General features: G+C 69.7%; 427 protein-coding genes, 2 tRNA genes and 2 pseudogenes (2 of these 431 cut by a window edge). 227 read left to right on the top strand and 204 right to left on the bottom strand.

Annotated features, from left to right (window positions below; all coding sequences use genetic code 11):
- Positions 1-281: the 5' end (the start) of an arginine--tRNA ligase gene (argS, locus tag MPPM_RS18175; RefSeq protein ID WP_096486262.1), read on the bottom strand. It extends 1501 nt beyond the left edge of the window; only the first 281 of its 1782 coding nucleotides appear in the window; its start codon is at positions 279-281; its stop codon lies off the left edge, out of view.
- A 91-nt stretch (positions 282-372) separates the two neighbouring features.
- Positions 373-834, bottom strand: coding sequence for an acyl-CoA thioesterase (locus MPPM_RS18170; protein ID WP_096486261.1), 462 nt, complete (start codon positions 832-834; stop codon positions 373-375).
- A gap of 143 nt (positions 835-977) precedes the next feature.
- Between MPPM_RS18170 and MPPM_RS18165 the strand changes: the two genes are divergently transcribed.
- Positions 978-1475 carry a hypothetical protein gene (locus MPPM_RS18165; RefSeq protein WP_096486260.1) on the top strand — a complete coding sequence of 166 codons (498 nt, stop codon included), beginning with the start codon at positions 978-980 and terminating at the stop codon, positions 1473-1475.
- 28 nt (positions 1476-1503) lie between these two features.
- Here MPPM_RS18165 and MPPM_RS18160 read toward each other — a convergent pair whose 3' ends face one another.
- Positions 1504-2757 (bottom strand): deoxyguanosinetriphosphate triphosphohydrolase, encoded by a 1254-nt coding sequence (locus tag MPPM_RS18160; RefSeq protein ID WP_096486259.1) that lies wholly within the window; start codon positions 2755-2757, stop codon positions 1504-1506.
- A 129-nt stretch (positions 2758-2886) separates the two neighbouring features.
- Here MPPM_RS18160 and MPPM_RS18155 point away from each other — a divergent pair, with 129 nt between their 5' ends.
- Both MPPM_RS18155 and MPPM_RS18150 read left to right on the top strand, forming a co-directional pair.
- The gene (locus tag MPPM_RS18155) at positions 2887-3213 is read left to right on the top strand and encodes a HesB/IscA family protein (protein ID WP_017486589.1); all 327 of its coding nucleotides are present in this window, start codon (positions 2887-2889) and stop codon (positions 3211-3213) included.
- Between the two features lie 138 nt (positions 3214-3351).
- A complete protein-coding gene (locus MPPM_RS18150; protein WP_096486258.1) occupies positions 3352-5253 on the top strand; it encodes an aq_1923 C-terminal domain in 1902 nt (633 codons plus the stop codon).
- Positions 5254-5304: 51 nt separating this feature from the next.
- Here the strand turns inward: MPPM_RS18150 and MPPM_RS18145 are convergent, their stop codons facing one another.
- From MPPM_RS18145 to MPPM_RS18135, 3 genes are all read right to left on the bottom strand, one after another.
- Positions 5305-6744, bottom strand: coding sequence for a septal ring lytic transglycosylase RlpA family protein (locus MPPM_RS18145; protein WP_096486257.1), 1440 nt, complete (start codon positions 6742-6744; stop codon positions 5305-5307).
- 410 nt (positions 6745-7154) lie between these two features.
- Positions 7155-7511, bottom strand: coding sequence for a ribbon-helix-helix domain-containing protein (locus tag MPPM_RS18140; protein ID WP_096486256.1), 357 nt, complete (start codon positions 7509-7511; stop codon positions 7155-7157).
- Positions 7495-8172 (bottom strand): division plane positioning ATPase MipZ, encoded by a 678-nt coding sequence (locus MPPM_RS18135; protein WP_096487910.1) that lies wholly within the window; start codon positions 8170-8172, stop codon positions 7495-7497. The genes MPPM_RS18140 and MPPM_RS18135 overlap by 17 nt, the downstream gene beginning before the upstream one ends.
- A gap of 355 nt (positions 8173-8527) precedes the next feature.
- On the opposite strand from MPPM_RS18135, the gene MPPM_RS18130 reads away from it, so the two are divergent.
- Positions 8528-9097, top strand: a complete 570-nt coding sequence (locus tag MPPM_RS18130; protein ID WP_096486255.1) for a hypothetical protein — start codon at positions 8528-8530, stop codon at positions 9095-9097.
- Positions 9098-9183: 86 nt separating this feature from the next.
- On the opposite strand, the gene MPPM_RS18125 is transcribed toward MPPM_RS18130, so the two are convergent.
- The 3 genes from MPPM_RS18125 to MPPM_RS18115 all read right to left on the bottom strand — a co-directional run bounded on the left by MPPM_RS18125 (position 9184) and on the right by MPPM_RS18115 (position 12847).
- On the bottom strand, positions 9184-10530 hold the full coding sequence (locus MPPM_RS18125; protein ID WP_096486254.1) for a hypothetical protein: 1347 nt from the start codon (positions 10528-10530) through the stop codon (positions 9184-9186).
- 224 nt (positions 10531-10754) lie between these two features.
- The gene (gene cobF, locus MPPM_RS18120; RefSeq protein WP_096486253.1) at positions 10755-11519 is read right to left on the bottom strand and encodes a precorrin-6A synthase (deacetylating); all 765 of its coding nucleotides are present in this window, start codon (positions 11517-11519) and stop codon (positions 10755-10757) included.
- 521 nt (positions 11520-12040) lie between these two features.
- Positions 12041-12847 (bottom strand): invasion associated locus B family protein, encoded by an 807-nt coding sequence (locus tag MPPM_RS18115; protein ID WP_096486252.1) that lies wholly within the window; start codon positions 12845-12847, stop codon positions 12041-12043.
- 419 nt (positions 12848-13266) lie between these two features.
- Here MPPM_RS18115 and budC point away from each other — a divergent pair, with 419 nt between their 5' ends.
- Positions 13267-14016 (top strand): meso-2,3-butanediol dehydrogenase, encoded by a 750-nt coding sequence (gene budC, locus MPPM_RS18110; RefSeq protein ID WP_096486251.1) that lies wholly within the window; start codon positions 13267-13269, stop codon positions 14014-14016.
- A 30-nt stretch (positions 14017-14046) separates the two neighbouring features.
- Here the strand turns inward: budC and MPPM_RS18105 are convergent, their stop codons facing one another.
- Both MPPM_RS18105 and MPPM_RS18100 read right to left on the bottom strand, forming a co-directional pair.
- On the bottom strand, positions 14047-14952 hold the full coding sequence (locus tag MPPM_RS18105) for a response regulator transcription factor (RefSeq protein WP_096486250.1): 906 nt from the start codon (positions 14950-14952) through the stop codon (positions 14047-14049).
- Positions 14945-18160 carry an ATP-binding protein gene (locus tag MPPM_RS18100; RefSeq protein WP_096486249.1) on the bottom strand — a complete coding sequence of 1072 codons (3216 nt, stop codon included), beginning with the start codon at positions 18158-18160 and terminating at the stop codon, positions 14945-14947. Before MPPM_RS18100 ends, MPPM_RS18105 begins: the two co-directional genes overlap by 8 nt.
- A 548-nt stretch (positions 18161-18708) precedes the next feature.
- On the opposite strand from MPPM_RS18100, the gene urtA reads away from it, so the two are divergent.
- The 10 genes from urtA to MPPM_RS18050 all read left to right on the top strand — a co-directional run bounded on the left by urtA (position 18709) and on the right by MPPM_RS18050 (position 29263).
- On the top strand, positions 18709-19965 hold the full coding sequence (urtA, locus tag MPPM_RS18095; RefSeq protein WP_017486575.1) for an urea ABC transporter substrate-binding protein: 1257 nt from the start codon (positions 18709-18711) through the stop codon (positions 19963-19965).
- Positions 19966-20074: 109 nt separating this feature from the next.
- Positions 20075-21001, top strand: coding sequence for an urea ABC transporter permease subunit UrtB (urtB, locus tag MPPM_RS18090; RefSeq protein WP_012455436.1), 927 nt, complete (start codon positions 20075-20077; stop codon positions 20999-21001).
- A gap of 13 nt (positions 21002-21014) precedes the next feature.
- A complete protein-coding gene (gene urtC / locus MPPM_RS18085) occupies positions 21015-22184 on the top strand; it encodes an urea ABC transporter permease subunit UrtC (protein ID WP_096486248.1) in 1170 nt (389 codons plus the stop codon).
- A 10-nt stretch (positions 22185-22194) separates the two neighbouring features.
- The gene (gene urtD, locus MPPM_RS18080; protein ID WP_017486572.1) at positions 22195-22983 is read left to right on the top strand and encodes an urea ABC transporter ATP-binding protein UrtD; all 789 of its coding nucleotides are present in this window, start codon (positions 22195-22197) and stop codon (positions 22981-22983) included.
- Between the two features lie 76 nt (positions 22984-23059).
- The gene (urtE, locus tag MPPM_RS18075) at positions 23060-23749 is read left to right on the top strand and encodes an urea ABC transporter ATP-binding subunit UrtE (RefSeq protein ID WP_096487909.1); all 690 of its coding nucleotides are present in this window, start codon (positions 23060-23062) and stop codon (positions 23747-23749) included.
- A gap of 12 nt (positions 23750-23761) precedes the next feature.
- The gene (locus MPPM_RS18070; RefSeq protein WP_096486247.1) at positions 23762-24778 is read left to right on the top strand and encodes an alpha/beta fold hydrolase; all 1017 of its coding nucleotides are present in this window, start codon (positions 23762-23764) and stop codon (positions 24776-24778) included.
- Between the two features lie 167 nt (positions 24779-24945).
- Positions 24946-26175, top strand: a complete 1230-nt coding sequence (gene fmdA, locus MPPM_RS18065; RefSeq protein WP_096486246.1) for a formamidase — start codon at positions 24946-24948, stop codon at positions 26173-26175.
- Positions 26176-26177: 2 nt separating this feature from the next.
- On the top strand, positions 26178-26495 hold the full coding sequence (locus MPPM_RS18060; protein ID WP_096486245.1) for an FmdB family zinc ribbon protein: 318 nt from the start codon (positions 26178-26180) through the stop codon (positions 26493-26495).
- 164 nt (positions 26496-26659) lie between these two features.
- The gene (locus MPPM_RS18055; RefSeq protein ID WP_096486244.1) at positions 26660-28120 is read left to right on the top strand and encodes a carbohydrate porin; all 1461 of its coding nucleotides are present in this window, start codon (positions 26660-26662) and stop codon (positions 28118-28120) included.
- Positions 28121-28210: 90 nt separating this feature from the next.
- Positions 28211-29263 (top strand): aliphatic amidase, encoded by a 1053-nt coding sequence (locus tag MPPM_RS18050; protein WP_096486243.1) that lies wholly within the window; start codon positions 28211-28213, stop codon positions 29261-29263.
- Between the two features lie 74 nt (positions 29264-29337).
- On the opposite strand, the gene MPPM_RS18045 is transcribed toward MPPM_RS18050, so the two are convergent.
- Positions 29338-29883 carry a L,D-transpeptidase gene (locus tag MPPM_RS18045; protein WP_244573581.1) on the bottom strand — a complete coding sequence of 182 codons (546 nt, stop codon included), beginning with the start codon at positions 29881-29883 and terminating at the stop codon, positions 29338-29340.
- A gap of 348 nt (positions 29884-30231) precedes the next feature.
- On the opposite strand from MPPM_RS18045, the gene MPPM_RS18040 reads away from it, so the two are divergent.
- The 3 genes from MPPM_RS18040 (at position 30232) to MPPM_RS18030 (ending at position 35579) form a co-directional block, all read left to right on the top strand.
- Positions 30232-30600: a hypothetical protein gene (locus MPPM_RS18040; protein WP_244573580.1), complete on the top strand. Its 369-nt coding sequence runs from the start codon at positions 30232-30234 to the stop codon at positions 30598-30600.
- A gap of 382 nt (positions 30601-30982) precedes the next feature.
- Positions 30983-32308, top strand: coding sequence for an efflux RND transporter periplasmic adaptor subunit (locus tag MPPM_RS18035; protein ID WP_096486241.1), 1326 nt, complete (start codon positions 30983-30985; stop codon positions 32306-32308).
- Between the two features lie 97 nt (positions 32309-32405).
- Positions 32406-35579 carry a multidrug efflux RND transporter permease subunit gene (locus MPPM_RS18030; protein ID WP_017486562.1) on the top strand — a complete coding sequence of 1058 codons (3174 nt, stop codon included), beginning with the start codon at positions 32406-32408 and terminating at the stop codon, positions 35577-35579.
- A gap of 628 nt (positions 35580-36207) precedes the next feature.
- On the opposite strand, the gene MPPM_RS18020 is transcribed toward MPPM_RS18030, so the two are convergent.
- The 4 genes from MPPM_RS18020 to MPPM_RS28565 form a co-directional block, all read right to left on the bottom strand.
- Entirely contained in the window at positions 36208-36513 is a 306-nt protein-coding gene (locus tag MPPM_RS18020) for a hypothetical protein (protein ID WP_096487907.1), read from the bottom strand.
- Positions 36510-37991 (bottom strand): Asp-tRNA(Asn)/Glu-tRNA(Gln) amidotransferase subunit GatA, encoded by a 1482-nt coding sequence (gene gatA, locus MPPM_RS18015; RefSeq protein WP_096486240.1) that lies wholly within the window; start codon positions 37989-37991, stop codon positions 36510-36512. The genes MPPM_RS18020 and gatA overlap by 4 nt, the downstream gene beginning before the upstream one ends.
- A gap of 90 nt (positions 37992-38081) precedes the next feature.
- The gene (gene gatC, locus MPPM_RS18010) at positions 38082-38369 is read right to left on the bottom strand and encodes an Asp-tRNA(Asn)/Glu-tRNA(Gln) amidotransferase subunit GatC (RefSeq protein WP_096486239.1); all 288 of its coding nucleotides are present in this window, start codon (positions 38367-38369) and stop codon (positions 38082-38084) included.
- Between the two features lie 111 nt (positions 38370-38480).
- On the bottom strand, positions 38481-38648 hold the full coding sequence (locus MPPM_RS28565) for a hypothetical protein (RefSeq protein ID WP_173807923.1): 168 nt from the start codon (positions 38646-38648) through the stop codon (positions 38481-38483).
- A gap of 271 nt (positions 38649-38919) precedes the next feature.
- On the opposite strand from MPPM_RS28565, the gene MPPM_RS18005 reads away from it, so the two are divergent.
- Together MPPM_RS18005 and ruvX are read left to right on the top strand one after the other, a co-directional pair.
- Positions 38920-39498 (top strand): SMI1/KNR4 family protein, encoded by a 579-nt coding sequence (locus MPPM_RS18005; RefSeq protein ID WP_096486238.1) that lies wholly within the window; start codon positions 38920-38922, stop codon positions 39496-39498.
- Positions 39495-39995 (top strand): Holliday junction resolvase RuvX, encoded by a 501-nt coding sequence (gene ruvX, locus MPPM_RS18000; RefSeq protein ID WP_096486237.1) that lies wholly within the window; start codon positions 39495-39497, stop codon positions 39993-39995. Before MPPM_RS18005 ends, ruvX begins: the two co-directional genes overlap by 4 nt.
- Positions 39996-40073: 78 nt before the next feature.
- On the opposite strand, the gene MPPM_RS17995 is transcribed toward ruvX, so the two are convergent.
- The 8 genes from MPPM_RS17995 to MPPM_RS17960 all read right to left on the bottom strand — a co-directional run bounded on the left by MPPM_RS17995 (position 40074) and on the right by MPPM_RS17960 (position 47848).
- Positions 40074-40754 carry a DJ-1/PfpI family protein gene (locus MPPM_RS17995; RefSeq protein WP_096486236.1) on the bottom strand — a complete coding sequence of 227 codons (681 nt, stop codon included), beginning with the start codon at positions 40752-40754 and terminating at the stop codon, positions 40074-40076.
- A 38-nt stretch (positions 40755-40792) separates the two neighbouring features.
- Entirely contained in the window at positions 40793-41944 is a 1152-nt protein-coding gene (locus tag MPPM_RS17990) for a hypothetical protein (RefSeq protein WP_096486235.1), read from the bottom strand.
- The gene (locus tag MPPM_RS17985) at positions 41941-42768 is read right to left on the bottom strand and encodes an SGNH/GDSL hydrolase family protein (protein WP_096486234.1); all 828 of its coding nucleotides are present in this window, start codon (positions 42766-42768) and stop codon (positions 41941-41943) included. The genes MPPM_RS17990 and MPPM_RS17985 overlap by 4 nt, the downstream gene beginning before the upstream one ends.
- 379 nt (positions 42769-43147) lie before the next feature.
- Complete coding sequence (gene dprA / locus MPPM_RS17980) at positions 43148-44341, bottom strand: DNA-processing protein DprA (RefSeq protein WP_096486233.1); 1194 nt, start codon at positions 44339-44341, stop codon at positions 43148-43150.
- Between the two features lie 31 nt (positions 44342-44372).
- Positions 44373-44981: a glycerol-3-phosphate 1-O-acyltransferase PlsY gene (gene plsY / locus MPPM_RS17975; protein WP_096486232.1), complete on the bottom strand. Its 609-nt coding sequence runs from the start codon at positions 44979-44981 to the stop codon at positions 44373-44375.
- On the bottom strand, positions 44978-46282 hold the full coding sequence (locus MPPM_RS17970; protein ID WP_096487906.1) for a dihydroorotase: 1305 nt from the start codon (positions 46280-46282) through the stop codon (positions 44978-44980). The genes plsY and MPPM_RS17970 overlap by 4 nt, the downstream gene beginning before the upstream one ends.
- Positions 46283-46284: 2 nt before the next feature.
- Positions 46285-46671, bottom strand: coding sequence for a type II toxin-antitoxin system HicB family antitoxin (locus tag MPPM_RS17965; protein WP_096486231.1), 387 nt, complete (start codon positions 46669-46671; stop codon positions 46285-46287).
- Positions 46672-46900: 229 nt separating this feature from the next.
- Positions 46901-47848 (bottom strand): aspartate carbamoyltransferase catalytic subunit, encoded by a 948-nt coding sequence (locus tag MPPM_RS17960; protein ID WP_096486230.1) that lies wholly within the window; start codon positions 47846-47848, stop codon positions 46901-46903.
- Positions 47849-48121: 273 nt separating this feature from the next.
- Here MPPM_RS17960 and MPPM_RS17955 point away from each other — a divergent pair, with 273 nt between their 5' ends.
- The 4 genes from MPPM_RS17955 (at position 48122) to topA (ending at position 53275) form a co-directional block, all read left to right on the top strand.
- Positions 48122-48421 carry a hypothetical protein gene (locus tag MPPM_RS17955; RefSeq protein ID WP_096486229.1) on the top strand — a complete coding sequence of 100 codons (300 nt, stop codon included), beginning with the start codon at positions 48122-48124 and terminating at the stop codon, positions 48419-48421.
- Between the two features lie 161 nt (positions 48422-48582).
- On the top strand, positions 48583-49455 hold the full coding sequence (locus MPPM_RS17950; protein ID WP_096486228.1) for a cytochrome b/b6 domain-containing protein: 873 nt from the start codon (positions 48583-48585) through the stop codon (positions 49453-49455).
- Positions 49452-50408: a molybdopterin-dependent oxidoreductase gene (locus MPPM_RS17945; RefSeq protein ID WP_096486227.1), complete on the top strand. Its 957-nt coding sequence runs from the start codon at positions 49452-49454 to the stop codon at positions 50406-50408. Before MPPM_RS17950 ends, MPPM_RS17945 begins: the two co-directional genes overlap by 4 nt.
- Before the next feature lie 149 nt (positions 50409-50557).
- Positions 50558-53275 (top strand): type I DNA topoisomerase, encoded by a 2718-nt coding sequence (gene topA, locus MPPM_RS17940; RefSeq protein ID WP_096486226.1) that lies wholly within the window; start codon positions 50558-50560, stop codon positions 53273-53275.
- A 195-nt stretch (positions 53276-53470) separates the two neighbouring features.
- Here topA and trmB read toward each other — a convergent pair whose 3' ends face one another.
- The 3 genes from trmB to MPPM_RS17925 all read right to left on the bottom strand — a co-directional run bounded on the left by trmB (position 53471) and on the right by MPPM_RS17925 (position 56024).
- Positions 53471-54208: a tRNA (guanine(46)-N(7))-methyltransferase TrmB gene (trmB, locus tag MPPM_RS17935; RefSeq protein WP_096486225.1), complete on the bottom strand. Its 738-nt coding sequence runs from the start codon at positions 54206-54208 to the stop codon at positions 53471-53473.
- A gap of 9 nt (positions 54209-54217) precedes the next feature.
- Positions 54218-55393: a methionine adenosyltransferase gene (gene metK, locus MPPM_RS17930; RefSeq protein WP_096487905.1), complete on the bottom strand. Its 1176-nt coding sequence runs from the start codon at positions 55391-55393 to the stop codon at positions 54218-54220.
- Between the two features lie 223 nt (positions 55394-55616).
- Positions 55617-56024, bottom strand: a complete 408-nt coding sequence (locus MPPM_RS17925) for a helix-turn-helix domain-containing protein (RefSeq protein ID WP_096486224.1) — start codon at positions 56022-56024, stop codon at positions 55617-55619.
- A 732-nt stretch (positions 56025-56756) separates the two neighbouring features.
- Here MPPM_RS17925 and MPPM_RS17920 point away from each other — a divergent pair.
- The 5 genes from MPPM_RS17920 (at position 56757) to MPPM_RS17900 (ending at position 62912) form a co-directional block, all read left to right on the top strand.
- Complete coding sequence (locus MPPM_RS17920) at positions 56757-57611, top strand: DNA-binding protein (protein WP_244573579.1); 855 nt, start codon at positions 56757-56759, stop codon at positions 57609-57611.
- Between the two features lie 6 nt (positions 57612-57617).
- Positions 57618-59132, top strand: coding sequence for a M48 family metalloprotease (locus tag MPPM_RS17915; protein WP_096486223.1), 1515 nt, complete (start codon positions 57618-57620; stop codon positions 59130-59132).
- Positions 59133-59204: 72 nt separating this feature from the next.
- Entirely contained in the window at positions 59205-60110 is a 906-nt protein-coding gene (locus MPPM_RS17910; protein WP_096487903.1) for a glycosyltransferase family protein, read from the top strand.
- A complete protein-coding gene (locus tag MPPM_RS17905) occupies positions 60107-61051 on the top strand; it encodes a glycosyltransferase family 2 protein (protein ID WP_096486222.1) in 945 nt (314 codons plus the stop codon). The genes MPPM_RS17910 and MPPM_RS17905 overlap by 4 nt, the downstream gene beginning before the upstream one ends.
- A gap of 109 nt (positions 61052-61160) precedes the next feature.
- On the top strand, positions 61161-62912 hold the full coding sequence (locus tag MPPM_RS17900; RefSeq protein ID WP_096486221.1) for a sensor histidine kinase: 1752 nt from the start codon (positions 61161-61163) through the stop codon (positions 62910-62912).
- Between the two features lie 113 nt (positions 62913-63025).
- Here the strand turns inward: MPPM_RS17900 and MPPM_RS17895 are convergent, their stop codons facing one another.
- Positions 63026-64006: a hypothetical protein gene (locus tag MPPM_RS17895; RefSeq protein WP_096486220.1), complete on the bottom strand. Its 981-nt coding sequence runs from the start codon at positions 64004-64006 to the stop codon at positions 63026-63028.
- Between the two features lie 328 nt (positions 64007-64334).
- Here MPPM_RS17895 and MPPM_RS17890 point away from each other — a divergent pair, with 328 nt between their 5' ends.
- From MPPM_RS17890 to MPPM_RS17875, 4 genes are all read left to right on the top strand, one after another.
- Positions 64335-64934 carry a superoxide dismutase gene (locus tag MPPM_RS17890; protein WP_017486538.1) on the top strand — a complete coding sequence of 200 codons (600 nt, stop codon included), beginning with the start codon at positions 64335-64337 and terminating at the stop codon, positions 64932-64934.
- A gap of 289 nt (positions 64935-65223) precedes the next feature.
- On the top strand, positions 65224-66753 hold the full coding sequence (gene murJ, locus MPPM_RS17885; RefSeq protein WP_096486219.1) for a murein biosynthesis integral membrane protein MurJ: 1530 nt from the start codon (positions 65224-65226) through the stop codon (positions 66751-66753).
- Positions 66754-66783: 30 nt separating this feature from the next.
- Positions 66784-67458 (top strand): haloacid dehalogenase type II, encoded by a 675-nt coding sequence (locus MPPM_RS17880; protein ID WP_096486218.1) that lies wholly within the window; start codon positions 66784-66786, stop codon positions 67456-67458.
- Positions 67459-67555: 97 nt separating this feature from the next.
- Positions 67556-67897 (top strand): hypothetical protein, encoded by a 342-nt coding sequence (locus tag MPPM_RS17875; protein ID WP_096487902.1) that lies wholly within the window; start codon positions 67556-67558, stop codon positions 67895-67897.
- A 43-nt stretch (positions 67898-67940) separates the two neighbouring features.
- Here MPPM_RS17875 and MPPM_RS17870 read toward each other — a convergent pair whose 3' ends face one another.
- On the bottom strand, positions 67941-69710 hold the full coding sequence (locus MPPM_RS17870; RefSeq protein WP_096486217.1) for a carbamoyltransferase family protein: 1770 nt from the start codon (positions 69708-69710) through the stop codon (positions 67941-67943).
- Between the two features lie 77 nt (positions 69711-69787).
- Here MPPM_RS17870 and MPPM_RS17865 point away from each other — a divergent pair, with 77 nt between their 5' ends.
- The 3 genes from MPPM_RS17865 to MPPM_RS17855 all read left to right on the top strand — a co-directional run bounded on the left by MPPM_RS17865 (position 69788) and on the right by MPPM_RS17855 (position 72400).
- The gene (locus MPPM_RS17865; RefSeq protein ID WP_096486216.1) at positions 69788-70474 is read left to right on the top strand and encodes an HAD family hydrolase; all 687 of its coding nucleotides are present in this window, start codon (positions 69788-69790) and stop codon (positions 70472-70474) included.
- Between the two features lie 329 nt (positions 70475-70803).
- Positions 70804-71661 (top strand): hypothetical protein, encoded by an 858-nt coding sequence (locus tag MPPM_RS17860; protein WP_096486215.1) that lies wholly within the window; start codon positions 70804-70806, stop codon positions 71659-71661.
- 487 nt (positions 71662-72148) lie between these two features.
- Positions 72149-72400, top strand: coding sequence for a hypothetical protein (locus MPPM_RS17855; protein WP_096486214.1), 252 nt, complete (start codon positions 72149-72151; stop codon positions 72398-72400).
- A 127-nt stretch (positions 72401-72527) separates the two neighbouring features.
- Here the strand turns inward: MPPM_RS17855 and MPPM_RS17850 are convergent, their stop codons facing one another.
- The 3 genes from MPPM_RS17850 to argH form a co-directional block, all read right to left on the bottom strand.
- Positions 72528-73211, bottom strand: a complete 684-nt coding sequence (locus MPPM_RS17850; protein WP_096486213.1) for an invasion associated locus B family protein — start codon at positions 73209-73211, stop codon at positions 72528-72530.
- A gap of 135 nt (positions 73212-73346) precedes the next feature.
- Positions 73347-73658: a hypothetical protein gene (locus MPPM_RS17845; RefSeq protein ID WP_096486212.1), complete on the bottom strand. Its 312-nt coding sequence runs from the start codon at positions 73656-73658 to the stop codon at positions 73347-73349.
- Positions 73659-73755: 97 nt separating this feature from the next.
- A complete protein-coding gene (gene argH / locus MPPM_RS17840) occupies positions 73756-75147 on the bottom strand; it encodes an argininosuccinate lyase (RefSeq protein WP_096486211.1) in 1392 nt (463 codons plus the stop codon).
- Between the two features lie 39 nt (positions 75148-75186).
- On the opposite strand from argH, the gene tlpA reads away from it, so the two are divergent.
- From tlpA to MPPM_RS17825, 3 genes are all read left to right on the top strand, one after another.
- The gene (gene tlpA / locus MPPM_RS17835; protein WP_096486210.1) at positions 75187-75828 is read left to right on the top strand and encodes a thiol:disulfide interchange protein TlpA; all 642 of its coding nucleotides are present in this window, start codon (positions 75187-75189) and stop codon (positions 75826-75828) included.
- A 47-nt stretch (positions 75829-75875) separates the two neighbouring features.
- A complete protein-coding gene (gene nhaA / locus MPPM_RS17830) occupies positions 75876-77063 on the top strand; it encodes a Na+/H+ antiporter NhaA (RefSeq protein ID WP_096486209.1) in 1188 nt (395 codons plus the stop codon).
- Between the two features lie 131 nt (positions 77064-77194).
- A complete protein-coding gene (locus tag MPPM_RS17825; RefSeq protein ID WP_017486526.1) occupies positions 77195-77542 on the top strand; it encodes a hypothetical protein in 348 nt (115 codons plus the stop codon).
- 81 nt (positions 77543-77623) lie between these two features.
- Here MPPM_RS17825 and MPPM_RS17820 read toward each other — a convergent pair whose 3' ends face one another.
- Positions 77624-78019 carry a PRC-barrel domain-containing protein gene (locus MPPM_RS17820; RefSeq protein WP_096486208.1) on the bottom strand — a complete coding sequence of 132 codons (396 nt, stop codon included), beginning with the start codon at positions 78017-78019 and terminating at the stop codon, positions 77624-77626.
- A gap of 110 nt (positions 78020-78129) precedes the next feature.
- Here MPPM_RS17820 and mepA point away from each other — a divergent pair, with 110 nt between their 5' ends.
- Positions 78130-79059, top strand: coding sequence for a penicillin-insensitive murein endopeptidase (mepA, locus tag MPPM_RS17815; protein ID WP_096486207.1), 930 nt, complete (start codon positions 78130-78132; stop codon positions 79057-79059).
- A 7-nt stretch (positions 79060-79066) separates the two neighbouring features.
- Here mepA and MPPM_RS17810 read toward each other — a convergent pair whose 3' ends face one another.
- From MPPM_RS17810 to cpdR, 6 genes are all read right to left on the bottom strand, one after another.
- A complete protein-coding gene (locus MPPM_RS17810; protein ID WP_096486206.1) occupies positions 79067-79570 on the bottom strand; it encodes a TIGR00645 family protein in 504 nt (167 codons plus the stop codon).
- A gap of 106 nt (positions 79571-79676) precedes the next feature.
- Positions 79677-80336 carry a peptide-methionine (S)-S-oxide reductase MsrA gene (gene msrA / locus MPPM_RS17805; RefSeq protein ID WP_096486205.1) on the bottom strand — a complete coding sequence of 220 codons (660 nt, stop codon included), beginning with the start codon at positions 80334-80336 and terminating at the stop codon, positions 79677-79679.
- A gap of 163 nt (positions 80337-80499) precedes the next feature.
- Positions 80500-81021 carry a DUF1178 family protein gene (locus MPPM_RS17800; protein ID WP_096486204.1) on the bottom strand — a complete coding sequence of 174 codons (522 nt, stop codon included), beginning with the start codon at positions 81019-81021 and terminating at the stop codon, positions 80500-80502.
- Between the two features lie 20 nt (positions 81022-81041).
- The gene (locus MPPM_RS17795; protein ID WP_096486203.1) at positions 81042-81887 is read right to left on the bottom strand and encodes a carbon-nitrogen hydrolase family protein; all 846 of its coding nucleotides are present in this window, start codon (positions 81885-81887) and stop codon (positions 81042-81044) included.
- Entirely contained in the window at positions 81884-82141 is a 258-nt protein-coding gene (gene grxC, locus MPPM_RS17790) for a glutaredoxin 3 (RefSeq protein WP_017486518.1), read from the bottom strand. The genes MPPM_RS17795 and grxC overlap by 4 nt, the downstream gene beginning before the upstream one ends.
- A 110-nt stretch (positions 82142-82251) precedes the next feature.
- The gene (gene cpdR / locus MPPM_RS17785; RefSeq protein WP_003603128.1) at positions 82252-82608 is read right to left on the bottom strand and encodes a cell cycle two-component system response regulator CpdR; all 357 of its coding nucleotides are present in this window, start codon (positions 82606-82608) and stop codon (positions 82252-82254) included.
- Positions 82609-82917: 309 nt separating this feature from the next.
- Here cpdR and MPPM_RS17780 point away from each other — a divergent pair, with 309 nt between their 5' ends.
- The gene (locus MPPM_RS17780; RefSeq protein WP_096486202.1) at positions 82918-83814 is read left to right on the top strand and encodes an N-formylglutamate amidohydrolase; all 897 of its coding nucleotides are present in this window, start codon (positions 82918-82920) and stop codon (positions 83812-83814) included.
- A 303-nt stretch (positions 83815-84117) separates the two neighbouring features.
- Here the strand turns inward: MPPM_RS17780 and galU are convergent, their stop codons facing one another.
- Entirely contained in the window at positions 84118-84984 is an 867-nt protein-coding gene (galU, locus tag MPPM_RS17775; protein ID WP_096486201.1) for a UTP--glucose-1-phosphate uridylyltransferase GalU, read from the bottom strand.
- Positions 84985-85155: 171 nt separating this feature from the next.
- On the opposite strand from galU, the gene galE reads away from it, so the two are divergent.
- The 3 genes from galE to MPPM_RS17760 all read left to right on the top strand — a co-directional run bounded on the left by galE (position 85156) and on the right by MPPM_RS17760 (position 88849).
- Positions 85156-86148 carry a UDP-glucose 4-epimerase GalE gene (gene galE, locus MPPM_RS17770; protein WP_096486200.1) on the top strand — a complete coding sequence of 331 codons (993 nt, stop codon included), beginning with the start codon at positions 85156-85158 and terminating at the stop codon, positions 86146-86148.
- Positions 86145-87326 (top strand): lytic murein transglycosylase, encoded by a 1182-nt coding sequence (locus MPPM_RS17765; RefSeq protein WP_096486199.1) that lies wholly within the window; start codon positions 86145-86147, stop codon positions 87324-87326. Before galE ends, MPPM_RS17765 begins: the two co-directional genes overlap by 4 nt.
- An 83-nt stretch (positions 87327-87409) precedes the next feature.
- Entirely contained in the window at positions 87410-88849 is a 1440-nt protein-coding gene (locus MPPM_RS17760) for an SGNH/GDSL hydrolase family protein (protein ID WP_096486198.1), read from the top strand.
- Positions 88850-88855: 6 nt separating this feature from the next.
- Here the strand turns inward: MPPM_RS17760 and MPPM_RS17755 are convergent, their stop codons facing one another.
- Entirely contained in the window at positions 88856-89104 is a 249-nt protein-coding gene (locus tag MPPM_RS17755) for a hypothetical protein (protein WP_096486197.1), read from the bottom strand.
- A gap of 120 nt (positions 89105-89224) precedes the next feature.
- Here MPPM_RS17755 and MPPM_RS17750 point away from each other — a divergent pair, with 120 nt between their 5' ends.
- Positions 89225-91552 carry an FdhF/YdeP family oxidoreductase gene (locus MPPM_RS17750; RefSeq protein WP_096486196.1) on the top strand — a complete coding sequence of 776 codons (2328 nt, stop codon included), beginning with the start codon at positions 89225-89227 and terminating at the stop codon, positions 91550-91552.
- Between the two features lie 36 nt (positions 91553-91588).
- Here the strand turns inward: MPPM_RS17750 and MPPM_RS17745 are convergent, their stop codons facing one another.
- Positions 91589-92248 carry a response regulator transcription factor gene (locus MPPM_RS17745; protein ID WP_096486195.1) on the bottom strand — a complete coding sequence of 220 codons (660 nt, stop codon included), beginning with the start codon at positions 92246-92248 and terminating at the stop codon, positions 91589-91591.
- A gap of 8 nt (positions 92249-92256) precedes the next feature.
- Positions 92257-93597, bottom strand: coding sequence for a sensor histidine kinase (locus tag MPPM_RS17740; protein ID WP_096486194.1), 1341 nt, complete (start codon positions 93595-93597; stop codon positions 92257-92259).
- Between the two features lie 178 nt (positions 93598-93775).
- Here MPPM_RS17740 and MPPM_RS17735 point away from each other — a divergent pair, with 178 nt between their 5' ends.
- Positions 93776-94720, top strand: coding sequence for an MBL fold metallo-hydrolase (locus tag MPPM_RS17735; RefSeq protein WP_096486193.1), 945 nt, complete (start codon positions 93776-93778; stop codon positions 94718-94720).
- Between the two features lie 72 nt (positions 94721-94792).
- Here MPPM_RS17735 and MPPM_RS17730 read toward each other — a convergent pair whose 3' ends face one another.
- The gene (locus MPPM_RS17730; protein ID WP_096486192.1) at positions 94793-96226 is read right to left on the bottom strand and encodes a glutamate synthase subunit beta; all 1434 of its coding nucleotides are present in this window, start codon (positions 96224-96226) and stop codon (positions 94793-94795) included.
- 131 nt (positions 96227-96357) lie between these two features.
- A complete protein-coding gene (gene gltB / locus MPPM_RS17725; RefSeq protein WP_096486191.1) occupies positions 96358-101076 on the bottom strand; it encodes a glutamate synthase large subunit in 4719 nt (1572 codons plus the stop codon).
- Positions 101077-101696: 620 nt separating this feature from the next.
- On the opposite strand from gltB, the gene MPPM_RS17720 reads away from it, so the two are divergent.
- Positions 101697-102737: a hypothetical protein gene (locus tag MPPM_RS17720; protein WP_096486190.1), complete on the top strand. Its 1041-nt coding sequence runs from the start codon at positions 101697-101699 to the stop codon at positions 102735-102737.
- Between the two features lie 27 nt (positions 102738-102764).
- Here MPPM_RS17720 and fdhD read toward each other — a convergent pair whose 3' ends face one another.
- Entirely contained in the window at positions 102765-103628 is an 864-nt protein-coding gene (gene fdhD / locus MPPM_RS17715) for a formate dehydrogenase accessory sulfurtransferase FdhD (RefSeq protein ID WP_096486189.1), read from the bottom strand.
- Positions 103629-103883: 255 nt separating this feature from the next.
- Between fdhD and coxB the strand changes: the two genes are divergently transcribed.
- The 12 genes from coxB to MPPM_RS28555 all read left to right on the top strand — a co-directional run bounded on the left by coxB (position 103884) and on the right by MPPM_RS28555 (position 114176).
- On the top strand, positions 103884-104723 hold the full coding sequence (gene coxB / locus MPPM_RS17710) for a cytochrome c oxidase subunit II (protein WP_096486188.1): 840 nt from the start codon (positions 103884-103886) through the stop codon (positions 104721-104723).
- 83 nt (positions 104724-104806) lie between these two features.
- The gene (gene ctaD / locus MPPM_RS17705) at positions 104807-106435 is read left to right on the top strand and encodes a cytochrome c oxidase subunit I (protein WP_096486187.1); all 1629 of its coding nucleotides are present in this window, start codon (positions 104807-104809) and stop codon (positions 106433-106435) included.
- Positions 106436-106634: 199 nt separating this feature from the next.
- On the top strand, positions 106635-107588 hold the full coding sequence (locus MPPM_RS17700; protein ID WP_096486186.1) for a heme o synthase: 954 nt from the start codon (positions 106635-106637) through the stop codon (positions 107586-107588).
- Between the two features lie 8 nt (positions 107589-107596).
- Positions 107597-107761, top strand: coding sequence for a cytochrome c oxidase system small membrane protein (locus MPPM_RS28560; protein WP_162940560.1), 165 nt, complete (start codon positions 107597-107599; stop codon positions 107759-107761).
- Between the two features lie 12 nt (positions 107762-107773).
- Positions 107774-108382, top strand: a complete 609-nt coding sequence (locus MPPM_RS17695) for a cytochrome c oxidase assembly protein (protein ID WP_096486185.1) — start codon at positions 107774-107776, stop codon at positions 108380-108382.
- Between the two features lie 146 nt (positions 108383-108528).
- A complete protein-coding gene (locus MPPM_RS17690; RefSeq protein WP_096486184.1) occupies positions 108529-109380 on the top strand; it encodes a cytochrome c oxidase subunit 3 in 852 nt (283 codons plus the stop codon).
- A gap of 119 nt (positions 109381-109499) precedes the next feature.
- Positions 109500-109874 (top strand): DUF983 domain-containing protein, encoded by a 375-nt coding sequence (locus MPPM_RS17685; RefSeq protein ID WP_096487901.1) that lies wholly within the window; start codon positions 109500-109502, stop codon positions 109872-109874.
- Positions 109874-110644: an SURF1 family protein gene (locus tag MPPM_RS17680; protein WP_096486183.1), complete on the top strand. Its 771-nt coding sequence runs from the start codon at positions 109874-109876 to the stop codon at positions 110642-110644. Before MPPM_RS17685 ends, MPPM_RS17680 begins: the two co-directional genes overlap by 1 nt.
- Positions 110645-110727: 83 nt before the next feature.
- Positions 110728-111153: a DUF4864 domain-containing protein gene (locus MPPM_RS17675; RefSeq protein ID WP_096486182.1), complete on the top strand. Its 426-nt coding sequence runs from the start codon at positions 110728-110730 to the stop codon at positions 111151-111153.
- 84 nt (positions 111154-111237) lie between these two features.
- The gene (thrC, locus tag MPPM_RS17670; RefSeq protein ID WP_096486181.1) at positions 111238-112650 is read left to right on the top strand and encodes a threonine synthase; all 1413 of its coding nucleotides are present in this window, start codon (positions 111238-111240) and stop codon (positions 112648-112650) included.
- A gap of 6 nt (positions 112651-112656) precedes the next feature.
- Positions 112657-113952, top strand: coding sequence for a M16 family metallopeptidase (locus MPPM_RS17665; RefSeq protein ID WP_096486180.1), 1296 nt, complete (start codon positions 112657-112659; stop codon positions 113950-113952).
- A 77-nt stretch (positions 113953-114029) separates the two neighbouring features.
- Entirely contained in the window at positions 114030-114176 is a 147-nt protein-coding gene (locus tag MPPM_RS28555) for a hypothetical protein (protein ID WP_012455316.1), read from the top strand.
- A 12-nt stretch (positions 114177-114188) separates the two neighbouring features.
- Here the strand turns inward: MPPM_RS28555 and MPPM_RS17660 are convergent, their stop codons facing one another.
- The 3 genes from MPPM_RS17660 to MPPM_RS17650 all read right to left on the bottom strand — a co-directional run bounded on the left by MPPM_RS17660 (position 114189) and on the right by MPPM_RS17650 (position 116887).
- Complete coding sequence (locus MPPM_RS17660) at positions 114189-115499, bottom strand: Gfo/Idh/MocA family protein (protein ID WP_096486179.1); 1311 nt, start codon at positions 115497-115499, stop codon at positions 114189-114191.
- Between the two features lie 69 nt (positions 115500-115568).
- A complete protein-coding gene (locus tag MPPM_RS17655; RefSeq protein ID WP_096486178.1) occupies positions 115569-116372 on the bottom strand; it encodes a phosphatase PAP2 family protein in 804 nt (267 codons plus the stop codon).
- A complete protein-coding gene (locus tag MPPM_RS17650) occupies positions 116369-116887 on the bottom strand; it encodes a 2'-5' RNA ligase family protein (RefSeq protein WP_096486177.1) in 519 nt (172 codons plus the stop codon). The genes MPPM_RS17655 and MPPM_RS17650 overlap by 4 nt, the downstream gene beginning before the upstream one ends.
- 136 nt (positions 116888-117023) lie before the next feature.
- Here MPPM_RS17650 and MPPM_RS17645 point away from each other — a divergent pair, with 136 nt between their 5' ends.
- Entirely contained in the window at positions 117024-117968 is a 945-nt protein-coding gene (locus MPPM_RS17645) for an alginate O-acetyltransferase AlgX-related protein (RefSeq protein ID WP_096486176.1), read from the top strand.
- A gap of 173 nt (positions 117969-118141) precedes the next feature.
- Here MPPM_RS17645 and MPPM_RS17640 read toward each other — a convergent pair whose 3' ends face one another.
- Positions 118142-118468, bottom strand: coding sequence for a hypothetical protein (locus tag MPPM_RS17640; protein ID WP_096486175.1), 327 nt, complete (start codon positions 118466-118468; stop codon positions 118142-118144).
- Positions 118469-118881: 413 nt separating this feature from the next.
- Complete coding sequence (locus MPPM_RS17635; RefSeq protein ID WP_096486174.1) at positions 118882-122169, bottom strand: SEL1-like repeat protein; 3288 nt, start codon at positions 122167-122169, stop codon at positions 118882-118884.
- A 390-nt stretch (positions 122170-122559) separates the two neighbouring features.
- Between MPPM_RS17635 and MPPM_RS17630 the strand changes: the two genes are divergently transcribed.
- From MPPM_RS17630 to MPPM_RS17615, 3 genes are all read left to right on the top strand, one after another.
- Entirely contained in the window at positions 122560-124350 is a 1791-nt protein-coding gene (locus tag MPPM_RS17630; protein ID WP_096487900.1) for an acyl-CoA dehydrogenase C-terminal domain-containing protein, read from the top strand.
- A gap of 189 nt (positions 124351-124539) precedes the next feature.
- Positions 124540-125748 (top strand): acetyl-CoA C-acetyltransferase, encoded by a 1209-nt coding sequence (locus MPPM_RS17620; RefSeq protein ID WP_096486172.1) that lies wholly within the window; start codon positions 124540-124542, stop codon positions 125746-125748.
- Between the two features lie 125 nt (positions 125749-125873).
- Positions 125874-126371, top strand: a complete 498-nt coding sequence (locus tag MPPM_RS17615) for a hypothetical protein (protein ID WP_096486171.1) — start codon at positions 125874-125876, stop codon at positions 126369-126371.
- A 63-nt stretch (positions 126372-126434) separates the two neighbouring features.
- Here the strand turns inward: MPPM_RS17615 and MPPM_RS17610 are convergent, their stop codons facing one another.
- On the bottom strand, positions 126435-127232 hold the full coding sequence (locus tag MPPM_RS17610) for an EAL domain-containing protein (protein WP_096487899.1): 798 nt from the start codon (positions 127230-127232) through the stop codon (positions 126435-126437).
- A gap of 121 nt (positions 127233-127353) precedes the next feature.
- On the opposite strand from MPPM_RS17610, the gene MPPM_RS17605 reads away from it, so the two are divergent.
- Complete coding sequence (locus MPPM_RS17605; RefSeq protein WP_096486170.1) at positions 127354-129555, top strand: FAD-dependent oxidoreductase; 2202 nt, start codon at positions 127354-127356, stop codon at positions 129553-129555.
- Between the two features lie 103 nt (positions 129556-129658).
- Positions 129659-129823 (top strand): YqaE/Pmp3 family membrane protein, encoded by a 165-nt coding sequence (locus MPPM_RS17600; RefSeq protein WP_012455304.1) that lies wholly within the window; start codon positions 129659-129661, stop codon positions 129821-129823.
- Positions 129824-129829: 6 nt separating this feature from the next.
- Here MPPM_RS17600 and MPPM_RS17595 read toward each other — a convergent pair whose 3' ends face one another.
- A complete protein-coding gene (locus tag MPPM_RS17595; RefSeq protein ID WP_096486169.1) occupies positions 129830-130726 on the bottom strand; it encodes a LysR family transcriptional regulator in 897 nt (298 codons plus the stop codon).
- Between the two features lie 119 nt (positions 130727-130845).
- On the opposite strand from MPPM_RS17595, the gene MPPM_RS17590 reads away from it, so the two are divergent.
- Positions 130846-131292, top strand: a complete 447-nt coding sequence (locus MPPM_RS17590; protein ID WP_096486168.1) for a DMT family transporter — start codon at positions 130846-130848, stop codon at positions 131290-131292.
- 6 nt (positions 131293-131298) lie between these two features.
- Here MPPM_RS17590 and MPPM_RS17585 read toward each other — a convergent pair whose 3' ends face one another.
- From MPPM_RS17585 to MPPM_RS17575, 3 genes are read right to left on the bottom strand one after another with little or no spacing between them, the layout of a single operon-like run.
- Positions 131299-131781 (bottom strand): secondary thiamine-phosphate synthase enzyme YjbQ, encoded by a 483-nt coding sequence (locus MPPM_RS17585; RefSeq protein ID WP_096486167.1) that lies wholly within the window; start codon positions 131779-131781, stop codon positions 131299-131301.
- Positions 131778-133574 (bottom strand): cisplatin damage response ATP-dependent DNA ligase, encoded by a 1797-nt coding sequence (locus MPPM_RS17580; protein ID WP_096486166.1) that lies wholly within the window; start codon positions 133572-133574, stop codon positions 131778-131780. Before MPPM_RS17580 ends, MPPM_RS17585 begins: the two co-directional genes overlap by 4 nt.
- The gene (locus MPPM_RS17575) at positions 133571-134629 is read right to left on the bottom strand and encodes a ligase-associated DNA damage response exonuclease (RefSeq protein ID WP_096486165.1); all 1059 of its coding nucleotides are present in this window, start codon (positions 134627-134629) and stop codon (positions 133571-133573) included. Before MPPM_RS17575 ends, MPPM_RS17580 begins: the two co-directional genes overlap by 4 nt.
- A gap of 56 nt (positions 134630-134685) precedes the next feature.
- On the opposite strand from MPPM_RS17575, the gene MPPM_RS17570 reads away from it, so the two are divergent.
- Together MPPM_RS17570 and MPPM_RS17565 are read left to right on the top strand one after the other, a co-directional pair.
- Positions 134686-135681: a class I SAM-dependent DNA methyltransferase gene (locus MPPM_RS17570; protein WP_096486164.1), complete on the top strand. Its 996-nt coding sequence runs from the start codon at positions 134686-134688 to the stop codon at positions 135679-135681.
- A 35-nt stretch (positions 135682-135716) separates the two neighbouring features.
- Positions 135717-136475, top strand: coding sequence for a YoaK family protein (locus tag MPPM_RS17565; protein ID WP_096486163.1), 759 nt, complete (start codon positions 135717-135719; stop codon positions 136473-136475).
- Between the two features lie 4 nt (positions 136476-136479).
- Here the strand turns inward: MPPM_RS17565 and arfB are convergent, their stop codons facing one another.
- Positions 136480-136905: an alternative ribosome rescue aminoacyl-tRNA hydrolase ArfB gene (arfB, locus tag MPPM_RS17560; protein WP_017486475.1), complete on the bottom strand. Its 426-nt coding sequence runs from the start codon at positions 136903-136905 to the stop codon at positions 136480-136482.
- Positions 136906-136936: 31 nt separating this feature from the next.
- Positions 136937-137215, bottom strand: coding sequence for a BolA family protein (locus tag MPPM_RS17555; protein WP_096486162.1), 279 nt, complete (start codon positions 137213-137215; stop codon positions 136937-136939).
- 166 nt (positions 137216-137381) lie between these two features.
- On the opposite strand from MPPM_RS17555, the gene MPPM_RS17550 reads away from it, so the two are divergent.
- The 4 genes from MPPM_RS17550 (at position 137382) to MPPM_RS17535 (ending at position 142076) form a co-directional block, all read left to right on the top strand.
- A complete protein-coding gene (locus MPPM_RS17550; protein ID WP_096486161.1) occupies positions 137382-138095 on the top strand; it encodes a J domain-containing protein in 714 nt (237 codons plus the stop codon).
- Positions 138096-138538: 443 nt separating this feature from the next.
- Positions 138539-139522: a cobaltochelatase subunit CobS gene (gene cobS / locus MPPM_RS17545; RefSeq protein ID WP_096486160.1), complete on the top strand. Its 984-nt coding sequence runs from the start codon at positions 138539-138541 to the stop codon at positions 139520-139522.
- A gap of 138 nt (positions 139523-139660) precedes the next feature.
- Positions 139661-141571 carry a cobaltochelatase subunit CobT gene (cobT, locus tag MPPM_RS17540; protein WP_096486159.1) on the top strand — a complete coding sequence of 637 codons (1911 nt, stop codon included), beginning with the start codon at positions 139661-139663 and terminating at the stop codon, positions 141569-141571.
- A 91-nt stretch (positions 141572-141662) separates the two neighbouring features.
- Entirely contained in the window at positions 141663-142076 is a 414-nt protein-coding gene (locus MPPM_RS17535) for a DUF4260 domain-containing protein (RefSeq protein ID WP_096486158.1), read from the top strand.
- Positions 142077-142116: 40 nt separating this feature from the next.
- Here MPPM_RS17535 and MPPM_RS29220 read toward each other — a convergent pair whose 3' ends face one another.
- Together MPPM_RS29220 and MPPM_RS17525 are read right to left on the bottom strand one after the other, a co-directional pair.
- Positions 142117-142242: a hypothetical protein gene (locus tag MPPM_RS29220; RefSeq protein WP_280176332.1), complete on the bottom strand. Its 126-nt coding sequence runs from the start codon at positions 142240-142242 to the stop codon at positions 142117-142119.
- Between the two features lie 179 nt (positions 142243-142421).
- Positions 142422-143348 (bottom strand): transporter substrate-binding domain-containing protein, encoded by a 927-nt coding sequence (locus MPPM_RS17525; protein WP_096486156.1) that lies wholly within the window; start codon positions 143346-143348, stop codon positions 142422-142424.
- A 120-nt stretch (positions 143349-143468) separates the two neighbouring features.
- Here MPPM_RS17525 and MPPM_RS17520 point away from each other — a divergent pair, with 120 nt between their 5' ends.
- Entirely contained in the window at positions 143469-145325 is a 1857-nt protein-coding gene (locus MPPM_RS17520) for a glycosyltransferase family 2 protein (RefSeq protein WP_096487898.1), read from the top strand.
- On the opposite strand, the gene MPPM_RS17515 is transcribed toward MPPM_RS17520, so the two are convergent.
- The 3 genes from MPPM_RS17515 to MPPM_RS17505 all read right to left on the bottom strand — a co-directional run bounded on the left by MPPM_RS17515 (position 145276) and on the right by MPPM_RS17505 (position 150526).
- Positions 145276-145869: an SCO family protein gene (locus MPPM_RS17515; protein ID WP_096486155.1), complete on the bottom strand. Its 594-nt coding sequence runs from the start codon at positions 145867-145869 to the stop codon at positions 145276-145278. The genes MPPM_RS17520 and MPPM_RS17515 overlap by 50 nt on opposite strands.
- 323 nt (positions 145870-146192) lie before the next feature.
- The gene (gene cysG / locus MPPM_RS17510; protein WP_096486154.1) at positions 146193-147650 is read right to left on the bottom strand and encodes a siroheme synthase CysG; all 1458 of its coding nucleotides are present in this window, start codon (positions 147648-147650) and stop codon (positions 146193-146195) included.
- Positions 147651-147838: 188 nt separating this feature from the next.
- Positions 147839-150526, bottom strand: a complete 2688-nt coding sequence (locus MPPM_RS17505; protein ID WP_096486153.1) for a nitrate reductase — start codon at positions 150524-150526, stop codon at positions 147839-147841.
- Positions 150527-150758: 232 nt separating this feature from the next.
- On the opposite strand from MPPM_RS17505, the gene MPPM_RS17500 reads away from it, so the two are divergent.
- Positions 150759-151199 carry a DUF779 domain-containing protein gene (locus tag MPPM_RS17500; protein ID WP_096486152.1) on the top strand — a complete coding sequence of 147 codons (441 nt, stop codon included), beginning with the start codon at positions 150759-150761 and terminating at the stop codon, positions 151197-151199.
- Positions 151200-151276: 77 nt separating this feature from the next.
- Here MPPM_RS17500 and egtD read toward each other — a convergent pair whose 3' ends face one another.
- The gene (gene egtD, locus MPPM_RS17495; protein WP_096486151.1) at positions 151277-152254 is read right to left on the bottom strand and encodes an L-histidine N(alpha)-methyltransferase; all 978 of its coding nucleotides are present in this window, start codon (positions 152252-152254) and stop codon (positions 151277-151279) included.
- 44 nt (positions 152255-152298) lie between these two features.
- A complete protein-coding gene (egtB, locus tag MPPM_RS17490; protein WP_096486150.1) occupies positions 152299-153561 on the bottom strand; it encodes an ergothioneine biosynthesis protein EgtB in 1263 nt (420 codons plus the stop codon).
- Positions 153562-153769: 208 nt separating this feature from the next.
- Between egtB and murI the strand changes: the two genes are divergently transcribed.
- Positions 153770-154645 (top strand): glutamate racemase, encoded by an 876-nt coding sequence (gene murI, locus MPPM_RS17485; RefSeq protein WP_096486149.1) that lies wholly within the window; start codon positions 153770-153772, stop codon positions 154643-154645.
- A 9-nt stretch (positions 154646-154654) separates the two neighbouring features.
- On the opposite strand, the gene MPPM_RS17480 is transcribed toward murI, so the two are convergent.
- Positions 154655-155212 (bottom strand): metallophosphoesterase family protein, encoded by a 558-nt coding sequence (locus MPPM_RS17480; protein ID WP_096486148.1) that lies wholly within the window; start codon positions 155210-155212, stop codon positions 154655-154657.
- Between the two features lie 283 nt (positions 155213-155495).
- Here MPPM_RS17480 and MPPM_RS17475 point away from each other — a divergent pair, with 283 nt between their 5' ends.
- Positions 155496-155696 (top strand): hypothetical protein, encoded by a 201-nt coding sequence (locus MPPM_RS17475; protein ID WP_096486147.1) that lies wholly within the window; start codon positions 155496-155498, stop codon positions 155694-155696.
- Positions 155693-155890, top strand: a complete 198-nt coding sequence (locus tag MPPM_RS17470) for a hypothetical protein (protein ID WP_096486146.1) — start codon at positions 155693-155695, stop codon at positions 155888-155890. The genes MPPM_RS17475 and MPPM_RS17470 overlap by 4 nt, the downstream gene beginning before the upstream one ends.
- A gap of 46 nt (positions 155891-155936) precedes the next feature.
- Here MPPM_RS17470 and MPPM_RS17465 read toward each other — a convergent pair whose 3' ends face one another.
- The 3 genes from MPPM_RS17465 to MPPM_RS17455 all read right to left on the bottom strand — a co-directional run bounded on the left by MPPM_RS17465 (position 155937) and on the right by MPPM_RS17455 (position 158400).
- Positions 155937-156281, bottom strand: a complete 345-nt coding sequence (locus MPPM_RS17465; protein WP_096486145.1) for a diacylglycerol kinase — start codon at positions 156279-156281, stop codon at positions 155937-155939.
- Positions 156278-157345: an AbrB family transcriptional regulator gene (locus MPPM_RS17460; RefSeq protein ID WP_096486144.1), complete on the bottom strand. Its 1068-nt coding sequence runs from the start codon at positions 157343-157345 to the stop codon at positions 156278-156280. The genes MPPM_RS17465 and MPPM_RS17460 overlap by 4 nt, the downstream gene beginning before the upstream one ends.
- Positions 157346-157461: 116 nt before the next feature.
- Positions 157462-158400, bottom strand: coding sequence for a LysR substrate-binding domain-containing protein (locus tag MPPM_RS17455; RefSeq protein WP_096486143.1), 939 nt, complete (start codon positions 158398-158400; stop codon positions 157462-157464).
- A gap of 147 nt (positions 158401-158547) precedes the next feature.
- On the opposite strand from MPPM_RS17455, the gene MPPM_RS17450 reads away from it, so the two are divergent.
- Complete coding sequence (locus tag MPPM_RS17450; RefSeq protein ID WP_096486142.1) at positions 158548-160137, top strand: catalase; 1590 nt, start codon at positions 158548-158550, stop codon at positions 160135-160137.
- A gap of 141 nt (positions 160138-160278) precedes the next feature.
- Here MPPM_RS17450 and MPPM_RS17445 read toward each other — a convergent pair whose 3' ends face one another.
- The 6 genes from MPPM_RS17445 to miaB all read right to left on the bottom strand — a co-directional run bounded on the left by MPPM_RS17445 (position 160279) and on the right by miaB (position 167223).
- Positions 160279-161001, bottom strand: a complete 723-nt coding sequence (locus MPPM_RS17445; RefSeq protein WP_096486141.1) for a BA14K family protein — start codon at positions 160999-161001, stop codon at positions 160279-160281.
- Positions 161002-161274: 273 nt separating this feature from the next.
- On the bottom strand, positions 161275-162975 hold the full coding sequence (lnt, locus tag MPPM_RS17440; RefSeq protein ID WP_096486140.1) for an apolipoprotein N-acyltransferase: 1701 nt from the start codon (positions 162973-162975) through the stop codon (positions 161275-161277).
- Positions 162976-163002: 27 nt separating this feature from the next.
- Entirely contained in the window at positions 163003-164145 is a 1143-nt protein-coding gene (locus MPPM_RS17435) for a hemolysin family protein (protein WP_096486139.1), read from the bottom strand.
- 36 nt (positions 164146-164181) lie between these two features.
- The gene (gene ybeY / locus MPPM_RS17430) at positions 164182-164667 is read right to left on the bottom strand and encodes an rRNA maturation RNase YbeY (protein ID WP_096486138.1); all 486 of its coding nucleotides are present in this window, start codon (positions 164665-164667) and stop codon (positions 164182-164184) included.
- A gap of 72 nt (positions 164668-164739) precedes the next feature.
- Entirely contained in the window at positions 164740-165846 is a 1107-nt protein-coding gene (locus tag MPPM_RS17425) for a PhoH family protein (RefSeq protein WP_096486137.1), read from the bottom strand.
- A 36-nt stretch (positions 165847-165882) separates the two neighbouring features.
- Entirely contained in the window at positions 165883-167223 is a 1341-nt protein-coding gene (miaB, locus tag MPPM_RS17420; protein WP_096486136.1) for a tRNA (N6-isopentenyl adenosine(37)-C2)-methylthiotransferase MiaB, read from the bottom strand.
- A gap of 117 nt (positions 167224-167340) precedes the next feature.
- Here miaB and MPPM_RS17415 point away from each other — a divergent pair, with 117 nt between their 5' ends.
- The gene (locus tag MPPM_RS17415; RefSeq protein WP_096486135.1) at positions 167341-167781 is read left to right on the top strand and encodes an MEKHLA domain-containing protein; all 441 of its coding nucleotides are present in this window, start codon (positions 167341-167343) and stop codon (positions 167779-167781) included.
- Between the two features lie 4 nt (positions 167782-167785).
- Here MPPM_RS17415 and MPPM_RS17410 read toward each other — a convergent pair whose 3' ends face one another.
- The 4 genes from MPPM_RS17410 to MPPM_RS17395 all read right to left on the bottom strand — a co-directional run bounded on the left by MPPM_RS17410 (position 167786) and on the right by MPPM_RS17395 (position 170617).
- Positions 167786-168664, bottom strand: coding sequence for a lysophospholipid acyltransferase family protein (locus MPPM_RS17410; RefSeq protein ID WP_096486134.1), 879 nt, complete (start codon positions 168662-168664; stop codon positions 167786-167788).
- Between the two features lie 25 nt (positions 168665-168689).
- Positions 168690-169211 (bottom strand): GNAT family N-acetyltransferase, encoded by a 522-nt coding sequence (locus tag MPPM_RS17405; RefSeq protein WP_096486133.1) that lies wholly within the window; start codon positions 169209-169211, stop codon positions 168690-168692.
- The gene (gene tsaB / locus MPPM_RS17400) at positions 169208-169888 is read right to left on the bottom strand and encodes a tRNA (adenosine(37)-N6)-threonylcarbamoyltransferase complex dimerization subunit type 1 TsaB (protein WP_096486132.1); all 681 of its coding nucleotides are present in this window, start codon (positions 169886-169888) and stop codon (positions 169208-169210) included. The genes MPPM_RS17405 and tsaB overlap by 4 nt, the downstream gene beginning before the upstream one ends.
- A 162-nt stretch (positions 169889-170050) precedes the next feature.
- Positions 170051-170617: a NifU family protein gene (locus MPPM_RS17395; RefSeq protein ID WP_017486441.1), complete on the bottom strand. Its 567-nt coding sequence runs from the start codon at positions 170615-170617 to the stop codon at positions 170051-170053.
- A 202-nt stretch (positions 170618-170819) separates the two neighbouring features.
- Here MPPM_RS17395 and rpoZ point away from each other — a divergent pair, with 202 nt between their 5' ends.
- The 4 genes from rpoZ to MPPM_RS17375 all read left to right on the top strand — a co-directional run bounded on the left by rpoZ (position 170820) and on the right by MPPM_RS17375 (position 175546).
- Positions 170820-171230: a DNA-directed RNA polymerase subunit omega gene (rpoZ, locus tag MPPM_RS17390; protein WP_012455261.1), complete on the top strand. Its 411-nt coding sequence runs from the start codon at positions 170820-170822 to the stop codon at positions 171228-171230.
- 229 nt (positions 171231-171459) lie between these two features.
- Positions 171460-173691, top strand: a complete 2232-nt coding sequence (locus MPPM_RS17385; protein ID WP_096486131.1) for a RelA/SpoT family protein — start codon at positions 171460-171462, stop codon at positions 173689-173691.
- Between the two features lie 89 nt (positions 173692-173780).
- Entirely contained in the window at positions 173781-174371 is a 591-nt protein-coding gene (gene pyrE / locus MPPM_RS17380) for an orotate phosphoribosyltransferase (protein WP_096486130.1), read from the top strand.
- Between the two features lie 518 nt (positions 174372-174889).
- Positions 174890-175546, top strand: coding sequence for a LabA-like NYN domain-containing protein (locus MPPM_RS17375; protein ID WP_096486129.1), 657 nt, complete (start codon positions 174890-174892; stop codon positions 175544-175546).
- Positions 175547-175725: 179 nt separating this feature from the next.
- On the opposite strand, the gene smpB is transcribed toward MPPM_RS17375, so the two are convergent.
- Entirely contained in the window at positions 175726-176199 is a 474-nt protein-coding gene (gene smpB, locus MPPM_RS17370) for an SsrA-binding protein SmpB (protein ID WP_096486128.1), read from the bottom strand.
- Between the two features lie 106 nt (positions 176200-176305).
- Positions 176306-177196: a 4-hydroxy-tetrahydrodipicolinate synthase gene (dapA, locus tag MPPM_RS17365; RefSeq protein WP_096486127.1), complete on the bottom strand. Its 891-nt coding sequence runs from the start codon at positions 177194-177196 to the stop codon at positions 176306-176308.
- A gap of 187 nt (positions 177197-177383) precedes the next feature.
- On the opposite strand from dapA, the gene MPPM_RS17360 reads away from it, so the two are divergent.
- Entirely contained in the window at positions 177384-179708 is a 2325-nt protein-coding gene (locus tag MPPM_RS17360; protein WP_096486126.1) for a lytic transglycosylase domain-containing protein, read from the top strand.
- On the opposite strand, the gene MPPM_RS17355 is transcribed toward MPPM_RS17360, so the two are convergent.
- A complete protein-coding gene (locus MPPM_RS17355; RefSeq protein ID WP_096486125.1) occupies positions 179698-180303 on the bottom strand; it encodes an HD domain-containing protein in 606 nt (201 codons plus the stop codon). The genes MPPM_RS17360 and MPPM_RS17355 overlap by 11 nt on opposite strands.
- A gap of 139 nt (positions 180304-180442) precedes the next feature.
- Between MPPM_RS17355 and MPPM_RS17350 the strand changes: the two genes are divergently transcribed.
- Positions 180443-181729 carry an adenylate/guanylate cyclase domain-containing protein gene (locus tag MPPM_RS17350; protein WP_096486124.1) on the top strand — a complete coding sequence of 429 codons (1287 nt, stop codon included), beginning with the start codon at positions 180443-180445 and terminating at the stop codon, positions 181727-181729.
- On the opposite strand, the gene MPPM_RS17345 is transcribed toward MPPM_RS17350, so the two are convergent.
- From MPPM_RS17345 to MPPM_RS17315, 7 genes are all read right to left on the bottom strand, one after another.
- Positions 181661-181942, bottom strand: coding sequence for a hypothetical protein (locus tag MPPM_RS17345; protein ID WP_096486123.1), 282 nt, complete (start codon positions 181940-181942; stop codon positions 181661-181663). The two genes, MPPM_RS17350 and MPPM_RS17345, sit on opposite strands and share 69 nt — an antisense overlap.
- The gene (locus MPPM_RS17340; protein WP_096486122.1) at positions 181939-183948 is read right to left on the bottom strand and encodes an OmpA family protein; all 2010 of its coding nucleotides are present in this window, start codon (positions 183946-183948) and stop codon (positions 181939-181941) included. Before MPPM_RS17340 ends, MPPM_RS17345 begins: the two co-directional genes overlap by 4 nt.
- A 247-nt stretch (positions 183949-184195) precedes the next feature.
- On the bottom strand, positions 184196-185854 hold the full coding sequence (locus tag MPPM_RS17335; protein WP_096486121.1) for a porin: 1659 nt from the start codon (positions 185852-185854) through the stop codon (positions 184196-184198).
- Between the two features lie 362 nt (positions 185855-186216).
- Positions 186217-188052: an ABC-F family ATP-binding cassette domain-containing protein gene (locus tag MPPM_RS17330; RefSeq protein WP_096486120.1), complete on the bottom strand. Its 1836-nt coding sequence runs from the start codon at positions 188050-188052 to the stop codon at positions 186217-186219.
- 50 nt (positions 188053-188102) lie between these two features.
- Positions 188103-188348, bottom strand: coding sequence for a hypothetical protein (locus tag MPPM_RS17325; RefSeq protein ID WP_096486119.1), 246 nt, complete (start codon positions 188346-188348; stop codon positions 188103-188105).
- 75 nt (positions 188349-188423) lie between these two features.
- Positions 188424-188741 carry a polyhydroxyalkanoic acid system family protein gene (locus MPPM_RS17320; RefSeq protein ID WP_096486118.1) on the bottom strand — a complete coding sequence of 106 codons (318 nt, stop codon included), beginning with the start codon at positions 188739-188741 and terminating at the stop codon, positions 188424-188426.
- 158 nt (positions 188742-188899) lie between these two features.
- Complete coding sequence (locus tag MPPM_RS17315; RefSeq protein WP_017486426.1) at positions 188900-189247, bottom strand: septal ring lytic transglycosylase RlpA family protein; 348 nt, start codon at positions 189245-189247, stop codon at positions 188900-188902.
- A 429-nt stretch (positions 189248-189676) separates the two neighbouring features.
- Between MPPM_RS17315 and MPPM_RS17310 the strand changes: the two genes are divergently transcribed.
- Positions 189677-190873, top strand: a complete 1197-nt coding sequence (locus tag MPPM_RS17310) for a site-specific DNA-methyltransferase (RefSeq protein WP_096487897.1) — start codon at positions 189677-189679, stop codon at positions 190871-190873.
- 65 nt (positions 190874-190938) lie between these two features.
- On the opposite strand, the gene mutY is transcribed toward MPPM_RS17310, so the two are convergent.
- Positions 190939-192153, bottom strand: a complete 1215-nt coding sequence (gene mutY / locus MPPM_RS17305; protein WP_096486117.1) for an A/G-specific adenine glycosylase — start codon at positions 192151-192153, stop codon at positions 190939-190941.
- Positions 192154-192333: 180 nt separating this feature from the next.
- Between mutY and MPPM_RS17300 the strand changes: the two genes are divergently transcribed.
- The 12 genes from MPPM_RS17300 (at position 192334) to MPPM_RS17245 (ending at position 201405) form a co-directional block, all read left to right on the top strand.
- Positions 192334-192810, top strand: a complete 477-nt coding sequence (locus MPPM_RS17300; protein ID WP_096486116.1) for a DUF721 domain-containing protein — start codon at positions 192334-192336, stop codon at positions 192808-192810.
- Positions 192811-192982: 172 nt separating this feature from the next.
- Complete coding sequence (locus MPPM_RS17295; RefSeq protein ID WP_096486115.1) at positions 192983-193636, top strand: DsbA family protein; 654 nt, start codon at positions 192983-192985, stop codon at positions 193634-193636.
- A gap of 151 nt (positions 193637-193787) precedes the next feature.
- The gene (locus MPPM_RS17290; protein ID WP_432419821.1) at positions 193788-194153 is read left to right on the top strand and encodes an AtpZ/AtpI family protein; all 366 of its coding nucleotides are present in this window, start codon (positions 193788-193790) and stop codon (positions 194151-194153) included.
- A gap of 136 nt (positions 194154-194289) precedes the next feature.
- Positions 194290-195045 carry a F0F1 ATP synthase subunit A gene (locus MPPM_RS17285; protein ID WP_017486420.1) on the top strand — a complete coding sequence of 252 codons (756 nt, stop codon included), beginning with the start codon at positions 194290-194292 and terminating at the stop codon, positions 195043-195045.
- 59 nt (positions 195046-195104) lie between these two features.
- On the top strand, positions 195105-195332 hold the full coding sequence (locus tag MPPM_RS17280; protein WP_012455237.1) for a F0F1 ATP synthase subunit C: 228 nt from the start codon (positions 195105-195107) through the stop codon (positions 195330-195332).
- A 112-nt stretch (positions 195333-195444) separates the two neighbouring features.
- Positions 195445-196050, top strand: a complete 606-nt coding sequence (locus MPPM_RS17275) for a F0F1 ATP synthase subunit B (protein WP_096486114.1) — start codon at positions 195445-195447, stop codon at positions 196048-196050.
- 98 nt (positions 196051-196148) lie between these two features.
- The gene (locus tag MPPM_RS17270) at positions 196149-196634 is read left to right on the top strand and encodes a F0F1 ATP synthase subunit B family protein (RefSeq protein WP_173808008.1); all 486 of its coding nucleotides are present in this window, start codon (positions 196149-196151) and stop codon (positions 196632-196634) included.
- Between the two features lie 366 nt (positions 196635-197000).
- Entirely contained in the window at positions 197001-198305 is a 1305-nt protein-coding gene (glyA, locus tag MPPM_RS17265; RefSeq protein WP_096486112.1) for a serine hydroxymethyltransferase, read from the top strand.
- A 214-nt stretch (positions 198306-198519) separates the two neighbouring features.
- The gene (locus MPPM_RS17260) at positions 198520-199014 is read left to right on the top strand and encodes an RrF2 family transcriptional regulator (RefSeq protein WP_348529778.1); all 495 of its coding nucleotides are present in this window, start codon (positions 198520-198522) and stop codon (positions 199012-199014) included.
- 63 nt (positions 199015-199077) lie between these two features.
- The gene (gene nrdR, locus MPPM_RS17255) at positions 199078-199632 is read left to right on the top strand and encodes a transcriptional regulator NrdR (RefSeq protein WP_096486110.1); all 555 of its coding nucleotides are present in this window, start codon (positions 199078-199080) and stop codon (positions 199630-199632) included.
- A 50-nt stretch (positions 199633-199682) separates the two neighbouring features.
- Positions 199683-200759 carry a bifunctional diaminohydroxyphosphoribosylaminopyrimidine deaminase/5-amino-6-(5-phosphoribosylamino)uracil reductase RibD gene (gene ribD / locus MPPM_RS17250; protein WP_173808007.1) on the top strand — a complete coding sequence of 359 codons (1077 nt, stop codon included), beginning with the start codon at positions 199683-199685 and terminating at the stop codon, positions 200757-200759.
- 1 nt (position 200760) lies between these two features.
- Entirely contained in the window at positions 200761-201405 is a 645-nt protein-coding gene (locus MPPM_RS17245) for a riboflavin synthase (RefSeq protein ID WP_096486108.1), read from the top strand.
- Between the two features lie 12 nt (positions 201406-201417).
- Here the strand turns inward: MPPM_RS17245 and MPPM_RS28965 are convergent, their stop codons facing one another.
- The 3 genes from MPPM_RS28965 to MPPM_RS17230 form a co-directional block, all read right to left on the bottom strand.
- Entirely contained in the window at positions 201418-201567 is a 150-nt protein-coding gene (locus MPPM_RS28965; RefSeq protein ID WP_244573337.1) for a hypothetical protein, read from the bottom strand.
- Positions 201568-201791: 224 nt separating this feature from the next.
- The gene (locus MPPM_RS17235; RefSeq protein WP_244573336.1) at positions 201792-202220 is read right to left on the bottom strand and encodes a GtrA family protein; all 429 of its coding nucleotides are present in this window, start codon (positions 202218-202220) and stop codon (positions 201792-201794) included.
- Complete coding sequence (locus MPPM_RS17230) at positions 202217-203728, bottom strand: UbiA family prenyltransferase (protein ID WP_096486107.1); 1512 nt, start codon at positions 203726-203728, stop codon at positions 202217-202219. The genes MPPM_RS17235 and MPPM_RS17230 overlap by 4 nt, the downstream gene beginning before the upstream one ends.
- Before the next feature lie 331 nt (positions 203729-204059).
- Here MPPM_RS17230 and ribH point away from each other — a divergent pair, with 331 nt between their 5' ends.
- The 3 genes from ribH to thiL are packed head-to-tail and all read left to right on the top strand — an operon-like array spanning position 204060 to position 206082.
- Positions 204060-204569, top strand: a complete 510-nt coding sequence (ribH, locus tag MPPM_RS17225) for a 6,7-dimethyl-8-ribityllumazine synthase (RefSeq protein ID WP_096486106.1) — start codon at positions 204060-204062, stop codon at positions 204567-204569.
- Positions 204566-205099: a transcription antitermination factor NusB gene (gene nusB / locus MPPM_RS17220; RefSeq protein WP_096486105.1), complete on the top strand. Its 534-nt coding sequence runs from the start codon at positions 204566-204568 to the stop codon at positions 205097-205099. Before ribH ends, nusB begins: the two co-directional genes overlap by 4 nt.
- A 5-nt stretch (positions 205100-205104) precedes the next feature.
- Positions 205105-206082, top strand: coding sequence for a thiamine-phosphate kinase (gene thiL / locus MPPM_RS17215; protein WP_096486104.1), 978 nt, complete (start codon positions 205105-205107; stop codon positions 206080-206082).
- 27 nt (positions 206083-206109) lie between these two features.
- On the opposite strand, the gene MPPM_RS17210 is transcribed toward thiL, so the two are convergent.
- The 3 genes from MPPM_RS17210 to MPPM_RS17200 all read right to left on the bottom strand — a co-directional run bounded on the left by MPPM_RS17210 (position 206110) and on the right by MPPM_RS17200 (position 208565).
- Positions 206110-206970: an SDR family oxidoreductase gene (locus MPPM_RS17210; RefSeq protein ID WP_096486103.1), complete on the bottom strand. Its 861-nt coding sequence runs from the start codon at positions 206968-206970 to the stop codon at positions 206110-206112.
- Positions 206971-206986: 16 nt separating this feature from the next.
- Positions 206987-207166, bottom strand: coding sequence for a DUF1328 domain-containing protein (locus MPPM_RS17205; protein WP_017486406.1), 180 nt, complete (start codon positions 207164-207166; stop codon positions 206987-206989).
- 73 nt (positions 207167-207239) lie between these two features.
- Positions 207240-208565, bottom strand: coding sequence for a chloride channel protein (locus tag MPPM_RS17200; protein ID WP_096486102.1), 1326 nt, complete (start codon positions 208563-208565; stop codon positions 207240-207242).
- A 268-nt stretch (positions 208566-208833) separates the two neighbouring features.
- Between MPPM_RS17200 and MPPM_RS17195 the strand changes: the two genes are divergently transcribed.
- Complete coding sequence (locus MPPM_RS17195; protein ID WP_096486101.1) at positions 208834-209271, top strand: DUF3429 domain-containing protein; 438 nt, start codon at positions 208834-208836, stop codon at positions 209269-209271.
- Positions 209272-209278: 7 nt separating this feature from the next.
- On the opposite strand, the gene pdeM is transcribed toward MPPM_RS17195, so the two are convergent.
- The 5 genes from pdeM to MPPM_RS17170 form a co-directional block, all read right to left on the bottom strand.
- The gene (gene pdeM / locus MPPM_RS17190; RefSeq protein ID WP_096486100.1) at positions 209279-209992 is read right to left on the bottom strand and encodes a ligase-associated DNA damage response endonuclease PdeM; all 714 of its coding nucleotides are present in this window, start codon (positions 209990-209992) and stop codon (positions 209279-209281) included.
- A 40-nt stretch (positions 209993-210032) separates the two neighbouring features.
- On the bottom strand, positions 210033-212549 hold the full coding sequence (locus MPPM_RS17185; protein WP_096486099.1) for a ligase-associated DNA damage response DEXH box helicase: 2517 nt from the start codon (positions 212547-212549) through the stop codon (positions 210033-210035).
- A 162-nt stretch (positions 212550-212711) separates the two neighbouring features.
- Positions 212712-213329, bottom strand: coding sequence for a hypothetical protein (locus MPPM_RS17180; RefSeq protein WP_096486098.1), 618 nt, complete (start codon positions 213327-213329; stop codon positions 212712-212714).
- A gap of 77 nt (positions 213330-213406) precedes the next feature.
- Positions 213407-214441: a hypothetical protein gene (locus MPPM_RS17175; RefSeq protein ID WP_096486097.1), complete on the bottom strand. Its 1035-nt coding sequence runs from the start codon at positions 214439-214441 to the stop codon at positions 213407-213409.
- 210 nt (positions 214442-214651) lie between these two features.
- Positions 214652-215602, bottom strand: coding sequence for an alpha/beta hydrolase (locus MPPM_RS17170; RefSeq protein ID WP_096487894.1), 951 nt, complete (start codon positions 215600-215602; stop codon positions 214652-214654).
- A 216-nt stretch (positions 215603-215818) separates the two neighbouring features.
- On the opposite strand from MPPM_RS17170, the gene MPPM_RS17165 reads away from it, so the two are divergent.
- From MPPM_RS17165 to MPPM_RS17130, 8 genes are all read left to right on the top strand, one after another.
- Positions 215819-216172, top strand: coding sequence for a DUF6460 domain-containing protein (locus MPPM_RS17165; protein ID WP_096486096.1), 354 nt, complete (start codon positions 215819-215821; stop codon positions 216170-216172).
- A gap of 142 nt (positions 216173-216314) precedes the next feature.
- Entirely contained in the window at positions 216315-217712 is a 1398-nt protein-coding gene (locus tag MPPM_RS17160) for a heterodisulfide reductase-related iron-sulfur binding cluster (RefSeq protein ID WP_096486095.1), read from the top strand.
- 113 nt (positions 217713-217825) lie between these two features.
- On the top strand, positions 217826-218212 hold the full coding sequence (locus MPPM_RS17155) for a response regulator (protein ID WP_026105809.1): 387 nt from the start codon (positions 217826-217828) through the stop codon (positions 218210-218212).
- Between the two features lie 144 nt (positions 218213-218356).
- A complete protein-coding gene (locus MPPM_RS17150; RefSeq protein ID WP_017486395.1) occupies positions 218357-219652 on the top strand; it encodes an O-acetylhomoserine aminocarboxypropyltransferase/cysteine synthase family protein in 1296 nt (431 codons plus the stop codon).
- A gap of 7 nt (positions 219653-219659) precedes the next feature.
- Positions 219660-220208 carry a L,D-transpeptidase family protein gene (locus tag MPPM_RS17145; RefSeq protein WP_096486094.1) on the top strand — a complete coding sequence of 183 codons (549 nt, stop codon included), beginning with the start codon at positions 219660-219662 and terminating at the stop codon, positions 220206-220208.
- Between the two features lie 396 nt (positions 220209-220604).
- Positions 220605-222290 (top strand): methyl-accepting chemotaxis protein, encoded by a 1686-nt coding sequence (locus MPPM_RS17140; RefSeq protein WP_096486093.1) that lies wholly within the window; start codon positions 220605-220607, stop codon positions 222288-222290.
- Positions 222291-222748: 458 nt separating this feature from the next.
- Positions 222749-223762, top strand: coding sequence for a zinc-dependent alcohol dehydrogenase family protein (locus MPPM_RS17135; protein ID WP_096486092.1), 1014 nt, complete (start codon positions 222749-222751; stop codon positions 223760-223762).
- Positions 223763-223787: 25 nt separating this feature from the next.
- A complete protein-coding gene (locus MPPM_RS17130) occupies positions 223788-224126 on the top strand; it encodes a hypothetical protein (protein ID WP_096487893.1) in 339 nt (112 codons plus the stop codon).
- 4 nt (positions 224127-224130) lie between these two features.
- Here the strand turns inward: MPPM_RS17130 and MPPM_RS17125 are convergent, their stop codons facing one another.
- Together MPPM_RS17125 and MPPM_RS17120 are read right to left on the bottom strand one after the other, a co-directional pair.
- A complete protein-coding gene (locus tag MPPM_RS17125) occupies positions 224131-224868 on the bottom strand; it encodes an RNA methyltransferase (protein ID WP_096487892.1) in 738 nt (245 codons plus the stop codon).
- Positions 224869-224976: 108 nt separating this feature from the next.
- Positions 224977-225525 (bottom strand): formaldehyde-activating enzyme, encoded by a 549-nt coding sequence (locus MPPM_RS17120; RefSeq protein ID WP_003597938.1) that lies wholly within the window; start codon positions 225523-225525, stop codon positions 224977-224979.
- Between the two features lie 443 nt (positions 225526-225968).
- On the opposite strand from MPPM_RS17120, the gene MPPM_RS17115 reads away from it, so the two are divergent.
- Positions 225969-227183, top strand: a complete 1215-nt coding sequence (locus tag MPPM_RS17115; protein ID WP_096486091.1) for an NADP-dependent isocitrate dehydrogenase — start codon at positions 225969-225971, stop codon at positions 227181-227183.
- Between the two features lie 55 nt (positions 227184-227238).
- Here MPPM_RS17115 and MPPM_RS17110 read toward each other — a convergent pair whose 3' ends face one another.
- The 4 genes from MPPM_RS17110 to glgX all read right to left on the bottom strand — a co-directional run bounded on the left by MPPM_RS17110 (position 227239) and on the right by glgX (position 233239).
- Positions 227239-227556 (bottom strand): plasmid stabilization protein, encoded by a 318-nt coding sequence (locus MPPM_RS17110; RefSeq protein ID WP_096486090.1) that lies wholly within the window; start codon positions 227554-227556, stop codon positions 227239-227241.
- A gap of 26 nt (positions 227557-227582) precedes the next feature.
- Positions 227583-229178 carry a hybrid sensor histidine kinase/response regulator gene (locus MPPM_RS17105; RefSeq protein ID WP_096486089.1) on the bottom strand — a complete coding sequence of 532 codons (1596 nt, stop codon included), beginning with the start codon at positions 229176-229178 and terminating at the stop codon, positions 227583-227585.
- Between the two features lie 278 nt (positions 229179-229456).
- A complete protein-coding gene (locus MPPM_RS17100) occupies positions 229457-230800 on the bottom strand; it encodes an IS1380 family transposase (RefSeq protein WP_096487891.1) in 1344 nt (447 codons plus the stop codon).
- Between the two features lie 168 nt (positions 230801-230968).
- Complete coding sequence (gene glgX, locus MPPM_RS17095) at positions 230969-233239, bottom strand: glycogen debranching protein GlgX (protein ID WP_096486088.1); 2271 nt, start codon at positions 233237-233239, stop codon at positions 230969-230971.
- Between the two features lie 236 nt (positions 233240-233475).
- On the opposite strand from glgX, the gene MPPM_RS17090 reads away from it, so the two are divergent.
- The 3 genes from MPPM_RS17090 (at position 233476) to MPPM_RS17080 (ending at position 235970) form a co-directional block, all read left to right on the top strand.
- Positions 233476-234246, top strand: coding sequence for an SHOCT domain-containing protein (locus tag MPPM_RS17090; RefSeq protein ID WP_096486087.1), 771 nt, complete (start codon positions 233476-233478; stop codon positions 234244-234246).
- Between the two features lie 183 nt (positions 234247-234429).
- Positions 234430-235494 (top strand): spore photoproduct lyase family protein, encoded by a 1065-nt coding sequence (locus MPPM_RS17085; protein ID WP_096486086.1) that lies wholly within the window; start codon positions 234430-234432, stop codon positions 235492-235494.
- Between the two features lie 14 nt (positions 235495-235508).
- Positions 235509-235970, top strand: coding sequence for a nucleoside deaminase (locus MPPM_RS17080; protein ID WP_096486085.1), 462 nt, complete (start codon positions 235509-235511; stop codon positions 235968-235970).
- A 9-nt stretch (positions 235971-235979) separates the two neighbouring features.
- Here MPPM_RS17080 and MPPM_RS17075 read toward each other — a convergent pair whose 3' ends face one another.
- The 3 genes from MPPM_RS17075 to MPPM_RS17065 all read right to left on the bottom strand — a co-directional run bounded on the left by MPPM_RS17075 (position 235980) and on the right by MPPM_RS17065 (position 236675).
- Positions 235980-236291: an ETC complex I subunit gene (locus MPPM_RS17075; protein WP_012455199.1), complete on the bottom strand. Its 312-nt coding sequence runs from the start codon at positions 236289-236291 to the stop codon at positions 235980-235982.
- A gap of 28 nt (positions 236292-236319) precedes the next feature.
- Positions 236320-236396: transfer RNA gene (locus tag MPPM_RS17070), tRNA-Pro, on the bottom strand.
- Between the two features lie 63 nt (positions 236397-236459).
- Entirely contained in the window at positions 236460-236675 is a 216-nt protein-coding gene (locus MPPM_RS17065; protein ID WP_096486084.1) for a hypothetical protein, read from the bottom strand.
- Between the two features lie 170 nt (positions 236676-236845).
- Here MPPM_RS17065 and MPPM_RS17060 point away from each other — a divergent pair, with 170 nt between their 5' ends.
- Complete coding sequence (locus tag MPPM_RS17060) at positions 236846-237553, top strand: glutathione binding-like protein (RefSeq protein WP_096486083.1); 708 nt, start codon at positions 236846-236848, stop codon at positions 237551-237553.
- A gap of 3 nt (positions 237554-237556) precedes the next feature.
- Here the strand turns inward: MPPM_RS17060 and MPPM_RS17055 are convergent, their stop codons facing one another.
- Both MPPM_RS17055 and MPPM_RS17050 read right to left on the bottom strand, forming a co-directional pair.
- Positions 237557-238423, bottom strand: coding sequence for an NAD(P)-dependent oxidoreductase (locus tag MPPM_RS17055; RefSeq protein WP_096486082.1), 867 nt, complete (start codon positions 238421-238423; stop codon positions 237557-237559).
- 34 nt (positions 238424-238457) lie between these two features.
- Positions 238458-239468: an alpha/beta hydrolase gene (locus MPPM_RS17050; RefSeq protein WP_096486081.1), complete on the bottom strand. Its 1011-nt coding sequence runs from the start codon at positions 239466-239468 to the stop codon at positions 238458-238460.
- Between the two features lie 268 nt (positions 239469-239736).
- Here MPPM_RS17050 and MPPM_RS17045 point away from each other — a divergent pair, with 268 nt between their 5' ends.
- A complete protein-coding gene (locus MPPM_RS17045) occupies positions 239737-241059 on the top strand; it encodes an MFS transporter (protein ID WP_432419860.1) in 1323 nt (440 codons plus the stop codon).
- Between the two features lie 94 nt (positions 241060-241153).
- A complete protein-coding gene (locus MPPM_RS17040) occupies positions 241154-241945 on the top strand; it encodes an SDR family NAD(P)-dependent oxidoreductase (RefSeq protein WP_096486079.1) in 792 nt (263 codons plus the stop codon).
- A gap of 88 nt (positions 241946-242033) precedes the next feature.
- Here the strand turns inward: MPPM_RS17040 and MPPM_RS17035 are convergent, their stop codons facing one another.
- Positions 242034-242366 carry an SWIB/MDM2 domain-containing protein gene (locus MPPM_RS17035; protein WP_017486375.1) on the bottom strand — a complete coding sequence of 111 codons (333 nt, stop codon included), beginning with the start codon at positions 242364-242366 and terminating at the stop codon, positions 242034-242036.
- A 356-nt stretch (positions 242367-242722) separates the two neighbouring features.
- On the opposite strand from MPPM_RS17035, the gene MPPM_RS17030 reads away from it, so the two are divergent.
- Positions 242723-243163, top strand: a complete 441-nt coding sequence (locus MPPM_RS17030; protein WP_096486078.1) for a PRC-barrel domain-containing protein — start codon at positions 242723-242725, stop codon at positions 243161-243163.
- 50 nt (positions 243164-243213) lie between these two features.
- On the opposite strand, the gene MPPM_RS17025 is transcribed toward MPPM_RS17030, so the two are convergent.
- The gene (locus MPPM_RS17025; protein ID WP_096486077.1) at positions 243214-243588 is read right to left on the bottom strand and encodes a hypothetical protein; all 375 of its coding nucleotides are present in this window, start codon (positions 243586-243588) and stop codon (positions 243214-243216) included.
- A 420-nt stretch (positions 243589-244008) separates the two neighbouring features.
- On the opposite strand from MPPM_RS17025, the gene MPPM_RS17020 reads away from it, so the two are divergent.
- The 4 genes from MPPM_RS17020 to MPPM_RS17005 all read left to right on the top strand — a co-directional run bounded on the left by MPPM_RS17020 (position 244009) and on the right by MPPM_RS17005 (position 249152).
- On the top strand, positions 244009-244641 hold the full coding sequence (locus MPPM_RS17020; protein WP_096486076.1) for a PRC-barrel domain-containing protein: 633 nt from the start codon (positions 244009-244011) through the stop codon (positions 244639-244641).
- On the top strand, positions 244638-245999 hold the full coding sequence (locus MPPM_RS17015; protein ID WP_096486075.1) for an MFS transporter: 1362 nt from the start codon (positions 244638-244640) through the stop codon (positions 245997-245999). Before MPPM_RS17020 ends, MPPM_RS17015 begins: the two co-directional genes overlap by 4 nt.
- A gap of 205 nt (positions 246000-246204) precedes the next feature.
- Complete coding sequence (locus MPPM_RS17010) at positions 246205-247971, top strand: ABC transporter ATP-binding protein (protein ID WP_096486074.1); 1767 nt, start codon at positions 246205-246207, stop codon at positions 247969-247971.
- A 140-nt stretch (positions 247972-248111) separates the two neighbouring features.
- Positions 248112-249152: a threonine aldolase family protein gene (locus tag MPPM_RS17005; RefSeq protein ID WP_096486073.1), complete on the top strand. Its 1041-nt coding sequence runs from the start codon at positions 248112-248114 to the stop codon at positions 249150-249152.
- A gap of 24 nt (positions 249153-249176) precedes the next feature.
- Here MPPM_RS17005 and MPPM_RS17000 read toward each other — a convergent pair whose 3' ends face one another.
- A complete protein-coding gene (locus MPPM_RS17000; protein ID WP_096486072.1) occupies positions 249177-249368 on the bottom strand; it encodes a hypothetical protein in 192 nt (63 codons plus the stop codon).
- A gap of 353 nt (positions 249369-249721) precedes the next feature.
- On the opposite strand from MPPM_RS17000, the gene parE reads away from it, so the two are divergent.
- The gene (parE, locus tag MPPM_RS16995; RefSeq protein WP_096486071.1) at positions 249722-251779 is read left to right on the top strand and encodes a DNA topoisomerase IV subunit B; all 2058 of its coding nucleotides are present in this window, start codon (positions 249722-249724) and stop codon (positions 251777-251779) included.
- A 56-nt stretch (positions 251780-251835) separates the two neighbouring features.
- Here the strand turns inward: parE and MPPM_RS16990 are convergent, their stop codons facing one another.
- Both MPPM_RS16990 and MPPM_RS16985 read right to left on the bottom strand, forming a co-directional pair.
- A complete protein-coding gene (locus MPPM_RS16990; RefSeq protein WP_096486070.1) occupies positions 251836-253512 on the bottom strand; it encodes a cyclic peptide export ABC transporter in 1677 nt (558 codons plus the stop codon).
- Between the two features lie 114 nt (positions 253513-253626).
- Positions 253627-254595, bottom strand: a complete 969-nt coding sequence (locus MPPM_RS16985; protein WP_096486069.1) for an SPFH domain-containing protein — start codon at positions 254593-254595, stop codon at positions 253627-253629.
- Positions 254596-254764: 169 nt separating this feature from the next.
- Here MPPM_RS16985 and MPPM_RS16980 point away from each other — a divergent pair, with 169 nt between their 5' ends.
- A complete protein-coding gene (locus MPPM_RS16980; protein WP_096486068.1) occupies positions 254765-256099 on the top strand; it encodes an LLM class flavin-dependent oxidoreductase in 1335 nt (444 codons plus the stop codon).
- Between the two features lie 45 nt (positions 256100-256144).
- Here the strand turns inward: MPPM_RS16980 and MPPM_RS16975 are convergent, their stop codons facing one another.
- Both MPPM_RS16975 and MPPM_RS16970 read right to left on the bottom strand, forming a co-directional pair.
- Positions 256145-256468, bottom strand: a complete 324-nt coding sequence (locus MPPM_RS16975; RefSeq protein ID WP_096486067.1) for a hypothetical protein — start codon at positions 256466-256468, stop codon at positions 256145-256147.
- Positions 256469-256621: 153 nt separating this feature from the next.
- The gene (locus tag MPPM_RS16970) at positions 256622-256864 is read right to left on the bottom strand and encodes a hypothetical protein (protein WP_096486066.1); all 243 of its coding nucleotides are present in this window, start codon (positions 256862-256864) and stop codon (positions 256622-256624) included.
- 200 nt (positions 256865-257064) lie between these two features.
- Here MPPM_RS16970 and MPPM_RS28960 point away from each other — a divergent pair, with 200 nt between their 5' ends.
- The 6 genes from MPPM_RS28960 to MPPM_RS16940 all read left to right on the top strand — a co-directional run bounded on the left by MPPM_RS28960 (position 257065) and on the right by MPPM_RS16940 (position 261974).
- On the top strand, positions 257065-257370 hold the full coding sequence (locus MPPM_RS28960) for a Rieske 2Fe-2S domain-containing protein (protein WP_244573334.1): 306 nt from the start codon (positions 257065-257067) through the stop codon (positions 257368-257370).
- Between the two features lie 148 nt (positions 257371-257518).
- Complete coding sequence (locus MPPM_RS16960; protein WP_096486065.1) at positions 257519-257731, top strand: hypothetical protein; 213 nt, start codon at positions 257519-257521, stop codon at positions 257729-257731.
- A 9-nt stretch (positions 257732-257740) separates the two neighbouring features.
- A complete protein-coding gene (locus MPPM_RS16955; RefSeq protein WP_096486064.1) occupies positions 257741-258037 on the top strand; it encodes a hypothetical protein in 297 nt (98 codons plus the stop codon).
- A gap of 144 nt (positions 258038-258181) precedes the next feature.
- Positions 258182-260077, top strand: a complete 1896-nt coding sequence (locus tag MPPM_RS16950; RefSeq protein ID WP_096486063.1) for a tetratricopeptide repeat protein — start codon at positions 258182-258184, stop codon at positions 260075-260077.
- Positions 260078-260655: 578 nt separating this feature from the next.
- A complete protein-coding gene (locus MPPM_RS16945; RefSeq protein WP_096486062.1) occupies positions 260656-260961 on the top strand; it encodes a GCG_CRPN prefix-to-repeats domain-containing protein in 306 nt (101 codons plus the stop codon).
- 137 nt (positions 260962-261098) lie between these two features.
- On the top strand, positions 261099-261974 hold the full coding sequence (locus tag MPPM_RS16940) for a 4-(cytidine 5'-diphospho)-2-C-methyl-D-erythritol kinase (protein WP_096486061.1): 876 nt from the start codon (positions 261099-261101) through the stop codon (positions 261972-261974).
- 287 nt (positions 261975-262261) lie between these two features.
- Here the strand turns inward: MPPM_RS16940 and MPPM_RS16935 are convergent, their stop codons facing one another.
- Positions 262262-263296: a polyprenyl synthetase family protein gene (locus tag MPPM_RS16935; RefSeq protein ID WP_096486060.1), complete on the bottom strand. Its 1035-nt coding sequence runs from the start codon at positions 263294-263296 to the stop codon at positions 262262-262264.
- Positions 263297-263510: 214 nt separating this feature from the next.
- On the opposite strand from MPPM_RS16935, the gene MPPM_RS16930 reads away from it, so the two are divergent.
- Positions 263511-263738 carry a putative signal transducing protein gene (locus MPPM_RS16930; RefSeq protein ID WP_096487890.1) on the top strand — a complete coding sequence of 76 codons (228 nt, stop codon included), beginning with the start codon at positions 263511-263513 and terminating at the stop codon, positions 263736-263738.
- 10 nt (positions 263739-263748) lie between these two features.
- Complete coding sequence (locus MPPM_RS16925) at positions 263749-264501, top strand: tRNA1(Val) (adenine(37)-N6)-methyltransferase (RefSeq protein WP_096486059.1); 753 nt, start codon at positions 263749-263751, stop codon at positions 264499-264501.
- 55 nt (positions 264502-264556) lie between these two features.
- Here the strand turns inward: MPPM_RS16925 and MPPM_RS16920 are convergent, their stop codons facing one another.
- Positions 264557-264883, bottom strand: a complete 327-nt coding sequence (locus MPPM_RS16920) for a hypothetical protein (RefSeq protein ID WP_096486058.1) — start codon at positions 264881-264883, stop codon at positions 264557-264559.
- Positions 264884-265190: 307 nt separating this feature from the next.
- On the opposite strand from MPPM_RS16920, the gene MPPM_RS16915 reads away from it, so the two are divergent.
- A complete protein-coding gene (locus tag MPPM_RS16915; protein ID WP_096486057.1) occupies positions 265191-266051 on the top strand; it encodes a S49 family peptidase in 861 nt (286 codons plus the stop codon).
- Between the two features lie 8 nt (positions 266052-266059).
- Here the strand turns inward: MPPM_RS16915 and MPPM_RS16910 are convergent, their stop codons facing one another.
- On the bottom strand, positions 266060-266971 hold the full coding sequence (locus tag MPPM_RS16910) for an acyltransferase family protein (protein WP_244573333.1): 912 nt from the start codon (positions 266969-266971) through the stop codon (positions 266060-266062).
- Positions 266972-267221: 250 nt separating this feature from the next.
- Here MPPM_RS16910 and MPPM_RS16905 point away from each other — a divergent pair, with 250 nt between their 5' ends.
- Positions 267222-267686, top strand: coding sequence for a nuclear transport factor 2 family protein (locus MPPM_RS16905; protein WP_096486056.1), 465 nt, complete (start codon positions 267222-267224; stop codon positions 267684-267686).
- 3 nt (positions 267687-267689) lie between these two features.
- Positions 267690-268295, top strand: coding sequence for a TetR/AcrR family transcriptional regulator (locus MPPM_RS16900; protein WP_096486055.1), 606 nt, complete (start codon positions 267690-267692; stop codon positions 268293-268295).
- Here MPPM_RS16900 and MPPM_RS16895 read toward each other — a convergent pair.
- Positions 268265-268507, bottom strand: coding sequence for a hypothetical protein (locus tag MPPM_RS16895; protein WP_096486054.1), 243 nt, complete (start codon positions 268505-268507; stop codon positions 268265-268267). The genes MPPM_RS16900 and MPPM_RS16895 overlap by 31 nt on opposite strands.
- A gap of 488 nt (positions 268508-268995) precedes the next feature.
- Here MPPM_RS16895 and MPPM_RS16890 point away from each other — a divergent pair, with 488 nt between their 5' ends.
- The 5 genes from MPPM_RS16890 to MPPM_RS16870 all read left to right on the top strand — a co-directional run bounded on the left by MPPM_RS16890 (position 268996) and on the right by MPPM_RS16870 (position 276260).
- A complete protein-coding gene (locus tag MPPM_RS16890; protein WP_096486053.1) occupies positions 268996-269934 on the top strand; it encodes a glycine--tRNA ligase subunit alpha in 939 nt (312 codons plus the stop codon).
- Positions 269935-269937: 3 nt separating this feature from the next.
- Complete coding sequence (locus MPPM_RS16885) at positions 269938-270381, top strand: DUF3828 domain-containing protein (protein ID WP_096486052.1); 444 nt, start codon at positions 269938-269940, stop codon at positions 270379-270381.
- Between the two features lie 94 nt (positions 270382-270475).
- Complete coding sequence (locus MPPM_RS16880) at positions 270476-272362, top strand: PhoX family protein (RefSeq protein WP_096486051.1); 1887 nt, start codon at positions 270476-270478, stop codon at positions 272360-272362.
- A gap of 190 nt (positions 272363-272552) precedes the next feature.
- Entirely contained in the window at positions 272553-274727 is a 2175-nt protein-coding gene (gene glyS, locus MPPM_RS16875) for a glycine--tRNA ligase subunit beta (protein ID WP_096486050.1), read from the top strand.
- Between the two features lie 393 nt (positions 274728-275120).
- Positions 275121-276260, top strand: coding sequence for a helix-turn-helix transcriptional regulator (locus tag MPPM_RS16870; protein ID WP_096486049.1), 1140 nt, complete (start codon positions 275121-275123; stop codon positions 276258-276260).
- A gap of 13 nt (positions 276261-276273) precedes the next feature.
- Here MPPM_RS16870 and MPPM_RS16865 read toward each other — a convergent pair whose 3' ends face one another.
- Positions 276274-278091, bottom strand: a complete 1818-nt coding sequence (locus MPPM_RS16865) for a cation:proton antiporter domain-containing protein (protein WP_096486048.1) — start codon at positions 278089-278091, stop codon at positions 276274-276276.
- Between the two features lie 109 nt (positions 278092-278200).
- Positions 278201-280018: a PHA/PHB synthase family protein gene (locus MPPM_RS16860; protein WP_096486047.1), complete on the bottom strand. Its 1818-nt coding sequence runs from the start codon at positions 280016-280018 to the stop codon at positions 278201-278203.
- A 127-nt stretch (positions 280019-280145) separates the two neighbouring features.
- Between MPPM_RS16860 and MPPM_RS16855 the strand changes: the two genes are divergently transcribed.
- The 5 genes from MPPM_RS16855 (at position 280146) to MPPM_RS16835 (ending at position 285825) form a co-directional block, all read left to right on the top strand.
- Positions 280146-280511 carry a hypothetical protein gene (locus MPPM_RS16855; protein WP_096486046.1) on the top strand — a complete coding sequence of 122 codons (366 nt, stop codon included), beginning with the start codon at positions 280146-280148 and terminating at the stop codon, positions 280509-280511.
- A 164-nt stretch (positions 280512-280675) separates the two neighbouring features.
- Positions 280676-281896 carry an LL-diaminopimelate aminotransferase gene (locus MPPM_RS16850; protein WP_096486045.1) on the top strand — a complete coding sequence of 407 codons (1221 nt, stop codon included), beginning with the start codon at positions 280676-280678 and terminating at the stop codon, positions 281894-281896.
- A gap of 176 nt (positions 281897-282072) precedes the next feature.
- Positions 282073-282288 (top strand): hypothetical protein, encoded by a 216-nt coding sequence (locus MPPM_RS16845; protein ID WP_096486044.1) that lies wholly within the window; start codon positions 282073-282075, stop codon positions 282286-282288.
- Positions 282289-282482: 194 nt separating this feature from the next.
- Positions 282483-282830 (top strand): hypothetical protein, encoded by a 348-nt coding sequence (locus MPPM_RS16840; RefSeq protein WP_096486043.1) that lies wholly within the window; start codon positions 282483-282485, stop codon positions 282828-282830.
- 862 nt (positions 282831-283692) lie between these two features.
- Positions 283693-285825, top strand: a complete 2133-nt coding sequence (locus MPPM_RS16835) for a sodium-translocating pyrophosphatase (protein WP_096486042.1) — start codon at positions 283693-283695, stop codon at positions 285823-285825.
- Positions 285826-285905: 80 nt separating this feature from the next.
- Here the strand turns inward: MPPM_RS16835 and MPPM_RS16830 are convergent, their stop codons facing one another.
- The gene (locus tag MPPM_RS16830) at positions 285906-286148 is read right to left on the bottom strand and encodes a hypothetical protein (RefSeq protein ID WP_096486041.1); all 243 of its coding nucleotides are present in this window, start codon (positions 286146-286148) and stop codon (positions 285906-285908) included.
- Positions 286149-286434: 286 nt separating this feature from the next.
- Here MPPM_RS16830 and MPPM_RS16825 point away from each other — a divergent pair, with 286 nt between their 5' ends.
- Entirely contained in the window at positions 286435-287628 is a 1194-nt protein-coding gene (locus MPPM_RS16825; RefSeq protein ID WP_096486040.1) for an L-dopachrome tautomerase-related protein, read from the top strand.
- Between the two features lie 9 nt (positions 287629-287637).
- Here MPPM_RS16825 and MPPM_RS16820 read toward each other — a convergent pair whose 3' ends face one another.
- Complete coding sequence (locus tag MPPM_RS16820; RefSeq protein WP_096486039.1) at positions 287638-289365, bottom strand: adenylate/guanylate cyclase domain-containing protein; 1728 nt, start codon at positions 289363-289365, stop codon at positions 287638-287640.
- Between the two features lie 191 nt (positions 289366-289556).
- On the opposite strand from MPPM_RS16820, the gene MPPM_RS16815 reads away from it, so the two are divergent.
- From MPPM_RS16815 to MPPM_RS16805, 3 genes are read left to right on the top strand one after another with little or no spacing between them, the layout of a single operon-like run.
- On the top strand, positions 289557-289991 hold the full coding sequence (locus MPPM_RS16815; protein ID WP_096486038.1) for a cupin domain-containing protein: 435 nt from the start codon (positions 289557-289559) through the stop codon (positions 289989-289991).
- Between the two features lie 33 nt (positions 289992-290024).
- Entirely contained in the window at positions 290025-290489 is a 465-nt protein-coding gene (locus MPPM_RS16810; RefSeq protein WP_096486037.1) for a carboxymuconolactone decarboxylase family protein, read from the top strand.
- Positions 290479-291360, top strand: coding sequence for a sigma-70 family RNA polymerase sigma factor (locus tag MPPM_RS16805; RefSeq protein WP_096486036.1), 882 nt, complete (start codon positions 290479-290481; stop codon positions 291358-291360). Before MPPM_RS16810 ends, MPPM_RS16805 begins: the two co-directional genes overlap by 11 nt.
- Positions 291361-291369: 9 nt before the next feature.
- Here the strand turns inward: MPPM_RS16805 and MPPM_RS16800 are convergent, their stop codons facing one another.
- The 7 genes from MPPM_RS16800 to MPPM_RS16770 all read right to left on the bottom strand — a co-directional run bounded on the left by MPPM_RS16800 (position 291370) and on the right by MPPM_RS16770 (position 297304).
- The gene (locus MPPM_RS16800) at positions 291370-291879 is read right to left on the bottom strand and encodes a CYTH domain-containing protein (protein ID WP_096486035.1); all 510 of its coding nucleotides are present in this window, start codon (positions 291877-291879) and stop codon (positions 291370-291372) included.
- Positions 291880-292084: 205 nt separating this feature from the next.
- Complete coding sequence (locus tag MPPM_RS16795; RefSeq protein ID WP_096486034.1) at positions 292085-293623, bottom strand: CYTH and CHAD domain-containing protein; 1539 nt, start codon at positions 293621-293623, stop codon at positions 292085-292087.
- A gap of 99 nt (positions 293624-293722) precedes the next feature.
- Positions 293723-295057, bottom strand: coding sequence for a leucine-rich repeat-containing protein kinase family protein (locus MPPM_RS16790; RefSeq protein ID WP_096486033.1), 1335 nt, complete (start codon positions 295055-295057; stop codon positions 293723-293725).
- Positions 295058-295132: 75 nt separating this feature from the next.
- Positions 295133-295801, bottom strand: a complete 669-nt coding sequence (locus tag MPPM_RS16785; RefSeq protein WP_096487889.1) for an HD domain-containing protein — start codon at positions 295799-295801, stop codon at positions 295133-295135.
- Between the two features lie 8 nt (positions 295802-295809).
- Positions 295810-296100, bottom strand: coding sequence for a hypothetical protein (locus tag MPPM_RS16780; RefSeq protein WP_096486032.1), 291 nt, complete (start codon positions 296098-296100; stop codon positions 295810-295812).
- Positions 296101-296156: 56 nt separating this feature from the next.
- On the bottom strand, positions 296157-296798 hold the full coding sequence (locus MPPM_RS16775) for a hypothetical protein (RefSeq protein ID WP_096486031.1): 642 nt from the start codon (positions 296796-296798) through the stop codon (positions 296157-296159).
- Positions 296795-297304 (bottom strand): hypothetical protein, encoded by a 510-nt coding sequence (locus tag MPPM_RS16770; RefSeq protein ID WP_096486030.1) that lies wholly within the window; start codon positions 297302-297304, stop codon positions 296795-296797. The genes MPPM_RS16775 and MPPM_RS16770 overlap by 4 nt, the downstream gene beginning before the upstream one ends.
- Before the next feature lie 203 nt (positions 297305-297507).
- Here MPPM_RS16770 and MPPM_RS16765 point away from each other — a divergent pair, with 203 nt between their 5' ends.
- Positions 297508-297837: a hypothetical protein gene (locus tag MPPM_RS16765; RefSeq protein WP_096486029.1), complete on the top strand. Its 330-nt coding sequence runs from the start codon at positions 297508-297510 to the stop codon at positions 297835-297837.
- A 33-nt stretch (positions 297838-297870) separates the two neighbouring features.
- Here the strand turns inward: MPPM_RS16765 and MPPM_RS16760 are convergent, their stop codons facing one another.
- Entirely contained in the window at positions 297871-298377 is a 507-nt protein-coding gene (locus MPPM_RS16760; RefSeq protein ID WP_096486028.1) for a hypothetical protein, read from the bottom strand.
- A 6-nt stretch (positions 298378-298383) separates the two neighbouring features.
- Positions 298384-300486 (bottom strand): M48 family metallopeptidase, encoded by a 2103-nt coding sequence (locus MPPM_RS16755; protein ID WP_096486027.1) that lies wholly within the window; start codon positions 300484-300486, stop codon positions 298384-298386.
- Between the two features lie 662 nt (positions 300487-301148).
- On the opposite strand from MPPM_RS16755, the gene MPPM_RS28955 reads away from it, so the two are divergent.
- The 7 genes from MPPM_RS28955 (at position 301149) to MPPM_RS16720 (ending at position 307750) form a co-directional block, all read left to right on the top strand.
- Entirely contained in the window at positions 301149-301445 is a 297-nt protein-coding gene (locus MPPM_RS28955; RefSeq protein ID WP_096486026.1) for a DUF8820 family protein, read from the top strand.
- Between the two features lie 21 nt (positions 301446-301466).
- Positions 301467-302477, top strand: coding sequence for a DUF6745 domain-containing protein (locus MPPM_RS16745; protein ID WP_096486025.1), 1011 nt, complete (start codon positions 301467-301469; stop codon positions 302475-302477).
- A 69-nt stretch (positions 302478-302546) separates the two neighbouring features.
- The gene (locus MPPM_RS16740; protein WP_096486024.1) at positions 302547-303473 is read left to right on the top strand and encodes an STM4015 family protein; all 927 of its coding nucleotides are present in this window, start codon (positions 302547-302549) and stop codon (positions 303471-303473) included.
- Entirely contained in the window at positions 303470-304654 is a 1185-nt protein-coding gene (locus MPPM_RS16735) for an STM4014 family protein (protein ID WP_096486023.1), read from the top strand. Before MPPM_RS16740 ends, MPPM_RS16735 begins: the two co-directional genes overlap by 4 nt.
- On the top strand, positions 304651-305454 hold the full coding sequence (locus MPPM_RS16730) for an STM4013/SEN3800 family hydrolase (RefSeq protein ID WP_210200286.1): 804 nt from the start codon (positions 304651-304653) through the stop codon (positions 305452-305454). The genes MPPM_RS16735 and MPPM_RS16730 overlap by 4 nt, the downstream gene beginning before the upstream one ends.
- The gene (locus MPPM_RS16725; protein WP_096486021.1) at positions 305451-306818 is read left to right on the top strand and encodes an STM4012 family radical SAM protein; all 1368 of its coding nucleotides are present in this window, start codon (positions 305451-305453) and stop codon (positions 306816-306818) included. The genes MPPM_RS16730 and MPPM_RS16725 overlap by 4 nt, the downstream gene beginning before the upstream one ends.
- Positions 306819-306820: 2 nt before the next feature.
- On the top strand, positions 306821-307750 hold the full coding sequence (locus MPPM_RS16720; RefSeq protein WP_173807922.1) for an STM4011 family radical SAM protein: 930 nt from the start codon (positions 306821-306823) through the stop codon (positions 307748-307750).
- Between the two features lie 64 nt (positions 307751-307814).
- On the opposite strand, the gene MPPM_RS16715 is transcribed toward MPPM_RS16720, so the two are convergent.
- Positions 307815-307890, bottom strand: a tRNA-Lys gene (locus MPPM_RS16715).
- A 131-nt stretch (positions 307891-308021) separates the two neighbouring features.
- Between MPPM_RS16715 and MPPM_RS16710 the strand changes: the two genes are divergently transcribed.
- Complete coding sequence (locus MPPM_RS16710; RefSeq protein WP_096486020.1) at positions 308022-309140, top strand: hypothetical protein; 1119 nt, start codon at positions 308022-308024, stop codon at positions 309138-309140.
- 179 nt (positions 309141-309319) lie between these two features.
- Positions 309320-309574 (top strand): hypothetical protein, encoded by a 255-nt coding sequence (locus MPPM_RS16705; protein WP_096486019.1) that lies wholly within the window; start codon positions 309320-309322, stop codon positions 309572-309574.
- Between the two features lie 10 nt (positions 309575-309584).
- Here the strand turns inward: MPPM_RS16705 and tgt are convergent, their stop codons facing one another.
- From tgt to queA, 3 genes are read right to left on the bottom strand one after another with little or no spacing between them, the layout of a single operon-like run.
- Positions 309585-310724: a tRNA guanosine(34) transglycosylase Tgt gene (tgt, locus tag MPPM_RS16700; RefSeq protein WP_096486018.1), complete on the bottom strand. Its 1140-nt coding sequence runs from the start codon at positions 310722-310724 to the stop codon at positions 309585-309587.
- The gene (locus tag MPPM_RS16695) at positions 310721-311557 is read right to left on the bottom strand and encodes an aminoglycoside adenylyltransferase domain-containing protein (protein ID WP_096486017.1); all 837 of its coding nucleotides are present in this window, start codon (positions 311555-311557) and stop codon (positions 310721-310723) included. Before MPPM_RS16695 ends, tgt begins: the two co-directional genes overlap by 4 nt.
- A gap of 10 nt (positions 311558-311567) precedes the next feature.
- Complete coding sequence (queA, locus tag MPPM_RS16690; RefSeq protein WP_096486016.1) at positions 311568-312668, bottom strand: tRNA preQ1(34) S-adenosylmethionine ribosyltransferase-isomerase QueA; 1101 nt, start codon at positions 312666-312668, stop codon at positions 311568-311570.
- Positions 312669-312757: 89 nt separating this feature from the next.
- Between queA and MPPM_RS16685 the strand changes: the two genes are divergently transcribed.
- From MPPM_RS16685 to MPPM_RS16670, 4 genes are all read left to right on the top strand, one after another.
- On the top strand, positions 312758-314218 hold the full coding sequence (locus MPPM_RS16685; RefSeq protein WP_096486015.1) for an FAD-dependent monooxygenase: 1461 nt from the start codon (positions 312758-312760) through the stop codon (positions 314216-314218).
- Between the two features lie 79 nt (positions 314219-314297).
- Complete coding sequence (locus MPPM_RS16680) at positions 314298-314546, top strand: hypothetical protein (protein WP_096486014.1); 249 nt, start codon at positions 314298-314300, stop codon at positions 314544-314546.
- Positions 314547-314579: 33 nt separating this feature from the next.
- Positions 314580-314834: a hypothetical protein gene (locus MPPM_RS16675; RefSeq protein WP_096486013.1), complete on the top strand. Its 255-nt coding sequence runs from the start codon at positions 314580-314582 to the stop codon at positions 314832-314834.
- 73 nt (positions 314835-314907) lie between these two features.
- Complete coding sequence (locus MPPM_RS16670) at positions 314908-315795, top strand: cation diffusion facilitator family transporter (RefSeq protein ID WP_096486012.1); 888 nt, start codon at positions 314908-314910, stop codon at positions 315793-315795.
- A 51-nt stretch (positions 315796-315846) separates the two neighbouring features.
- On the opposite strand, the gene MPPM_RS28550 is transcribed toward MPPM_RS16670, so the two are convergent.
- The 3 genes from MPPM_RS28550 to MPPM_RS16660 are packed head-to-tail and all read right to left on the bottom strand — an operon-like array spanning position 315847 to position 319554.
- Entirely contained in the window at positions 315847-316023 is a 177-nt protein-coding gene (locus tag MPPM_RS28550) for a hypothetical protein (protein ID WP_173807921.1), read from the bottom strand.
- Positions 316020-317231 (bottom strand): PepSY-associated TM helix domain-containing protein, encoded by a 1212-nt coding sequence (locus MPPM_RS16665; protein WP_096487888.1) that lies wholly within the window; start codon positions 317229-317231, stop codon positions 316020-316022. Before MPPM_RS16665 ends, MPPM_RS28550 begins: the two co-directional genes overlap by 4 nt.
- Before the next feature lie 31 nt (positions 317232-317262).
- The gene (locus tag MPPM_RS16660) at positions 317263-319554 is read right to left on the bottom strand and encodes a TonB-dependent siderophore receptor (protein ID WP_244573332.1); all 2292 of its coding nucleotides are present in this window, start codon (positions 319552-319554) and stop codon (positions 317263-317265) included.
- 333 nt (positions 319555-319887) lie between these two features.
- On the opposite strand from MPPM_RS16660, the gene MPPM_RS16655 reads away from it, so the two are divergent.
- The 4 genes from MPPM_RS16655 to MPPM_RS16640 all read left to right on the top strand — a co-directional run bounded on the left by MPPM_RS16655 (position 319888) and on the right by MPPM_RS16640 (position 326894).
- Entirely contained in the window at positions 319888-320673 is a 786-nt protein-coding gene (locus MPPM_RS16655) for a class I SAM-dependent methyltransferase (protein ID WP_096486011.1), read from the top strand.
- A 73-nt stretch (positions 320674-320746) separates the two neighbouring features.
- Complete coding sequence (gene gatB / locus MPPM_RS16650) at positions 320747-322219, top strand: Asp-tRNA(Asn)/Glu-tRNA(Gln) amidotransferase subunit GatB (RefSeq protein WP_096486010.1); 1473 nt, start codon at positions 320747-320749, stop codon at positions 322217-322219.
- 456 nt (positions 322220-322675) lie between these two features.
- Complete coding sequence (locus MPPM_RS16645; RefSeq protein WP_096486009.1) at positions 322676-325699, top strand: bifunctional diguanylate cyclase/phosphodiesterase; 3024 nt, start codon at positions 322676-322678, stop codon at positions 325697-325699.
- A 133-nt stretch (positions 325700-325832) separates the two neighbouring features.
- The gene (locus MPPM_RS16640) at positions 325833-326894 is read left to right on the top strand and encodes a GGDEF domain-containing protein (RefSeq protein WP_096486008.1); all 1062 of its coding nucleotides are present in this window, start codon (positions 325833-325835) and stop codon (positions 326892-326894) included.
- An 11-nt stretch (positions 326895-326905) separates the two neighbouring features.
- Here MPPM_RS16640 and MPPM_RS16635 read toward each other — a convergent pair whose 3' ends face one another.
- Positions 326906-328258 carry a sigma-54-dependent transcriptional regulator gene (locus MPPM_RS16635; RefSeq protein WP_096486007.1) on the bottom strand — a complete coding sequence of 451 codons (1353 nt, stop codon included), beginning with the start codon at positions 328256-328258 and terminating at the stop codon, positions 326906-326908.
- Positions 328255-330123: a sensor histidine kinase gene (locus tag MPPM_RS16630; RefSeq protein ID WP_096486006.1), complete on the bottom strand. Its 1869-nt coding sequence runs from the start codon at positions 330121-330123 to the stop codon at positions 328255-328257. Before MPPM_RS16630 ends, MPPM_RS16635 begins: the two co-directional genes overlap by 4 nt.
- Positions 330124-330434: 311 nt before the next feature.
- Between MPPM_RS16630 and MPPM_RS16625 the strand changes: the two genes are divergently transcribed.
- Together MPPM_RS16625 and MPPM_RS16620 are read left to right on the top strand one after the other, a co-directional pair.
- On the top strand, positions 330435-331772 hold the full coding sequence (locus tag MPPM_RS16625; RefSeq protein WP_096486005.1) for a dicarboxylate/amino acid:cation symporter: 1338 nt from the start codon (positions 330435-330437) through the stop codon (positions 331770-331772).
- A 159-nt stretch (positions 331773-331931) separates the two neighbouring features.
- Entirely contained in the window at positions 331932-332327 is a 396-nt protein-coding gene (locus tag MPPM_RS16620; RefSeq protein ID WP_096486004.1) for a GFA family protein, read from the top strand.
- A gap of 6 nt (positions 332328-332333) precedes the next feature.
- Here the strand turns inward: MPPM_RS16620 and MPPM_RS16615 are convergent, their stop codons facing one another.
- From MPPM_RS16615 to MPPM_RS16605, 3 genes are all read right to left on the bottom strand, one after another.
- Entirely contained in the window at positions 332334-332918 is a 585-nt protein-coding gene (locus tag MPPM_RS16615) for an NAD(P)H-dependent oxidoreductase (RefSeq protein ID WP_096486003.1), read from the bottom strand.
- A 7-nt stretch (positions 332919-332925) separates the two neighbouring features.
- Positions 332926-334191 (bottom strand): lytic murein transglycosylase, encoded by a 1266-nt coding sequence (locus MPPM_RS16610; protein ID WP_096486002.1) that lies wholly within the window; start codon positions 334189-334191, stop codon positions 332926-332928.
- Between the two features lie 65 nt (positions 334192-334256).
- Positions 334257-334958: an invasion associated locus B family protein gene (locus MPPM_RS16605; protein WP_096486001.1), complete on the bottom strand. Its 702-nt coding sequence runs from the start codon at positions 334956-334958 to the stop codon at positions 334257-334259.
- A 187-nt stretch (positions 334959-335145) separates the two neighbouring features.
- Between MPPM_RS16605 and MPPM_RS16600 the strand changes: the two genes are divergently transcribed.
- Positions 335146-335640: a glutathione peroxidase gene (locus tag MPPM_RS16600; RefSeq protein ID WP_096486000.1), complete on the top strand. Its 495-nt coding sequence runs from the start codon at positions 335146-335148 to the stop codon at positions 335638-335640.
- A gap of 3 nt (positions 335641-335643) precedes the next feature.
- Here the strand turns inward: MPPM_RS16600 and MPPM_RS16595 are convergent, their stop codons facing one another.
- The 4 genes from MPPM_RS16595 to fliL all read right to left on the bottom strand — a co-directional run bounded on the left by MPPM_RS16595 (position 335644) and on the right by fliL (position 338757).
- Complete coding sequence (locus tag MPPM_RS16595) at positions 335644-336441, bottom strand: MotE family protein (RefSeq protein WP_096485999.1); 798 nt, start codon at positions 336439-336441, stop codon at positions 335644-335646.
- On the bottom strand, positions 336438-336944 hold the full coding sequence (locus tag MPPM_RS16590; protein WP_096487887.1) for a DUF6468 domain-containing protein: 507 nt from the start codon (positions 336942-336944) through the stop codon (positions 336438-336440). The genes MPPM_RS16595 and MPPM_RS16590 overlap by 4 nt, the downstream gene beginning before the upstream one ends.
- A gap of 14 nt (positions 336945-336958) precedes the next feature.
- Entirely contained in the window at positions 336959-338176 is a 1218-nt protein-coding gene (fliM, locus tag MPPM_RS16585; RefSeq protein WP_096485998.1) for a flagellar motor switch protein FliM, read from the bottom strand.
- 62 nt (positions 338177-338238) lie between these two features.
- Positions 338239-338757 carry a flagellar basal body-associated protein FliL gene (fliL, locus tag MPPM_RS16580; RefSeq protein WP_096487886.1) on the bottom strand — a complete coding sequence of 173 codons (519 nt, stop codon included), beginning with the start codon at positions 338755-338757 and terminating at the stop codon, positions 338239-338241.
- A 274-nt stretch (positions 338758-339031) separates the two neighbouring features.
- Here fliL and flgF point away from each other — a divergent pair, with 274 nt between their 5' ends.
- Genes flgF through flgH form a run of 4 tightly spaced genes read left to right on the top strand, consistent with a single transcriptional unit; the run spans position 339032 to position 342453 of the window.
- On the top strand, positions 339032-339772 hold the full coding sequence (gene flgF, locus MPPM_RS16575; RefSeq protein WP_096485997.1) for a flagellar basal-body rod protein FlgF: 741 nt from the start codon (positions 339032-339034) through the stop codon (positions 339770-339772).
- Between the two features lie 26 nt (positions 339773-339798).
- Positions 339799-340590: a flagellar basal-body rod protein FlgG gene (gene flgG / locus MPPM_RS16570; protein WP_017486303.1), complete on the top strand. Its 792-nt coding sequence runs from the start codon at positions 339799-339801 to the stop codon at positions 340588-340590.
- Positions 340591-340601: 11 nt separating this feature from the next.
- The gene (gene flgA, locus MPPM_RS16565) at positions 340602-341651 is read left to right on the top strand and encodes a flagellar basal body P-ring formation chaperone FlgA (protein WP_096485996.1); all 1050 of its coding nucleotides are present in this window, start codon (positions 340602-340604) and stop codon (positions 341649-341651) included.
- 52 nt (positions 341652-341703) lie between these two features.
- Positions 341704-342453, top strand: coding sequence for a flagellar basal body L-ring protein FlgH (gene flgH / locus MPPM_RS16560; RefSeq protein ID WP_096485995.1), 750 nt, complete (start codon positions 341704-341706; stop codon positions 342451-342453).
- Between the two features lie 18 nt (positions 342454-342471).
- On the opposite strand, the gene MPPM_RS28395 is transcribed toward flgH, so the two are convergent.
- The 5 genes from MPPM_RS28395 to MPPM_RS16535 form a co-directional block, all read right to left on the bottom strand.
- Positions 342472-342654, bottom strand: a complete 183-nt coding sequence (locus MPPM_RS28395) for a hypothetical protein (RefSeq protein ID WP_017486300.1) — start codon at positions 342652-342654, stop codon at positions 342472-342474.
- A gap of 182 nt (positions 342655-342836) precedes the next feature.
- Positions 342837-343544, bottom strand: a complete 708-nt coding sequence (locus MPPM_RS16550; protein WP_096485994.1) for a hypothetical protein — start codon at positions 343542-343544, stop codon at positions 342837-342839.
- A 129-nt stretch (positions 343545-343673) separates the two neighbouring features.
- Positions 343674-344153 (bottom strand): hypothetical protein, encoded by a 480-nt coding sequence (locus tag MPPM_RS16545; protein ID WP_096485993.1) that lies wholly within the window; start codon positions 344151-344153, stop codon positions 343674-343676.
- Positions 344143-344502, bottom strand: a complete 360-nt coding sequence (locus MPPM_RS16540; RefSeq protein ID WP_096485992.1) for a rod-binding protein — start codon at positions 344500-344502, stop codon at positions 344143-344145. The genes MPPM_RS16545 and MPPM_RS16540 overlap by 11 nt, the downstream gene beginning before the upstream one ends.
- 26 nt (positions 344503-344528) lie before the next feature.
- Complete coding sequence (locus MPPM_RS16535; protein WP_432419859.1) at positions 344529-345653, bottom strand: flagellar basal body P-ring protein FlgI; 1125 nt, start codon at positions 345651-345653, stop codon at positions 344529-344531.
- Positions 345654-345913: 260 nt separating this feature from the next.
- Here MPPM_RS16535 and MPPM_RS16530 point away from each other — a divergent pair, with 260 nt between their 5' ends.
- Positions 345914-346351, top strand: coding sequence for a flagellar assembly protein FliX (locus MPPM_RS16530; RefSeq protein ID WP_096485990.1), 438 nt, complete (start codon positions 345914-345916; stop codon positions 346349-346351).
- A gap of 58 nt (positions 346352-346409) precedes the next feature.
- Here MPPM_RS16530 and MPPM_RS16525 read toward each other — a convergent pair whose 3' ends face one another.
- Positions 346410-346706 (bottom strand): GCG_CRPN prefix-to-repeats domain-containing protein, encoded by a 297-nt coding sequence (locus tag MPPM_RS16525; protein WP_017486294.1) that lies wholly within the window; start codon positions 346704-346706, stop codon positions 346410-346412.
- 343 nt (positions 346707-347049) lie between these two features.
- On the opposite strand from MPPM_RS16525, the gene MPPM_RS16520 reads away from it, so the two are divergent.
- From MPPM_RS16520 to dksA, 9 genes are all read left to right on the top strand, one after another.
- A complete protein-coding gene (locus MPPM_RS16520; protein WP_096485989.1) occupies positions 347050-348423 on the top strand; it encodes an MBOAT family O-acyltransferase in 1374 nt (457 codons plus the stop codon).
- A 301-nt stretch (positions 348424-348724) separates the two neighbouring features.
- Positions 348725-349948, top strand: coding sequence for a tyrosine-type recombinase/integrase (locus MPPM_RS16515; RefSeq protein WP_096485988.1), 1224 nt, complete (start codon positions 348725-348727; stop codon positions 349946-349948).
- 71 nt (positions 349949-350019) lie between these two features.
- The gene (locus MPPM_RS16510; protein WP_157914201.1) at positions 350020-351540 is read left to right on the top strand and encodes a site-specific integrase; all 1521 of its coding nucleotides are present in this window, start codon (positions 350020-350022) and stop codon (positions 351538-351540) included.
- The gene (locus tag MPPM_RS16505; RefSeq protein ID WP_096485986.1) at positions 351537-353582 is read left to right on the top strand and encodes a hypothetical protein; all 2046 of its coding nucleotides are present in this window, start codon (positions 351537-351539) and stop codon (positions 353580-353582) included. Before MPPM_RS16510 ends, MPPM_RS16505 begins: the two co-directional genes overlap by 4 nt.
- Before the next feature lie 145 nt (positions 353583-353727).
- Positions 353728-354213 carry a hypothetical protein gene (locus MPPM_RS16500; RefSeq protein ID WP_096485985.1) on the top strand — a complete coding sequence of 162 codons (486 nt, stop codon included), beginning with the start codon at positions 353728-353730 and terminating at the stop codon, positions 354211-354213.
- Complete coding sequence (locus tag MPPM_RS16495; RefSeq protein WP_096485984.1) at positions 354210-354629, top strand: VPA1267 family protein; 420 nt, start codon at positions 354210-354212, stop codon at positions 354627-354629. The genes MPPM_RS16500 and MPPM_RS16495 overlap by 4 nt, the downstream gene beginning before the upstream one ends.
- A 196-nt stretch (positions 354630-354825) precedes the next feature.
- The gene (locus MPPM_RS16490; protein WP_244573576.1) at positions 354826-356730 is read left to right on the top strand and encodes an AAA family ATPase; all 1905 of its coding nucleotides are present in this window, start codon (positions 354826-354828) and stop codon (positions 356728-356730) included.
- A gap of 144 nt (positions 356731-356874) precedes the next feature.
- Positions 356875-357894 (top strand): hypothetical protein, encoded by a 1020-nt coding sequence (locus tag MPPM_RS16485; RefSeq protein ID WP_096485982.1) that lies wholly within the window; start codon positions 356875-356877, stop codon positions 357892-357894.
- 263 nt (positions 357895-358157) lie between these two features.
- Complete coding sequence (gene dksA, locus MPPM_RS16475; protein ID WP_012455095.1) at positions 358158-358577, top strand: RNA polymerase-binding protein DksA; 420 nt, start codon at positions 358158-358160, stop codon at positions 358575-358577.
- Between the two features lie 45 nt (positions 358578-358622).
- On the opposite strand, the gene MPPM_RS16470 is transcribed toward dksA, so the two are convergent.
- Complete coding sequence (locus tag MPPM_RS16470; protein ID WP_096485980.1) at positions 358623-358946, bottom strand: porin; 324 nt, start codon at positions 358944-358946, stop codon at positions 358623-358625.
- A gap of 160 nt (positions 358947-359106) precedes the next feature.
- Positions 359107-359325: a SlyX family protein gene (locus MPPM_RS16465; protein ID WP_096485979.1), complete on the bottom strand. Its 219-nt coding sequence runs from the start codon at positions 359323-359325 to the stop codon at positions 359107-359109.
- A gap of 450 nt (positions 359326-359775) precedes the next feature.
- Between MPPM_RS16465 and MPPM_RS16460 the strand changes: the two genes are divergently transcribed.
- From MPPM_RS16460 to MPPM_RS28950, 3 genes are all read left to right on the top strand, one after another.
- On the top strand, positions 359776-360351 hold the full coding sequence (locus MPPM_RS16460; protein ID WP_096485978.1) for a PilZ domain-containing protein: 576 nt from the start codon (positions 359776-359778) through the stop codon (positions 360349-360351).
- Between the two features lie 107 nt (positions 360352-360458).
- Positions 360459-362003 carry a threonine ammonia-lyase, biosynthetic gene (gene ilvA / locus MPPM_RS16455; protein ID WP_096485977.1) on the top strand — a complete coding sequence of 515 codons (1545 nt, stop codon included), beginning with the start codon at positions 360459-360461 and terminating at the stop codon, positions 362001-362003.
- Positions 362004-362385: 382 nt separating this feature from the next.
- Positions 362386-362574, top strand: a complete 189-nt coding sequence (locus MPPM_RS28950) for a hypothetical protein (RefSeq protein WP_244573331.1) — start codon at positions 362386-362388, stop codon at positions 362572-362574.
- A 24-nt stretch (positions 362575-362598) separates the two neighbouring features.
- On the opposite strand, the gene MPPM_RS16445 is transcribed toward MPPM_RS28950, so the two are convergent.
- Both MPPM_RS16445 and MPPM_RS16440 read right to left on the bottom strand, forming a co-directional pair.
- Complete coding sequence (locus tag MPPM_RS16445) at positions 362599-362871, bottom strand: hypothetical protein (RefSeq protein ID WP_096485975.1); 273 nt, start codon at positions 362869-362871, stop codon at positions 362599-362601.
- A gap of 312 nt (positions 362872-363183) precedes the next feature.
- Complete coding sequence (locus tag MPPM_RS16440) at positions 363184-363411, bottom strand: hypothetical protein (protein WP_096485974.1); 228 nt, start codon at positions 363409-363411, stop codon at positions 363184-363186.
- 324 nt (positions 363412-363735) lie between these two features.
- Here MPPM_RS16440 and MPPM_RS16435 point away from each other — a divergent pair, with 324 nt between their 5' ends.
- On the top strand, positions 363736-363960 hold the full coding sequence (locus MPPM_RS16435; protein WP_157914200.1) for a hypothetical protein: 225 nt from the start codon (positions 363736-363738) through the stop codon (positions 363958-363960).
- 159 nt (positions 363961-364119) lie between these two features.
- A complete protein-coding gene (locus MPPM_RS16430; protein ID WP_096485972.1) occupies positions 364120-364464 on the top strand; it encodes a hypothetical protein in 345 nt (114 codons plus the stop codon).
- Between the two features lie 21 nt (positions 364465-364485).
- Here the strand turns inward: MPPM_RS16430 and MPPM_RS16425 are convergent, their stop codons facing one another.
- Both MPPM_RS16425 and MPPM_RS16420 read right to left on the bottom strand, forming a co-directional pair.
- A complete protein-coding gene (locus tag MPPM_RS16425) occupies positions 364486-365802 on the bottom strand; it encodes a UDP-glucose dehydrogenase family protein (RefSeq protein WP_096485971.1) in 1317 nt (438 codons plus the stop codon).
- A 212-nt stretch (positions 365803-366014) separates the two neighbouring features.
- Positions 366015-367028 carry an NAD-dependent epimerase/dehydratase family protein gene (locus MPPM_RS16420; RefSeq protein WP_096485970.1) on the bottom strand — a complete coding sequence of 338 codons (1014 nt, stop codon included), beginning with the start codon at positions 367026-367028 and terminating at the stop codon, positions 366015-366017.
- 451 nt (positions 367029-367479) lie between these two features.
- On the opposite strand from MPPM_RS16420, the gene MPPM_RS16415 reads away from it, so the two are divergent.
- Positions 367480-367713: a hypothetical protein gene (locus tag MPPM_RS16415; RefSeq protein WP_017486281.1), complete on the top strand. Its 234-nt coding sequence runs from the start codon at positions 367480-367482 to the stop codon at positions 367711-367713.
- Positions 367714-367798: 85 nt separating this feature from the next.
- On the opposite strand, the gene MPPM_RS16410 is transcribed toward MPPM_RS16415, so the two are convergent.
- On the bottom strand, positions 367799-368455 hold the full coding sequence (locus MPPM_RS16410) for a hypothetical protein (RefSeq protein WP_096485969.1): 657 nt from the start codon (positions 368453-368455) through the stop codon (positions 367799-367801).
- Between the two features lie 277 nt (positions 368456-368732).
- Between MPPM_RS16410 and MPPM_RS16405 the strand changes: the two genes are divergently transcribed.
- Positions 368733-370091 carry an 8-oxoguanine deaminase gene (locus MPPM_RS16405; protein WP_096485968.1) on the top strand — a complete coding sequence of 453 codons (1359 nt, stop codon included), beginning with the start codon at positions 368733-368735 and terminating at the stop codon, positions 370089-370091.
- Between the two features lie 612 nt (positions 370092-370703).
- Positions 370704-370952 (top strand): hypothetical protein, encoded by a 249-nt coding sequence (locus tag MPPM_RS16400; RefSeq protein ID WP_096485967.1) that lies wholly within the window; start codon positions 370704-370706, stop codon positions 370950-370952.
- 55 nt (positions 370953-371007) lie between these two features.
- Here the strand turns inward: MPPM_RS16400 and MPPM_RS16395 are convergent, their stop codons facing one another.
- On the bottom strand, positions 371008-371526 hold the full coding sequence (locus MPPM_RS16395) for a flavin reductase (RefSeq protein WP_096485966.1): 519 nt from the start codon (positions 371524-371526) through the stop codon (positions 371008-371010).
- Positions 371527-371763: 237 nt separating this feature from the next.
- On the opposite strand from MPPM_RS16395, the gene MPPM_RS16390 reads away from it, so the two are divergent.
- From MPPM_RS16390 to ureG, 8 genes are all read left to right on the top strand, one after another.
- Positions 371764-372654 (top strand): urease accessory protein UreD, encoded by an 891-nt coding sequence (locus MPPM_RS16390; RefSeq protein ID WP_244573330.1) that lies wholly within the window; start codon positions 371764-371766, stop codon positions 372652-372654.
- Between the two features lie 94 nt (positions 372655-372748).
- Positions 372749-373369 (top strand): urease subunit gamma, encoded by a 621-nt coding sequence (locus tag MPPM_RS16385; protein ID WP_096485964.1) that lies wholly within the window; start codon positions 372749-372751, stop codon positions 373367-373369.
- The gene (locus MPPM_RS16380; protein ID WP_096485963.1) at positions 373366-373926 is read left to right on the top strand and encodes an HD domain-containing protein; all 561 of its coding nucleotides are present in this window, start codon (positions 373366-373368) and stop codon (positions 373924-373926) included. The genes MPPM_RS16385 and MPPM_RS16380 overlap by 4 nt, the downstream gene beginning before the upstream one ends.
- Before the next feature lie 249 nt (positions 373927-374175).
- Entirely contained in the window at positions 374176-375057 is an 882-nt protein-coding gene (locus MPPM_RS16375; protein WP_096485962.1) for a DUF1003 domain-containing protein, read from the top strand.
- 101 nt (positions 375058-375158) lie between these two features.
- Positions 375159-376871: an urease subunit alpha gene (gene ureC, locus MPPM_RS16370; RefSeq protein ID WP_096485961.1), complete on the top strand. Its 1713-nt coding sequence runs from the start codon at positions 375159-375161 to the stop codon at positions 376869-376871.
- 16 nt (positions 376872-376887) lie between these two features.
- Positions 376888-377379 carry an urease accessory protein UreE gene (locus tag MPPM_RS16365; protein ID WP_096485960.1) on the top strand — a complete coding sequence of 164 codons (492 nt, stop codon included), beginning with the start codon at positions 376888-376890 and terminating at the stop codon, positions 377377-377379.
- Positions 377372-378046, top strand: a complete 675-nt coding sequence (locus MPPM_RS16360) for an urease accessory protein UreF (RefSeq protein WP_244573329.1) — start codon at positions 377372-377374, stop codon at positions 378044-378046. The genes MPPM_RS16365 and MPPM_RS16360 overlap by 8 nt, the downstream gene beginning before the upstream one ends.
- Before the next feature lie 16 nt (positions 378047-378062).
- Positions 378063-378677: an urease accessory protein UreG gene (gene ureG / locus MPPM_RS16355; protein WP_096485958.1), complete on the top strand. Its 615-nt coding sequence runs from the start codon at positions 378063-378065 to the stop codon at positions 378675-378677.
- A gap of 27 nt (positions 378678-378704) precedes the next feature.
- Here the strand turns inward: ureG and MPPM_RS16350 are convergent, their stop codons facing one another.
- From MPPM_RS16350 to MPPM_RS16325, 6 genes are read right to left on the bottom strand one after another with little or no spacing between them, the layout of a single operon-like run.
- Positions 378705-379766: a phytoene/squalene synthase family protein gene (locus tag MPPM_RS16350; RefSeq protein ID WP_096485957.1), complete on the bottom strand. Its 1062-nt coding sequence runs from the start codon at positions 379764-379766 to the stop codon at positions 378705-378707.
- The gene (locus MPPM_RS16345) at positions 379747-381273 is read right to left on the bottom strand and encodes a phytoene desaturase (RefSeq protein WP_096485956.1); all 1527 of its coding nucleotides are present in this window, start codon (positions 381271-381273) and stop codon (positions 379747-379749) included. The genes MPPM_RS16350 and MPPM_RS16345 overlap by 20 nt, the downstream gene beginning before the upstream one ends.
- 44 nt (positions 381274-381317) lie before the next feature.
- Positions 381318-382229, bottom strand: a complete 912-nt coding sequence (gene bchO / locus MPPM_RS16340; protein ID WP_432419820.1) for an alpha/beta fold hydrolase BchO — start codon at positions 382227-382229, stop codon at positions 381318-381320.
- A 7-nt stretch (positions 382230-382236) separates the two neighbouring features.
- A complete protein-coding gene (locus MPPM_RS16335) occupies positions 382237-384003 on the bottom strand; it encodes a magnesium chelatase subunit D (protein ID WP_096485954.1) in 1767 nt (588 codons plus the stop codon).
- 8 nt (positions 384004-384011) lie between these two features.
- Positions 384012-384521 (bottom strand): DUF192 domain-containing protein, encoded by a 510-nt coding sequence (locus MPPM_RS16330; protein ID WP_096485953.1) that lies wholly within the window; start codon positions 384519-384521, stop codon positions 384012-384014.
- On the bottom strand, positions 384518-385087 hold the full coding sequence (locus MPPM_RS16325) for a cold-shock protein (protein ID WP_096487885.1): 570 nt from the start codon (positions 385085-385087) through the stop codon (positions 384518-384520). Before MPPM_RS16325 ends, MPPM_RS16330 begins: the two co-directional genes overlap by 4 nt.
- 397 nt (positions 385088-385484) lie before the next feature.
- Here MPPM_RS16325 and MPPM_RS16320 point away from each other — a divergent pair, with 397 nt between their 5' ends.
- Entirely contained in the window at positions 385485-386471 is a 987-nt protein-coding gene (locus MPPM_RS16320) for a heparan-alpha-glucosaminide N-acetyltransferase (protein WP_096485952.1), read from the top strand.
- 1013 nt (positions 386472-387484) lie between these two features.
- Here MPPM_RS16320 and efp read toward each other — a convergent pair.
- Complete coding sequence (gene efp / locus MPPM_RS16315; protein WP_096485951.1) at positions 387485-388051, bottom strand: elongation factor P; 567 nt, start codon at positions 388049-388051, stop codon at positions 387485-387487.
- Between the two features lie 123 nt (positions 388052-388174).
- On the opposite strand from efp, the gene epmA reads away from it, so the two are divergent.
- The 4 genes from epmA (at position 388175) to MPPM_RS16295 (ending at position 391771) form a co-directional block, all read left to right on the top strand.
- Positions 388175-389233: an EF-P lysine aminoacylase EpmA gene (gene epmA, locus MPPM_RS16310; protein ID WP_096485950.1), complete on the top strand. Its 1059-nt coding sequence runs from the start codon at positions 388175-388177 to the stop codon at positions 389231-389233.
- Positions 389230-390291: a lysine-2,3-aminomutase-like protein gene (locus tag MPPM_RS16305; RefSeq protein ID WP_096485949.1), complete on the top strand. Its 1062-nt coding sequence runs from the start codon at positions 389230-389232 to the stop codon at positions 390289-390291. Before epmA ends, MPPM_RS16305 begins: the two co-directional genes overlap by 4 nt.
- Positions 390288-390911 (top strand): glutathione S-transferase family protein, encoded by a 624-nt coding sequence (locus tag MPPM_RS16300; RefSeq protein ID WP_096485948.1) that lies wholly within the window; start codon positions 390288-390290, stop codon positions 390909-390911. Before MPPM_RS16305 ends, MPPM_RS16300 begins: the two co-directional genes overlap by 4 nt.
- Positions 390912-390973: 62 nt before the next feature.
- The gene (locus MPPM_RS16295; protein ID WP_096485947.1) at positions 390974-391771 is read left to right on the top strand and encodes a YdcF family protein; all 798 of its coding nucleotides are present in this window, start codon (positions 390974-390976) and stop codon (positions 391769-391771) included.
- 4 nt (positions 391772-391775) lie between these two features.
- On the opposite strand, the gene MPPM_RS16290 is transcribed toward MPPM_RS16295, so the two are convergent.
- The 8 genes and pseudogenes from MPPM_RS16290 to MPPM_RS29295 form a co-directional block, all read right to left on the bottom strand.
- The gene (locus MPPM_RS16290; RefSeq protein WP_096485946.1) at positions 391776-392039 is read right to left on the bottom strand and encodes a DUF3253 domain-containing protein; all 264 of its coding nucleotides are present in this window, start codon (positions 392037-392039) and stop codon (positions 391776-391778) included.
- The gene (locus MPPM_RS16285) at positions 392029-392742 is read right to left on the bottom strand and encodes a DUF599 domain-containing protein (RefSeq protein WP_096485945.1); all 714 of its coding nucleotides are present in this window, start codon (positions 392740-392742) and stop codon (positions 392029-392031) included. Before MPPM_RS16285 ends, MPPM_RS16290 begins: the two co-directional genes overlap by 11 nt.
- A gap of 116 nt (positions 392743-392858) precedes the next feature.
- The gene (locus MPPM_RS16280) at positions 392859-393143 is read right to left on the bottom strand and encodes an acylphosphatase (protein WP_096485944.1); all 285 of its coding nucleotides are present in this window, start codon (positions 393141-393143) and stop codon (positions 392859-392861) included.
- Between the two features lie 52 nt (positions 393144-393195).
- A complete protein-coding gene (locus tag MPPM_RS16275; protein ID WP_096485943.1) occupies positions 393196-394041 on the bottom strand; it encodes a formate/nitrite transporter family protein in 846 nt (281 codons plus the stop codon).
- 92 nt (positions 394042-394133) lie between these two features.
- On the bottom strand, positions 394134-394565 hold the full coding sequence (locus MPPM_RS16270; RefSeq protein WP_096485942.1) for a gamma-glutamylcyclotransferase family protein: 432 nt from the start codon (positions 394563-394565) through the stop codon (positions 394134-394136).
- Positions 394566-394781: 216 nt separating this feature from the next.
- Positions 394782-396785, bottom strand: a complete 2004-nt coding sequence (locus tag MPPM_RS16265) for an acetyl-CoA carboxylase biotin carboxylase subunit (RefSeq protein ID WP_096485941.1) — start codon at positions 396783-396785, stop codon at positions 394782-394784.
- Between the two features lie 227 nt (positions 396786-397012).
- Positions 397013-397456, bottom strand: a complete 444-nt coding sequence (locus tag MPPM_RS16260; RefSeq protein ID WP_096485940.1) for a hypothetical protein — start codon at positions 397454-397456, stop codon at positions 397013-397015.
- 172 nt (positions 397457-397628) lie between these two features.
- A pseudogene (locus MPPM_RS29295) lies at positions 397629-398278 on the bottom strand (L,D-transpeptidase).
- A 308-nt stretch (positions 398279-398586) separates the two neighbouring features.
- Between MPPM_RS29295 and MPPM_RS16250 the strand changes: the two are divergent.
- Positions 398587-399516, top strand: a complete 930-nt coding sequence (locus tag MPPM_RS16250) for a histone deacetylase family protein (protein ID WP_096487884.1) — start codon at positions 398587-398589, stop codon at positions 399514-399516.
- A 124-nt stretch (positions 399517-399640) separates the two neighbouring features.
- On the opposite strand, the gene MPPM_RS16245 is transcribed toward MPPM_RS16250, so the two are convergent.
- The 5 genes from MPPM_RS16245 to MPPM_RS16225 all read right to left on the bottom strand — a co-directional run bounded on the left by MPPM_RS16245 (position 399641) and on the right by MPPM_RS16225 (position 403976).
- The gene (locus MPPM_RS16245) at positions 399641-399874 is read right to left on the bottom strand and encodes a zinc ribbon domain-containing protein (RefSeq protein ID WP_096485939.1); all 234 of its coding nucleotides are present in this window, start codon (positions 399872-399874) and stop codon (positions 399641-399643) included.
- 101 nt (positions 399875-399975) lie between these two features.
- Positions 399976-401052 (bottom strand): 3,4-dihydroxy-2-butanone-4-phosphate synthase, encoded by a 1077-nt coding sequence (gene ribB, locus MPPM_RS16240; RefSeq protein WP_096485938.1) that lies wholly within the window; start codon positions 401050-401052, stop codon positions 399976-399978.
- A 34-nt stretch (positions 401053-401086) separates the two neighbouring features.
- A complete protein-coding gene (gene aroC / locus MPPM_RS16235; protein ID WP_096485937.1) occupies positions 401087-402187 on the bottom strand; it encodes a chorismate synthase in 1101 nt (366 codons plus the stop codon).
- A gap of 65 nt (positions 402188-402252) precedes the next feature.
- Positions 402253-402846, bottom strand: coding sequence for a DUF3578 domain-containing protein (locus MPPM_RS16230; RefSeq protein ID WP_096485936.1), 594 nt, complete (start codon positions 402844-402846; stop codon positions 402253-402255).
- Positions 402843-403976 (bottom strand): anhydro-N-acetylmuramic acid kinase, encoded by a 1134-nt coding sequence (locus tag MPPM_RS16225; RefSeq protein ID WP_096485935.1) that lies wholly within the window; start codon positions 403974-403976, stop codon positions 402843-402845. The genes MPPM_RS16230 and MPPM_RS16225 overlap by 4 nt, the downstream gene beginning before the upstream one ends.
- A 138-nt stretch (positions 403977-404114) precedes the next feature.
- Between MPPM_RS16225 and tyrS the strand changes: the two genes are divergently transcribed.
- Both tyrS and MPPM_RS16215 read left to right on the top strand, forming a co-directional pair.
- Positions 404115-405386, top strand: a complete 1272-nt coding sequence (gene tyrS / locus MPPM_RS16220; protein ID WP_096485934.1) for a tyrosine--tRNA ligase — start codon at positions 404115-404117, stop codon at positions 405384-405386.
- A 599-nt stretch (positions 405387-405985) separates the two neighbouring features.
- Positions 405986-408073 carry a methyl-accepting chemotaxis protein gene (locus MPPM_RS16215; RefSeq protein ID WP_096485933.1) on the top strand — a complete coding sequence of 696 codons (2088 nt, stop codon included), beginning with the start codon at positions 405986-405988 and terminating at the stop codon, positions 408071-408073.
- Between the two features lie 166 nt (positions 408074-408239).
- Here MPPM_RS16215 and MPPM_RS16210 read toward each other — a convergent pair whose 3' ends face one another.
- Positions 408240-411680, bottom strand: coding sequence for an AsmA-like C-terminal region-containing protein (locus MPPM_RS16210; RefSeq protein ID WP_096485932.1), 3441 nt, complete (start codon positions 411678-411680; stop codon positions 408240-408242).
- A 150-nt stretch (positions 411681-411830) separates the two neighbouring features.
- Between MPPM_RS16210 and MPPM_RS16205 the strand changes: the two genes are divergently transcribed.
- Both MPPM_RS16205 and MPPM_RS16200 read left to right on the top strand, forming a co-directional pair.
- Positions 411831-412298, top strand: a complete 468-nt coding sequence (locus MPPM_RS16205; RefSeq protein WP_096485931.1) for a peroxiredoxin — start codon at positions 411831-411833, stop codon at positions 412296-412298.
- A gap of 177 nt (positions 412299-412475) precedes the next feature.
- On the top strand, positions 412476-413651 hold the full coding sequence (locus MPPM_RS16200) for a M23 family metallopeptidase (protein ID WP_096485930.1): 1176 nt from the start codon (positions 412476-412478) through the stop codon (positions 413649-413651).
- A gap of 89 nt (positions 413652-413740) precedes the next feature.
- Here the strand turns inward: MPPM_RS16200 and prfB are convergent.
- Positions 413741-414869, bottom strand: a protein-coding gene (prfB, locus tag MPPM_RS16195; protein WP_096485929.1) for a peptide chain release factor 2 whose coding sequence is annotated in 2 segments (ribosomal slippage) — positions 413741-414799 and positions 414801-414869 — 1128 coding nt in all. Because the reading frame shifts where the segments join, the coding sequence is not laid out codon by codon here.
- Positions 414870-414945: 76 nt separating this feature from the next.
- On the opposite strand from prfB, the gene MPPM_RS16190 reads away from it, so the two are divergent.
- On the top strand, positions 414946-415440 hold the full coding sequence (locus MPPM_RS16190; RefSeq protein WP_096485928.1) for a ribosomal maturation YjgA family protein: 495 nt from the start codon (positions 414946-414948) through the stop codon (positions 415438-415440).
- Between the two features lie 54 nt (positions 415441-415494).
- Here the strand turns inward: MPPM_RS16190 and MPPM_RS16185 are convergent, their stop codons facing one another.
- The 5 genes and pseudogenes from MPPM_RS16185 to MPPM_RS16165 form a co-directional block, all read right to left on the bottom strand.
- Complete coding sequence (locus MPPM_RS16185) at positions 415495-416109, bottom strand: tetratricopeptide repeat protein (protein ID WP_096485927.1); 615 nt, start codon at positions 416107-416109, stop codon at positions 415495-415497.
- 35 nt (positions 416110-416144) lie between these two features.
- On the bottom strand, positions 416145-417848 hold the full coding sequence (locus tag MPPM_RS16180; RefSeq protein ID WP_096485926.1) for a lysine--tRNA ligase: 1704 nt from the start codon (positions 417846-417848) through the stop codon (positions 416145-416147).
- A gap of 109 nt (positions 417849-417957) precedes the next feature.
- Positions 417958-418887, bottom strand: coding sequence for an AEC family transporter (locus MPPM_RS16175; RefSeq protein WP_096485925.1), 930 nt, complete (start codon positions 418885-418887; stop codon positions 417958-417960).
- Positions 418888-419000: 113 nt separating this feature from the next.
- On the bottom strand, positions 419001-419306 hold the full coding sequence (gene rpmB / locus MPPM_RS16170) for a 50S ribosomal protein L28 (protein WP_096485924.1): 306 nt from the start codon (positions 419304-419306) through the stop codon (positions 419001-419003).
- A gap of 200 nt (positions 419307-419506) precedes the next feature.
- Positions 419507-420355, bottom strand: a pseudogene (locus MPPM_RS16165) (tetratricopeptide repeat protein).
- A 96-nt stretch (positions 420356-420451) separates the two neighbouring features.
- Here MPPM_RS16165 and MPPM_RS16160 point away from each other — a divergent pair.
- Complete coding sequence (locus MPPM_RS16160; protein WP_096485923.1) at positions 420452-421861, top strand: leucyl aminopeptidase family protein; 1410 nt, start codon at positions 420452-420454, stop codon at positions 421859-421861.
- 28 nt (positions 421862-421889) lie between these two features.
- Here the strand turns inward: MPPM_RS16160 and MPPM_RS16155 are convergent, their stop codons facing one another.
- Together MPPM_RS16155 and MPPM_RS29215 are read right to left on the bottom strand one after the other, a co-directional pair.
- Positions 421890-422135 (bottom strand): hypothetical protein, encoded by a 246-nt coding sequence (locus tag MPPM_RS16155; RefSeq protein WP_096485922.1) that lies wholly within the window; start codon positions 422133-422135, stop codon positions 421890-421892.
- 109 nt (positions 422136-422244) lie between these two features.
- Positions 422245-423045, bottom strand: a complete 801-nt coding sequence (locus MPPM_RS29215; protein ID WP_096485921.1) for a cold-shock protein — start codon at positions 423043-423045, stop codon at positions 422245-422247.
- Positions 423046-423425: 380 nt separating this feature from the next.
- On the opposite strand from MPPM_RS29215, the gene MPPM_RS16145 reads away from it, so the two are divergent.
- A complete protein-coding gene (locus MPPM_RS16145; RefSeq protein ID WP_096485920.1) occupies positions 423426-423902 on the top strand; it encodes a response regulator in 477 nt (158 codons plus the stop codon).
- A gap of 15 nt (positions 423903-423917) precedes the next feature.
- Here the strand turns inward: MPPM_RS16145 and MPPM_RS16140 are convergent, their stop codons facing one another.
- Positions 423918-424865 carry a metallophosphoesterase family protein gene (locus MPPM_RS16140; protein ID WP_096485919.1) on the bottom strand — a complete coding sequence of 316 codons (948 nt, stop codon included), beginning with the start codon at positions 424863-424865 and terminating at the stop codon, positions 423918-423920.
- A 229-nt stretch (positions 424866-425094) separates the two neighbouring features.
- Between MPPM_RS16140 and MPPM_RS16135 the strand changes: the two genes are divergently transcribed.
- From MPPM_RS16135 to lpxK, 3 genes are read left to right on the top strand one after another with little or no spacing between them, the layout of a single operon-like run.
- A complete protein-coding gene (locus MPPM_RS16135; RefSeq protein ID WP_096485918.1) occupies positions 425095-425844 on the top strand; it encodes a lysophospholipid acyltransferase family protein in 750 nt (249 codons plus the stop codon).
- A 5-nt stretch (positions 425845-425849) separates the two neighbouring features.
- The gene (locus MPPM_RS16130) at positions 425850-427148 is read left to right on the top strand and encodes a 3-deoxy-D-manno-octulosonic acid transferase (protein WP_173807920.1); all 1299 of its coding nucleotides are present in this window, start codon (positions 425850-425852) and stop codon (positions 427146-427148) included.
- Positions 427149-427155: 7 nt separating this feature from the next.
- Entirely contained in the window at positions 427156-428139 is a 984-nt protein-coding gene (gene lpxK, locus MPPM_RS16125; RefSeq protein ID WP_096485916.1) for a tetraacyldisaccharide 4'-kinase, read from the top strand.
- A gap of 43 nt (positions 428140-428182) precedes the next feature.
- On the opposite strand, the gene MPPM_RS16120 is transcribed toward lpxK, so the two are convergent.
- Positions 428183-428407: a DUF2093 domain-containing protein gene (locus MPPM_RS16120; RefSeq protein ID WP_096485915.1), complete on the bottom strand. Its 225-nt coding sequence runs from the start codon at positions 428405-428407 to the stop codon at positions 428183-428185.
- On the opposite strand from MPPM_RS16120, the gene MPPM_RS16115 reads away from it, so the two are divergent.
- The 4 genes from MPPM_RS16115 to deoA are packed head-to-tail and all read left to right on the top strand — an operon-like array spanning position 428406 to position 431834.
- Positions 428406-428963 (top strand): cytidine deaminase, encoded by a 558-nt coding sequence (locus MPPM_RS16115; protein ID WP_096485914.1) that lies wholly within the window; start codon positions 428406-428408, stop codon positions 428961-428963. The genes MPPM_RS16120 and MPPM_RS16115 overlap by 2 nt on opposite strands.
- Positions 428953-429765: a purine-nucleoside phosphorylase gene (locus tag MPPM_RS16110; protein WP_096485913.1), complete on the top strand. Its 813-nt coding sequence runs from the start codon at positions 428953-428955 to the stop codon at positions 429763-429765. Before MPPM_RS16115 ends, MPPM_RS16110 begins: the two co-directional genes overlap by 11 nt.
- Positions 429766-429774: 9 nt before the next feature.
- Positions 429775-430527 (top strand): deoxyribose-phosphate aldolase, encoded by a 753-nt coding sequence (gene deoC / locus MPPM_RS16105; RefSeq protein ID WP_096485912.1) that lies wholly within the window; start codon positions 429775-429777, stop codon positions 430525-430527.
- Positions 430524-431834, top strand: coding sequence for a thymidine phosphorylase (gene deoA / locus MPPM_RS16100; RefSeq protein ID WP_096485911.1), 1311 nt, complete (start codon positions 430524-430526; stop codon positions 431832-431834). Before deoC ends, deoA begins: the two co-directional genes overlap by 4 nt.
- Before the next feature lie 104 nt (positions 431835-431938).
- On the opposite strand, the gene MPPM_RS16095 is transcribed toward deoA, so the two are convergent.
- From MPPM_RS16095 to dnaK, 4 genes are all read right to left on the bottom strand, one after another.
- Positions 431939-432307, bottom strand: coding sequence for a hypothetical protein (locus MPPM_RS16095; RefSeq protein ID WP_244573327.1), 369 nt, complete (start codon positions 432305-432307; stop codon positions 431939-431941).
- Positions 432308-432543: 236 nt separating this feature from the next.
- Positions 432544-433200, bottom strand: a complete 657-nt coding sequence (locus MPPM_RS16090) for a class I SAM-dependent methyltransferase (RefSeq protein WP_096485910.1) — start codon at positions 433198-433200, stop codon at positions 432544-432546.
- 159 nt (positions 433201-433359) lie between these two features.
- Positions 433360-434511 carry a molecular chaperone DnaJ gene (gene dnaJ / locus MPPM_RS16085; RefSeq protein WP_096485909.1) on the bottom strand — a complete coding sequence of 384 codons (1152 nt, stop codon included), beginning with the start codon at positions 434509-434511 and terminating at the stop codon, positions 433360-433362.
- Positions 434512-434758: 247 nt separating this feature from the next.
- A complete protein-coding gene (gene dnaK, locus MPPM_RS16080) occupies positions 434759-436678 on the bottom strand; it encodes a molecular chaperone DnaK (RefSeq protein ID WP_096485908.1) in 1920 nt (639 codons plus the stop codon).
- 369 nt (positions 436679-437047) lie between these two features.
- On the opposite strand from dnaK, the gene MPPM_RS16075 reads away from it, so the two are divergent.
- From MPPM_RS16075 to MPPM_RS16055, 5 genes are all read left to right on the top strand, one after another.
- Complete coding sequence (locus tag MPPM_RS16075) at positions 437048-438088, top strand: hypothetical protein (RefSeq protein WP_173808001.1); 1041 nt, start codon at positions 437048-437050, stop codon at positions 438086-438088.
- Positions 438089-438212: 124 nt separating this feature from the next.
- Positions 438213-440528, top strand: a complete 2316-nt coding sequence (locus MPPM_RS16070; RefSeq protein WP_096485906.1) for an FdhF/YdeP family oxidoreductase — start codon at positions 438213-438215, stop codon at positions 440526-440528.
- 145 nt (positions 440529-440673) lie between these two features.
- Positions 440674-441366, top strand: coding sequence for a PspA/IM30 family protein (locus tag MPPM_RS16065; RefSeq protein ID WP_096485905.1), 693 nt, complete (start codon positions 440674-440676; stop codon positions 441364-441366).
- Positions 441367-441405: 39 nt separating this feature from the next.
- Positions 441406-441678: a YiaA/YiaB family inner membrane protein gene (locus MPPM_RS16060; protein ID WP_096485904.1), complete on the top strand. Its 273-nt coding sequence runs from the start codon at positions 441406-441408 to the stop codon at positions 441676-441678.
- A gap of 59 nt (positions 441679-441737) precedes the next feature.
- Entirely contained in the window at positions 441738-442031 is a 294-nt protein-coding gene (locus tag MPPM_RS16055) for an RNA polymerase sigma factor region1.1 domain-containing protein (RefSeq protein WP_096485903.1), read from the top strand.
- Between the two features lie 90 nt (positions 442032-442121).
- Here the strand turns inward: MPPM_RS16055 and MPPM_RS28930 are convergent, their stop codons facing one another.
- Positions 442122-442292 (bottom strand): hypothetical protein, encoded by a 171-nt coding sequence (locus MPPM_RS28930; protein WP_244573326.1) that lies wholly within the window; start codon positions 442290-442292, stop codon positions 442122-442124.
- 498 nt (positions 442293-442790) lie between these two features.
- On the opposite strand from MPPM_RS28930, the gene MPPM_RS28040 reads away from it, so the two are divergent.
- Positions 442791-442952, top strand: coding sequence for a hypothetical protein (locus tag MPPM_RS28040; RefSeq protein WP_157914199.1), 162 nt, complete (start codon positions 442791-442793; stop codon positions 442950-442952).
- Between the two features lie 124 nt (positions 442953-443076).
- Here MPPM_RS28040 and recN read toward each other — a convergent pair whose 3' ends face one another.
- Positions 443077-444777 (bottom strand): DNA repair protein RecN, encoded by a 1701-nt coding sequence (gene recN / locus MPPM_RS16045; RefSeq protein ID WP_096485901.1) that lies wholly within the window; start codon positions 444775-444777, stop codon positions 443077-443079.
- Between the two features lie 163 nt (positions 444778-444940).
- Between recN and MPPM_RS16040 the strand changes: the two genes are divergently transcribed.
- Positions 444941-445927, top strand: a complete 987-nt coding sequence (locus MPPM_RS16040; protein ID WP_096485900.1) for a glycosyltransferase family 2 protein — start codon at positions 444941-444943, stop codon at positions 445925-445927.
- Between the two features lie 189 nt (positions 445928-446116).
- Here MPPM_RS16040 and MPPM_RS16035 read toward each other — a convergent pair whose 3' ends face one another.
- Positions 446117-446419 carry the final stretch of an outer membrane protein assembly factor BamD gene (locus MPPM_RS16035; protein ID WP_096485899.1) on the bottom strand. 573 nt of this gene lie beyond the right edge of the window, so 303 of the gene's 876 nt are visible here — the last part of the coding sequence; its start codon lies off the right edge, out of view; it ends in the stop codon at positions 446117-446119.

Below are 446419 nucleotides of genomic sequence, written 5' to 3'. Positions count from 1 at the left end.
AGCCGCAGGTTGATGAAGCCGGGGCCGGCCACGCTCGCCTCGACGATGCGGGGATCGGCGCGCAGTTCGCCTGCCAGCGCCTCGCCGAGCGCCTTGGGGTTCTGCCGGGCCTCCTTCGCCAGCACCAGGGCGGCGTTGGTGGCCAGATCCCCGTGCGAGGGGTCGCGCGGCGGCTCGACCACGACCCGCGACAGGTCGAGGCCCTCCGGCAGCAGGCCGGAGCGGGTGAGCGATTCGAGCGCCTCGCGCACGCGCGTCTCGAAGAGGGCGAAGATGTTCATGGGGCTCGGGTGTTCGTCGTTTCAGCGCGCCCGCCGGCCCGCGCGTCGGGCGGCCGGCGTCGGGGCGGCATAGCAATGGCGGGCGGGAGTGTCACGGCGCCTCGGCCCCGCCCGCCGCGAGTTCCGTCAGCACCGCCCGCAGCCGCTCCGGCAGCGGCGCCGGCCGGCGTGTCTCCCGGTCGACGGTGACGTGGACGAAGTGCCCCTGGGCCACGGCCTCCGCCTCGTCATCGCGAAAGATCGCGATCTCGTAGCGCACGCTGGTGCGGCCGAGATGGGCCACCCGCACGCCCGCGGTGATCCGGTCGGGGAAGGAGACCGGCGCGAAGTAGCGGCAGCCCGTCTCGACCACGAGGCCGATGACGGGCGAGCGGGCGATGTCGAGGGCGCCCGCCTCCACCAGGATCCCGTTCACCGCCGTGTCGAAGAAGGCGTAGTAGACGACGTTGTTGACATGCCCGTAGACGTCGTTGTCGCCCCAGCGCGTCGTCAGCGGTACGAGCCGGGGATAGGCGGTGCGGCTCTCGCGCGGGGCTCGGTGTTCGGCGCTCAATCGGTCCTCCGCAGGCTGTCGTGGTCGGGTCCCGCGGTGTCGTTCGCGCGGGGACAAGGCGTCGTCTCGGTAGAATGCAGCGTTGCACGCAAGTCGCGAAGGCGGCGTTGTCGAGGGTGAGATCCCCTCCGGAGACGGCCCCCATGAAGTCCTTCGCCCTCGCTGCCACGGCTGTTACCGCCCTGACCCTCCTGCCCGCAACGGCCGAGGCCCGCGATTTCGGCGGCCATGGCGGCTATGTCGGCGGCGGCCGTCACCAGGGCGGCTACGCCCGTCACGGCTACGGCGCACGTCCCGGATATGCCGGCCGCCTCAGCGGTTATCGCGGCGGTTATCACGGCGGGTTCGGGCACCGTGGTTACGGTTTCCGGGGCGGCTACGGCTATCGCGGCTACGCCGCGCGCGGTGTCTACGGCCGCGGCTACGGCTACGGCCGGGGTGTCGGACCGGGTCTCGCGGGAGCCGGAATCGGCCTCGCCGGGCTCGGGCTGGGCCTCGGACTGGCCGGCGGCGCGCTGGCCGGTGGTTACGGTTACGGCAGCTACGCGGCGCCCGTCTACGGCTACGGCTACGCGCCGGTCACGACGGGCTACGCCCCGGTCTACAACACAGGCTTTGGTTCGAACTGCGTCTGCTACTGAAACCCTGGGATCTGCCGCCGTCGGCGCCTCACGGCTCCGTCAGCGGCAGGCCCCGGCTCGGCGGGCTCCAGTGCAGGTCGGGCGTCGCCGGAAACAGGCGGCTGTGCTCCAGCACCGCGTAGGTGTCGGTCATGCCGGCGATGTAGTCGGCGATGCGCCGGGCGACGCGCGCCTCGCCCGCGCCCTCCAGCCCCTCCGACCACTCGGCGGGCATCCGCGCCGGATCGGCGCGGAAGGCCGAGAACAGGTCGTCGACGATGGTCGCGGCCTTGGCCCGCACGGCCATCACCTCGGGATGGCGGTACATCCGCGCGAACAGGAAGCGCTTGATGTCGGCATCCGCCGTCGCGATGGCGGGCGAGAAGGCGATCACGGGTTCGGACGCGGCGCGGATGTCGCCGACGCTCGCCGGCGCCAGCGCGGCGATGCGCGCCTCGCCCTCGCGGATCACGTCCTCCACGAACCGGGTGATGACCCGCCGCGCCAACTCGTGGATCTTTCGCGATGGCTCCAGGCCCGGATGCAGGGCGTCGATTTCCGCGAGGAGCCCGTTCAGGAACGGCACGGCAGCAAGGTCGGCGAGGTCGAACAGCCCGGCCCGCAGCCCGTCATCGAGGTCATGGGCATCGTAGGCGATGTCGTCGGCCAGTGCGGCCGCCTGAGCCTCCGGGCCGGCGAAACGCGACAGTTCGAGGTCGTTGCTGGCGTTGTATTCCAGCACCGCCGCCGGGATGCCCTCAGTGGCGTAGCGGTGGACCAGTGCGCCGCGGGCGTCGAGGAGCGGGCCGTTGTGCTTGACCAGGCCCTCCAGCGTCTCCCAGGTCAGGTTGAGCCCGTCGAAGCCGGCATAGCGCCGCTCCAGCCGGGTGACGATGCGCAGCGCCTGGGCGTTGTGGTCGAAGCCGCCGTAAGCGGCCATGCAGGCGTGGAGCGCGTCCTCGCCGGTATGGCCGAAGCAGGTGTGGCCGAGATCGTGGCTGAGCGCCAGCGCCTCCGCGAGATCCTCGTCGAGGCCGAGTGCGCGGGCGAGCGCCCGGGCGATCTGGCTGACCTCCAGGCTGTGGGTGAGCCGGGTGCGGTAATGGTCGCCCTCGTGATGGACGAAGACCTGCGTCTTGTGCTTCAGCCGCCGGAAGGCGGTGGAGTGGATGATCCGGTCGCGGTCGCGCTGGAAGTCGCTGCGTGTCGGCGAGAACGCCTCGGGAATCAGACGCCCGCGGGTCGCCGCCGGATCGGTGGCGTAGGGCGCCCGCCAGCGCTCGCCGTTCTGCCGCACCTGCACAGCCCGTCCCCTTCCTGGCCGCGTTGCGGCCGGCCCTCGCGCCCCATATCTTGTGTGGGGTGGCGCCCGCGGCAATCGCCGGGCGCCCGACCCGCACGACACCGGTTCACCAAACGGGGCCGTACCACGATGGCCGATATCATCCTCACCGCCCGCGCCGCCAAGCGCATCAACGAGATCATGGGCTCCGAGCCCCCCGGCTCGTCGCTGCGCATCAGCGTCAACGGCGGCGGCTGCTCGGGTTTCTCCTACGCCTTCGACATCACCAGCGCCCGCGAGGGCGACGACATCGTGATCGAGCGCGACGGCGCCACCGTGCTCGTCGACCCCGTTTCGCTCGAATATATGGGCGGCGCGACCATCGATTTCGTCAACGATCTCATCGGCCAGTCCTTCAAGATCGAGAACCCGCTCGCCACCGCCTCCTGCGGTTGCGGCACCTCCTTCGCGATCTGAGGGGCCGGGCTCGAACACCGGCGGCGAAGCGTCTGCTCCGTGGCGCGGGCGCAATTGCCACGCCTGTGGAAAACCGGCAGGGATGGTGGGCTCACGGCCCATCCCCGATCACCCGCCAGCCTGCGATCCGATCCAGCCATGATGTCATCGACGCGCCGTCCCGTTCTCACGCGGGCACTGCTCGCCTCGGCCTGCGCGGTGGCGCTGCTGGCCGGGCCCGCGCCGTCGGCGCCGGCCGCCGCGCAGGAGGCGGCCTCCGCGGTCCAGGATCTCGTCCTCGACAACGTGAGCCTCGCCTTCGGCGACACGCTCGTCACCGCGCCGAAGGTCACGGTGAGCGGGACGCGCCTCTCCCGTGACGACCTGCTCGCGATCCTCAAGGCCGATTCGAAGGATGCGAAGGAGCCGGCCAAGGATGCGTGGCCGGCCCGGCTCCAGCGCCTCGACGCCGGCAGCCTCACCATGCCGGAATTAAGGGTCGAGCGCCGGGACGGCGAGAAGCGGCAGGTCGTGACCTACCGCGACGTGGCGGCGCGCACGATCCGGGCGGGGCGCATCAGCGAACTGACCGCGGCCGGCGCGACGCTCTCCGTCGAGGGCGCGCCGCAGGCCGGCAGCGGCAGCTACGGCCGGATCCGCGCCGAGGAGGTCGATCTCACCGCGCTGGCGCGCCTCTACAGCGAGGCCGGAACCGCCGGCAGCCCGTTCCAGCGCCTCTACGCGTCGCTTTCCGTCGAGACCATCGCCTTCATCGACGAGCGCGGCACCACGGTGTCGATCGCCCGCCTCACCGGCCGTGACCTCTCCGGACGCCAGACCCCGGCGACCTGGCGCGGCGCCGTGGAGGCTCTGGGCGATGGCGGCCTCGCCGAGGACGACCGGGCCAAGCGCGCCCGCGCCGCCGGCCTGCTCGCGGATCTCGCCGAATCGGTCTCGGTCGGCAGCCTGGAGGCGACGGACCTGACCGTGAAGGAGGTGAAGGGCGAGGATCCGCTCTCCTTCAGCATCGGCCGCATCAGCTACGCGGGCGGCACGGAGGCCGGCCTCACGCTCGCCGAGATCGGCTTCGGCGCCAAGGAGGCGCAGGGGAAGGTCGGGCGCCTCACCCTCACCGGCTTCTCCCTGGAACCGACGATCGCCGCCCTGCGCCGCCTCTCCCAGGCGCCGCTGCCCGCCGGCACCAATCCGGCCAAGGGAGCGGCCCCGCCGCCGGACCTGCAGGAGGCGGAGCTGCGCCGCCTCACGCCGGTCATCGGCACCCTGACGCTGTCCGATCTCGGGCTCGATCTGGCGCAGGTCGGCGCGGTGCCCGGGCCGGTCGCCTCGGGCGATCCGCTCAAGGCCGCGAAGCTCGTTCCGCTCCCGCCGATCCGGATCGGTCTGCGCGGCGCCAGCATGAGCTTCGGGCCGCCGCAGGACGGCGTGCCGACCCAGACCCGCTTCAGCCTGACCGGCCTCACCATGCCGGCCTCCGCCGTCGAGGGCGTCCCCGGTCTCGGCTCGCTCGGCCTCTACGGCTACCGCGACCTCGATCTCGATGCCGCGGCCGACACCGCCTGGAACGGCGAGAAGCGCGAACTGAGCTTCAGGGAGCTGTCGCTCTCCGGCAAGGATATGGGCCGCCTCCACCTCAACGCCACGCTCGGCGGAATCGGCCCCGAAGTGTTCGATCCGGATGCGGCGGTCTCGGGTTTCGCCATGCTCTCGGCCACCGCCAAGGCGCTCGACCTGACGCTCGAGAACGGCGGCCTGTTCGAGCGCTTCATCGACGCCCAGGCGAAGGTGCTGAGCCTCAAGCCCGACGAGCTGCGCAAGGAATATGTCACGGCGAGCGTGATCGGCGTGCCGGTGATCCTCGGCAACTCGGCGGCCGCCAAGGCGATCGGCGCGGCGATGGGCAAGTTCGTGGCCAAGCCCGGCACCCTCTCGATCAGCGCCAAGGCGAAGAGCGGCGAGGGTCTCGGCATGGTCGATGTCAGCACCGCCCCGACCCCGGCAGCGGTGCTCGACAAGCTCGATGTGAACGCCAGGGCCGAGTAGGCGCGTCGGATCGAGCCGCCGTCTTCGGACGCCGGCTCGCAGGTCGCGCCGTCAGTTCGCCGCCGCCACCTGCGAGCGCTTCGGCTTGCCGCCCGATGAGCCGGGACCTTGGGCGACGGTCGTCTTGCCGGAAGATTTGGCCGCGGATTTCGCGCCCGCCGCTGGTGTGGCGCCGGCGAGCTTGGCGATCGCCTGTTTCGACGTGGCGGGCATCGGCGCCATGCGCGGGGCGGATTCGCCGGCCACGGCCCGGCTGACGGGCTTGAACCCGCCCTTGGGAACACTGGCGGCGGCCACCTGCTGAAGCGCAGCCGCCTTCATCGCGGTCGCCCTGGTCGGCACCGCTTGCGCCGCGCGGATCGGAGCGGGCGCTCTCTTGGTCGCCGCGGCGGCCAGGCGCGTCGGTGTGGCCGGAACGGGCGCCTCCTTGAACCTTCCGTGGATCGGCGGGGCGGCGCGGTCGGCCTCGGCCACCATGCGGCGCGGCTCGGCGGCTCCAGGCTTGGAGGGAGCGGAGTGGGCCGGGGCGGCGGCGAGCGCCACCGGGCCCGGGCGGAAGGGGGCGGCGCGGGCGGCGGTCGGCTGCAGGGCGGCCGGGACGGCGACGGCGGCGCTCGCCAGCACGACCGGAGCGGGCCGACTCGGGCGTGCGGCGGGGCTCGCCGTCTCCGGTGCCTCGTCGTCGCGCTCGCCGGCCGGGCGGAAGGCGAGCGCGCGGGAGGCGCGTTCAAGCCGCTCGGGCGCGGCATCGGGTTCGGAGGGGCCGAGATCGGCCACCATGACCGGCGCCCGCCCGATCGCGGCGGGGCTGCCGTCGGTGCGCAGGGTCGCGAGCAGCTTCCGGTCGTCGCTGCCGGCGATCGAGGCCTTGCCGGCATATTCGACGCGCACCCGCGCCGTGCCCCGGCGGTGGAAGTCGAGGGCGCGGGCCGCCTCTTCGGACACGTCCATCAGGCGGCCGGCATGGTAGGGCCCGCGGTCGTTGACGCGCAGGATCATCGAGTGGCCGTTGTCGAGGTTCGTCACCCGGACATAGCTCGGCAGCGGCAGGGTGGGGTGCGCGGCGGCGATGGAGTGGCGATCGAAGATCTCGCCGTTGGCGGTGACGCGGCCGTGGAAGGCGCTGCCGTACCAGGAGGCGAGGCCCTCCCGCACGTAGCCGCGGGCATCTTCGCGGGGCACGTAGGTCTTGCCCGCCACCACGTAGGGCTTGCCCGAGAAGCGCCGGCCGCCGCCCTTCGGGATCACGTCGCCCTCGTTGTAGAGGCGGCGGCTCGCCTTCACGCCGTATTTCGGGTCGACGCCGTTGCCCGACGACGAGGCGGCGCCCGCGAGCTTGGCCGGATTGTTGGCACAGTTGGCGGTGGTCAGCGCGACCGTGCAGACCGCCAGGAGCTGCAGGGCCGGCCTCAGGATCGCCCGCGCGCGACGCGTCCGATCCTCCGGGGACTTTCGGCCCCGCGCCAAATCCCGTGGCATGACATGGGTCATGTCGCCCGCCCGCTCCCCGCCTACGCCACAGGCTCCCTTGAGACCGCGGAAAGCTGGGTCTCAGGGGATCACGCTACGCTTGCGCCCGGACGACGTCCGGCCGTCCCCAGAGGATCGTCCGGACGCGGTAAAGGAAGGCTGAACGGTGCGCCGGTGGGCGCGCTTGTGGACGCGTCGCGCGAGCGAGGTTCCACAAGTCGTTTCGGAAACGCGAGAAAACCGGACCGGCCTGCCCCTCGGGCTGGCCCGCATCGTCCCGTTCGGCAGTCGTCCCGCATGAGCCTCCGGACGAGAGGCCGATGGGCCTCGGGCCTGGGCCGGCAGCACGACTGGTTTCACATCGGCTTGCGCGCCACCGTGAAGGCCGCGTTGAGCCGGCCTTCAGGCGACGCCGGATCCCTGAAAACGGCTCAGCGCGGGCTCTCGCCCAGCACCTGCTCGATCGAGCGGGCGCCGCGCTGCTTGAACAGCAGGTCGAGCGCTTCGAGCATCAGGGCGTGCATCTTGGTGCGCTCGGCATAGGCCAGGTCCCGAAGCTGGTCGTAGACCGGGGGCTCCAGATAGACCGACATCTGCTTGGCGCGCTCCTTGAGGGTGCCGGCCCGGGCCGAGAGCGGGGCCGGCGCCGCGAGATCGAGCTGGACGATCTCCGCCCCGGAAGGCTTGTTCGCCTTCGTGGCCGGGCGAACTCCCCGTTTCCGTGGTCCGCCGGCCGGACCGGCGGCGGCGACGATCGAAGCAAGGTCGAGCTTAGGCGGCCTTGACATGCTTTCTCGCGTCCTTGCCCGCTGCCTTGACCGGCCGCTGCACCGTCGCCTGCATGCGGCGCTCGATCCAGCTCCACAGCCGGCGCACCTCGCCGGCGGCCTGACCCTTCGGATTGAATTCGGTGACGCCCTGGCCGACGCCGATGGCGTCCTGATGGTCGTTGCGCGCCACGATGTTGACGTCGGGCAGGATGCCGAGCACCGCGAGCCCGTCGGCGGCGTCGCGGATGCGGTAGGAGCGCGGCGGGGTCTGGTTCAGGACGAAGGCGAACTTCTTCTCCAGGCGGTAGACGGCGGCGAGCGTCGGCTTGAAGGCGCGCAGGTCGGCGGGGGTCGGCCGGCAGGGGATGATGCACAGATCCGCCGCGCGGATCGCCGAGAGCGTGCCGTTGGAATCGACGCCGGGCGTGTCGATGAACACGTAGTCGTAGGCGGACTCGGCCAGCCGCTCCATCACGAGGTCGATCTGCGTGGCGTCGATCTGCGCCACCTCGGGGCCGTCGGCGGTGCGGTGGTCGAGCCAGTCGGTGATCGTGGCCTGCCGGTCCATCTCCAGGATGCAGACCGTGTGTCCGGCCTCCTGCGCGGCGACCGCCAGCGAGATGCACAAGGTGCTCTTGCCGCTGCCTCCCTTCTGCGTGACGAACGTGATCGCTTTCATGCCGGCCACCCCCACCGTTCTCGGCTCTTTGCGGGCCGTCCGGTCCTGTGATGCCGGGATGCCCAGATCCCGGATGTCGCCCAACATGGTTAACCGCCCGTTAAAGACGGCGGGGGCTCCTCCAAGGACCGTGTTCACCTGAGGTTGGGTTTTGTCGTATCTGCGACCTGAGGCCTTTACGGGTTGAACCGAGTCGGATTAACATACCTTAAGGCTGAATCGACCGAAGAAATTCACTTCAGATTGATTTATGACCTGGGCGGCCGCAGGAGCCGCGCGGGTTGGGTGAATCCCGGCGCGTCGCGCCCCGGGACTGCGGCCGTTCGTGCCCGAAGACGCTCCGCCGGTATCCGCAATGACGGCCTTTGAACCTGACCTTCCCTCCGCCTTCGCCGGTTCCGCCTGCCTGGGAGCCTGGGCTCACGATCCGGAGTCCGACCGGCTCGCTCTGTCGCCGATCCTGGCCCGCCTGCTGTCCGTGCCCGAGGATGCGGCGGCGGGAGCGCCCCTGACGCTGGCGCTGGCGGCCTTGGAAGCCGAGGACGCTCTCCGCCTGGAGCGCGTGCTGCGGGCGGCGGGGGAGGACGGCCGGCCCTTCGAGGCGGAGTTCCGCACGCGCCCCGGTCCTAGCGGTGCACGCTGGCTGCGGCTGATGGGACAATGCCGACGCGACCCGGGCACGGGTGCTCTCACGACGCAGGGACTCGCCTTCGATCTGACGGAGGAGCGCCGCCCCGCCGACTCGGAAACGGATCAGGCCCAGCGGCAGGCCAATCGCCTCGCCGATCATGCGGCCGCGATGAAGGGGCTGGTCGCCGGCCTGCGCAATCCGCCGCTCGCGCGCCTCGTCGACGAGGTCGCCGCCGAGATCGGTCACGAACTCGCCCGCCGCCTGCGCGGCACCGGAGGACGGCAGGTGCATTGAGGGAGAAGGTGCCTTGAGGGAAGGCCCGCCGCCCGTGCCCCGTTCCGACGCGCGGCGGCGAGGCTTCCGCAATGCGGTTCAGAGGGTCATTGCGGCAGGGCGGAGGCTTCCAGCGCCGGGCGGAGACGTGCCGGCGCTGCGGGGAACAGGAGCGGACGAAGGGCCTGCGCCGCCTCGCCCGTCGGGCGGGACAGGGCCGCCGCGAAGGCCCTTCGCAGGTCCGAGCAGCCGCGTCTCCGGATCGTCAGCGGTGAGGCCGATCCTGATTCCGCTTCGAGGGCGACCGGCCTTGTCGGATCCTCTCCCAGCACGGCGTCGGGCGCAGGCGCTTCCTCCGCAGCCCGCAATCCGAGCGCGCGGGACAGAATCGTCCGGCCGGCGGCAAGCTGCGCTCGATCGAGACGCGGCCGGGTCAGAACGGAACCCGCCCCCTCCCTGGCCGCTGCGCAGATGCCGGCGCGGCCGGGGTTCGACCGCTGCATCGCCCGAAAAATCGTCCGGCCGAGTTCGATCAGGGTGTCCGGGTCGGCATCGGCGAGGCTTCGCGTCACGGCATGCGCGGCCATCCGGCGAACGCCGTCCACCGCCTCCCCTTCCGGCCGGCCGCGTTGGTAGCCGTCGAGGTACCACGCCGCGATCGGTGCGATCGTTCCCGGAGCGCCCGTCTCCACCGCGTCGAGCAGAGGCACGTCGTGCAGGATCACGGCACGGACCCGCTCCGGGTCGGCGCCGTCGTCCAGGGTGGAGTCGGGAAAGCGGTCGGCATCGGCGATGCCGGTGGCCACACCGGCCTTCACCAGGGTGTCGGTATCGGGGATCATCAGATCGTCCGGACGGACCTTGAGGGCGGCGTCGACGAAATCGGCCCGAATGCCGGCGGCGAGATAGGCGGCACGCTCGGGCGCGCTGTCGACCGCGATCTCGACGCCGGCCGGGTCGGTCTCGTAGGGCGCGTGAAAGCCGAGGCGCGCATCCGCCCGGACGAGCCGCTCGCGTCCGCGCACGAAGGCCAGGGTGCAGGCGGAGACGCAGTAATCCGGCACGTAGGTGACGAGACCGCGTTCCGCGATCAAGGCGCCGATGGCCGCGCCCTCATCGACCAGTCCGCCCTCGCTGGTGAGATGGATGCGCTCGACCCGGCGATGGGCGTCGAGGAGCCGGGCGAGACGCTCGGCCGCCCCTTCGGTGAGTTCGCCCGACAGGCGTATGTCGCGGCCCTCCGGACCGAGGCGAATTCGGGTCGGTGCGCCCTCCGGCGCGACCTTCGGGCCATCGGCGCGGGCGACGAGTTCGCTGCCGGCCGGATCGAGGGCCGCGTGCGGACCTGTCGGACGATCCTGCCCCGGAGCAAGGAGCGCCGCGACCAGGGCGCCGGCTACCCCGATCAACGCATAAGCAGCACCGCGCACGGCCCGCCGCGAGCCAGCCGCCATTTCACGCCCCCAAAGGATGGTTCCGGTTCTCGTTCGACCGGCGAAATGTCCTTCGCTTGGGCGGCGAAGCAAGGCCCCTGCCAGGGCGAAAAAGCGGCCGGAGGCGGCCCTTGTCGTCGCACGGGGAAGGGACGGAAGAATTCTGCTTCGAGGGTCGGGGAGCGTGGCAGCGTGCTTCCCGATCCTGACACTATGCCGCAGCGTGAGAGCGCGCGGCGCGGGGCTCAGGATTGCGGCTTCAGCAGCAGGTAGATGTCCATGATCCAGCCGTGGCGGGCGCGGGCCTCCGCGCGCACGCGGCGGATCTCCCCGGCGACATCGCCGAGCCGGCCCGCGACGAGCCGCTCGTCCGGCGTGCCGAGATAGGCGCCCCAGTAAATCGTCAGATCCGGGTCGAGCCCTTGGAAGCGTGGGTCGCCGTCGAGCATCACCACGGTGGCTCCATCGCCGAGCCCGTTACCAAGCCCGTCGCGCAGCCGGCGGCCCGTGGTGATCCGCACCGGCTCGCCGATGTGGTGGAGCGGGATGCGGTGGGCGGCGGCCAGCGCCTGCACGCTGGTGATGCCGGGAACCACGTCGTGGGTGAAGCCGACCCGTCCGCGGGCGCGCACCCGCTCGAGGATGCGCAGGGTGCTGTCGTAGAGCGAGGGATCGCCCCAGACGAGGAAGGCGCCGCGCTCGTCCTCGCGCAGATGCTCGACGATCAGATCCTCGTAGAGAGCCGCGCGGGCCGCGTGCCAATCGTCCACCGCCACGCCGTAATCCGCGGGACGACGGTCGCGCTCGGGGTCGGATGCCTCGATGAAGCGGTAGGGCCGGCCCTCGATGTAGCGGTCGCAGATCTGCCGTCGAAGGTTGAGAAGCCCGGCTTTGGCCTCTCCCTTATCGAGGGCGAAGACGGCGTCGGTCGCCTGCAGGGCGCGGACGCCCTGGATCGTCAGGTGCTCCGGATTGCCGGTCCCGATGCCGATGACGTGGATGTGTCGCACGGTTCACGCTTCCGGCCGGGTTCGGTCCCGGCAACATCCCCGCGGACAGGCCCGCGACGGGAAAAGAGGGAAGCGGCTTCTTAACGGATCCGGGCCATAAGGGGAGCGTCCGGATCGAAAGAGCTTCAGCCGACCAGCGCCGTCAGGCAGGTGCCGAAAAGGGTGACGAAGGTCATCGTCGCCATGAACTTGATGTCTTCAATGCGCTGGCTCATCGCCTGAACTCCGTTGCGGCTCCTTCGCGGCCGCCTCGATCCGTTAAATAACCCCTAACCTTGTGCAGCGGGATTGCGCGGTGCGTTTCGTCACCGTTGCTCACGCAATCCCACTGAGAGGCGGGCGAAACATCCTTAACGACAACTTGCCGGTTGACTGTTGCCGTCCGGGTGATCTCGGACATGCTGAACGCGGAGTTTCGCCTATGGTTGCACGGACCGGCGGTCTCCGCGGCGCGCACAAAGGAAAGCCCCGCCGTGGCGACCACGGCGGGGCTCGTCCCTAAATCGCTCGGTGCGGGCGGCTTACTTCGGCGCGGCGTTGGCAGCCGGGGCGGCGGGAGCCGGCGCGGCGCCGGACGCGCCCTGCTGCTCCAGCTTCTTGCGCATCTCTTCGCTGCGCTTCTCCATCTCGGCCTGGAGCTTCTTCTGCTGCTCCTCGAGAACCTTCGGGTCGATGGCCGGACCGTCGAAGGCCTTGCCGAAGCCGGCGAGCGGCACCGCGAACACCACCTCGCGCTGGGTCTGGTTCTGGACCCGGACGTTGAGCGTGGTGCCCTTCTTGAAGCCGGTCAGCAGCTCGTTGGAGACGCCGCCGGCCTCGGCGAAGCACCCGTTCGGGAAGCAGACCGCAAACTTGCCGCCGGTCACTTCCTTGCCGTCGACGTCGAAGCGCATACCGGGGGCCAGCATCAGGCCCAGCGGCAGCAGGAAGCGCACGACCTTCACCTCCTGCTTCGTGGAGGCGTTCTTCATGTCGTAGAGCGCGACCGCCAGCACCGGCTGGCCGGAATCCGACACGAAGTCACGGGTGGTGTAGCAGACGTCGGTGCCGGACCCCTGGTCCTTGCCGCAGACCTTGGTCCAATCGGCCTGGCTCGGCTCGGACTTCACGTTGATGATCTGCGGGCCGTTGCCCTGGGCCTGCTGCTGGGCGGGCGCGGCGGGCTGGGCCTGCGCCGGGGCGGGGGTCGGAGCCGGAGCGGCCGGCTTCTTCGCCTGGGCGAACGCGGTTCCGCCCAGGCCGGCGCCCAGGCCCGCCATGGCGAGGAACGCGGCCACGCGCAGCGGGCGCGCGGAAGGCTTGGCCATGGAAGACTTGGCAAGGAACATCGGCGTTATGACCCCTTCAACGGATGGCGCGTAGTTATGTGACGCGGTGCTCACTCGGGCCGCCGCAGCCCCGTGGAATGGCAGGTCCGGCCGTCGGTCCGAGGCGTGGCCTTCCTGGCGCGGTGCGCCGGATCGCCGTGCGCGGCCTCGGGCGCAGCACGATTTCTGCCGGAACGAGACGGCGGCCTGCTTCCCCGTGGAATGCGGCGAAGGCATGACGCCTGCGCCGTACACCCGTGTGCGCGCCGCCTCAAGTCGCGGATTTCTCTCGCGGATCGCACAAGGGGCTGTTTTATCGGTTTCCGCCCTCGCGCATCCGTGCCCGGGCCTCGCCGGCCCACCCGGAACTGGTCCTGCCCGGGGAGGTTGACCGGGCTTCGCGGAGTGCGCCGCCTGCGCCGCGCAGCACGGGAGGCCGCATGGGCCGGTTTTCGAACACGGTGGTTCTCGTCACGGGGGCCGCCTCCGGCATCGGCGAGGCCACCGCACGCCGCTTCGGCCGGGAGGGCGCGAGCCTCGTGCTCGCCGACAAAAATGCGGAAGGCCTGCGCCGCGTCGCCGACAGCCTTGAGGCGGCGGTGCACATCGAGACCGCCGACCTCTCGAACGCCGACCAGTGCCGGCATGTCATCGAGGCCGCGGCGGCCCGGTTCGGGCGGCTCGACGTGCTGATCAACAATGCCGGCAAGGACCATCTCGGCCGGGTCGACGAGGGCGACATCGCCGACTTCTCGACCGTGATCGAGACCGACCTCTACGGCGTCTTCTACATGACGCGCTTCGCCCTGCCGCATCTGCGCATGAGCCGCGGCTGCATCGTCAACGTCTCTTCGGTCTCGGGGCTCGGCGGCGACTGGAACCACAGCTTCTACTGCGCCGCCAAGGGAGCGGTGACCAACTTCACCCGCGCCGTCGCGCTCGACGAGGCGCGCAACGGCGTGCGGGTGAACGCGGTCAATCCGAGTCTCGTCTACACGCCGTTCACCGCCGGGATGCAGGACCAGCCGGACCTCGTGGCCAAGTTCGAGGAGCGCATCCCGATGGGCCGCGGCGCGCAGCCCGACGACATCGCCTTCCTGGCGAGCGCGGACGCGCACTTCGTCACGGGGGTCAACCTGCCGGTCGATGGCGGCCTCTCGGCCTCGAACGGGCAGCCCGCACTGAGCTGAGGCGGCCGCTCAAGCGCCGCTCGATCGCCCTCAATCCAGATCGCGCAGGTGCCGCGCCGCCACCGCCGAGGCCGCGGTGCGGTTCTCGACGCCGAGCTTGGCGTAGATCCCCTCCAGGTGCTTCGTCACGGTGCGGGGGCTCAATCCCAGAATCTCGCCGATGTCGCGGCTCGACTTGCCGCGGGAGAGCCAGAGCAGCACCTCCGCCTCGCGGCCGGTGACCGGCAGCCGCTCGCGCAGGCGCTCCAGGCCGGCGGCGGTTGGGTCGCCGGAGAGACGCAGCAGGATCTCGGGACCGGTGCGGCCGATGAAGCTGAGCGAATGGGCGCGGCCCCCGGCGTCGGTCAGGGCCAGCGGCGCCGTGTTCTGGCCGGCGAGGCAGCGTTGCAGCCAGTCGCGCCCGCTCGGCGGCAGCCCGAGAGGTTCCGGTCCGCCGAGCGCGGCCAGCACCTGGGCGGCCTGCGGCGTGCACCACAGGACCGAGCCGGCGGCATCGACCGCGAACAGCGTGCGTCCGGCGGTGTCGAGCGCGGCCCGCGCGCTCTGCGCGGAGCGGGCGTTGGCCAGGTGCACGCGAATGCGCGCCAGGATCTCGTCGGGGGCGATCGGCTTCGTGACGTAGTCGATCCCGCCCGCCCCCAATCCCTTCACGATATGCTCGGTCTCGGAGAGCCCGGTCATGAAGATGACGGGCACGTGGGCGAGCCGGCCCTTGGCCTTGAGGCGGCGGCAGGTCTCGAACCCGTCCATGCCCGGCATCACCGCGTCGAGCAGGATGATGTCGGGGGTGATCTCTTCCACGAGGTCGAGGGCGAGGTCGCCGCCGACCGCCACCAGAACGGTGGCGCCCGAACGCTCGATCGCCTCGGTGAGAAAGCTCAGGGTGTCGGGCGAATCATCGACGACGAGGACGATATCGCGCTGCGCGTCAGGCATCGCGGGCAAGTCCCTCCAGCACGCCGACGTAGCGGCGCATGTCGTAGGCGGCCACCATGCCGCGCATCCGTGCGACGAAGGCGGCCGGCACGGCCGCGTCGCTCTCCAGTTCGGCGAGCTTGGCCTCGATTCCGCGTACGTGGCCGATGCGGCCGAGACGCAGCAGTGCGGCGATGTGCTCCGCCGGCACCGTCTCTCCGCCCGCCCCCTCGCCGCTCGCGGCATCGGTCGGGCGGTCGGGCCGCCCGATCGGGCGCCGCTCCGCGGGTAAGGCGGGCATCGGGCGGGCGGTGCCGAGCAGTGCCGTGATCCTTTCCAGAAAATCCTGCATGTCGAACGGCTTGGCGATGATGTCGTCGTGCGGGGCATCGGCGCCGCGGGTTGGGCTGATCTCGTGGACGTTGGCCGACATCATCGCGATGCGGGCGGTGAAGCCGGTCTCACGCAACGTTTTTGCCACCTCCCAGCCGGTCATGCCCGGCATGGCGATGTCGAGCAGGATCAGCGCCGGTTCGCACGTGCCCGCGAGCGCGAGGCAGGCCGGGCCGTCCGGCGCTTCGGCCACCGTGAAGCCGAGGGGCTCCAGGATCTCGCGCATCAGGGCGCGGTGGGCCGGATCGTCGTCGGCGACGAGGATGGTCCGACCGGACTCCGCCAGAGCGGGCCGCGCCACCGCGGTCGGAGCCGGCATCGCGGCGGGCGCCGGGCGGTTCACCGAGGCCAGCATCAGCCGCACCCGGAAGCAGGTGCCCTCCCCAACCCGGCTCTCGACGGTGATCTCGCCGCCCATCACCTGCGCCAGCAGACCCGCGATGGTGAGCCCGAGCCCGGTGCCCGGCGCCGCCCGGGCGGCGGGCATCGAGCCGCGCTCGAACGGCTCGAAGATCCGGCCGAGATCGTCCGCCGGAATGCCGAGCCCGGTGTCGCGGATCGTGAACACGGCGACCTGGCCGCGATAGGTCATCTCGAGCGCGACCTCGCCCTTCGCCGTGAACTTGATGGCGTTGGAGAGGAGGTTGAGCAGGATCTGGCGCAGGCGCTTCTCGTCGGTCGCCACCACCGCCGGCAGGATCTCGGGCCGGGTGAAGCGGAAGCTCAGGCCGGCACCCTCCGCCTGCAGACGCACCATGTCGACGATCTGGGTCAGGAAATCGGCGAGCCGGATCTCGTTGCGGTAGGTCTGGAGCCGGCCGGCCTCCATCCGCGAGATGTCGAGCAGGCCATCGATCAGGCCTGAGAGGTGCTGGGCGCTGCGGCGGATCACCCGGATGCCGTTGCGGCGCGGCTCCGGGATGCTGGAATCGCCCTCCAGCAGCTGCGCGTAGCCGAGCACCGCGTTGAGCGGCGTGCGCAGTTCGTGGCTGATGCCGACGACGTAGCGGCTCTTGGCGAGGTTGGCGGCCTCCGCCGTCTCCTTGGCCTGCTGCAGCTTGGCGTCGGTGACCTTGTGGGCGGCGATCTCGGCTTCGTAGAGGGCGGTCTGTCGGGCGGTCTCCTCCTGCGCCACCCGGCGGCTCTCTTGCGCCAGCACGAACAGCCACGCCACGACGCCGAGGATGACGATCAGGATGAAGAACAGGCTGGTGAGCGCGGCGCGCAGCGTCTCGGTGTGCTCCGGATGCCCGGCGGCGGCGCTGGCGTGGACGATGACGAGGATCAGCCCGATCACCGTGATCAGGGTCAGCATCAGCGCGAGGTAGCGGCCGAGCGGGGCGCCGATCCAGGCGGCGGTGCGGGCGGGCAGGACGCGGGCCAGCGTCTCGCGGGCCTGCGCCTCCAGGCGTCCATGCGGCTTGCACAGGTCGCCGCAGCGGGCGTCGAGGGAGCAGCACAGCGAGCAGATCGGTCCGGAATAGGCCGGGCACTGCGCCATGTCCTCGGCCTCAAACGGGTGCGCGCAGACGCGGCAGGTGATCTCCGGCCGGTCCCAGTCGGTCCGCGGTTCGCGGGCAAGGTAGCGCTTGCCCCCCGTGGCGAGGGCGATGGCGGGCGCCGCGGCGAAGGCAGTGGCCAGCGCCAGCATCGGCGCGAAGGGCTGGAGCGCGTCGCCGAGAAGGCCCGCATGGATCAGGCCGCCGGCGATGAGCGAGAGCACCATCGCCCCCGTGCCGACGGGGTTGATGGCGTAGAGATGCGCCCGCCTGAACTCGATGCCCGGCGGCGACAGGCCGAGCGGCTTGTTGACGGCGAGGTCGGCGGCGAGGGCGCCGACCCAGGCCGAGACCACGCAGGCGTAGAGCGGCAGGGTGCTCTCGATGGTCTTGTCGATGCCGAGTTCCATCAGCAGCAGGGCGATGGCGACGTTGAACACGAGCCAGACCACCCGCCCCGGATGGCTGTGGGTGAGGCGCGAGAAGAAGTTCGACCACGCGATCGAGCCGGCATAGGCGTTGGTCACGTTGATCTTGAGCTGCGAGATCACCACGAACAGGCCGGTCAGCGCCACCGCGACCCCGGGGGAGCCCGAGACGTAGCCGAAGGCGACGGCGTACATCTGCGTCGGCTCCGCGGCCCGCTCCGGCGAGATGCCGTGGCCGAGCGCCAGAACGGTGAGGAAAGCGCCGAGCAGGATCTTCAGCATGCCCGGCACGATCCAGCCGGCGCCCGCCGAGAGCACCCCGGTCCACCAGCGCCAATCGCCCTTGCCTTGGGGCGGCGGCATGAAGCGCAGAAAGTCGACCTGCTCCCCGACCTGGGCCAGCAGCGCCAGCAAAATGCCGGAGGCGAGCCCGAACAGGCGCAGGTCGAAGCCCGCGCCCGCCGCCTCCAGGCCGGGATAGCCGGTGAAGGCCTCGAACGGCACCGGCCCCGAGAGCCAGATGCAGACGAGCGGCAGCAGGTTGAGGCCGATCCAGAGCGGCTGGGTCCAGAGCTGGAAGCGGCTGATCAGGCGGATGCCGTAGATGACGAGGGGGATCACCGCCCCCGCGCTGACGATGTAGCCGATCCACAGCGGCAGGCCGAAGCAGAGCTGCAGCGCCAGCGCCATGATCGCCGCTTCGATGGCGAAGAACAGGAAGGTGAAGCCGGCGTAGATCAGCGAGGTGATGGTCGAGCCGAGATAGCCGAAGCCCGCCCCGCGGGTGAGGAGGTCGATGTCGACTCCGTAGCGGGCGGCGTAGATGGTGATCGGCGCGGCGGTGGCGAAGATGATGAGCCCGACGGCGAGCACCGCGGCGAAGGTGTTGGTGAAGCCGGTGGCGAGCACCAGCGTGCCTCCGATGGCCTCCAGCGCCAGGAACGACAGCGAGCCCAGCGCCGTCTGCGCGATGCGGAAGGGCGACCAGCGCCGCGCCTTCTTGGCGGTGAAGCGCAGGGCGTAGTCTTCCAGGGTCTCGTCGGCGACGAAGCGGTTGTAGTCGCGACGGATCGGGATGATGGACCGGGCGCTCAGGGGGCCGTCCTCACGATGGGCGGATCACCGGTCTGCAACGGAGATGCCGGCACGATGTCCGCCACTGCGCGACACGCGACATCCCGAGCGCATCGTGCTGGATATCGGATCCAGCACGATGCGCTCGGGATCTGTTTCTGCATCATCTTTTTCCGAAAGCCGCAAACCACCTTTCGGGATGATGCTCTAGCCCGAGGCTCTCACGGAATCGAGAGCGGCACGGTACGGTCCGGGCTGTCCGGCGGACATACGCAAAACAGCGTATAGGGTGCATCGCACAATCAAGCCTAGCCTCCACCCTGTCCGAGCACGGCCGCCGACCGGCAGAGCCGCGCCGACGCCAGATCAGGGGTTCAGGCACGATGGCTGAAGACAAGGGGAAGGGCCTGGAATCGGCCCTGCGGCGCAAGCTTCTCATGGGCCTCGCGGGGTTGCCCGCGCTGGCGATGATGCCGCGGGGAGCGTTCGCCGCCGCTCCGACTTCGGCCGTCAACACGACCGGGCTCGCGGTGACCGACACCGAGGTCACGGTCGGCATCCTGCACTCGGCCACCGGCACGATGGCGATCTCCGAGACCGGTTCGATCCAGGCCGAGAAGCTCGCCATCGCCCAGATCAACGAGATGGGCGGCGTGCTCGGCCGCAAGATCAAGGTGATCCAGGAGGACGGTGCCTCCGATTGGCCGACCTTCGCCGAGAAGGCCAAGAAGCTCCTCGTCAACGATCACTGCGCCGCGGTGATGGGCTGCTGGACCTCGGCCTCGCGCAAGGCCGCGCTGCCGGTGTTCGAGCAGTATAACGGCCTGCTCTACTATCCGACCTTCTACGAAGGCCTGGAGCAGTCCAAGAACGTGATCTACACCGGCCAGGAGGCGACGCAGCAGATCCTCGCCTCCCTCGACTGGGTGGCCAAGGAGAAGGGCGCGAAGTCGTTCTTCATGGTCGGCTCGGACTACATCTGGCCGCGCACCTCGAACAAGATCGCCCGCAAGCACATCGAGAACGTGCTCAAGGGCACGGTCGCCGGCGAGGAGTACTTCCCCCTCGGCCACACGCAGTTCAACTCGGTCATCAACAAGATCAAGCTCAAGAAGCCCGACGTGATCTTCGCCGACGTCGTCGGCGGCTCGAACGTCGCCTTCTACAAGCAGCTTAAGGCGGCGGGTATCGATCTCTCGAAGCAGACCCTGCTGACGATCTCGGTGACCGAGGACGAGATCGACGGCATCGGCGGCGACAACATCGCCGGCGCCTATTCCTGCATGAAGTACTTCCAGTCGCTGAAGAACCCCAACAACGAGAAGTTCGTCTCCGCCTTCAAGAAGATGTGGGGCGACAAGACCGTCATCGGTGACGTGACCCAGGCCGCCTATCTCGGGCCGTTCCTGTGGAAGATGGCGGTGGAGAAGGCCGGCTCCTTCGATGTCGACAAGGTGGTCGCCGCCTCGCCCGACATCGAGTTCAAGGAGGCGCCGGAAGGCTACGTGAAGATCCACCCGAACCATCACCTCTGGTCGAAGACCCGCGTCGCCAAGGCTCTGCCGACCGGCCAGTTCGAGGTGGTCTACGAGAGCCCCGAGCTGATCGAGCCGAACCCCTTCCCGAAGGGCTACCAGTAGTCGCGACCCTCCGGTCCCCTCCCCCCGCGGGAGGGGACATCCGCGAAATGACGGGCGTGGCCCGACACTTGCTGCGCCCTCCCAGAAAAATCCGCCGGGGACACCGATCATGTTCGGCGACTACTCGCTCGCAGACCTCAGCTCGATCTTCGTGATGCAGGGCTTTGCAGGTCTGATCCTGTTTTCCGTCTACGTCCTGATGGCTTTGGGCCTGGCGATCATCTTCGGCCAGATGGGCGTCATCAACATGGCCCACGGCGAGTTCATGATCCTGGGCGCCTACGTCACCTATCTCTGCTCGACCTTCTTCCAGACCTACCTGCCCTCGCTCTTCGGCGGCTACTTCTTCGTCGCCATGGCACTGGCCTTCCTGGCATCGGGAGCGATGGGGATGCTGGTGGAATGGGCATTGATCCGCCACCTCTACAAGCGCCCGCTCGACACCTTGCTCGCGACCTGGGGCCTCTCGCTGATCCTGCAGCAGGCCTACCGCACGATCTTCGGCCCGCGCGAGGTCGGCGTGGAACTGCCCTCGTGGATGATGGGCTCGATCCCCGTCACCGACTCGATCGAGGTCCAGATCAACGGCCTGTTCGTGATCGCGGTCACCACGGTCATCACGCTCGGCGTCGCGGTGCTGATCTATCGCTCGCGCTTCGGCGCGCAGATCCGCGCGGTGATGAGCAACCGCTCGATGGCGGGCGCCGTCGGCATCGATACCGAGAAGGTCGACCGCACCACCTTCGGCCTCGGCTGCGGCATCGCCGGCATCGCCGGCTCGGCCTTCACGATGATCGGCTCGACCGGCCCCACCTCCGGCCAGCTCTACATCGTCGACACCTTCCTGATCGTGGTCTTCGGCGGCGCGGCCAGCCTGCTCGGCACCATCGCCTCGGCCTTCTCGATCTCGCAGACCCAGTCGACCCTCGAATTCTTCCTCTCCGGCTCGATGGCCAAGGTGCTCACCCTGCTCGCGGTGGTGGCGATCCTGATGCTGCGGCCGCAGGGCCTGTTCACCCTCAAGGTCCGTCGCTGAGGAGCGCGCCCCGATGACGAGCCCAGTTCAGTCCCTGTCGAAGGCGGTCACCGTCAACGACAACCCCTTCATGAAGCCGGTCGAGTGGGTGAGCCTGCTGCTGCTGGCCGGCGTGATCCTGGTGGTCCTGCCGCTCATGCTCGACGGCTTCCGCCTCAACCTCGTCGGCAAGTACCTCACCTACGCCTTCGTCGCCCTCGGCCTCGTCATCTGCTGGGGCTATGCCGGCATCCTCTCGCTGGGCCAGGGCGTGTTCTTCGGCCTCGGCGGCTACTGCATGGCGATGTACTTGAAGCTTGAGGCATCCAGCGTCGAGAACACGAAGATCCAGTCGACGCCGGGCATTCCCGACTTCATGGACTGGAACCAGATCACCGCGCTCCCCTGGTTCTGGCAGCCCTTCCACTCCCTGCCGCTGACGCTCCTCCTCGTCGTCGCGGTGCCGGTGGCCTTCGCCTTCATCATCTCGGTGGCGATGTTCAAGCGGCGCGTGGGCGGCACCTACTTCGCCATCATCACCCAGGCGATCGCCGCGATCCTGACGATCCTGATCGTCGGCCAGCAGGGCTACACGGGGGGCATCAACGGCATCACCGACCTGCGCACGCTCAACGGCTGGGACATCCGCACCGACCACGCGAAGTTCATCCTCTACTTCGTCAACGGCGGGCTCCTCATCGGCTGCATCCTGATGGCGCAGTACGTGAAGAAGTCGAAGCTCGGGCGCATCCTCGTGGCCATGCGCGAGAAGGAGGACCGGGTCCGGTTCTCGGGCTACTCGGTGGCGGGCTTCAAGGTCTTCGCCTTCTGCCTCGCGGCCGGCTTCGCGGCGATCGGCGGCGCGATGTTCACCTTGCAGGTCGGGTTCATGTCCCCGTCCTTCGTCGGCATCGTGCCCTCGATCGAGATGGTGATCTACGCCGCCGTCGGCGGACGCCTCTCGCTCTTCGGCGCGGTCTGGGGGACGCTGCTGGTCAACTGGGCCAAGACGAGCTTCTCCGAGTCCTTCCCCGACCTCTGGCTGTTCGGCCTCGGTGGTCTGTTCATCGCCGTGGTGCTGATCTTCCCCAACGGTCTCGCGGGCATCTGGCGCGAGCACATCGAACCCCGCCTGTTCCGCAAGGCCAAGGGCCTGGCCCCCGTCGCCAGTCCCGCCCTGCCCCACGGCACTCCGGCCGAGTGAGGAGACATCCATGAACGCGGCCATCCTCCCCTCCCCGGCCCCCATCGGCACGCCCGCCGACGAGAAGGACTTCCTGCTGGCGGTCGAGGCCCTCACCGTCTCCTTCGACGGATTCAAGGCGGTCAACGACGTCTCGTTCTACGTCGATCCGGACGAGATCCGGGTCATCATCGGCCCCAACGGCGCCGGCAAGACCACGGTGCTCGACCTGATCTGCGGGCGGACGCGGGCCAGCTCCGGCTCGATCAAGTACAAGGGCCAGGAACTGACCAAGCTGTCCGAGAGCGCGATCGTCCAGGCCGGCGTCGGGCGCAAGTTCCAGACGCCCTCGATCTACGATGACCTGACGGTGTTCGAGAATCTCGAGATCTCGTTCCCCCGCGGCCGCTCGGTGTTCGGGGCGCTGACCTTCAAGCGCGACGCCGAAGTGCGCGACCGCATCCACGAGATCGCCCAGACCATCTTCCTCAAGGACCAGCTCGACGAGCGGGCCGAGTTCCTGAGCCACGGCCAGAAGCAGTGGCTGGAGATCGGCATGCTGCTGATCCAGGACCCGGAACTGCTGATGCTCGACGAGCCTGTGGCCGGCATGAGCGTCGGCGAGCGCATCAAGACCGCCGAACTCCTCAACCAGATCATCAAGGGCCGCTCGGTGCTCGTGATCGAGCACGACATGAAGTTCGTCGAGGACATCGCCCACCGGGTCACCGTGCTCCACCAGGGCAAGGTGCTGTCGGAAGGGTCGATGGAGCGGGTCAAGAACGACCCGAAGGTCATCGAAGTCTATCTGGGCCACTGAAGGCGTATCGATCATGCTCCAGACCGCCGCCTCTCCCTCCCCCGTCGTGCCGCCGGTCATGACCGGCGCGCAGCCGATGCTGGCGATCTCCGACCTCCACGCGGCCTACGGCCAGAGCGAGGTTCTGCATGGCATCGACATCAACGTGGCGCCCGGCGAGATCGTCGCCGTGATGGGCCGCAACGGCATGGGCAAGTCGACGCTCATGAAGACGCTCATGGGCATCGTGCCGACGAAGTCGGGCACGATCACAGTGGACGGCACCGACGTCACCACCCTGAAGAGCCATACCCGCGTGGCCAAGGGGCTCGCTTACGTGCCGCAGGGCCGGATGATCTTCTCCACCATGACGGTGCAGGAGAACATCGAGACGGGGCTCACCGTCACCGGCTCGCGCAAGGTGCCGCAGGACCTCTACACGATGTTCCCGGTGCTGCTGGAGATGAAGGGCCGGCGCGGCGGCAATCTCTCCGGCGGCCAGCAGCAGCAGCTCGCCATCGCCCGGGCACTCGCGAGCAACCCGAAGGTTCTGCTTCTCGATGAGCCGACCGAGGGCATTCAACCCTCGATTATTCGTGAAATGGGGCGTACGCTGAAGAAGATTCGCGATGAGCGCGGTCTGTCGATCGTCGTCTCGGAGCAGGTCCTGAGCTTTGCCATGGATGTGGCCGACCGGGTTCTCGTGATCGAGAACGGTGCGATCGTCCACGAGAGTTTGCGCGCCGACATCGACGAGGCGCAGGTCGCCCGCTTCCTCTCGGTCTGAGGGCTTTTCGCGATGGCCGATTACGACATCTTCGAACTCGGCGACGTCGTCCTGCAGTCGAAGCAGACGATCCGTGGCGCGCGGCTCGTCTACAAGACCTACGGCTCGCTCAACGCGGCGCGAGACAACGTCATCGTCTATCCGTGCTGGTATTCCGGCACGCATCTCGAGAACGAGTGGCTGATCGGGCCGGGCAAGGCGCTCGATCCGGAGCGGTACTTCATCATCGTGCCGAACATGTTCGGCAACGGGCTGTCGTCATCGCCGAGCAACACGCCCGCGCCCTTCAACGGGCCGCGCTTCCCCAAGGTCACGGCCTACGACAACGTGGTGCAGCAGCACCGGCTGGTGACGGAGAGGTTCGGCATCGAGCGGGTCAAGCTCGTCACCGGCTGGTCGATGGGGGCGCTCCAGACCTTCCACTGGGGCGCGCTCTTCCCCGACATGGTCGAGCGCATCCTGCCCTTCCAGGGCTCGGCCAAGTGCTCGCGGCACAACTTCGTCTTCCTGGAGGGCGTCAAGGCCGCGCTCCAGGCGGATGCCGCCTTCGCCGACGGCTTCTACGCCGAGCAGCCGCAGAAGGGCCTGCGCGCCGCGGCCCGGGTCTATGCCGGCTGGGGCTTCTCGCAGACCTTCTACCGGGTCGAGGCCGACCTGAAGCAGATGGGCTACGCCTCGCTCGAGGACTTCCTCGTCGGCTTCTGGGAGGGCTGGCTGCTCGAAAAGGACGCCAACAACCTGCTCGCCATGCTCTGGACTTGGCAGACCGGCGACATCTCCGCCAACGACCTCTACGGCGGTGATCTCAAGAAGGCGCTCGGGGCGATCAAGGCCAAGGCCTTCGTGATGCCGGCCTCCACCGACCTGTATTTCCCGCCGGAAGACAGCGCCATCGAGGTCGAGCACATGCCGAACGCGGAGCTGCGCACGGTCGAGACCTATTGGGGCCACTTCGCCGGCGGCCCCGGCACCTCGCCCGACGACATCGCGGTGCTGGATGCGGCGTTGAAGGAGCTGCTCGCGACCTGAGCCATCGGCGGGGCGCCCCGGCGGCCCGCCCGACCCGATCCGGCGCTCACCGGCGCCGGATGAACGAAGAACGACAACAACGATCCACGGGGGCGGCCGGACTCATGCCGGACACGCAACGGGGACGGCTGCCCGAATTCTGGACGCTAAAAGGAGCTGCGAAGGAAATGCCCGAGACCCTGATCAAGGTCGATCTCACGCAGTCGGCCTACGACAACGACATGGTGCACAACCGCTGGCACCCGGACATTCCGATGGTCGCGACCGTGAAGCCCGGCGACGATTTCATCGTCGAGACCTATGACTGGACCGGCGGCTTCATCAAGAACAACGATTCCGCCGACGACGTGCGCGATATCGACCTGTCGATCGTGCACTTCCTCTCCGGCCCGATCGGTGTCGAGGGCGCCGAGCCCGGCGACCTGCTCGTGGTCGATCTGCTCGATATCGGCGCCAAGCCCGAGAGCCAGTGGGGCTTCAACGGCTTCTTCTCGAAGAACAACGGCGGCGGCTTCCTCGACGAGCACTTCCCCCAGGCCCAGAAGTCGATCTGGGACTTCGAGGGCATGTTCACCAAGTCGCGCCACGTGCCCGGCGTGCGCTTCCCCGGCCTGATCCATCCCGGCCTGATCGGCTGCCTGCCCGATCCGAAGATGCTGGAGACCTGGAACACCCGCGAAAAAGCGCTCTACGACACCAATCCGAGCCGGGTGCCGGCGCTGGCCACCCTTCCCTTCGGCCCGACCGCGCATATGGGCCGCCTGAAGGGCGAGGCGAAGGAGAACGCCGCGGCGACGGGCGCCCGCACGGTGCCGGGGCGCGAGCACGGCGGCAATTGCGACATCAAGGATCTGTCGCGCGGCTCGAAGATCTACTTCCCCGTCTACGTGCCGGGTGCCGGCCTCTCCATGGGCGACCTGCATTTCAGCCAGGGCGACGGCGAGATCACCTTCTGCGGCGCCATCGAGATGGCGGGCTGGGTCCATCTCAAGGTCAGCCTGATCAAGGACGGCATGGCCAAGTACGGGATCAAGAACCCGATCTTCAAGCCCTCGCCCGTCACGCCGAAATACGACGATCACCTGATCTTCGAGGGCGTCTCGGTCGACGAGTACGGCAAGCAGCACTACCTCGACGTGACGGTCGCCTACCGTCAGGCCTGCCTCAACGCGATCGAGTACCTGAAGAAGTTCGGCTATTCGGGCGCCCAGGCCTACTCGATCCTCGGCACCGCCCCGGTCCAGGGCCATATCTCCGGCGTCGTCGACATCCCGAACGCCTGCGCCACGCTCTGGATTCCGACCGGCATCTTCGACTTCGACATCAACCCGTCCGCGGCCGGGCCGACGAAGTTCCTGGACGGCTCCGTCCAGATGCCGCTCTCGCCGGACCTCTGATCATGCCGGTCTACGATTACGCCTGCGAGAGCTGTGGTCCGTTCACGGTGCTGCGCCCGATGGCGCAGTTCAAGGACCCGCATGACTGCCCGGATTGCGGCGGGGAATGCCAGCGCGCCTTCCTCACCGCCCCGCGGATCTCCGGCATGGATCCGGGCCTCAAGGCCGCCCACGCCACCAACGAGCGCAGCCGCCACGAGCCGCGGCGCGCCCGCAGCCACGGCGCCGGCTGCGGCTGCTGCTCGCCGAAGAAGACGACGGCCGCCCCGGCGGCGGCCAAGAGCTTCCCGAACGCGCGGCCCTGGATGATCAGCCACTGAGCTGAGCACCCCTCGCGGCGGACGCGCCCGGTGCGCCCGCCGCCACGCTTCCGGAGGAAGCAATCGACTGAAAATCGCTCCGCGAGGGAGCCGCCGGCCGCGACACGACAAGCGGGACGAACCCTGTGGGGAGGCCGGTGCAGAGGACGGGTTGGGGACTGACGATGACTGAAGGAATGACACGGACGACGACACGGCGCCGCCGCGGCGTCAGGATCGGAACGGCCGGCGCGCTGCTTGCCGCGAGCCTTGCGGGGTCGGGCGGCGCGCTGGCGCAGCAGCCCTCCCCGGTGGGCCAGTTCAACGATCAGACGCAGCCGCGCACCGATCCCAACATCGCCGCCAAGCCCGCCGACCCCGTCCGCGTCGGGCCGCTCGCCCCCTGGGCCACCGACATGGCCGCCCGCGGGCTCACCTTCGACATCAACATCTACGACTTCTACCAGGCCAACCCATCGGCCGGCCTGCGCACCGGCGAGCAGTCCAACTCCGCCTACTTCGTCCTCTCCATGTCCGCCGACATGCAGAAGCTCGCCAACATCGCAGGCGGCACCATCAAGTTCACCCAGACCTTCTTCGGTCTCGTGCGCAACCTCAACATGGCCGCCGATATCGGCGACACCACCGTCGGCTACCAGCCGCCCTACAACCCCAACTCCAACCGCCTCTCGCTGCTCACCTACGAGCAGAAGCTCCTCGATGACCGCCTCGTCATCGAGTTCGGCCGCACCCACCCAGATCGCTACTACGGCCTGCCGCCGTGCAACTCGATCAACTCCTGCTTCCAGGACCTGTTCTACATCAACGCCGGCTTCACCTCGCCGCTCTACGCCGTCTGGGGGGCGAATGCCGCCTACCAGCTCTCGCCCACCACCTACATCCAGGCCGGCGCCTTCTCGGTGAACCCCGGCACCAACGCGCTGTCCGGCTACGACTGGGGCTACGAGCGCCTCTCGGGCGCGCTCGTCATGACCGAGATCGGCTACAAGACCGACTACACCATGACCGCCTATCCGGGACGCGCCTCGCTCACCGGCTTCGTCAACACCGCCGACCACGACGACAACTTCAAGACGGTGCTGGGCACCTCCCGCGGCCTCAACCCCGGCACCCCGGCGCTGCAGAAGACGGGCACGTCCGGCCTCGTGCTCACCGGCACGCAGACGGTCTGGCGCGCCGATGGCGGGCTGGTGGCCAACCCGCACCCGACGGCGATCTCGCTCTATACCGGCACGGGCTATTCCTTCGACCCGACGGTGCCGATCCGCTTCAACTCGTTCGTCGGCGTGCTGCTGCAGGCACCCGACCAGAGCCGGCCGAACGACACCTTCGGCCTGAAGATGAACTGGCAGCGTTTGTCGGAGAACTACACGCAGTTCCTCTCGGACGCGAACTTCATCTCCGGCGGCTCGGGCGCGCCGTACGCGCGCGACAAGTTCATCTTCGAGGCCAACGCGCATCTCGACGTCGGCGCGGGCGTGATCGTCGAGCCGGTGGTGCAGTACGTGGTCAACCCGAACTCGTTCTGGAACCCCTACACCGCCCGCCGCGCCAAGGACGGCTTCTACGGCGGCTTCACCCTCGTCGTTCCCCTCGGAACACTCCTCGGCCTCGCCCCAGGCTAAGGGGCAGTTTGAGCCGAGACGTTCCGAGGCAAGACTAGGGGTCCGCGCGGCGGGCCCCTCCCCTCACCCGAAACCGGAGGAAACGCCGCCATGATGCACGGCGATATTTCATCGAGTCAGGACAGCGTCGGCGTGGCCGTCGTGAACTACAAGATGCCGCGCCTGCACACCAAGGCCGAGGTCATCGAGAACGCCAAGAAGATCGGCGAGATGATCATCGGGATGAAGGCCGGCCTGCCGGGTCTCGATCTCGTGATCTTCCCCGAATACTCGACCCACGGCATCATGTACGACGCGGCCGAGATGTACGAGACCGCCTCCTCCATCCCCGGGGCCGAGACCGAGATCTTCGCCGATGCCTGCCGCAAGGCGGGGGTCTGGGGCGTGTTCTCGCTCACCGGCGAGCGCCACGAGGAGCATCCGCGCAAGGCCCCCTACAACACGCTCATCCTGATGAACGACCAGGGCGAGATCGTGCAAAAGTACCGCAAGATCATGCCCTGGACCCCGATCGAGGGCTGGTATCCGGGCGACCGCACCTACGTCTCGGACGGTCCAAAGGGGCTGAAGATCAGCCTGATCATCTGCGATGACGGCAATTACCCCGAAATCTGGCGCGACTGCGCCATGCGCGGCGCCGAGCTGATCATCCGCTGCCAGGGCTACATGTACCCGGCCAAGGAGCAGCAGGTCCTGATCTCGAAGGCGATGGCGTTCGCCAACAACACCTACGTCGCGGTGGCCAATGCCGCTGGCTTCGACGGCGTCTACTCCTATTTCGGCCACTCGGCGATCATCGGCTTCGACGGCCGCACGCTCGGCGAGTGCGGCGAGGAGGAGATGGGCATCCAGTACGCGGCGCTCTCGAAATTCCTGATCCGCGACTTCCGCGCCCACGGCCAGTCGGAGAACCACCTCTTCAAGCTGCTGCACCGCGGCTACACGGGCATGATCAACTCGAAGGAGAACCGGCACGGGATGTCGGAATGCCCCTACGACTTCTACCGCCGCTGGATCGAGGACCCCGACGGCACCCGCGACGCGGTGCGCGCCATCACGCGGTCCAGCGTCGGCACCGAGGAATGCCCGATCGAGGGCATCCCCTTCGTCGGCAAGGGCGAGGGCCCGCCCGACCCGCGCTGAGCCCGCCTCGGGCTCGAACCTGACGTCGTGCGGCCGAGCGCCCTCCATCCGACCCGGGTGGAGGGCGTTCTGCGTCAATCCTTCACGATCACCTTCGTCCCGACCCGAACCCGGTCGTAGAGATCGACCACGTCCTTGTTGGTCATGCGGATGCAGCCGGACGACACCGCCGCGCCCATCGTCTCCGGCTCGTTGGATCCGTGGATGCGGTAGAGCGACGAGCCGAGATACATGGCGCGGGCGCCGAGCGGATTGTCCTGGCCGCCGGCCATGTAGCGCGGCAGGTCCGGGCGGCGGGCCAGCATCTGCGACGGCGGGCGCCAGGCCGGCCATTCCTTCTTGCCCGTGATCGTCTTCGTGCCCGACCACGAGAAGCCGCGCCGCCCGACGCCGACGCCGTAGCGGATCGCCTCGCCGCCGCCGAGCACGTAGTAGAGCCGGCGCTGGCTCGTCGAGATCACGATGGTGCCGGGCTTCTCCTTGCCGGCATAGGACACCGTCTCGCGCGGGATGGCCTGGGTCTTGAAGACGTTGATGAAGTCGGCAAGCGGCCCGCTGTCGAGCGGATTCGCCCGGGCTGGTCCGGGGACGGACGTCGCGAGGGCGCCGCCGAGGGCGATCGCTGCGGCAAGGCGCGACAGCGCGGGACGGGTCGTCAAGGATCGGTTCGTCAAGACGGGTCTCCTCCTCGAAGGGGTGCCGCCGCGACAGGATTCCGGCGGGCAGATCGTGCGGGTTAGGGCCGCCGGTCAGGGCAGGAGGAAGGCAAGGGTGTGGGTTCTCGGCAACGCCCGCGCCGAATCGTCGGGCCTGCCCGGAACGCCGTGCGGCTCGGCACATCCCTCGAAGGCCTCGGCATGGTCCGCAGGATGGGACCCGCGGGAGGCCGTGCCGAAGGGCCTGCCAGAATGTCGCACGCGATTGAATGGCAACGTTTCGTCCACCACAATGATGTCACCGTGACCCTCATGCCCCGCCCTGCCTTGCCGGGCCGTGCACATGCCGGCCTTCCGACCCGTCTCGTCCTGTCCGCCCTGGCCGGGCTGCTGAGCCTGCTCGTCGTCATCGGCCTGCCGGCCGACGGCGCGGCTCTCGGCGGGGTCCCGCAGGCGCGCGCCGAGGCGACGTTCGAGCAGCGCCCCGACACGGATCCCCTCGCCAGCGTTCGGGTCGGACGCGTGATGCTCGATCTCGACGAGGTGGCGAGCCACGGGCGCGTGAGCGCGATCCTTCCCGGTCCGGATGGCGCGGATGGCGCGGCCCTTCCGCGTCCGGCCTCCGATCGGAACCCCGACGCCGCGGAGCGCGGTCCGTTCGAACGTCCACCCCGGACCTGACCGGCGGGCCGTCCCGCTCGCAAGGAACCTCGAAGGGCTGGACCGATGGCGTGGCGCAATTCGACGCCGTCGTCGGATTGCCAAACTTCGCGCCCAGGATGCAGGTTGACCGCACGTCATCGTCCTGCACGGCCGATCCCCGATGCTGTCGGCATCCTCGTCCGGGCCCCTCCGATCCTCGGATCGTCTCCTTGGATCGTCGTGGCGGCCCGCTGATTGCAACGGTGCGCGAGACCACCCGGTCTCCGCCCGCCCCCGTGACGCAGGACGGCATCCTTCTTTCGAAGTCCGTCGCCCGCGTCCGTCACATCGGCCCGACGGCTGACCCGCCGACGGAACGACGCCGATGCGACCTGTCGAGCATCGTAGGAGCAACCTTATCGTGACGCCGTCCACCCAGTCGCCCGGCAGCGGGCTCGGTCTCGTCAAGACCGGCCGCAGCCGTTCCCGCTGGACCCTGCCGGCCTCCCTCCTCGTCGGCGCCGTCCTCGTGGCCGTCTCGGCCTGCAACGAGCAGAAGGCCGCCGCGCCCGTGCCGCTGCCGCCGCCCGAGGTGAGCGTCGTCAGCGTGCGCCCGCAGCCAATCCCCTACGTCCGCGACCTTCCCGGCCGCGTCGCGCCCATGCGGATCGCCGAGGTGCGGTCGCGGGTCTCGGGACTGGTGGTCAAGCGCCTGTTCGAGCAGGGCAGCTACGTCAACGAGGGCGACGTCCTCTACAAGATCGACCCGGCGCCCTATCAGGTGGAGCTCGCGAGCGCCGAGGCGGCGCTGGCTAACCGGGAGGCGGCTCTGGTGCTCGCCAACCAGCAGGCCGAGCGCCTGGAGACCCTGCTCGCCCGCAACACCGCGAGCCAGGCGCAGTACGACACGGCGTTCGCCGCCAAGAAGCAGGCCGAGGCCGAGGTCGCCGGCGCCAAGGCGGCCCGCGACCGGGCCAAGCTCAACCTGTCCTGGACCGATGTGCGCGCGCCGATCTCCGGCCGCATCGGGCGGGCGCTGCTGACCGAGGGCACGCTGATCGAGTCCGGCGCGACCGGCGTGCTCGCCACGATCCAGCAGCTCGACCCGATCTACGTCGACATCACCCAGTCGGTGGGCGAGCTGAACAAGCTGCGCCGCGACATCGCCTCGGGCGAGCTCTCCAAGCTTGCCGCCGACACCGCCAACGTCCACCTCATCATGGATGACGGCTCGCTCTACGGCTCGGCCGGCCGCCTGCTCTTCTCCGACGTCACCGCCGATCCGAGCACCGGGCAAGTGACGCTGCGCGTGCAGTTCCCGAACCCGCACAACGAGCTGTTCCCCGGCATGTATGTCCGCGCCCGGATCAAGCAGGGCATCGACGCGGACGCCATCGCCGTGCCGCAGCAGGCGATCCAGCGCACCAGCGACGGCAAGCCGGAGGTCTGGGTGGTCAAGCCCGACGGCAAGGTCATGCTCCAGCCCGTCGAGGTCGGCCCGGTCGTCGGCGGCAACTGGCTGATCCGCGAGGGGCTCGAGGGCGGCGAGAAGGTCGTCGTCGAGGGCTTCCAGAAGATCACCGCCGGTATCCAGGTGAAGACCGTCCCGTGGAAGACCGAGGCCGCCACCGACGAGGGCAAGCCGATCGATACCGACAGCCACGACACCGACGGCGCGGAGAACGGCGGCAAGGACGCGGCGGCGATCGGATCGACCGCCCAGCCCGTCGCCCAGTACGCCGACTAAACGTCGACCGACCGCCGACTGACCTCCCGATGCCGTCCCGCCGGCGGAAGACCTGATCTCCGCCGTCTCGAACCCGACACGACGCTACGAGCCCCTTATGGCCCGCTTTTTCATCGACCGGCCGGTTTTCGCCTGGGTGGTCGCCCTGTTCATCATCTTGGGGGGAGCGCTCTCGATCCCGCTGCTGCCGGTCGCGCAGTACCCGGTGATCGCGCCCCCCTCGATCGCCCTCTCGACCGCCTTTCCCGGCGCCTCGGTGGAGAGCCTCTACACGGGCACGACCCGTCTCATCGAGGACGAGCTGAACGGCGCGGCCAATATCATGAGCTTCGAGTCGACCACCGACTCGTTCGGCTCGATCAACATCACGGCGACCTTCGAGCCCGGCACCGATCCGGCGCTCGCCTCGGTCGAGGTGCAGAACCGCCTCAAGCGCGTCGAGGCGCGCCTGCCCGCCGAGGTGCGGCAGAACGGCATCCTCGTCGAGGAGGCGTCGGCCGCCACGCTCAACATCATCACCCTGGTCTCGACCGACGGGAAGATGGACGAGATCGGGCTCGGCGACTTCCTGATGCGCAACGTGATCAACGAGATCCGCCGCATCCCGGGGGTGGGCCGCGCCACCCTCTACTCGACCGAGCGCTCGCTTCGCGTCTGGGTCGATCCGGACAAGCTGCGCGGCCTGTCGCTGACGCCCGGCGACGTGACCGAGGCGATCCGCAACCAGAACATCCAGATCGCCTCCGGCGCCGTCGGCGCTCAGCCGAGCCCGGTCGATCATGCGGTGTTCTCGCCCATCATCGTCAAGGGCCAGCTCAGCACCGTGGACGATTTCGGCGCGATCGTGCTGCGGGCCAACCCCGACGGCTCGAACGTGCGCCTGCGCGACGTGGCCCGGATCGAGCTCGGCGGCGACGCCTACCAGTTCTCCACCCGCCTCAACGGCGGCGAGGCCGCCGGCATCTCGGTGACGCTCGCCCCCGACGGCAACGCGCTCGAGACCGCCAACGCCATCCGCGCCAAGATGGAGGAGCTGTCGCAGTTCTTCCCGCCGGGCCTGAAGTGGGACATTCCCTACGACATCACGCCCGCCGTGAAGGCCTCGATCAAGAAGGTCATGATGACCCTCGTCGAGGCGGTGGTGCTGGTCTTCATCGTGATGTTCCTGTTCCTGCAGAACATCCGCTACACCCTGATCCCCACCATCGTCGTGCCGATCGCCCTGATGGGCACCGTCATGGTGATGCTGCTCGCCGGCTTCTCGGTGAACGTGCTGACGATGTTCGGCATGGTGCTCGCCATCGGCATCCTCGTCGATGACGCCATCGTCGTCGTCGAGAACGTCGAGCGCATCATGAACGAGGAGGGATTGCCGCCCAAGGAGGCGACCGCCAAGGCGATGGAGCAGATCACCGGCGCGATCATCGGCATCACGCTGGTGCTGGTCGCGGTGTTCATCCCGATGGCGTTCTTCCCCGGTTCGGTCGGCATCATCTACCGCCAGTTCTCGATCGCGATGGTGACCTCGATCGCCTTCTCGGCGCTGCTGGCGCTGACCCTGACGCCGGCGCTCTGCGCCACGCTCCTGAAGCCGATCGAGAAGGGCCACGGCCACGCCAAGGGCGGCTTCTTCGGCTGGTTCAACCGGATCGTCGACCGCGAGACCGCCCGCTACGGCCGCGGCGCGACGTGGTGCATCAAGAAGTCGGGGCGGGTGATGGTGATCTACCTGATCCTGGTGGCCGGCACCGCTTTCGCCTTCCTGCGTCTGCCCGAGGGCTTCCTGCCGATCGAGGACCAGGGCTTCTTCACCGTCGACATCCAGACGCCGCCCGGCGCCTCGTTCAACCGGACGCAGGGCGCCGTGCGCAAGGTCGAGGAATTCCTGCTCGCACAGCCGGGCGTCGCCACGGTGACCACGCTCAACGGCTTCTCGTTCTCGGGTCAGGGGCCGAACCTGAGCCAGGCCTTCGTGACCCTGAAGCCGTGGGCCGAGCGCGACGCGGCGAACTCGGCGACCGCCCTCGTGGCTGCCACCAACGCGGCGATGGCGGGCTACCGCGACGCCGTCGTCGATGCCCAGGAGCCGCCGCCTGTGGACAACCTCGGCAACGCGGCGGGCTTCTCCTTCCGCCTGCAGGACCGGGCGCAGAAGGGCTACTCGGCGCTCGCCGCCGCGGAGGCCCAGTTGCTGGCGATGGCCCGGCAGAGCCCGATCCTGAAAGCGGTCAAGATCGAGGGCCTTCCGCCGGCACCCCAGGCCGAGCTGATCATCGACCGCGAGAAGGCGGCTGCGCTCGGTGTGAAGTTCGAGGACATCAACGACGCGATCCAGGTCAATCTCGGTTCGGTCTACACCAACGACTTCCCGAACCTCGGCAAGATGCAGCGCGTCTACGTGCAGGCGGAGCAGCTGCAGCGCATGCAGGCGACGGACATCCTCAACTACGCGGTGAAGAACAGCCAGGGCACGATGGTGCCGATGTCCTCCTTCGCCGACCTGAAGTGGAGCATGGGCCCGAGCCAGATCGTCGGCTTCAACGGCTACCAGTCGGTCCGCTTCACCGGCGAGCCGGCCGCCGGCTACACCTCGGGCGATGCCATCGCCGAGATGGAGCGGCTGATGACGCGGATGCCGAAGGGCTTCGGCTACACCTGGACCGGCCAGTCGGAACAGGAGAAGAAGGCGGGCTCCCAGGCCTCGCTGCTGCTGGCCCTGTCGGTGCTGATCGTGTTCCTGTGTCTGGCCGCGCTCTACGAGAGCTGGGCGATCCCGGTCTCGGTGCTGCTCGTCATTCCGCTCGGCGTGATCGGCTCGGTGGCGGCGGTGTACCTGCGCGGCATGCCCAACGACGTCTACTTCAAGATCGGGCTCATCACGATCATCGGTCTGTCGGCCAAGAACGCGATCCTGATCGTGGAGTTCGCGCGCGACCTGTGGAAGCCGGGCACCAACATCGTCCAGGCGACGATCGAGGCAGCGACGCTCCGCTTCCGCCCGATCGTGATGACTTCGCTCGCCTTCATCTTCGGCGTGGTGCCGCTGGCGATCGCCACCGGCGCCTCCTCGAAGAGCCAGCAGGCCATCGGCACCGGCGTGATGGGCGGCATGATCTCGGCGACCGTCCTCGCGGTGTTCTTCGTGCCGGTCTTCTTCGTCGTGGTGATGCGCCTGTTCCGGCGCAAGGACGTGGCCGCGGGCGAGAATGCCGAGGCCGCGCCGGAGGACACCCACAGGGCCGGGCACGGTCACTCGGTGCCGGCGGAGTAGTGGATGGAAGGAGCGGCGCGCGTGCTTCAAGGCGCGCGTGCCGCGCGCACCTCAGCATGAGGAGCGGGAGCGACTTCCATCGCGATTGAGCCGGGGGGCGCGAATCCGGGAAAGGGGCGCAACCTTCCGCATTCTGCCGAGGCTACTCTGACCGCCTTCGTCGACATGCTGCGTTGTGCCGACGGCAGCGACTATGTCGGCTCGCGGTGAAGCACTCGACGAGCGGTTCTCGGATCACTGAGCCGGAACGCATGTCGGCTAAAACGATCACCGTCGCCCGGTGACGCTGATCTATGCCGAGTGATTCGATCGCATCACCGATGCAACCGCGCCCGATCGCCGGATCAAGAGTTGGAGCCGCGCCAAGAAGGAAGCACGGATCGTCGAGGATTGGGACAGAGTGCAGCTTCTGGCCAGGCGCCCGTCTGCGCGAGCCGGCTTATCCCACCCAACCACCTCGTCCTGAGGCGCCGCGAAGCGGCCTCGGAGGGTCATTCAGGAATCGCGACGGCATCGAAGCGCGCCTCTAGAGCATCATCCCGAAAGGTGGTTTCCGGCATTCAGAAAAAGATGATGCAAAAACAAAAGCCTAGCGCATCGTGCTGGATCCGATTTCCAGCACGATGCGCTAGCGCTTCAGCACCCGCCGCGCCCCGTACCCGAGTGCCGCCCACAGAAACGCCGACACCGTGCGCACCGGGAAGAAGGTCGGCAGGTCGGCCGCGACCGGGGCCGGCCAGGGCAGGCCGATCCGCGTGACGAGCCATGCGAACAGAACCGAGATCGCCAGCGCGGCGATCGCCGCGATGAACACCTTGCCGAACTGATCCGCCTTCCAGCCGAGGAAGACCGCGACCGCGATCAGCAGGGGATCGAACCCGGCCTGGATCCAGACCGAGAAGGAATAGACCGGGACGACGGGAGCCGCGTTCACGCCCACCACGCCTTCGGCAGGCTGATCCGCCCGGCCGCGTTCTCGATCGTCTGCGCGGCGGCGAACAGCGTCTCCTCGTCGAAGGGGCGCCCGATCAGCTGGAGGCCGAGCGGCAGGCCCTGCGCGTCGAGGCCGGCCGGCACCGAGATGCCCGGCAGCCCGGCCATGTTCACCGTCACCGTGAACACGTCGTTGAGGTACATCTCGACCGGGTCGGCCGAGGCCATCTCACCGATGCCGAAGGCCGCCGACGGGGTGGCGGGCGTCAGGATCGCGTCGATGCCGGAGGCGTAGGCCTGCTCGAAGTCGCGCTTGATCAGCGTGCGGATCTTCTGCGCCCGGACGTAATAGGCGTCGTAGTAGCCCGCCGAGAGGACATAGGTGCCGATCATGATGCGCCGCTTCACCTCGCGGCCGAAGCCGGCGGCGCGGGTGTTCTCGTACATCCCGGCAATGTCCTTGCCGGGCACGCGCAGGCCGTAGCGCACGCCGTCGTAGCGGGCGAGGTTCGAGGAGGCTTCCGCCGGGGCGACGATGTAGTAGGCCGGCAGGGCGTATTGCGTGTGCGGCAGCGAGATCTCGCGCACGGTCGCGCCGGCCTCCCGCAGCCAGTCCGCGCCCTGGTCCCAGAGCCGCTGGATCTCGGCGGGCATGCCCTCGACCCGGTACTCCTTCGGGATGCCGATGGTGAGCCCCTTCACGCCCCGCGAGATCGCCGCCTCGAAATCCGGAACCGGCAGATCGACGGAGGTGGTGTCGCGCGGGTCGTGGCCGGCCATGGAGCCGAGCAGGATCGCGCAATCCTGCACCGTGCGGGCGATCGGGCCGGCCTGATCGAGGGAGGAGGCGTAGGCGATGATGCCCCAGCGCGAGCAGCGGCCGTAGGTCGGCTTGATGCCGACCGTGCCGGTGAAGGCCGCCGGCTGGCGGATCGAGCCGCCGGTATCGGTCGCGGTGGCGCCCAGGCACAGATGCGCGGCCACCGCCGCCGCCGAACCGCCGGACGAGCCGCCGGGCACGAGCGGCGTGTCCGAGCCCTGGCGGCGCCAGGGCGAGATCGTCTTGCCGTAGGCGCTGGTCTCGTTGGACGAGCCCATGGCGAACTCGTCGAGGTTGAGCTTGCCCAGCATCACCGCGCCGTCGCGCCAGAGCTGGGACGAGACGTTCGACTCGTAATGCGGCTCGAACCCTTCGAGGATCTTCGACCCCGCCGTCGTGTGGACGCCTTGCGTCGCGAACAGGTCCTTGATGCCGAGCGGCAGCCCTTCGAGGGGCCGCGCCTCGCCCTTGGCGATCTTCTCGTCCGACACATCGGCCATCTTCAGGGCGCGGTCGGGCGTCGCGACGATGTAGGCGTTGAGCGCCTTCGCCCGATCGATCGCGTCGAGATGCGCCTGCGCGATCTCGCGGGCCGAGAAGTCTTTGGCCTTCAGCCCGTCGCGGGCCTCGGCCAGGGTGAGTTCGTTGAGTGCCGTCATGCCCGTTCCAGACCTACGCGCCCGGCCCCGCGGGCGTTGGTTCGCCTCCGCGAGGGGCCGGAGAAACCGCTCCGACGATGCCGAGAAACCTTACTCGACGACCTTCGGCACGAGAAAATAGTTGTCCTCGGTCTCGGGGGCGTTGGCGACGATGTCGCTCGCCCGGCCGCCGTCATTCACCACGTCCGCGCGCTTCTTCATGCGCATCGGGGTGACGGAGGTCATCGGCTCGACGCCGGCGACATCGACCGCGCCGAGCTGTTCCACGAAGGCGAGGATCGCGTTGAGTTCGCCCTGCAGCGGCGCGACATCCTCGTCGGCCACCGCGATGCGGGCCAGATGCGCGATGCGCCGTACCGTCTTTTCGTCGACCGACATGCCGCCTTGCCTGCTCGGGCGGAAATGAGCCCTGCCCGGAATGCGCCGGGCTATAGCACCCGCCTTCGCGCAGGAGCAACGCCGACGGCGGAGGGCCGCCCTTCAGTGCGTTCAGACGATGACATGGCCCCGGGTCGCCGGCACGTCCACGCTGATGCCGGGCCGGCGGTAGCGGTCGGCGTTGTAGGCACCGACGACGAGGATCTCCAGGGCGAGCACCAGCATCAGAGCGTGCTGCCGCGAGAAGCGGCCTTGTCCGGGGCGTGCGGCGGGCGGCATGGGCGGAGCGGCTCCGGTGTGGTTAACGAACCATTAACACCGCTTTCCGTTTGTCGCTCCATCTCGGCGAGGGCAACCGTCCGGCTTGGTTAATCTGCGCGGTGGACAAGTCCGCGCGGGCGGGCGTAAGCCCTCTCCCATACCCGGATCCGGGCGATCCCCTTCGGGATGGTGGATGCAGGCGTCGCCCACGCGACACGCGGGCTGCCCGATACGGCATCCGCTGCGATCGGGCGGTGACCGTATCATCGGGGTGCAGGGAGGACGGGGCATGTGGGACAGCGTCTTCCGGAGCTTCCGTCCGGGCCTGACGTCGAGCGAGGCGGATCTCGCCCGGGCCGAGGCGGAGCTCGGCTTTCCCCTCCCTCAGAGCTACCGCAGCTTCGCGCGGGAATGCGGCGCCGGGCGGGTCGGCGGGCATCTGCGTATCTTCACCCCCGTTCCGGTGGAGGCGGCCGATCTCAGCTCGCGCGCGCACCTGATCTCGCATGGCGTCGCGCTCGCCCTCGACGGCCTGCGCGACGGGGACAGCGACGAACCGCACCGCTTCACCATCGAGGGTGACGCCGATGCCGAGCTGATGGAGCGGGCCTGCTTCTTCGGGCAGACCGAGCGGGGCGACTTCCTGTTCTTCGACGTGACGCCCGGCTTTCCCGAATACGACATCTGGGTGCTGTGCGCCGATCTGGAGACGGTGCATTTCGGCGGCGCCGACCTGGCGGCCTTCCTGCGCGGGCTTCAGGGTCTCGAGATCCTGCACATCCTCGGTGACGGGGAAGGTCCGCTGCCGGCGACCTTCGAGGGCGACGACGCGGCGGCCCTGGAGCAACTCGGAGCCCTTGCTTCGTGAACCGGGACGAGATCGCAGCCTTTGCCGAAGCCTCGGCCGGCGCACCGCGCCTGATCGGGCTCGACCTCGGCACCAAGACCATCGGCCTCGCCCTGTCCGATGTCGGCCGGCAGATCGCGTCGCCGCTGGAGACCATCCGTCGGGTGAAGTTCACACCGGACGCGCAGCGGATCGTGGCGCTCTGCGCCACTCACGCCGTCGGCGGTCTCGTGATCGGCCTGCCGCTCAACATGGATGGCTCGGAAGGGCCGAGGGCGCAGTCGAGCCGGAGCTTCGCCCGCAACCTCAAGCCGCTGCTGCCGCTGCCGGTCCTGTTCTTCGACGAGCGGCTCTCCACCGCCGCCGTCACCCGGACGCTGCTCGAAGCGGACGCGTCCCGGGCGCGCCGCGGCGAACTCGTGGATAAGCTCGCCGCCGCCTACATCCTGCAGAGCTGCCTCGATGTGATGGGCGGCTTGCTGGATGCGGCGCAGGAGACCGACGCGGACCGGTTCTGACCGCCCCTCCCATCACGGCGCGGCGTCAGCCGAAGCGGTCCGACCGCGCGACGCTTCCGGACACGGACGTCCGCAAGATCACGCGCCGGATCGAGTGATCCGCGCCACGATCTCTTCCCGTTCACGTCGCGTCGCCGACAGCCGCTCGCGGGCGGCCGCGAGGATGTCGGGCCCGGCGCTCTCCGGCCGCCCGGCGTCGAAGGGCGGGGCCGGGGCATATTCCTGGTGAAGCTGGATCGCCTTCGCCGTCGCCTCGTCGGTCAGTTCGGCGGCGAGCGTCAGGCCGAAATCGATGCCCGCGGTCACGCCGCCGCCGGTGATCAGCTTGCCGTCGCGCACCACGCGTCCCTGCGTCGGGATCGCCCCGAAGGCGGCGAGCAGGTCATGCGCCGCCCAGTGTGTTGTGGCGCGCCGGCCGCGCAGGAGGCCCGCCGCGCCGAGCACCAGGGCGCCGGTGCAGACGGAGGTGACGTAGCGCGCGCTCGCCGCCTGACGGCGCAGGAGGTCGAGGGTCTCGGCATCCTCCATCAGCGGGTTCACCCCGCTGCCGCCCGGCACGCAGATCACGTCGAGGGCCGGGCATTCGGCGTAGCTGACCGTCGGCGTCAGCACGAGACCGGTGGCGCTCGCGACCGGTTCCAGGGTCTTCGCCACGAGATGGACGCGGGTGCCCGGCACCATCGCCAGCACCTCGTAGGGGCCGGTCAGGTCGAGCTGCTGCACCCGGGGAAAGACGAGAAAGCCGATCTCGATCGTCATAAGCCCAATCCCGGTCCGTATCCTCTGTCCCGAAAGACCTACCGCAGATAGATCACGCTGTAGAGCGAGGCGCGCAACTCGTCCTCGTCGAGCCAGACCCGGCCGAGATCGCAGCGCTTGGCGATGTCCGGTCGCATCCGGGCGCAGTACTCGCCGGTATTGTCCTGCAGATGGTACTGGCATCGCCCGCCGGCCTTGCGCCGGGCGATGATCGGGCTCGAATGGTCGGCGGCGATGTCCGGGTCCTTCGGAAGCCGCTCCTCCAGCACGTACCAGGAATAGCCGATCACCGGCAGGCGGCCCCGATCGAGGGCGTAGTCGATCATCGCCATCAGCCGGTCGCTGCCGGCCGCGAGGCCGGGCTCGCGGCGCGCCGCCTTGTCCATGAAGTCGAGCTGGTTATCGGCGATCGCGTCCGAGACCGGGATCAGGGGAACCGGCAGCGGTCTTCGCCGGCAGCGCCGCTCGACATGGGTGATCCAGCCCGCGTTGAAGGCGTCGGTGGCCGGGTCCCGCAGCCGGGGCACCGTTCCGCCGAGGCTGCGCCAGGAGATCTTGGGGGCGGCGACGCGGCTGCGCCAGCGCAGGGCACTGAGGGTGCGGGCGTGCTGGCCGTAGCCGTCGTAGGAGGGCAGGTCCCGGTCCGTGCACAGGCCGCCGAGATTGTAGAGGAGCGCCGCCGTCTCCTCCTGCCCGTCCTCCAGCTTGTCGAAGAAGGGTTTTCGCCCAGGGTTCCGCTCGCGGCTCGCCTCGGTGTCGTTGCGGCTCTCGGCGATCTCCTCCGCGAGGTCGGGATGCCGGCGCAGGTAGCTCCGCAGGGCGCGATCGCGGCTGTGCAGCAGGCCGGCCGGGTCCGCGAAGTAGTAGCGGGTGGCCACATCCAGCGCCGAGACGGTGATGCCGACGCGCTGCGAGATCATGTCGGCGGTGGCGTAGGCGAAGCAGATCGCGCTGTCGCCCTGGCTCATCGGCGACAGGGCCGGGTTGGGGCTGATCCGGTCGTCGAGCGGATGGGTGCCGGGGCGGCGGCCGGGCGCCACCACGGTCACCTCGGCACAGGTCGGGTTGCGGGCGTAGCGCGGGTTTTCGGCCAGCAGGCGCGTGTCGGCCGCTCCGGCGGGTGCGGCCGCGAGCAGCAGGCCGGCGGCGAGACAACGGGCGATGCGGGCCGCCCCGAGGGAGTGCCTCAATCCGCCCCCGCCGCGGCGACGGCGACGGGCGCCGCCTCGGCGCCGTCGAGCACCGTGTCCTGCGCCGCCTCGGCGAGCAGGGCGTAGCCGCCATCCGCCATGTGGAGGCCGTCGCTCGCGAAGAGTTCGGTGCGGGTCAGCCGGCCCTGTCCGATCCAGTCGCGCATCAGGTCCGAGCGGCGGATCACCGGAATGTCGAGGTCGTGGCCCAGCGCGCGCACCGCGTCGCGAAACCGGTCGGCGCCGGGCGTGGCGTCCAGCGCCGGGCACCATTGCGGCTCCATCAGCACCACGTCGATGCCCGCCGCGCGGATGCGCTCCAGCGCGGTCTCGGTCGCTTCGCGGAAATGGTCGAGGGAGACGCCGCGCAGGGGATCGTTGCTGCCGGTCTGCCAGATTACGAGATCGGGCCGGGGCGCGATGACGTCCCGGTCGAGCCGGGCCAGCATCTCGTCCACGGCCTCGCCGCCGATGCCGCGGTTGGTCACGGTGATCCTGCCGCCGAGATGCGGCAGGGCGTGCCGCAGCCCGGCTTCGAGGCGGGCGGGATAGGCGGCGGCAGGATGGCTCGCGCCGATGCCCTCGGTCGAGGAGGAGCCGAACGCGACGATGGTCAGCGGCCCGCCCAGCGCGATCTTCTGGGCGACGTGCGGAAGGCCGGCCGGAGCGGCGCCCTCGAACAGGCCGAGATCGATGTCGAGATCGAGGCTCGCCGGCAGCAGGTCGGCGTAGGCGAGAACCGCGGTCGAGGACAGGGTGAGCCCCAGTATCAGTGCCGTCGTGCCGACGAGCCGCCGCGGATGTCCCGCAAGGGCCTTCCGCATCCGAGCAAGACGAAGAAACCGCGCCACCGCTTTCGAGCCCCCGCCCGCGTGCCGCCTCATTCGGGGGCTTCGCGGAATTACCGATGTCGACTCTTGTAGCCGAACCGAAACTGGATTGCGGCCGAATAATCGTGATTCGCCACAAGGGCAATGCGGGGTGTTTGATGGAGTCTTAAGTCCACGCGCCGGATGAAACGATTTTTGTTTATCCGCGCTCTGCGCTTGATGCGGTCGCGGTGTCTGAAGGGCTCCAGTCTCTCATCTCGGCCGGCAGAAAAGCCGGGCGGCAGAGGACGAGCCGTCTCTCGGCGATGGTGGTCGACAACTGATGACATGGTCGCTTCGCCGCCTGCCTCCTCTGCACGATGGGATCGCCGGCTCATGCCCGTGACGCCAACGAGACCGTTCCGCTTCCGTGCCGCTCGATCCGGCCGTCGAGTTCGAGTTCGAGCAGCGTCGTCTGCACGATCCGCACCGGCAGGCCGGACGAGCGGGCGAGCTCGTCGGTCCCGACCGGGGTGGGGCTGAGGCACGCGATCAGCCGGGCTCGGTCATCCTGGGGCTCGGGGAGCGGGTCGGCCGGGCCGGCCAATTCGGCGAAGAGCGGCATGACGGTTCCTGCGCTCCCGTCGAGGTCGATCTCGTCCCAGTAATCGGGCGTGCCCGACGCCTCGGGGCGGTCGTTCAGGCCGTCCGCCGGCGGCGGCCCCCCGTCCATCAGCGGGGCGAGAACGGACAGGACGTGCTCGACCTCGCCGACCAGCGTCGCTCCCTCTCGGATCAGGTCGTTGGTGCCCTCCGCCCGCGGATCGAGCGGGGAGCCCGGAACCGCGAAAACCTCACGGCCCTGCTCCAGCGCGAAGCGGGCGGTGATGAGCGAGCCGGAGCGGCGCGCGGCTTCCACGACGACCGTGCCGAGGCTGAGCCCCGAGATGATGCGGTTGCGGCGCGGGAAGTCGCGCCCGCGCGGAACCCAGCCCATCGGCATCTCGGCGACCACCGCGCCGCCCGCGCCGACGATCTCCTCGACGAGGCCGGCATGGTTCTCCGGATAGATCCGGTCCTGACCGCCGGCGAGGACCGCGACGGTGCCGGTGGCGAGCGTCGCCTTATGGGCGCGGGCATCGATGCCGCGGGCGAGCCCCGACACCACGACAAGGCCGGCCTCGCCGAGGCCGCGGGCAAGCCGCTCGGTGAAGGCGAGACCCGCCGTCGACGCGTTGCGCGAGCCGACGATCGCCACCGATGGCTTCAGAAGTGCAGCCGGATCACCGCGCACCGCGATCAGCGGCGGGGCGGTCTCGGTGGCGTGCAGCGCCTTCGGATAGGCCGCCTCCCCCATGGCGAGGAAGCGGATGCCGAGGCGGGCGGCGGCGGCCATCTCACGCTCGGCCGCCGCCTTCGAGGACGGTACGGCGCGCTTGCCGGCGCGTTTCGTCAGGTCCGGCAGGGCGTCGAGCGCGGCGGCCGCACTGCCGAATCGGTTGATCAGGCCGCGGAAGGTACGCGGGCCGATGCCGTCGGTGCGGATCAGGCGGAGCCAATCGAGGCGTTGTCCGTCGGTGAGCTGCATCCGGTCCCCCTCCTGACGGGAGGGGCCGTCCTCAGCCCTTCTGCCCGATCCGGCCCTCGGTGCCGGCGGCGAGTCGGCGAATATTGGGCGCGTGCTTCCACCATAGCAGCGCCGCGAGTATGAGAAAGAGCGATGCAACCGCTCCGTGTCCGAGCATCCACAGCACGAGGGGCGTGGCGGCGGAGGCCGCGAGCGCCGCGAGCGAGGAGTATTTCAGGGCAAAGGCCAGTCCGAGCCAGATCGCGGCGAAGGCGAGAAGCGTCAGCGGGCTCAGCGCGAGCAGCACGCCGATGAAGGTCGCCACCCCCTTGCCGCCCTTGAAGCCGAGCCAGACCGGGAAGAGATGGCCGAGAAAGGCGCCGAGCCCGGCGGCCAGTGCCGGTCCCTCACCCCAATGGCCGGCGGCGAGCACTGGCAGCGTGCCCTTCAGCGCGTCGCAGAGAAGGGTCGCCGCGGCGAGGCCCTTGCGTCCGGTGCGCAGCACGTTGGTCGCGCCGATATTGCCCGAGCCGATCGCCCGCACGTCGCCGAGACCGGCGACCTTCGTCAGGATCAGGCCGAAGGGAATCGCGCCGCAGGCGTAGCCGACGACAAGCGCGGCGATGAGGGCCGGCCAGCCGGCCGCGAGCAGAGTGGTCATGCGGCGAGGGCCGAGAGATCGGAGCGGTGGACGATCCGGCCGCCGACGAGCGTCAGCACCGCCGCGCCCTGGAGCCGGGCCTCGTCGAAGGGCGAGTTCTTGGAGCGCGACTTCAGCTGCCGCTTGTCGAGGACGTAGGGCAGGTCGGGGTCGATCAGCACGAGATCGGCGGGCGCGCCCTTGTCCAGGCGTCCGGCCTCGCGGCCGAGCAGCCTGGCCGGGTTGGCTGAGAGCGCGTTGAGCAGCGTCGTCAGCGTCACGTCACCGGTATGCAGCAGGCGAAGGCTCGCCCCGAGCAGCGTCTCGATGCCGAGCGCGCCGTCGGCGGCCTCGGCGAAGGGCAGGCGCTTGGTCTCGACATCCTGCGGGTTGTGGTCGGAGACGATGACGTCGATCACGCCCTCGTTGAGCGCGGCGATCACCGCCGCCCGGTCGTCCTCGCGGCGCAGCGGCGGCGAGAGCTTGCAGAAGGTGCGGTAGTGGCCGATGTCGCCCTCGTTGAGCACGAGGTTGTTGACCGAGACGCCGCAGGTGACGGGCAGGCCCGCTTCCTTGGCCCGCCGCACGATCTCGACCGAGTCGGCGGTTGAGATCATCGCCGCGTGGTAGCGCCCGCCGGTGAGGCGCACGAGGCGGATGTCGCGCTCCAGCATCACCGTCTCGGCCTCGCGGGGGATGCCGAGCAGGCCGAGGCGCGAGGCCATCTCACCCTCGTTCATCACGCCGTCGCCGACGAGGTCCGGCTCCTCGACATGCTGCATCAGCAGCGCGCCGAAATCGCGGGCATAGGTGAGCGCCCGGCGCATCACCTGGGCGTTGGTGACCGCCTTCAGCCCATCGGTGAAGGCGACGGCGCCGGCCTCCGCCAGCAGGCCGAACTCGGTCATCTCGCGCCCCGCCAGCCCCTTGGTGATGGCGGCAGCCGGCAGGACGTTGACGCTCGCCGTGTCGCGGGCGCGGCGGAGCACGAAATCGACGATGGCCGGCCCGTCGATGACGGGGTTGGTGTCGGGCATGCAGACCAGCGTCGTCACGCCGCCCGCGGCCGCCGCGGCGCTTGCCGAGGCCAGGGTCTCGCGGTGCTCGGCGCCGGGCTCGCCGACGAAGGCGCGCAGGTCGATCAGGCCGGGGCTGAGGGTGAGCCCGCCGCAGGCGATCGTCTCGCAATTCTCCGGTGCGCCGGGCGCGGCGCCCCAGGCGACATCGGCGATGCGGCCGTCGCGCACGAGCACGGCGCCGGGGCCCTCGCGGCCGGTCGCGGGGTCGAGGAGGTGGGCGTTGGAGAGGAGGAGCGACCGCACCATCAACTCGCAATCTGTTTCAGGACAAGTTCACGAACGAGGCTGCGCCGGCTCAGGCCGCGTTGTTCAGCGGTCGTGTCAATGACATGCATCCGACGCTCGTCCAGATCGAGTTCGTCGATTGGGGGCCGGACGAGCATCGCAAGATGCTCGGACGCCATCGCCTCGGCGAAATCCGCGTCCGAGCGAAGCTCCTCGATGGTACGGGGTCGAGACGGCGCCCGCCCGTCCTCGTGCGCGAGGGTGAGCCACTGGCCAAGAGCTTCACTGGCCTGGGCGACCGTTTCGTCGGCCGTCTCGCCGGCGGCGATGCAGCCGGGAAGATCCGGGAACCAGACTCCCCAAAGCGTTTCGGGCTCTTTCTCCAGAATGCCGATATACGCCGTCACGACTTGTCACTCCCATCGAGCCAGCCTGCATTGCGTGCGATGGCGCGCGCCGTCCCCGGTGAAAGTTGTCCGCGTCCCCTTGGGACCGCCACATGGGGTCGGCCGGGAAGCACATAGATGTCGTGTGGTCCCGAGAGGGCCGCAACTGCCATCCCTCCTGCACCAAGCGTCGCCGAATGACCTGGATATCAAGCTCAAAGTCGCGCGGCGGCATGTCAAGCGCTGAGCCTCACCCGTTCGGCAGGTGGGTCGCCAGCGCTTCCAGCACGGCCATGCGCACGGCGACGCCCATCTCGACCTGCTCGCGGATCAGCGACTGCGCCCCGTCGGCGATGTCGGAGGCGATTTCGACGCCGCGGTTCATCGGGCCGGGATGCATCACCAGCGCGTCGGGCTTGGCCAGCGCCAGCTTGTCGCCGTCGAGACCGTAATAGCGGAAATACTCCTTCACCGAGGGGACGAAGGAGCCGTTCATGCGCTCGCGCTGGAGCCGCAGCATCATCACGATGTCGCAGCCCTTCAGCCCCTCGCGCATGTTCGTGAACACCTCGACGCCGAAGCGCGCGATGCCGGTGGGCAGCAGCGTCGAGGGGCCGATCACCCGCACGCGCGCCCCCAGCGCCTGGAGCAGGATGATGTTGGAGCGCGCGACTCGCGAATGCAGGACGTCGCCGCAGATCGCGACCCGCAGCCCCTCGATGCCGCCCTTGTTGCGGCGGATCGTGAGCGCGTCGAGCAGCGCCTGGGTCGGGTGTTCGTGGGCGCCGTCGCCCGCATTCACCACGGCGCAATCGACCTTGCGCGCCAGCAGATGCACCGCGCCCGCCGCATGGTGGCGCACCACGATGATGTCGGGCCGCATGGCGTTCAGGGTCGCGGCGGTGTCGATCAGGGTCTCGCCCTTCTTCACCGAGGACGAGGCCACCGACATGTTCATCACGTCGGCGCCGAGCCGCTTGCCCGCCAGCTCGAACGAGGATTGCGTCCGGGTCGAGGGCTCGAAGAACAGGTTGATCTGCGTGCGGCCCCGCAGGACGTTGCGCTTCTTCTCGACCTGCCGCGACAGGGCGACCGCGGCGTCGGCGCGCTCCAGGAGCGATTCGATGTCCGGACGGCTCAGGCCTTCGATGCCGAGCAGGTGCCGGTGCGGGAAGGCGGGTGCGGTTTGAGCGGTCATGCGGAGATCATTGCGTCGGTCGAGGGCTATAGGTGTCCGGGCGGGGCCCGGCAAGACGCAGAGCCGGCCCCGCCGCAACGGCCCCCAGCACATTGGGGAGAACCGTCTCCTCCGGTCGCGGCGAAGAGATTTTCTTCGTTATCGCGAGCCCGTGATCGAGGAAAATTTGAACGATCCGGTTTCGCTTCCGTTCTTCCAACATCTGTTGGGTTTCGAAGCGGCCGAAGGCTGTCCGCGGTCTTCATCCGCTCGCCCGGAAACGAAAGGAAGCCCATGAATACGCGACTTCTCCTGACCGCCGGCGCGCTCTCGCTCGGTCTTGCCCTCTCGTCCGGCGCCTACGCCCAGGGCATGCAGCGGGGCGGTATGGAGCCCGGCATGGGCGGCCAGATGGGCAATCAGATGGGCGGCCAAATGCAGCAGGGCGCCATGGGCGACGACATGGGGCAGGAGCAGCGCCCGATGAAGCGCAGCTCCAAGAAGATGAAAAAGCCGATGAAGAGCAAGAAGATGATGCGTTCGAAGCGCATGAATTCCGGATCCGGCATGGAGTCCGGCGCGGGCGGCATGTAACCGGCCCGTCACCGGACTGTTATCGGCGTGCCGTCTAGGCGGTGCGCGGCCCGCCCGGTTAAACCGGGCGGGCTTTTTCGTGTGGAACGAAGGCTTACCTTCCCCGCACCGGCCGGTCCTCGGATCCGGCGGAGAAGGCTTCAGCGAAGGAACAGCGCGCGGTGGCCGCAGGATCGACGCTCTCGGGGCCGGACATCGTGGAGACGGTGCGGCGGCGCTGGATGTTCCGCCATCCGCTGGTCATCCGGCTGGCGCACTGGATCAACGTGGTCTGCCTCGCCATCCTCCTGATGAGCGGCCTGCAGATCTTCAACGCCCATCCGGCGCTCTACTGGGGCGCGGCCTCGACCTTCGACAGGCCGTTCGTCGCCATCACCGACGACCAGCGGGACGACGGCACGCCCCGCGGCATCGTCTACGTCGCCGGCCACACCTTCGACACCACGGGCGTGCTCGGGCTGTCGAACCTCAACGGCCAGCCGGCGGGGCGCGCCTTCCCGTCCTGGGCGACCCTGCCGGCGCATCAGGATCTCGCCACGGGGCGACGCTGGCACTTCCTGTTCGCCTGGGCCTTCGTCATCAATGGGCTGATCTACCTCGTCTACGGCTTCAGTACCGGCCAGCTGCGCCGCCGCCTCATCCCCGACGGCGACCAGATGCGCGGGTTCGGTTCCTCGATCCGCGAGCACCTGACCCTGCACTTCCCGGAAGGCGACGAGGCCAAGCGCTACAACGTCTTGCAGAAGCTCTCCTATCTCGTCGTCGTCGCCGTGCTGCTGCCGCTGATGCTACTCACCGGCCTGTCGATGTCGCCCGGCGTCAACGCCGTGGTGCCCCTGCCAGACCTGTTCGGCGGCCGGCAATCGGCGCGCACGATCCACTTCATCGTCACGAACCTGCTGGTGCTGTTCGTGATCGTCCACGTCCTGCTCGTCCTGCTCTCCGGCGTGGCCAACAACATGCGCAGCATGATCACCGGCTGGTTCGTGATCGAGCGCCGAAAGCTTCCCGCCGGATCGGGAGAGAGCCGATGAAACCCCGCTCCGAGAGATCCCGCCTGTCGATTCCGAAGCCCCATCGCCGCGGCTTTCTCACGGCCGCCGCGGGCCTGTTCGGCGTCTCGGCGCTCGGCGGCTGCGACCGCTTCGCCGCGAGCCCCACGGGGCAGCGGGCGCTGAAGGCCGGCGAGGATGCCAACCTGTTCGTGCAGCGCCTGCTGCTGACCCCGGCTTCCCTGGCCAAGGAATTTCCGGACTCGCAGATCTCGCCCTGGTTCAAGCCGAACGGCACGATCGACCCGCCGGACAGGGCCTACAAGGCGCTCGCCGCCAGGGGGTTCGACGGATTCAAGCTTCGCGTCGACGGCCTCGTCGAGCGGCCGCAGGATCTGAGCCTCGCCGACCTGCGGGCGCTGCCCGCCCGCACCCAGACGACGCGGCACGATTGCGTCGAGGGCTGGAGCGCCATCGGCAAGTGGACCGGCGTCCCGCTCTCGGAGGTGCTGCAGCGTGCCGGCCTCAAGCCGAACGCCCGCTACATCGTGTTCCACTGCGCCGACACGATGGAATACGCCGCAAGCGAGGAGCCCGACGAGCCCGAAGAGAAGCCGGCGGAGAAGTCCGCCAATCCGGGCATGGAGTCGCGCCCGGAGGGCGCGGAGAATCAGGCCACCGACTCGAAGGCCGCCGGTGACGAGGCCCCGGCGGACGCGGGCGAGGCGGCGCAGGGCACGCCGGTGCGCTACTACGAGAGCATCGATCTCACCGACGCCTACCACCCGCAGACGATCCTCGCCTACGATCTCAACGGCCGGGCTCTGCCGGTCTCGAACGGTGCCCCGTTGCGCCTGCGGGTCGAGCGCCAGCTCGGTTACAAGCAGGCCAAATACGTCATGCGGATCGAGGTGGCCGACAGCCTCAAGGGGATTGGCGACGGCAACGGCGGCTACTGGGAAGACCGCGGCTACGAGTGGTACGCGGGGATTTGAGAGGGAGCCTCGCCCGTCCTCCAGATTTGACAACGCCGCGCCGCTCACCCACTTCTGCGCGGCGCGAGAGCCGGCCCCCGACCGGTACGCTATCCGCGCCATCCCCAAAACCGTACCCGCGGTGAGGCTCTGGCGAGAGGCAGAGGTTCATGAAAGTCGTCGTCGTCGAGTCGCCGGCCAAGGCCAAGACGATCAACAAATACCTGGGGCGCGATTACGAGGTTCTGGCCTCCTTCGGCCATATCCGCGACCTGCCGGCCAAGGACGGCTCGGTCGATCCGGAGGCCGACTTCGCCATGGTCTGGGAGTTGGAGGATCGCGGCTCGAAGCGCGTGTCCGAGATCGCCAGGGCGATCAAGGGCGCCGAGAAGCTCATCCTCGCCACCGACCCGGATCGCGAGGGCGAGGCGATCTCCTGGCACGTCATTGAGGCGCTCTCCGCCCGCAAGGCGCTCAAGGGGATTCCCGTCGAGCGGGTGACCTTCAACGCCATCACCAAGGCGTCGGTCGATGCGGCGATGCGCAAGCCCCGCGAGATCGATCAGGCCCTGGTCGATGCCTATCTCGCGCGCCGGGCGCTGGACTATCTCGTCGGCTTCAATCTCTCGCCGGTGCTGTGGCGCAAGCTCCCCGGCGCCCGCTCGGCCGGCCGGGTGCAGTCGGTGGCCCTGCGCCTCGTGGTCGAGCGCGAGATGGAGATCGAGCGCTTCAAGCCCCGCGAGTACTGGTCGATCGTCGCCACGCTGGCGACGGAAGCCGGCGGCGTGTTCGAGGCCCGGCTCGTCGGCGCCGACGGCAAGCGCATCCAGCGCCTCGACGTCGGCAATGCCGAGGAGGCGGCGGCGTTCAAGCGCGACCTCGAACTCGCGACCTTCCAGGTGGCCTCCGTCGAGGCCAAGCCGGCCAAGCGCCACCCGCAGCCGCCCTTCACCACCTCGACGCTGCAGCAGGAGGCCTCGCGCAAGCTCGGCATGGCGCCGGCGCAGACCATGCGGGTCGCCCAGAAGCTCTACGAGGGCGTCGATGTCGGCGGCGAGACCGTCGGCATCATCACCTACATGCGAACCGACGGCGTCGACATGGCGCCCGAGGCGATCTCGGATGCCCGCCGGGTGATCGGCCGCGAGTTCGGCGACGACTACGTGCCGAACGCCCCGCGCAAATACTCGGTGAAGGCCAAGAACGCGCAGGAAGCGCACGAGGCCGTGCGCCCGACCGATATGGGCCGGCTCCCGAAGCAGGTCGCCCGCTATCTGGAGCCCGAGCAGGCCCGGCTCTACGAGCTGATCTGGACGCGCACGATCGCAAGTCAGATGGAATCGGCGGAGCTGGAGCGCACCACCGTCGAGGTCACCGCGAGCGTCGGCCCGCGGCGGATCGACCTGCGCGCCACCGGTCAGGTCGTGAAGTTCGACGGCTTCCTCGCTCTCTACCAAGAGGGCAAGGACGACGAGGAGGATGAGGATTCGAAGCGCCTGCCGGCGATGGCGGCGGGCGACCCGCTCAAGCGCGAGCGCATCGCCTCGACCCAGCACTTCACCGAGCCGCCGCCGCGCTACTCCGAGGCCAGCCTCGTCAAGCGGATGGAGGAGCTCGGCATTGGTCGGCCCTCGACCTACGCCGCGGTGCTGCAGACCCTGCGCGACCGCGAGTACGTCCGGATCGAGAAAAAGCGCCTCCAGCCGGAGGACAAGGGCCGCCTCGTCACCGGCTTCCTCGAGAGCTTCTTCAAGCGCTACGTCGAGTACGATTTCACCGCGAGCCTGGAGGAGCAGCTCGACCGGGTCTCGAATGCGGAGATCGACTGGCGCTCGGTGCTGCGCGACTTCTGGCGCGACTTCTCCGCCGCGATCGGCGGCACTAAGGAGCTACGCGTCGCCGAGGTGCTGGAGGCCCTCAACGGCCTGCTCGGGCCGCACATCTTCCCCGAGAAGGCGGATGGCGGCGATCCGCGGGCCTGCCCGACCTGCGGCTCGGGCCAGCTCTCGCTCAAGCTCGGCAAGTTCGGCGCCTTCATCGGCTGCTCGAACTATCCCGAGTGCAAGTACACCCGCCAGCTCTCGGCCTCCGGCGTCGAGGGTGAGGGCGACGGCTCCTCGTCCGAGGGCGGCCAGCCCGGCGTGCGCGTGCTCGGCGACGACCCGGCCACCGGCCTGCCGGTGACCCTGCGCGACGGCCGCTTCGGCCCCTTCGTGCAACTCGGCGAGGCCTCGTCGGAGAAGGGTGCGGAGAAGCCCAAGCGCTCCTCGCTGCCGAAGGGCATGACGCCGGGTAGCGTGACGCTGGAGATCGCCCTGCGCCTGCTCTCGCTGCCCCGCGAGGTGGCCAAGCACCCGGAGACCGGCGAGCCGATCCTGGCCAATCTCGGCCGCTTCGGACCCTACGTGCAGCACGGGAAGACCTACGCCAATCTCGGCAAGGACGACGACGTGCTGGAGATCGGCGCCAACCGCGCCATCGATCTCATCGTCGCCAAGGAGCAGGGCGGCGGGCGCGGGCGCCCCTCCTCCGATCCCGGCCGCGCGCTGGGCCCGCATCCGGACGGAGCCGCGCTCGTGGTCAAGGCCGGCAAGTACGGCCCCTATGTCAGCGACGGCTCGGTCAACGCGACGCTGCCGAAGACGATAAGTGCCGAGAGCCTGACGCTGGAACAGGCGATCGACCTCATCAACGCCAAGCGCGCCTCGGGCGGGGGCAAGAAGCCGGTCCGCAAGACGGCCACGCGCGCCCGCACGGCGGCGAAGGCGGCGGACGGAGCGGAGGCGAAGAAGCCCGCCGCGCGCAAGACGACCAGCAAGACGGCGACGAAGGCAGCGGCCAAGCCGGCGGCTGCCAAGAAGACGGCGTCGAAGACGAAGGCGAGCTGAGGCGCGCGGCTCTTCAACCCTCCCCCTCTGCGGGGGAGGGTGTCCGCGGAGCGGACGGGAGAGGGGCAGCGCGACGGGGCCGTACTCGGCGGGCCTCGGTCCAGCGGAAACGGCACTCCCCTCACCCGACCCCTTCCGGGGGACATCCTCTGCCGCCGAGGGAGAGGAACGCATCCGGCAAGGTATGCGTCGAAATCAGGCCGGGTCGACGCGCTCGAATGTGAGGTAGCTCGGCAGCCGACCGGCGGCGAGGGCCTTGGCCTCGTAGCGGGTGCCCGGCCAGCCGGGGAACGGCCGGCGCCAGTCGTCGGCGCTCTCGGCCGTCCAGCGCAGCTGCGGGCAGCGGGCGGCGCGGACCAGGGTCCAGCCGACATAATCGTCGATGTCGCTGGCGAAGCGGAAATGGCCGCCGGGGCGCAGCACCCGGGCGATCTCGGCGAGCGACGCGTCCGAGACGAAGCGGCGCTTGCGCTGGCGGCGCTTGGGCCAGGGATCGGGATAGAGCAGGTAGACGCGGGCGAGGCTCGCATCCGGCAGAGCGGCAAGCAGCGCTGTGGCGTCCTCGTCCCAGACGCGGACGTTGCGCAAGGCGCGCTCGTCCACCGCGCGCAGCAGCTTGACCACGCCGTTGACGAAGGGCTCGCAGCCGATGATGCCGGCCCGTGGATGAGCCTCAGCCTGAGCGGCGAGATGCTCGCCGCCGCCGAAGCCGATCTCCAGCCAGACCTCGTCGACCGGCACCGGAAACAGCGCCGGCGGATCCAGAAATTCGCCGCGCTCGGGCAGCGCGACGCGCAAGCGCGGCAGCGCTCCTTCGAGGCGCTGCTCCTGGCCCGGCCGGAGGCGCTTGCCCTTGCGGCGTCCGTAGAAGGCCCGTTCGGCCTCCGTGGTCCCGCCCGTCTCGGGAGGGATGTCGTCATCCCTCCCCATCATGGTTCGGGCTCAGAACGCCGACTTCAGCTTGCCGGCGAGATCCGTCTTCTCCCAGGAGAAGCCGCCGTCGGCGTCCGGCTCGCGGCCGAAATGGCCGTAGGCCGAGGTGCGGGCGTAGATCGGCTTGTTGAGCTGGAGCGCCGTGCGGATGCCGCGGGGCGAGAGGTCGAGGGCGTCCATCAGCACGCCCTCGAGCCGGGCCTCATCCACGGTGCCCGTGCCGTGCAGATCGACGTAGATCGACAGCGGCTTGGCCACGCCGATGGCGTAGGAGAGCTGGATCGTGGCGCGGCGGGCGAGGCCGGCGGCGACGACGTTCTTGGCCAGATAGCGGGCGGCGTAGGCGGCCGAACGGTCGACCTTGGTCGGGTCCTTGCCCGAGAAGGCACCACCGCCGTGGGGGGCCGCGCCACCGTAGGTGTCGACGATGATCTTGCGGCCGGTGAGGCCGGCATCGCCGTCGGGGCCGCCGATCACGAACTTGCCGGTCGGGTTGACGTGCCAGACGGTGCTCTCGTTGACCCAACCCTCCGGCAGGGCCTTGAGGATGTAGGGCTCGACGATGGCGCGCACGTCGGCCGAGTCGAGCGACTCGTCGAGATGCTGCGTCGAGAGCACGATCTGCGTCACCTCGACCGGGCGGCCGTCGGCGTAGCGCACGGTGACCTGGCTCTTGGCGTCGGGGCCGAGCTTGGCGGCGTCGCCCTGCTTGGCCTTGCGGGCGTCGGCGAGGTCCTTGAGGATCTTGTGGGCGTAGAAGATCGGGGCCGGCATCAGGGCCGGGGTCTCGTCGGCGGCGTAGCCGAACATGATGCCCTGATCGCCCGCGCCCTCGTCCTTGTTGCCGGCGGCGTCGACGCCCTGGGCGATGTCGGCGGACTGCGCGTGCAGGTGGATGGCGACGTCGTTGTTCTTCCAGTGGAAGCCGGACTGCTCGTAGCCGATGTCGCGCACGGCCTCACGGGTCAGTTCTTCCAGGTCCTTGAAGGTCACGGAATCGGGGCCGCGTACCTCGCCCGCGATCACCACGCGGTTCGTCGTCGTCAGCGTCTCGACGCCGAGGCGGGCCTCCGGCATCGCCGCGAGGTAGGCATCGACCACGGTGTCCGAGATCCGGTCACTCACCTTGTCGGGGTGGCCTTCGGAGACGGATTCGCTGGTGAAGAGATAGTCGGAACGAGGCATCATGCACCCCCGATTGTCGGGCGCGCCTCGTTTCGCAACGGCGCTTGACCCGGTCTCCAGAGGCGCGGCTTGTCGCATCGGTGTGTCGGACGGTCAAGCCGGAATGGCGAAATCGTCCGTTTTAACGAACGCTGCGGAATGGCTGTTGAGGCGCGCAGTCGGCGCGGCGCAAGTGTAAGGCGTCGGGGGCACGGTCTCGAGCCGATGCGCGAGGTTTGGAGCGTCAGGTCTTGAGTTCGCGGTTCAGGATTTCGACGGCGGCGGAAAGTTCGCGGCGCTGTTCCTCGCTGAACGTCTCGACGAACTGGCGAGCGAAGGCACGAGCGAGATCAGACCAGGGATCGGTAGTGTAAGAATGCTGTCCGTTGTCCGAAAAACCGCGCTCCATTTCCGGATCGGGATGGGGAATGCCATCGAGAAAATCGGATACCGGAGTATTGGTGAGACGACTTAGTATCGCCAGATGAATGGCGCTGATCCGGTTGACACCCTTCTCGTACTTCTGGAGCTGAGCGGCCGACATCCCGAAGCTGTCGGCAACGGCGCGTTGTGTCAGTTTCGAGCGTTTGCGCTGCTCAGCAATACGGCGCCCGAGAAGGACGTCGCGCTCATCGGTCTTTTGGCCTGCCATCTTCACTCTGCCCGCGCTCTATTGGGCGATGCTTCGGACGAAAACTTTCCTGTTGCAAGACCGGCATAAGCGGCAACGGCAACGACACGCACAATATGTCATTTGTTAATGGCGTGGCGTGTTGTCGCAGGAGACTTCAGGCGCGAAGAGTCCGGTGAACTGCAATCACAAGATAGAATTGAAGAGTGGCGTCCCCGGCAGGGCTCGAACCTGCGACCCCAGGTTTCATCCCACTTCGGCTTTCGCCGCCGCGCTGTGCGCGCGTTCGTGGTCTGGACTATCCCTTCACCCTGGGCCTTGAGCGAGGCCTTTAGGTGCCGCCCGTCTAGTCTCTACACCTTCCCTCGGCCCCTGCGGGGTTTCGGGCTTGGCTCGGGATCGGCAGGGCGCCGCAGCGCCGTAAGCTTTCCCCGAATTTGAGCGGATCCGCCGCGCGGTTTCCCTTCGCGGCGCCCAATTGTGGAGTTTAGGAAACCTGTGCTCTGTCCAGCTGAGCTACGGAGACGTCTGAGCAGGCTTAGCATCATCGCACGGGACCGCCAACCGCCGGGATCCCGCCGGAAGGGGGCCGCTGACGCGCTGCGGAAGCGGGGATCTTCGACCTGTGGCACCGGAGACTCACGAGGCGACAATCCGCGATTGTGCGGTTTCGTGGCCGCGACGTGCCGCGATCCCGGCACTTTTGGCGGGCCATCCTCGGCGGACGAGAGAGGCCGAGCGCGGGCGGTGACGATGGTGCGCGGTGATGGACCCAGCGGGCGTCGAACAGGCCGCCGCAGCGCTTCCGGCCTGGCTTGGCTCCTCGCGACCGCCTGTGGCTGGAGCGTCGGTTCCCACAGCGTTTCGGCGGCCCCGCGCGCCGAGGACACGTGCCGACCGGCGGCCGCGCGGGAGGATCGTCTCGCCGATGTCGGGCGCCGGGGCGAGCTGGTCCTCGCCTCCGGACGCCGGGCGGTGCTGTCCGGCCTGCGCTGGCCCGACGAGCCGACGCTCGATGCCGGTGCGCGGACCTGGCTCATGGCCTTCCGGGGTGTGCCCCTGGTGCTGACCGAGCGCGGTCCCGAGGATCGCTGGGGGCGCCGACGCGCCGACGGGATCGCGGGCGGGGCCGACGGTGGAGCCGAGCCGGTCGATCTCGCCGGGGGGCTGGTCGCGGCCGGGCTCGCCTACGCCGATCCCGGCGAGGCCGAAACGCTCTGCCGTCCGGCGCTCCGCACCCTCGAAGAGGCGCCCCGGGCGGCCGGGCTCGGCGTGTGGGCCGGCGGTTCGCTCGCCGCGACCGATGTGGCGGCCGTGAGTGCGCGTGCCGGACGTTTCGCGGTGATCGAGGGGCGCATCCTCCATGTCGGCGAGCGCTCGGCACGGACCTATCTCGACTTCGCCCGTCGGGGTGAGCAAGGCTTGACCGTAACGGTGCAGAAACGCACTTGGCGCACGCTGAGCGAACATGGTTTGTCGGCGGCCACGCTGAAGGGCCGCCTCGTGAGAATCCGCGGCATGATCGAGATCGGGCGGGGACCGCTCATCGATCTTGCCGGCATCGAAAGCATCGAGGTCGTCGAGGGGGAGCAGGCGCTGCGGCGCTAGAACGGCATGACGGGGGATCGGCAGCACGAATCAGGATGGCGGAGCGCGGACGGGCGCCGCCGGAGGCGAGGGGTCAGGGCGGGCGCGCAGGCCGGGACCCTGCTCGCGCTCGTGAGCCTTCTGGCCGCCTGCGCCGCAGACCAGACCGGGAGCGTGCTCACGCCGGCGGTGATCAAGGTGCCCGAGCAGGCGCCCAAGACGACGGGACGCGCCCGCTCGGACGAGTCGGATCACGCCAAGCTGGTGGCCTCCTTCGGTGGCGAGTACCGCGCGCCGGCCGCTCACCGGATGATCAGCGAGATCACCGATCGGCTGGTGCGCGCCAGCGATCGGCCGGAGGAGAGTTACGCGGTCACGCTACTCGACTCGCCCGTCGTCAACGCCTTCGCCCTGCCGAGCGGCCGGCTCTACGTCACCCGCGGCCTGCTGGCGCTGGCGAGCGACAGTTCGGAGGTTGCGGCGGTGCTCGCCCACGAGATCGCCCACGTGACCCTGCGCCACGCCACCGCCCGCAGCGAGATGGCGCTTCGCTCGCAGCTCGTGAGCCGCGTCGTGGCCGACGTGCTGAACGATCCGGTTACGGGAGCGCAGCTCGAGAACCAATCGAAGTTCACCCTCGCCCGCTTCTCCCGCGAGCAGGAGCTGGAGGCGGACACCAACGGCGTGCGCGTGCTGGCCCAGGCCGGCTACGATCCCTTCGGTGCCGGCCGCTTCCTCGACGCGCTCCAGCGCACCATGGCGCTCAAGTCCGGCAACGGCAGCGCGGCCGAGCCCGACATGCTGGCGACCCATCCGGCGACCGCCGAGCGCATCGCCCTCGTCACCCGCGCGGCCCGGCGCATCGGCGCCCCCGGTCTCGGCGCCGACGACCGCGCCCCCTACCTCGCGGCGATCGACGGGCTCGCCTACGGCGACAATCCCGGCGAGGGCCTCGTCCGTGGGCGCCGCTTCCTGCATCCGGGCTTAGGCATCGCCTTCGAGGTGCCGGATGCCTTCGCCATCGAGAACACCCGCAACGCCGTGCTCGGCACGACGCAGGAGGGGAGCCGCCGCCTGCTGTTCGATCAGGTCGAGGCCAGCGGCGACCGCAGCCTCGAGGACGTGCTGCGTGCGACCTGGAACGACGCCATCGAGGCCGGCTCGGTCGAGAACCGCATCATCGGCGGGCGCTCCGCCGTCACGGCGCTCTCGCGCGGCAAGGACTGGACCTTCCGCCTCGCCGCGATCCGCATGGGCGAGACCACCTACCGCATGATCATGGCGGCCAAGGGCGCGACCGACCCTGAGCCGGCCTTCCGGCGCTGGTTGGAGAGCCTGCGCCCGATCGAGCCGGAGGAGGCCGCCGCCCTCAAGCCGGCGCATCTGCGGATCGTCGCCGCCGCTCCCGGCGACACCGTCGAGGGTCTGGCCCGCCGCATGAGCGTGCCCGACCGCGCGGTCGACCGCTTCCTCGTGCTCAACGGCCTGCAGCGCGGCGCGGCGGTGAAGCCCGGACAGGGCTACAAGCTCGTAGTGGAGTGAGGTTGCGGTCCGCCGCACTTGCGCCTCCCGGGAACGGCGCCTAGGCCGATGCCTCGCCGCAACGGGTCCGACGTGAAGCCCTCCGATCTCTCTGCCGACACCGCCGTCGCGGTCGTGTTCTTCCGTCCCTCGGCCGAGCAGGTCGCGCGGATCGTCGAGCGCTTCGCCGGGCGCATGCCCGTTCTCGTCTACGACAACGGCGGGATCCCGCCCGACGCCCTGGCCCGGCTGGAGCGCGCGGAGGGACTCACCCGCCTCGGCGAGGGGCGCAATCGCGGCATCGCCGCCGCCCTCAACGCGCTGGCCGAGGCGGCGATCGCGGCGGGCGTCTCCCGCCTGTTCCTGCTCGACCAGGATGCCGACACGAGTGTTGAGACGGCGCGGGCCCTCGGCCACGCCCTCGACCGGGCCGCGGAGACGGCCCCGCCCCCGGCTCTCGTCGGGCCGGCGCCCGCGCCGAACCCCGGCCACAAGGCGCCCGTCTACCCGTCGCGTCCCGGCGTGCCACCCCGCGGAAGCTTGAGGCCGGTGGAGTTCCTGGTCACCTCCGGTTCACTCGTGGATCTCGCCGCCTTCGCGCAAGTCGGCCCGTTCCGTGACGACTTCTTCATCGATGCGGTCGATCTCGAATGGTGCTTTCGCGCCTGGGCGCGGGGCTGGAGCTGCTGGATGGACTCCGGCACCGCGATCCCGCACAGCGTCGGGCGCGGTACCATCCGGGCGCGGTTCCTGCCGGTGGCGATGCCCGACCAGCCGCTGTTCCGCATGGCGGTCTACGTGCGCAACACCGCCTACGGCTGGCGCCTGGCGCACGTGCCGGTCCGGTGGAAATTGAAGCAGGCCGCCTACCTCCCGCTGCAGATCGGGCTGTACTGGAGCCGCCACCGGTTCTCCCCCAAGGTGCTCGCGCGCCTGCTCGCGGCGCTGGCGCAGGGTTTGAGCGGGCGTCTCGGCCGGCCGGCGGACGCGCCCCCGTGACGGCAGCCCTCGGGACGACGCTCGACGTCGTCATCGTCAACTGGAATGCCGGGGACCAGCTCAGGGCCTGTCTCGCGAGCCTCGCGGCGAGCGAGGGGGCGGAGCACCTGCGCGTCGTCATCGTCGACAACGCTTCCAGCGACGGCTCGGCCGAGAACCTGAACCTGCCGGGCCTCGCGCTGACCGTGCTGCGCAACGCCGCAAATCTCGGCTTCGCCCGTGCCTGCAACCAGGGCGCGGCGCTGGGATCGTCCGACGCCGTCCTGTTTCTCAACCCCGACACGCAGGTGAGCCGGGACGGCATCGCCATCGCCCGCGCGCGGCTCGAGGCCGACCCCGGCACCGGCATCGTCGGCGCGCGGCTGGTCGATGAGGCGGGGCGTACCCACCGCACCTGCGCCCGCCATCCGACGGGGGGGAGCCTGATCGCCCACACCCTATTTCTCGACCGTCTGCTGCCCGGCCGCGTTCGCCCGCACTTCCTGCTCGATTGGGACCATGCCGAGACCCGGCTGGTCGATGCGGTGATGGGCGCCTTCCTGATGATCCGGCGCCCGCTCCTCGATCGGCTCGGCGGGTTCGACGAGCGCTTCTTCGTCTACTGGGAGGATGCCGATCTCTGCGCCCGCGCCTCCGCGGCGGGCTTTGCCGTGTGCCACGTCGCACAGGCCGAGATCCGCCACCGCGGCCAGGGCACCACCGAGGCGGTGAAGGACCGGCGCCTGTTCTACTTCCTGCGGGCGCAGGCGCTCTACGCGCACAAGCATCACGGCCGTGCGGCTCTTCTCGCCGTGCTGGCCGCCGCGCTCGCCGTCAACCTGCCGGTTCGCCTCGGCCGGGCGCTGGCACGGGGGGCGCCGGGAGATGCGGGTGCGGTGATCCGCGCAGGGCGAATGCTCGCGGCAGCCTTGCCGGACCTGTTGACCCGCGGTGGACGATGAGGCTTGCCTGGGGCGGGGGCGTCTTGTCGTCCGCGGCGGCCTCCGTCATGGTGCCGCCCTCCGGACGGTCCCGCTTGCACCCGCAGCGGGCGGCTGAACGGGGAGCGGAGTGCGAGACAGCGCGGACAAGGGCTCTCGACCGGCGGACCTCTCACCCGCCCTGTACCGTGCGGCCTTCGACGGCGCGCCGGTGGGCCTCGCCGTTTTCACGCCCGACGGGGGCAGGATCCGCGCCGCCAACGCCTGCCTGTGCCGCTGGCTCGGCTACGCGCCGGGCTCCCTTGACGGCCGCCCGATCGATCAGGTGATCGGCCGCGACGCCTTCGGCGGCGGAGAGCTCGATGAGAAGGCCGGCATCCGCCGCTGGCTGCGGGCGGATGGCGGCACCCTCGATCTGCGCCTGACCCTCTCCGGCGAGGACGCGGCGGAGCCGGTCGCGGTGGTGACCCTCGTCGATGCCGACGATCTGGTCCGGGCCGAGCAGAACCGGGACGCCCTGACGGCGGCGGGCCTCGGCGAGTGGCGCTGGGACCTCGTCACCGGACAGATGGTGTTCTCGCGCCGCGCCGCGCAGATCCTCGGCTACGCGCCGGGACGGTCCGTGACCTGGGAGGGAATGCGGGGGCAAGTCGATCCGGAGGAGGCCGAGCGGATCCAATCGACCGTCGCGGCCGCCATCGCCGAGCGCCGCCCCTACGCGTTCCAGACCCGCTTCCGCCGCGCCACCGACGGCGCCGAGATCTGGATCGGTGCCCGCGGCGAAGCCCTTCTCGCCGCCGACGGCACGCCGGTCGGCATCGTCGGCGTGGTGCAGGACGTCACCACCCGCGTCGAGGCCCGGGAGGCTCTGGCCGAACGCGAGGAGCGCCTGCGCGTCGCCACCACGGTGGCCAATCTCGGCATCTTCGAGTGGCACGTCCTCGACGACCGGGCGACCTGGGAGAACGAGCGGATGTTCGCGATCTTCGGCCGCCGGCCGGAAGAGGGCAGCATCGGCAAGTCCACCTTCCTCAAGGAGATCCTCCACCCGGATGATCGCCCGGTCTTCCGGCAGGCGATCCTGCGGGCGCTGCGTGAGGACACGATCCTGCACGCCACCGGCCGCATCCGCCGCCACGATGATGGCCAGTGGCGCACCATCGACATGGCCGGGCGGTTCGAGCGGAGCCGGCCGAGCGGCCTGCCGCGGCGGCTGATCGGCGTCGTCGCCGACGTGACCGACCGCCATCTCTCGGAGGAGCGCCGCAGCCTCCTGATCCGCGAGTTGCACCACCGGGTGAAGAACACGCTCGCCACGGTCCAGGCCATCGTCGGCTCGACGGCGCGCACCGCCACCAGCATCGACAGCTTCCACGAGGCCTTCGTCGGCCGCATCAAGTCGCTTGCCCACACCCACAGCGTGCTGACCGAGGCGACGTGGCAGACGGCGAGCCTGCGCGACCTGCTCGCCTCCGAACTGATGCCCTATGCCGAGAGCGAAACCGAGACCTCGCCCGATCTGCGCATCGTCCTCGACGGTCCGGCGGTCGATCTGCCCTCCGAGATCGCCGTGCCGATCGGCATGGCGATCCACGAACTGACCACCAACGCGGCCAAGTACGGCGCCCTCTCGACGGGCCGCGGCCGGATCACGATCACCTGGAGGGTCGAGGCCGGCCTGCTGCACCTCGACTGGCGCGAGAGCGGCGGCCCGACCGTGGCCCCGCCGACCCGCCAGGGCTTCGGCTCACGCCTGCTGCAGCGGGTGCTGACGACCCAGGTCCAGGCGCAGATCACCACGGACTACGCGCCGGAAGGCTTCCACCTGACGCTGGCCGCGCCGCTGCCGGAGCGCAACCCGGCGCTCAACCCGCTGGCGTGACGCGCTCGGCGCACACGGTTTGAGACCCTTCCCTCGCATGATGAGGTGGGGAGCCGAGGCGACCGAGCCGCGTGGCGGGTTCGGGAGGCGCCTCCGGGCCTTGGGGGCAGCCCTCAGGCCGCGCCTCGAGCTTCCTCGCCCCCGGCATTCACGAAATTCTTCAGCTCGTCGAGCGAGCCGAAGGTGAAGCGGCCGCGGGGCGTGTCGGCCTCGATCGAACCGTCGGAGAACATCACGTAGGTGTTGGCGCCGGACGCATACGAGCCGACAGCGTGCCGCTCGTCCGCGGTGGCCCTCTCCGGCTCGGCTTCCTGCGATTCGGGTTCTTGCTGGCCTTCGAGCGCCGGTTCGGCGGCGTCCGGCTCGGGCGACGGTTCCGGTGCCGGAGCGGGGGGCGGCTCGTCGAGGAAGGAGCGCAGGCCGATCGGTTCGGCGGTGGGCGTCTGCTCCGCGACCCGCTCCTCGCCCCGCGGCTCGACGACCGAGATCGCGGGCGTCACGGGCTCCGGATCGGCCGGCATGGGTGCGGGTTCATGCGCGGGTTCGGGCGTGCGGAACAGGTCGTCGTCGCTCGCACGCGACGGCGCGGTCTCCGGCAGCAGATCGGGCAGCAGCGGTTCGGCGGCGCTCGGCTGCGGCTCGGCGGACGGGGCCGGATCTTCGAAAACCGGCTCGGAGCCCCGGCCGCCCGGGCGCAATGCGCCGAGCGACAGTCCCGCGAGGCCGGCCGCGCCCGCACCGGCCGCACCGATGCCGGCGAGCGAGGGCCGCTGCGGCGGGACGACCTCGGGAGCCGCGAAGACCGGCGCCTCCGGCGTCGCGGTCTCCCAGGGCACGGTTCCGGTGGGAAGTGCGGCCGGAGCGTCCGGCTGGAGCGAAACGGCGCGCAGATCCGAGACGGCGCGGTGGAGCTTGAGCAGGCGGTAGACGATCGCCGTCAGTCCGAGCAGGACCACGCCCGCCGAGGCCGCGGTCGAGCCGCCGATCACCATCGCGAGCCCGCTCTCCAGGCGGACGTAGGGAAAGCCCTGAACCACGGCGGCGATGCCCCCGAGGATCATGACGGAACTGAGCGCGAGCAGCGCGACGACCATGGTACTCTCGACTGACTGTCGCGGGCGGCGTGGAGAGGACAGGATAACCCCCAGCCCGCGCATTGCAAAATCACCCGGTCCTGTTGTCCCTGGAAACCGGCCTTGCCGTCTCTCCTTACACAGCCCAACGCACAGCCCAAGCCGTGCGCAAAACGGTGGATGCCGCGCTTTCGCCGGTGACAGGCGCGCGGATACGGCTCCGGTGGCGTTGCCGAGCCCGGCCCGCCGACTTACCTACCCGCCCGTCACCTCGCCGGCCGCGCGCTTCGAACGACCTGCGCGCTTCGCCTCCGCTCCCCGCGAGACCCGGACAACCCAGGAGACACGCATGACGTTCACCCTGCCCGAGCTGCCCTACGCCTACGACGCGCTGGGCCCGTACATGTCGAAGGAAACCCTCGAGTTCCACCACGACAAGCATCACAAGGCCTATGTCGATACCGGCAACAAGCTGCTGGAGGGCACCGACCTCGCGGGCAAGAGCGTCGAAGAGATCGTCAAGGCGAGCTACAACACCAATCAGGCGCTCTTCAACAACGCCGGCCAGCACTACAACCACCTCCATTTCTGGAACTGGATGAAGCCCAACGGCGGCGGCCAGCCCCCGGCCGAGCTCGCGCGTAAGATCGACGAGGATCTCGGCGGCTACGAGAAGTTCAAGGCCGACTTCATCCAGGCCGGCGTCGGCCAGTTCGGCTCGGGCTGGGCCTGGCTCGCGGTCAAGGACGGCAAGCTCGCGATCCTGAAGACCCCGAACGGCGAGAACCCGCTGGTCCACGGCGCCAAGCCGATCCTCGGCGTCGACGTGTGGGAGCACTCCTACTACATCGACTACCGCAACCGTCGCCCCGACTACCTCAAGGCGTTCATCGAGAATCTCGTGAACTGGGAATACGTCGAGAAGCTGTACGGGGAAGCCAAGGCCTGATCGGCCTCGCAGACCGGTCTGATGCAGCCGCCCCGTTCGCCGACGGGGCGGCTTTTTCATGCGCGCCGTGACCCTCCGGTCATTGTCGTGCCGCGTCTGACGGGCGTACTGCCCCGGTAGGCCATCCTATCCAGGCCCTCATCCTGAGGTGCCGGCGCGCAGCGTCGGCCTCGAAGGAGCTTCCAGTTCGCGTGCGATCCCTGGAGGATCCTTCGAGGCCGCTACGCGGCACCTCAGGATGAGGGCTTGAGCGGGATCGACTGTTCGCACGGGATCGTCTGCCAAAAAAATGATCCGCTCGATCCTCTCCGTCGGCGGCTGGACGCTGGTCTCGCGGGTAACGGGCTTTGCCCGCGACGTGGTCACCGCCGCCGTGATGGGCGCCGGGCCGATGGCGGATGCCTTCGTCGTCGCCTTCCGCCTGCCCAACCATTTCCGGGCGATCTTCGGCGAGGGCGCGTTCAACACCGCCTTCGTGCCGGCCTACACCCATCTGGAGCAGGCGGGCGAGGCGGGGGCTGCCGCGCGCTTCGCCGACCGTGTCTTCACCCTGATGCTGATCGTGCAGGTGGCGCTGCTGGCGCTGGCGCTCCCGGCGATGCCTTGGATCGTGCGGGCGCTGGCACCGGGCTTTTCCGAGGACGGGGAGCGGTTTGCGCTCGCCGTGAGCCTGACGCGGATCACCTTCCCCTACCTGCTGTTCATGACGCTGGTGACGCTGTTCTCCGGCATCCTCAACGCGCATCGCCGCTTCGCCGCCGCGGCCGGCGCGCCGGTCCTGCTCAACCTCGCGATGCTGGTGGCGCTGGGGCTGGCCTTCCTGTTCCCGAACGCGGCCTACGCCGCGGCCTGGGGCGTCTCGGTGTCCGGGGTGCTGCAATTTGCGCTGGTCTGGTGGGATGCGAGGCGCCGCGCCTACGCCCCGCAACTGACGAAGCCCGTCCTGCGCGATCCCGACATGGTCCGGTTCTTCAAGATCCTGGGGCCGGCGGTGATCGGCTCGGCCGGTTTCCAGATCGCGACGTTTGCCGACACCATCATCGCGAGCTTCCTGCCGACCGGCGCGGTCTCGGCGCTCTACTACGCCGACCGGATCTACCAGCTGCCCTTCGGCGTCATCGCCATCGCCGCCGGCACCGTGCTCCTGCCCGAGATGAGCCGGCGCATCGCCGCGGGCGACGTGGCCGGCGCGCACGCGGCGCAGAACCGGGCCGCCGGCTTCTCTCTGGCGCTCTCGGCCCCCTTCGCGATCGCCTTCCTGACCCTGCCGGGGCTGATCATGGCGGCCCTGTTCCAGCGCGGCGCCTTCACCGCCGAGGACGCCGCACGCGCGGCCTCCGTGCTCGCGGCCTACGGGCTGGCCCTGCCGGCCGTGGTGCTGGTGCGCTCGGCGGTGGCGAGCTTCAATGCCCGGCAGGACACCACGACGCCGCTCTACGCCTCGCTGACGGCGCTCGCCGTCAACGTGGCGCTGAAGCTCGTGCTCACCGGCCCCTACGGCGTCGCCGGCCTCGCGCTCGCCACCGCGGTCAGTCAGTGGATCAACCTCGCCCTGCTCTACGGGCTGGCGCTGCGCCGCGGCTGGACCGCGCCGGGGCGGGTGTTCGGCGTCACCGTCGCCGCTGTGGTGGTGGCGAGCGCGGTGCTGGCGGGGCTGGCCATCTACGGCCTGCCCTTCGCCGAGCGGATCGTGCCCCCCCTGCCCCACCTGCGTGAGATCGCCGTGCTCGGCGTCCTCGGCATCGCCGGGGCGCTGGCCTATGCCGGCACGCTGATCGCGGTGATGGGGACCTTCGGCGTGCGCTTGCGTCGCAGGTAGCTCCGCCGGGCCCGCCCCATCTCAGGCCGCATGAGCGATCCCGATCTCCTGGCCGGCAAGAGCCACGCCGTGTTCGACGCCTACGGCACGCTGTTCGACGTGCATTCGGCCGTTCAACGCCATGCCGACGCGCTCGGGCCGCGGGCGGAAAGCCTGTCCGAGCTGTGGCGGACCAAGCAGCTCGAATATTCCTGGGTTCACGGCCTGATGGGCCGCTATGTCGGCTTCTGGGACCTGACCGCGCGCGCCCTCGACTTCGCCCTGGCCAAGCATCCCGAGATCGACCGGGCTTTCCGGGAACAGCTCCTCGACGCCTATCGCGAGCTCGATGCCTACGGCGAGGTGCCCGGCGTGCTGGAGCGTCTGCGCGGGCGGGGCGTGAAGACCGCCCTATTCTCCAACGGCAATGCCACGATGCTGGAGCGGGCGGTGGCCTCGGCGGATCTGGGGGCGCGGCTCGACGCGGTGCTCTCGGTCGATCCCGTGCGGACTTTCAAGACGGCGCCCGCCGCCTATCAGCTGGTCCTCGAACGGCTCGGCACGGCGCGGGACGACGTGTTGTTCTTTTCCTCGAACCGCTGGGACATCGCGGGTGCCACGGCCTTCGGTTTCGACGCGGTGTGGGTGAACCGCAAGGCGCAGCCCGACGAGTACCCGGATCAGCCGCCTCGCGCGGTCGTGAAGTCTCTCGACGCGGTGATCTGAACCGGGAGCAACGGGCCGTTCGCCAATCCTTAAGCTTGACCGGATTATCTCGGGTCCACGTGCCTGATCAGTCCGGTTGTCCAAAGGATCGGTTTTCGTGCCCGCCCTGTCCCTCCCCGTCCTCGCCCGAAAGGGCGTCTGCGCGGCGCTTCTCGGCGCCGCCCTCCTCTCCGCTGTCCCGGCTCAAGCCCGCGACGGCCGCAACGGCGCCCTGATCGGCGGCGCGGCGGCCGGCGTCATCGGCGGTCTGGCCGTCGGCGCGCTCCTGAACGGTGCCGCGCCGCCGCCCCCGCCGCCCGCGCGCCGGGTCTATGTCGAGGAGGAGCCGGTCTACGTCGCGCCGCCGCCGCGCCGCGGCCCGATCTGCCACTACGAGCGCCGCAAGGTCTGGCTCGACGAGGTCGAGTTCACCTATCGCCGCGTCGAGGTCTGCGAGTAGGCGTTTTCGCCTGCACCGCGCCTGGGAAGGAAGGGCGTCGGCCTCAGGCCGGCGCCTTTTTCGTCAGGATCCACTCCTCGACCACGATGGCGTCGAGCCCCGTCGTGTAGAACATCAGGATCGCGTCCTCCGCCGTGTGGAGGATCGGCTTGCCCATCACGTTGAAGCTGGTGTTGAGCAGGATCGGCACGCCGCTCAGTTCGGCAAACGCCGCGATCAGCGCCGCGTAGGCCGGGTTGCGCTCCCGCGTCACGCTCTGCAGCCGCCCGGTGCCGTCGGCATGGACGACCGCCGGCACCCGCTCCCGAACCGCCTCGCGCCAGACCAGGGTGCGCTCCATGTACGGGCTGTCGGCGTAGTCCTCGAACCAGTCCGGCCCGGCCTCGGCGAGGATCGAGGGTGCGAAGGGCCGGAACGCCTCGCGGTACTTCACCTTGGCGTTGAGCGATTCCTTGGCGTGGGCCGGGCGCGGATCGGCGAGGATCGAGCGGTTGCCGAGCGCCCGCGGGCCGAACTCCGCCCTCCCCTGCACCCAGCCGACGAGGCCGCCCTCGGCCAGGATCTTGGCCGCCTCCCGCGTCACGCCCTCGTGGCCGAGGCGGCGGGCGCGGGGCTCCCACTCGGCCATGCGCTCCAGCGGCTCGGTCGAGACGGTCGAGCCGAGATAGGGCGTGAGCGGGCGGGCCGCGCGCGCCGGGCCCTTCCAGTCGGGATCGTCCTCGGCCAGCGCCAGCCACGCGGCGCCGATGGCGTTGCCGTCGTCGGCGGGCGCCGAGGGGACGTGCAGGCGCTTGAACCCCGAGCGCCCGAGCACCCGCCCGTTATAGGAGGAGTTGAGCCCGCAGCCCCCGGCGATGACGAGGTTGTCCGACGGCGCCAGGCGCCAGGCCTCGGCGACCAGCACGTCCATGAGTTCGGAAAAGATGTCCTGGCCGCAGCGGGCGAGGTCGGCCCAGCCCTGCTCGCCGACATCCTTCGGGCGCCGCGCCAGGATCTCGGCGGCGACCGCCTGGACCGTGGCTTCGTCGGCGAATTTCAGGCGCCCGTCCTCGACGGTGTAGAGGCGGCGCAGGATTGCCATCAGGTCCGGATCGGTGCGGCCATAGGGCGCGAGCCCCATGATCTTCCACTCCTCGCCCTTGATCTGGTCGAAGCCGGCGAGGTCGGTGACGAGGCCGTAGAGGAAGCCCACCGAGCCGCGCCCGCGCTGGCGCCGCACCTCCTCGATCCGCCCGTCCCTCAGGCGATAGATCGCCGCCGCGCCGGTCTCGCCCATGCCGTCGACGATCAGCGCGGTCGCCTCCTCGAACGGGCTGCCCCACAGGGCATAGGCGGCGTGAGCGAGGTGATGGGCGTAGCGCCGCCGCCCGCCGATGGTCGCCCGCGGCTTGCCGCCGAAGCCGCGGGTCTCGTTGTCGAGCGCGAGAACCGTGCCGTTGCCGGCCCGCGCCTGCATGGCGTGGAGATCGGCGATGAAGACCCGCTCGGCCCGCTCCGGCACGAGGGAGCGGTTTAGGGTGGAGGGGTGGTCGGCGAGCGCCGGAAGGTCGAAGGCGCCGGAGGCCGCCTGCCCTTTCAGGAACTCCGAGAACTGCTCGCCCCAGGAAGTGGCGACGACGAGCTCCGTCCCCTCGGGGACGTGACGCTTCAGGAGGGCCGCCATGCGGGTGCCGGGATCGGGCTCGCAGTTCGGGGCGCGCTTGTATTGCAGGTAGCGCTCGGCGGCTTCGGCGAACAGAACGGCGCCGTCCGGCCCGACGAGGGCGAGCGCCGGATCGTGGAAGGTCGTGGCGAGGCCGAGATAGGTGCGCATGCTGCCGGGCTACACGCCGGCAGGCGGGGCGACAACCGCGTTGCGATGCGGGGAACGCCGTGCGAGACGAGCCGCCGATGACGGACGCCTTCCCCGCCTCGCCTCCCCTCGCCCTCGTGATCTTCGACTGCGACGGCGTGCTGATCGACAGCGAGCCGATCAGCCTCGCGACCCTGACGCGCGGCCTCAACGGGATCGGACTCGCCATCGATCTCGACACCGTGCGCGAGCGCTTCGCCGGCACTTCGATGATCTCGATCATGGAGCGCGTCGCCCGCGAGGATGGCATCACCGCTCCGGACGGCTTCGTCGAGCGGGTGAAGGCGGAGACGCTGGCCGCGTTCGAGGCGGAACTCACCGCCATGGCCGGCATCGCGGACGCCCTCGGCCTCCTGCGCCTGCCCTTCTGCGTCGCCTCCAGCAGCGATCCGGTGCGGCTGCGCCGCTCGCTCGGTCTGACGGGCCTGCTGCCGCTGTTCGGCGAGCACGTCTTCTCGTCCGCGCAGGTGGCGCGCGGAAAGCCGTTCCCCGATCTGTTCCTGTTCGCGGCGGAGCGGATGGGCGTGGCGCCGGAGGGCTGCCTCGTCATCGAGGACAGCGTGCCGGGCGTTCAAGCGGCCCGCGCCGCGGGCATGCGGGTCGTCGGCTTCACCGGCGGCGGCCACTGGGGCCACGATCGGGACGGGCGAGATCTCCTGGCGGCCGGTGCGCTCACGGTCTTTTCCGCCCATGGGGAGCTCGGCCGCATCGTCGCCGCGGGCTGAGCACGGCTCCCCGGCCTCGCAGCCGGGAGGGCAGGCCGGCCCTCGTCCCCGGTCTCCTCCTCGCTGCGGAGGAGGATGCCCGCGGCATGCGTATTACCTTGGAAGCCTCCGGTGCCATCCCGTGCTTCAGGATGTACCGGATGCCTCGGCGCACGCAGGAGTGTCATCGCGATCAGGGGTGCTGACGGCGCCGCGACGGGCGTGAGCCATGCGGTTTTCCGCTGGCGCCGACGCGGTCGCTCCCGCCGCCGGGCCGCATCCCAGGCGGAGGGCCCGGCCGATGCGCGATCCGAAACTCCGATCCCGCGCCTCTTTCGAGGAGTGGCACGATGGACGTTTCAACCTTCGAGATCCTCTACAAGCCGCTGACGCCGCCGCTCGGGGCGGGGACCGAGGCGATCGCCCGCCGCGTTCTGCAGGGCTACTTCCTCACGATCGCCAACACGGAGGCGTTCGATTTCACCTTCCGGATCGCCTTCAACATCACCCTGCCGAATCCGGACAATCCGGCCCGGCGCCTCGACGGCAACACCCTGTTCATCACCGACGTCGCCTCGCCCGACAACGTCTTCTCGACCAGCCTGACGCGCAGCCCGGCCGGCGGCAACCGCTATGTCGGGTCCTTCGTCGTTCCAGCCGGCAAGACGGCCCTCGTCGTGCTGTTGTCGAACATCACGGTGCCGACCTTCTTCGCCACGACGCCGGCCGATATCGAGATTCGAGGCTGGGTCTCGCTGTCTCTGCCGTGCCTGTTTCGCAGGGTCGGGCGCTTCTTCAAGCTGACCCCACAGGAGGGCGCCCCGGCGCGCGTCCTGCTCAACGCCGAGCATCGCTCGACCTACCTGCCGCCGGGATGGCCGGTGACGGCGTCCGGCGATCTCGATTTCGACCAGACCGGGACCAATCTGACGCTGGCCAGCGGCATGGCTCTGAACGAGGTGCCGCAGGATCGATGCTTCTTCTTCCCGCCCGTCTTCGAGGCGCTGGAACCGGTGCTGAAGCGGATCCCGGATGCCCTCGTCATGGCCTCCGACCTCGACGAGGTCGAGGCGGCCGCCGCCCTCGTCGCCGGGCTGGCGCGTTTCGGCCCGGAGAACGAGAGCCTCGATGCGATGAACCGTGTCCTCGAACAGGCGGGGCTCGGCGTGCGTCTCGCGCCGGCCCCGAAGGCGGCCGGGCAGAAATAGCGCCGCACCCCTGCCGGGGCGGCCGCGCCTAAGCGCTTCTCACCACAGTTAAGACGCGCCAAGCGAGGCGCGAATCGCGGCGCGATCTTTCCCTGTCAAGCTGAACTTCGAAAGAACATTCCGTTGACGGTCGGGGTTCAACCACTCATCTTAAGGACGTGCGAACGACTTCGCGCCGCGGTGATTTGTAGTGGCACGCTTGCGCCGCGTTATCAAACGCTAATGCATCACGGCGCACTTGCGCCGTGGTCCTCGCGAGAGAGGAGGACTTGCCTTGATCCGTCTGTTTATTTGTAATTCTTCGAAACAATCCGGCGCCTGGGAGAGCCGGATGTGGGGGTGTTGTCGGCGGACGGTCACATCCGTGGGCTAGAGCATCGCGCCGAAAGGGGACCCCGGTTTCCGGGGTCCGACGATGCAGCGATCCAGCGCCCACGAACGCCTTGCCGACAACCGGCCGACGATGGCCGCAGGAGTTCACCCCGTCATGACCCGTGTCCAGACCGCCTATTTCGACGATGACGCGCTCGACCTTTCCAGCGCGGACGCCGCCCCCGCCCGCGTGATCGAGATCGGCGAGGTCACCGCCGGCATCGCTGTGCCCGAGCGCGGCGGTGTCCGCTTCTTCTCATCCGAGCGCCGCTTCGACGGCCTCGACGGCACCCTGTTCCGCACCGTGGAGCAGGCTGCCCGCGCCGCCCGGGAGAAGGATCGCCAACCGCGCCTGCGTGCGGTGTAGCGCCCCCGCCGACCGTTCCCATCCTGATCGGCATGAGAAAATGGCCGGCGTCTCCCTTCGGAGCCGCCGGCCTTTCTTTTGGAAGCTGGGCGTGGCGAGCAGCGGCCCGTTTGCCCGAGGGGCCAAGCTACTTACACTCTTCGCGAGCGCGCTTGAGCGCTTCCGAGAAACCGCCCAGCGCGTAGTCGTCCTGGGTCGGGTTGCCGCGCTGCGAGGTGGTGCGGATCGTGGCGGTCTGGATTCGGCTCATTTCGGCGACGATGCGCGGTTCGTCGGCCTGGTTCTGGATCCAGGCGTTCTCGTCCTTCACCACGAGGCCGTAGCGGGTGTTTCCCACCGCCAGATAGGGATCGCTCGCAGCGGCGGCCGCGCCGGGCTTGGCCTGGGCCGCGGCGGGCTTCGGCTTGAAGCCGAGCATCACCGCGATCTCGCCCTGGGCGCCGCCCTTGGGGAAGGTCACGAACAGGTAGCCGGTGTCGCGGGCGAGCGTCTTGGGGCTGCGCGTCGTCGGTTGGGCGATGACGTAGCAGAGCCTTTCACGGCCCTGTGCACCGTTGGTGAAGACGTTCCAGTCTCCGAACACGGCGAGCGGAACGGCCTGCTGCATCCCCGGCGGCAGGGCCGAACTCTTCGGCTTGCGGCGGCTCGCCCGGGCGGGGATGATCTCTGCGCCCTGGACGCTCTCCTGGGCCAGCGCCCGCTCGGACGGGGCCGGCAGGGCCGCGACGGTCGCGGCGGCCAGCAGGAGAGCCGCCAGGGAGCGGCCGGAACGGGAGGCGGGTCGAACGATCGAAGGGCGGTGCCGCTGCATCTCTACTCGGGTGTACGGACGGCCGGGAAGGCCATCTTCACGCGTCGTCAGGATGACGGGCCGCAGCGGAACAGGAAAGCCCTGCCCGGCCCGATCAACCGAAAACGAGCACGGGCCGTCTCTGTCGGTGCGGCGTCAGGCCGCCCGCATCTCCGCCGTCAGGGCCGCGGCCGCGAGCGCGGCCGCCGGAAGATCGATTGCCGGATCGATCTCGGGAAGATGGATCTCGACCGCGGTCGGGGCGCCGGGGGGGGCCGGCTCGACCGGCTTGGGCTGAGCGGGCTTCGCCGGATCGTTGTAGGGCGTGTTGTAGGCCTTGCGGATCGAGGCCCAGAAGGCGTCCCGCTCCGCGTCGGTCAGGCGCGCGAGGCGGGCGTCGATGAACGCCGTCGCCTGCGCGGCCAGGGCCGGCGTTTCTTCGACGGTGATCCAACTCTCAACGTTCATCGACGGCACTCCGCGGGTTCGGACAGTCGGATAGCCAAGCTCGGTTAGCTGAAACCTGAACGCCGCATTTTCCGTGCCCGTTCCCGCAGGGCTGCTTTTACTTCTCCACAGGTCCGAGCTTTTTCAGCCAAGCGTTCGCTTGGCCGCGCACGTTGTCCGGCGCGGTGCCGCCGTAGCTGGTGCGGCTCGACACCGAGTTCTCGACCCCGAGAACCGCGAAGACCGCCTCCGTGATCCCCGGCTCGATCGCCTGCATCGCCTCGAGGGACAACTCCTCCAGGCCGATGCCGCGCTCGGAGGCTGCGGCGACGACGCGGCCGGTGACATGGTGAGCCTGCCGAAACGGCATGTTCAGTTCGCGCACCAGCCAGTCGGCGAGATCGGTAGCGGTGGCGTAGCCGGAGCCCGCCGCGCGCTTGAGCGTCTCGGCCACCGGTTCGAGGTCGCGCACCATGCCGGCCATGGCGGCCAGACACAGGGACAGCGATTGCAGCGCATCGAACGTGCCCTCCTTGTCCTCTTGCATGTCCTTCGAATAGGCGAGCGGCAGGCCCTTCATCACGATGAGCAGGCCCGTGAGCGCACCGATGATGCGGCCGGCTTTGGCCCGCACCAGCTCGGCGGCGTCGGGGTTGCGCTTCTGCGGCATGATCGACGAGCCGGTGGTGAAGCCGTCCGACAGCCGCACGAAGCCGAACTGCGCCGAGGTCCACACCACCAGCTCCTCGGCGAAGCGCGAGAGGTGGACCGCGCAGATCGCGGCAGCCGAGAGCGATTCCAGGGCGAAGTCGCGATCGGCGACCGAATCGAGCGAGTTCGCGGTCGGCCGGTCGAAGCCCAGTGCCGAGGCCGTGGCGTGCCGGTCGATCGGGAAAGAGGTGCCGGCGAGGGCCGCCGCTCCGAGCGGGCACTCGTTGAGCCGGGCGCGGGCGTCGCGGAACCGGCCGCGGTCGCGCGCTAGCATCTCGACATAGGCGAGGCAGTGGTGGCCGAAGGTGACGGGCTGGGCCGATTGCAGGTGGGTGAAGCCCGGCATCACCGTCCCGGCATGCTTCACCGCGGTCTCGGCCAGCGCCCGCTGCAGGTCCGCGACCTGCGCGTCGAGCGCATCGAGGGTGTCGCGCACCCAAAGCCGCATGTCGGTCGCGACCTGGTCGTTGCGCGAGCGGGCGGTGTGCAGACGCCCGGCGGCGGGGCCGACGATCTCGGTCAGGCGGCTCTCCACCGCCATGTGGATGTCCTCCAGTTCGCGCCGGAAGACGAATTCGCCGCGCTCGATCTCCGCCTCGACGGACTTGAGCCCGGCTTCGATGGCTGCCACATCCTCGGCGGGCAGGATGCCTCGGCTCCCCAGCATCGCGACATGCGCCAGCGATCCGCGGATGTCCTGGGGCGCGAGCCGCCTGTCGAACCCGATGGAGGCGTTGATCTCCTCCATGATCTCGGCCGGGCCGCTGGCGAAGCGGCCGCCCCACATCCGGTTGCTCATGGCTGATCCCACCTTCCGCACGCGAAACGAGGTCCGGCCGTGAAGGCGACCCCGACAATCCTTGCCGCAGGCGGCGCGCTCGCCGCCGTCCTCGTCGGCGGCCTCGCCCTATACGGGACGGGCTCGAACCTCGGCAACCTCGCGGCCTCCGGTCCCTGCGCCGAGGCGGCGCCGGCGGCGGCGCGGCTGGCGCCGCTCGCCCGCGGCGATGTCGCGGCCTTCGACGCCTCCGCCGCGCCGAAGCCGGCCCCGGCCGTCGCCTTCAAGGGGCCGGACGGGGCGCCGACCGATCTCGCCGCCCTGCGCGGAAAGCTGCTGCTGGTGAACCTGTGGGCGACGTGGTGCGCCCCCTGCAAGGCCGAGATGCCGGCCCTCGACCGGCTGCAGGCGGACCTTGGCGGCGACGCCTTTCAGGTGGTGGCGATCAATGTCGAGACGCGCAACCTCGACAAGCCGCCGGCCTGGTTCAGGGCCAACGGCATCGCGCACCTGACCTATTACGGCGATCCCGAGGGCAAGGTGCTGCCGGCGATCCAGGCCGCGGTCGGCTCCACGGGGCTGCCGACGACGATGCTGATCGACGCCAGGGGCTGCACCCTCGGCGTGATGAAGGGGCCGGCCGAATGGTCGAGCGAGGACGGCCAGCGGCTGATCCGCGCCGCCCTCGGTACCGGCGCCTGAGCGTGGCCGGGTTGCCTCGCCGAGGCTGACGAGGCAGTCAGCCCCCCATGAAGCCGGTGACCCGTCCCATTCTGCCGCGCCCGCTCTCGGTGGTGCGCAGCACGCTCGCCCACGAATCGGCGGGCGGCCTCGTGCTGATGGCCGCCGCCGCCGCCGCGCTCGCGGTGGCGAACTCGCCCCTGGCCGAGGCGTATCACCACGGGCTCCACGTCTCCGTCGGGCCGATGAGCCTGCTGCACTGGATCAATGACGGCCTGATGGTCGTGTTCTTCCTGCTGGTCGGGCTCGAGATCAAGCGCGAGGCCCTCGACGGGCAGTTGCGCACTTGGCCGGCGCGGGTGCTGCCGGGCGTGGCCGCGGGCGCGGGCATGGCGGCGCCGGCTCTCGTCTACCTCGCCTTCAATGCAGGCCAAGCGACCGCCCGCGGCTGGGCGATCCCGGCGGCCACCGACATCGCCTTCGCGCTGGGCGTCCTGGCGCTGCTCGGCTCACGCGTGCCGGTCTCGCTCAAGATCTTCCTCTCGGCGGTGGCGATCGTCGACGACCTCGGCGCGGTCGTCATCATCGCCCTGTTCTATACGGGGCAGATCGACGGGGGGATGCTGGGGACCGCCGCCGGCATCCTCGCCGCGCTCTTCGCCCTCAACCGCCTCGGCGTTCGGGCGCTGACGCCCTACCTGCTCCTCGGCCTCGCGCTCTGGTACTTCGTGCTGCGCTCCGGCGTCCACGCCACCGTGGCCGGGGTGCTGCTCGCCCTGTTCGTGCCGATCCACCCGAGCCCCGGCAAGCCCGAGGACACGACCTCGCCGCTGCACCGGCTCGAACACGGCCTGAGTCCCTGGGTGTCGTTCCTGATCGTGCCGATCTTCGGCTTCGCCAATGCCGGGGTGACCCTGCTCGGCCTGCCGGCGCGGGCGCTGGTCGATCCCGTGACCCTCGGCGTGGCCCTCGGCCTGTTCCTCGGCAAGCAGGCCGGCATCTTCCTCAGCGTCCGGCTCGCCGTCGCGGCGGGCCTCGCTTCGCGCCCGGCAGGGGCGACGTGGCCCCAGGTCTACGGCGTGGCGCTCCTGTGCGGGATCGGCTTCACCATGAGCCTGTTCATCGGTGCGCTCGCCTTCACCGACGGCCTGCACGGAACCGAGACGAAGCTCGGGGTGCTCGGCGGCTCGCTGCTGTCGGGCATCGTGGGGGCGGCGCTGCTGGCGCGCTCCGCGCCCAGGGAATCGAAGATCTGAGCGGGGAGCACGGCGAACGGGCCCCGCCGCCGACGGTTGAACTCAGAGTTCTTGCCTGAGGTCCCCCCACGGCCTAGTCACGGCTGGTCAGAGCTGTCGCGGAGGCGGGCCGCTTCCGCGCGAGGGCGAACATGCTGCGAACCGTTTCCCGTTTCCTCGGACTGCCGTTCCTCAGCCGGGCGCTCGGGCTCGTCGTGATGGCGGCGGGTTTCGTGCAGCTCTGCTACGACGGCGCCCGTTCCATCGCCAATAACGGCCTGCGGGTGACGAGCCTCGCGCAGCTGATTCAATCCCTGCCGCAGGAGCGGATCACCGCGCTGGGCGCCTCGATCCGGCAGGCTGCCCCCTGGGCGGAGACCGTGCTGCTCACGCCGCTCGGGCTCGTTCCGGCGGCCCTGTTCGGGCTCGGTCTCGGCGCGGTGCTGGTCTGGCTCGGTCAACCGCCCCGCGAGCCGATCGGATTCCTGACGCGGCCCTGAGGCGTTCCCGCCCCCGATCCGGTCGGTTTCCGTCGGGAAAGCGGTCGGGGATCCCGTCCGAAGTGCCGCGCGGGCACCGCATCAGATCCCCCAATACGGCGCCGCGTTGTAGTAGCGGTGGACGTGCTCCTCCCAGGCGCGCTCGTCCTCGGGATCGCCGCCCTCCGGCGAGCGGGCGGGCGCGTCGCGCAATTGTTCCTCGGTGAGGTCGACGACGTAGGCGTCGAGCCCGGTGTCGTAGCGCAGCACCGCCCAGGGCAGCGTGTAGTACTCCTCGCCCATGCCGAGAAAGCCGCCGAAGCTCATCACGGCGTAGGCGACGCGGCCCGAGCGCTTGTCGAGCATCAGCCGCTCGATGCGGCCGACCTTGGTGCCGTCGGCCCGGCGCACCTCGGTGCCGATGACGCGGTCGCTGGCGATCAGGCTGCGGGCCGCGGGGGCATCATGGGAGGCATTCTCGGAACGAACCGGATCCATGGTGGTCACCCTGCAACGTTGTTACAGCTTGCCATAAAAAACGCCCATGCCGCCGGGCACGTTCCGTGCCGCCCCTGCCCCACCCTGCTACCCCGGATGAGCCCTCGCGCATGCCGCTGCCCCGCCTGATCCTTCCCGCCCTCGCGCTCGCCCTGCCGGCGCTGATGGGCCCGGCCGCGGCGCAGGACCGCGGCAGCGTCAATCCGAAGCCGCTGCCGCCGCTGGCCAACCCCAACGATCCTTCGACGCCGGCCAAAGCCCTGTTCGGCCGCGTCAACGGACCGACCGGCGGCCCGGCCCGGTCCTTCGGCTCCTACGCCAAGGGCTGCTTCGCTGGCGGCGAGGCGCTGCCGCTCGACGGCGCGAACTGGCAGGTGATGCGTCCCTCGCGCAACCGGATGTGGGGGACGCCCCATCTCGTGGAGTTCATCGAGCGGCTCGCCGCTCGCGCGCCGCAGGCCGGCTGGCCGGGTCTGCTCGTCGGCGACATGTCGCAGCCGCGCGGCGGGCCGATGCTCACCGGACACGCCTCGCACCAGCTCGGTCTCGACGTGGACGTCTGGCTCACGCCGATGCCCGACCACCGCATGAGCCGGGCCGAGCGCGAGGAGACCTCGGCCACCAACGTGGTGCGCTCCGACCGGCTCGACATCGATCCAGACGTCTGGACCCGCCAGCACACCGCGCTGATCCGCATGACGGCCAAGCAGCCGGAGGTGGCCCGCATCTTCGTCAACGCGGCGATCAAGAAGGCTCTCTGCCGCGAGGCGGGCGGGGATCGCGGCTGGCTGACCAAGGTGCGCCCGATGTACGGGCACAACTATCACTACCATATCCGCCTCGCCTGCCCCGGCGGCGAGGCCTCCTGCGACGACCAGGCCCCCCCGCCGCCCGGCGACGGCTGCGGGGCGGAGCTCGATTACTGGTTCAGCCCGGCGGTGCTGAACCCGCCCAAGCCCAAGACGCCGCCGAAGCCCCGCCCGCCGATGACGCTGGCGGGCCTGCCGGATGCCTGCCGCGCCGTGCTGCACGCGCGGTAGCCGCCGCCTACTTCTCGTGGTGTCCGGCCGAGAGCCGGTCGGTCAGCGCCATCAGCAGGCCGGACACCACGAAGACCATGTGGATGCCGACCAGCCAGGAGAGGTCGCGGTCGCTGTAGTTCTTCACGTCGAGGAACGACTTCAGGAGCTGGATCGCCGAGATCGCGACGATGGAGGAGATCAGCTTCAGCTTAAGCCCGCTGAAGTCGATCGTGCCCATCCAGGTGGGCCAGTCCTTGTGGTCGGTGTGATCGAACTTCGAGACGAAGTTCTCGTAGCCCGAGAAGATCACGATGATCAGCAGCGAGGCGGTGAAGGTCAGATCGACCAGGGCCAGCACGCCGAGGATGGTCTGCGACTCGGTCGATTCGAGCGCGTGCGAGACGACGTGGCCCAGCTCCATCAGCAGCCGGACCAGCAGGACGACAAGGGTGACCGTCAGCGCGGCGTAGAACGGCGCCAGCAGCCACCGGCAGGCGAAGAGAAAACGTTCGAAGCCACGTTCCAGCATTGTCTCTCTGTTCCCGGCCATCTGAGGGCGGCCGGGATTTGGCATGGGCGCTCCGGCCCCGCAAGACGGCCAAGCTCGGGCCCGCCCTGCAGGCGCCGGGCGGGCATTACTCCGCCGCCACGCCGACGCCGACCGGGCAGGAGACGCCGGTGCCGCCGAGCCCGCAATAGCCGCCGGGATTCTTGGCGAGGTATTGCTGGTGGTATTCTTCGGCGAAGTAGAAGGTGTCGAGCGGCACGATCTCCGTCGTCACCGGTCCGTAGCCGCGCGCGTCCAGCGCCCGGGCGTAGGCGTCGCGCACCGCCCGCGCGGTCGCGGCCTGAGCCTCGTCCCGCGTGTAGATGCCGGAGCGGTACTGCGTGCCGACATCGTTGCCCTGGCGGTAGCCCTGCGTCGGGTCGTGGCTCTCGAAGAAGGTCTTGAGCACGGCCTCCAGCGGCAGCACGGCGGGATCGTACGCCACGAGCACGACCTCGTTGTGCCCGGTCAGGCCGGAGCAGACCTCCTCGTAGGTCGGGTTCGGCGTGTAGCCGCCGGCATAGCCCACGGCGGTGACGTGGACGCCCTGGGGCAGCTGCCAGAACTTGCGCTCGGCCCCCCAGAAGCAGCCGAGCCCGAGCACGATCGTCTCGATGCCGTCCGGATAGGGGCCCTTCAGCGGATTGCCGTTCACGAAGTGGCGCTCGGCGGTCGGTAGGGGACGCGGCCGGCCGGGAAGCGCTTCGGACGGCGTCGGCATCTCGGGCCGCTTACGGAACAGAAGCATCGCGGATTCCTCCGATCATTGCGGCGCGCGGTCGGCGAACCGACGGCCGGCTCACTCGGTCTTCCTCGAATATGGTCATCGCCGTCGGCTTTGGCGACGGGCAGCCGCGGGCCTTCGATGAGCCGTGACCGGACGAACTCGGACCCGAGTCTTCGGCCGACGATCAGTGCCGGTCGTCCGGGGCCGGCGGCAGGGGCATCACGTCGATGCCCTCGTCGAGGAGCGCCCGCGCATCCTGCGGGCTCGCCTCGCCGTAGATCGCGCGATCCTCCGCGTCGCCGTAATGGATCGCCCGTGCCTCGTCGGCGAAGCGATCGCCGACATGCTCGGCGCTGGCGACGACCTGCTCGCGCATGGCCCGCAGCAGAGCGCGCAACTGGCGCTCCGGCTCGGCCGCGATCATCGGCGACGGGATCTCGGCGGGACTTGCCGGAACGGGACTTGGCGGACTGGGCCTTGCCGGAACGGAACCTGCCGGGGCGTGACGCTGCGGCGCGGGCGCCTCGGGCCGGTCGCGGTCGGTGCGCGCCACCGCCGGTGCCATCGGCGCCTTGGCGACCCGGGCGGAGTCGCAGAACGGACAGGTGACGAGGCCGCGCGCCGACTGCTCGTCGTAGGCCGCGTTGGACGGGAACCAAGTCTCGAACTCGTGGCCCGAGTCGCAGGCGAGGGTGAAGCGGATCATGAGGAAGAGATGGGGAGGGTTCAGGCGCGGCGCACGCCGAAGCTGCGCGCGTGGGACAGAGTGGGAATGCGCGAGCGCGCCTCCGCGACCCGCGCGAGGTCGATCTCGGCGAGGATGATGCCCGGCGCATCGCCCTCGGCCTCGGCGAGGATGCGGCCCCAGGGATCGACGATCAGCGAGTGGCCGAAGGTCTCGCGCCCGTCCTCGTGCCGGCCCCCCTGCGCAGCGGAGATCATGAAGGAGCCGGTCTCGATGGCGCGGGCCCGCTGCAGGATGTGCCAGTGCGCCTCGCCGGTCTGGCGGGTGAAGCAGGCCGGCGCCGTCATCACCGTGGCACCGGCCTCGGCGAGCGCCCGGTACAGGGCGGGAAAGCGGATGTCGTAGCAGATCGTCAGACCCAGGCTGGCGAGCGGCGTCTCGGCCACCACGGCGCAGTCGCCGCCCGAGTAGGTCGCCGATTCGCGCCAACTCTCGCCGTTGGGCAGGTCCACGTCGTAGAGGTGGAGCTTGTCGTAGCAGACGTGGATCTCGCCCGCGGCATCGATCAGGAAGGCCCGGTTGGCGATCTTCTCGCCCTCGCGGATCGCCAGCGAACCGATCTGCAGGACGATCTTTTCCGCCCGCGCGACCTCCCGCAGGGCGGCGAGCGTCGCGTCATGCTCCTGCGGCCCGACCTTCTCGAACAGCGCGGCGCGGTCGCGCTCGATCAGCGAGGTCGTCTCCGGCGTCTGCACATAGGCCGCCCCCCGCCGCGCCGCCTCGCGCACCGCGGCCACGGCGCTCTCGCGGTTGGCGGCTGGGTCGCGTCCGCCGCGCATCTGAACGCAGGCGGCCACGAACGGCCTGGATTCGGAATGGTCCGTCATGCCGCGAGCAGCGGATCGAGGCCGCCGGCCCGCTCCAGCGCGTAGAGGTCGTCGCAGCCGCCGACGTGCCGGTCGCCGACGAAGATCTGCGGCACCGAGGTGCGCCCGCCGGCCCGCTGGACCATGGTCGCGCGGGCGCCCGCCGTCTTCTCGACGTCGATCTCGTTGAAGGACACGCCCTTCTCGCGCAGCAGGCTCTTGGCCGCCGAGCAGTAGGGGCACCAGGCCGTGGTGTAGATCGTGACCGGCTGCATGGGTCCGTCGCGCGCCCGAGTGAGGAAAGCGACGGATATAAGCGAGCTGCCCGAATCTTCCTACTGCGGCCGGGACACAGCGCGGCGGGATCGCCGCTCCGGCTCTCCGCTCACGCGGCCAGCAGCTTCTCGACCTCGTTGACGAGGTCGCGCAGGTGGAAGGGCTTCGAGAGCACCTTCGCATCCTTTGGCGCCTTGGAATCCGGGTTCAGCGCCACCGCGGCGAAGCCGGTGATGAACATCACCTTGATGTCGGGATCGAGTTCGGTGGCGCGGCGCGCCAGCTCGATGCCGTCCATCTCCGGCATGACGATGTCGGTCAGCAGGAGCTCGAAAGGCTCCTCGCGCAGGCGGTTATAGGCGGAGAGGCCGTTGTCGAAGGACAGCACGTCGTAGCCGGCGTTCTGGAGCGCCTTGGCCAGAAACCGGCGCATGTCGTTGTCGTCTTCCGCGAGCAGGATCTTCATCGAACGGCGTCCCGGTGCCCATGCGCCTTGGAGTGTCTCAGGAAACGCCCGGTCGCTACCACGCCCCCTCGGGACGTGACAGCGCTGCCGACGCTTCGCGAGAGACGCTCGGTGGGTGTTCATTTCATAAAGCGTCGGCTTGGTAAACAGAGCATTAAAACGAGGCCGGTGTCGCGCCGGGCCCGACAATCGCCGCGCCCCGTCGTGCCCCGCTCCCGCCTCTGTGCGGCGCATGGTGGACAGGGCCGACGAGGCGCCGCAAAGTGGCGTGATGTTCCTTTCGCGCCACGCTCAGGCCCCCGCGTCTCGATGAGCCCTTCACAGCCCGACGGCCCCGAGGCGTTCGATCCACCCTTCATTGTGGACGAGCCGGCACAGCACGCGATTCCCTTCGTGTTCAACGCGCCTCATTCGGGCGCGCATTATCCCGGCTCCTTCCTCGCCGCTTCCCGGCTCGACGCCCTGGCTCTGCGCCGCTCCGAGGACGCGCATGTCGACCGGCTGTTCGCCTCGGTCGTCGGCCTCGGCGCGCCCCTGATGCGGGCCAACTTCCCCCGCGCCTATCTCGATGTGAACCGGGAGCCCTACGAGCTCGACCCGCGCATGTTCGCGGGCCGCCTGCCCTCCTTCGCCAACACCCGCTCCATGCGGGTGGCCGGGGGGCTGGGCACGGTGCCGCGCATCGTCGCCGACGGACAGGAGATCTACCGCGAGCGGCTGCCGGTCGAGGAGGCGGTGCGGCGCATCGAGACGCTCTACAAGCCCTATCACCGCACCCTGCGCGGCCTGATCCACCGCACGGCACGCACGTTCGGCCGGGCTTTTCTCATCGATTGCCACTCGATGCCCTCGTCGAGCCTCGGACGGGACGAGAGCGCCCAGGCCGACTTCGTACTCGGCGACCGCTTCGGTACGGCCTGCCTGCCGTCCCTGGTGGAGGGCGTCGAGGGCCGCCTGCGGGCGCTGGGCTACAAGGTGGTTCGCAACAAGCCCTATGCCGGTGGCTTCATCACCGAGCATTACGGCGAGCCGGGACTCGGACGGCACGCGCTGCAGATCGAGATCAACCGCGCGCTCTACATGAACGAGCAGTCGCTGGCGCTGACGGCCGGCTTCGCGACGCTCGCGGACAATTTGGCCAGGGTCTTTGCCGAGGTCGCCGCCGAGACGGTCGAGATGTCGTCCCTCCGCATGGCGGCCGAGTAGGGGCCCGGCCCGCCTTGCCGCGGCTGCGGCCAAGAAAAAAGGCCGCCCCGAAGGACGGCCCGAAGTCTAGGGAGGAAACGCCCAAGAAGGGCTGCGGGACCGCGACGCCATCGCGATCTCGCAATGCACAAATCGCATCGCGGCGCACAAATCGCAAGAGAGATGATAACGTTTTCATATGCGGTCAGCGCATGGGTCGCCGGCATTTTCGCATATGTGGATTTTTTGCTCTCATCCCACGTCACCGCGGCCGGTCTACCGGTCGCGGGGACAGAGTATGCAGAGGTTGGACACCCGGCCGGCTCACTTGTCTCCCAGGAGCGCTCGGATCTCAGCTTTTAGAGCGTCCGCCAGTTCCGGCCGCTCCAGGCCGTAGGCGAGGTTGGCGGTCAGAAAGCCGATCTTCGAGCCGGTGTCGTAGGTACGTCCGTCGTAGCGCATCCCGTAGAACTTCTGCTGCTCGGCGAGCCGGATCATCGCATCGGTAAGCTGGATCTCGCCGCCGGCGCCGGTCTCGCCCCGCTCCAGGATCGAGAAGATTTCGGGCTGCAGGATGTAGCGCCCGGAGATGATGAAGTTCGACGGCGCGGTGCCCTGCTTGGGCTTCTCGACCATGCCGGTGATTTCGAAGGTCTGCCCGAAGGTCTCGCCGACCGCGACGATGCCGTACTGGTGCGTCTCCTCGGGCTTCACCTCCTCCACGGCGATGACGTTGCCGCCGTGCTGCTCGTAGGCCGCGAGCATCTGGCCCATGCAGCCGCGGCTCAGCATGTCGGGCAACAGCACGGCGAAGGGCTCGTCGCCGACGATCTCGCGGGCGCACCAGACGGCATGACCGAGGCCGAGCGGCGCCTGCTGGCGGGTGAAGCTGGTCTGACCGGCCTTGGGCAGGTCCTTCTTCAGCTCCTCGTAGGCTGCCGTCTTGCCGCGCTCCTGCAGGGTGTGGTCGAGTTCGAACGCGATGTCGAAATGGTCCTCGATCACCGCCTTGCCGCGGCCGGTGACGAAGATGAAGTGCTCGATGCCGGCTTCCCGAGCCTCGTCGACGACGTGCTGGACCACGGGACGATCGACGACGGTGAGCATCTCCTTCGGCACGGCCTTGGTGGCCGGAAGGAAGCGCGTGCCGAGGCCCGCGACGGGAAGGACGGCCTTGCGAATTCGTTTCATGTGGCGGGACCCGTTTTTGGCGTTGGTCGGGGCGAGCCCTGATCGACGGAGATCAAATAGGACGCGGGCCGCCGCTAACAGCCCCGCTTGGGTGTGATTGGCAGGATTTCGTCATTAAACAGGGCTGGATGTGTCCGCTCAAGGATCGCGGAAGACGGATTGGGGGAGAGGATGGCGGTTCTGGTCACGGGCGGCGCCGGCTATATCGGCAGCCACATGGTGCTCGCGCTTGTCGATGCCGGGCATGAGGAGGTCGTGGTCCTCGACGATCTCTCGACCGGTTACGACTGGGCCTTGCCCCCGGAGGTGCGCCTCGTCGTCGGCGACGTGGCCGACCAAGCGCTCGTCACCGAGACAATCCTGCGCCACCAGGTCGATGTGGTCGCCCATTTCGCGGCCAAGATCGTGGTGCCGGAATCGGTCGCCGACCCGCTCGGCTACTATCTCGCCAACACCGTGAAGACCCGCGCCCTGATCGAGACCGCGGCGCGCACGAACGTGCGGCACTTCATCTTCTCCTCGACGGCCGCCGTCTACGGCGAGCCGGAGATCGTGCCGGTGCCCGAGACACTGGCGACGAATCCGATCAATCCCTACGGCCGCTCGAAGCTGATGAGCGAGTGGATGCTCGCCGACGCCGCGGCCGCGCACGGCTTCACCTACGGCGTTCTGCGCTACTTCAACGTGGCCGGGGCCGATCCCCGCGGGCGCTCGGGACAATCGATGCCGGCGGCCACCCACCTGATCAAGGTCGCGACGCAGGCCGCGCTCGGCCAGCGCACGCATCTCGACGTGTACGGCACCGACTACCCGACCCGGGACGGCTCCTGCCTGCGCGACTACATCCAGGTCTCGGACCTTGCCGCGGCCCATCTCACCGTGCTCGACCACCTGCGCGGCGGCGGCGAGAGCCTGACCGTCAATTGCGGCTACGGCCGCGGCTACTCGGTCCTGGAGGTGGTGGAGGTGGTCAAGCGCGTCTCCGGCCGCGACTTCGAGGTGCGCCTGTCGCCGCGCCGCCCCGGCGATCCGGCCCAGATCATCGCTGGCGCCGACCGCATCCGCAACGAACTCGGCTGGACGCCGAAGTACGACGACCTCGACGCCATCGTCGCCCAGGCGCTCGCTTGGGAGGATGTCCTGGTGAAGCGGAACCGGCGGTGAGAGCGCTCCGCGCCGCCCTGATCCTCGCCCTCGCGCTGCTGGCGGGGCCGGCCCCGGCGCAGGACGGCGATTTTTCCGGCTTCGTCGCCTCGCTGCGCGCCGATGCTGCGGCACGCGGCATCGCGCCGAAGACCTTCGATGCGGCCTTCGCCGACCTTCGCGGGCCGGATCCGGACGTCGTCGCCCGTACCCGACGCCAGGGCGAGTTCAGCCGGCCGGTCTGGGACTACCTCGTCGGCGCCGTGTCGCCGGGCCGCATCGCCCGAGGGCAGGCGCAGGGCAAGCGGCTCGCCGCCACCCTGGCGGCGATCGAGGCGAAGACCGGCGTGCCGCGTTCCGTCGTTCTGGCCGTCTGGGGCGTCGAGTCGGATTTCGGCGCCAGCGCCGGCTCCCTGCCGACGATCCGTGCCCTGGCGAGCCTCGCCTACGCCCGCTATCGCGGCGATCTGTTTCGCGACGAATTGCTGGCCGCCCTCCAGATCCTGGAGAACGGCGACGTCGAACCGGCGCGGATGGTCGGGTCCTGGGCCGGCGCCATGGGGCAGGTGCAGTTCCTCCCCTCGGTCTACCTGAAGGAGGCGGTCGATTTCGACGGCGACGGGCGGCGCGACATCTGGCGCTCGGAGGCGGATGCCCTCGCCTCGATCGCCCATTACCTCCGCTCGCTCGGCTGGAAGCCCGGCCTGTCCTGGGGCTACGAGGTGAGCCTGCCCAAGGATTTCGACCTGACCCGCTATCGCGGCCCGCTCGCCGGTTTCGCCGCCCGCGGCGTGCGGCGTACCGACGGCAGACCCCTGCCGTTGGATGGCGAGGCGAGCCTGTTCCTGCCGGGCGGGCTCGGCAGCCCGGTCTTTCTCATCACCGACAATTTCGAGGTGATCCGCGGCTACAACACCAGCGACTCCTACGCGCTGGCGATCGGCCACCTCGCCGACCGGCTGGCCGGCGGCCCGGCACTCGCCGCGCCCTGGCCCAGCGGCGCCGCCCGCCTCGACGGGCCGGGGCTCAAGAGTCTCCAGGCAGGGCTCGCCGCCCGTGGGCTCTACGCCGGCGAGCAGGATGGACGGGCCGGCCCGAAGCTGCGCGAGGCGGTGCGGCAGTACCAGATCCGCGAGGGTCTGCCCGCCGACGGTTATGCCCGGCCCGCGCTGCTGGAGCGCCTCGAGGGGCGGCCTTAGACGCGCGCCCTGCGAGGCGCTATCCTGGGCGGATGTGAGGTCGGTCCAGCGCCGGCCCCCTTCCTTCGTTCGAGGCTTCGCGCATGCACCGCCGCCCGACCGATCGCACCGCGTTCCCGCGCCGCCCTGCGATCCTCGGCCTTCTCGCTCTCGCCGTCCTCTCGCTCGCCGCAGCGTGGTGCGCGCTGCCGCAGCCGGCCGCGGCGCAGTGGGGCGACAGCTACGACGCGCCCGCCGCCGACCCCTCCTATGCGCCGCCGCCGCGTCGCCGGGCGCGAGGGGCCTACGCCGACGAGTACGGTTACGGCCGGGCGCCCGTCCGCCGTGCTCCGCCGCCGCAGGAGGCACCGCGCCAGTTCTACTGGCCGTGGGAGGACCAGCCGCGCGCCCAACCGGCCCCGCCGCCGCAGCCCGCTCCCGGCTATGCCCGGCCGCAGCGTCCGCGTGCACCCGCCGCCGCCAGCCGCTCGGACGAGGAGCGCGCCGCGCGCCGCCGCCGACCGAGCCCCGCCCCCACGGTGGCGCAACCCAAGGCCAAGGTGCCGAAGGCAACGCCCACGACCCAGATCGCGGTGTTCGGCGATTCCCTCGCCAGCTACCTCGCCAAGGGGATCGACGAGGCGTTCTCCGACAATGCCGAGATCGCGGTGCTCGACCGCGCGAAGGCCGATAGCGGCCTCGTGCGCAAGGATCTGGTCGATTGGGCCAAGAGTGCCGAGGATTTCCTCAAAGCCACGCCCAATGTCTCTTATGCCCTGATGATGGTCGGCGTGAACGACCGGCAGGCGATCCGCGAGGGCGACCAGAGCTACGAGGCGCTCTCGGACAAGTGGCGCGAGATCTACGGTGCCCGCGTCGACGCGGTCGTGAAGGTGTTCGCCGAGCACAAAGTGCCGCTGGTCTGGGTCGGCCTGCCGCCGGTCCGCAGCGAAACCTTGAGCCGCGACTTCGCGGCGATCAACGACCTCGTGCGCGAGCGGGTTCAGCGGGCCGGCCAGTCCTACGCCGAGGTCTGGCAGGGCTTCGTCGACGACCGCAATCGCTTCACCGTCTCGGGACCCGACGTGGACGGACAGGAGGCGCGGCTGCGCACCTCCGACGGCATCCACTTCACCAGCGCCGGATCGCGCAAGGTCGCCCATTTCGCCGATGTGGAGCTGAAACGCCTGATGGGGGCGAAGGGCGGGCTTCCCACCGAGCAGCCCGCCGCAGCGATCGCGGCCACGCCCGGCGAGGGCGGGGCCGGCCTCGGCGTCGACGACACGGCGGCGATCGATCGCAAGATCACCGCGATGCTGCCGAGCCTGCCCGAGCCCCCCGGTATCCCGAGCCTGCCGGTCAAGCCCGCGGCAGGGCCCATCGTGCCGCTCGGCCGCCCCGAGACCTCGCCCGGCGGCACGCTGATCACCGGCCGTCCGCAGGAGGGCGATGCCACCGGCACCCGCGAGCGCAGCCTGCAACGCGGCGCCGCGCCTCTGCCCCAGCCCGGCCGGGCCGACGATTTCCGCTGGCCGCCGGGGTAAGGCGCCTCAGTGCGGCGGGTGGACTGTCGTGCTCCGCTGACGCAGCAGATGGAACAGCGCGAACGACGTCAGCCCGGCCATTCCGGCCAGGAGCACGGCCGGCCGGATACCGGTGCGGATCGCGGCGCGATCCAGCGCCACTTCGAGACTCCCCGCAATATTTGTTGCGAATGGAACCACCTGGGTGTCGAGGAAAAACTTCGGTGCGGAGGGTCCGGACGGCTTCTTCAGCAAGTAATCTCGGCCGATGATCACATTAACCTCCGTTAAGGCGGTGATATTATCACGAACAAATCTCTGAAGCCGTGAGTTTCGGCGAAAACCCTGCCCGACGGCGGGTGTTTCCCAGACCGCCCCGTTTCGGAGTGCCTCCCCTTGGAAAAGCCCGCTTACAAGCCCTACGCCCTCCCCGCCGGAGGCTGGGGCTCCGCCCGCTCGGTCGGCAACATCCTGAGGCGCGAAGGCGTGCTGGGCAGCGTTCCGATCGCGCTGACCCGGCACAACAAGGTGGACGGTTACCAGTGCAACAGCTGCGCCTGGGTCAAGCCGGCGAGCCCGCTGCCGTTCGAGTATTGCGAGAACGGCGTGAAGGCGGTGGCCTGGGAGCTGACCGCCCACCGCTGCACACCCGACTTCTTCGCCGAGCATACGGTGACGGAGCTGCTCGGCTGGGACGATTACCACCTCGAACAGACCGGCCGTCTGACCCACCCGCTGCGCTACGACGCGAAGACCGACAAGTACGTGCCGGTCTCGTGGGGGCACGCCCTGGAAGACATCGCCGCCGAGCTGCGGGCCGTCGAGGATCGGCGCCAGACGGTGTTCTACTCCTCCGGGCGCCTGTCGAACGAGGCGAGCTACCTCTACGGCCTGTTCGCGCGGATGTACGGCAACAACAACCTGCCGGATTCCTCCAACATGTGCCACGAGACCACCTCGGTGGCGCTGCCAGCGAGCATCGGGCAGGCGGTCGGCTCGGTCTCCCTCGACGATTTCGCCAAGTCCGACTGCATCATGTTCTTCGGCCAGAACCCCGGCAGCAACGCGCCGCGGATGCTGCACCCTCTTCAGGAGGCGAGCCGGCGCGGAGTTCCAATCATCACCTACAACCCGCTGCGCGAGCGCGGGCTGGAGCGCTTCCTCAACCCGCAATCGCCGACCGAGATGCTGACGGGCAAGGCGACGCGGATTTCCTCGCAGTACCATCAGGTCAAGGCGGGCGGCGATCTCGCGGCGCTCGCCGGCATCTGCAAGTCGGTGCTGGACCAGCACGATGCGGCAAAGGCGGCGGGTGGCAAGGCGGTGCTCGACGAGCCTTTCATCGCCGGGCATACCCACGGCTTCGAGACCTTCGCCGAGTGGCTGCGGACCCAGGACTGGGACGAGCTGGAGCGCCGCTCCGGGCTGCACCGCGCCGACATGGAGGCGACCGCCCGGGTCTATGCCCGCTCGCACGCGGTGATCGGCGTCTACGGCATGGGGCTGACCCAGCACCAGGCCGGCGTCGAGACCGTGCAGATGCTGGTCAACCTCCTGCTGATGCGCGGCAATCTCGGCCGGTCGGGGGCCGGCATCTGCCCGATCCGCGGCCATTCCAACGTGCAAGGCCAGCGCACGATGGGGATCACCGAGAACCCGGATCTCTTCCCCCTCGACCGGCTCGGCCAGCAATTCGGCTTCGAGCCCCCGCGCGAGGCCGGCACCAACACCGTCGAGGCCTGCGAGGCGGTTCTGCGGGGCGATGTCCGCGCCTTCTTCATGCTGGGCGGCAACTTCGTCCGCGCCATCCCCGAGCACAGCCTGATGGAGCCGGCGTGGCGCAAGCTGCATCTCACCGTCAACGTCATCACCAAGCTCAACCGCAGCGCCCTGCTCCCCGGTGAGATCAGCTACATCCTCCCCGTCATCGGGCGCCTGGAAATCGACGAGACCGCGGCCGGCCAGCAATGCCTGTCGATGGAGGACACCTCCGGCTGCGTCCACGGCAATCGCGGCCTGCGCCGCCCCGCCTCGCCGCACCTGATCGGCGAGATCCGGCTGATCTGCGAACTGGCCGAACGGGTGCTCGACCCCAACCCACGGGTGCGCTGGGCGGATTACCGGACGGACTATGCCGAGATCCGGCGCGAGATCGGCGAGACGCTGCCGGAGACGTTCTGGGACTACGAGCGGCGGATGTGGGAGCCGGGCGGCTTCCAGCGCGACCTCCCGGTCAAGCGGCGCGAGTGGCGCACCAAGACCGGTCGGGCCAATTTCGTGACCCCGACCGGGCTCGACGAGGACGCGGACATGCCCGAGATCGGCCACGACGTGCTGCGCCTGATGACGCTGCGCTCGAACGACCAGTTCAACACCACGGTCTACGGCTACGACGACCGCTTCCGCGGCATCAAGAACACCCGCAAGGTCGTGCTGATGAACCGCTCCGACATCGACCGCCTCGGGCTGAAGGTCGGGCAGGCGGTGACGCTGCGGACCGCCGCCGATGACGGGGTCGACCGGCACCTCTCCGGCATGCTGGTCGTCGCCTACGACATCCCGATCGGTTGCATCGGCGGCTACTATCCCGAATGCAACGTGCTGATGCCGCTCTGGCACTACGCCTACGGCAGCAAGGTCCCGGCGGCGAAGACGATCCCCGTCACCGTGCATCTGGAGGACGAGCGGGTGCTCGAACCGCAATTGGAGCTCGCCGCGGGGTGAGCCGGCGGATCGGGCTCCGGTTGAGGACGGACCGGTTCAGCCCTCGCCGGAGGGCGGACCGGGCGGAGCCGGCAGGAGCCCGGCGCCGACGGCGATCCAGACCAGATGGGCGTCCGTGCGGGCGCCGAGCTTGGCCCGGATCAGCGAGAGGTTGTTCTGGACCGTCTTGAGGCTGAGGCAAAGCGCCTCGGCCACCGCCGGGGCCGTCGCGCCCGCCGCCGTCAGGCCGAGGATCTCGACCTCCCGCGGGCTCAGATCGTCGAGGGCGGTGCGCCCGCCGGAAACCTCGTCCTGCGCGATGGCCAGGGCGATGTCGGGGCTCATGGCACGCTCCCCGCGCAGGATGCCCGCCACTGCCGTCAGCAGATCCCGCGGCGGGCTCGCCTTGCTGACATAGCCGCCGGCACCCGCGGCGAAGGCTTGGCGCGCGACCGCGGCGCCGGTGCGCATGCTGAACACGAGGATGCGGGCTGCGCCGTCCCATTGCCGGATATGCCGGATCGCCTCGATGCCGCTCGGCCCCGGTAGCGAGAGGTCGAGGATGACGAGATCCGGAGTCCGCGCCTTGTAGAGGCGGTAGGCCTCCGTTGCGGTCTCGGCCTCCGCCACGACAGTGAAGCCCGGCAGCCGTTCGAGCAGGCGGCGATAGCCCTCGCGCACGACGGGATGGTCGTCGACGAGGAGGATGCTCGGCATGGCGCGCCTCAGCCGGCGGTCGGAACGGTGGCGCAGGCGCGAAGGCCGCTGCCGTTCCCAGTGAGCGACAGCTCGCCGCCGAGGACCGCGAGGCGCGCCCGGATTCCGGCGAGGCCGCGGCCGGACGCCTCGGCGATTCCCGCGGCATCGCCGCCGCCGTCATCTTCGACGGTCAGCGTGATCGGCCGCCGTCCGGTTTCGCTCCGCTGCAAGCGCAGAAAGATCCGGCTCGGCCGCCCGTGCCGCAGGGCGTTGGTCAGCAGTTCCTGCGCGATCCGGTAGACGCTCGCGGAGGCCTGCGGCGACAGGCCCGCCCAATCACCGGTCACGTCGAGGTGCAGGCTGGGACCCGCCCGCAGCCGCGCCTGCCAATCCGAGACGAGGCGGCGCAGGCCCTCGCCCAGGCCGATGCCGGCGAAATCGGGCAGTTCGAGCTGGGCCAGCGCCCCGCGCAGGCTCTCGCGCATGCAGCCGACCACCGCCTCGATGCCCGCCGCGTCGGCGCGCAGATCCACGCGATCCTTCGGCGCGCCGGCCTCGATGGCGGCGGCGAGCGCGCCGGCCGCGGCGAGACACTGGCCGAACGCGTCATGCAGGTCGCGGGCGAGACTCTGGCGCTCCTCCTCCTGCACCTGAACCAGCCGCTGCATCAGCCCCGCGCGCTCCACCTCGATGCGGGACAGGCGCTCGGCGAGGGCGTTGAAGGCGGTCGCGATCCGGTCGAACTCCGCAGCCTTGAAGTGCGGCAGGGACGAAGGCGTGCGCCCGGCCTCGAAGCCGTCGAGGCCGTGGACGATCCGGGCGGCCGGCGCGACGAGGCGGGCGGCGGCGAGCCAGCCGAGAATCGCCGTGGTTCCGGCAAGCGTCAGGGCGAGGCCGCCGGCGAACCGCACCTGCCGCCATGCCCGGCCCGCCGCGGCCACGGGATCGGGCCAAGCCGAGACGCGGCCGAGGGAACGTCCGCGGTAGAGGATCTCCCGGATCACCGGCCCCGCCCCGGCCTCCGCCGCCAGCATGCCCGCGAGCCAAGCGGGCGCCGTGCCGAGCCCGTCCCAATCGCCGCAGAGCCGACGCGGCGCCTCGGCACCGAGGCGAATCTCGGCGCAGATGCCCGGCAGAATCATCAAAACGGTTGGTTCCGCCTGCGGCTCGGCCATCGGCAGGGCTGCCGGACCGACGCTGCCGAGTCCCGGCTGCCGGGCGAACTGCGCCGCGATCCGCCCCGCCGAGACCGCAGCCTCCTCGCGCAGACCGGTGCGTGCCTCCCACAGGGTCCAGGCGATGGCGCCGGTCAGGCAGAGCAGCGTCACGACCAGAAGGCGCAGGGCGAGATGCGCGGGCAGGCTCATCGGGGCAACCGGGCGTGGGACGTCCGCCGAATTGGCACCCACCCCCGGCCGGGGCGCAAGGGGGGCGGGGCGCCGTCGGGAAAAATGCCCGGATCCCGGCGGGTGCGCTTCCCTGGGCCACGGCGGGCCGGCCCGCCAGGATCGCGGCTTCGATTCCCCGACGCCGGACCCGCCGCGAATGCCCCTGCCCCTCACCCGCCGCTCCGTCGTCGCCGCGGGCGTTGGCCTGCCGCTCCTGCAGATGGTCGAGGCGCGGGCAGCTCCCGCTTCGGCCTATCGCGTCGGCGGCTTCACCGTCACGCCGCTGCGCGACGGCCTGTTCCCGCTCCAGCCGAGCATGATCCCGGCCGCCGACAGCGAGGCCGGACGTGCCCTGCTGGCGCAGGCCGGCCTGCCGCAGGGCGGTCCCTCGCCGGAGCCCGTCAACGCCTTCCTGATCCGGCGCGGGACCCGGCACTGGCTGCTCGATGCCGGCTGCGGAACCGTGTTCGGGCCGGGCTTCGACCGGGTCACGGCGGCGCTCGCGGCGGAAGGGATCGGTCCCGATCAGATCGACACCGTCTGGCTGACCCATCTCCACGCGGACCATGCCGGCGGCCTGCTCACGAACGAGGGCCGCGCCCGCTACGCCAGGGCGGAGCTGGTGGTTCAGGAGCGGGAGGCGGCCTTCTGGTCGGATGAAGGCGCCCGCGCTCGGGCGCCCGCCGCGATGGCCCCCTTCTTCGACACCGCGCAGGCCCTGCTGGCCGCCTATGCCGGCCGGGTACGCCGGGTCTCCGGCGGGGCCGATCTCGCACCCGGCATCGCCTTCCTGCCGCTGCCGGGGCACACACCCGGCCATGCCGGCGTGGTGATCGAGGACGGATCGGAGCGGCTGCTGATCTGGGGCGACATCCTCCATTCCCGCCTGCTGCAGATGCCGCATCCGGACTGGACCGTGATCTGGGATGCCGATCCGGCGGAGGCCATCGCCACCCGCCGCCGCATCCTCGACCGGGCCGCCAGTGAGGGGCTGGACGTCGCCGGGATGCACCTCGCCGGTCGGGGCCGGATCCTCCGGGACGGGGCGGGCTACCTATGGGAAGTCCGCGACCGCGCCGGCTCCGACGGCGCCTACCGCTGAGACCGCGGAGGCCCAACGAAAAGGGCCACCGCCTCTCGGCGATGACCCCCTCTCGTTCGAAGCTGACGCGGTTTACCGCGGCAGGACGGTCGCGCCCATCAGCGCCTCGTCGATGGAGCGGGCGGCCTGGCGGCCCTCGCGGATCGCCCAGACCACCAGGGACTGGCCCCGGCGCATGTCGCCGGCGACGTAGATCTTCGGGTTCGAGGTCAGGTAGTCCTCGTCGTTGGCGATGACGTTGTCGCGCTTGTCCATCGCCACGCCCGACTCCTCCAGCAGACCCTTGCGCACCGAGCCGGCGAAGCCGATCGCCATGAAGACGAGGTCGGCGGGCAGCACGAACTCGCTTCCCTCGATCGGCTGGCGCCGCTCGTCCACGCGGGCGCAGACCACGCCGGTGAGCTGGCCCTTGCGGTTGCCCTCCAGCCGCAGGGTCGCGGCCTGGAACTCGCGCTCGGCGCCCTCCGCCTGGCTCGACGAGGTGCGCATCTTGGTCGGCCAGTAGGGCCACACGGTGAGCTTGTCCTCCCGCTCCGGCGGACGCGGGCGGATGTCGAGCTGGGTCACCGAGAGCGCGCCCTGGCGGAAGGCGGTGCCGACGCAGTCCGAGGCGGTGTCGCCGCCGCCGATGACGACGACGTTCTTGCCGGCGGCGAGGATCGGCAGTTCGCCGTTGCCCGGCATCGGCTCGGCACCGACCCGGCGATTCGACTGCACGAGGTAGGGCATGGCGTAGTGCACGCCGTCGAGATCCTGGCCCGGAAGCTGCGGATTGCGCGGCTCCTCGGCGCCGCCGCAGAACAGCACGGCGTCGAACTGGCTCGTCAGCTCCTCCAGCGGCACGTTCACCCCGACATTGGACTTGTAGTGGAAGACGACGCCCTCGGCCTCCATCTGCTTCACGCGCCGGTCGATGTGGCGCTTCTCCATCTTGAAGTCGGGGATGCCGTAGCGGAGCAGGCCGCCGGCTTTCGGCTCACGCTCGTAGACGTGCACGTCGTGGCCGACGCGGGCGAGCTGCTGCGCCGCGGCCATGCCGGCGGGGCCGGAGCCGATGACCGCCACGCGCTTGCCGGTGCGGGTCGCCGACGGCTCGGGCTTGACCCAGCCCATGTTCCACGCGCGGTCGGCGATCGCCTGCTCGATCGTCTTGATGGCGACCGGCTGGTTCTCGAGGTTCAGGGTGCAGGCCTCCTCGCAGGGCGCGGGGCAGATGCGGCCGGTGAATTCGGGGAAGTTGTTGGTCGAGTGGAGGTTGCGCGAGGCCTCCTCCCAGTCCGACTGGTAGACGAGGTCGTTCCAGTCCGGGATCTGGTTGTGGACCGGGCAGCCGGTCGGGCCGTGGCAGAACGGGATGCCGCAATCCATGCAGCGCGCGGCCTGTTTCGACAGGTCGTGCTCATCGAGCGGCAGCGTGAATTCGCGGAAGTGCCGAACGCGGTCGGCGGCGAGCTGATACTTCTGCTCCTGCCGGTCGTATTCGAGGAACCCTGTGACCTTGCCCATCGATCAACCCTTCGCAGGCGCGGATCCCTCGACCACGCGGCCTTGCCGTCTGTCCGTCATCGCTGTGAGTCGGTCGGCGGCACGGGCCGCCGACCGTATGGCGCGAAAGAACGCAGCCGTGTGACGCGTGACTACTCCGCCGCCACCGGCATGCGCGCCATTTCCATCTCGCGCAGGGCCCGGCGGTACTCGACCGGCATCACCTTGACGAACTTGGTGCGGTAGCCCGCCCAATCGTCGAGGATCTGCTTGGCCTTCGGCGAGCCGGTGTACTTCAGGTGGTTGGTGAGAAGCTGCGACAGCCGCTCCTCGTCGTGGCCCGACATGTCCGCGAGGATGTCGACCCGCCCCTTGGTCTCCAGGTCGCCGTCCTGGTGGAAGCGGCGCATGATGTCGTCCTCTTCCTCCACCGGCTCCAGATCGACCATCGACAGGTTGCAGCGGTCGCGGAACGAGCTGTCCTCGTCGAGCACGTAGGCGATGCCGCCGGACATGCCCGCCGCGAAGTTCCGGCCGGTCACGCCGATGGAAACCACCACGCCGCCGGTCATGTACTCGCAGCCATGGTCGCCCATGCCCTCGACCACGGTGATCGCGCCGGAGTTGCGCACGGCAAAGCGCTCGCCGGCCGCACCGCGGATGTAGCACTCGCCCGCGATCGCCCCGTAGAGCACGGTGTTGCCGGCCATGATCGTGCGGGCGGGAGGCGCCTTCAGCGCGTCGCTCGGACGGATGATCAGCTTGCCGCCCGACAGGCCCTTGCCGACATAGTCGTTGCCGTGCCCGGTCAGGTCGAGGGTGACGCCGGCCGCGAGCCACGCGCCGAAGCTCTGCCCGGCGGTGCCGTTCAGCTTCACCACGATGGTGTCGTCGGGCAGGCCGTCATGGCCGTACTTCTTGGCGACCGCGCCGGAGAGCATGGCGCCCGCGGCGCGATCCGAATTGCGGATCACGTCGGTGAGCACGACCGGCTCGCCGGTCTCGAGGGCGCGCTCGGCACCCGCGATCAGGCGGCGGTCGAGCACCGTGTCGATCGGGTGGTGCTGCGTCTCGACATGGCGGATCGCCACCTCCGGTCCGACGTTGGGCCGGTGGAACAGCTTCGAGAAGTCGAGGCCGCGGGCCTTCCAGTGCTCGATCGCCTCGCGCTTGTCGAGGAGGTCGGAGCGGCCGATCAGGTCCTCCAATTTCGTGAAGCCCATCGCTGCCATCAGTTCCCGCAGCTCTTCGGCCACGAAGAAGAAGTAGTTGATAACGTGCTCCGGCGTGCCCTTGAAGCGCTTGCGCAGCACCGGGTCCTGGGTGGCGACGCCCACCGGGCAGGTGTTGAGGTGGCACTTGCGCATCATGATGCAGCCCGCCGCGATCAGCGGCGCGGTCGAGAAGCCGATCTGGTCGGCGCCGAGCAGCACCGCGATCATCACGTCCTTGCCGGTGCGGATGCCGCCGTCGGCCTGGAGCGCGACGCGGCCGCGCAGGCCGTTCATCACGAGGGTCTGCTGCGTCTCGGCGAGACCCGTCTCCCACGGCCCGCCCGCGTGCTTGATCGAGGTCAGCGGGGCCGCGCCCGTGCCGCCGTCGAAGCCTGAGATCGTGATGTGGTCGGCCCGCGCCTTGGCGACACCCGCCGCGACAGTGCCGACGCCGACCTCGGAGACGAGCTTGACCGAGATGTCGGCCGCCGGGTTCACGTTCTTCAGGTCGAAGATCAGCTGGGCCAGATCCTCGATCGAGTAGATGTCGTGGTGCGGCGGCGGCGAGATCAGGCCGACGCCCGGGGTGGCGTAGCGGACCTTGGCGATCTTGGCATCGACCTTGTGGCCGGGCAGCTGGCCGCCCTCGCCGGGCTTGGCGCCCTGCGCGACCTTGATCTGCACCATGTCGCCGTTGACGAGGTACTCGGTGGTGACGCCGAAGCGGCCCGAGGCGACCTGCTTGATCGCGGAGCGGCGCGAGCGCCCGTCCGGCCCCGGCACGAACCGGCGCGCCTCCTCGCCGCCCTCGCCCGAGTTCGAGCGGCCGCCGAACGAGTTCATCGCGATGGCGAGCGTCTCGTGCGCCTCCTTCGAGATCGACCCGTAGGACATGGCGCCCGTGGCGAAGCGCTTGACGATCTCGGCGGCCGGCTCGACCGCGGAGATGTCCACCGGCTCGCGGCCGAGATCGGCGGCGGTCTTGATCCGGAACAGGCCGCGCAGGGTCTTGAGGTGGTTCTCCTGCTCGTTCACCAGCCGGGCGTATTCGCGGTAGCGCTCGGCCGCGCCGAGGCGCACCGCGTGCTGCAGCGTGGCCACCGTGTCGGGCGTCCAGGTGTGGGTCTCGCCGCGGAGCCGATAGGCGTACTCGCCGCCGACATCCAGCGCGTTGCGATAGATCGGGGCGTCGCCGAACGCATCCTGGTGGCGCAGGGCCGTCTCCTGGGCGACCTCGGCCATGCCGATGCCCTCGACGGTCGTCGCCGTGCCGAAGAAGTCCTTGGCCACGAAGTCCGAGTTCAGGCCGATCGCGTCGAAGATCTGCGCGCCGCAATAGGACTGGTAGGTCGAGATGCCCATCTTGGACATGACCTTGAGCAGGCCCTTATCGATCGACTTGATGTAGCGGTAGATGATTTCGTCGTTGGTGAGATCCGGCGGGAACTCGTCCTTCATCGAGATCAGCGTTTCGAAGGCGAGGTACGGGTTCACCGCTTCCGCGCCGTAGCCCGCGAGGCAGGCGAAGTGATGCACCTCGCGCGGCTCGCCCGATTCGACCACGAGGCCGACCGAGGTGCGAAGCCCCTTGCGGATCAGGTAGTTGTGCACGGCCGCGGTGGCGAGCAGCGCCGGAATCGGGATGCGGTCCGGCCCCACCATCCGGTCGGACAGGATGATGATGTTGTAGCCGCCGCGCACCGCGACCTCGGCCCGGTCGCACAGGCGATCGAGCGCACCCTCCATCGCCGCCGCGCCGGACTCGGCCGCGTAGGTGATGTCGAGCGTCTTGGTGTCGAAGCGGTCCTCGAAATGCGAGATCGACCGGATCTTCTCCAGATCGCCGTTCGTGAGGATCGGCTGACGGACTTCGAGCCGCTTGCGGCGCGAGGCGCCTTCCATGTCGAGCAGGTTCGGGCGCGGGCCGATGAACGAGACGAGGCTCATCACGGCCTCCTCGCGGATCGGGTCGATCGGCGGGTTGGTGACCTGCGCGAAGTTCTGCTTGAAGTAGGTGTAGAGCAGCTTGGGCTTGTCGGAGAGCGCCGAGAGCGGCGTGTCCGAACCCATGGAGCCGACCGCCTCCTGGCCGGTCACGGCCATGGGGGCCATGAGCAGCTTGAGGTCTTCCTGGGTGTAGCCGAAGGCCTGCTGGCGATCGAGCAGGGAGACGTCGGTGCGCGAGGCGCGCGGCTGGATCGGGTGCAGCTCCTCCAGCACGATCTGGGTGTTCTTCACCCAATCGGCATAGGGGTGCGCGGAGGCCAGCTCGCCCTTGATCTCCTCGTCGGAAACGATGCGGCCCTTCTCCAGATCGATCAGCAGCATCCGGCCCGGCTGCAGACGCCAGGACTGGACGATCTTCTCGTCCGGGATCGGCAGCACGCCCATCTCGGAGGCGAGCACGACGAGGCCGTCATCGGTGACGATGTAGCGGGCGGGCCGGAGGCCGTTGCGGTCGAGCGTCGCGCCGATCTGGCGCCCGTCGGTGAAGGCGACGGCGGCGGGGCCGTCCCACGGCTCCATCAGAGCGGCGTGGTACTCGTAGAAGGCGCGCCGCTCCTCGCCCATCAGCGGGTTGCCGGCCCAGGCCTCGGGGATGAGCATCATCATCGCGTGGGCGAGCGAGTAGCCGCCCTGCACGAGGAACTCGAGGGCGTTGTCGAAGCAGGCGGTGTCGGACTGGCCCTCGTAGGAGATCGGCCAGAGCTTCGAGATGTCGTTGCCGAACAGCTCCGAATCGACGCTGGCCTGGCGCGCGGCCATCCAGTTCACGTTGCCGCGCAGCGTGTTGATCTCGCCGTTATGCGCGACCATCCGGTAGGGGTGCGACAGGCGCCAAGTCGGGAAGGTGTTCGTCGCGAAGCGCTGGTGGACGAGCGCCAGGGCCGAGACGTAGCGCGGGTCCTTGAGGTCGAGATAGTAGTGGCCGAGCTGGTGCACGAGCACCATGCCCTTGTAGACGATCGTCCGGCTCGACACCGAGACGGGATAGAAGGTCTTCGCCCGCTCATCCTCCAGGCTGTAGACCTGATTCGAGATCACCTTGCGGGCGATGAAGACGCGCCGCTCGAAGGCATCCTGATCGGTGATGCTCGCGGGACAGCCGATGAAGACCTGACGGTGATGCGGCTCGGTCTCCTTCACCGCCTTGCCGAGATCGGTCGAGTCGACGGGCACGTCGCGCCAGCCGAGCAGCGGCAGACCCTCGTCGGCCAGCGTCTTCTCGACGATCGCCTCGATGGCGGCGCGGGCCTCCGTCTCCTTGGGCAGGAAGAACTGGCCGATGGCGTACTGACCGGCAGGCGGCAGCTCGAAGCCGAGGCGCGAGCATTCCTCGGAGAAGAAGCCGTGCGGGATCTGGGTGAGGATACCGCAGCCGTCGCCCATGGTCGGATCGGCGCCCACCGCGCCGCGGTGGTCGATGTTCTCGAGGATCTTGAGACCCTGCTCGACGATGGTGTGGCTGCGACGGTCGTGCATGTCCGCCACGAAGCCGACGCCGCAGGCATCGCGCTCGTGGGCCGGATCGTAGGCGCCCTGCGCCCGCGGCAGAGCCGGATCGCGCAGGATCAGCGGCGTGGCGCCGGCCCGCGACGGGACGGCGGTCTCGCCGATCACGGCCGGCACCGACAGTTCAGACGGGATTTCACGCATCGTCCGCAGATCTCCGACCCTGCCCGCACGCGAGCATGTTTTATGCCCGAACACCATCGGTGCCCGGGCCGTCGCCATCACTTTCAAGTCGGGTCTGGTGGGGCTTCCTGCCGGAATCGCCCGCCAACCCGCGGGCTGAAGCCCCGGCTCGCTCAGCCGGCGCTCGCCCGGATCGCCTCGACGATCACCGGTTTGTCAGCTCGTTCGGACGTCACGTCGGTCACGTGATGGATCCCCAAAGCTCGCCCGACGGCCAAGCGCGACAAAAGGTAAGCGCGACAAATGGGACAGTCTTACTGTCCTATAGGCGGACGTTGCCAGATTTCATTCATTCCAGCAAGGGGCCGCCGGCCACCGCCGCCGGCCTTTTGAACATGCCTTGAATTCGCGCAGCGCAGCCGAGCTTCGACGGCGCGGCGTGTCCGGCGGCACGTCGGCCTCCCCTCTGCTCCTTGCAGGTTCCGAGCCGGTCCGCAATGTCGCCCCATTCAATCGTTTAGAAAACCTTGCCGGCACGGAAGGAATGCGGGGATCGCGTCTGCCGTGACGCCGGGGGACCTGCGGTCAACAGCGGGCTCCCGGGACCTTCCCTTCTGCTACAGCTTGGTTCGAGAGGTCCTATGGCTTCGAGCCGTCACGCCTTCGGTCGTCTCACGGGAGCGGTGCTGCGTCGCAGCCTCGGATTCGGTCTGACCGCCGCGCTCCTGACCGGCGCCGGTCTGCAGGCCGCCGCCGCCCAGGGGTTCGACCGCGGGATCTACGGCCCGCCGCGGGTGGTGTATTTCGAGGAGGACGGCCTGCTGCCGCCGCGCGAGGTCGTCGAGGACCTGCGCGACCGCGGCTTCACCGAGATCGCCCGCCCCCGCTACGACGGGCGGAACTACCGCGTCGAGGCGACGAGCCCGCGCGGCCAGCGGGTTCGGCTCGTCGTCGATGCCCGCGAGGGCGACGTGATCGGACGCGAGCCGCTCGGCGGCGTCTACTATCCCGCCGACCGCGTCCGGCCGGCGGCGCCGGGCTACGGCTGGACCGAGGATGACATGCGTCCGCGCCGTCCGCTCCGCGAGGCGGAGCGCATCGTGCCGCCGGCCGACATCCCCTCCGTTCCCGGCCTGCGCACGGCGCCCTCCGCCGGCGATCGGGGTACGCCCCGCGAGGTCCAGGTCGAGCGCACGCCGCCGACGGCCCGGCCCGAGGCCAACCCGCTCGGCGTCAATCCCGATGCGGTCGGCCGGTCCGAGACGCCGCGCCGTGCCGCGGCCCGGACCTCGCCGGCACCGAAGCTTCCGTCCCAGGCCCGGATCGCCCCCACTGCTCCGGAGCCCAAGCTCCGTTCCGATCCCGCCGGATCCTCCGCGATGACGCCGGCGGCCAAATCCGAGCCTGCCAAATCCGATCCGGCCAAGTCCGATCCGGCCAAGTCGGATGCGAGGGAGGCCAGGGCGGTCGAGCCGAAGGCGAGCGAGGTGCGGCCGGAGGCGGCCAAGGAGCCCGTCAACGAGCCGACGAAGACCGCCGAATCGAAGCCGGCGCCAGCCGCGGGCAAGGGTTGGCAGGATCCGCCGGACGACGGCGCGCGTAAGAACGTGCGGGTGATCGGCGGGGCGACCGTCGTTCCCGGCGGCACCGGTGAGGCCGGCGGCACGGGCGGTACGGATTGAGGCGAGGCGATCCGGGGGAGCGGCGCCTCAGCCGCCCTCCCCGGCCAGCACCAGCCGTTCGCGACCCGAGAACACGGTGAGCGTGTCGGAACGGGCGATGGCGCAGAGCGTCATGTCGTGGCAGCGCGCCCGCTCGATTGCGAGCGAGGTCGGGGCGGAGATCGCCACCAGAACCGAGGCACCGAGCGTCGCGGCCTTCTCCGCCATCTCGAACGAGCAGCGGCTGGTGATGACGAGAAAGCCCTCGTCCGGCCGCACGCCCCGGCGCAGCAGCGCGCCGATGCACTTATCCAGAGCATTGTGGCGGCCGACATCCTCGCGGACGGCCACGAGCGTCCCGTCGAGACCGGCCCAGCCGGCGGCGTGAACCGCGCGGGTCTCCCGGTTGAGGGTCTGGCGGTCGGAGAGGGCCGTCAGCGCCGTCTGGATCGCCGCCAGCGTCACCTGCGGGCCCTTGCCGGAGCGTGTCTTGGCGGTGGGCAGGGCGGAGAGATCCTCGATGCCGCAGACGCCGCAGCCGGTGCGACCGCTGATCGCGCGCTTGCGGGCGAGATGCTCGCGCAGCCGCCCCGGAGCGAGATCGACCAGGAGCCGCAGGCCGCCCTCGCCGGGCTCCACGGTGACGCCGCGGATCTCCTCGGGCGACTCGATTACGCCCTCGGTCAGGCTGAAGCCGTAGGCGAAGTCTTCGAGATCGGCCGGCGTCAGCATCATCACGGCATAGGGCACGGTGCCGTAGACGACGTTGACCGGCATCTCGACGGCCAGCGCGCGGGAGTCCGGCCGGGCCTCGGCCGCGTCGTAGGCGACGACGAGCGTTCCGACCTTGGTCGACGTCGCAGGGGCCTCCCCGCCGAAGTCGCATTCAGAATTTCGGCTGAAGTCCTGCATCCGTATCCCCAGAGGCAGCCAAATTGCTCGTGACGCAAGCCTGATCCCGCGTCCAAGCGACGCTTGGCAGCGTTGTTGCGGTTGCGGTTTCACGATCAGTATGGTTCTACGTCGCAACCGCCCATCCGGCAGCGACACGGTCACGCCGGAACCGGCAAGGCCCGCGATAAGGTCGGGCAGTCCTCGGATTTGCGACGCTGTTCGGCAAATTCAAGGGCAAACAAACCATAGGCATCAGGGGAGCCAAGCGGGGATATGCGGACGACGCAGGCGCAACATTGGTCATCGTGGGGGCTCGCCGCATTCGGCGCCCTCCTCGGTTCGTCCTCCTCCGCTCTCGCGGCCGGCGTCGGCCAGCCCGAGCCGTGGCAGATGAGCCGTCAGGTCCCGGTCACGGCCGAGGCCGTCGACCTCCTCAACTTCGAGCACGGGCTGCACTGGCTCGCCTTCGGCATCTCGGTCTTCGTTCTCGCCCTCATTCTCTACTGCATCTTCAAGTTCAGCGAGAAGGCGAACCCCACGCCGTCGCGCACCACGCACAACACGATGATCGAGGTGGCCTGGACCATCATCCCGGTCCTGATCCTCGTGGCGGTGGCGATCCCCTCGTTCCGCACCCTGCGCACGCAACTCTCGGACCCGAAGGCCGACGTCGTGGTCAAGGTGGTGGGCCATGCGTGGTACTGGTCCTACGTCTACCCGGCCGAGGGCGACAAGGGCGGCTTCACCTTCGACGCCAACATCGACGAGGAGCAGCAGCCGAAGCTGCTCGCCACCGACAACGACATGGTCGTTCCCGTCGGCAAGATCGTGAAGGTGCAGGTCACCTCCGACGACGTCATCCACTCCTGGGCGATCCCCTCCTTCGGCGGCAAGATCGACGCGATCCCCGGCCGCCTGAACCAGTGGTGGTTCAAGGCCGACCGCGAGGGCACCTATCACGGCCAGTGCTCCGAGCTCTGCGGCGCCCGTCACGCCTACATGCCGATCACCGTGCGCGTGGTCAGCGAGCAGGCCTACGCCGAGTGGCTGACCGAGGCGAAGACCAAGTACGCCGCCGTCGACAACGGCGCGCGCCTCGCGGACGCCCGCTGACGCTTCATCGGGCCGGGGCGCCGCAGTCCCGGCCGATCCTCCATTCGCCAGAGGCGACAGACATCTGATTAAGGCTAGGATCGATGGCCACCGCCACAGCACATGCCGGGCATGACGCCCACCACGACCACAAACCCTCCTTCTTCGCCCGCTGGTTCCTCTCGACGAACCACAAGGACATCGGCACGCTCTACCTGATCTTCGCCTTCATGGCGGGCATCGTCGGCGCGTTCCTGTCCTTCGGCATCCGCATGGAGATGGAGGAGCCCGGGCTCCAGTACTTCTCCAATCCGGCGACCTACAACGTGTTCGTCACCGGCCACGGCCTCATCATGGTGTTCTTCATGGTGATGCCGGCCCTGATCGGCGGCTTCGGCAACTGGTTCGTCCCGCTGATGATCGGCGCGCCGGACATGGCCTTCCCGCGGATGAACAACATCTCGTTCTGGCTGACCGTGTCGGGCTTCGCCTGCCTCGTCTGCTCGCTGTTCGTCGAGGGCTCGCCCGGCGCCAGCGGCGCAGGCACCGGCTGGACCGTCTACCCGCCGCTCTCCTCCTCGGCCGGCCATCCCGGTCCGGCGGTCGATTTCGCGATCTTCTCGCTCCACCTCGCCGGCGCGGGCTCGATCCTCGGCGCGATCAACTTCATCACCACCATCCTCAACATGCGCGCCCCCGGCATGACGCTGCACAAGATGCCGCTGTTCGCCTGGGCCGAGCTGGTCACCGCCTTCCTGCTGCTCCTGTCGCTTCCGGTCCTCGCCGGCGCGATCACGATGCTGCTCACCGACCGTAACTTCGGCACCACCTTCTTCGATCCGGCCGGCGGCGGCGATCCGGTGCTCTACCAGCACCTGTTCTGGTTCTTCGGTCACCCCGAGGTGTACGTGATGATCCTGCCGGCCTTCGGCATCGTCTCGCACATCATCGCCACCTTCTCGCGCAAGCCCGTCTTCGGCTACCTCGCCATGGCCTATGCCATGGTCGCCATCGGCGTCGTCGGCTTCGTCGTGTGGGCCCACCACATGTACACCGTCGGCCTGTCGCTCCAGACGCAGTCCTACTTCGTCTTCGCGACCATGGTGATCGCGGTGCCGACCGGCGTGAAGATCTTCTCCTGGATCGCGACGATGTGGGGCGGTTCGATCCGCTTCACCGCGGCGATGCACTGGGCGGTGGGCTTCATCTTCCTGTTCACGGTCGGCGGCGTCACCGGCGTCGTGCTCGCGAACTCCTCGGTCGATAAGTACCTGCACGACACCTACTACGTGGTCGCGCACTTCCACTACGTGCTCTCGCTCGGCGCCGTGTTCATCATCTTCGCCGGTGTCTACTACTGGTTCCCGAAGATGACCGGCCATGTCATCCCGGAATGGGCAGGCAAGCTGCACTTCTGGCTGGCCTTCATCGGGGCGAACGTCCTGTTCTTCCCGATGCACTTCCTGGGTCTGGCCGGCATGCCGCGCCGCTACGCCGACTATCCGGAGGCCTTCGCCGGCTGGCACAAGGTCGCCACCCTCGGCGGTCACGTCTTCGCCCTCAGCATGGTCGTGTTCGTGATCGGCATCGTCCTGGCTTTCCGCTCCAAGACCCGCGCCGCGGACAATCCGTGGGGCGAGGGTGCCACCACCCTGGAATGGACCCTGTCCTCGCCTCCGCCCTTCCACCAGTTCGAGACGCTCCCCAAGATCGTCGACGAGCCGGCCCACTAAGGCGGCGAGAGCATCGTCCCGAAAGGCGGCCGCCGGCTTTCGGGAAAAAGACGATGCTCCAAGAACAACCAGGATCGCGAGGACCGCCGAGGCGGTCCTCGCTCTTTCCCGGAGGCCTCCCGCGAGACCTCCCGCAAAGGGCGGCGCCACGACCGGCGCGATCCGAACACCTCAGAACAAGCGTCAGATCACGGTTCCCATGACGAGCCTGTCGAACAGCCTCAGCGCCGACGCCGGCCGCGTGTCGCTCTCCTCCGCCGCGGGCGGCGAAGTCTCCGACTTCTTCGCCCTGCTGAAGCCGCGGGTGATGGTGCTCGTGATCTTCACGGCGCTCGTCGGCATGGTCGTGTCCGACGCCACCGTGAACCCGGTGATCGCGGCGATCTCGCTGCTGATGATCGCGGTCGGGGCCGGCGCCTCGGGCTGCCTCAACATGTGGTGGGATGCCGACATCGACGCGCTGATGACCCGCACCGCCAAGCGTCCGATCCCCGACGGGCGCATCCGCCCCGACGAGGCGCTCGCCTTCGGCGTCGTGCTCTCGGTCGGCTCGGTGCTGATCCTCGGCCTCGCCTCGAACTGGCTGGCGGCCGGGCTTCTGGCCTTCACCATCGTCTTCTACGCCGTGATCTACTCGATGTGGCTGAAGCGGGCGACGGCGCAGAACATCGTCATCGGCGGCGCCGCCGGGGCGCTTCCCCCGGTGGTGGGCCAGGCCGCCGTGACCGGCCATGTCGGCATCGAGTCGCTGGTACTGTTCGCCATCATCTTCATCTGGACGCCGCCGCATTTCTGGGCGCTGGCGCTCGTGAAGAGCGGCGAATACGCCCGCGCCGGCATTCCGATGATGCCGAACGTCGCCGGTCCGGACTCTACCCGCCGCCAGATCGTCTGGTACTCCCTGCTGCTCGCCCCGCTCGCCCTCGTTCCGGTCTGGCTCGGCTTCGGCGGCTGGCTCTACGCCGTCGTTGGCGTGCTCGGCGGCCTCGGCATGCTCGCGGGCGCGGTGCAGGTCTACCGGCTGCGCGAGGGCGAGCCCGAGCGCAAGGCGGCGATGGGGCTGTTCGCCTTCTCGATCCTCTACCTGTTCCTGCTCTTCTCGGCGCTGCTCGCCGAGCAGGGGCTCGGTTTGTTCCGCGCGGTCGCAGCGTGAGGCCCGCCATGTCCGATCTGCCGGAAGGCGTGCGTCCCCTGACGCCGGAGGAGGCCAAGACCCGCCGCAAGCGCTCGATCGCCATCGCCCTGACGCTCGGCGCCCTGGTGCTGATCTTCTTCGTGCTGACGATCGCCAAGCTCGGACCCCAGGTCCTGCAGCGGCCGCTCTGAGGGCGTGAACCGATGAAAGATGCGAGGGAGCGGCAGAAGCAGGCGGCGCGCGGCGCGCGCTGGACCGTGATCGCCTGCGCCGGCGTGGTGCTCGGCATGGGCGGCCTCGCGGCCGTCTCCGCGCCGCTCTACTCCATGTTCTGCAAGGCGACCGGCTACGGCGGAACGCCGCTCGTCGGCGCCGCACCGACGGCCGCGCCGGGCGAAGCCCTGGCGCCGGTCTCGGTCCGCTTCGACACCAACGTGTCGAAGGCCCTGTCCTGGCGCTTCCAGCCGGAGCAGTCGCGGGTCGAGGCGGTGCCCGGCCAAACCGCGACCGTGTTCTTCAAGGTGACGAATACCGGCCCGGCGGCCTCGACCGGCATCGCCGTGTTCAACGTGCAGCCGGACCTGATGGGGAGTTACTTCGTCAAGGTTCAGTGCTTCTGCTTCGACGAGCACACGCTGCAGCCGGGCGAGTCGGCGGAATTTCCGCTGGTGTTCTACGTCGATCCGGCCCTGCGCAAGGATCCGGACATCGGCACGCTCTCGGAGATGACGCTGTCCTACACTTACTACCCCTCGAAGAACGGTTCGCCGGTGGCGGAAGCGGCCAAGCCCGCTCCCACGCGCAATTTTTGAGGGATCCTGCGACGGCGCAAGCGTGACAATGGCTTGGCTGCCGAAGTAGAGGGTTTTCAACCGAGGTCCGGTCCCGCCGGACCTCCAAGGCAACAGGGCCCGGCCGTCAGGCGGTGACGGGCAAGGGCTGAGGGAGAACCATCGCGATGGCCGGGGCGCACGCCAAGAACCACGACTACCACATCATCAATCCGAGCCCGTGGCCCTTGCTCGGCGCGTTCTCCGGGTTCCTGATGGCCTTCGGCGCCGTCTTCTGGATGAAGGGTCTCTCCGCCGGCGGCCTCGCCATCGGCCCCTACGTGTTCGGCGCCGGCACGCTCGGCGTGCTCTACACCATGCTGTCCTGGTGGCGCGACGTCACCCACGAGGCCAATTCCGGCGACCATACCCGCGTCGTCCAGCTCCATCACCGCTACGGCATGATCATGTTCATCGCCTCCGAGGTGATGTTCTTCGTGGCGTGGTTCTGGGCCTATTTCGAGGCCGCGCTCTACACCGCCGATCCGATCCAGCCGCAGCGCGTCGAGTTCACCGGCGGCATGTGGCCGCCGAAGGGCATCGAGGCGTTCGATCCCTGGCACCTGCCGCTTCTCAACACGCTGATCCTGCTCACTTCGGGCACCACCGTGACCTGGGCCCACCACGCCCTGCTGCACGGCGACCGCAAGGGCCTGAAGTACGGCCTGTGGCTCACCATCATCCTCGGCGTGCTGTTCACCGCCTGCCAGGCCTACGAGTACGCCCACGCCCATTTCGGCTTCTCGGGCTCGATCTACTCGGCGACCTTCTTCATGGCGACGGGCTTCCACGGCGCCCACGTCATCATCGGCACGATCTTCCTCGCCGTCTGCCTGCTGCGCACCTACCAGGGTGACTTCACCCCGAAGCAGCATCTCGGCTTCGAGTTCGCCGCCTGGTACTGGCACTTCGTCGACGTGGTGTGGCTGTTCCTGTTCGCCGCCATCTACGTGTGGGGTGCCGGCAGCGCCGCTCACTGAGCCGGTCTCCATCGGCCGCCCTGCACGGGCGGCAACCCGGAAGGGCGGCGCGAGCCGCCCTTTTTCGCGTGCGGCGGGCCGCCCGGTGCATCATACCGGCGCTCAGCGAGGATCTTGCCGTGAACCGAGCCGCCACGAACCCGCCTCCCTCCCCGATCGCGACCGGCCTGCGCGGGCGCTGCCCGGCCTGCGGCGAGGGACACCTGTTCCGCGGCTTCCTGGCGTTCGAGCCGGCCTGCGAAGCCTGCGGCCAGGATTTTTCCGCCTTCGATTCCGCCGACGGGCCGGCCTTCTTCGTGATGTCGGTCACCGGCTTCGTCGTCGCGGGCACGGCTCTGTGGATGGAGTTCACCTACGAGCCGCCGGTCTGGGTTCACGCGCTCGTCGCCGGAAGCCTCGCCATCGGCTTGAGCTTGGCCCTGGTGCGCCCGCTCAAGGGGGTTCTGGCGGCAGTGCAATTCGTCAACAAGGCCGAGCAGGGGCGTTTCCGCTAGTGGCTGCACTGTCCGCAATCGAACGCCGAGCGCGTCTGCGCAGCCTGTGGGCACCGGGGCTGGCGGCCCTGGTCTGCCTCGCGATCCTCCTCGGCCTCGGATCCTGGCAACTCGCCCGCAAGGGCGAGAAGGAGGCGCTGATCGCCCGCATCATCGAGCGCTCGCACGCCGAGCCGCCGGCCGCCCCTCCCCCCTTCGACGCCTGGGACGCCAAGGCCGACGAGTTCAGCAGGGTGCGGGTGCGGGGCACCTTCCTCCACGACCGGGAGACCCTCGTACACGGGCTGGCGCCGGGCGAGCCCGGCCGGGCGCTCCAGGGCTTCTACGTGCTGACTCCGCTCAAGCGCGACGACGGCTCGACGGTCCTGATCAACCGCGGCTTCATCCCGACCGAGCTGAAGCGCCCCGAGGACCGGGCCGCCGGCCAAGTCACCGGCGAGGCGACGGTCACCGGCATGCTGCGGGCGAGCGAGGCCCGCGGGCTGTTCGTGCCGGAATCCGACCCGAAGCGCGGTGAGTGGTTCACCCGCGACGTTCCCGGCATCGGTGCCGCCCGCGGTCTGACGAACGTCGCCCCCTATCTGATCGAGGCGGACGCGACGCCCAATCCCGGCGGCTGGCCCCGCGGCGGGCAATTGCGGGTCGATCTGCCCAACAACCACCTGCAATACGCCTTCACGTGGTTCGGCATCGCCGCTTGCCTGATCGGCGTCTTTTCCGTTTTCGCGTGGCGGCGATTGCACGATCCGGCGGAGCCGAAAGCCGGGTGACGGCGTTGGCACGCGTGATGCCAGGATCCTGGCGTCACGCGCGGGAAAGGATTCCCGCGGCAGGATCCGCGGAGTGCCTCCCGATGCGCACCGTTGCCAGCCTCCTCATCCTCGTTCTGACAGGTCTCGCGGTCCAAGCCGACGACGCGACCCGCGACACCACCCTCAAGGCCGCCCGCGCCACCATCGAGCGGCAGATCGACGCCTTCCGCCGCAACGACGCCGCGGCGGCCTATGCCGAGGCCGCGCCGCAGGTTCGCAACCTGTTTCCCTCGGCCGAGACCTTCATCGCCATGGTGGCGAAGGGCTACTCGCCGGTCCTGCGTCCGCGCAGCTACCGCTTCGAGACGGCCCGGGAGACCGCCGAGGACGAGATCGCCCAGGGCATGAGCCTTCAGGACGAGGCTGGCCTCGATTGGGTCGCGCTCTACACGCTCCAGCGCCAGGCCGACGGGCAGTGGCGCATCACCGGATGTCAGTTGAAGAAGGCGCCCGGCGAACGGGTCTAACGTCACGGGACCAGAAACCGGTCCGGCTCCGCTTCGACATGGCGAAATCGATCGTGTAGAGGGGGCGCCTTCCCGGAGGCATCCTTGCTGCACGTCTCGACCCGCGGCGCCGCCGCGCCCTTGAGCTTTTCCGATGCGCTGCTCGCCGGCCTCGCCCGCGACGGCGGTCTCTACGTGCCCGAGAGCTGGCCGCAGCTCAGCCGTGACGAGATCGCGGGCTTTGCCGGCCTGCGCTACGCGGAAGTCGCCAAGCGCGTGCTGCGCCCGCTCATCGACGGCGAGATTCCGGATGAGGCCCTCGATCGCATGATCGAGGACGCCTATTCGACTTTCCGCCATCCGGCGATCTGCCCGCTGACGCAGATCGACGACAACCTGTTCCTGATGGAGCTGTTTCACGGGCCGACGCTCGCGTTCAAGGACGTGGCGATGCAGCTCCTCGGGCGGCTGATGGATTACGTGCTGCGCCAGAAGGGTGCGCGCGCCACCATCGTCGGCGCCACCTCGGGCGACACCGGCAGCGCGGCGGTCGAGGCCTTCAAGGGGCTCGATCAGGTCGACGTGTTCATTCTCTTTCCGCACGGCCGCGTGTCGGAGGTGCAGCGTCGGCAGATGACGACGGTCAATGCGTCCAACGTCCACGCGCTCGCCGTCGACGGCAATTTCGACGATTGCCAGAACCTCGTGAAGGCGATGTTCCAGCACGGCGACTTCGCCGATGCGGTCAAGCTCTCCGGCGTCAACTCGATCAACTGGGCCCGCGTCGCGGCGCAGACCGTCTACTACTTCACCAGCGCGGTGGCGCTGGGCGCCCCGCATCGCAAGGTCTCGTTCTCGGTGCCGACCGGCAACTTCGGCGACATCCTCGCCGGCTGGGTCGCCAAGCGCATGGGTCTGCCGATCGAGCGGCTGATGATCGGCACCAACGCCAACGACATCCTGGCCCGCACCCTGGAGCACGGCGCCTACGAGCCCCGCGGCGTGCAGCCCACCACCTCGCCCTCGATGGACATCCAGATCTCGTCGAACTTCGAGCGGCTGCTGTTCGAGGCGCTCGATCGGGACGCCTCGGCGCTCGGACGCCTGATGGCGGGCCTGAAGCAGTCCGGCGGCTTCAGCCTCAGCCCCGAGGTGCTGGCCAGCGTGCGCGAGGAGTTCGACGCGGTCGCCGTGCGCGAGCCGGACGTGGTGGATGAGATCGCCGGCACCTACCGCAAGACCGGCATGGTGCTCGACCCTCACAGCGCCATCGGCGTGCGCGCCGGCCGAAAGCTCCTCGAGACGGATCCGGCGACGCCGGTGGTGGCGCTCGCCACGGCCCATCCGGCCAAGTTCCCGGACGCGGTCTCGCAGGCGACCGGCGGCGGGCGCCCGGTGCTGCCGCCCCACCTCGCCGACCTGATGACCCGGCCGGAGACCGTGGCGAATCTGGCCAATGATCAGGCCGCGATCGAGCGCTACATCACGGAGCATGCCCGCATCACGCGCGGCGCCTGAGGTGAAATGAACCAGCACTTCTCGACCTTCGGCGCCTCGCCGGGCCTCACCGTCAGCCGCCTCGACAACGGCCTGACCGTCGCCACCGAGACCATTCCCGGCGTCGCCACCGCAACGCTCGGCGTCTGGGTCGGGGCGGGCTCGCGGCACGAGCGGGCGGACGAGCACGGGCTCAGCCACCTGATCGAGCACATGGCCTTCAAGGGCACGGCGACGCGCTCGGCGCGAAAAATTGCCGAGGACATCGAGAATGTCGGCGGCGAGATCAACGCTGCCACCAGCACCGAGAGCACGAGCTACACCGCCCGCGTGCTGGGCGAGGATGCGGGCGTGGCGCTCGACGTGCTCGGCGACATCCTGACCCGCTCGGTGTTCGATGCCGGCGAACTCGCCCGCGAGAAGGGCGTGATCCTCCAGGAATACGCCGCGGTCGAGGACACGCCCGACGACGTGGTCTACGACGCCTTCATCGAGACCGCCTTTCCCGACCAGCCGATCGGCCGACCGATCCTCGGACGACCCGAGACGATCCAGAGCTTCGACCGCGCGGCGATCGAAGCCTACATCGCCCGCGAATACGTGCCCGAGCGCATGGTGCTCGCCGCCGCCGGCGCGGTGGAGCATGCCGAGATCGTCGCGGCGGCCGAACGCCATTTCGGCGGCCTGAAAGCCGTCGAGGCGCCTCCGGTCGTGGCCGGGATCTACGGCGGCGGCGAGCGGCGGATGCAGAAGCGGCTCGAACAGGCCAACCTCGTGCTCGGCTTGCCGGGCCTCTCCTTTCGCGACGACGGCTACTACGCGCTGCACCTGTTCTCCCAGGTGCTCGGCGGCGGCTTGACCTCGCGGCTCTGGCACGAAGTGCGCGAGACCCGCGGCCTCGCCTACGACATCCAGGCCTTCCACTGGCCCTTCACCGATTGCGGTCTGTTCGGCATCGGCGCCGGCACCTCGGGCGCGGATCTCGCCGAACTCGTCGATGTCACCATCGCCACCACCCGCGAGGCGGCGGATCGGCTCGACACGACGGAGCTCGCCCGCGCCAAGGCGCAGCTCAAGCTCTCGCTGCTCTCGGCCCTGGAGACGCCGGGCGGGCGGATCGAGCGCAACGCCCGCCAGCTTCTCGCCTGGGGCCGGGTGATCCCGCCGCAGGAGCTGATCGCCAAGGTCGACGCGGTCGAGGTTGAGCACGTGCGCGCGGCCGGCCGGACCCTGCTGCAGGGGGCGCCGACCCTCGCCGCCATCGGCCCGATCAAGGGGCTGCCGCCGCTCTCGCGCGTCACGACGGCCCTTCAGGCGGCCTGACGGCGCTCTATCTCAAGCCTTGAAGCCCGACGCCTGGAGAGGCGTCGGCAGCTCGATCGTCAACAAAAAATCCCGCCATGAATCCTGTCGCCGTCGCGACCATGCTCGGCATCGCCCTCGGCTTCTTCGGCCTGCTCGCCTACGCGCTGACAGTGGGCGAGGCGTGGCTGCTCGCCGTCCTCGCGATCGTCGCCATCGGGGTTTTCGTGCGCTGGGGGGAGTGACGGGCGCTCCGGCTACTTTCCATCCTCCAGCGCCGGCCCGCGCGTCGCGTCCGGCCCCTGCCCCGTTCCGGCGAGCGGGCCGACCGTGACCGGCTGGCCGGAGCGGGCGGCGGCGTAGATCGCCTCCATCAGGATCATGTCCTGAAGACCCTCCTCGCCAGGGGTGCGGGGACGGCGGTCTTTGAGGACGCACTCGGCCATGTGGTCGAGTTCGAGCGCGAACTGGTTCTTGTGCGTCAGCACCGGCTCGTCGCGCTGGACGTGGCTGCCCTCGCGGTGGGCGATGCTGAGGCGCTGGCCGCGATAGGCGAAGGCGTTGTGCAGATCGAGCGAGCCGCCGGTCGTGTGGACCCGCAACTCACGGCTCTCGTGGACGCCGTAGCTGGTGCCGCATTGCGCGATCACGCCGGAGGGGAAGCGCATCGTGAAGGCGACGCTCTCTTCCACCTCCTTGAAGCGCGGATCGTTCTCGGGCGTGACGATCTGCGCCTGGATCGAGACCGGCTCCTCGCCGAGCAGGGCCCGCACGCCGTTGAGGCAGTAGAGGCCGATATCGGGAAGCGCTCCGCCGCCCGCGAGCGCCTTGCGCAGGCGCCACTGCTCGGGCAGCGCCGTGGTCTGGCCGTTGAAGGCCTCGACCATCTTTACCCGCCCGAATTCGCCGGAGCGGGCGAGCCGCACCACCTCGCGGTTGAACGGCTCGTACTGGCAGCGATAGGCGATCATCAGCTTGACGCCGGCCTTCATGCAGGCCTCGACCATCTCCTGCGCCTCGGCGGAGGTGTTTGCCATCGGCTTCTCGCACAGCACGTGCTTGCCGGCATTTGCCGCCGCAAGCACGTTGTCCCGATGCACCCCGTTCGGCGTGACGATGTAGACCGCCTTGACCGCGGGATTGGCCTTGAGCCGGTCCCACTGATCGTAGGCGTAGATCGCGTCCTCCGGAATGCCGTACTGCGCCGCGGTGAGACGCGCCTTCTCCGGCGAGCCCGACATCAGCGCGACGACCTTCGCCTTCTTCGCCTCGCCGAAGGCCGGCAGAATCTCCTCCAGGCTCAGGCGCCCCAGCCCGACGACGGCGAAGCCGACCCGCTCGGAAGGCGGCATCGGCGCGGGCGGCGGCGGGGGCGGCGCATCGCCGGAATCACGCCAGTTCGGAAACACGATCCGGCCGTCCTGCAGGGTGCCGGTATCGGCCGGCACCGATGGAGCCGGCGGGCCGGACGCGGCCCGCGCGCCGCCGCCGAGGCCGAGGGCCGCGCCGGTCAGGCCGGCGCCCCCCGCGAGGAGGACGCGCCGGGACAGTCGGAGATCATCGCTCATGAAACGGGTCCGGCCTTGCTGAGGACGTGGGCTGAGGACGTGCCTTGCGGATCACGAGGCCGGAACGCGTCAGCCCTGCGCGGCGGTTCCTTTGATCTGGCCGGGGCCGGTCGACGCGGGCGTCGGATCGGGGTCCTCCACCTCGCCCCGGCGTTGGAGCTGGAGGGCAACGAACCAGCACAGGGCCGCCCAGGCGGCGCCGACGCACCAGCCGGCCAGCACGTCGCTCGGCCAGTGCACGCCGAGATAGACCCGGCTGATCCCGACCAGGACCGTCATGGCGATGCCGAGCGCCAGCAGCAGCGCCTTGACGCTGCGCCGCCGCTCGACGCGGGCGAGCAGCGTGGCGAGCGTCAGGTAGGCGATGGCCGACATCATCGCGTGACCGGAGGGGAAGCTCGCCGTGAACACCTCCATGCCGTGCGGCACGAGGTCGGGCCGCGGGCGGTGGTAGAACAGCTTGAGCACCGTCGAGACCGCCTCGCCGCCCCCGACCGCGGCGAGCACGAAGACCGCGACCCGCTGCCGGCCCGCGAGGGCGAGGTAGATCACCGCCGCCGCCGTGAGGAACACGATGGTGACGACGCTGCCCCAGCCGGTGATGTCGCGCATCGCCTCCTCCAGCCAGGCGGGGCCGAGCGGGTCGGACAGATCGGCGGGGTTGCGCAGGGAGAGCAAAATCTTGCGGTCGAGCGCCGCGGTCGAGCCCTCGCCGACCTCGCGGGCGAGGGCGAAGAAGCCGTAGCCGAGAGTGCTGACGAGGAGCAGGGAGACCAGCGGCCCGACCTCGTTGAGGTGGAGCCGCAGCCATACGGCGGACGAGCCGCGCCAGAGGGCGCCGCCGCCGCTGCGCGCGATACCGGGCAGTCTCATGCTGCGTCCCCGAATGCGATGGTCGCGACCCGCTCCCACGGGCCGCCGAGGTAACGCCATAGCAGCACGCCCGGTGCGCGGAAGTGCGAAGGCCGGAAGTCCTGTGCGAGCGCGGCGTGAAGGGCCCGGGCCGTCTCAGGAGCCACCTTGTTCTGCACGGTGACGTGCGGGCGCCAGCCCTGCCGGTCCTGGGCCGTGAGACTATCGCGGAACGCCGCCGCGACCCGGCCGCGGAAAGCGGACAAGGCCTCCGAGTCCAGCGCGTAGGCGACGCCGCGCCCGGTGAAGCGCACCCCCGTCACCGCGACATCCGGTGCGCTCTGCGTGCGAGCGAGCGCCGTCAGCGTTTCGGTCACACCCGCCGCATCGTCGCCCGGCAGGTGGTGGAACAGCGTGGCGTGGGCGGGGATATGGTTCAGCGCCTCGGGGAAGTGCCGCCGCCTCAACCCGTCGAAGGTGGCGAAGGCCGCCTCGTCCATCTGCAGCGTCAGGATCAGCGGGGCGGGTTCAGGCAACGCTTCGCACTCTCGGGCTTGGGCCGGTCGCCCGGCGCAATCCGAGCAAGATGGTGCGGCGGGGTCGGGTATCCAGCGGGCGGACTGTGATGTGGCTGCGCTGTTCAGCCGGCCCTGCGGCGTCTAGGACACGGGGATGGCCCGCAGGAACAGAGAGATCATCCACCGGGGACGCGACGGGTGGCTGTTCCTGATCGGGGGCACCAACGGGGTGCTTCTGCAATACCGGCGTTCGCTCGCCGGCTGGTGGCACCTGCGCCGCTGGGCCCGGCTGATCGAGGCGCGCGCCGCCCGGGCGCAGGCGCTCGGCATCCGCTACGTCCACACCATCGTGCCGGAAAAGCTCTCGATCTACGACGACCGCACCCTCGACCTCGATTTCGATCCGCGCCTGTCGCCGGCCCGCCGCCTCGCACGGCGCCTCGACCGGATGAGCGGCTTCGTCGATCTCGTCGCGCCCCTGCGCGCGGCCCGGGACGACGGGGAGCCGCTCTACCGCCGCACCGACTCGCACTGGACCTACGAGGGCTGCCTGATCGGCTACCGCGCCCTGCTGCGCGCCTGCGGCGCGGTGGCTCCACCCGACATCGCCGAGCGCCCGCGCTTCCCCCATGACGGTCTGTGGGATCTCGGCGACAAGCTGCCCGAGCGGCCGCGGGAGACGGTGGTGAACTGGGCGGTGCATCGCGACGCGTCGCGCGCCTATGCCAGCCCGCTGGTCGAGTCCTACGAGGCGGCGGGAAAGGCGGGCGACCTGCATGTCGGCGCCCACGTCATCTACCGGAACCCCTCCCCCCAGGCCGACCCGCGCACCCTGGTGCTGTTCGGGGATTCCTACGCGCATTTCGCGCCGATCATGCTGACGAGCTTCCTCGCCGAGACGTTTCGCGAGATGCACTTCGTCTGGTCGTCGAGCATCGACTGGGACTACGTCGAGCGGGTACGCCCCGACATCCTGATGTTCGAGATGGCCGAGCGCTTCCTCGTGCGCATTCCGAGCGACGATTTCGACGTCGCGGCCTACGAGAAGTCGGGAATGGAGAAACCCGTGCGCCAGGCGGAGATGGCGCCGCTGGTCTGACGCCGCGGTCCGACGCGTTGCGGCGCCCCTTGAGGAAGGGGCGCCGGACTGATCTTCACCGGATCCGGGACTTAGCGCATCGGGCTGGATATCGGATCCAGCACGATGCGCTCGGCTTTTGTTTTTGCATCATCTTTTTTCGAAAGCCGGAAACCACCTTTCGGGATGATGCTCTAGCGGGAGCAGACCCGCTGGCGGGCCGGGCCGCCGCCGGTGGCCTGGTAGCTCTTCGCGTGGCCGATCGAACCGGTCATGTCCTGGGTCGGATTGCCGCCGCCGCGCTTCACCACGATGTCGCAGTAGCCCGAGGATCCGCCCACCGCGAGCGGAAGCGCGCCGAAGCCGCCATTGGCGACGCGCGGCGGCGCGGGCGGTACGACCTGCGATGGCAGCGCGGTCCAGGTCCCCTTCTTGGAGCGAGCCGACTGCGCGGAGACCGGCGTGATCGTGGTCGCGCAAGCCATCAGTAGGGCCGTGGCGACGGATGCGAAGCGCAGCATGTTGTGCTCCTCTCTTGCTCAAGTGCCGCTTAATTTGAAAGCAAGAGCACACGTAACATGCAGTTACGGCAATAAAAGTGTGATTAAACACAATCGTGTGATAAATTTTAATCCGCACAAATATTTATAAAATGGAGCGGATTAGATTTGCGGCACGAACGTATATGATGAATGCGGTGCGTTTGTACTTCGGGCCGAGCCGGGAGTCTGTGGCATCGTGAGCGGGCGGTCGGATGTTGAAACGCCCCGATCGCGATGCGCTGCCATGGTTCATCGACGGTCCATCGAGGATCCGCACCCGCGATGCGGACGCGGAAACGCAGACAGGCCGCGCCCCTGTCCGGAGTGCGGCCTGTTCGATCTCGCGGTGTCGTGGTACCGGATGGGGCCGGCCCCGCTGCATCGAGGCGGTTCTAAACCCCGACGCGCTTCTGAGCCGACGATTGGAACGCGCTGTTCGGCATGCCCGGTGACGGCGCGCCCATCAGGGACATCGGTGCGGCCGCGGTGGCCTTCGGCGACGGCGCCTCGTTCGCGGCCGGATCGGCGGTCTTCGCCCGGAAGCCCGCAGCCAGCGCCTTGGCCTCGCCGAGATCCTTCGGCGAGAGCTTCGTGGCGACCTCGTCCCGCTTGCGGCCCGCTTCCTGATCCCCCTGCCCTGCGGCGGCGGAGAACCAGAGATAGGACTGGACGAGATCCTGCCCGACACCGAGCCCGCGGGCGTAGAGCACGGCCAGATTGTACTGGCTGTCGCGTACGCCGTGCTCCGCCGCCCGGCGGAAAGCATTCGCCGCGTTCGTGAAATCGGGCTTGCCGTTGGCGGCCGGATTCTCGGCATGGAGGACGGCCAGATTGTGCATCGCCCGAACATTGCCCTGATCGGCGGCCCGGCCGTACCAGAGCTTCGCCTTCTCGACATCGCGAGTGAGGCCGGAGCCCTTCTCGTAGGCGTTTCCGACCTTGAACTGGGCCGGCGCGTAGCCGGCCAGAGCGAGCTTTTCGTAGAACTTGGCCGCGACCGCGAGATCGCGCGTCACGCCGCGGCCCTCCGCTTGGCGTGAGGCGATCTCCCACACGGCGGCGCCGTCGCCGTCGAGCGCATCCTGCTTGAGCTTGGCGAGGGCCGGCGGAAGGCCGGCAAGGTCGGTTCCGAGCGCGGCCATGCCGGCGACCGGCGGCAGTCCGCGCTTGGCCGCCCTCGGCTCGGCGAGGGATTGCGTCGTTGCCGGATCGGCCACGCTCGCCGGGGCTCCGGACGGGGCCGTCGCATCGGCGGGAGCCGGAGCGGCGGATGCCTGAGCGGGAGCGGGAGCGGGAGCGGCCGGGCTCGGCTCGGCCTTGTTCTCGGCCCTCGACTCGGCATTGCGGGTCGCCGGAGCGTCCGAGGGCGCAGCGGTTCCGGCCGCCGGACGGGCATCGAGGGCGTTCGTGTCGTCGCTCGGCGCGCTCTTGCCGGCCAGAAAGGCTTGGTAGGCGCCGAGTGCCAGGACGACGGCGGCGAGGCCGAGAAGCAGCGTTCGGCGGCGACCGTCGAGGGCAGTGCGAAGTCGCGACAGGGGTGCGGTCTCGGTGCCGGGCGCACGGGCCGCCGGGGTGACCTTGTCGCGCAGCCGCGCCGCCAGCGGGGCCTCCGCCGCGGCCTCCACCTGGGCCGCCTGCGCGGCGCGGCGCGCGGCGGCGATGAAACTCGTCTTGATGTCGGTGCTGCCGACCGTCGGGCCGGCCTCCGGCATGGCCGGGCGGCCGGGCGCGGGCCGGCCGGCGCCGGGCTCCAGCAACTCGTCGGACAGGCGGCTCGCCTCCATCCCGCCGGCCTCCTCGGACGGCGCCGCCGGGCGCGGGCGGGCCGGCGCCGCGGCAGCCGCCTTCGGAGCGGCGGGACGCTCCTGGGAGAGCTTCTCCTGAGCGGGGCGCTCGCTGGGGGACGGCCCACGGAGCGCGCGCTCCTGCGGAGCGCCGACGGTAAGCGCCGCGGAGGAGGTCATGGTCCGGTCGAGCTGCTCGCTCAGCCGCGTCAACACCGTCTGGACGCCTTCCATCGTCGATTGGAGACGCTGGTCGGAGCCCTTCTGGCTGGCCCGCAGCTCTGCGAGATCGGCGCGCAGCAGCGCGACTTCGCCGCCGGCCGCCGCGGGCGGGGTCGCCGAGCCCGCCACGGCTTCCCGCACCGCGCGCTCGACCGCGGATTCCACGTCGGCGCCGCTGCGCAGGGCCGCGACCTGAGAGAGGAGGTCGCCCATGGCGCGTTCGAGGCGCGCCACGGCCGGGTCGGTGTCGCGCGGCGCGTCGAGCCGGCTTGCCAGGGCGACGACGTGGCGCTCCAGCGCGTCGAGCCCGCTGCCGCCCGCGCTGACGCGATCGACCTTCTCGGCCACCGCCTCGAGCCGCTCGATCAGCTCGCCGACGGGGCCGCCCTCGGCGTGGCCGAGCCGCTCGGCCAGCGCTTCGAACCGTCCGAGCAGCTCGTGCGGCAGCGCGCGGGCGGGATCGGACGTCCTGAGCTCGCCGCGAATCTCTTCGAGCAGCGGCTTGATGGCGGCGATCCCCGCATCCTCGTCCCGCTGGAGCTGCGCGATCTGGGCGCTGAGCGCCTGCACGCCTTGGGCGAGGCTCTGGATCCGCTCCGGACCCGCCAGTGCCGCCACGAGGCGGCGGATCTCGTCGAGTTCGCGGAACACGCCGTCGAGGGCATTCTGGTCCGCCGGACCCGGCAGGGTGCCGGAGAGGACGTCATCGACCTTCGCGGACACGCGTTCCACATCGCCCGCGATGCGGGCATGGACGTTGTCGGCCACGTCCCCGGCCAGCCGGTCCACCTGCACACGCATCAGCTCGATCGGTGCGGCGATGGCGGCGATTTCCTGCGGATCGCGGGCCCGCCGGAGATCCCCGGCGACGGCCTGCATGGTCTGCTCCAGCTCGCCCACGTCGCGGCCGGTGGCGAGCCCGCCGAGCACGTCGCGCAGACGGCTCGTCTCGCGCTGCAGCTCGGCGATGGCCAGCGACGGCTCCTCACCGTGCCCCGTATCCGCTTGCAGACCGGCGGCCAGCACGCCCATCTCGGATATCTCCGGCCCGCGGCGCTGCGATCCGGCCGCGCCGGCGGCGTTCCACTCGGCGATGCCCTCTTCCAGCTCGCGCTGGCGCCGGCGCACCTCGGCGACGGCGTCGCGGACCTCGGTGGCGAGCGGGCGCCCGCGCCGGCCGAGCGGCCGGGGAGCGCTGAGCTGTCCGGCGAGCTCTCCCACCTTGCGCTCGACGTCGCCGATCATCCGGGCCGCGTCGGCCTTCGAGGCTTCGCGCTCCTCGCTGATCGACCGGTCGAGGGCGTCGAGCCGCCGCATCATCGCGCCGATCGAGGCCTCGAGCGAGGCGGTCGGCGACGGCGCGGCGGGATCCTCAGATGCCGGACCGGCGACAGATGCGTCGCGGCGCTTGTGCTGCAAAGCCTCCTTCCGGGGGGCGGCCGCCTTGTCCGCCGCCCGTCCTCCGACCTGCCGCGCCTGATCCGTGCCGGCCTCCTTGGCCGGCGACGACGCGTCCGCGCGTCGACGCCTCGGTCCCGGCTTCGACGTTTCGGGCGCCGCCACCGAGGCGATCCAGCTCTCGAGCGGCACCCCCGCCCGCCGGGCGACCTCGCGGGCAGCCGCGAGCACCTCCGGGTCGAAGCTGTCGAGGCTGATCGGGGCAGACTGTTTCATCTCGCGGACATCCGAAGTCGGCGGTTTCCGGCATCCGCCGGGCTACCGATTCGCGCGGGGGCGTGAGGCGGCGGATCGCGGATCGGACAGGACCGACCTTTTCCAATCTTGGTAAATGCTCAGTTAAGACGGCCGCCCCTCGGCCGCGCTTTTTCGGGACCTGCACGGCGGCGGGGCCCGTGGTGGCCCAAAGGGCGCAGGGAGCGGTGCCTCGGGGGCTTGGCGGGCCGCCGCCGGCATTCGGGCCGGTACCCTGGGAGGTGATTTCTGCCGATACAACCGAAATGGGTCTTGCGGATCGCCGACGAGATAGTTTACATATGAACTATCTTGGATCCGAGCCGGACGAGCCGGTCGGGTTACCTGAAAAAGATGCGGGAGGCTGACGCGATGCCGAGCTACCGGGCTCCGGTTGAGGACACCCTTTTCCTCCTCAACGACGTTCTCGCGTTTCACCGCTACGACAATCTGCCCGGCTTCTCCGAGGCGCCGCCGGACGTGGTCGAGGCGGTGCTCAACGAAGGCGGCAAGCTCGCCTCCGAGATCTTCGCGCCGCTGAACCTGTCCGGCGACCAGGAGGGATGCAGCCGCCGCGAGGATGGCAGCGTCGCCACGCCCAAGGGCTTCAAGGCGGCCTACGAGGCCTACGCGGCCGGCGGCTGGATGGGCCTCTCGGTGCCGGAGGAGTTCGGCGGACAGGGCCTGCCGCACGTGCTCAACACGGCGATGCAGGAGTTCGTCTCGGGCGCCAACCTCGCCCTCGGCATGTATCCCGGCCTCACCCAGGGCGCGGTCGCGGCGCTGCTCGTCCATGGCTCGCAGGAGCAGAAGCAGACCTACCTGCCCAAGATGGTCGAGGGGGCCTGGACCGGCACGATGAACCTCACCGAGCCGCATTGCGGCACGGATCTCGGGCTCCTCAAGACCAAAGCGGTCCCGAACGGCGACGGCTCCTACAGCCTCACCGGCACCAAGATCTTCATCTCGGCGGGCGAACACGACCTGTCGGAGAACATCGTCCACCTCGTCATCGCCCGGATCGAGGGCGCGCCCGCGGGCACCAAGGGCATCTCGCTCTTCGTGGTGCCGAAGTTCCTCGTGAACGCCGACGGCTCGCTGGGCGCGCGCAACGCGGTGTCCTGCGGCTCGCTCGAGCACAAGATGGGCATCCACGGCAACGCCACCTGCGTGATGAACTACGACGGCGCCAGGGGCTGGCTCGTGGGCGAAGAGAATCGCGGGCTGGCCGCGATGTTCGTGATGATGAACGAGGCGCGGCTGGCCGTCGGCGTGCAGGGGCTCGGCCAATCCGAGGTCGCCTACCAGAACGCGGTGACTTACGCCCGCGAGCGGCTCCAGGGCCGGGCGCTGACCGGTGCCAAGGCGCCCGAGAAGGCCGCCGATCCGATCATCGTCCACCCGGACGTGCGCCGCACCCTGATGCAGATCCGCGCCTTCAACGAGGCGGGACGCGCGCTGATCCTCTGGACGGCGCTCAATTCCGACATCGCCCACCGCTCGCAGGACGCCGCCCAGCGGCAGGCGGCCGAGGACATGCTCGGCCTGATGACCCCGGTGGTGAAGGGTGTGCTGACCGACCGGGGCTTCGCCAACGCGGTCGAGGCCCAGCAGATGTTCGGCGGCCACGGCTATGTCGAGGAATGGGGCATGTCGCAGTTCGTGCGCGATGCCCGCATCGCCATGATCTACGAGGGCGCCAACGGCATCCAGGCGATGGACCTGATCGGACGCAAGCTGCCCAAGGACGGCGGCCGGGCGATGATGGCCTTCCTCACCGAGGTGCAGACCTTCATCAAGGACCACGGCGAGGACGAGGCGATGAAGCCCTTCACCGCCCCGCTCCAGCCGGCGCTGAACGACCTCCAGGCCGCGGTGATGTGGCTGATGCAGAACGCCTTCTCGAAGCCCGACAATGCGGGTGCCGGGGCCACCGACCTGATGCACCTGCTGGGCAACGTCGTGCTCGGCTACATGTGGGGCAGGATCGCCAAGGCCGCGCTGGCGCGGAAGGCGGAGGGCTCCGACGTCGAGCGGATGGACGCCAAGCTCGTCCTCGGCCGCTTCTTCATGGAGCGGATGCTGCCGGAGACGGGCCTTCGCCTCGCGCGGATCAAGGCCGGCGCCGAGACCACCATGGCGCTGCCGGCCGAGGCGTTCTAAGCAATCGCGACACCTGAACCCTCTCCGCTCCGCGGGAGAGGGTGGCCCCCGAAGGGGGGCGGGTGAGGGGAGCGCCGTTTCCGGACAAACCTGAGCCGGCCCCTCTCCCGCCCGCTGAAGCGGGCACCCTCCCCCGCAGAGAAGGGAGGGTTGACCCGGCGGCGATGAAGGACACGAGGAAGCGCTGAGATGCCCGAGGCCTACATCTACGATCACGTCCGCACGCCCCGCGGCCGCGGCAAGCCCGACGGTTCGCTGCACGAGGTGACGGCGCTCCGCCTGGCCGAGACGGCGCTGCGCGCCCTCAAGGACCGCAACGAGCTCGACACCCGTCAGGTCGACGACGTGGTGCTCGGCTGCGTCGATCCGGTCGGCGAGGCCGGCGGCGACATCGCCCGCGCCGCCGCGCTCGTGGCCGATTACGGCAACCACGTGCCCGGCGTGCAGATCAACCGCTTCTGCGCCTCGGGGTTGGACGCCATCAACTTCGCCGCCGCGCAGGTCATGGCCGGCCAGCACGACCTCACCGTCGGTGGCGGCGTCGAATCGATGAGCCGCGTCGGCCTCGGCGCCTCCGGCGGCGCCTGGCCGGTCGATCCGGCGATCGCGGTCAAATCCTACTTCATGCCGCAGGGCGTCTCGGCCGACCTCATCGCCACCAAATACGGCTTCAGCCGCGACGATTGCGACGCCTACGCCGTCGAGTCGCAGAAGCGCTCGGCCAAGTCGTGGGACGAGGGCCTGTTCCGGAACTCGGTCGTGCCGGTCAAGGACATCAACGGCATCACCCTGCTCGACCGCGACGAACACATGCGGCCGTCGACCGACATGCAGTCTCTGGCGAGCCTCAAGCCCTCCTTCGTGCAGATGGGCCAGATGGGCGGCTTCGACGCCGTCGCCGTCGATGCCCATCCGGATGTCGAGGCGGTGGATCACGTCCACCACGCCGGAAATTCCTCGGGCATCGTGGACGGCGCGGCCGCCGTGCTGATCGGTTCGCGCGAGGCGGGTGATCGGGCCGGCCTGCGGCCGCGGGCCCGCATCCGGGCCTTCGCCAATATCGGCTCCGATCCGGCGCTGATGCTGACCGGCCCCGTCGACGTGACCCGGAAGGTGCTGGCGCGGGCCGGGATGAACCTGTCCGACATCGACCTGTTCGAGATCAACGAGGCCTTCGCCTCGGTGGTCCTGCGTTTCCACCAGGCGTTCGACCTCGATCCGGCGCAGGTGAACGTCAACGGCGGCGCCATCGCCATGGGCCATCCGCTCGGCGCCACCGGGGCGATGATCCTCGGGACCGTGCTCGACGAACTGGAGCGCACCGGCAAGGAGCGGGCGCTCGTCACGCTGTGCATCGGCGCCGGCATGGGCACCGCGACGATCATCGAGCGGGTGTGATCGAGCCGGGCGGCGCAGGCCGCCGCCCTGCCCTGCCATCCGCCGTCAAACGCTGCTAAGGGCCTCCCACGCCGTGCCCTTTTGACCGGGTGCGGTCCCAGAACACCAATGGGAGAGACGCCACGATGAAGATGACGAAAGCCGCCCTGTGCCTCGCTGCCGTGCTGGCCCTGCCGCTCGCGGCGCGGGCCGACGACAACGCGGACAAGCTCGCCGTCGCCACCAAGCTCACCGAGAAGACGGTGCTCAAGAACCTCGATACCGGCTTCGGCGGCGCGCTCGAGAAGACCGTCTCGACGATGCCCGACGACAAGGCCGAGAAGGTGCGCAAGGAGGCTCGGGCCGAGTTCGACAAGCAGCGCAAGGAGCTGCTCGAAGGCCTGTCGAAGCAGTACTCCGAGAAATTCAGCCTCGACGAGCTGAAGGAACTCGACAAGATCTACGACGACAAGACCTATCAGAAGTTCCAGGCCGTGAATGCCGACCCGAAGTCTGAGGTGAATCTGCTCTCGCAGGCGGTGGTGACGCGTCTCCTGAACATGCTGACCCTCGCCGCTGCCAACGACCAGACGGGCGGCGCCCCGGGCGGTCTGCCCGGCGGCATGCCGACGCCCGCCAAGTAAGCGCCACTCAACGAGCGGAGGGGAAGGATGAGCGGTGCGATGGGCAGCTTCGGGGGGAGAGCGTCACGCGACGCGCTTCACCGGTGCGCCGTCGGCCGCGAATCCCGCGACCGGCGGCAGGGCTTCCAGGGCCGGACGGGCGAAGTGGTAGCCCTGCATCAGGTCGATGCCGAGTCCGTGCAGCGCCTCGGCCTCAGCCGCGGTCTCGATGCCCTCGGCGATCACCGCGACGCCGAGCGTCCGCGCGATCTGGTTGATGCCGCCCACGATGGTGCGGCGCCCGGCATCCGCCTCGATCCCGCGCACGAGGTCCATGTCGATCTTGATGAGGTCCGGGCGGAAATTGGCCAGCAGGCCGAGGCCGGCATAGCCCGCGCCGAAATCATCGAGCGCCGTGAGAAAGCCCTGTCGCCGGTATTCCTCCACGATGCGCCGGACATGGGCGGTGTCGTCGAAGCGCTCGTTCTCGGTGAATTCGAAGTTGAGGCGCCCGTTGTCGAAGCCGACGCGGCGGGCAGCCTCCAGCGACGCGCGGATGCAGGCCGCCGGCTCGTAGACCGCGTTGGGCATGAAGTTGATCGACAGCTTGGTGTCGCCCTCCCGCGGGAACAGCCGGCCGGCGAGTTCGATCGCCTTGACCCGCGCTGCCTGATCGAAGCGGTAGAGGGTCTCCTCGGTGACCCGCGACAGGATCGAGCCGGCGGACTCACCCTCAGGGCCCCGCACCAGCGCCTCGTAGCCCCAGACGCGCGCGGTGGCGACGTCGACGATGGGCTGGAAGGCCATCGTGAAGGCGAAATCGAGCTCCGCCCCGTCGCGGCAGGCTCGGCAGGCGTGTCGCGCTCGGGCGTCCGTCTTCATGATCTGTCCGGAGGCGGTTTTGGAGGGACGGGCCGGTTCGCGCGCCCGTTGCATCCGCCATGACGAGCGCTTCCCCTTAAGATTCCGATACGGCCAGGCTCTTTTCCTTCGAGGTTCCGCGATGACCGCCACCGAGAATTTCCGCTTCGAGATCGATGCCGACGGCATTGCGCTCGCGACCTGGGACATGCCGGGCCGCTCGATGAACGTCATCACCATGGAGGTGATGGCGGAGCTCGAGCGGATCGTCGACGCGGTCGTCGCCGACGAGGGCGTCAAGGGCTGCGTGATCGTCTCCGGCAAGAGCAACTTCTCCGGTGGCGCCGACCTCACCATGCTCCAGGGCCTCGGGGTCGAGTACGAGCGGCTCAAGGCCGCCGAGGGCGAGGAGGTGGCCATGCGCCACTTCTTCGAGGAGTCGCGGCGCCTGAGCCTCGTGTTCCGCAAGCTTGAGACCTGCGGCAAGCCCTTCGCCGCCGCGGTGCACGGCCTCTGCCTCGGCGGCGCGTTCGAGCTGGCGCTGGCCTGCCACCACCGCGTGCTCGCCGACGACGACAAGACCCGCGTCGGCCTGCCCGAGATCAAGGTCGGCCTGTTCCCCGGAGGCGGCGGCACCCAGCGGGTGGCGCGGCTGATGCAGACCGGCGACGCGCTGCAGATGCTGTTCAAGGGCGAGCAGATCCGCCCGCTGATGGCCAAGAACATGGGCCTGGCCCACGCGGTGGCGCCGGCGGCCGAGATCGTCGAGCGGGCCAAGGCCTGGATCCGCGAGGGCGGCTCGGCGGTCGCCCCCTGGGACGTGCCGAAGTTCAAGGCGCCGTCCGGAAAGGTCTACTCGCCCGCCGGCATGATGATCTGGCCGCCGGCCAACGCGATCTACCGCCGCGAGACCCACGACAACTATCCCGCCGCCAAGGCGATCCTGGCCTCGGTCTACGAGGGCCTGCAACTGCCGATGGATCTCGGCCTGAAGGTCGAGAGCCGCTACTTCGCCCACATCCTGCGCACGCGGGAAGCGCAGGCGATGATCCGCACGCTGTTCATCTCCATGGGCGAGATCAACAAGGGCGCCCGCCGGCCGAAAGACGTCGAGCCGACGAAGGTGGCGAAGGTCGGCGTGATCGGCGCCGGCTTCATGGGAGCGGGCATCGCCTACGTCACGGCGCAGGCCGGGATGGAGGTCGTGCTGATCGACCGCGACCAGGAGGCGGCCGACGCCGGCAAGGCGCATTGCCACAAGCTCATCACCGGGCAGATCAACCGCGGCAAGGCCAAGACCGCCGACCGCGACGCCCTGCTCGCCCGCATCACCGCGACGCCCGACTATGCTGCGCTCTCGGATTGCGACCTCGTGATCGAGGCGGTGTTCGAGGATCCGAAGGTCAAGGCCGAGGTGATCGGTCGGGTCGAGGCGGCGCTGCCGGAGCACGCGATCTTCGCCTCCAACACCTCGACCCTGCCGATCTCGGGGCTGGCCCAGACCTCGAAGCGGCCCGAGCAGTTCGTCGGCATCCACTTCTTCTCGCCGGTGGAGAAGATGCTTCTCGTGGAGATCATCCGCGGCAACCAGACCGGCGACCGCGCCGTCGCCACGGCCCTCGACTACGTGCGGGCGATCAAGAAGACCGGCATCGTCGTCAACGATGCCCGCGGCTTCTTCGCCAACCGCTGCGTGCTCGCCTACATCCGGGAGGGCCACAAGATGCTCGCCGAGGGCGTACCCCCGGCGATGATCGAGAACGTGGCGCGGATGGCCGGCATGCCGGTCGGCCCGCTCTCGCTCAACGACGAGGTGGCGCTCGATCTCGGCCTCAAGATCATGCGGGCGACCGAGGCGCAACTCGGCGAGGGCGCCGTCGATCCCGACCAGAAGCAGCTCCTCGTCGCGATGGTCGAGACCCACGGCCGCCTCGGGCGCAAGAACAAGCGCGGCTTCTACGACTATCCCGAGGGCGGCCAGAAGAAGCTCTGGCCGGGGCTCGCCGAGATCCAGCCGAACCGGCTCGATCCCGACAGCATCGACGTGGAGGAACTGAAGCACCGCTTCCTCGTGGCGCAGGCGCTGGAAGCCGCCCGCACGGTACAGGAGGGCGTCGTCACCGATCCCCGCGAGGCGGATGTCGGCTCGATCCTCGGCTTCGGATTCGCCCCGTTCACCGGGGGTGCGCTATCCTACATCGACTTCATGGGGGCCGGTGCCTTCGTGGCGCTGGCCCGCGCGCTCGAAGCCAAGCACGGCCCCCGCTTCAGCCCGCCGGACAACCTCCTGGCGATGGCCGAATCCGGCGGGCGCTTCTACGACGCGCTGAAGCAGGCAGCCTGACCGACCGATGGGCGGCCGCCCTCCGGGAAGGCCGCCCGGCACGGAACCCAACCGCTCCGCTTTCGTTCACCGCCCGACCGCAGTGAGCGAACCGGAGTTCCCCTTGTCGACCCTCATCAAGATCCTGATCGCGTTCTTCCTGCCGCCGATCTCGGTGCTGATGACGAACGGGATCGGGATCCAGTTCCTGTTCAACATCCTGCTCTGCCTGCTGTTCTACCTGCCGGGCTCGATCCACGCGCTCTACCTGCTGCTGCGCGACCGCTGAGCAGACCTACGGCTCATCCCTCAGGACGTCCCGCTGCGCCCTGAGGTGATCCATCAGCCGCTCGGCGATCCGCCCCGGCGGACGGCCCGCCGGGTGGATCATCACGGTCTCGATGGGCAGGCGCGGCCGGAAGGGCCGCAGCACGATCGGCAGGCCGGCGAGGTTCCGCGCCGGCAGCGGATCGACGATGGCGATCCCGAGACCTTCGGCCACGAGACCGCAACGCGCGGCGGTGTACTGCGCCGTGAAGGCGATGCGCGGCGTGACGCCCGCTTCCGCGAAGGCCGCCTCGACCCGGTGCTGAAAAAGGCCCGGCGCGCCCGCGATCAGCGGCGCATCGGCGAGATCGGCAGGGGTGATCGTCGTCTGGGCCGTCAGCACATGCAAGCGGGGCAGCGCGCAGACGGCATCCATCGCCAGGAAGGGCTCGCTGACGACCCCCTCATGGCTTGGTTGTGGCCGTACGAGACCGATGTCGCACTGCCCCGACGCCGTCCAGGACCAGATCGTCTCCGGGCTCGGCACATGCACCGCGACATGGATGCCGGGACTGTCTTCGCTCAACGCGCGGATGGCGCGGGGCAGCAGGCCGGTGGCGAGCGAGGGCTGGCAGGCCACGCGCAGCGGGCCGGTGCCGAGGTCGCGGATCCGGCGTCCCGCCTCGCGCAGGCGCTCGAGTCCGGCATCGCTGCGCTCGACCTCGCGGGCAAAGGCCTCGCCCTCCCGCGTCGGCAGGGCAGCGCCGTGGCCGCGCACGAACAGCGCGAATCCGAGCTCGGCTTCGAGCCCGGCGATGGCGCGGCTGACATGCGGCTGGCCGATGCCCAGCGCCCCCGCCGCTCGCGTCATGCCGCCGTAGCGAAGCACCGCCCGGAACAGGTCGAGATGAGCCGGGTTCATCATGCCTCATCTGCATGGAAGCCACTGTGAGAGGCATTTGACGGCATGGCCCTTCGATGGTGTCAATGCCGCGGCCGCAGCCCACCGGCGGTTCGACCACCGATCGATGATACCGAGGGCCGATGCTCCGCCTCCTGCTTCCCTCTCTTCTCGCTGTCGCGGCGGGTGTCAGCATCGTCGTCCAGCAGGTGCTGAACACGCGCCTGCGCACGGATCTCGGCTCGGCGGCCTGGGCCGGCTTCGCGAGCTACGCCGTGGGCCTCGCCTGCATGGCACTGCTCGTCCTGGCGCTGCGCGATCCCCTGCCCTCCGCGAGCGTGGCGGCGCGGCTGCCGTGGTGGGCCTGGAGCGGCGGCGTCTTCGGCGCGCTCTTCATCGGGCTCGCCATCGTCCTCGTGCCGCAACTCGGCGCGGCGGCCTTCATCGCCCTGCTCGTGGCCGGGCAGATGCTGGCCTCGGTCGCCTTCGACCATTTCGGCTGGATGGGCCTCGCCCAGCGCCCGCTCGACGGCCCGCGGCTCGTCGGCGTCGCGCTGCTGGTCGGCGGCGTGATCCTGATCCGGCGCTGAAGCGGGTCAGGCGCCGACGGCGTGCAGCACGATCTCCCGCCGATGCCCCCGGTCGCGGTGCTCGATCAGGTAGATCCCCTGCCACGTGCCGAGTGCGAGGCGGCCACCCTGCACCGGCACGGCGAGGCCCGAGGCGGTCAGCATCGTACGGATATGCGCGGGCATGTCGTCCGGCCCCTCCATGCCGTGGACGTACTGTCCGTGGCGGGGCGCGAAGCCGTCGAGCGCGGTCATCAGATCGACGCGCACGTCCGGGTCGGCATTCTCCTGGATCGTCAGCGAAGCCGAGGTGTGCCGGCAGAACACGCTGACGAGGCCGGTGCGGATGCCGCTCTCGGCGACGAAGGCCGCCACCGCCTCGGTGATGTCGGTGAAGCCGGGGCCGGGGGTGGCCACCGTCACCCGCGCGCTCGCCTGCTGGGTCACGTCACCGGCCGAAAACCCTTCGAGCGGCCCGATCTTCCCGGTGCTTCTGCCCGCCTGCCTCATTCCGATGCCTCCATCGCCGCCGCCGGCGCGACCTCGCGCTCGCCGCGGGCCAGAATCCGTTCCAGCACCTCGACCCGGTCGGCCTCCGCCGGAGGCTTGTCCCAGCGGATGCGGCTGACGCGGGGGAAGCGCATCGCCACGCCCGATTTGTGCCGGGTCGAGCGCTGCACGCCCTCGAACGCGATCTCCAGCACGAGGCCGGCGTCGCGGCCGTAGGCGACCTCGCGCACCGGGCCGAAGCGCTTCGTCGTGTGGTTGCGGACGTAGCGGTCGAGCTTTTGCAGCTCGGCATCGGTGAAGCCGTGATAGGCCTTGCCCACCGGCACCAGCTCCTCGCCCTCCGCCCCCTCGCGCCAGCAGCCGAAGGTGTAGTCCGAGTAGAAGGACGAGCGCTTCCCGTGGCCGCGCTGGGCGTACATCATCACCGCATCGACTACGTAGGGCTCGCGCTTCCACTTCCACCACGGGCCCTTGGGGCGGCCGGGCAGATAGGCGCTGTTGAGCCGCTTGAGCATCACGCCCTCGATGGCGTCCGCATCGGCCCCCGCCCCGGCGGAGGCCGGGTCGGCGCGCGCCGCGGCCACGTCGTCCCAGGTCGCGAACGGCACCAGGGGCGAGAGGTCGATGCGGGCATGGTCGAGCCGCCGCACCAGGGCCTCCAGCCGGGGCCGGCGCTCGGCGAAGGGGAGACCCCGCAGATCCTCGCCCTCGGCCGACAGCACGTCGTAGGCGCGGACATGGGCGGGGAACTCGTCCAAGAGTTTGCCCGTCACCGCCTTCCGGTTGAGGCGCTGCTGCAGCACGTTGAAGCTCTGCACCCGGCCCTCGCGCAGGATCAGCAGCTCGCCGTCGATGGCGCCCTCGAAGGTGATCGCCTCGGCGAGGTCGGGGAAGGCGTCGGAAATATCCTCGCCGGTGCGCGAGTAGATTTTTTGGACTTGGCGTCCCTGATTGTCGCGCCCGCCGGCGAGCTGGACGCGGATGCCGTCCCACTTCCACTCGGCGGAGAAGGCCTCGGGATCGAGCTTGTCGAGATCCTCGAATTCTTCGACCGGGTGCGACAGCATCGGCGGCCGGAACGGGGCCGGGTTGCGGCTCTCGGGCCGCTCGCCCCGCCCCTCCACCCAGGCGAACAGCTCGGTGTAGGGCGGTTTCAGCCCGTGCCAGACCTCCTCCACCGCATCCGCCTCGTGGCCGCCGAGCGCGCCGATTGCGGTCTTGGCGAGCCGGGCCGAGACGCCGACGCGCAGGTTGCCGGTGACGAGCTTCAGGAGCGCCCAGCGCCCGGTCTCGTCGAGGGCATCGAGCCATCGGGCGAGATGCTGCGGCAGGGCACGCTTCGGCGTGGTGGCCAGCGTCTCGACGACCTCGGCGAGGGTCGGGACGGACGGGGGCGGGTTGTTGTGGCCGATGCCAGGGTCATCCCCTCTCTCCGTGTGCGGTGAGAGGGCTTCGGCGACCGCGTCGTCGCGACCCTCTCCCCGCACGCGGGGAGAGGGGGAGTTGCCCAGCATTTCCTCCGGCCCCGGCCAGATCAGCGCCGTCGTCTCGGCGAGATCGCCGACGTAGTTGTGGGAGAGCGAAAACAGCACCGGATCGACCCGCTCCTCCACCAGGGCGCGGATCAGGGCCGGCTTGGCCTCGCGAAACGTCAGCCCGCCGGTCATGGCGGCGAGCGCCCAGCCGCGCTCCGGGTCGGGCGTGCCGGCGAAGAAATCCTGGAGCAGGCGCAGCTTGGCGTTGCGGCGCGGCTCGTAGGCGAGGCGGTCGAGGAGGTGGGCGAAGTCGTTCACGCCGAGGCCTCCTCCATCTTCGGATCGTGCCCGGGATCGGGCTCGGCCTCGCCGTCGTCGCCATACCCTAAGAGGTGCAGCGGCTTGGCGCGGATCCCCTGCGTCCCGCACCAGTGGACCAGCGCATCCTCCTGGCCGTGCGTCACCCAGACCTCCTCGGCGCCGGTGTCGCGGATCGTGCGGCACAGGTCCGGCCAGTCGGAATGGTCGGAGATGACGAGCGGCAGCTCGACGCCCTTCTGGCGGGCGCGGGCGCGCACCCGCATCCAGCCCGAGGCGAAGGCGGTGACCGGATCGGGGAATTTGCGCGACCAGAGATCCTGGATCGACGAGGGCGGGCAGAGCACGATGGCGCCGTGCAGGTCCTTTCGGTCCGCGGCCACGACCTTCGGCGTCTCGCCGAGCGGCACGCCCTCGAGTTTGTACAGCTCGGTCAGCTTCTCCATCGCTCCGTGCAGGTGGATCGGCCGGTCCCAGCCCTCCTCCCGCAGCAGCGCCATCACCCGCTGCGCCTTGCCGAGCGCGTAGGCGCCGACGATGTGGGCGCGCTCGGGAAACAGCGTGACCGATTCGATCAGCTTGCGCACCTCGCCCCGCGTATCGGGATGGCGGAAGACCGGCAGGCCGAAGGTGGCCTCGGTGATGAACACGTCGCAGGGCACGACCTCGAACGGCAGGCAGGTCGGGTCGGGGGCGCGCTTGTAGTCGCCCGAGACGACGATCCGCTGGCCCTCCCGCTCGATCGCGATCTGCGCCGAGCCCAGCACGTGGCCGGCGGGGGCGAAGAACACGCTGACGTCGCCGACGCGCATCCGTTCACCGAGTTGCGCCTCCTGGCGGGAGCGGCAGAACTCCTCGCCGTAGCGCACGGCCATGATCCGCAGCGTCTCCGGCGTGGCCAGCACGGTGTCGTGTCCGGCGCGGGCGTGGTCGGCATGGCCGTGGGTGATCAGCGCCCGCTCGACGGGCCGCGTCGGATCGACGTGGAAGCGCCCGAGCGGGCAGTAGAGGCCCTCGCGGGTCAGGGTGAGGAGATCGGAGGCGCGCTGCGACATCGGTCGGGATATAGGGCGGATCAGCCCGCAACACCGACAACCCGCCTCCTGCCGCGATGTCACGCCAGCGCTCCTCCGGTGACCTCCTCGCCGACCGCCGCTACGCCTATGCCGAGGCCTGCCTCGCCGACGGCGATCCCGGGGCGGCCGCGGAGATGGCGGGCCAGGCGCTCGATCTCGCGCCCGGCTACGCGCCGGCCTGGTTCCTGCTCGGCCGCGCCCGCGAGATCCTCTTCGAGCGGAGCCGCGACGAGGCCGACCAGCGGGCAGCCCTCGCGGCTTTCGAGCGGGCCCTCGGCCTCGACCCGGCGGATGCATTGGGCAGCCGCCTGCACCTTGCGGCACTGGGCGGCGGCGACGCGCTCGCGGCGATGTCGCCGGCCTATATCCGCGCGCTGTTCGACGGCTACGCTCCGCGCTTCGAGCAGCATCTCGTCGACGAGCTCGGCTATTGCGGGCCTTCGCTGCTCGTCGCGGCGCTCGACGCGCTGACGGGGGCGGACCTGTCTTGTGCGCCGCAACACTTTCCGAGCGTGCTCGATCTCGGCTGCGGAACCGGGCTGATGGGGCGGGCGCTCGCGGGCCGTGTCGGACGTCTGGCGGGCTGCGACCTTTCTCCCGCGATGCTGGCTCTGGCCGGCCGAACCGGGCTCTACGAGCGCCTCGTCGAGGCCGATCTCGTCACCTTCCTCGCCGGCGAACCCGACGCCTCGGCCGACCTGATCGTGGCGGCGGACGTCTTTATCTATCTGGGGCAGCTCGCATCCGCCCTCGGGGGAATGGCCCGCGCGCTGCGGCCCGGCGGGTTTGCCGTGTTCACCGTCCAATCGCCGCGGGAGGGGGAGACGGGTGTCGTTCTCGGCGCCGACGGCCGCTACGCCCATGCCGACGCCTACCTGCGAGCCGAGGTAGAGCGAGCCGGATTCGGCATCGCCGAGATGCGTGCGGCCGCGATCCGGCGCCAGAAGAGGATAGACGTTCCGGGGCGGATCTTAATCCTGCACAAACACTTGATCGGAACTCATGAAATGGATGCAACCGAAAAGCCGTAATACCGTTGTGCTGCGGAGCAAAACCAGGGGAACCAATGGCTGACGACTCGAATAAGGCTTTTCCAGCAAGTCCGGTGACACGGGTACCGTTCGCACTGATGCTGGCCGGCACGGCGGGCGCAGCCGACTCGATCGGCTTCCTCGAATTCTCCCAGCTCTTCATGTCGTTCATGAGCGGCAACACCACGCGCTTCGGCGTGGCCGTGTCCGGCTTCGATTGGGACGGAACCACCCGCTTCGCCAGCGTGATCGCCCTGTTCTGCTTCGGCGCCTTCCTCGGCACGCTGATCGCCGCCTGGGCCGGGCGCTTCCGCCTGTCGGTCCTGCTCATCATCCAGGCGGTTCTGTTCGCCGTCGGCCTGCTGGTGCCCTTCGGCACGACGGCCTTCCCGCTCCATGCCTACCCGATCGTGCTGGCGCTCGGCATCCAGAACGCAACGCTTCAGGACGAGGCGGGCCGCAGCCTCGCCATCACCTACGTCACGGGAACGGTGGTGCGCTTCGGTGCGGGCGTCGCCAACCTGATCCTTCACAAGCCCGCCCCGTCCTTCTGGCTGCAGGCGCCGCTCTGGGGTGCGCTGAGCGTCGGCGCCGTGGTCGGCGGATTCCTCCACGGATGGTACGGCGAACGGGCCTTCCTGTTCCCGGCCGGCTTTGCCGCGCTGCTGGCGGTGGTCGCGCTGGTGCTGACGGTCTGGCTCAAGGACACGCCCTACGTCTCGGGCGTCGCCGCCCCGCAGCCCGACGCCCATCCCGAGGCGAAGCCGACGGCGACCGTTCCGGCCGCCGGCTGATCTCTCATCCGTCGTCACCCGGGCCGCCGCGCAGCCGCTTGACGCTGCTGCGGCGGCTCTTTTCGTCGAGGCGCCGCTTCTTCGAGGCCAGGGTCGGCCGGGTGGCGCGGCGCGGCGTCGGCGGCACCGCCGCTTCCGCGACCATCGCCGCGAGCCGCTCGCGGGCATCCGCCCGGTTGCGCTCCTGCGTGCGAAAGCGCTGGGCGGTGATGACGAGCACACCCTCCCCCGTCAGGCGTCGGCCGGCGAGCCGCATCAGCCGCACCGCCACCGCATCCGGCAGGCTGCGCGAGCGGCGCACGTCGAAGCGCAGCTGCACGGCGGTCGAGAGCTTGTTGACGTTCTGTCCGCCCGGGCCCGAGGCGCGCACGAAGCTCTCCTCGATCTCGGCCTCGTCGATCTCGATCTGCGGCGTGCAGCGGAGCGCCACGGCGGTCGACCTTTCCGTCCGGCGTTCCGCCTCAACCCGCCTCGCCCGGCGTGCGGGCCCGCACCGCCAGGGCGTGCAGCCCGCGCTTAAAAGCATCGTCGAGGAGTCCGTTGACGAGCCTGTGGCGCTCGACCCGGCTCTTCCCCTCGAATGCCGACGAGACGACATCGAGCCGGAAATGGGTCTCACCCTCCGGCCGGGCACCGGCATGGCCGGCGTGCAGGTGCGACTCGTCGATCACCTCCAGCGCGGTCGGCGCCAGCTCGGCCTCGAGCCGCCCGGCGATCGAGTCCTTCAGGGTCCCGGTCATCGTTTCCTCGCTGTTTCCCCGCCGCGCGAAGCGGCGCTTCGGACGTGTCGCGGACCTGCCGGACCGGCCCGATCCGGACATAAAAGCGTCAACCCCGGATCGATGCATGCGGCATCAGGCCCGACGGCCTTGTGTCGGCGCGTCCGCCCCTCATAATCGGCCCGTCATGGATCTCAACTCGCCGCTGTTCGACCGCATCCGCATCAAGCCGACCTGTGACGATCCCAAGCAGGGAGCGAAGGCGGGAACGCGGGCCGGTGCGCGGACGGATGCCAGCGCCGGCGCGGCCACGACCGAGGCCGCCTGCGAGGCCGTGGGCTGCACCCATCCCGGCCTCTACCGCGCCCCCAAGGGCCGCAAGCAGGAGGGGCAATACTGGCGCTTCTGCATCGATCACGTGCGCGCCTACAACGCGTCCTACAACTACTTCGACGGCATGAACGACGCCGCGGTCGAGGCCTACCAGAAGGACGCGATGATCGGCCACCGGCCGACCTGGTCGATGGGCGTGAACCCGGCGGCCGGCGGCGAGGGCAAGGGCGACAAGGGCGGCGCCAAGGGTACGAAGCCCGAGGCCGAGCGCGACTGGGCCTATGCCGACCCGCTCGGCATCCTGCGGGCCAACGGCCTCGGCGGCGGTGCGAACCGGCGGCAGGCGGCGCCCGAGCCGCAGCGGCCGCGCCACTCGGCGGCGGTGCGCAAGGCGCTCGACGTGATGGGGCTCGACGAGAACGCCGATACGGCGGCGATCAAGGCGCAGTACAAGACGCTGGTGAAGCGCTTCCACCCGGATGCCAACGGAGGCGATCGCTCGTTCGAGGACCGCCTGCGCGACATCATCCGCGCCCACGACGTGCTGCGCGCCGCCGGGATGTGCTGAGCAGGGGCTGAGCGCGGCGCGACCGCTCCGGCCGCTCGCGACGGGGGATCTCCGCGAGGAAAATCCCGGCCAACATCCCGGGCAACGGGCATCCCGGCTGGCCGGACCGCCGCTGCCGGTGATGTTGGCACAGGGGATGCAGACCCGCGATGCGCCCGAAATGCACCGAGTGCCGGCCTGTCAGGCGGTGCCCGGGGCAGCAAATGTCCGTGCGTGCCCTATATTGTTGGAATACCGCTTCCACGCGAAGCGGGAATCCCGGATGAACCGTCCATCGGTCCGATCCCTCTTTCTGGCTGAGCCCCCTTGGCGATGCCGAGGGGCGGCGATTAAGGAAGGCATCCGCCCGCTTCCGGTCGGGCTGCCCGGCAGGTGAGTTGACGACGAAGATGCGCGGTCGCGCGGGCTCAGGCACGCTTCCGGCCGCCCCGATGAGGTTCCGTATGCTGTCTGACGATACGCCCGCTTCCCTGCCCGACCGCCAGATTTCCGTCCGCGAGGTCTTCGGCATCGACCTTGATCTCAAGGTGCCGGCCTTCTCCGAGACCGACGAGCACGTGCCGGATCTCGACCCGGACTACATCTTCGACCGCGAGACGACGCTCTCGATCCTGGCCGGCTTCGCCCGCAACCGCCGCGTCATGGTCACCGGCTATCACGGCACCGGCAAGTCGACGCATATCGAGCAGGTAGCGGCGCGGCTGAACTGGCCCTGCATCCGGATCAACCTCGACAGCCACGTCTCGCGCATCGATCTCGTCGGCAAGGACGCCATCGTCCTGCAGGACGGCAAGCAGATTACCGCCTTCCAGGACGGCATCCTGCCCTGGGCGCTGCAGAACAACGTCGCCCTCGTCTTCGACGAGTACGATGCCGGCCGCCCCGACGTGATGTTCGTGATCCAGCGCGTTCTGGAGGTCTCCGGCCGCCTGACGCTGCTCGATCAGAAGCGCGTCATCCGACCGCATCCGGCCTTCCGCCTGTTCGCAACCGCCAACACGGTCGGACTCGGCGACACCTCCGGCCTCTATCACGGCACCCAGCAGATCAACCAGGGCCAGATGGACCGCTGGTCGATCGTGACCACGCTGAACTACCTGCCGCACGACCGCGAGGTCGACATCGTGCTCTCGAAGGCGCCGCACTACCAGAGCGAGAGCGGGCGCGACACGGTCAACCGGATGGTGCGGGTGGCCGACCTCACCCGCAATGCCTTCATGAACGGCGACCTCTCGACCGTGATGAGCCCGCGCACCGTCATCACCTGGGCCGAGAACTCCGACATCTTCCGCGATATCGGCTTCGCCTTCCGGGTGACCTTCCTCAACAAGTGCGACGAGCTGGAGCGGCCCCTGGTGGCCGAGTTCTACCAGCGCGCCTTCGGCAAGGAGCTGCCCGAGAGCGCGCTCAACGTCGCGCTGAGCTGATCGGACGTCCGTCCCCGCGCTGCGCTCGCGGCGGGGACGGCGCCCGCACCTCCGGGATCGAGGCGATGCGCCGGCCGAGCCCTTGAACTCGATCCGGTCGCGTCCGCGAAGACATGGCCGCGAAGACATGGCGAAGAGATGGCTCTGACCAACCGCCCCAAGACCGGTGATCGCAAGGAACCCGGTGCCGAGCCTCTGAAGCGCTCGGTGGCCGGCTGCCTGCGCGCCATCGCCAAGCGGCCGGATATCGAGGTCACCTATGCCAGCGACCGGCCGGCGCTGATCGGCGACAAGGCGCGGCTGCCGGAGCCGACGCGGCGGCTCACCGCCGAGGACGCGGCGATCCTGCGCGGGCACTCCGACTCGATGGCGCTGCGCCTCGGCTGTCACGACACCAGCGTCCACCGTCGGCTCGCCCCCGACAATTCCGCGGCCCGTGCGGTCTACGATGCGGTCGAGCAGGCCCGCGTCGAGGCGATCGGCTCGCGCCGGCTGGAGGGCGTCGCCGCCAACATCACCGCGATGCTTGAGGACCGCTACCACCGCGGCGGCAAGTACGAGAACATCACCGACCGCGCCGACGCGCCGATGGAGGATGCCGTCGCGCTGATGGTGCGCGAGCGCCTGACCGGTCAGAAGCCGCCGCCCGCCGCCGCCCGGATCGTCGATCTGTGGCGCGAGCACATCGAGGCGCGCGCCGGCAAGAACCTCGACGGCCTGCTCGGCTCGATCGAGAACCAGCGCAGCTTCGCCCGCTCGGTGCGCGACCTGCTCTCCTCCCTCGACATGGCCGACGAGTCGCCCCTCGATCAGGACGACGAGAGCGACGAGGACGAGAACCAGGCCCAGGACGACGAGCAGCAGCCGAGCGAGGGCGAGGCCGAGGAGCAGTCGCAGGGCGACCGCGCCGAGATCGAGGTGACCGACGAGGCCACCGATGAACTCGACGAGGGGGCCACCGAATCCGCCGACGCGCCCTCCGGCGAATTGCCGGAGGAGGCCGAGGACGCGGAATCGGAGGAGGCCTCCGAATCCTGGCGCCCGCCGAGCCAGCGCGGCAACGAGCGCACGGGGCCCGACTATAAGGTCTACAACCCGCGCTTCGACGAGATCGTCGAGGCCGAGGAGCTGTGCGACGCCGAGGAGCTGACGCGCCTGCGCAGCTATCTCGACAAGCAGCTCGCCCATCTCCAGGGCGTCGTCGGCCGCCTTGCCAACCGCCTGCAGCGCCGGCTGCTGGCGCAGCAGAGCCGTGCCTGGGACTTCGACCTCGAGGAGGGCCAGCTCGATCCGGCTCGGCTGGTGCGCGTCGTCACCGATCCGTTTCAGCCGCTCTCCTTCAAGCAGGAGAAGGACACCAATTTCCGCGACACGGTGGTGACGCTGCTGCTCGACAATTCCGGGTCGATGCGCGGACGCCCGATCACGGTCGCGGCGACCTGCGCCGACATCCTCGCGCGCACGCTGGAGCGTTGCGGCGTGAAGGTCGAGATCCTCGGCTTCACCACCCGTGCCTGGAAGGGCGGCCAGTCCCGCGAGGCGTGGCTCGCCAGCGGCAAGCCGCCCAATCCGGGCCGCCTGAACGACCTGCGCCACATCATCTACAAGAGCGCCGACGCGCCCTGGCGGCGGGCGCGTAAAAATCTCGGGCTGATGATGCGCGAGGGGCTCCTGAAGGAGAACATCGACGGCGAGGCGCTCGATTGGGCCCACAAGCGCCTGCTGGCGCGGCCCGAACAGCGGCGCATCCTGATGGTGATCTCCGACGGCGCGCCGGTCGACGACTCGACGCTCTCGGTCAATCCCGGCAACTATCTGGAGCGCCACCTGCGCTACATGATCGAGGAGATCGAGACCCGCTCGCCGGTCGAGCTGCTCGCTATCGGCATCGGCCACGACGTGACGCGCTATTACCGCCGCGCCGTGACGATCATCGACGCCGAGGAACTCGGCGGCGCGATGACGGAAAAGCTCGCCGAGCTGTTCGAGGAGGATGCCGGCCTGTCCCGCGGAGGTGGCGGGATGCGGCGGGTGGCCGGACGGCGCTGAGGGATAGCGGTTGAGGTCGGGCACGATCGGCAGGCGTCCCGTGCCGTCCGATGATCCCGCGGGGTCGGTTCCGTCGAGCGAGGATCGTGCGATGTCGGGTGGTGACGTGCGCGGAGCGCCGCGCTTGCTCCTGAGGATCGAGGGGGCGGCCTTACTGGTCTGCGCCCTCGCCGGCTATTCGTGGCTGGGGCAATCCTGGTGGCTGTTGGCAGCCCTTATCCTACTGCCCGATATCAGCATGATCGCTTACCTCGCTGGCCCTCGGATCGGTGCGGCGAGCTACAACGCAGCCCATACGAGCGTGGCACCGTTCCTGTTGCTGGCCGCCTCTATGGCGATCGGAAGTCACGCGGTCGCCGGTCTGGCTCTCATCTGGCTGGCCCATATCGGCCTCGACCGCGCCCTGGGGTATGGGCTGAAATACGCCAGCGGCTTCGGCAATACCCATCTCGGTCCGCTCGGGAGAGCGGGCGAAAAGTCCGGGGGGCGGGTCTGCCGGGTTTGACCTGCGCGGCGGGAGGCCAGCGCGTGTCGAGGCGAGACCGCTATTTCTTGTGATCCGACGCTTCCGCCTCGATGCGCGCCAGAATCATTCGCCCCTCGTAGCCGTCGTAGCCGCCGCTATAGGTGAAGCGGTTGAGCGCGAGTTGCTGCCGTCTCTCCGAGGTCAACTCGCTTCCCTGATGGGACCGGTGTGCGCTCCTGACCTGCCGCCGCCCCTTCACGGGGGTTGTGCTGTACGGCTTCGGCATTCAGGCGCTCCTTTCGATCCTGCGTTCGAGCCCGGTTTCGGTTCTCAGATCTAGGGCATTGGAACCGCTTCGCGACATTAGCCCTGATAAGGTTCGCCTCAGAACGGACTGACCGGAAAAAACCGTAGATAAAGCTCGGCGTATTTCCCGTCGTCCCAGACCCGCTGCAACGCGTCGTCGAGGGCGCGGGCCAGCGCCGCGTCCTCGGTGCGGGTGACGAAGCCGATGCCCTCACCGAAATAGCGGTTTTCCAGGTAGTCGCCGCCGGAATAGGCGCAGCACCCCTCCGCCTCCTGGCCGTTGAGCCAGAGCGCGAGGCTCAGTCCGTCGGCGAACAGGTATTCGACCTCGCCGCGCTTGAGGGCGCTCTCGGCCGCCGACAGGTCGGTGAACGTCTTGCGGGTGGCCTTGGGAAAGAAGGCTTTGAGATAGGCCTCGTGGGCACTGCCCTCCACGACGCCGACGCTCCGCCCGGCGAGCGCGGCCGCTGAGGGGGCGGGCGCGTTGCGGTCCGTGGGGGTGATGAAGCGGGCGGGCCAGCGGAAATAGGGCCGCGTCGCCAGGAAGCGCGCGCGCAGGCCCGCATTCACGGGAATGGCGGCGGCCACCACATCGCCCTGCTTGTCGGCGAGCGCGTCGAGCAGGGTGTCGAAGCGGCGCGCCTGCACCGTGCAGGTGATCGTCAGCCGCTCGCAGACTGCGCGGGCGAGCTCCACGGCAAAGCCCGTCGGCGTGCCGTCCGGCCCCGCGAAATGCAGCGGCGGGAACTCGTCGTCGGTCATGAAGCGCACCGCCCGACCGGTTTGCGGTGCCTCGACGCGCTCGCCGCGCGCACGCGGGTTCCAGAAGTTCGGGATGGTGACCGAAGGAGCAGGATTCGAGACCGATGCTTGTTGTGCCTGTGCAACACCGATTAACAAAAGGTAAACGAGCAGGCCGGCAGCGCACCACAACCGGTGATGGCGGATTGACGCCATGGTTGCGCGAGCGGAGCAATACACGCCGACGGAGAGGTTCTGGCCCATGCCTCTCCCTAGCACGGCGCGGGCTTGCAGGGAGCCGTTCCCCTGTCCGACCTCGCCCGCCGTTGGAGCAGCCGGGCCGCTGCGCTCCCCCCGGAAATCGGCTTCCTCGCCGCGGAAGGCGTGCCCCTCGACACCCTGAGCCGGGCCGCCGTCATCGCCCGCCGCTGCGGAGCCGACGCGGCGACCACCCTCCTCAACGAGGGATTCGTCTCCGAGGAGGTGTTCTATCGCGCGCTCGCCCGCCGGCTCGGAGCGCCTTTTCTTCAGGGATCCCTGGCGCTGGCGGAGGACGTCTCCCGGTCGCGCTGCTTCGCGGCCGGTGCGGCGCCGCTCGCGTGCGGCGAGGGGACCGGAGGCGTCGTGGCTGCACCGCGCGGGGCTGCGGTCGCCCGCCTGATCGCCGCGTCGGACCGGATGGCGCAGCCACCGGCCATCACGACACCCAACGCCCTGAGGCAGGCCCTGTTCGCCCGCCACGGAGCGGCCATCGCCGACGACGCCTCCGAGACCCTGCGACGCCTGCATCCCGAATGGTCCTGCCGGCCGGGTCCGCAGGCGCTGGATCTCGCGCTGATCGGAACGATCCTCGCCCTCGTCGTCCTGGTGGCGCGACTGCCGACGCTGTCGGGCTTCCTGCTGCTGCTCCTCGTCCAGGGTCTGATGCTCGCCCTTCTGACCTTCCGGCTCGCGGCGGCGGCGATGGGCGCCGCCGACATGGTGAGCCGCCGAGCGTCCGCGCCGCCGCCCGTGCTCCTGACCGACGATGCACTTCCGACCTACACGATCCTCGTCGCGCTCTACCGGGAGGCCGCGGTGGTGCCGCGGTTGCTCGGGACCCTGCGCCGGCTCGACTACCCGGCCGCCAAGCTCGACATCAAGTTTCTCCTGGAAGCCGACGACCGCGAGACCGCGGCGGCCCTCCAGGCTGTTCCGCTTCCCGCCCGTTTCGAGATCCTGATCGTGCCGGCGGGGATGCCGCGCACCAAGCCGCGGGCGCTGAACGCGGCTCTGCCGCTCGCCCGCGGCGAGCACCTCGTGGTCTACGATGCGGAGGACGTGATCGCCTCCGAACAGCTGCGCCTCGCGGCGACCCTGTTTGCCCGCGCGCCGGCCTCGACCGCCTGCCTCCAGGGCCGCCTCGTCATCGACAATCACGGCGACGGCTGGCTGCCGCGCCTGTTCGCCATCGAGTATGCGGCGCTGTTCGACGTGCTCGGTCCTGCTCTGTCCGCGTGGCGGATGCCGACGCCGCTCGGCGGCACATCGACCCATTTCCGCACGCGCGTCCTGCGGGCGCTGCACGGTTGGGATGCATGGAACGTCACCGAGGATGCCGATCTCGGCCTGCGCATGGCACGGGCGGGCTACCATGTCGGCGACCTGCCGAGCGCGACCTTCGAGGAGGCGCTGGCCGATCCGCGCAAGTGGCTGCGGCAGCGCACCCGCTGGATGAAGGGCTTTCTGCAGACGAGCTTCACCCACGGGCGGCGTCCGCTCGACCTGTACCGACACCTCGGCGCGGCGGAGAGCCTGTGCGTGCTAGCGCTTCTGCCCGGGACCGTCGTCTCGGCGCTGTTCTACCCGTTCATGCTGCTCGGCGGCATCGCCGACCTCCTCCCGGTGCCCGATACCGAGACCGAGGACCCGCTGGCCGTCTTCAAGCGCGCGGCCTCCGTGACGGTGTTCCTCGGCGGACTCGCAGCGATGTGCCTGCCCGGCCTTGTCGGCTGTCTGCGCCGCGGCTGGTTCGACCTCGTCCCGCTGGTTGCGCTCCTGCCGCTCTATTTCCTGCTCGGTAGCCTCGCGGCTTGGCTCGCTGTGTTCGAACTCGCCCGGCATCCGCACCGCTGGAACAAGACCGAACACGGGCTGGCCCGCACCTCCCGCACCGGGGCGCTCGGGCGGCGTCCATCGGGTCAAGCCGCGGTCAGATCCGCTTCGCCAGCTCCGCTGCCGTCTCCGTCGCCGGCCGGTTGAGGTTGACCGCGCCGACGAAGCCGTTGCGCGCGTCCATCAGGTAGACGAGCGCGGTGTGCTCCATCGTGTAGTCGCCGCCTTGGCTCGGCACCTTCTTGGCATAGGCGCGGAAGGTCTTGATCGCCGCCGCGACCTGTTCCGGGCTGCCGGTGAGGCCGGTGATGCGCGGATCGAAGCTCGACAGGTAGGTCTTGAGCGAGTCGGGCGTGTCGCGCTCGGGATCGACGCTGACGAAGGCGACCCTCAGCGTGTCGGCCTTGGGCCCGAGCGCTGCCAGCACGTCGCTGATCTGCTGCAGCGTGGTCGGGCAGACGTCGGGGCAGTGCGTGAAGCCGAAGAACATCAGGTAGGGCTTGCCCGCGAAGTCGCGCTCGCTGAGCGTCGTCCCGTTCTGGTTCACCAGGGTGAAGGGCCCGCCGACACCGCTCGGACCGCTCTGCGGATGCTGCGGCACCAGCGTCATCACGAGCGCGATGGAGATCGCCACGAGACCCGCGACGAAGGCGGCGAGCGGCAGGAGGACGCTGCGGGACGGACGACGCATGGGGCTCTCGAAGGCGTAACGGTCGAAGCGGCCCAGGGGGCGACAGCCTGAAGTATCGGGGCGCAGCCTCTCACATCACAGAGGGTGGGCGCGGTGCAACCCCGCGAGACGCCGCAAGCGCTTGGCCTTGCGGGCGGGATGCGGAGCCTGGTTAACGGGATAGCCGTCCCGGATGCGGCGCGGCTTCCGGGACCGGGCGATCGCTCTTCGCAAGCACCGATCGGCGAGCCCGGACGCCCCGTACGAACGCGACCATGCGCCGGACCACGCCTGGCGGAGAGGTTCCGGGTTCCGTTGCGCGGTCCCGGAAGGCGGTCGGAGGCTCAGGAGGCCTCTGCCCGGACCGCCTCGGCCACGTCGGCGCCGCGGGCATTGTGCCGGCGCAGAGCCTCGCCGATCATCAGCAGCGCGGGCCCTTCGAGGGCCGAGGCCTCGATCCGCCCGGCGAGGTCGGCGGCGGTGCCGGCGATCGTGGCCTGCTTCGCGCGCGTCGCGTTGAACACGACGAGGGCCGGCGTCTCGGGCGCGAGGCCTTCCGCGACCGCCCGATCCAGCAGCGCGCGCAGCGTGCGCTTGGGCATGTAGACAACGGTCGTGACGCTCCGGTCGGCGAGCGCGCCCCAGTTCAGATCCTCGGGCAGCGCCCCGCGGCGGTCGTGGCCGGTGACGAATTGCAGGCGCCGGGCCGCGTCGCGGTGGGTCAGGGAGACCCCGAGCGCCGCTGCCGCACCCTGCGCCGCGCTGACGCCGGGGACGATGGTGCAGGGAATGCCCGCCGCCTCGCAGGCCTCGATCTCCTCGCCCGCCCGGCCGAAGACCAGCGGGTCGCCGGATTTGAGGCGCACCACCTGCTTGCCGGACTTCGCCAGCGAGACCATCAGCGCGTTGATGTCGTCCTGGCGGCAGGAGGGGCCGTGGCCGGTCTTGCCCACCAGCATGGTGCGGGCTTCGCGGCGGGCGTAGTCGAGGATCTCAGGGGCGACGAGGTCGTCGTAGAGGATGACGTCGGCATTGCGCAGGGCCCGAAGCGCCTTCAGCGTCAGCAGCTCCGCGTCGCCCGGCCCGGCGCCGACCAGGGTGACGGCGCCGCCCATGGGCAGCGCCTCGGCCTGACCCATCAGGTCGGCGAGGTCGGCCTCCGTTGGCGTGCGGTCGGGCTCGGCGAAGGCGCGGTCGGTGAAGCGCTCCCAGAAGCCGCGCCGCTCGGAGAAGCCGTGGAAGCGGGCCGAGACCGCCTCGCGCCAGTCGCGGGCGGCGGCGACCCAGTGCTTGAAGCCGCGGGGCAGCATCGCCTCGATGCGCGCCCGCACGGTCTGGCCGAAGACCGGGGCGGCGCCCTCGGTCGAGATGCCGACGACGAGCGGCGAGCGGTTGACGATGGCGCCGAACTTCACGTCGCACAGGTGCGGTCGGTCGACGGCGTTGACGATGGCGCCCGCCGCGCGCGCCGCCGCGACGAAGGCGACGCAATCCGCCTCGTCCTCCATGGCGCCGATGGCGAAGGCGGCACCCTGGAGATCCTCCGGGGTCCAGCCTCGCGCGTGCAGCGTGACCGATCCGGCGGCGATCTCGGCGGGCACGCCGCGCAACTCCTCGCTCGGATCCTGCGCATAGACATCGACCCGGGCGCCGGCGGCGGCGAGCAGCTTCACCTTCCAGGGCGCGCCGCCATTGGAGCCGGCGAGCACGGCCCGCTTGTCCTGGAGCGGCACGAACACGGGCAGCACCGCCAGCGGCTCGAGGCCGGCGCGGGTTTCGCGGGGTTGGCGGGGCGTGCTCATGGTGTTTTTTCGTGCGACTCGACGCGTGGTTCCACCCCGCCTCTCCTCATCCTGAGGTGCCGGAGCGTAGCGGAAGCCTCGAGGGAGGGCTTCAGATGCCGCTCCGCTCTCTGGAACCCTCCTTCGAGGCTGCCTTGCAGCACCTCAGGATGAGGGCGAGAGTGGGACGGAGAAAGAGAAAAGTGCCCCTACGCGGCGCTGCGCGCAAGCGCCGGCGACAGAAGCTTGCGGATCTCGGGGATGCACGAGCCGCAATTCGTTCCCGCCTTGCAGGCCGCGCCCACCGCCTCGACCGAGCCGGCCCCGGCGGAGATCGCCGCGTTGATGACATCGAGCCCGACGCCGTGGCAGGCACAGACCACCGGACCGGCCGAGGCCGTCGCCGCCCGGCCCGAGAGCAGGGCACGCCGGTCGATGGCCTCGATGTCGGGGCTGGCGAAGACCCCCTTGGCGATCTCCCAGTCCGGCCGCCGGTCGCCCGGCGCGACGCTGAGCGCGGCGATGAGGCGATCCCCGCGATAGACGGCGCAGCGGTACAGCCCGCGGGCGTGATCGACGTACTCGGCCAGTTCGTGGCCGGGGAACAGGCCGCGCACGGACAGCGCCATCTCCCGCGAGCCCTCCTGGGTCGCGAAGAGCAGCCCCGAACCGCCCTGCACGGTTGCCCGCGCCCACCACCAGCCGGCAGGAGCCGCCTGGGCGTCCCGCGTCAGCAGATAGCCGCGGGAGCGGTAGGCCACCGCCTCGATGGAAGCCGGTGTCGCCTTCAATTCGGGCTGGCCCGAGACCGGATCGGTGATGCCGCGGGCAAGCGCCGCCGCGCGCCCGTCCGAGGCGGTCATGTCGCTCCAGTGCATCGGCGCGAAGATCGAGCCCGGCAGAACGCCGTCGGTCACCATGACTTCGAGGATCGTGCTGCCGAGATCGGTCGCGACGCGGGCGAAGCCCCCGTCGCTCAAGTGATAGCGGGCCGCGTCGTCGGGATGGACCTCGACGAAGGGCACGGCGCGGTGGGCGGAGAGGCGCTGGCTTTTGCCCGTGCGGGTCATGGTGTGCCAGTGGTCGCGAATGCGGCCGGTGTTGAGCACGAGCGGGCGCTCGGCGGTCACGGGCTGCGCCAGGGCCGGCGGCTGCACCGCGACGAAGCGGGCGCGCCGGTCGAAGGTGTAGAAGCGCCCGTCGGCGAAGAGCCGGGCGCGGCCCTTCTTCGCGTCCGGTCCGCGCTTCGGCACCGGCCACTGCATCGGCAGATGGGCGTCGTAGGCGCGCTCGCTCATCTCGGCGAGGCCGCCGAGGTCGAAGTCGCGGGTGCCCTCGTTCTCGAAAGCCGAGAGCGCGGCGTGCTCGCGGAAGATCTCGGCGGCCGAACCGTAGGCGAAGGCCTCGCCGTGGCCGAGGCGGCGGGCGACGTCGCACAGGATCGCCCAATCGGCCCGCGCCTGCCCCGGCGCCTTCAGGAAGGCGCGCTGGCGCGAGATGCGGCGCTCGGAATTGGTCACGGTGCCGTCCTTCTCGCCCCAGGCGAGCGCCGGCAGCAGCACGGTCTTCTTGCCCGTGGCGCGGGCGCTGTCGCTGGTCGCGACCGCTTCCGAGACGACGTAGAGGTCGAGGCCCTTGATCGCCTCGCGGATGCGGTCGGCCCGCGGCATTGAGACGAGCGGGTTGGTGCCGATCACCCAGAGCGCCTTGATCTTCCCCCGCTCGATCGCCTCGAACAGCGCGACCGCCTTCATCCCTTCGCCGGTGATGATGTTGGGCGCCTTCCAGAAGCGGCGCACCCGGTCCACCTCCTCGGGGGCGAAGTGCATGTGGGCGGCGAGCATGTTGGCCAAGCCCCCGACCTCGCGCCCGCCCATGGCGTTGGGCTGGCCGGTAAGCGAGAGCGGACCCATGCCGGGCTGGCCGATCCGCCCAGTGGCGAGATGGCAGTTGATGATGGCGTTGCCCTTGTCGGTGCCCTGGGCCGATTGGTTCGCCCCCTGGCTGAAGGCGGTGACGACCCGCTTCGTGCGGGCGAACAGCTCGAAGAAGGCCTGCACGTCGGCCTCCGCGAGGCCCGTGGCGCGGGCGGTGGCGGCGATGTCCGGCGCGATCTGCCGGGCGCGCTCCAGGGCGCCCTCGAAGCCGGCGGTGTGCTCCTCGATGAAGCGCCCGTCGAGCTTGGTTTGACCGGCCAGATACGAGAGCAGGCCGGAGAACAGGGCCGTGTCGGTGCCGGGCTGGAGGCCGAGGTGGAGGTCGGCCTCCTCGCCGGTCTGGGTGCGGCGGGGATCGACGGTGACGATCCGCGTGCCGCGGGTCTTGCGGGCATCGGCCATGCGGCGGAACAGGATCGGATGGCACCAGGCGGCATTGGAGCCGACCAGCACAATCAGGTCGGCCTCGTCGAGATCCTCGTAGCAGCCGGGCACCGTGTCAGAGCCGAAGGCGCGGCGGTGGGCGGCGACCGCCGAGGACATGCAAAGCCGCGAGTTGGTGTCGACGTGCGGCGTGCCCAGAAAGCCCTTCGCCAGCTTGTTGGCGACGTAATAGTCCTCCGTCAGGATCTGGCCCGAGAGGTAGAAGGCGATCGCGTCCGGCCCGTGTTGCTCGGCGATCCGCCTCAGGCCGCCGGCCACGGCGCCCAGCGCGCTTTCCCAGCTCGCGGCCTGCCCGTCCACGGTCGGGTCGAGCAGCCGGTCGCCGAGATCGACCGTCTCGCCGAGCGCCGAGCCCTTCGAGCAGAGGCGGCCGAAATTCGCCGGGTGGTCGGGATCGCCCGCGATCGCGACGCCGCCCTGCCCGTCCGGCGTCGCGAGCACGCCGCAGCCGACGCCGCAATAGGGGCAGGTCGTCTTCACTGCAGGCGCAGCGAGATCGGAGGCGGGCTGAGACATTACGAATCCTCGACGGATTTTTTTCGTCACGGGGACGTTTCGTCAGGGGTCGCAAAAGTCGGGCCGGCCGTTTTTGCACCACCTCAGGGTGGCCAAAAGGCCGAGCCGTTTCAGGCGGTTCGGCCGGGCTCGGTCTGCTATCCTCCGGTTAGCCTCGGAGGCGCTTTGGCCGCGTGGACATCCGCCGGTCCAGCCTCAGATAACCGAACGAGACCGTCCAGGGAGGAACGTCATGAGCGAGACCGCGAGCACCGTCGCCGAGCAAGTCGAGCCCGTCACCGCCGAGCAGGCGGACAATGCCGGCACGCCGCTGCGGGTGACCGCGACACCTGCGGCGCTGGAACTGATCGAGGAGCTCAAGGCGGAGCACGGCCCGGTGATGTTCCACCAGTCCGGCGGCTGCTGCGACGGTTCCTCGCCGATGTGCTACCCCGTGGGCGATTTCATCGTCAGCGACGGCGACGTGCATCTGGGCCGGGTCGGCGGCGCGGATTTCTTCATCTCGCGCTCGCAGTTCGAGGTCTGGAAGCACACCCACATCATGCTCGACGTGGTGCCCGGCCGAGGCGGCATGTTCTCCCTGGAGAACGGCCGCGAGAAGCGCTTCCACATCCGCTCGCGGCTGTTCACCAGCGCCGAGAACGAGGCGCTGGCGGGGGCCTGCCGATTATAGGCGTCCGCCTTCGGCACACCCGACTTCCGCGGGGCGTGCCGGATCCCGGCCCGACCGTTCGGGAAGGGGCGGCAGGGTCATTCCGAGCGGCGCAGGGCGTGGACCGAGAACAGTCCGTTCGCATCGGTCCAGGCCTCCACCGACACCCAGCCGGCGCGGGCCGCGAGCGCTCTGAATCCGTCGAGCGTGTACTTGTAGCTGTTCTCGGTGTGGATCGATTCGCCCTCCGCGAACGCGAAGCTGCGCCCGGCCACGCGCACGGTCTGCGCCCGGCGGCTGACGAGATGCATCTCGATCCGCGAGGCCGCCTCGTTGAAGAAGGCCCGATGCGCGAAGGCTTCGAGGCCGATCTCGCCGTCGAGTTCGCGGTTGATGCGGGCCAGCAGGTTCAGGTTGAACGCCGCCGTGACCCCGGCCGCGTCGTCGTAGGCCGCTTCCAACACCGACCGGTCCTTCACGAGGTCGACGCCGAGTACCAGCGTCGCGCCCGCGCCGAGGATGCGGCCGAACACCTCGAGGAGGCGCGCGGCCTCGCCGGGCTCGAAATTGCCGATGGTCGAGCCGGGAAAGAAGCCGGCGAGCGCCCGGCCCTCGAAGTCCTTCGGCAGCGTGAACGGCCGGGTGAAATCGGCGACCACCGGCTCGACGGCGAGGTCGGGGAAGTCGCCGCGCAGCGCCTCCGCCTGCCCGCGCAGGAATTCGCCCGAGACGTCGACCGGGAGATAGGCCGAAAGCCCCGGCAGGTGCCGCAGCAGACGCCGCAGCTTGGCGGTCGAGCCGCTGCCGAATTCGACGAGGGCGGCCCCCTCCGGCAGCAGCGCGGCGATCTCGGGACCGCGCGCGTCGAGAATGCCGAGTTCCGTCCGGGTCGGGTAGTATTCCGGCAGGACGGTGATCTGCTCGAACAGGGCGGAGCCGGCCGCATCGTAGAAATACTTGGCCGGCAGCGCCTTCGGCTTCGCGCCGAGCCCGCTCCAGACATCGGCCAGGAACAGGCCGTTCTCCGTGATCGGCTCGGCGGGACTGGTTTCCTTCAGGCGGGGATCGATCGTCAAAGGCGTTCTCCGAGGCGGCGGATTGATCGAAGCGGGACGGGCGATCAGGGGCGCGCGTCGGCGAGGCGCAGGCCGGTGAACTGCCAGCGCTGGTGCGGGTAGAAGAAGTTGCGGTAGCCGGGCCGCGCGTGTCCGTCCGGCGTCGCCACAGAGGAGCCGCGCAGCACGTACTGGCTCGACATGAACTTGCCGTTGTACTCGCCGAGCGCCCCCGCCACCGGCCGGTAGCCCGGATAGGGTCCGTAGGCGCTGCGGGTCCATTGCCAGACGAGGCCGAAGGCGTCCTCGATCAGCCCGTCTCGGGCGGCGACCTCCCACTCCGCCTCCGTCGGCAGGTCGCGGCCGGCCCAGCGGGCATAGGCGTCGGCCTCGAAGTAGCTGACATGCGTCACGGGCTCCGACGGATCGACGGGTTTCCGGCCGGCGAGCGACATCATCGACCAATGGTCGGCGTCCCGGCGCCAGTAGCCCGGCGCCTCCCAGCCCTCGCGCTGGACGCAGAGCCAGCCCTCGTTGAGCCACAGCTCGGGCCGCGCGTAGCCGCCGTCCTCCATGAAGGCGAGCCAGTCGCGGTTCGTCACGAGGCCGCGATCAATGGCGCCGCCGAGCATCAGCACGTCGTGGCGCGGGCTCTCGTTGTCGAAGGCAAAGCCCTGGCCGGCATGGCCGATCTGAGTGATGCCTCTTTCGAGGGCAGCCTTGCCGGAGGCTGCCTGCGCCTTGGGCATCGTCCAGCCCGCCTCGTAGACCGGATCGAGCGGGTTCTGCGCGAAGGCGTGCAGGATGTCGGTGAACATCAACTCCTGATGCTGCTGCTCGTGGTAGAGCCCGATCTCCAGGATCGGCAGCACCCGCTCCAGCGCCTCGTCCGAGGTCTCGCGCAGCCATACCGTCACCGCGCGGTCGACATGGGCGCGGTAGGCGGCGGTCTCCGCCGCGGTCGGCCGGGTGATCATCCCGCGCAGGAAGCGCGGCTGCCGCGGCCCGGCCTGCACGTAGTAGGAATTGAAAAGGTAGTGCAGGCGCTCGTCGTAGATGGCGTAGCCCGGCAGGTGCTCGCGCAGCAGGAACTGCTCGAAGAACCACGTCGTATGCGCCCGGTGCCACTTGGTCGGGCTCGCATCCTCCATCGACTGGATCTGCTGGTCCTCCGGCGAGAGCGGGGCGGCGCGCCGCTCGGTCTCGTCGCGGACGGTTCGGAAGGCCGCGATCCAGGCGTCGCGGTCGATCGGGCGGGCCTCGAGCGGGGGCGGCGGGAAGGCCGCGCCGCTCTCAGGATGGGTGAGACGTGCTGCGCCGGCTGCCATTGCTGGAATCTCTTCCTCGGTTTCGTGCCGGAAATAGACGCCAAGTGTCGTATGACAACGCCGCGGCCCGTTAAGCTGTTCGTCGCACCCCTTGTCGCACCCGTCCCGAAGCGCGGCCTTTTTGCAGCCGCAGTGAGGTGTCCTTAACCGTCCGCGCCGGACACTCGCGCCCCGATTTTCGAGGATGCGCGAGCCCAGGGCGGCGGTCATGCGGATCGATCTGATGGCAGGGGCGACCCTTTCGGCGGCGGTGCCGGCGCAGAATGCGCAGCCGGTCATTCTCGTCTTCGATTCCGGCCTCGGCGGCCTGACGGTGCTGGAGCAGGTGCGCCGCGCCCGGCCGGACGCGGCCTACGTCTACGCGGCGGACGACGCGGCCTTTCCCTACGGCGCCCTCACCGAGGAGCGGCTGGTGGCGCGGGTGATCGCGGTGATGGAGCGTCTGCTGGCGTGCCACGCCCCCGACCTCGTGGTGATCGCCTGCAACACCGCCTCGACCCTGGTTCTGCCGGCCCTGCGCCAGCGCTTCGTCACGCCCTTCGTCGGGGTGGTGCCGCCGATCAAGCCGGCCGCGGCGCTGACCCGCACCCGCCTCGTCTCCCTGCTCGCAACCCCCGGCACGGTGGCGCGGGCCTATACCCACGACCTCGTCCGGAATTTCGCGGCACACTGCACCGTGACCCTGGTGGGCTCGAAGAACCTCGCGGGCTACGCCGAGGCCGAGATGGCCGGCGACCCGGTGTCGGACGCCGCGCTCCTGGCCGAGATCGCGCCCTGCTTCGTGGAGCAGGCGGACGGCCGGCGCACCGATGTGGTCTGCCTCTCCTGCACCCACTACCCGCTGCTGCTGCCCCGCTTCGAGCGCCTCGCCCCCTGGCCGGTCACCTGGATCGATCCGGCCCCGGCCATCGCACGCCGGGTGATCCAGCTTCTCGGCGAGATGCCGGAGCAGGCCTCCGAGGCGCCGCCCGCCCAGGCCGTGTTCACCGGCGGGGCCGGGCTCACGCCGGCGCTCGGCCGCTCGTTGGAGCGGCGGGGTCTCTTCGAGACGGTCGTCGAGTCGATGCCGCTTGCGGCGAACTGAGACGAACCGTCAGCGTTGCGCCCGCGGCGCGAGTTCCTCCGGCACCAGCGTCGCCGTATCCTGCCGGGCAATCGCCTCGCCGATCGTCACCGGCGAGAAATCCCAGGCATCGACGCCGACATCGCAGGAGCGGGTGGTGTCGGGCAGCGTGGCGTGGGTGTGGCCGTAGAGGTGCCGGGTCTCGCGCCACAACCCCGGCCAGGCACGGTGGGCGTAGTGGGCCAGGAACAACCGCCACGTCCGGCCCCCCTCATCCGTCATCGAAATCCGGGCGCTCTCCACCGGCGGCTCGGCCCAGGGCAGGTCGAGCACGCGGTTGCTGTCGTGGTTGCCGCGCACCAGCCGCTTGATGCCGTTCAGCTGCGCGAACACGGCGAGGCAGTGCTCGCGGCTCGCATGGGCCGCGAAGTCGCCGAGATGCCAGACCTCGTCCTCGGCTCCGACGCGCGCGTTCCAGCGGGCGATCAGCGCCGCGTCATGCGCCTCCACCGAGGCGAAGCCGCGTCGTCGACGCTCGACGAGATAGGCGTCGCCGAAATGCGTGTCGGCGATGAAGAAGGTAGCCATGCGTTCTTCACGAAGGTGTGAGACATGCCGGAGACCGGAGCGGGCGGATCGTCCGACCACTCGCCCGGTCTCGCCGCAGCCTCAACGCAGAGCACGCGGCCGTGATGCCTGCGGCGGGTCGTAACAGAAGGTATAATGATGCCGATTGACCGACCGTCCGTGTGCCACCGGATCGGCAATCGCGGCGGATGGTTCGGACGTTGCATCATTTTTCCGAGGACTCGTGGCCAAGTGTCACCCGGGTCGCTCGGTGCCTCTGCCCAAACGTGGTAGCGCGGCTGCCATGCCGGTCTGGACGAAAATCCTCATTGTCGTCGCCATTGCCGTGATCCTGACGGCTTGGGGGTGGATGCTGGACGTGAGTCTGTCCACCGCCCATGCTTGGCTCCTCGAAAGGATCGGTCATACGGGGATGCGGCTTCTGATCGGAGCCATGGTGTTCGCAGGGGCCTGGGCCCTTTGGAAAGAGACGGAGGATCGATGAGCCGCCTTCTCGCCGTCGCGCTTCTGGCGCTCGCTCTCTATCTCGGCGTGCTGGACTGCCTGATGAAGCTCAGTCTGTCGGCGGTGCATGCCTGGTTGGTCGACGCGATCGGTCGGACCGGCCTGTGGATCGTCATCGCCGCCACGCTGTTCGGCGGCAGCTGGGTCGTGTGGAGCGAGCAGGAAGACCGCTGAGCGCCGCTCGGCAGGATCATCCGGACATTCATCACGGCGCCTCGGTTCAGAAGCGGTCGATCACCGCCGCGCCCCAGACCAGGGCGGCGATGACCTGGGTCATGAACGCGCCCGCCGAGGCGAGGTCCTTCACGATCCCGATCCGGTCGTGCCGGCCGGGGTGGAGGTGGTCGCACAGCTTCTCGATGGCGGTGTTGAGGAGTTCCGCGCCGAGCATCAGGAGCAGGCTGGCGATGAGCGCCACCCGAACCCACAGGCCGCCGCCGAGAACGAGCGCCACGGGCAAGCCGAGCACCAGCAGGGCGAGTTCGAGCCGCACCGCCCGCTCTGTGCGCCCGCCGTGGACGAGGCCGCGCCAGGAATTCAGGAAGGCGAGGTAGAGCGCGATCACGGAGCCTCTCCCGGAGCCTCTTCCGGGACCGCGCGGGCGATCCATCTGGCGAGGATCGGACCGGTCGCCAGCACCACGAACAGGCGCAGGGTCTGCACCGCGAGCACGAAGGAGACGTCGGCCTTCGAGCCCACGGCGATGATCGCCACCGAATCGAGCCCGCCGGGACTGGTGGCCAGGAAGGCGGTCAGGAAATCGATCGGCAGCCAGTAGGTCAGCGCCCAGGCCCATATCCCGCAGAGCAGGATGATCGCGCTCGTCGCAGCCAGCACGCCCGGCAGCGCGTGGAGCGTCTCGTCCAGGGTGCGCCGGTTGAAGCGCAGTCCGACATACCAGCCGATCGCCGCATAGGCGGCGTCGAGAACCGGGCCGGGCAAGGCGATGTCGAGGATTCCGGCAGCGTGCAGGCTGGCCCCGAGCAGCATCGGACCGACCAGGGGCGCGGAAGGCAGCCGCAGCAGGCTCGCGAGGCCGAACCCGACCGCTGCGACCGCGGAAGTGGCCGCGAGACCGGACCAGCTCCACGATTCCGCGGCGGGAGCGACGCCGGCCGGGCCCGACATGTCGGCGAGGAGGCGCGCGGCGAGCGAGGCCGAGAGCACCACGGCGGCGACGCGCACATACTGCATGAACGCCACGAGCCGCGGATCGGCACCGTAATCCTCGGCCATCGCCACCATGGCGGCGGCCCCGCCCGGCGAGGAGCCCCAGGCCGCGGTCGTGCCGGGCAGGACCCGCAGCCGCGTCAGGGCCAGCCCGGTCAGCGCACCGGCCACCACCGTCACGCCGACGACGGCGAGGATGATGAGGCCGTCCTCGCGCAGGGTCGCGGCGATCTCGGTGGTCGCGGACCGGGCGACGAGGCAGCCGATCACCGCCTGGGCGGCCAGGAAGAGCGGGCGCGGCAGCGACAGCCCGGCACCGCGCACGCCGAAGATGATCGCGGCCAGCATCGGCCCGAGCAGAAGGGCGGCGGGGAAATGCGCGCGGCTCAGGCCGTAGGCGAGAGCGGCCGAGACGGCGAGGAGCGCCGTCCAGCGCAGGAGAGTGCGGGTCTCGGGCACGGGCGTCGATGCAGGAAGCTGCGCGACACGATCCGCGCGGGGCCCGCGCTACACGCTCTCGCCCGACCTGTCACGACGAGGCCGCGACGCAGCCGTTGCCATCGCCCCTCCGGCGCTCAGGCGCGATACCCCTCGTCTTCCCGGCAAGCGGCGGTGCCGGCCGGGGCGTGCGCCCGGAAGAAGGCCGCGAGATGCGCGAGGCCGGCGGCCCGCGGATCGCTGGAGCGCCAGACGAGCGCGACGGTGCGGCCGGGGCCCTCCCCCTCGAAATGGCGCATCACGGTCAGGCCGCTGGGATCGGGACCGGACGGGACGGCCAGGGCCGGAATGAGGGTGTAGCCGGCGCCCGCCGCCACCATCGAGCGCAGGGTCTCCAGACTCGTCGCGTGCCGGCCGGCGCCCCGCAGCGTGCCGCAGGCGGCGATCGTCTGGTCGCGCAGGCAATTGCCCTCATCGAGCAGCAACAGGTCCGGCCCGCTCAGGTTTTCCGCCCGCGGGGCGGCCCCCTGGGCGAAGATGTGGTCTGCCGGGCAGGCGAGCCTGAACGGCTCCACGAAGAGCGGCGAGACCGTGAGGCCCGACGCCGCCACCGGCAGGGAGACGAGGGCCGCGTCGATGCGCCCGTCGCGCAGCCCGTCGAGGATCTCGGCGGTGCGCGCCTCGCTGAGCGCCAGCGTCAGCAGCGGAAATTCCTGGCGCAGCAGGCGCAGCACGAGAGGGAAGTAGTAGGGGCCGAGCGTCTGGATCGCGGCCAGAACCAGCCGGCCGGTGAGCGGCGAGCCGCGCCCCTCGACGGCGAGCGCCAGCAGGCGCTGCGCCTCGGCCAGCACCACCCGGGCCTGCCGCACGATCCCCTGCCCCGCCACCGTCAGCAGCACGCGACGGTTGGAACGCTCGAACAAGGTTAGTCCGAGCGCGTTCTCCAATTTGCGGACCTGCACGGAAAGCGTCGGCTGGCTCACGTTGCAGCGTTCCGCGGCCCGGCCGAAATGCCCCTCGTCGGCGACAGCCACGACATATTCGAGATCACGCAGGGACAAACCGGAAAGATTCATAGGCTGCATCTATCACAGTGTTTGTGACGATGCATTTGCCAATGGGTCATGCCTGGGTCATACCGTCGAAACAGAATGGTTCCAGGCTGTGCGAACGTGCCGAGCGATCCCACCTGAAGCCCCTGCCTTCCAAGGAGAGAGTGACGCATGAGCGAGAACCGCCCGATTCTGACGACCCGACAGGGCCATCCGGTCCGTGACAACCAGAGCACGCGCACGGTCGGCGAGCGGGGGCCCGCGACGCTCGAGAACTACCAGTTCATCGAGAAGATCACCCACTTCGACCGTGAGCGCATTCCGGAGCGCGTGGTGCATGCCCGCGGCGCCGGCGCCCACGGCTGGTTCGAGGCCTACGGCAAGATCGGCGACGAGCCGGCCTCCAAGTACACCCGCGCCCGTGTCCTCAACGAGACCGGCGTGAAGACGCCGATGTTCGTGCGCTTCTCCACCGTGGCCGGCGCCAAGGAGAGCCCGGAGACCGAGCGCGACCCGCGCGGCTTCGCCGTCAAGTTCAAGACCGTCGAGGGCAACTGGGACCTGGTTGGCAACAACCTCAAAGTCTTCTTCATCCGCGACGCGATCAAGTTCCCCGACATGATCCACGCGTTCAAGCCGGACCCGGTGACGAACCGCCAGGAGGCGTGGCGCTTCTTCGACTTCGTGGCGCAGCACCCCGAAGCCATCCACATGGTGACGTGGCTGAAGTCGCCCTGGGGCATCCCGGCCAATTACCGCGAGATGGAAGGCTCGGGCGTCAACACCTACAAGCTCGTCAACGACAAGGGCGAGGCGGTGCTCTGCAAGTTCCACTGGCAGCCCAAGCAGGGCGTGCGGAACCTGACCTCGGCGCAGGCCTCCGAGATCCAGGCCAAGGATGTCGGCCACGCCACGCGCGACCTCTACGACAACATCCAGGCCGGCAACTTCCCCGAGTGGGAGTTCTGCGTGCAGATCATGCCCGACGGCCCGAACGACCACCTCTCGTTCGATCCGCTGGACGACACGAAGCGCTGGCCCGAGGACCAGTTCCCGCTGCTGCCGGTCGGCCGCATGGTGCTCGACCGCGTGCCGGACAACTTCTTCGCGGAAGTCGAGCAGTCCGCCTTCGGCACGGGCGTGCTCGTCGACGGCATCGACTTCTCGGACGACAAGATGCTCCAGGGGCGCACGCTGTCCTACTCGGACACGCAGCGCTACCGCGTTGGCGCCAACTATCTGCAGCTGCCGATCAACGCGCCGCAGCCCGGCGTGAAGGTCTACTCGAACCAGCGCGACGGCCAGATGACCTACGGCGTCGACGGCACGGGTGCCAACAAGCACATCAACTACGAGCCCTCGACGCTCGGCGAGGGTCTCGCCGAGGCGCCGAAGAAGACCGAATACCACCAGCCGGTGGAGGGACGTCTCGGCCGCTATCAGACCTCGCGCACCGAGGATGATTACGCCCAGGCGGGTCACCGCTACCGGACCTTCGAGGACTGGGAGCGCGAGGACCTGATCGCCAACCTCGTGGCCGACATGAAGCAGTGCCCTGAGCCGATCCAGCTGCGGATGGTCTGGCACTTCTGGCACGCCGACGAGGATTACGGCCGCCGCGTCGCCGAGGGCGCCGGGATCGATCTGGAGAAGGCCAAGGCCCTGCCGCCGCTGCCGGGCCGCGCCGCCCCGCACAAGCGCCTCCAGGCCGAGACCTACACCGAGGGCGGCAACGCCCCGCAGAAGGTCGCCGCGGAGTAACATCCGCGCACCCGGCGGAGGCCCGCCATCGCGCGGGCCATCCTCCGATATGAAAAGCCCCGCCCGACCATCAGGTCGGGCGGGGCTTTTCCGTTTGGGCGAAGACGGGAGCACCGATCAGTGCTCCCGCCGAGGGAGACCTTACGGGCAGGAGCGGCGCACGCCGCGCTTGGCGATGTAGGTCTGGGTCTGCGGATCGTAGGTCTTGAAGCGGCGGGCGCACTCAGCCACCAGATCGTCGTCACCGCCGGACGCGACGCCCGTGGTGACCGTCTCGGTGCCGTAATAGCCGGCCGGCGCGTAGTAGCCGTCGTCGTAGCCGTACCCGTAACCGTAGCCCGGATAGCCGTAGGCGCCGTAGAGGCCGCCGGCGGCGAGGCCGAGCCCGGCTCCGAGCCCTAAGCCGAGCCCGAGACCGCCGTAACCGTAGCCCCGGCGATGCCAGCCGGCGTTGCGCCAGCCGCGGTTGCCGTACCAGCCGCGATTGCCGCCGAAGCCGGGCCGCACGCCCGCGACGCCGTTGCCGAAGCCCGGACGACCGGGTCCGAAACCAGGACGGCCGGCGCCGAAGCCCGGCCGCACACCCGCGACACCGGCGCCGAAGCCCGGGCGGCCAGCACCGAAACCGGGACGGCCGGCGAAGCCGCCCGCACCCAGACCAGCGCCGCCACCGCGGAAGCCGCCGCCGGCGAACCCGCCGCCACGGCCGAAGCCGGTGACACCGCCGGCGCCGAGGGCGCTGCGGAAATTGCCGCCGCCGAGACCGCCGGAGCCGCCGACGCCGATCGGGCGCGCATCCGCGCTCGCCGGAAGATAGGCCAGCGCGCCGATCAGCGCGGCCGAGGCCAGGAACATGCGGTTCATCGTGGTTTCCTTGTCGATCGAGAGGGAAGCCTGGACCGAAAATCGAACGGCAGGATCAGGCGTTATGTTTGAAACTCTCGATGACGGCACTCGATCCTACGGCCAAGATTGTTCGAATGTCGCGGGACGGCCGCGCCTCTTCTGCGGAACATTGAGCGGCCCGCCACAAAGCGGTGCGGCAACGCGCCGACGAACTTCGGCCGACGTTCTGAGATGGGGCGATGACGCAGGCGGTGCCGGAAGACGGCGCCTCGGCTCCGCGTCCCGGGACGGTCAGGCCCGGCGGTGCGCGGCCAGCGCGATCAGGAGGCAGGCGACGAGGCCGATCCCGAAGGACAGGTCGCCGAAGCTGGCATAGAGGGTGCGGCCGGGCAGCCGGGCCGGCAGGCTCGCATCGAGCACGCCCTCGACGCCCAGCGGCAGGCTCGCCACGACGCGGCCATGGGCATCGACCACCGCCGAGATGCCGGAATTGGCGTCGCGCACCAGCGGAAGCCCCTCTTCCACCGCCCGCAACCGGGCCTGCGCGAAGTGCTGGCGCGGGCCTGGCGTGTCGCCGAACCACGCATCGTTGGTGAGGTTGAGGATCAGCCCCGGCACCGCGGGGGCACCCTCGGCCGGATCGGGCGGCAGGATCGCGCCGGGGAAGATCGCCTCGTAGCAGATCGTCGCCGCGACCGGCGGCAGGCCCGGCACGTTGAGGATGCGCTGGCCGGCCCGGTCGCCCGCGGTGAAGCCGCCGGGGACGGACACGAACTGGCGCAGGCCCAAGGCCCGCAGGAGCGCGTCGAGCGGTCCCGGCAGGTACTCGCCGAAGGGCACGAGATGGACCTTGTTGTAGGTGTCGCCGAACTGCCCGCCGGCGCCGATCGTCAGGATGGAATTGAAGAAGACCGCGTTCTCGCGGGTCAGCCGCTCGCCCTCGGGCAACTCGCGCACCCGCGCGGCGCCGGTGATGAGCTGCGTACCTGCCGGCAGGGCTGCGCCGATCCGGCCGAGTGCCTCCGGATCGCGCTGGACCAGGAAGGGAAAGGCCGATTCCGGCCAGATCAGATGGGTGACGTCGGCGATGCCGGTCCGGTCGGGTGAGAGCGCCCGGTCGCTGAGTTCGAGATACTTGCCGACGATGCGCTCGCGGTTGGCGGAGCCGAACTTGTCGTCCTGCGGGATGTTGGGCTGGATCAGCCGCAGGCGCACGCCGGCCACGGTCGGATCGGGGGCGGAAGGCACGCGCCCGGCGCCGTAGGCCGCGAGCCCCGCGAGCACGACGAGGGCCGCGAGCGCCGGTCCGAACCGGCCGCGGGGCGTGGCGCCGGTGGCCAGCGTCGCGGGAGCGGCGGCGATCAGGACCGCGAGCAGGGTCAGGCCGTAGAGGCCGACGAGCGAGGCCGCCTGCATGGTCCAGAGGTTGCCCCCGAGCGCCATCCCGAGGGTGTTCCAGGGAAAGCCCGTGAGCACGTGCCCGCGCAGCCACTCGGCAGCGGCGAGGCCGAAGGCGAGCGCGGCGATGCGGCTCGCTCCCCGCGACCAGACAAGGCGGGCGGCGGCGAAGCCCGCGGCGAAGAACAGGGCGAGCACGGCGGGCAGGCCGACGACGCCCAGCGGCAGGGCCCAGGCGAACTGATCCGCCTCCACGAGGAAGGCGGCGCCGAGCCACCACAGGCCGGCGGTGAAGAAGCCGAACCCCCAGGCCCAGCCGATCCCGGCGCAGACCCACACCGTGCGCCGGCCCGCGCCGCCGATCGCCGCGCCGTCGATCAGCCAGACCGCGACGCAGAGCGAGACGACGAGCGCCGGGAACAGCCCGAAGGGCGGCATGGCCAGCGCGCCGCAGGCGCCGGCCGCGACGGCGATCGCCGCCCGCACCCAGCCCTGACTCAGGATGATCCGGTGCGCGACGGCCTCGAGGAGGCCGGTCCGCGCCGCGGCCGGGCCTAGTCCGGCGCCGGACGCGCGGCCGAGCGGAGCGGTCATGCCTTGTCGCTTCGTTCCGTTGTGACGTTACCGGCCGGCTTCGGCAGTCTGTGCCGTCTCCGGATCCGTCGAGGCGTTCGGCATCGGGCGCGGCGGCGGCAGGGCGAGCGGCACCACGGTGCCGATCTTGGCCGGCGCGCGCTGGAGCTTGATCCGTTTCACCCGCCGGGGGTCGGCGTCGAGCACCTCGAACTCGATGTCCTCGGGCCCGGCGATCCGCTCGCCACGCTCGGGCACCCGCCCGGCCAGGGTGACGATCAGGCCGCCGATCGTATCGATCTCCTCGGCCACCTCGCCGAAGGCGGCGGCGAGATCGAGGCCGGTGGCCTCCGACACCTCCGCGAGCCCGGCGCGGGCGTCGGCGATGTAGGCTTCCGTCTCGCCTTCCATGCGGTTGACGAGCCGGCCCTCGGCCACGTCGTGCTCGTCCTCGATGTCGCCGACCACCATCTCGATCAGATCCTCGATCGAGATCAGCCCGTCGGTGCCGCCATACTCGTCGATGACGAGCGCCATGTGGGTGCGCGTGGCCTGCATCCGCACCAGCAGGTCGATGGCCGGCATGGAGGGCGGCACGAACAGAACCGGGCGCTGGATGCGGGTGGAGGCGAGCGTCGCGGTGAGATCGACCTTGCCGAGGTCGAGGCTGCGGAGCGCCCCGCGGGCGGAGGCCGTGCGACGCGGACGCGGCGTGGGCTTGGCCTCGCCGTCGGTCACGGCTTGCGGTGCCGGGCGGCGCGGCGCGGTCTCGGCCTGCGTCGCGAGATACTCCACGAAATCGCGGATGTGGACCATGCCGCGGGGATCGTCGAGGGTCTCGCCGTAGACCGGCAGGCGCGAATGGCCGGCGGTGCGGAACAGCCTCAGGAGGTCGCCGAGGCTGGTGTCGCTGGCCACCGCCACGATGTCGGCGCGGGGCAGCATCACGTCGTCGACCCGCACCTTGTGCAGGCCGAGCACGTTCTTGAGCATGGCCCGTTCGAGGGGGGAGAAGGCGTCCTCGCCCGTATCGGGCTCGGCCAGGGCCTCCTCGATGTCGGTGCGAAGGGAGTCGCGCGGACGCAGGTTGAAGACGTTCAGCAGACGATCGTACCACGCCTCGCGTGGGGGCGGTTCGGCGTCCGCGGCTGGCGCGGCCAGGGCCGCGCCGCGACTTCGGTCGTTGGTCATGGGTCTCTGGATTGGATGCGGCGGGAGTGCCGGGTGTCAGTCGTCGTAGGGATTCGGGATGCCGAGAGTCCGGAGCGCGGCGACCTCGAGCGCCTCCATGGCGTCGGCCTCTGCCTCGCCGGTCTCATGGTCCTGTCCGAGAAGGTGAAGGGTGCCATGGACGAGGAGGTGGGCGAAATGGTGCTCGAACGGCTTCGACTGCTCCGCACTCTCGCGCACGAGCGTGTCATACGCAAGAACGACGTCGCCGAGCGGCCGCGCCATGCCCGGCTGGAGCGGCCCGCCTGCTGCCGGAAATGACAACACGTTGGTGGGCTTATCCTTGTTTCGCCAGGTTCGGTTCAGGCTCTGGACGGTGGCATCGTCGGCCAGGAGGATGCTCACCTCGACGGGTCCCGAGGCCGAATCGGGCAGAATCGCCAACCCGGCCTCGACCGCCCGGAGCGTGAACGCCTCCAGGTCGGGGACGGCCTGTTCCCAGCGCGCATCCTCGACGGCGATGTCGATCTCGTTGTCGCTCATGTGTGAGTCTGGTCCAGCGCCGTCAACGTCCGTGCGGTGCCGTGAAATCCGCGATTCGGTCCGTCAGAGCCATTACGCCAGCGGCCGGCGCCGCGGGTTCGGGTTGCGGTCGGTCTCCGCCTCGCCGTGGGAGGCGGCCTCGTAGGCGGTGACGATGCGGCGCACGAGGTCGTGGCGCACCACGTCCACATCGCGGAAGCGCACGCGGCCGATGCCCTCGACGCCGTCGAGCACGTTCACCGCCTCAACGAGACCGGATTTCTGGCCCGGCGGCAGGTCAATCTGGCTCGGATCGCCGGTGATGATCATGCGCGAGTTCTCGCCGAGCCGCGTCAGGAACATCTTCATCTGCATCGAGGTGGTGTTCTGCGCCTCATCCAGCAGCACCACGGCGTTGGTCAGCGTGCGCCCGCGCATGAAGGCGAGCGGCGCGATCTCGATGATGCCGGTCTGCAGGCCGCGGTCGACGTGGCGCGCCTCCATGAAGTCGTAGAGCGCGTCGTAGATCGGGCGGAGGTACGGATCGACCTTCTCACGCATGTCGCCCGGCAGGAAGCCGAGCCGCTCGCCGGCCTCGACCGCGGGCCGCGACAGGATCAGCCGCTCGGCATGGCCCTGCTCCAAGAGCGAGACTGCGTGGCCGACGGCGAGCCAGGTCTTTCCGGTGCCGGCGGGGCCTTCGGCGAAGACGAGTTCATTGGCGCGCAGGAGCTTGATGTAGTCGCTCTGCGCCGCATTGCGGGCGCGCACGCCGCCGCGCTTGCGGGTGGCGATCTGCTCGAATTGCTCGCGGCCGTTATCCGTCGCGATTTCGGCGGAGGGGAACAGGTTGCCCTGGACGGTGACCTCCTGGATCACCCCGTCCACGTCGCCGAGGGTGAGGGTCGTGCCCCCCTTCTGCACCCGGGCGTAGAGCCGCTCGAACACGCGCCGCGCCTTCTCGGCCGCCTCGGGCGTACCCTTGACGACGAGGTGGTTGCCGAGCGCGGTGCCGGTGATGCCGAGACGCCGCTCGATATGGGCGACGTTCTGGTCGTACTGGCCGAAGACGAGGCTGGCGAGCCGGTTGTCATCGAAGGTCAGCGAGACCTCGACGGCCTCGGAGAGCCCGGGGCGCGCCGGCGAGGGGCGGTTGTTGCGGCCGGCGGGGCCACGGGCGGACGCAACGTCAATCGGCACGCGAGAGATCCGAAATGGTAATGTGCCTCATATAGGTCACGCGGCCGCCGCCGCACCCTCCAGCACCTCGCCGAACAGGCTGTTCGAGCCCGCGCGCGTGATCCGCACCGGGACCAGCGTACCGATGGTAGAGGCTGGCGCGTCGAACTGCACCGCCTGAAGATGCGGCGTCTTGCCCGCGACCTGCCCCGGATGCCGGCCGGTCTTCTCGACCAGGATCTCGGCGACGGTGCCGACCGCCGCCGCGTTGAAGGCGTGGCGCTGCGCGTCGAGAAGCTGCTGCAGGGCGGCGAGCCGCTCCGTCTTCACCGCCTCCGGCACCGCGTCCTCGCGCTCCGCCGCCGGAGTGCCGGCCCGCGGGCTGTACTTGAACGAGAAGGCCGCCGCGAAGCCGATATCGGCGACGAGCCGCATCGTGTCGGCGAAGTCGGCATCCGACTCGCCGGGGAAGCCGACGATGAAGTCCGAGGACAGGGCGATGTCGGGCCGCGCGTTCCGGATGCGCTCGATCAGCCGGCGATAGGCGTCGCCGGTATGGCGGCGGTTCATGGCGTGGAGGATGCGGTCCGAGCCCGACTGCACCGGCAGGTGCAGGTAGGGCATCACCAGCGGGTTTTTCGCGTGGGCGGCAATGAGATCGTCGGCGAAGTCGTTGGGATGGCTCGTGGTGTAGCGCAGGCGAACCAGGCCCGGCACCGCACTGAGCGCGTCCATAAGGAAACCGAGCGTCGCCGGAGCGCCGTCCGGTCCGTCGCCGTGATAGGCGTTGACGTTCTGGCCGATCAGCGTGATCTCGCGCACCCCGCCCTCGACGAGGCGGCGCGCCTCCTCGACCACCGCCGCCACCGAGCGCGAGACCTCCGCGCCGCGGGTATAGGGCACGACGCAGAAGGCGCAGAACTTGTCGCAGCCCTCCTGCACCGTGAGGAAGCCGGTGACGCCGCGGTTGCGCCGGGCGGGCAGGTGATCGAATTTGTCCTCGACCGGGAATTCGGTGTCGACGACGCGGCTCTCGCGCGACTGGCGCAGCAGGTCCGGCAGGCGGTGGTAGCTCTGCGGGCCGACCACCACGTCCACCGCCGGCGCGCGGGACAGAATCTCGCGGCCCTCGGCCTGGGCGACGCAGCCCGCCACGACGATGCGGGTGTCCTGCCCGCTCTCGGCGCGCTCGCCCTTGAGCACGCGCAGCCGCCCCAGCTCCGAATAGACCTTCTCGGCGGCCTTCTCGCGGATGTGGCAGGTGTTGAGGACGACGACATCGGCCTCCTCGACCGACTCCGTCGCGCTGTAGCCCTCGGCCGCCAGCACGTCGGCCATGCGGCCGGCGTCGTAGGCGTTCATCTGGCAGCCGTAGGACTTGACGTAGGCTTTCTTCAAGATCGCAAACCCTGCCGCGGCAGGCGGCGCTTTTTGGGGACTTTCCGTTGGTTCGGCCCTTTATCACGGTTCGAACGCCGACACGATTCTCTTGAACACGCCCGAAAAGGCTCGCCCGTGAGACCCGCCGACGACCCCGCCTTCTTCGCCCTGCTGGCCGGCAGCTTCCTGCGCCTCGTCGGCCGCCCGCTCCTCCCCGAGCCGGGGCTCGGGCCGGATTGGCTCTACGCATCGGCGCCCTTCGCGGTGCTGGCGCACGACACGAGCGCCGATCCGCTCTTCGTCTACGCCAACCGCGCGGCCCAGCGGGCCTTCGGTTACACTTGGGAGGAATTCGTCGGCATGCCCTCGCGCCTCTCGGCGGAGGCGCCGGAACGGGCCGAGCGGCAGCGCCTGCTCGATGCGGTCGCCCGCGACGGCTTCGTCTCGGGCTATGCCGGCATCCGGGTCGCCAAGGACGGGCGGCGCTTCCCCGTCACCGAAGGCATCGTCTGGCAGCTCGTCGATGAGGGCGGGATCGTCCGCGGGCAGGCGGCGACCTTTCCGCTGCCGGCCTGATCGGTCAGACCGCGGCGATGCCGGGCGCCGAGACGTCGGCGCCCTCTCCCGCCGGGCTCGGCAGGACGGGGGCGGGCCGCCCCACGGATCCGCCGAGGCGGATCTCGCGCAAGCCCTGCCGCACGGCGGCCTCGGCCTGGGCGGTCGCGACTTTGCGGTCGGTGGCGGCGTCGAAGGCGATCGGTGCGCCCCAGTTCACGTGAACGTCGATGGGGCCGCGATTGGCGAACAGGGCGAGATGCGGCGCGAGTTCCATGTCGCCGTACCACGCGATCTCCGGCCGCTCGGCGCGGGTCACGGGCAGGCCGTTGCGGCGCGGATAGGCCAGGGCCAGGGGCTGGAGCCGGATGCGGGCCAGTCCGCCGGCCTCGGCCGAGAGGGCCGCGCGGGCCGCGCCCACCAGGGAAGAGCGGAACGGCAGCAGCCGCAGCCCGTCGCCGGTGGTGCCTTCCGCGAACAGCACGATCAGGTCGCCGCTCACGAGCCGCTCACCCACCGTCGCGTTGACGCTGGCAGTCGCCGCGCGCTTGGCGCGCTCGATGAAGACGGTGCGCTGGAGCTTGGCCAGGGAGCCGATCAGCGGCCAGCCCTCGATCTCGGACTTTGCCACGAAGGAGAGCGGGCGCAGCGAGCCGAGCGCGACGATGTCGAGCCAGGAGACGTGGTTGGCCAGCACCAGGGCCGGCTCGCCCGGCTGCGGCGGCGTACCCGTCTGCGTCACGCGGACCGAGAACAGGCGCAGGAACAGACGGTGGAACAGCACTGGGATGTGCGCGGCGAGCCGCCCCCGCCCGAAGCGCAGGCTGAGCCAGTGCGGCCCGATCACGATGAGGAAGGCCAGGGCCTGGATGAACAGGCGCAGGCCGATGCCGGCACGCGTCATCGGCCGGCCGTGCTCGCGCTCTCCATCACGACAACGACGCGCTCATGGTGAGCGCGGTCGCCCGGCTGCCGTCGGGCAGCGGGTAGTATCCCTTGCGCTCACCGACCTTGAGGAAGCCGTGGCGCGCGTAGAGCTTCAGGGCGGGCGTGTTGCCCTCGTCCACCTCGAGATGGACGGTGCGAATGCCGGCGAAGGCCAGGGAAGTCAGGTGCTCGCTCAAGAGCCGACGGCTGTGCCCGCCGCCGCGAGCGGAGGGCGCCAGCACGATGGTGAGGATCTCGGCCTCGTCCATCGCCTTGCGCGACAGCACGAAACCCAGCAGCGCGTTGCCCCGGCGCAGGGCGTGCGCCTCGGTGGAGCGCTCGCACAGCATGCGCTCGAATTCGTGCGCCGCCCAGGGGCGGGCGAAGGCGGTGGCGTGCAGCTTTTCCAGGTCGGCCGCCTGGCCCGCGTCCCGCAGGGGCGCGACGTAGGGCACGGAGCCCCAGGCGTCCCACCACGCGGACCACCAATCGAGCGGCCAGAACGGGGAGACGGTGCGCGTCATGCCCTTGCGAGCCTCGCATGGTCCTGCGGCTGGGCGTCCGGCCCGCGCAGGTAGAGGGGGCGCGGCAGCGCCTGCTCCGGATCGGCCACGAGCCCGAGTGAGGCGACCCAGGCGATCTGCGGCGCGCCGGTCTCGGCGACCTCGACGGTGAGGCCCGCCGCGCCGGCCGCGGCAGCGAGGGCGGGAGCCCCGGAGCCGGTGAGGATTGCGCGCCTGCCGCCGAGCAGGCCGACCGCCTCCTTCAGACTGACGTGGCGGGGCGGGATCACCGTGCCCTCGGCCACGCTCATGGCCTGGAGGTAGACCGCGCCGTGGCGCGCATCGATGGCGGCGACGACTGCGTCATCGCCGTTGAGCGCGAGCTGGGGAGCCAGCAGGGCGGACAGGGTCGTGACGCCGACAATGGGGATGCCGGTGGCGAGCCCGATGGCGCGGGCGGCGGAGAGGCCGACGCGCAGGCCGGTATAGCTGCCTGGCCCGACCGTGACCGCGACCCGGTCAAGGCCGCCGAAGCCGCCCTCGACCCGGGCCATGACCCGCTCGATCAGCGGCAGAAGCGCCTCGGCGTGGCCGCGCACGAGCGGCATCGACTCTTCGGCGAGCAGGTCGTCGCTGTCGTCGGTGGCCACGCAAGCCGCGCAGGCTTCGAGCGCCGTATCGATGGCAAGGATCCGCAAACGTCGATTCCATCCGGCGGCGGGCCACAGGCGCCCGCCATCGGATCCAGTTTAGGACGAAATGTTTCCGCGCGTCAGCGCATCCGCGGCCGGGCTCCCCAGGAAGCGGGGCGGTGTTGCACCGGCGCCAGCGGAGCCGGCGCCCGATTCAGATCGCTTGAATCAAATGGCCTGCACTTCCCGCACGGAGGGCAGGAAATGGCGGAACAGGTTCTGCACGCCCTGGCGCAGGGTCGCGGTGGAGGACGGGCAGCCCGAGCAGGCGCCCTTCATCTCAAGATAGACGATGCCGTCGCGATAGCCGCGGAAGGTGATGTCGCCGCCATCGCCCGCCACCGCCGGGCGAACCCGCGTCTCGAGCAGGTCCTTGATGGTGGCGACGGTGTCGTGATCGGCCTCGTCGTAGAATTCCTCGGTGTCGTCCTCGGCCAGCGCCGTGCCCTCGGCGAGCACCGGACGGCCGGACTGGAAGTGGTCCATGATCGCGCCGAGAACCGCCGGCTTCACCTGCGGCCACTCGTTCACGCCGTCGGCCTTGGTCACCGAGATGAAGTCGTGCCCGAAATAGACGCCGGAGACGCCGGGCACCGCGAACAGGGCGGTGGCGAGGGGCGAGCGCTCTGCGCCGGCCGCGTCGCGGGCCTCGAAGGTGCCCTCGGGCAGGACCACGCGGCCGGGCAGGAACTTGAGCGTGGCGGGGTTCGGCGTAGCTTCGGTCTGGATGAACATCGAAAAATCCTCGGGTCCGCTGGCGCCGGTTCAAGGCCGGCCGGGAGTGGTGCCGGGATCGACCGGCGCCGCTTTCCATGTGGACCGGGAGGGAGGGATTCTCAACCTGTCCCGCGACTTGTTGCGCGGCGGCATCCGGTGTAGGAAGCCCGTTCATCACGCATATCGTTCGTATCCGCGCCTGAGGAAGGAGCCGCCTCGCATGGCTCGCGTCACCGTCGAAGACTGCATCGAGAAGGTCGAGAACCGCTTCGAGCTGGTCCTGCTCGCCAGCCACCGCGCCCGCCTGCTCGCCGCCGGCGCCCCTCTGACCGTCGAGCGCGACCGCGACAAGAACCCGGTCGTGGCCCTGCGCGAGATCGGCGACGAGACGATCACGGCCGAGGATCTCAAGGAGCAGCTCATCCACTCGATGCAGAAATACGTCGAGGTGGACGAGCCGGAGGCCGAGACCGTGCCGCTGCTGTCGAGCTCGCCCGCCGCCGCGGCGGTGGCGCCCCAATCGTCGTCCGACGACAAGGACGTGCAGTTCGATCGCATGAGCGAGGAAGATCTCCTGCGCGGCCTGGAGAACCTGGCCCCGCCGACCGAGACCGACGACGAGGGCGAGTAAGCGCCCCTCCTGTTCCGCATTTCGCGCCCGCCCTCGGTCTCCGAGCGGCGGGCGTTCTCGTTTCAGCTGGCCCGGCCTGCAGCCGGTGCAGGGCACGGGAAACAGTTACGCTCCGTCTGCGACGCCTTGGGTCTGGCGCAAAAGGCGCCGATGCGGGAAGCTGTTGCGCGACGACCGTGGCCGGTCCCGGCCGGGCTTCCGACACATTGAGAGCAGGATCCTTCGGCGGATGATGCGCCAGTACGAACTCGTGGAGCGGGTCAAACGCTACAACCCGGCCGCGAACGAAGCGCTTCTGAACCGCGCCTACGTTTACGCCATGCGCGCGCACGGCACGCAGAAGCGCGCCTCGGGCGATCCCTTCTTCGCCCATCCCCTCGAAGTCGCCGCGATCCTCACCGACCTGCGCCTGGACGACGCGACCATCGTCGCCGCCGTGCTGCACGACACGGTGGAGGACACCGCCGCCACCCTCGACGAGATCCGCGAGATCTTCGGGCCGGAGATCGGCGCGCTGGTCGACGGGCTGACCAAGCTCAAGCGCCTCGACCTCGTCTCGAAACGGGCCGTGCAGGGCGAGAATTTCCGGAAACTGCTCCTCGCGGTGGCCGAGGACGTGCGGGTGCTGCTGGTCAAGCTCGCCGACCGCCTGCACAACATGCGCACCCTCCACTTCATGCGCGACGACAAGCGGGCGCGGATCGCCGAGGAGACGCTGGACATCTACGCGCCGCTGGCCGGCCGCATGGGTATGCAGGAGCTGCGCGACGAGCTGGAAGACCTCTCCTTCCGCACCCTCAAGCCCGAGATCTACGCCACCATCACCAAGCGGCTCGAAGACCTCTCGGCGAAGTCCGGCAGCGTCATCGAGAGCATTGAGCATGATCTCACCGCCCGGCTCGCGGCGCGCGGCATCACCGCCCAGGTGAAGGGACGGCTGAAGAAGCCGTTCTCGATCTGGTCGAAGATGGAGCGCAAGTCGGTCGCCTTCGAGCAGCTCTCCGATATCGTCGGCTTCCGCGTGATCGTCGGGACGGTGGCGGATTGCTACGCCGCGCTCGGCGTGGTCCACACCAGCTGGCCGATGGTGCCGGGCCGCTACAAGGACTACGTCTCGACGCCCAAGCAGAACGATTACCGCTCGATCCATACCACGGTGATCGGGCCGAAGCGCCAGCGCGTCGAGCTTCAGATCCGCACCGCCGAGATGGACGAGATCGCCGAGTACGGCATCGCCGCCCACGCCCACTACAAGGAGGCCGGTAAGGAAGGCGCGGAAGGCGAGGTCCACCCCCGGCTCGCCACCGAGAGCGGGGCCTACCAGTGGCTGCGCCGGACCATCGAACTCCTGGCCGAGGGCGACTCGCCGGAGGAGTTCCTGGAGCACACCAAGCTGGAGCTGTTTCAGGATCAGGTGTTCTGCTTCACCCCGAAGGGGCGCCTGATCGCCCTTCCGCGCGGCGCCACGCCGATCGATTTCGCCTATGCCGTCCACACCGATGTCGGCAACACCGCCGTCGGCGCCAAGATCAACGGGCGCCTCGCCCCCCTGCTGCACGAACTCGCCAACGGCGACGAGGTCGAGATCGCCCGCTCCGACGGCGCCTCGCCGCCGGCCGCCTGGGAATCGCTCGTCGTCACCGGCAAGGCCCGCGCCGCGATCCGCCGGGCGACTCGCGCCGCGGTGCGGCGGCAATATGCCGGGCTGGGCCGCCAGATCCTCGACCGCGCCTTCGAGCGGGCCGGCAAGAGCTTCTCGGAGGAGAAGCTGCGCGGCGCCCTGCCCCGGCTCGCCCGCGCCTCGACCGAAGACGTCTTCGCCGCCGTCGGGCGCGGCGAGATGTTTTCCGGGGACGTGGTCAAGGCGGTCTATCCCGACTTCAAGGACGAGCGCCGCGCCGGCGCGAGCGGCGGTCCGGCGGCCAGCGGGGCCGCGGGGCGGCTCACCCGTTCCAAGGATCAGACCATGCGGCTGACCTTCTCGGGGGAGCCGGATGGGGCGGCAAGTCCGGGCAGTATCCCGATCCGCGGCCTGGCCGGCGATCTGCCGGTGAGCTTTGCTCCGAACGGCGGCGCCCTGCCGGGGGACCGCATCGTCGGCATCCTCACTCCCGGCGTCGGCGTAACGATCTATCCGATCCAGTCGGCGGCGCTGGCCGCCTTCGACAACGAGCCCGAGCGCTGGCTCGACGTGCGCTGGGACGTCGAGGGCTCGCAGGAACGCTTTCCCGCCAAGCTCGCGCTCGAATCGATCAACGAGCCGGGCACGCTGGCCCAGATCGCCCAGGTCATCGCCGAGCACGACGGCAACATCGACAACGTTTCGATGAAGCGGCGCACGCAGGACTTCACCGATATCGCAATCGATCTCTCGGTTCCTGACCTGAAACACCTCACCGCCATCGTCGCGGATCTGCGCGGCAAGCGTTCGGTCAGCCGCGTCGAGCGCGTGAACGGTTAGAGCTTCGAGCCCGGCCGTTCGCGCTCGGCTTGCGCCCCGCGCGCGTCGCTGCAACAAGCGGCGGAAGACGGGTTGGCGAGCGGATAGTCATGACACCGGAAGACGTTCTCGAAGAGTTCCGTTCCGCGGGGGCGCTGCTGCAGGGACACTTCATCCTCAGCTCCGGGCTGCGCTCGCCGACCTTCCTGCAGAAGATGACGATCTTTTCCGATCCCGCGCGCACCGAGCGGCTGTGCCGGGCGCTGGCGGAGGTGATCACGAAGCAGTTCGGTCGGATCGACATCGTGGTCTCGCCGGCCATCGGCGGCATCATCCCCGGTTACGAGACCGCTCGCCATCTCGGCGCCAAGGCGATCTTCGTCGAGCGCGACCCGGGCGGCCCCTTCACCTTGCGCCGCGGTTTCTCGATCCCCGCGGGCGCCCGCGCCGTGATCGTCGAGGACATCGTGACGACCGGCCTCTCGGCCCGCGAATGCCTCGCCTCCCTGAAGGACGAGGCCGGAGAGGTGGTCGGCGCGGCCTGCCTGATCGATCGTTCCGGCGGCCGCGGCGAGATCGGCCTGCCGCTCGTCTCCCTCGTTACCCTCGATATCCCGACCTATGCCCCCGACGCCCTTCCGCCGGAACTCGCCGCCCTCCCCGCGGTCAAGCCGGGCAGCCGAGCGATATCGATGCCCTGACGCAAGGTCATTCGCCGCACGGCCGACGTTCCTACTCTGCAACGGGAGTCGCCGAAGGTTCCGCTAAGTTGAGCCGTACGGATTTGCGTGCGGCGTCAACTTCAGGTGTGTACTTCTTCCATATGGTCCGTCGCGCACGGCGTCTTGCAATTGTTGGTATGGAACTGAATTTTTCAGCTCTCTCTTGGTTGTGGGGCGACATCTTCGCCGGCGGTGCCGAAGAGTCGCGTTAACTCCTTCTGGCGCTTGACAGAGCTTGCACCCTAGGTCACCACGTGGTGTCTCGGTTCGGTGCCGTCCGTGCCGTCGCGAGCGCTGCAATTCTCCGACATCACGATTCGCCGGCCCACGCGACGACCTGTTCGAGCCGCGGCCTCCATCGGAACTCGGAAGCGATTACCCATCGGAAACGCAAGGTGCCGGGCTTCACCTGCGCATCGGACTCGCGTTTGTCTGTACTGCGTTCATGCCTGAATTTTCAGTCAAATGACTTTCAGCTCCAGCACACGGATCGATCAATGAGTGATAAGCAACGTACCGCGATTTTCATCGACGGCGCAAATTTGTATGCGACTACGAAGGCGCTCGGTTTCGACATCGATTACAAGCGTCTGCTCAAGGATTTTCAGAGCCGTGATAATCTCATTCGAGCTTTCTACTACACGGCGATGATCGAGGATCAGGAATACTCCTCGATCCGTCCCCTGATCGACTGGCTTGATTACAACGGATACCGCGTCGTCACCAAGCCGGTGAAGGAGTTCACCGACTCGGCCGGCCGCCGCAAGATCAAGGGCAACATGGACATCGAGCTCGCGATCGACGCGCTCGAACTCGCTCCGTACATCGACCACATGGTGCTGTTCTCCGGCGACGGCGATTTCCGCTCGCTGGTGGAGGCGATCCAGCGCCGCGGCGTCCGCGTCTCCGTGGTCTCGACGATCCAGACCCAGCCGGCGATGATTGCCGACGACCTGCGCCGTCAGGCGGACGAGTTCGTCGATCTGGCCCATCTCGCGAATCGGATCGGCCGTGACCCGAGCGAGCGCCCTGCCCGCGCCGCCGGCGACAGCCCGCGCCGCGATTTCACCGAGCGCGCGCCCCGCGCCAATCCGGGTCTGGAGAGCCGTTACGGCATCCGTCCCGGTCCGTCCGACGAAGAATCGGAAGGCTGAGCGCAGTACCGCTCTTCGAACCGCGATGACGGGAGAGTGACCCTCACCGTCATCGCGAGGCAGGGCCGTGGCAATCCAGGACGCCACTCCATTCGGAAGGGGCGCACCCCTGGAGCGCTTCGCATGCGTTCGCGGTGACGGTGGGCCCGGCTCGAGCCTCCGACCGAACCCGAGACCGCTCAGCCCTTGTCGCGCATCAGACGGGCTTTGTCCCGCTGCCAGTCGCGCTGTTTGACGCTCTCGCGCTTGTCGTGGAGCTGCTTGCCCTTGCCGAGCCCGAGTTCGACCTTCGCCCGCCCCTTGTCGTTGAAGTAGATCTTCAGCGGAATGACCGTGTAGCCCTGGCGCTGGGTGGCGCCGATCAGCTTGTTGATCTGGCGGCGGTGCAGCAGCAGGCGGCGGGGCCGCTTGGTGTCGTGGTTGAAGCGGTTCGCTTCCAGGTATTCCGGAATATAGGCGTTGAACAGCATCAGGTCCGACCCGGAAGGGCCGGCATAGGATTCGCCGATCGTCGCCTTTCCTCCGCGCAGCGACTTCACCTCGGTGCCGGTCAGCGCGATGCCGGCCTCGAACGTGTCCTCGATCGCGTAGTGGAAGCGGGCGGAGCGGTTGTCGGCGACGACGCGCCGGCCGGGTTCGGATTTCGGTGCCATCTCTTCTGGTTAAGCTTCTTGCGCGCCGGGCGGAGGACGGCTCCGGGATATGGGGAAACGAGGGGACTTCGACGACCCCTCGCCCGTCGGCTCGGACGGCCGCGCCTCAGATCAGGCCGGCATGGGCCAGCGCGGCATCGACCGCCCGTCGGCAGCCCTCCGTCGCCGGCACCAGCGGCAGGCGCACCTCCTCCGACATCAGCCCGAGGCGCGACAGCGCGTATTTCGCCGGCACCGGGTTCGATTCGTAGAACATCTGCACATGCAGCGGCATCAGCCGGTCCTGGATCTTCAGCGCCTTCGCGTAATCGCCCGCGAGCGTCGCCTCCTGCAGGTCGGCGCAGAGTCGGGGCGCGACATTCGAGACCACGGAGATGCAGCCCCGGCCGCCATGGGCATTGAAGCCGAGCGCCGTCGCATCTTCGCCAGAAAGCTGGATGAAATCTTCTCCCAAAGCCTGCCGCTGGAGGCTGACGCGGTCGATCTTGGCCGTGGCGTCCTTCACGCCGGCAATGTTCTTCAACTCGAACAGCCGCTTCATGGTGTCGACGCTCATGTCGACCACGGACCGGCCGGGGATGTTGTAGATGATGATCGGGATGCCGACGGCGTCGTTCACCGCCTTGAAGTGGGCGTACATCCCCTCCTGGGTCGGCTTGTTGTAGTAGGGCGTGACGGTGAGCACCGCATCCGCGCCGACGCTTTCCGCATGACGGGCCCGCGCCACCGCCTCGCGCGTCGAGTTCGAGCCGGCGCCGGCGATCACCGGTACCCGGCCGGCGGCCTCGGCGACGCAGACCTCGACCACGCGGTCGTGCTCGGCATGGCTCAGCGTCGGGCTCTCGCCGGTGGTGCCGGTCGGCACCAGGGCGTGCGTGCCCTGCTCGATCTGCCAGTTCACGAATTTCCGGAAGGCCGCCTCGTCGAACTCGCCGTCGCGGAAGGGGGTCGCGAGCGCGGTCATCGAGCCGCGAAGGCGGGCATGGGTATCGGTCATCCTGGCGTTCCCGGCCGTTCTTCTTGCCTGTCTGGCATACCCCGGCGGCTCCGGCCGCGCACGGGTCGCGCGAGACATAGGCCCTCCCCAGTCCGCGCGCAAACGCTTCGCTTGCGCAGTTAATGCCATCTTAACGGACCGGAGCCCAGCTTAAGGCTTGGCCTCCGTGTCGGGGTGTCTGATGACCTTGGCGTTCCCCGCCCGCTCCCTGCCCCTGCTGCTCGGGCTCGTCCTGTCCGGCACCGCCCTGCTGCCGCAAAGCGGCACGGCGATCGAGGTTCGTAACCCGCAGCCGGCCTCGGCGCCCGCCGCGCCGTCGAGCGATGCCACCGCGCCTGCCAGCCAAGTCAGCGACGGCCAGGGCCCCGCCGCCGATCCCGTCGCGGCCGACGCCCTGCGGCTCGATCCGAGCGCCGGCGAGGCCGCCTCCGACAAGCCGCTGCCCGCCGCGGCCTCGGCTTACGCCTCGACCGAAGCGGACGGCCCCGTCGCCTTCCCCCTGCCCGACGCGGCGGTCTCGCCGGCCGCCCCCGCCCCCGAAGTGCCCGACCCGGCTCGGCCGATCGCCTCGGGCGAGACCGACCTCGGCCAACTGCGCGAGGCGATCGACCTCTACCGCAAGGGTAAGGTCACCGATGGTGACCGGCTCGCGGCCGGTTTCACCGATCCGGCGGCGCGGGCGCTGCTCGAATGGGTGGCGATTCGGGCCGGCGCCGGCGTCAGCTTCGAGCGCGTCGTCGCCTTCACCCGCGCCAATCCCGATTGGCCGGCCGGTCCGCTGCTGCGCCGCCGGGCCGAGGAGCGCCTGCTGACCGAGAAGAAGAGCCCGGCCGTGGTGCGCGCCTACTTCGCCACCGCCCGGCCGACCAGCGCACCGGGCAAGTTCGCCCTGGCCCTGGCCCTGCGCGCCGACGGGCTCGACGCGGATGCCGCCGACCTCGTGCACGACCTGTGGCGCGAGGAGAGTTTTGGGCGCAGCCTCGAGGCCAAGGTCACCGATGCCTTCCCCGGCGTGCTCACGGTGATCGACCACCGCTACCGGATGGAGCGCGCCCTTCTGAAGGAGGATTGGACGACGGCCGCCCGCGCGGCGGATTATGCCGGCGGCTCCTATGCCAGCCTCGTGCGCGCCCGCCGGGCGGTGCAGGGCAAGGCCGGGGCGGCGGCCGCGCTCGCCGCCGTGCCGCCGTCGCTGCGCAACGATTCGTCCTACCTGCTCTCGCGCGCCCAGTATTTCCGCCGCGCCGACAAGGCCGCGGAAGCGGCCAAGGTGCTCCTGTCCGCTCCGACCAACCCGGAGGTCATCGCCGACGGCGACACGTGGTGGATCGAGCGCCGGATCGTCGCGCGCAAGCTGATGGATGCAGGCGATTCCAAGACCGCCTACGCGGTGGCCGCCGCGCATTCCGCCCGCACCTCCGAGAAGCGGATCGAGGCGGAGTTCCATGCCGGCTGGATCGCGCTGCGCTTCATGAACGATCCTACCGCGGCCGAGCGGCACTTCGCGCAGGCCGCGAGCGTGGCCGAGACGCCGATCTCGCTGGCGCGCGCCGCCTACTGGCAGGGCCGTGCGGCGGAGGCCGCGGGCCGGACCGCCGAGGCCAAGCGATTCTACGAACGCGCCGCGCTCCAGCCGATCGCCTATTACGGGCAGCTCGCCCGTGCCCGCCTCGGCCAGCACAGCCTGCCCCTACGCCGGGCCGCCGAGCTGAGCCCGACGGCGCGGGCCGCCTTCGACGATCGTCTGTTCTTGCGGGGCCTGAAGCTGCTCGCCGCCGCCCAGATGAAGGAACTGGCGCTGCCGCTCTATATCGACGCCGCCCGCTCGCTCACCGAGGAAGCGCAGGTCAACGCGCTGGGTGAGGCCGCGGTGCAGGCGCGCGACGCCCGTGCGCTGGTCGCCATCGGCAAGCTTGCTACGCAGCGGGGCCTGGCGCTGGACACCCACGCCTACCCGACCATCGGCATTCCCGATTACGAGACCTTCACCGCGGTGCCGCAGGTCGAGCGGGCCATGGTCTTCGCCATCGCCCGGCAGGAGAGCCAGTTCGATCCCCGCGCCCAGTCCGGCGTCGGCGCCCGCGGCCTGATGCAGATGATGCCGGCCACCGCCCAGCGCACGGCCAAGCGCGTCTCGACGTCCTACGAGACCGACCGCCTCACCAGCGACCCCGCCTACAACGCCCGGCTGGGGCAGGCCCATCTCGGCGAGCTGATGGAGGACTGGAAGGGCTCCTACATCCTCGCCTTCGCCTCCTACAATGCGGGCGGCGGCAATGTGAAGAAATGGGTCGACGCCTACGGCGATCCGCGCCGGCCCGACGTCGATCCGATCGACTGGGTCGAGCGCATCCCCTTCAGCGAGACGCGCAACTACGTGCAGCGGGTGATGGAGAACCTGCAGGTCTACCGCAACCGCCTCGACGGCAAGAGTGCGCTGCTGATCGAGCGCGATCTCGCCCGCGGCGCCCGCACCGCCGTGAGCGCCGAGGCGCAGCCGGTCACGCCGTAGCGCCGACGCCCTCGTAGTGGCGGCGCACCAGTGCCTCCACGAAGGGCCAGAGGCCGGGGATGCCGCGCTCGACCACCGGCCGGTAGCGCGCCATCACCTGCGCCTCGGTGAGGCCGTTCTCCGCCCAGGTGCCGCCCTCGGTCAGCGTGTTGAGCAGCAGCGGCTGAAGCCGGTCGAGCGCCTTGGCGAAGCGGGCCTCCGCCGTCTCCACCGCCTCGAATTCCCGCCACAGCGCCAGGAAGCGGTCCCGCTGCGGCTCGGGCAGGAGCCCGAAAATCCGCTCGGCCGCCGCCTGCTCGACCAGGGCCAGAGCGGCGGCGTCGTAGGCGCCGTGGATCGGCACGTCGCCAACATCGACCTCGACGATGTCGTGCACGAGCAGCATCGCGACGACGCGACCCATATCGAGGCCTGGGGCGTGATCACCGAGGACGAGGGCGAACATCGCCAGATGCCAGGAATGCTCGGCCGAGTTCTCGCGCCGGCGCTCGCCGATCGTCCGGTTCTGGCGCAGCACGGCCTTGAGGCCATCGATCTCGGCCAGGAATGCGAACCGGCGCGCGAGGGTGGAGGCGTGATCGTTCCCGTCGTTCATGTCGGTGTTCCCGGAATCCTGCGGCACGGTTGAAGGGTTCGGCCCGTCCGAGCAAGGCGGCCGAGCGATCGATTTCCCACAGGCAGAGCCTTCCGAGGCTTTTGGATCGCGGCGCGAGCATCGATAGAGTTGATCGGCCATGCCCATCACGGATCCGATCTTCGACTCTGCCGTCCGCGGCATCGAAGCCCGCCTCATCGCGCGGGCAGCTGAGTCGGATGACGGGGAAGCCATCATCACGGAATTCTGCGAGGCGCTGGTCGCCGCCGGGCTCCCGCTCTGGCGCCTCAGCCTCGCGGTGCCGGTCATCGATCCCGTCTTCCGTGGGGTGAGCCTCGCGTGGCGGCGCGGACAGGGCATGGCGTTCTTCCCTACCGTGCACGGGCCGGAGGGCGAGGACACGTTCTTCCGCAGCCCCGTGGGCTGGCTGCGGGCGAACGACCTGGCCTACATCCGCTGGCGGCTCGATCGTTCGGGCGGGTGGCCCGACCTTCCGCTCCTGGGCGAGCTGAAGCAGGCGGGGGCTACCGATTACCTGCTCCACGCCGCCGCCTTCGCCCCCGGCAGTGCCATGGAGGGCGTCGCCATCTCGTTTGCCACGGACCGTCCCGGCGGTTTCACCGAGGCGGAGCAGGCGGTGATTGCCGGGCTCGTTCCGGTGATCGCCCTGGTCACGGCGAAGCTGAGCTTGTCGCACACCATGCGCGAGATGCTCGGAACCTATCTCGGGCCGGCGACCGGCGCGCGGGTGCTCGCGGGCGAGATGCGGCGCGGGCAGAGCACGGTCGTTCACGCCGCGATTCTCCTCGCGGATCTGCGCGGCTTCACGGCGGTGGCGGATCGCGACGATCCCCTGAAAGTCGTGGGCTGGCTCGACGAGCATTTCGATGCCCTCGGCGAGCCGGTGCAGCGCCATGGCGGGGAGATTTCGAAGTTCCTCGGTGACGGCTTCCTCGCCGTCTTTCCCGTGGCCGAGCCGGACGCCCTCGCCTGCCCGGCCTGCGCCGGCGCGCTCGACGCGGCACGGGAGGCGCTGGCGCGCAACGCCGGTCTGAACGCGTCCCGTCACCGCGACGGCCTGCCGCCCCTGGAGGCCGACATCGTGCTTCATTACGGGCGCGTGGTGTCCGGCAATGTCGGTACCGACCGGCGCCTCGATTTCACGGTGATCGGACGCGCGGTCAACGAGGCGAGCCGGATCGAACGGCTCTGCGACGAACTCGAGCGCCCGCTGCTCCTCTCGGATGCCTTTGCTCGGCGCTGCTCCGCCGCCCTGGTTCCGGTCGGAGAATTCGCCCTACGCGGTGTCGGGCGCAAGCAGCGGATCTGGGGGCTGGCGGCGGAGGCCGCTGGCTCCTCAGAGCGGACGGCCGGACAGGGCGCGGCCGAGCCCGCCCAGGGCGCAGCCCGCGAGGTAGGCTCCTAGCACCAGCGCGGCCGTTTCGACCCACAGCCCGGGTTCGCCGGGCGCCGTTCGCAGCGCCGCCAGACCGGTCAGGACGGCGAAACCGGCGAGGAGAAGACCGGCCGCCGCCAGGGCGAGCCCGCGTCGCGGAAGACCGGTCAGGGCGCCGACGACGAGACCGAGCACCAGCGCCGCCGCCAAGGCCGGCCAGAGCGAGGAGACGAGCAGGGTCACGAGCGCAGGCTGAGGCCGATTCCCTGCCGGTCGGAGAGGGGCGCGACGCCCGTCGGCGCGGCGGCGCGCTCCAGCGGCACGCCGGCCTTCTGCAGGTACTCCACCACCGCGAGCGCCCGCGCCCGCGCGAGGTCGGCGCCCGCATCCGCCCGCTCGCCCTCGGTCTTCTCCGCCTTCGGTTCGGGCTTCGATTCGGGCTTGGCCGCCTCCTTCGGCTCCGCCTTGCCCTTGCTGGCCTTGGCGGATTTCGCGTCCTTCTTCGGCTCCGCCTTCGCATTGGCCTTGGCCGGCTTGGGCGCCGTCTCCTTCGCGGCCTCGTCGGCCACCGGATCGGCCGGCGTCTCGGGCTTCGCTCCGGCCGGGTCGAGATGGCCCACGACCTCGATCCGCTCGCCCGGGCAGGCACGGGCCAGGGCCGCCACCGCGTCGAGGACCGGATAGAACTCGGGCGCGAGCGCCGTGCTGCCCGGAGCGAAGCGCAGGGGATGGCCGGCGGTGCGCTCCGACAGGCGCTGTCCGCAGGCGCTCGAATCGGCGGTCACGGCCGGCGCCTCGTCGGATGCGATCGCGACCGTCGCGCTCCAACCGGCCGGCAGCGCCTGCGGCAGCGCCCGGCCGAGGCGACCGGCGCTTTCGGGATAGAGGCTGGTGCCGGTCAGGCGGAGTTCGGTGCCGGTGATCGTCAGCTCGCCGCTCGCCAGCGTCGAGAGCGGATCGACGGCCGCCGCGAGCGCTGCGGCCAGACCGGCCGGAGCGCCGTCGGCCAGACGGGTTCGGTCGTGGATCGATTCGCGGAAGAAGCGCGGGTTGAGCCGGGCCAGCAGCGCCTCGCGGGTCGCCTGATCCGGCAGGTGGCCGCTGACCGTGACGCTGTCGGCGCCGCGGCGGATGCGCAGGACATAAGGGACGATGGGACGGGCGGTGAGCGCCACGCGGCCCGCGGCGATAGCGGCCGGACGGGCCTCGCGCATCAGCGTCTCCGCCTCGGCGATTGCTCCCGCATCCAGGGCATTGCCCTCGACCGAGACGGCCGCGCCCTCGAAGCTGACGCGTCCCTCGTGCAGCAATCCCGCGAGCTTGAGGACGAAGCGGACGAGGGCCGGCCCGTCGACGCCCTGCGGCAGACCGCGGGCGTCGCGCAGCCGGTCATCGATCGCCGCCCCTTCGGCCGCGTCCGCGGCGGCGGCACGGATCTCTTCGCGGGCACTCTCCGAGGCGACGTGGCCGTTCAGTTCGAGGCTGCCGTCCGGCCGGCGGGTGACGCCGAAGCGGAAATCCGCGACGACCGGCGGCGTGATCTCGACCGTGCCGAGGGTGTAGCCCTGCGGCGGTGTGGCCAGTGCGGTGCGCAGGGCGTCATAGGCGGCAAGGCTCGCCGCCTCACCGCGAATCGAGATGACGGTGTCGTTGAGCGTGGCGACGGCGCCGGTGGTGAGATCCTGAAGCCGCTCCACGGCGAAGGCCGCCGCGTCGGGAAAGTCGCGCGGCGCGCCCCGTGCGGCGCGGGCGCGGTCGCTCAGGGTGGCGTCGCGCGGCAGCGCAGGCTTCAGGCGCTGCGCCAGCTCGAAGGCGCCGACCTCGGCCGGGCGGCTGCCCTTGGCCTCGATCCGGCCGGCGGCCGGACGCTCCACCGACCAGACGAAGGGGGAGACCTCCTCGATCACGCCCGTCCGATCGGTGAGGCGGCGGACGCCCTCGAGCGCGGCGAGCCGACCGAGGGCCGCCTCGCGCTGCGAGGCCTCCGGCGCCTCGCCGGACGCGGTCAGGTCGCGTCCCGACACCGAGACCCGCAGCCAGGGCTCGGGCTGCCCCTCCCCGGTCGCAGCGGCGATCTCGGACGCCTGCCGCTCCAGCTCCGCCGTGATACGCGACAGGCCGAGATAGGCGGCCGCTGCGGCGACCAGCAGGAGAATCGGAAGGCCGGCGAACCAGCCGGCGCGGACCCAGCGCGACCGCGACGGCACGCTGTGCGACTGGGGTGACGGCGGGAGCGAAGGCGCGGACATGGGCTCGACCTCCTCGGCGGCCGGCGATGGCGGTCAGAAGACACGGTCATCGGGGCGCTTTGAAGGCCACGGGCTCCCAATCGCCTCGGCGGCCTCCCGGTCCTTATGTCGGTCCCGGCTCGTCGCAGGGCATGAAAAAACCCCGGCCGCGAAGCCGGGGTCTGGAGGTTTTTCCCGTGCGGCCCCCCAACCTGGAAGGCCGACCTTTTCAGGCGGCAGGCCCTCGGGGCCTGCCGCAGGTTCGACTTTAGAAGTCGCGCTGCACGCGGAAGCGGGCCTGGAACACGTCTTCGCTGCTGACGGTGCGGGTCGGGACTTGGGCGTTACCGCTGCCAATGAAGCCGCCCTTGTCCTGATCGGCGACGCGACCGCTCTTGACGCCCGTCCGGATGTACTGGCCCTCGATACCGATATCGAGATCCTTGACCGGCGACCAGATCAGGCTCGCGCCGGTGACGATCTGGTAGGTGTCGCGCAGCGATTGGCTGGTGGCGTAACCGACCGGGTTGGTGAGGTAGGAGCCCGGAGCGACGGTGTTGCCGCTGTTGACCAGAGCGTTCGCCTGGCTGGTGGCCTGACGGGCACCCGTCGGGAACCAGATCTCGCCGTAGCTGGCGTAGAAGGCCGAGCGCCACTCCGGCGACCAGTAGTGGAGGTACGAGGCCACCGCCGTGAAGCTGCTGGACAGCTCGATGCGGCCCGACAGCGGGTTCACGACCGCGTCGGCGAGGTACTGGTTGAACGGGTTGCCGGCATAGACCGAGGCGTTGGCGAGGTAACCGGCGGTGAAGCGGTTGATGCCGGTGTAGAACGAGGTGCCCTCACCGTACGAACCCTGGAGGTAGAGGCCATCGCCCGGAGCGATGAAGGGCAGGTTGAACTTCACGCCGCCCTGAACCGCCCAGCCGTACTCGGTCTTCACGCCGTCGCCGAGGCCACGGGCCGCCAGGAGAGATTGGGCGGCGGCAGCGCTGCCGCCGGGGACGCCGACGGATGCGAGGAAGCCGCCCACGTTGATCTCGCGCACGGCGGCGGAGAGCTGGGCCGAGCCCCACGGAGCGTCGTAGCGCAGCGAGCCGACGAAGTCGGGCAGGCGCGAGCGCTGCACGGCGTCGATGAAGGCGACCGAGGTGGCGTTGCCCAGGGCATCGGTGCCGAGGATGATCGGCGTCGGCGCGGTGGTGAGCACCGTCGAGAGAGCACCCGTGCCAGCGGCGGCGCCAGCGGCAGGAACCGCGTTCGTGAAGAGCGGGTTCTTACGGTAGTTCGGGTCTTCCATCGAGATCGTGGCGGTCCAGCCGTCGCCGAACTTCTGCGTGTAGGCGAGCAGGTTGGTCGACGGCATGTTGGAGCCGAGCGACGAGCCGATGATCTCGTAATCGGCGGCGTAGAAGTCGTAGAACGAGGAGGCGCGACCGGCGGTCAGGCCCGCGAACTGGATGAACGCCTTATCGACGTTGATGAAGTTCTGGATGCGGCCGAAGGCGTCCTGGCCGGTGCCGGAGAAGGCGTAGCCGCCGCGCAGGTTCGTGCCCGAGGAGAGCTTGGTGTGGCCGGTGCGGCTCGCCGCGTCGAGACGCAGGAAGGCGCGCAGGGTGCCGTAGCTGGTCTGGGTGCGGGCGTCGAGGTTGAAGCGGGCAAGGCCGGTGAAGCCCGAGAGATCGCCACCACCGGTGACCCGGCGGCTGTCGCTGCCGATATAGCCGTACTCGGCGCGGGCGCGGCCGGAGACACGCAGGCAGGTATCGGTGCCGGGGATGTAGAAGAAGCCGGCGCCGTAGGCGGAGCAGACCCGGACGTACTCGATCGGAACGGCCTTCTTCACCGGCAGGTCGGCGGCCTGAGCCCCACCCACGATGGTCAGCCCCGCTGCCGATCCAAGGAGAAGGCTCTTGACGAGCTTCATGGTAAACCCTCCAGAAGTTTCGAGACCCATGGGATCGGACTTCTGTTTTGGCCGGGTGCCCCACACCGAAGTCGAGCTGGCCAGTCCTTGTTTCCCTTGGAGCTTGGGCCTTCCCAATCGGGTGTTGGCCAAGCCGCAGCGGGGTTATCCCGTCCGCAGCGGCACCATGGTCGAGCGTTGCCGTACGGGCAACAGGCTTAGCTGTCTTGGAGGTGTCACAAAGAGGCTTCGCTGCCGTCTGTTGCAGCATCGCAACTTAATCCCTGCCCGGCCATCAACTTTTCCCCGCTTTCAAGGTGAGGGCGACGGATGATCTGAGGCACGGCGCGGCGGGACTGATGAGGGGGGGGGAGCGGCGGCGGTCAGCCGCCCTGCGACTCGCGCTGCATCTCCAGGGTGAGCCAGCGCTCCTCGGCGGCGGCGAGTTCGGTCTCCGCGGCACCGAGCATCGCGGTCGCCTTCTGGAAGCGTCCGGGATCACGGCCGTACAGGCCCGGATCCGACAGAATCTCGCGCAGCTTGGCGATTCCCGCTTCCAGCTCGGCCATGCGAGTCGGAAGCGTCTTCAACTCGTGCTGCTCCTTGAAGCCGAGCTTGGTCCGTGCCGGCCCCGCCTCGGCGCGCGGCGCCTTCTCCCGCGGCTCGGAACGCTCGCGGCCGGCCTTGTCCGAACCGTCGCCGCGGGCCTCCGTCCGGGCCTCCACGCCGCGCCCACGCTGGCTGAGCATGTCGGTGTAGCCGCCGGCATACTCGACCCAGCGCCCCTCCCCCTCGCTGACCAGGACGGTGCCCGCCACCCGGTCGAGGAAGTCGCGGTCGTGGCTCACCAGAATCAGCGTGCCGGCATATTCGCCGAGCATCTCCTGCAAGAGGTCGAGGGTTTCGAGGTCGAGGTCGTTGGTGGGCTCGTCGAGGACGAGCAGATTCGAGGGCTGGGCCAGGGCGCGGGCGATCAGCAGCCGGTTGCGCTCGCCGCCGGAGAGCACGCTCACCGGCGTGCGCGCCTGCTCGGGCGCGAACAGGAAGTCCTTGAGATAGCCGATCACGTGGCGGCTGCGCCCTCCCACCGTAACGGTGTCGCCGCGCCCGCCGGTCAGAACCTCCGTGACCGTGGCGCTCGGTTCGAGGACGGCGCGGGCCTGGTCGAGATGCACCATGTTGAGGCCGGTGCCGAGGCGCATCTCGCCCGAATCGGGGGCAAGCGCGCCGGTCAGCAGGTTGATCAGCGTGGTCTTGCCCGCCCCGTTGGGGCCGACGATGCCGAGCCGGTCGCCGCGCAGCACGCGCAGGGTCAGGTCGTGGACGATCCGGCGCTCGCCGTAGGACTTGGAGACGTGTTTGGCTTCGGCGATCAGGGTGCCCGAGGCCGCGCCCTCGCTCGCCGTCAGCACCGCCTGCCCCACCGGACGGCGGTGCTCGCGGCTCTGCTTGCGCAGGTTCTGCAGGTCGGCGAGGCGGCGCACGTTGCGCTTGCGCCGGGCGGTGACGCCGTAGCGCAGCCAATGCTCCTCGTCGGCGATCTTGCGGTCGAGCTTGTGTTTGTCCCGCTCCTCCTCCTCGAAGAAGGCGTCGCGCCACGCCTCGAAGCTCGAGAAGCCCTGCTCGATCCGCCGGGTCACGCCGCGGTCGAGCCAGACGGTCGCCCGCGACAGGGCGGAGAGGAAGCGGCGGTCGTGGCTGATGAGGACGAGGGCCGAGCGGGTGCGCTTCAGCTCGGATTCCAGCCACTCGATGGCCGGCAGGTCGAGGTGGTTGGTGGGCTCGTCGAGGAGCAGGATGTCGGGCTCGGGCGCCAGTGCCTGGGCGAGCGCCGTCCGGCGCGCCTCGCCGCCCGACAGCCGGCGCGGATCCTCGCTGCCGTTCAGGCCGAGGCTTTCGAGCAGGTAGCGGGCGCGGTGCGGGTCGTCACCCGGCGCGAGGCCGGCCTCCGCGAAGGCCTGCGTAGTCTCGAAGCCGGAAAAGTCCGGCTCCTGCGCGAGGTAGCGGATCGTGGTTCCGGGCTGGACGAAGCGCACGGCACGGTCCGGTTCCACCAGACCCGCGGCGATCCGCATCAGGGTCGACTTGCCCGAGCCGTTGCGGCCGACGAGACAGGTGCGCTCGCCGGGCGCGATCGTCAGCTCGGCCCGCTCGATCAGCGGCGTGCCGCCGAAGGTGAGCGCGACGTCCTGAAGGGTGAGAAGTGGGGGAGCGGCCATGCCGGGCTTATGGCAGCAGCCGCAGCCCGGAACAACGGAAGCGAGAGGCCTCAGGCGGTCGGGTTGGCCGGGCCGGTGGGCGTCGAGTCGGGGATGCCGGGGCTCTCGACCGGAATTTCGGTCGGCATCGTGCCCGGCGCCTCCGCGGGCGTTCCGCCGGGGATCTCCGGGCCGGGGCCCGGCTCGGGGATCTGCGGCGCGTCGGGCGTGGCGGGGCCCGGCGTCTCCGGTCCGGGATTGCTCGGGATCTCGGGACCGGGCGTGGGGGTATCCGGGATCGATCCGGGATTGGCCATTCGTGCGCACCTCGCTGACGGCGCGTGCGTCGCGCCGTCGTCCGGGCCAACGGCAGGCGGGCGGGCGGGTTCCCGCTACTTCTTGGGCAGGAGGAGCTTGTTGCCCTCCTTGCCGACGATCTTCTGGATCTTCTGTGCGAACATCGAGAGCAGCAGCGGCATGCGCACCTCGACGCGCACCACGTCCTGGCCGACATCGATCTGGCCGTCGACGGTCTGGGCCAGGGCCGTGACCGAATAGTCGAGGCGGTCGCCGGTCCAGTTCAGGGTGTTGATGGCGATCCCGCTCTTGCCGAGCGCCTCGCGCACGCGGGTGGTGCCTTCGTCGATGCGCCGCCGGGCCTCGTCGCGGCCGAGCTCATGCGGAATCTCGACCACCATCGGCTTCGCCATCTCGATCCCTCTCCTCGCCTCAAAGCGCGGGCCCGGATCGATGATCCGGGCCGCACGTCATCTCATGAGACAATTATGGGAACGGGTGGGTTCCCCGGCAACGCTCGGTGGAGGAGCGTAGAACGAGCGCCGGGTCAGGGGCTTCGCCGGGCCTGGCCTCAGCGCACCACGTTGAGCGAGACGTAGCTGGTGCCCGACATGCCGATGGCGCGGGCGGAGCCGCGGGCCAGATCGATCACCCGGCCGCCGACGAACGGGCCGCGGTCGTTGATCCGCACCACGACGGAGCGGCCATTGGCGCGGTTCGTGACGCGAACACGGGTGCCGAAGGGCAGGCTGCGGTGGGCGGCGGTGTATCCGTTGGGGTTGAAACGCTCGCCGTTCGCTGTCTTCCGGCCGCTTCCGTACCAAGAGGCCTGGCCGCTCTGGGCCTGGGCGGGCAGCGTCGCGAGGGCGCCGATGACGGTAGCGAGGCAGGCGGCAGCGGTCCGGTTGGAAACCTTCATCGAAGATCGCATTCCCTTGTTTTTTGCGATGTGCGTTGGACGCCGCGGAAAATGAGCGCGATCTCGGCCAAAATAAGACAGGGATTTTGCGCTCGGTGTTAGGCTGCTGTTAAGAATATCCGCCGCTGCCTTCGCCCGCTATGTCGCAGCAAGCATTGATTACTTGGTGCGCGGCGCGTCGGTCTTGCCTCGAAGACATCAAAACTTGCGCGACAAGCATTCGGCGGCGGGCCTAAGCGCGCTACGAAACCCTGCGGATCGCTTCCTGCCGTCTGCCCTCGGGGCGGTCGACCCTTGCATTTGTTGCATGGAGGAAGGCGGCAAAAACTGCCGCCCCATATCGAGACGCAACCGTACGGCGACGGCAAACCCGACCTTTACCGTGATCGCGGCATGGTCCCGGTGTCAGTTGCGTAACCGGTGTTTGCCATGGCTTCCCCGCGTACCGCGGTCGTCGGCGCCACCGCCCGGAATCAAGTCTCGCGTACCGGGCGGATCGCGTCGGCGCCGCGGATGGGTCTCGCACCCTCCGTTCAGCGTCTCCCCAACACCCTTCCCCTCGACGAGATCCTGATCGGCGACTGCATCGCCGCCATGGACCGTCTGCCGGCTTCGAGCGTCGACTGCGTCTTCGCCGACCCGCCCTACAACCTCCAGCTCGGCGAGGCGGGCCTGACCCGTCCCAATCAGAGCGTGGTCGATGCGGTCGACGACGACTGGGACAAGTTCACCAGTTTTTCCGCCTACGACGACTTTACCCGTGCCTGGCTCAAGGCCGCGCGACGGGTGATGAAGCCGAACGCAACCCTGTGGGTCATCGGCTCGTATCACAACATCTTCCGGGTCGGCAGCGCGTTGCAGGATCTCGGTTACTGGATCCTGAACGATATCGTCTGGCGCAAGGCCAATCCGATGCCGAATTTCCGCGGCAAGCGCTTCACCAACGCGCATGAAACCCTGATCTGGGCCTCGCGCGCGCCGGAGTCGAAGTACACCTTCCACTACGACGCCCTGAAGGCCGGCAACGAAGACCTTCAGATGCGCTCCGACTGGTTCATTCCGCTCTGCACGGGCGAGGAGCGGCTGAAGGACGAGGCCGGCCGCAAGGTCCACCCGACCCAGAAGCCGGAAGCCCTGCTCGCCCGCACCCTGCTGGCGGCGACCAATCCCGGCGACGTGGTGCTCGACCCGTTCTTCGGCACCGGCACGACCGGCGCGGTGGCCAAGCGCCTTGGGCGGCACTTCATCGGCTGCGAGCGCGATCCGACCTACGCCGCCGCGGCGCGAGCCCGAATCGAGGGCATCGAGACCCTGTCCGCGGCCTCGCTGGCGCTCGCCACGCCGAAGCGGGCCGAGCCGCGCATCCCGTTCCTCAGCGTGGTCGAGGCGGGCCACATCCGCGCCGGCGAGACCCTGACCGACGAGCGCCGCCGCTTCCGCGCGACGGTGCGGCCGGACGGCCAGCTCAGCGTCGGGCCGGCGATGGGCTCGATCCACAAGGTCGGCGCCCTGGTCCAGGGACTTCCCGCCTGCAACGGCTGGACCTTCTGGCACGCCGAGCGCCAGGGGCGCCTCGTCTGCATCGACGATTTCCGGGCGACGATGCGGGGCCAGGCTGGCGCCTAGCGCCGGTCGAGGTTTCGAAAGGACAAGTCCTTTCGCGGGTGCAGGGCAGAGCCCTGCCTCCTCCGCTACCGGGTCCGCACCGGCTTGGGCGTCTTCTTGACGATCCGCGCCAGATCCGAGGGCCGCGACGAGGCGGGCTTCGGAATCGGCCCGCGCCGCAGCGGCGGCTCGGGGTCGGGCAGCGTGGCGAGATCGGGCTCGGGCGGCGGCTTCGCCACAGGCGCGGCGAGCGGCACCGGCCCGGCGAGCGCGTGGGCGAGCACCTTCTTCATCGCGCCGGGCAGCGGCTCGGTGTCGAGCGCCGCGCGGGGTGTGAAGCGCATCCCCTCGGGCGGCTTCGTCTCCGCGGCGACGCGGGCCAGGAACACCGTCAGCTCCAGGGGGAAGTGGGTGAAGCCGTGCTTCACCACGCCGGGCAGGCGCTTCCAGCGGGCATCGAGCGGCGCGTCGAGCAGGCCCTTGGCCGGATCGTAATCGGGCACCCATTCGCTCGTCGGCGGCTCGGCCATGGCGCCGAGCAGCCCTTCGGCCGGTCGCGTGCGCAGCAGGACCGCCTCGTCGCCGGCCCGCAGGGCGACGAAGGCCGCGCCTTTTCGCAGAATGCCCTTCTCCTTCTTGATCTTCCTCGGAAAGGTTTCCTGCAGCCCTTCGGCGCGGGCGCGGCAGGGTCGCATCCAGGGGCAGAGCGCGCAGGCGGGGCGCTTGGGCGTACACAAAGTCGCGCCGAGATCCATCAGCGCCTGCGCGAAGTCGCCCGGCCGCCGGTCCGGCACCAGGGCCTGGGTGAAGAGGCGGATCTGCGCGCGGGCGGCGGGGAGCGGCGTCTCGATCGCATGGAGGCGGCTCATCACCCGCTCGACATTGCCGTCCACGGCCGCCGCCGGCCGGTCGAAGGCGATCGCGGCGATGGCGCCCGCCGTGTAGGCGCCGATGCCGGGCAGCTTGCGCAGGCCCTCCTCGGTATCGGGAAAGCCCCCCGCGGCGGCGACCGCCTTGGCGCAGGCGTGCAGGTTGCGCGCACGGGAATAGTAGCCGAGCCCGGCCCAGGCCGACATCACCGCCTCTTCCGGTGCCGCGGCGAGCGCCATCACGCTGGGAAACAGCGTCAGAAACTTCTGGAAGTAGGGTTTGACCGCCGTCACGGTCGTCTGCTGCAGCATCACTTCGGAGAGCCAGACCCGGTAGGGGTCGGGCTGCTCGCCCGGCAGCGCTCGCCAGGGCAGCGCCCGGCGGTGACGGTCGTACCAGGCGAGGAGGTCGGCGGCCGAGGCGGCGGGCATGGCCCGTCCATAGCGGGAGCGCGGGGACGGAAAAAGCGTCTTCGCGCCGTTGGCCGCAAACGGGCGCGATGAAAATCGATACGCCCCCCGGCCCGCTTCCGACTCCCGCGCGCGCCGCTTTTCGGGTAGGTTCGCGGGCGGGGCGCGCCCGCCGTGCGGCCCTTGTGTTCCGGGGTATCGATGGCGCGCGCCAAACCGCTCAGCGAACTGATCGAGGGCTGCATCGGCCCGGCCTTCGCCGCGCAGGGCTTCGCCTCCTCCGACATCCTCGCCGCATGGCCGGATATCGTCGGCGCGCGGCTCGCCGGTGCCTGCCAGCCGGTCAAGCTCGAATGGCCCCGCCGCGCCCGGCGCGACGCCGAGGGCCGGCCGGAGCCCGGCACCCTGGTGGTGCGGGTGGAGGGCGCCTTCGCCCTCGAACTCCAGCACCTCGCGCCGGTGGTGATCCAGCGCGTCAACGCCCATTACGGCTGGGCCTGCATCGGCAAGATCGTGCTGCGGCAAGATCGCCTGCACCGGACCGCCCGTCGCGCGCCGCCGAAGGTTCTCGATCCGGCCCGGCGCGGCGAGGTGGCGCTCGCCGTGGCGCGGATCGAGGAGGACCGCCTGCGCGACGCCCTCGACCGGCTCGGCATCGCCGTGGTGGCGCGGCGGTAGCGCCCCCCGCTACGCCAGGGACCAACCGAAGGACGTGCGGGCGGCCGCGCAGCGTGATAAGCGGCTCGCGAAAGGCCGTGCGGCGACGCGTCCCTCGGCCGGACGGAGCCGTTCCGTCTAATCCTGCGCGGTATCGGGCCGGATGCGGCCCGCGAACGGAGCCCGCCCTGCCATGATCACCCGGCGCGATGCCCTGAAACTGACCGGCCTTGCCCTCGGCACCGCCGCCCTGCTTCCGTCCCTGTCCCTCGAAGCGCTGGCGCAGTCGGCCGACACGGCCGCCCTGATGCAGCCCGGCCCCCTCGGCGATGTCTGGCTCGGGCCGGCCGACGCCAAGGTGACGATCATCGAGTACGCCTCGATGACCTGCTCGCACTGCGCCCACTTCCACGCCACGACCTGGCCGGTGCTGAAGGAGCGCTACATCGACACCGGCAAGGTGCGCTTCACCCTGCGCGAGTTCCCGCTCGATCCGCTCGCCACCGCCGCCTTCATGCTGGCGCGCTGCGACGGCGGCGCGAAGTACTACCCCATCACCGACCTGCTGTTCGATCAGCAGCAGAACTGGGCCTTCGTGCACAAGCCGCAATCGCCGGTCGATGCCATGGAGCAGCTGCTGCGTCAGGCCGGCTTCTCGAAGGAGAAGTTCGAGGCTTGCCTGAAGGACCAGAAGACCTACGCCGCCATCAACGCGGTCAAGACCCGCGGTCTCGACACCCTCAAGGTCGAGTCGACGCCGACCTTCTTCATCAACGGCGAGAAGCGCGCCGGCGCCCTCTCGATCGAGGATATGGAGAAGATCATCAAGCCGATCCTGGGGGCGTGAGCCGGCCCCCGGAAGGCCGTGGAAAAGCAAAGATTATGTTGATTTATCAACAGCTTAATGGACCCTTTGGTCGCCTTGACACTCAAGGTTGGCGAAACTATGGTGCGCCGCGCCGAGGGGACAGGCCGTTTCCTTCCGCTCCCGACGACGTATGGGGTCGCCCGTGAGCGGTGATCCTTCAGGCGAGGGGAGCGGGCCGGAAAAGGCTCCCGCCGACGGCGATCTCTCCGCGAGGCTCAAACGTCTCGAGACGCAGCTCGAGGGGAAGCGGCCGAAAGTCGCTTCTTCCGAGCGTGCGCGCAACAGCGCGTCTGGCGGCTCGGCTCAGCTCGGTCAGGCCATGCGGCTCTCGACCGAGTTCATCGCGGGCGTGATCGCCGGGGGAATCCTCGGGTACATCTTCGATCATCTCTTCGGCACGAAGCCGTGGGGGATGATCGTGCTGCTGATGCTGGGCTTCGTGACGGGGATCTACAACGTCATGCGGGTCAGCGGCTTCAGCGGCAAGAAAAACTGAGAAAGATCGCCGGTAAGGGTCTCCCAGGCGCCTCAGGGGTCTTGAGACTCGCCCGGCATCGTGTAAGGGCGACGCGCGACGGATGGGAGCCGCTGAGGTTCCCCCGCGCGACACACAAAGGGGCGGAAGCGGGCACATGGCGGTCAGTATCGACCCGATCCACCAGTTCGAGCTGCAGCCGCTCGTCTCGCTGGGTCACATCGGCAACCAGCAGCTCGCGTTCACGCAATCGGCTCTCTACATGTTTGCCGCGGTGGGCATCATCGCGCTGCTGACCATCGTGGCCACATCCGGACGCGCCGTCGTCCCGGGCCGTCTCCAGGCGCTGGCCGAGACGCTCTACGAATTCATCGCCGACACGGTGCACCAGGCGACCGGCGCGGACGGCAAGCGCTTCCTGCCGCTCGTCTTCTCGCTGTTCATGTTCGTGCTCATCCTGAACCTGCTCGGGATGATCCCCTACGCCTTCGCGGTGACCAGCCACCTCATCGTCACCTTCGGCCTCGCCCTCGTGGTGATCCTGACCGTGGTGATCTACGGCGTGGCCAAGCACGGCACCCACTTCCTCGGCGTGTTCGTGCCGTCGGGCGTGCCGAAGCCGCTGCTGCTCATCATGGTGCCGATCGAGATCGTGTCGTTCCTCTCGCGTCCGATCAGCCTCTCGGTCCGTCTCTTCGCCAACATCCTTGCCGGCCACATCGCCCTGAAGATCTTCGCCTTCTTCGTGGTGCAGCTTTTGGTCGCCGGTGCCTGGGGCGTGCTCTCGCCCCTGCCGCTCGCGCTCACCATCGCGCTGACGGCTCTCGAGTTCCTCGTCGCGGCCCTTCAGGCTTACGTCTTCGCGACGCTGACGGCGGTCTACCTCGCCGACGCCCTCCACCCCGGCCACTGATCCTTCCGGCCGGACCCTTCCGCCCACAACGAACCCCGTTCGAACTTCAGGAGTGTTTCATGGATCCCGTCGCTGCGAAGTACATCGGTGCCGGCCTCGCCTGCCTCGGCATGGCGGGCGCCAGCATCGGCCTCGGCAACCTCTTCGGCCAGTTCTACTCGGGCGCCCTGCGCAACCCGTCGGCCGCCGACAGCCAGCGCACCAACCTCCTCCTGGGCTTTGCGCTCACCGAGGCGCTCGGCATCTTCTCGCTGCTCGTCGCGCTGCTGCTGCTCTTCGCCGTCTGACGTGCCTTTCGAGGGCGTGCGAGCCGGCCAAGCGCCCGTCCCGCACGCCCTCGCTCGTTGATCCGGCCGCTCCGCCCGCGGAGCCGGCCTTCCGACGTCACCGGACAGGGCCATGGCCGAGCAGAAGAATCCCCTCACGACCCCCTCCCCGAACGCGGACACGACGATCGTCCCGCCCGGGAGCCCCCATACCCATACCGAGCAGCCCTCCGGCGGCCACGGCGGTGCCTTCCCGCCCTTCGAGAGCCACACCTTCCTCTCGCAGCTGATCTGGCTCGCGCTGGCGTTCGGCCTGCTCTACTACCTGATGTCCAAGGTTGCGCTGCCGCGCATCGAGGCGATCCTCGGCGAACGCGCCGGCCGGCTCTCGTCCGATCTGACCGAGGCCCAGCGCATGAAGTCCGAGGCCGACGCCGCCGGCGCCGCCTACGAGCAGTCGCTGCGCGAGGCCCAGGCGAAGGCGCAGGCCATCGCTCAGGAGACCCGCAACAGCCTCTCGGCCGAGGCCGATGCCAAGCGCAAGACGCTCGAGGCCGAGCTGAACCAGCGGCTTGCCGCCTCCGAGGCGACCATCCGGGCCCGCACCACGGAAGCCATGGGCAACGTCCGCACCATCGCCGGCGAGACCGCCTCGGCCATCGTCGAGCGGCTGACCGGCCAGGCGCCCGACCAAGCGAGCCTGAACCGCGCCCTCGACGCGACGCCCGCCGTCCACTGACCTGAGGGCCGGCCCCGTGCCGGCCCCTCCCCCATCCGAACCGACCCCGCACCGGCTTGGCCGGGCGGAAGGCCGACCAAGGGTTTGAGACCGACATGCTGTTGACCGCGGAATTCTGGGTCGCCGTCGCCTTCGTGGCGTTCCTGGTCATCGTCTGGCGGGTCGGCGGCTTCTCGATGATGACCAACGGGCTCGACAGCCGCGCCAAGCGCGTGCGCCACGAGCTCGACGAGGCGCGTCGCCTGCGTGAAGAGGCCGCGGCCGTTCTCGCCGACTACAAGCGCCGCCGCACCGAGGCCGAGCGCGAGGCCGAGGCGATCGTCGCCGGCGCCCGCGAGGATGCCGAGCGCATCGCCGCCGAGGGCCATGCCCGCCTCAACGACTTCGTCGCCCGCCGCACCAAGGCCGCCGAGGCGAAGATCGCCCAGGCCGAGGCGCAGGCCTCCGCCCAGGTCCGCGCCGCCGCCGCCGACGCGGCGGTCAAGGTCTCCGAGACGCTGCTGCGCGAGCGGCTTCAGGGCGTCGCGGCCCAGGATCTCGTCCGCGCCAGCCTCGGCGACGTGAAGAGCCGGCTGCAGGCGTAAGGCTGGTGTCGATGACCGACGGGGTCTCTGCCGGGATTCGGTCAGGACACGGCGCAAATCGGCAAGTTGCGCCGCCCCGAGCCGCTATGCTCCGTCGGTGCGCTTGCGGGATCGGCCTTTCACCGACTTGATCGGTCCTGCGACACCCGGCCCTGCCGGGTGTTTTCGCGTCGGGGGCCGGTCGGATGCGCTGCGGTGCCGCGGAGCGGAGCCGGTCCCGTGAAAAATTTTGAAGACAGGCGAAAAATCACCTGTGCTTGGCCTGTCGTTCCGTGACGTGTACGAATAGTGGCTGAAAAACACCCCCGTGAACGCCGACGGGAAACGGGTGGGTTTGCCCGTAAACAAGGAAAAGAGGCTACGCTCATGAGCGCCGGAACTGTGTCCGACAACACCGCCCTCGATACCTTCTTTTCGGCTCATCTTGCCGAGACCGATCCCGAGATCGCGAAGGCCATCTCGCAGGAGCTCGGTCGCCAGCAGCACGAGATCGAGCTGATCGCCTCCGAGAACATCGTCTCGCGCGCCGTGCTCGAAGCGCAGGGCTCCGTGCTGACCAACAAGTACGCCGAGGGCTATCCGGGCCGGCGCTACTACGGCGGCTGCCAGTTCGTGGACATCGCCGAGGAGCTGGCGATCGACCGCGCCAAGCGCCTGTTCGGCTGCGGCTTCGCCAACGTTCAGCCGAATTCCGGCTCCCAGGCGAACCAGGGCGTGTTCATGGCCCTGATGCAGCCCGGCGACACCTTCCTCGGCCTCGACCTCGCCGCCGGCGGCCACCTCACCCACGGCGCCCCCCCGAACGTCTCGGGCAAGTGGTTCAAGCCGGTCTCCTACACCGTGCGCCGCGAGGACCAGCGCATCGACATGGAGCAGGTCGAGCGCCTCGCCCAGGAGCACAAGCCGAAGGTGATCATCGCCGGCGGCTCGGGCTATCCGCGCCACTGGGACTTCGCGAAGTTCCGTGAGATCGCCGATTCGGTCGGCGCCTACTTCTTCGTCGACATGGCCCACTTCGCCGGCCTCGTCGCCGCGGGCCTGCACCCGTCGCCGTTCCCGCACGCCCACGTGGCCACCACGACGACCCACAAGACCCTGCGCGGCCCGCGCGGCGGCATGATCCTGACGAACGACGAGGCGCTGGCCAAGAAGTTCAACTCGGCGATCTTCCCCGGCCTCCAGGGCGGCCCGCTGATGCACGTCATCGCCGCCAAGGCGGTGGCCTTCGGCGAGGCGCTGAAGCCCGAGTTCAAGATCTACGCCAAGCAGGTCATCGACAACGCCAAGGCGCTGGCCGACACCATCATCTCGGGCGGCTACGACATCACCTCGGGCGGCACCGACAACCACCTGATGCTGGTGGACCTTCAGCGGAAGGGCCTGACCGGCAAGGCGGCCGAGGCGGCGCTCTCGCGGGCCGACATCACCTGCAACAAGAACGGCGTGCCGTTCGACCCGCAGAAGCCGACCATCACCTCCGGCATCCGCCTCGGCACCCCCGCCAGCACGACCCGCGGCTTTGGCGTTGCCGAGTTCAAGCAGGTCGGCTCGCTGATCGTCGAGGTTCTCGACGGTGTCGCCGAGAAGGGCGAGGGTGGCGACGCTTCGGTCGAGGCGGCGGTCAAGGAGAAGGTCCACGCCCTGACCGATCGGTTCCCGATCTACAACTAAGATCGAACACGCTCCTTCGGCCCGCCCGAACGGCGGGCCCGTGCGGCCGCGGATCCCCTGGATTCGCGGCCGCTGACGTTTCAAGGCCGCCTCAAAGTTAATCCATGCAAGGTTTTTCAGTTCAAGGAGTGTACAGGTCATTCCATCCTTGGAATGATGTGCGCTGGAACGGCCTTCGTCTGAAGGTTGTGCGGCGCCGCTCGGGAGGGGGCTCCTGCATCTCTCGTTACACACGGATTACGGTCTTCGTCTCCTGATGCGTCTGACGCTGGCCGAGCCGGGAGCCTGGATCGCGACCCCGATCGTCGCGCAGCGCTTCGGCATCTCCGTGCACCACCTCCAGAAGATCGCTCAGGCTCTGGTCCGGGCCGGCGTCATCGAGGCGCGGCAGGGCCGCTCCGGCGGCGTGCGTCTCGCGCGGGATCCGCAGGAAATCCGGCTCGGACGGCTCGTGGCGGAGCTGGAGGGGATCGGCACGGTGGTCGATTGCCGGCGCGATCCCTGCCCGCTGATCAGCCGGTGCCGCCTCAAATGGGCTTTCGACGCGGCCGAGCAGGCGTTCTTCCTCGAACTCGACCGCCTCACCCTCGCCGACGTCGCGTCCGGCACGACGGCGGCGGCGCTCCGCAGCCTCTTCCGCGCCGAACCCGGAGACGGTGGCGCGCCGCCCGCTGCGCCGGTTCCGAGCGATCCGACTCCTGGCAATTGAGTGACGAGTGGGGCAGAGAGAGGCAGCTTTTGAGAGCGTCCGGGACGAGGTGGTGAGCGCGCGATGCGGTGTCCGTTCTGCGGAGGTCCCGACACGCAGGTGAAGGATTCGCGGCCGAGCGAGGATTCCTCGGCGATCCGCCGCCGCCGCGTCTGCCCGGATTGCGGCGGACGCTTCACGACCTTCGAGCGGGTGCAGCTGCGCGAACTCGTCGTGCTCAAGCGCTCGGGCAAGCGCGTGCCGTTCGACCGCGACAAGCTCCAGCGCTCGATCGATGTCGCCCTGCGCAAGCGCACGGTCGATCCCGAGCGGGTGGAGCGCCTCGTCAGCGGCATCACCCGGCGCCTGGAGAGCGGCGGAGAGGGCGAGGTCACCAGCGAGGCCATCGGCGAGGCGGTGATGGAGGGCCTGAAGGGCCTCGACGACGTCGCCTATGTCCGCTTCGCCTCGGTCTACAAGAATTTCCGCGAAGCGCAGGACTTCCAGGATCTGCTCGGCACCCTCGGCGGCCGGCTGGAGGGCGACGTTCCGCTTCCCGATGACGAGCAGGCCGCGCCCGCGCAGCCGGACGAGGAGGCCGTCCCGCGCCGCCGCCGGCCCGCTCGGAAGTCGATGTGACGGGGCGAGCCGTGGACGCGTCCCAGCAGGCAGCCCTCGATCGGCGCGCCATGCGTCTCGCCCTGGCCCTGGGTCGGCGCAATCTCGGCCGAACCTGGCCCAATCCGAGCGTCGGCGCGGTCGTGGTCGCCCAGGGCCGCATCGTCGGGCAGGCGGTGACGGCCGTCGGTGGGCGTCCGCACGCGGAGCCCCTGGCGCTCGCCATGGCCGGCGAGGCCGCCCGCGGCGCCACGCTCTACGTCACCCTGGAGCCCTGCTCGCATCACGGCCGTACGCCGCCCTGCACCGACGCGACGATCGCCGCCGGGATCGCCCGCGTCGTCACCGCGATCGAGGACCCCGATCCGCGGGTTGCCGGGCGCGGCCATGCGGGGTTGCGTGCGGCCGGGATCACGGTCGAGACCGGATTGCTGCGCGAGGAGGCTGCCCGCGACCATCGCGGCCATTTCAGCCGGGTCACGAAGGGGCGCCCGAGCCTCCACCTCAAGCTCGCCCGCACCCGCGACGGCTTCGCAGCCCCCTCGACCGGCGAGCGGCTGAAGATCACCGGTGCCATCGCCGACGGGGCGGTGCATCTATGGCGGGCGCATGCCGACGCGATCATGGTCGGCATCGGCACGGCCCGGGCCGACGACCCGTCGCTGACCGTGCGGCTGCCGGGGCTCGCCGAGCGCTCGCCGCTGCGGATCGTTCTCGACTCGACGCTTCGCCTCAATCCCGCGAGCCATCTCGTGCGCGGGGCCCGCGATCTGCCGACACTGGTGCTGACCGGTCGGGGCGCTCCGGCCCATGCAAGGCGGATGCTCGCTTCCTTCGGCGTCGAACTCGCCTTCGTTCCCACCGACGCGCAGGGCCGCATCGATCTGTCCGCCGCCCTGAGGGCCCTGGCCGAACGCGGCCTGACGCGGATCTGCAGCGAGGGCGGTCCGGCGCTTGCCGACGCGCTCGCCGCGCACGATCTCATCGATGCCTGCACGCTCATCACAGGCCCCGTCACGCTGGGCGAGGCCGGCGGCCTGCCTGCCCTCGGGCCCAACCTCGCCCGCCGCCTCGCCGACGGCTCCCTGAACGCGGTCGAGAGCCGCGACTTCGGCCCCGACACGGCGGTCACCTACGAGAGGATCTGACATGTTCACCGGGCTCGTCAGCGATGTCGGCCGAGTCGTCTCGGTGGAGGGCTCGGAGCGCCTACGCCGGATCGTCATCGAGAGTGCCTACGATCCCGCCGGCATCGCGCTGGGCGCCTCGATCGCCTGCTCCGGCCCCTGCCTCACCGCCGTCGCCGTGGAGCCGCACGGGACGGGCTGCCGCTTCGCGGTCGATGCCGCCGCCGAGACCCTGGCCCGCACCACGGTCGGAGCCTGGCGCGAGGGTACGCGGGTCAACCTCGAACGCTCGCTCAAGCTCGGCGACGAACTCGGCGGCCACCTCGTCACCGGCCATGTCGACGGCATCGCCGAGATCCTCGCCCGCGAGACCGTCACGGCCGGGGACAATCCGTGGGGCGCGAGCGAGCGCTTCACCCTGCGGGCGCCGACGGCGCTCGCCGGCTTCATCGCCGAGAAGGGCTCGATCTGCCTCGACGGCACCTCGCTCACCGTAAACGCGGTCTCGGGTGCCGACTTCTCGGTGCTGCTGATCCCGCACAGCCTCTCGGTCACGACCTGGGAGGAGCGCCGCGCAGGGGACCGGATCAATCTCGAAGTCGATCTCCTGGCTCGCTATGCCGCGCGGCTCGCCGAGACGCGCGGCTTGCTCCAGGCGAAAACCTGAGGGTCATCCCGCTCACGGGCCGGCATAGGCGGCGGCGAGGCTGTTGAGGATCGTCTGGACCTCGCCGTCATGCGCCTTGTCGCCCGCGGGCGAGGCCCAGTAGCTCACCAGCAGATAGCGATCGCCCTCGGTCTTCGGCACGACCGAGAGGTAACGCAGCACCGTCGGTTTACCCTCGTAGGTCGCCGGATACTCGGTGACCTTGAGCAGGTCGGTTGGGAAATCGACCTGCTTGTCGGTCTCCGTGCCGATGACCTCGACGCCCTGATCCTTGAAGTCGGCGTTGTGCTCGTCGAGCAGCGTCTGGAACTGGGCCGGCCGGTAGCTCTCGAACCGTGGTGTCGAACCTCGCCGTGGTGACGCTGCTCTCGGTCTACAGGCTCTGACTACAGGCTCTGGGACGCGGGCCGGGCGCCCGCGGCGAAGGTGAGGAGCCGGTGGCCGAGATAGTTCGCCACGGCGCCCACCGCGATGCCGAGGCCGTGGGCGAGCGCCTGGGCGACCGGCAGCTTCAGATTCGGCAGCAGGACGGTCAGGCCCGCGAGTGCCACCGTGCTCACCACGAGCACGACGGACGCGCCGACGGCGTTCACCGCTAGGAACAGCCAGACCTGCCCCCGCAGCGATCCCCGCGACGCCGCCCGGAAGACGAAGGCCCGATAGAGCCAGAACGACGCGGCCATGCTGAGGCCGTAGGCGGCCAGCAGCGCCGCCTCGAAGGGCAGTACGAGGGAGAGCGGGATCCGCGTGAGCCAGTTGATCGCCGTCGCCGAGCCGCCGGCGATGAGGAAGCGGACGACCTCGCTGCCGATCACGGGACGAGGCCCGGCGGCAGGCCGAAGGCGGCCGCGGCGAAGGCGATCCCGGCCATGCCCGCGAGCGCGAGGCTCGGGCGGTCTTTGATCGCGAAGGCGACCGGATCGTCGTGGAGCGCATCCCGCCCCGCCAGCAGCCAGACCCGGCCCAGGAACAGGACGAGGATCAGCGGGAAGCTCCACAGGGTCAGCGGCGCGGCGAGCGCGGCGTGGTGGAACGCCTCATTGGCCAGATAGAGAATGAAGATGACGACGCTGGAGAGGCCGGCGGCGACGCCGAAGGCGAGCACCACCGCCTCGTCGGCCGGCTGGTAACCGCGCCCGGCGATGGTGCCGGCCTGGCCGCGCCGCACGGCGCCGCGCAGTTCCGTGTGGCGCTTGGCGAAGCACAGCGAGGTGAACAGGAACATCGAGAAGGTGAGAAGCCAGGGCGACCACGCCACCGCGACCGCCGCGACGCCGACGGCGATGCGCAGGGTGAACAGGCTCCCGAGCGTCAACGCGTCGAGCATCGGCACCCGCTTGAGCCACGCGGAATAGGTCAGCGTCAGAGCGAGATAGGCGAGCACGCCGGTGAGCACCGCCGTCCCTGCACAGGCCGCGACCGCGAGCCCGCCGATGAAGCCGACGACGAGCGCCACCAGGCCGGTGGCGATCGGAAGCCGGCCGCTCGCCAGGGGACGCACGCGCTTCGACCAGTGGGCCCGATCGTGGGAGAGATCGAGCAGGTCGTTCAACAGGTAGCTCGCCGAGGCGACGAGCCCGAGCGCGAGGAAGGCCAGGAAGGCGCTTGCCCAGGCCTGCGCCTCCCCGGCCCGGCCGCCGAGCACGAGCGGCAGGAAGACCAGGGCATTCTTGGCCCACTGGTGCGGGCGCAGGGCCCTGAGCAGCGCACGGGCGCGCGAGGCCGCGGGAAACTCCTCGACCGGTTTGCCGAGCCGCCGGGCCGCCCGCAGCACGCCGGGGGACGCCCCCACCACGATCACCCGGCGCGCGGCGGCCCAGACCGGCAGGTCGGCGGCGGCATCGCCCGCGTAGTCGAAGCCCTGCGGGTAGAGCGCCCGGAGCTGGGCCGCCTTGGCCTCCCCCTTCAGGTTCCGAACCCCGTCGCTCGCCACCACCCGATCGAAGACGGGAAAGCGCCGCAGCGCCCGCAGTGCCATCAGCTCGTCGGCGGCGGTGGCGAGCACGATCTCCTGACCCGCGGCCTTCCGCGCCTCGATATGGGCAAGCAGCGCCTCGTTGGCCGGCAGGGCCGCGATGTCGAGTCCGGCGCCCTCCGCGATGCGGCGCTTGAAGAAGGCCCGGCCCCGCGGCAGCCACAGCAGCATCGCCAGCAGCATCAGCGGATTGCGCCGCAGCAGCGCGATGATCCCTTCGAGGAGCAGATCCGTGCGCAGCAGCGTGCCGTCGAGATCGATCACCAGCGGCGGCGCCAGGGGAGACGCGGCTGCCGCCGCGATCGGGATCGGTGCCGTCTCGGACCTTCGCACCCGCTGGGCCGCCATGCCGGATAACCCCCGTCTCCCGTGCGGGACCGCCATTCGAGGGCCCACAACTCGCGTCGGGGAATCTATCGCCGGTAACGACTTCGGACGGGTTAACCGCGCTCATCGCAGGTTGTGACGGCGGCGCTTCTCCTCGATGTGATGGGCCAAACCTCTCCGGTTCAATCAAAATGCGAGGGATCTCCGGGCCGGGACCGGTGTGGCGCGCGGCGGTACTGCGCCGCGGGCGCGCGCGGCCTGCGTCCCGCGGCGCTTGTGGAGCGCGCGGCACTTGGGCTAACCCTCCGGCCCGCCCCGAACTTTCGCGAACGCAGCCCGGAACGTCACACGCATGGTCTCCCAACGCCGGGACGCGGACGCGCCCAAAAGCATTCTTGAGAGCTTGGCCGGCACCCGTGTGCTGGTGGTTGAGGCGCGCTACTACGACGACGTCGCCGACGAGCTGCTGGCAGGGGCCCGGGCGGCCATCGAGGCGGTCGGCGCCGAGGCGCGGGTCTTTACGGTCCCGGGTGCCCTCGAAATTCCGGCCGCCATCGCGATCCTGATGGAGGCGGGCCGCAAGGCCGGCGGCCCCTACGACGCGGCGGTGGCGCTCGGCTGCGTCATCCGCGGCGAGACGGGGCACTACGACATCGTCGCGGGCGAGAGCGCCCGCGCGCTGATGGACCTCTCCGTGTCCGAGCACCTGCCGCTCGGCAACGGCATCCTCACCGTGGAGACCATGGAGCAGGCGCTCGCCCGTGCCCGGGTCTCCGACATGAACAAGGGCGGCGGTGCGGCGGAGGCGGCGCTGAGCCTCCTCGCCATCAAGCGCGCCGCCAATCTGGAACCCGCCCGATGACCGAACCCGCCGCGCCGCCGGCCCAGACGCCGGCCTCGTCGAAACCGAACACCCGTACCGGCGCCCGCCTCGCCGTGGTGCAGGCGCTCTACGAGATGGAGATCTCGGACAAGGGCGTGATCGACGCGCTCGCCGAGTTCGAGGCCTTCTGGATCGGCCAGGAGATCGACGGCGTCGTCCATCCCCCGGCCGAGACCGCGTTCTTCCGCGACGTGCTGCGCGGCGCCGTGGAGGAGCAGCGCGCGATCGACCCGAAGCTCGACGCGGCGCTCGCCAAGGGCTGGCCGCTGCGCCGGCTCGAAGTCGTGCTGCGCGCGATCCTACGCGCCGGCGCCTACGAGCTGATGTTCCGCCGCGACGTGCCGGCCCGGGCCGCGATCTCGCAATATGTCGATGTCGCCCACAGCTTCTACGGCGGCGACGAGCCGGGCATGGTCAATGCCGTGCTGGACCGGGTCGGCCGCGAGGTGCGCTCCACCGAATTCGGCATCCCCGCCGCCCCCGGCCCGACGACGGCGAAGAAGGGCTGACCGGAATGGAGCGGGCCGGCGAGGAGGCGTTGATCGCGCGCTACTTCGCGCCGCTCAGCGGCCCCGGTGCCGAGGGCCTGCGCGACGACGCCGCCAGTCTGACGCCGACGCCGGGGCACGACCTCGTGGTCACGGCCGACGCCGTCGTGGCCGGCGTTCATTACTTCCCCGACGACCCGCCCGGCTCGATCGCCGTGAAGGCGCTCGGCGTGAATCTCTCGGACTTGGCTGCCAAGGGGGCCAGCCCGCGCGGCTTCCTGCTGACCCTTGCGCTGCCGGACGATTGGACGGAGGCGTGGCTCGCGGCCTTCGCCGCGGGTCTCGGTGAGGCGAGCCGTGCCCATGGCTGTCCGCTGCTGGGCGGCGACACCGTGCGGTCCGGTGGACCGGCTCTGATCGGCGTCACCGCCTTCGGCGAGGTGCCGGCGGGCGCGATGCTGCGCCGGCAGGCGGCGCGGGCCGGCGACCGGCTCTGCGTCAGCGGCCCCATCGGCGATGCGGCGCTCGGCCTCGCCCTGCGGCTCGCGCCCGATCCCGCGCTGGACGCGTCCCACCGCGACGCCCTGCTCGACCGCTACCTTCACCCGCGCCCGCGTCTCGCCCTCGTCCCGGCACTGCGCCGCCACGCCCGCGCGGCGATGGACGTGTCCGACGGGCTCGCGGGCGACCTGCGAAAGATGCTTGCCGGAACGGGGCTGACCGCGCGGATCGATGTGCCGTCGGTGCCGCTCTCGCCCGCCGCCGAGGCGGCCATCGCCGGTGATCCGAGCCGGCTCGCCACCGCGCTCACCGGCGGCGACGACTACGAAATCCTCTGCGCCGTGCCGCCGGACGATCTGTCCGCCTTTCTGGCCGAGGCGCGGATGGCGGGCGTTCCGGCCGCGGCCATCGGCACCGTCGCGGCGGGTGATGGAGCGCCGCTCTTCCTCGACACGGAGGGCCGGGCCATGGATTTCGCCCGCACCTCGTTCAGTCATTTCTGAGATGGCGAACCGGACGGGCTTGCGCCGTCACGCTGCGGAGCTCGACGCCTCGATCCCGACCTGCCGCCGGCTGAGCGCCCACACCCGCTCCTGCAGCGCCTCGTCCCGGCTGCGTGCGGACGAGGCCGTCTCGCGGCTCTTGGCGAAGTAGCGCCCGTTCACGCCGTCGAGTTCGGGCGCGGTGGCGACGTGGAGCGAGGTCCTGGCACCCGCCTCGGTCGAGATCAGGAACGGGCGGATCAGGCCCCAGGCGAAGCCGAGAACGCCGTGGGTGTTCTTGGCGAAATCGCTGGCCACCACGCCCGGATGCACCGCGTTGACGGTGACGGGGCTGCCGGCCAGCCGGCGGGCCAGCGCGTAGGTGAACAGCACGTTGCCGAGCTTGGCCTGGGCATAGGCCTTCATCGCGGAATAGCGGTGCTCCCCGCCGAGATCGTCGAAGTCGATCCGCCCGCGGGTATGGGCGGCGGAGGCGAGATTGACGATGCGGGCGCGCGGCGCGGCTTCGAGCGACGCGCGCAGCTCGTGGGTCAGCAGCACGTAGGCGAGATGGTCGAGCGCCCAGGTCCGCTCGATCCCGTCGGCGGTGACGTGGCGCTCGGAGTAGATCGCGCCGGCATTGTTCACGAGGATGTCGAGGGCGGGATAGCGCGCCCTCACCTCGCCCGCGAGGCGGCGGATCTCGGACTGGCTCGACAAATCGGCGAGGAAGACGTCCGCCGCGCCGCCGGTTTCCCGGCGCAGATGCGCGGCGGCGCGTTCGGTGCGCTCGCGGTCGCGCCCGACGAGGCCGACCCTTGCCCCGAGACGGGCGAGTCCGAGGGCCGTCTCGGCGCCGATCCCGGAGGAGGCGCCGGTGACGAGGGCGGTGCGGCCGTCGAGGCGCACGGTCTGAGCCGGGGGGTCAGAACACCGCCTGACCGATCGCCAGCGCGATCACCACGATGACGATGGCGAGCACGAGGAACAGGCCGAACAGGATGCGGGCGATCGAACTCGCGCCGGACGCGATGCCGGTGAAGCCGAGAGCGCCCGCGACGAGCGAGATGACGAAGGCGATGGCGGCCCACTTGAGAAGCGTCATGGCAGTCCACTCCGATACGAAAGCGGAGCAGTAACTTCCAACGGGCCGGCGGCGTTCCGCCGCGGTTCGCTCTTTAGATGCCTCGTTCCCTGGCTGCCCGCTGCACCAGCAACTCCGCCAGCGTGTGGTAGAGCCCGCCCCGGCAGACCGCCTTCGACATCGCGTCGGCGATCAGCGCCGCGAGCATCAGCGGAATCATCATCGCGTGGTTCTGGGTCATCTCCGTGACGATCACGAAGGAGGTGATCGGTGCCTGCAGCACGCCGGTCAGGTAGGCGGTCATGCCGATCAGCACGAGCGCGCCCACGGGGACGTCCGTGAGGACGAGGCTCGCGTGGGCGCCGAGCCCGGCGCCGACGGCGAGCGAGGGGGCGAACAGGCCGCCGGGGATGCCGCTGATCGAGGACAGCACGGTCGCCAGGAACTTCAGCGGCGCGAACGCCCAGCGCGGATCGCTCTCGCCGTGGAGGATCCCGCGGGCCTCCTCATAGCCGGTGCCGTAGACGGCTCCGCCGGAGGCCAGTCCGCACAGGGCAACGCCGAGGCCGCAGAGCGTCGCGAACAGAATGGGACGGCGCCCGATCCAGGCGCCGGTCCGGCCCGGAAGGCCGCGGGCGAACCCGATCACGACGCGGCTGAACAGCCCGCCGGCGAGTCCGCCGGCCACGCCGAGCACGGGCACCGCGAGCCATCCGGCGGTCAGGGAGAGCTGCGCGTCGGAAGTGCCGAAATACGTGTAGTCGCCGAGGATCGCCAGCGAGGTCAGGCCCGCGGCAACGATGGCGGCGACGATGAGGGCGCTGCCGCGCCGGTCATAGGCCCGGCCGAGCTCCTCGATGCCGAACACGATGCCGGCGAGCGGCGTGTTGAAGGCGGCCGCGACACCGGCCGCGCCACCCGCGAGGAGCAGGCCGCGCATCCGCTCCGGGCTCAGCCGGCCGAGGGTCGCCATGATCGCTGCGCCGACCTGCACCGTCGGGCCCTCGCGGCCGATGGAGGCGCCGCACAGGAGGCCGAGACACATCACGACGATCTTGCCCGCCGCGACCCTGAGCGAGATCAGGGCATGGCGGGCCTGCGGATCGTCGAGGGCGCGGGCGGCGATCACCTGCGGGATGCCGGAGCCCTGCGAGTTCGGGAACACCGTCCGGGCCAGCCACGCCGCCAGGGCGAAGCCGGCCGGGCAGAGGAGCAGCGCCAGGGCCGGCGAGAGGTGGAGGGTCTGGCGGAACGCCGCCTGCGCCGCGTCGGCCGCCTTCGCCATCAGCACCGCCGCCAAGCCGACACAGACACCGCCGGCCAGGAACAGGATCCGCCTGCGCCAGATCGTCCAGGCATCCCCGGAGGAGCCGCGCAGCCGGCGCAGGGCTATGCTCAGGTCGGTCGGGTGCAGCGGCATCGCGGCACAGTACGCGGTTCGGGCACGGCGGGGCCATGCCCGCGCCGACGCTTTCCAGCACCCATTGCCGTCCGCGGTGCGAGAAGCGGACCACGCGCTGCAACAAATGGTCCCGGTTGCGGGATGGGAGCGGATCTGCGCGTTTGGAATTCCTCGTTGAAGCCCGGATTAAGGCCGCCCGATCACGGGTCGCCGGCCGCGGGTGTCTCGACGAGCCAGCCTCGATCCGGCGCGGATCGGAGCCAGAGCAAGCAGCCGAGGAGACGGCATGGGGCGGCTGAACACGGTTCCCGCGAGCGCGGTCCTTCTCGGCATCGCGGGGCTGATTCCATTCGTGGGCTTCGCCGCCCTGTCGGTGAGCGGCACGGATGTCGGACTCGGCACGATCGGCCTGTCGCCGCGCGTCATCCTTTCCGCCTACGGGGCGGTGATCGCCTCGTTCCTCGGCGGGATCCGCTGGGGCGTGGCGGCGGCGCGGGGCGCCGGCTGGCGCGATTACGGTCTCGCCATCGTGCCCTCGCTGCTGGCTTGGGCAGCGCTCGCCGCCCCGGCCCCGTGGGACCTGCGCATCCTCGGCGCCCTGGTGCTGCTGTGGGGGCTGGTCGATCAGGATCTCGCCCGCCGCGGCATGGTGCCGAACTGGATGGGCCGGCTGCGGCTGGCGCTGTCGGTGGTCGCCGGGGCGGCGCTGCTGGTCGCGGCGTGAGGCGGCTTCAGTCCCGCCCGAGCATGGTCCGGCCGATGGCGAAGACGCGCCCGTCGCCGAGCAGGTAGGCCGTGAACCCCTTGGGGAAGAGCGGCTCGAAGGCGGCGTCGCGCACGTTGAGGCCGCCGGTATAGGCGCCGAAGGCCGGCATCACGAGGCGGTGCCCGTCGGCGACGAAGCAGCGGCGGCGCACGGAGCGGCCGCGCATCGTCACCTTGCCGCAGGGGTGGAGATGACCGGCGATCTCGCCCGCCCCCGCACCCACCAGCGGCTCGTGCCGCAGCGTCAGGCCGCCGAGGCAAACCGTCTCGCAGTAGCGCCCGCCGACACCGTCGCTCACCGCCGCGTCGTGGTTGCCGGCGATCCAGACCCAGTCCCGGCCCTCCTGAAGCGCGGCGATCATCGCCCGGTCGCCGGGCTCCATCCGCTCGGGCCCGCGGGCATCGTGGAAGGAATCGCCCAGCGCCACAACGCAGGCCGGGTCGAGCCGCTGGATCACCTCGTGCAGGCAGGCCAGGGTCTCGCGGGTGTCGTAGGGCGGCAGGAACTGGCCCGAACGGGCGGCGAAGGAGGAGCCCTTTTCCAGGTGCAGGTCCGATACCACCAGGGTGCGGTGTTCGGGCAGCCACAGGGCGCCGGTGCGGTCGAGGCTGAGGGCCTCTCCGGCAAGCGCAAGGTCGGTGCCCTTCACGGTCTTCTCGAGTCTCTGGCCGAGTGCCAAGGTTTCATCCTCAACGATGCGGAGGAGGCGGCACGCCGCGTCAGCCGAGCGCCTCCTGCAGCAGCTCGGCTTCGGCCTCGGCCAGGATCTCGTCGGCCCCCTCCCCGTAGACCCGCTCACGCCCGATTTCGAGCATGACGGACACGGAGAGCGGCGAGACCCGGTCGAGCGCCCTGTGGGTGATTCGCCCCCGGATGCGCCTCAGCATCATGCCGAGGCGGGTCACGTCGAGGAGTCCGGTTGCCGCATCCTGCCGCGCGGCGCGCAGGAGCAGGTGGTCGGGCTGGTGGCGGCGCAGCACGTCGTAGATCAGGTCGGTCGAGATCGTGACCTGCCGCCCGGTCTTCTTCTGGCCCGGAAAGCGGCGCTCGATCAGCCCGGCGATCACCGCGCATTGCCGGAAAGTACGCTTCATCATCGCGGATTCGTCGAGCCACGCCTCGAGGTCGTCGCCGAGCATGTCCTCGTCGAACAGGGCCTCCATGAAGCCGGGCGAGAGCGCGGCGCGCTCGCTCACGTCCTTCGTGCACCAGATGGCGATGCCGTAATCGTTGGCGGCAAATCCGAGCGGGCGCAGCCGGGCCCGCTCCAGGCGCCGGGTCAGCAGCATCCCGAGAGTCTGGTGGGCGAGCCGCCCCTCGAACGGAAACGCCGTGAGATAGTGGCGCCCCGCGCGTGCGAAGGTCTCGACCAGGAGGTCGCGCTCCCCCGGCAGGGCCGAGTGCCGGCGCTGCTGCGCGAGGTAGTCGGAGAGCTGGCGCGGCAGCCGGTCCCATTCGAACGGGTCGGCGATGATCGCTCGCACCCGCGCGGCGAGGAAGGTCGAGAGCGGGAATTTCGCGCCGGCATAGGAGGGGATCGCCGGGTCGGTGCCGGGACCGGCCCGGGTCACGAGGCACTCGTCTTCCGACAGGCCCTCGAAGCGCAGCACCTCGCCCGCGAAGAGGAAGGTGTCGCCGACGGTGAGCGTCTCAGCAAAGTCCTCCTCGATCTCGCCGAGCACCCGCCCGCCGCGCGGGATCGCCGTCCCCGGTTTCGAGCGCAGCATCCGGGTCAGCCGCACCTTGATGTGGGTCGCCTCGATGATGGTGCCGATGTTCATGCGGTATTGCTGCGCCACCCGCGCGTCGCGCACCCTCCATCGCCCGTCGGCCCCGCGAAGAATCTTGGCGAAGCGCTCGTAGGCGCGCAGGGCGTAGCCGCCGGTGGCGACGTAATCGACCACCGCCTCGAAATCCTCCCAGGACAGGCTCGCATAGGGCGCGGCCGAGATGATCTCCTCGTAGAGTCCGAGGGGGTCGAAGGCGTCGGCGCAGGCCATGCCGAGCACGTGCTGGGCGAGCACGTCGGGGGCGCCGAGGCGGGCGTCGGGGGTGTCCTGCGCCGCTTCCTCCACCGCGTCGAGGGCGGCGCGGCATTCCAGCATCTCGAAGCGGTTTCCGGGCACGAGATAGGCTTTCGAGGGCTCGTCCATGCGGTGGTTGGCCCGGCCGATCCGCTGCATGATCCGGCTCGCGCCCTTTGGCGCGCCGACATTGATCACGAGATCGACGTCGCCCCAATCGATGCCGAGATCGAGCGTGGCGGTGCAGACGATGGCGCGTAGCTGTCCCGCCGCCATCGCCGCCTCGACCCGGCGGCGCTGCGAGGCGTCGAGCGAGCCGTGATGCAGGGCGATCGGCAGCGTGTCCTCGTTGAGCCGCCACAGCTCCTGGAAGGTATATTCGGCCTGCAGGCGCGTATTGACGAAGACGAGCACCATGCGGTGCCCGCGGATCAGGTCGTAGATCGCCGGCATGGCGTGCCGGGCGGTGTGGCCGGAGAGCGGCAGCGTGCGGCCGATATCCAGCATGTGCAGGTCGGGCTTGGCGCCGCCCTTCACCACGACGAGGTCGGCCATGGGCGGTGCCGAAATCCCTCCGCTCTTGGCGGAGGCGGACGGGTTTTGCGAGACCAGATACTTCCTCAGCTCGTCCGGCTGGCGCACCGTGGCCGAGAGGCCGATGGTGCGGGCCTCCGGTGCCAGCCGCCGCACCCGGGCGAGCGCGAGGGAGAGAAGATCGCCGCGCTTCGATGTGACGAGGGCGTGCAATTCGTCGAGCACGACGGTGCGCAGCCCGGCGAAGAACCCCTCCGCCTCGCGGTGGGCGAGCAGCAGCGAGAGCTGTTCGGGAGTCGTGAGCAGGATGTCGGGCGGGCGTTGGATCTGCCGGGCGCGCTTGTGCGCCGGGGTGTCGCCGGTCCGGGTCTCGACCGTGACGGCGAGATCCATGCCGGCGATCGGCGCATCGAGGTTGCGGGCGATGTCGACGGCGAGCGCCTTGAGCGGCGAGATGTAGAGGGTGTGGAGCCCTTTCTCCTTCGTCGTCCGCTCGCTCAGCTCGACCAGGCTCGGCAGGAAGCCGGCCAGCGTCTTGCCCGCGCCGGTCGGCGCGACGAGCAACGCGGAGCGCCCGGCCCGCACGGTCGCGAGCAGTTCGAGCTGATGCGGGCGGGGCGACCAGCCGCGCGAGGCGAACCATGCGGAGAAACGTGGAGGGAGGGACGAGGCGGTCACGGCGTTCCGGCACGGCACGTCGGCAGAGTGCCGCTTTTGTTCATCGCCGCCGCTTATGGCCCGATTTCGGCCGCTGACGGAAGCGGTCGATCCGTCGCTCCCCGCATGAGTGGTGACCGGCCGCGCCGCTCGATCGCTCCCGAGCGCGGTCCGGTTCGGTGATCACAGCGTGTAGCTGATCGCCGCGTAGTATTTTCGGGCGTAGCTGGCGACCAACTCGGCTCTTTCGACGCCGTTAATGATCCTTCGCGCGTTGACCCAGTCTTCCTTGGTCTGGTTGAAATAATCACCCAGCTTTTTACCGGTGAACGAGCCGGCGATCATGCCCTCGATGAGGATCTTGGTCGCGACGGGGATCTTCATCGCGTTTTCAGGATGACTGACCAAGTCTTCGCCCGTCAGATTCGACATTTTTTGGTAATTGGTCTTGTGTGTCAATTGAACGAAGCCGCGACCGAGCCAAGACTTCCCGTCCGCATCGCGTGACCAGTAATCTCTCTCGACCCATGGAAGCTTGCCGGCCTTCCAAGCCTTCGACAGGATCGCGATGGCCTTGTCGTCGGTCGAGGCGAAGGTTTCCCGTACGGGCTGCATCGTGCGTCCGGTCTCGTGATGAGTCGTCCCGAGCATGTAAGCGAGCCAGCGGTCGTCAGATCTGGCCGTTCGGGATTCCCAAGCGTCGAGAATACCGTTGAGCGATGAGACCTGCGACGGCCTCATCGAACCGTCGAAGAGGCGCAGCTTCACTTCCTCGAAGAAGAACTTCCGATTGATCGACATGCCGCGCCTTCCTTATCTCGATGTGAGAGGATTCCTTGTTTCCATGCCTTCGATCGGGCCGCCGACCAGCTTTGCGGTCACGCTTGGCCGGCGGCGCCGGCCTTTCGCTCATCGTACTGACGATCGACCGACGCCTCGTCCGGGCTTTTCTCCTTCGGCTTCACGGTCGAGCGCACGACCATGAACCGGTTCATGACGTCGAACCAGAACGGCGCCCCGAGCATGATGGCGAGTGCTGTGATGAGCCAGCCACAGATGGCGGTGATCAAAGACCAGCCGATCGCGCAAGTTTGCCTGGGCTGCTGTGTGGACGCATCGATCCCTGCCACGACGCAACTCTGCGGACCGGGATACAGTCCGTCCTCCTGCAAAACCCAGCCGATGGGAAAGCCGATCTCGACGAGCCGAGACTTGAGTTCGGCGAATGTCAGGCTTTTGTCCTGCTGGCCGTCACCGCCATTTAGTCCGGATTTTCCGGTCTTTTCCGCCTGGGCTACGACAGCCTCGCGCAAGGACTTGTCGCGGATCAAGCTCTGGGCAACGGTGATCGCATCGACGTTGAAAAAGACGGCGGTCGCGAGGCCCAGGGCACCGAGGATGCGGGCCGTGCGCCGGGTGTACCAGCCGGAGACCCGATCCATCGTACCGTCGTACCATTCCTCGATCGTCTTCCTGACCTTGTCGAGGTCGTTCGCCCCGCTTGAGAGCGCGGTCAGGACGACCCGCTGCACCGGATTCGGCTCGGAAACCCCCGCAAGACCTTTTTTGAGCGAATCGAGCGAGAGGGGCGAATCAATCTCGGTCGCTTTCGCCGCGATGTCGAGAACGGCGAGGGAAAAGCTCTGTCGTGGAATGTAGGACGGAAGCTTTCGCGACCCCGCTTTATAATCTCCATCGTAGAGCGAGGCGATCATGGGGTGCGTATAGAAATTTTCCAAGGCCCCTGCGAATTTACGTTCCTGTAGAAGCTCGGATATGCCTCGCTCGAGATCGTGCGATCGGCTTTTGGCGAAATTTTCGATCAGCTCTCGCAGCGCTGTCGCGATCAGGCTCATGAAGAGGAACAGAAGCGCCATGCCGATCCCGACTTCGAGCACTTCAGATCCGAACATCGCTTTCGCTCCGATGGTCGGTTAAGTTGTATCCCATCGGAATTTCAAAGGTCAATCGCCGTTAGCGTTGACTTAGAGGCCACGCGAGGCAGCCGGCCCCGTGGTCCGAAGACCGGCACGATCGGAGGGGCGGGGCACGCCTCCGGCCCCCGGGACGCGCGTCACGGGGCGCCGGATCGTCCGCCGGAGCCGGCAGCGGGAACGTCGGCGTCAGGCCAGCGCCATCAGGAAGCGGTCGATCAGCTCCAGGGCCCGCTCGGTCAGCGCGCCGGGATAGCGCACGAAGATGTGGCAGCCGCCGGCATAGACCGCTGTGTGGCCGCCATTGTTGGCCGCGGCCCAGCGGGCCGACATGTAGAGCGTGTCGTCCAAGAGCGGGTCGGCGGTGCCGACCGTAAACAGCGCCGGCGGCAGGCCCTTCAGGTCGGCGTAGAGCGGCGACACGTCGGGCCGGCGCCGGTCGATGCCCTCGCGCACGTATCCGTCGGCGAAGCGCTTGAGGTCGGTGGTGTTGATGACGAGGCGCTCGTCGCCCCACAGCCGCACGCTTGGGGTCAGGCCGAGATCGTAGAAGCCGGCATTGAGGTTGGCGCCGCGGAAGGCGCGGGGCAGGCCGTGCCGATCGCGCAGACGCAGGAGCGTCATCACCGCGAGATGCGCGCCGACGGATTCGCCGCCGATGGTCAGCGCGTGGATGCCGAGCTCCGCCTTGCCGGGGCCGGCGAGCCAGAGGGCCGCCGCCTCGCAATCCTCCAGGGCCGCCGGATAGGGGTGCTCCGGCGCCAGCCGGTACTCCACCGAGAGGCAGACGAAGCCGCAGGTGTCGGCGATGCGCTCGAGCCAGGGATCCTGCTCGTCGGCCGCGCCCCAGACCCAGCCGCCGCGATGGATGTGGAGGTAGGCACCGCGCGCCTTGCCTTGCGGGCGGATGACGCGGAGGTCGAGCGGGCCGCCCGGCCCCTCGATGGTCAGGATTTCGGCGCGCGGGCTGCGCGGCATGGCGGGGGAGGCCTGCGTTCCCGCGCGCCGCCGCGCTCGCACCTCCTCGATCGGCAGCGACCACGGATCGGCCTGCGCGGCGTGAGCGGCCACGATCTCGGCGTTGAGCGCCTTCGTCTCGGCATCGATGGTCGCCGGGTCGAACAGAGCGTGGTCGATCATGGCCTTCGTCAAGTCGCGCGGGGTGGAAGCATCGGAGCCGGCAGGGCGGATTCAGCCTGCCATCTTGAGCGGAACGTTCGAGGATGCCATCTGGCTGCTACCCCGAATGCGTCGAATGGAACGATCGACCCGCGGTTTGGCATGAGTGTGGCGGCGAGGCAACGCCGTTGCGGGGCTGCCACGAAGTCTTGAGCAGATGGCGAGGATACTGACGGAATGACCGGCGATCACGAGACGCGGCGGCGCCCGCTCGAGCCCGGCGCCTACCCGGCCGATCCGCGTTACGGCCAGCCGCGCCGCCGCTCCGGGCTCAACCGCTTTCTCGGCGGCTCGCCGGCGGCTGTGTTCGTGAAGCTGCTGTTCCTGTCCGTGCTCGTCGGCGCCGTGATGGCGATGTTCGGCCTGACGCCGGGCCTGCTGTTCTGGCAGATCTACGATCTGACGCGCTCGCTGATCGACCTCGGGCTCGACACCTTCCACGATTTCGGCCGCTGGATCCTCGCCGGTGCGGCGGTGGTGGTGCCGATCTGGCTCATCGCCCGCCTGCTGACGGTGTCGCGCGAGCGCTGAAGCGTCGCTGGCGTCACGTCATCGGGGCCGCCGTCCCGGGACATGCGACACAGCAACAGCTTGGAACCGTTCCGATTGCCTCGCCGTCGCGAACGGTTCTAAGAGACGTGAAGAGAAGCAAGAAACCGCATCGAGGCGCGTCGTGCAGACCAATTTCGCTCCCGAGCAGCTCGCCGACCCCGCCATGGCGGCCTCGGAGAAGATCCTGCGAACCTGTGTCCATTGCGGGTTCTGCACCGCGACTTGCCCGACCTATCTTCTGCTCGGCGATGAGCTCGATTCACCGCGCGGGCGCATCTATCTGATCAAGGACATGCTGGAGGGCGGCAAGCCGGCCAGCCGCGAGGTGGTCAAGCACGTCGACCGCTGTCTCTCCTGCCTCTCCTGCATGACGACCTGCCCGTCGGGGGTGCATTACATGCACCTCGTCGATCACGCCCGCACCCATATCGAGAAGACCTACAGGCGCCCGTTCTCCGACCGTGCCCTGCGGGCTCTGCTGGCCCTGGTCCTGCCCTACCCGAACCGCTTCCGGCTGGCGCTGCTCGCGGCCAAGGTCGGAGCGCCGTTCCGGCCTCTCGTCGCCCGGCTGCCGCGGGTCGGCAACCGGCTCGCGGCGATGCTCGACCTTGCTCCCGCGCAGCTGCCGAACCGCAACCGCACCGACCGGCCCGGCACCTTCCCCGCCGATACCTCGGCGCAGGAGATCAGCACGCTTTTCCAGACCGGCGAGGACAAGGCGCCGGCGCCCCGTCGCGGCCGGGTCGCGCTGCTGCGCGGCTGCGCCCAGAGCGTGCTGCGGCCGGACTTCAACGAGGCGGCGATCCGCCTGCTCAACCGCCACGGCGTCGAGGTGGTCCTGCCCAAGGGCGAGGGCTGCTGCGGCGCGCTGACCCACCATATGGGCCGCGAGGACTCCGCCCACGGCCACGCCAAGCGCACCATCGACGCCTGGATCGCCGAGATGGACGGGCCCGGCCTCGACGCCATCGTCGTCACGGCGTCGGGCTGCGGCACGACGATCAAGGATTACGGCTTCATGTTCCGCGACGACCCGGCCTATGCCGAGAAGGCGGCGCGCGTGTCGGCGATCGCCAAGGACGTCACCGAGTACATGGCCGAGATCGGGCTGCTGCCGCCGGTCGAGGATACCGACCTCGTCGTCGCCTACCATTCCGCCTGCTCGATGCAGCACGGGCAGGCGATCCGGACCGAGCCGAAGAACCTCCTCAAGAAGGCGGGCTTCACCGTGAAGGACGTGCCGGAAGGGCATATCTGCTGCGGCTCGGCCGGCACCTACAACATCCTCCAGCCAGAGATCGCCGCGCGCCTGCGCGACCGCAAGGTCGCCAATATCGAGCGCGTGAAGCCGGACCTGATCGCCACCGGCAATATCGGTTGCGCCACCCAGATTGGGAAAGGCACCGACATCCCGATCCTGCACACCGTCGAACTGCTCGACTGGGCGACCGGCGGCCCGCGTCCGGAGGCGCTGGCGCATCTGCCGGACCGCCCGGCGGCCGCCCGAGCGTACGCGTAAGGTCAAGATTGATTTTCCCGCCCTGCACAATTGCGGGTCGTCTCTTCCTTGACCTCGCTGCAGGTGCGAATTAGGCCCGCAACCAGTGTCGGCCTGAGATCGTTTGCAGCCTTATGACAGAGAACCCGCCAGAGTTGCCCGTCGTCCTCCTCGTCGAAGATGACGGCCTGCTCCTGATGGAGGCCTCCGACACGCTGGCGGAGGCCGGGTTCAACGTCCTCGAAGCGCACCACGCCGACAAGGCCCTCGACGTGCTTCAGGACCGGCCCGACGTCGAGGTCCTGATGACCGACGTCGATATGCCGATGGGCTCGATGGACGGCTTCGCCCTGGCCCGCGTCGTCGCCCATCGCTGGCCGGACATCCCGGTGCTGATCGTCTCCGGCATGGGGACGCCCGGTCCCGGCGACATGCCGGAAGGGGCCCGCTTCATCCCGAAGCCCTACGCACCGACCATGCTGGTGCGGACCCTCAAGGCCTGCCTCAAGCGCGCCGCCTGAGGGCCGCGCCCAGACGTTTCGTGCATGGCCGATCCGCGCCGGGACCGATCGCGGGTTTCGCCGCGGACCGTTTCGCGGCAGAAGGCACGTCAGAGATGTGCGCCGCTCCTGTGCGCCGACAGACCGATCAGTTCAGGTCCCGCCATGACCGCCGAGCCAAAGACCCTCCGCCTCGCCACCCAGGCGGTCCATGCGGGCGCCGCGCCCGATCCCGCCACCGGCGCGCGGGCGCAGCCGATCTACTTCACCAACGGCTTCGTCTTCGACTCCACCGAGCAGGCGGCCGACATCTTCGCGATGCGCCGGACCGGCTTCTCGTACTCGCGCGGCTCGAACCCGACGGTCGCCGCGCTGGAGCGCCGGATCGCCGCGCTGGAAGGCGCCAAGGCGGCGGTGGCGGTCTCCTCCGGGCAGTCGGCGGTGCTGCTCGTGATGATGACACTGATGCAGACCGGTGATGCCTACGTCGCCTCGCCGCGCCTGTTCGGCGGTTCGCTCGGCCTGATGCGCCGGCTCGAGGGGCGCTACGATCTCACGCCGCAATTCGCCGCCGACCTGACGCCGGAGGCGTTCGAGGCGGCGATCACGCCGCAGACCAAGGCGATCATCTGCGAGTCGATCGTCAACCCTTGTGCCACCGTGATGGACCTCGAGGGCATCAGTGCGGTCGCCAAGCGGCACGGCCTGCCGCTCGTGATCGACAACACCCTGGCCTCGCCGGCCCTGATCCGCCCGATCGAGCACGGCGCCGACATCGTCGTCCACTCGACCTCGAAGTTTCTCGGCGGCTCGGGTCAGGTGATCGGCGGCATGATCTGCGATGCCGGCACCTTCGACTGGAAGGCGCAGGGCTCGCGCTACAACCTCATCAACGATCCCTGGCCGGACTATGACGGCCTGATCGTCAGCGAGCGCTTCCCCGAGATCAGCTTCGCGGTCGCCTGCCGCCTGTTCGGCCTGCGCGACCTCGGCCCCGGCCTCTCGCCGATGAACGCCTTCCTCACGCTCACCGGCATCGAGACCCTGCCGCTGCGGATGGAGCGCCACTGCGCCAACGCCAAGGCGGTCGCCGCCTACCTCAAGGACCATCCGGCGGTCGCGTGGGTGAGCTACCCGGCCCTGCCGGGGCAGAAGGGCGAGGCGCTCGCCAACCGCTACGTGCCGCAGGGACCGGGCTCGATCTTCACCTTCGCGCTCAAGGGCGGCGAGCCGGCCGCGCTCCAGTTCATCGCCGGTCTGGAGCTGATCTCGCACCTCGTGAACATCGGCGAGATCAAGTCGCTGGCGATCCACCCGGCGACCACCACCCATCGCCAGCTTCGCCCCGAGGAGCGTGCCGCGGCCTGCGTCGGCCCCGAGACCGTGCGCCTGTCGATCGGCCTGGAGGATCCGGAGGATCTGATCGCCGATATCGAGCAGGCCCTGGCCAAGATCGGCTGAGGCCGCCGTGGCAAGGCGGGGGCGCATCGCAGCGGTGATCGCCGGCCTCGCCGTCCTTGGCGCGGTTGCCCTCGTCCTCGCGGACTACCTCCAGCTCGGCCGCACCGAACCGCCGCTCGCGGCCGAGCCGGAGCGCGCCGACCGCGTGCTGGTGGAGAAGGCCGCGCGCCGGCTGACGCTGCTGCGCCAGGGCCGGGTGCTCGCGACCTACCCCGTGTCCCTCGGCTTCGCGCCGGAAGGGCACAAGACCCGCGAAGGCGACGGGCGCACCCCCGAGGGCGTCTACACCATCGCCTTCCGCAACCCGCGCAGCGTCGCCCACCTTTCCCTCAAGGTCTCCTACCCCTCGCCGGCCGACGAGGCGGCGGCGCGGGCCGGCGGATACGCGCCCGGCGGCGACATCATGATCCATGGGCTGATGAACGGCTTCTCCTGGCTCGGCGGCCTGCATCGATGGATGGACTGGACCCAGGGCTGCGTCGGCGTCACCAATGCCGAGATGCGCGCGATCTACGCCCGCGTCGATGTCGGCACGCCGATCGAGATCAAGCCGTAGCGGCACGGGACGACCCTGTTGGTCGCGTGCGGTGCGAGGCAGCCACCCCGAGCCAGCCCCCCAATGACGCGATCGGACGACCGTCTCCCTGCGCGGGAAACCCTGCGAGGTGAGATTCATCCCTATAGCGTGGTCGCGTCAGCCGCCGCGCTTCGGCTGACAGACTTCCCACTCGCTCCTACGCGCGATTGAGCGGCGTCGCGATGCCGTTTCCGGTTCGGGGTTGTACCGTCTCGAAGGGATCTTGAATCCGTTCGATGCACCGGCGGCATCATCAAGCCGTCGAGCCCGATTTAGTGCATTTGTTAATACGCGTGCGCTAACACACTTGTGTCACCAGACCCGGTCGATCCGTGCGCGGCGGATGCCCCGGCACTTTACGCGCCTCTCCGCTCGATGCGACTCACGCTCAAGGCCACTCTGGTCGCCCTATTCGGCGGCGTTGCCCTCATCACGGCGATCCAAGGCGCGATTTCGCTACGCGACCTGTCTTCGATCCGAAATCGCGTCAACGAAGTTGCGGTGAACTGGCTTCCCTCAGTCGTCACGGTCAACGAGATGAATGCCGCCGCAAACCGGATCCGTCTGCGGCAGTATCGGTTGATCACGGCCTCCAGCGACCCGGAGTCGTTGGCCGGCAACCGCGAACTCTACGACAGGGGCGTCGCTGAGATGAGGGATGCACGGCGCCGGTACGAATCCCTCATCTCATCGTCCGAGGAGCGTGCCCTCTACGATCAGTTCACGGCGATCTGGAGCCGCTACGAGCAGGCGAGCGAAAGCCTGATCAGGTCCATCAATGAGGGGCGGCATCAGGAGGCTCTCGCAGAACTCGCCGGTCCCGGTGTCTTCAAGCTCTTCTCCGATTCCAGCGTATTGCTCGTGCAGGCGGTCGCACTGAACCAGCGGGGAGCCCGCAGGGATGCCGATGCCGCCGTCGGCGCGGCCGACGATGCTTCGGTCACGGCCGTCGTGTCGGTCGCACTGACGGTCGTCCTCGCATTCGGCGCCATGGTATTCGGCTTCCTGCGGATCTCCCGGCCGATCACCGGCATGACCGGCATGATGGGAGCGCTCGCGGCCGGCGACGTCGAGACCCCGGTGCCCTACCGGCAGCGTCGGGACGAGATCGGCGCGATGGCGGGCGCAGTCCAGGTGTTCAAGGACAACCTGATCCGCACCCGCGCTCTGGAGGCCGAGACGGCGCTCGCGCGCGCATCGGCCGAGGAACAGCGGAAGGCCGCCATGCGGGCGATGGCCGACAGCTTCGAGGCGGCCATCGGCGGGATCATCGGCACCGTGACCTCGGCAGCGACGCAACTGCAGGCCACGGCTCAGAGCATGTCGGGAACCGCCACCGAGACGGCCTCGCAATCCGTCACCGTCGCGTCCGCGGCCGAGGAGGCGGCGGCGAACGTCGAGACCGTCGCGGCGGCCGCCGAGGAGCTCGGCACCTCCGTCCACGAGATCGGCCGGCAGGTGGCCAGCTCGTCCGAACTCGCCCAGATGGCGGTCGGCGAGGCCAACCAGACCGCCGGGCTGGTTCAGAACCTGTCGAGTGCGGCGGCGAAGATCGGCGACGTGGTGTCGATGATCTCGACGATTGCCGGCCAGACCAATCTGCTGGCGCTCAACGCCACGATCGAGGCGGCCCGCGCCGGCGAGGCCGGGCGCGGCTTCGCCGTGGTCGCGGCCGAGGTCAAGGAGCTCGCCAACCAGACCGCCCGCGCCACCAGCGAGATCGCGCAGCAGATCGGCACGATCCAGGGGGCCACGGATCACGCCGTCTCGGCCATCGACGGCATCTCCGGCCGCATCCGCGAGATCAACAACGTGGCGTCCGGCATCGCGGCCGCGGTCGAGCAGCAGGGCGCGGCGACGCAGGAGATCGTGCGCAACGTCGCCCAGGCCGCGACCGGCACGGGCGAGGTGACCACCAACATCGCCGGCGTCGCCCGTGCGTCCGAGGAAACAGGCGCAGCGGCCAACCAAGTGCTCGGTGCGGCGTCCGAGCTGTCGCGCCAGTCCGAGTGCCTGTCGGCGGAAGTGAGCCGCTTCCTCGCGACGGTGCGCGCTGCCTGACGAGCCGATGCTGGAGAGGTCCGCACAACTCGGGTTGCCACGCCCTCTCAAGATGACGTAGTGTCGCATTCCGATCAAAAATGAGGTGATCGCAAAGTCCAGGAACGCATCGCCAGGTCCATGGTTGTCAGATCAGCGGTCACGATCGATCGTCGGATAAGTCAAAGGACAACCTCATGACTCAGCCGAACCAGCATACGAAGGGAAACAACTCCCGCAATGCTGATCAAGATGGATCGAAAAACTCTGGAACTCCGCATAGGGGCGCGGTTCAACATTCGGATGACGGTCGCCTGAAGGAAAACCGTGACCAGGGCGTCCATCGCGGCGACAAGGAGTAGCCCCGCGCGGGCAAGCCTAAAGCCGTCGACGGGATGAGGAGAAGAGGTCGCCTTCGGGCGGCCTCTTCCCATATGGGCAACCGTCGATCCGGGAACCGGGACCTACGGGAGAACGCCATGCGTGCCTACGAAATGTCCGCCGCCGCAGGCCTCGACAGTTGGAAGAGCGTCGATCGTCCGACGCCCGAGCCGGGCCGCGGACAGGTTCTGGTGCGGATGCGCGCGGCCTCCCTCAACTACCGCGACCTGCTGATTTGTCAGGGCCGCTATCCCTTCGCGATCAACCTCGATCGGCTGATCCCGGTCTCGGACGGGGCGGGCGAGATCGTGGCCCTCGGCGAGGGCGTGCGCCGCTTCCAGGGGGGTGAACGGGTCGCCGGCATCTTCTCGCAGAGCTGGCTCGGCGGCGCTCAGGTGGCCGATACGTGGCAGACCGCGCTCGGCGGCGCCATCGACGGCGTCCTCACCGAATACCAGGTGTTCGACGAGGACGGGCTCGTCGTGCTGCCCGACCATCTGAGCTTCGAGGAGGGCGCGACGCTGCCCTGCGCGGCGGTCACCGCCTGGAACGCGCTCTACGGGCTCAAGCCGCTGCGGGCCGGCGAGACGGTGCTGACGCTCGGCACCGGGGGCGTCTCGGTCTTCGCGATCCAGCTCGCGCACGCGGCCGGTGCGCGCGTGATCGCCACCTCGTCGAGCGATGCCAAGCTGGAGAAGGCGCGCGTGCTCGGTGCGAACGAGACGATCAACTATCGCACCCATCCGGATTGGGAGCATGAGGTGCGCCGGCTGACCGGCGGCACGGGCGTCGATCACGTGGTCGAGGTTGGCGGCACCGGGACCCTGCCGCGCTCCATCGCCTCGACCCGGCCCGGCGGACATGTCGGCCTGATCGGCCTACTCGCTCAGGGCGAGGCGATCGATCCGCTGGCGATCCTCGGCGCGAGCTGCATCGTGCGCGGCGTTGCCGTCGGTCCGCGGGAGATGTTCGAGGACATGAACCGCTCGATTGCCCTGCACGGCATCAAGCCGGTGATCGATCGCGTCTTCGGCTTCGAGGAGGCACCCGCCGCCCTGGCGGCCTTGGCCGAGGCCTCGCATGTCGGCAAGATCGTAATCCGAATCGGCTGACGGTTCGGCGCCTGAGGAGCGGATGATGCGCGCGGCGGTGGGATGGGGGCTGCTCCCGGCGCTGTTATCGGCGGCGGCGAGCGCGCAGGACGTCACGACGGTGCGAACCGAGTCCTTTCCCCGGCCTCCCTATTCCGGGGCGACCTATTACATCTACGAACGGGCGGGCCGGACGATCTGCACCAAGCTCGCGGTCTGCAACAAGTTCGACGATTGCGAGACGCGCTACGTTCAAGGCGACTTCCGGGCGCCCGAGGACGCGGCGACCGGCGAGCCCTACGGGACGACGCCGGCCACGCCAATCGCCCCCGCCTCGCTCGCCAAACATGTCTGCCTGACGCGCTTCGGTCTGGTGCGGCGGTAAGGCCTTAAGCCTCGTCGTCCTTCGGCTTGGCGCGGTTGAGCGCCCGCAGCGCGCCGCGGAAGGTGCGCACATCCTGCTCGGTCATCGCCATGCGATGGAGCATGTCGCGCATGTTGCGGGCGATGATCTCCTGCTTCTCCGGCGGGTAGAAGCCGGCGCCCGCCAGGGTCTCCTCCAGGCTCGCGAACAACGAGAGCAGCGCCTCGCGGGTGGCCGGCGGCGAGAGCATCTCGCCGGAGAAGCGTAGCGTGGCGAGACCGGCGGCGCGGCGCCACTCGTAGCCCATCAGCAGCACGGCCTGGGCGAGATTGAGCGAGGGAAACGCGTCCGTCACCGGGAAGGTAACGATGGCGTCGGCCAGCGACACCTCGTCGTTGGTGAGGCCCACCCGCTCGCGCCCGAACATCAGCCCGACCCGCTCGCCGCGCCCGATCCGCTCGGCGACCGCCGTCATCGCCTCCTCGGGGGCGAAGACCCGCTTCATCTGCCCGCGTTCCCGGGCGGTGGTGGCGAGGACGTGGTGCAGGTCGCTGACGGCTTCCGGCAGGGTGTCGTAGACCTTGGCCCCGTCGAGCACGTGGGTTGCGCCGGAGGCCGCCTCACGCACGCCCTTTTTCGGCCAGCCGTTCTTCGGCGCGACGAGGCGCAGCTCGGACAGGCCGAAATTCGCCATGGCGCGGGCGGTCATGCCGATGTTCTCGGCGAGTTGCGGCTCGACCAGGATGACGACGGGGGCGCTCATGGCCGCCCTCTCGCACGCTTCGGTCGCCGTCTCAATCGGCCCGGCGTCGCCGATGATCGATCGGGCCCGCGCCACCGGCGAAACCGGCGGCGCGAACCCTCCAAAACCTCAAATCTTACCGTCGAGGCCCATCTGGTAGTATTTGTGGACGATCTTGTCCTGGTTCTCGAGGAGCCAGTCGATCGAGGGCTCGTTGGTCATGGCCTTGCGGATCGCCTCGGTCATGCCCTTGCGCTGGATCTCGAACAAAGCCTTGTGATCGACGCTCTCGGCCTGGATCACGCCGGGGCTGAGCCAGACCGAGCAGATGATGCCGAGATCGTTGGCCTTCTCCTTGGGGATGTAGCCGGCGCGCACCGCGTCGAGCACGCCGTTGGCGATGGCGTACTGCACCGTGCCCATCAGGATCGAGGTGTACTTGTTCTCGGTCACGCTCACTTTGGAGACGCACAAGGTCACCGGGCGGACCATGATGTCGGTGTTCAGGAGCGCGAAGACGCGGCTGTGGCCGACGACCTGATCGCCGGTGAGTGTTGCGAGGGCGGTGCCGACGGGGCCGTCGAGTTCGCCGATGATGACCTCGGGCTCGCTCGCCGTATTGGGCGGACCGCCCGCGACGAGGGCCTCGCCGGCGCGCAGGATGATGCGATCGCTCATGGTGTGTCCTTCCTCGTGATCGGCCGTTTTTCTTGACGCGCGGGTCGTTGCAGCGCTGGCCGGGTTTGTCCAGGCCGCTTAGCGCGGCCGTGGCGTGCGCTCTTGTGCGGGAGCGACATGCGCTTCGGTGATGCGCACCTGCGTGAGGTGCCGTTCGGGACGGCGAGGACCGTGGGCGTCGCACCGGCCCGTCCCTTCCGGCCGAGCCCGCCTCCGGTCAGCAACCGGCGGATGGTCGATTTCGATCTGGCTCGGATTTCGCCTGCAGAGCCTGTTGCCGTTCCGAAGGGGGCAGTAACAGTTTCACTCATCCGAAACCGGCGCTTCGAGCCCGGCTTTGTCGCCTTGCTGCGCTGCGTTATAGGGGCGGCGACAGGGTTCCGGAGAGGACGTGCGACGGGCAATCGGCCGGGCGCGCGGCACCGGGCAACTGAGGGACCGACATGGCGAAGATCAAGGTGGCCAATCCGGTCGTCGAGCTCGACGGCGACGAGATGACCCGGATCATCTGGGCGGAGATCAAGAACAAGCTCATCCACCCCTACCTGGATCTCGACCTCGACTATTACGACCTCGGCGTCGAGCACCGCGACGCCACCAACGATCAGGTGACGATCGATGCGGCCGAGGCGATCAAGCGCCACGGCGTCGGCGTGAAATGCGCCACCATCACGCCGGACGAGGCTCGCGTCGAGGAGTTCAAGCTCAAGGAGATGTGGCGCTCGCCCAACGGCACGATCCGCAACATCCTCGGCGGCGTGATCTTTCGCGAGCCGATCATCTGCTCGAACGTGCCGCGCCTCGTGCCGGGCTGGACCCAGCCCTTCGTGATCGGCCGCCACGCCTACGGCGACCAGTACCGCGCCACCGACTTCAAGGTGCCCGGCAAGGGCCGCCTCACCATCAAGTTCGAGGGTGACGACGGCACGGTCATCGAGAAGGAGGTGTTCAAGTTCCCGGACGCCGGCGTCGCGATGTCGATGTACAACCTCGACCAGTCGATCATCGATTTTGCCCGGGCCTCGTTCAACTACGGCCTCGCCCGCAAGTACCCGGTCTATCTCTCGACCAAGAACACCATCCTCAAGACCTATGACGGGCGGTTCAAGGATCTGTTCCAGAAGGTGTTCGACGAGGAGTTCAAGTCGAAGTTCCAGTCGCTTGGCCTCACCTACGAGCATCGCCTGATCGACGACATGGTCGCCTCGTGCCTGAAATGGTCGGGCGGCTATGTCTGGGCCTGCAAGAACTACGACGGCGACGTGCAGTCGGACACCGCTGCGCAGGGCTTCGGCTCGCTCGGCCTGATGACCTCCGTGCTGATGACCCCGGACGGCCAGACCGTCGAGGCCGAGGCTGCCCACGGCACCGTGACGCGCCACTACCGCGAGCACCAGAAGGGCAAGGCGACCTCGACCAACTCGATCGCCTCGATCTTCGCCTGGACCCGCGGCCTCGCCCACCGGGCCAAGCTCGACGACAACGCGGATCTCGCGAAGTTCGCCTCGACGCTGGAGAAGGTTTGCGTCGATACCGTCGAGTCCGGACACATGACGAAGGACCTCGCCCTCCTCGTCGGCCCCGACCAGAAGTGGCTCACCACCGACAGCTTCCTCGACAAGGTCGATGAGAACCTGAAGACGGCGATGGCTGTCTGAGGCAGCCGCCCTGCAACCCCTCCCCCCTCCGCGGGGGAGGGTCATGTGTCTTCGATCAACCCGCCTTCTTCGCGGCGTTCCGCTTGCGCGTCTCGGCCGCCTTCTTCGCGGAAGCCGAGCGCTGTTCCTTGGTTCGTGAGGCCGACGCCGTGCCGCCGCTGCGACCGCCCTTGTGCGCGGCGGGATGGCCGGTGGTGCGACCGCGACCCGAGCCGCCGGGCTTCTTGCCGCCGCCGTCATCCTTGTTGACGGTCGCCCAGGCGCGGGATTCCGCTTCCTTCTCGGACACGCCGCGGGCCTCGTAGGATTCGGCGATATGCTCCGCCTTGCGGATCTGCTTGTCGGTGTATTTCGACTTGTCGCCCTGAGCCATGCTGCTCTCCCGGTCTGCCGCGCCGGTCAGGTTCGGATCGGCGCGTCGAGAGCCGCCCTCACCCGCCGGATCAACTCGGCGCGGCGGTACGGCTTGTTCAGGATATCGAACTCCGGACGCTCGATACCGGTTCGCTCGAGGCTGGCCTCGGCGTAGCCGGTGGTGAGCAGGATCCTGACAGCGGGGTGGCGGCGGCGCGCCTCCCGGGCGAGCGCGAGGCCGTCCATGCCGCCGGGCATGATCAGGTCGGAGAAGAGCAGGTCGATCTCCGGATGGTCGCCCAGGATCTCCAGGGCCTCGCGGCCGTGGCGGGCCATCAGGGTACCGTAGCCGTAATCGCGCAGGATCGCCCGGGCGAGTTCGGCGACGTCGGCGCGGTCGTCCACGATCAGGATCGTCTCCGTGCCCGGCCGCTCCTCGCTCGAGGGCACTTCCTGGCTCGGCGCGTCCCTCTCCTCGGTGGCCGGAAAGGCGAGACGCACGGTCGTCCCCTCCCCCACCACCGACTCGATCTGCGCGAAGCCGCCCGACTGCTTGGCGAAGCCGTAGACCATCGACAGCCCAAGCCCCGTGCCCTTGCCCTCCTCCTTCGTGGTGAAGAACGGATCCATCACCCGCGCGAGCATATCCGAGGGGATGCCGGAGCCGGTATCGGTCACTGCGACGCTGACGAGGCGGCCCGTGCCGTCGGGGCGGCCGGTGTCCTCGTTGCGGGTCGTGATCGTCACGCGTCCGCCGTCCGGCATCGCGTCGCGGGCATTGATGAGCACGTTGAGCAGGGCGACTTCGGCCTGGGTCCGATCGATCCGGCAGGCGCGGAGATCAGGGGCGAGATCGGTCTCGATCGTCACCGCGTCGCCCAGCGTGCGCGCCGCAAGCTCCTTCATCTCGGAGACGAGGTCGTTGAGGTTGAGGGTTCGCCCGACGAGACGCTGCTTGCGGGCAAAGGCGAGCAATTGCTGCGTCAGCGTCGAAGCCCGCTCCGCCGCCTCGCGGATGTTGCCGACGGCGCGCCCCATGCGACCCGGGTCGGCATCCGGCCGCTCGAGATTGGTCGCGAGCGAGTCGGCGTAGCCCAGGATGACCTGGAGCAGGTTGTTGAAGTCGTGGGCGATGCCGCCGGTCAGTTGCCCGATCGCCTCCATCTTCTGCGCCTGACGCAGCGAGTCCTCGGCGATCCGGCGGCGGGTGATGTCGAGCTGCGAGCCGAAGAAGTACACGAGGTCGCCGGCCGCGTTGTAGACCGGGCTCACGAACAGCGCGTTCCAGAAGGCCGAGCCGTCCTTGCGGTAGTTCAGGATCTCGGTGGCGATGTCGCGCCGGGCGGCGACCGCCTCGCGCACCTGCGCCCGCGTCGCCGGATCGGTCTCGGGGCCCTGGAGGAAGCGGCAATTGCGGCCGATCACCTCCTCCCTTGCGTAGCCCGTCATCTCCAGGAAGGCTTGGTTCACGAAAACGATCGGGTGGTCGTCCTTGTTGGGGTCGACCACCACCATCGGCATACGGGTCATGGAGACGGCCGCGAAGAAGATGCCGCTGCCGGGGTCGAACTCGTGCCCGGCCGCACCGGCCTCGACGTTCGGATGGTCGCCGTGGGGCCTTTTCTCGGGGATGTCGATCATGCGGACCCGCGGCGTGGCGTGATGGTCGAGGCCACCGGCGTCGCCGCCGCCTCCTCACTGCTGCAGAGTAGAGCGTCGAGCCGAACGATGAGCCTGAGCCTCGGCAGAAAGACGATGCAAAGTCTAGCCCGTCTTATTCATCGGGCATCGGCGTACGCTGCGTTTTGGGCTGATGGCGCGCGCGATCGCTCGTCTGTTCTGACGCGTGTGGATCGGGATTGTTCGGTCGGCGATGGAGGGACGGGAGCGGGTTCGTTGGGGCGTCGCAGCCCCGTCGTTCAGGCCGGTGCCGGGGCGAGCGCAGTCGCAAGGTGGCGGATCAGGTCGGCTTCTGGACAGGCGGCGGCGAAGGCGAGGCGGACGCGGGCAGCGGTCTCGCGGATACGGGTTCCGAGCTTGAGCAGCCGGAGGCGGATTGTTGCAAACTCGGCCCTGGCGAGGCGGTGCGCGGTCGGGACGGCCTCGCGCACGGTGAGCATCAGCCAATAGGCAGCGGTGTGCAGGACGAGCCGCATCTGGTTGGCGGCGGGGTTCCGGCACGAGGTACGGTCGGAGGCGAGCTGGCCCTTGTGGAGCTTGATCAAGTTCTCGGCCTGTCCGCGGGCGCAGTACAGCTCGGCGTAGAGCCATTCGGGCGTGCCGGTGGCGATGTTCGTGACCACGTAGCGGATATCGAGACCAAGGCGGGTCGCCTCGATGCGGGCGGCGACGCGGCGTTGCTGCCGCCAGGACTTGGCCGCGTGCGTGGTCTCGGCAAAGCCGCGCACCGCATCCTTGTCGCCGATGGCCCGCACCACCCGGATGGTATCGGCGATATCCTCGACCTTGGCGGCCAGCGCCTTCGTGCCGGTCAGGCCGAAGACGTAAGCGACGCCGTTGTCTTCGCACCAGTTCATGGCCTCGGGCCGCCCGTAATGGCCGTCGCCCCGGATGGTGATCGCGGTCTTGGGCCAGTGATGGCGGATCGCTCGGACGAGGCGGCGCAGATGGCCTCGGACCTCGCGGCCAGAGGGCGTCTTACCTGGACGCAGGATCATCGCCACCGGGCGTGAGGTGGCAGTGTCGTAGACGTGGATGGGGAGAAAGCAGCGCGCATCGTGGTGGGCGTTGAACAGCGAGAGTTGCTGCTGGCCATGGACCACGTCGCAGGTGTCGTCGATATCCAGCGTGACGGCCTCGGGCGGCGTGGCATAGCTGGCGCAGTACAGGTCGACCAGCACCCGCCCGAGCCGGATCAGGTCGCGCAGGCCGGGGGTGTTCTCCAGCCGCGAGACAGTGGGCTGGCTCATCAGGTCGACGCCGCTCTCGGGCAGCCGCCCACAGGCGAGCTTGAACGCAGGATCGGCGCGCAGGTGGTCGAGGTCGTCGGCGTCCTCGTAACCGCAGGCGATGGCCAGGATGCGCGCCAGAAGGATCTCGGGAAGCGGATGCACGATCCGGCTCGGATCGCGCCGGTCCGGGATCACCGCAGCGAGCTTCTCGGCGATGCCCAACCGTCGGGCGGCCTGGGCCAGCAGCAGGACACCGCCGTCCGAGGACAGGCGTCCGCCATCGAAGGCAGCTGTGAGCTTCTTGGCTCTCACGGATGGAAACGCGAACGGGAGCACCGTAGGATCGGACATGGCGGGCATGGCGGGCTCGATCAGGTGAAAAAGGTTGGTGTCAGCACCCAATCCCTAAGCCCTATCAATGCCTTACGCTACGCTCGCCACCACAGATCCACTGCCCTCGTGAATAAGACAGGCTAGGGTGGGAGAGACCGCCCGCACAGGGTGGCCGCTCCCCCGGCGTCAGACCTCCTCGTCGATGCCGAAGCTTACGCTCTCGACGTTCGCCCGCTCGAAGGCCTGCATCACATACTGGTAGGAGCGCTCCATGTCGCTGTGCTCCTCGCTCTCGCTCTCGATCGGCTTGAGAACGAACATCAGCATCGAGCGGCCCGTGACCGAGTAGCTCTCGCCCACGGCGAAGCTCTCGATCTCCTGGCTATCCGGCAGGTTGGTGTCGAGCAGCCGCGTCCAGGCGGTGCCGCCGGGCGCCTCGGGTAGGGTGAAGTCGACCACATCGTGATAGGCGTTGTAGAACAGGAGCAGCGTCGCATCGCCGCCGCGCTTGTGGATGCCGCTCGCCTGGGCGCGCCCGTCGAGCAGGACGGCGAGCGTGCGCGAATTGCCGTCGTTCCAGTTCTCCGGGCTCATCTCGGTGCCGGCGGGCGTAAGCCACGTCACGTCCTTGACGCCGAACTCCTCGTCGTAGGCGCCCGTCACGAAGCGCCCGCGCGAGAGCATCGGCAGGGCGTTGCGCAGCAGGATCAGGCGCTGTGTGAACTCGGCGAGATCGCGTTCCTCCTCGCCGATGGCGCCCCAATCGACCCAGGAGACCTCGTTGTCCTGGCAGTACGCGTTGTTGTTGCCCTGCTGAGTCCGGGCGAACTCGTCGCCGGCCAGCAGCATCGGCGTGCCCTTCGACAGGAACAGGGTGGCCAGCATGTTGCGCATCTGGCGCAGGCGCACCGAGCGGATCTCGGGATCGTCGGTCGGGCCCTCGACGCCATAATTGTAGGACAAGTTGTGGCCGTGCCCGTCGCGGTTGCCCTCGCCGTTGGCCTCGTTGTGCTTCTCGTTGTACGAGACCGTGTCGTTGAGCGTGAACCCGTCATGCGCCGTGATGAAGTTCACCGAGGCCCAGGGCCGGCGTCCGCGCTTGTTGAACTTGTCGGCCGAGGCGGTGATGCGCGAGGCGAGCCCCGGCAGAAGTCCGGCATCGCCCTTCCAGTAGCCGCGCACGTCGTCGCGGAACCGGTCGTTCCACTCGGCCCAGCCCGGCGGGAAGCCGCCGACCTGATAACCGCCGGGGCCGCAATCCCACGGCTCAGCAATCAGCTTCACGTCGTTGAGCACTGGGTCCTGGCGGCAGGTGTCGAGGAAGCCGCCGCCCTCGTCGAAGCCGTAGGGCTCGCGGCCGAGGATGGTGGCGAGGTCGAAGCGGAAGCCGTCGACCCGCATCTCGTTGGCCCAGTAGCGCAGGCTGTCCGTGACGAGCTGCAGCACGCGGGGATGCGAGAGGTTGAAGGTGTTCCCCGTGCCGGTGTCGTTGATGTAGTAGCGCGGCTGGTTCGGCAGCAGCCGGTAGTAGGAGGCGTTGTCGACGCCCTTGAACGAGAGCGTCGGACCCTTCTCGTTGCCCTCCGCCGTGTGGTTGTAGACCACGTCGAGGATGACTTCGAGACCGGCGCCGTGCATGCGCGCCACCATCTCCTTGAATTCGGAGAAGGCGAAGTCCGGCACCGCGGCGTAGCGCCGGGCGGGCGTGAAGAACGAGATGGTATTGTAGCCCCAGTAATTGATCAGCCCCTTCTGCTGCAGGTAATCGTCCTGCACGAAGGAGTGGACCGGCAGCAACTCGACCGAGGTGATGCCGAGGCTCTTGATGTAGTCGAGCACCGCCGGGTGCCCCATGCCGGCATAAGTGCCGCGCAGCTTCTCCGGCACCGCCGGATGCAGTTTGGTGAAACCTTTGACGTGGGTTTCGTAGACGATGGTGCGCTCCCACGGCACGCGCGGCTTGGCATCGCGGCCCCAGGTGAAGGCCGGGTCGATCACGCGGGAGCGGCGGGTGTAGGGAGCGGAGTCGCGCTCGTCGAAGGTGAGGTCGTCGCCGGTCTCCATCTGGTAGCCGAACAGCGCCGGATTCCACTCGATGGTGCCGACGAGGCCCTTGGCGTAGGGGTCGATCAGCAGCTTGTTGGGGTTGAAGCGGTGGCCGGCCTCCGGCTCGTAGGGGCCGTGAACGCGGTAGCCGTAGATCGTGCCGGGGCGCGCATCCGGCAGATAGCCGTGCCAGACCTCGTCGGTATATTCCGGCAACTCGATGCGCTCGATCTCGTTCTTGCCCTCGTCGTCGAACAGGCACAGCTCGACCTTGGTGGCGTGGGCCGAGAACAGCGCGAAGTTCACGCCGCGGCCGTCCCAGGTCGCACCGCGGGGATGCGGCGAGCCTTCGCGGATTCGCGTGCGCGACGTGCGCGGCTTCGGCATCCCATTCCGGTCGGTATCGGCCATCGTCGTCCCATTCTCGCTTGTGGCGGCCCCCGCGGGTCCGGCCGGACTCTGAACGTTCACGGAACCGCGAAGCTCCGTGCCGGCTGACGCGGTGCAGCAAATTTTTCCGCTCCGCTGCGCGCCGCCGCGGATGTGGTCGGCCGATATGGTAGCCTTGGACGAAACTCGCGGTGGAGGCTCGCGTTGCAACGCTCTCCATCGATCGGAATGGACAGGTCCGTGAGGGACAATCGGCGATGATCGAAGACTCCGAACAACGGCCCGCCGGCCTCGAGCCCCTGGCCGAGCGGCACGGCGTGAGCCTCGACGCGGTGCGCCACCTGCTGCGGGCTCTTCAGGCGGGCCAGGGCAACATGGCCCAGTTCGACCATCCCGATCTCGGCGGCTTCGGTCAGTGGTCGCGGGGCGGCATGGTGATGGTCGGCTCGATGAACGACCACGCGCTCAAGGCGCGGGTCGATGCCCTCTGCACCGAACTCGCCGCGGCCCTGCCGCTCTCCGGCTTCCGCGAAGAGGCGGCCTCGGGCAATTGGTGGCCTGGCAGCCTCGGCCTTCCGTCGAGCGCGGGCGCGCAGAACGGCACGCGCTACGCCTTCTTTCCCGAGAAGCGGCGGCTCGCCGTGGAGACGGACGGGCGGCTCGCCCTCTACGACACGGCCGAGCGGATCATTACCGGCGCGAGTCAGCAGCAGGGCGGCTCGTCGTCGCTGCGCTTCAGCGGCCCGCAGGGGAGTTTTTCGCTGGAGGATCTGAGGCCGGTCGAGCCCGAGGCGGCAGCGAAGTCGCCGGCACCGGCGGCCGTGGCGTCGTCCGCGTCGTCGTCCGCCTTCGCGATCCATCCGCCCGCGCCTGGGCCCGCCTCCCATCGGCCGGCTCCGGCCGCATCGAACGCAGGCTCCGCCGACGTGCTCTCGGTGCTCGAACGGCTGGCCGAGCTGCACAAGAAGGGCGTGCTGACCGACGCGGAATTTTCAAGCAAGAAGGCGGAGCTGCTGGCGCGGCTCTGAAGCCCCCGCGTCATGGCGCGGCGCGGCCGTCCGGGGCTCGGCCGATGGTGAGAGCGTGCGCCGCTGAATCGTCCCGTATCCGCTCGCGATGACGGGATCCGACTTCACGGCTGCCGGTCCCCGCGGCTCGGGCCTGTCGCCGCAGGCCCCGACGGATCGCGGGAGTTGCCCTAGATCCGGGCCATGGCTCCGCGCGACCTCATCGACATCGATCGCATCTTCCACGAACCCGCGGTCGCCGACTTCCCGCGCGGCCGTGAGATTCTGGCCCGCTACCCGAATGCGGAGCGGATCGAGGTCCCTTCGCACTGGAACATCCCGGAGCTGCACGGCAACGAAGGCTCGGTCGAGGATTGGGTGCGCATCAAGCGCTCGACCCTGGTGCTCGGGGTGAAGAAGGGGCTCGCCATGCGCCCCAACGGCCGCTCCGCCCACTTCATCGCGCCCTCCACCTCGAACGGCTGCGCGATGGCCTGCGCCTATTGCTACGTGCCGCGCCGCAAGGGCTTCTCGAACCCGATCTCGCTGTTCGTGAATGTCGACGCGGTCTGCGCGGCGATCGCGCGCCACGCGGGCAAGCAGGGTCCGCTGCCCGAGTCCGACCAGATCGACGGGCAGGCCTGGGTCTACGATCTCGGCGAGAACGGCGATCTCTCGGTCGATGCGATGATCTGTGACAACGTCCGCGATCTCGTCGCGCTGTTTCGCGGGCTGCCCAACGCCAAGGGGTCGTTCGCGACCAAGGCCGTGAATCGGGATCTCCTCGCCTACGACCCGCAGGGGCGCACCCGCATCCGCTTCTCCCTGATGCCGGCGCGGATCGCCCGCATCGTCGATGTCCGGACCGCGCCGATCCTTGAGCGGATCGCCGCGATCGACGACTTCCTGCGGGCCGGCTACGAGGTCCACGTCAATTTCTCGCCCGTCATTCTCTACGAGGGCTGGGAGGCGGATTGGGCCGCCCTGTTCGACGCGATCGACGGCACGATCTCGGAGGCGGCCAAAGCCCAGCTCGCCTGCGAGATCATCATGCTGACCCACAATGACGGGCTGCACGCGGTCAATCTCGGCTGGCACCCCAAAGCCGAGGACCTGCTCTGGCGGCCGGACATCCAAGAGACCAAGCGCTCGGAGGGCGGCGGCGAGAACCTGCGCTACCGCACCGGCTGGAAGGGGAGATGGCTCGCCCGGTTCAAGGCCCTGCTCGCCGAGCGGATGCCCTATTGCCGGGTGCGCTACGCGTTCTGACGGGAGGAGACGGAATGCCGGATCACGAAGATTATCTGCGCGAGGCGACCGACATCGCCCTCGCCAATGTCGCCGAGGGCGGCCGGCCCTACGGCGCGGTGATCGTGCGGGATGGGGAGGTCGTCGCGCGGGCGGCCAACCGCATCCATGCGACCAACGATCCGAGCGACCACGCCGAAATGGTGGCGATCCGCGCGGCGAGTCAGCGGCTCGGCCGGCCCAAGCTCGACGACTGCATCGTCTACGCCAGCGGGCGGCCCTGCCCGATGTGCCACGCGGCGATGCGGCTCGCCGGCGTGAAGGAGGGCTACTTCGCCTTCACCGCGGAGGACGCGGAGGCCGAGGGCCTGCTCAGCGCCGGGATCTACGCCGAGCTGTGCCGGCCGCTCGAGGAGCAGCCGATGCGGGTGCGCCACCAACCGCTTCCCGACGAGCCGAATCCCTACCGCGCCTGGACGGAGCGGAAGGGGCGCTGAGATCGAGCCTCAGTGGGTCCAGGGGGCGGTGCGGTTGAACTTGAAATTGTCGGAGTAGGACAGGCCCTTGCGGGCGATCGGCGGCGGCGTCTCCTCGACCCGGTAGGCGATGCCTGCCGCCTTGGCGTAGGCCACCGCCTCCTCGGAGGTATCGAATTCGAGCCGCACCTGCTGCAGCATGTCGGAGGAGCCGGTCCAGCCCATCAGCGGGTCGGTCTCGCGCGGCTCGGTCTGGTCGAACTCCAGCACCCATTGCTTGGTGCGGGCGAGCCCGGACTGCGTGGGGTCCTTGGCGGGGCGGTAGATGCGGGCGCTCGGCATCGGACGGCTGACGTCTCCGGGGAAGGTATGGTCGGGGCGATAGGATTCGAACCTACGACCCTCTGCTCCCAAAGCAGATGCGCTACCAGACTGCGCTACACCCCGACGCTGTGACGGAGATACCTTCTCGTCTCCCGGCCGGCAAGGCGCCGTCCGCCGTGAGGGACGTCAGACGAGGATGTCGAGGACGCGCTTCTCGGATTCGATCGAGGATTTCAGAACCGCCGTGTTCACGGAAACGCCGAACGAGGCCGAGGCCAGATCGGTGACGGCCGTAACCGGCTCGGCGGCGGATTGGGGCGAGGCGACCCGGGCAGCCGCCCCGTCGAACCTCTGCAGGGCGGCGCTCAGGCCCGCCGAACTCGTGGAGACTGCCGACACCATGAACCGTCCTCCGTGCGTCGCGGCAGCAGAGCACGGGAAAGGTAAAGGACGTCCTCAGCGGCGGGACGCATAGCCTTGCGTCGATCGCGGCTTGATCGGATCGCTCGACGATCCCACTTCGCCGCAGGTCGGAGGGCCCGCCCTCGCGGGTTCGGAGACGAGGCGCAGCAATGATCGATCTGTACTACTGGCCAACCCCGAACGGCCACAAGGTGACGATGTTCCTGGAGGAGGCCGGCCTCCCCTACACCATCCACCCGGTGGACATCGGCAAGGGCGCCCAGTTCGAGGCCTCCTTCCTGAAGATCGCACCGAACAACCGCATGCCGGCCATCGTCGATCAGGCCCCTTCCGACGGCGGAGAGCCGGTCTCGCTGTTCGAGTCGGGCGCGATCCTGCTCTACCTCGCGGAGAAGACCGGGCGCTTCCTTCCCGCCGACCTGCGCGGCCGGGCCGAAACCCTGCAATGGCTGTTCTGGCAGATGGGCGGCCTCGGGCCGATGCTCGGCCAGAACCACCATTTCTCGCAATACGCGCCGGAGAAGATCCCCTACGCCATCGACCGGTACGTGAAGGAGACGAACCGGCTCTACGGCGTGCTCGACCGGCGGCTCGCCGACCGCGCCTTCGTTGCGGGCGCCGACTACACCATCGCCGACATGGCCGCCTATCCCTGGATCGTGCCGTGGGAGAAGCAGGGCCAGCGGCTCGACGATCATCCGAACCTGAAGCGCTGGTTCGAGGCGATCGCGGATCGCCCCGCCACCAGGGCGGCCTACGCGCGCGCGGCCGAGGTCAACCCGAACCACGGCCATCCGATGAGCGAGGACGCCAAGCGGGTGATGTTCGGCCAGACCGCGTCGAACACCAATCGCTGAGACCTACCGCCCGCTGCGCCGGGCGGCCACCGTGGCAAGACCGGCAAAATCCTTGTCGCCGTCGCCGTGGGCGATGGCGTCGAGGAGGTTGTCGCGCAGCACGCTGGCGAAGGGCATCGGCACGTTGACCGCTTCACCCGCCGCCAGCGCGAGGCGGACATCCTTGAGGCCGAGTCGGATGGTGAAGCCCGGCGGCTCGTAGCGGCCCGCCATGATCATCGCGCCGTAGTTCTTGTAGACCGGCGAGGCGAACAGGGTGCTGGTGAGCATCTCCAGCACGTCGGCGCCCGCGATGCCGTGCCCCTCGGCGAAGGCGGCTGCCTCCCCCATCGCCTCGATGGCCGAGACCAGCATGAAGTTGCCCGCGAGCTTCACGGCGTTGGCCCGCTCAGGCTCCGCGCCGAAGCGCCAGGTCTTGCTGCCCATGGCGTCGAACAGCGGCTGCACCTGCGCGATCGCCGCATCGTCACCCGCGGCGATGATGTTGAGCGCGCCGTTCGAAGCCGCGTCCGGCCGGCCGAAGACCGGGGCGGAGACGTAGGGCACGCCCGCGCGTCCGTGGACCGCCGCCAGTTCCTTGGCGAGCGCCACCGAGATCGTGGACATGCCGACATGCACACCCGGCCGCTGGCCGGAATCGAGCAGCCCGCCCTCAATGGTCACGGCGCGCAGGGCCGCGTCGTCGGCGAGCATGGTGATCGCGGCATCCCCGGAAAACGCCTCGGCGGCGCTCGCCACGGGCTCTGCGCCCTCGACTGCCCGCGCCGCCTCCGGTGAGCGGTTCCAGACCCGCACCCGGTGCCCCGCCGCGACGAGCTGCGCCGCCATGGCCCGGCCCATGCGGCCGAGCCCAATGAAACCGACATCCATCGCTCTCTCCCGATCTCGACCCAGCGCGGCCCACTCAATGCGTGTTGAGGAATTCGAGCGTCAGCGCGTTGAACATCTCGGTCGCCTCCATGTGAACGAGGTGGCCGACATTGTTGATCACCTCGGCCTTGCCGTTCGGCATCCGGCCGGCGAGGGCGCGGGCGTGCCCCGTATTGTCGCCCATGCCGGAGCGCATCTCGGCCGGGGCGAAGCCCTTGCCGGGGGCGTTGTGGTCGTTGGCGCCCATGATGAACAGGGTCGGCGCCTTCACCAGCGGGATCTCGTGGACCACCGGCTGGCCCCAGATCATTTGGTAGGAGTTCACGAAGGATTTGAGCCAGCGCGGATACTCGCCCGAGCCCTTCACCCGCTCGCGGATCGACACGAACGGCTCGATCGCCGAGGCGGGGATCGAGAGCGCGTAGCTCGTCATCAACTGCTTGCGGTAGGCGTCGGCGCTGAGATCGCCCTCGCGGGCGAGCAGCGTCTCGTCGGGGACCGGAGGCACGGTGAAGCGGTAATCCTCGAGCCCGATCGGCGCCTCCAACACGAGGCTGTTGACCCGCTGCGGATAGCTTCGCGCGAGCCGGACCGCGAGCATGCCGCCCATCGAATGGGCCACCACGTCGAAGCGGGAGATCTTGAGGCTGTCGGCGAGCGCGATCGTGTCGGCAGCCATCCGGTCGAAGGTGAACGCGCCCACCGGCTTCGACGACTTGCCGAAGCCGAGCTGGTCGGGGACCACCACGCGGTAGCCCGCGTTCGAGAGGGCGCGGATCACCGGCTCCCAGTAGCTCGAAGGAAAGTTGCGCCCGTGCAGCAGCAGCACCGTGCGGCCGTTGGCGTTCTCGGCGGCCGGAACATCCATGTAGGCGAGGCGCTGCGCTTCGCCGTCGCGCGTCAGCGGCACGAATCGCACCGGAAAGGGATAGGCGAAGCCTTCGAGGCCGATGCCGAGCGGCGTCTGTTCCTGAGCACGGGCGGCGACCGGCGTCAGCGTCAAGAGCGGCGTGAGAAGGAGCGCGAGGAAGGGGTGGGCACGCATAGACACTTCGTCTCCGGTGGCCGGCATTCAGGAAAAGACGATACAGACACACGAAACTTGAGCGCGGCGCCGCGGGCTCGGACGGCTCGGCGACGCTGAAAGGTCGACTCGGGCTCTACCCCAACGGCGTGCCGGTGCCGAGGCTCGGCGCCCCGTCCGGTGAGGGACAGATAGGGCGGATCGGCAGCCTGCAAGCTCCGGATGGTGGACGGTGACGGCGCGAAGAACGGGAGAGGCTGGCGGCGACGGGCTGCCGCTGCGGGAGCGGATGCTGGCGCTCTCGGCCATGGCGCTCGCCATCGCGATGGCGGTGCTCGACGGTGCGATCGTCAACGTCGCCCTGCCGGTGATCGCCCGCGACCTCGACGTGCCGGCCTCGGACGCGATCTTCATCGTCAGCGCCTACCAGATCGCGGTCACCGCCGCCCTGCTGCCCCTGGCGACGCTCGGCGAGATCTGGGGCTACCGTCGGGTCTATCTGAGCGGTCTTGCCGTCTTCACCGCGGCCTCGCTCGCCTGCGCCATTTCGCCGAACCTCGCGAGCTTAACGGCCGCACGGGTCGCCCAAGGGCTCGGCGCGGCCGGGATCATGAGCGTGAACATCGCGCTGGTGCGCTTCATCTACCCGCACCGACTGATCGGGCGCGGGGTCGGCAACGTGGCGCTGATCGTGGCGGTGGCCGCCGCCGCTGGGCCAACGGTTGCCGCCGCGATCCTCTCGGTCGCGGCCTGGCCCTGGCTGTTCCTCGTCAACCTGCCGGTCGGGCTCGTGGCGCTGGCGGTCGGCGCCCGCACCCTGCCCTACACGCCCCGCTCCGCCCGCCGCTTCGACCTGCGGAGCGCCGGCCTCAACGCCCTGACCATCGGTCTGCTCATCGTCGGCCTCGACGGCCTCGCTGATCCCGGCACCCGCTGGCTCGCCGCGGCGGCGCTCGTGGCGTCGGTGGCGGCCGGCATCGTCTTCGTGCGCAGCCAGATCCGGCTCGCGGTGCCGCTCCTGCCGCTCGATCTCCTGCGGATCCCGGCCTTCGCCCTGTCGATGGTAGCCTCGGTCTGCTCGTTCGCGGCGCAGATGATCGCCTACGTCGCCCTGCCCTTCTACTTCCATGACGGGCTGGGCTTCTCGGAGACCCGGACCGGCTTGCTGATGACGCCGTGGCCGCTCGCCATCGCGGCGATGTCGCCGTTCGCCGGCCGGCTCGCCGACCGCGTGCCGCCGGGACTGCTCGGCAGCCTCGGCCTCGTCCTCCTGGCGGCCGGCATGGCCTCCCTTGCCCTGCTGCCGCAGGCACCCTCGACCTTCGACGTCGTCTGGCGCCTGACGCTTTCGGGCGTTGGTTTCGGGCTGTTCCAGTCGCCCAACAACAAGGTCATCATCACCAGCGCCCCGCGGGAGCGCAGCGGTGGCGCCAGCGGCATGCAGGCGAGCGCCCGGCTCGTCGGCCAGTCGATCGGGGCGGCGCTGGTCGCCGTGCTGTTCGGCCTGATCGCGGGCGGGCCGGTGGGCGCCTTCGCCACCACCCTCTGGTGCGCCGTCGTCCTGGCGCTGGCCGGTTCGGTGGCAAGCGGTCTGCGGCGGGCGGGGCCGTGAGCGCCGACCGCTGGCGGTTGCAGGGCCGAGCACCCATCCCGCCGGTCGCGCGTTGTTCCTCGATACGGAGGATCGCGGCGGGCGGAGGTGGAGGATGGACATCGATCTGAAGGGACGCAGCGCCCTCGTCACCGGCTCGACAGGCGGCATCGGCTACGCGGTGGCCCGCGAACTCGGCCGGCTCGGCGCCTATGTCGCCGTCAACGGCCGCACCGCCGAGCGGGTGGACGCGGCGATCGCCCGTCTGCGCGGCGAAGTGCCCGGCGGCGAGTTCATCGCCGGCATCGGCGACGTCGGCACCGAGGAGGGCGCGGCCGAACTCGTCGCCGCCCTGCCGAGGGTCGACATCCTCGTCAACAACGCCGGCATCTTCGAGCCGAAGCCGTTCTTCGAGATCGCGGATGCCGAATGGCGCCACTTCTTCGAGATGAACGTGATGAGCGGCATCCGCCTCGCGCGCGCCTACGGCCCCGGCATGGTCGAGCGCGGCTGGGGCCGGATCGTCTTCATCGCCAGCGAATCCGGGATCAATATCCCGCCGGAGATGGTCCATTACGGGATGACGAAGACGGCGCAGCTCGCCGTCTCCCGCGGGCTGGCGGAGACGGTGGGCGGCAGCGGCGTCACGGTCAACAGCGTCCTGCCCGGTCCGACCATGACCGAGGGCGTGGCGGATTTTCTGGAATCGATGGGTGCAGGGGACGGCGACCTGGAGGCCAAGGGCCGTGCCTTCATCGCCGAGAACCGGCCCACCTCCCTCCTCAAGCGTCTGGCCCAGCCGGAAGAGGTGGCCAACATGGTGGCCTATCTCTGCACGCCCGCCGCGAGCGCCACCACCGGGGCGGCCCTGCGGGTCGATGGCGGCGTGCTGCGCAGCATCGCCTGAGACCCATCGCGCCCGAGCCCGCCGGACGTACGGACCGGTCTAACCGGCTCCGTACTCCGAGGGACGGCCCGCGAACGGTTCTCCGAAATCAGGACTTCAGGTGCGCGGCGAGATGCTTGTTCATCTCGAACATCGAGCACTTGTCCTTGCCGAAGATCTTCTTGAGCTTGTCGTCGGCGACGATCTCGCGCTTGTTCTCCGGGTTCTGGAGGTTGTGCTTCTTGATGTGCTCCCACACCTTGCTGACGACCTCGCCGCGCGGCAGGGGCTTGTCGCCGACGATGGCGGCGAGTTCGGGAGACGGCTTCAGGGGCTGCTGAAGCGCGTTGGGCTTGGTGCCGGAGGCAGCCTTGGTGGCGGTCTCCTTCTTCGGGGCACTCTTGGGCGCAGCCGCCTTCTTCTCCGTCGTCTTGGTAGCCATGGTTTCCCTCCGTCCTGCGGACCGGCAGATTCGTGACCCGACCCCGAGGGAGATCCACGAGGGCATGGGGGCACTAGGGAGCAACAACTAAGCGGTGCCGCGCCCGTTCCAAGTGGAGAACGGCACCGCTGCGCCGTCCATCCACAGATCAGCGGACCTTTCCGCAGCCCAATCCGCCACCCGAGGGATTTTTTGCGATGGTCGGGCCGGGTCCGAGGGGCGATCGTCGGGCGCCACGCCGCTCTCGCCGGGTCCGCGGGGGGAACCGCGCCAGCCACACCGCATTCAAGCAACACCCTGGATCGCGAGCCCGTTGGGAGCGGTTCAGGGCTGGCCTGGAGATTTCGGAGACTTGGATGCCGACGGATCTGCCCGAGGAGCGGGCCTATCGAAAGCCGGGAACGCTCGAACTGGATCCCGCATCCGGTGAGGGTGTGGCGACCGACGAGACCCCCCGGCTGATCGCCTCGGACAAGGTCGAGGGCACGCCGGTTTACGACGGGACCGGTCGCCACCTCGGCAGCGTCCACAACTTCATGGTCGACAAGGTATCGGGGCAGGTCGCCTACGCGGTGCTGTCCTTCGGCGGATTTCTCGGTTTCGGCGAGACCTACCATCCGCTGCCGTGGAACGCGCTGACCTATTCGGTGGAACTCGGCGGATACGTGGTCGATATCGATCCCGCCGATCTCGAGGGTGCACCGACGCACGGACCCGGGGAGGACCCCTTCTCCGATCCGGATTACGGCGGGCGCCTGAACGACCACTGGGGTGGGCGGAAGGCGCCGACGGCCTGAGCCGTCGATGCCCTGCCCGTTCGAGCCGCCCGATCCGCGGGCGGCGCGCCTCAGAACTTGCCGCCGAGCCCGACGCTGCCGCCCGATCCCATCTGGGGCGCGAGGCCGCCGGAACTGGTCCGCGTCGTCGGCTCGCCGTCGATCTCCTCGCGGCGGATCCGGCGCGGGCCTTCGTCGGCGGTGCGGGTCTGGCCGCGGATGTTCTTCGGCAGTTCGAGGGAGCGGGTCGGCATGGCCGCGACCGGGCGACCGTCGTCATCGGTCTGCGCGCTGCGCAGGGGGCGGCCCGGCAGAGTGCCGCGGGCGGAGGGCGGGGGGCCGATATCGGTCTCCGGCATGACGCCGCCGCCGCCGCCGAGCGCCTGGCAGCCGCCGAGGCTCGCGGCGAGAAGCGCCGCGGCGCAAAGTCTCGACGGGTGTCGCATGGGTGTCCTGTCCTCGTACCAGCCGATCCCCGCTGTAGCCTCGGCAGGCTCCGGCTCGGACAAGGTCCGGCCGGGAGCGTGGTCGAGAGCACGGCCGAGGCTCGGCAACGTTAAGATCTCCTGCATCCGTCTAAGGCAGGGTTTGGGCGAAAACCAGACGGTGGCCGTGCCTGTCCGATGGGTTACGGTGGACTGGCATCGACGTTGCTCGGCGCTGCGATATGCCGGGCCTCGATCACGATCGGACCGGTCGGTTCGAAGCGGTCGGGTCGATGGACCGGTTCGATCGACTGGGCCATCCACAACTTCGCCGCGGTTGCCGGGCATGGACGACCCGTCCGCCCGCCCCATACCGTCCGGTGAGCGGCCGGCTCGTGGCAGCCGGCATGCGGGTTCAGCAGACTGTCGAGAGGTATAGGGGTGCGCAGACTGATCCGGCCGATCGTGACACCGGCGATCGTCCTCCTCGCTACGGCGGCCATGGCGGCCGACGGCTCCTCGGGCGCTTCCGGCGAGGCCTCGCCGCCGGCCTCGCCGCCCGCCGCGGCTCCCCCGACCGCGGTGCCGGCTGCGCCCGCGGTTCCCGCCAATGGTGGCGTGGCGCCGTCCCAGGGTGGCGGCACCCCGGCGGTGGTGCTCGATACCCAGGATTACGAGAGCCTGCTCGGCAAGAGCGTGCGCGCGATGAACGGTGACGACCTCGGCCGCATCATCGACGTGATCATCGACCGCGACGGACGGCCCCGCGCGGCGGTGATCGACTTCGGCGGCTTCCTCGGCGTCGGTTCGCGCAAGATTGCCGTGGATTGGCGGGTCCTGAAGTTCACCACCGAAGGAAAGGTCGGCCGGCTCACGCTGCAGCTCAACCGCAATCAGGTCCGGGTCTCGCCCGAATACAAGGCCGGCGAGCCGATCGTCGTGCTCGGCGCCACGAGTCCCGGTGCCGCCGTCCAGCCGGCGGAGGGCGACGCCTCCGCCGCGGCCGAGAAGGCTGCCGCCGCCCCGTCCGACAAGGCCCCCGACCGGCCGCAGGAGAAGACGCCGGACAAATGACGGCATTCCCGGTGACGGAACGGCGGGCGTATCCGGCGCGCGAGCGCGACACGCATCGCAGCGACAACCGCGAGCGGGGCGGCGCCCGCCCGGTCCGCCGCGCGGGCCGCGCGGGCGAGCCCGCGCTCGGCCCGGCCGAGCCGTCGCGCCGCGCGACCTACGGCCTCGACGCCTTCACCTTCTTCATCGCCAACCTGCAGACCGGGTTCGGCCCGTTCCTCGCCGTCTACTTCACCCAGCAGAAGTGGACGCAGTCGGATATCGGCCTCGCCCTGACCGTCGGCAGCCTCGTCAGCCTGCTCGGGCAGATGCCCGGCGGCGCCTTCGTCGATGCCTCGCGCTCGAAGCGCTTCGCCGCCGGCTTCTCGGCCTTCTGGGTCGGGGCGAGCGCGGTGATGCTCGCCGCGCTTCCCACCTACCTTGTCGTCATGCTGGCCATGGCGATCCACTCGGCGGCGAGCTGCGTGCTGACGCCGGCGATCGCCGCGATCTCCATCGGCCTCGTCGGCCACGCCCGGGCCGGCGAGCGGCTGGGCCGCAACGCGAGCTTCTCGGCGATCGGCAACGCGCTCGGCGCCGCCGGCATGGGCGCGATCGGCTATTATCTCTCGAACAACGCGGTGTTCTATCTCGCCGGCCTGCTGGTAATCCCGGCGCTGGTGTCCCTGTCGTTCATTCCGTCGGGACGCGCCGCGGAGACGGGCAGGCCCCGGCCGGCGCTCCGCGAGCCGGAGCCGCGCGAGGCCGGCGGCGTTGCGGTACTCCTGAAGAACCGGGCGCTGCTGTGCTTCGCCGCCTGCATGGTGCTGTTCTTCCTCGCCAACGCCGCGATGCTGCCGCTGGTCGGCAGCGTCATGACCTTGCGCGCCAGCGAGACCGCGACGGCGCTGGTGGCCGCCTGCATCATGGTCCCTCAGGCGGTTCTCGCCCTCACCGCCCCGTTCGTCGGGCGCCTCGCCCAGAGCTGGGGACGCAAGCCGCTCCTCGTGATCGGCTTCGCGGCGCTGCCCGTGCGCGGCCTGCTCTTCGCCTTCGTCAGCGACCCCTACTGGATGGTCGCGATCCAGGTCTTCGACGGCATCTCGGCCTCCGTTCTCGGCGTCATGGTTCCGCTGATCGTGTCCGACGTCACCCGCGGCACGGGACGGTTCAACACCGCCCTCGGCGCGGTCGGCACCGGCATGGGCATCGGTGCCGCGCTCTCGACGGCGCTGGCGGGTTTCATGGCGGACGAGCTCGGAAGCCAGACGGCGTTCATGGGTCTCGCCGTCGTCGGCGCCGTCGGGTTGGCGCTGGTGCTGCTGATCATGCCGGAAACGCGGCGCCGGGACGAGGACGACGCGCGCGAGCCGTCTTGACCTGCGAGGGCCGACGCGGTTGGAATCGTTCCCGCGCCGCACATCCGCTCAAGTCCGGTTCAGCTTCGCTCCGCTACACGGCGTAAAGCTGCGCGCGCTTGAAACATAAGGCGACGCTTCGCGTTGCGGTTTTAGGGCGGTTCGTGCGCCCTCCAGCCACAATCGGCGCCCAGCGGGTCTGATCGAATCGGGACTGACGATCGCGATGGAAGATCTCTGCCAATACGCCAACAGACCGGGGGCCTTTGTCGGGCGCTATCTCAAGCGCCGGATCATTCCGCACCTTGTGATCCTGTTCTCCGTGCTCGGCGCCGTGACCTTCTCGGTCTCGACCGACTATGCGCTGAAGGGGGTGGTCGACGCCCTCGGCAAGGGACCGAGTGCGGGTCAGGTCTGGTCGGCGCTCGCGCTGCTCATCGCCTTCATCGCCGCCGACAACATGCTCTGGCGCGTGGCGGCGCTGGTCGGCGCCTTCACCTTCGTCGGCGTCACCGGCGACATCCGCCGCGACCTCTTCCGCCACATGACGGGCCACGCGCCGTCCTTCTTCGCCGACCGTCAGCCGGGCACGCTCGCCTCGCGCATCACCGCGACCTCGAACGCGATCTTCACTGTCGAGAACATGTTCACGTTCAACGTGATGCCGCCCTGCGTGGCGGCCACGCTGTCGATCATCTACATCGGCACCGTGAACATGACGATGGCGCTGGTGCTCGCCGGCATCTTCGCCGCGGTCGTGCTGCTGATGTTCAAGATGGCGTCCGCCGGCAAGCCGCTGCACCACGACTTCGCCGCCAAGGCCGCGAGCGTGGACGGCGAGATGGTCGATCTCGTCGGCAACATGCCGCTGGTGCGCGCCTTCTCCGCCTTCAACCGCGAATTCGTGCGCTTCGACGGCACCATCGGCACGGAGATGCGGGCGCGCCGCTCGTCGCTGCTCTACCTCGAGAAGCTGCGCATCACCCACGCCATCCTCACCGTGCTCTCGATCCTCGGCCTGCTCTACTGGTCGATCAAGATGTGGGAGGCCGGTCAGGCGACGACCGGTCAGGTGGTGCTGGTCTGCACGCTCGGCATCCGCATCCTCGCCGCGACCCGCGACCTCGCCGTGGCGCTGGTGGACGCGACCCAGCACACCGCCCGCCTGTCGGAAGCGCTGCACACCCTGCTGCAGCCGCACGAGCTCGTCGATCACCCGGAGGCCGAGAAGCTCGTCGGCCAGACCGGCGCCGAGATGCATTTCGACCACGTCGCCTTCAGCTATCCCGACGGGCGCACCGTGTTCTCCGACTTCGACCTGCTGATCCCCGCGGGCCAGACCGTCGGCCTCGTCGGCAAGTCCGGCGGCGGCAAGTCGACCCTGTTCTCGCTGATCCAGCGCTTCTACGAGGTGCAGGGCGGGCGCATCCTGATCAACGGTCAGGACATCAACCGCGTCACGCAGGAGAGCTTGCGCGAGGCGATTACGGTGGTGCCGCAGGACGTGTCGATGTTCCATCGCTCCTTGCGCGAGAACATCCGCTACGGCCGGCCCGATGCCACCGACGAGGAGGTGTGGAAGGCGGCAGAGGCCGCGCACTGCACCGACTTCATCCAAGCCTTGCCGGAGGGCTTCGACACCATCGTCGGCGATCGCGGCGTGAAGCTCTCCGGCGGCCAGCGCCAGCGCATCGCCATCGCCCGCGCGATCCTGAAGGACTCGCCGATCCTGCTCCTCGACGAGGCGACCTCGGCGCTGGACGCGGAATCCGAGGAGGCGATCCGCGCCGCGCTCGCCAACCTGATGAAGGGCCGCACCGTCATCGCCATCGCCCACCGGCTCTCGACCCTGAAGGACTTCGACCGGATCGTGGTGCTGGAGGGCGGCAAGATCGTCCAGGACGGCTCGCCCGAAAAACTCACCCATCTCGACGGGTTCTACCGCGAGCTGATGAAGAAGGAATCGATGTCGATGGCGCTCGCCGCCGCCTGACAGACGGGGCCGTCCGTCGGCCGAATCGGCGGGGCGGGGTGCGAAGACCGCCCGGCGGAGAGACAATCCCATCGTGAGGCCGGGCGGTGCATTCACCGTCCGGCCTTTCGCATTTCACGAAATCAGAGCCGGAGCCCACCGTGGCCGAGCAGCAATTCGCCAGCGACAACTATGCCGGGATCTGCCCGGAGGCCTTCGAGGCGATGCAGGCGGCCAATGCCAGCCACGCCCCGGCCTACGGCGCCGATTCCTGGACTCAGGCCGCCGCCGACGGTTTCCGCCGTTTGTTCGAGACCGATTGCGAGGTGTTCTTCGTCTTCAACGGCACGGCGGCCAACTCGCTGGCCCTGGCCTCGCTCTGCCAATCCTACCACAGCGTGATCTGCGCCGATTCGGCTCATGTCGAGACCGACGAGTGTGGCGCGCCGGAATTCTTCTCCAACGGCTCGAAGCTGCTCACCGCCGCGACCGAGGACGGCAAGCTCACCCCCGACACCGTGCGGATGATCGCGGGCAAGCGCAGCGACATCCATTTCCCGAAGCCGCGGGCGGTGACCCTGACCCAGGCGACCGAGACGGGGCGGGTCTACACGCCGGACGAAATTGCTGCGATTTCCGCGACCTGCCGCGCGGCGTGCCTGCGCCTGCACATGGACGGCGCCCGCTTCGCCAATGCCTGCGCCTCACTCGAAGTGTCACCCGCTGCGTTGACCTGGAAGGCCGGCGTCGATGTGCTCTGCTTCGGCGGTACGAAGAACGGCATGGCGGTGGGCGAGGCGGTGATCTTCTTCGACCGCCGGCTCGCCGAGGATTTCGATTATCGCTGCAAGCAGGCTGGGCAGCTCGCCTCGAAGATGCGCTACCTCTCGGCCCCCTGGGTCGGCATGCTGGAGAGCGGGGCTTGGCTCAGCAACGCCCGCCACGCCAACGACTGTGCCCGGCGCCTCGTGCAAGGAATTGCGGATGTTCCGGGTGTGTCGCTCGCCGCGCCCGTTGAAGCCAACGGCGTGTTCCTGAACCTGCCGGCGTCGGTCCAGGAGCGACTGCGCGCCCGCGGCTGGCAGTTCTACGGCTTCATCGGCGGGGCGTCCCGCTTCATGTTCGCCTGGGATTCGGATCCGGCGCGGGTCGATGCGCTGGCGCGGGACATCCGTCTCTGCGCGATGCCCGCGGCGGCATGACCGCTCCGCAGCCCGGCGAGAGGATCAGACGAGATAGGTGATGGTGGCAGCAAGCGCCGTCGCCACGGTGGCGATGGCGAAGCCCGACGACGAGAACAGCATCGACGACCGGGAAACGGCGGGATCCGGCTCGTCCGCGTAGCCGAAGGCTTGTCCGGCCGCCTGCTCCAGGCGCACGAGGGAGAGGTGACGCGCTTGGGCTGCGGCGGGGGTCATCGGCGTGGCTCCCTTACGGTCAAGCTGACCTTGTTGAGTTAACGTCCGGAAACCATCCTCTGTTCCCTCCGCCACTCTGGACCGCGCCGCCTTAACGTTTCGCTGCCTCGTTTCCGCCGCAGGTTCGCAGTCATGAGCCGGCTTCGTGAGGCACTCTTAACCATCCGCCCGCATCACTGGGCCAGGACCGTGCCGGCCGACCTGCGCCGGCCGGGCTTCGAACACGACCGGCCGCCGTGGTACTGCGACCGGCGGAAGCGGACGGGAGACTTTTTGTTTCCTGTTTGTTCCGTTACAACGAGGGTATGAAGAGCCATGCAGCCCGTCTCCGACCCGATTCGAGGAGCCGTCGCGTGAGCGATCCGGCACGCGACCTGTTCGGACCAGGAAGCAAGCCTCCCGCCGCGGAGGCCGAGCGCCGCCGTCGCCTCACCCCCGTGGCGCCTCAGCCGGCGCCCGCGCCGGAGACGGCGGAGGCGGGTTACGACGCCTCGGCGATCGAGGTGCTGGAGGGACTGGAGCCGGTTCGGCGCCGGCCGGGCATGTATATCGGCGGCACCGACGAGCGGGCGCTGCACCACCTCTTCGCCGAGGTGATCGACAACTCCATGGACGAGGCGGTCGCGGGCCACGCGAGCTTCATCGAGGTGGAGCTGGAGGAGACGGGCGCCCTCGTCGTGACGGATAACGGCCGCGGCATCCCCGTCGATCCGCACCCCAAGTTTCCGGGCAAGTCCGCGCTCGAAGTCATCATGACTACGCTGCATGCGGGCGGTAAGTTCGACTCGAAGGTCTACGAGACCTCCGGCGGCCTGCATGGCGTCGGCATCTCGGTGGTGAACGCGCTCTCGGACGTGCTCGAGGTCGAGGTCGCCCGCAACCAGACCCTCTACCGCCAGACCTTCTCCCGCGGCCATGCGCAGGGTTCGCTGGAGACGGTCGGCCGGGTGCAGAACCGGCGCGGCACGCGGGTGCGTTTCCACCCCGACGCGCAGATCTTCGGCTCGCTGAAGTTCGACCCCCGCCGCCTGTTCAAGATGGCCCGGTCGAAGGCTTACCTGTTCGGCGGCGTCGAGATCCGCTGGCGCTGCGCCCCCGCCCTGCTCGAAGGGCTCGACGACGTGCCGGCCGAGGCGGTGCACCGCTTCCCCGGCGGCCTGTCCGACTACCTCGCCCGCGACATCGAGGGGAAGGAGCTCGTCCTCGACTCGATTTTTTCCGGCAAGGTGACGAAGCCCGGCTCGCACGGCTCGCTCGAATGGGCGGTGGCCTGGACCGTGGCGGATGACGGGGTCTCGCATTCCTACTGCAATACGATCCCGACGCCGGAGGGCGGCACCCACGAATCCGGCCTACGCGTCGCGCTGCTGCGGGCCTTGCGCGAGCACGCCGAGCGGGTGAACCAGGCCAAGCGCATGACGTCGGTGACCACCGACGACGTGATGGCGACCTGCGCCTCGATGCTCTCGGTCTTCATCCGCGAGCCGGAATTCCAGGGCCAGACCAAGGACAAGCTCGCCACGGTGGAGGCGTCCCGCATCGTCGAGACGGCGGTGCGCGACGCCTTCGACCACTGGCTCGCGGCCTCGCCCGCCCAGGCCAACAAGCTGCTCGACTGGGTCATCGACCGGGCGGAGGAGCGCCTGCGCCGCCGGCAGGAGAAGGAGGTCGCCCGCAAGTCGGCGACCCGCAAGCTGCGCCTGCCCGGCAAGCTCGCCGATTGCTCCGCCGCCGGCACCGCGGGCTCGGAGATCTTCATCGTCGAGGGCGACTCGGCCGGCGGCTCGGCCAAGCAGGCGCGGGATCGCGCCACGCAAGCTGTCCTGCCGTTGCGTGGAAAAATCCTGAACGTGGCTTCCGCCAGCCGCGACAAGCTCGGCGCCAACCAGCTCATCTCGGACCTGACGCTGGCGCTCGGCTGCGGCACCGGCGCCAATTTCCGCGAGGGGGACCTGCGCTACGACCGGGTCATCATCATGACCGACGCGGACGTGGACGGCGCCCACATCGCCTCGCTGCTGATCACCTTCTTCTACCGGCAGATGCCCAAGCTCATCGACAAGGGGCATCTCTATCTGGCGATCCCGCCGCTCTACCGGATCAGCCAGGGCGCGAAGTCGGCCTATGCCCGCGACGACGCGGACAAGGAGCGGATCATTAAGACCGTGTTCAAGAACGGCAAGGTCGAGATCGGCCGCTTCAAGGGCCTCGGCGAGATGATGCCGGCGCAGCTCAAGGAAACGACGATGGACCCGAAGAAGCGCACGCTGCTGCGCGTCGCGGTCCTCGACGAGGCGCGGGAATCGACCGGCGACACGGTGGAGCGGCTGATGGGCAACAAGCCCGAGGCACGCTTCGCCTTCATCACCGAGCGGGCAGCCTTCGCGGACGGGAGCGAGCTGGATATCTGATCCGCAACGGCCACGGTTTCGGAGCGAAGCGGGAAACAACCGGCTTCGCCGTCCGGTCAGACCGGCTCGGCCGCCGCGGGTGCCTTCTCCGTGATCGCCGCGATCCGCCCTTCCGCCAAGTGCAGCACCCGGTCGGCGGCGCCGAAGTAGCGGTCGTCGTGGCTGATGACGACGAGCGTTCGTCCTCCGCGGCGGAGCTCCGGCAGGAGTTCCTCGTAGAACCGCCGCCGGAAGGTCGGATCCTGCTCCGCCGCCCACTCGTCCAGAACGAGGACCGGGCGTCCTTCGAGGGCGGCCTGCACCAGGGCGAGGCGCTTGCGCTGGCCGGTCGAGAGATCGGTGGTGGAGAAGCGGCCCTCGGCGATCTCGACCTTCCGGGCGAGATCGAGCCGCTCCAGCAGCGGCCGGGCGGCCTCCGGGCCGGCGCCGTCGGTCGGGATCAGCTCGTCGAACAGGTGGTAGTCGAAGAAGATCGCCGAGAAGTGCTGGCGGTACGCGTCGCGGGTCTGCGGTGTCACCGGCACGCCGTCGAGCAGGATCTCTCCCGCTTGCGGCGGGTAGAGGCCGAGCAGCAGCTTGATCAGCGTCGTCTTGCCCGAGCCGTTCTCGCCGACGATGAACAGGATCTCGCCGGCCCGGATCGTCAGGTCGATCGGGCCCAGGGTGAAGGGCGCCTTGCCGTCCGCGGCCGGAAAGCCGTGGCTCACGCCGCGCAGGGTGATGTCGTGGAGGCGAGGAGCCGGCCGCGTCGACGCCGGCGAGAGAAGGCCGGCTTCCGCCTCCGCCCCGTCGTCCGAAAACTCGGCAATGCGTCGGTAGGCGACCTGAGCCTGCCCGATCATCGGCACGAAGTGGATCAGCTGTGCGATCGGCGCCTGGATGTAGAGCAGCACGAGCACGAAACCGGAGAGTTCGGCGCCGCTGATACCGGCGAGGGCCTTGTAGGCGATGAGACCGGCGAACAGCAGGAAGTTGGTCGATTGGCTCAGCATCGACAGCGATTGCTGGATGACGGCGATGCGCGCCATCAGCCGGCGCGCCTGCTCGATACAGTCCCGAAGCGCGACGTTGCGCAGGTGCAGCCGGCGTTCGCGGCCGATGCGCAGCTCCTTCGCCGCCTCCGTCAGGGTGAGATAGTGCTTCTGGGTCGCCTCGCGATTCTTGCGGACGTCTTCGAAGTAGCGGAGCATGTTCCGGCGCAGGGCATTCGCGCCCAGGCTTTCGAGGATCAGGACCGCCGCCGTCACCGCCGACAGGGCCGGTGACAGGATGATCATGTAGGCACCGCAGCCGGTCAGGGTCCCGCACGCCACCACGATCGGCGAGAGGAACGCGATGGCCGTGAAGATGGTGTTCACGTCGCCCTGGAGCGAGGCGAGCAGCTTGTGCTTGCCGAGGCGCTCGATCCGCTCGATCGGTGCGGTCAGGATCTGGTCGGTGAGGTCGCGGCTGAGGGCCGCCTGGATGCGCCCGCCCGCATAGGCGTTGCCGAGGCTGGCCGCGAAGGTGCCGACGACGCTCAGGGCCGCGAACCCGGCAAACGCCAGCAACACGCCGTCGGCGAGCGCGCCCTCGCCGTAGAAGGCTTGGTTGATCTTGGACAGGGCGGCTGCGGTGGCGAGCCCGCCGACCGATCCGAGGGCCGTCGCGACGGCCACCAGCGGCCAGACCGGCCTGAGCAGCCGGATCGCGTCGTCCACGAGATGACGAAGAACGGCTTTGTCCTGCCCCATGCTCGACGAAGTCCCCTGAGCAAGGTCGCCGCCCGCTGCCAAGATCGGGCTCCCCCAAGATCGGGCATTTCGCCGATTGGGGTCGTCCCGGGCGCGGGATCGATGGGCGACGGTCTACGGCTTCGTCCCGACGCTCACGACCGGGGTCGCCTCGCGATCCCCAACGATCATGATCAGCATGTTCTGCGCCATGCTGGCGCGGCCCTGGTCGTCGAAGAGGATGCCGGCATGACCGTCCTCCGGCTGTTCCAGGCGGCGGATCGTGTCGCGCACGATGGCGACCGCGCCCTCCACGATCTGGCGGCGGGCCGCGATGATGGCGCCGGCCTGCTGGCGCTTGAGCATCGCGCCGGCGATCTCCGGGGCATAGGCGAGATGCGTGATCCGCACGTCCTCCACCACCACGCCCGCCAGCGCCACGCGCTGGCCCAGCTCCGCGATGAGGTCGGCATGGATCGCATCGCGGTCGGCCCGCAGCGAGGCGACGCGAGTCGCCTTCTCCGCGAGCCGGCGCTTGGCGTCGCCGGCCTCCTCGCCGACATTCTCCGCCTCGTCGTGGTCGTAGGGGCGGGTCGAGGCGATGTTGCGCAGGGCCGCCTCCGCCTGGAGCGAGACGAATTCGTGGTAGCTGCCGACGTCGAAGGTGGCGCGCGCGGCGTCCTGCACCCGCCAGATCGCGGCGGCCGCGATGGTGATCGGATTGCCCATCAGGTCGTTGACGGTGATGATCTTGGTCTCCTGCGCCTCGGTGGCGAGCGAGACCTTGGCCACCGCGGTGAGCGGGTTGCGCCACCAGAAGCCGTCGCGGGCGATGGTGCCGTGATAGCGCCCGAACAGGGTCAGCACCGCCGCCTGCCGGGGTTTCAGGGTGATCAGCCCAGCGAGCAGTACGATCCCGGCGATCAGCGCCGCCACGGAGACGAGCAGGAAGACCGGGCCGACGCTGCCGCGGCCAAGCACCAGCACGCCGCCGCCGAGAAAGGTCAGGGCCGCCAGGGCGAGGCAGGGGATGGCGAGGCCGAGCGCCAGCCAGCCGTTCAGGGCGCGATAGGGCACGTCCCCCGTGACGCTCGCTCCGGCCATACTCACTCCCCTCGTCGCTGCAATCCGCCCGAACCTTAGGGATGAGGCACGGGCAATCCTAGGGTCGGTGCCGATATCGTCACGCTCGGACCGTTTGACCGGTGACGCCGGGGCGACGACGTGCACCATATCGGCCTCATCGAAGGGTCGATGCGCCCGGAGGACCCCGTTGAGCGAGCCTCGGAAACAACTTCATCTCGGCGCTTTCATGCGCCCGATCGGCATCCACACCGCGTGGTGGCGCTATCCCGGCGGCTTTCCGGACGCGAACTTCAACCTCGACCACCTCGTGCGCTTCGCCCGCACCCTGGAGGCGGCCAAGTTCGACGCCTTCTTCATGGCCGACCATCTGGCGGTGATGAATATGCCGATGGAGGCGCTGAAGCGCTCGGCCACCGTCACCTCCTTCGATCCGCTGACGCTGCTGCCGGCGCTCGCCATGGTGACGGAGCGGATCGGGCTGATCGCCACCGCCTCGACCACCTACAACGAGCCCTACCATGTGGCCCGCAAGTTCGCCTCGCTCGACCATATCTCGAAGGGCCGCGCCGGCTGGAACCTCGTCACCTCCGGCAACCCGGACGAGGCGCTGAATTTCGGCCGCGACGCGCATCTCGACCACGCCACGCGCTACGCCCGCGCCCGCGAGTTTTTCGAAGTTGTCACCGGCCTGTGGGACTCTTGGGCCGACGACGCCTTCGTCCGCGACGTCGAGCAGGGGCTGTTCTTCGATCCCGCCAAGCTCCGCACTCTGGACCACCGGGGCGAGTTCCTGAAGGTGAAGGGGCCGCTCAACGTCGCCCGCCCGGTCCAGGGCTGGCCGGTGATCGTCCAGGCGGGCGCTTCCGAGGCCGGGCGCCAGATCGCGGCGGAGACCGCCGAGATGGTGTTCGGCTCGGCCTCCTCGCTGGAGGCCGGCCAAAAATTCTACGCCGATGTGAAGGGCCGGATGGCGGCGGCGGGCCGGTCCCGCGACGCCCTAAAGATCCTGCCCGGCGCCTTCGTCGTGGTCGGCGGCACCGAGGAGGAGGCCAAGGCGAAGAAGGCGCGGCTCGACGCACTGGTGCCGGTCGAGAGCGGGCTCGCCAACCTCTCGGTCCGCCTCGGCACCGATGCGTCCGGCTTCGATCTCGACGCGCCGCTGCCCGAAATCCCGGAGACGAATGCCAGCAAGAGCGGTCAGGCCCAGATCGTCGACTATGCCCGCCGCACGGGTGCGACCGTGCGCGAATTGGCGCGCCGCGTCGGCGGCTATGGCGGGCTCACCTTCGTCGGCACACCGGAGCAGATCGCCGACCGGATGGGGGAATGGCTCGTGGGCGAGGCCTGCGACGGCTTCAACGTGATGTTCCCCTTCGTGCCGGAAGGGCTCGACGACTTCTGCGCCGGCGTGGTGCCGGAGCTGCAGCGGCGCGGCCTGTTCCGCACGGCGTACGAGGGAACGACCCTGCGCGACCATCTCGGCCTCGAACGGCCAGGCAACCGCTTCTTCGAGGCGCGATAGTTTCCCTGCGGGACCAGCGCGCGGTCCCACAGGGAGTTCGGCGTGTCAGCGGCGGTTGGTCAGGCCGTAGAGCGCGAAGCCTGCCAGGGCCGCGAGCCCGAGCGTGAGCAGCCGGTTGCTGCCGAGGGTGTCGGCGGCGGCCCAGCCGGTGCTCTTGGCGCTCTCGATCACGGCGCGGCCCCTGAGGATGCGCGCGGCCCGCTGCCGGTTCGCCTCCTGGGTCGGCAGATGGACGATGTAGGTGTCGCCCTCGCGATCGATGTCGATGCTGTTGCGGGCAAACCCCGCCCTCACGAGGCGGTCCTTGGCGGCGCGGGCTGCCTCGCGGCTCGTGAACTCGGCTTCGACGCCGACGGTGTCCTGGGCCATGTCTCCTCCTCGACGGATGCGGGAACGAGCGTCTCGCGAAGCGCTCGCCGCGGCGTCTTCCCTTCGGAAGGGAGACCGTCGGCGGACGCTTCGTGAGGCACTTCAAGCGGGAGGAGCAATCCGGTCCCGCCGTTCACGGTTCCGCGAAGCGCGTCAGGCGGCGGCTTCCGCCTCGCAGGCATCGACCCTGACAGCGCCGTCGGCAGTCAGCGAGCAGATCACCTCGGTGCCGTCGTCGAGCGCGAAGGCATGGAACAGGCGGCGCTCGAGTTCTTCGAGGCCCTCACCCGGTAGTTCCGCGATTTCATCGCGCGCACGCTCTTCGAGAACTGGAAGAACACCGCTTCTCTCGGCGATTTCCTGCGCGGATTGCGTCAGAACGATCTCGAAAGACATTGCCGCCTCCCTGTCAAAACGCCGGTCACGACCTTGTCCGATCCGCGCGAAGACAGGACCCTCTTGCGACTTTTTTTGGGCAGCGACCTCGATCCGCGGAAATCCTCAGTTCGGTCAGAGGGTTGGCAGGTCGCTGCAACCTCGTCGTCGGTCACGACTTGTAGGCTGGAATCCTTCGGGACCGGCGTGAGGACCCCGATATGGCGGCCGGCGAGATCAGGATCAGGCTCGAGGACATCCCGCTCGGCGGCATGGCGGAGGGGAAGGCCGGCGACGAGGCAGTCCTGTTCCTGCGGGACGGTGACGGCAGGCGCGCCTTCCAGGCGAAATGCCCGCATTACGGCGCGCCCCTCGCCAAGGGGGTGCTGTGCGGTGGCCGGGCGGTGGCGGCCTGCAGCATAGGCCGGAGCGCCGAGTTCACCACCTTCCTGCATCTGCTGGGCGAGGCACGCCTGCCCTCCCCGGCCGAGCTTGAGCGCGGCGTGGACTTGACCGGGCTGCTGTGACGCATCGGCTCAGGGCAGCCTTTCGGGATGTTTGCCGGTTTCAACCGGCGGAGCGCGCGGATTACGCTCGTCCGTCAGCCGTAATGGGCCGCCGGAGCCTCCATATGCTCCGACCGTCGAAAACATCTCCGGCAGGGAGGCCGGCCCCATGAATCCCATCCTCGTCGTTGCCCTGGTCTGCGCGTCCAGCGTTCAGATGCCCGATTGCTCCCGCGAGACCGCCCTCGACGTGATCATCGGGCCGGCCCATACGCTTCAGGAATGCCTCATCCAGGGACCGGTGCTTGCCGCGAGCGCAGGCCATGGCGGGGATACCAATACCTACGTGAAGACCCGCTGCGAGCAGCGCAAGGAGCGGTAGGAGGCGGCCATGGCTGAGGACGAGACCGTTGACCCTGCTCGGGCCGTGGAGGTGCGGCTGCGCGCCCGCCTCGCCGTGGTCGAGCGCGCGGCATGGTTCGGATTCCTGCAGGCGATGCGGGATCGCCCCGGGGAGACGCGGGCCTTCATCGACGCCGAGCGGGCGCGCTGCCGGGATGGCTTCGGCAGCGGTGCCTGGGCCAGGGATCTGACCGCGGCCGAGCGCGCGCTGCTGGGTTCGGAGGTCGATGCCGGGCTGGCTCAACTCGTGGAGGACGCCCGCGCCGAGATCGGTGACGGCACCTGAAGAAGGGCGTCAATGGGGCCTCTCCCCGCGCCATCCTTTCGCCTTGCGGTCATGGCGGGAAGAGTTCAGTGTCCCCCGCCAAACCGGAGCCGGCCGGAGGAAACCCCGTCCGCCGGTCCCGCGAAGGAGCCGTGACTGGTGCCCATGTTCGGATACGCCACCCGCCGGAGCGCCACCGCGCTCGCCCTGCTGCTCGCTTCGACCGGTCTCGGCACCCTGCCGGCCGCAGCCATGCAGCCCCGGGAATCCTCGCCGATCTCCGAGTACGAGCCGGCGGAATCGCTGGAAGGCAACTTCCTCTCGGCCTACATCGCCGGCGCCTCCAAGGACACGGCCGCCGCCGCGAGCTTCTACCGCGAGGCGGTGAAGGGCGACCCGCGCAACGCCGAGCTTCTGGAGCGCGCCTTCGTGTCGCTGCTGGCCGACGGCGCCATGACCGACGCCTTCCGCGCCGCCGAGCGGCTCGCCACCCGCGAGAGCTCGAACGGCCTCGCCCAGCTCGCGCTGGGCGTGCGCCAGCTCAAGGCCGGCCAGTACGGCCCCGCCCGCCAGAGCTTCGGCCGCAGCGGAAGGGGGGCGGCCGCCGACCTCACCGGGACGCTGCTGACGGCCTGGGCCTATGCCGGCGCGGGCGACGGCAAGCGCGCCTACGAGACGCTGAACCGCCTGCGCGGCGAGCGCTACTTCAACGTCTTCCGCGACTACCATGCCGGGCTGATCGCCTCGGTCATCGGCGACCGCGCCGAGGCGGAGCGCAAGCTGAAGGCGGCCTACGACGCCGACCGCAACACCCTGCGCATCGTCGACGGCTATGCCCGCTTCGAGGCCGGGATCGGCCGCACCGATCTCGCCATCGACGCCTACAGCGAGTTCGAGAAGGTGATGCCGCGCCATCCCCTCGTGGTGGACGCCCTCGACAAGCTCAAGGCCGGCAAGCCGCTCACCCCCTTGATCTCGTCGGCGCAGGAAGGTGCGGCCGAGGTGCTCTACGGTCTCGGCTCGGCCGGCTCGACGCAGGGCGACGAGCTTCCGGCTGTGGTCTACCTGCGGCTCGCCCTCTACCTCGCCCCCGAGCACGCCGTGGCCCGGCTGACCCTCGCCGACACGCTCGACCGCATGAAGCAGACCGAGCGTTCGAACGAAGCCTATGCGCAGATCCCGGCCTCCTCGCCGCTCAAGCTCAACGCCGACATCCAGATCGGCCTCAACCTCGAGCAGATGGGCCGGGGCGACGAGGCGCTCCAGCACCTCGACACCGTGCTCAAGGCGCATCCCGACAACATCGACGTGATCTCGGCGCTGGGCAACGTGCAGCGCTCGCGCAAGAAGTTCACCGAAGCGACCGAGACCTATACCCGCGCGATCAACCTGATCGCGCCGGGCAAAGAAGCCAATAACTGGACGTTGTTCTACTTCCGCGGAACCGCCTACGAACGGGCCGGCGAGTGGCAGAAGGCGGAGACCGACCTCAAGAAGGCGCTCAGCCTCGTGCCGCCGACCCAGCCGAACGCCAAGGCCCAGGTGCTCAACTACCTCGCCTATTCCTGGGTCGACCGGAACATGAACATCGACGAGAGCTTCACGATGCTGAAGCAGGCCGTCGACCTCTCGCCCCGCGACGGCATGATCATCGACAGCCTCGGCTGGGCCTATTTCCGCCTCGGCCGCTGGGACGACGCCGTGCGCGAACTGGAGAAGGCGGTCGAGCTGAAGCCGGGCGATCCCACCATCAACGACCATCTCGGCGACGCCTACTGGCGCACCGGCCGACGGCTGGAGGGCAAGTTCCAGTGGCAGCACGCCAAGGACCTGAACCCCGAGCCCGACGACCTCGTCAAGATCAACGCCAAGCTCAAGGACGGTCTGCCCGAGCCGGACAAGCCGACCGCCACCGCCGAAAACCCGCCGACGCAGGATCCGGCCCAAGCCGCCCCTGCCCCCGTGGCGGCGCCGCACAATCCCGAGAATCCGGAACTGCCGAAGGGCGCCCCCGCGCCGAGCGAGCCGCCGGGCGCGGCGGACAAGAAGCCGGGGAAGTAAGGCGTCCGCGCGGCGAACAGCCATCGGCCGGATCCGATCATCCGCCGCTCGATGGCGGGGCCGGCTCCTCGACAACGCGATCGAAGCGCGCGCGCGCGGGCGCGCCCGCGGTGCTTCGGGCCGATCGACCGTCGCCAAGGTGGCAAGCGTAACGGCCCGGTGGAGGCTCCCCGGGTCGTTTTCGTTTCGCCTAGCGCATCGTGCTGGATATCGGATCCAGCACGATGCGCTAGGCTTTTGTTTTTGCATCATCTTTTTCCGAAAGCCGCAAACCACCTTTCGGGATGATGCTCCAAGGGGAATCGGTTCGGGGCCGTTGGGTGCCAAGGAGTGACGAGAGTGTCGGCCGCGCCGTGACAGGGCCTGCACCTCGCACCACAACGTCCGCTTTTCGCAGCGTTCACCAAGTATTGGTATCAGGATACCAAGCTGGTATACATTACCTAATTATGGATCCGCTCCATTCCATCGCCTAAATGTGATCGGGTTTGGTGGCGGTTAATTGTATTAAAGTTCCGTAATCCTGCAACGCAATTTGCTTCGCGTCGTTCCTGAGCATCCAGCAAAGGAGGACATCTATGCGATTGAGAATTGCCGCCGCGCTCCTCTCCCTCGGCACGCTCGCTAGCACGGCGACCGTGGCGGAAGCCCGCGATGGATGTGGTCCCGGCTTCCACCGCGGCTGGTCGGGCTGGTGCAAGCCGAACTGGCGGCCCTATGCCTATCGTCCGGTCTACTACGCGCGGCCGGTGGTCGTGGGTTACGGCTGGGGCCGTCCCTGGGGCTGGCGCCATGCCGGCTGGCACCGTCCGTGGGGTTGGCACCGAAACCGGGGCTGGCGTCACGCGGGTTGGCATCACGCCGGTTGGCACCATCGCTGGTAAGCGCTGAGCACCGCCTCGCAGGGGCCGCGTCGACGGGGGTGACCTCCGCGTCGGCGCGGCCCTCTTCCGTCGATGCTTGCCCCCTCTCTCACCGGCCCCTACAGGAGGCACGCCTTCCCACAGCGAGCCGAGCGCCCGTGTCCCGCCTCACCACCCGTGCTCCGGCCAAGATCAACCTGACCCTGCACGTTCTCGGCCGCCGGCCGGGGGACGGCTACCACGCGCTGGAAAGCCTCGTCGCCTTCGCCGAGGTGGCCGACACGCTCGAACTGGTGCCGGGTCCCGACCTCACGCTCGACGTCTCCGGTCCCACCGCCGGACCGGCGGGGCCGCTCGACGACAACCTCGTTCTTCGCGCTGCCCGCCACCTGGCTGCGGGGGTTGAGGGCCTGCGGTTCGGCGCCTTCCGCCTGCACAAGCAGCTGCCCGTGGCCGCCGGGATCGGCGGCGGCTCGTCGGATGCGGCGGCGGCCCTGCGTTTGCTCACGGAACTGAACGACCTCTCCCTCGACCATCCTGCCGTGATCGCAGCAGCCCGCGCCACGGGCGCCGACGTGCCGGTCTGCCTCGATCCCAGGGCGCGGATGATGCGCGGCGCGGGCGAGGAGATCGGGCCGGTGCTCGACCTCGCAGCCCTGCCGGCGGTCCTGGTCAATCCCGGCGTTCCGGTCGCGACGGCGCCGGTCTTCAAGGCGCTCGGCCTCGCCGTGGGCCAGCGCCTCGACGGGCCGGAGCATCCTTCGGTCGGCCATGGCCTCGACGCGGAGGCCGTGCTCGGCGCCATCGCGCCCGCCCGCAACGATCTGGAGGCCCCGGCCCTCACCGTCGCTCCCGTGATCGGCGAGGCGCTCGCGCTGCTGCGGGCGCAGGGTGGATGCCGGCTCGTGCGGATGTCGGGCTCCGGCGCGACCGTCTTCGCGATCTTCTCCGACGATGGGTCGGCGCAGGCCGCCGCGCGCGCGGTCCGCGCCGCGCAGCCGGGCTGGTGGGTCGAGCCGACGCGCCTCGCCTGAGGCTCAGTCGAGGGTGAGCACCCGGCGGGCCGGCCGCCCTCCCCCGGCGCCGTCTCGCAGACCGACCAGTCCGTTCCGAGGTCCCGGCACAGATCGGCGGCTAGCGCATCGTGCTGGATATCGGATCCAGCACGATGCGCTAGGGATCTGTTTTTGCATCATCTTTTTCCGAAAGCCGCAAACCACCTTTCGGGATGATGCTCTAGCCCGGCGAGTGCCTCCGGACGGAGGGCATCGAAGGCATCGCGCGCCGGGTGCCGCAGGCGTTCCCTTCGGGAAGGAACGCGTCAGTGCGCCCGGGCGATGCAGAAATCGACCACCTGCAGCAGGGCGGCCTTCATCGGCCCGTTCGGGAACGGAGCCAAAGCTGCGCGGGCCTGATCGCCGTAATGGCGGGCGCGCTCGATCGTGTCGTCCAGGGCGCGGTGGCGGCGCAGGATCGACAGCGCCTGCTGAAGGTCGCCCTCCCCCAGATCCTCCCGTTCGAGGGTGCGGCGCCAGAAGGCGCGCTCCTCGTCCGTACCGCGGCGCAGCGCCAGCACGATCGGCAGGGTGATCTTGCCCTCGCGGAAATCGTCGCCGACGTTCTTGCCGAGCGCGGCGCTGGTGCCGCCGTAATCGAGCACGTCGTCGACGAGCTGGAAGGCGATGCCGAGATTCATGCCGTAGGCGCGGCAGGCCGCCTGCTCCGGCTCCGGCCGCTGGCTGAGCACGGGCCCGACCTCGCAGGCCGCGGCGAACAGTTCCGCGGTCTTGCCGCGGATGACGGCGAGGTATTCGTCCTCGCTCGTCTCGATGTTCTTGGCGGCGGTGAGCTGCATCACCTCGCCCTCGGCGATGACGGTGGCCGCCGCCGACAGGATGTCGAGGGCGCGAAGCGAGCCTACCTCGACCATCATGCGGAAGGCTTGGCCCAGCAGGAAGTCGCCGACGAGCACGCTCGCCTCGTTGCCCCACTTGATGCGGGCGGCCACCCGGCCGCGGCGCATGTCGCTCTCGTCCACAACATCGTCGTGCAGAAGAGTCGCGGTGTGCATGAACTCGACCGCGGCGGCGAGCTTCACGGCGCCGTCCGCCTCCGGATCGTCCGCGCCGTAGCCGCACAGGTCGGCGCAGGCCAGCGTCAGGATCGGGCGCAGGCGCTTTCCGCCCGAGGCGATCAGGTGGTTGGCGACCTCGGGGATCATCGCCACGTCGGAGCCCGTGCGCGACAGGATGGTCGCGTTCACCCGCTCCATGCCAGCGGCGACGAGGCCGACGAGGTCCGTGAGGCTGGCCTCCGGATCGGAGCGGCCTTCATCGAGGGTAACGACGACGCCCAAGCGCGATGCCTCCGGAAACTCTCGACCGGCACCCTGCCGGAACCCCTGCCCCGCGGCTGCCCCTGTCGCACGGGGCCGTCGGCACTGCAACACGCGGCCGTGCCGCATGGCTGCGCAAGGGCGTGGAGAATGTTACGAGCCATCGTCGTCCGCCGGAGGCGGCCGGCCCGCGCACCGGCGGCGGCTCGGGCGCCGGTTGAAGGGGTTCGAGGCCGTGACGGAACTGATCCGCACCAACGACATCGTCCTGATCGGTTTCGCACGCGCGCTCCTGGAGGAGGCGGGCGTCCCGCTCTTCGTGGCCGACGAGCACATGAGCGCGCTGGAGGGATCGATCGGCGCGTTCGGCCGGCGCCTTCTGGTGCCCGACGATCATGCGCGACAGGCGCGTCGCATCCTGACCGATGCCGGACTGTCCGCCGAACTGCGCGACGAGCGCTGAGTAAGCCTGAGTGCGGACTGAGCCCGATGCCATTCTCGGCGGTCGCCTGATCCTGCGGCAGCCGCCCCGCGGCGCCCACCGCGCCGGCAGCGACGCGGTGCTGCTCGCCCGCCTGCTCATCCCTGCGCCCGGCGCCACGCTCTACGATCTCGGCGCGGCCACGGGGGCGGTGGGGCTGGTATCGGCGCGGCTGTCCGAGGTCGGCCGCGTCGTGCTGGTCGAGCGCGACCCGGACCTCGCCGCCCTCGCCCGGGAGAATGCGTCGGCGAACGGGCTCGACGACCGTGTCGCGGTGATCGAGGCGGATCTCCTGGTGTCGGGAACGCAGCGCCGGGCGGCGGGCCTGCAGCCGGACAGTGCCGATATCGTGCTGACCAATCCGCCCTTCTTCGAGGAGGGTGCGCACCGACCCTCCCCCATCCCGCAGAAGGCCGCGGCGCACACCTTCGCGGCCGGTGGGCTCGACCTGTGGCTGAGAACCTGTTCCGACCTGCTGCGCCCCGGTGGGCGGCTCGGCATGATCCACCGGGCCGACGCCCTGCCCGCCTGCCTCGACGCCCTGCGCGGGCGCTTCGGCGACTGCGCCGTCCGCCCCGTTCACGGGCGGGCGGAGCGGCCGGCGATCCGCGTGCTGATCGCGGCGGTGAAGGGCAGCCGCGCCCCGCTGCGCCTGTTGCCGCCCCTGGTGCTTCAGGACGAGGCTGGGCGCTTCACCCCGGAAGCCGAGGCGCTGCATCGCGGTGATCCCTGGCCACCGCCATGAAAAAAGGGGTGCCCGCTCGGGCACCCCTCGACCGCCTCGGGCCCGGCGCCGCGCCTCAATACCAGGGACGGTAGAACCGGGGCCGGTGGTAGTAGTGTGCCCGCCAGTAGGGCCGGCGATAATAGGGGCGCGGCCCCCAATAGGCCCTGCGGTGGTAGTGGCGCGGGCGCCAGTAGGCACGACGGTAGTGATAGCGCGGGCGCCAGTAGACGCGCCGATAGTGGCGGCGGCCGTACCAGTGAACCGAGTTGAGCAGGGGCGATTCAGCGGCCTTTGCCGCCGCAGACGTCATGGGAAGCGGGGCGGCATTCGCGGTGGCATTCAGGCCGGCGAGGCCGCCGAGCATCCCGAAGGCCAGGATGACCAGGCGTAGGATACGCATCGGGCAGGACTTCCTTCCGTTCCGTCCGGCTCGTCTGTCGGGCCGTGCGGACGGTTCACGGCCCCGCCGTGCCCCGGCGGAGATCCCGGGCACGTGGTAAGGCAACGCTTCATCGCGAGGCTCGGTTCGGCCGCGCGCGGCCAAGTGATCGACGACGTGATCGGAGACATCATCGACGGCATGTTCGAAGCGGTCGCGGTCCGGCGTGATGGATCGGCCGGCGGGGTCCTGCTAACGGAGGATCGACCCGCCCCTCGGGGGCGGTGCCCCGTGCGACCCCGAGACGACGCCGCGAAAAGAAGCCGCCATGCCGCTGACCGTCCCGACCTGGTTGCGCTTCCTCCTGCCCCGCCGTTTCCGCAAGCCTCCCGCGCGGGTCGCGGTGGTGCGCTTGAGCGGCGTGATCGGCACCGTCTCGCCGCTCCGGCCGGGTCTCTCCATCGGAACGGTGGCGGCGAGCCTGGAGCGCGCCTTCACCATGCCGGGTCTCTCGGCGGTGGCGCTCGTCATCAACTCGCCCGGCGGCTCGCCGGTGCAGTCCCACCTGATCCATCGGCGCATCCGGGCGCTCGCGGCGGAGAAGGAGCTCAAGGTCTTCGCTTTCGTGGAGGATGCCGCGGCCTCGGGCGGTTACATGATCGCCTGTGCCGCCGACGAGATCGTCGCGGATCCCGCTTCGCTCGTCGGCTCCATCGGGGTGGTCTCGGCCGGTTTCGGCTTCGACCGGCTGATCGAGCGCATCGGCGTCGAGCGACGGGTCCACACCCAGGGCGAAGCCAAGGCGATGCTCGATCCCTTCAGGCCGGAAAACCCGCAGGACGTCGCCCGGCTGAAAGACATCCAGGCCGATGTGCAGGCCCTGTTCACCAGCCTCGTGCGCGAGCGCCGGCCCAAGCTCGACGCGAGCCGCGACCTGTTCACCGGCGCGGTCTGGACCGGGCGGCAGGGCCTCGAACTCGGCCTCGTCGATGCGCTCGGCGACCTGCGCGGCACGCTGCGCGCCCGCTACGGCGACAAGGTCGAACTGCGGCTCGTGGCCGAGACCCGGGGCTCCTGGCTCGCCCGCTTGCTGCGTCGCGCCGGTCCCGGCCAGACGGTCGCCGGACTTCCCGACGCGCTGATCGCGGCTGTGGAGGAGCGCGCCGCCTGGGCGCGTTTGGGATTGTAGCCGAGGGTCTAGGCTCGGGCTGCGGCCTGCGCGCCGGCCTCGGGCGACAGCGGCGCCGTGACCACCCTCTCGCCGCGCCGGATCTTCCGGCGCAGGGGCTCGATGCAGCGCCCATTCAGTGGCGCCATGAAGACGGCGAGGGCGAGGGAGGCGAGGATCGCGGCGAGCGCGAAACCCGGTCCCCGCGCGTCGGGGGCGAAGAACGCCATCGCGACGGCGAACCCGGCCAGCCAGTGGCAGAGGAAGACCGGGTATGCCAATTCGCCCAGATACCCGTCCACGACGCGTACCGCCGCCGCCGGCCTGCAATCCGAGAGGGCCGCGACGAGCGCGGCACCGATGACGGTGTTGAGGTAGAATCCCTCGACGCGCGCGTACTCGTCCGAGAGAACCCAGCCGCCGCAGACCATGTTGGCGAGCCAGAGCGCCAGCAGCGGCAGGATTGCCCGGGTCGGAACCCTCGGCCGGCGTTCCTTGCGCCGGAAGTAGATCAGAACTCCGATGGAGAAGCCAAGCGTCGCGGAATGCGGGTCGAAGTAGCGGGTGTGCCAGCCGTCTCCGCCCAGGATGTTGAGGGCGTGCAACGCGACGGCCGCCGCGAACAACAGGGTGGCGTAGGACTTCCTGCGGGCGAAGCCGAACGCGAGATAGGCGTACATCAGGATCTCGACCGCGACGGACCAGGCCGCCATGACGAGGCGGAACCCGTGTTCCCAGTTCATCATCGGCAGCAGGAGCAGGTTGAGACAGAGATCGTGGAAGTTCGGCCCCGCCCAATGAGCGGAGAACCGAGCCGTCTCGGCCGGCAGGACGAGAATTGCTGCCAGCGTCGCTGCCAGGACGACGTAATAGAGCGGCAGGAGACGTAATGCCCGGTTGATCCAGAAACGCTTGAGGTCAAAGGCGTAGACCTCATTCAATAAATTTCCAGGGGGGGCGTCAGCGGTCGAGCCGAAGACATAGCCGGAGACCCGTTTCTAATCTGTTATAGCGGGATGTCTGCGGGGATAAACTGATATTCGATCGTGGATTTCATTTGGCGGGCCGTGATGCGCCTGCGGTTCGCTGGGCGGGGTTTCGCCGATGCGATCCAGATCCGGGCTTGTCGGCGGCGGCAAGCTGCTGTACCGATCGGTATTGCCCGTACCGAACAGTACAAAGAGGTCAGCCATGTCCCGTCCTCCGCTCCCGCCCTTCACCGACGAGTCGGCCGCGCAGAAGGCGCGCATGGCGGAAGATGCCTGGAACAGTCGCGACCCGGAGCGCGTCGCCCTCGCCTACACGCCCGACAGCGTCTGGCGGAACCGCGCCGAGTTCGTGAAGGGGCGCGAGGAGATCGCTGCCTTCCTGCGGCGCAAATGGGCCCGCGAGCTGGAATACCGGCTGATCAAGGAGGTTTGGGCGCATCAGGGCAACCGCATCGCCGTGCGCTTCGCCTACGAGTGGCGCGACGACAGCGGGCAGTGGTTCCGCTCCTACGGAAACGAGAACTGGGAGTTCGACGAGGCGGGCCTGATGCGCCGCCGGATCGCCTCCATCAACGACCTGCCGATCGCGGAATCCGACCGGAAGTATCGCTGGCCTCTCGGCCGCCGGCCGGACGACCATCCCTCCCTGAGCGATCTCGGGCTGTAGCGCGTGGCCCGCACCGTCGCCGAGCGGCTCGACGTGCTGCCGTTGCTGGCGGAAGTGTTTCGCGAGCACGGCTACGAGGGTGCGAGCCTGTCGCTGATCTCGAAGGCGACGGGGCTCGGCAAGGGCAGCCTCTATCACTTCTTCCCCGGCGGGAAGGAGGAGATGGCCTCGGCCGTGCTCGGCGAGATCGACGGCTGGTTCGAGACCAACGTCTTCCGTCCCTTGCGGGAGGCGGAGGAGCCGGAAGCGGCCGTGGCGGCGATGTTCGTGACGGCCGGCGATTACTTCCGCTCCGGCCGTCGTGTCTGCCTCGTCGGCGCCCTCAGCCTGAGCGATGCCCGCGACCGCTTCGCCAGCCGCCTGCGGGACTATTTCGCCCGCTGGGTCAGCGCTCTCGCCGCCGCGCTCGCCCGCGCCGGACACCCGCCGGAGGCGGCCAACGCCCTCGCCGAGGAGGCCGTGGGCGGCATCCAGGGAGCGGTGGTGCTGGCCCGCGCCCTCGACAGGCCGGAGGTGTTCGAGCGGATCCTGTCGGGCCTGCGGGGACGATGTCTCGTTCGGCCTGATGCGGCTGCGGCTCAGCGCGCGCAGCCGGCCGGGGCGGCGTAGCCGGAATAGACCACTCGGACCTTGCGGGTGCAGGTCTCGGCCGCGGGCATGGCGGCGATCGGAGCGATTTCGACGGGGGTGACGGCCACCGTCTTTTCCACCGATGCGGTGCCATCGGGCGTGGCGAGCGCGTTCGACGCGCCCATCACCAGCGACGTGGTGGCGAGAGAGGCCGCGACGAGCGCGGCGAAAACAGTCAATCCCTTGCGCATGATCTGTCTCGAAGTGGTATCCGCTCGACCGTCGGAGTGAAGCGGGGCTGTTCCTTTGCCAGATTAACTTGGCAGCAACCTTTGCTGTTCCCGCTCTGAGGCCGCGGACCTGAAAAAGATGTGCCGGGGCGCACGGGGGCGTCGCCGCGGTGCGGCGGGACATCCGCCTCGCAAATGCCGGCCGGCGCCCCATATCCCGTCTACCCTCCGCGCAATCCCGTGCCTTGGGCGTACATGCGGAGGCCGATATGGCTCATGCTCCGGAAAAAGGGGGCGCACGCCCCGTTTCGTCGACGGACTTCAACGAGCGCGTGAAGCGTCTGCTGGCGGCCAAGCCCGTGATGCAGGCCGTTCCGAAGGACCGGACGGCCAAGCGCAGCTTCACCCGGTCCGCCCCCCGGACCTAGGCGGATCGAGGGGGCGGCTCGCTTGACACCCCGCCCCTCACTCTTAAACCGTCCGGCAGCTTCCCTCCTGCCGGATCTGCCATGTCGAGCGACGCCGACCTTTCGCCCACACGCTCGTTCCAGGGCCTGATCCTCACCCTGCAGCGCTTCTGGGCGGCCAAGGGCTGCGTGATCCTCCAGCCCTACGACATGGAGGTCGGCGCCGGCACCTTCCATCCGGCCACCACGCTGCGGGCGCTCGGCCCGAAGCCCTGGAAGGCGGCCTACGTGCAGCCCTCGCGGCGTCCCAAGGACGGGCGCTACGGCGAGAACCCGAACCGGCTGCAGCACTATTATCAGTTCCAGGTGATCCTGAAGCCGAACCCGCCGAACCTGCAGGAGCTCTACCTCGCCTCGCTGGAGGCGATCGGCGTCGATCTCAAGCTCCACGACATCCGCTTCGTCGAGGACGACTGGGAGAGCCCGACGCTCGGCGCCTGGGGTCTCGGTTGGGAATGCTGGTGCGACGGAATGGAGGTGAGCCAGTTCACCTACTTCCAGCAGGTCGCGGGTTTCGAGTGCGCGCCGGTGGCCGGCGAGCTGACCTACGGGCTCGAGCGGCTGGCGATGTACGTGCAGGGCGTCGAGAACGTCTACGACCTCAACTTCAACGGCGGCGAGGGTGACGAGAAGGTCACCTATGGCGACGTCTTCCTCCAAGCCGAGCAGGAATATTCGCGCCACAACTTCGAGGCCGCCGACACGGCGATGCTGTTCCGCCATTTCGCCGACGCGGAGAAGGCCTGCCGCCTCTATCTCGAAGCCGGCGCGCCCGAGAGCGAGGGCGCGCGCCACCGTATCGTGCAACCGGCCTACGACCAGTGCATCAAGGCGAGCCACGTCTTCAACCTGCTCGATGCCCGCGGCGTGATCTCGGTCACCGAGCGCCAGAGCTACATCCTGCGGGTACGCGAGCTGGCCAAGGCCTGCGGCGCGGCCTGGCTGAAGACCGAGGCCGGCGGCCACGCCGCGGCGGCCTGAGCGATGCGTCGCCGCGCAATCCTGGCCCTGGCCTTCGGCCTCCTCGCCGGTCCGGCCTTCGCGCAATCCGCGACCGATCCGGTGGAGACCGTGCGGGCCTTCTACGCGGCGGACGACATCAATGCCGTGCGCTTCTACGCCAAGCGCCTGCGCACGCTCTATGCGCGTGACCAGCGCGAGGCCAAGGGCGAGGTCGGGCGGCTGGGCTTCGCCTTTCACGTCAACGGTCAGGATACCGAGCCGAGCTTCGCCGCGTCGCTGGCGCTCGCACCGCTCTCGAGCGAGGGTGATCGGGCCGAGGTCAGGGCAACGTTCCGCAACGGCGGTCCTCAGGAGCTGCGCTACAGCCTCGTGCGCGAGGCGGGCGCGTGGAAGATCGCCAATGTCCGATCGCTGAAGGGCGAGACCTGGGATCTCGTCGCCCTCCTGTCGGCGCCGCTTCCTTAGAGCGCCGCCACCCACCCAGAGCTGTTTCGTCATCGAAGCGACATCTGATGGGCGTAGGCGCGCCGCCTCTCGCAGGCTGATGAGACGCGCCACGATGTCCGACATGCCCGACGCCCCGACCCTCGACGCGGTGATCGCGCACCGCTTTTCCCGGCGCGACCTGATGCGCGGCTCGCTCGCCGTCGCGCTCACCGCCGGGGTTGCGCCGCAGGTTGCCGCCGCAGCGGCGGAGACATCCGCCTTCGATTTCCCGGAACTTACGGCCGGCGTCGATGAGTATCTGCACGTGGCCGAGGGCTACGAGGCCAAGCCCCTGCTGCGCTGGGGCGACCCGCTGTTTTCCGACGCCCCCGCCTTCGACCCGAGGCGGCAGAGCGCCGGGGCGCAGGAGCGCCAGCTCGGCTACAACAACGATTTCGTCGGCTTCATCCCGCTCGATACCGAGGGTCGGCGCGGCCTGCTCGTAGTCAACCACGAATACACCAATGCCGAGCTGATGTTTCCCGGTCTCGATGCGGCCGACCGCAAGGCCGTGATCGCGGCTCTGAGTCCGGATCAGGTCGCGGTCGAGATGGCCGCCCATGGCGGCTCGGTGGTCGAGATCTTCCGCGAGGCGGAGGGCTGGCGCCCGGTCATCGGTTCGCCCTACACGCGGCGCATCACCGCGCAGACGCCGATGGATCTCACCGGTCCGGCGGCCGGCCATCCCCGCCTCGTCACCGAGGCCGATCCGAGCGGCCGGCGCGTGCTCGGCATGATCAACAACTGCTCGGGCGGCGTCACGCCCTGGGGGACCTGGCTCTCGGGTGAGGAGAACATCAACTACTATTTCGGCGGCGTCCTGCCCGCCGGGCATCCGGAGACCGGCAACGCCAAGGCGATGGGCCTGGGCAGCCTGCAATACGCCTGGAGCCGCTTCCATCCGCGCTTCGACCTCGCGCGGACACCCCACGAGCCGAACCGGTTCGGCTGGGTGGTCGAGATCGATCCGTTCGATCCGGGCGCGACCCCGAAGAAGCGCACGGCGCTCGGCCGGTTCAAGCACGAGGGCGCGGCCGGCGCGCGCGCGCTCGACGGGCGCTACGTCATCTATCTCGGCGACGACGAGCGCTTCCAGCACGTCTACCGCTTCGTCAGCGCCGGCCGCGTGCAGGCGGAGCGCGGCGCCAACGCCGATCTCCTCGATTCCGGCACCCTCAGCGTCGCCCGGTTCGAGCCGGACGGCACCGGCCGCTGGCTGCCGCTGGTGCATGGCGCGAACGGGCTCGATGCGGAGAACGGCTTCGCGTCCCAGGCCGACGTGCTGATCGAGACCCGCCGCGCCGCCAAGAGGCTCGGCGCCACGCCGATGGACCGCCCCGAGGACATCGAGGCGAACCCGCAGACCGGCCGCGTCTACGTGATGCTGACCAACAACGTGAAGCGCGCGGCCGACCAGACCGACCCGAGCAACCCGCGCGGCCCCAACGCCTTCGGGCACGTCATCGAGATCGCTCCCGACCAGACCGACCACGGTGCCGAGACCTTCCGCTGGGAGGTGCTGGTGCGCTGCGGCGACCCGGCCAAGCCCGAGGTGAAGGCGAGTTTCTCCGCGCTCACCACCGAGAACGGCTGGTTCGGCATGCCCGACAACTGCACCTTCGACGGGCGCGGCCGCCTCTGGATTGCCACCGACGGCAACAACCGCCGCGCCACGGGCCGGGCCGACGGCATCTGGGCGGTGGAGACGGAAGGGCCGCGCCGGGGCACCGCGCGCCACTTCCTGCGGGTGCCGGTGGGCGCCGAGATGTGCGGCCCCTGCTTCACCCCCGACGACGGGACCTTCTTCGTCGCGGTCCAGCATCCCGGCGAGCCCGACGAGGAGGGGGCGTTGGGCTCCTACGAGAAGCCCTCGACGCGCTGGCCGGATTTTTCGCCCGACATGCCGCCTCGGCCGTCGGTGGTGACGGTGACGCGCAAAGGGGGCGGGCCGATCGGTTAGATCGCGCCGCCGAATCTTTTCCCTCCTCATCGCGAGGGAAAGCCGGCGCGAACCAGGGCAGCGCCAGATCCGAATGGATCGCCGCGCCGGATCGCCCTGCTGACGCTCGCGATGACGAAGCGCGCGCGGTGACAGACGACGCCCATCTCCCGGCTCGACGCGGCTTGAGCGGAGGGCTATTCCCGCGCGCATGCCTGACCTCCTTCTCGAACTCCGCTCCGAAGAGATTCCCGCGCGCATGCAGCGGCGCGCGGCCGAGGATCTGAGGAAGCTCGTCACCGACGCGCTGGTGGAGCGCGGCTTCCTCTACGAGGGCGCCAAGGCCTTCGCGACGCCGCGGCGGCTGGCGCTGCACGTCGCCGGGCTGCCCGCCCGCGGCGAGGCCGTGCGCGAGGAGCGGCGCGGGCCCCGCCTCGGCGCGCCGGACGCCGCCGTGCAGGGCTTTTTGAAGAGCGCGGGGTTGTCGAGCCTCGATCAGGCCACCACCGTCACCGACCCGAAGAAGGGCGAGTTCTACCTCGCGGTGATCGAGCGGCCCGGCCGCGAGACGCTGGACGTGCTGGCCGAGATCCTGCCGGGCATCATCCGGAATTTCCCCTGGCCGAAATCGATGCGCTGGGGCGCGGCCTCGGCCCAGCCCGGCTCCCTGCGCTGGGTGCGCCCGCTGCAATCGATCGTCGCGACCTTCGGCCCTGAGACCGAGACGCCGGAGGTGGTGCCGTTCTCCGTCGACGGCATCACCGCCGGCACGGTCACCAGCGGCCACCGCTTCCTGAAGCCGGAGCCCTTCGAGGTGCGCCGCTTCGACGACTACGTTCAGGCACTCGAGCGCGCCGACGTGATCCTCGACGCCGACCGGCGCAAGGACATCATCCTGCACGACGCCAAGGACCTCGCCTTCGCCCGCGGCCTCGACCTCGTGGAGGACGAGGGCTTGCTCGAGGAAGTCGCCGGGCTGGTGGAGCGGCCGGTGGTGCTGATGGGCGCGTTCGAGGAACGCTTCCTCGAGATCCCGGCCGAGGCGATCCGCGCCACCATCCGCGCCAATCAGAAGTGCTTCGTGCTGCGCAAATCCGGTTCCGAGGAACTGGCACCGGCCTTCCTGCTGGTCTCCAACCTCATCGCCTCCGATGGCGGCGCGGCGATCACCGCCGGCAACGAGCGCGTGGTGCGCGCCCGGCTCTCGGACGCAAAATTCTTCTGGGAGACCGACAAGGCCACGAAGTTAGAGGATCGGCTGCCGAAGCTCGACTCGATCGTCTTCCACGAGAAGCTCGGGACGCAGGGCGAGCGGGTCACCCGCATCGCCGGCCTGGCGCGCCGGATCGCCTCCGCCCTCGACATCCGGTTCGACCTTGATCTCGTCGAGCGGGCCGCGCGCCTCGCCAAGGCGGATCTCGTGACCGAGATGGTCGGCGAGTTTCCGGAACTCCAGGGCTTGATGGGCCGCAAATATGCGACCCTGCAGGGCGAGGATCCCCGCGTCGCGGCCGCCATCGAAGAGCATTACAAGCCGCTCGGCCCGAGCGATCGCGTGCCGACGGAGATCGTTTCGATCGCGGTCGCGATGGCCGACAAGCTCGATCTGCTCGCCGGCTTCTGGTCGATCGACGAGAAGCCGACAGGCAGCAAGGACCCGTTCGGTCTGCGCCGCGCCGCGCTCGGCGTGATCCGTCTGATCCTCGAGAACGGATTGCGGCTGTCGCTTCTCGACGGGCCGATCTGGGATGCCTTCGACGAACTGCCGGGGAAGTCTGTCGCGATCCTCGACCTGTCGGGTGATGCCGCACCCGGCGCGCTCGACGAAGACGCCGATCTGACCGATCCGCGGGCGAAGGATCTCCTCGCCTTCCTCGCCGAACGCCTCAAGGTCTACCTGCGCGACCAGGGCGCCCGCCACGACCTGATCGATGCCGTCTTCGCGCTGCCCGGCCAGGACGACCTGCTGATGGTCGTCCGCCGCGTCGAGGCGCTCGGCGCGTTCCTTGCCACCGAGGACGGGAAAAACCTCCTCGCCGGCTACAAGCGCGCGGCCAACATCCTGCGCATCGAGGAGAAGAAGGACGGCCGCACCTATGACGCCGCTCCCGATGCGGCGCTCGCGGCCTCCGGCCAGCCGGAAGAGCGGGCGCTCGCCGAAGCGCTTGCCGGGGCCCGCCAGGAAGCGTCCGCGGCGGTGGCGGCCGAAGACTTCGCCGGGGCGATGCGGGCACTGTCGCGGCTGCGGGCGCCGGTGGACGCCTTCTTCGAGAAGGTCACCGTCAACGCCGACGATCCGGCCCTTCGCCGGAACCGGCTCCTGCTGCTCAATGCCCTGCGCGCGGCTACCCGCGAGGTGGCCGACTTCTCGCGCATCGAGGGCTGAGGCAAGGCCGCGGGCGGCAATCGTCACTCCGCCCCGGTTCTTCGGATCGGAGCCGTCGCCGAGCCCGCGCCATGAACACGCCGCAGCGGACATGCCGTGCCGGCCCGTCGCACGGATTGCCCGCTTTGGGCGGCGTTGTTCGTCCGACACCTCGACGCTGCAGTCCTTCGTCGCGAGACAACTGGGGATGGCGCCCTCGAAACGGTTCATCGCTTCTGATCGGTAGTCGCCGTCCGACGCGAAACCTGCTTCAGCTTACTGCACTTTCCTCCGAGGGGCGGATCCGAGCGGGTTGAAACGACCCGATCGGTGAATCCGTCTTTCACCTTTCGGGCGAACCTGGGCGGGTCGACGTGCGCCGCAGGCCGACCGGCGGGGGCATTCGTGTCGGCGATGTCGGCTTTCGATCCTCTTGCCCTGATCAACGCCTGCTACGCGGCCGCGCTCGAGCCCGAGTCGGGGTCCGGCGCATGGTCCGGCGCCCTCGACGGGATCGCCGATGCGGTCGGCGCGCGCGGGGGCGTGATCGTCTCGCACGATCCCGCGCGCACCGCGCAGACGCTGGCTTCCGAGCGGATCGCCGACGTGAACCTCGATTACGGCGTCGGCGGCTGGTGGCAGCACGACACGCGCATCCACCTCGGCCGGGAGCGCGGCATCATGAGGCCGGGCACGGTCACGGTCGACGAGATGTATCTCACGGCCGACGAGAAGCGCGCCGACCCGTTCTTCCAGCACTTCGTCGACCGGCACCGCCTCGGCAATCTCTGCGCCTATATCGGCGCCGACCCGATGGACCGCTTCACGCTCTCCTTCAGCGCTCCGCGCGATGTCGGCAAGGGGCCCTTCGAGGGCGCCGAGATCGAGCGGCTGGGGCTCATCGGACCGCACGTTATCCGCGCCTTCCGGCTCACGGCGCTCGTCGGCGACCTGCGCCGGGAGGTGGAGGGGCTTGCCTCCGCCCTGGAGCGGATGCGGGCCGGGATCGTCGTTCTCGATGCCCGCGGCCGGGTCCGCCTCGTCAACCCGGCAGCCGAGCGTCTGGCGACGGGCCACCTCATCCTGCGCACGGGCCTCGTGCCGGCCGCCGCGGAGCCGGTCGAGACTGCGCGCTTCGATCGCTTCCTCAGCGATGTTCTGCCGGAAGAGACATGGCCGCGGCAGGAGAGGCTCCTCCTGCGTCGGCGGGGCGGCGGGCGTCCGCTCTATGTCGAGGCGCTGCCCTTGCGCGGCGACGACCCTCTTCCGGCGGCCGGCGCCGGTCTCGGGGGCGGCGTCATCCTGCTCCTGCGTGATCTGCTCGCGCCGGCCACGCGCCCGATCGAGCCGCTTCTGGAGCAGCTCGGCCTCACCCGGGCCGAGGCGCGTGTCGCCGCCCTGGTCGGGCTGGGTGCGGCGCCGCGGGAGGTGGCCGACCAGCTCGCCGTCGGCGAGAGCACGGTGCGCAGCCAGCTGAAGGCCGTCTACGGCAAACTCGCGATCCGTCGCCAGAGCGAGCTCGCGGTCTTCATCACCCGCCTCGACAGCTTCTGAGGGGCGCTTCGTCCTACTCCGGCTCGTCACGCCGCTGACGCAGCTCGGGAACCGGCTGATCAGGCTCGGAGATCGGGGCGACCTGCCCCTCCGAGCGGCTCGAATCCACGAACAGCCGCGCCTCGCCCTCGCGCACGCCGAGGCTGCGCAGCGCGTAGGTCATCATGCCGAGCGCCAGTTCCCGCTCGGCCATCAGGACGAGGCCGACGCCGTCCTCCTCCAGCCGGCGGCGCTCGCTGTCGCTGTGGGTGCGCACCACGCTGTCGATGTCCGGATTGGCCTTGCGGGCCTTGGCGAGCAGCCGCCGCGCCTGGTGCGGGTCGGGGGTCGCGACGACGACGAGGCGGGCCGAAGCGATGTCGGCGGCCTCCAGGATCCCCGGCGCGGTGGCGTCGCCAAACACCGCCGGCACGCCCTGCATCCGCAGGTCCTCAACCCGGCGGCGGTCGCGCTCCACCACGACGAAGGGCAGGTTCCAGTCCTGCAGCGCCTTGCCGATGGCGCTGCCGACGCGGCCGTAGCCGATGATCACGGCGTGGCCGCTCAACCCGTGGGCGGCGGTTCGCACCGGCAGCGGCGCGGCGGCGCGGCGCTCGAATCGGTTGCGCAGATCCGGCCGCTCGCCGAGCCAGCGCGACACCCGGTCGGCCAGCCCGAAGAACAGCGGGTTGAGGGTGATCGACAGGAGCGCACCGCCGAGGATCAGGTCGCGTCCCTCCGGCGGCAGCAGCTTCAGGGAGATGCCGAGACCGGCGAGGATGAACGAGAACTCGCCGATCTGCGCGAGGCTGGCGGCGATGGTGAGCGCCGTTCCCACGGGATGGCCGAAGGCGAGCACGATGGCGATGGCCGCAAGCGACTTGCCCAGCACGATGACGCCGACGACGCCGAGGATCGAGAGCGGCTCGCGCAGGACGATGCCGGGGTCGAACAGCATGCCGACCGAGACGAAGAACAGCACGGCGAAGGCGTCCTGCAGCGGCAGGGAATCGGCCGCCGCCTGATGGCTGAGGTCGGATTCGGCGAGCACCATGCCGGCGAAGAAGGCGCCGAGGGCGAAGGACACGCCGAACAGTTCGGAGGAGGCGTAGGCGATGCCGACCGCGCTCGCGAGCACCGCGAGGGTGAACAGCTCCCGCGACCCGGTGCGGGCGGCCAGCGCCAGCAGGTAGGGGACGAAGCGGCGGCCGCCGATGAGCATCACGGCGATGAACACGCCGACCTTGGCCAGCGTCAGCCCCAGCGTGACCCACAGGCCGTGATCGGGCGCGACGTGATGGCCCACCATCCCCGCCGCCTCGCCGCCGAGAGAGGGCGCCAGCGCTGGCAGAAGCACGAGGGCCACCACCATGGCGAGATCCTCGACGATCAGCCAGCCGACGGCGATGCGGCCCTTGTCGGTATCGAGCAGTCCGCGGCCTTCGAGCGCCCGAAGCAGCACGACCGTGCTTGCCACCGAGAGTGCCAGCCCGAAGACGAGACCCGCCCCCGCGCCCCAGCCGAAGCCCCAGGCGAGGCCGGCGCCCATGGCGGTCGCCACGGCGATCTGCACGATCGCCCCGGGCAGCGCGATGGTGCGCACCGCGAGCAGGTCGCCGATGGAGAAGTGCAGGCCGACGCCGAACATCAGCAGGATGACGCCGAGTTCGGCGAGCTGGCTCGCCAGCGCCGGATCGCCGACGAAGCCGGGGGTGAAGGGGCCGATGGCGATGCCGGCGACGAGGTAGCCGACGAGGGGCGGCAACCGGATCCTCTGCGCCAGCATGCCGCCGATGAACGCGCAGACCAGACCGAGCGCGATGATCGAGATGAGTTCGGTGGCGTGCTGCACCCTGCGTCGATCCTCCCGGGGCGGAAGCCGGCCCCGGGATCAGATAAGGCAAATCACGGTCCCGTGTCCGCAACAGCGATGCGGTGGATGCACGGTTCCTGTCGATTCCTCAGCCTTTCATGCGCACATAGGTGCCGGGCGCCGGGGCGAGGGAGGGCAGCGCCCCCGTTCCGGGCACGCGTGCGGGAACACGTTCGGGCGCCTGCTCCTCCAGCCACTGGAACCAGTAGGGCCACCACGAGCCCGTATGCTCCGTCGACTTCTCGACCCACTCCGCGAACTTGCCCCGGGCCGGGCCGCCGGTGCGGAAGCCGTATTTGGCCTTCGGGCCCGGCGGGTTGACGACCCCCGCGATGTGGCCCGAGCCCGCCAGCACGTAATCGACCTTGCCGCCGAACTTCGCCGATCCCTCGAAGACCGAGAGCGCCGGGGCGATGTGGTCCTCGCGGGTGGCGAGGTTGAAGACCGGTACCTTCACCTTCTTGAGGTCGAGGCGCACGTTGCCGAGCACCATCTGCCCCTTGGAGAGCGTGTTGTTGAGGTAGCAGTTGCGCAGGTAGAACGAGTGATTGGCCGCGGGCATCCGCGTCGCGTCGGCGTTCCAGTACAGCAGGTCGAAGGCCGTCGGCGCCTTGCCGCGCACGTAGTTGTTGACGACGTGGGACCAGATCAGGTCGTTGGGCCTGAGCATATTGAAGGCGTTGGCCATGCGCGCGCCTTCCAGGTAGCCGCGCTCGGCCATCCGCTCCTCGATCGCCTTGATCTGCCCCTCGTCGGCGAAGACCTTGAGGTCGCCCGCATGGGTGAAATCGACCTGCGTGGTGAGGAAGGTCGCGCTCTTGATGCGCCGGTTGCCGGTCGCCGCCTGGTAAGCCAGCGTCACGGCGAGCAGGGTGCCGCCGACGCAGTAGCCCGCCGCCGCGACCTCGCTCTCCCCGGTGGCCACGCCGATCATGTCGATCGCGGTCTCGATGCCCTCGCGCATGTAGGACTCGAAGTCCTTGTCGCGGTGGCGCTCGTCCGGGTTGACCCAGGAGATCACGAACACCGTGATCCCCTGGGAGACCATCCAGCCGATGAGGCTCTTCTTCGGGTTGAGATCGAGGATATAATACTTGTTGATCCAGGGCGGTACGATCAGGAGCGGGCGCTTCAAGACCGTTTCAGTGGTCGGCGCGTACTGGATCAGCTCCATCAACTCGTTGCGGAAGATGACCTCGCCGGGGGTCACCGCCACGTCCTCGCCGAAGGTGAAGGCGTTGAGATCGGTCTGGCGCACCCGGAGCTGGCCGCCGCCCGCCTCCAGATCCTCCTGCAGCATCTTCATGCCGCGCATCAGGTTGGCGCCGCCCTCCTCCAGCGTCTGGCGCAGGAGTTCGGGGTTGGTCATCACGAAGTTCGAGGGCGAGTAGGCCGACAGGAGTTGGCGCAGGTAGAACTCGGCCTTGTGGCGGGTGTGCTCGTCGATCCCCTCCGCCGTTTCGACCATTTCCTCCGCCCAGCGGCCGAGGATCAGGTAGCTCTGCTTGATGATGTCGAAGAGCGGATTGGCGCTCCAATCGGCGTGGGCGAAGCGCTTGTCCTTGGCCTCGGGCTCGGCGACCGGTGCGGCGGGCGCGCCCTGCATCCGGCTCAGGGTCGAGGCCCAGAGGGCGGCGAAGGACTGGCCGAGCTTGGTCTGGGCCTGCAGCGCCTTCTCGGGATCCTTCAGCCACGTCTCGGCGACCCGCGTGAGGGTGCGGGTCATCTCGTCGATTTCGTCGGCGCCCTGAAGCTTCGCGCCCGGCTGCAGCGTTCCCTGTCCCGCCTGCTCGAACGGTTTCAGGCTGGCCGCCGCCGATTGCCGGAATGCCTCCGCAAGTTGATTCGCGCTGTGCGCGATCCTCTCGAATTCCGGCGTTGCCGGGCTCATCCGCTCCGTGGCCACGCGACACGTCCTCCCAGGGTGCGCCCGCATTCCGCCCCTTCCGGACGGCCCGAGCCTCGTTTCCGACAAATTAACGCTCCACCCAGCAGATGTCGCCCGCTCCAGGATCGATTTTCAGCCCGTTGTCATGATCTTGCGCCGTGCCGCCCGCACTATTGTTCTGGTCCTGCCGGTCGCCGCCGCCGTGGCCTCGGCCGGCGGTTGTTCGAGCGACGTCAATCCGCTGAAGGCGGCGATGGTCAGCACGGGTTCCGGCATCAAGCCGGTGGAGGCGCCCGAATTCGTGGCGCAATCCCGCAAGAGCGAGGCGACCTACATGCCAGTGGGCGAATCGGCGCCCCGGCGCGCCATTCGCGCTCGCAACTCGGCCGGGCAGAGCGCGCTGCAGGCGGAACTCGAGGGCGCGCGCAACCGCAACGAGGCTAAGGGGCGCGCGGCGGAAGGGGCGGCCAAGGACGCCGCGAAGGGTCTCGCGCCGAACCCGGTGCAGTGAGGAGCCCGCTTCGATCGCCGGGCCGGGCGTGCGCGCCCGTCATCGCGCTCCGGGATTGAGATTTCGTATCGGCGCGCGGGCGCGTCGGTGGTAAACAGACCGACTCCTCACCGCCGACGATTCCCCGCGGGAGGAGGGTTCGCGACACCGGACAGATCGACGCCATGACCGATTTCCACCGCATCAAGCGCCTTCCGCCTTACGTCTTCGAGCAGGTGAACCGGATCAAGGCCGCCGCCCGAGCCCGTGGCGCCGACATCATCGATCTCGGCATGGGCAACCCCGACCTCGACGCCCCGCGCCACGTCATCGAGAAGCTCGTCGAGACCGCCGGCAAGCCGCGCACCGACCGCTACTCCGCCTCCAAGGGCATCGCCGGCCTGCGCCGGGCCCAGGCCGGCTACTATCAGCGCCGCTTCGGGGTGAGCCTCAATCCCGAGACGCAGGTGGTAGCGACGCTGGGCTCGAAGGAAGGCTTCGCTAACATGGCCCAGGCGATCACCGCGCCGGGCGACGTGGTGCTGGTTCCCAACCCGAGCTACCCGATCCACGCCTTCGGCTTCCTGATGGCCGGCGGCGTGATCCGCTCCGTGCCGGCCGAGCCGACCCCGGCGATGTTCCCGGCGCTGGAGAAGGCGGTCGTCCACTCGATCCCGAAGCCGGTGGCGCTCGTGGTCTGCTATCCCTCGAACCCGACGGCCTACGTCGCGAGCCTCGACTTCTACCGCGACCTCGTCGCCTTCGCGAAGAAGCACGAGCTGATCCTGCTCTCGGATCTCGCCTATGCCGAGGTCTATTTCGACGACAAGAACCCACCGCCCTCCGTGCTCCAGGTTCCGGGCGCCATGGATTGCACCGTCGAGTTCACCTCGCTGTCGAAGACCTTCTCGATGGCGGGGTGGCGCATGGGGTTCGCCGTCGGCAACGAGCGACTGCTCGCGGCGCTGACGCGGGTGAAGTCCTACCTCGATTACGGCGCCTTCACGCCGATCCAGGTCGCGGCCACCGCCGCGCTCAACGGGCCGGACGACTGCATCAAGGAGATGCGGGCGACCTACAAGAAGCGCCGTGACGCCCTGATCGAATCCTTCGGCAAGGCCGGCTGGAAGCTGCCGTCGCCGGAGGCCTCGATGTTTGCCTGGGTTCCGATCCCGGAGAAATTCCGGGAGCTCGGCAGCCTGGAATTCTCCAAGCTGCTCCTCGAGAAATCCGACGTCGCGGTGGCGCCGGGCATCGGCTTCGGCGAGCACGGCGACGAGTACGTCCGCATCGCGCTCGTCGAGAACGAGCAGCGCATCCGGCAGGCGGCGCGCAACGTCCGCCGCTTCTTCGACAACGCCGACCGCACGCTCCACAACGTGGTGCCGATGCAGAAGGCGGTCTGAGCCGGAAGACTCCCCCGCCGCGGGTTGTTGCGGTGGGGCGACAGGGCCGGGCAATCGGCCCTGTTCGCCTGCCCATCGGGGGGGAGAAGCTTGTCAGTGAGCCTCCGTGTCCGCAGGGTCTTCTCCCGTTCCGCCGCCGGGCCGTCCCGGCGGGTCGACGTGTTTCGAGGACCCGCATGCGCCGCCTGAAGCTCTTCGCCGCCCTGGCGCTCGCCGGCGCCGCCACCGGAGCCTGCGCCCCCCATCCGATCGTGGCGCGCGATCCCGTGCCCGCCCCTTCGCCGGAAGAGGCCTATTCCTGCAGCTCGACGCCGCTGCCGCTGAACGCCTATAAGTCGGATTGCACGCCCGTGATGCGCGAGCCGCGCGCCGTCCTGCAATCGAAGGGATGAGGCGGCGGCCAATCCGTCAACCCTGTCCGTCAACCTTTCCTTGTCACGTCCCGGGGTTTGATCGCAGCTTCGAGACGCCATCCCGAGCCGATCCGACCGCGCTGCGAACGGCGTCGGCTCACGTCCAGTGTCGATGCCCTCCCGAGCCGGGCGGCGTTCCCTCGGCTCAGAGCCTCCAACGACGGAGAAAGCCCGTGGCCCCTGCCCGCCTCCTCCTTGCCGCCGCTCTTCTCGGGCTCACCGCCCAGGCCGGCCAGGCTCAGACCCTGCAGGATCGCCCCTACGGCGAGGCGCGCGGACCCGTGGTGTATCAGGTCGATCCCGAAAGCGGTCGCTTCCGCGGGCCGCCGATCAGCACTGACGGTCAGGATCTGCGCGCCATTGGCGCCGTGCCGGTCCCGACCGTCATGAACGGCGGCGGTTTCGGCCCGACCGGCAACGACTACTTCGGCAACATGCTGATCGCGACCCCGCAGGGCCCGCGCCGGACCTCCGACGGCTACGTCCTGGCCCCCGCCTACAAGGCTCCGCCGCTGCGCTGAAGCGCGCATCTCACGACCTTTTGGAGCACCGTGCGTCGAGCGGGACGGGATGATCGGCTGCTCTTGCGGTTGAGCGCTCGCGCCTGGATCAGGCGGCCGGTTCTTGGTTCTCGACGTCTTCGATAGGAGCGTGATCGAAGATGCGCCCTTAACCGCGAAGCGGTCGAATCCGAACGCGCGTTGGCCCTGATCCTCGACCGGACGCGTCGCGCGTAGGACCCGATCCGAGCCACCGTGCCGGTCTCGTCAATAGCGGGACCGTTTGAGGTCGCCGCATTGGCGCTATCCCGATTACAGCCCACGACGGTTGGACCGACTCTGCGAGGCGGTCGGGAGCCCTCTAAGGTACCGGCGGTCGGAAGCGGACATTATCAGCGTCGATGACGGCTGCCATGATGCCGAAGCGGCGTTCACCGCCGCGAACCCATCGAGCGATCGGATCCCCTTGAGACTGTATGAGCCCAGAATCACGCGATCGGCTTATGCGCCTCGCAAACTTGCAGGCGATCCCAACCGCCAGCATATCGGATGTCCTGGATGACGGAAAGGGAACTTCCCGGGCACGTGGTGAAGCTCGGCAAGACCCGAAAAATTCCCGCCGCGATCGTCCGATGAGCGCGAGACGACCGTTTGTGCGGTCATCGTGCAGTGCAGCGATCGCGCTGCAGCGATCGAATTCTTGTCATTATCTTGCATCTTGGCCGTTTCGAAAGGTTCTCAACGGCACGAGGCATTTGCGCTGAACGCCGAAGTTTGGCAATCAAGTTCAGCTTCTCCAGGGAGGGCGCCTCAAACCGAGCGACGTCCGTCGGCCATTCCGGCCAAGCTCGGCACATCACAATCAAAATCCAAGGACGCACGCATGACCGCACTTTTGCTGATCATCGTGGGCGGGCTCTGCGCCGTTGCCTACGGTGTTGTGACGATCCGTGACGTGATGCGAAGGGATGCGGGCACGCAGCGCATGCAGGAGATTGCGGGCGCCATCGCCGAGGGAGCGCAGGCCTATCTGAGGCGCCAGTACGCCACCATCGGAATCGTCGGCCTCGTCCTCTTCGTCCTTCTGGCCTACTTCCTCGGTATCAAGGTCGCGATCGGCTTCCTGATCGGCGCGGTGCTCTCGGGCGCGGCCGGCTTCATCGGCATGAATGTCTCGGTGCGCGCCAACGTTCGCACGGCACAAGCCGCGACGCAGTCGCTCGGGGGCGGTCTGGAGGTCGCCTTCAAGTCCGGTGCCGTCACCGGCATGCTGGTGGCGGGCCTCGCGCTGCTGGGTGTCGCTCTCTACTACCTGTTCCTCACCCGCGGCGCCGGATTGGCGCCGGGCAGCCGCGAGGTCATCGACGCCCTGGTGGCGCTCGGCTTCGGCGCCTCGCTGATCTCGATCTTCGCCCGCCTCGGTGGCGGCATCTTCACCAAGGGCGCCGATGTCGGCGGCGACCTCGTCGGCAAGGTCGAGGCCGGCATTCCCGAGGACGATCCGCGCAACCCCGCGACCATCGCCGACAATGTCGGCGACAATGTCGGCGACTGCGCCGGCATGGCCGCGGACCTGTTCGAGACCTACGCGGTGACCGTGGTCGCCACCATGGTGCTCGCGGCGATCTTCTTCGCGGGCAACGCCGCCGTGTTGGAGGCGATGATGCTCTACCCGCTCGCCATCGGGGCGGCCTGCATCGTCACCTCGATCGCCGGCACCTACGCGGTGAAGCTCGGCGCCAACCAGTCGATCATGGGGGCGCTCTACAAGGGCCTGATCGCGGCCGGCGTCCTCTCGATCGTGGCCATTGCCGGCGTGAACCTCGCCCTGTTCGGCGGCTTCTCGACCAGCTTCACGACGAATACCGGCCTCACCTTCACCTCGGGGGCGCTGTTCGGCTGCGCGGTGCTCGGCCTCGTCATCACCGCGCTGATCGTCGTTATCACCGAGTACTACACCGGCACGAACTTCCGCCCGGTGAAGTCGATCGCCACCGCCTCCGTCACCGGCCACGGCACCAACGTGATCCAGGGGCTGGCGATCTCGCTCGAATCGACCGCGCTGCCGGCCATCGTCATCGTGGCGGGCATCATCGCCACTTACGCGCTGGGCGGCCTGTTCGGCATCGCCATCGCGGTGACGGCGATGCTGGCCCTCGCGGGCTTCATCGTGGCGCTCGATGCCTTCGGTCCGGTCACCGACAATGCGGGCGGCATCGCCGAGATGGCGGGCCTGCCCTCCGACGTGCGCAAGGCGACCGACGCGCTCGACGCGGTGGGCAACACCACCAAGGCGGTGACCAAGGGCTACGCCATCGGCTCGGCGGGTCTCGGCGCCCTGGTGCTGTTCGCCGCCTACACCTCGGACCTGAACTACTTCATCGCCAATGCCAGCCCGACGCAATACCGCTTCTTCCAAGGGGTCTCCGTCGATTTCTCGCTCTCCAACCCCTACGTCGTGGTCGGGCTCCTGCTCGGCGGCCTGATCCCGTTCCTGTTCGCGGGCATCGCCATGACGGCCGTGGGCCGCGCCGCCGGCGCGGTGGTCGAGGAGGTGCGCCGCCAGTTCCGGGCCAAGCCCGGCATCATGCAGGGCACCGACCGGCCGGATTACGGCCGCGCCGTCGACATGCTGACCCGTGCGGCGATCAAGGAGATGATCATCCCCTCGCTGCTGCCGGTGCTGACGCCGATCGTGCTGTTCTTCGTGATCCAGGCGATCGCGGGCAAGAGCCAAGCCTTCGCCACCGTCGGCGCCTCGCTGCTCGGCGTGATCCTCACCGGCCTCTACGTCGCGATCTCGATGACCTCGGGGGGCGGCGCCTGGGACAACGCCAAGAAGTACATCGAGGACGGTCACCACGGCGGTAAGGGCTCGGACGCGCACAAGGCGGCCGTGACCGGCGACACCGTCGGCGATCCCTACAAGGACACGGCGGGCCCCGCCGTGAACCCGGCGATCAAGATCACCAACATCATCGCGCTGCTCCTGCTCGCCGTGCTCGCCCACGCCTGAGCCGCGACCGCCGCAAAGAAGAACCCGCCGCGGTCCCCCGCGGCGGGTTCTTCTTTTTCAAGACCAGAAGCCGGAAAGGATCAATCGCAGGCTTCCTTGGTCACCGTCTTGCGGTCGCCCATGTCGTTTTCCTTCGTGACGGTCTTGCTGGAGCAGCCGTCCGAGTGCTCGCGCCGCTCGACAGTGGTCGAGGAGGTGGTGGCGGGGCGGTCCACCACGACCCGGTCCGGCGCGTCGCGCTCGATCACGGTGGTCTGGGCGGAGGCGCCCGAAGCACCGGCGAGCGTCAGGACGGCGGCGGCCGCGAGAAGGGATTTGCGCATGAAAATCCTCCGAGTCGGATCAATCTGCGCCAGTAACGGCGAGCAAACCTGAACCGTTCCAGCGAAGTTCGGCTCTCGATGTTCTTCTGTGTCCGGTCGGTCGAAAGCGTGCGATGAGAAGTTGTGTGGCGGGCATCGGCCCAAACTTTCGCGCGTCTTGCCAGGTCTCGCTCCCGCGACTGCTGAGCGGTGAGACCGTGATGACCGCATCGTGAGGGACCCTGGCCGGTCGCGCCGGGGTTCCGTCGGGCAAATGCGCTCGATCCCTCGTTCGAGGTTGCCCGACATGACCCGATTCCTGACCGCCCTCGCCGTGGCGCTGCTCGCCGGCACGATGACAGGCCCCCTCCCCGTCCGGGCGCAGGAGGGGAAGGCCGCGCTCACCAAGGTCGCGGGCTTCGAGCATCAGGTCACCGGTGTCACCGTCGCCCGCGACGGGCGCATCTTCGTCAACTTCCCGCGCTGGAGCGAGGATGCGCCGGTCTCGGTGGCCGAGTTGAAGGACGGCAAGCCGGTCCCCTATCCGGACGATCAGTGGAACGCGTGGCGCAATGCGCGCGCCGACGAACTCTCGCCGAAGGATCATTTCGTCTGCGTGCAGAGCGTGGTCGCCGACGGGCAGGACCGGCTCTGGGTGGTGGACGCCGCCGCCCCCGCCATGGCCCACGTGATCAAGGACGGGCCGAAGCTCGTCGGGATCGACCTGAAGACCAACAAGGTCATCAAGACCATCCCCTTCGACACCGGCACGGTGCTCCAGGCCTCCTACCTCAACGACGTGCGGATCGCGCCGGACGGCAAGACCGCCTATCTCACCGATTCCGGGGCCGAGGGGGCGCTGATCGTCGTCGATATCGACAGCGACTCGGCCAAGCGCATCCTCTCGGGCGACCCGTCGACCATGCCCGACAAGTCGGTGACCGTGCGCTACGAAGGCCAGCCCCTGCGCCGGCCCGACGGACGCGGCGTGGCGTTTGCCGCCGACGGCATCGCGCTGTCGAACGACGGCAAGACGCTCTACTGGCAGGCGATCAAGGGCAAGACGCTCTACAGCCTGCCGACCGACGCGCTCACCGGCTGGGCCGCCGCCTCGGTGGTGCCCGACACGCTCACCGACAAGAGTCTTTCGGGCAAAGTGACCAAGGTCGGCGAGAACGGCGTCGCCGACGGCCTGCTGATCGCCCGCCGCGACGGGCGGATGTACGTGACCTCGCCCCAGGACGATGCGGTGAAGGTGCGCGACCTCTCGGACAAGGCGGGCAATGCGGACGGCCTGACGATCCTGGTGCAGGATCCGGCCCTGCGCTGGCCGGACACCTTCGGCGAGGGGCCGGACGGGACGATCTACGTCACCACCTCGCACATCCAGGATTCGGCCGATTACAAGCCCGGCGCACCGATCAGCCTGCCGACGGAACTCTGGGCCATCAAGCCGCCCGCCGACGCCACCGGCTCGACCGGCACCGCGCCGGGACGCTGATCGGATCGATCAGCCGTCCTGAAGCGCGGCCGGACCGTCGGCCCCGATCAGGCGCGCCCGCAGCGGCCGGGCGCGTCCGGTCAGGGTCAGCTCCTGAAGCGCGCCGGGGGGAAGACCGGCGGCCTCGTAGACGGCTTCCGAAACGATCGCGACCTGCCGCATCGGCCCGGTCAGGCCCTCGAGCCGCGCGGCGACGTTGACGGTATCGCCGAGCACGGTGAAGCGGGATTCGGTCTCGTCGCCGAGTTCGCCGACGATGGCGAGGCCCGCATGCAGGCCGACGCCGTAGCGCAGGCGCTCGCCGAGATCGGCGGCGAGCATGCGGTTGAGCTGCTCCACCTGGGCCGCGATGCCGTCGATCGCCTTCAAGGCGTCGCGGGCGGCGTGTTTCGGATCGCGGTCGAGGCCGAAGATCGCCATCAGCCCGTCGCCGAGATGCTGGTTCACCGTTCCGCCAGCCTCGCGCACCGCCCGGCCGACCGCGCCGAGGAAGCGGCCGATGACGAAGACGGTGTCGTAGGGCAGGTGCTCCTCGGCGAATCGGGTCGAGCCGCGCAGGTCGGCGAACAGCACGACGACGAACCGCTCCTCGCCGGTGGCGGCGCGCTCCGTGTCGGGAATGGAGGGGGCGCGGGCCTGCGGCGTGAACAGCGGCGCCACGGTGAGGTCGGCCGTCGGCCGGAGCTGGCAGGCGAGCCGGATGCCGGGGCTCGCGCCGATGCGTTCGAGGACGAGGCGCTCCGCCCGTTCCGGCTCCGGCAGGTGGCGGCTGCTCTCCGGATCGACCACGCGGATCCGGCAGGTCGAGCAGCGCCCGCGCCCGCCGCACACGCTCGCATGCGGGATGCGGCCGCGCCGGCTCGCCTCCAGGACGCTGCTGCCCCGCGGCACGCGGACGGTGCGCCCGTCGGGATAGCCGATGCGCACGAAGCCGCCCCGCGTCTCGGCGAAGGTGCGGGCGCCGCGGGCCAGCACCACGAGGCCGAGCGCCGCCAGATAAGCCGAGAACAACCCGCGACGGACCGCGCCCAGCCGCTCGCTCTGCGCCGGCCCGCCGAAATGGTTCGCGCCCAACTCCTGCGCCCGCCAAGCGGGATCGGCGGCGAGCAACGCCACGCTGCGTCCGCCCTGGACGATGCCGAGAAGGGCCAGCACCGGCACCAGCACCGCGCCCGCGAGCAGCCAGGGCGCGGCGCGAGGATAGCCGCGCTTGAGCCGGAGCCAGAAATAGAGGCCGAAGCAGCCGTGCAGCCACGCCACGACGAGGCCGGCGGCCTGCATCATCCCCTGCCTCGGTGCGGCGACCCAGGTGGCGTAGAGGACCTGCGCGTAACCGCGATCCAGTCCCTCCAGGCTCCAGGCGAGACGGGTGCCGACCACGTGGCTGAGGAGGAGCAGCGGCACCGCGAGGCCGAGCAGGAGCTGCGCGGTCTCGGCCGGCCGCACTCGGTAGAAGCGCCGCTCGTAGAAGGCGTGGAGCCCGAGGAGGAGGTGGAGGAGAAGCGCGCCGTAGAGCAGAAGCAGGGCCGGCGGCGTGCGCCAGAGCGCGACCTTCACCGTGAGCCCGGTCTCCAGCGCGTCGAGGGAGACGTTGCCGAGCGCGTGGACCAGCAGGTGCGTGAGCACGTAGGCGAACAGCACGAGGCCGCTGCCGAGGCGGAGCTGACGCAGGGTCGGCCGGGCGGGCCGGCGCAGGCGGAAGGGGCGGCCAAAGCCCGGACGCGCCGCCTGCCCCACCGCCCCCGCTCCTTCTTCGAAACCCGTCTCCGCCCTTCATAGCGCGCGGCGGCGCGACGACGAAGCCGTGTCCCGCATCCGAAAAAATTCGCGCGTCATGTCACGGCGCGGGATCGGGCCTCGTCATGGGTGCGAGGCGATGGGAGGGGCAGGCTGATGGCCCCTCGTCGCCGCATCGATGGAGGCTGACGATGATAGGAGAATGTCTGCGCGCTGCCGCAATCGCGGTGCTGCTGACGGGCGCCGCCGCCGCGCACGAGACGAAGGACGGAGCGGCGGCGGCGGGCGGCGATGCCACGACGGCGCTTGTCTTCGACCGCGCTCTGCCGAACGTGCCGGGCAAGAGCCTGCGCGCCGTGCTCGTCACCTACGGGCCGGGCGGCGCCTCGCCCGCCCACCGCCACCCGAACAGCGCCTTCATCTACGCGACGGTGCTGGAAGGGGCGGTCCGCAGCCAAGTCAACGACGGGCCCGAGCGGGTCTACCGCGCCGGCGAGAGCTTCGCCGAGATGCCGGGCGACCGCCACGGCGTGAGCGCCAATGCGAGCGCCACCGAGCCGGCCCGCCTGCTCGCCGTCTTCGTCCTCGACAGCGACGAGACCCGCCTGACCACGCCGATCCGCTGAACACCACCGTTCGCAACGAGAAGGAAGAAGTCCATGACACCGCGTGTCGAAAACCCCTACGATCACGCGCCGGAGGCCATCAAGGCGATGCTGGCGGTGGAGACGAGCCTGCGGAGCGGCGATCTGGAGCGGGGCCTGATCGACCTCGTGAAGCTGCGCGCCTCGCAGATCAACGGCTGCGCCTACTGCATCGGCCTGCACACCACCGAGGCCCGTCGGCACGGTGAGAGCGAGATGCGGATCGTCCTGCTCAATGCGTGGCGCGAGGCGGGCCTCTACAGCCCGCGCGAGCGCGCGGCCCTGGCCTGGACCGAGGCGCTGACCCGCCTGTCCGAGGCGGGCGCGCCCGATGCGCTCTACGCCGACCTGCGGGCGGCCTTCTCCGAGGCGGAGCAGGTGCAGCTCACGCTCATGATCGGTGCCATCAACCTGTGGAACCGGCTCCAGGTCGGCCTGCGCGGCGTCCACCGTCCCGACCCGTCCCGCGATGCCGCCTGAAGCCGCCGATCCGTTCGAGGCGGAGCGGCCCCGGCTGACCCGCCTCGCCTACCGGATGCTCGGCTCGCTCGCCGAGGCGGAGGATGTGGTGCAGAGCGCGTGGCTGCGCTGGCAGGCGGCGGACCGCGCCGCGGTCGCGGTGCCGGGGGCCTTCCTGTCGCGCATCGTCACCCGGCTCTGCCTCGACGCGATGAAGTCCGCCCGCGCCCGCCGGGAGGTCTATGTCGGAACGTGGCTGCCCGAGCCCTACCTTGAACCGGAGGAGGCGATCGACGGCGACGACCTCACCCTCACGCTGATGATGGCGCTGGAGCGGCTCTCGCCGCTGGAGCGGGCTGCCTTCCTCCTGCACGACGTGTTCGGCGTGCCGCTCGACGAGGTCGCGGCGACCCTGGGTCGGGCGGCCCCGGCGGTGCGCCAGCTTGCCGTGCGGGCGCGGGAGCACGTGCGGGCCGAGCGCCCGCGCTATCCCTTGCCGCCCGAGGAGGGAGAGCGGATCGCGCGGGCCTTCTTCGACGCCTCCCGCAGCGGCGACGTCGCCGCCCTGCAAGGCCTGCTCTCGCAGACCGTGGCGATGCGGGCGGACGGGGGCGGCAAGGTCATCGCCTTCCTCAACCCGATCCTCGGGATCGAGCGCGTCCTGCGGCTCTTTTCCGGGCTCGCCCGCAAGCAGGCCGCATCGCCCGCCCGCTTCGTCCGGGCCGTGCGAGTGGACGGCCTGCCGGGCTTCGTCAGCCTGGAGCGCGGCGGCGTGCTGCAGGTGACGGCGCTGGAGATCCGCGACGGGCGGATCGCGGGCATCTACGTCACCCGCAACCCGGACAAGCTGCGCCGCGTGGCCGAGGCCGTGGCGCTGCCGGCCCCGCGCTGAGCCGGCGCCTCACAGCGGCCCGGCCAGCACCTCCTCAAGGGTGACGACGCGCCCCGCCGCGCCGAAGCGGCGCAGCAGCGCCGATTGGCGGAAACGTGGATCCCCAGTTACCTCGCGGCCGAGCCAGGGCGGGGGCTCGAACGCTTGGCCTTCGTGCTCGAGCTCCACCTCGGCCAGGATCATGCCGGTCAGGGTTCCGGCGTAGACATCGACTTCCCAGATCAGCCCGGCATGCGGCACGCAGTGCCGCGTCTTCTCGATGAAGCAGGTATCGCAGACGAGGCCCATCATCGATTCCGCGTCGGCGCGCGGGATCTCGTACTCGAATTCCGGTCTCCCGAGACCGACGCGCTCCCCCTTGACCGTCAGCCAGGCCCGATCCTCGTCGAGCCGTACCCGCACCTTGTTGCCTGTCGCGAACTGTCCGATCAGACCGTCCGTGAGGCGGCGACGCGAGGTGACCCCTGCCCGCCAGCCCTCATCGGCCACGAGGAATTTCCGCTCGACCTCGAAACGCATTACCGCGAAAAACTTTGGTCGCGGAAACGTTCCCGCGCCTTCAACCGCGCCGCGTTACGGCAGCGGTCGATTGCGTGCAATCGGGTATCGCGCAGGCCACGGCCGCAACAAGCGGACCCGGAACGCCTTTTCATCCATTGACACGGGAGCCGGGCTGGGGGCGCTCCCGCCCTGCGAAAGCGCCCGGCTCGCGGCTCGAACCGTCTCAGCGCCAGAACGGCTTGGTGTCGACCAGCTCCTCATGCGCCTCGGCCGCGGCCTCGAGCAGCGTCCGGGTGCGCGACTCGATGTCGGCCGCGGTCATGCCGGCGGCGAACAGCGTCGAGGCGCCGACCGGCTCCACCGTCAGGTCCCGCATCAGCTCGTCGCCGGTGGCGATGTCGTTGAGCGCGCCGAGATGGTCCTGGAGGTCGGACAGCGCCTTGCCGAAAGCGGTGTGGCGCTTGGCGGCCTTCTTGCCGGGAAAGAGCGCGGCGAAGAACTCGGCGCCGTAGCGCAGCTTCTTGGCGGCGATGCGGACCCGGTGACGCTCCTCCGGTTCGAGCTCGTCGAGATGGCGCCCGCGCCGCTTCACCTGCCGCCGCCGCCGGTCGAGCTCGCGGGCGGCGAAGACGCGGGCCGGCTCCTCGCGCAGCGAGGTGCGGCCGGGGCTCTCGTCCCGCAGCCAGGGGCCTGCATTGATCCAGCCGACGAGGTCGAGCAGCAGCATCCGCCACGCGTCCGAGCCGAGGAGCGCGGCGATGTCGCGATAGGCCTTGGAGCGCTCGTCCTCGAGCTGGCGTTCGAGGCCGAGCAGGCCGGTCTCGTCGGGGTGCCGTTTGCGCTCGGCCGGCAGGATGGTGGCGAGGAAGACGTCGAGGTTGCGCGCCCGGCCGAGGGGCTCGGTGACCTCCTTCAACTCGGTGCGGATGCGCACGCCGAGCGGATCGTCCACGAGATCGCCGAACAGGGAGAAGGCCGAGCGCAGGCGCCGGATCGCAACGCGCATCTGGTGCAGGGCATCGGCGTCGCGGCCCTTGAGCAAGATGTCCTCGTTGATGCGCATCTGGCGCAGGCAGGCATGGGCCACGGCGCGGAAGGCGTCCGCGGCGCTCATGTCCTCGCGAAGCGGCACCGGCTCGGCCTTGCGCACGCGGTCGAGCTTGCCCGTGGCCAGGGCGTAGCCGCGCTCGGCCTTGCTGCGCACGCCGAGGCGGACCGGCACGAGGTTCGCGATCGCCTGGGCGAGGGCGAACAGATCGCTCGCCGTCCCGTCCTTGAGTTCGAGTTCGACCTCGCAGATCGGCAGGATGCGGTCGCCCGCGGCCGGCGCCTCGATCCGCCCGATGTCGAGAGCGACCTCGATGCGCGATTCGCCCTGCTCGACGAGGTAGGTCCGCCGGGTCACCCGGGTGATGAAGAGCGGCTCGAGCGCCGCGTCGGCCTCGACTTGACGCGCGAAGGGCGTGTCGGCGAGGGCGGCCCGGTCGGGTTCGGAGCGCTCCACCGGCTGCTCCCATTCCGGCCGGTCGAACAGCCCGTCACCCTCCGCCTTCAGGGTCTGGACGAAGCGGCCGGCGCTCTCGCGCACCCGCAGGCCGAGCTTGGCCGCGAGCAACTGCCGGTCGGACGTGTCGAAGTAGACGGAAGCGAGTTCCGCCTCCTCCTGCACCGCCGCCTCCCTCAGAAGCGGATGATCCTGCAGGGCGGCGAGGTCGGAAGGCTCGCATTCCAGCTTCAGCTCGATCTCGCGCGGGTCGCTCATGCGGTTTCGTCCTGCTCCTCATAGGGGTTGTGGCCGATGCGGGCATGCATCTTGCCGCAATGTCCGGAACAGACACAACGCGGCTGCACGGGTCATGGATCATGCAGGAGCGTGACGTTCCGGCGACAGAAGCGGGGTAAGGATCCCCACGACCTCCGCCATCGAGGGGCGCGCCCGCACGTCGGTTTGGTCGCAGGCCCGTTCCAGCGCCCGCAGCGCGGCGATCCCCGGAGGCTCCTCGGCGCAGCGGTCAAGCAGCTCGCCGAGCAGGACGCCCCAGGCGCGGGCCTCGACGCGCTGCCAGGGCGCGCCGGCCTCGCCGCGCGGCAGCAGGGAGGCGGCCCCGAAATCGCTCAGCACCGCCTCGCCGGCGTGGCCGTCCCAGAGGGTGTTGTGCGCGTAGAGGTCGCCGTGAAGTACATCCCGGTCGTGGAGATGGGCGGCCGCCCGGGCGACGCCGGCGGCGATCCGCAGCGCCACCTGCGGCGCCAAGGCGAGGTCCGGCGCGTAGACGTCGCGGCTGCAGCTCTTCAGGCTCGGCGGTCCGGCCAGGACCCGCCATCCGTCCGGGATCAGCGGCATCAGCAAACCCTGCGCACCGTCCGGGTGCCCCTCGATCCGGCCGAGGGCGCCGGTGAGGTGGGGGTGTCGGCCGGCGGCGAGGCAGGCCTCCATCTCGCGCTCGGGCAGGCCGTCGCTGGTCATCCGCCCCTTGAACAGCTTGACCGCCACCTGTTGCGTCTCCCCGGCTCTCCGCCACGACGCCCGGAAGATCCGCCCCGAGGCGCCTTCGCCGAGGCACGGGCCGAGATCGAGGGCGTCCCAGGGCACGCGCGGAACGGGGGCCGGCGCCGCCTCGCCATCGAGCGCATTGCCGGCCCAGGCGATCCATGCGAGGCGCGGCAGCGTCCCGAGCCAGGCCGGCATCGTCTCGAACCAGTTGGCGGAAAGACGCAGCAATTCGAGGTTCTGCGCGTCTTCGAGCGAGGACGGCAGGGTGCGCAGCCGGTTCCCGGCCAGCATCAGCTTCTGCAGCTGCGGCCGCCGGCCGAGGGCGTCGGGCAGATCCTCGATCCGGTTATCGGTCAGCGTGAGCCAGCGCAGGGACGGTGGCAGCGCCTCGGCCGGAACCTCGCGCAAGCCGGTGGCGCGGAAACCGACTTGGCTCAGGGCCGGGCAATCCCCGAGCGCGGGCGGCAGCCGCTCGAAGCGATTGCCCGAGCAGAACAGGACGCGCAGGCGCTTGAGACGTCCGAGCTCATCCGGGAGGCGGGTGAGGCCGCATCCGCTGAGATCGAGCACCTCCAGGGTCTCGGCGAGCCCGAAGATCTCGGGCGGGAATTCGGTCAGCTCTCCGCCGAGGCGCAGTTCGCTGGTGCCGGCCAAGTCGCCGCGGCGAAGGGCGTGCAGCGTCGGGGACGGGGAAACGGTCATCGGGATCTCGTGCGGCTCGCGCCGGAAGGCGGCTTGGCGCTCGGCAATCGATCGCGTTGGCGGGCGCGGATCGCCTTATGGACCGGGTTGCGCGCCCCGTCCCGGGCGATCATCTCGAAGGCCGTTCAGCTCGGCGGCGAGGTTGGCGCGGGCCGGTGCCTCGAGGCGATCGCGGATGGGGTCGGTCTGGTAGAGGCGCGGCCGGGCGAGAAAGCGATCGAGCACGCCTGCCCGGCCGCGACGCCACGCCGGTTCAGGAACCGACGCGTATTCGCGCCGGATCGCCGCGGCATAGGCCTCGTAGGCCGGGCGCGGAGCGCCCAGAACCGCGAGGTCGAGGTCCAGCATCAGCCGCGTGGCCGGATCGGCACTCGACGCATGCGCGGCCGTGGCCCGGATCATCGCCTCCGCCGCCCGGATCGGACCCAACCTCGCGGCCGGCCCGGCATGGACGCGCAGCAGGTCGGCGCTGCGGGCCTCGTTATCGGCGCGGGACGGATCATAGACCGCATCGTGGAAGACGATCGCGAGGTCGATCGCGTCGTGATCGAGTGCGGTGAAATCCGGCAGGAGCCGCGCGGCGTCGTGGCCCTCCAGCAGGTCCGCGACGTGGTGCCAGCCATGATAGTGGCGTCCGGCCTCGCCATAGCCGGCATCGAGCGCCCGCCACGCCGCCTCCGCGCCGGCTCTTCCGGTCGTCCGGCGCCACAGGTCGTCGAAGCGTTGCCGCAGCCGCTTGTCCACGGCGGCGCTCAATTCACACGGTGGCAGGTCGAGGTGGCTTCCGCATTGCCGCGCAGGCCGCCCGGAGGGCGAACCTCGCAGACCACGTATCTGCCCTGCCGCTCCAGGGTGAAGCTCGGACCGGTGGCCGAGACGATACGGTGCCCCCCGTTCAGGAGCGCGCTCATCGACTGGTCGAGTGCCTCCCAGGTCGTCGGAAGGCGCGGTGGGCCGGCCGGCGGCGATTGTGCCCACGCCGTCGGGGCGGAGACGCCCGCGAGCGCGAGCAGGGTGAGGCCGTGAAGGGGAAAGCGGGGCATGATGCATCTCGTTCGTGAAGCGGGCCTCGGCCCGGAGAAGTCGCCGGTTCCGCGCCTCAGGGGGCGGTGGCCGCGGCGAGGTCGGCCTCGGGCAGCCAGCCCGCCAACGGCTTCGCACCGCCCCGGTAGAGCGCCTGCACCCAGCCGTCCCTGCGTTCCAAGATCACCACCGGATCGTGTTCGACGAGATAGGGGCCGCGCTTTGGAGCCGGGCCCGGCGCGGGCCGGAAGACCGTCCGCTTCGCCGTCACCAGGGCGACGCCGCGCCAAGCCTGCACCGGCTCGCCCGCCTCCTCGCCCGCCTCCCGGATGAGCGCGTAGGGCTTGCCGACCATGCTGCCCGTCGTCATCGGACAGCCGCCATGATCCTCGGCGAGCGTCAGGGCAGCACCCTCCGGCGTGACCGCGAGGCTGCCGCGGATGCGCTCCGGCTCGCCGGGAAACCATGTCTCGATCTCGGCGCGCCCGCCCGCGAGGCGGCCCCGCAGCAGGAAGATGCAATGGAAGGACGGCACTCCGTCGGCTCCGCCGCGCCCCTCGACGAAGACGCCGGACACGGCCTCGCCGTCGACCGCCAGGGTCAGGCTGCCGTAGGCACCCGAGCGAAGAGCCGGCGCGGCGACCGCCGCGCCGCACAGGGCGAGCACGGCAAGGCCGGATGCGGTGCCGCGGCGCAGAGCCCGGGCCGGCAGGATCACAGATTCTTCTCCAGGACCTGCACCACCGCCTCCACCCGGTCCTTGAAGTCGGCGACGTTGGCGAAGGGCCGCCAGTTCACGTCGAGCACGCCGGCCTCGAACTTCAGGCCGTTCGGATAGTTCGAGGCCGGTGCGGTTTTCTCGTCGAAGCGGATGCGGATCGATTTGAGCTTCGCCTGGAGTGCCTCGCGGCCCATCTTGTCCTTGCCGACCTCCTTCAGTCCGGCGGCGATCGGCTCGAAGATCGTCTTCTCGAAATAGCCCTCGTCCGAATAGTACTTCGCGTCGCCGGGAAGGGTGATCTGGTCCCACGCCACCTCGACCGGCACGGGAAAGCCCGCGGCCTCCTGGATCGCCTTCTCCTGCGCCGGGTAGCGGCTCTCGCGATAGGCCGCGATGGCGCGACGCTCGGCGAGCCCGAGGGCCGGCTCGGCCCTGACCGCGGAGACCGAAGCGGTGCAGAGCAGGATCGCGGCGGCGGCGAGCACGTGGCGGCGTGAGATCATGCGGCGGTTTCTCCTTGAGGCGCGGCCCGCATCGCGGGCCCGGGGGTGAAGGACGTGAGGAAAGTCGCGGTGTCGGCAGGGTTCGCGACGGGTGGGGCGGAGCGGGCGGGAAGGAGCGGCCGGGAAGAGGTGTCGTGTCTCTGCGTCCCGTCTCGAAACTCTGCTAAGCGGAGCCGCAACCTTCGATGTGAGCGAGTGTGACGATGACGCGTTCAGGGACCTCCGCCGCGCTTCTCTCCGCGCTGATCCTCGGCCAGCACGCCTCCGTCGCACGGGCCGAGCCGGCACGCTCACCCGAGGCCCGCAAGAGCCTGCCCGCCGACGTCCTGTCCTATCTCGACCGGCGGAAGGGCTGCGCTCACTGGTCGGGAGAGGAGCCCTACGATGCCGCGCGCGGCCGGCAGATCGCGGCGGCCGTCAAGACGCTGCGCTGCGACGACGTCGAGGCGGACGAGACGCGGCTGCGCAAGCGCTACGGCTCCGATCCGTCGGTGCGGAAGGCACTCGATGCGGCGGAATCCACGGACGGCTGATCCGGAGAAGCCGGGAGGACACCTCACGGCGCTTCACCCGGCCGCATCGGCGGCCCGCCGATTGCGCACCACCGAGACGAGCGCTCCGAGGATGGCCGCCGCCAGGGCGGCCATGATGACCACAAGAGTGATCGTGCGGTTCCACAGCCGGTCGAGACCGAGATCGGTCGTGACGAGGTCCGGGCGCGCCGGATCGGCCATCGGCCCCGCGCTGAAATCGCCGACATGCAGGCCGGCAAACACGTAATTCACCCGGCGCGTCACGGTGCCGGTGGGCCGTCGCAGGGTCAGCGTCAGGTCGCAGATGTGGATCGCGATCTTCGAACTGCACTTGCCGTCGCTGATCCGGGCATCCGCTACCGGCTCGGCCGCCTCGCGGACCTGCCAGTCCGAGATCAGGGCCGGCGCCGTGTAGACCGCGCAGGCGGCCAGCAGGGCACCGAGCGCCACCACACCGAACAGCACCCAGAAGGTGGCCATCCAGCCGTGACGCTGCGGCGGCAGACGCAAGGGTTCGGCGCGCTCGGGTGATGCGGTCATGCGGCCTCAGGCTGGCTGGGGTTCGGAGGAGGAGGTCCGGGTGCCGGCCTCGTCGAGGAGGCGTCGGGCCAGGGCCGCGTTCTGGTAGCGGCCGATCAGGTCGACGAAATCCTGCGGCTTCATCCCGCGCGGCAGGCCGGTCGCGAGCGTGACGATGCGGCGCTTCGCGTCGAGCTTGGCGCCGTGGCGGCCCGGCAGGCGCTGCGGCCAGTCCGCCTCGGGCGGCAGCAGCAGGCGCGTGGCGACGCCGGACTGGCTGAACGTCATGTCGAGGTCGGCGACGGAATCCCACGGGATCGTCCGGTCGAGACCCGGCGCCTTCAATCCCTCCGGGCTGAGAACCAGCATGACGGGCTCGCCCCGTCTCAGGATGAGAGCCCCGGCCGCGCCCAGGAGCGCGCCGAGGCCGAGCGCCACCGCCAGCACGACGCCGTTATCTTTCGGCGAGATGCCCGGCACGCCGAAGACCGCGATCGCGGTGGCGATGACGGCGAAGAGGCCGCCGCCTACGGCGAGCGCGATCCCGCGGGAACGATTGTTCGCGCGCAGCACCCGCTCCTCGGTGCCGATCTCCGCCGCCGTCGCCTCGAGATGAGCGCGGTAGGCCGCGTCCTGCGCCCGGACGGCATCGAGAAAGTCGTCGGTCGCCGCCCGGCTGAGCTCGGCCGGGTCGGCGAAGTAGGCCGCGAGCTGCCCGAGTGCATGGGGCGGGGGCACGGCGCCGGCCGCAGCCATGAGATCCGCATCGATGCTGCGCCCGAGGGCGGCGACGCGCTCGCGGGTCGGCGGATGGGTATCGGTCGGGTGGGCCTGCTCCTCCTGCCAATGCGCCGCCGGGTCGTCGAGGCCGTTCCGGATCGCGTGGTCGAGCGCCGCGGCCACGAGGTCGGGCGGCGCGGCATCCGGCGCTTCGGCTGCGGCCTGGAGGGTTTCGGCGACGCGCGGCCCCACCGCGCCCGTGCGCAGCAGCGCCCTCGCCGAGGCGTCCACCGAGGTCGCGCCCGCCCCCACCGCATCGGCCGCGAATTCACGCGCCCGGCTCCAGTGGCGCACGGCAAGGTGGAAGCGCTCCATCACGAAGACGCCGAGGCGCAGCGACGGTCCGAGCAGGCCGAGCGACCCCCGGTGGCCCTCGGCCACCGCGTCGAGGGAGCGCTCGACGCCGGCATAGATCGGCAGGAAGCGCTGGCTGTAGGTGGTGTCGCCGCCGGCATAGTGGGCGAGTTCGTGGCCGATGATCGCCGCCACCTCGTCGCCGCGCATCAGGGCGAGATAGGGCAGCGGCAGGTAGAGGATCCGACCGCCGATGCGTGCGCCGCCGGGCTCCAGCACGGCCGGCCCGGCGCTGACGAAGAAGCCTTCGGAAAGCCCGACCACCACCGCCTCGGGCTTCAGGGCGCCGAGCCGCGCCGCGAGGCCCTCGACGAGGCGCCACAGGCCGGGCGCCTGTTCCGGGGTCACCGTCCGGCCGATGATCGGCAGCGGATCGGGCTCGAAGGCGCCGAGCGCCCGGCGCAGGCCGAACACAGTTGAGCCGGCGACGACGATCACGGCGCCGACCGCGACGACCGCGATCGCGAGAAGCTTCAGCGCACCACCGTCGAAGCCGCCCTGGAAGAGCGCCGCCGCCTCGAAGGAGACGGCGGCGGTGAAGCTCGCCGTGGCCGCCAGGATCTGGAGCGAGAGCGCCGCGGGCAGACACCGGCGCATCAGGGAGAAGCCCCGCACCAAGGCATCGCGCGACGCGCGTCCGACCCGTCCCAGGACGGCGCCGGCGAGCAGCACGAGCAGGGAGAGTCCTGCCGCCACGGCGGCGCCCGCGACGACGACCGGCGGCAGCAATTGGCGCCACGCCATCACCTCAGCGAGGAACGCGGCCTCGTCGCGGGCCTCGCGCGCCTTGTCCAGGGCGAGCGGCCCGGCGTAGTTCCGCCCCTCGTAGCGGAATTGGAGGCGGGGATCGAAGCGGCCGTCCCGCGGCGCCCGCGCCTCCATCTCCGTCACGAGCGCGGATAGCCGCTGCCGTTCGGCGTCGAACTCGGCCCGGTCGTCGCCGCCGCGCCGCACCTCCCACAGGCCGAGCAGCAGGAGAACGAGCGGCAGCAGCACGGTGGCCGCGACGAGGCTCGCCAGGGCGCGCGGACGCGACGGCGATGGACGCGAAGGCGCGTGCGCGATCGTTGCCTCGGGGATGGTCAGCCTCCTGAAGCGTGAATGGGCGGAAAGGCCCGTGAGATGGAGGGCCGGACGCTGGACGAAGGCCGGCCGACGACACGACGCCTTCGCCGCTGCCGCCGTTTCGAACCGCTTCGATCCTGCCGTAATCGGAACGGTTCCAAAGTCTACGTTTGAGCGCACATTCTTCGGGCGCGCTCTTGCTTGCTTAGGCGCAGCCTTGCGCCGACCTCGGTATGAGGCACTTGAACAATTAAAATTGTGCGCAACACAAGGAATACGCGAATCGCTAGGATTTCTACCCTGTTCTGCCGGTAGGTCAACCGAATGCTGTCCTGACGGCGGGCGGGACCGCCCCGGCGCTGCCAGCGACAGCGTCCGGATGCGGATCGAGTACGGAAAGGCATCATGGGTCGGGTAAGCCGGTTGACCATCAGTCAATCTCCGGGCTAGCCTTGCGATGTCGGAGTATTGCCCTGTTGCATCTCTTTCGAGTCGCGGCTTATTTCGGGCACGCATCACGATCATAGCCGGATAAAGAGCGGCGATTGCGCCGTGATCTGGCCGTTGCTCTCACACGATAGGTGGAGACGCGAATGTGGCGTCAGGGGGACATTTTCATCCGCGCGATTCGGTCGATCCCGCGGGAGGCTGTCTCACGGCCGCTGCCGCACACCGTGCTCGCTCACGGCGAACTGACCGGCCATAGCCACCGCGTCGTCGATCCCGCCGCCCTGTTCGCCGGCGACGGCTGCTTCTACCTCGACGTGCGGGCGGATCAGGCCCGCGTCGTCCACGACGAGCACGGCACGATCACCCTCGACCGCGGCGTCTATCAGGTCTGGCGGCAGCGCGAGTACACGCCGCAGCGCATCGTCACCGTGCAGGACTGAGCGTCGGAGAAGCGGCCGCCGATGAGAGCCAACACCGCAACAGGCAAGACCGCCCGGCGCGTCCTTCGCCCGCAGGACGTTCTCGCCCCTGACGAGGTCGGCCCCCTCGACCAGCTCGATATGTCGCGCAACGAGGCCGCCCGCGCCCTGCCGGACGGTCTGGTCTGTCACCGGATCCTGGCGCCCGCGAGCCGGTTGGAAACGCTCGGTCAGGGCATCCGCTGCCGGGAACTGGTGCTCGATGGCTCGGCCATCGCGCGCATCGACGACGGCAATCAGATCATTTATCGCCTCTCCGCCCGCGCCTGCCACCGGTTGAGGATCCTGCCGGCGGACCTGCGCGCCGGCATCGTCGATCTGCGCGACTGCCTCGCCCTGGAGAGCTTGCCGCGCGGCCTTTCGCCGGCCTTCCTCGACCTCGAAGGCTGTTCAGCACTTGAGGCGCTGCCCGGGGATCTCGTCCTGCGCGGCGGGCGGCTCAACATCCGCGACTGCGCCCTGATCGGGTCTCTGCCGGAGCAAGGCTCGGTCGCCCAGCTCGACATCGCCGGCTGCGGCCGGATCGACAGCGTGCCGGAGGGATTCCGCGTCACCTCCTGGATCGATATCGCCGGCTCCGGCCTCACGGCGCTGCCGCCGCACCTGTCCGGGGTCGGGCTGCGCTGGCGCGGCGTGCCGGTGGATGCGCGGATCGCCTTCCGGCCGCACGAGCTCGGCGTCGCCGAGATCCTGGCCGAGCGCAACGCCGAGCGGCGGCGGGTGATGCTGGAGCGCTTCGGCTTCGAGACCTTCATGGAAGCGGCCGAGGCCGAGGAGCTCGACAGGGACCGTGACCCCGGCGGCGAGCGCCGCCTGCTCCGCGTCGAACTCAACGGCGACGAACCGCTCGTCTGCGTCTCGGTCGGCTGTCCTTCGACCGGTCGGCGCTACTTCCTGCGCGTGCCGCCGGCCATGAGGACCTGCCATCAGGCCGTGGCCTGGACGGCCGGCTTCGACGACCCGGCCGAATACGACCCGCTGATCGAGACCTGAGCCGGTCCCGACACCGCCCGCCGATACCGTCCGCAGACACGGCCCACCCGAACGAGGAGCCGGGAAACGATGCCCTACGAGAACCTGACGACCTTCTTCGGGAAGCCGGTCGAGGATTTCCAGAGCGGGATGGAGGCCTGGGATTTCGAGCGCGCGGTGCCGCGCTTCCGCATCGAGTACGATTCCGAGGACAGCGTCCCGGTAATGCTCGGCAACTACGCGGCGCTGGCCGGTGCCGAGGCGACCGACGCCCTCGTGATCGGGTATTGGCAGGGCGACGATTCCTCGGAAAGCTCGCAGGCGGTCGTCGAGGCACTGGTCGCCTATGCCGAGCGCTTCCCCAACCTGCGCGCGCTTTTCCTCGGCGACATCATCTCGGAGGAGAACGAGATCTCCTGGATCAACCAGAGCGACCTCTCGGCGCTCTGGCCGGCATTCCCGAACCTCGAGCACATGCAGGTGCGCGGGGCCACCGATCTCACGCTCGGCCGGTTCGAGGCCCCGCGCCTGACGACGCTCATCATCGAATCCGGCGGCCTGCCGCGCCGGGTGGTGCAGGAGGCGCTGGCCGCCGGGGCGTCGGAGCTGCGCCATCTCGAACTTTGGCTCGGCACCGACGAGTATGGCGGCGACAGCGGGCCCGAGGACTTCGCCGACCTGTTCGCCGGCCGGCTTTTCCCGAAGCTCAACACCCTGGGCTTGCGCGACTGCGTCTACGCCGACGACCTCGCCGCAGCGGTCGCCGTCGCCCCGGTGCTGGAGCGCGTCTCGACCCTCGACCTCTCGCTCGGCAACCTGACGGATGCCGGCGCGGAGGCGCTGCTCGCCTCGCCGCTGGTGGCCAAGCTGTCGCGGCTCGACCTGCACCATCATTTCCTCACCGAGGCGACGATGACCCGGCTGGCCGCGCTCGGGCCGGCGGTCGATCTCTCCGAGCAGCAGGAGCCGGACGAATATGCCGGCGAGATCTACCGAAACGTCGCCGTCTCGGAATGACCCGCGCCGCCGGCCCGTCGGGCCTCCCGCTTCCCGCCGGCTCGATCGGTCCCTGCGTTATCCTCGGTGTCGCGGGCGACGAGCGCGTGCAAGGCTTCTGCGCCGCCCTGGTTCGAGCCGGGCAGCCACCCGCGCAGGTGCTCGATTACGCCGACTTCGTCGAGGCGCCGGATCGGCTCGGTGCCCTGTTCCCGGAGGGACGCGGCCTGCTGCGCATCGACTCGCCAGGCGGCGGCCCGCGCATCCGCCAAATCCTGCTGCGCCTCGTCGGTGAGACGGATGCCGAGGACGGGGGGGAGGCGATGCGCGAGGCGACGCGATTGCGGCCCGGCCACGCGGTTCAGCGCGGGCTTACGGCGGCCCTCCGGCTCGCCCGCCGGGTCGTGCCGCCGGGCGTCGCCCTGACCCACGAGGCCGACACGGTTGCCCTGTTCTACGACAAGCGGGCCTGCCACGCCGCCATGGCGGCGCAGGGCCTGCCGGTGCCCCGCGCGCTGCCGCCGGCCGGCTCCTTCGACGCGCTGGTCGAGGCCATGCGCGCGGCCGGACTCACCCGCGTCTTCGTCAAGCCGCGCTTCGGCTCGGGCGCCGCCGGCATCGCGGCCCTCACGGTCGCCCGCGACGGGATCGCGGCGGATACCTCGGCCGAGCACGTGCCGGGCGCAGGGACCGGCGTGCTGCACCATTCGCACCGGATGCGGCGTTACCGCGGACCGGCGGCCGTGGCGCTCGTCGACGCGATCTTGGCGCAGGACGCGCATGTGGAGCAGTGGGTGCCGAAGGCGGCGCTCGATGGCGGCGCCTGCGACCTGCGCGTGCTCGTGGTCGACGGCGAGCCCGCCCACATCGTGCTGCGCCGGGCGCGCGGCCCGATCACCAATCTCGACCTCGGCGGGCGGCGGGCCGATGCGGAGGCGCTTCGCGCCCTGGCGCCCCCTGCCGTCTGGGAGGCCATGCGGGCGGATTGCCGCCGTTTCGCCGCGTCCTTCCCGCAGACCTTCCACGTCGCTTTCGACGTGGCGCTGACGGTGAGTCTGCGCCGCCACGTCTTCTTCGAGGCCAACGCCTTCGGCGACCTGATCCGCCGCGTCCGCCACGAGGGGCTCGGCCCCTACGAGTGGCAGGTCGCGCGCCTGCCCGGATGGCTCGCCGCGCGCCGGCCCGTGGGGCTCGCCGCGTGATCCGGGCCGCCGAACTCGTGGGCTCCCACGACATCCTGCTCGTGACGCTCGATTCCCTGCGCTTCGACGTGGCCGCGACCGCGCTGGCGGAGGGCCGGACGCCGAACCTCGCGCGTCTGCTGCCGGGCGGCGCCTGGGAGCGCCGCCACGCGCCGGGCAGCTTCACCTACGCCGCGCATCAGGCGATTTTCGCCGGCTTCCTGCCGACGCCGGCCGAGCCGGGCCCCCGGCCGCGCCACTTCGCGCTGCGCTTCGAGGGCAGCCGCACGACCGGGCCGGACACCGCCGTGTTCGATGCGCCCGACATCGTCTCGGGGCTTTCCGCGCAGGGCTACCACACGCTGTGCATCGGCGGCGTCGGCTTCTTCAACAAGCGCACCCCGCTCGGCCGCGTCCTGCCGGGCCTGTTCGCCGAGAGCCACTGGCACGGCGGCTTCGGCGTGCAGGCGCGGGACTCGACCACGGCACAGGTCGGCTTCGCCGTGGAGCGGATCGCGGCGCTCGACCCCGAGCGGCGCCTGTTCCTGTTCCTGAACGTCTCGGCGACCCATCACCCGACCCGTGCCTACCTGCCGGGCGCGACGCGGGAGAGCGCGGAGACGCAAGGGGCGGCCCTCGCCTATGCCGACGGCGCGCTGCCGCCGCTCTTCGCGGCGCTGAGCCGGCGCGGGCCGGCCTTCTGCATCCTGTGCGCGGATCACGGCACCGCCTTCGGCGAGGACGGCTTTCGCGGCCACCGCCTCGCGCACCCGACCGTCTGGGATGTGCCCTATGCCGAATTCATCCAGGAGGCGGCATGAGCACCATTCCGAGCACCGTCCTGACCAACACCACGAGGAGGGTGGCGGCGCTCCTCGCGGGTCCGGTCTATGGCGGCTACCTGTACGCCTATCCGCACAAGACCGCCTACCGCCCGCTGCTGCGCCCCGTGCCCCTGCGCGAGGCCTGGGCGCAGGAGCCGAAGGACGGCCTGTTCCTCTACGTGCACGTGCCGTTCTGCGCGATGCGCTGCGGCTTCTGCAACCTGTTCACCCTGACCCGGGGCGAGGGCCGCGTCGGGCCCTATCTCGATGCCCTGCGGCTGCAGGCCGAGACGGTCGCCGACAGCCTCGGCCGGTTCCGGGTCGCCCGCATGGCCCTCGGCGGGGGCACCCCGACCTTTCTCGAACCCGCCGACCTCGACCGCCTGTTCGCGGATCTGCGCGACACGTTCGGCGCCACGCCTCTCGGGGTGCCGGCCTCGATCGAGACCGCGCCCGGCACCACCACGCCGGAGCGGCTCGCCGTCCTGCGCGCGCACGACGTCGAGCGGATCAGCATCGGTGTCGAGTCGTTTCGCGACGACGAGGCGCGGGCGATGGGCCGGCCTCAGCCCCGGGGCAGCGTCGAGGCGGCGCTCGGCGCGATCCGCGACGCGGGCATTCCCGTGCTCAACATCGACCTGATCTACGGCGGCACCGGGCAGACGCCCGCCAGCTTCCTCGAATCCGTCGAGGCCGCCCTCGCCTGGAAGCCCGAGGAGATCTTCCTCTATCCCCTCTACGTCCGTCCGCTGACCGGGCTCGGCCGGCGCGGCGGGGCCGTCGAGGACGACCGCGCCTGGGACGCCCGCCGCCTCGCGATCTACCGCGCGGCCCGCGACCGGCTGCGGGAGGCCGGCTACGCCCAGGTCTCGATGCGGATGTTCCGCCGGATCCCCGAACCCGTGTGGGGCCCCGCCTACGATTGCGCCCGCGACGGCATGGTCGGCCTCGGGGCCGGGGCGCGCTCCTACACCGCCGCCCTGCACTACGCGACCGCCTACGCGGTGGGGCAGCCGGGTGTCGCCGAGATCGTCGCGGACTACGTCGCCCGCGGCGCGGACCGGCACGGCCGGGCCGATTACGGCGCGTGGCTCGACGCGGAAGACCAGCGCCGCCGCTTCGTGCTGATGCACCTGCTCCAGGCCGCTGGGCTGCCGGTGCAAGCCTATGCGAGGCGCTTCGGCACGCGGCTTTTCGACGATCTGCCGGAGCTGGCCGACCTCGCGGCGGCGGGCCTCGCCACGCTCGACGCGAATCGCCTCGCCCTCACCGGGGCCGGCCTGGAGCGCTCCGACGCCATCGGCCCCTGGCTCCAGGCGGCGGGCGTGCGCGAGCGGATGCGCGCCTACGCGCTGCGCTGACCATGCGGGACGCCCATCTCGACATCCTCTACCGGGGACCCCTCGCGAGCTGCAACTACGCCTGCCCCTACTGCCCCTTCGCCAAGCGGAGGGACAGCCGCGAGACCCTGCGGCGCGACGCGGCGCAGCTCGCCCGCTTCGTCGATTGGGCCGGCGCTCAGACCCGGCGCACGCTGGGCATCCTGTTCACGCCCTGGGGCGAGGCGCTGATTCGGCCGGCCTACCGGAGGGCGACGGCCAGGTTGAGCCGGATGCCGCATATCCGCCGGGTCGCCGCGCAGACGAACCTGTCCTGGCCGACGGGCTGGCTCGATGGCTGCGACCCGACGCGGATCGCCTTCTGGTGCACCTTCCATCCGGGCGAGACGTCGCTCGACCGCTTCCTCGGGCGTTGTGTCGAACTCGACGCCCGCGGCATCAGCTACAGCGTCGGCCTCGTGGGCAAGCGGGAGCATCTCGCGGCGCTCGCCGCGCTCCGCCAGCGACTGCGCCCCGAGATCTATCTCTGGGTCAACGCCTACCGCGACGAGGGGCAGAACTATTACCGGCCGGACGACTTGGAGCGCCTGCGCGCCGTCGATCCGCTGTTCGACCTCAACCGCACCGGGATCCGCAGCCGGGGCCGCGCCTGCGCCACGGGCGAGAGCGTGGTCAGCGTCGACGGCGACGGCGAGGTGCGCCGCTGCCACGTGGTGCCGGCCCGGATCGGCAACCTCTACGATCCGGACTTCGACACAGCCCTGAGACCACGTCCCTGCCCGCTGGCGCAGTGCCGCTGCCACATCGGCTACGCCCACATGCCGCATCTCGGCTTCCGCGAGATCTTCGGAGACGGCCTGCTGGAGCGGGCACTGCCGGACTCGACCGTGGCGGCGAACGCCGTGAGAAGGAAGGGTCTGGAGCGGGGTCGAAGCGACGCATCGCTCGCCTGAAGGTGATCGATCGTTCCGTGCAACAAAAAACCCGCCAAGTCATTGACCGGGCGGGCGAAATCTGTGGTGAGCGCGCTGGGACTCGAACCCAGGACCTACAGATTAAAAGTCCGTTGCTCTACCAACTGAGCTACGCGCTCGCACCCGGCTCGCGCGGGCGCCGCGGGGCGGGCCGGTTGCGCTCGGAGCGTGGGGCTCGCAATAGGGGGTCGGGGCGGGAGGGTCAACACGGCTCGATGTGCCGCCAACCGTTGAGTCGATACGAGAAGCGATGACGAGAGCGAACCCGGCGGGCTCGCCGCCGGAATGGCGGCGCTTCGTCCTGCTGTTCCTGAGCGCGGCAGCGGTTCTCGGCGCCGTCTGCATCGGCCTCGTCGCCGCCCTCGACCCGTACGGATTGCGGGCCGGCCCCGGCCGGGCGCAGGGGCCGCTGATGGATGGCAACCAGCGCTTCATGTATCCGCAGGTGGCGCGCAGCGGCGCCTACGACGCGGCGGTGTTCGGCACCTCGACCCTGCGTCTCCTCGATCCGGCGGATCTCGGCCGGGCCTTCGGCGGACGCTTCGCCAACCTGTCGATGAACGCGGCCACGCCCTACGAGCAGAGCGCGCTGGCCCGGCTCTACCTGAGCCAGGACTTGCGCCACACGCGGCCGACGACGCTGCTGTTCGGCATCGATCCGACATGGTGCGAGCCGGATGCGGCCGAGCGCCGGCTCACCTTCCGCGCCTTTCCCGCTTGGCTCTATCGACCTATTACCGCGTGGGACGCGCTGCGGCAGGTGAACTGGCAGAGTCTCGGCACCGCCTCCGAGGGCGCGCTGTACCGGCTCGGGTTCGCCCGCGCCCGGCTCGCGGCCAACGGCTACGCGGTCTTCACCCCACCGGAGAGCCTGTACGACGCGGCCCGCGCCCAGGCGCATATCCGCCATTCTCAGGCAATCCAGACTGCCGCCGAGTCCGAGCCGGGCTACCGGCCGACCCCCGCCGATGCGCCGATGCCGGCGCTCGGCTGGCTCGATGCACTCCTGGCGCAGGCGCCGGCCGAGACGCGGAAGCTCGTGGTCTTCCCGCCCGTCCACGTCTCGCAGCAGGGCGCGCCCGGTTCACCCGCCGCGGCGCGGGAGGCCGCCTGCAAGGCGCGGGTGGCGCGGATCGGCGCCGCCCGCGCGGCCACGGTGGTCGATTTCCGCATTCCGTCCCCGATCACGCTGCAGGACACGAACTACTGGGATCCGCTGCATTACCGCCTGCCGGTGGCCGCGCGGATCGTAGCGGGGCTGAAGACGGCGCAGGCGAGCGGACGCGATGATCCCGCCGGCGCCTACCGGGTTCTGGCGCATGCGCCGGAGGTCCCGAACGAGCCTCGGAGCCCGCCCACAAGCCGGTGAGCCGCGCCCGGCGGCGGGCGGATCTCTGTGGCCGATACGGGACTTGGCCTGCCACGAGCCGGCCGCACTCTCGCCCGATCGGCAGGTTCTACACCCCGCGGCCCGGCTTTGCCGGGCATCCTCGCGCCTCGCCCGACGGCGGGGCGGGAGGCGCGAAGTCGGAGTTGCAGAGAGTTTCCATGATCGTACGCACAGCCATCGCCCTGATGATCACCACGAGCGCGGCTTTTGCCGGCCCGGCGGCGGCACCGGCCGACCGCGAGGCGCTGCGGCAGCACTGCACCGGGGATTACCTGAGCTATTGCGGCGAATTCGCCCCTGACAGCGCCGAGGTGCGCGCCTGCTTCAAGCAGAACAAGGCCAAGCTCTCGCCGAACTGCCAGGCGGCGATCACCAGCTACAACAAGGCCCAGAAGCGCGCCGACCTGCGCTGAGGCGGGCCCGTCAGCCCTTCGCGGCGGCCTCCGCCCGCGCCCAGCCGTCCTTGGTCTCGGCGACGAAATCCGCCAGACGCCCGTCCCGGATCGCCGCGCGCATGCCGGCCATCAGCGCCTGATAGTAGGCGAGGTTGTTCCAGGTCAGCAGCATCATCCCCAGGATCTCGTCCGAGCGGACGAGGTGGTGGAGATAGGCGCGGGAATAGTCCCGGGCCGCCGGGCAGTCCGAGGCCTCGTCCAGCGGCCGGGTGTCCTCGGCGTGGCGGGCATTGCGCAGGTTGATCCGGCCGTGGCGGGTATAGGCGAGGCCGTGGCGGCCGGCGCGGGTCGGCATCACGCAGTCGAACATGTCGATGCCGCGCATCACCGACTGCATCAGGTCGTCGGGGGTGCCGACGCCCATGAGGTAGCGCGGCTTATGGGCCGGCAGGTGCGGCTCCACCGTCTCGATCATCGCCAGCATCACCGCCTGCGGCTCGCCGACGGCGAGGCCGCCGATGGCGTAGCCCTTGAGGCCGAGGTCGGTCAGCGCCCGCGCGCTCTCGACCCGCAGCTCCGGCACGTCGCCGCCCTGGACGATGCCGAACAGTGCCTTGCCCGGCTGCTCGCCGAAGGCGACGTGGCAGCGCTCGGCCCAGCGCAGCGAGAGGTGCATCGCCTTCTCGATTTCCGGCCGCTCGGCCGGCAGGCGCACGCATTCGTCGAGCTGCATCTGGATGTCGGAGCCGAGCAGGCCCTGGATCTCGATGGAGCGCTCCGGGCTCATCCGGTGAGCGGTGCCGTCGATATGCGAGCGGAAGGTCACGCCCTCCTCGTCGATCTTCCGCAGCGCCGAGAGCGACATCACCTGGAAGCCGCCGGAATCGGTGAGGATCGGCCCGTCCCAGCGCATGAAGCGATGGAGCCCGCCGAGCCGCGCCATCCGCTCGGCGCCGGGGCGCAGCATCAGGTGATAGGTGTTGCCGAGCACCACGTCGGCGCCGAGGTCGCGCACCTGCTCCGGATACATCGCCTTGACGGTGGCGGCGGTGCCCACCGGCATGAAGGCCGGCGTGCGGATGGTTCCGCGCGGCATGGTGATGTGGCCGGTGCGGGCCTGGCCGTCGGTGGCGGCGACCGTGAAGGAGAAGTCGAGGGGATCTGTCATCGGTCCGGGGGGGTGGGGGCCGTCTGCGGGGCCTGATAGCCCCTGGCGCCGTCGATCAGGAAGCGCATGGTGTCGAGGCCGGCGCGCATTTCCGCCGGGGAGACATGCTCCAGCGTCCCGTCGCGGGCGTCGAGCGCGTCCCAGACCGCCTGTTGATGCGCTTCGGGCAGGCGGTCCAGCACGAAGCGCCCGCCCTCGCGCTTCGAGACGATCCGCCCGGTGGCGAGGGTGCAGAGAATCCGGCTCACGCCGAGAATGCCCCATTCGAGGGTGCGCGCGTCGCAGGCGGCGTCCGGTGCCTTGGCGGCGAGTGCCGCTTCGCAGCGCCCGATCCAGGGGCGCCAGTATTCGTCGAGGTTGGCCAGCGCGTGGGCCTGCAGCGGCGCGTCGTCGTCGGCGATGCTGAGGGCGGCCGGCGCCGCGCCGAGGATCGGCCGGCCCGAGCGGGCGAGACAGCGCCACAGGACTGGATTCACCTCGCGGCAGGGTTCGCCGATTCGTAGCTCACCCTCGACGCTGAAGGGCACGACGGCGCCCGCTTCCGGCGCTTTCCGAAGGGCATCGATCGGCAGGTAGACGCCGTCGAAATGCGGCCCGCCGGCCTGCATCAGGGCGGCGTGGACCCGCGCCAGCGCCGCAAGGTCCCCCGCCGGTCCGTCGAGAAGGGCGATGAAGTCGATGTCGCTGCGGCCCGGCCGGAAGTCGCCGAGCGCGACCGAGCCGACAAGATAGAGCCCGCGCAGCCGCGGCCCTCCCTCGCTCGCCATCAGGCCGAGGAAGCGGTCGACGGTGCGGGCAACGTCGACCCGGAGCGGCGGGCGCCGGCTGCTCATAGCAGGGCCTTCATGGGCTGTGCTCCGGGAACAGCAGGCTGGCATCGCCGTAGGAGTAGAAGCGGTAGCCGGAAGCGATCGCGTGGGCATAGGCCGCGCGCATGGTGTCGAGCCCAGAAAACGCCGAGACCAGCATGAACAGGGTCGAGCGCGGCAGGTGGAAGTTCGTCACCAGGGCATCGACAGCCCGAAAGCGGTAGCCCGGCGTGATGAAGATGTCGGTGGCACCCGAGAACGGGCGGATCGCGCCGTCGGGATCGGCCGCGCTCTCCAGCAGCCGCAGGGCCGTGGTGCCGACGGCGACGATCCGGTTGCCCCGCGCCCGCACGGCGTTGAGCCGCTCCGCGGTGGCCGCGTCGAGGAGGCCGATCTCGGCATGCATCCGGTGGGCCTCGGTGTCGTCCGCCTTGACGGGCAGGAAGGTGCCCGCCCCGACATGCAGGGTGACGTGCACCCGCTCGATCCCCGCCGCGTCGATCCCTTCGAGCAGGGCGTCGGAGAAATGCAGGCCGGCGGTTGGGGCGGCGACGGCGCCCGGCTCGCGGGCGTAGACGGTCTGGTAGTCGGTGGTGTCTCGCGCGTCGGTGGCGCGCTTTCCCGCGATGTAGGGGGGCAGCGGCAGCGCGCCGAGCCCGGCGATGGCCTCGTCAAGCGCCGGCCCTGCGAGGTCGAAGCGCAGCAGGATCTCGCCGCCCTCGCCCCGCTCCTCCACCGTCGCGTCGAGGCCGGAAAGCGCGCAGACTTCGCTCGCCCCTTGGCTGTCCCCGTCGCTGCCGAAGCGGATGCGGTCGCCGGGGGCCAGGCGCTTGGCCGGGCGGGCGAAGGCGCGCCAGCGGTCGGGCGCCTCGCGCAGATGCAGCATCGCCTCGCAGCGCTGGCCGGAGCCACCTGCCCGGTGGCGGATGCCGGAGAGGCGGGCCGGGATCACCCGCGTGTCGTTGAAGACGAGGGCGTCGCCCGGATTCAGGAGCGCGGGCAGGTCGCGCACGCCGCGATCCGCCAATGGTTCGCCGGGGCGCACCACGAGCAGGCGGCTCGCGTCGCGGGGGCTCGCCGGCCGCAGCGCGATCGCAGCCTCCGGCAACTCGAAATCGAACAGGTCTACGCGCATGCCGCGCCATCAGCACGGATGGGCGCGCGACGCAAATGGCGGATTGATCCGGGGCGAGGCTCGGCGCAGCATGACGCCCGGAGACGGGAATGGAAACGATCCTGATCGTCGGCGCCGGGCCGGTCGGTCTGACGCTCGCCTGCGAGCTGGCGCGTTACGGCGTCGGCGTCCGGCTGATCGACCGCGCGGCCCGAGCGACGCAGACCTCGAAGGCGCTGGTCGTCTGGTCGCGTACCCTCGAACTGATGGACCGGATGGGCTGCACCGAGGCCTTCCTCGCGGCGGGCCTGCGTGCCCGCGGCGCGAGGCTGCGCGCCGGTGGCCGGGTGCTCGGAGGCCCGGACTTTTCCGACATCGCCAGCCCCTACGCCTTCGGACTGATGATCCCGCAGCGCGACACCGAGCGGTTGCTGACCGAGCATCTCGGCTCCTTCGGGGTTGCGGTCGAGCGGGAGGTCGAGCTTCTCGCCTTCTCGCAGGGGCCGGACGGCGTGGAGGCGCGGCTCTCCCGCGCGGACGGGCGGCAGGAGACCGTGACGACCCCTTTCCTGCTTGGCTGCGACGGCGCCCACAGCGCCGTGCGCCACGGGCTCGGCCTGGCCTTCCGCGGCTCCGCGCAGGGCGACGAGTGGCTGCTCGCCGATATCCGCCTCGACGGCGCGGGCGTCCCGCCAGGCGACGAGATCGCCGTCTATCTCCACCGGGACGGGCCGTTCGTGATCTTCCCGATTCCCGGTGGCCGGGCGCGCGTGGTCGCGACCGTCAGCCGGGCGGATGCACGGCCGCGGCCGGATCCGACGCTGGACGAGGTGCAGGCGCTCGTCGCCGCCCGCGCCGGGCCCGGAATCCGCGTCTCCGATCCGGTCTGGCTCAGCCGTTTCCGCATCCACGAGCGCAAGGTCTCCGAATACCGCAGCGGTCGCGTGTTCCTGGCGGGGGATGCCGCGCATATCCACAGCCCGGCCGGCGGCCAGGGCATGAACACCGGCATGCAGGATGCGGTGAACCTCGCCTGGAGGCTTGCCCTGGTGCTTCGGGGCGAGGCCGGCCCACGGCTCCTCGACAGCTACAGCCCGGAGCGCAACGCCGTCGGCGAGACGGTGCTGCGCAATGCCGGGCGGCTCACCGCTCTGGCGACGCTCGCCAATCCGGCGGCCCAGGCGGTCCGCAACCGCGCGCTGGGGTGGGTCCTCGGCCTCCACGCGGTGCGGCGGCGGATGGCCGCGACCATGAGCGAGATCGAGATCGGCTATCCCGGCTCCCCGCTCTCCGTCGGGCCGGGGGCCGGCCGGCGCTGGCGGCCCGAGGATGCGGACGGGCCGCCGCCGGGCGCGGGCGCCGACCCGCGCTTCGTCCTCTACGCGGCGGATGAAGAGGCGGGCGCCGCGCTCGCCGCCCGCTTCCCCGGCCTGGTCCAGCCCGTGCCGCGCCGGAATCCGGCGCCGGGGCGCCTGCACTTGGTGCGGCCCGACGGCTATGTCGGCTTCGCGTCCGGCGCCGCCGACGGAGAGGCCGCCGCGCACTACCTCAAAGAGATCGCGACAGCCTGAGAGCGGTGCAGCCGAGGCGCCGTCTCGCGCGTTGAGACACCGTTTCGACTTGAAGGTTCGACCGAGGAAGCTGCCCACGATGAAATGGTACGCCGTCCAGCCGCGCGATCCCGCCGACCCGCGCTGGCCCCTGCCCGAGACGCCGCGGATCACCCTCAAGGCCGAGGATGCGGACGATGCCCGCCGCCGCTTCGAGGAGGCCTATCCGAGCGAGCCCTTCGGCACGCCTGGCCACCCGACCGGCGATGTCGGACCCGGCAGCTTCCGGGGCGATGCGCAGGCACTGGTGGTGGAGGAAACGGATGCGCCGCCCTCACCGAACGAGTGACGTGCGGAGCCGGCCGCCGAGGATGTTCGCGCCATGACGGAAGTTGCCAGAAAGCCGCCGCACGAGACGCTCGACGCGCAACTCGTGCGCTACTGGGAGCGGGAGGCGGCCCGCTTCGACGAACTGTCCATGCGGGCGAGCTTCGGCTGGATCGGCCGTCTCTACGCCCGCAAGGCGCAGCGGGCTCTCGAGAAGGCCGAGCGTTCCCGCGCGAAGGAGATCGCCCGCGGGCGCCTCCCCGCGACCGCGCAGGCCGGGGCCGGAGCGGAGGACGATAGCCCGGGCTAAAACCTTTGCCGTGGCCTTCCGGGACCGTGGACCGTAAGGGCGGGGCCGTCCCCTCCCCGCCCGTTAAAGTCGCATGACCGGAACCGAGAAGGCCGCCCTGGCGAGCGCCGCCGTCGGCGTGCTCGTCACCGCGCTGAAATTCGCTGCCTACTGGCTCACCGGCAGTCTTGCGCTCTATTCCGACGCGCTGGAGAGCATCATCAACGTCGTGGCCGCGGCCTGCGCGTTTCTGGCCGTGCGCGTCGCCGCGCAGCCGGCCGACGAGGATCACCCCTACGGCCACCACAAGGCCGAGTATTTCTCCGCGGTGATCGAGGGGGCGCTCGTCATCGTCGCCGCCCTGCTGATCCTGCGCGAGGCGTATTTCGGCATCCTCGACCCGAAGCCCCTCGACGCGCCCGCCCTCGGTCTGGCGGTGAACGTCGTCGCCACGCTCATCAACGCGGTCTGGGCGCTGCTGCTGTTCCGGCGCGGCCGGCGGCTGCGCTCGCCCGCTCTGATGGCCGATGCCCGCCACATCGTCAGCGACGTGGTGACCTCGGGCGGCGTGCTCGTCGGTCTCGGGCTCGTCCTCGCCACGGGAACGCTGGTGCTCGATCCGCTGGTGGCGGGCCTCGTGGCCCTCAACATCCTGTGGTCGGGCTGGACCATGGTACGCGATTCGATCAGCGGCCTGATGGATCAGGCGGCCTCGCCCGAGATGGTCGGCCGCATCCGCGGCCTGATCTCGGCCCACAGCGAGGGTGCCTTGGAGGCCCACGACGTGCGGACGCGCCATGCCGGCAGCGCCACCTTCATCGACTTCCACCTCGTCGTGCCGGGTGAGATGACGGTGTCGGAATCCCACGCGATCTGCGACCGGCTGGAGGAAGTGATCGAGGCGGAGATCGAGGGCGCGGTGGTAGTGATCCATGTCGAGCCCGGCGATCAGGCCAAGGGCCGCGGCGTGCCGGTGATCTGAGGGCGAGGCCGGCTAGTCCGGCTGCGGCCCGGGTTGAGAGTCCTGTAAGCCTTAGCGGTCTCGTCGATGGGACAGGTAGGCCACCAATCCGGCCGCCGGAGGGATTGCGGCCAGGGTAAAGCCCGCGACCTTCCACGCCGCGGCTTCCGCCAGCATGAGGGCAAGCCCCGTGATCGTGACGGTCGTCACCGCCAGCGCGATGCCGACGGGATGGCGCGCCCAGATCATGCCGCTTGCCTCACCCCGCGCTCGTCGTCCCTCGCCTTCCGGCGGCGCGGATGACGGGCGAACCACAGCCACGCGCCGTTGCCGGTGATGAAGAGCGTGAACCACGCGCAGGCCGTCCAGAGCAGCTTGAGCGGCAGACCGCCGTAATCGCCGAAATGCAGCGGCTGCGAGAGCTGCGTCACCACGAGGTACCAGGGCAGCGCCGCGATCTCGGCCACCCGCGCATCGGCCGCGTCGACCAGGGCGATCTCGAACAGCCGCTTCTGCAGGCCCTCGGGGCCGACCAGCAGCACCGTGAAATGCCGTTCGGTGGAGAAGGCGCTGCCGGGATAGAGCATCAGGCTCGTCCGCCAGCCCGGCTTGGCGGCTTCCGCGGCCGCGCGCACCGCGTCGAGGGAAGAGCCGGACCCTGCGATCGGCCCCGCCTCCCGCTTGTGCCCGCCATGGGTCGCGGCGAGGCGCTGCAGTTCGGTCGCCTGCCAGACCTTCAGGGCGATGTCGCCGAGTGCCAGGGTGACGCCGGTGGCGCTGACCAGAAGCGCCCAGCCGAGCGTTACCGTGCCGAGGAAGTTGTGCAGGTCGCGCTGGCGCAGGCGCTCTCCCCGGCCGCGTCGGATCAGGCCGAAGGCGAGCCCTCGGATGAAGGGGCCGTAGATCACGATTCCCGATACGAGGCAGATCACCACGAGCAGTGCGACGACCCCGCCCGCGAGTTCGCCCGGCAGGCCGAGAAACCAGTTGGCGTGCAGGGTGAGGATGATCCCGGTCGGCGTCGAGCGCGGATCGGGCGCCTCGATCGCGGTGCCGCGATACCGGTCGAGGACGACGGGCTTGGCACCGTCGAAGGCGCGTGCGCCGGGCTCGACAAGGCTGACCGTGACCCGCTCCGGATGGTCCGCATCGAAGACAAGGGCCAGTGGCCGCCGCGCCGGAGCCGTGGCCAATGCGGCGGCGACGATCTCGGAGAGAGGCCGCGGGGGCGTGCCCGGCGATGCCGCGTCCGTGTGCGTCGCGTAGCCGAAGCCCTCGTCGATCTCCTCGTGGAAGATCAGGATCGTGCCGCTTATGCAGAGGATCAGGAAGAACGGCGCCGCGATCAGCCCGGTCCAGCGGTGCAGCCAAAGCGCGATCCGAAACGAGCGCGACGCGGTGAACCGGACCGGGGCCTTTGCCGCCACGCCCGGCCGACGCGCAGACATCCCCGCCATGATGCGCGCCGGATGCGTCACGGCCTCGGCCCTACCAGCGATAGGTCAGCGTTCCGAAGACGCTGCGGCGGAAGCCCTCGAAGACGTAGCCGGTGTAGAAGCCGGAGGTGAAGTAGCGCTGGTCGAACAGGTTGGTCGCGTTCACCGAGAGGATTGCCCCGTTCCAGGCGGGATCGAGCCTGGCGAGGTCGTAGCTGAGGGAGGCGTCGACGAGGGCGTAGGCCGGGATGCGGTCGACATTGGTCGCGTCGGTGCGGGCGCCGACATAGCGCACGCCGGCCCCGGCGCGGAAGCCGCCGAACGGCGAGCCGAGCGGGAAGGCATAGTCGGCGAACAGCGACACCGTGTTGCCTGGAGCATTGGCCAGCCGATTTCCGACCAAGGCCGGGTTCGACTGGTTCTTCGTCACCCGCGTGTCGAGATGCGCGAAGCCGAAGATCAGGTTGAACCCCTCGAACAGGCTGGCCTTGCCCTCGAGTTCGAAGCCCTTCGCCACCGCTTCACCGGTCTGGATGAAGAAGCCGGGGTTGAGCGGATCGGCAAGCGGGATGTTCGTCTGCGTGATCTCGAAATACGAGGCCGTGTAGAGGGCGTTGCTGCCGACCGGCTGCCACTTCACGCCGCCCTCGATCTGCTTCGCCTCGCGCGGGTCGAGCGCCGATCCGTCGGCCCGCTGGCCGGCGATCTGCGGGTTGAAGGAGGTCGAGTAGGAGACGTAGGGCACCACCCCGGCGTCGAACTCGTAGCCCAGGGCGACGCGGTAGCTCAGCGCGGAGAAGCTCTGCTGGTCGACCGTGGTCCGGTTCAAGGTCGGGAGCGGCAGGTTGGGGAAGTTGAAGGTGGTGCGGACTTCCTGATCGACCCAGTCGTTGCGCACGCTGCCGGTGAGAATGAAGCCGTTCCACTTCATCTGGTCCTGGAAGTAGAGGCCGGTCTGCTGCTGCGTCGCGCGGGTGCCGACATTCGTCCGCTGGGGGAAGGCGATGCCGAGGTTGTAGACGGGATTGTAGAGGTCGATCAGCCGGTTGGCGGCGGCGGTCGGGTAGCCGAGCGGGAAGGTCCGCGCGTCGCGGCGGAGATAGTTCTGGAAGTCGACGCCGAAGACCACGTTGTGCTGGACGTCGAAGGTCTCGAACAGGCCCTCGACGTGGTTGTCGGCGAGCAGGCCCTGGCTCGACTGGTCGCGAAGGTAGGGGAAGACCGAGACCGCCAGGAAGCTGCCGGGCGTCTGGGCCGGCGAGGCCCCGGTGGCGTTGAACTTCGAGGTCGTCTCGTAGGCGCGGAAGGCCGAGTGGAACAGCCAGCCCGGCGCGAAGGTGTGGTCGAGGATGTAGCCGATCTCCTTGTTCTCCAGGAGACCGGTGTTGAAGTTCGGCTGACCGACGAAGACGTCGCGCGGGTAGAAGCCGCGCGCGCTCGGGATGATGCTGCCGACGATCGGCAGGCTCTGCTCGGAGCCGCCGCCGCGGAATTCGGCATATTTGGCGAGCACGGTGAGCGAGGTGTCGGCATCGGGCCGCCACGTCACGGCGGGGGCGATGAAAGTCCGGTCGTCCGGCGTGAAGCGGACTTGGCTGTCGGCGTTCCGGATGAGGCCGGTGATGCGGTAGGCGAACTGAGGCGCGCCCTCGACCGGCCCGGTCAGGTCGAAGCCCGCCTGGATCCGGCTGCGGTTGCCCCCCTGCAGGAACACCTCGTTGAAGGGCGTGAAGGAGGGACGCTTCGAGACGAGGTTGATGATGCCGCCGGGCTGGCCGGCGCCGTAGAGCACCGAGATCGGACCCTTCACCACGTCGATGCGCTCGTAGGCGTAGGGTTCGACGTTCTGGTCGAACGAGTTGAAGCCGTAGCGCAGGCCGTCCTCGTAGACGTTGTCGAAGTTGTTCGCGTTGAAGCCGCGCAGGGTGAAGGTGGGGCCGCCCTGGCCACCGGGGTAATCGACCGCCTGGACGTTCGGGGTGTAGGCCACCGCCGTGTTGAGATCCTGCACGCCGCGCACGTCGAGTTCCTCGCGGGTGATGACGCTGACCGTGGCGGGAGTCTCGAGGATCGAGCCGTTGCCCTTGGTGCCCGCGGTCGAGCGCGTCGCCACGAAGCCGGTCGTGCCGAAGGTCGGCTGCTGACCCTCGACCGAGAGTTCTTCGAGCACCACCGAGGCGTCGGCGGCGCCGACCGGCGTCGGCGAATTCGAGGCGCCGCGCGGCTTCGAGGACTGCGCCTGCGCTGAACCGAGACCGGCGAGCAGCACGGAGCCGGCGATGCCCGACAGGACGAGCGAGCGGACGGAGAAGTCCGCACGCCGTGAGGAGGTCCAATGCCTCATGATAGATCGACCGGTCCGGCTTCCTTCGAAGTCCTCGCGCGCCGGACTGCGCGGGTTCTGCGCTGAGACCGCAAGAACGGGACTCGTTCAAATACTATCTTATGTCATTGTAATAATTACAGCTTCAATCGATCCAGTGTGCTCGCCGCCGCCGAAGCTAAGCCTATCGTCGGAAACGCCGATTTCGAACGGCCGTCATATCCGCGGAGAAGATCGCCCACCGATCCCACGGCATCCGTTCCCGAATGTTGCATTCAGGGCACAGAGACTTGACGCCGGGAGGCGGGGCGCGCAGTGCGGCACGGCGTATCGGCAGCACGGCGTGACGACGGCATGATCAAGCGGACCTTCAACGTCGACGTCCCCAGCCACCGCAACGCCTACGACCTGTTCGAGGGGCGCTGGGCGAGCGATCTGAGCGAACTCGTGCCCGACCTGCCGGTCGGTGGCGGCCTGCCGGGCTTCCGCGCCGATCCGCGCCCACGTCAGGCGGCGGAGATCCTGGGCCGCGACGGACGCCTCGACGGTTACGACGTCCTCGAACTCGGGCCGCTCGAAGGCGCCCATACCTGCCAGCTCGAAGCGCTCGGCGCCAGCAGCGTCACGGCGGTCGAGTCGAATTCGGAAGCTTTCCTCAAGTCGCTCATCGTCAAGAACATCGCCGGACTCACCCGCTCGACCTTCCTGCTCGGCGACGTCAGCCGGCATCTGGCCGCGCCGGGGCCGCGCTACGACCTCATCTTCGCCTGCGGCATCCTCTACCACATGTTCGATCCCCTCGAACTGATCCGCCTCGCCGCTGCCCGCTCCGACCGGCTGTTCCTCTGGACGCATTACTACGCGGCCCAGCCGAGGATGCGCCGCCACGTGCCCCGCCCGGTCGAGCACGAGGGGATGCGGCTCACCCTGCACGAACTGACCTACCGCGACCGCGGGCTCGCCACCTTCTGGGGCGGCAACCAGGGCAAGACCCGCTGGATGGAGCTGCCCGACCTGATCCGGGTGCTCGCCCATCACGGCCTGACCGAGACCCGGGTCATCGCCGATGCCCCGGACTTCGTGAACGGCCCGGCGGTGACGCTCGCGGCGTGGCGCCCCTCCGCCCCTCCGCCCGCTTGACCCGCGGCGCACCCGCTCCCTACACACCCTGGAAGGCGCCGATCCGGCGGCGCCGGCACCGAAGTCGAAGAGAATGACCGAGCGCGTCGATCCGAAGAAGCTCATCAAGGGCGGCCTGCACGACTGGGAGGTCGTGATCGGCATGGAGATCCACGCCCAGGTCACCAGCCGCTCCAAGCTGTTCTCCGGCGCCTCGACGGCCTTCGGCGGCGAGCCCAACGACCATGTCTCCCTGGTCGATGCGGCCATGCCCGGCATGCTGCCGGTCATCAACGAGGAATGCATCGCCCAGGCCGTGCGCACCGGCCTCGGCCTGAAGGCGAAGATCAACCACCGCTCGGTGTTCGACCGGAAGAACTACTTCTATCCGGATCTGCCGCAGGGCTACCAGATCTCGCAGTACAAGGATCCGATCGTCGGCGAGGGCGAGGTGCTGGTCGATCTGCCCGACGGCGAGTCGATCACGGTGGGGATCGAGCGTCTGCATCTGGAGCAGGATGCCGGCAAGTCGCTGCACGATCAGGATCCGACCAAGAGCTTCGTCGATCTCAACCGCTCCGGCGTGGCGCTGATGGAGATCGTCTCGCGCCCCGATCTGCGCTCATCGGAGGAGGCCAAGGCCTACGTGACGAAGCTGCGCACGATCCTGCGCTATCTCGGCACCTGCGACGGCGACATGGAGAAGGGAAGTCTCCGCGCCGACGTGAACGTCTCGGTGCGCAAGCCGGGCGAGCCCTTCGGCACCCGCTGCGAGATCAAGAACGTCAACTCGATCCGCTTCATCGGCCAGGCGATCGAGGTCGAGGCGCGCCGCCAGATCGCGATCCTGGAGGATGGCGGCAAGATCGATCAGGAGACGCGCCTGTTCGATCCGGGCAAGGGCGAGACCCGCTCGATGCGCTCGAAGGAAGAGGCGCACGATTACCGCTACTTCCCCGATCCCGACCTGCTGCCGCTCGAATTCGACCAGGCCTACGTCGATGCGCTCGCCGCCGGCCTGCCGGAACTGCCGGACGCCAAGAAGGCGCGCTTCATCAAGGATTTCGGCCTCTCTGCCTACGATGCCGGCGTGCTCGTCGCCGAGCGGGCCTCGGCCGATTATTTCGAGGCGGTGGCGCGGGGCCGCGACGGCAAGGCGGCGGCGAACTGGGTGATCAACGAGCTCTTCGGCCGCCTCAACAAAGAGGGTCGAACCATCGAGGACACGCCGGTCTCCGCCGAGCAACTCGGCACCATCGTCGATCTCATCGGTGAGGGCGTGATCTCCGGCAAGATCGCCAAGGACCTGTTCGAGATCGTCTGGTCCGAGGGCGGCGACCCGCGGGAGATCGTCGAGGCCCGCGGCATGAAGCAGGTCACCGATACCGGCGCCATCGAGGCGGCGGTGGACGCGATCATCGCCGCCAACCCCGACAAGGTCGAGCAGGCCAAGGCCAAGCCGACCCTGCTCGGCTGGTTCGTCGGCCAGACCATGAAGGCGACCGGCGGCAAGGCCAACCCGGCCGCCGTGAACGCGCTTCTCAAGGACAAGCTCGGTATCGAATAGTCTGACCCGGGTTTTCGGCTCGATCGAAGCGGAGACCCGTGCCGACCCGCCGGCGCCGCGCGGAGTCCGAAGCCGCCCTCTCGGAGTGATGGGCCGGCTTCGGCCTGAGGCCGATTCGAATCCGAGCCCGCCTGGCTGTTGAGGTCATTCGCATCTCTTCAAGGGCCGCATGTCGGCTCTTGGAAAGATCTTGCGATGGCGTGCGCAACAAGTGCCTGCCTCCTGCAGCGGGATTTTCGTCGAAACCGGGGAAATTGCTTTCCAAATCGATATTAGATCATCCAATTCGCTGATTTACTTGCAAAATTTCGCCGTAGTGCCTTGTCCCCGAGCGGGCGCTCTCCGTGATCGTGCCCTGTGTGAACCGTTCTTAACCTGAAGCTGCGACACTCCATCGAATGTCACCGAACGCATTGGCGGCGCGGATCGGTCGAGCCATTGCGGGGAAGTCGAGCGATGACAACGATCCGTCCGGTGTCGGCCACCGACGGTGGAGCCGTGGCAGCCGAACGGCACTGGCCGTCCGAGGCCGAACTGGAGATCCACCTCGACCGGCTGTGCCGTTCCGCCGCTGAAATCTTCGCAGTTCCCATGGCGATGGTCGCCCTGGTGGACGACGAGCGCTTCCATTTCCGTGCTCGGTACGGCTGCGAGGATGACGGCGTCGATCGCGAGAGCGCCTTCTGCAACCACACGATCCGGCGGCAGCGGGGGCAGACCCTCGTCGTGCCCGACCTGATCCAGGACGAGCGCTTCGTCGAATGCCCGCTCGTCGTCGGTAGCCCGCATGCCCGCTTCTACGCAGGGGTCGCGATCGGCTCGACCTCGGGTCGTGTCATCGGCACCCTCTGCCTGATCGACCGGGTCCCGCGCAGCGACCTGCTCCCGGATCGGCTGCAGTCCCTGCGGGAACTGGCGCTCGTGGCAGAGGCCCATCTCCAGCTCGACGAAGCCCGGCGCGCGGCGGAGGCCGAGGCGGCCGAGCGTCGCCAGGCCGAGACGCGGCTCGTCGAATGGGAGGCGCGCCTGCGCGCGACCGAGGCCGCCCACGCCATGGCCGAGCACATCGCCGCTTTCGGTCACTGGCGGATCGATGTCGCCGCCCGCACCATCGTGTGGTCCGACGGGATCGCCCGCATCTTCGGGCGCAACGCCCCTCTCGCGACCCTCCCGCTCGAAACCCATATCGGCTTCTATCACCCGGACGACCTGGAACGGGTCCGGTCCGCCATCGACGACGCTCTCACGGATCGAACCCGGACGCTGGGCGGGGGCTACGAGCACCGCTCCCGCCTCCTCCGTCCCGATGGCGAGGTTCGGGTGGTGGCCGTGCACGGGGTCGGAGAGTACGACGACGCGGGTCGGCTCGCCTCGATCTTCGGCGTCTGCCTCGACGTGACCGAATTGGCGCATTCCGAGCAACGCCTGCGCGAGACCGGCGAGGCGATGCGCGCCACCCTCGAAGCGATGGACCAGGGGCTCGTGATGATCGGCCCCGACAAGCGGGTCCAGGTTCATAATCAGCGCGCCCGCGACCTGCTCGAGCTGCCGCAGGAGGTTCTGCACGAGGGCGCGTCCTTCTCAGCGGTGCGGCACCACCTCGCCCGGAGCGGCACGCCAAGGTGTGAGCGCACCGGGGTCCAGCAGGCGATCGAGCTGGGCGACTTCCCGCTCGACGTCCAGAGCTACGAGGTCGCCCATCTCAACGGCAGGATTCTCGAAACGCGGCTCGCGCCGATCGCGTCGGGCGGTCTTGTCTGCACCTACACCGATCTCACCGAGCGTCGGCGCAACGAGGCGGCCCTTCGCTCGGCCGAGGCCGGTTATCAGTCGCTGTTCCAGAACGCGGTGATCGGCGTCTACCGCGCCCGCCTCGACGGCGGCATCGTCCAGGCCAACCGGGCGCTCGCCCGCTTGCACGGCTACCGCGACGTGTCGGCCTTCCTCTCCGTGCCGGCCGGCGACGTCAGCCACGATTGGTACGTCGAACCGAGCCGGCACGCAGCCTTCATGAAATGTCTCGACCGCGAGGGGCATGTCGAGGATTTCGTATCCGAGGTTCGCCGCCACGCGGGCGGCGAGCGCATCTGGGTGGCGGAGACGGCCTGGATCGTGCGCGACGCCGAGGGTCGGCCAATCTGGATCGAGGGCACCGTCGCCGACGCGACCGAGCGCAAGCGCGCTCAGGCCCTGATCGAGCACATGGCCCGTCACGACGCGCTCACGGGCCTTCCCAACCGCCGGCTGTTCCAGGAGACGCTGAGCCGCGAGATCGCGGCGGCCCGGCGCAACGACGGCCGGGTGGCCGTGTTGTGCTGCGACCTCGATCGCTTCAAGGCGGTCAACGACACGTTCGGCCATCCGGCGGGCGACGCCCTGCTCTGCATCGTCGCCCGGCGCCTGCGCGACGTCCTGCGCGAGCGCGACGTGGTCGCCCGGCTCGGCGGTGACGAGTTCGCCATCATCATGCCGGGTCGGGGCGAGCTCCGCCGCGTCGCCGCGATCGCCCGGCGGCTGATCGAAACCGTCGGACAGCCGATTGATCTCGACGGCCGCGCCACCACCGTCGGGGCCAGCATCGGCGTCGCAATCTGGCCGAGGCACGGGGACGACGCCGACAGCCTGTTCAAGAACGCCGACATCGCCCTCTATCGCGCCAAGGACTCGGGGCGAAACACCTTCCGGTTCTACGAGAGCGGCATGGATCTCGCGGTCGCGACCCGCAAGCTGTTGGAGATCGACATGCGCGAATCGATCCGCTCCGGCGGGTTCGCGCTGCACTACCAGCCGATCTTCGCTCTCGCGGATCGCAGCCCGCGGGGATTCGAGGCGCTGCTGCGCTGGGAGCATCCGGTGCACGGGCCGGTGTCACCGGGCGACTTCATCCCACTGGCGGAGGAGACCGGACTCATCGCGCAGCTCGGCGCCTGGGCCCTGCACGAGGCCTGCCGCGAAGCGGCCGGGTGGCCTGGCGATCTGCGGGTCGCCGTCAACGTCTCGGCGGTGCAGTTCCGTGAGACCGGGCTGGAACAGAGCGTCGTGCGCGCGCTCGCCGCCTCGGGTCTGCCCGCCGGACGGCTGGAGCTCGAAATCACCGAGAGCGTGCTGATGCAGGATTCGGACGCGGTGATCGGCTGCCTGCGGCGCCTGCGCGCCATGGGCGTGCGGATCGCGCTCGACGATTTCGGCACGGGCTACTCGTCCCTGAGCTACCTGTGCCGGTTCCCCTTCGACAAGATCAAGATCGATCGCGCCTTCATCCGCGACATCGACGAGCCGGAGGCGGCGGCGGTGGTTCGGGCCGTGGTGGGCCTGGGCGAGCGCCTCGGCATGGCCGTCACCGCCGAAGGGGTTGAGACGGAGGAACAACTGTCGCGGGTGCGGCGCAAGGGCTGCACCGAAGCGCAGGGCTTCCTACTCGGCCGCCCGATGCCCGCCGCTACGGCAAGGGCTCTCATCGCGGGCCGGGCGGCGGCCTGATCGGCGGGTACGGCCGGAGCCGCTCCGCGAAAGGTCAGCAAGTCTGAAATCGCCGGAGCGCCGGAACGAAAGACTGAAACTTAACAGTAATCGGGTAATCCCCCGGTCGTGACGGCGTGGACTGGGGATCGTGATGTCGGTGCAGGTGCCGCAGCAGGCGGATTCGAGCCTCGGCCGCGCCCGGGCGTCCGCGCGGCTCGCCTGGGACGCCTTGTCTCAGCACGGACTCCCGCCCTCCCCGCGCAACTACGAATTGCTGCACACCTTCTTCAGCGGCGAGAACCCGCCGCTGACGGAACGCCTCGCGCCGTGCTTCGCGCCCGGCGGAACGCTGACGGAGGAGCAGGCGAGCGCGTTCTACGACACCTGCATCGCCGGGACCTCGACCGAGGCCTCGGTGCTCGAAGGGGCCGGCCGGCTGGCTGAGGCGGCGGGCGCGCTGGCGGAGCGCGTCGCCGGCAGCCGCAAGGCCCTGGCCGGATACGGCGAGACCCTGAGTCATTGGTCGGGCCGGCTTGTGGCACGCCCGACCGCCGACGAACTCATGACGGCGCTCGTCGCCCTCATCAGCGAGACCGAAGCGGCGCAGTCCCGCAACCGGCTGCTCGAGGATCAGCTTTCGGCCTCGGCGGACCACATCACCGCGCTGCACCGGGATCTCGTCGAGGCGCGTCGTGCGGCGGCGACCGACGCCCTGACCGGGCTCGCCAACCGCAAGGCCTTCGACCACTTCCTGCGCGAGGCGGTCACGCGGACCCGGGCGGATAGCGGCAGCACCTTCTCGCTCATCCTGCTCGATATCGATCATTTCAAGGGGCTCAACGACCGGCACGGGCACCGCTTCGGCGATCAGGTGCTTCGGCTCGTCGGGCGGCTGCTGTCGGAGAAGACGACGGACCGCGATCTCGCGGCACGCTACGGCGGCGAGGAATTCGCGATCGTGCTCGGCGAGGCCGGCATCGGGGCCGGCGTCGCGCTCGCCCAGGAGATATGCGGCCGTCTGCGCGCCCAGCGGCTGGTCAAGCGCGGTACCGGAGACGTCGTGGGCCAGGTCACGATCTCGGCCGGGGTCGCGCAGTGCCGGCCGGGCGAGGCGGCCCGCGACGTGATCGAGCGGGCCGACCGTGCGCTCTACGAGGCCAAGCGGACCGGCCACGACCGCGTCTGCCCGACGCCGAAAGCCGCGGTCGCCTGAGGGCGTCGCGGTCAGCGGAAATCGGTGGGCGCGAGACCGTAGCGGGCGATCTTGTCGTAGAGGGTCTTGCGGGGCACGCCGAGAGACTCGGCCGCCACCCGCACGTCGCCGCCGGCCATGATCAGCTCCTCGCGGATCAGACCGCGCTCGAAGCGTTCGACCTGCTCGGACAGGCTCAGCGCCGGCGCCGGGGAGGCCTCCGGGATGGCCTGTCCGGTCAGGCCCAGCGCGCAACGCTCGGCGAAGTGGTCGAGTTCGCGCACGTTGCCCGGCCAGGAATGGCGCAGGAGATGGTCGCGCATCGCCGCCGTCACCTTGGGCGCCTCGCGCCCGAACCGGGCGGCGGCGCGGGCCAGGAAGTGCTGGAACAGCAGGACGATGTCCTCGCGCCGCTCGCGCAGCGGCGGGATCGCGACCGTGACGACGTTGAGCCGATGGTAGAGGTCGTCGCGGAAGGTGCCGGCGGCGGCCTCCTGGCCGAGATCGACCTTGGTGGCCGAGACCACCCGCATATCGACCGGTCGGCGCTCATTGGTGCCCAGCGGCTCGACCACCCGCTCCTGCAGCACCCGCAACAGCTTCACCTGCAACGCCAGCGGCATGCTCTCGATCTCGTCGAGGAAGAGCGTGCCGCCCTGCGCGTGCTCGATGCGCCCGACCCGGCGCTTGAGCGCCCCCGTGAAGGCGCCGGCCTCGTGGCCGAACAGCTCGCTCTCCACCACGCTGTCGGGCAGCGCGCCGCAATTCATGGCGACGAAGTTCTTGGAGGCGCGCCGGCTCCAGCGGTGCAGGGCGTTCGCCACCACCTCCTTGCCTGAGCCCGTCTCGCCGAGCACGAGCACGTCGACATCGGCACCCGCGACGTCGCGCACCAGGCGGCGCAGGGACACGATCTGCGGCGAGATGCCGAGGAAGGCCGGATCCTCCTCGACCGCCGCGTCGAGCCGGGCATGGAGCCGGCGGTTCTCCAGAACCAGTCGGCGATGGTCGAGGGCGCGCCGGACCGAGCCCATCAGCGCCTCGGCCGGATAGGGCTTGGCGAGGAAGTCGTAGGCGCCCGCGCGGATCGCCGCGACCGCCATCGAGATGTCGCCGTGGCCGGTGATGAGGATCACCGGCAGATCCGCGTCGACCGCCCGGATCCGATCGAACAGGGCGCGTCCGTCGATGCCCGGCAGGCGCACATCGGTGACGACCACGCCCGGCGGCTCGGCCCGGATCGCCGCCAGGGCCGGCTCGGCCGCCTCGAAGGTCTCGACCCGGAAGCCGTCGAGTTCGAGGCTCTGCCGGTTGGCGCGCCGCACATCCTCCTCGTCGTCGATGAAGACGATCCGTTCGCCCGCGCCCTCCGGCTCGCTGCTCATATGGCCTCCAGGCTTCCGATCGACTTGCTGTCCTGCGCCTCTTCCGACGGGGCGACGGCGCGTGCCAGCTCCATCCGGAAGGTGGTGCCCTCGGCGCCCGAGCGCAGGCCGAGCGTGCCGCCGCATTCCTCGACGATGCCGCGGCAGATCGCCAGACCGAGTCCGAGTCCTTCGGATTTCGTGGTGAAGAAGGGGTCGAAGACCTGCGCGCGGACGGCTTCCGGAATGCCCGGTCCGTTATCGGCGACCTCGACGGCGATCCGGTCTTCCGCCACCTCGACCCGCACGGCGATCCGCGGATCGGGCCGCTCGGCCACGGCGTCGAGGGCGTTCTGCAGGAGATTGACAACGACCTGTTCCAGGCGCGGCCCGTCGCCGAGCACGGCGAGATCCGGTGCGGGGGACGCCACGTCGAGGGCGATGCCGCTCTGCGCCGCGCGCCAGGAAATGACTTCGAGGCTTCCGCGAAAGATCTCGGCGAGACGCACCGGCTCCCGCCGCCCGGAGGCGCGGCGGGCAAAGCCCTTCAGCTGGCGCGTCAGGGTTCCGATGCGCTCGGTCAACCGGCCGATCGCCCCGACATTCTCCGCCGCGTCCTCGACGCGCCCGCGGCGCACGAGGATCGCGGTGTTGTCGGCGTAGGAGCGGATCGCCGCGAGCGGCTGGTTGATCTCGTGTGCCATGCTGGCGGCGAACTGGCCGAGAGCGGCCAGCCGCCCGGCCTGGGCCAGTTCGCGACCCAGGCGCTCGCGCTCGGCCTGAGCGCGCCGGCGCTCCTCGATCTCGGCGAGAAGCTGCCGGTTGGCCTCGCTGAGCGCCTGGGTGCGCTCGGCCACTCGGGCCTCCAGTTCCTCGTGCCGGGTGGCGGCCTCGGCCAGCTGGACCCGCATCCGGCGCCGACGTCCGATCAGCGTGGCGAGGCCGGCCCAGGCGAGTCCGGTCGTCAGCAGGGCGATGGCGCGGCCCTGCGCCCGTTCGCGCTGGACCGCGGCCGCGATGGGAGTCAGGGTATGGAGGCGCCACGCGGTGCCGGGGATCGGGGCGTCGAGCATCAGCGCGGGCCAGGCGGGTCTCGCCCCCCCGCCGACCCGCACGAGATCGCCGGCCTCCGACGTCGCGTAGACCGGCAGGGGCGAGAGCGGCGCCTCGCCGAATTCGAGCGTCTCGCGGATGCGCCTGCGCTCGGCCTCATCGACGCTGCGCAGGGCCTTGAAGCGCCAGTTGGTCTCGCTCGCCACCAGCACGATGCCGCGGGGATCGGTGACGAACACGCTCTCGCGGCTCGCCCGCCACGTCGCCTCGATGGCGTCGAACTCGATTTTGACGACGACGACCCCGGCCGCGCGGGGCAGCCGGCGGGCGAGGTAGTAGCCCGGCCGGCCGCTGACCGTTCCGAGCGCGAATTGTGAGCCGGAACCGGTCGTCATCGCTTCCCGGAAATAGGGCCGGAAGCCGTAGTCGCGGCCGACGAAGCTCTTCTCCGCCGCCGCGTTGCTGGCGGCGACCGTCACCCCGTCGGACCCGACCACGTAGATCACGGTGGCGCCCGTGGCCTCGGCGATCTGGGCGAGGCGTCCGTTCACCTCCGCGACGAGTGCGGGCTCCGGCGCCGGGGCCACGACGCGGGCGATCTCGGGATCCGCGGCGAGCGCGAGCGGCAGAGAACTCTGCGTCTGCATCTCGGCCCCGAATGCGGCCACCTGCAATCCGAGGGCCGAGACGGCTGAACGGCGCAGATCGATGAGCGCCCACCGTTCCGCCACCCGTCCGCCGAGCCAGCCCGCCAGGACGAGGACGGCGAGTCCCGCCACGACGGCGAGCGCGCGCCGGTAGTCGTTCGCGGTGGGTGAGGTCGGAACGATCACGCCGCAGAGCCCAGTGCGAAACTCCGGAATGCGGTGGAGCCACTTGTGCGGATTACCGCAACAAGCGGGGATCCGCGATCTGCGAGTGATCTGGAAATATCATTCATTTCAAGACTTTAACGAAAAGTTACCGGCACTTTCGAACTGGCATGCCGGTTGCCATTCCCCCGTCGAAACGCAGCCATGAGCAAACTGCAGAGCTGTGTGCCGAGAGGCCAAAAACAAGAGCGGACGGCGCCCGGGTCCTCCTGACGGAGCTTCGGCCAACCGATCCGACGAGCCCACCATCGCTTCGACAGGGAGAAACGCCCATGGCCGCCGTACCGTCTCCGCTGACCGCGCCCCACGCGCCGCCCGCCCCCAAACCCATCTACCGTACGCTGTACTTCCAAGTGCTCGTCGCCGTCGCGATCGGCATCACGCTCGGGCATTTCTACCCGAAGCTCGGCGCCGACATGAAGCCGCTCGGCGACGCCTTCATCAAGCTCGTGAAGATGATCATCGCGCCGGTGATCTTCCTCACCGTGGTCTCCGGCATCGCCGGCATGACGAACCTCGAGAAGGTCGGTCGCGTCGGCGGCAAGGCGCTCGCCTACTTCCTCACCTTCTCGACGCTCGCGCTGATCGTCGGCCTGATCGTCGCCAACGTGCTCCAGCCCGGCCACGGCCTGCACATCGACCCGAACTCGCTCGATCCGAAGGCGGTCGCGACCTACGCCGGCAAGGCCAAGGAGCAGAACATCGCCGACTTCCTGATGAACATCATCCCGACCACCGCGGTCGGTGCGTTCGCGGGCGGTGAGATCCTGCAGGTGCTGTTCTTCTCGGTGCTGTTCGGCTTCGGCCTCGCCTTCCTCGGCGACCGCGGCAAGCCGGTGCTCGACATCATCAAGGTGCTGTCGGAAGCCGTTTTCGGCGTCGTCAACATCATCATGAAGGTCGCTCCCATCGGCGCCTTCGGCGCGATGGCCTTCACCATCGGCAAGTACGGCATCTCCTCGCTCGCCAACCTCGCCTACCTCGTCGGCGCCTTCTACCTGACCTCGGCGATCTTCGTGCTCGGCGTGCTCGGTGCGGTCGCCCGATACAACGGCTTCTCGATCCTCAAGCTCATCCGCTACATCAAGGAGGAGCTGATGCTCGTGCTCGGCACGTCGTCCTCGGAATCGGCGCTGCCCTCGCTGATCGAGAAGATGGAGCGCGCCGGCTGCTCGCGCCCCGTGGTCGGCCTCGTCGTCCCCACCGGCTACTCGTTCAACCTCGACGGCACCAACATCTACATGACGATGGCGGCGCTGTTCATCGCGCAGGCCACCGACACCCCGATCACCTTCGGCGAGCAGGTCCTGCTGCTGCTGGTCGCGATGCTCTCCTCGAAGGGCGCGGCGGGCGTGACCGGCTCGGGCTTCATCACCCTGGCCGCGACCCTCGCCGTCGTTCCCTCCGTGCCGGTCGTCGGCATGGCGCTGATCCTCGGAATCGACCGCTTCATGTCGGAATGCCGCGCGCTCACCAACTTCATCGGCAACGCGGTGGCCTGCATCGTCGTCGCCCGCTGGGAGGGTGAGGTCGACGAGGCCAAGCTCCACGCCGCGCTGAGTGGCGAGCCGGCCGCCGAGGTGGCCCCGGCTCTGCAGCCGGCCGAGTGATCCGGGCAGGAGGGCGCACCGTCCTGCGTCCTCCGTCCGGTATGGGAGCCGCGGCAGCCTGAAACGGGCTGCCGCGGTTTCTCGCTTTCAGGGATCGTTTCCGAGCTCTATCCTCCGGCGCATCGCGGCGACGCTTCGGAAGTCGGGGGGGGAAGCGACATGCTCAAGGGACGTTGTCACTGCGGCGCCATCACCTACGCGATGACCTCGGAGGTGATTCACAACGCGCTCTGCCACTGCACGGATTGCCGGCGCCATTCGGGTGCGCCGATGGTGGGCTGGGCGATGGTGCCCGCCGGAGACGTGACGATCTCGGGACAGCCCACGGTCTACGCCTCCTCCGAACACGGGCGGCGGCATTTCTGCGGGCGCTGCGGCACGAGCCTGTTCTACGTCAACGAGCAGATGCTGCCGGGCATGATCGACGTGCAGACCGGCACGCTCGATACGCCGGAGGCCCTGCCGCCTCAGGCGCATATCCAAGTGGCCGAGCGCATCGCCTGGATGGAGCAGGCGCACGAGCTACCGAGCTTCGAGCGCTTTCCGTCGGTCTGACGCTGCTCAGAGCGCCGCAAGCTGCTTGCGGACCCGCTCGACGAAGCGGGCCCGCGCGGGTTCCGAGACGCCGTCCATGCCGGTCAGCGCGATCCAATCGAGCCGGCAGCGCGGCGCGCAGAGCGGGCGGATGCCGAAGCGGAACAGCCGCCAATCGGGCCAGCCGACGAGCCAGAGCAGCCAGCGCGGCGAGCCGTAGGTCGTCACCACCGCGATCCTGCGGATGTTGGTCAGGCGCGGCTGCAGAACCTTGGCTCCGCCCAGCGCGAAGGCGACACCGGGCAGCCAGACCCGGTCGAACCAGCCCTTCAGCATGGCCGGCAACCCGAACCACCAGGTCGGGTAGACGAGAACCAGCGCCTCGGCCCGGCGCAGGGCTGCGATATGGCCGGCGATGTCCGGCCGCTCGGCCTCCTCGTCGTAATACGCGCCGCGCTCCCGCGAGCTCAGGCGCGGGTCGAAATTCTCGCCGTAGAGATCGAGGCTCTCAACCGCGTGGCCCGCCGCTTCGAGCGCCGCGACGGCCGCATTGCGCAGGGCGGCGTTGAAGCTGTCGGGGTTGGGATGGCAGTGGACCAGCAGGACGCGCATCGGAGAGCTACTGCGCCGGCTTCTGCGCGTCCCGCACCCTGTCGAGGAGCGCGGCGTCGGCGTAGCCGTCGGGCACGAGGCCCGTCGCTGCCTGGAACGCGCGGATCGCGGCGCGGGTCTTCGGCCCGATCTTGCCGTCGGCACCACCGACCGGGTGGCCGAGGACGGCGAGCCGCGTCTGCAGGTCGGTTCGCTCCTCCGTCGTGAGCATGCGGTCCCCCCGCGGCCAGTCGCGGGTGAAACCGGGCGCCCCGCGCAAGCGGTCGGAGAGATGCGCCACGGTGAGCGCGTAGGCGAGCGCCGTGTTGTAGCGCAGGATCACCCGAAAATTCGGTTCCAGCAGGAAGGCCGGTCCCTTCGCGCCGGTCGGCAGCAGCAGGGCGGCGCGGCGCTCCGCACCCTCGGGAAAGGCACCGTTGGCCGGCGCGAGGCCGAGCGCCCGCCACTCGGAGAAGGGCCGCTCGGTGGTCTCGTCGGCGAGCCGGTAATCGAACGTGTCCGGCAGGAGCACTTCAACGCCCCAGCCCTCGCCCGCGCGCCAGCCGGATTGCTTGAGGAAATTGGCGGTCGAGGCGAGCGCGTCGGGCACCGAGTGCCAGATGTCGCGCTTGCCGTCGCCGTCGAAATCGACCGCGTGGCGCAGGAAGGCGGTCGGCATGAACTGGGTATGGCCCATGGCGCCGGCCCAGGATCCGCGCATCCGCTCCGCGTCGGCATCGCCGTCGGCAAGGATCTTCAGGGCCGCGACGAGCTCGTCACGCCACAGGCCGGGACGGGTGGGGTCGCCGCAGGCCAGCGTGGCGAGCGCCGGCCCCACGGGGCGAATCCCACCGCCTTCGAGCGCCGCGCCGTAATTCGACTCGACGCCCCAGAAGGCCACCAGGATGTGCCGATCGACGCCGTAGGCCGCCTCGATCCGCCCCAGCACCTCGGACCACTCGGCGAGTTTGGCCTGTCCCGTCGCGATCCGCTCCGGCGTCACGCTCGCCTCGACATATTGCCAGATCGGCTTGACGAACTCGGCCTGGGACTGGGTCGCCGGCACCACGGACGGGTCGGGTGCGATTCCCGTGAGCGCGGTCTCGGCCACCGGCCGCGGCACGCCGCGCGCCTCGGCGAGCGTCCTCAGCCCGTCGAGGCACTGCGCAAAATCCGGCGCAGCCGGGCTCGCCGCCGGGCTCCTCACGGGGTCGGCCGGCGCCTCGGCCCGTACCGGGCACGCGCCGGCGAGGGTCAGGGTGGCGAGAAGCAGTGCTCTGGCTGAAGGCCGCATGGGTGCATGCCTTACCATTTCTCAGCCCGATCGCGAGGCCGGCCCTCGCGGTCAGTAGCGCAGCCTCAGCTTCCGAAGGCGCTCGCCCGGGCGAAGGCCGCAGCGAAGCCGGAGAGCGGCACGGTGATGATCGTCGGCTCCTTGGCGTCCGGCTTCGTGGCCGAAATGGTCAGGTTCGTCGCCGTCTTCATCGTGTCGGTGGCCAGCGTCGGAAGGCTGACCGGCACGAGGCAGCCGTCGGTGACGCAGAACGAGAACGGCGCCCCCTTGCCGAGCTGCCGGTCGTCGAGCTTGAACGACACGCCCGGCTCGATCTGGAGGCCGAACGGCATCAGGATCAGGCCCTCGCTCTTCCCTTCCTTGGGCGGCCGCAATTCGAAGCTGAACAGCCGCTTGCCCGTCCGCCGGTCGCCCTGCGACTGGATGATGACACAGTCGGTGCGCGCCTCGGCGCGGTTGCAGTTCATCGTCCAGTCGCCGTAGCTCTCGCTGACCGAGCTGGCGCCGGCCGGCCACTGGGCGGAGCCGGAGGCCGCCGCCGGTTCCAGCACCGTACCGGAGGGCGCGGCGCTGGTCGCCTCCTTGGGTTCCTCCTTCTTCGGAGCGGGCTTGCGCGGGCGCGGCTTCGGCTTGGCGGCCGGCTCCGCGGGGGCAGCCTCGGGCGCGGCATCCTCCTGCGCCTGAACGGTGACCGGCCCTGTCAGTGCCAGCATTCCGGCGAGCAGAAGCGTCGTGACGGACGCGGTTCCGCGGGGCAGAGGCGGCATGGTCGGGCTCCTAAGGGTGTCGTAAGGGGCGCCTAGCCTCGCTTTAAGAAGGATGCAATTGCACCGACGCCGCACAGCACTGCGACAATGAAATTTGCGGTCAAGCCTGGAATCATTCCACGAAATTCAGGACAAGTTCCCGGATGAAGGTGGGATTATTGGGCAAGAGAAGGCACCCGAGCCGATCATGACGAGCCTCTACGATCACGCCCCGCGCGACGCCCGCGGCGAGGCCCATCCCCTGTCGCAGTATCGCGGCAAGGTGCTGCTGGTGGTGAACACCGCCTCGAAATGCGGTTTCACGCCGCAATATCAGGGCCTGGAAGAGCTCTGGCGCCGCCATCGCGCCCGCGGCCTCGTGGTGCTCGGCCTGCCCTGCAATCAGTTCGGCGCCCAAGAGCCGGGCGACGCCGCCGCCATCGAGCAGTTCTGCTCGCTCACCTACGATGTGACCTTCCCGGTGCTCGCCAAGGTCGAGGTCAACGGTCCCGGGGCCGACCCGCTCTACGTCGATCTCAAGCGAGAGAAGCCCGGGCTTTTCGGCACGAAGGCGATCAAGTGGAACTTCACGAAGTTCCTGATCGGCCGCGACGGCCGGGTGATCGGCCGCTTCTCGCCCTCGACGAAGCCGGCGGCCCTCGAAGGCGCGATCGAACGGGCCATGGCGGCGCCGGGCGGGTAGGTCTCAGCGCACGGGCCGGGCGGCCGGGCCGGGATCGATCGCCGGCAACTCGCCCGGCGGCAGGCCGGGGGCAGCGGCGGCCACCTGCGGAGCGTCGACGCCCCGGGCGCGGTTGGCGAGCGCCACGGTCAGCTTCTCGGCGGGCTCGGAGCCCATCAGAGCCAGCACCTCGGCCATCTTGCGCGGGTTCATCGCCGTCACGATCGGCACCAGCGTCTCGAGGTTGAGGCGGTCGAACACCCGGGCTGCGTCCTTCGGCTTCATCGTCTCGTACATCAGGACGATGCCCTTCATTCCGGCCCGCTCGGCCTCGGCCCGCTTCGTCCCCTCGGATCCGACCTTGTCCTCGGCGCCCTTCAGGTCGGCCACGCCGGATTCGAGTTTGCGCTCGACATCCTTCAGCATCTGCTCGCGCAGGTCGAGCTCGTTCCCGCGCTGCTTGAGGCTCTCGCGGCGGGCGGCGAGCTTCTCGAGGATCGCCCGCTCGCTCTCCGAGACCGGTTCCGGCACCACCGGCTGATAGACCGGCGGCGGGGCGGGCTCGGCCGGCTTGGGCGGCGCGGAGACGGAGCCGGTCGTCGTCGGATCAGTCGGCTCGTAGTTGCTCCGCGCCTTGGCCAGCACCCGGGCGAAGTCCGGCAGCGGCGTGCCGGGCGGCGTCGGGTCGTCGGCCAGAAGGGCCGTGAGCTTGAGCACGAGAAGCCCGATCGCCGCCAGGGTCACGGCGTCGATCAGGCGCAGCCGGAAGGGGCGTGCCGGAAGGCTCGCGAGGCGTGCGAGTCGGCGCGCGGGCAGAGTCATGCGGCCCTGGCCCGGAGACGGTCGAGGGCGCGCTCGGACAGGGCCTGGGCGGCGGCGAGCGCCGCGCCGACGCGCTCGCCGTTGCCGCCGACCGGGGCGGCCTCGACCACGACTGGGCGCGGGCCGGCAGAGGCGGCGGAGGAGGATGCGGCGGGCGCCGCTGCGGTGGCGGTCCGCGCCTGGCCGACGATGGCCGCGATGCGGCTGATGACGCTCTCGCCCGCCTCCACATGCGCGACGAGATCGGTGCTGGTGCGCTCGGCGCCGGCGAGACGCTCGGTCAGCGTGCGGTCGCACTCGTCGAGGGTGGCGCGCAGGCCCGCGATGGCGCGCTCGGCGGTGGCGCTCGCCACCACGAGGTCGCCGATGGTCGAGCGCAGGGCCGCCTCGTCCGCCTTGAGCTTACTGATGCGCCTCGACAGCTTCACCGATGAGACGATGGTCGCCACCAGCAGAACGGCGACGAGAACGTCGGCGGCCATCGAGACGAAGAAGGTCATCATCAAGCCCCAGCCACTCAGCCGTCGTTACTGTTCTGCATCGAGATTTCGTACGCCTGCAGCGTCGTGCGCGACTGCCGCAGGGGACGGGCGACCTGCACCGCAATCGAATCGTCGATCCGGCCGATCCGCCCCTGCGTCAGCGCCCAGTCGCCGCAGCGCACGGTGATGAGGTCGGTCGGCTTGCGGTCGAACATCAGGGTGTCGCCGACCTTGAGGTTGAGCACCCGCTTCAGGGGCAGCGTCACCTCGTGCAGCACCGCCTCCATCTCCACGTCCGCCTGCCAGATCTCGGTGGCGAGGTGGCTCTCCCAGACCTGATCGCGCCCGAGCCGCTCGCCCATGAAGCTCTGCATGAGCAGGTCGCGGATCGGCTCGATCGTCGCGTAGGGGAACAGGATCTGCATCCCGCCGCCGCGCCCGTCCATGTCGAGCTTGAGCGTGATCAGGATCGCGGCGTTGCCGGGCCGGGTGATGGTGGCGAAGCGCGGGTTGGTCTCGATGCGGTCGATCCCGAACCGCACCGGCGAGAGCGGCTGGAACGAGAGTTCGAGGTCGGTGAGGATGATCTCGACGAGGCGGCGCACGAGGCTCATCTCGATCGTGGTGAAGGGCCGCCCGTCGAGGCGGCTCGACGAGCCGCCGCGCTTGCCCCCGAGCAGCAGGTCCATGGTCGAATAGGCCAGCGTCTGCTCGACGGTGACGAGGCCAGAGCCCTCCCAGGCATCCGCCTTGAACACGCCGAGCAGGGTGGGGAGCGGGATCGCGTTGAGGTAGTCGCCGAAGCGGACCGAGGTGATGTTGTCGAGGGTCACCTCGACGTTGTCCTGGAAGAAGTTGCGCAGGGACGTCGACAGCAACCGGATCATCCGGTCGAAGACGATTTCCAGCATCGGCAGGCGTTCGTACTGGACGACGCCCGAATCGACGATGGCGCGAACGCCGCCCGCCCCGGAGGCGGAGAGCTCGCGCAGCGAGAAGCCGAGGACGCCGTCGATCTCGTCCTGGTTCAGGATGCGGTCGTTGCCGGCGAGTTCGGGGAGATTCTCGGTCTCCCCGTCCTCGATCATCGTCGCCCACTCGGCGGCGACGTCGCCCGCACTCTTGGTCGTGCCCTGCTCGGCGAGTGCCGCGCCCCATTCCTCGGCCAGCGAGGCGTCGCCGCCGCCGCCCTCGCCCTGCTCGGCGAAGGCGGCCGCCCAATCGTCCTCCAGCTCGTCCTCGGGACCGGTCATGCCTGTCGCGCGCTCGCGTCTGTCTTAAGCGTTGGGGATTCGGGCGGAGATGGACGGGCCGCTCACTGAACGATCACGTCCTTGAACAGCACCGCCTCGGCCTTGGCGGGATGCAGCGCGATGTTGACCCGCCGCAGCAGCTCCTCGCGCAGGCGGTACAGGCCGGTCGAGCCGGCCAGATCGCTCGCCCGGATCTCGCGCAGATAGGTCTGGAAGGCGTCCTCCACCCGCGGCAGCAGCGGCTTGACCGTCGCCTCGACCTTGGCGTCCTTCAGTTCCAGCGCGACGCGCAGCTTGAGCACGTTGGCCTTGGTCGCTCCCGGATCGGGGCTGAGGTTGACCATCATGTCGCGCACATCGAGGAAGACGGCCTGGGCCTTCGGATCGACCTTCTCGGCCGCGTGCTCGCCATGGGCATCGGCATGCGCCGCCCGGCTCTTCATGAAGAAGAACCCGCCCCCGCCGCCGCCGAGGAGCAGAACCGCCGCGGCGATGATGATGAGCTTCTTCTTGGACTTCGGCGCTTCCGCCGCGCCCTCTTCGCCCTCGGCCGCGGGCGCCTTCTTCGGCTTCTTGGCCATCTGCTGCTCGTCGGCGAACCGGTTCGGAACGATCGGGCGAGGCTCGCGCGCAGGACGCAATCCCCTTCACTCCCTTCTCGACCGACGTGGTTAACCCTCGGTTAAGGCGGCAGAACTTGCCGGGTCGGACTTGCCGCCGGCGCGGTGCGCGCTGGTGCCCGTTTCCAGACCGCAATGCCTCAAGTCATTGTCCGTCAAGGTAAAAACGAGACCGGCCGGATTGGCACGGCCCCTGCGGTGGAGAGCACGAACCCGTCGCCATCCGAGGCACACCATGCAGAACGCGCTCTTCGTCGGAGTCTCCGCTCAGGCCGCGCTCGCCCGCGAACTCGACGTCATCGCCAACAACATGGCCAACGTCTCGACCACCGGCTTCAAGGCGCGCTCCGCCCGGTTTCAGGAATACCTGATGCCGGTGGCCTCCGCCGACAGCTTCCAGCGCTCCGACCGGCGCCTCTCCTACGTGATCGACCAGGGCACGCCGCTCGACCTCTCGCAGGGACCGGTCGAGCCCGACGGCAACCCGATGCACGTGGCCCTGCGCGGGGACGCCTTCCTCGCCGTTCAGACCCCGCAGGGGGTGCGCTACACCCGTAACGGCGCCTTCGAACTCGACGCGGGGGGCAATCTCGTCACCTCGGACGGCTACGCGGTGCAGGGCGACGGCGGCCCGATCACCATCGGCCAGCAGGAGACGGGCCTCGCGATCGCGCCCGACGGCACGGTCTCGACCAATCTCGGCATCCGCGGCCGCCTGCGCCTCGTCACCTTCGCCAACGCGCAGGCGCTGAAGTCGGAGGGGGCCAACCTGTTCTCGTCCGAGGCGCCCGCCCGGCCCGCCGGTCCCGGCGCGCATCTCGAGCCCGGCGCGTTGGAGCGCTCCAACGTGAAGCCGGTGGTCGAGATGACCCGGCTGATGGACGTGAACCGCACCTACACCATGGTCTCGAGCGTGATCTCGCGCCTCGACGACCTGCGCGGCACGGCGATCCGCCGTCTCGCCGACGTCGCCTGATCTCCCGGCTCTAAGGACCGACGCCGATGCGCGCCCTCTACGCCGCCGCCACGGGCATGGCGGCCCAGGAACTCAACGTCCAGGTCATCTCGAACAACATCGCGAACCTGCGCACCACCGGCTACAAGCGCCAGCAGGTGCATTTCCAGGACCTGCTGTACCAGAACCTGCGTCGCTCGGGCTCCTCGACCTCGGACCAGAACACGATCCTGCCCGCCGGCCTCGCCCTGGGCTCCGGCGTGAAGACCACCTCGACCGCCCGCGCCATGACGCAGGGCCCGCTGGCCCAGACCGAGAAGGACTACGACGTCGCAATCCGCGGCGAGGGCTTCTTCCGCATCCGCCTGCCCGACGGGCGTACCGCCTATAGCCGCGACGGTTCGTTCGACCTCGACGCGCAGGGGCAGATGGTGACCCGCGACGGCTACCTGCTCGATCCCGGCGTGACGGTGCCCAACACCGCAACCTCGGTGACGATCTCGGCCACCGGCGCCGTCCAGGCGACCCTGCCCGGCCAGACCGCGCCCCAGGCACTCGGCCAGTTCCAGCTCGCCCGCTTCGTCAACAAGGTCGGTCTCGAATCGATCGGCGACAACCTGTTCGTGGAGACCGCCGCCTCCGGGCCGGCCATCACCGGCCTGCCGGGCTCCGAGGGCTTCGGCAATCTGCAGCAGAACTACCTCGAAGAGGCCAACGTCAACGCGGTCACCGAGATCTCGTCGCTGATCGCGGCCCAGCGCGCCTACGAGATGAACTCCAAGGTCGTCACCGCCGCCGACCAGATGCTCTCCACCACCTCGCAGATGTTCCGCGGCTGAGGATCCGACCCGTGACGCACAACCACAGGCCGCTCCGCCACTCCGTCCCGCCCGCCGTCACCCCCCTGTCGCGCGGCGTGATCGGCCGGACCGTCGTCGCGCTCGCCGCCTTCATGGCGATGACCCTGTTCGCCCTGCCGCTGATGGCCGCGGGCTCTCCGTTGCGCCTGCGCGGCGACGTGACCGCGCGCGGCGACACGCTGAGCCTCGGCGACCTCGTCGAGGGTGCGCCGTCCGAACTCGCCGCCCGCCCGCTGTTCCGCGCCCCGGCGCTCGGCGCGATCGGCACGATCCAGGCCCGCCGCATCATCGAATCCGTCGCTGCCCTCGGCCTCACCGGCATCGAGACCGGCGGCCGGGTGCAGGTCACGGTGCAGCGCGCCGCCCGCCGGGTCGGTCCGCCGGAGATCGAGGCCGCCTTGAAGCGGGCGCTCGAGACCGGCTACGGCCTCGAGGCCAAGGCGCTGTCGGTGCGGCTCGACGGCGACGCGCCGGTGCTGCTCGCCCCGCTCGATCTCGACGGACAGGCGGCGGCGGTCGATGTCACCTACGATCCCCGCTCCCGCCGGGTCGCCGGTCTGATCGTGCTCGGCGAGCGGCAGGCCTCGCTCCGGGTCGCCGGCGTCGCGGTCGAGACCCGCGAAGTGGCGGTGCTGACCCGCAGCCTCAATCGCGGCGAGGCGATCGCCAGTGCCGACCTCTCGATCGAGCGCCGGCCGCGCGACGCCGTCCCGGCCGACGTGCAGGGCGCGCCGGGTCTGGTCCAGGGCCAGGTGGCGCAGCGTTCCCTGAGCGCCGGTTCGGTCCTGCGCTCGGGCGACGTGGCGCCGCCCGATCTCGTCGCCCGCGGCGAGAGCGTCGCCATCGTGTTCGAGACACCCGGAGTTTCACTCTCGATGCGCGGCGTCGCCAACGAGAACGGCCGGCTCGGCGCCAGCGTCGCGGTGACCAATGGCGCCTCGAAGAAGGTGCTCCAGGCCGTGGTGATCGGCCCCGGCCGCGTCTCGGTCGGACCCGCGCCGCAGCCGCAGCCCGTCCTTCAGGCCAGCGCCGCTCCTTGAGCGGCTCGTCCCTCCCCCGCCCTTCCCCTCTCGCCAGCGCCGGATCCCTCCGATGACCGCTCGCCGCACTCTTCCCCGCCTCGCCGTGATCCTGGCGCTCGCGCCGCTCGGCGCCTGCAACACCGTCGACCGCCTCTCGCAGGTGGGGGCTACCCCGTCGCTCTCGGCAATCGAGGATCCGACCGCCCAGCCCGGCTACCGGCCGGTGCGCATGGCGATGCCGGACGTGGCGCCGGTCTCCTACGCGCCGAACTCCCTGTGGCGCACGGGCTCGCGCGCCTTCTTCAAGGATCAGCGCGCCGCCCGCATCGGCGACCTCCTCACCGTCAAGGTCAACGTGACCGACCGGGCCAATCTCAACAACGAGACCAAGCGCTCGCGCACCAACGCCGAGGGCTTCGGCCTGCCCAACGCCTTCGGGCTGGAGAAGAGCGCGGGCGTGGCCGCCGCGGGCATCTCCCCCGACAAGCTCATCAACGGGACCTCGACCTCGTCGAGCGACGGCGCGGGCTCGGTTCAGCGCGCCGAGACGGTGACCACCAACGTCGCAGCGGTCGTCACCCAAGTGCTGCCGAACGGCAACCTCGTGGTGGAGGGCAAGCAGGAGATCCGCATCAACTTCGAGGTGCGTGAGCTGATCGTCGCGGGCGTGGTGCGGCCCGAGGACATCGAGTCCGACAACACGATCGACTCGAGCAAGATCGCCCAGGCCCGCATCGCCTATGGCGGCCGCGGCCAGATCACCGACGTGCAGCAGCCGCGCTACGGTCAGCAGCTCGTCGATATTCTGCTGCCGTTCTGATCGTGGGGCGCGGCGGCCTCAATGCTCGGTGCCCGGCCGGTTCGGCCGCGGCGCCTCGCCGTGGGTCTGGGTGAAGGCCGAGCGCTGCGGGTCATGCTTCGATTGCGCCACCCGGCCCCGCTGCCAGATGGCGAAGGCCGCGACGAGGACAATGGTCACGATCGCGAGCAACGGAATCAGCACATCGTTCGACACAGCCATTTCCTCCGGTGATTGTGTTCGGGGGCAAGTGGCGCGCGAACGGAAAGTTCCGAATAGTCAAGCCGCTCCAATCTGTGGGGGCTGGCTGAGGCGATGACTTCGCCGAACGTTATCAGCACAAAATAAGATTGAAATCCTCGTGTCGCGACCCTGATCGGATATTGGGCGGGTCGGGCCGTTCGTCACGCTGCGGTGCGCAGGATCGAGCCGTAACGTTTGAACACTTCGCCCCGCGGGTCGCCTGTTGCCGCGGGCGTGGCGCCGGACATCACCCCCATATAATCCTCAGCCGCCGACGACAGGGCGCCATCCTTCAGGGTCATCACGCCGGACAGCTTCTGGATGTCGAGCATGCGCGCGGTGTAGCGTCCGTAGGCCGCCTCCTGCTCGTCCCGGCTTCGCGCGCTCTTCTTCTCGTCGTTGTAAAGCTCCAGCGACTTCTGCGCGGCCCGCATGGCCTTCAGGGAGGCGACGCTCTCGAACTCCTTGGCCAATTCAGGATCGTCCCTGAACATCTTCTCGATCTTCTTCCGGTAGGGGCTGTCACTCACGACAATTCCCGACTCGATCCGAAGCGAGACCGGATCGTCGAGCGGGATGCCCTTCTCCGCGAAGGCCGCGCTCAGCCGGCTCGCGAGGGCATCGGAGCGCAGCTTCAGGCGCTCGTCGAAGGATCGGGTGGCGTTGGCGACCGCGTCTTGCGCGGTCTTGAGGCGGTCGAGGACCGCCTGATCGGTCTCGGAGCGCTTCACCACGGCTGCGGCGGGCGGGAGGCCGCGACTGGTCTGCGCGCCCTGCGGTCCGCTCGGGCGCCTCGCGGAAGCGGGATCGAGTGGCGCACCGTGACGCGCTGCCGACCCGCCCTCGCGGTTCGCGGTGATCGCGGACATCGACGTCCCTCCCCCTCGACGAGCGAAGCCGCCGAAGCGTCGCGAATCGGTCGGCCCCGGTTGTGCTGCAACCATAAGATCGGCTTCCGGTTGCCGAACCGTGAACGGCGCGCCCCGGCCGGGCCGCCGTCACAGGCTGCGTGACAGCACCAGCGGTCCGCCTTGCGCGCCCCGGCCGTAGGGCGAGGGCGAGACCGAGGGCCGTCCGTAGACGGACGGCGTGCGCGTCTTGGCCACTTCCTCGGCGAGCGCCTTCACCAGGCTTTCGGAGACGGCGCGGGCGGTGGCGAGCACCTGCTGGTTGGTCTCGACCACGGTGGCGAAGCGATGCTGCGCCGTCTTCAGCGCCTCCAATCCCTCCGGCGCGAAGCGGGCGAGCGCGATCGCGTTGGCCTTGGCCGTCTCCAGGCCGTTCATGTAGGCCGAGGCGAGCTCGGATTTCGACGCGGAATCCGCCAGCGCCTGGGCAATCCGCCCGGTCCGGACACCCTCGCTCTCGCGGGCGAGCACGCCTTCCAGCGCCCCCATCGTCGCGAGCAGGCTCTGCACGAAGCCGAGGGCGGCGGCGCGGTCGGTCAGGCGCAGGGGAGGGTTCGGATCAGCGGCCACCGCCCGCCTCCTGCATGCGCATCATCTCGGAATAGACCTGATTGCTGATTCCGACGCCGCCGGTTTTCACGATGGCATTGGCGTATTCCTTGGTCAGCATCGAGCGCCAGACATTGCCGCCGGTGCCGTTCTCGCCGAGCGGCCCCTCCGTGCCCTCGCTCTGCGTCAGCTTCTCCAAGCTGTCTTCGAGGAACATCTTCTCGAAGTCGTCGGCGGTCTTGCGGGCCTTGGCCGAGGCGGTGGCCTTGGCGGTGTCCATGGTGTCGGCATCGGTCTTGGCGAGCGAGCCGATCAGGCTCTTGCCGACGCCGACCGCGGCGGAGGCCGCGAAGGTTGCGAGGGGCAGCATGGTGCGATCTCCCAATCCGAAATGAATTACATCAGCTCGATATCGGCCTGGAGCGCGCCGGCCGTCTTGATCGCCTGAAGGATCGAGATCAGGTCGCGGGGGCCCACGCCGAGGGCGTTGAGACCATCCACCAACTCGCGCAGGCTCACGCCCTCCTTGACCAGGGCGAGCTTGTTGCCGTCACCGGTATCGACCTTCACGCCGGTGCGCGGCACGATCGCGGTCTGACCGTTCGACAGCGGCGCGGGCTGGCTCACCATCGGCTGCTCGGTGATCGTCACCGTGAGGTTGCCCTGGGCGATGGCGACCGTCGAGACGCGCACGTCGCGGCCCATGACGATGATGCCGGAGCGCTCGTCCACCACGACCCGCGCGGTCTGGTCTGGCTCGACCTTGAGCTGCTCCACCTCGGTGATGAGGCGGATCATGTTGCCGCGGTACTTTGCGGGGATCTGGAGCGTGATGGTGGCCGGATCGGTCGGCTCGGCGGTGTCGGCGCCCATGAAGTCGTTGATCGCCGAGGCGATGCGCTTGGCCGTCGTGAAGTCGGGGTTGCGCAGCGAGAGGCGCAGGCTGCGCGCCTCGTTGAGCTTGAACGCCATCTCGCGCTCGATCAGCGCGCCGTTGGAGATGCGCCCGTTGGTCGGCACGCCGCGGGTGATCTTGGCCGCCTCGCCCTCCGCCGCGAAGCCAGCGATCGCCACCGACCCTTGTGCCAGCGCATAGATCTCCCCGTCGGCGCCGAGCAGGGAGGTGGCGACCAGCGTCCCGCCCTGGAGCGACTTGGCGTCGCCGAGCGAGGAAACGGTGACGTCGATATGCGTGCCCTGGGTGGCGAAGGGCGGGAGGTTGGCCGTCACCATCACCGCCGCGAGGTTCTGCGTGCGCATCGTGGCGCCGCGGGTGTTGATGCCGAGCCGTTCCAGCATCGCCTGCAGCGACTGCTTGGTGAAGGGGATGTTGTTGAGCGTGTCGCCGGTGCCGTTGAGGCCGACCACGATGCCGTAGCCGACGAGCTGATTGGTGCGCACACCCTCGACGGCGGCGAGATCCTTGACCCGCGACAGGGCGCTGGCCGGGGCCGGCGGTAGCAGCGCCGTCAGGCAGGCAAGCACCGCGATCAGCGGGCGGGCGAGGGAAAAGCGAGGCAGGGGCATCGGGACTCGGCGACGGGTCTGGGCGTCTTCGCGCCGAACGGATCTGTGCCAGGGCCGTGCCAAACTCCAAGTAACTGATGACGCGATACTTTCTTCGCTAGAGCCGCGCTGCGGCGACCTTCGCATGGGCAGCGTTTCCTGCCGCCCCGGCAGCTTCTGCCGAGCTGTTTACTGGTGCTTAACCGTGTCGGATGATTGCTTCACTCGTCGGCGCCTGTCGTAAATCGGCGGGCGCGAGAAGGTTTCGAACCAAGATGCGCGTCGACCCACGCTTTGCCGCCGCTGTCGCGAGTGCGCTGACCGCGCCCCGCCGCGCGGCCGCACCGGGCGCCTTCGCACCCGCCGGCACCGAGGAGGCACCCCGCGCCACGACCGCGGGCACGAGCCAGACCGGCATGCTCAGCGGACTCGACACGATCCTCACCCTTCAGGGGCAGGACGGGGCCGAGGCGCAGAAGGAGCGCCGCCGCCGCTCGGTGCAGCGCGGGCACGACCTGCTCGACGGGCTCGACCGGCTGAAGGCGGCGCTGATCGGCGGCCGCGTGGCGACGCGCGACCTTCAGGCCATTGCCGGCCGCCTCGCCGAGCGGATGGCGGAGAGCGGCGACCCGCGCCTCGACGGACTCGTCGCCGAGATCGAGCTGCGTGCGGCGGTCGAACTTGCCAAGCTCGAGGCGCCGATCGGACGTTGAGCATGAAAAAGGCCGAACCCCTGGCGAGGTCCGGCCCGGAACGACACGATCTATGCGATCACCAGTAATAGGGCCGCGGACGGTAGTAGCCGTAGGGCCGGTAGAACGGCCGCGGGCGGTAATAGCCCGGAGGCGGCCCGCCCCAGTAGCGCCGCGGACCCCAGTTCGGGCGGCAGATGCCCCAGGGATTGGGATGGAACCCCGGCCCGCAGCCACCGGCGGTGCGCTCGACGAGCGCGTTGTCCGTCGCGGTCGCGAGGGGAGCGGGGCTGAAGGGAGCTGCCTGGGCCGAACCCGCCACACCGAGGCTGCCGGCGATCACCGCAGCCAATGCGAACGCCTTCGCGTGCGTCATCGTACGATTTCTCCGTTCGGGCCGAAGCTTACGGCCGATGTGCAAAGCTAGGTCCTGTTCGATGAACCGAAGCTGACTGGATCCTCTCCTCCGCGGTGACCGGTGCTGATCCTCGCCCGGTCTTCGTGCACATTGGCGTGATCGGCGCGCGCCGCGTCGACGTCTTGTCGGCCCGTTCTGCGAGAGACGAGCCCCATCCCTGCAGACGGCAGGATCACCGCTCGCCTTCGTTGCGTGCTGCCTCGTCGCGATTGACGGCTGCGCTTCGTTCCTCGACAAGGCTGGCCGCGTGAGCGGGCGCGCGCCGGTCTCGCCGGGTCGCAAGGGAAACGTCCGCGCCGCGATGCTGTTCAACTCCTTCGTCTTCCTGCTCGCCTTCCTGCCGGTCGCGCTGGTGCTGCACGCCGCGGCCGAGCGCTATCGGCCGCAATGGCGGCTGCCGCTGCTCGTCGGACTGTCCTTCGTCTTCTACGCGTGGTGGGACTGGCGCTTCCTGCCGCTGCTCCTCGTCTCCATCGGCCTGAACTGGCTCGTCGCCCGTGTGCTGCCGCGGGATCGTTCAGGCTGGCTGTTTCCGGCCGCGCTCGCGGGCAATCTCGCGGTGCTCGGCGCCTTCAAGTATCTCGGCTTTCTCACCGATCTCGCCGACCTGATCCCCGGCATCGACCTTCCGCGGATCGACCTGGCCCTGCCGCTCGGGATCTCGTTCTTCACCTTCCACCACATCATGTACCTGACGGACCTGAGGGCCGGGCGCGCCCCGTCCTACGGGTTGACCCGCTACGCCCTCTACATCGCCTTCTTCCCGCAGGTTCTCGCCGGCCCGCTCGTGCGCTGGAGCGAGATCATGCACCAGTTCGACGAGCGTCCCTACGCCCGGCCCGACGCCGCCGAGCGGATCGGGCGCGGTCTGATGCTGCTCACCGTGGGCCTCGCCAAGAAGGTGTTCCTCGGCGATCCGCTCTCGGTCTACGTCAACCCGGTGTTCCAGGCGGCCGCCGCGGGCAAGGCCGTCACCGTCGCCGAGGCGTGGCAGGCGACGCTCGGCTTCACCTTCCAGATCTATTTCGATTTCTCCGGCTATACCGACATGGCGCTCGGCCTGGCGCTGCTGTTCGGGATCGTGCTGCCGCAGAACTTCGACGTGCCCTACCGCGCCACCTCGCTGCGCGACTTCTGGCGGCGCTGGCACATGACGCTGTCGCGCTTCCTGCGCGACTACCTCTACATCGCCATGGGCGGAAACCGGCGCGGTCTCGCGGTCCAGGTCGGGGCCTTGTTCGCCACCATGACGCTCGGCGGCCTGTGGCACGGGGCGGGGCTGACCTTCGTCGCCTGGGGCGCCGCCCACGGCATCGGTCTCGGGGCCGGCGTGCTGTGGCGCCGGGCGGGAGGGCGGATGCCGCACCTGCTGGGCTGGACGCTGACCGCCGGCTTCGTGATCCTGACCTGGGTCCTGTTCCGCGCGACCTCGTTCGAGGCGGCCCTCGCGATCTACAAGGGGCTGTTCGGGCTGGCCCCGACGGGTTCCGGCTTCAAGTGGCGCACGATCCTGATCGCCGCCGCCGTCGCGATGATCGGTCCGACCGCCTGGGCCGCGGTACACCGCCTGCCTCCGAACCGCTGGCTCGCAGCGGCCTTCGCCCTGTTGTTCGTCGTCGTGCTCCTCAAGATCGGAGACGATGCGAACTACGAGTTCATCTACTTCCAGTTCTAGATCACCGTACGTTTGCCCGTGTAAACTATGTGGTATAAACCATTGCGGCTGCTCGATTTTCGTCGAGCAGCCTTTTTTACATGCTTTTGCGGTCGTCGCGAAAATACCCGCAGTACAAAAGATCGTCAAAAAACGCACGTAAAATGCTGATATTGCCAGATAAAATTAACGCGATAGGACAGAAGGACGTTCGGGCGCCGCAGCAGGAGACAGCCGTTCTAGGTCTCGCGGCTCATTGGGGCGAGGCTCGTTAACCGAGCATGCTCTGCGCGATAGGCAGGAGCAGGGTTTTCCAGTATACTTGTCGTCCAATAAGCGAGGTAAGCCTCTGCTACTGAACGACGATTTCACTTATACGGTTAAGGAAACGATCTGGGACAACGGGGAGCGCTTCGCGTTCACCGAGGGCCCGGACGGTCTCGGGGCATACTGGCCCGTTCTCTACGCGGTCACGCGCCTGCGCTCGCCGGGGCATTCCTCCGGCACGATGATTGGCAAGGCTCGGGTCATCGCCCAGTTTCACATCTGGGCGGAGAGGAGCGGCATCGATCTGCTCGAACGCCTCCAGGGGCTCCGCTTCTTCCGGCCGTTCGAGATCGAGGGCCTCCGGCAATCCCTTCGATCCGCCGGCGTCGGCTCTCGCCGTGGGGATGCGACGGTCTCCCCTGCCGTCTGGATCACGCGCTGCCGGATCGTCGCCAGGTATATCGAGTGGCACGCCGGCTTCGGCATTCAGAAGCTCGACCGCGTGGATGTCTCGTTCCAGGAAGCCCGCGAACGGCTGCAAGATTGCCAAAAGTGGCTCGTGGCTGACCTGCCCAAGCCCGTGCCCGTCAGCCGGGAGGGCCTGGACGAGCAACAGCAGGCTGCTCTCCTGCGCGCCATCGTCCCGGGCTCCGCGGCAAACCCGTTCCCCGCCAAGTACCAGTTCCGGAACTTCGTGCTGGTGCTCCTCTACTACCAGCTCGGCCTCAGGCTGTCCGAAGCCCTGGCCTTGAAGACGACCGACCTGCGCTTGGAGGGACCCACCCCCAGGCTGTTCGTCGTACGCAGAGCCGACGATCCCGCCGACACGCGCCAGCGGCAGCCCTTGGTGAAGACGAAGGCTCGTCCCCTGCCGGTGGCCAAGGCGCTGGCCAGGGTATTGTGGGACTGGATCATCAAGGATCGCAAGGACAAGAAGATCTACGGGAAAGCCAGCAGATCCGAATACGTGTTCGTGTCCCGCCGCGGGGTGGGCCTCTCGAAAAGTTCTGCTGAGGCGATCTTCCGCACGCTGCGCACGTGCGAGGGCGTTCCAGGGAACATGAGCGCGCATCTGCTCCGGCATACGTGGAACGACCGGTTCTCACGGTTAGCCGACGATGCGGAACTGCGGGAGGCGGTCGAGAAGCAACTGCGCAACTTCCTGATGGGCTGGAAGGAAACCTCCGAGCAGGGGGCGTCCTACGCCCGCAGAGCGACACAAGAGGAGGCCGACCGTTTGATGCTTACCATGCAGAACGACCTCGTGCCGGAGGCCTGACGATGGCAGGCGTGACACGTACGGCTCCGACAGCTTCCCCGGACGGACCCTTCGTGCAGGGGCGGGGCATCGTGATCGACCGTGCGGGCCTGAAGGTCGACTGCACCGGTCCGATCTGGCGGATGAACGACCTGGCGAGCGCGGGCAGCCGCATCGACTGGGCGCGGCTGTCCGGCGTGCGGGACGAGGTGCGTTCGGCGACGGCCGACTATCTGGTCGAGCTCATCCGCACGCATGCGCCCGTGTACGCGCCGACGGCGTTCGGCGTGTTGTCGCGGATGATGGGCACGGACGCGTTCCCACAGCAGGTGGCGATGCCGGGTACGACAATCGGCTTCGAGCCGTTCGAGGAGATCCGCATCCTCCGCCGCTGGACCGCGACGTACCTCCACCATTACCGGATGTGGTATGTCTGGTGCGCCCGCCGCGATTACCCCGGCTTCGACCGCGCGGTCGCCGATCGCCTGGACGAGGTCTCCATCGGCAGCGATCCGAAGGGCCGTGCGGTCCTGTCGGACGACCCCCGGGACGGCCCGCTCACGGACCTGGAGACCACCGCGCTCGCGAACGCTCTGCGCGCCGCCGACGAGCTCGGGACGTTGAGCCCGATGGAGTCGGTCGCCGTCTGGCTGTTCCTGGCGCTCGGCTCCAACCCCTTGAACCTGGCGTTGCTCCGCGCCGACGATTACCAGCCCATGTCCGACCCGGGCACGGGGGCCGTCGTCCATCGGCTGAAGGTGCCCCGTATCAAGAAGCGCCACGCCAAGTACCGGACCGCGTTCAAGACCCGGAAGCTGAACCCGGAGATCGGCGCCAAGGTCGCCGCTCTGGTCGCGGCCAACGAGGAGCGGGCGCGGCGCGACGGGTGGCCTCATGGGGACTTCGCCATGCCGCTGTTCGTGAGGGCGTCGCCCCGCTCGGCGGTCGCGGAGTCTGACCACCGGGCCTTCGCGATGCATCTCGATTCGACCGAGGTCCGGACGCTCCTGGTCAACACCGTGGACAAGCTCGGCGTGATCTCACCTCGGACCGGGGAGCCGCTGCGCGTGGTCCCCAGGCGCCTGCGCTACACGTTCATCACCCGGTTCCTGCGGGAGGGAGGCAGCCTCAAGGCGGCGGCCGAGGCGGCCGACCATTCGGACACGCAGACCGTCATCACCTACGTCAACCTGCGCGGGGATCTGGTGCCCCGTCTGGACGAGGCCCTCGCCTTGCAGATGGCGCCGATGGGCATGGCGTTCATGGGCATGGTCGTACGGTCCGAGGCGGAGGCCGTCCGCGGGGACGTTGGCGCGCCGAGCCGCGTCTACCACCATGCGCGCGACCGCGGGGCCATCGAGCCGGTGGGCACCTGCGGTTCGTTCGCCTTCTGCGGCCTGACCGCCCCCACCGCCTGCTACGAGTGCGTCCGCTTCCAGCCGTGGCTGGACGGGCCCCACGACGAGGTTCTTCGGACGTACGTGGCCCGTCGACAGGACATGATGGATCGGGGCGTCGACGAGGGTCAGGTCCGAACCATGGACCGCACGATCCTCGCCGTGGCCGCCGTGGTGCGACAGGTCGCCGAGTTCAGGCAGGGAGACGCCGCATGACGGTCCATGTCCTTGTCACGGCCCGCCAGCGGACCGCGGCGGCGAACCTCGCGCACGTGATCGAGGAGGCCCGAGCCAGCCAAGCGTTCGGGCCCGACCTCGACTTCGACGCGATGATCTGGGCCTTGCCGCGCGACCGTGGTCGTCACCCCTCGATGAACAACGCGCGGGCGCTGTACTTCAGCCGCAACCCGCCCGACGGGAGGCGTACCCATGTCCATCACACCAAGCGTGCGGATACGGATCGCCCGTTGGCGCAACCGTTCAGCGACTTCCTGAAGGCTTACGTCAGGCTGGCCGACGCGAACAAGGCGCGCAAGATGCTCGGCGACTACGGCAACATGATCCGCGCCGGCCGCTGGCTACACGACGTGTTGGAGCCGAAGGACCACGACCCCTGCCGCCTCACCACGGAGGACTTCGCCGCCGCCTTCGCCGCCTTCGAGGCCGGAGGGGCAAGGGACGCGGCGAGGTACGCGATGGGATCGCACCTCTCGCGGCTTGCGAACTTCGTCACGCGACGCGGCATTGCGCTGGCCCCCATCGAGTTCCCGAACCCGGTTTCCGGCAAGGCCCTGGCCGGACACCGGCAGGGCGGCGCGGAGCTGGAGGCCGTCCGAGCGGCCAAGCTCCCGAGCGACGCCGTGTTGGACGCGTTGGCGGACATCGCCAGCAGGGTCGTGGACGACACCGACCTCGTCCTGATGCGGACCATCGAGCTGATGGTCTGCGCCCCTTGGCGCATCCACGAGATCCTTACGATGCCCGCCGAGTGCGAGGTGACGCGGGAGCTCACGGAAAAAGGCGAGCCCCTGATCGACGCCTCCGGGAAGCCCGCGGTCGGATACGGCCTGCGCTATCACGGCGGCAAGGGTCACGGCTGGGACATCAAGTGGATCCCGACCGCGATGGTGGACGTGGCGAAGCGCGCCATCGCCGACCTGCGGCGCATCACCGAGCCTTCCCGCGCCGTCGCTCGATGGCTCGCGGCGAATCCCGGACGGGCCTGGGTGCCGGAACCCTGGACCGGCGCCGATCCGGACATGATCCTCGGCACGAACGAGGTCTCGCTCATCGTGAAGGGCGAGAAGGACCCCATCGCCGGCCGCGACTTCATCGTGAAGAACGACGTGCCCCACCGTCGGTCCGGGGTTGCCTACGAGGTTCGCCTGGGCGACGTCGAGGCTGAGCTCCTGAGCCGCATGGGCGAGATCCCCGAAGGGCACGAGGGCGTCCGGCGCGAGGATCATCTCCTGATCCTTCCCGCGGGGTTCTTCGGAACGCGATGGCTCCGGCGCCCGACGGTCGTGCGCTTCCTGGCGTACTACGAAATCCAGAACTGCCTGACGGGGCGTGCCAACGTCGCGTCGATTTTCGAGCGTTTCGGGCACGTCGACGCCGAGGGCGCCCCGCTGCGCATGACTTCGCATGCCCTACGCCATTGGCTGAACACCCTGGCTCAGGACGGCGGGGCGTCGCAGGTCGACATCGCGCGCTGGTCGGGCCGCAAGACCGTCGACCAGAACGCGGCCTACAACCACCTCAGCGGGATCGCCCTGGCCGAGAAGGCGCGCGAGCTGATGGAGGCTGGATCGGTCAAGGGGCCCATCGCGGGCATGGCGGACCGGTTGCCGCCGATGGACAGGGCCGACTTCCTGAAGGCGGGCATCGCCACGGCCCACACCACCGACCTCGGCATGTGCGTGAACGACTGGTCCCTGGCGCCCTGCCATCACCACGGCTCCTGCGCGGACTGCTGCGACCATCTGGTCGTGAAGGGAGATGCGGCCCAACGGGGCCGGGCGGAAATCCTGCTCGCCGAAACGGAGTTCCTCCTCGGCAAGGCGCGGGAGGAGATGGCCGAGGAATCGTTCGGTGCATCCAACTGGGTTGCCCACCAGGAGCGAATGCAGGCCGGCCTCAGGGCCGTCCTCGCCGCACATGACGACCCAGCCGTCGCCGACGGGACGTTGGTCCAGGCGAACCCGCGGGGGGCGCTGCGGGGCCCGTTACGCATGCTCGGCGGGGCCGATCCGTCCTAGCCGACCCAAAGCCGGCGGACAGGTCCGCCCGACATCCTTAACCGAACACCAACGGAGAACGGTCATGCTGCTCGCGCGGGTGGCTGCACCGGGACGCGCCATGCGCGTCGCCGGCAGCCGGGATCGGTCGAGGAGGCGCTTAGGCATGGCGCGGGGGACGGCGGCTGGCCCTGGACGAAAGCGGGTCGTCGGGCGCCGCCGGCTCAAGCCGCAAGAGATCGCCGACCTCGTCCGCGAGATCCGGACGTGGGACTACGCCAGGGAGCCCCTGACGTGGGGGGCCATCATCGATCTCGCGGAGGGCCTGTTCGGCCACAGGTGGAGACGCCAGACCCTCGAAGGCCACGACGCGGTCAAGAAGGCGTTCCAGACGCGCCAGGAGGAGGGCCCGCGCAAGGCCCGCAGGGCGCCGCGCGATGCCGCCATGGCGCTCTATGCCAAGAAGGTCGAGGCTCTCATGGAGGAGAACCGCCTGCTCGCGGAGAAGCTGGCGGCCTACGAGCAACGGTTCGCCCGTTGGGCGGTCAACGCCTTCCTCCTCAAGGGCCTGACCGAAGGGGAACTCGACGCCAAGCTTCTGCCCACGGACCGCGGGCAGACCGACCCCAAGCTTAAGGGGGGCGTCAAGTGAGCGCCGGCGGGAAGTCAGGTCCGGCGCTCGGCGCCGAGAATGTTGAGAAGCTACGCGCCTACCTCGACGATCTGCGGGAAAGGGGCGTGCCGCTGCCGATGCGCGGCGGTGAGGTCAACCGATCTGCCATCGCCCTGGCCTGCGGCTTCAACCGGCAAGTGCTCTACGTGAACGAGGGAGCCAAGGCTCTCCTAGACGAGGCCGTCGTCGGGGCCGGCTTGGGCGAGGACCTGGAGCATGAAGGGGGCGACGACGACAAACCCGTCACCCGTTCCGACAAGCGGGACAGGCGCATCCACCAGCTCGAACAGGCCAACGCCGCCCTCCGTGCCGAGAACCACGGCCTGCGCGAACGGCTGCGTCGGCTGGAACACGTCGAGGCCGTGATGATGGCCGGGCGCCGCGTCGCGCCATGAGGTCCCGTCCCTTGGTGAGATCGAAGACTGACCGTCCCTCGGAGCCGACCTGCGTACAGCAGGCCGCCGCGCGCAGGGCAGGGGAAGGGATCGCGCGTAGCGCGACGCTTGCGCTTGTCCCTTCCCCGGACCGAGCACGGTGGCATGATGGGAGCAGGTCGGCGGGGCAGGCGCCGCGGTTTCGGGCGTGCTCGACATGCTGACGCCAGTCGGGACCGCCCTCATTCGCCACCTGGCGCAGGATCCCGCCTTTGTCGGCATCGGCCCCGCCGCGGCTGCCCGCTTGTGGGACCGGTTCGGCGATGAGTTGCCCCGCGTGCTCGGAGCGGGCGCCGCCGACCTGCTGGCGACCGTCGTCGGCGAGGATCGTGCCGCCGGCCTCGTCGTCGCTTGGCGGGAGCATCTGGCCGTCGGGGACATCGTGGTCTGGCTAAGCGAGAACGGCTTTGACCTTCGCCTGGCCGGCCGCATCCTCGCTCTGTGGGGCGCGGACGCCGCCCGACGCTTGCGGAAACGACCCTATGACCTCATGGCCCTGGCGCCATGGAAGGCCGTTGATCAGGCCGCCCTGCAGAGCGGCGTGAAGGAGGATGATCCCGCCCGTCTGGTGGCTGCGGTCGAGAGTGTTCTGTACGACCGCTTCGAGGAGCACCACACCTGGATCGCCGGCGATGAGCTCATAGAGGAGATCAGCCAAAAGCTCGAACCGGCGGGTGGCATGGCGAGGGAAGCCTTGCGCCTCGCCGTCGAGGAAGGTGCGGCCTTTGCCTTTGCCGACGGTTACCAGGCAGCCGGCGCGCATATGATGGAGGGTTATGTCGCCGCTCGACTGAGCGCGATGATGGCTGCGCCACCGACGGGGGATCTCGTCGCCCGCCCGATAACAGATGCGGACGTCGAGACATGGCTGCGGCGCGAGCAGGACGCCGCTGGATGGACCCTCGACCCCGAACAGCGCCAAGCCGTGCGGATGGGTGCCGTGGCCGCGCTGGGACTCCTCGTGGGCGGCGCCGGTGTCGGCAAGACCACCGTTCTGAAGGCCGTCTGCGGCGTTGTCGAGGCCCACGGCCACGCGGTGCATCTTGTCGCCCTGGCCGGTCGCGCGGCCGTCCGAATGAGCGAGGCGACACACCGCCCGGCCTCGACCATCGCCGCCTTCCTCGGTCGCATAGAAGCCGGTGAAGTCGCCCTCGGCCCCCAGTCCCTGCTCGTCGTGGACGAGGCCTCGATGGTCGACCTACCGACAGCCTACCGCATCCTCCGGCGCCTGCCGGACGGGTGCCGGCTCCTGCTGGTGGGCGACGATGCCCAGTTGCCGCCCATCGGCTTCGGCCTGGTCTTCCACAAGCTCGTGGCCCTTCCCGAGGTACCTTTGGTGAGGCTGATTCGGGTGCATCGGCAGGCGGCAGCCACCGGGATCCCTCACGTGGCCGTGACCGTACGGGCCGGGACGGTGCCCAAGATGAATGGGGAGCTGCGAGGCCCTCAGCCGGGCGTCGTCTTCCTCGATGGTTCATCCGGCGGTCAGGCGACCCTCGACGATATCGTTGACGCTGTCGCGGCATGCGGGGGGTGGCGGGACGACATGCGTGTCCTGTGTCCGACGAAGGGGGGTGACGTCGGCACCGAGGCCGTCAACGCGTATTTCCACGACATCCTCACCCACGGTCGCGAGTGCATGGCGGGGACGGGCTTCGCCGTCGGCGAACCGGTGATGTTCCTGCGGAACGACTACCGCCTCGACCTGCGCAATGGGTCCCTCGGCATGGTCACAGGTATCGCCACAGAGGCACTGGAGGTCGACTTCGACGGGGTGCACCACGAACTCGCCGGCCGAAACCTGGATGACACGGCGCTCGCCTACGCCATCACGGTTCACAAGGCTCAAGGAACCGCGTTCCGTCGAATTGTGGTTCCGGTCGCGCCAACGCGCCTTCTCGACCGATCCCTGGTCTATACGGCAATAACGCGCGCTCAGGAGCAGGCCGTGCTGGTCGGCGACCGGAAGGCCTTCGAGAAGGCCGTCACCGGGCCGATGAGCGCGCATGTTCGCCAGACCGGGCTCCTGTCCGCTCTCATGACGCAGGCCGCGGCTGGCTGAGATTGATGCAGGTGGTGCCCGGCATCGGGTGCCGTGGCGAGGACGCTTTTGACGTGGTAGAATCCAGCGAATCGGGAAAGTCGTTTTCCGACAAGGGCTTCACACACACAGTTGGCGCTCCTGCCTCAGATAAATACTACTGAGATGGTGTCCGCGTCCCACAGCGCCGGACCGCGGAACTGGGCGGCCTTCGCGCGCCTGTTCCTCGGAACGGCGATCGGCCTGCTCGCGGGCTATCTCGCGCTGGCGTTCCTGATCGATCCCTACGACAGCGGCCGCTCGACGCTGTTCTCGGCCGGCGCCGTTCGCCCGCAGGGTCCGCGCACCGCCGCGGCCTCGCGCGGGCGCGACCCGGCCTTCGCGGGCGCGGTGTTCGGCAACTCCCACATCCAGCTCGTCGAGCCGGCTCGGCTCAAGTCAGCGACCGGCATTCCCTTCGTTCAGCTCTCCGTCCCCGCGACCGGACCCGGTGAGCAGCTCGCCCTGCTCGCCTGGTTCCTGCGCCACCATCCGGCACCGCAGGCCATCGTTCTGTCGATCGATGATTACTGGTGCAGCGACGATCCGGCGCTGGCCAACGACAAGCCGTTTCCATTCTGGCTCTACAGCCACGAACCGCCGGCCTATCTGCGCGGCCTCCTGCGCTTCTCCGTGGCTCAGGAAGTGGTCGGCCGCGTCGGCTGGCTCCTCGGCCCGCGCCGCAAGCGGGCGGCCGCGGATGGCTGGTGGGATTACGAGCCGGATTACCTGAAGCTCGGCGCCCTCGACGGAGAGCGCTTCCGCGCCGCCCGCGAGACCCCGGTCCCCGACGCGCCGGCGTCGGGCAAGGCGGGTCCGGATTTCCCCGCCGCCGAGCGCCTCGGCACCGCCCTCGCCGGGCTGCCTCCCGAGACCGCCGTCGTCATGGTTTTTCCGCCGGTCTACGCCGCCGGTCTACCGCGTCCCGGCACGCCGCGCGATCGCGCCGAAACCGCCTGCCGGCAGGCGATGGCGGCAACGCTGCAGCGGCACGCCCGCAGCGCCGTCGTCGATGGCCGGCGCGAGCGGCCGGCCCTGCACGATCCCGCCCTGTTCTTCGATCAGACCCATTACCGGCACGGTCTCGCCCACCCCCTCTCGGACGAGATCGCCGACGCGATCATCGGGCTGCGCAGCCGACCGTGAACGCGGAAGGGGCCCGCGGGAGCGGCCGACAGCTGACATCTGGGATCTGTGTCTCGCGCCCGCGAAGTGCTGCCGGGGATCGCGCCGAGGATCAACTTGATGTCGGGCCTTAGGCCACCTGAGCGTGTCGTCTATGTCGCATCGCGGCAGCTTTTCGCGCGAGACGGTGCGCAGCGGCATCCGCGCGTTGTAGAGCTTGCCCGGCTCGATTATAGCCTCGCCCAAGATCGCCGCTGACCGGCAGGGAGCGCGAGGAAAAGACGATGGCGAAGGTCACGATCGAGGACGGCTACAGGCCCTCCGACGACGAGCCCTTCATGAATGAGCGGCAGCGCGAGTACTTCCGGCGCAAGCTGCTCACGTGGAAGAGCGAGATTCTGCGCGAGGCACAGGATACGCTCACGGCGCTCCAGAGCGAGAACGAGAATCATCCGGATCTCGCCGACCGCGCCTCCTCGGAAACGGATCGTGCGATCGAGCTGCGCGCGCGCGACCGCCAGCGCAAGCTGACGAGCAAGATCGACGCGGCCCTCGCCCGGCTGGAGGACGGATCCTACGGCTTCTGCGAGGAGACCGGCGAGCCGATCTCCCTCAAGCGCCTCGACGCCCGGCCGATCGCGACCCTGTCCCTGGAAGCCCAAGAGCGCCACGAACGCCGCGAGCGCGTCTACCGGGACGATTGATCGGGTTTCCTCCCCGGCGCGAGGCTCGGTGCTCAGGCGCGCCGGTCAGTGCCGTCCCGCATCGATCCGGACGAAGCTGCGCACCGGCCCCAGGGCGGACTCGCTGCGGGTATCGACGGCGATGCGGCTCTGGACGGGGGCGGCGGTACCGCTGCTGCCGGCATCGATTCCGGCCCTGACTCGGCCCGACAGGCGAATACAGGTCGTCGTGCCGGGAATGCGGATGAAGCCCGCGCCCTGGCTCGGGCAGGATTCCGTCGCCGCTTCAGACGGATGCGGGGCGCGCTCGAAGGCGGCCACCGGGGGAATGCTCGGAAACAGCGGCGTCAGCGTGAGCGCGAGGCCGAGGTATCGCACCGCTGTCCGCATCTGATTCTCCCTCGCCTTCGCGGCGCCGGCTCGATCCGTCGGATCGACACGGATTTCTTATAGCAGGCCCTGTGATCCCTCGTGAGAACGGATCCGGGCTTCGAACGAGCGTCGTGCAGATGGCCGACACGGTGTCCGCTTCGTTCGAGCGACGGCGGCCTCAGTAATGCGGTGGAGGTGGTTCCGGGGCGCCGCTCGCGGCCCGGAAGGCGCTTTCCTCGACCTGCTCCTGCAGGCGCGCGACCTGTCGGGTGAGCCGGTCGATCACCCCCCATTGCGCCGTGATGGCGGCGTTGAGATCCTCGATCACGGCCTCCTGCTCGGTCAGACGGATTTCGAGGCGCGCGATACGATCGCTTTCGGACGGCGTGTGGCTCATCGGCCGACCATGCCCGGAGCAGCCGGCTGCTGACAACCGGCAACCTTCGAACCGACCGGACCGGCTGATGGCTCGAAGTCACGACAGCCGCGCATGACTGCCATGTGTCTTTGGCATGAGCATCACGGCGCTGGGATTTCGGTGTAATTGGAGGCGATGTTTCGTTTCGTGACGGTGACGAAGAGGGTTTTACATCGAATTGCCTGGTACAGAGACGACCAAAATTTTCCTGCCTGAGATCGACGTCGGCGATGAGTGCCGGTGATTGCGAGTGAGTTCTCGAACGAGCAAGCTTCCAGGCGATTTTGGGACAGGTCCGATACATGCCGGCAGGTTCACGCTCGGGCTCCGCTCGCTCATCCGCGAGAAATCGCGAAAAATCGAAGGATTCTCTCCGCCTTCCCTTCAGGGCTGTGCAGCCAGTGTTGCGCAACGACGACACGTGGCACCATGACCGAGCGCCCAGACTCTGACCTTCACACCGTATTTCTTCCGGCCCTTTGCTGGAGCCGGCGGCAGCCCGACTTCTACGCGGTCACGCAGGATCTTTCCCGAGCGGGCATTACCTTCCGGTCTGCGGCTGAGCCGGCGGTCGAGGAGCAACTGACCTGCAGCATCCGTTACATCGGCCAGGTCGAGGCCCGTGTCGTGCGAACCGACGACAAGCTTTTCGTCGTCCGCCTCATGGCGTCTCGGCAGCGGGCCGCCGAGATCGCCCGCACCATGCTGGCGCTGGCGCGCGAGCAGGGGCGGACCTTCGAGGCGGGGCGCGTACATCCGCGGATCAACCCGACGCGCAAGGACGTGCTGGTGACGCTCGGGGACGGCAGCGTGCTTCCGGGGCGGCTGATCAACGTCTCGGCCTCCGGAGCGGCGCTTGCCCTCGACCACACCCTCACCCGCGGGACGAGCATCACGATCGGCGGGACCGCCGCGGAGGTGGTGCGCGTCTTCCGCGACGGCATCGGCGCCGCCTTCGCCAACCCGCTCGATCCGGCGCAGGTCCATGCCGGGATCCGGCTCTGATTCGGCACCGATCGGCCGCGCATCCCGGCCCTCCCCTCGCATCCCGGCCGTGGAAGGTCTAAGTCCCCGGGCGAGCCCTGCCCGATGACGCGGCCGAAAGCCTGTCCGTGACCGACTACATCAAGAAGATCCTCTCCGCCCGCGTCTACGATGTGGCGATCGAGAGCCCCCTCGACCCGATGCCGCGCCTGACGAAGCGTCTCGGCCGCCCCGTCCTGCTCAAGCGCGAGGATCTGCAGCCGGTCTTCTCGTTCAAGCTCCGCGGCGCCTACAACAAGATGGCCTCGCTGCCGCGTGAGCAGCTCGAACGCGGCGTGATCTGCGCCTCGGCCGGCAATCACGCACAGGGCGTGGCCCTCGGCGCGGCCCGACTCGGGGTGCGGGCGGTGATCGTGATGCCGCGCACGACGCCTGCCATCAAGGTCGACGCCTGCCGGGCGCGCGGCGCCGAAGTGGTGCTGCACGGCGACGCCTTCGACGAGGCGCTGGCCGAGGCGCGGCGCCTGGAGGCGCAGTGGGGTCTGACCTTCCTGCACCCGTTCGACGACCCCGAGGTCATCGCCGGCCAGGGCACGATCGGTATGGAGATCCTGCACCAGCATACCGGGCCGATCGAGGCGATCTTCGTGCCGATCGGCGGCGGCGGGCTGGCCGCCGGCATCGCCACTTTCGTGAAGTACCTGCGCCCCGAGACCAAGGTGATCGGCGTCGAGCCGGACGATGCCGCCACCATGGCCGAGGCGATCCGGGCCGGCGACCGGGTAACGCTGCCGACCGTCGGTCTGTTCGCCGACGGTGTCGCGGTGCGTCAGGCGGGCGAGGAGACCTTCCGCCTCTGCCGCGAGCATCTCGACGCGGTCATCACCGTCGACACCGACGCGATGTGCGCGGCGGTCAAAGACATCTTCGACGATACCCGCGCGATCTCCGAGCCGTCGGGCGCCCTGAGCTTGGCCGGCGCCAAGGCCTGGGCGGCGCAAAATCCCGGATCCGGGCCGCTGGTGGCGATCTCGTCGGGCGCCAACCTCAATTTCGACCGCCTGCGCCACATCGCCGAGCGGGCGGAGATCGGCGAGGAGCGCGAGGTGCTGCTCGGCGTCACCATCCCCGAACGGCCGGGCGCCTACCGCGCCTTCATCGCGGCGCTGGGGCCCCGCGCGATCACGGAATTCAACTACCGCTACGCCCAGGGAAGCGACGCGCGCATCTTCGTCGGCATCAACCTGCCCGGCGGCAAGCCCGAGAAGCGCGACCTGATCGCGGCCCTAGAGAGCGCCGGCTACCGCGTCGCCGACATGAGCGACAACGAGATGGCCAAGGTGCATGTCCGCTACATGGTGGGCGGGCGCGCCGCGGGGCTTGCCGACGAACGGCTCTACCGCTTCCAGTTCCCGGAGCGGCCGGGAGCCCTCATGAAGTTCCTGGAGGCGTTGGGCGACGGCTTCAACATCAGCCTGTTCCACTACCGCAACCACGGTGCCGATTACGGCCGGGTGCTCGCCGGGATCGAGGTGCCGGCGGCCGAACGCGAGCGCTTCGACGCCGCCCTCGAAGCGCTCGCCTACCCCTATGTCGACGAGACCGACAACCCGGCCTACCGGCTGTTCCTCGATAACGGCATCGGTACCGAGGCGGCCCGCCGCGAGGCGTGATCACGGGACACGAGACGGTCTCTCCGCGCCATCGAGGCGGTGACGGCATCGACAGCCCCCGCGCAGCGCTCGAACGGGGACTGAGTCCACCCTTCCGAGGGGATCGGTCGGATCGGGTATGAGACCCGTCCGGCCACGGTTTTCACATCGCGTCGAGGGACGGCGGCTGTCTTTCCGCTGTCAGCCTGTTTGCCTACGATGTCATCGGCCGGCGGCGGTCGCCGGCCGCGGAACGGAGCGACGACCGATGCGCTCAGCCCCTCTCGTCCTCCTCGCTCTCGTCACGCCGGCGCTTGCCGGTCCCGCGGAGAGGACGGCGCCCGCGGCGGTAGATCCGTCTACGGACGCCTCGATCCTCTCGCATCGCAGCGCCGAGGAATCGATGGCGCGTCAAGCAGAGTTCGATCGGCGGATCGCGGAGCGCAGCAACCGCGCCGCCCGCTCGATCTGCTCGGGCTGCGGAGCGGGCGGCGATCCCGGTCCGCGCGGCGCGACCGTCACGCCGGGCCTGCGCAATCCGGGACGCATCGAGGTGCGACCCGCAGACCCCTCCCAGGCCCCGCTCGATTGATCGGTTTGGACGGTCCCGAAAGGATCACGCCGCGCTGTGCGCGGGCTGGCTGCGAAACAGGGCCGTGCAACCGGCATCCCGGTGCATGCTCAGGATCGAGGCGCGATCGATCTCGGGGTGCTCGGCGAGAACACGGCGCACATCCTCCACGACCTTTTCGTAGCGATGGGCGTCGAAATCTTTCTCCAGCGGGCTCACGGCGATGTAGGCCTCGACCACGAGAACCCGTTCGGCGCGGTCCTTGGTGATATCGACGGCGATCCAGGCCGATTTGACCAGGCGATTGGCGGCGAGCATAGGACGATCCTCCGATGCCGCCGCGTTATCCGGCGGCTGTCGAACGGAAGCATGGACCGCGCCGAAGGGCTTGCCAAGGGATCTCGCCGCCGCTTCCGGCCCGAATCCTCACGGATCCGGCATCAGGTCTCCAGACGCGGATAGCCTTACGATCCGCTTCGCCCGCGGGTTCGAAGCGGCGACGTCATGCCGGCCTCGCCGATGCCGCCGCGCGTCCCTCGGCGGCATGGTCTCGCCAAGACATGGTCTCGCCGAGAGAAGCCGACCGCGTCGTCGAAGACGGGATCGGCCTTTGCATCGCCACAGAGCGGATCAGTTGTCGGAAACGATCCGCAGGCCGGCGAAGCCGTTAGGGCGGGACGGGGGGGCGAAGCCCGCGGAATCGTCTTCCGCGTCGTTGGTCCCCGATTCCTTCGTGCGCCCCTTCATCAGGGTCGGGCGCGCGATCCAGCGCACCACCTTGTCACCGTCGTAGCGCCCGGCCCGCCGCTCGTCCCTGCGCAAAACCCAGCGCGGATGAACCGCCCCATTCCTGACCATGACCCATCCCCCTCAGGGCTCCGCCGCCGTGGCCGGCATGCCCCCTCGGCGCGCCCGGTCTCACGACAGCCCGTGCCCTAACGATCGAAGCAGGCAATGATTTCGGGACAATTGCATCCTCCAAATTAGGGATATCCGGCATCAATTGCGCTTAAGTAGTAGCGAGATCTCTTAAAGCAATTTTTTGCCTGTGCAGGCACGTTGCTCAACCACCGCAAGTGCCGGGCAGCGGATGCGACGCAACAGTTGACGCAACATTCCCGTAAACAGCCGGAGCTAACCCGCTTCTCGCGAAACGTGACAGCTGGCGAGGGGATGCTGGAGATGCCGAAGATCGTCGTCGCCGCCGGGGTGGTTTCGATCGCCCTGATCGTGTTCGGCGCCTCCCCCTGTCTCGCGGCTCTGGCTGACACGAGGGAGCGCCGTTCCGAGGAGATCCGTCCCGCCCCGGACCGGGCGCCCGGTCTCGGCCTAGGAACACCGCAGCGCGCCGCGAGGGCCTCGTGCCCCCCGCGCTGGCCCTACATCGTCCTGACCTGCGTGGCGTGAGGCGGTCATGACCCTGTTCCTGATCCTGCTCGCCTGCAATCTCGCCCTCGGAATCCTCTTCACGCTGATCGCGACCTCGGTAGATTGAGCCGGGCGGTCGGTGCCGAAGGCGGACGGGCCGCGCTTGACCGCGACCTCGGCTTGAGCGCACGAGATCCTATGCTGACGCTTGTTCGCCTGATGGCATGGGTCGTGGCGATCGGCCTCGTCGCCGTGACGCTCTCGCCGCTCGAAGCGCGTCCCGTCCTGACCTCGCCGAACCTCGAGCGGGCCGGCGCTTACGCTCTGTTCGGCTTCCTGCTCGTGCTCTCCTATCCGCGACGCTGGGGGCTGGCGCTGATCGCCGCCCTCGTCCTCGCCGGGGCACTCGAGGCGGCGCAGGGCCTGACCGCGAGCCGGCACGGCCGGGTGGTCGATTTCCTGGTCAAGGGTGGCGCGGCGATGGTCGGCGGTCTCGCCGCGCAAGCGCTGCATCTCCTGCTCGCCCGCCGCGCAGCGCGCTGAGACGAGCGGGCGACCGTCCGATCAGTCGCCGCGCGCCAGCGCGCCGACGCCGACATGGCGCAGGCCGTAGCGGTGGGCCTCGTCCGGCGCGTAGACGTTGCGCAGGTCGACGAGGACGGGCGCGGCCATCAGCGCCTTCAGCCGGGCCAGATCCAGCGCCCGGAACGCGTTCCACTCCGTCACGATCACCAGAGCATCCGCCCCCTCCGCGCAGGCATAGGCGTCCTCGGCATAGGCCACGTCCTGCAGAAGCGGCCGCGCCTGCTCCATGCCTTCCGGATCGTAGGCCACGATCCGCGCGCCCGCATCCTGCAGGCCGGCGATGATCGACAGCGAGGGCGCGTCGCGCATGTCGTCGGTGTTCGGCTTGAACGTCAGGCCCAAGAGCGCCACCCGCTTGCCCCGCACCGACCCGCCGCAGGCCGCGATCACCTTGCGCGCCATCGCCCGCTTGCGCTGGTCGTTGACCGCCACCACCGTCTCGACGATCCGCACCGGCGTGCCGTAATCCTGCGCCGTCTTCACCAGGGCCAGCGTGTCCTTGGGAAAGCACGAGCCGCCATAGCCCGGCCCGGCATGCAGGAACTTCGCGCCGATGCGGTTGTCCAGCCCGATGCCGCGGGCGACCTCCTGCACGTTGGCGCCGACCTGCTCGCACAGGTCGGCGATCTCGTTGATGAAGGTGATCTTGGTGGCCAGGAAGGCGTTGGCGGCGTACTTGGTCAGCTCGGCCGTGCGCCGTCCGGTGAGCAGGATCGGCGCCTGGTTGAGGTAGAGCGGCCGGTAGACCTCCTGCATCACGGCAGCGGCGCGGGCATCCTCGGCGCCGATGACGATGCGGTCGGGGCGCTTGAAGTCGCCGATGGCGGCCCCCTCGCGCAGGAATTCGGGGTTGGAGGCGACGCCGACATCGAGGTCGGGGCGGGCCTCGCGCAGGATGCGCTCGACCTCGTCGCCGGTACCGACCGGCACGGTCGACTTGGTGACGACGACGGCGTAGCCGGTGAGCGCCTCGGCGATCTCACGTGCCGCGGCGTAGACGTAGGAGAGGTCGGCAAAGCCGTCGCCGCGGCGGGACGGCGTGCCGACGGCGATGAAGACGGCCTGGGCCTGCGCGACGGCGGGCTTGAGATCGGTGGAGAAGGCCAGCCGCTTCTGGCGGACGTTGTCGGCCACCAGGGCATCGAGGCCGGGCTCGTAGATCGGCATGCGGCCCTCGTTGAGGGCGGCGATCTTGGCGGGATCCTTGTCGATGCAGACGACCTCGTGGCCGAAATCGGCGAGGCAGGCGCCCGAGACCAGGCCGACATAGCCCGAGCCAATCATCGCGATGCGCATCGGTGATCCGTCTCCCTGCCGCGGCAGCCCTCACCCTCGGGAACCGCGGAGGGGGCCACCGGTCACGAGGATCGGCATATTTTCCGGTTCAGGCAAGGCGCTCAGCGTGGCCGGACTTGGCGCATTCGGGTGACGGCGGGGAGCGGCATTGCCCCGAAAGGCTGTGATCCGACTTCGAAGACGAAGGACGATGCGGGTGCCCCTGCCGGCGCCTACTGGTCCCCGTAATAGCCAAGGTACCACTTCACGAAGGCCTCGATCCCGGCCTCCAGCGGCGTTTCCGGCAGGCGGCCGACGAGGGCATGCAGCAGGTCAGTGCTCGCATGGGTGCGGATCACGTCCCCCGGCGGCAGTGGCTTCAGCACGCGCTCGGCCCTGCGCCCGAGGGCCGTCTCCAGGGCGCCGATCATCGCATCGAGCCGGACCGGACGGCCGCCGCCGATATTGACGAGGCGGTAGGGCGCGACCGCGCTCAAGGTGTCGGCGGACGAGACCGGGGCGCCCGCACCCGGCAGCGGCGGCGGGCGCTCGGACAAGGCGACGATCGCATCGACTAGATCGTCGATGAAGGTGAAGTCGCGCTCCGCCGCGCCCTCCCCGAACACCTCGATCGGCTCGCCCGCCAGGATCTTCCGGGTGAACAGGAACAGGGCCATGTCCGGACGGCCCCAGGGCCCGTAGACCGTGAAGAAGCGAAACGCCGTCGTCGGCACGCGGAACAGGTGGGCGTAGGAATGCGCCATCGCCTCGTTGGCGAGCTTCGAGGCGGCATAGAGCGTGAGCGGGGAGACCGCACGGTCGGTCTCACGGAACGGCACGCTCGCATTGCCGCCATAGGCGGAACTGGTCGACGCCATCAGCAGGTGCCGGACGGGATGGGCGCGCACGGCCTCCAGCAGGTTGGCGAAGCCGACGAGGTTCGCCTCGACATAGGCGCCGGGGTCGACGAGGCTGTAGCGGACGCCCGCCTGCGCCGCGAGGTGGAAGACGAGGTCCGGCTTGGCGCGGGCCATGACGTCGAGGAGCGCGCCGGGCGTTTCCAGCCGTGCCTCGACCGCCTCGAAGCCGGGATGCCGGGCGAGATCCGCGTGCCTCGCACGCTTCAGGGCAACATCGTAGTAGGGCGAGAGACCATCGAACCCGGTCACGCCATGGCCCGCCGCCAGCAGGCGGCGGCTCAGCGCGTGGCCAATGAAGCCGGCCGAGCCCGTGACGAGAGCGTGCATGCGAGGCCCGATGCGCCGTATGTCCGAGGATGAGGCGGAATAACCTTCCGTTGATCCCACCGCAAGAAATGCGGCGATGATCGCTCGAGCGCGGCACAGGACTGTCCGGACGACGTTGGCCGCGATCGCCGATTTTCGATTTCACAGGTTTTTCGGGCGTATGGTCGCGGCCTCCGCGCTCCAGCATCGGAGATCGAGCCTGCTTCCAGCGCGGACCTGTCGCGCCGGCTCAGGGCTTGTCTATCGGAGAAACAGGTATACTTACGCCAGACTATCAGCCGACCTATGCCTTGCGCCCACCCGCCACGCGGGTCCCGTCTTCCGCCGGGGCCGAACGCCGTTGCACGGGAAGGGTGAGAGGCCGGGCCGGCCGAGACATCCATCCAGGCCCAAGGGCGCCGTGTCGCCCCTCGCTTGGGTCCAGCGAGTTCGAACACCGAGTGTCCGCACGATGAACCAACTTTTCCGCCTGCCGCAAGTCGGCGAGGCCGATGCGATTGCGGAGCCTTCCGCCGATCTCCGTGTCCCCTTCGCCCAATCCGGTACCTTCGTCTGCAAGTTCATCATCGGTGAGCCGAGCGACCAGGCCGTGTGTTGCGGAGCGCCGGTCGCCGACGGCAAGAGCTGGTGTGCGTATCACCGCCGCATCGTGTTCGAGCCGGCCCGTCCCGGCCGTATCCGCTGAGGGACGACGAACGCGTCAGGTTCGGGCGCCTGCTCCGTGGGCGCCCGCATCCTCCGCTGCGTCGCGCCGATCTTTTTCCCTCCTTCTACTCTGCGCCGAAGGCCACGAACGGCGACGGCTGGCCGATCGCGGGGGCTGGAATACCCGGTCCGCGCCAGCGCATGACGAGGTGTCCGCCCTCACGCATGCCGACGCTGCGATAGGCGGAACCGGCATCCGGCGGTAGCCCGAGATCCGCGGGTCGGTTGCCGACCGTTCCGAACCGGCGCTGCTCGTAATAGGCCTCCGCCGGGGCATCGGGCGGAATGAAGCCATAGACCGGGCGCAGGGTGCGCACCGCTGCGGCTCTCATCTCTCTCGGCGGTGCCAGTCGCCGCGCCGCGAGGCGTCGGTCCGGCCGCTCGGCTCTCCGCACCACCTCCACACGTTCCGGCCGGATCGGTCGCGCGCGACCCGCGACTTTTCGGATCTGTTCGCGGCGAAGCTTGGCCGAGCGCCGGGGCGGGCGGGCTTCGGACCGGGCCGAAACCTTCGGCTCGTCGATCTTCGCGGGTGTCGCGACGGGCTTCGCCGCGGCGTTCGTGGCGGGCGTCTCGGCCTTGGCGGGGGGATCGGTCCACTGACCGGTCGCCTTGGTCTCGGCGGACGGGGCACCCGAGCGGTCATCGGCACCGGCGGGGGCGGCCGCGACCAGGGCGCCGAGCAGAATGAGCAAGGATGGGAAGCGGCTGCCGCGCGACATGGGGGAATCCCCTCGGGATCGGAGATGGACAACGCCGGCCGTCGGCTTCCGCATCGGGCGCAGCGGCCCTGCGACGGAAGCTTCCGGCAAAGGTAGGGGCACCTCCGTGCGGCGTCCATAGATCTATGTATCAAAGCGCGAACTGCGCCTGATCTTCCACCACAGGTCTTGCCCAGGACGCTTCCTCCCAAAGCCCCCCGTCCCTATCTTCGCCGTTCGACGCGGCTTGGAGCCAGGGCCGCCTCCGCCTGTTCTTCGCATCATCTCGGGAGTCGGTATGGCAGCGGACGGCACGACGACGCGGCGCCTCTGGATCCGCGATCCGCTCGCGATCCTGGCGGACGGGGCCGACGGCGGCGTCGTTGTCGAAGGCAGCCGCATCGTTGAAATGATCGCGGCGGGGGCGCGACCCGCAGGCCCGGTCGACGCGACGTTCGACGCCGCGCGCCACGTCGTCATCCCCGGCCTCGTCAACACGCACCACCACTTCTTCCAGACGCTCACCCGCGCGCACCCGATCGCGATCAACAAACCGCTCTTTCCCTGGCTCAAGGCGCTCTACGGCATCTGGCCGCGGCTGACGCCGGACGCCTTCCGGCTGGCGACGCGGCTCGCCTACACCGAGTTGCTGCTCTCGGGCTGCACCACGGCGGGCGACCACCACTACCTGTTCCCGAGAGGGCTCGAGGCGGCCGTCGACGTCCAGGTCGAGGAGGCGCGCGCCCTCGGCATCCGCGCCGTCGTCACCCGCGGCTCGATGAGCCTGTCGCAGAAGCAGGGCGGCCTGCCGCCCGAGACGCTGGTGCAGGACGACGACACCATCCTGGCCGACAGCGAGCGGGTGCTGAGGCTGTTCCACGATCCCGCGCCCGGCGCGATGGTGCAGATCGGGCTCGCCCCCTGCTCGCCCTTCGCCGTCACCAAGCGGCTGATGCGCGAGAGCGCGGCGCTCGCCGAGCGCCACGATTGCCGCCTGCATACCCATCTCGGCGAGACGCGCGACGAGAACGCCTTCTGCCTCGAAGTCTTCGGGCAGCGTCCGGTCGATTATCTCGAAGAGGTCGGCTGGATGACGGGCCGGACTTGGCTCGCCCACGGCATCCACTTCAACGACGACGAGGTGAGGCGCCTCGGCGCGGCCGGCGTCGGCGTTTGCCACTGCCCGACCTCGAACATGGTGCTGGCCTCGGGCCATTGCCGGACCTGCGAACTGGAGGCGGCAGGCTCCCCTATCGGCCTCGGCGTCGATGGCTCGGCCTCGAGCGACAGCTCGAACCTGATGGAGGGCGTGCGCCACGCCCTGATGATCAACCGGCTGACCTACGGCGCGGAGGCGGTGACCCATCTCGACGCCCTGCGCTGGGCCACCGAGGGCTCGGCCGCCTGCCTCGGGCGCGACGATATCGGCCGGATCGCGCCCGGCCGCGAGGCGGATCTGGCGCTGTTCACCCTGGACGAACTGCGCTTCTCCGGCGCCCACGATCCGCTCGCGGCACTGGTTCTGTGCGGCGCGCACCGGGCCGACCGGGTGATGGTGGCGGGCACGTGGCGCGTCATCGACGGGGAGCCGCTCGGCATCGAGACCGGCCGCCTGCGCGAGGAGCATTCGCGGCTCGCGCGGCACTTGTTCGGCTGACCCGGCCTCGATCCGGTCGATCTGTTTCGGGTCGGCGGATCCGAACGTCGCTCGGGCGCCGCGCCGGTGACCCGGTGCGGACTTGTCGATTCGTCGTCCGCATCGATCGAGGAGAGCCGGCGCGACGGTCGCGGCCACCGCGCACTGGCGAAGCTCCCGGTCGCGCTGACCGCCGAACAAGATCGCGGGCGACGATCCGAGGTTCGGCCTGACGGGGGCGGGCATCGCGCCCCTGCGGACAGACCGCCTGCACGGGCCGCTCGGTGCCATCGGCGCCCGACGGCCATCGAAGGATGCTCGCGCGGCCGTTCGGCTTATTCCCTGGGGATGGCACGTTCCGTGCCGCCGCGCACAAGTCGGGAAAGGATCGTGCCAGCTGCCGAAAGCCTGAGCAAATTTCTCCAAATACGATATAAATCACTGAATTGTAATAATAATTTTTCGAATGATCGGTCTTGTCCGATCCTCTGTCATCGGCGACCTCGCGCGGCAATGGCGCGTTCGTAGGCATTCATTGGCGAACTGAGAGGCACGACTGCACAAAATCCGTCTTCCGCGCCGCTGCTTCGTGCTTAAGTCCTGAACCGGAACAGTTCGTTCAGGAGTCACACGATGTCCGCACGTATCCTCTCGATTGCCTTCGTGGCGCTCGCCGTCTCGGCGGGAGCCGCTTCCGCCGGAGATCGGGGCCGGACGATCGATCAGCCGCGGCCGGAAACGACCGGCAGCATCGGGCGTTCGAGCGGTCCGATCGACTTCTTCGCGCCTCCGCCTTACGACCCGCGCGACCTCGGTCCGCGGGCTGCGTCCCGCAGCAGCTTCAATGCCGACACGGCCCGCGCACGCCACTACGTGCGCTGAGACCGCGATCGCACGGTCGGTCCCCCTCCGGAGGGATCGGCCCCGCGGACCGGGATCAGTCGGCCGGGGCGGCCCGGTGCGGCAGGACGCGGTAGTGGCGTCCGGCGTAGAGCAGACCGTCGTTGTCCCGGATTTCGGCGAGCACCTCGACCGCACAGATCAGCACGTCGTGGGTGCCGACTGCATGTCGGTCGACGATGCGGCAATCGAACGCGACGAGAGCGTCCGGCAGGACCGGGGCGCCGGTCTGCAGCGTGCCCCAGTCCCGCCCGTTGAAGCGCTCGGCCCGCGGCACGCGGCCGGCGAAGTCGGCGGCGAGACTCTCGTGCGCCGCCGTAAGCGTGTTGATGCAGAGCACACCGTTGCGCAGGAAGGCCGGATAGGCGGAAGAGCCGCGGTTGAGGCAGACCAGCAGCGTGGGCGGACCGTCGCTGACGCTGCATACCGATGTGGCGGTCAGGCCCGCCCGACCGCCCGGGCCATCGGTGGTGATGAGATGCACCGCGCTCGCGAGCTGCGCCATCGCCTCGCGATAGGCAGAGGCGGAGACGGCCTCGGGGTCGGGTGAAGTCATAGCGTACGCCTCTCGGGGCCGGATCGGGTCCCGATCGTTGAGCAGGACGTCGCAAGGCCCGGTCGAGCGCTCGCGAAAGCATGACGCGGTGGGCGCTCCGGCCGTTCCGGTCAAGGGCGGGCTTGGTCATCCGGGGCCGATCGCAAGCGGATCGCGCCTCGCGCTGCCGAAGATCGGTGCGGGATGGCACCGGGCGCACCGCGCCGCTGATCTTGCGGACGGGGGTGTCCCTGTCCGATGAAGCGCGCGTCCCAACCCAGCGGAGGCCGAGCCATCCCTGCCGCCGAACCCCATCGCTCCGCGCCGGTCCGACAGCGCTCGCACGGCATCGTGCGCCTGCGCGCCGCGCCGGCCGGAACGGCCGCGGACGCGCCGACGCGGATCGTCGATCTGGCCGAGGGCGGTCCCTTGCGCCTGCGCTTCCCTCGGCAAGGCTCCGAGCGGATGCTGGAGGGCGTCCTGGTCAATACCGGCGGCGGCGTCGCCTGCGGCGACGTGTTCGAAGTCTCGGTCACGATCGAGTCCGGCGGGGCCTGCCTGCTGACAACCACGGCGGCGGAGAAGGTCTACCGCTCCGACGGGCCGAAGGCGGAGATCGTCAACCGCGTGAGCGTCGGCCCGGGGGGGCGCCTCGACTGGCTGCCGCAGGAGACGATCCTGTTTGACCGCGCCCGGCTCCTGCGCCGGTTCGAGGCGGACCTCGCCCAGGACGCCGCGCTGCTCGTAGCGGAGATCGCGGTGCTCGGCCGGGCCGCCAGGAACGAGAGCCTGCAGGAGGCCCTGTTCGAGGATCGCTGGCGCATCCGCCGCGCCGGCCGGCTCGCCTACGCCGATAATCTGTGCCTCGACGGGCCGGTGACCGACCTGATGGCCCGCACCGCGATCGGCGGCGGGGCCCGCGCGCTCGCGACGATCCTCGATTTCTCGCCCAATGCGGAGGCGCGGCTCGACGAGGCCCGCGCCCTCCTCGGCGCGCTGCCCGAAACGGTGGAGGCCGGCGCGAGCGCCTGGAACGGCCACCTCGCCGTGCGGATGCTGGCACCCGTGGTCGCGCCCCTGCGCGAGGGCACGGCCCGCTTCCTGGCCGCGTGGCGCGAGAGGCCGATGCCGCGGGTCTGGCAGACCTGACGCGGCGGGCGAACCCGCTTGACCTCGGCCCGAGCATGATCCTTGCTCGCTCCGCTTCACACGACCGGCCGCCGCTCACCTCAGGACGCCCGCCTTGCTCCTTACGCCCCGCGAGAAAGACAAGCTCCTCGTTGCCATGGCCGCTCAGGTCGCCCGCAACCGGCTGGCACGGGGGGTGAAACTCAACCACCCTGAGTCCGTCGCCCTCATCACCGATTTCGTCGTGGAGGGGGCCCGCGATGGGCGCTCGGTCTCCGAGCTGATGCAGGCAGGTGCCTCTGTCCTCGACGCCTCTCAGGTGATGGAGGGGGTGCCGGAGATGATCCACGATATCCAGGTCGAGGCGACGTTTCCCGACGGCACCAAGCTCGTCACGGTCCACCACCCGATCCGCGGCAGGCCCTCCGCGGACGTGCCCGGCACCGTGACCACCCTGCCCGGTGAGATCGTGTTCAACGAGGGTGCGTCCCGGACCGTGATCGAGGTCGCCAATACCGGCGACCGCCCGATCCAGGTCGGCTCGCACTACCACTTCTTCGAGGTCAATCCGGGCCTGGTCTTCGACCGCGACAAGGCCCGCGGCCAGCGCCTCGACATCGCGCCCGGGACGGCGGTGCGGTTCGAGCCCGGATCGACCCGCGAGGTGGCGCTCGTGCCACTCGCCGGGGACCGGAAGGTCTACGGATTCCGCGGCGACGTGATGGGGCCGCTGTGAGCCTCATCGAGCGTGACCAGCGCGACGGCGTCGCCCTGGTGTCGCGTGCGGCCGATTTCGCGGCCCGCCGGCACGCGTCGCAGCAGCGGAAGGGCTCGGCGCGCGAGCCCTACGTGAATCACTTGGCGGAGGTTGCCGCACTCCTTGCCGAGACGGCGGGCGAGCCGGATGCCGCCCTCGTGGCGGCCGGCTGGCTGCACGATACCCTCGAAGATACGCCGACGGAGCGCGAGGAGCTGGAGCGCCTGTTCGGTTCAAGGGTCGCGGAGCTCGTGGCGGAGGTAACCGACGACAAGTCTCTCCCCAAGGCCGAGCGCAAGCGGCGGCAGGTCGAAACGGCTTCGGGCAAATCCGCGGGCGCCAGGGCGATCAAGCTCGCCGACAAGACCAGCAATCTCCGCTCGCTCACGATGAGTCCGCCGGAAGGCTGGGAGCGGCAGCGGATCGCCGACTACATCGCATGGGCGGAAGAGGTGATCGCGGGCTGCCGCGGCACCAACGCCGCCCTCGAGGTCTTGTTCGACCGTGCCGCCGCCGAGGCGAGAGCGACGCTGTGACGGCGGCCGCGCGCTCGTCCGCTTCCGTCCGCCCTTTCGCGTACGGCACGGCCTCGCCGGGCGGTGTTCGAACCGGGGCGTGACGCCGCCGCCGTGCTCGGCTAGAGCGCGTTCCGGCGAAGCGGCAACGGGTTCGTCGATAGGATTCGTGTAAAGCAGAATGCCGGAGACGCGGCCTCAAGACCATCGGCTTCGATGCTCGTGTCGGCGCCTGGACGACCGCTTCCCCAGCAACAGGGTGGGCAGATTGTGGGCCTGACCGACGAGCTGCACGAGCGCGACCGGGGGATGATCGGCCTCGATCCGGAATCGAACGCTGCACCGACGCGGAAGCGCGCCCTGTGCGCGATCACCGGCGTCGAGATGAACCGCCGCAACCTCGTGCCGCTGGCCACCCTGCGTCCCGCCCTGGCGGAGCACATCCGTACCGACTATCCCGGCTTGGCCGAGGACGCGCTGATCAGCGCGAAGGAACTCGCGAAGTACCGGACCCGCTACGTCGCCGAACTGCTGGCGGAAGAGCACGGCGAGTATTCCGACCTCGACCGGCAGGTGGCCGAGAGCATCGCCGCCCAGGACACGATCGCCGAGAACATCGAGGAGGATTACGACGAGCACCGCAGCTTCGGCGAGCGCGTCTCGGACGGGCTCGCCGCCTTCGGCGGATCCTGGGCCTTCCTGATCAGCTTCGCGCTGGTGCTGGCCGCGTGGATGGCGGTGAACGTCACCATGGGCGAGATGCGGGCGTTCGATCCCTACCCGTTCATCCTGCTCAACCTCGTCCTGTCCTGCCTCGCGGCGATCCAGGCGCCGATCATCATGATGAGCCAGAGCCGGCAGGACAAGAAGGACCGGCTGCGCTCGAACAACGATTACCGCGTCAACCTGAAGGCCGAGCTGGAAATCCGGCACCTGCACGAGAAGATGGATCATCTCGTCACGAAGCAGTGGCAGAGGCTCGCGGAAATTCAGCAGATCCAGCTCGAGATGCTGCAGGAGATGCGCACCCGCGTGGCGCGCAAGCCCGTCGTGAAGGTCAAGAAGGTCGTCCGCAAGAAGCGCGCGAAGCCGCCGGCTCAGTCCGCGACCGAGGCGGCTCCGCCCGCGGGCGTGGCCGAGCCGCCATCCTGACCGCCCTCGACCGGTCCGGCGGGCTGAACGTCCCCACGCCCGGTTCCCTCGGCACCGATCCTGCCTGCTCTGCCCGACATCCCTGAATCCGAGTGTCCCTCATGTCTGCCCGCCTGCCCCGCGCCGCCTACGCCGACATGTTCGGTCCGACCACCGGCGACCGCATCCGGCTTGCCGACACCAGTCTGGAGATCGAGGTCGAGCGCGATCTCACCACCTATGGCGAGGAGGTGAAATTCGGCGGCGGCAAGGTGATCCGCGACGGCATGGGCCAGTCGCAGGCGACCAACGCGGCCGGCGCGGTCGACACGGTGATCACCAACGCGGTCGTGCTCGACCATTGGGGCATCGTGAAATGCGATGTCGGCCTCGTGGGGGGGCGCATTCACCGGCTCGGCAAGGCCGGAAACCCAGATATTCAGCCGAATGTCGACATCGTCGTCGGCCCCGGCACCGAGGTGATCGCGGGGGAAGGCAAGATCCTCACCGCCGGCGGCTTCGACAGCCACATCCACTTCATCTGCCCGCAGCAGATCGAGGAGGCGCTGTGCTCCGGCGTCACGACGATGCTGGGCGGCGGCACCGGCCCGGCGCACGGCACCTTCGCCACCACCTGCACGCCGGGGCCCTGGCACATCGCGCGGATGATCGAGGCGGCGGACCATTTCCCGATGAACCTTGCCTTCGCCGGCAAGGGCAACGCCTCGGTGCCCGGGGCGCTGGAGGAGATGATCCGCGCCGGCGCCTGCGCGATGAAGCTGCACGAGGACTGGGGCACGACGCCCGCCGCGATCGACACCTGCCTCTCGGTGGCCGATGCCTATGACGTGCAGGTCATGATCCACACCGACACGCTCAACGAGTCGGGCTTCGTCGAGGACACCATCGCCGCCTTCAAGGGCCGCACCATCCACGCCTTCCACACCGAGGGCGCGGGCGGCGGCCACGCGCCGGACATCATGCGGGTGGCGGGCCTTCCCAACGTGCTCCCGTCGTCCACGAACCCGACGCGGCCCTTCACGAAAAACACCATCGACGAGCATCTCGACATGCTGATGGTGTGCCACCACCTCGACCCGTCGATCCCCGAGGATCTCGCCTTCGCCGAGAGCCGCATCCGCAAGGAAACCATCGCGGCGGAAGACATCCTGCACGACATCGGCGCGCTCTCGATGATGTCCTCCGACAGCCAGGCGATGGGCCGGGTCGGCGAGGTCGTGATCCGCACGTGGCAGACGGCGGACAAGATGAAGCGCCAGCGCGGTGCCCTGCCCGGAGACGCTTCGGGCAACGACAACCTGCGCGCCCGTCGCTACGTGGCGAAGTACACGATCAATCCGGCCATCGCCCACGGCGTGTCGCGGCACATCGGCTCGGTGGAGCCGGGCAAGCTCGCCGACCTCGTGCTGTGGACGCCCGCCTTCTTCGGGGTGAAACCAGACCTCGTCCTGAAGGGCGGTATGATCGCGACCGCGCCGATGGGCGACCCCAACGCCTCGATCCCGACGCCGCAGCCGGTGCATTACCGGCCGATGTTCGGCACCTTTGGCCGCGCGCCCTTCGCCACCGCGCTCACCTTCGTCTCGAAGGCGGCGATCGAGGACGGGCTGAAGGAGCGGCTGCGGGTCTCGAAGGAACTGGTGGCGGTGGAGAACGTGCGCGGGGGCATCTCGAAGAAGAGCATGATCCTCAACGACGCGACGCCGGTCATCGAGATCGACCCCGAGACCTACGACGTGCGCGCCGACGGCGAGCTGCTGGTCTGTGAGCCGGCCGATGTCCTGCCGATGGCGCAGCGTTACTTCCTGTTCTGATCCAAGATCCCGGCCCATGATCCGCGCCACCCGCGTTATCCGCCGCGACCGTCTCGGCTGCGGCGAGATCGTCGACCGCATCGTGCTCGACTCGAACGACCGTCACCGCCGTCGCATGGCGATGCGCGGCGTCGGCGGCACCGCCTTCCTGCTCGATCTCGGCGAGGCGACCGTCCTCGACGACGGCGACGCCCTCGCGCTGGAGGATGGCCGTCTGATCTGGGTCGAGGCGGCGCCGGAGGCGCTGCTGGAGATCCGCGCGCCCTCCCCGCTCGCGCTCAAGCGGCTGATCTGGCACATCGGCAACCGGCACATCCCCGCCGAGATTGGCGAGGAGGCGGTTTGGATCGCGCATGACCACGTGCTCGCCGAGATGGTGCGGGGCTTGGGCGGCAGCGCCGAGCCGGTGACGCGCCCGTTCCGGCCCGAGGGCGGCGCCTATGCCGGGGGTCACGAGCACGGCCACGGGCATGGCCAAGGTCACCCGCATACTCACGCCCATGATTGACGCCCTGAGGCTGATGGCGTGGCTTTCGCCGACCTATCCGGTTGGCGCCTTCGCCTACTCGCACGGGCTCGAATGGGCGGTGGAGTGTGGCGACGTGTGCGACGCCGCCACCCTCGCCGATTGGCTCTCCGACGTGCTGGAGCGGGGCGCCGGCCGCAACGACATGATCCTCTGTGGCTGCGCCCACCGCGCGATCACCGCCCGTGACGAGGCGGGTCTCCTCGAGATCAACGATCTCGCCCTCGCGCTCGCGCCCTCCCGCGAGCTTCATCTGGAGACGAGTCAGCAGGGCCGCAGCTTCCTCGACGCGACGCTCCGGGCCTGGCCCTGCCCCGCCCTCTCGGATGTTGCGGCCCGGCTCGAAGGCCAGGTCGCCTATCCTGTCGCAGTGGGAACGGCGGCGGGCGCGCACGGCGTCGCGCGGGAGGCGACGGTGGCGGCCTACGGCCTCGCCTTCGTCCAGAACCTCGTCTCGGCCGCCCTGCGCGTCGCCCCCGTCGGCCAGAGTGCCGGCACGGCCGTGCTCGCCGCCCTCACGCCCCGCGTCGCCGCGCTCGCCGAGACCCTCCACGCGGCCGATCTCGATGCGCTCGGCAGCGCCACCCTGCGGCTCGATCTCGGTTCCTTCCGGCACGAGACGCAGTATTCCCGCATCTTCCGCTCCTGAGGAGTCTTCCGACCCTATGGCATCCCTGAACGGACCCCTTCGCGTCGGCATCGGCGGACCCGTCGGTTCCGGCAAGACGGCGCTGATGGAGCAACTCTGCCGCCGCTTCCGCGACCGTTACGAGATCTGCGCGATCACCAACGACATCTACACCAAGGAGGATGCCCGCATCCTCACCGTGGCCGGGGCGCTGCCCGAGGAGCGCATCCTCGGCGTCGAGACCGGCGGCTGCCCGCACACGGCGATCCGCGAGGACGCGTCGATCAACCTCGCGGCGGTGGCCGAGATGCGCCGCCGTTTCCCGAAGCTCGACCTCGTGCTGATCGAGTCCGGGGGCGACAACCTCGCGGCGACCTTCTCACCGGAACTGGCCGACATCACCCTCTACGTCATCGACGTGGCGGGCGGCGAGAAGATCCCGCGCAAGGGCGGTCCCGGCATCACCCGCTCGGACCTGCTCATCGTCAACAAGACCGACCTCGCCCCGCTCGTCGGCGCCGACCTCGCGGTGATGGAATCCGACACGCAGCGCATGCGCGGGGCACGGCCCTACGTGTTCGCCTCGCTGCGCGAGGGGCACGGTGCGGACACGGTGGCCCGGTTCATCGTCGAGGCCGGCGGGTTGGGATAGGCGCGCGACCGGAGGCGTGCGACGTCCTCACGACGGCGCCGAGCGGCGGAAGGCGTCGCGCTCCTCCAACACCTCAATCAGGTCGAGCACGCGCACGACCTGACCCGAGACATCCCACCAGGGCGGCAGGCGGCGCGACACCGGCATCGGATGGTGCTTCACCGCCTCCACGAGAAAGGCCGTCTCCGGTAGGGGTGGTGCCGACAGGCCCGGCGCGCGGCGTGCCGGCAGAACGGCGCGCGCGAGCAATCCGGCCTTGTGAGCACCGCTCACACGGGCGCGCCGCGTCACCGAATCGAGTCCGTTCGCCTCCACTGCGCGGCCAATCTCCGCGTAGATCGTACCCGCGGCGCGGATCGCCGGGCGGCAGCTCAGGGGAAGCGCGGCGATGCCGGGCTCGGCGCGGGCGTAGAGCCCGTCGGCCGCCGTCAGCAGGTCGGCCATGACCCGTTGCAGTCCGGGGCTGAGCCGGGGCGCGGCCAGGAAGGCGTCGGGGTCGAGGCCGGCCGCGTCGAGCCAGCACCGGGGCAGATAGAGGCGTCCGGCGCGCGCATCCTCGCCGACGTCGCGGGCGATATTGGTGAACTGCATCGCCACGCCGAGGTCGCAGGCGCGGGCGAGCGCGCTGGCATCGCGCACGCCCATCACCAGTGTCATCATCGCCCCGACCGTTCCCGCGACCCGGGCCGCGTAGGCGGCGAGGTCCGACAGGGTGTCGTAGCGCCGACCCTCGATGTCCCAGGCGAACCCTTCGAGCAGCGCCCGCGGCAATGCCTCGGGGATGGCATGGCGGGTGAGCACGTCTGCGAGCACGCGATCGGCGGGATGATCGACAGGCCGGCCCGCGAGCGCCGCCGTCAGCCGCCGTTCGAGCCGTGCGAGCGACGCGGCACGGTTGCCTCCCGCCTCGTCCACCGCGTCGTCGGACAGCCGGCAGAAGGCGTAGAGGCCGAAGGCGGAGCTGCGCACCGCGGGCGGCAGCAGCATCGACGCCGCGAAGAAGCTTTTCGATCCGGCGCGGATCGCGGCCCGGCAGGCCGTCAGATCGTCGGCCCTGGCGGCGGAGAGGTCAGGCGCGAACACGGGCATCCGGCACCACGGAATCGAGGACACGGGCCGAGGAGAGCACACCCGGCAGGCCGGCGCCGGGATGCGTCCCCGCGCCGACGAGGTAGAGGTTCGCCACGTCCTCGGAGCGGTTGTGCGGGCGGAACCAAGCCGATTGCGTCAGCACCGGCTCAAGCCCGAAGCCGGAGCCGCGGAAGCTCAAGAAGTCGTCGGAGAAATCCTGCGGCGTCGTCACCCGCGAGGTGACGAGTGCGTCGGAGAGCCCCGGCAGCACCGAGTCCTCGAGAAAGCGGGCGATCCGCTGGCGGTAAGGCTCAGCGAGTTGCGCCCAATCCTGGCCGCCGGCGAGGTTCGGCACCGGCGCGAGCACGTAGAAGGCATCGCAGCCCGGAGGAGCGAGCAGCGGGTCGGTCGCCGTCGGGCGGTGCAGATAGAGACTGAAGTCGTCCGCCAGATGCTTGCGGTCGAAGATATCCCGCAGCAGGCCGCGATAGCGCGGGCCCATCAGGATCATGTGGTGATCGACTTCCGGATACTTCTTCCGGGTGCCGAAATACCAGACGAACAGACCCATGGAGGACGCGGCCCGCGCCAGACGCCGTGCGCCCCAGCGCCGGGTTCGACCGCTCAGGAGCGAGCCGTAGGTGAAGGCGGAATCCGCGTTCGAGACGACGATGTCGGCGGCGATGGTCTCGCCGTCCGCCAGCAGGACACCGGTCGCGGCCCCGCCCTCGACACGGATGCGCGCCACCTCCGCGCCGCAGCGGATCGTTCCGCCCTGCCCGCGGATCAGCCCGACGAGGCCGTCCACCAGCCGCCCGGTGCCACCCATGGCAAAGTGTACGCCCCATCGACGTTCGAGATGGGCGATGAGGCAGTAGATCCCGCTCGCGCGAAAGGGATTTCCACCGATGAGGAGCGGATGGAAGCTGAAGACGGTGCGCAGCCGCTCGTCGCGGATGAAGCGGGCGACCACATCGTAGACACTGCGGTGACCGGAGAGGCGCAGCAGGTCCGGCGCGATCCGCAGCATCGAACCGACGCTGTCGAACGGGACGTGGCCGAGCTGCTCAAAGCCGACGCGGCACACGGCCTCGCTATGGGCCATGAAGCGCTCGTAGCCCGCCACGTCTTCGGGCGAGAACCGGGCGACCTCCGCCCGCATCGCCGCGCGGTCGCCGCTATAGGCGAAGCTTTGACCGTCCTCGAAGCGGATGCGGTAGAACGGCTGCATCGGCACGAGGGTCACGTCTTGCTGCATCGTCCGCCCGCACAGGCGCCACAGCTCCTCGAACAGGAACGGCGCGGTGACGATGGTCGGCCCGGCGTCGAAGGTGAAGCCGTCCTGCCGGTGAACGCGGGCGCGGCCGCCGGGCTGGTCGAGCCGCTCCAGCACGGTGACACGATAGCCGCGCGCACCGAGCCGGATCGCCGCCGCCAGCCCGCCGAAGCCGGACCCGATCACGACCGCGTGCGGCCGGGACTTGGGGCCGGTCGTGTCAGTCGGCTTGACGGCGAGTGTCAACATACGTTGACACTATGGCCGGGATTCCCGTCAGCGCAAGGGGTGAATCACGTGGCGCGCACCCGTGCGGCGTCGGCTTCAGCGAGGATCACATCGGCGACCCGCCCCGGTGCCTCCTCGTGGGCGAGATGGCCGAGTCCGCGCAGCAGCTCGACGCGCGCATTCGGCAGGCGCTCGCGCAGGGTGAAGGCGTCCTCCGGCTTGATCGCCTTGTCGTCGCCGCCGACGATCAGCAGCGTGCGCGTGTCGAGCCGGGGCAGGTCGCGGGCGAGCGCCGGCAGATCCCAGTTTGCCATCATGCCGAGCGCGCCCGAGACGTGGCCGGCGCGGGTGAACAGCCGCCGGTAGAGGTCGAGCCCCAGCGGGTCGAGGCGCGAGCCGGTGCCGTCGATGAGCCGGCGCACCGCGGCCCGGTCGGCGCTCCAGGCGAAGACTTTCGGTGTCACCGGGTTCAGGAACAGCATCCGGGCGATGCCAGGAAACAGGAAACTGGCCACGCCGGGGAACGGCGTCAGTGCGCCGTTGATCGCCACCAGCAGGTCGGGGGCGATGCGCCGGTCGAGACACATCCGCGCGAGCACCGCGGCGCCCGCCGAGTGGCCGATCGCGAGGCGCGGGCTGAGGCCGAGATCCGCAGCGAGGTCGCCGACCGCCTCGGCCATGCCCGGTAGCGATAGGCGGCGGGCGGGCAGCGGGTCGGTGAAGCCGTGGCCCGGCAGGTCGGGCGCCACCACGCGGAAGCCTCGCTCCACCAGAAGCGGCGCCAGCCCGCGCCAGGAATGGGTCGCGGCGCCGGTGCCGTGCAGGAGCAGCAGGCCGGGCGCGGCCGGATCGCCGAATTCCTGCAGGTGCCAGCGCAGGCCCGCGGCCTCGACGAAACGGCTCGCGGCCCGATGCGGCCAGTCGCGGCCGTCGCGCTCCCAATCCGGCCGGTCGTCGTCGAGGAGGGGCAAGAGCACTCGGGCCTCAGGCTGTGGCGGCGCGCACCGCCGCACTGACGCTGCCCGCATCGGCGTGGGGCAACGGACAGTAGCGCGCCTGCGCCGCCTCGGCGAGGCGGCGCGCGCCTTCGGGACGCGCACCGGTATCGATCACCAGGGTCGGCAAGCCCTGCACCCGCAGCAGCCGGGCCGCGGCCAGGGCCTCTTCCCCAGCAAGCGCCCGGCCGCCGAGGCCGGAGCGGGCGACGTTGGCGCGCCCGTCGGTGAGCAGCACGATGACCGGGCTTCCGCCCGCCCGGCGGATGCCGAGGGCGAGGGTGGCGGCGGCGTCGAGCCCGGCGGCGAGCGGCGTCCCGCCTCCGCCCGGCAGGCCCGCGAGGGCGCGCTTCGCCCGCACCAGGGAGCGTGTCGGCGGCAGCATGGTCTCGGCCCCGGCGCCGCGAAAGGCCACGAGGGCGATCCGGTCGCGCCGGACATAGGCCTCCGCGAGGAGCAGTTCGATGGCGCCCTTCGCCTCCGCCAGCCGTTCCAGCGCCGCCGAGCCGGAGGCATCGACGCAGAAGATCGTCGTGGTCTCGCTGCGCCGCTTCAGCCGGCGGATCCTGAAATCCTCCGGCGTGACGATGATGCGGCGCGGATCGGTCCCGATGCGGCGCAGGCTCTGCCACGGGGCGGCGGCGCGCAGGGTCGCGATCAGGTCGAGGCGCCCTCGGCGCGGATCGCCGGGACGGCTGCCGACCGGGCGTCCCACGAGGGGCGAGGACGCCGCGGCACCCATTCGCCCGGCTGCCGTCGAGCGCAGCGGCGGGCCGCCGGCGAGAAGCCGCGCCAGCAGGTCTTTCGGAAGTGCCGCGCGCACCGCTTCGAGCACCTTCTCGTCAGGCTGCCGCGCGTCTCTCTCCAGCCGCCCGTCTTCGTTGTCGGGTGCTGAGTGCGCCTCCTGTGGAGCCGGCGCCTCCGGTGGCGGGTCATCCGCTTCGTCCGTGCCCGCGGGCGGAGGGGGCAGACGCGTCGCCCGCGGGGCGAGCACGAGACGGGCGGCCTCGATCAGGTCGACTTCGTCCGGCTCCGCGCGGCCGGCCTCCCGCGCGGCGAGCCGGGCGACCCGGAGGGCAAGGAACGGGGGCCGCACCGCGGCAATGCCGATGGCTTCCGCGACGGCGCAGAGGGTGGCGACGGGATCCTGCGCCGGGTCGTCCCTCGATCGCTCCCCTGTCCGTGCGCCCGCCGGCGTCATCCCTTCTCGACCGGAGGACCTGTCTGTCCTTGCCGCGCGCAGGCTCACACCCGTCAGGTCGACGCGCAAGGCGAGCCGGTCGGCGAGGGCCTCGGCGACCGCCTCCTCCTCCTGTCCTTCGTCGAGCAGCACGAGACCGAACCGGGCCGGGAGCCGCGCGGTGAGGCCGTCACGCTCCAGCAGCAGCGTTCCGGTGTCGAGGGCGCCCGCGAGCCGCGCGACCGTGCCGCGCTCCAAGCGCTCGGCCATCGGAACGAGCACGACCCCGCCATCGGCCTCGGCCAGCAGCCCGCGCTGAATCACCGGGCGGCCGGCGCGAAGGGTGGCCGGGAGGTCGAGGCCGCCGATCAGCCGATCGTCGGCGATGCCCGGCGGCATCCGCCGCAGCGGCCCGGAAAGCCGATTGCGAAGATTGTCGAGCCAGAGGTCGCGCACCGGCCCGGCGCGCGCGCGAAGGACGATTCCGCCGAGGCCGTGCGGATCGCCCGCGAGAAGTTCGGCGGCACGCAGCGCGTCGTCCCAGACCCCGGCCGGATCGTCGGGCTCCGGGGCCATCGCGGGGCTCAGCGCTTGAACATCGGGTGTTCGACCCGGTCGCCGGCGCGGATGCCGAGCTTGGCCGCGGTGCCGGCGTTGAGTTCCAGCACGGCCAGGACCGGCTCGCCCGACGAGATCACCTTGGTCGAGAGCGGTTCGGTGTCGGCGGCGATCCGGGCGATCGAGCCGTCGGAGCGGATGAACACCATGTCGAGCGACAGGTAGGTGTTCTTCATCCACATCGTGGCCGGCGCCGGCCGCTCGAAATCGAACAGCATGCCGTGGTCGGCGGCCATGGAGCGGCGGTACATCAACCCCTTGGCGCGCTGCGCGTCGGTTCGCATCACCTCCACCTGGAAGGCGTGGCGGCCGTTCCTGGCGACGATGCCGAGCGGTTCGGTCGCGGCTTGCGCGGCGGGCGATGCGTCCTGGGCCCGGAGCGGCAGCGGCGATGTCACCGCCGCGAGAGCGACGAGGCAGGCGGCGAGAAAGAGCTTGGGCACGGATCGGAACACGGGCACGCGGGTCACCGTCAATGGGAGGCCGGAAGCGCCCCGTCGACGAGGCGGACTTCCGCCGCCATAGCACCCTTCGAGCCGTCGCCGTAGCGCACCAGTACCTGCTCGCCGGGCTTCAGCTCGGCGATGCCGTAGCGGCGCAGGGTCTCCATGTGGACGAAGATGTCCGGCGTGCCGTCGCCGCGGCTGAGAAAGCCGAAGCCGCGCAGGCGGTTGAACCACTTCACCACCGCGACTTCCAGGCCGCTCGTCGGCGTCACGCTCACATGCGTGCGCGCCATCGGCAGTTCGGAGGGGTGGAGTGCGGTGGACTGGTCCAGAGAGACGACCCGGAAGGCCTGCCAGCCGCGGGCGCGCTGGACCGCCTCGACCACGATCCGCGCGCCCTCGCTCGCGGCCTGGTGGCCGTCCCGGCGAAGGCAGGTGATGTGCAGCAGGACGTCCGCCGATCCGTCATCCGGCACGATGAAGCCGAACCCCTTCGAGACGTCGAACCACTTGATGTGCCCGGCGATCTCCACGAGCTCTGACGGGCGCTCGTCCTCGCTCTCGCGCTCGGTCGCGCGGTCGCGGATATCCGGCATGCGAAGCTCGACGGAACTCAGTTCGTGATCGTTCGACATGTAAGCAACCCGTGCCGAATCGCGCGGCGCAATCCCGGAGCTACGTTAACAAAGTCGGATTGCGCGGAAAGCCCGTTTGGCCGGCAATGGGACACTGCATATGATCATTTTTCGGATGCATTGCGACAATGCCGCATCGGGCGAAAGCGTCGTAGCGAGAGCGACTGATCAGCTCTGATCAGGTTCCACGAGGCGTCAGCGTGGCCGGTCAAGGGGTTAGGGCCGCCTCTCTCGGTGCGTGCGAGGAAACGGCCGACCACCGAACCGATTCGAATAGCCGCAGGGTTGCCTGCCGGGCAGGCAGCGACGTTCGCGCGCACCCTTCGCCTGGAGCGGGGAACGGTGATAGGCCGCGGCCATGTCTGCCCCCTCCCCGTCCACGCTGCCCCGTCCGAGCCGGCGGATCGACGCCGTCGACCTCGCCCGCGGCGCGGCGCTCGCGGCGATGGCGGCCTATCACGGGCTGTGGGATCTCGGTTTCCTGCAGCTCACCCCCCTGAACTACGCGTTGACGCCGATCGGGCGGCTGGCGGCCCACGGCATTGCCGGCTCGTTCCTGCTCCTGGTGGGCGTCGGCCTCGTGCTTGCCAACGGCGACGGTGTGCGCTGGCGGCCCTTCGCCCTGCGGCTTGCCCGCATCGGCGGCGCAGCGGTGCTGATCACGGTGGCGACGCGGATCGCCTTCCCGCAGAGCTACATCTTCTTCGGCATCCTGCACTGCATCGCCGTCTCGAGTCTTCTGGGACTGCCGTTCGTGTTCCTGCCGGCCTCGGTCGCGGGGCTCGGCGCCTTCGCCGTGATGCTCGCGCCGCGATTCGTGGCCCATCCCCTGCTCGACTTGCCGGAATTCTATTTTCTCGGCCTGGGTCGCGGACTGCCCGACAGCAACGACTGGGTGCCGTTGTTCCCCTGGTTCGGGATGGTGCTCGCCGGAATCGCCCTCGCCCGGCTGCTTCGGCCGGCCCTGGCCGGATCGGCTCTCGCCCGCTGGCGGGCCCGTGATGCCGTCGCGCGCGGGGCGGTCTTTGCCGGGCGGCACAGCCTTGCCGTCTATCTCATCCACCAGCCGGTGCTGCTCGCCCTTTTCACCGGCCTCGTGACGCTGACGGGGCCGCACCCGAAGGCGGGGCTCGCGAGCTTCCGCAAGGACTACGTGGCGCACTGCACCCGCACGGGCGGCGAGGCGGGCGCCTGCCGGATTGCCGCCCGCTGTACGGCCGATGCCCTGCGGCAGGAGGGGCTCTGGGGCTCCGGCAAACCCTATTCTGCGGAGGAGCGGGCCAGGGCGCAGAGTCTCTCGCAGCGCTGCTACGAGGCCGCGGAAGGCACCGCGCCGCCGCCGTAAGGCTCGGGGCGTCCGCGCAAGCCGCGGCCTGCGCGGCCGGAGGATCGCTGGCGCCCCGCGAAGACCGTCATCTGATCAAGCTTCAGGAATTCTGTCTCGGCCCTGCGACGGCGACGAGACATTGAGTATCATATCTTTTAGAAAAGTATTGACTCGGTCTTTGCATCGATCATCATTGATTGGCGATTCTGCTGAATTTTGTAATCGCCTGCTTTTAAAGATTCGAAGCCTCGCGGGCGTCTCGGTGTCGATCCTCTCGTGGAGTGCTTTCCACGCTCCTTCAATGCTGTCAGCAGCAGGGGGTGGCCATGTCGCTTATTCTCAGGGTGTTGCAGACCATCTTCCTCTCGATGGTCATGCTGATTGCAGCCAATAGCCCATCGATGGCACTCCAAGAGTGTAAATGGTTCGGCACGAAACCATTCTGCGACGGGAAATGCCCGAGTGGATGGAATTACACCGGAAAGCGGGAGGGCTGCACGACGGGTTCACGCCGCTATTGCTGTCGAGAAGTCGCTAGCGCGCCGATCCCCGGGCCCGTGCCGCAGACATGCCGCTGGTTCGGGACGCGACCGTTCTGCAATGGCCAATGCCCGAGCGGCTGGACCTACTCGGGCCGGCGGGAAAGCTGCACCACCGGCTCCCGGCGCTACTGCTGCTACAGCGGCACGGTGCCTCCGCCGACTTCGTCGAGCGGCACCAACGGTCCCGCAACGCCACCCCCGCCGGCACGGTACTGCACCAACGACTGCAACACCTGCACGCGCGATCGATTGAGATGCCGGCAGCGGTCGCTCTACGACACGGCCTGCCCGTCCAGCCAGTCGTTCTTCCTGGCTCCTCAGGCCTGTTACTGAAGAGCCGGACCGTAGACCCTGCAACCTTGGACCGGAAGCCGTTGCGTCGGCCGGCGGCCTGTCCGAGGCGGATTGCGCGCTCCGCGAGAGGCCGAGGAGATATCTCGCGGAGCGCGCCGTGTATCCTGTCACCCCTCTCGGGATCGAGGGGCGTCCTCAGTCCTTGGCGCGCTCCACGTAGGAGCCGTCCGCCGTCATGATGACGACGCGGGTGCCGGTGGTGATGTGCGGCGGGACGCTGGTCTTCACGCCGTTCGAGAGGATGGCCGGCTTGTAGGACGAAGAGGCCGTCTGACCCTTGGTCACCGGTTCGGTCTCGACGATCTCGAGCGTCACGCGCTGGGGCAGCTCGATCGCCAGCGGCACGCCGTTATGGGTCGAGAGCGTCACCACCATGCCTTCCTGCAGGTAGGGAGCGGCATCGCCGACCACGTCCTCCGGAACCGCGAGCTGCTCGTAGTTCTCGGGATTCATGAAGTGGTACCCCTCGCCGTCCTGGTAGAGGAAGGTGTGGTCGCGATCCTCGACGAAGGCGCGCTCGACCTGCTCGGTGGTGCGGTAGCGCTCGGAGATCTTCACGCCGTCGGTAATGCGGCGCATGTCGAGCTGCGTCACCGGCGTACCCTTGCCGGGGTGGATGTTCTCAGCCGTCAGGATGACGTAGAGCTTGCCGTCCTTGTCGACGACGTTGCCCTTGCGAAGGGTACTGGCAATCACTTTCACGAGCGTGGACCTTGGCTTGACGAGAACGGCGGCTCTTCACCGGCGTCTCGGCCGGGCGAGCGGAATCATCCGCGAGGCCCTACCCTATCCGCGGCTCGGTTGCCAGCCGGAGGCTGTTTTCGCGTGAGTCATGAGTCATCGCCCTGGTGGCATCCCGGCCTCCACGCGGATCGCCGGCCGCTGCTGCTCACCCGCAACCGCATCCTCGCGGGAATGCGCGCGTGGTTCGCGGCCCGCGACTTCGTTGAGGTGGAGGCCGCCGCGCTCCAGGTCTCGCCGGGCAACGAGGCGCATCTCTCCGCCTTCGCCACGGAAGCCATCCTGCCCGATGGCGGACGCGAGCCGCTCTATCTCCACACCTCGCCGGAATTCGCCTGCAAGAAGCTGCTCGCGGCGGGGGAGCCACGCCTGTTCAGCCTCGCCCACGTCTTCCGCAACCGCGAGCGCGGGGCGCTGCACCATCCCGAGTTCACGATGCTCGAATGGTACCGGGCGGGCGAGGATTACGAGGCGCTGATGGCGGACGCCGCGGCGCTGATGGCGCTCGCCGCCGAGATCGCGGGCGCCAAGCGGCTGACCTTCCGCGGACGCGAGGCCGATCCATTCGCGCCCTGCGAGCGCCTGACTTTGGCCGAGGCGTTCCACCGCTTCGCCGCCATCGACCTTCTTGCCACCATCGCGCCCGACGGCGCCACCGACCGCGACCGGCTCGCCGACGCGGTAATGACCCGCGGCCTGCGGGTGGCCCCGGACGACACCTGGGCCGACCTGTTCAGCCGTGTCCTCGTCGGACTGATCGAGCCGCATCTCGGTCAGGGGCGCCCGACCATCCTGTGCGAATATCCGGTGAGCGAGGCGGCGCTCGCCCGGCCGAGTCCGCGCGACCCGCGCGTCGCCGAGCGGTTCGAGCTCTACGCCTGCGGCGTCGAACTCGCCAATGCCTTCGGCGAGCTCACCGACCCGGCCGAGCAGCGCCGCCGCTTCGAGGCGGAGATGGCCGAGAAGGCCCGGGTCTACGGCGAGCGCTACCCCATCGACGAGGAGTTCCTGGAGGCGCTGGCGGCGATGCCGGAGGCCAGCGGCATCGCGCTCGGCGTCGACCGTCTGGTGATGCTGGCAACCGGTGCGCCGCGTATCGACGACGTGATCTGGACGCCGGTCACCCGGGGGCGCTCGCGGTGAGCGCTGCCTTGAAGACCACGGCGGCGCTGGCCCGGGCCGGGCTGGTGGAGGCCGAAGCCCTCCCGGCCCTAGAGCAGGTCGCGGCGCGCTACGCGGTCTCGGTGACGGCCGACATGGCCGAGCTGATCGACCGGGACGATCCCGGCGATCCGATCGCCCGACAGTTCGTGCCCCGTGCGGAGGAGATCGAGACGCGGGCGGAAGAGCGTGCCGATCCGATCGGCGACGACGCGCACGCGCCGGTGCCCGGCATCGTCCACCGCTATCCCGACCGGGTGCTGCTGAAGCCGCTCCATGTTTGCCCGGTCTATTGCCGCTTCTGCTTCCGCCGCGAGCGCGTCGGACCCACCGGACACGGCTCGCTGAGCGAGGCGGAGCTGGCGGGAGCCTTCCGCTACATCGCCGAACGCCCGGAGATCTGGGAGGTGGTGGTGACGGGGGGCGACCCCTTCGCCCTCTCGCCCCGGCGGCTCGGGGAGATCGCCGCGGCGCTCGGCGCGATCCCGCATGTGCGGGTGCTGCGCTTTCACACTCGCGTGCCGGTGGTGGAGCCCGCCCGCGTCGATGCGGCTCTGGTCGCGGCCCTCAAAACGTTTCCCAGCGCGGTGTTCGTGGCGCTCCACGCCAACCATCCACGCGAGTTCACGCCGGCGGCGCGGGCGGCCATCGCCCGGCTCGTCGATGCCGGGGTCCCGATGGTGAGCCAGAGCGTGCTCCTGCGCGGCGTCAACGATGACGCGGCGACGCTCGAGACCCTGATGCGGCGCTTCGTCGAGAACCGCATCAAGCCCTACTATCTCCATCACGGCGATCTCGCGCCCGGCACCGGCCATCTGCGCACCGGACTGCCCGAGGGGCAGGCGCTGATGCGAAGCCTGCGCGGGCGCCTCTCCGGCCTCGCCCAGCCGCTCTACGTGCTCGATATCCCCGGCGGCCACGGCAAGGTGCCGGTCGGACCGGGCTATCTGGAGGAATCGGACGGCGCGTGGCAGGTGATCGATCCGAGCGGGACCGTGCACGCCTATCCGCCCGAGGATACCGACGAGGACCAGGGATGACGCTGAAGCTGTGGGGGCGGGCCAGCTCCGGAAACGTGCAGAAGGCGCTCTGGGCGCTCGACGAACTGGGGCTGGCCTACGAGCACATCGAGGCGGGCGGCGCCCACGGCATCGTCGGCGACGCCGCCTATCGCGCGATGAACCCCAACGGCCTCGTGCCGACGCTCGAAGAGGACGGCTTCGTCCTGTGGGAGTCGAACGCGATCCTGCGCTACCTCGCCCATGCCCATGGCGGGCCGCTGGCGCTTCCGGAGGCTCCGCGCGCCCGCGCATTGATTGACCAGTGGCTCGATTGGCAGGCCACAGCCTTCACCCCGGCGATGCGCGACGCCTTCCTCCAGCTCGTGCGCGTCGCGCCCGACAGGCAGGACCCACGCATGATCGAGGCATCGCGGACGAATTCCGAGCGCTGCGCCGCCCTGCTCGATCGGCATCTCGCCGACAGGCCCTTCGTGGCGGACGCGGCCTTCTCCATCGCCGACATCGCCGTCGGGCTCGCGGCGCATCGCTGGTTCCAGCTGCCGCTGGAGCGGGAGGAGCGGCCCAACATCCGCCGATGGCTGGAGACGCTGGCGCAACGGCCGGCCTCCTCGGCGGTTCTGTCGCTGCCGCTCACCTGACGCGTCGCGGCGGAGGTCAGCCCGTGACGGATGCCGTGTCGAACTCCGGACGAAAGAAGACGATGTTCTTCCCGCTCTCGAAGCTGATCTTCTTCGTCCTCACGCCATCGAATTTCCTGATCCTGCTCGGGCTCCTCGGCTGCGTCCTCCTCTTCACCGAGTTCGGCCGCGGGCTCGGGCGGGTTCTCGCGATCACCGGCTTCGTCGGGCTTCTCGTCGGTGGCCTCTCGCCGCTCCCGGCCTGGACGCTGGCCCCGCTGGAGAACCGGTTTCCGAGCTTCACCGATGACGGCACGCCGGTCACCGGGATCGTTGTGCTCGGCGGGACGGTGGAGGCGGATACCTCGATCGGCCGGGACCAGATCACCGTCAACGAAGCGGGCGAACGGACCATCGCCCTCGCCGACCTCGCCCGGCGCTACCCGCAGGCGCGGCTCGTCTTCTCCGGAGGAGCCGGCAGCACCCGCGACGATGCGGTCTCGGAGGCCGAGATCGTCAGCCGTTATGCCGACACGCTCGGCGTGCCGCGCAACCGTCTGATCCTCGAACAGCAATCGCGCAACACGCACGAGAACGCGGTGTTCTCCGCGCGGATGGTGCAGCCGAAGCCCGGCGAGCGCTGGCTTCTCGTTACCTCCGCCTGGCACATGCCGCGCTCGATGGCCTGCTTCCGCAAGGCCGGGTTCGACGTCACCGCCTATCCGGTCGATTACCGCACCAACTGGCCCCGCGACGCCTACCGTCTCGCGAGCTTCGCCTCCACCGGCCTGGGGGAGCTCGACATCGGCGTGAAGGAGTGGATCGGCATGATCGCCTACCGGCTCACCGGCTACACCGACGAGGTTTTACCGAGGCCGTAGACCGCTACCCGCGCGGCAGGCTCAGGCGATAGATCCCGCGGAAATCGTCCGGATCCGGCACGGGCTTGCCCTTCCGAAGAATCTGCACCCGGCCCGCCTTGGCCAGCCGCACGGCGACGCGCCGCACCGGCTGCATCAGGGGGCCCCAGCCGTCGGGATGCGGACCGCCGAGCGCGCGGGCGACCTCGGAGGGGCAACAGGTCTTGTCGGCCCCGCGCTCGCTCACGAGCCCCAGCATCGTCTCTTCGATCGCGGCTTCATCGGCCATGGCTGTCTTCCTCGGCGAGCAGGGCGGCGCGGATCGGCGAGGCGAACTGGCGCCGCCACATCACCCAGACCACGCTGGCGGTGGCGAGCATCAGGACCGGTGCGCTCAGGAACCAGCCGAGATAGGCCAGTGCGAACAGGAAGGCACGCTGTCCCTTCGCGAAATGCGAGCCCGCCGCGACGTTCATCGCCCCGGCCCGCTCGGCCGCGCGCCGCATCACCGACTCGGGGGCGCCCGAGCCCTTGGGCGGCACCGCGCCGATCAGGATCGCGCCGTAGTTGAACAGCCGGTAGGCCCAGGCGAATTTGAAGAAGGCGTAGACGAACACCATCGCCAGCCCGGCGACCTTGATCTCCCAGGTCTGGCGGGTCGTGCCGGTGCCGAAGGGCAGTGCCGAGAACAGGTTCAGCACGTCGTCGCCGGATCGCGAGAGGGTCAGAACCGATCCGAGCGCGATCAGCGAGGTCGAGGCGAAGAAGGCGGTGCCGTTCTGGAGCGAGGCGTTGATCGTCGTGTCCACGACGCGGTTGTCGCGGGCGATCATCTGGACCGCCCAGTTGCGCCGCTGTCGGTTCATGATCTGGCTCAGGCTCAGCCGGTCGCCCCGGCGCCGCGCCACCGCGACGCTGTAGCCGGCCCAGGCGGCTACGAAGAACACGAGCGCCGCGAAGTCGAGCGGCGAAAAGGCGTGGAGGTCCCACATGGTCAGGGCGTCGTCATCGCGATGGCGTCGGGCCGGTCCGGCTCAGCGTGCTGCCCCGGCGGCTACAGGCCGGAGGCCCGGCGGGCAAGCCCTCGCCGTGTCGATCCTCGTCGTGTCTACGAGCGGATCTCGAAACCCGTGATCGTGGCGAGTTCGGTCTCTTCGATGACGTCGATGCCGTCGACACGCGCCGCGAACGGACCGCGTCGGCACGCGGCGAGCAACGCCTCGACCGCCTCGGCCGGGCCGGAGAACTGGGCCTCGACAGTGCGGTCGGGCCGGTTTCGGACCCAGCCCGAGACGCCGTGCCGTTCCGCCTGCTTCTTCGTCCAGGCGCGGTAGGACACGCCCTGAACGCGGCCGCGGATCACGGCTCGAATGGTCCTGCTTTCGGTGCTCAAGGTCGAAGCGACTCCCGGTTTCTGCCGGAACCGGGAGCCCTCGCGCTCCCGGCTAGCGGGTGGCCATAGCGGCCGAGGCCGGCGCGGCCTCCGAGCGGCGCAGGGCCGCCTTCGGACGGTAGGTGAGATACCACGCCAGTGAGATGAAGAGCACGCCGCCGACGAAGTTTCCGAGGGTGACCGGGATCTGGTTCCAGGCCCACCACTGCTCGAACGACACCTGCGCGCCGAGCATCATGCCCGCCGGAATCACGAACATGTTCACCACCGCGTGCTCGAAGCCCTGCGCGAAGAACAGGAAGACCGGCAGCCACGCGCCGAGGATCTTGCCGAAGGTCGAGGTCGACATCATCGACATGGTCACCCCGAGACAGACCATCCAGTTGCACAGCATCGCCTTGACGAAGCAGGTGATCATGCCCGCCGTGCCGAGTTCCTCGTAGGTCAGCGTCTTGGCCTGCGCGATGTCGAGGATCTTCTTCGCAACCGGGTTGGCGTCCGCGCCGGTGTGCCAGAAATTCGTCAGCGCGATCACCAGCAGCACGGCGTAGAGCAGGCTGCCGATCAGGTTGCCGAGGAAGCTCCAGCCGAAATTGCGCATCATCGGCGCGAAGCCGACGCGGCCCTCCATGAAGGAGAGGCCGAGAATGCCGAAATTGCCGGTGCAGAGTTCGAGCCCGAGGCAGACGATCATCACGAAGCCGACGGGGAAGATGATCGCGCCCGCGAAGGCCACGCCGGTCTGCACGGCGCCGGTGATGGCGAGGCTGGTGGCAATCCCGAGGATCGCGCCGGCCATCATGCCCCGCACGAGCATGTCGCGGACCGACAGCTCGGCACGCACGACGCCGGAATCACTCATCGCCTTGGCCATCTCGGCCGGTTTTACGAAATCCATGAATACCTACCCGACTCATCGACCCTTTGGTCTGCGGTCGACGAGGCAGGTTCAGTGCCAGGAAGCGCCCCGAGCCTTGCGCCGAAAGCGGATCAGGCCGGAGCCCGGCGCTGCCAGCCGCGAATCTCCTGGAGATAGGCCCCAGGCAATTGCGCCGCCTGTCCCGCCGCGAGCACCGCTTCGAGGTAGCCCGGCCGCGGCAGCCCGCCGGCTTGGCTGCGGCCGAGATAGATCAGGGCGCGCTTCGTGCCGCCCTCGGTGACGATCGGCTGGTAGGCCTTCACGTAGAGGCCGCTCGCGACGCCCTCGTAGCGGTCGAGCGCCGGTACGTCGGAGAGCGCCAGTTCCCAGAGCACGCCCCAGACGGTGGCACCGGGAGCGCGCACCACGGAGGCCCAGCCCTCCCGCATGATGATGAAGCGATGCCGCGGCAGGCGTCCGCGACCGATCAGCCGCGAGGCCGGGCAGCGCTGGGCCATGGCGGCGGCGTCCATGTTGGCGCCGTAGGCGAAGTAGAGGGGCATGACCTCAGGCCGGACCTCCGGCGGATGGAGAAGCGGTGGTGCAGCGCTTGCGCCCGTCGCGCCCTGGATTGCTTCGGCTTCGCCTCGCAATGACGATGCGGGCGCCCCTCTCCGTCATCGCGCGCGAAGCGAAGCAATCCAGAGCGCTGCCATCACCGGATGATCCGCTCGGCTGAAGCGCTTCACTCCACTCGCGATGGCAGAGCGTCGTGCCGATCAGGCAAACTCCAGGATCACCGCGTCCACCGCGAGGCTGTCGCCTTCCTTGGCGGCGATCTTGGAGACGGTGCCGTCGCGCTCGGCGCGCAGCACGTTCTCCATCTTCATCGCCTCGACGATGGCCAGAGGCTCGCCGTTCTTCACCTCCTGGCCTTCCGTGACCATGATCTGCTTGACCAGTCCCGGCATCGGGCAGAGCAGTTGCTTGCCGGAGCCGGCATTCTCCTTGACCGGCATCAGGTCGGCGAGTTCGGCCTCGCGGCGGGTGAAGACCCGTGCTTCCGCCGCCGCGCCCGCGTGCTGCAGGAAGACGCCGTTGAGGAGCGGCCGAACCTGGATCGCCACCGGCTCGCCGGTGACCGTGCCGCTCCAGACCGGCGCGCCGGGGCGCCAGTCGCTGCGGACCGGAGCCTGCGTGCCGTCGTCGAAGGTCACGAGCAGATCGTCGCCGGCATGGTCGACGGTGACGTTGAAGCGCTGGCCGGAGAGCACCACGACGCGCTCGCGCTGGAAGGTCAGCAGGCTCGGGTCGCGCATCTGACCGGAGATGCCGCGCTTGCGGATGTTGAGCTTGTGGTCGATCGCCGCCGCCACCGCCGCGAGCCGGCGGGCGACCTGTCCCTCGGGCGCGGGGGCGGTGAAGCCCTCCGGAAACTCCTCCTTGATGAAGCCGGTGGAGAGCCGGCCCTCGCGCCAGCGCGGATGGGCCATCAGGGTGGCGAGGAAGGGGATGTTGTGGCGGATGCCGTCGATCGCGAAGGCATCGAGGGCCGTGGCCTGCGCCTCGATCGCCTCGAGGCGGTTCGGCGCCCAGGTCACGAGCTTGGCGATCATCGGATCGTAGTGGATCGCGATCTCGCCGCCCTCCTCCACGCCGGTATCGTTGCGCACGATGGCGTCGCCGAGCGGACCCTCCTCCGGCGGCTGGTAGACCGTGAGCCGGCCGATCGAGGGCAGGAAGTTGCGGGTGGGATCCTCGGCGTAGACGCGGCTCTCCACCGCCCAGCCGTTGAGCTTCACCTCGTTCTGCGCCAGCGGCAGCTTCTCTCCGGCGGCCACCCGGATCATCAGCTCGACGAGATCGAGCCCGGTGATCATCTCGGTGACCGGATGCTCCACCTGCAGGCGGGTGTTCATCTCGAGGAAGTAGAACGACTTGTCCTGGCCGGCGACGAACTCGACCGTGCCGGCGGAGTCGTAATTCACCGCCTTGGCCAGCGCGACCGCCTGCTCGCCCATCTTGCGGCGGGTCTCCTCGTCGAGGAGCGGCGACGGGGCCTCCTCGATGACCTTCTGGTTGCGGCGCTGGATCGAGCACTCGCGCTCGCCGAGATAGATCACGTTGCCGTGCTTGTCGCCGATCACCTGGATCTCGATGTGGCGCGGATCGGTGATGAACTTCTCGATGAAGACGCGGTCGTCGCCGAAGGAGGAGGAGGCCTCGGACTTCGCGCGGGCGAAGCCTTCCGCGACCTCGTCGGCGGATTCGGCGATGCGCATGCCCTTGCCGCCGCCGCCGGCCGACGCCTTGATCATCACGGGATAGCCGATTTCGTCGGCGATCTTGACCGCATGATCCGGGCTCTCGATCACGCCGAGGAAGCCCGGCACGGTCGAGACCTTGGCCGCGGCCGCGGCCTTCTTCGATTCGATCTTGTCGCCCATCGCGGCGATGGCGCCGGGATCCGGGCCGATGAAGACGATGCCGGCCTCGGCCAAGGCTTTCGGGAAGGCCTCGCGCTCGGAGAGGAAGCCGTAGCCCGGATGGACGGCCTGGGCGCCCGTCTGCTTGCAGGCGTCGATGATCTTATCGATCAGGAGATAGGACTGCGCGGCGGGCGCTGGGCCGATATGCACGGCCTCGTCGGCCATCGCCACGTGGACCGCATCGCGGTCGGCGTCCGAGTACACGGCCACCGTCTTGATGCCCATCTTTCGGGCAGTCTTGATGATACGGCAGGCGATTTCGCCCCGGTTGGCAATCAGGATCTTATCGAACATCGCAGCCGCTTCTTGAGGGAGACTGTCTCGGCCCGCCCCTCCCGAAGGCAGGCCCGAACGCATCCCGATAAAGCAGTTGCGCGGTAGGGGGAAGCTGTGCCGCACCCTCCAAAAGGCCAGCTTCGGTGAAATTCGATCGAGGAGCTACCAATTCGAATTTCAGCAGTGCTCGGTTGCTGGCCGCGACGCCGAGGTCGGGGGTGCAAGTCACCCCAAAACTGAATTCATCATGCAGCGCAGGGCAGGCGGCCGGCGCGGCACTCGACGGGCTTGGCCACCGCGCTCTTGGCCCGAAGGGCGAAGGCGATCAGGGTCTCATCGCTGGTGTCGGCCTCGCGCACGATCTCCAGGGCGATGCGGCTGCCGAGCGCGGTCGGACCCTTGCGTCCGGCGATGGAGGCGGAGAGCCACGCCGACATCTCGCGGGTGATGATGCCTGTAGGGCGCTCTCCGTAGACCGCGAAGTTCACGACCTCCGCCGTGACGAAGGCGGCGAAGCCCTCGTGGGTGTCGGCGACGGCGCGGTCCAGCGCCAGCAGCAGGTCAGCGTCTTCACGGCCCATGATGCCGTCGGGCAGGATCTCGCGGGCGAGTTCGCGAACGTCGTCCTGGGTCAGGCGGCCGGCGTCGACGATGCGGGTGCAGAACAGTTCAAGCGCAGTGTTGGTCATGGTCTGATGCCTCTCCAGCTCGTTGTCGCCGGTGTTTGTCCGTGTCTGTGCTGACAATACGGACCGACAACGCTCGAAGAGGTTAATGGCCAAATCTGAACCCGTGTTCAGGTAAACGGCTGCTCACGATTGAGCCTTTCGGAAATCTTGCTCCCGAGAAGTAAGACTCTCTTCATCGCACCACGACCTTCGTCCCCACCGGCACGCGCCCGTAGAGGTCGATCACGTCCTCGTTGAGCATACGGATGCAGCCGGAGGAGACCGCCTGCCCGATCGTCTCCGGCTCGTTGGTGCCGTGGATGCGGTAGAGCGTGTCCTTGCGATCCTGCGCGAGGTAGAGGGCGCGGGCGCCGATCGGGCTGAACGGACCGCCCTCCAGCCGAGGCGGCAGGTCGGGGTGGCGGCCGATCATTTCCGGGTCGGGTTCCAGTCCGGCCATTCGAGCTTGCGGTCGATCTCCGCGCGCCCGGTCCATGCGAGCCCCGCCCGGCCGACGGAAACCGGGTAGCGCATGGCCCTTCCGCCGGGCTGAACGAGGTAGAGCCGCCGCTCCGCCGTCTCGACGACGATGGTGCCGATCGGCTCGCGCGTCGCGAAATCGACCGTGGTGCGGGCGAGCAGCGGATCGAGGGGGGCTTTCGGTGCGAGCTTCATCCAGGCCGCGTCCCGCTCCGGCCCCGGCGGCAGCGGCGGGACGGCAGGCAAGGCGGCGACCGCTTCGACCGGCGGCGCGACCTGGGCCGTCTGTGACTGACAGGCGGCTGAGCCGGCGGCCACGGGGAGGAGCCACGCGAGGAGGAGGCGGGCGGGCAAGGGGCGCATGGCGGGTGGCTGTCGGATGGAGAAACGACCGCAGGTTGAACGCTTGTTTATGGCCAAGCTTGGGCCGGCGGGCGGCCCGAGGCGGCCCGCTGTGGAAGAAACTGATCCAAGCCGTTCTTCCGGTTTGCCCTGTTGCGTGCGGGCGGCAAGATCGACAAGTTCGAGGCAACAAGAACGGCAAACCTGGCGGGAGCCGGAAGTGCCGCATCGGCAACAACATGGTTGCCCTGCCCCCGCAGGGCGGCGCGTGACGAGGCGGGATGGCCGGCCCCCGGCATCACCGTTTCGCGCACCCGGGAGAAACGGCCCTGAGCACCCTGTACGTCACCCATCCGAGCGCCATCGAGCACGTGGTCCCGACCGGGCATCCGGAACGGCCCGCCCGCATGCAGGCGGTGGAGCGGGCCCTCGAGAATGAGCGCTTCGCGGCCCTCGTCCGTTGCCACGCACCGAAGGCAGAGGCGTCCGTCGCCGAACTCGTCCACGCCGCGGCCTTCGTCGAGACCATCGTCGCGGCCTCGCCGGACGACGGTTTCTTCCAGATCGACGGCGATACGCTGATGTCGCCGGGCACGCTCAGCACCTGCCTGCACGCGATCGGAGGATCGAACCACGCCGTCGATGCGGTGATGAAGGGCGAGTGCACCAACGCGTTCGTCGGCATGCGCCCGCCCGGCCACCACGCCGAGCGCGACCGCGCCATGGGCTTCTGCCTGTTCAACCACGCGGCGATCGCCGTGCGCCACGCCCAGAAGGCGTTCGGTGTCACCCGCGTCGCGCTGGTGGATTTCGACGTCCATCACGGCAACGGCTCGCAGGACATCTTCTGGGCCGACAAGAGCGTGATGTACGCCTCGACCCACCAGATGCCGCTGTTTCCCGGCACCGGCGGGACGGGCGAGCGGGGCGACCACGACACCATCGTCAATGCGCCGCTGAACGCTTTCGACGGCAGCGAGATCTTCCGCGAAGCGTTCGAGGCGCGCATCCTGCCGCGGCTCGACGCCTTCGCACCCGACCTGATCGTGATCTCGGCCGGATTCGACGCACACAAGCTCGATCCGCTGGCCAACATCCAGCTCGACGAGGCGGATTTCGGCTGGGCCACGCGCCGGCTGATGGAGGTCGCCGACCGCCACGCGGGCGGCCGGGTCGTCTCGATCCTGGAAGGCGGCTACAGCCTCGACGGGCTTGCCCGTTCGGTGGCCGCGCATGTGGACGCGCTGATGGGGCGGTGAGGGGCACCGCCCCGGCCTTGGAGACGCCGACACGAGTCCATCAGGTCGGCGTCTCTCGGTCCTTGTTTGACGCGCATTTCCTCGATGAACCGGTGGCCAGTTCGTCGGGATGCGCTTCCGCGGCCTATCGGTGGGTCAGGATCAGGGTGATGAGCACGGCCGCGAAGCTCACGAACATCACGCTGCCAAGGATCGCCCCGGTGATCGCGTTGGGGGATACGTAGGTTCCGGCAACGCGGCCCAGCGCCGGCACGAGGCCGTGCCGGTCGGTCTGACCGCCGGGATGCCCGCAGGACGGGCAGGCGACGGCCTTCTCGGAAATGCGGTGATCGCAGGCGGGACAGGCGACGAGGACCATACGCGCTCCTTTTCCGCAGACGGCGGCAGAGAGAGCCGCCTCAGAAAGGAACTGGGAACGGCCGCGCTTGCCCGCAAGGGGCAGCGTGGCCGCTCCTGCCCTCAGCCCTCCAGCGGCTCCTCGCTGACCAACTCGATGCCGAAGCCCGACAGGCCGACATAGGAGCGCGACGAGGAGGACAGGTTGCGGATCGAGACGACGCCGAGGTCGCGCAGGATCTGCGCGCCCAGCCCCACTTCGCGCCACTGGCGCACGCGCTGCGCCTCGGCGCCCTCGTCGGCGTAGCGGTTGAGCGGGACGCCCGCCGTGCCGTCGCGCAGGTAGACGAGGATGCCGCGGCCCTCCTTGGCGAAGCGGCGCATCACGCTCTCGATCTGCCCGCCGCCCTCGATCACGTCGGCGACGACGTTGGAGCGGTGCAGGCGCACCGGCACATTGCGGCCATCGCCGATGGCGCCGTGGACGAAGGCGAATTGCTGGATCGGCTCGAACGGCGTGACGTAGGCGTAGCCGGTCATCGCGCCGAACTCGGTCTTCACCGGGAAGGTGCCGACCCGCTCCACCAGCCGGTCGCGGGCCTGCCGGTAGGCGATGAGATCGGCCACCGAGACGCGCTTGAGGCTGTGCTGCTCGGCAAACGCGTCGATCTGCGGCCCCTTCATCACGGTGCCGTCGTCGTTGGCGAGTTCGCAGATCACGCCGACCGGCGGGAGACCCGCGAGCTTGCACAGATCGACCGCCGCTTCCGTATGGCCGGAGCGCATCAGCACGCCGCCGTCGCGGGCGATCAAGGGGAAGACGTGGCCGGGCCGCACGAAGTCGCCCGCGCCCATATTGCCGTTGGCGAGCGCGCGCACCGTGTTGCAGCGCTGCTCGGCCGAGATGCCGGTGGTGAGCCCGTGGCGCACGTCCACCGTGACGGTGAAGGCGGTGCCGAGCGGCGCGTCGTTCGAGGCCACCATCGGGTCGAGGTGCAGGCGGCGCGCCTCGTCGAGGGTGATCGGCGCGCAGACGATGCCGCAGGTGTTGCGGATGATGAACGCCATCTTCTCCGGCGTGCAGAGCGAGGCGGCGACGACGAGGTCGCCCTCGTTCTCGCGGTCGTCGTCGTCGGTGACGACCACGATCTCGCCGCGGGCGAAGGCCTCGATGGCTTCGGTGACGCTGCAATGGGGCACGGGCTTCGTCTCGTTCAGCGGTTCGAAAGGGCGGTCAGGCGCGGTCGCCGACCTGCCCGCGATGGCGGAGATGGTGATCGGCCAGCACGCACGCCATCATCGCCTCGGCGACGGGGACGGCGCGGATGCCGACGCAGGGGTCGTGGCGGCCCTTGGTGATGAGGTCGATCTCGCCGCCGTCGCGGTTCACGCTCCGGCGCGGCGTCAGGATCGAGGAGGTCGGCTTTACGGCAAAGCGCACCACGATCGGCTCGCCCGAGGAGATGCCCCCCAGGATGCCGCCGGCATGGTTGGCGAGGAAGCGCGGGCGGCCGTCATTGCCGGCGCGCATCTCGTCGGCATTGTCCTCGCCGCGAAGCGCGGCCGCCGCGAAGCCGTCGCCGATCTCGACACCCTTGACCGCGTTGATCGACATCATCGCCGCGGCCAGATCCGCATCGAGCTTGCCGTAGATCGGTGCGCCGAGGCCGGGGGGCACGCCCTCGGCGACCACCTCGATCACCGCGCCGACGGAGGAGCCGTCCTTGCGGATGCCGTCGAGATAGGTCTCGTAGAGCGCCGCCGCCTTGGGGTCCGGGCAGAAGAACGGGTTGTTGCCGACCTCGGCCCAATCCCAGTTCGCGCGGTCGATGGCGTGCGGCCCCATCTGCACCAGGGCGGCGCGGATGGTGATGCCGGGAATCACCTTGCGGGCGATGGCGCCGGCCGCGACCCGCGCGGCGGTCTCCCGGGCGGAGGAGCGACCGCCGCCGCGATAATCGCGGATGCCGTACTTGGCGTCGTAGGTGAAGTCGGCGTGGCCGGGCCGGTAGCTGTCGCGGATCTCGGAATAGTCCTTCGAGCGCTGATCGGTGTTCTCGATCATCAGCGCGATCGGCGTGCCGGTGGTGAGCTGGCGCCCGCCGGTGCGGTCGTCGCTGAACACGCCCGAGAGGATCTTCACTTGGTCGGGTTCGCGCCGCTGCGTGGTGAAGCGCGACTGGCCGGGCTTGCGCCGATCGAGTTCGGCCTGGATCTCGTCCGCCTCCAGCGCGAGGCCGGGCGGGCACCCGTCCACCACGCAGCCGAGCGCCACCCCGTGGCTCTCGCCGAAGGTGGTGACGCGGAACAGGTGGCCGAAGGTGTTGTGCGACATGGCGCGCGTGCCTTAGCGCGGGATGCCGTGAAGGGCCAGCTTTCGGCTGCAGCGTCGGCCCCGCGTCATAGCACGAGCCCGCCCCGCGCCTTCAGTGCCCGGTAGGCGGCGATGCCGGTGGCGAGGTCGGCGTGCAGACGCCGCTCGTCGGCGAGCGCTGCGAGATCGTAGGTCAGTCCGAGGATGTGGGCCGCCTCATAGCCCTCGGGCAGCTCGCCCGCACTGCCGAGGGTGATGGCCGTGAGCGGCAGGTCGGTGGCAAAATCGGCGAGGCGCTCCCGCAACCGGGCGCCGCTGGCGCGCAGATGCTCGCCCGAGCGCGGCCCGTACTCGCGGAGCGCCGCCACCGTGCCCTGGGCCAGCGAGAGATGCACCGCCTCGCGATGGGCCGGAAACAGGTAGACGAGGTAGTAGCCGCGGGTGGCGCTCGTCGTCACCGCCGGGTCGAATAGGGCGAGCCACGGCACGGCGGCCCAGTGGCTGCCGCGGCCGGGGCTGCCCTTGACCACGAACGGGCCGCCGAGGGGTGCCAGTGCCCGGCGCAGCTCGTCCGGCGCGCCTTTCCGGATTACGTGCGCGAGCGGGTGCCCGACCGGCGGGTCGGTGCGCGCGAGCGGGTATTCCTCGACGATGCGGCGCAGGGCGTAGCCGAGGCTCACGGCTCGGAGACGATCCCGCCGGTGACCGGTTCGCTGACACCCGTCGTCGTCGGATAGGTGAGCGGTAAACCTTCCAGCGCCCGCAGGGCGAGGTAGGCGAAGGCCTGCGCCTCCAGAAAATCGGAGGACCAGCCGATCGCGTCGGCGTTCAGCACTTCCGCCTCGAGGAGCCGCTCCAGCATCGCCATCAGCGTGCGGTTCTTGGCGCCCCCGCCCCCGACGATCCAGCGGGTCGGGCGCTCGCTGGCGAAGGCGAGGCTGCGGGCGACGGCGTGGGCGGTGAAGGCGGTGAGCGTCGCAGCCCCGTCCTCGATCGTGAGGTAGCCTGCGAGCCGATGTGAGAACCAGTTGCGGTCCAGCGATTTCGGCGGCGCGCGCAGGATCAGCGGGTGGCCGAGCAGGTTTTCGAGCAGCTCTTCGTCCACCGTGCCGCGGGCGGCGGTGGCGCCGTCCTCGTCGAGATCCAGGCCGGTGCGCTCCTTCATCCAGTCGTTGATCGGCCCGTTGCCGGGCCCGGTGTCGAAGGCGAGCATGGTCCCGCGCGAATCGATCAGGGTCGCGTTGGCGAGGCCGCCGATATTGAGGATGCCGAGCGGACCGGTGAAGCCTGCGGCCTCGGCCAGGGCCTTGTGGAACACCGGCACCAGCGGCGCGCCCTGGCCGCCCTGGGCCACGTCGTTGGCGCGCATGTCGGACACGACGCGGATGCCGAGGCGCCGGGCGAGCGCCGCGCCGTCGCCGATCTGCACGGTGAGGCCGAGCTTCGGCCGGTGGATCACCGTCTGGCCGTGGAAGCCGACGACGTCGATCTCCGCGGGGCTCAGGCCGTTCGCCGCCAGGAAGGCTTCGATGGCCTCGGCATGGGCGCGGGTGACGAACTCCTCCGCCTGCGGCAGGCGTCCCGGCCGGTCGTCCCGGTGGCGAACGGCTTCGGCGTCGCGGGTCGCCTCGCGCAGCAGCGTCCTCTCGTCCTCGCCGTAGCCGCGGTAGCCCGTCGGCCCGAGCGGCGCGATGAAGCCGTTGGCGGGTTTGACGATGCGGATGCTCGCGCCGTCGCTCTCGATCAGCGCCACGTCGATCCCGTCCAGCGAGGTGCCGCTCATCAGGCCGATCGCGCGCCTCATCGCCATGCCGTCCCCTCCCCCGAAATCCGGGCTCGTGCCTTTCGCCGCCTGCCCTGCTAAGAGCGCGCGCGAGCGCTTCCCCTCGCGGGATAGCATTGCGGCCGCGCCCCTGTCGCGCCGCCAAACCATCCGAGACCGATCACCATGACCGCCGAGAGCTTCGCGCCGAAATCCGACTTCATCCGGGTGCTGCAGGAGCGCGGCTATATCCATCAGGCCTCGGATCTGGCCGGCATCGACGCTCTGGCGGCGGAGGGCGGGCTGACGACCTATACCGGCTACGACTGCACGGCGGCCTCGCTCCATGTCGGCCACCTGCTCTCGATCATGATGCTGCACTGGCTGCAGAAGACCGGCGGAAAGCCCGTCGTGCTCATGGGCGGCGGCACCACCCGCGTCGGCGATCCGTCGGGCCGCGACGAGACGCGCAAAATCCTGACGCTGGAGCAGATCGAGGCCAACAAGGAAGGCATCAAGCAGACCTTCGCCCGCTTCTTGAGCTTCGGCGAGGGCCGCAACGAGGCGGTCATGGTCGACAACGCCGAGTGGCTGACGAAACTCAACTACATCGAGATGCTGCGCGACATCGGCCGGCATTTCTCGGTCAACCGCATGATGTCGATGGACAGCGTGCGGCTGCGGCTGGAGCGCGACCAGGAACTCTCGTTCCTGGAGTTCAACTACATGATCCTCCAGTCCTACGACTTCGTGGAGCTGAACCGCCGCTTCGGCACCCGCCTGCAGATGGGCGGCTCGGACCAGTGGGGCAACATCGTCAACGGCATCGATCTCGGCCGCCGCATGGGCACGCCGCAGCTCTACGCCCTGACCTGCCCGCTGCTGACCACCGCGTCGGGCGCCAAGATGGGCAAGACGGCGGCCGGCGCCGTCTGGCTCGATGCCGGGATGCTCTCGCCTTACGATTACTGGCAGTTCTGGCGGAATACCGAGGACGCGGATGTCGGGCGCTTCCTCAAGCTGTTCACCCTGCTGCCGCTTCCCGAGATCGAGCGGCTCGCCGCGCTCCAGGGCGCCGAGATCAACGAGGCCAAGACGGTCCTCGCCACCGAGGCGACCGCGCTGATGCACGGGGCGGAGGCCGCCGCCGCCGCTGCCGAGACCGCCCGCAAGACCTTCGTCGAGGGCACGCTGGCGCAGTCCCTGCCGACGATCCCCGTGCCGGCCGCGGTGCTGGAGGCGGGCCTCGGCGTGCTGACCGCCTTCGGCCCGGACTATGCCAAGCTCGTGCCGTCCACGAGCGAGGCGCGCCGCCAGATCAAGGGCGGGGGCCTGCGTGTCAACGACGTGCAGGTGAGCGACGAGAAGGCGATGCTGCGGACCGAAGACCTGACGGCCGAGGGCGTGATCAAGCTCTCGTTCGGACGCAAGAAGCACGTGCTGCTGCGGCCGGAATAACCGTTTCGTTCGAAGCGCGGCGGTGCGCTCCCGCGCTGCCGCGTCCTTGAATGTCACCGAGGCGCTGCGCCTGTCCGCCGCGATGGCCGGCGACGGTGTTCGCGCGATCGAAGCGGCCGACCGATCAGCAACGTCGCTCGGCGCTCGAGCGGGGCCTGCATCCGCCACCGCGAACGATCGTTCAGGAGCGGCCGGCGCGCATCCGCCGCCGATGATCGCTGCTGAGTGGCAAACGCGCAGACCACCGTCGCTGGGGCCGGTCGGGGAATCGCTCAGTCTTCGATCAGCCTCTCTGAGCGTGATCTGCGGATCGCGAGAAGACCGGCTAATGGCGCAAGAGATGGCAAATTCGAAGTAAATTTTCCCAGCGCACCGGTCGATGCTGACACTATTCCAGTTTCGCGAGATCGGCAGTCGGGAGCAGGCCCGCGATCATTCGCACGCGACTGTGCGTTGCGGCACAATCCTTGACTGCAAGATGAGGGTCAGGAAGTTTTTTCTCGGCATGCGCGATCCGGCAGAAAGTAACATAAGCATATTTTAATCTTTGAGGCCGCTTATCAATTCTGTGCGTAGTATCAGTCGCTCAGTCGGATCTCATGTCGATCAAGCTTCGTCTCATCAGCATCATCGCCGTACTGGGTCTCGCGGTATTAAGTTTTGCCGGCTCCAGCCTTCTCGCCGCTTGGCGCGAATGGCAGAATGCGACGCATGCTCAAAGTCTTGCCTCGCTCGACTCTCTCCTCACCCGCAGCATGCACAGTCTGCGTTACGAGCGCGGGGCCACAACCTCTGCTTTGTCTCTCGAGCCGGCCAATGCCACCGCCAATCTCGCGGACATGACCGCACGCCGCAAGGTCGTCGACGAGATGATGGCTTCCGCAAGCGCGCTGATCGGAGCGGGCCTGTCAGACGAAAGCACACTGGATCTGCGTGCCGTAAGCGAAAACTACGAGCGCTGGATGCAGGTGCGCCGGGAGGCTGACGCCGCCCTCACCAAAGCCGTGTCAGGACGCGATGGCACCCTCTCACGCAAGGTTGCTGCGCAAGCCACCGATCTGCTGCGGGCGATCGAGACGGTGATCGCGAAAACCGAAAAGCGCATTCGTGAGGTCGATACGCGCTTCTCCAACCTGCTCCGCGTTCGCGAACTCGGTTGGGCCGCGCGCAACTCTGCCGGTGATGCGACGCTGATCGTCATCGATGTGCTCGCGCAGGACAAGCTGATCGCGCCGGCGCAACTCATCGAATTCAATGCATTGGACCGGGAGACGAAGTTCATCTTCCGCATCATGCAGGGTATCGTCGAGAACATGACTGGTCGCGAGCCGCTCAAGATCGCGATGAAGACCGCACAGAGCCGCTATTTCGACGGCGTCGCGGCGGATCGTACCCGCACCATCGTGCCGGCTCTCTCGGACAAGTCGCTCGAACGGCCGGTGGTCAGCGCATACCGCACCCAGTTCAACGTCGGGCTCGATCAACTCGCCGAGGTCGTTCTGGTCTCCGTTTCGGAACTCGACGCGATGGCGAAGGCATCGGCCGAGACGGCGCAGCAGCATCTTCTCTGGCAGGGCTTTCTCTGCCTGTCGGCGCTCGTGCTGGTCGTCGGCGGCGTGATCTGGGTCGTTCGAGGGGTCGTGAATCCGCTCACCTCGATGACCGACATCATGACGCGTCTCGCGAAGGCGGATATCGGCTTCGAGATCCCGTTCCGCCAGCGGAAGGACGAGGTCGGCGCCATGGCGACGGCCGTGCAGGTCTTCAAGGACAACCTGATCCGCACCCATCAACTGGAGGAAGAAACGGTCCTGGCGCGCGCCTCGGCGGAGGAGCAGCGCAAGGCCGGCATGCGGCAGATGGCGGACGGCTTCGAGGCTGCGGTCGGCGGCATCGTCGGCATGGTCTCCGCCGCGGCCAGCGAGCTGCAGGCGACCGCCGAGAGCATGAGCGCCACCGCCGGACAGACCGCCACCCAATCCACCAGCGTGGCGGCCGCTGCCGAGCAGGCCGCGGCCAACGTCAACACCGTCGCGGCGGCCGCTGAGGAACTCGGCTCCTCGGTGGCCGAGATCAGCCGGCAGGTCTCGGGCTCGGCCGAGCTGGCGCAGGCCGCGGTGACGGAAGCCAATGCCACGGCCGGGCTCGTGCAGGATCTGGCCCAGGCGGCCAGCCGCATCGGCGACGTGGTGGCGCTGATCTCGCAGATCGCGGGTCAGACCAACCTTCTGGCCCTGAACGCCACGATCGAGGCGGCGCGGGCCGGCGAGGCGGGGCGGGGCTTCGCGGTGGTGGCCGCCGAGGTCAAGGCGCTGGCCGACCAGACCGCGCGGGCGACCGAGGAGATCTCGGCCCAGATCGGCCGGATCCAGGGCTCGACGGATCAGGCGGTGGGCGCCATCGGCGGGATCGGAACCCGGATCCGCGAGATCGCGGGGGTGGCGGCCTCGATCGCTGCGGCGGTGGAGGAGCAGGGCGCGGCGACGCAGGAGATCGTGCGCAACGTGGCTCAGGCGTCGGCGGGGACGGGCGAGGTGACGACGAACATCGCGGGTGTGGCGGGAGCGGCGGAGGAGACGGGGGTTGCGGCCGCGCAGGTCCTGTCCTCGGCCTCCGAACTGTCGCGCCAGTCCGAGCACCTCAACGCCGAGGTCGGGCGCTTCCTCGCCACCGTGCGCGCGGCCTGACGAACCGGGTCGGACTTCGAGCGACACGTCTCGGAAGGGCTCAAGCCCGAGCCGGCTGATCCCTTCCGGAGGGTGGTTTCGGACGCTGCGCGCTCCTGAGGGAATCGCGCATCGGCCCGGCCGCCATCGGGAGTTTCCGACGGGCCGTACGGGCCGGGCGCCGATCTTAGCGCTCCGGCCCGCCCTGCTGCGCACCATTGGCAAACGCGTCGCCGCTGCCGGCACCGAAGAGCTTGCGCAGGAAGCCGGGGGCGACCGCCGAGAGCGGGTTCACATTCACCGTCGGCTTGGCGATCGGGCCAGAGACGTTGAAGTTGACTGCGAACAGGCCCTCATTGCTGCCGCCCGCCAGCAGCGGCCCGAACAGCGGCACCTGCGCCACCACGTTGTTGAGCCCGTAGAGCGGCACGAAGGTGCCGTCGATCTGCGTGCGCTCCTTGGCCGTGTCGAGCCAGCCGCCCGCGGTGAAGCCCATCGCCGCGTTGGAGATCGCCGCGTCCGAGAAGCTCACCCGTGGGCCGTTGCGGGTGAAGTTCGCCCGCATCGTGTCGAAGCCGACATCGTTGGCATTCGGGGCCGCCCGCCGCCCGTCGGAGGGCGGCGGCGCCTGGGCGACGATGCTCGACAGGGCGGGTTCGTTGCGCAGGGCGAAGTCCTTGATCTGGACGACGCCGGCCTGCGGGCCGTCGTTGAGATAGACGTTGAGCGCTAGCCGCCCGCCATACATCCGCTTGTAGATGTCGAGGAAGCGCAGGGTCGCGCCGGAATCCGCCGAATCGAGGGTGAGCAGCGGAGCACCGCGCTCGCTTCGAACCACGGCGTTGAGCGGGGCGGCGCCGAAGCGGCCCTTGAACTGGGCGGAGCGCAGGTCGCCGCCCTTGAAGCTGGCCTTGAGGGTCGCGTTGGTCAGCGACTCACCGTTGAAACCGGCCACGATGCTGGCGGCGACGTCCGCCTCGATCTCCTTGCCGGGATCCTTGTTCGCCTTCCCGTCGTCGCCCGTCATCCCCTTGAGGAAGGGGCGCGCATCGATGACCGCTCCCTTGACCGCCACCCGGTAGGTCGAACCGGACCGGTCGAGGCTGACGCGCATGTCGTCGCCCGGCGACAGCTTCAGCGTCGTCAGATCAGCCCGCTCCAGGCCGCCCTCGGCGGAGAGCGCGGCGCTGCCGCGGGCAAGCGCCGGGGCGGCATCGAGGGCGATGTCGCGCAACTCCATCCCGCCGCCCGCCGCCTCCACCAGGGTGAAGCCGAGCCGCCCGGCCTTGCCCGCGGGCTTGTTCCAACCCGGAAGCAGCCCGTTGATCGAGGCCCGCGTGAGGTCCGCCTCGACGCGGGCCGGCGGCTTGCCGGCGGAGGCGGGGCGCCCGACCGGCACGACCACGCGGGCCGGAATGACGCCGCCGAGCTGCGGTGCGGTCGGCAGGCCGCGCTTGGCCCGGAAGGCGTCGTCGAGGGCGAGGCTCACCACCGCCTCGCCGGGGCTGCCGGGCTTGGGCTGCTTCAGGTCGATCGCGACGGCTGCGCCGAGCAGCCTGCCGTCGCCCTTCAGAGCGAAGCCGCTGCGGTCGTACGAGACCGTGAACCGGCCCGCTTCGAAGCGGTCCTTGCCCACCGCCCTGTCCATGCTGAACTCGGTGAGCGTCCCGGTCAGCGTCACCGGCATGTCGGCCAGATCGGGCACGTGCTTGAGGTTGATCGGGACGTCGAGCCGAAGCTCCGCCTTGCCCTTGATCGTGGACGGGTCGATCTCGGCTCCGGTGAGCCCCTTGAACATCGGGGTTTCGAGAAGTGCGGCCAGGGAATCGGCCGATCCGGACAGCCGCAGGCCGAGCTGGGCAACGATCTTGTCCGGTTGCGGATCGCGGATCAGGAAGGAGCCGTCCGAGATCGTCAGTGCCCGCGTGTCGGACAGGCGGATGTCGGCGGTTGCATTCTGGATCGTCGTGCTGCGGCCGGTGATCGTGCCGGCGACCCGGCCGTGACTCAGCGGCGGCGCCTCCTGCGAGACGCTCAGGCTCGCGTCCGAGACCGCGAAGGCGACGCTGAGCGCCTGATCCGGCATCGGGTCGCCGCGGGTCGCGGCGGCGAGTTCCGGCCCGCTCATGTCGATCTGGATGTCGACCTGATCGAGCCGTCCGCCGCGCAGCTCGTCCACGAGGTAGTTGCGCACGCCGGGGGCGATGTGCTCGGGCCAAAGCCGCAGGGCCTTGCGGCCGTCTGTGTCGCCGGCGACGATGTGCAGGGTGATGCCGTCGTCGTCGGCCCGTGTGCCGACGGTGCCGCTCAGGCGGCCGTGCAGGCCGTCGCCGGCGATCGCGATCGACTCGATATTCACGCCGCCGGCCCGGCCGGTGAGTCGGCCGGTGATCTCACCGACGCGGAAGGAGGGATCGCTGCGGGCCGCGCCGCGCAGCAGGGCATCCTTGCCGGAAAAATCCAGGGTCCAGGCATCCTCGGCCCCGGGCGGGCCGATGGCGAAGGCGCCGGTCAGGTGCGCGTCGTTGCCGCCGCCCTTGTAGTCGATCGCCGAGATGGCGAGGGCCCGCCGCCCCTCGTCCCAGGCCGCCTCGACGCGCAGTTCGTCGATGACGACCGGGTTGAAGTCCTTCTCGTCGATGAGGAGCGTGCCGCCGCCGGTCTTCACCTCGGCCTTCATCGTCTCGATGCGTCCGCCGGACAGAGCCACGTCGGCCTTGGCCGAGAGCTTGAGGTCGGTATCGACCGGCATCTTCGAATGGCCGGACAGCAGCAGCAGATCGGTCACGGGCAGGTCGTCGAGGGTGATCACGCCCGCGCGGCGCCCCTCCCCCGCCTCGTGGACGCGCCCGCCGAAGCGCCACTCGCCGTGCGGGCCGTCGATGCGCAGCTCGAACACCCGCGAATCGTCGCTGGTGCCGCGGCGGAACAGGCCGTTCACCCGCTCGAAGCTCGCCTGATGCCGGGCGTCGTCGACCAGGGTCAGGCGGCCGTTGGTGATCCGCGCCCGGTCGAGGGCGCCGATGACGCCGGCCGGATCGAGCACGACGCCGAAGATCGAGGCCACCGCCGCCGAGACCGGCGAGACGGTGCCGCGGGCGGCGTCTACGCTCGGCAGGGTATGGGGCTTGGCCGCCTCCCCTTGCGCCGGCGCCGAGGCGGCGAAGGCGATGGAGCCGTCGTCGTGGACGAGGGCCGTCATCTCGATGTCGCGGAACTCGATGGAGCGGGGCTGGACCGACAGGCGCAGCAGGCTCCACGTGTCGAGGCTGACCACCGCGAGCGGGGCGCGCACCACGAGGGCGCCTTCGGGATTGTAGATGTCGAGTCCACCGACGCGCAGCGCCAGCGACGATTCGCTATCGAGTTCGAGCGCGCTGTCGTTCAACGCCACCCGCCATCCTGGACCGAAGCGGCCCGCCACGGCCTCGGCGACCTGATGCGTGAGGCCGTCGATGCGCATCGGCCCCTGCGACAGCCGCAGGACGATGAGTCCGCCGCCGAGTCCGAGCAGGAACACGAGCAGCAGCGAGCACCAGAGCAGCGGGCGGCGCCGACGTCGCGCTTTGCGCGGCGCAGGCCTCTCGACCGTCTCCTGGAGCAGGGTCCTGGCCGTTTCCTGATCCATCACTCGTTCGCTGCTGCACCCGTCGGTTCGGGCGGAGGTCCGTTCGCCGCGGCGTCTGTCCTCAGGATTCGAGCCACTCCGGCATGGCGTCCCGGGAGGTCTGCGTGCATCAGATCAGGCACACCATCAATCAGCCGAAAGGAAGGCGAGATGCCGCTGGAGACGGGCAATGCCGCACCCCTGTTCTCGTTACCCGGGGCGGGCGGAGAGACCATCTCTCTGGAGAGCCTGCGCGGTCACAAGATCGTGCTCTATTTCTATCCCAAGGACGACACGAGCGGCTGCACTCTGGAGGCGCAGAACTTCAATGCCCGCAGCGAGGCTTTCGCTGCGGCCGGAGCAATCGTGATCGGAGTGTCGCCGGATTCCGTCAAAAGTCACGACAAGTTCCGGGCCAAACACGGTCTGACGTTTCCGCTCGCATCCGATGAGGCTAAATCGATGCTGGAGACCTACGGAGTCTGGGTCGAGAAGAGCATGTATGGCCGGAAATACATGGGTGTGGAGCGTACGACGTTACTCATCGACAGGGATGGGCAGATCGCCCGGATCTGGAACAAGGTCAAAGTGCCGGGCCATGTCGAAGAGGTTCTCGCAGCAGCCGAGGCACTCGCTTAAAGACACGTTGTCGTTGCTGAACGTCGTTGCGGAAGGACTTCAGACACGAGTTGGAAGACGTCGATCCGAAAATGGAAGTCCGGTGTATCGTCCCGGCACCCGCGACGTGACGGCGCGCTAAGCTTCTTTAACCTTAATCGTCTGACATCGGCCGCGTCACCGAACGATCGACGTGCCATGACATCGACTGCCCGGACCCGCCGCGGCGCTGGTCTCCAACTCCTCCCCCAGCGCCGCCTCGTCGTCGCCCTCAGTCTCGGACTTGCCGTCTCGACGCTCTGGGCGGCGGCCGCGAGCTACTACCTCGTCTTCCACGACGAGGTGCTGGCCCGCTTCGTCTCCCGACAGAGCGCGATGCAGTTCACCTACGAGGAACGGCTCGGCGCCCTCCAGCGCGCCCTCGATCGTTCGGCGGCCGAGAGCGTCGCGGCCCGCGGCAGCGTCGAGAACCGGCTCACGGCGCTGATCGAGCGGCAGGCCCTGATCGAGAAGCGTCAGGGACTGCTGTCCAGCTTCAGCGCGGCGGCCGCGAGCCTCGATACTCCTCCGCCCGCTCCCGTTCCGGTGGCGCAGCCGGCGCCGCGAGTCCAGAAGCCGTTCCCGACGCCGGAGCTGCGCATGAGAGGCGAGGATCGCGCCGAAGATGCCGGCCGCGGTACCGCCGCGCGCCTGTCCGGTCTGGAAGACGCGCTCCATCGCATCGCCGAAGCTCAGTCGCGCACCCTAGCCGGCATCGGGTTCCAGGCCGCGCGCAGCGCCGAGCGGTTCCGCGACCTGATCGCCCGCGCCGGTCTCTCGCCCGCTCGATTCGAGGCGCCGCCGGCGGGGGTCGGTGGCCCCCTCGTTCCGCTGAGCGCCGATGCCTTCGAGCAGGCCCTGGCCGAGGCCCGGCGCCAGATCGACGAGGAGACGCATCTGCGCCGGGTGACCGCCGCCCTCCCCTTCCGCCAGCCGCTTCCGGGTGAACTCACCTTCACCAGCAGCTTCGGCGCGCGGCTCGACCCGTTCACCCGCGGCTACGCGCTGCATACGGGGGTGGACATGCGCGTCGAGACCGGCGCCCCGGTCCAGGCCACCGCCGCCGGGCGCGTGACCGCGGCCGAATATGCCGGCGGCTACGGCAACATGGTCGAGGTCGATCACGGCCGCGGCCTCGTCACCCGCTACGCGCACCTCTCCGGCTACGCCGTCTCGGTCGGACAGCGGGTCGAGGCGGGCGCTGTGGTCGGGTTCGCGGGCTCGACCGGCCGCTCCACCGGCAGCCACCTGCACTACGAGACCCGCATCGACGGCGAGCCGGTCGATCCGCAGCGTTTCCTCAGGGCCGGGGCGCAGCTCGTCTTCGCGGACTGACCGCCGCCAGAGTATTTTCAGGGCGAGGCGCGGTCTCTCGGCGCCACGACGAAAGGGCGATCCCGACGAAGGCCGGGATCGCCAAACAATCAGTCGATGTCCGCGACCTCTTCGCCGCCGCCGAAGACGCGTTGCGCCAGCGAGGCTTCCATGAACGGGTCGAGGTCGCCGTCGAGCACCTCGTCCGGGTCGGTGGACTGCGTGCCGGTGCGCAGGTCCTTCACGAGCTGATACGGCTGAAGCACGTAGGATCGGATCTGGTGGCCCCAGCCGATATCCGTCTTGGCGGCGGCCTCGGCGTTGGCCTTCTCCTCGCGCTTCTTCAGCTCCAGCTCGTAGAGGCGGGCGCGCAGCATGTTCCAGGCGGTCGCCCGGTTCTTGTGCTGCGAGCGCTCCTGCTGGCAGGCCACGACGATGCCGGTCGGGTTGTGCGTGATGCGCACCGCCGAATCGGTCGTATTGACGTGCTGGCCGCCCGCGCCCGACGACCGGTAGGTGTCGATGCGGCAGTCGGATTCCTTGATCTCGATCTCGATCCGGTCGTCGATGACTGGGTAGACCCACACGCTGGCGAAGCTGGTGTGCCGCCGGGCGTTCGAGTCGTAGGGCGAGATCCGCACCAGCCGGTGCACGCCGGACTCGGTCTTGAGCCAACCATAGGCGTTGTGGCCCTTGATCAGAAGCGTGGCGCCCTTGATCCCGGCCTCTTCGCCGTCGGTCATCTCGACGATCTCGACCTTGAACTTCCGCCGCTCGGCCCAGCGGGCATACATGCGCTGGAGCATGTTGGCCCAGTCCTGGCTCTCGGTGCCGCCGGCGCCGGCATGGACTTCGAGATAGGTGTCGAAGCCGTCGGCCTCGCCCGAGAGCAGGGTTTCGACCTGCCGGCTCGCGGCCTCCTTCTCGACCGCCTTGATCGCGTTCTCGCCCTCGGTGATGGAGGCTTGGTCGCCCTCCATCTCCCCGAGCTCGATCAGCGTCGCTGCGTCCTCGAGATCCTGCTCGAGCTTCTTGATCGCGGTGACGGCCTCGTCGAGCTCCTGGCGCTCGCGCATGACCTTCTGCGCGGCCTCCGGATCGTTCCAGAGGTCGGGATTCTCGGACGCGGCGTTCAGCTCCGCGAGGCGTTTATCGACGGTGTCCCAGTCAAAGATGCCTCCTCAGCAGCCCTATAGACTGCTTGGCGGCATCCGAGGCCTGCTCGATCTCGGCGCGCATCTGGTGTGAAACTCGACTATCGGTGTGGCCGGGGGTGATACCGGGCGGCTCCCGCCCTGTAAACCGCTGCACCGCGATGCCGAGCCTCCGATCCCGCCGTCTCCACCTCTTCGCCGCCGTCCTGATCGTGATCGCGATGGGCATCGGCGTGCGCTACCTGCCGCTCGGCCTGCCGCGGGAGGTCGTGAAATATGCCGGCTCGGTGCTGTGGGGCGCGATGGTCTACGGGCTCGCCGCCCTCGTCCGCCCGGCCGCGCCCGTCGGCCGGCTCGCGGTCGCCGCCGGGCTCGTCGCGGTACTGGTCGAGCTGTTCCGCCTCGTCCACACGCCGGGACTCGACGCGTTCCGCCTGACGCTGGCGGGGCAGTTGCTGCTCGGGCGGATCTTTTCCGTCTGGAACGTCGTGGCCTATGCCGCCGGCATCGGACTAGCGGCCGGTCTCGATGCGGGGACGCGGCGGCTCGACGGGCGGCGGCGCATTGCCGATAAGCTGGCCATGCCGGGCGTCGCCGAGATCGATCTCAAGCCATATCGTGCGACGATCGAAAGCCGACCGGCCGATCTTTCCTGATGTGATGGTGCTCCTGAGCCGTGGCGTGGCCGGCTTTGAGCCGACCGGCCTGCCTCAGCGCCCGGAGATCGCCCGTACCAACGCCTGGTTCGGCGCAATGTAGCGCTGGAAGTAGGTCTTCCCGCGCGCCTGCGCCGCCTGGATCTGGGCGCGATCGAGCATGCCGGCCGCCTGAATCGCGTTGGCCATGGCGGACTCGTCCATGATCGAGGCGTGGGTCGCCGGATAGATCCAGGCCATGCCCTCGACCGGATCGCGGGGCACGCCCTTTCCCTCGATGTAGAGAATGCCGAGTTCGTTGCCGGCCTTGTAGTGGCCGCCCTTGGCCGCCCTCTCGTACCAGCGCGCGGCCTGCGCCGGGTCGGCGGCGACGCCCTGGCCCTTGCGATAGGCTTGGCCCAGGTTGAAGGCGGCGAGCACGCTGCCGCCCTCCGCCGCCTGCCGGTAGTAGTCGAGAGCCCGCGCCGGGTCGGCCGGAACGGCGCGGCCCTCCGCGTAGGCGACGCCGAGATTGTAGAGCGCCTGCGGGTCGCCCTTGGCCGCGCCCGCCTCGAAGGCGCGCATCGCCGCCGGGTAGTCGCCCCGCGCATAGGCCTTGATGCCCTGCGCCAGCTGGGCCGAGGCGGACGTCCCGAACAGGGCGGCGAGGACGCCGAGGATGCCTGCCAAGGCCTTCCTCCTCACTTTGCTGCCCGGTCTCACGCTCACTCCGCCGCGGCCTTGCGGCTGTCGAGGAAGGCCGCGTGCTCGGCGACCAGGGCGCCGCTCAGCGCCTTCTCGATCAGCGCCCGCGTGCCCGCCACGCCGTAGAGCGCAATGAACGAGCCGAAGCGGGGGCCCTGCGCCTCGCCGAACAGCACGTTGTAGATCGAGGCGAACCACGTCTTGGAGACGCCGGGCCGCCCGTCCGGGCTCTTGGCCTTGCCCGACAAGTCGGGGAAGTGGCGCCGGCCGACCTCGTAGACCACCGCCTGCAGCGCCTCCGGATCGGTCGAGCCCTCATGGTCCTTGAGCGTCTCGGACAGGTCGCGCAGGGCCGCGGCCTCCTCCTCGGTGGGGGCGCGGTACTGCTTCTGCGGCCGCACGAAGTCGCGATAGTACGCCAGCGCCCGGGTTACGAGGCCGGCGAGCTTCGGATGCGTCTCCGGCCCGACATTCGGGGCGTAGCGGCGGATGAAGCCCCACAAAACCGCCTCGTCCTCGGCATTGGCCACCGCCACGAGGTTGAGCAGCATGCCGAAGGAGAGCGTGGTGCCGGCTTCATCGATGGTCTCGACCGCCGGCGGCGCGCCCGCATGCAGGTGCCAGACCGGGTTGCCGAGCCGGTGCTTCGCCTCCTGACCACTGAAGCGGCCGAGGAAGTTGTCGTACTCGTCGACGTGGCGCGGGATCACGTCGAAGAACAGACGCTTGGCCTCGCGCGGCTTGTTGTACATGAACAGGGCGAGCGATTCCGGGGTCGCGTAGGTCAGCCACTCGTCGATGGTCAGGCCGTTGCCCTTCGACTTCGAGATCTTCTGGCCCTTCTCGTCGAGGAAGAGTTCGTAGTTGAACCCCTCCGGCGGCTCGGCACCGAGGGCGCGGGCGATCTGGCCCGAGAGCTTGACCGAATCGATCAGGTCCTTGCCCGCCATCTCGTAATCGACGCCGAGCGCGACCCAGCGCATCGCCCAGTCGGGCTTCCACTGCAGCTTGGCGTGGCCGCCGGTCACCGGCGTCTCGTAGGTCTCGTTCGTCGCCGGATCGCGCCAGACGATGGTGCCGGCGCTCGGCCGCACCTCGTCGATCGCCACCTGCATCACGTGGCCGGTCACCGGGTGGATCGGCAGGAAGGGCGAGTAGCTCGCCGAGCGCTCGGCCCGCAGCGACGGCAGCATGATCGCCATCACCGCGTCGTAGCGCTCCAGCACGAGGCGCAGCGCGTCGTCGAAGACGCCCGACCGGTAGCACTCGGTGGCCGAGCGGAACTCGTAGTCGAAGCCGAAGGCGTCGAGGAAGCGGCGCAGCTCCGCGTTGTTGTGCGCGCCGAAGCTGTCATGCGTGCCGAACGGGTCCGGCACCTTGGTCAGCGGCAGGTTGAGCGCGGCGCGCAGCATCTCCCGGTTCGGCACGTTGTCCGGCACCTTGCGCAGGCCGTCCATGTCGTCCGAGAAGGCGATCAGCCGGGTCGGCACCGCATCGTTGGTCAGCACGCGGAAGGCGTGGCGCACCATCGAGGTGCGGGCCACCTCGCCGAAGGTGCCGATATGCGGCAGGCCCGAGGGGCCGTAGCCGGTCTCGAACAGCACCTCGCTCTTCGGCTTCTTCTCCAGCCGCGCCACGAGCTTGCGCGCCTCCTCGAACGGCCAGGCGGCGGCGGAGGCGGCAGCCTCCAGAATGTCGGGGTCGAGGCGAAGGGGCGCGGACATCGGAAAGGGGCTTTTCGGGGTTCAAAAGGGGCGCCGCACCGGCCGATCGGGCCGGGGCGCGAGAGCGGGCAACCTATGGAGCGGGGGAGCCGGGGTCAACGCAAGGCGGCTATCCCCGACCGAGCACCAAGAGCCAGCCGACCGTGGTCGCGGTGGCGGTGAGCGTCGAGACCAGCACGGCGGCGGCCACCAAACCCTGCTCGCTCTTGTAGCGGGCGGCGAGCAGATAGGCGTTGATGCCCACCGGCATCGCCGCGAACAGCACGGCCACGCCGGCATAGGCCGGCGGCATGGTGAAGACGTGGAAGGCCAGGAGATAGACCGCCAGCGGGTGCAGCCCGAGCTTCAGGGCCGCGACGACGCTGGCGCCGGGTAGGTCGTGCAGCACCTTGTAGCGGGTGAGGCCGGCGCCGAGGGCGATCAGGGCGCAGGTCGAGGCGGTCCCGCCGAGCGAATCGACCAGCGCCTTCGGAATGCCGGAGAGCGAGAGCCCCGTCGCCTTCATCGCCATGCCGACGGCGAGCGCCAGGAAGATCGGGTTCTTGGCGAGCACCAGGGCGAGCGCCTTGAGACGCTGGCTCAAGGGCCGCTCGCCCTCCGATTCGATCAGGAAGGTCGCCGCGCCCATCATCAATGGCAGGTGAACGGCGAGCAGCATGAAGAGCGGGAAGGCACCCGATTCGCCGTAGGCCTGGAGAATCATCGGCACGCCGACGAAAACCGTGTTCGACTGGCTCGCGGCAAAGCCGTGCAGCACCGCGCCGCGCCGGTCCACACCCTCGGTGCGGCGTGCGATCAGCGAGCCGGTGGCCCAGGCGATGGCGGCCCCGCCGAAGTAGCTCGCCCAGTAGCCCCAGGCGATCTCGCCGGAGAGCCCCGGCCGCGTCAGCGTCGAGACGATCAGCGCCGGCACCGCGAGAGAGAACACGTATTCCGACAGGCCGTCGCCGACCCGTTCGGAAATGATCTTGGTGAGCGAGGCGAGCCAGCCGACGAGGACGAGGCCGAAGATCGGGATGATGAGGGTGAGCGCCGTCATCGGACGCGGGTGCCTTGTCGAACGGAAAAGGCCACCGGGCGCGATCCGCGCATCCGGTGGCCTTCCGATTCAGGGGGAAGAAGACGTTCGGGCCTCGAATCGGCCCGAAGCACTCAGGCGGCGGCGGGGGCCGCGACCTCGGCGAGCTTCTTCTCAATGTCGCGCTTGAGCAGGCGGGCGGTCTGCGACAGCTCGATCTCGCGCGCCTTGATGAGGAAGGCGTCGAGGCCGCCGCGGTGCTCGACCGAGCGCAGCGCGTGGGCGGTCACGCGCAGGCGGACGCGACGGTTGAGGGCGTCCGACTGCAGCGTGACGTTGCAGAGGTTCGGCAGGAACCGGCACTTGGTCTTCCGGTTCGAGTGGCTCACGAGGTGACCGACCTGGACGGCCTTGCCCGTGAGTTCGCAGCGACGCGACATCGTTACAGTCCTGTCAACGTTAGGCCGGGTCTCGGCGCTGAAGCGTTTCGGCAATGCCACACGGCTCTCGCGCCGAGGGCGTCGAACCCTCGCGACAATCGATACCGGCGGAGTCCTATGGAAGTGGCGAGCCTATAGGGGAGACGCGCCGGATTCGTCAAGGTCGGAGGGCGAGAAGTTCCGCGGGAGAGACCGTGGAATTACTGGATCGCCGTCCGTGCAAGCTGCCGTCCCGGCGTCGGTGAGGTGGCCTGCGCCGTCTTCGGTGCCGTGCGCCGCGCCGCCATGGCGCGCAGCTCCCGCACGTTGGCGGCGGCTTCCGCCGGGCCGAGATCCTGGGCCAGCACCTGCTCCGCCTCGTCGTAACGGCCCTTGAGGCCGAGCACCAGGGCGAGGTTCTGGCGCACGCGGGCATCCGCCTTCGGCTGTGCGACGGCGAGGCGCAGGGTCGTCTCGGCCTCGTCGAGGCGGCGGGAGAGTGCGTAGGAGAGGCCGAGATTCGACAGGACGCGCGGCTCGTTCGGCGCGATCTTGAGGGCGGCGTCGTAGAGGCCCTGTGCCCGGGCGTGATTGCCGGTCTCGTCCGCGACCGTCCCCTGGGCGGAGAGCACGCGCCAATCGGGCTGGGCCGGGCTGTGAGCGTTCTGAAGAACCTCGTTGGCCTCCTGGTAGCGGCCGGCATCGGCGAGGCTCTTGCCGTAGGCGGCGAGCACCGTCTTATCCTTCGGATTGCGCAGGGCCAGTTGCTACAGCACCGCCACCGCCTGGGACTTCTGGTCGGTCGCCCGAAGCGCCGCGGCGTAGCGCATGGCGTTGCGCGCATCGCCCGGATCGGCGTTGTAGCGCTCTGCCAAGGCCTCGACCTCGGCGCGGGGCGAGCGCTCCGAACGGCTCTTCCCGAACGGGTTGAGGCTGCCGAGTGAGCCGGTGGTCTCCGGCGAGCGGGACTGGCAGCCGGCAAGCCCGAGACCCACCAGGGCCAGGGCGAGCAGGCGCCGGGCACGGACCGTTCCAGGCTGGCTCGGGGCCCTGCCGCAGATGCCGGTCATGTCGTCCTCTCCCCCAATCCCACGGTCGGCGCTTGCGCCGTGCCGATGGCGGGGTGATAGAGCGTTAACCCTAATGGCCGGTTAAGCTTATTTTCCATGACCCCAGACCCGACATCGTCCGGAACCGCCCTCCTCGATGCGGCCGTCGGCGCAGTCCCGATCCGGTGCGTGACGGCGGACGGGTGGGCGACGATCGAGGCCGGCCTGCCGGCGCTCCAGCGCAGCTTCGCCGCCGCCACCGGATTCGCTCCGAAGGCGGGCCGGGTCGCGCTCCTGCCGGGTGAGGACGGTGGGCTCGGCCTCGTGCTGTTCGGCCTCGGCGAGGCGAAGGAAGGGCATCGCGACCGGTTTCTCACCGGCAAGCTACCGGGCGCTCTGCCCGCCGGCGACTACCGTCTCGAGCCCTGCGACGCCCTCGATGCCGTTGAGGCGGCGCTGGCTTGGCTGCTCGGCAGCTACCGGTTCGACCGCTACCGCAAGCCGGGCGACCCGCGCCCGCGCCTCGTGGCCCCGGATGGCGTCGATGCGGCGGCGCTCGGACGGATCGCGCAGGCGGTCGCGAGCGGGCGCGACCTCATCAACACTCCCGCCAACGACCTCGGGCCGGCCGAGGTGGAAGCCGCTGTGCGCGCCCTGGGCGAACGGTTTGGCGCGGCGGTTACCGTGACAGCGGGCGCCGAGCTGGGGAAGGAAGCTCCGCTCGTTCACGCGGTCGGCGCCGCCTCGCCGCGGGCGCCCCGTCTGATCGATCTGACCTGGGGCGCGCAGGATGCGCCGCGGGTGACGCTGGTCGGCAAGGGCGTCGTGTTCGACACCGGCGGCCTCGACATCAAGCCCGCCTCGAACATGCTCCTGATGAAGAAGGATATGGGTGGGGCCGCCGCGGCGCTGGCGGCGGCGGAGATGATCATGGGAGCCGGCCTGCCGGTGCGGCTGCGGCTGATCGTGCCGAGCGTCGAGAACGCCATTGCCGGCGACGCCTTCCGCCCCGGCGACGTGATCCGCTCCCGTGCCGGCCTCACGGTCGAGATCGGCAATACCGACGCAGAGGGGCGCCTGATCCTCGCCGACGCGCTGGCACTGGCCGATGCCGAGGAGCCGGACCTGATCCTCGATTTCGCCACGCTGACCGGTGCCGCCCGCGTCGCGCTCGGCCCCGACCTGCCGGCATTCTTCACCGAGGACGAGGGGCTTGCGGGCGCGGTCGCGGAGGCGGGCCTGCGCGTCAACGATCCCGTCTGGCGCCTGCCGCTGCATCCGCCCTACGCGAGCCTGCTCGAGTCGAAGGTCGCCGATCTCAACAACGCGCCGGGCGGCGGTTTCGCTGGGGCGATCACCGCGGCCCTGTTCCTGCGCCGCTTCGTGCGCCGGACCCGGGCGCACGTGCATTTCGACCTCTACGGCTGGAATCCCTCGACCAAGCCCGGACGGCCGGAGGGCGGCGAGGTGCAGACCGCCCGCCTCGCCTACGCCCTGGTGGCCGAGCGCTTCGGCCGCAAGCTCTGACGCGCTCAGGAGGCGTCCGTGTTCGGTGTCAGCGCCGCCCGGACGACGGCGACGCCTCCGGCAGGCGGCGTTCCTGAACCCGCGCCACGCTCGGCGGAAGTCCGTCCTCCGGTTTCGCCGAGCCCGGCTGGCCGGGGGCGGAGACGTCGCGCGAGCCGCCGTGCTCGAACGCCCAGCCCGCATTCACGCCGGCATAGAAGCCGGTGAAGTCCTCCGCCGCGGCCGGTGCCGAGCATAGGAGGAGCAGGCCGAGCGCGCTCATGGTCCGACGCATCGCGTTCTCATCATGATCTCAGCCGACCGGAGCCGGCTCGCGCAGCAATGGCGCCAAACGAAAACGGCGGCCGTGAGGCCGCCGTTTCCATCAATCCGTCAGGCGTCGATCAGTAATCGACGGTGATGCTGGAGGCCTCGCGGCCCTTCTGGCCCTCGACCACGCCGAGCGTGACCTGCTGGCCCTCGGCCAGGGAGTCCAGGCCGGCGCGGGAGAGCGCCGAGCGGTGGACGAATACGTCCTTGCCGCCGTCGTTCACCGAGACGAAGCCGAAGCCCTTGGCCGGATCGTACCACTTCACGGTGCCGGTCATCTCGACCGACGGACCGGAGGCGAAGCGTCCGCCGCCGCCACCGCCGAACCGATCACGGCCGCCGCCGGCGAAGCGATCACCGCCGCCGAAACGGTCGCCACCACCGAAGCGGTCGCCGCCGCCGCCGAAGCGCGGGCCCTCGCGACGGGGCGGAGCCGCCTCGGCCGTGGAGGTGTCGACGCTGGTCACCGCGGTGACCTGCGGACCCTTCTGCCCCTGGGCAGTCTGGACCGTCAGGCGTGTGCCGGGCAGGAGATCGTCGTGGCCGGCGGCCTCGACCGCGCGGATGTGGAGGAAGGCGTCGCCGGAACCGTCGCCCAGCTCCACGAAGCCGAAGCCCTTCTCCTTGTTGAACCACTTCACCGTGGCGTCACGCTCCGGACCCGACGGGGCCGCGGGCGCACGGGCCGGTCCGCGGTCGAAGCCGCCGCCACCGCCACCGCCGCCGTACCCGCCACCGAAGCGGTTACCACCGCCGCCGCCGCCGCCGAAGCGGTCACCGCCGCCGGGGGGCAGTTCGTCCGGCCAACGCGGCTCGGCACCACCCTCATCGAAGCCGCGCTTCTGCGGCCCCCTGAAATCACGACCACGTCCCATTGAAAGCTCGCAAAAACCGTCCGCCCGCCAAGTCTCGAATACCGCGTGCGCGCTATCTCGAGACAGCCGACGCGCCGCACTATCATCCCCCCGGCTGCGGCTACCGGGAGCGATGCCTCAGGTCTGACGCAATCCCGTCCATACCGCAAGGATCTTCTAACCGATCCGTGCTTCAGGCTCCGCATTTTCGCGGTGAAACTGCTTACGTACCCCTTTTGGGAAGGCGCGAGTGCCGATCCGGGTTGCACGCAAGGGAAGTAGTTGAGAACGATTCTCGAGCGTGATTCTCGCAGTTCGGGGATGCTTTAGGGAAACGCAAACCCGACCGCGACTAAGACTCGCCGTGAAACGCTCGGATCCGAACCGGGCGCCGGCCGCCGATGATCGCAACTCCGACCTTCCCGGATCTCTCCGCCCTCGTCGTGGACGAGAGCCTCTACATCCGCCGCATCGTGCGCGACATGCTGATGCGCGTCGGCATCAAGCGCGTGCTGGAGGCGCCCGACGGCGCGGAGGCGCTCGGCGTGCTCGCCGAGAGCAAGCCGGACCTCACCATCATCGACTGGGATCTGGCGATCCTCTCGGGCGAGGAGTTCATCCGGCTCGCCCGCACGCCCGCCACCTCGCCCTCGCCGACGGTGCCGATCATCCTGATGCTGGCCCAGCCGCGCCGCAACGTCGTCGACCGGGCGATCGCCCTGGGCGTCAACGAGATCATCGCCAAGCCCTTCTCGCCCAAGACGCTGTGGTCGCGGCTCGACGAGGTGATCAACCGGCCGCGGCCGTTCTCGCAGGTGAAGAGCCTCCTGCGTCCCCTCCCCCGCGCCAACGGCCTGTCGAAGATGGGCGCGATCTGACCGGACGCGGGCGGGTCAGCTTCGGCGCAAGCGCCGTCGATGGACGATCCCGACCCGGTCCGCCGGAGGGGTGTCGAGGTCGAAGCCCGACAATTCGCCGATACCGCCGGCCTCGTCGAGGCCGCGTTCGGTCACCGCGATCCGGAAGCCGTCCGCATGGGGCGTGACCGTGTAGAGATAGTAGGAGGCGCGCCGATTCGTGAGCAGCGTGCGCGCCGAGGCCGAGGGCGCGCCCACTACCGGCACGGGGCGCCCGTCCGGCCCGGTGATCCGGGCCACGGTACCGACATGGTTGTGCCCGTGCAGGATCAGATCCGCTCCCGCCCGTCCGATCATCGCCGCGAAGTCGGCCGCGTCCTTCAGCTCCCGTCCCGAGGCCGCGCCGCCCGGATGGGGCGGGTGATGAATCATCACCACCCGGCAAGGCCGGTCCGGCGCCGCCGCGAGATCGCGCAGCAGGCGCTCGGCCGCCTCGATCTGGGGCGCGCCGAGGCGCCCGCTGGCCACGAAGGGCTTGGTCGGGATCGCCGAGGACAGGCCGACCAGAGCGAGCGGCCCGCGCCGCCGCAGGAAGGGAAACAGACGGGTCTGCCCGTCATCGGCCTTCGTCCAGCCGCCGCAGGCGGCGAGCAGCCCCTCGAGTGAACCGCGGACATAGGCGTCGTGGTTGCCGGGCACGAAGCTGACCCGCTCGGACGGCCCCAGCGCCTCAAGGAAGAGACGGGCGCTCTCCCACTCGTCCGGAAGGCCGAGATTGCACAGGTCGCCGGTGCAGGCGACGTGATCGGCCCCCTGGTCGTGCAGGTCGGCAATGAGGGCGCCGAGCAGGTCCATATCGTGATGGCGCCCGCGGCCCCGGTGCCAGTTTACGTAGCCGGCCGCCCGCTTGCTGAGAAGCTGGCGCAGGCGCGGCCGCGGCAGCGGCCCGACATGGGGGTCGGTGAGATGGGCGAGACGGAACATGCGCCGTCCCGCATCGCGGCAACGCGCGCCGACGTCAATATCGGGAACTCTGCCGCACCGGACGATCGCCGATGCGGCTCCGGCATCGTATAGCGTATGTTAAAATAGTGGCGTGTCTCCGTTGCGTCGATCCCAGGGTCGGAGGTAGACAGCCACCGTTCCGGTCGCCTCGGCACGACAGGCGGGCCGGCCTGAGATCGAGCGAAGCGGGACAGGGCGGTCCGAACTCATGGGCCTGATCAAGACCATCGGCCGCAAGCCCGGGGTGCAGCGGGTGCTCGCCACCGTCGCCTCCAGCTACCTTCGGCTAGTCCGGCGCACCAACCGCTTCACCGTGGAGCCCGCCGACGCCTATGCCCGGCTCGACGCCTACGGTCCGTTCATCGCGGCGATGTGGCACGGCCAGCACATCATGATTTCGTTCATGCGCCGGCCGCAGGACCGGGTCGCCACGATCATCTCGCGCTCGCCGGACGGCAACATCAACACCATGGCCCTGACGCGGATGGGCGTTCGGGTGATGCGCGCCTCCGGCGCCCGCGGGCGTGCCGTCAAGGACGCCCGCGCCAAGGGCGGCGCCGAGGGCCTGCGGGCGATGGTGAAGGCGCTGAAGGGCGGCGAGACGGTCGCCTTCTCCGCCGATGTGCCCAAGGTCTCGCGTGTGTGCGATGCCGGGATCATCATGCTGGCGCGCTTCTCCGGCGCCCCCATCGTTCCGGTGGCGGTTGTGACGAGCCGGCACATCCGCTTCAATTCCTGGGACCGGGCCTGCCTCGGTCTGCCCTTCGGCCGCGGCGCCATGGTGTTCGGCGAGCCGACCTACGTGCCCCGCGAGGTGACGCCGGACGAGGTCGATGCCCTGCGCCAGCGGGTCCAGGCCGAGTTGAACCGCGTCCACGACCGGGCCTACACCCTCGTCGGCCGGCCGGACCGGGTCGGCGGCGCGCCCGCCGCCGCGCCGCAGGGCATCCCGGCGTGAGGAGGGTGCCGAAGCTCCCCGTCACGCTGCGCGCCTACCGCTACGGGCTCTATCTCGGCGAGCCGGCCGTGGCCGGCCTGCTGGCGTGGCGCTCGCGCCGGGGCAAGGAGGATCCGGGGAGGCTCCCGGAGCGGCGCGGCCTCCCCGGACGGGCGCGGCCGGTCGGCCATCTCGTGTGGATGCACGGCGCCAGCATCGGCGAGGCGCTCTCCCTCGTCGGGCTGGTCGAAGGCATGATCGCCCGCGGCTGCTCGGTCCTCGTCACCACCGGCACGCGCAGCGCGGCCGATCTCCTGAGCAAGCGCCTGCCCGCGGGCGCCGTGCATCAGTACATGCCGCTCGATGCGCCGCGCTGGATCGAGCGCTTCCTCGCGCATTGGCGACCGGACCTCGCCATCGTCGCCGAGTCCGAGATCTGGCCCAACACCATCATCTCGCTTCACCGCCGCGGCATCCCGCTCGTGCTCGTCAACGGCCGGATGTCGGAGCGCTCGTTCAAGGCCTGGACGCGCTCACCCGACACCGCCCGGGCCCTGCTGGCCCGTATCGCCGTCTGCCTCGTGCAGACCCGAGAGGACGGTGAGCGCTTCGCCCGGCTCGGCGCGCCGCGCATCAACGTGGTCGGCAATCTCAAATACGATTCCGCCGTGCCGCCGGCCGATTCGCAGCAGCTCGCCTATCTCGGCGACATGATCGGGGACCGGCCGGTCTGGGTCGCGGCCAGCACCCATGCCGGCGAGGACGAGATCATCGCCCGCATCCATGCCGGCCTGAAGGCGCGCTTCCCGCGCCTGCTAACGGTGATCGTGCCGCGCCATCCCCGCCGGGGCGAGGAGGTGGCCCGCATCGCCGCCGAGGCCGGCCTGCGCGTAAGCCGGCGGTCCAAGGGCGGGCGCCCGCTGCCCTCCATCGACCTCTACGTCGCCGACACGCTCGGCGAGCTCGGCCTGTTCTACCGGCTCTGCCCGCTCGTCTTCCTCGGCGGTTCGCTGGTGCCGCACGGAGGCCAGAACCCGATTGAGCCGGTGCGTCTGGACAGCGCCATCCTGCACGGGCCCCATGTTCACAACTTCCATGAGCCCTACGGCGCGCTCGATGCCGGCGCGGGAGCGCGCAGGGTCGCCGACGAGGCGGAACTCCTGATGGCCGTCGGCGATCTGGTCGCCGATCCGCGGGCGCTGGCGGCGATGTGGGCCAAGGGCCAGGCGGCGCTCGTGCCGCTCGAGGGCGCGGTGGGGCGCACCTTCGCCGTGCTCGAGCCCTACGTCGCGCAGATGAAGCTCTCGGCGCGCGAGCGCGACTGAGGCCGCGATGCGCCCGCCCGGTTTCTGGTCCCGGCCCCCCACGCATCCCCTCGCCCGGCTCCTGGCGCCCGCCGGCCGGCTGTACGGCGGCCTGACCGCCAACCGGATGGACCGGGCCGGTGCGATGCCGCCCTGCCCCGTCCTGTGCGTCGGCAACTTCACCCTCGGCGGTGCCGGCAAGACGCCGTCGGCGCTGGCCCTGGCCCGCCTCCTGCGCGAACTCGGCCGAGCGCCGGCCTTCCTCAGCCGCGGCTATGGTGGCCGGCTCGCCGGGCCAGTGATCGTGGATCCCGCACGGCACGCAGCGGCCGAGGTCGGCGACGAACCGCTGCTGCTGGCGCGGGCCGGCATCACGGTGGTCGCCCGCGACCGCCCCGCCGGCGCCCGCCTCTGCGCCGAGGCCGGTGCCGACGTGATCGTCATGGATGACGGCTTGCAGAATCCGAGTCTGACCAAGACGCTCTCGCTCGCGGTGGTCGATGGCGGGGCCGGCATCGGCAACGGCTTGCCCTTCCCCGCCGGGCCGCTGAGGGCGCCGCTCGCTCGCCAGTGGCCGCATGTCGGAGGCCTCGTGCTGGTCGGCAGCGGCGCGCCCGGCGCGGCTCTGGCGGCCGAGGCGGACCGCCGGGGCCTGCCGGTCCATCGCGCCCACCTCGTGTCCGAGGAAGGTCCGGATTGGGCCGGATGCCGCGTCATCGCCTTCGCCGGGATCGGACGCCCGGAAAAGTTCTTCGAGACGCTGCGGAGCCTGGGTGCCGAGATCGTGGCCGAGCGGGCCTTTCCCGATCATCATCCCTTCCGGCCGGACGAACTCGCGGCGCTCTCGGCGCTCGCCGCACGCGAGGGCGCCGAACTCGTCACGACGGAGAAGGATGCGGTTCGCCTTCCCGCAGAGGCACGCGCCGCGGTGCGGGTGCTGCGGGTTGCCCTCGCCTTCGCCGACGAAGCGCGGCTTCGCCGGCAGCTGGAAGCGGCGTTCCCGCGCGCCTGACCCGCGCAGGTCGTTCGGGGCCGGCGGACGAGCCGCCGCGCCTCTACCGGGCGGCGCCAATCTCCTTCAGGCGCTGCATCGCCGCCTCGGGGGTCGCGTAGGCCTCCTGGCGGTCGACGTTCCAGTAGCGCAGGGCATCGAGCGGGATCGGCTCGCCGGTCACCGCACAGCGCACGTAGGTGCCGGGCTTGATCACCCGCATGGTGCCGTCGCCGAACTCGACCTTGGCTTCGCCGCCGGCCGATCCCCGATCGTAGCGTCCGAGCATTGTATGGGCTCCCGGTGCCGCGCCCGCGCGCGCTCGGACTGCCTTAGAAGCCCGGCACGGCCCTGTCGATGGGCCCACCCCTCGACAGGGCACCCGGCCTCGGGCCAAACGAAACACGCTTCACGTCGCTTCGGGATTGTCCGTGACCGAGCCTGACATCGATGCCCTGTTCGAAGCCGCCGCAGCGGTGCGGGATCGGGCCCACGCGCCCTATTCGGGCTTTCATGTCGGCGCCGCATTGCTGGACGAGGCCGGGCGCATCCATGCCGGCTGCAACGTCGAGAACGCCGCCTACCCGGTCGGCACCTGCGCCGAGGCCGGCGCCATCGCCGGGATGGTCGCGGCCGGCGGACGCCGGATTCGCGCGATCCTCGTGCTCGCCGACAGTGCCTCCCCGGTCACGCCCTGCGGTGCCTGCCGCCAACGCATCCGCGAATTCGCCGGCCCCGGTACGCCGATCCTTTTGGGCGGTCCCGATGGACTGCGCGCCCGCTACACCCTCGACCACCTGCTGCCCGCCTCCTTCGGCCCGGAGCATCTCGTCCATGGCGCCTGAGGATGCGGCGATCGCTCATTTGCGGGCCGAGGGCTTTTTCGGTCCCTGTGACCTGGCGGTCGTCACGGGGACCGGCCTCGGCGCCCTCGTCGAGGCGGTGGAGGATCGCCGCAGCCTCGCCTATGAGGCGATTCCCGGCTTTCCCGCGCCCGGCGTCACCGGCCACGGTGGGCACCTGCATCGCGGTCGCCTCGCGGGGCGGCCGGTTCTCGTCTTCGAGGGGCGCGTTCACGCCTACGAGCGTGGCGATGCCGGGGCCATGCGCGTCCCGCTCACGGCGGCGCGGGCACTCGGCGCCGGGAGGCTCCTGCTCACCAACGCCGCCGGTTCGCTGAGGCCGGAGGTCGGACCCGGCCGCCTCGTGATGCTGGACGACCATATCAACCTGTCGGGCCTCAATCCGCTGATCGGCGAGGCGAGCGATGCCCGCTTCGTGCCGATGACCGGTGCCTACGATCCCGATTTGCGCGCCGCTCTCGGCGCGGCGGCGGAGGCGATCGGGCTTCCGTTGTCGACGGGCATCTATGCGTGGTTCTCGGGTCCGAGCTTCGAGACTCCCGCCGAGGTGCGCATGGCCGGCATTCTCGGCGCCGACCTCGTCGGCATGTCCACCGTGCCCGAGACGATCCTCGCCCGGTTTCTCGGGCTTCGTGTCGCCGCGATCTCGGTGGTGACCAACCTCGCGGCGGGAATCGCGGGCGGCGACCCGCACCATGCCGAGACCAAGGCCGTCGCCGCGCGGGCGGGGACCGACCTTGCCCGGCTCGCCACCGCCTTCGTCGGCCGCCTACCCGAAGCGTGAGGAACGCGGATGAGTGCTTCCCTATCCCCGCAGGACGCGGCCGCCGTGGCCCGGCGCGCCCTGCCGCTGCTCGATCTCACGGATCTGAGCGATGCCGCCACGGCCGCCGCGGCCGACGACCTCTGCGGGAAGGCCCGCGCGAGCGGGGTCGTCGCCGTCTGTGTCTGGCCCGATTTCGTTGCGGGATGCGCCCGGGCGCTTCGCGACAGCGGGGTGCGGGTCGCCACCGTGATCAACTTTCCGCAGGGCGGTGACGACGTCGCGCGCAGCGTCGCGGACACCCGCGCCACCCTGGCCGACGGCGCCGATGAGATCGACCTCGTCCTGCCCTATCGCGCGCTGATGCGCGGTGAGGAAGAGGGCGCGCGGGCGATGGTCGCGGCCGTGCGCGAGGCCTGCGCCGGCAGGCTCCTCAAGGTGATCCTCGAGACGGGCGAACTCGAAAGTCCGGCGCTGATCGCGCGGGCGAGCCGCCTGTCGCTCGAAGCCGGCGCCGACTTCATCAAGACCTCCACCGGCAAGACGCCGGTCTCCGCCACGCTGCCGGCCGCCGAGATCATGCTGAACACGATCCGCGCGTGCACCGAGCATCCGGCGGGACTCAAGGTCTCCGGCGGCCTGCGCCGGGTCGAGGATGCGGGCGCCTATCTCGCGCTTGCCGACCGGGCCATGGGACCGGATTGGGTGAGTCCGAGCACCTTCCGGATCGGGGCGAGTGCGCTCCATGCCGAACTCGTGCGCGCCTTGGAGGCCGCACCATGAGGATTCCCCAAGAAATCATTCGCGACAAGCGCGACGGGCGAACTCTGTCGGAGGCCGACATTGCCGGCTTCATCGAGGGCCTGACGCAGGATCGGGTCACCGAGGGGCAGGCGGCAGCGTTCGCCATGGCGGTGTTCTTCCGCGGTCTCTGCCTCGACGAGCGCGTGGCGCTGACCCGTGCCATGACCCAGTCGGGCACCGTGCTCGCGTGGGATCTGCCCGGACCGGTCCTCGACAAGCACTCCACCGGCGGCGTCGGCGATACCGTGAGCCTTCCCCTGGCGGCCATGGTCGCGGCCTGCGGCGGCTTCGTGCCGATGATCTCCGGGCGCGGCCTCGGCCATACCGGCGGCACGCTGGACAAGCTTGCGAGCATTCCCGGCTACGACGTGGCGCCGGGCCTCGATCGGTTCCGGCGGGTCACGGCCGAAGTCGGCTGCGCCATCATCGGCCAGACCGCCGACCTCGCGCCCGCCGATCGGCGCCTCTATGCGATCCGCGACGTCACCGGGACGGTCGAGTCCCTCGACCTCATCACCGCCTCGATCCTCTCGAAGAAGCTTGCGGCCGGGCTCCAGGGCCTCGTCATGGACGTGAAGACCGGCTCCGGCGCCTTCATGGCGCAACGCGCCGAGGCGCGGGCGCTTGCGGAGAGCATCGTCACGGTGGCCAACGCGGCGGGGCTCCGCACCCGCGCCCTCGTGACCGATATGGACGCGCCCCTGGCCTCGAGTGCCGGAAACGCGGTCGAGGTGGCCTACGCCGTCGATTACCTCACCGGCCGCGCCCGCGAGCCGCGTTTCCACGCGGTGACCCTGGCGCTCGCCGCCGAGATGCTGGTGATCGGCGGACTCGCCGCGGATGTCGGTGAGGCGGACGGGCGGCTGACGGCGGCCCTCGAGTCCGGCCGCGCCTGCGAGGTGTTTGCGCGGATGGTGACGGCGCTCGGCGGACCGGGCGATCTCGTGGAGGCACCCGATCGCTACCTGAAGCGGGCACCGGTCGTACGGCCGGTGACGGCGCCGGGATCGGGCGTGGTGGAGCGCGTCGAGACCCGCGCCATCGGCCTGGCGGCGATCGGCCTCGGCGGCGGCCGAACCCGGCCGCAAGACGCCATCGATTCGAGCGTCGGGTTCACCGGCCTGGTTCGGCCCGGCGATCGGTTGGAGAAGGGCGATCCGATCGGCATGGTCCATGCGGCGGACGAGGCGAGCGCCGCGCGGGCCGAGTCGGCCCTGCGGAGCGCCTATCGGATCGGTATGGTCTCACCGGATGCGTGCGAGCCCGTGATGGAACGGCTCGGCTGAATACCTCCGGCGTCTCGCGAAGCGCGAGAGAAGGCGCTCCGCAACGAGAAGGGGCCGGACGAGGCTGTCCGCCTCATCCGGCCCCGGTCGATAAGCCCGTTCGCCTACCAGTGATGATGATGGCCCCCGTGGCGGCGATGCCCCCAATGGCCGTGGTGATGGTGGCGGTGGCCCCAGCCATGGTGGTGGTGACCCCAGTGGCGGCGATGGTGACCCCAGTGCCCGTGATGATGGTGGCGATGCCCCCAATGGCCGTGGTGATGGCGGCGGTGGCCGAAATGATGATGGTGCCACTGCACCGTCTCGACCGTCGCCTCCGATGCCAGGGCCGTCGCCGGAGCCGGCGCCAGCGGGGCGGTGTTGGCGACTGTGACGCCACCGAAAAGCCCCCCGGCCATCAGCGCGAGTGCGGCGAGCGCGAAGCGAGAGCGACGGGGTGAGGATGGTTCCGACATCATGTGACCTCCGTTCATCGGGCCGTCCTGGCGGCCTTGTGAGCGAAGCTAGAAGCCACCGGATGAACGGGTACTGAGCGGACCGCGTACATTGAGAAACAAGGGCGCGGGATCGGCGAGAAGAGCCAATCGCCGTCGGTCCTCGTTCCGCCGACAAGCTGCGTGGGTCAGCCGTGACCGACATCCGCAACTTCATCGGGATCAACGAGCGTCCCCAAAACGAAGTTCGGCCGGTGCGGATCGCCTTCGAAACGTCAGGCGATGCTGCCCTTCGCCTCGGGGCGCCGGTAGACCCACACGCGGGCCGGAGGCAGGTTGAGCCAGACCTTGTTGGAGCGGCTCGCGGTGTAGCTGCCCGCCTCGCACTTGGCCGGGATCGGCGGCACGACGGCGTAGGTGAACTGCACGAAGGGCGCACCCGGATGCATCAGGTCGTGGGCGCCCTGGAGAAGGTCGAGGCGCTGCTCGAGCGGCTTGGTGAACAGAGGCAGGCTCGAGATGGTCGCGGCGCAGGGACCGTCGAGCTTGTCGCGCAGCGTCTCGCGGATCCGGTAGGCATCGCCGCCGATCACGGTCACGCCGGGGAAGCGTCGGCGCAGCAGCGTGCAGAAATCGGGATTGAACTCGACGAGGACGAGCCGCTCCGGATCGAAGCCGCGGCGAATCAGGGCCTCGGTCACCGGACCCGTGCCCGGTCCAAGCTCGATCACCGGGCCAGAGACGTTCGGGTCGGCATAGGCGGCCATGGTGCGCGCCAGCATCCGGCCCGACGGTGTCACCGCGCCGGTGACCAGCGGGCGCTCGAACCAGGAGCGCAGGAAGCGCGCCTCGTCCTCCAGGGGATCCTTGCGCTCGCGGATGACGCGTGAGGCGGCGACGGCTCGGGCACTGGAACGGCGAAGCGGCGGCACGTCCGAAGGTCCTCGGCTCATCATGGTTGCGACAGGCTAGACGACGAAAACCCGCGGGCAGTCAAGCTTCGCTGCACGGCGTCGGGTGCATGACCGCAGCGATGAGCCGCGGTCATAACCGGTGAAGTCGCGGGTTTGATCCCGCGAGCCCGGAGCGGATCACGCCCGCGTCGAGCCGCTCACGAAGAAGTCACGGACCTTGGAGAAGAACCCGGCGCTCTCCGGGTGGTTCTCGTCCGAGGCACTCTGGTCAAACTCCTGGAGCAGCTCGCGCTGACGTTTCGTCAGGTTCTGCGGCGTCTCCACCGAGACCTGGATGTAGAGGTCGCCGACCTCACGCGAGCGCAGCACCGGCATGCCCTTGCCCTTGATGCGGAACTGCTTGGCGGTCTGCGTGCCGGCCGGGATGCGAACCTGCGTCTGCGAGCCGTCGATCACCGGCACGGTGATCTCGCCCGAGAGCGCCGCCGTCACCATCGAGATCGGCACGCGGCAGAACAGATCGGCTCCGTCGCGCTGGAAGAACGGGTGCGGCTTGATCGAGAGGAAGACGTAGAGGTCGCCCGACGGCCCGCCGCGCAGGCCGCTCTCGCCCTCGCCCGCGAGCCGGATGCGCAGGCCGTCATCGACGCCCGCCGGCACGTTGATCGAGAGCGTCCGCTCGCGGTTGACCCGGCCGGCGCCGGAGCAGGAGGGACAGGGGTCGTCCACCACCTCGCCGCGGCCGTGGCAGTTCGGGCAGGTCCGCTCGATGGCGAAGAACCCCTGCGCCGCACGAACCCGGCCGTAGCCGCCGCAGGTCGAGCAGGTGCGCGGCTTCGAGCCGGCCTTGGCCCCTGTGCCGGAGCAGGTCTCGCAGGCGATCGAGGTCGGGATGCGGATCGTCTCGGTCTTGCCGGAAAACGCCTCTTCGAGACTGATCTCGAGATTGTAGCGCAGGTCCGCTCCGCGCTCGCGGCCCGGAGCACCGCCGCGTCCGCGCCCGCCGCCCGGAGCGCCGCGGCCATCCCCGAAGAAATTCTCGAAGATGTCCGACATGAAGTCGCCGAACTCGTTGCCGAATCCGGGTCCGCCCGCGCCGCCCTGGCTGAAGGCGGCGTGGCCGAACCGGTCGTAGGCCGCGCGCTTCTGGCCGTCGGAGAGGCATTGATAGGCCTCGTTGACTTCCTTGAACTTGATCTCGGCTTCCTTGTCGCCGGGATTGCGGTCCGGGTGATGCACCATGGCCAGCTTGCGGAAGGCGACCTTCAGCTCGCTCTCCGAGGCCGTCTTCGCGACGCCCAAGACCTCGTAATAGTCCCGTTTCGACATTCCCGGCCCCTGGAGCCTCTCGTTCGCGCCGGCTGCCGGCTCGCTTGCCAGCTCTTTCGCCGGGCTTCGGCCGCGCTGCGATCCGTCTCCCGACTCGGACGGGACAGACCGGATCGACCTTCGCTTCTCGCGGACGTTCGGCAAGGTTGATCCCCGAGCCTTGCCCGAGGATCAAGCCGTTCGCGCCGCTGACAGTGAAAAAATGATCGGGAGCGGCGCTGGCGCACCGCTCCCGAGCCGCTCGGACTTACGCGCGCTTCTTGCGCTCGTTCTCGTCCACTTCCTGGAAGTCGGCGTCGATGACGTCGTCCTTCTTCTCCGCCGAGGCTGCGGCGCCGTCGGCGCCGGGCGCACCCTCGGCCTGGGAGGCGGCGTACATCGCCTCGCCGAGCTTCATCGAGGCCTGCATCAGGTCGTTGGTCTTGGCCTTGATGCCCTCGGCATCGTCACCTTCCAGCGCGGTGCGCAGCGCCGCGATGGCGGACTCGATGGCGCCCTTGTCGGCGGCCGAGACCTTGTCGCCATACTCCGCGACCGACTTCTCGGTGGCGTGGATCAGGCTCTCGCCCTGGTTCTTCACCTCGACCAGCTCACGGCGCTTCTTGTCCGCCTCGGCATTGGCCTCGGCGTCCTTGACCATCTTCTCGATGTCGGCGTCCGACAGACCGCCCGAGGCCTGGATGCGGATCTGGTGCTCCTTGTTCGTCGCCTTGTCCTTCGCCGTCACGTTGACGATGCCGTTGGCGTCGATGTCGAAGGTCACCTCGATCTGCGGCATGCCGCGGGGCGCCGGCGGGATGCCGACGAGGTCGAACTGGCCGAGCAGCTTGTTGTCGGCCGCCATCTCGCGCTCACCCTGGAAGACCCGGATGGTGACCGCGTTCTGGTTGTCTTCCGCCGTCGAGAAGACCTGGGACTTCTTGGTCGGGATCGTGGTGTTGCGGTCGATCAGGCGCGTGAACACGCCGCCCAGCGTCTCGATGCCGAGCGAGAGCGGGGTCACGTCGAGCAGCAGCACGTCCTTCACGTCGCCCTGAAGCACGCCCGCCTGGACCGCGGCGCCGATGGCGACGACCTCGTCCGGGTTGACGCCCTTGTGGGGCTCCTTGCCGAAGAAGGCCTTCACGACCTCCTGCACCTTGGGCATGCGGGTCTGGCCGCCGACGAGCACGACTTCGTCAATCTCGGAGGCCGAGACGCCGGCATCCTTGAGCGCCTTGCGGCAGGGCTCGATCGTGCGCTGCACGAGGTCATCGACAAGCGACTCGAACTTCGCCCGGCTGAGCTTCAGCGCGAGGTGCTTCGGGCCGGTGGCGTCGGCGGTGATGTAGGGCAGGTTGATCTCGGTCTGGGTCGCCGAGGACAGCTCGATCTTCGCCTTCTCGGCGGCCTCCTTGAGACGCTGGAGGGCGAGCTTATCCTTGGTCAGGTCGATGCCCTGCTCCTTCTTGAACTCGGCGGTCAGGTACTCGACCACGCGGTTGTCGAAGTCCTCGCCGCCGAGGAAGGTGTCGCCGTTCGTCGACTTCACCTCGAACACGCCGTCGCCGATTTCGAGAATCGACACGTCGAAGGTGCCGCCGCCGAGGTCGTAGACCGCGATGGTGCCGGACTTCTTCTTGTCGAGGCCGTAGGCGAGCGCGGCCGCCGTCGGCTCGTTGATGATGCGCAGCACCTCAAGGCCGGCGATCTTGCCGGCGTCCTTGGTCGCTTGGCGCTGGGCGTCGTTGAAGTAGGCCGGGACCGTGATGACGGCCTGCGTCACCGGCTGGCCGAGATGGGACTCGGCGGTCTCCTTCATTTTCTGAAGGGTGAAGGCGGAGATCTGCGAGGGCGAGTACTTCTTGCCGTCGGCCTCGACCCAGGCGTCGCCGTTGTCGCCCTTGGCGATCTTGTAGGGCACGAGGCCCTTGTCCTTCTGCGTCAGCGGATCGTCGTAGGTCCGGCCGATCAGACGCTTGATCGCGAAGAAGGTACGTTCCGGATTGGTCACGGCCTGCCGCTTGGCGGGCTGGCCGACGAGGCGCTCCCCGTCGTCGGTGAACGCGACGATGGACGGTGTGGTGCGGGCGCCTTCCGCATTCTCGATGACCCGCGGCTGCGTGCCTTCCATGACGGCCACGCAGGAATTGGTGGTGCCGAGGTCGATACCGATTACTTTACCCATGGTGGGATCCCTCTGTTGGATTTTTCAAGCAGACCGCCGAGCCCCGAAGCAGCTCGACCCATGGCGGTACAAAACATCAGGTTTGAGAACGGGATGGATCCGAAGCGCATCGCCCTTGCGGGTTGTGCTTCCCAGGCCTCGTCCCGTGTCCCGCCGCATATAAGAAGACGGCTACGCCGCCGCAAGAACGCGCGCCGGATGCATGAGCGAAGGCTACCATCCTCCACTGCGCCAAGGCGATTTTCCGGATCGGACGCGCGGCGACAGGCTTGTTTGTTGCCAGGCTGCCACGTCCGCGCCACGGGTGGCGTGGTATGACCATGGGACATGGCCCGTGAAGTGGCTTCAAACCGGGAGGCCGACGGCCTGATGTTCCTGCCCGTCTCCGAGAGAATGTCCGCGCGGAAGGTCCGGAGGACGGATCGCCCGGCTCGTGCCGCGATCGCGGCGCTGCTCGCGCTCGCCGGGGCGGCTTTTGCCCCGTCCACCCCGGCGCGGGCGCAGAACTTCTTCGAGGAGCTGTTCGGCATCGGTCGCGCCGCCCGTCCTCCGCAGCCCCCGCGCAACGTGCCCGTCCAGCCCGCGCCGCCGCCCGCGGAGCCGGGGGCTCTCGCGCCCGGCGAAGGCGCCGAGACGCGACCGAGCGTCCCGGCTCCGCCGCGCCAGCCGGTCGTGCTGCGGGTGCCCTCCGAGGACAACGTCGCCGGGCAGGACCTGCTGCTCAATGGGCTGAATGGGTCCCTGAGGATCGAGCGGAGCGGGTCGGCCTACACCGCCCAGATGACGCTGCCGGGCACCAAGATCTCGCAGCCGACCGAGAGCTGCACGGTCAAGCTCAACGGTGGCAAGCCGGTGCCGCTGAGTGCGGAGGGACGCGCGCAGGGCGTCTCGCGCTTCTCGACCGGCAGCGCCGAGTGCCCGCTGCGCTTCGAGATCCTCGACGGCAGCGTGCTCGCCACGCCGCTCGGATCGGGCCCTGCCTGCACCTTCACCGCTGCGGATTGCGAGACGACCCCGGCGGGCCTGTGGGGGCCCGGCGCGGCGAGCCTGATCCCGCAGGCGGGCGAGTTCGACACCGCCCGCGGCGTAGCCGACAAGGCCGTGCGCGACAACTACAAGATCATGACCCAGCGGTCGCGGGGCAGCGACGTCCGGCCGATCGTGCAGGAGCAGGCGGCCTTCTCCTCCGACCGCGAGCAGGCCTGCCGGACCTATGCCCGCGAGGGAGCGCACGGCTACTGCCACCTGCGATTCACCGAGGCACGGGCGATCGCCCTGGCAACGCGGCTCGGCGCCAACACGGCCACGCCGACCGCCGCCAACACGCCGCCGCGACCGCGCCGCAGCCGCGCCCCAGTCGAGGGCATGAACCCGGATGCGCCCGGCGCGGAGCCTTTCGCCGATCAGTGAAGTTGCCTGAGGATCGCTCAGCGAGCGCGGGCGTCCTGCTGCGGGCCGGAGTCAGCGTCGCACGGGCGGAACCCGGCGTTTCGCGCATGTGTTGCGCCGAGGTTCACGCAAAGCGAGCCCGGCCATGCCCGACGAGAAGATCGAAGCCTATACCGACCCGGCCGGCGGATGGGGCTCGGCCCGGTCCCTCGTCGATATTCTGACCCGCGAGGAAATCCCGGCTTCCGGCGCGGCGATGCTGATGAAGCAGAACAAGCCGGGCGGCTACATGTGCGTGTCCTGCGCATGGTCGAAGCCGGCCAAGCCGTCGACCTTCGAGTATTGCGAGAACGGCGCCAAGGCGACTGCCTGGGAGCAGACCCGCAAGCGGATCGGCCCGGACTTCTTCGAGCGCTACTCGGTCACCGAGCTTCTGACCTGGCCCGATTACGACCTCGAGGAGAAGGGCCGCATCACCCATCCGCTGCGCTACGACCCGCAGCGCGACCGCTACCTTCCCGTCTCCTGGGAGGCCGCCTTCGAGGAGATTGGCCGCGAGCTGAAGGCGCTGCGGGAGGCCGATCCGAAGGCGGCGGTGTTCTACTCCTCGGGCCGGGCCTCGCTGGAGACGAGCTACATGTACGCGCTGTTCGCGCGGATGTACGGCAACAACAACCTGCCCGACTCCTCCAACATGTGCCACGAATCGACCTCGAAGGCGCTGCCGCAATCGATCGGCGTGCCGGTCGGGACGACGGTGCTGGAGGATTTCGAGGCGACCGACCTGATCCTGTTCTTCGGCCAGAATGTCGGCTCGAACTCGCCGCGGATGCTCCACCCGCTGCAGGATGCCCGGCGCCGGGGCGTTCCGATCATCACCTTCAACCCGCTGCGGGAGCGGGGGCTGGAGCGCTTCACCAACCCGCAATCGCCGATCGAGATGCTGACGCATTCCTCGACGCAGATCTCGACCCAGTACCATCAGGTGAAGGCGGGCGGCGACATCGCCGCGATCGCCGGAATCTGCAAGGCGCTGTTCGCCATGGACCGGCAGGCGCAGGACGAGGGGCGCCCGCGCATCCTCGACATCGATTTCATCGCTGAGCACACCCACGGCTTCGACAAATTCGAAAAGTTCTGCGACCGGCTCGAATGGCCGGCGCTGGAAGCCAAATCCGGCCTGAAGCGCGAGGGGATGGAGGCGGCGGCCGCCGTCTATGCCCGCGCGCGGGCGGTGATCGGCATCTACGGCATGGGGCTCACCCAGCACCGCCGCGGCACCGAGACGGTGCAGATGTTCGTCAACCTGCTGCTCCTGCGCGGCAATATCGGCCGCCCCGGTGCCGGCATCTGCCCCGTGCGCGGCCATTCCAACGTCCAGGGCCAGCGCACCGTCGGCATCGCCGACGAGCCCTCGCTGGTGCCGCTCGACAAGCTCAAGGCGATGTACGGCTTCGAGCCGCCGACCGAGAAGGGGATGAACACGATCGAGACCTGCGAGGGGGTCCTCTCCGGCAAGGTGAAGGCCTTCGTCGGGCTCGGCGGCAACTTCGTGCGCGCGATCCCCGACACGCAGCGGATGGAGGAGGCGTGGCGCGGGCTGCGGCTCACCGTGCAGGTCTCGACCAAGCTCAACCGCTCGCACCTCGTCCACGGCGCGGTCGCCTACATCCTGCCGTGCCTCGGTCGGATCGAGATCGACGAGCAGGCGAGCGGGCCACAGGCGGTGTCGATGGAGGATTCGACCTCCTGCTTCCACGGCTCGCGGGGCGTGGCGTCGCCGATCAGCGACCACGTGCGCTCCGAGCCCTGGATCGTGGCACAGCTCGCCAAGGCGACGCTTCCGCCCAACCCGAAGGTCGATTGGGACGCCTGGGTCGGCGATTACGCCCGCGTGCGCGACGCCATTGAGGCGACGTACCCTGAAAAATTCAAGGACTTCAACGCGCGCCTGTTCGAGCCCGGCGGCCTGCACAAGCCGCTCGCCGCCCGTGAGCGCAAGTGGGAGACCCCGACCGGCAAGGCCAACTTCGTCGTGCCGCCGGATGGGCTCGACATGGACCCGGACATGAAGAGCGACCGGCGCGACGTGCTCGACCTCATCACCCTGCGCTCGAACGACCAGTTCAACACCACGGTCTACGGCTATCACGACCGCTTCCGCGGGGTGAAAGGCACCCGGCAGGTGCTGTTCATGAACGAGAACGACATCGAGCGCCTGCAGCTCGCCGACGGCGAGACCGTCGACGTCGTGACCGAGGCCGCCGACGAGTTCGCCCGCGAGGTGAAGGGCCTGAGGATCGTCAAGTACGACATCCCCGAGGGCAACTGCGCCGGCTACTACCCGGAGCTGAACGTGCTGATCCCGCTCTGGCACCACGACGCGCAGGCCAAGGTGCCGGCAGCGAAGGCGATTCCGGTGCGCATCGCCAAGGCGGCGGAACTGGCCTCGACGGACTGAGCGGGGCACCGCCCGTCTCCGGCGGGTCGGCGCCGCGCTCACGATTGAGCGGATTGTACGGTGTGCAAAACATCACTTGTACACTGTGCAAACTCGGCGCACTCATGAGGGCGTGACGAAGCGGTCACGCCATCGGAGTGATGCCATGTTGACGCTGTTGCGAACCCTTGCCCGCGGCGCCGCCGCGCAGGCCTGCGAGGAGGCTCACGACCGCCACGCTCTCCTCGTGCTCGATCAGCAGATCCGCGAGACTGCCGCCGATCTGGAGCGCGGCCGGCGCACGCTGGCGGCGGCCATGGCCGGGGATGCCGCCGAGGCGCGACGCTTGGCCGAGGTCGAGGCGCGCGCCGCCGATCTGGAGATCCGCGCCGTGGCGGCCCTCGCTGGGGGCCGCGAGGATCTGGCCCGCGACGCGGCGGAGGCGATCGCGAGCCTCGAGGCTGAGCGGGATGCCCTGCGCGCCGCGCGGGCGACCTTCGCCGCGGAGGTGGCGCGGCTGCGCGCCGTGCTCGCCGATGCGGCCCGCCGTCAGGCGGCGCTGGAGCGCGGGCGGCGGGTCGCGGCCGCCGCCGAGGCCGTCCGCCGACTGCGCCCGGCGGCGAGCGTGGGTGAGCGCGCGAACCTGCGGCAGGCCGAGGCGACGCTGGCCCGCCTTCAGCGCGTCCAGGCCGAGGCGGCGGCGACCGACGAGGCGCTGGCCGCGATCGAGACGCCGGAGGAGAGCATTGCCGAACGCCTCGAACGCGAGGGCTTCGGACCGCGTACGCGCTCCTCCTCCGACGACGTCCTCGCCCGGCTGCGCCGCCGCGCCGAGGCCGATGGGTCCGCCTCCGCCTGATCCGTTGCCCGCCTCCCCTCCTTCCGAAGGATCTGCACCATGCCCCAAGAGACTGCGCAGCATACCGGCGCCTGGGTCGTCTTCACCCAAGCCTCCTTCGTCGCCTCCGCCGTGCTCGTCGGCTTCGGCATCCTGTTCATGCCCCTCGACCTTTGGATGAAGGGCTACCTCGCCATGGGCACGGTGATGCTCATCCAGTCCTGCATCACGGCGACCAAGACGCTCCGCGACGTCCATGAGGCGCGCCGCATGGTCAACCGCATCGAGGATGCCCGAACCGAGCGCCTGCTGATGTCGGTGGGCAAGGAGTGACGAAAGACGCAGGTCGGCAGAGACTCGACGCGCGCCCGCGACGGTCCATATTCCGTGACATGGACAGTTCGGACGGAGCTCACGCGCGACGGCAGGCGATCATCGATCGTCTGCTCAGCGACGCCCTGCGCCCGGCCGGCGGGATCGTGCTGCCGAGCCACGACGCCCTGCCGGCCGATATCCGCATGACCGTCGATCGCCTGCTCGCCAAGGCGGACGCGGAGCGCCGCCGCTCGCTGACCTACGACGACCTCGAAGAGGCGCTGCCGCCGCGCGACGTGACCGCGGACGATCTGGAGGCGATCTTCTGGGTGCTGGCCGAGTATGGGATCGAGCTGGACGAGGGCGAGTAGGGTGTCCCTCCCGTTTCACGCGAGGTCTTAGCAGTCCGTCGATCATGACGGGGCCGATCACGCCGCGCGTAGACCGATCGCCGAGATGCCTCAATAGTCGGGGGCCTGGGCTGGATCGCCCACGATGTTCTCAGAGGGTTCCACCGAGGCGACGAGCCGCCGGGATGGATCTCCGGAGAGCCGTTCCGGCTGGCAGCCTTTGCAGATCGAGCGCGTGGCGCGCTCTGCATGATCGTCGAGCCGCTTGTAGAGCGCCGCCATTCGCGCTTGTGTGCCGGCACGCTCGGCTTCGCCGGGGACATGCGCCCGTTCTTCCGGTGGAGATTGCTCGCAGAGCCCCTGCGTCGAAGCCGCCGTCGGCTGCCGGATCGGCTTGCCGGGCTGCGCCTCGGCTCCTCCAGTCCAGAGAAGTGCAGCGGATGCCGCCAAGGCCAGAATTATCTTCATTCTGATGCTGCGGAACGAGAGATAGACTGATATTCTATACTACAATAAAAAACGGGCCGTTAACCACGGCTCTCTCATCATTGTTTGTCCGGCAACCCTGACGCCAATCGAGTGTGCGCTCGGCCTCGCAGCGCCGAAGTCGATCACCCACTGCGATCAAGGAGAGCGCCACCCTGCAATTGATAGCGGGCCGCATCAGTCATCGCACGTCGAGTGCACGTGCCGAGGGCGGGAACGATCAGGGCAATATTGACGAACGCGCCCGAGCGGACCAACCTCCACGAGCATCTCCGAAGGCTTCGGCGCTCACGCATGCACGAGACGTTGGTCGAGCGATGGCATCGGGAGAACTTGGCGGACCGTGAGTCGCCATCGGTCTTGCATCAGTGCGTGACGGGCGCGGTCAGAGGCGGCCTGCTCGGGATCGGCCTGCTCGCGGCGCTCTACCTGGTCGGTTGGATCGGCCTGCTCTGACACGCGACGTCATCGCAGGCCGATGCCGGGCCTCGCCGCACGGATGGGGTCGAGACAGGACCCTGAGGGACGTTCGATTCCGGACCGTTTCCTGTTCGGATGCGGCGGTGCGGCGGGAGCCGGATCAGCCCTCCGCCCCCTGAAGCAGCCGTGCCGCCGCGGCGCGAGCCTCGTCGGTGACCGTGGCGCCGGCGAGCATCCGCGCGATCTCCTCTCGGCGCGCATCCGCCGCAAGGCCGACCACACGGGTGGTTACCCGATCACCACCCTTCTCCGCGCCCTTGGCCGTCTTCCCCTTCACGCTGTCCTTGGCGATGCGGAAATGCGTCGAGGCGCGGGCGGCGACCTGCGGGGCGTGCGTCACCGCCACGACCTGTACCTGCTCCGAGAGCCGGCCGAGCCGCGCGCCGATGGCATCGGCCACCGCGCCGCCGAGGCCGGTATCGATCTCGTCGAAGATCAGCGTCGGCGCCGAGCCCTTGCCGGCCAGCACCACCTTGAGCGCCAGCATGAAGCGGGAGAGCTCGCCTCCCGAGGCGACCTTCATCATCGGGCCCGCGCGAGTGCCCGGATTGGTCTGCGCCCAGAACTCGACCCGCTCGGTGCCCGCCGCGTCGCGGGAGGCCTCGTCCACGGTGATCTGCGTGATGAAGCGGGCGCCTTCCAGCTTCAGCGGCGGAAGCTCGGCCTGCACCGCCGCGTCCAGCGCTTTCGCGGCCTTGCGTCGCCCGTCGCCGAGTTTCTTCGCCGCCTGGGCATAGGCGGCTTCCGCAGCCTCCAACTCGGCCTCGAGCCCCGCGAGCGCCTGCTCGCCGGCATCGAGAGCGGCCACGTCCGCATCGTAGCGGCCGCGCAGATCGGCGAGGTCGTCGGCGGGGACCGCGTATTTCCGCGAGGCGGCGCGCAGGGCAAACAGGCGCTCCTCGACCCGCTCCAGCTCGCGCGGGTCGAACTCGGCGGCGAGCACCGCCGCGTCGAGGGCGGCCCGTGCCTCGTCCAGGGCCACGAGTGCGGCGTCGAGCGCCGCGATGCTCGGATCGACCAGGGTCGGCACCGTCGCGCTGCGCCGTTCCAGCCGGCGAACGGCGGAGGAGAGGTGCGGCACCAGCGAGCCGGAGCCGCCGACGAGATCGAGGGCCTCGTTCAACTCGCGGGCGACCTTCTCGCCCTGCTGCATCACCGTGCGGCGCTCGGCCAGCATCGCCTCCTCGCCCGCCTGGGGGTCGAGATTGCCGAGCTCCTCCACCGCGTGCCGGAGGAAGTCGGCTTCCTTCTGCGCCGCCTCGACCCGCGCGCGCTGCTCGGACAGGTTCGAACGGGCGGCGCGCACGCGTTTGGCCGCAGCGGCAACTTGGTTGAGCGGGCCCTGCAAGCCGCCGAACGCGTCGAGGATGGTGCGGTGCGTTGTAGGATCGGCAAGCGCCCGGTCGTCGTGCTGGCCGTGGATCTCGACGAGCGCGGTGCCGATCGACCGCATGGTCTGCACGCCCACCGGCTGGTCGTTGACGAAGGCGCGCGTGCGCCCGTCGGCAAACTGCATGCGGCGCAGGATCAGGTCGCCGTCGGTGTCGATCTCGGCCGCCGCAGCGACGGCCCGGGCGGGGTGGTCGCTGGGCACGTCGAACACGGCGGTGACGCCGCCCTGCGCCTCGCCCTGCCGCACGAGACCGCCGTCGCCACGCCCGCCCAGCGCCAGGGCGAAGGCATCGAGCAGGATCGACTTGCCCGCACCGGTCTCGCCCGTGAGGACGGTGAGCCCGGCGGAGAAGGTCAATTCGAGCTTGTCGATCAGAACGATGTCGCGGATTGCGAGCTGGACGAGCATGAAGCGGCGCCAGAGCCCCTTATTGGATTGTCCGCGGGTTTAGCCGTAAGCGGAGAGGACTTCATCCGGAAAGTGCTGCGGGACCCATGACGACGATCGGCCGCGCGAGAGTCGCGACCTGGCCGCTTCGCTCACCGGGTCGGACGTGTCTGGGAGCTGGTGCATGCGTGTCGTTGCGGTGAGTCGAGTGCTCGATGAGGTCGATATCATCGAGGCATTTGTTCGGCATGCCTCCGCCTTCGTCGATCATCACATCATTCTCGACAACGGCAGCCGGGACGGGACCATCGAGATCATCGGAAGGCTCGCCGAAGAGGGGCTTCCACTCACGGTCTACCAGTCACCGTCGATCTGCTTCTCCGACCGGGACATGAACAACTGGCTCTACAACGAGGCGGTTGAGCGGCACGATGCGGATTGGGTGGCTTGTCTCGACAGCGACGAGTTCTACGACGAGCGTCAGCTGCCGGGCGGCCTTCGCAATCATCTCCAGGAGCTGGAGAACTCCGGCGCGAATGTCGTCGCGGTCCGGATTCCGTGGGCGCATTACAACTACACGACCCGCGATGACGCGACCGAGAACCTCGTCCCGCGCCGCATCACGCACCGCACCGAGGTCGCCGCCGACGGCAAGGTGATCGTGAGCTGGCGGCTGGCGAAGGAGAAAGGTCTCGTGCTGGAGGGGCAGCACGACGTGTACCTGCCGGAAGGAAGCCAAGGCAGGGTCGTCACCGAGCAGCGGCTCTGGATCGCGCATTTCTCCGAGCGCAACGCCGCGCAGTACGTCACGAAGGTCGTGCGCGGATGGGCGAAAATCCTGACCGCTGGCGAGGCGTGCATGAACCGGGGCTTCTCGGCCCATTACCGCGGGCCGTTCGAGCTGCTCCGAGACCGTCCCGAGACGTTGCTGCGGTCGGAGAGCTTCCTCGAGCGGAAGAACGAGGACCGTAGCGTTGTCCACGACCCGATGGACTATCGCGGCGGCCCCCTTCGCTACACCCCGAAGAACGATCCCGAGATGCAGTCAGTCCGGGCGCTCGTCGGGTTCCTGTCGGATGTGTGCAGCCGCTACGGCGAGCTGACTGATGCCCTGCCCGTGGCACGGGCGTATTCCGAGCGGATCGAGAGGCGGATCGACCGGCTCATCTGAGGCCCTCTCCTCCGCCACACCGAGCCCCGACCCGTTGGAAATGGGCGGAAACGGATGCGTTGTGGGTGCGAGGGGCGGCCGCGCGCGGAGGACCGACGCGACGGTGCTCAAACGAAGACAGCGTCCCCGATCGCGGATCGGGGACGCTGCTCGAACGCTTTGCCCGTGTTGCGCCCGGGCGCGCCGCTGCTACTCCGCGGCGGCGGTCCGCCCGATCACGCCGCGATAGATCTTGCTGATCCAGGAGGACTTCTCCTCCCGCGGCTCCAGACCGCCGGTCTGCAGGAGCTTGTAGGCATCCTGGTACCAGGGGCTGTCGGGGAAATTGTGGCCGAGCACGGCCGCGGCGGTCTGTGCCTCGGCGGTGATGCCGAGCGCCATGTAGGCCTCGACCAAGCGCTCCAGCGCCTCCTCGGCGTGGCGGGTCGTCTGGTACTTGCTGACCACGTCGCGGAAGCGGTTGATCGCCGCCGGGAAGGCGCGCTTCTCAAG

Source organism: Methylorubrum populi (assembly GCF_002355515.1).
GTDB lineage: Bacteria > Pseudomonadota > Alphaproteobacteria > Rhizobiales > Beijerinckiaceae > Methylobacterium > Methylobacterium populi_A.
This window is presented reverse-complemented; position numbering and strand designations above follow the sequence as displayed.

Excerpts from the sequence above, each read along its gene's own strand:
- MPPM_RS17315 (WP_017486426.1), bottom strand. The coding sequence starts at position 189,247 with ATGAAGGTTTCCAACCGGACCGCTGCCGCCTGCCTCGCTACCGTCATC.
- MPPM_RS17295 (WP_096486115.1), top strand. The coding sequence starts at position 192,983 with ATGATCACCCGGCGCGATGCCCTGAAACTGACCGGCCTTGCCCTCGGC.
- MPPM_RS17995 (WP_096486236.1), bottom strand. The coding sequence starts at position 40,754 with ATGACGATCGAGATCGGCTTTCTCGTCTTTCCCCGGGTGCAGCAGCTC.
- MPPM_RS17730 (WP_096486192.1), bottom strand. The coding sequence starts at position 96,226 with ATGGGCAAGGTCACAGGGTTCCTCGAATACGACCGGCAGGAGCAGAAG.
- flgF (WP_096485997.1), top strand. The coding sequence starts at position 339,032 with ATGCAGAACGCGCTCTTCGTCGGAGTCTCCGCTCAGGCCGCGCTCGCC.
- MPPM_RS17300 (WP_096486116.1), top strand. The coding sequence starts at position 192,334 with ATGGCGCGCGCCAAACCGCTCAGCGAACTGATCGAGGGCTGCATCGGC.
- MPPM_RS16635 (WP_096486007.1), bottom strand. The coding sequence starts at position 328,258 with ATGAGCAGCGAGCCGGAGGGCGCGGGCGAACGGATCGTCTTCATCGAC.
- dnaJ (WP_096485909.1), bottom strand. The coding sequence starts at position 434,511 with ATGTCGAAACGGGACTATTACGAGGTCTTGGGCGTCGCGAAGACGGCC.
- MPPM_RS16210 (WP_096485932.1), bottom strand. The coding sequence starts at position 411,680 with ATGGATCAGGAAACGGCCAGGACCCTGCTCCAGGAGACGGTCGAGAGG.
- MPPM_RS16435 (WP_157914200.1), top strand. The coding sequence starts at position 363,736 with ATGCCGAAGATCGTCGTCGCCGCCGGGGTGGTTTCGATCGCCCTGATC.
- MPPM_RS17810 (WP_096486206.1), bottom strand. The coding sequence starts at position 79,570 with ATGCTGGAACGTGGCTTCGAACGTTTTCTCTTCGCCTGCCGGTGGCTG.
- cobT (WP_096486159.1), top strand. The coding sequence starts at position 139,661 with ATGGCTCTGACCAACCGCCCCAAGACCGGTGATCGCAAGGAACCCGGT.
- dnaK (WP_096485908.1), bottom strand. The coding sequence starts at position 436,678 with ATGGGTAAAGTAATCGGTATCGACCTCGGCACCACCAATTCCTGCGTG.
- MPPM_RS16870 (WP_096486049.1), top strand. The coding sequence starts at position 275,121 with ATGTCGGCTTTCGATCCTCTTGCCCTGATCAACGCCTGCTACGCGGCC.
- nhaA (WP_096486209.1), top strand. The coding sequence starts at position 75,876 with ATGAAGCCGGTGACCCGTCCCATTCTGCCGCGCCCGCTCTCGGTGGTG.
- rpmB (WP_096485924.1), bottom strand. The coding sequence starts at position 419,306 with ATGTCGCGTCGCTGCGAACTCACGGGCAAGGCCGTCCAGGTCGGTCAC.
- MPPM_RS17290 (WP_432419821.1), top strand. The coding sequence starts at position 193,788 with ATGGGGTCGCCCGTGAGCGGTGATCCTTCAGGCGAGGGGAGCGGGCCG.
- MPPM_RS17505 (WP_096486153.1), bottom strand. The coding sequence starts at position 150,526 with ATGTCTCAGCCCGCCTCCGATCTCGCTGCGCCTGCAGTGAAGACGACC.
- urtD (WP_017486572.1), top strand. The coding sequence starts at position 22,195 with ATGAACGCGGCCATCCTCCCCTCCCCGGCCCCCATCGGCACGCCCGCC.
- MPPM_RS17795 (WP_096486203.1), bottom strand. The coding sequence starts at position 81,887 with ATGACGGACCATTCCGAATCCAGGCCGTTCGTGGCCGCCTGCGTTCAG.
- MPPM_RS18030 (WP_017486562.1), top strand. The coding sequence starts at position 32,406 with ATGGCCCGCTTTTTCATCGACCGGCCGGTTTTCGCCTGGGTGGTCGCC.
- MPPM_RS16845 (WP_096486044.1), top strand. The coding sequence starts at position 282,073 with ATGCGCCGCCTGAAGCTCTTCGCCGCCCTGGCGCTCGCCGGCGCCGCC.
- MPPM_RS18115 (WP_096486252.1), bottom strand. The coding sequence starts at position 12,847 with ATGTTCCTTGCCAAGTCTTCCATGGCCAAGCCTTCCGCGCGCCCGCTG.
- MPPM_RS16415 (WP_017486281.1), top strand. The coding sequence starts at position 367,480 with ATGAACCAACTTTTCCGCCTGCCGCAAGTCGGCGAGGCCGATGCGATT.
- MPPM_RS16205 (WP_096485931.1), top strand. The coding sequence starts at position 411,831 with ATGCCGCTGGAGACGGGCAATGCCGCACCCCTGTTCTCGTTACCCGGG.
- MPPM_RS16645 (WP_096486009.1), top strand. The coding sequence starts at position 322,676 with ATGACAACGATCCGTCCGGTGTCGGCCACCGACGGTGGAGCCGTGGCA.
- MPPM_RS17065 (WP_096486084.1), bottom strand. The coding sequence starts at position 236,675 with ATGGTGTCGGCAGTCTCCACGAGTTCGGCGGGCCTGAGCGCCGCCCTG.
- murI (WP_096486149.1), top strand. The coding sequence starts at position 153,770 with ATGCGGATCGATCTGATGGCAGGGGCGACCCTTTCGGCGGCGGTGCCG.
- MPPM_RS16445 (WP_096485975.1), bottom strand. The coding sequence starts at position 362,871 with ATGCTCGCCGCCAATCGCCTGGTCAAATCGGCCTGGATCGCCGTCGAT.
- MPPM_RS16830 (WP_096486041.1), bottom strand. The coding sequence starts at position 286,148 with ATGCGCAAATCCCTTCTCGCGGCCGCCGCCGTCCTGACGCTCGCCGGT.
- MPPM_RS17060 (WP_096486083.1), top strand. The coding sequence starts at position 236,846 with ATGATCGATCTGTACTACTGGCCAACCCCGAACGGCCACAAGGTGACG.
- urtC (WP_096486248.1), top strand. The coding sequence starts at position 21,015 with ATGACGAGCCCAGTTCAGTCCCTGTCGAAGGCGGTCACCGTCAACGAC.
- MPPM_RS17090 (WP_096486087.1), top strand. The coding sequence starts at position 233,476 with ATGATCGAAGACTCCGAACAACGGCCCGCCGGCCTCGAGCCCCTGGCC.
- MPPM_RS16065 (WP_096485905.1), top strand. The coding sequence starts at position 440,674 with ATGTTGACGCTGTTGCGAACCCTTGCCCGCGGCGCCGCCGCGCAGGCC.
- MPPM_RS17780 (WP_096486202.1), top strand. The coding sequence starts at position 82,918 with ATGAGCCCTTCACAGCCCGACGGCCCCGAGGCGTTCGATCCACCCTTC.
- tgt (WP_096486018.1), bottom strand. The coding sequence starts at position 310,724 with ATGACAGATCCCCTCGACTTCTCCTTCACGGTCGCCGCCACCGACGGC.
- MPPM_RS17480 (WP_096486148.1), bottom strand. The coding sequence starts at position 155,212 with ATGGCTACCTTCTTCATCGCCGACACGCATTTCGGCGACGCCTATCTC.
- MPPM_RS17825 (WP_017486526.1), top strand. The coding sequence starts at position 77,195 with ATGCTGCGAACCGTTTCCCGTTTCCTCGGACTGCCGTTCCTCAGCCGG.
- MPPM_RS17720 (WP_096486190.1), top strand. The coding sequence starts at position 101,697 with ATGGCTTCGAGCCGTCACGCCTTCGGTCGTCTCACGGGAGCGGTGCTG.
- MPPM_RS17565 (WP_096486163.1), top strand. The coding sequence starts at position 135,717 with ATGGCTGACGACTCGAATAAGGCTTTTCCAGCAAGTCCGGTGACACGG.
- MPPM_RS17615 (WP_096486171.1), top strand. The coding sequence starts at position 125,874 with ATGAAGATGACGAAAGCCGCCCTGTGCCTCGCTGCCGTGCTGGCCCTG.
- MPPM_RS28960 (WP_244573334.1), top strand. The coding sequence starts at position 257,065 with ATGGCGGCCGGCGAGATCAGGATCAGGCTCGAGGACATCCCGCTCGGC.
- MPPM_RS17865 (WP_096486216.1), top strand. The coding sequence starts at position 69,788 with ATGACGGACGCCTTCCCCGCCTCGCCTCCCCTCGCCCTCGTGATCTTC.
- MPPM_RS18060 (WP_096486245.1), top strand. The coding sequence starts at position 26,178 with ATGCCGGTCTACGATTACGCCTGCGAGAGCTGTGGTCCGTTCACGGTG.
- MPPM_RS28555 (WP_012455316.1), top strand. The coding sequence starts at position 114,030 with ATGAATCCTGTCGCCGTCGCGACCATGCTCGGCATCGCCCTCGGCTTC.
- MPPM_RS16120 (WP_096485915.1), bottom strand. The coding sequence starts at position 428,407 with ATGCTCGGACGCTACGATCGGGGATCGGCCGGCGGCGAAGCCAAGGTC.
- MPPM_RS17280 (WP_012455237.1), top strand. The coding sequence starts at position 195,105 with ATGGATCCCGTCGCTGCGAAGTACATCGGTGCCGGCCTCGCCTGCCTC.
- galU (WP_096486201.1), bottom strand. The coding sequence starts at position 84,984 with ATGAAACGAATTCGCAAGGCCGTCCTTCCCGTCGCGGGCCTCGGCACG.
- MPPM_RS16470 (WP_096485980.1), bottom strand. The coding sequence starts at position 358,946 with ATGCGGACAGCGGTGCGATACCTCGGCCTCGCGCTCACGCTGACGCCG.
- MPPM_RS16460 (WP_096485978.1), top strand. The coding sequence starts at position 359,776 with ATGACCGAGCGCCCAGACTCTGACCTTCACACCGTATTTCTTCCGGCC.
- MPPM_RS17105 (WP_096486089.1), bottom strand. The coding sequence starts at position 229,178 with ATGATCGACATCCCCGAGAAAAGGCCCCACGGCGACCATCCGAACGTC.
- MPPM_RS17575 (WP_096486165.1), bottom strand. The coding sequence starts at position 134,629 with ATGTCGCAGCGCGCCTCCGATCTCCTCACCCTGACCCGCGAGGGCCTC.
- MPPM_RS16890 (WP_096486053.1), top strand. The coding sequence starts at position 268,996 with ATGTCGAGCGACGCCGACCTTTCGCCCACACGCTCGTTCCAGGGCCTG.
- MPPM_RS17165 (WP_096486096.1), top strand. The coding sequence starts at position 215,819 with ATGACCGGCGATCACGAGACGCGGCGGCGCCCGCTCGAGCCCGGCGCC.
- MPPM_RS17610 (WP_096487899.1), bottom strand. The coding sequence starts at position 127,232 with ATGAAGACGGACGCCCGAGCGCGACACGCCTGCCGAGCCTGCCGCGAC.
- MPPM_RS18105 (WP_096486250.1), bottom strand. The coding sequence starts at position 14,952 with ATGCCTGACGCGCAGCGCGATATCGTCCTCGTCGTCGATGATTCGCCC.
- queA (WP_096486016.1), bottom strand. The coding sequence starts at position 312,668 with ATGCGCGTAGACCTGTTCGATTTCGAGTTGCCGGAGGCTGCGATCGCG.
- coxB (WP_096486188.1), top strand. The coding sequence starts at position 103,884 with ATGCGGACGACGCAGGCGCAACATTGGTCATCGTGGGGGCTCGCCGCA.
- MPPM_RS18135 (WP_096487910.1), bottom strand. The coding sequence starts at position 8,172 with ATGAAAGCGATCACGTTCGTCACGCAGAAGGGAGGCAGCGGCAAGAGC.
- MPPM_RS17850 (WP_096486213.1), bottom strand. The coding sequence starts at position 73,211 with ATGCAGCGGCACCGCCCTTCGATCGTTCGACCCGCCTCCCGTTCCGGC.
- MPPM_RS16405 (WP_096485968.1), top strand. The coding sequence starts at position 368,733 with ATGGCAGCGGACGGCACGACGACGCGGCGCCTCTGGATCCGCGATCCG.
- MPPM_RS16530 (WP_096485990.1), top strand. The coding sequence starts at position 345,914 with ATGCGCGTCGACCCACGCTTTGCCGCCGCTGTCGCGAGTGCGCTGACC.
- MPPM_RS16410 (WP_096485969.1), bottom strand. The coding sequence starts at position 368,455 with ATGTCGCGCGGCAGCCGCTTCCCATCCTTGCTCATTCTGCTCGGCGCC.
- MPPM_RS28950 (WP_244573331.1), top strand. The coding sequence starts at position 362,386 with ATGGCGCGTCAAGCAGAGTTCGATCGGCGGATCGCGGAGCGCAGCAAC.
- MPPM_RS16595 (WP_096485999.1), bottom strand. The coding sequence starts at position 336,441 with ATGACTCTGCCCGCGCGCCGACTCGCACGCCTCGCGAGCCTTCCGGCA.
- MPPM_RS17340 (WP_096486122.1), bottom strand. The coding sequence starts at position 183,948 with ATGTCCGCGCCTTCGCTCCCGCCGTCACCCCAGTCGCACAGCGTGCCG.
- recN (WP_096485901.1), bottom strand. The coding sequence starts at position 444,777 with ATGCTCGTCCAGCTCGCAATCCGCGACATCGTTCTGATCGACAAGCTC.
- MPPM_RS17605 (WP_096486170.1), top strand. The coding sequence starts at position 127,354 with ATGACCGCCACCGAGAATTTCCGCTTCGAGATCGATGCCGACGGCATT.
- MPPM_RS16095 (WP_244573327.1), bottom strand. The coding sequence starts at position 432,307 with ATGAACGGAGGTCACATGATGTCGGAACCATCCTCACCCCGTCGCTCT.
- MPPM_RS16345 (WP_096485956.1), bottom strand. The coding sequence starts at position 381,273 with ATGTTGACACTCGCCGTCAAGCCGACTGACACGACCGGCCCCAAGTCC.
- MPPM_RS17355 (WP_096486125.1), bottom strand. The coding sequence starts at position 180,303 with ATGAACGACGGGAACGATCACGCCTCCACCCTCGCGCGCCGGTTCGCA.
- MPPM_RS17735 (WP_096486193.1), top strand. The coding sequence starts at position 93,776 with ATGCCCCTGCCCCTCACCCGCCGCTCCGTCGTCGCCGCGGGCGTTGGC.
- MPPM_RS17860 (WP_096486215.1), top strand. The coding sequence starts at position 70,804 with ATGGACGTTTCAACCTTCGAGATCCTCTACAAGCCGCTGACGCCGCCG.
- MPPM_RS16805 (WP_096486036.1), top strand. The coding sequence starts at position 290,479 with ATGCCGCCTGAAGCCGCCGATCCGTTCGAGGCGGAGCGGCCCCGGCTG.
- MPPM_RS29215 (WP_096485921.1), bottom strand. The coding sequence starts at position 423,045 with ATGGGACGTGGTCGTGATTTCAGGGGGCCGCAGAAGCGCGGCTTCGAT.
- MPPM_RS17230 (WP_096486107.1), bottom strand. The coding sequence starts at position 203,728 with ATGGCGGCCCAGCGGGTGCGAAGGTCCGAGACGGCACCGATCCCGATC.
- MPPM_RS17470 (WP_096486146.1), top strand. The coding sequence starts at position 155,693 with ATGAGCCGCCTTCTCGCCGTCGCGCTTCTGGCGCTCGCTCTCTATCTC.
- MPPM_RS16720 (WP_173807922.1), top strand. The coding sequence starts at position 306,821 with ATGCGGGACGCCCATCTCGACATCCTCTACCGGGGACCCCTCGCGAGC.
- MPPM_RS16725 (WP_096486021.1), top strand. The coding sequence starts at position 305,451 with ATGAGCACCATTCCGAGCACCGTCCTGACCAACACCACGAGGAGGGTG.
- MPPM_RS18040 (WP_244573580.1), top strand. The coding sequence starts at position 30,232 with ATGCCCCGCCCTGCCTTGCCGGGCCGTGCACATGCCGGCCTTCCGACC.
- MPPM_RS17635 (WP_096486174.1), bottom strand. The coding sequence starts at position 122,169 with ATGAAACAGTCTGCCCCGATCAGCCTCGACAGCTTCGACCCGGAGGTG.
- argH (WP_096486211.1), bottom strand. The coding sequence starts at position 75,147 with ATGAGCAACCGGATGTGGGGCGGCCGCTTCGCCAGCGGCCCGGCCGAG.
- MPPM_RS16625 (WP_096486005.1), top strand. The coding sequence starts at position 330,435 with ATGGCCGCCGTACCGTCTCCGCTGACCGCGCCCCACGCGCCGCCCGCC.
- MPPM_RS16550 (WP_096485994.1), bottom strand. The coding sequence starts at position 343,544 with ATGTCCGCGATCACCGCGAACCGCGAGGGCGGGTCGGCAGCGCGTCAC.
- MPPM_RS17030 (WP_096486078.1), top strand. The coding sequence starts at position 242,723 with ATGCCGACGGATCTGCCCGAGGAGCGGGCCTATCGAAAGCCGGGAACG.
- MPPM_RS17180 (WP_096486098.1), bottom strand. The coding sequence starts at position 213,329 with ATGTCGATCAATCGGAAGTTCTTCTTCGAGGAAGTGAAGCTGCGCCTC.
- MPPM_RS17045 (WP_432419860.1), top strand. The coding sequence starts at position 239,737 with ATGCTGGCGCTCTCGGCCATGGCGCTCGCCATCGCGATGGCGGTGCTC.
- MPPM_RS16800 (WP_096486035.1), bottom strand. The coding sequence starts at position 291,879 with ATGCGTTTCGAGGTCGAGCGGAAATTCCTCGTGGCCGATGAGGGCTGG.
- dapA (WP_096486127.1), bottom strand. The coding sequence starts at position 177,196 with ATGACCGATACCCATGCCCGCCTTCGCGGCTCGATGACCGCGCTCGCG.
- MPPM_RS17120 (WP_003597938.1), bottom strand. The coding sequence starts at position 225,525 with ATGAGCGATCGCATCATCCTGCGCGCCGGCGAGGCCCTCGTCGCGGGC.
- trmB (WP_096486225.1), bottom strand. The coding sequence starts at position 54,208 with ATGATGGGGAGGGATGACGACATCCCTCCCGAGACGGGCGGGACCACG.
- urtE (WP_096487909.1), top strand. The coding sequence starts at position 23,060 with ATGCTGGCGATCTCCGACCTCCACGCGGCCTACGGCCAGAGCGAGGTT.
- MPPM_RS17350 (WP_096486124.1), top strand. The coding sequence starts at position 180,443 with ATGCCCATCACGGATCCGATCTTCGACTCTGCCGTCCGCGGCATCGAA.
- MPPM_RS17130 (WP_096487893.1), top strand. The coding sequence starts at position 223,788 with ATGCGCGCGGCGGTGGGATGGGGGCTGCTCCCGGCGCTGTTATCGGCG.
- MPPM_RS16605 (WP_096486001.1), bottom strand. The coding sequence starts at position 334,958 with ATGCCGCCTCTGCCCCGCGGAACCGCGTCCGTCACGACGCTTCTGCTC.
- MPPM_RS16485 (WP_096485982.1), top strand. The coding sequence starts at position 356,875 with ATGGTGTCCGCGTCCCACAGCGCCGGACCGCGGAACTGGGCGGCCTTC.
- lnt (WP_096486140.1), bottom strand. The coding sequence starts at position 162,975 with ATGACCGCTCCGCTCGGCCGCGCGTCCGGCGCCGGACTAGGCCCGGCC.
- ribH (WP_096486106.1), top strand. The coding sequence starts at position 204,060 with ATGGTCTCCCAACGCCGGGACGCGGACGCGCCCAAAAGCATTCTTGAG.
- dksA (WP_012455095.1), top strand. The coding sequence starts at position 358,158 with ATGGCGAAGGTCACGATCGAGGACGGCTACAGGCCCTCCGACGACGAG.
- MPPM_RS16540 (WP_096485992.1), bottom strand. The coding sequence starts at position 344,502 with ATGCTGCCCCTCGCAACCTTCGCGGCCTCCGCCGCGGTCGGCGTCGGC.
- MPPM_RS17555 (WP_096486162.1), bottom strand. The coding sequence starts at position 137,215 with ATGACCGGGACCCTGAAGGACTCGATCGCCGGGCGGCTCGAGGCCGAG.
- galE (WP_096486200.1), top strand. The coding sequence starts at position 85,156 with ATGGCGGTTCTGGTCACGGGCGGCGCCGGCTATATCGGCAGCCACATG.
- MPPM_RS16640 (WP_096486008.1), top strand. The coding sequence starts at position 325,833 with ATGTCGGTGCAGGTGCCGCAGCAGGCGGATTCGAGCCTCGGCCGCGCC.
- MPPM_RS17630 (WP_096487900.1), top strand. The coding sequence starts at position 122,560 with ATGCCGAGCTACCGGGCTCCGGTTGAGGACACCCTTTTCCTCCTCAAC.
- MPPM_RS16360 (WP_244573329.1), top strand. The coding sequence starts at position 377,372 with ATGATTGACGCCCTGAGGCTGATGGCGTGGCTTTCGCCGACCTATCCG.
- MPPM_RS16985 (WP_096486069.1), bottom strand. The coding sequence starts at position 254,595 with ATGGCCGGAGCGAGCGTCACGGGGGACGTGCCCTATCGCGCCCTGAAC.
- gatA (WP_096486240.1), bottom strand. The coding sequence starts at position 37,991 with ATGACGGCACTCAACGAACTCACCCTGGCCGAGGCCCGCGACGGGCTG.
- MPPM_RS17285 (WP_017486420.1), top strand. The coding sequence starts at position 194,290 with ATGGCGGTCAGTATCGACCCGATCCACCAGTTCGAGCTGCAGCCGCTC.
- fliL (WP_096487886.1), bottom strand. The coding sequence starts at position 338,757 with ATGGCCAAGAAGCCGAAGAAGGCGCCCGCGGCCGAGGGCGAAGAGGGC.
- MPPM_RS16685 (WP_096486015.1), top strand. The coding sequence starts at position 312,758 with ATGGAAACGATCCTGATCGTCGGCGCCGGGCCGGTCGGTCTGACGCTC.
- cobS (WP_096486160.1), top strand. The coding sequence starts at position 138,539 with ATGCTGTCTGACGATACGCCCGCTTCCCTGCCCGACCGCCAGATTTCC.
- MPPM_RS18125 (WP_096486254.1), bottom strand. The coding sequence starts at position 10,530 with ATGGCGGCTGGCTCGCGGCGGGCCGTGCGCGGTGCTGCTTATGCGTTG.
- MPPM_RS17245 (WP_096486108.1), top strand. The coding sequence starts at position 200,761 with ATGTTCACCGGGCTCGTCAGCGATGTCGGCCGAGTCGTCTCGGTGGAG.
- MPPM_RS16825 (WP_096486040.1), top strand. The coding sequence starts at position 286,435 with ATGACCCGATTCCTGACCGCCCTCGCCGTGGCGCTGCTCGCCGGCACG.
- deoA (WP_096485911.1), top strand. The coding sequence starts at position 430,524 with ATGAGGATTCCCCAAGAAATCATTCGCGACAAGCGCGACGGGCGAACT.
- budC (WP_096486251.1), top strand. The coding sequence starts at position 13,267 with ATGGGCCGGTTTTCGAACACGGTGGTTCTCGTCACGGGGGCCGCCTCC.
- MPPM_RS16295 (WP_096485947.1), top strand. The coding sequence starts at position 390,974 with ATGTTCTTCCCGCTCTCGAAGCTGATCTTCTTCGTCCTCACGCCATCG.
- MPPM_RS16680 (WP_096486014.1), top strand. The coding sequence starts at position 314,298 with ATGAAATGGTACGCCGTCCAGCCGCGCGATCCCGCCGACCCGCGCTGG.
- MPPM_RS17620 (WP_096486172.1), top strand. The coding sequence starts at position 124,540 with ATGCCCGAGGCCTACATCTACGATCACGTCCGCACGCCCCGCGGCCGC.
- murJ (WP_096486219.1), top strand. The coding sequence starts at position 65,224 with ATGATCCGCTCGATCCTCTCCGTCGGCGGCTGGACGCTGGTCTCGCGG.
- MPPM_RS16735 (WP_096486023.1), top strand. The coding sequence starts at position 303,470 with ATGACCCGCGCCGCCGGCCCGTCGGGCCTCCCGCTTCCCGCCGGCTCG.
- MPPM_RS16765 (WP_096486029.1), top strand. The coding sequence starts at position 297,508 with ATGACGCGTTCAGGGACCTCCGCCGCGCTTCTCTCCGCGCTGATCCTC.
- MPPM_RS18145 (WP_096486257.1), bottom strand. The coding sequence starts at position 6,744 with ATGACCCATGTCATGCCACGGGATTTGGCGCGGGGCCGAAAGTCCCCG.
- tyrS (WP_096485934.1), top strand. The coding sequence starts at position 404,115 with ATGACCGCCGAGAGCTTCGCGCCGAAATCCGACTTCATCCGGGTGCTG.
- MPPM_RS17695 (WP_096486185.1), top strand. The coding sequence starts at position 107,774 with ATGAAAGATGCGAGGGAGCGGCAGAAGCAGGCGGCGCGCGGCGCGCGC.
- MPPM_RS16425 (WP_096485971.1), bottom strand. The coding sequence starts at position 365,802 with ATGCGCATCGCGATGATTGGCTCGGGCTATGTCGGCCTGGTCTCGGGC.
- MPPM_RS16155 (WP_096485922.1), bottom strand. The coding sequence starts at position 422,135 with ATGCGTCGGACCATGAGCGCGCTCGGCCTGCTCCTCCTATGCTCGGCA.
- MPPM_RS16395 (WP_096485966.1), bottom strand. The coding sequence starts at position 371,526 with ATGACTTCACCCGACCCCGAGGCCGTCTCCGCCTCTGCCTATCGCGAG.
- MPPM_RS16855 (WP_096486046.1), top strand. The coding sequence starts at position 280,146 with ATGATCTTGCGCCGTGCCGCCCGCACTATTGTTCTGGTCCTGCCGGTC.
- urtA (WP_017486575.1), top strand. The coding sequence starts at position 18,709 with ATGGCTGAAGACAAGGGGAAGGGCCTGGAATCGGCCCTGCGGCGCAAG.
- MPPM_RS17040 (WP_096486079.1), top strand. The coding sequence starts at position 241,154 with ATGGACATCGATCTGAAGGGACGCAGCGCCCTCGTCACCGGCTCGACA.
- MPPM_RS17330 (WP_096486120.1), bottom strand. The coding sequence starts at position 188,052 with ATGGCCGCTCCCCCACTTCTCACCCTTCAGGACGTCGCGCTCACCTTC.
- MPPM_RS16320 (WP_096485952.1), top strand. The coding sequence starts at position 385,485 with ATGTCTGCCCCCTCCCCGTCCACGCTGCCCCGTCCGAGCCGGCGGATC.
- deoC (WP_096485912.1), top strand. The coding sequence starts at position 429,775 with ATGAGTGCTTCCCTATCCCCGCAGGACGCGGCCGCCGTGGCCCGGCGC.
- MPPM_RS16780 (WP_096486032.1), bottom strand. The coding sequence starts at position 296,100 with ATGCCCCGCTTTCCCCTTCACGGCCTCACCCTGCTCGCGCTCGCGGGC.
- MPPM_RS16145 (WP_096485920.1), top strand. The coding sequence starts at position 423,426 with ATGATCGCAACTCCGACCTTCCCGGATCTCTCCGCCCTCGTCGTGGAC.
- MPPM_RS16695 (WP_096486017.1), bottom strand. The coding sequence starts at position 311,557 with ATGAGCAGCCGGCGCCCGCCGCTCCGGGTCGACGTTGCCCGCACCGTC.
- MPPM_RS16610 (WP_096486002.1), bottom strand. The coding sequence starts at position 334,191 with ATGCGGCCTTCAGCCAGAGCACTGCTTCTCGCCACCCTGACCCTCGCC.
- MPPM_RS17585 (WP_096486167.1), bottom strand. The coding sequence starts at position 131,781 with ATGAGGCAGGCGGGCAGAAGCACCGGGAAGATCGGGCCGCTCGAAGGG.
- MPPM_RS17110 (WP_096486090.1), bottom strand. The coding sequence starts at position 227,556 with ATGGCTCAGGGCGACAAGTCGAAATACACCGACAAGCAGATCCGCAAG.
- MPPM_RS17335 (WP_096486121.1), bottom strand. The coding sequence starts at position 185,854 with ATGAAGCTCGTCAAGAGCCTTCTCCTTGGATCGGCAGCGGGGCTGACC.
- MPPM_RS17195 (WP_096486101.1), top strand. The coding sequence starts at position 208,834 with ATGGGGCGGCTGAACACGGTTCCCGCGAGCGCGGTCCTTCTCGGCATC.
- MPPM_RS18150 (WP_096486258.1), top strand. The coding sequence starts at position 3,352 with ATGATGTCATCGACGCGCCGTCCCGTTCTCACGCGGGCACTGCTCGCC.
- MPPM_RS16245 (WP_096485939.1), bottom strand. The coding sequence starts at position 399,874 with ATGGTCCTCGTCGCCTGTCCCGCCTGCGATCACCGCATTTCCGAGAAG.
- MPPM_RS16350 (WP_096485957.1), bottom strand. The coding sequence starts at position 379,766 with ATGCCCGTGTTCGCGCCTGACCTCTCCGCCGCCAGGGCCGACGATCTG.
- MPPM_RS16975 (WP_096486067.1), bottom strand. The coding sequence starts at position 256,468 with ATGGCCCAGGACACCGTCGGCGTCGAAGCCGAGTTCACGAGCCGCGAG.
- MPPM_RS16945 (WP_096486062.1), top strand. The coding sequence starts at position 260,656 with ATGCGATTGAGAATTGCCGCCGCGCTCCTCTCCCTCGGCACGCTCGCT.
- MPPM_RS16270 (WP_096485942.1), bottom strand. The coding sequence starts at position 394,565 with ATGCCCCTCTACTTCGCCTACGGCGCCAACATGGACGCCGCCGCCATG.
- MPPM_RS17100 (WP_096487891.1), bottom strand. The coding sequence starts at position 230,800 with ATGTCCGATCCTACGGTGCTCCCGTTCGCGTTTCCATCCGTGAGAGCC.
- MPPM_RS17920 (WP_244573579.1), top strand. The coding sequence starts at position 56,757 with ATGGTGCGCGGTGATGGACCCAGCGGGCGTCGAACAGGCCGCCGCAGC.
- MPPM_RS16655 (WP_096486011.1), top strand. The coding sequence starts at position 319,888 with ATGATCAAGCGGACCTTCAACGTCGACGTCCCCAGCCACCGCAACGCC.
- MPPM_RS16500 (WP_096485985.1), top strand. The coding sequence starts at position 353,728 with ATGGCGCGGGGGACGGCGGCTGGCCCTGGACGAAAGCGGGTCGTCGGG.
- MPPM_RS17550 (WP_096486161.1), top strand. The coding sequence starts at position 137,382 with ATGGATCTCAACTCGCCGCTGTTCGACCGCATCCGCATCAAGCCGACC.
- MPPM_RS17645 (WP_096486176.1), top strand. The coding sequence starts at position 117,024 with ATGGCCCGCAGGAACAGAGAGATCATCCACCGGGGACGCGACGGGTGG.
- MPPM_RS17155 (WP_026105809.1), top strand. The coding sequence starts at position 217,826 with ATGACAGAGAACCCGCCAGAGTTGCCCGTCGTCCTCCTCGTCGAAGAT.
- MPPM_RS16705 (WP_096486019.1), top strand. The coding sequence starts at position 309,320 with ATGATCGTACGCACAGCCATCGCCCTGATGATCACCACGAGCGCGGCT.
- MPPM_RS16920 (WP_096486058.1), bottom strand. The coding sequence starts at position 264,883 with ATGCGTATCCTACGCCTGGTCATCCTGGCCTTCGGGATGCTCGGCGGC.
- ureC (WP_096485961.1), top strand. The coding sequence starts at position 375,159 with ATGTCTGCCCGCCTGCCCCGCGCCGCCTACGCCGACATGTTCGGTCCG.
- MPPM_RS17085 (WP_096486086.1), top strand. The coding sequence starts at position 234,430 with ATGGCTCCGCGCGACCTCATCGACATCGATCGCATCTTCCACGAACCC.
- MPPM_RS16895 (WP_096486054.1), bottom strand. The coding sequence starts at position 268,507 with ATGCGCAAGGGATTGACTGTTTTCGCCGCGCTCGTCGCGGCCTCTCTC.
- cpdR (WP_003603128.1), bottom strand. The coding sequence starts at position 82,608 with ATGAAGATCCTGCTCGCGGAAGACGACAACGACATGCGCCGGTTTCTG.
- MPPM_RS16665 (WP_096487888.1), bottom strand. The coding sequence starts at position 317,231 with ATGGCGGGGATGTCTGCGCGTCGGCCGGGCGTGGCGGCAAAGGCCCCG.
- MPPM_RS16970 (WP_096486066.1), bottom strand. The coding sequence starts at position 256,864 with ATGTCTTTCGAGATCGTTCTGACGCAATCCGCGCAGGAAATCGCCGAG.
- MPPM_RS18005 (WP_096486238.1), top strand. The coding sequence starts at position 38,920 with ATGTGGGACAGCGTCTTCCGGAGCTTCCGTCCGGGCCTGACGTCGAGC.
- MPPM_RS16880 (WP_096486051.1), top strand. The coding sequence starts at position 270,476 with ATGTCCGACATGCCCGACGCCCCGACCCTCGACGCGGTGATCGCGCAC.
- MPPM_RS16175 (WP_096485925.1), bottom strand. The coding sequence starts at position 418,887 with ATGACGGCGCTCACCCTCATCATCCCGATCTTCGGCCTCGTCCTCGTC.
- MPPM_RS17515 (WP_096486155.1), bottom strand. The coding sequence starts at position 145,869 with ATGCGTCGTCCGTCCCGCAGCGTCCTCCTGCCGCTCGCCGCCTTCGTC.
- MPPM_RS17025 (WP_096486077.1), bottom strand. The coding sequence starts at position 243,588 with ATGCGACACCCGTCGAGACTTTGCGCCGCGGCGCTTCTCGCCGCGAGC.
- MPPM_RS17660 (WP_096486179.1), bottom strand. The coding sequence starts at position 115,499 with ATGAGCGATGATCTCCGACTGTCCCGGCGCGTCCTCCTCGCGGGGGGC.
- MPPM_RS16835 (WP_096486042.1), top strand. The coding sequence starts at position 283,693 with ATGACCGCACTTTTGCTGATCATCGTGGGCGGGCTCTGCGCCGTTGCC.
- MPPM_RS16760 (WP_096486028.1), bottom strand. The coding sequence starts at position 298,377 with ATGACCGCATCACCCGAGCGCGCCGAACCCTTGCGTCTGCCGCCGCAG.
- MPPM_RS16525 (WP_017486294.1), bottom strand. The coding sequence starts at position 346,706 with ATGACGCACGCGAAGGCGTTCGCATTGGCTGCGGTGATCGCCGGCAGC.
- flgG (WP_017486303.1), top strand. The coding sequence starts at position 339,799 with ATGCGCGCCCTCTACGCCGCCGCCACGGGCATGGCGGCCCAGGAACTC.
- MPPM_RS17925 (WP_096486224.1), bottom strand. The coding sequence starts at position 56,024 with ATGGCAGGCCAAAAGACCGATGAGCGCGACGTCCTTCTCGGGCGCCGT.
- MPPM_RS16290 (WP_096485946.1), bottom strand. The coding sequence starts at position 392,039 with ATGGCCGATGAAGCCGCGATCGAAGAGACGATGCTGGGGCTCGTGAGC.
- MPPM_RS17115 (WP_096486091.1), top strand. The coding sequence starts at position 225,969 with ATGGCGAAGATCAAGGTGGCCAATCCGGTCGTCGAGCTCGACGGCGAC.
- egtB (WP_096486150.1), bottom strand. The coding sequence starts at position 153,561 with ATGGCAGCCGGCGCAGCACGTCTCACCCATCCTGAGAGCGGCGCGGCC.
- pyrE (WP_096486130.1), top strand. The coding sequence starts at position 173,781 with ATGACACCGGAAGACGTTCTCGAAGAGTTCCGTTCCGCGGGGGCGCTG.
- MPPM_RS17015 (WP_096486075.1), top strand. The coding sequence starts at position 244,638 with ATGACGGCATTCCCGGTGACGGAACGGCGGGCGTATCCGGCGCGCGAG.
- MPPM_RS17125 (WP_096487892.1), bottom strand. The coding sequence starts at position 224,868 with ATGAGCGCCCCCGTCGTCATCCTGGTCGAGCCGCAACTCGCCGAGAAC.
- MPPM_RS17150 (WP_017486395.1), top strand. The coding sequence starts at position 218,357 with ATGACCGCCGAGCCAAAGACCCTCCGCCTCGCCACCCAGGCGGTCCAT.
- MPPM_RS16400 (WP_096485967.1), top strand. The coding sequence starts at position 370,704 with ATGTCCGCACGTATCCTCTCGATTGCCTTCGTGGCGCTCGCCGTCTCG.
- MPPM_RS17140 (WP_096486093.1), top strand. The coding sequence starts at position 220,605 with ATGCGACTCACGCTCAAGGCCACTCTGGTCGCCCTATTCGGCGGCGTT.
- MPPM_RS17800 (WP_096486204.1), bottom strand. The coding sequence starts at position 81,021 with ATGATCCGCTTCACCCTCGCCTGCGACTCGGGCCACGAGTTCGAGACT.
- urtB (WP_012455436.1), top strand. The coding sequence starts at position 20,075 with ATGTTCGGCGACTACTCGCTCGCAGACCTCAGCTCGATCTTCGTGATG.
- MPPM_RS17655 (WP_096486178.1), bottom strand. The coding sequence starts at position 116,372 with ATGAGACTGCCCGGTATCGCGCGCAGCGGCGGCGGCGCCCTCTGGCGC.
- MPPM_RS17760 (WP_096486198.1), top strand. The coding sequence starts at position 87,410 with ATGCACCGCCGCCCGACCGATCGCACCGCGTTCCCGCGCCGCCCTGCG.
- MPPM_RS16160 (WP_096485923.1), top strand. The coding sequence starts at position 420,452 with ATGACCCCAGACCCGACATCGTCCGGAACCGCCCTCCTCGATGCGGCC.
- MPPM_RS18165 (WP_096486260.1), top strand. The coding sequence starts at position 978 with ATGAAGTCCTTCGCCCTCGCTGCCACGGCTGTTACCGCCCTGACCCTC.
- MPPM_RS17535 (WP_096486158.1), top strand. The coding sequence starts at position 141,663 with ATGTCGGGTGGTGACGTGCGCGGAGCGCCGCGCTTGCTCCTGAGGATC.
- ybeY (WP_096486138.1), bottom strand. The coding sequence starts at position 164,667 with ATGAGCGACAACGAGATCGACATCGCCGTCGAGGATGCGCGCTGGGAA.
- MPPM_RS17960 (WP_096486230.1), bottom strand. The coding sequence starts at position 47,848 with ATGACCGCTCAAACCGCACCCGCCTTCCCGCACCGGCACCTGCTCGGC.
- MPPM_RS17945 (WP_096486227.1), top strand. The coding sequence starts at position 49,452 with ATGAAACCCCGCTCCGAGAGATCCCGCCTGTCGATTCCGAAGCCCCAT.
- MPPM_RS16960 (WP_096486065.1), top strand. The coding sequence starts at position 257,519 with ATGAATCCCATCCTCGTCGTTGCCCTGGTCTGCGCGTCCAGCGTTCAG.
- MPPM_RS17435 (WP_096486139.1), bottom strand. The coding sequence starts at position 164,145 with ATGACCAACGACCGAAGTCGCGGCGCGGCCCTGGCCGCGCCAGCCGCG.
- MPPM_RS17570 (WP_096486164.1), top strand. The coding sequence starts at position 134,686 with ATGTCACGCCAGCGCTCCTCCGGTGACCTCCTCGCCGACCGCCGCTAC.
- MPPM_RS16675 (WP_096486013.1), top strand. The coding sequence starts at position 314,580 with ATGACGGAAGTTGCCAGAAAGCCGCCGCACGAGACGCTCGACGCGCAA.
- MPPM_RS17375 (WP_096486129.1), top strand. The coding sequence starts at position 174,890 with ATGAGTGATAAGCAACGTACCGCGATTTTCATCGACGGCGCAAATTTG.
- MPPM_RS16135 (WP_096485918.1), top strand. The coding sequence starts at position 425,095 with ATGGGCCTGATCAAGACCATCGGCCGCAAGCCCGGGGTGCAGCGGGTG.
- nrdR (WP_096486110.1), top strand. The coding sequence starts at position 199,078 with ATGCGGTGTCCGTTCTGCGGAGGTCCCGACACGCAGGTGAAGGATTCG.
- MPPM_RS16770 (WP_096486030.1), bottom strand. The coding sequence starts at position 297,304 with ATGATCTCACGCCGCCACGTGCTCGCCGCCGCCGCGATCCTGCTCTGC.
- mutY (WP_096486117.1), bottom strand. The coding sequence starts at position 192,153 with ATGCCCGCCGCCTCGGCCGCCGACCTCCTCGCCTGGTACGACCGTCAC.
- MPPM_RS17640 (WP_096486175.1), bottom strand. The coding sequence starts at position 118,468 with ATGCTGCGCTTCGCATCCGTCGCCACGGCCCTACTGATGGCTTGCGCG.
- cysG (WP_096486154.1), bottom strand. The coding sequence starts at position 147,650 with ATGAGCACGCCCCGCCAACCCCGCGAAACCCGCGCCGGCCTCGAGCCG.
- ureG (WP_096485958.1), top strand. The coding sequence starts at position 378,063 with ATGGCATCCCTGAACGGACCCCTTCGCGTCGGCATCGGCGGACCCGTC.
- MPPM_RS16110 (WP_096485913.1), top strand. The coding sequence starts at position 428,953 with ATGGCGCCTGAGGATGCGGCGATCGCTCATTTGCGGGCCGAGGGCTTT.
- MPPM_RS17985 (WP_096486234.1), bottom strand. The coding sequence starts at position 42,768 with ATGCGGAAGGCCCTTGCGGGACATCCGCGGCGGCTCGTCGGCACGACG.
- glgX (WP_096486088.1), bottom strand. The coding sequence starts at position 233,239 with ATGGCCGATACCGACCGGAATGGGATGCCGAAGCCGCGCACGTCGCGC.
- MPPM_RS17205 (WP_017486406.1), bottom strand. The coding sequence starts at position 207,166 with ATGACGCTTCTCAAGTGGGCCGCCATCGCCTTCGTCATCTCGCTCGTC.
- MPPM_RS17275 (WP_096486114.1), top strand. The coding sequence starts at position 195,445 with ATGGCCGAGCAGAAGAATCCCCTCACGACCCCCTCCCCGAACGCGGAC.
- MPPM_RS16215 (WP_096485933.1), top strand. The coding sequence starts at position 405,986 with ATGTCGATCAAGCTTCGTCTCATCAGCATCATCGCCGTACTGGGTCTC.
- MPPM_RS17700 (WP_096486186.1), top strand. The coding sequence starts at position 106,635 with ATGACGAGCCTGTCGAACAGCCTCAGCGCCGACGCCGGCCGCGTGTCG.
- MPPM_RS16615 (WP_096486003.1), bottom strand. The coding sequence starts at position 332,918 with ATGCGCGTCCTGCTGGTCCACTGCCATCCCAACCCCGACAGCTTCAAC.
- MPPM_RS17075 (WP_012455199.1), bottom strand. The coding sequence starts at position 236,291 with ATGCCGAGCGCCCGCATCTACCGCCCCGCCAAGGACCCCACGCAGTCC.
- ctaD (WP_096486187.1), top strand. The coding sequence starts at position 104,807 with ATGGCCACCGCCACAGCACATGCCGGGCATGACGCCCACCACGACCAC.
- lpxK (WP_096485916.1), top strand. The coding sequence starts at position 427,156 with ATGCGCCCGCCCGGTTTCTGGTCCCGGCCCCCCACGCATCCCCTCGCC.
- MPPM_RS16300 (WP_096485948.1), top strand. The coding sequence starts at position 390,288 with ATGACGCTGAAGCTGTGGGGGCGGGCCAGCTCCGGAAACGTGCAGAAG.
- MPPM_RS16140 (WP_096485919.1), bottom strand. The coding sequence starts at position 424,865 with ATGTTCCGTCTCGCCCATCTCACCGACCCCCATGTCGGGCCGCTGCCG.
- MPPM_RS17175 (WP_096486097.1), bottom strand. The coding sequence starts at position 214,441 with ATGTTCGGATCTGAAGTGCTCGAAGTCGGGATCGGCATGGCGCTTCTG.
- MPPM_RS18130 (WP_096486255.1), top strand. The coding sequence starts at position 8,528 with ATGACGGCCTTTGAACCTGACCTTCCCTCCGCCTTCGCCGGTTCCGCC.
- MPPM_RS16660 (WP_244573332.1), bottom strand. The coding sequence starts at position 319,554 with ATGAGGCATTGGACCTCCTCACGGCGTGCGGACTTCTCCGTCCGCTCG.
- ribD (WP_173808007.1), top strand. The coding sequence starts at position 199,683 with ATGCGTCTCGCCCTGGCCCTGGGTCGGCGCAATCTCGGCCGAACCTGG.
- MPPM_RS16285 (WP_096485945.1), bottom strand. The coding sequence starts at position 392,742 with ATGTGGGACCTCCACGCCTTTTCGCCGCTCGACTTCGCGGCGCTCGTG.
- metK (WP_096487905.1), bottom strand. The coding sequence starts at position 55,393 with ATGCCTCGTTCCGACTATCTCTTCACCAGCGAATCCGTCTCCGAAGGC.
- MPPM_RS16915 (WP_096486057.1), top strand. The coding sequence starts at position 265,191 with ATGCCGCTGACCGTCCCGACCTGGTTGCGCTTCCTCCTGCCCCGCCGT.
- MPPM_RS17745 (WP_096486195.1), bottom strand. The coding sequence starts at position 92,248 with ATGCCGAGCATCCTCCTCGTCGACGACCATCCCGTCGTGCGCGAGGGC.
- MPPM_RS16905 (WP_096486056.1), top strand. The coding sequence starts at position 267,222 with ATGTCCCGTCCTCCGCTCCCGCCCTTCACCGACGAGTCGGCCGCGCAG.
- MPPM_RS18070 (WP_096486247.1), top strand. The coding sequence starts at position 23,762 with ATGGCCGATTACGACATCTTCGAACTCGGCGACGTCGTCCTGCAGTCG.
- MPPM_RS16075 (WP_173808001.1), top strand. The coding sequence starts at position 437,048 with ATGTTCCTGCCCGTCTCCGAGAGAATGTCCGCGCGGAAGGTCCGGAGG.
- MPPM_RS16325 (WP_096487885.1), bottom strand. The coding sequence starts at position 385,087 with ATGCCGGATATCCGCGACCGCGCGACCGAGCGCGAGAGCGAGGACGAG.
- msrA (WP_096486205.1), bottom strand. The coding sequence starts at position 80,336 with ATGCTTCTGTTCCGTAAGCGGCCCGAGATGCCGACGCCGTCCGAAGCG.
- MPPM_RS17395 (WP_017486441.1), bottom strand. The coding sequence starts at position 170,617 with ATGTTCATCCAGACCGAAGCTACGCCGAACCCCGCCACGCTCAAGTTC.
- MPPM_RS18140 (WP_096486256.1), bottom strand. The coding sequence starts at position 7,511 with ATGTCAAGGCCGCCTAAGCTCGACCTTGCTTCGATCGTCGCCGCCGCC.
- nusB (WP_096486105.1), top strand. The coding sequence starts at position 204,566 with ATGACCGAACCCGCCGCGCCGCCGGCCCAGACGCCGGCCTCGTCGAAA.
- MPPM_RS16790 (WP_096486033.1), bottom strand. The coding sequence starts at position 295,057 with ATGACCGTTTCCCCGTCCCCGACGCTGCACGCCCTTCGCCGCGGCGAC.
- dprA (WP_096486233.1), bottom strand. The coding sequence starts at position 44,341 with ATGCAGCTCACCGACGGACAACGCCTCGATTGGCTCCGCCTGATCCGC.
- thiL (WP_096486104.1), top strand. The coding sequence starts at position 205,105 with ATGGAGCGGGCCGGCGAGGAGGCGTTGATCGCGCGCTACTTCGCGCCG.
- glyS (WP_096486050.1), top strand. The coding sequence starts at position 272,553 with ATGCCTGACCTCCTTCTCGAACTCCGCTCCGAAGAGATTCCCGCGCGC.
- MPPM_RS17170 (WP_096487894.1), bottom strand. The coding sequence starts at position 215,602 with ATGATCGACCACGCTCTGTTCGACCCGGCGACCATCGATGCCGAGACG.
- fmdA (WP_096486246.1), top strand. The coding sequence starts at position 24,946 with ATGCCCGAGACCCTGATCAAGGTCGATCTCACGCAGTCGGCCTACGAC.
- MPPM_RS16740 (WP_096486024.1), top strand. The coding sequence starts at position 302,547 with ATGCCCTACGAGAACCTGACGACCTTCTTCGGGAAGCCGGTCGAGGAT.
- MPPM_RS17310 (WP_096487897.1), top strand. The coding sequence starts at position 189,677 with ATGGCTTCCCCGCGTACCGCGGTCGTCGGCGCCACCGCCCGGAATCAA.
- MPPM_RS17010 (WP_096486074.1), top strand. The coding sequence starts at position 246,205 with ATGGAAGATCTCTGCCAATACGCCAACAGACCGGGGGCCTTTGTCGGG.
- MPPM_RS17475 (WP_096486147.1), top strand. The coding sequence starts at position 155,496 with ATGCCGGTCTGGACGAAAATCCTCATTGTCGTCGCCATTGCCGTGATC.
- MPPM_RS16440 (WP_096485974.1), bottom strand. The coding sequence starts at position 363,411 with ATGGTCAGGAATGGGGCGGTTCATCCGCGCTGGGTTTTGCGCAGGGAC.
- MPPM_RS16200 (WP_096485930.1), top strand. The coding sequence starts at position 412,476 with ATGACATCGACTGCCCGGACCCGCCGCGGCGCTGGTCTCCAACTCCTC.
- MPPM_RS16190 (WP_096485928.1), top strand. The coding sequence starts at position 414,946 with ATGCCGAGCCTCCGATCCCGCCGTCTCCACCTCTTCGCCGCCGTCCTG.
- rpoZ (WP_012455261.1), top strand. The coding sequence starts at position 170,820 with ATGGCTCGCGTCACCGTCGAAGACTGCATCGAGAAGGTCGAGAACCGC.
- MPPM_RS17325 (WP_096486119.1), bottom strand. The coding sequence starts at position 188,348 with ATGGCCAATCCCGGATCGATCCCGGATACCCCCACGCCCGGTCCCGAG.
- MPPM_RS28565 (WP_173807923.1), bottom strand. The coding sequence starts at position 38,648 with ATGCCGCCCGCCGCACGCCCCGGACAAGGCCGCTTCTCGCGGCAGCAC.
- glyA (WP_096486112.1), top strand. The coding sequence starts at position 197,001 with ATGAGCGCCGGAACTGTGTCCGACAACACCGCCCTCGATACCTTCTTT.
- smpB (WP_096486128.1), bottom strand. The coding sequence starts at position 176,199 with ATGGCACCGAAATCCGAACCCGGCCGGCGCGTCGTCGCCGACAACCGC.
- MPPM_RS17845 (WP_096486212.1), bottom strand. The coding sequence starts at position 73,658 with ATGAACGTTGAGAGTTGGATCACCGTCGAAGAAACGCCGGCCCTGGCC.
- gltB (WP_096486191.1), bottom strand. The coding sequence starts at position 101,076 with ATGCGTGAAATCCCGTCTGAACTGTCGGTGCCGGCCGTGATCGGCGAG.
- MPPM_RS16745 (WP_096486025.1), top strand. The coding sequence starts at position 301,467 with ATGAGAGCCAACACCGCAACAGGCAAGACCGCCCGGCGCGTCCTTCGC.
- MPPM_RS17500 (WP_096486152.1), top strand. The coding sequence starts at position 150,759 with ATGAGCGAGACCGCGAGCACCGTCGCCGAGCAAGTCGAGCCCGTCACC.
- MPPM_RS16430 (WP_096485972.1), top strand. The coding sequence starts at position 364,120 with ATGCTGACGCTTGTTCGCCTGATGGCATGGGTCGTGGCGATCGGCCTC.
- mepA (WP_096486207.1), top strand. The coding sequence starts at position 78,130 with ATGCCGCTGCCCCGCCTGATCCTTCCCGCCCTCGCGCTCGCCCTGCCG.
- MPPM_RS17050 (WP_096486081.1), bottom strand. The coding sequence starts at position 239,468 with ATGCGTGCCCACCCCTTCCTCGCGCTCCTTCTCACGCCGCTCTTGACG.
- MPPM_RS16990 (WP_096486070.1), bottom strand. The coding sequence starts at position 253,512 with ATGGGGCAGGACAAAGCCGTTCTTCGTCATCTCGTGGACGACGCGATC.
- MPPM_RS16265 (WP_096485941.1), bottom strand. The coding sequence starts at position 396,785 with ATGTTCGATAAGATCCTGATTGCCAACCGGGGCGAAATCGCCTGCCGT.
- MPPM_RS16420 (WP_096485970.1), bottom strand. The coding sequence starts at position 367,028 with ATGCACGCTCTCGTCACGGGCTCGGCCGGCTTCATTGGCCACGCGCTG.
- MPPM_RS16600 (WP_096486000.1), top strand. The coding sequence starts at position 335,146 with ATGACGAGCCTCTACGATCACGCCCCGCGCGACGCCCGCGGCGAGGCC.
- MPPM_RS18050 (WP_096486243.1), top strand. The coding sequence starts at position 28,211 with ATGATGCACGGCGATATTTCATCGAGTCAGGACAGCGTCGGCGTGGCC.
- MPPM_RS17385 (WP_096486131.1), top strand. The coding sequence starts at position 171,460 with ATGATGCGCCAGTACGAACTCGTGGAGCGGGTCAAACGCTACAACCCG.
- MPPM_RS16275 (WP_096485943.1), bottom strand. The coding sequence starts at position 394,041 with ATGGATTTCGTAAAACCGGCCGAGATGGCCAAGGCGATGAGTGATTCC.
- MPPM_RS28550 (WP_173807921.1), bottom strand. The coding sequence starts at position 316,023 with ATGATCTGGGCGCGCCATCCCGTCGGCATCGCGCTGGCGGTGACGACC.
- MPPM_RS16795 (WP_096486034.1), bottom strand. The coding sequence starts at position 293,623 with ATGAGCGACCCGCGCGAGATCGAGCTGAAGCTGGAATGCGAGCCTTCC.
- MPPM_RS16490 (WP_244573576.1), top strand. The coding sequence starts at position 354,826 with ATGCTGACGCCAGTCGGGACCGCCCTCATTCGCCACCTGGCGCAGGAT.
- MPPM_RS28395 (WP_017486300.1), bottom strand. The coding sequence starts at position 342,654 with ATGGCTGTGTCGAACGATGTGCTGATTCCGTTGCTCGCGATCGTGACC.
- MPPM_RS17915 (WP_096486223.1), top strand. The coding sequence starts at position 57,618 with ATGACGGGGGATCGGCAGCACGAATCAGGATGGCGGAGCGCGGACGGG.
- MPPM_RS16070 (WP_096485906.1), top strand. The coding sequence starts at position 438,213 with ATGCCCGACGAGAAGATCGAAGCCTATACCGACCCGGCCGGCGGATGG.
- MPPM_RS16505 (WP_096485986.1), top strand. The coding sequence starts at position 351,537 with ATGACGGTCCATGTCCTTGTCACGGCCCGCCAGCGGACCGCGGCGGCG.
- MPPM_RS17870 (WP_096486217.1), bottom strand. The coding sequence starts at position 69,710 with ATGCGCACCTATCTCGGCCTCGCCACGACCTTCCACGATCCGGCGCTC.
- MPPM_RS17035 (WP_017486375.1), bottom strand. The coding sequence starts at position 242,366 with ATGGCTACCAAGACGACGGAGAAGAAGGCGGCTGCGCCCAAGAGTGCC.
- grxC (WP_017486518.1), bottom strand. The coding sequence starts at position 82,141 with ATGCAGCCGGTCACGATCTACACCACGGCCTGGTGCCCCTACTGCTCG.
- MPPM_RS17595 (WP_096486169.1), bottom strand. The coding sequence starts at position 130,726 with ATGATGAACCCGGCTCATCTCGACCTGTTCCGGGCGGTGCTTCGCTAC.
- MPPM_RS17525 (WP_096486156.1), bottom strand. The coding sequence starts at position 143,348 with ATGGGCCAGAACCTCTCCGTCGGCGTGTATTGCTCCGCTCGCGCAACC.
- fdhD (WP_096486189.1), bottom strand. The coding sequence starts at position 103,628 with ATGCAGGACTTCAGCCGAAATTCTGAATGCGACTTCGGCGGGGAGGCC.
- MPPM_RS17000 (WP_096486072.1), bottom strand. The coding sequence starts at position 249,368 with ATGACCCCCGCCGCAGCCCAAGCGCGTCACCTCTCCCTCGTGCGCCTG.
- MPPM_RS17955 (WP_096486229.1), top strand. The coding sequence starts at position 48,122 with ATGAATACGCGACTTCTCCTGACCGCCGGCGCGCTCTCGCTCGGTCTT.
- MPPM_RS16670 (WP_096486012.1), top strand. The coding sequence starts at position 314,908 with ATGACCGGAACCGAGAAGGCCGCCCTGGCGAGCGCCGCCGTCGGCGTG.
- topA (WP_096486226.1), top strand. The coding sequence starts at position 50,558 with ATGAAAGTCGTCGTCGTCGAGTCGCCGGCCAAGGCCAAGACGATCAAC.
- MPPM_RS28560 (WP_162940560.1), top strand. The coding sequence starts at position 107,597 with ATGTCCGATCTGCCGGAAGGCGTGCGTCCCCTGACGCCGGAGGAGGCC.
- MPPM_RS17665 (WP_096486180.1), top strand. The coding sequence starts at position 112,657 with ATGAACCAGCACTTCTCGACCTTCGGCGCCTCGCCGGGCCTCACCGTC.
- MPPM_RS17055 (WP_096486082.1), bottom strand. The coding sequence starts at position 238,423 with ATGGATGTCGGTTTCATTGGGCTCGGCCGCATGGGCCGGGCCATGGCG.
- MPPM_RS16950 (WP_096486063.1), top strand. The coding sequence starts at position 258,182 with ATGTTCGGATACGCCACCCGCCGGAGCGCCACCGCGCTCGCCCTGCTG.
- flgH (WP_096485995.1), top strand. The coding sequence starts at position 341,704 with ATGACCGCTCGCCGCACTCTTCCCCGCCTCGCCGTGATCCTGGCGCTC.
- MPPM_RS16590 (WP_096487887.1), bottom strand. The coding sequence starts at position 336,944 with ATGATGACCTTCTTCGTCTCGATGGCCGCCGACGTTCTCGTCGCCGTT.
- aroC (WP_096485937.1), bottom strand. The coding sequence starts at position 402,187 with ATGTCGCACAACACCTTCGGCCACCTGTTCCGCGTCACCACCTTCGGC.
- MPPM_RS28955 (WP_096486026.1), top strand. The coding sequence starts at position 301,149 with ATGTGGCGTCAGGGGGACATTTTCATCCGCGCGATTCGGTCGATCCCG.
- gatB (WP_096486010.1), top strand. The coding sequence starts at position 320,747 with ATGACCGAGCGCGTCGATCCGAAGAAGCTCATCAAGGGCGGCCTGCAC.
- MPPM_RS16710 (WP_096486020.1), top strand. The coding sequence starts at position 308,022 with ATGACGAGAGCGAACCCGGCGGGCTCGCCGCCGGAATGGCGGCGCTTC.
- MPPM_RS16465 (WP_096485979.1), bottom strand. The coding sequence starts at position 359,325 with ATGAGCCACACGCCGTCCGAAAGCGATCGTATCGCGCGCCTCGAAATC.
- MPPM_RS16055 (WP_096485903.1), top strand. The coding sequence starts at position 441,738 with ATGGACAGTTCGGACGGAGCTCACGCGCGACGGCAGGCGATCATCGAT.
- MPPM_RS17200 (WP_096486102.1), bottom strand. The coding sequence starts at position 208,565 with ATGCCGCTGCACCCGACCGACCTGAGCATAGCCCTGCGCCGGCTGCGC.
- MPPM_RS16955 (WP_096486064.1), top strand. The coding sequence starts at position 257,741 with ATGGCTGAGGACGAGACCGTTGACCCTGCTCGGGCCGTGGAGGTGCGG.
- MPPM_RS17445 (WP_096486141.1), bottom strand. The coding sequence starts at position 161,001 with ATGAACCGCATGTTCCTGGCCTCGGCCGCGCTGATCGGCGCGCTGGCC.
- MPPM_RS17690 (WP_096486184.1), top strand. The coding sequence starts at position 108,529 with ATGGCCGGGGCGCACGCCAAGAACCACGACTACCACATCATCAATCCG.
- MPPM_RS16520 (WP_096485989.1), top strand. The coding sequence starts at position 347,050 with ATGCTGTTCAACTCCTTCGTCTTCCTGCTCGCCTTCCTGCCGGTCGCG.
- MPPM_RS17320 (WP_096486118.1), bottom strand. The coding sequence starts at position 188,741 with ATGGCGAAGCCGATGGTGGTCGAGATTCCGCATGAGCTCGGCCGCGAC.
- MPPM_RS16365 (WP_096485960.1), top strand. The coding sequence starts at position 376,888 with ATGATCCGCGCCACCCGCGTTATCCGCCGCGACCGTCTCGGCTGCGGC.
- MPPM_RS16180 (WP_096485926.1), bottom strand. The coding sequence starts at position 417,848 with ATGTCCGCGCCCCTTCGCCTCGACCCCGACATTCTGGAGGCTGCCGCC.
- MPPM_RS18155 (WP_017486589.1), top strand. The coding sequence starts at position 2,887 with ATGGCCGATATCATCCTCACCGCCCGCGCCGCCAAGCGCATCAACGAG.
- MPPM_RS16620 (WP_096486004.1), top strand. The coding sequence starts at position 331,932 with ATGCTCAAGGGACGTTGTCACTGCGGCGCCATCACCTACGCGATGACC.
- fliM (WP_096485998.1), bottom strand. The coding sequence starts at position 338,176 with ATGACCGGTCCCGAGGACGAGCTGGAGGACGATTGGGCGGCCGCCTTC.
- MPPM_RS17880 (WP_096486218.1), top strand. The coding sequence starts at position 66,784 with ATGAGCGATCCCGATCTCCTGGCCGGCAAGAGCCACGCCGTGTTCGAC.
- MPPM_RS17135 (WP_096486092.1), top strand. The coding sequence starts at position 222,749 with ATGCGTGCCTACGAAATGTCCGCCGCCGCAGGCCTCGACAGTTGGAAG.
- MPPM_RS17855 (WP_096486214.1), top strand. The coding sequence starts at position 72,149 with ATGACCCGTGTCCAGACCGCCTATTTCGACGATGACGCGCTCGACCTT.
- MPPM_RS28040 (WP_157914199.1), top strand. The coding sequence starts at position 442,791 with ATGCACGAGACGTTGGTCGAGCGATGGCATCGGGAGAACTTGGCGGAC.
- MPPM_RS17410 (WP_096486134.1), bottom strand. The coding sequence starts at position 168,664 with ATGACGCGTGCCGGCATCGGCCTGCGCCTGTTCATCCAGGCCCTGGCC.
- MPPM_RS16040 (WP_096485900.1), top strand. The coding sequence starts at position 444,941 with ATGCGTGTCGTTGCGGTGAGTCGAGTGCTCGATGAGGTCGATATCATC.
- MPPM_RS16335 (WP_096485954.1), bottom strand. The coding sequence starts at position 384,003 with ATGGCCCCGGAGCCCGACGATCCGGCCGGGGTCTGGGACGACGCGCTG.
- MPPM_RS17455 (WP_096486143.1), bottom strand. The coding sequence starts at position 158,400 with ATGAATCTTTCCGGTTTGTCCCTGCGTGATCTCGAATATGTCGTGGCT.
- MPPM_RS16060 (WP_096485904.1), top strand. The coding sequence starts at position 441,406 with ATGCCCCAAGAGACTGCGCAGCATACCGGCGCCTGGGTCGTCTTCACC.
- gatC (WP_096486239.1), bottom strand. The coding sequence starts at position 38,369 with ATGTCGGTCGACGAAAAGACGGTACGGCGCATCGCGCATCTGGCCCGC.
- MPPM_RS16810 (WP_096486037.1), top strand. The coding sequence starts at position 290,025 with ATGACACCGCGTGTCGAAAACCCCTACGATCACGCGCCGGAGGCCATC.
- MPPM_RS16390 (WP_244573330.1), top strand. The coding sequence starts at position 371,764 with ATGAAGCGCGCGTCCCAACCCAGCGGAGGCCGAGCCATCCCTGCCGCC.
- MPPM_RS16260 (WP_096485940.1), bottom strand. The coding sequence starts at position 397,456 with ATGACCAACACTGCGCTTGAACTGTTCTGCACCCGCATCGTCGACGCC.
- MPPM_RS17740 (WP_096486194.1), bottom strand. The coding sequence starts at position 93,597 with ATGAGCCTGCCCGCGCATCTCGCCCTGCGCCTTCTGGTCGTGACGCTG.
- MPPM_RS18055 (WP_096486244.1), top strand. The coding sequence starts at position 26,660 with ATGACTGAAGGAATGACACGGACGACGACACGGCGCCGCCGCGGCGTC.
- MPPM_RS17450 (WP_096486142.1), top strand. The coding sequence starts at position 158,548 with ATGAGCGAGAACCGCCCGATTCTGACGACCCGACAGGGCCATCCGGTC.
- plsY (WP_096486232.1), bottom strand. The coding sequence starts at position 44,981 with ATGACCACTCTGCTCGCGGCCGGCTGGCCGGCCCTCATCGCCGCGCTT.
- MPPM_RS17675 (WP_096486182.1), top strand. The coding sequence starts at position 110,728 with ATGCGCACCGTTGCCAGCCTCCTCATCCTCGTTCTGACAGGTCTCGCG.
- MPPM_RS16885 (WP_096486052.1), top strand. The coding sequence starts at position 269,938 with ATGCGTCGCCGCGCAATCCTGGCCCTGGCCTTCGGCCTCCTCGCCGGT.
- MPPM_RS16850 (WP_096486045.1), top strand. The coding sequence starts at position 280,676 with ATGACCGATTTCCACCGCATCAAGCGCCTTCCGCCTTACGTCTTCGAG.
- MPPM_RS17405 (WP_096486133.1), bottom strand. The coding sequence starts at position 169,211 with ATGACGCGCACCGTCTCCCCGTTCTGGCCGCTCGATTGGTGGTCCGCG.
- MPPM_RS17590 (WP_096486168.1), top strand. The coding sequence starts at position 130,846 with ATGCTCCGCCTCCTGCTTCCCTCTCTTCTCGCTGTCGCGGCGGGTGTC.
- MPPM_RS17820 (WP_096486208.1), bottom strand. The coding sequence starts at position 78,019 with ATGGATCCGGTTCGTTCCGAGAATGCCTCCCATGATGCCCCCGCGGCC.
- MPPM_RS17890 (WP_017486538.1), top strand. The coding sequence starts at position 64,335 with ATGACGTTCACCCTGCCCGAGCTGCCCTACGCCTACGACGCGCTGGGC.
- MPPM_RS16815 (WP_096486038.1), top strand. The coding sequence starts at position 289,557 with ATGATAGGAGAATGTCTGCGCGCTGCCGCAATCGCGGTGCTGCTGACG.
- MPPM_RS16225 (WP_096485935.1), bottom strand. The coding sequence starts at position 403,976 with ATGGCGATGAGGCGCGCGATCGGCCTGATGAGCGGCACCTCGCTGGAC.
- MPPM_RS17895 (WP_096486220.1), bottom strand. The coding sequence starts at position 64,006 with ATGGTCGTCGCGCTGCTCGCGCTCAGTTCCGTCATGATCCTCGGGGGC.
- MPPM_RS28930 (WP_244573326.1), bottom strand. The coding sequence starts at position 442,292 with ATGGCGGCGCTCTACAAGCGGCTCGACGATCATGCAGAGCGCGCCACG.
- MPPM_RS17080 (WP_096486085.1), top strand. The coding sequence starts at position 235,509 with ATGCCGGATCACGAAGATTATCTGCGCGAGGCGACCGACATCGCCCTC.